Here is a 454,098-nt window from a genome sequence, read left to right on the forward strand (position 1 = left end):
TTCAGCGACGGCGCGCAAGCAGGCGACGGGCCCTGGGCGTCCGGTCCTACCCCGGACGGCAAGGGCGAGTTCAGCTACCACGACGGCCCCACCACCAGTGTGCCGATGCCCCCGCCCACCCACCCGGACGTGCGCTTCTACGGCACCACCGAGATCCCGAACGTCGTGGAGAAGGTCGCGGGCACCGTGCAGGACAAGCTCAAGAAGGAGTGACGCGACAACTGGTGAACCGATGGGTCCTCGTGGGCATGCCCGTGAGGGCCTGTCCGTTTGTCCATCCCGGGGTCCGCGCAGGTCACCGACGGTCCATCGGTCCCCATTCGGGGGAGTCCTGTTCCTGGATCAGCTGCTCGGCCTGACCGAGCACGTTCTCCGTCACCCACGCCACCGGCCGCTCACACCGGACAAGTGGCTCGTTGTCAGGGCCGCGAGCCACTTCGACACCTCGGAGCACCCAGGGCCGCACTGCCGGGCCGCGCAGATCCGGCAGATGCCGGTAGTCGTACAGCCTCCTGGCCAACCACAGCCTCAGCGAGCGGTCCCACCACGGCTCCACGCGCAGCGGGCTGGCCGACAAGCCCGGCAACGCGACGCCGGTAAGCCCGTCGCGGCTGGATTGTCCCTGGCGGAGGTCGACGTCCGGCCCTGCGGACCAGCGGATGTACAACGAGTCGCTGTCCTCGGCTCGCACGAGGGCGACCAGTTCGTCGAGACTCGCGATCGTTCGGGTCAACGTGCTGTCGTTCGGCGTGGATTCACTGTTCGGTGCGGTAGACACGGATCACCACCCACTCCCTGGTAGGTCTGTCCGTACAGTCGGCCACATAGGACTGCGAATACCACGTTCCGCTCCACCGAAACGCCGAGTCACGATGTCACGTCCGCACGGTGGCGGTCGTCCTGGCCGGAAATCCGAAGAACGCGTGTAGCTGCTCGAAACCCGGGTAGATGCTCGGGTGACCGCTCTCCCCCCTGATCCAGCTCCGGGCCGCACACCGTGTGGCCCGGAGCTGGCGGAGTCCGGGGATGGTCGGTTGCGTCAACTGGGGCTAGTCGATCGGTTCACTGCTGTGGGAGGTCCGTTTGTCGCTCGCCAGTGCCATCAAACCCAGGATCACCCGCTTCCGAGCCGGAGCCGCGCTCCTGGGACCGGCGTTCGTCGCGGCCATCGCCTACGTGGACCCCGGCAACGTGGCCACCAACACCGCAGCCGGTGCCACCTACGGCTACCTGCTCGTGTGGGTCGTGGTCGTGGCGAACGTCATGGCCGGACTCGTGCAATACCTGTCCGCCAAACTCGGGCTGGTCACCGGACAGTCACTACCCGAAGCAGTCCGCGACCGGCTGTCCACCCCGACCCGGCTGGCCTACTGGGCACAGGCCGAGATCGTGGCGATGGCAACCGACCTGGCCGAGGTACTCGGCGGCGCGATCGCCCTGAACCTCCTGTTCGACCTCCCCCTCCTGCTCGGCGGACTGATCACCGGCGTGGTGTCCACCGCACTGCTGCTCATCCAGGACCGCGCCGGGCAACGACCGTTCGAACGAGTCATCACCGGACTACTCCTGATCATCGCGATCGGTTTCGCCGCCGGACTGTTCGTCTCACCCCCATCCGGACCCGGCGTACTCGGCGGACTCCTGCCGCAGTTCGCCGGATCCGACAGCGTCCTGCTGGCCGCGGGAATGCTGGGCGCGACCGTGATGCCCCACGCGGTGTACCTGCACTCAGCCCTGTCCCGCGACCGGCACGGCCGCCAGACCGGCCCCCGACTGGGTCGCCTACTGGGCGCCACCCGGTACGACGTCGGCGTCGCCATGGTCTTCGCCGGGGCGGTCAACCTCGCAATGCTGCTGCTCGCCGCCAGCGCACTGTCCGGCTTCGACGGCGTGGACTCGCTGTCCGGCGTGCACAACGCCATCGGGCAACACCTCGGCAACGGCATCGCGTTGCTGTTCGCGGTAGGACTGCTGGCCTCCGGCCTGGCATCCACCTCCGTCGGCTGCTACGCCGGAGCCGTGGTGATGGGCGGACTGCTGCACAGGCGAATCCCCCTACTGGCACGCCGACTGCTCACACTCCTGCCCGCGGTCGTACTGCTGGCACTCAACGTGGACCCGTCATGGGCCCTGGTGATCTCCCAAGTAGTGCTGTCGTTCGGCATCCCGTTCGCACTGATCCCCTTGGTACGGCTGACCTCCGCACGCGGGCTGATGGGCGACAACGTCAACCACCGGATCACCACCGCGCTGGCCTGGGTGATCGCCGCACTGGTCATCGCGTTGAACCTCGCGTTGATCTACCTGACCGTCACCGGGTAGCTGACCAGTTCGGACGGTCCGACTCCTTTCAGGTGTGCCGCCGCTCATCGCGGGTATGCAGTCATAGTGACGTGTTACGAACGAGTCGGCGCCTTGCGCGACCACCAGGCCTCGGCTTCCTCGGCGACCGTGGAGGAGATGTGAAGCCCTCCGCGCTGCCCGAGGTTCGGGGCGAACTGTCGGCAGTCGTCGTGGAGGCGTTGCGCGGGGAGCCCGCCGACCAGTCGTATCCGCTTGACACGGCCCGCCACGCGGACCCATACGGTGACGATCTCCAGCTCGCCCTGCATGTCTGCTACGAGCTGCACTACCACGGTTTCGACTCGGTGGATCCGCGCTGGGAGTGGAATCCCGAGCTGCTGCGGCTGCGTTCAGCCATGGAACAGAACTTCCTGGCTGCCTTGCGGCGAGACGTGCCTGGTGATGAGGCTCTCACCGACATCCTCGACGACCTGCTCGTCGAACCGGTCGACGGTACGGGTGTCAGTCACTTCCTCCGGGACGAGGGGGAATGGTGGCAGGTGCGGGAGTACTTCGTGCACAGGTCGATCTACCACCACAAGGAAGCTGATCCGCACGCGTGGGTGATCCCACGGCTGCACGGGCACGCCAAGGCAGCGTTGGTCGCCGTGGAGTTCGACGAGTTCGGGGGCGGTCGCGGCGACCGGATGCACTCGCGGCTCTACGTCGACCTCCTGGCGGGCGCCGGACTCGAAACCGGGTATCTGCACTACCTCGACGACGTTCCGGCGTCGATGATCGCCGTGGTGAACATGATGTCGATGTTCGGCTTGCACCGAGCCCTGCGGGGCGCGCTGGTCGGCCACTTCGCCGCGGCGGAGATCACGACCGCTCCCAGCGCGCAGCGCATGGTGAACGCTTTGCAGCGGCTTGAGGCCGACCCGGCTTGTGTCGAGTTCTTCGACGAGCACGTGGAAGCGGACGCTGTCCACGAGCAACTCATGCGACGGGACGTGATCGGCACCCTGCTGCGTGACGAACCCGAGCTCACCGAGTCCGTGGTGTTCGGTGTCCAGGCCACCACTCTGCTGGAAGAACGGTTCGCCGACGAACTGCTGGGCTCCTGGCGTGAAGGCCGTACGTCACTGCGTCACTCCTGAGAACCGCCACGCCGGACCCGCCGCCGGTGGCTGGTGTCACACAGCGGGAACCGCTTGCTGCGCCGACACGCACACACCGCGACCACAACACGATCGGACCGCACCACCGTGCCGTCCTCGGTCACCAACTCGACGGGCCCGTCCACCAGGACGGGCCCTCCTTGCGTGACGACGACCCTGGTCGCCTCACGGCGTGATTCGGTCGGCACGGATCACCACCAGCTCCTCATGTCGTTGCCCCGGTTCGACAAGCCCGGCGGACTCGAGCCATTCGGCGCGACCGCGCATGACCGGGCCGAAGGGGATCATCTGCCTGGCCACCACGGAAGCTTTGAGACCGCTGCCACGCAACTGGTCCAGCGTGGTGTCGATCCCGCACAACCGCGAGTGCACGATCAACGCGGTCCCTTGTGGGCTGAGCAGATGGGGAAGGATCGGGCACAGCCTGTCCAGGACGGCCCGGCCGCGGGGACCCGCGTCCCACGCGCGTCGACGGCCACGGGTCGGCGTGGTCGCCTGTTGGCACGGCACGTACGGCGGATTGGACACCACGACGTCGAAACTCCGCACGCCCACCAGCTCGGTGAAGTCTCCGCGAATGAGCTCGACAGGCAGCTTGCGCAGGCGGCTGTTGAGCCACGCCGCGGCGATAGCCTGTGGCGAGACGTCGACCGCTGTCACCCTGGCCGCCCCGGCCCGAGCAGCCGAGATCGCCACCGCGCCGGTTCCCGAGCAGATGTCGAGCACCGTCGCCTTGGGCGAAAGCGCGGCCTCGGACATGGTTCTGACCAGGAGGTCGGTATCTTCCTGCGGGCGGTACACCCCAGGAGAGCGAATCATCCACACAGGACGTTTATTACCCGCGACGCACGCCGTCAACCGCAATGGATTGACATGTGTGGCAACCGATTGAGGGGGTACATGACCTGGCAAGAGCCGGACCGGTCTTGTGCGCGCTCGGCGTGGCCAGGAAGCCGCCTAGAGGGTGGGGAGCGGCGGGCCGGGAGTACGGGCGATCAGCGCGGCGGTGGCGATCAGGTCCCATACCAAGGCCATACAAGGTCATCGGCGTACATCGGCACGTCACCGTCCCCGTGGGTCGCCATCAGAAACATGCCCGGTGACGTCCTGAACGGACTTTTGCCCCTCATTGGCTCGCGATACCAGCGAATCTCGGTAACGACACACCCATGCCGCCACATAGGGCGCGATCGGTGCCAGGACAAGGTCGAGTGCGTTGCTCAGCGGAGGCAACCCGGCTACCCGTGCCGGTCCAAGCCAGCGCGGCACAGTGACGGTGCGGTGCCGGTGCCCGGTAAGGCACCGGTGCACCTCGTCCGCGACGCGTTCGGGCCGGACGCCGAATGTGAGCCCGCGCCGCCCTTGTTCGCGGTTCGGCCGGACACCAGCCGCCCGCAGGAGCCACTCCGTCCGCGCTGGACCAGGATTGACGCTGTGGATGCGCAGGCCAGGCGTTGATTCGCGCCGCAGAGCGTGCACGAGCCCGTCGACTGCCGCTTTGGTGGCCGAGTACAGCGACAGCGACGGAACCGGCACCCACCCGGCGACGGAGGAGATCATCACCACGTCACCGCGACGATCCGCGAGGTAAGGCAGGGCCAGGCGGGTCAGGTCCGCGACCGCGATGACGTTCAGCGCCACCACATCGTGCACAGAGTCCGCGTCCAGATCGGTGAACAGCCCGACCCGGCCCTGCCCCGCGTTGTTGACGAGCGTGTCAAGCCGACCATGGCGCTCGATGACGTAGCCGATCAACTCACGCCGTTGCCGGGGATCGGTGAGATCACACCCGACCGGGTCGACGACTCCGGGGAGGCGACTGAATGCTGTTCTCAACCTCGCCTCGTCGCGAGCGCAGGCCACGACAGTCAGGCCAGCGGCCACAAGCCGAGCCACAACCGAGTGCCCGATCCCGGCGGAACCGCCGGTCACCAGCGCGACTCGACCAGCGACTGACCGCCTGCACCACAAGCTCATGACCATGGCGTACCCGTTCCATGTCGGTCGACGCGTACGCCCGGCAAACAACCACTAGCCCCGAATCCGCTGACGCACGCCCACACCGCGTAACCACATCTCGCAGGCCGTTGCCTGCCACACGCCCTGTGCTTCGCCGACTTGCGCCGCCGGACGCTGACACAGCGCACGCAAAGCCCGCGCGTCGACCAGGCCGAGACGGGCCAGATACGGGTCTTCCCACAGCTCCAGCAGGTCGCCGCGGTGCCATCGGAGCCCCACATAGGTGTCCGCGGACGTCTCGGCCTTGGTGGTCCGGTTGAACACCGAGTCGGGCACAAGGCCGCGCATCGCCTCGACGATCAGCGGTTTGTGTCGCCACGGCGTGGTGCGCTCCTCGGGGCGTACGGCCAGGCAGGCGTCCACCACCCGGTCGTCGAGGTACGGCGAAGCCACCCGCAGGCCGAGCCTGGCCATCACCTGTTCGCCAAGGCGGAAATCGTAGGCACTGCGCCGCAACGCCAGCAGTGCGGTGTGTCCGCCTCTGGTCGGGGCGAGCGGTTCGGCGCCCTGTGCGGCGTCCCGCACCAACTCCCTTACCGCGTCGACAGCGTCACGCGTTGCCCATGGCGGGAGGCGCAGCGGGTGTCCCCAACCGTCCAGCGGGTCACGTCCCGGCGGCGGCGGTGTGGTCAACAGGTTCGCCTCGTCGGCCAGCCACTCGCGGTATGACCTGCGGTCGAACAACATGCGCAGGGTGGCGGCCAACGGCCAACGGAAGACCGCGCGATTGCCGCGGACATGGGCCAGCGCGCGAAGCGGGTGCCGGCGTACGAGGTCGTTGAGGTACTGCTCCCAGTTCACCAGCACCTCGTCCCCGCCCAGGCCGGTGAGGTGCACGCGCTGGCCGTGCGTCACCAGCCGACGACCTACCTGGACCGCCCTGGTGATCTCGGTGGCCATGCCCATCGGCTCGTCCATCGGTACCTCGGCGGTCAGGATGTCCTGGTACGGCGGCGGCAGGTCAGCCGGATCCAGCACGTCGCGTTGCACCTCGTGCAGACCGGCAGCGGCATGGCCGGCCCAGGACATGTCGTCGTCGCCCGGGTTGCGGCTGCCCGTGGTGAACGTGACCAGGCGAGCCGGGCCACGCGCGGCGAGGTAGCACAGCGGCGTGGAGTCCAGTCCGCCCGACAGGTCGCAGCTCACCGTGCCACCTGCGCGGGTGCGCACGTCCACCGCTGTCCGCAACGCCGCGCGTAGGCCTTGGGCGCCCTCGGCCAGCGACAGCACCGGATCCGGCGGGTACCACCAGCGCACCGATCTGGCCCGGCCGTCGCCGTCCAGTTGCAGGAAGCTGTCCGGTGGCACCGCGGTGATGCCGTGCCATGGGGACATGTCCGCCAGCGGATACGGCACCATGCCGAGCAGACGCAGCGCCAGCACCCGTTCGTCCACAACGGACTCCGTCAGCGCCGCGAGCACGTCCGCGCGGTTCGCGGCCACCCGCACGTCGCCGATCCGGGCGTGGAACACCCGGCGCAGCCCCGAAACCGTGCCCTGCACGCGAACCTGGCCCGCGATGCTGGCCACCAGGTGGACACTCCCGGGCATCGCGGACGTGAGCCGGTCCAGGCCACGGACGTTGCGCACCGGCGCAGGCAGGTACCCGCTCGGGTCCACCGGGCACGGGCCCAGCACTGCCACCGTGCCATCGCCGGAGTCGGCGAAGGCCGCCTGGTCGTCCGCCCATGTCCCGACCAGCCAAGGACGGCCGGAAGCGTGGCGGAGCACGCAGGACGCGTGTCCGGCCAACGCCGACAGGACCGGTAGGGCCGCCGTGCAGTCCGGGAGCGCCACGAACCACGTCTGGCCCGCGGCGGGGAAGCCGGTCATCGCCGGTCTCCGTGGTCGCCGATCAGCAACTGGCCCGAGGCCAGCTCCCGGTAGAGCTCGCTGGTGCGGACCAACTCGTCGTGTGTTCCCGTTGCCGCGAGGATTCCCTGATCCAGCACCATGATCCGGTCGGCCATCCGCACGGTGGAGATCCGGTGCGCGATGATCAGCAACGAGCACTCCGCTGAGACCTGGTCGATGGCCCGGTTGAGCGCGGTCTCGTTGACCGCGTCGAGTTGGGACGTCGGTTCGTCCAACAGCAACAGGCTCGGCCGAGGCAGCAACGCCCGGGCGATCGCGACCCGTTGCCGTTCTCCACCGGAGAGCATCGTGCCGTGCTCGCCCACTTCGGTGTCCAGTCCGTCGGGCAGCCGCCGGACCAGTTCGGCCAGGTTGACCAGCTCGACAACTCGCTGGACCTCGTCGTCGTCCGCGTCCGGCGCGGCGTAGACGAGGTTCTCCCGCAGCGTGCCGTGCAGCACCGGGGCGTGCTGTTCCACCAGTCCGATCCGGGCCCGGCAGTCCGCCGGGCTCACTCCGGCCGTGTCGACGCCGTCGAGCAGGATCGTCCCGCGCTCCGGTTGGTAGAACCGTTCCACCAGTGCGAAGATCGTCGACTTGCCCGCGCCGGACCGCCCGACGATGGCCACCTTGGCCAGTGGCGGCACCTGGAACGAGACATCGCGCAGCACCGGCCTCTCGTCGTAGCGGAACCGCACGTCGCGCAACTCGAGCACCGTGTCTACACTGTCCTTTTCGGATACCTTGGCGACCTTGCTGACCTGCTGCTCCACCGGCAGGCGCATCGCGTCGGAGATCCGCTGGAGCGCACCGAGTCCCTTTTGAACGGCACTGGCCGTGTTGAACAAACCCGCTAGCGGGAGCACGAGGTAAGTCAGGTACAGCAGGAATCCCACCAGGTCGGCGAGCGAGATGGAACCAGCCGACGCGCGGATGCCGCCGACGATGAGCACCAGGATCAGCGACCCGTTCACCGCGAGTTCGACGGCGGGGCTCACCAGCGCGTTCAACTTCGCCGCTCGGACCCCGGACGCGTAGGCGCCCTCGGCGTGCCGCGTGATCCGCGCGGTTTCACGGTCCTCGGCCCGGCAGGCTCGCACGGTCCTGACGGCGCCGAGCGCGCGCTCCAGATCGGCGGCCATCACGCCGATCCGGTCCTGGCCGGTTTCGGTGGCCACCCGGATTCCGCGCAGCACCGTGGAGACGAACACACCCGCGATCACCACCGTGGCGATGACGACGAGGAACAGCACCCAGTCCAGCCAGATCATCATCGCGACGGCACCGACGACCGCGATGACCCCGGTCGCCGCGTTGACCATGCTGAGAGCGACCACGTCCCGCAGCACAGTGGTGTCCGTGCTGGTGCGGGAGATCAGGTCGCCCAGTCGTTGCGTGTCGTAGACCCGCAGGCGCAGCCGCAGCAGCCTGGCGATCAGGCCACGACGCAGACTGAGCACTATCCCTTCACCGCTGCGTTCCAGCAGGTAGTTCCCCACACTGTCCACAGTGGCCTGAACGATGAACAGGGCGATCAGCCCTGCCAGCAGCAGGCCGATCCCCTGGCCCGTGCCGGTCGCCTCGATCGTGCGCATGGCGAGCAAAGGTTGCAGCAGCCGGAGCCCGGCGCCGAGCACCGTCAGCGCGATCGCGGCGACGACCGGCTTGCGGTGGCTGCCGACAGTGCGCAGCAGGTCGCGCAGCCCGACTCGGTGTGGCGCCGGGTCCTCGTCGACGGAGCGTTCCGGCGGGGCCGCCGACGCCACGGCCGTCATGGTCCGACGCCCCGTCCGTTCGTGGGCGCGACGCTCATCAACACCCGGAAGTAGCCAGGCTGGAACGACTCATCGACAGCCCGACCCTCAGCCTCTACCCACGCGTGTGCGTAGAAGGGCTCAGCTCGCACTCCCACGCACCAGGTCGGCCACGTGCCCCGGACCCGGCACAGCAGTGCCGTGGCGATCGACCGGGGCACGCACCCCTGGCCCGCGCACACCACGCTCGTCGCGACCACGGCGGCCCTGGCCGCCTTCGCCTGCTCGTAGCCGGCCGGCCGTGCACCCATGCGAACGACATCGAGCAGCTTCCGGATGCGGTGCGGCGGGAGCTTGCCGACCAGCCTCGCCAGGCCGACGAACGGCTTGGCAGCCAGGCGCCGGGACAGTGACACCGAACCGCGATCGCGGTGGATCACCAGTGGTGTGCTCACGAGATCACCAATCCGGCTGCCCGCAGATCCGCCACCAGTGCCATGACGTCCTTCCCGGCCCGTTCACCGTCCACATCGAACTGTTCGGTGAGTGCGCGCACCGCCTGGTCCGGCGTGCCGCCGTCGAGCAGGGTGCGCAGCGCGAGGGCGCCGCTCGGGTTGAGCTGGAAGTACTCGCCGGCACGTTCGTCCAGCAGCACCACGTTGTCCTCGGATTCCGCGATGGATACGTTATCGCGCAGTCGCAGCATTTCCGCGTTCCTTTCCGGTGGTGGCCCGTTCGGCTGCTCGCAGCCAGAGTTCGACGGCCACCGTGTCCAGCACGGCGGGCTGGTTCACGTCGTGGGGATCGGGCTGGGTACAGGCCGCGCGCAGCCGATCGGCGTCGACCAGCCCGTGCTTGGCCAGCCGTGAGTCCTCCCACAGAGCGAGCACATCCGCGCGATACCGCCGAAACCCCTGGTACTCGTCGATCGTCGGGGTGCCCTTGGTGTTGCGCCGCAGCAGGTGGTCGGGCATCACTCCGCGCATCGCGGCGAGGGTCAGCGGTTTGAACCGCCATGGCGTGATGCGCTCGTGTTCGCGCACCGCCAGGCCCGCCTCCACCACCCGGTCGTCGAAGAACGGAGCGTCGTAGCGGACGCCGGTCCTGGCGATCACGCTCGCCAGGACGCGGTGCATCCCGGAGGTGCGCCGCAGACCGTGCACCGAGCCGTGTTGGCCGCGGGAGCCGGCCAAGGGCCGCGCTCCGGCGGCGGCCTCGACGATTCGCGTTCGGGCCGCGTGTTCGGCGTGCGCGGTGGCGTACGGCGGCAGCCGCGGCGGCAAGTCCCATTCCAGCGGCGGATACGTCTCGGAGATGAGCGGCCCGGTCAGGTCTCGTGCGCTGTCCGCGAGCCATGCGCCATACGGACGGCGGTCGGCGAGCGCCCGCACGGTCGGCAGCAGCGGCCAGCGGAACAGCGATCGGTAGGCACGCAGGTAATGCGCGGCCAGCAACGGGCGCTTGCGCACGAGCGTGTGCATGAACCCCGGCCAGCCCTGGACGACCTCGTCGCCGCCGGATCCGGTCAGGTGGATCCGGGACGCGGTCGCGGCCATCCGGCGACCCAGTTCCAGGATCAACTCGATCTGGAAGGCGTTCGGGAACGGCTGCTCCAACGGCACCCGCACGTCGAGCAGTCCGGCCACCGGCAGGGGCAGCCCGTCCGAGGCCATCACTTCGTGCCGTACGCCGGGTAGTTCGGCCGCGGCGCGTTCGGCCCACACCGTGTCGTCGCTGCTCTCGTCCCGGAACACACGGGTGAACGCGGTCAGTTCGACGTCCGCGCGGGCGGCCAGGAAACAGATCGGCGTGGAGTCGAGTCCACCGGACAGATCGCAGCTCACCAACCCACCCGCCCGAGTCCGCACCGCCACCGCGGTGCTCAGCGCGTCTCGCAGCTTCGCCGCGCCCTCGGCCAACGAGAGCTCCGGCTCGGGCGGATGCCACCATCGCACAGTCCGGCTCGCCGTACCGTTCTCCACAAGCAAGTAGCTGTCCGCGGGCACCGTTTCGACGCCGTGCCACGGGCACACTTCGTCCAGCGGGTGCGGCGGAAGTGTCAGCAGACAGGTGTCCAGCCACCGCTGGCTGATCCCGGCACCGGTCGCGGTGGCCAGCAGCCGCGCGTGATCGGCGGCCACCGTCACCCCGGAAACCCTGGTGTGGAAGACCTTCCGCAGACCGGAGGCACTGCCTTGGACCCGCAGCCGTCCGGCGACGACCGCGATGAGGTGGAAACTGCCCGGCAGGGTGAGCGCCAGCCGGTCGAGGTCGGCCGGGGTACGGACGCGGGCGGCGGCTTTGGCCAGCTCGGCGGCGGTGATCGGGCAGTGGCCCACGATCGCCAGCCGGGTGTCGCCTGCCTCGGCGAGCACGACTTCCTCGTCCGGCCACTGGCCGACGAGCCACGGCCGGGTGGAGGGGTACGACACGGTCCGGTTGGCGTGCGCGCCCGTCAATCCAGCCGCGGCGTGCGCGGCCGGGTGGTCGGGAAGGACCGCGAACCACGTCTCACCGCGGCCGTGCAGGGCGTTCTCGGGCCGGGTGTCACGGGAATCGGCTTCGTACACGAAAAGTCCTTCCTCGGCTGCGTCTTTCCCACGGCGTCTTGCACAGCGAACCGCGGCGAGCCAGGGCATCCATGGCAACCCTGACTCGCCGAGGTCTTCGTCAACACATGGGAATCACTTCACGTCACGGGAACCAACGGCCCTGGACGTTGTCCCTCGGACCCTTCCGGTCACCAATACCCGTGCGCTCGCTGAAGGAGCCAGCACGAACCAGAACCGGCGTCTCGTAGACACGCTTCTGCATTTCCTTTCCCTCCCCTCCACGAAAGAGCTCTGCGATCCCTGATACATCGGCACCCCGGGCAGAACCACTGCACAGCATGAACTCCAATGGTCACAAGACAGACCTCGATGCTCGCAACGTTCCGGAACGTTCCACGCCGGTGACGACGGAAAACGGCGACGACACGGAACGACTCGTGAGACGCGGTTCCCCATCGCGTTCAACCGTGATACTACGGGAGTGGATTGCGACGGATGGGTCAGCGGTGGCCGCGTTCGGCCGATTTACTTGCTAACCCGGAGTACCGTATGAAGAGCTGGTTCCGTTGTGGCGCAAGCCAAACGTCTGTAACAACGTGATCGGTCTGAAAAGTGCGACATGCCAAGGGGAGAGCAGTGGATCGTCCACACTGGAAGCCATTGCCAGCTGATACGCGGGACGCGGCGGTGAATCTGGCCCGGTATATGCGTTCGTTACTGGACCAACACAGCCTGAGCCTGCGGAAACTGGCAGGCGATGACGAAGTGCACTACAGCCTGACCACACTGCATCGGTACTTCTCGGGGCGGGCTTTACCGCCCCGGCATCTGGTCGAACTGATATCCCGCCGGTGCGGTGGCGACCTGTGCGAGATGTCCGAGTTGCACGACCGGGCACGTCGGGAGGGATCGAATTCCGGCGATCTTCAACTTCGGGTGGCGGTCAGCTCGGACGACGCCGACTCCGGCGGTACCGGACTTTCCACGAGCGTTCCGGTCGACCCGCTCACCAGGAGCCTGTCCTTGCGGCTCACCTTCCACTTCGACGGCACCACGCCGGACGACGCCGCCGACATTCTCTCAGGCCGCCGGGCCGGGCACGCGCGCGTCGAACCCGTGCTGGATCCCCCGTACTCCTCGGCATAGCCGCTCAGGCTGAAGATCCGCGTCGGACACCGGCGAAATTCGGATCACCGTCCCCATGATCTTGTGCGCGGTCACCGGACCTGCGGCGCGAGAAGGTTTTCCTCTTCTTCGTTGGGTCGCACTCAACGAAATGGACGACTCGCAGCGTGTGGGGTGTGACGAGCTGGAAGGGGTGGCCGTGACGTTCGAAGAATTCGCCGAGACCCGGACGCCGGGCCTGCTGCGCTACGCCATCGTGCTGACGTGCGACCGGCATCTGGCCGAGGATATCGTCCAGGAGGTTCTTGTACGGGTGTTCCGCAAGTGGAAACGCATCAGCGCGTTGGATCTGCCGGAGACGTACGTCCGGCGCATGATCACCAACGAGTTCCTGTCGTGGCGCAGGCGCAAGGCGTCGACGGACGTGCCTTTCTCACCGGAGGCGATCGCCGAACTCGGCCTGGCGGCGGGTGACTCCGCGTCCCGGTACGACGAACGCGACATGCTGCTTCGTGACATTGCGACATTGCCACGTAAACAAAGGGCAGTACTGGTGCTTCGCTATTTCTGCGACCTCCCGGACGAGCAGATCGCCGAGTCGCTCGACTGCGGCGTGACAACCGTGCGCAGTCACGCGTCGAGAGCCCTGGCCACCTTGCGAATCACGCCGACGCCGAGCCAAGTCTGAGGAACGCGATGAACACTGAAGAACTGATCAAGCAGGCGTTCACCCGCCAGGCCGAGAGTGCCGGGGACCACCGCGAGGTACTGACCGAGGTCTACAAAGCAACCGCCCGGCGCCGGATTGGCGGGTGGACGATCGGCCTCATCAGTGCGGGCGTGGCGGCGGTGGTCGTCGCCCCCATCGTGCTGTTCTCGGGTGGGCGGCCCGACGGGGCCGCGCCCGCCGATTCCACTGCGACAACGCTGCCGCTGCCGCCGGCACCGAAGGATTCGGCCAAACACGCGGGCGAGGACGTGATCATGCTTCGGTACCAGCCGAGTTGGTTGCCGGAAGGCGCATACGAATCAGGCCGTTCCTTCGCCGGCCGTGGCTCACTGGCACGGACCTGGAATCTGCCAGGAGGCGGCGAGGGCAGGCACAAATCGGTCACCCTCTCCCTGGTGAACCAAGCTCCACTGCCCGCGGAAGGCAAAACGGTCGACATCAACGGCGTCACCGGCAAAGTGGTCACGGACCACCTGACAACCTTCGTGGCATGGATGCCCACACCCGGCGAACGCCTCTCGGTGAGCATTCTGGGAACGGGCGACGTCACGGAAACCGTGCTGCGGATCGCACGCTCGGTCAACCACGACGGGAACGCCGAGTACGAGTGGCCCCTCGCATTCGACTGGCTGCCGAACCAGGCCCAGCCGAGCGGATTCAACATTTCCGGCAGCAGCCCGAATGACGTGGATGTGTCGGTCAGCGCCGACTTCACCACGCAGCCACACGGACAGGACGCCATCTGGGCGGACATCGGCCCGTTGCCGGAGCCACCGGAAGGCGAATCAGTGACTGTGCGCGGCAAGCAGGGCTTCTTCATCCCCGGTGAATCGAGCGGCGAAATCGACGTGGAACTCGAACCGAACCGATGGCTGCGGGTCAGCGGCCCGCTGTCACGAGAGGATCTGGTCAAGGTGGTCGACTCGATCAAGATCGGCCCGTTGCACTACCCGTGGCTCGGCACGCGCTGATCTCATCACCCCGGAAGCGCAGGTCAATCGAGATTGACCTGCGCTTTCGGCATCACCCGCGGGGCTGTTCGGTCGTTGGGTCTGTGTCGACCTCGCTGACAGGAGGCCTGTCCATGAACCAGCCATCCGACGCGGTCGCGCGGGCACGGCAGAACTCGGTCGGTGACCTGTTGCGCCGGACTGCCCGGCGCTGTCCGGACAAGACGGCTGTTGTGGCAGGCGATCTCCGGGTCACCTACGCCGAGTTCGACGTGGCCGTCAACCGGGCCGCGCACGCTCTGGCCGCGCGTGGGCTCGCGAAGGGCGACCGACTCGCGTTGCTCAGTCACAACTGCTGGCAGTACGCCGTGCTCACCTACGCCACGGCTCGGTTGGGCGTACTGCTCGTGCCGATCAATTTCATGCTCACCGCCGACGAGATCGCCTACATCCTGCGGCACTCGGGTTCGAGCGGACTGGTCACCGAGGACACACTCGCCGCCACGGCCGACAAAGCTCTTGCCGCGGCAGGCATCCAGGGAGTGCGCGGCTGGATCCCGGTCTCCGGCGCCGCGCCGCACGACGAGTGGGAGGACGTCGACCCGTGGTGGCAGGAGGGACCGGTCACGCCGCCTGACGTCGCCGTGGCCGACGACGACCCGCTGCGGCTGATGTACACCTCCGGCACGGAGTCACGGCCCAAGGGCGTGTTGCTGTCCAGCCGCTCCCTGATCGCCCAGTACGCCAGTTGCGCCGTCGACGGCGGGATGAGCGGGGACGACATCGAAGTGCACGCCCTGCCGCTGTACCACTGCGCCCAGCTCGACGTCTGCTTCAACGTCGACGTCTACCTCGGTGCCACCAGCGTCGTCCTGCCCGGCCCGGACCCGGCCACCCTGCTGGCCACCATCGCGCGCGAGCAGGCCACCAAGCTGTTCGCCCCGCCCACCGTGTGGATCTCGCTGCTGCGGCACCCCGACTTCGACCGCACCGACCTGTCCAGTCTGCGCAAGGCGTACTACGGCGCCTCCCCCATGCCTGTCGAGGTGCTCCGTGAGATGCGGCAGCGGCTGCCCGGTGTGCGGTTGTGGAACCTGTACGGGCAGACCGAACTCGCTCCGGTGGCCACCGTGCTGGGCCCGGACGAGCAGTTGAGCCACATCGGCAGCGCGGGACGCCCCGCGCTGCACGTCGAAACGATGATCGTCGACGATGACGACAACCCGGTCCCTGCCGGGGTGGTCGGCGAGATCGTGCATCGCAGTCCACACGCCACACTCGGCTACTACCACGACGAGGACAAGACTGCCGAGGCGTTCCGCAACGGCTGGTTCCACAGCGGCGACCTCGGCGTCGCCGACAGCGACGGCTATCTGACCATTGTGGACCGCAAGAAGGACATGATCAAAACCGGCGGGGAGAACGTCGCCAGCCGCGAGGTGGAGGAAGCCCTCTACCGGCACGAGGGCGTCGCCGAGGTCGCCGTGTTCGGCGTGCCGCACCCGCGGTGGGTCGAGGCGGTCGCCGCCGTCGTGGTGCCGAAGCCCGGCACGGATCTCACGTCCGGCGACGTCATCGGTTTCGCGCGGTCGGTGCTGGCGGGGTACAAGTGCCCCAAGTACGTCGTCGTCACCGACCGGATCCCGAAGAACCCCAGCGGGAAGATCGTCAAACGGACGCTCAGGGACAGCTACCACGACCTGGCCGCGGGCGACCAGAACTCGTGAGGATCTTCTCGCGACCAGTCAGTCCGCGCGATGCCGGTCGAGGAAACGCTGGGCGTACTGCCGCCACTGCGCCCGGGTTCGGGCCGGGGCGCCGAGCAGCACCCGGTACAGGATCGGTCCGACGAGCTCAGTGACCGCGTCCTGCGTGTTCGCCGAGGCCGGGATGTCCCCCCTGGCGACGGCACGCTCGATGACCGCGCGGGCGCTGGGCCCCAGCAGGTCGGCCGAGCCGACCAGGTCGGCGACCTTCGGGTCGTGCTGCGCCTCGCCGACCAGGGCCCGGTAGGCCAGGCCGGCGTGGGACGTGGTGAGGAAGGTGGCCAGGGTTTCCGCGTACGCCACCAGGTCCGTGCGGGAGTCCTTGGCGGCCGGGACGTCCAGTTCGTGCGCGGCGTCGAAGGTCGCGGCCTCGATGAGGATCTCCGCCTTCGACGACCACCACCGGTAGACCGTCTGCTTGCCGACCCCGGCCCGCTCGGCGATGCCTTTCATGGTCATCGCCGCGTACCCGTCCTCGACGAGCATGTCGTCCACAGCATGGAGCACCGCCAGGCGCGCCGCCTCGCTGCGCGGACGGCCGGTGGTGGGAGTCTCCCCTGGGGTGCTCATGCCGGGAACCCTATCGCCGTGCCGTCGCGCGTTCGGCGATGCCGACGAGCAGTGCCAGCACCGCGACGACGCCGGTGAAGATCAGCCCGGCGGTCCGCAGGTCGGTGAGCACGGCCAGGACGCCGACGCCGATCGCAGGCACCGCGAGCATGCTGTACAGCCCCGCGAAGAACGACGACGAGACCTCGCCCCGGTGCGTCGGCGGTGTCTGCTCGACGGTCGTGGCGATCCCGGCGTACAGGCACAGTCCACTGGACACACCGACGACCACCGCGGCGATCAGCAACGGCAGCAACAGGGTCGCGGCCAGCGCCCACGCCAGCAACGCGGCCGCCACGACTGTCCCGGCACATCCGAGGGGCAACGCGGTACGGGCCGCGATGCCCTTGCCGAGCAGCTGGCCGATCGCGATCCCGGCGAACGCGAGGAAGACGAGGAATCCCGCCAGGGTGTGGCTGGTCGTGTGCAACGACCTGACCAGGAACAGCGCGCCGATCGCGGTCAGCACCCCGGCGACCGCGAACCCGCATCCGGTGGCGAGCACCCCACGGGTGAACGCCCCACGCAGTCGCGCGGGAACACGCAGCCGGTGTGGCCGGATCCGGAACTTCCCGCCGACCGCGGTGCGCTCGGTCGACGTCCACAAGGCCACGACCGCGAGGATGGTGAGCACCAGGTGGACGACGTACGGCGCGACCAGCGGATCCGACAGCGCGTCCGCGAGCACCCCGGACAGCAACGTCCCCATCGCGAGGCCGCCCGCGTTGACCCCGATGGCGAGCGCCCCGGCCGTGGCCTTGCGTTTGGGCGTGAACAGGTCGATCACCGCGGCCGTCCCCGTCCCGCTCATCAGGCCCGCGCCGAGTCCGGAAAGGACCCTGGCGACCACGAGAACGGGCAGTGACGGCGGGAGCAGGAAGAGCACCGCGCTCAGCAGCGAGCACGCGACGGCCGCCAACAGGACGGGACGCCTGCCGACTTCGTCGGACAAGCGTCCGAACAGCGACAGCGTCGCCACGACGCCGATCGCGTAGACCGCGAACAGCGCGGTGACGGTCAACGGGCTCAGTGCCAGCTTGGCCGCGTAGATCGAGTACAGCGGTGTGGGCAGTGTGGTGCCCATCATCGTGACGGCGAAGGCGAACGCGGTGGCGGCGACCGCCACCCGACTGCGCCGGGAAACCATCGTGGTCATGCGGACAACCTCCGAACATAACGAGACACCATGTCTCGTTATTCGGACGGTAACATCTTACGAGTCACCCTGTCTCGATACGCCGGGAGCTCGTCACGCGGATCACAGCGGCGAGCCGGTATAAACCGAGCGTATAAACCGTGTGTATAGTCGTTCACGAGCCCCGGTCAGCCAGCCAAGGAGACCCCCTGTGACCCACCTGTCCGATCCGCCCCTGCTGGAAGCGGATCAGCTGCACAAGGCCTTCGGGCAGACACCGGCGCTGACCGGCGCGAGCGCACGGGTCGACACCGGCGAGGTGCTGGCGGTGATGGGACCGTCCGGCTCGGGGAAGTCCACTTTGCTGCACTGCCTCGCCGGGATCGTCCGGCCGGACGCCGGGCACGTCCGCTACCGGGGCGCGGACCTCGGCGAGATGCCGGACACCGAGCGGTCCGCGCTGCGGCGCACCGACTTCGGCTTCGTGTTCCAGTTCGGGCAACTGGTGCCCGAGCTGACGTTCCTGGAGAACGTGGCCCTGCCGCTGCGGTTGAACGGCACACCGCGACGTGTGGCCGTGCAGCGGGCGACCGAACTGCTCGACCGGCTGTACCTCGCGGACCTGGCGGCCAAGCGGCCCGGCGAGGCCTCCGGCGGCCAGGGACAGCGGGTCGCGGTCGCGCGGGCGTTGATCACCGGACCGAAGGTCATCTTCGCCGACGAGCCGACCGGTGCGCTGGACTCGCTCAACGGTGAACACGTCATGCGGTTGCTCGTCTCCACAGCCAAGGAGTCGCAGGCCGCGGTGGTCCTGGTGACGCACGACCCCAAGGTCGCGGCCTACGCCGACCGCGAGATCGTCGTCCGGGACGGCGCGGTCAGGCACCTGGAGGTGAGCCAGTGATCTCCCGCGTGCTCAACGACATCGTCATCGGCGTCCGGCTGACCGTGGCCGGTGGCCGCGATTCGCTGGTCCGGCTGGCGTTGACCGCGCTCGGTGTCGGGCTCGGGGTGGCGGTGCTGCTGTCCGCGACGGCCGTGCCGCACATGCTTGACGCCCGCAACGAGCGCGGCGCGGCCCGGAGCGTCGACTGGCTGGACTCGAACCCGTCGCCCCGACCCGGAGTCGATCCGGTGTACGTCACGCAGCGCAACGACGAGTTCCGCGGCCGAGGGCTGCAGGGATTCCTCGTCGGGACGACCGGGCCGCACTCGCCGCGCGTTCCCGGCGTGGACCGCCTGCCCGGCCCCGGTGAGGTCGTGCTGTCCCCCGGGCTGGCGCGGCTGCTCGCGTCACCGGACGGCGAACTGCTGCGGCCCCGCTTCTCCCAGCGGCTGATCGGCACCATCGGCGACGAAGGGCTGACCGGCCCGAACGAGCTGTACTTCATCATCGGATCGGAGAACGCCTCGGTGCTGCCCGGCGCACGCATGGTCAGCCAGTTCGGCACGACATCGCCGAGTCGTGAGCTGACCACGCTGCAATGGCTGTTGATCGTGCTCGGCGCGACGTCGTTCCTGATCCCGGTCATCGTGTTCGTGGCCACCAGCACCCGGCTCGCCGCGTCGGTGCGGGACCGACGGCTGGCGGCGCTGCGGCTGATCGGCGCGAGCGGCAGCCAGGTCAGGCGGATCGCCGCGGGCGAGGCGTTCATCGGCGCCGTCGCCGGGCTGTTCGTCGGCGCGGGCCTGTTCCTGCTGATCCGCGCCCTCGTCCCGGAGATCACGGTCGCGGCCTTCCGCGGCGGCATCTTCGCGGCGGACGTCCGGCCGGACTGGGTGCTGGCCGTGGTGATCGCCGTCGGGCTGCCCGTGGTGGCGATCGTGGTGGCGATCATGTCGTTGCGGCGCACGATCATCGAGCCGCTCGGGGTGGTCAGGCAGTCCTCCGGCGCACCCCGCAGGCTGTGGTGGCGCCTGCTGCCGCCGCTCGTCGGCGGCGTGCTCGTCCTGGTGTCCACAGCGGAACGGCAACTTCCCCTGATCGCGGGCATCGCCCTGCTGCTGACGTGGGTTCCCGTGCTGCTGCCGTGGATCGTCGAACGGGTGACCCGGCGGATCGACGGCGGCTGGTCGCCCGCGTTCCAGTTGGCCGTCCGCCGGTTGCAGATGGACAGCGGCACAGCCGCCCGTGTCGTCGCGGGTGTCGCGGTCGTGCTGGCCGGATCGATCGCGCTGCAGACCGTGTACGACCGCGCCGACGAGGAAACCGCGCCGAGCACGTCCGGCCAGGTCACCGTCACGTACATGTCCAAGTCGCTCACGCAGTTGCGTGACTTCGAGGCGGCCATGCACGGCATCAACGGCATGGCCGGTGTCCCCGTCAGAACCTGGGGACGGCTCGCCGACCAAGCCGGTAGGCACCTGGAGATGCGGCTTTCGCCGTGCCGCGACATCGCCGCGACGCCTTGCACGGACGGTGACGTCTTCTACCAGCCCGGTGGCCAGTCGCAGCCGGACCAATTCGTCCCGGCCGCGAGGCAGGCGGTGTGGTTCGACAAGACCGAAGGCTCTCCACAGTGGACACTGCCGCGCCTGCGCGCGTTGCCGTCCGACACCGAAGGGTTGGGCCTGCTGGTGGTCACGCCCGGCGCGCTGGCCGACGCCACCGGCACGCTGCGGCTGTTGTCGACCGTGACCACACAGCAACCGCCTGGCGATCCCCTGTTCGCGGAGAACGTGCGCAACGCCGTCGGCAGCCTCGGGTGGAACGGCAACGTCATGACGCTGGGCACGGGCAAGGACTCCACCTACCTGCTGATCAGCCGGGTGTTGCAGATCGGCGCGTTCATCACGCTGCTGATCGCGGTGGCGAGCCTGATCGTGGTGGCGCTCGAGCAGATGCGCGAACGCCGCCGCTCGCTCGCGGTGCTCACCGCGAACGGCGTGCCACGGTCGGTTCTCGCCAAGGCACTGCTGTGGCAGACCAGCATCCCGGTCGCCGTCGCCGTGCTGGTCGCGTCGGTCGCCGGTGTGCTGCTGGCCGCGCTGCTGCTGGTGGCCACCGCTCGCCCGGTCGTGTTCGACTGGATGACCGTGGCCCTGTCCGGCGGTGCGGCGCTCGGGTCGGTCCTGGTGGTCACCGTCCTCACCCTGCCCGCGCTCTGGCAGGCGACCAGCACCACAGCCCTGCGAGAGGTGTGACTGTCAGCTGAGCAGGACGTATACCGTCCAAGCGTGACCACGTACTCGGCTGTCACCACCACCGGCATCTACTGCCGCCCGGGGTGTGGTGCCAAGCCGCTGGCGAAGAACAACGTGACCTACGAGCTGGCGGCGGCCGCTGAGGCCGCGGGATTCCGCGCGTGCCTGCGGTGCCGCCCGTACCGGGTCGCCGGTCCGGTCAACGCCGACGCGCCGGAACTGGTGTGCCACGCCGTGCAGCTGATCATCGGCGGAGAGCTGGATCGCGGCACGGAGTCCGCGCTCGCCGAGCGCGTCGGGGTGTCGCCGAGGCACCTGCGGCGGCTGTTCCTCAAGCACCTCGGTGCGAGCCCGGATCAACTGGCGCGCTCACGGCGGGCGCATTTCGCCCGCAGGCTGCTGGACGACACGGACCTGACGATCCTGGATGTCGCGTTCGCGTCGGGGTTCGGCAGTCTGCGGCAGTTCAACCGGACCATGCGGGAGGTCTTCCGCGCGGCACCGTCCGAACTGCGGGACCGGCGGCGGCGCGCGGACCGGCTGGCGGCGGACGGCGGGCTGGCACTGCGCCTGCCGGTCCCACCGGGCTACGACTGGCCCGCGATCCGCGCTTATCTTGCGGCGCACGCGATCGCCGGTGTCGAAGTGGTCGACGGTGACACGTACCGCCGCACGATCACGGTGGACGGCGAACCGGGCCTGCTGGAGATCTCACCCGGCGACCCGGGCAACCTCCTGCTGCGCGCGCACCTGCCGTACTGGGAAGGCCTGATCCACGTGGTGGGGCGCGCCGGGCGGCTGCTGGGGATCGACGTCGACCACAGCGCGGGTGTCGCCGTGCTGTCGGGCGATCCCGTGCTGGGTCCGTTGGTGCGCGAGCGCCCCGGGTTGACCGTCCCCGGGGCGTGGAATCCGCTGGAGATCAGCGCCAAGGCCGTCGCCGGTGACACCGCGCGCATCGTGACCGAGCTGGGCACGCCTGTGCCCGGCCTGCCCAGCGGCCTGACCCACACGTTCCCCGACGCGCTGGACGTGGCCGGTCTCGTCGGGATCGGCCTGCCGGTGGACGAGGCGAGCGAGATCGCCGGTGGGTGGGGTTCAACGCGGCCCGATGTCGGTTTCCGGCTCGGCCAGCGGGACGCGTTTCCCCAGAAAGACCCGGCATTGGTGGCCGCGCTGCGCGACCTGGGCGGCCGGATGCCGCCCACATGGCGCGCTTTGGCCGCCATGCACCTCATGGTTCACGGCGCTGCGACTAGCGTCCCAGGTACATGCCGCCGCTGACATGGATCACCTGGCCGGTGACGTGGGACGCCGCCGGGGAGGCGAGGAACTCGATGGTCGCCGCGACCTCGTCGGCCTGGCCGAGCCGTCCGTTCGCGGTCCTCGTGCGGACGAACTCCCGCCGCGCGGCCGGGAAGTCGCCGCCGCGGAAGAGGTCCGTGCCCTCGGTCGGGCCGGGGGACACGACGTTCGCGGTGATCCCCCGCGCGCCGAGCCGGAACGCCAGCTCCGAGGTCCACGGCTCCAGCGTCGCCTTGACCGCACCGTAGGCGCCCTGCCCGGAGCGGGCCGTGACGGAGCCGAGGTTCACGATCCTGGCGTGGTCGGCGAGCCTGGGCAGCAGCGCGGTCGTGACCAGGACGGCGCTCAGCACGTTGCTCTCGAAGTTGCCGAGCCAGGAGGCGCGCACGGCCTCGAGGTCGTTCTCGTCCGGCGGCCCGCCAGCCAGGTCGGCGAGTCCACCCGCCGCGTTGACCAGCACGTCCACCCGCTCGGGCAGGTCGGCGAGGGCGGCGGCGACCCCGTCGGTGTCCGTCGCGTCGAACGGGACCGCGGTCGCGCCGATCTCGGCGGCGGCCTCGGCCAGGACGTCCTTGCGGCGCCCGGTGATCACCACCTGGTCTCCTGCGGCGGCCAGCCGAGCGGCCACCGCGCGGCCGATGCCGGTGCCTCCTCCGGTCACCACGGCGATGCGGGACATGAAACCCTCCTCTTTAGGTCTAAAGATCTACTCTCGCCACGGTAGCACAGTTCTTTAGACCTAAAGAGCAGATTAGGGTGGAGCGATGGAACCGGATGCCGTCGACGAGATCACCCGGCAGTGGGCACGGGAGCGGCCGGACATGCCGCTGGATTCGATCGGCGTCGTCGCCCGGATACTGCGGATCGCCAAGCTGCTGATGGACGAACGCCGCCGCACGCTGTCCACACTGGACATCGACAACGCCACGTTCGACCTGCTCGCGGCGCTGCGCCGGGCGGGCCACCCCTACCGGCTGAGCCCGACCGAACTGACCGAGTGGTGCCTGGTCAGCGGCGGGGCGATCACGCAGCGGGTGACCCGCGCCGAGAACGCCGGGCTCGTGCGCACCGCCAGGACTGACTCCGGCAAGCGGACGCTGACCGTCGAGCTCACCGAGCAAGGCCACCAGGCCATCGAAAACGGCGTGGAAACCCTGATCGGCCGGGAACACGAGCTGGTCAGCCACCTGTCCGAAGAGGACCGCGACCAGCTGGCGAACCTGCTGCGCGCCCTGCTCGGCGGGCTGACCCGCTAGCTGCGCGGCCGGACAGGTTGCAACCAATGTGGCCTTCGTTGCGTTTTTCGCAACGAAGGCCACATTGGTTGCACGGGGCCGGGGATTTCACGCTGGGCTACGGTCGTAGGCTTGATCCGATCCAACTGGGGGCGTGTATGGACACCAACGAGGCGAAGCGCATCGAGACCACGAACCACGAGCGCTACCAACTGGCGACGAGTTCGGGCTGGCAGTTCTGGGCGGACATGCCCGACCTGCTCACCCGCTGGCAGGTGCTGCCGTTCAACCAGCGCGGCGACAAGCGGATGGCGTTCGGCGTGATCCAGGGCGCCTTCCACGGCCTGCAGTTCACCATGTTCGACTTCCACCGGCGCCCCACGGTGACCAGCGTGCACACCCGCTGGACCAACAAGAAGGTCAACGAGCTCGACACGATCACCATCGACAGCGTCTGGGTGATCACGCTGCCCGCCGCGATGCCGTTCTTCCAGATCGTGTCCAGCATCGACTCCGCGTTCGACACCGAGCAGTACCCCGAGCCGCCGACGCCGGACCGCAAGTTCAACCGCTGGTACAAGCTGATCGACACCGACCCGAACGCGGCCATGCAGGTCCTCACACCGCCGGTGATGAGCACGATGCGGCAGTTGAAGGTGCACAACTGGTCGCTGGTCGGCACCGACCTCGTCTACGCGGAGAACCCGTTCTTCCGCACCAAACCGGACGACATCGTCGACGTGCTCGGCAAGCTGGCGAGCCTGGTGGCGGTGCTGCCGGTCAACCAGCCCGCTCCCCCGCCGATGCAGCCTCCGGCGCCGCAGCAGTACCAACAGCCGTATCAACAGCCGTACCCGCCGCAGGGCTACCCGCAGCAGCCGCCGCAATACCCGCAGTACCAGCAGCCGTATCCGCAACAGCCATACCGGCAGCCCTACCCGCCGCAGCACTATCCCCAGCAGCCTTACCCGCCGCAGCAGCCGTATCCGCCGCAGCAGCCCTACGGTTACCCGCCGCAGCAGGGTGGCTACTAGTCCACGGACCCTTCTGTCCACACGCGGCTGAGGATCTCGTCCACGGTCTGGTCAGGGGTCTGGTCCGATGTGTCCAGCCACAGCCCGATCCTCGGGGTTTCCTCGCGCAGCCCCTTGTCGAGCAGTTCGATCGTCCACTCGTCGTAGGTGTCGGCCTTCGACCTGCCCTTCTCCCTGGCCAGGACGGCATCGGGACGGGGCGCGAGGACCACGACGAGCAGCGGCCGCTGTTTGACCAGGCGCACCATCTCGCCCAGTGGCGCGCCGAGGATGACGTCCTGGGCGACCACCGTGAAGCCTTCCCGGAAGTACTCGTCGCACGCCATCGCGGTGAGCCGGTAGCGCAGCCGCAGTTGCCGCCACGCCTCGTCCGACGGGTCCGGCGTCATGTCGGCCCGGCCGTTGACGATCGAGCGCCGGAACGCGTCACCCCGCACGTGCACCGAGCGGTCCAGCCGCTCGGCCAGCAGTTGCGCGATGGTCGACTTCCCCGCCGCCTGGATGCCCGTGATCAGGATGATCGCCTGGTTGGTCATGGCTGTTCCGCCTCCCCGGCATTTCGCCGCTTGGTCACCTTGTGCTGACACCGCTCAGCTCAGTACGTACCGGTGGCTGGTTCGCGCCACGTTCCCCTGAGGTGCGGCTGGGTGGCCACGTGGCCTGCGTTGGGGTCATGGCTGTTCCGCCTCCCCGACATTTCGACGCTTGGTCACCTTATGCTGGCACCGCTCAGTTCAGTGCGTACCGGTGGCTGGTTCGCGCCACGTTCCCCTGAGGTGCGGCTGGGTGGCCACGTGGCCTGCGTTGGGGTCATGACCGACATGATGCCAATCCCCCGCAAATCCATTACCCCGGGCTCCGTCACCTCAGGGGCAGGCGGATGACCTTGCCCGTGCCGGGGCAGGCACCGCAGTCGGAGACGTAGGCCGCGCCCCCGGCCACCGTGAGGCCGCCTGGTGCGGTGAGCGCGGTCGTGACGACCTGGTGCGATCCGTCCCGCTTGACCCGGATCAACGCACCGGTCATGTCCCCGGACAACAGGCCGTTGTGCGCGACCTCCAGCACGTACAACGAACCGTCCTGGTCGAACGCCAGGTCGACGGCGTTGGTGAAACCGGTCGCGTACACCGTCGGCGCCTGTCCCGGCACCACACGGAAAACGCTTGCGCGCCCGGTGGGGAACGGGAATCCGGTGAGCTGGCTGACGTAGTACGCGCCGTCCGGGCCCTGGACCACCGAGGTCGGCACCGCCTGGGCCGGGATCTTCGTGCCAGGCGGCAGGCCGAGCTGCGGCGGCGCGTCGACCAGCTGCCCCGGGAACACCGCGAGCGTCGAGACTGTCCCGTTGGGTGCGACCCTGACCAGGGAATTGCCCGCCGCGTCGACCACGACGGCGCCCGCCGGGGTCACGGCCACCGAGTTCGGGTTGGTCTCCGCGCCCGCGCCGTCCGGGTCGGCTTGTCCTTCGTGGCCCGCGATGTCGGCGAGACGCACGACGTGCCCACCGGCCGCGAGCAGCGTCCCGTCGTGCGAGAACGCCAGTCCACGCGGGTTGTCCAGGCCGGAGGCGACTGTCGTGACGCCTTCGGCCTGTGCCACGGCAGGAGTCAGCGCGATTGTCAGCAGTGCGACCGCGAGCGCTCTCATCTTCGGGTTCCCCTTCCGCCGAACAGCAGTCCAGCTCAAGGGAATACCGGCGGTCGCGCCACCCGGTCAGCCCCTTTCGGCCCCTACCAGGCGATCGCGCAGCACCGGCAGGTCGTCCGCACTCACGTACTTGCCCATGTCCAAGCGGCGCACGGTTTCCAGCACCAGCTCACGCGGGGACGTGCCGTGGTCGGCCACCATCGCCGCGATCACCGGTTCCAGGTCGATGCGCCCCTGTGCCTTCGCCGCTGCCGACAGCCGCGAGGAACTGGCCTCGTAGTCGTCGGCGATCGCCGTCGCGGACACGCCCGCCAACGCCAGCAACAGGATCACGACGAGCCCGGTGCGGTCCCGGCCCGCGGCGCAGTTGACCAGCACCCCGCCGGGCTTGGCGTGCGTGATGGCACGCAACGCCGCCCACAGCAGGTGCGGGCACCTTTCCAGGTATGGCTGGAAGTACAGCGCTGTGCCGTGCAGGCCGTTGCCCCACTGGTTCCAGAACTCCGTGTCGTCCAGCGGATCCAGTGGCACGTTGAGCACGTCGATGTCGGTCAGCTGCGGCATTCCCGTTCGCTCGTCCGGGTTTCGCAGGTCCACGATGGTTCGGATGCCGTACGCGCGCAGCGCCGCCCAGCCGTCCTCGGTCAGTTTCTCCGGCGCGTCGGCGCGCACCACGGCCCGCGTCCTGGTGCGGAAGCCGCCGGTGGTGGCCAGTCCGCCGAGATCGCGGACGTTCACCAGGCCGGGCCAGTCCAGGTCTCTGCCCTCCATGCCCACACCAGACGCCGGACTGCGTGATCAGGTTGCGTGCCGGATGATGGACGGACCGACTTCGGCAGAAGGGGACTGGGTCATGCGGCTGGACCTTTCCGGCAGGACCGCGCTGGTCACAGGATCGACGCAGGGCATCGGCGCGGCCATCGCGACCGGGCTGGCGTCGGCGGGCGCGCGGGTGGCGGTCAACGGTCGCAGCGCCGGGAAGGTGGCCGCCGCGATCGAGGAGTTCGGCGGCACCGGCTTCGTCGCCGCGCCCGGCGACGTCTCGACCGACGAGGGCACCCGCCAGGTGCTCGACGCCGTGCCCGACGTGGACATCCTGGTCAACAACCTCGGGATCTTCGGCGCGCAGGAGCCGTTGGACATCAGCGACGACGACTGGCGCCGCTACTTCGAGGTGAACGTGCTCGCCGCGATCCGGCTGACCCGCGCGTACCTGCCGGGCATGACCGGGCGGCAGTGGGGCCGGATCCAGTACATCGCCAGCGATTCGGCCATCGTCACCCCGGCGGAGATGATCCACTACGGCGTGTCCAAGACGGCGTTGCTCGGCGTGTCCCGCGGCTTCGCCAAGGCCGCCGCGGGCACCGGCGTGACGGTCAACTCGGTGATCGCCGGGCCGACGCACACCGGCGGCGTCGAGGACTTCGTGTATCAACTTGTCGACAAGAACCTGCCGTGGGACCAGGCACAGCGCGAGTTCATGCGGCTGCACCGGCCTCAGTCTTTGCTGCAGCGGCTGATCGAGCCGGAGGAGATCGCGAACATGGTCGTGTACCTCAGTTCCCCGCTCTCCTCGGCGACCACCGGCGGCGCGATTCGGGTGGATGGTGGTTACGTGGACTCGATCCTGCCCTGAGCTGGGTCGATGCCGTGGGGGACACTGGTGGCCATGCGGAAGATCCTGGTAATCGGCATCGGCGCGGGTGACCCCGAGCACATCACGATGCAGGCTGTCGGCGCTCTTGGCCGGGTCGACGTGTTCTTCGTGCTGGACAAGGGCGAGGTCAAGCAGGACCTGGTCGACCTGCGGCGGGAGATCCTGCGGCGGTACGCGCCCGCCGACGGCTACCGCGTGGTCCACGGCCGTGACCCGGAACGCGACCGCACCACCGACGCCTACGTCGAGGCGGTGGACGACTGGCGCAGGCGGCGCGCGGACGTCTGCCAGGAGATGCTCGACGCCGAACTGACCGACGGGCAGACCGGTGCTTTCCTGGTCTGGGGCGACCCGACGCTGTACGACAGCACACTGGCGATCCTCGACGACATCTCGGCGCGCGGGGTCGACATCGACATCGAGGTGATCCCCGGTGTCAGCAGCGTTTCCGCGTTGGTCGCGCGCCACCGGGTCCCGCTCAACCAGGTCGGCAGGCCGGTGCAGATCACCACCGGGCGCAGGCTCGCCGAGTCGTGGCCGTCCGATGTGGACGATGTGGTGGTGATGCTCGACGCGCGGACCGCCTTCGCCGCGCACACCGAGCAGGACGCGACCATCTACTGGGGCGCCTACATCGGCACGCCGGACGAGATCCTGATCAGCGGCCGACTGTCCGAAGTGGCCGACCAGATCGTCGAGGCACGGGCGGAGGCACGCGCCCGCAAGGGGTGGATCATGGACACGTATCTGTTGCGACGCCAATGAAACCAAAGCAGTGGAGACCAGGGCGCCCCGTCCGCGTCCGATCCGGGGCGCCCTGACCTCGTCTCTACCTTCCCTGCAACGACTTGACGTTGTTGCCGAACGAGAAGCTCCGCGAGCCGTCCCAGTTGATGGACCACGTCATCAGGCCCTTGAGCTGGCCGTTGAACGCCCGCCACGCCTGGGAGACCAGGCCCGTCGACATGTAGCCGCCGCCCGCGCCCGGCTGCGCGGGCAGGCCCGGCACCTGCTTGTCGTAGGGCACCCTGATCGTGGTGCCCTGGATCACCAGGCCGGTGTTGAGGCACTGGGTCTGCACCTGGAACCCCTGCACGGTACCGGCCTGGTACGAGTCGCCCTTGCAGCCGTACATGCTTCCGTTGTAGTACTGCATGTTCAGCCACCACAGGCGGCCGTTGTCCGCGTACTTCTTCACGATCGGCAGGTAGGCGCCCCAGATCGAGCCGTAGACGACGCTGCCGCCGGTCACGTACGCGGTCTCCGGCGCCATCGACAGGCCGAAGTTCGACGGCATCTGCGCCAGCACGCCGTCGATGATCCGGATCAGGTTGGACTGGGACGGCGACAGGGAGTTGATGTTGCCGCTGCCGACCAGGCCGGTCTCGATGTCGATGTCGATGCCGTCGAAGTTGTACTTCTTCAGGATCGGCACGATCGTGGCGACGAACCGGTCGGCCACGGCGGCCGAGTTGAGGTCGATCCCGGCCGCGGCACCGCCGATGGACATCAGGATGGTGGCGCCCGCGTCCTTGGCCGCGCACATCTCGGCCGGGGTCGAGACCTTCACCGTCGCGTCCATGCCGTCTTCCCACAGCACGGTGCCGTCGCCGCGGATCACCGGGAACGCCGCGTTGATGACGTTGTAGCCCGCGTTCTTGATCCGCGCGTCGTTGATGGGGACCCAGCCGAACGGCGGGTGCACGCCGTTGGCGGCACCGTCCCAGTTCTCCCAGTAGCCTTGGAGCACTTTTCCGCTCGGCCTGGACTTGACCGCGCAGACGTCGGCCTGGACGCCCGGTGCGGAGGCGGCTGCGGGGACCTGGACGGCCGCCGCGAGCACCAGGCCTAGACCTAGGCCGAGTAGACGTGACAAACGAGCCATAACGGCTCCCTTCTGGGGCACGACCTGGCAGCCGGCGTAACCCACCACCGGCTCGCGCCGCCAGAAGTGATCTGCAGGGTCCCTTCAACGTAGAGGTTTAGACCACTGGGTCACAACCCCGCTTTCGGCTGAACCCGGGAGATGTGCACGTCAGAGCGGTTCTCCTGGTCCTTGTTCGCCATGGCGAACAACGGGACGAACGCGTTCCCGGACGCCACCAGCCCGTAGTAGTCGCCCAGGTACAGCGAAGCGGGCTGGCCGACCACCGGCGCCCCGGCGTAGTCGAACGACGCGACGCGTTGGTGGGACCAGCGAACACCGTCGCGGGACGTGGCCAGCCGCAGGTTCGCGGGCAAGGTCGTCGGGTCGGACGTGTTGTCGCGCAGGTCGTGATAAGACACGCCGACCATCCCGTCCCGCCGGACAGCGAGCGCCGGGGCGAACGCGTTCGCACTGACCTGCACCGGAGCGCTCCACGTCGAACCGCCGTCACCGGACCGGGACACCACGACCCCGTCCCGCGTGCCGCCGGAGAACCGGGAGTCCTGCCAGGCGATGTAGAGGTCACGGCCACCCGCCGCGACCTGGACGAAGCTGGAGCCGTCCCGGATCGGGGTACCGGTCTCGGGGTCCTTGACACCCGCCGGGGTGACGTCGGCGACCTTGCTCGGCGCGGACCAGGTGCGTCCCCTGTCCGCCGACCGGACGACCGCGGCCTCCAGCTTGAAAGTGCCGTCCGGGGCCGGGTAGTAGCGCGTGTACGCGTTGACCAGCGAGCCGTCCGGTCGCACCACGATCTTGTTGGCGACAGTCTGGCTGTTGCGGCCCGGGTCGTGGACCACCTTCGGCGGTTCCCACGTGCGCCCGCCGTCGGTGCTGCGCGCCAGCCGGGTCGTGCCGGTGAAGTCGGTGCCGCCGAGGAGTTCGATCCGCGTCCAGACCACGTAGACCAGGCGCGGGTCGAGCGGATCGGCCGTCACCGCGGGCAGGTCGTTGAAGACCGACGGGCCGCCGTCGCGCGTGAGAACCGTTGCCTGGCCCCAGGTCAGCCCACCGTCCCCGGACCGCGAGACCTGGATGGCGTGCTCCGAGCCTGGTTCGAAGAACGGCTTCGTCATGGCCAACGTGGCCAGGTACGCGGTGGAGTCCGGCCCCACGGCGACCCAGGAGTCCGTGGCCCGCTTGAGGTTCGTCCCACCGGAACACTCCGAAGTGGGCGGAACGGATCGCCGCCAGGTGCGACCGCCGTCGAAGGACGCGGCCGCGAGCACACCCTGCGAGGCGAAAGTGGACCACCGGTCCTGCTGGTAGGTGGCAACTAGGTGTGCCGGGTTACGCGGGTTCACCGCGAGATGCGGCTGCACCTCGGCATTGCGGTACAACGTGCCCGGCCCGGTCTCGCCGCATCCGGCGGGGAACGGCGACGGCCCGGACACCCGCACCGAACCGTCACCGGCGTGGGCGGTTGCGCCGAACAGCAGCGAACTCACGGTCAACGCAACAAGAGTAAGCAGTCTCATCGTCAGGATCCCCCTGTCCCGCTGCTTGGCGTCGTCAGGCTAACCCGGCCCGTCCCCGCTGACCAGGGGTTGCTGCCCGGCCAACTGCGGGCCATGGCAAGGTTTCAGGCATGGACGAAGTGCGGGGGCGCGACGCGACGTGGACGTTCGACCTGGAGAACCTGCGGATAGTGCCGGGGCACGGACGTGGTGTGCACAAGCTCCGGCAGGCCATCGGCGAGCTGTCCGTCCCGGTCGAGGCGATCGCGGGCATGTCCTACGAGTCCGGCCGCAAGGGCGGCCGGTTGCGGCTGCGGCTGCGTGAAGGCGCGGATCCGCTGGTGCAGGCGACCGGTGGGCAGCTCGGCGACGGCGCCGACCCCTACCTGCTGGCCGTGGACACCGACCAGACCGCCACCGGCCAGTACTTCGCCGAGGCCGTGCGGACGGCGTTGCTGGTCCAGCAGGTGTCCCCGGAGCCGACGACCGAGTACCTGCTGCCCGCGCCCGGCGTGCCGATCTCGGCCACCGCCGGTGACGGCACCGCGACGTTCGACGGCGAGTTCATCCGGTTGGACTGGGGCTGGATGGCCAAGGAGAGCAAGCAGGAAGCCGGTCCTGTCCAATTGGCACTGTCCGATGTGACGTCGGTCGAATGGCGGCCGCAGAGCGGTTTCGGCTACGGGTATCTGCGGTTCCAGACCCGGGGCGTCACCACGCTGCCCTCCCCCGAGCACGACCGGAACTCCCTGTCATGGGGTGTCCAGCGAGAAGGCGGGACCACGGCGCTGGTCGCCGCCGCCGTGGTGTCCCGACTGCCGCACCCCATGGGCAGCCCGGCCGTGGCTGCCCCCGTCGCGGACGATCCGGACGCCATGCTCCGGCGGTTGCGTGAACTCGGGGACCTGCACAAGGCCGGTGTGCTCACCGACGCCGAGTTCACCGCGGCCAAACAACGGCTCCTCGGCCTGTGACCGACGGTCACCCCCATGGCGGGAACTGTTCGACCGGTTTGTCCTTCAGGTAGTCGTTCATGAACGTCTGCCAGGCTTTTCCGGCCGCGCTCTTCCCCGTCAGCACGGTGCCGCCGCTGTCCTTCAGCGCCGAGTTGTCGTTCGAGCCGACCCATACCGCTGTCGAGATCTGCGGCGTGTAACCCACCATCCAGGTCAAGCAGTTGTCCTTGATTTCGGTTTTCCTCGTCACCGCACAGCCGTGGTTTCCCGGTTTGCCCGCGCAGGGGCGATTTTCCGCGCACGGCAGGGTCGCGGCCCCATGCGGCTGGATCAGGACGCGTCAGTATGCCAGTCGGGTGACCGTTCCCCTGCCGCCGTCCACCCGGATCCGATCGCCCGTGGACAGCAGCGCGGTGGCGTTCCCGCAGCCGACGACGGCGGGGACACCGAGTTCACGGGCGACGATGGCGGCGTGCGAGAGTGGCGCGCCGATGTCGGTGACCACGGCGGCCGCACGCGGGAACAGCGGCGTCCACCCGATGTTGGTCACCGTCGTGACCAGGATCTCGCCCTCGCGCAACGCCTCCGCTTCCTCCACAGTGGACACGACACGTGCCGTGCCTTCCACCACACCGGGCACACCGGCGAACCCGGTGATCACCGAGGCGTCCGGGACGTCCACCGAGGAGTTCTCCGGCTCGAACCGGCCGCTGATCAGCGTCGGGTACGGCGGCAGCGCCGAGTAGTGCGCGTACGCGGCCCGCCGGGCGGGGATCGCGGCCACCGGTTGCGTCGCGCCGTCCAGGACGTCGACGATCTCGTCGAACCCCAGGAAGAACATGTCGTGCCCGGTGAGCTCGCTCGCCCGCTGCGCGAAGGCGCGGAACACCCAGAAGGACCGCGCGAACTCCGAACGGGCCCGTTCCCGCTTGCGCGCCGACTCGGCCGCGCGCTCCAGCTTCCCGGCCAGGCCACGGGCCGCGCGCGGATGTGCGGCTCGCAGCCGTTCCCACGCCTCGGCACGGGCGTTCGCCTGACGGGTGAGCAGATCCTCCGGCGACGACGTCATACCGTCGAGCAACCGGTTGACCCACGCGGGGTCCTCGCCCGCCCGCGGCACCGAGATCTCGAACTCGTCGTGCCCGCGGTGCCCCCACGCCTCCAGGTATTCGTCCTCCGTGATCTCGCCGCGCCGCAGCCGCGCGAGACCCATCACCGGACCGAGGCTGACCAACTCGTCCGACGAGGTGTGCAAGCCGGACAACAACAACGCGGCGTCGGACGGGCCGACGAGCTCACCGAGCCGGACGCTCAGACGCGCCGCGCCCGCCTGCCGCGCACCGGCGTCGAACGTCCGGCAGGCCACCAGGAGGTCCGCGATGTCCGAACGCCACAACGCGGCCAGTTCGCGAGCGGTCGACGTCGCGGAGATCCTTTCGCGCAACGAAGAGCAGCGCCGCGGGTTCGCGGCGACCAACGCGTCGAGGTTCCTGCTGTACGCGCGGAAATCCCGTGCGAGCCGGACAGCGGCCGACACGGTCGCCCGCAGCACCGCCACCCTCGAGACCGGCAGCCGGGGAATGGGCATGTCGTCGGGGATCGTGCCGAACATCTGCCCGGCTGTGCGGCGCGCGACGCCCGCGAGGCCGAGCGCGGTCAGCACCGCCATGGCCGTGCTGACGTTCAGGTAGAACCGGCCGCCGATGTTGCCCGACGTCGGGTGCCCCGCGATCGGCGGCAGCGCGAACGACCGCGCCAGCGACCACGTCGCCGGTGTCATCACGCTCGGCACGGCCTCACGCAGGTTGGCGCACGTCCACAGGTAGTCGCCGAGCAGCGTGTCGTTCCAGACCTCGAACGACTCGGCCGGCGCGGTGGTGATCGGCCGCGCCTGCAGGATCGTGAACTGTCCATCGTGGACGGCCCACTCGACGTCCATCGGCGTGCCGTACAGCTCCTCGATCCGCCTGCCGAGCGCGCCGAGTTCACGGACCTGATCGTCGGAAAGCACGGCCTGGGAGCGCTTCGAGACCGGTACCGGCGCGGTCGCCGTGCCGTCGGCGGTGAGCACGGTCATCACGGTCTTCTCCGCGATGGTCGACCGCACCGCGTCGCCCGTCAGGACGTAGGTGTCCGGCGTGACGTCCCCGCTCACGACGGCCTCACCGACACCCCACGCGGCGTTGATCATGATGGAGCCGCGCGATCCGCTGACCGGGTCGGCCGTGAACATCACGCCCGCGGCCGTGGCGGGCACCATCACCTGCACCACGACCGCCATGTCCGTCGACGCCACGTCGTTGGTGGAGCGGTAGTGAACGGACCGCTCGGTCCACAGTGACATCCAGCAGCGGCGGACCGCGTCGAGCACCTCGTCGGCTCCGGTCACGTTGAGGAACGTGTCGTGCTGCCCGGCGAAGGACAGCTCCGGGGAATCCTCGGCCGTCGCCGACGAACGCACCGCCACCGCCAACGGATTTCCGTGCGACAGCGCGGAATAGGCCGAACGGATGACATCGGCCACCGCCGACGGGACCACATCGGTGCAAGCTGATACGAAATCGCGATGTGCGCTGGTCGTGACGCAGAAACCGGCCGGAACCGGGATGCCCGCGGCCGTCAGCCGCGCCAGCGACGCCCCCTTGCCGCCGACTGTGACCAGGTCGGCACCGGCGTCGGACAGCGAAAGGATCAGCGGATGGGTCATGACCCACATCATCCCAGGTGAGGTGTCCGCTAACCGGACGCGGGCGGGCGGACACCGGGGACGGAAATCCCAGCCAATTCCGCCATCCGGCAGCATCCGCGCTGCGTGCGTACGGCGTCGGGCTCTTGCGCTGGTCGCTAAGCTGTCCGCCGGGAGGCGAAGGGCGTCGGGCTCTGCGCACGGTTCGCTAGGTATTCACGAGGGAGCGACCGTATTTCGCAACGAGTCCTCTACGTTCGCCGGCGAGCAGCAAACGGCGTGGAGGGTAGACCAGAATGACCAGGTCTGGTGACGCTCCGTTGTGCGCTGATCACGGGCCGCAGGCTCGGGTCGGCGTGGCACACGGGGCGGCGCTGCCTACGACCGGATGGCACAGCGGGGGCGCGGGCGAAGTCGGCACGCTCCTCAATGCACCGTACGGTGAGGACTTTCCCACCAGGCCATGCGCCATGCGCATTCCCGGTCGCGTTCGGCCATATGGCGGCGCGACACTCCCAACGCGGACGAATCGGGACCATCCACTTCGTTTGCCAAGTGGACACTCGGCGAACCGCTCTGGACGAACGGACGCACACCACGCCGTCCGGGTCACCCCCGGTCGGTTGCTTTCCCACGAAGTACCCCCGCTCGGCCATCCCGTCGCCGGGGTGCCGGAGCACCGCTCGCTGGACGGCCGCCTGGACAACCACACCGGACACCCGCACGGGGATCACGCGGTGATCGCCGTGTGGGTCGCCGCGCCGGCTGTCCGAGTGGCGCCCGGTTCGTCCCGTCCGGACCGGACAGCCGCCTGAAGGCCGGACACCCGCTGGAAAACCCAACAATCCGGAACTCCCCTACCCCGTCCCCCTGGAGTTCGTTGTGCGATCCCGTCCCCTTACCCGTCTACTGACCGCGGTCCTCTGCGCCGTCGGAATGCTCGGCGTGGCAGGCCTTTCCGGCTGCTCGTCGTCGCCCGCCGGGTCGTCGACCAAGATCACCGTCGGCTTCTCGGCGTGGCCCGGCTGGATCCCGTGGCAGGTCGCCCAGGAACAGGGCCTGTTCAAGAAGAACGGCATCGAAGTCGACCTGAAGTGGTTCGACAGCTACACCGACAGCATCAACGCGCTGAACAGCGGCGCGATCGACGCCAACTGCCAGACCCTCAACGACACGCTGTCCTCGGTCAGCGGTGGCGCGAAGCAGACCATCGTGCTCGTCAACGACAACTCGACGGGCAACGACAAGATCATCGCCAGGGAAGGCATCTCCAGCGTCGGCGACCTGAAGGGCAAGAAGGTCGCGGTCGAGCAGGGCACCGTGGACCACTACCTGCTGCTGCTCGCCCTGGCCGAGGCGAAGCTGACCGAAAAGGACATCGAGCTGACGCCGATGACCACCGACGCGGCCGCGAACGCGTTCCTCACGGGCAAGGTCGACGCGGTCGGCGCGTTCGCCCCGTTCACCACGACGGCGCTCGGGCGGCCGGGCAGCCGCGCGATCGCCACGTCCGCCGAGTTCCCCGGCGCCATCCCGGACCACCTGGTGTTCAAGGCCGAGATCGTCAAGAACAACCCGCAGGTCGTGCAGGCCATGGTGAACACCTGGTTCGAGACCACGGCGTGGATCAAGGCCAACCGCTCGCAGGCGATGGACATCATGTCCAAGCGCGGCGGTGTGTCCGTCAAGGACTACGAGGCCTACGACTCGGGCACGTCGATCTTCACGCGCAAGCAGAACCTGGACGCGTTCACTCCCGGTACCACTCCGCAGCACCTGAACCACCAGGCGCGGCTGGCGTCCGAGTTCCTCACCAACACCGGACTGGCCAAGAACCCGCCGAACCTCGACGGTCTGTTCGATGACACGTTTGTCAAGGCGGTAAAGGAGTGAAACCCGCCGAGACGAACCGCGTCTCCGCCGACGAGCAGGCCGCCCAGCGTTTCCTGGAGGCCGAACGGGCAGAGCGGGGCGGCGTCGCGACAGCGGCGCAGTCCGGCCATAACGACTGGGCGCCGTTGCCGCGGCGGTCCAGACCCAAACAGCCGTCCGCGCTGCTGACCATCCGCAAACCGATCCCGCGCCGCACGAAGCTGACGCTGAACATCCTGTCGTTCGCGGTCCCGTTGCTGGTGTGGATCCTGTTGAGCGCGACGGAGGCGGTCGACCCGAAGATGCTGCCGTCGCCGCTGGCGGCGCTGAGCGCGGGCTGGGATCTGGCCCAGTCGGGCAAGCTGTTCACCGACTGGTGGGCCACGGTCGGGCGCATCCTCTACGGGTTCGGCCTCGCCGTCGTCGTCTCGGTGCCGATCGGGATGGCGATGGGGACGTTCGCGGCGGGCCGCGCGTTCTTCGAGCCGATCATGAGCCTGCTGCGGTACCTGCCGCCGAGCGCGCTCATCCCGCTGATGATGATCTGGCTCGGTGTCGACGAGGTGCTCAAGATCGGGGTCCTGTTCATCGGAACGGTCTTCTACAACACGTTCATGACCGCCGACGTGGTTCGATCCGTTCCGCCGCAACTGGTCAACGTGTCGTACACGCTCGGGGCGCGACGTAACGAAGTACTGCGCAAGGTCATCGTGCCGCACTCGCTTCCCGGCATGATCGACGCGGTCCGCGTCAACATGGCGGCGGCGTGGAACCTCGTCGTCGTCGCCGAGGTGATCGCGTCGACGACCGGTCTCGGCCGCGGCATCGTGCAGGCGCAGCGGTTCAACTCGGTCGACGAGATCTTCGCGATGCTCTTCGTGATCGGTGTGAGTGGTGTGCTCATCGACGTCGCACTGCGGCTGCTGCGTGACCGGGTCGGGCGGTGGGCGGCATGAGTTCGGGACTGCTCGAGATCGAGGGTGTGAGCAAGCGCTTCGCTGTCCGGGGCGGCACGATCAACGCGTTGGACGGCATCGACCTGACGGTGTCACGTGGCGACTTCGTGTGCGTCTGCGGGGCGAGCGGATCGGGCAAGTCGACCTTGTTGTCACTGGTCGCCGGGCTCGACTCGCCGTCGGACGGCCGGATCACTGTGGACGGAAACGCGGTTGTCGGTCCTGGACCGGACCGCGGGCTCGTACCACAGGCCGGCAGCCTCTACCCGTGGCGAACGGTGGAACGCAATGTCGCTTTTGGACTAGAGCTGCTGCCGGTCGATTCGGCCGAACGGGCACGCCGGGTGGACTGGTACCTTGCCGAGACCGGACTGACGGCCTTGCGCAAGTCGTTGCCACGGCAACTGTCCGGTGGCCAGCAGCAACGCGTGGCGATCGCGCGCGCGCTGGCCTGTGAACCGGAAGTGCTGCTGCTCGACGAACCGTTCGGGGCGCTGGACGTGCAGACCAAAGAGGACATGCAGGTGCTGATCCGTCAGGTGTGGCGGGACACCGGCACCACGGTGCTGATGGTCACCCACGACGTCGAGGAGGCCGTCTTCCTCGGTTCACGGGTGGTCGTGATGGAATCCGGGCCGGGCAGAGTCGCCTCCGACATCACGGTCGAGCTTCCCGCTGACCGGGACCTGGCGATCAAACGCACCCCCGAGTTCCTCGCGCTGCGGGCGACGATCGAAGATCTCGTCCGCGCGCAGCACCGCAAAGTCAGCTGAACCGCACAGCAGCAGCAGGAGGAGGTGGCATGAAGCACTTGAAACGGCCGTCGAGGCAGGACAAGGACACGAAACTGCTCGGCAAACTCGGTATCCGGGGCAAGCTGAACCTGCTCCTCCTGTTGCCGCTGGCAGCGGTGCTGATGGTGGCGACACCGTTCGTCATCGTGCAGGCCAACAGCGCCGCGTCGGCGGGTCAGACCGCGGACGCCGCGCGGTACACCCGTGAGGTCGGCGGACTGGTCTGGGAGCTGCAGCGGGAGCGGCTGCTCACCGCGACCTACCTGGCCGTGCCGAGTGCCGACAGCGCGGCGCTGGAGAAGCAGCAGGGCAAGGTCAACGACACCATCGGGCAGGTCCGGTCCACGCTCGGCGACGAGGTGAGCGAGGAGCTCGCGACCGCGCTGACCCGCCTCGGCTCGCTCAACGAGTTGCGCCAAAGCGCCTTACGCCGCGGTACCTCGGCGGACAGTGTCGCCCGTACGTACCACGCCAACATCGACGCGATCATCAACTCGCTGCGCCTGGTCCCGCAGGTGACCAGTGACGCCGAAGGCACCCGGCAGCTGACCGCGTTGGAGGCGCTGCTGCGCGCCAACGAATACGGTGAGCTGCGCGGAATGGCGCTGATCGCGGCCGCGCTCAACCGCGCGACCGGCCAGGTTCTGCTGGACGACGCGACCCAGCAGGCCAAGATGTTCACCGAACGCTTCGTCCAACAGGCGGACGTCGAACACGCCAGTCTCGTCGTGCAGGTCGCCGAAGGCCCGCCGGCGATCGCCGTGGACAACCTCGCCACCCGGATGCCCCCGGAAGCCCCGCGCAACACCGGTGCCATCGCGACGTTCGCCAACGACGCGCTCAACACCGTCGGCGCCCAGTCGGCGCTGCGCCGCACCGTCCAGGACCGCGTCACCAGCCAGTTGACCGATGCCGCGACCTCGCGTGCCGACACCGCACAGGCCATCGCGTGGCTCGTCGGTGGCGGTGCCGCCGCCCTGTTCGCGCTGGTCGCGTTCCTCACCGTGTTCGTCAGCCGGTCGATCGCCTCGCCGCTCAAGCAGCTGACCGACGCCGCCGCGAACGTCGCCGAGCTCGCCGAGTCCGAACTGGTCCGAGTCAGCGACACCGAGACCGCCGAGGCGCAGACGCCGAGGCTGACCGAGATCAAGGTGTCGTCCAGCGACGAGATCGGGCAGCTGGCGGTCGCGTTCAACCGGGTCCAGTCGACCGCGGCCCGGCTGGTCGAGCGGCAGGCCGTGTCCCGGCACAACGTCAGTCTGATGTTCGCCAACGTCGCGCAGCGCACCCAGAACCTGGTGGGCCGCCAGCTGGCGCTGGTGGACGAGCTGGAGCGCAACGAGCAGGATTCCCGTCTGCTGGAACGGCTCTACCAGCTCGACCACCTCTCCACCCGGCTGCGCCGAAGCGCCGACAACCTGCTGGTGGTCGCGGGGACCCGGGTCGACACCGGGCTCGGCGGCCCGATGCTGATGGCCAACGCGATGCGCTCGGCGCTGGCCGAGATCGAGGACTACCAGCGCGTCCGGCTCGGCGACATGAACGACGTCACCCTGGCGTCGCCGATCGGCGCCGACGTGGTGCTGGTGTTCGCCGAGCTGCTCGAGAACGCGACGTCGTTCTCCCCGCCGGACACGTTCGTCGAGGTCAACAGCACGTTCACGACCGAGGGCGCGTGCGTGATCAGCATCGTCGACCACGGCATCGGGATGAAGCCGATGCAGTTGGCCGAGGAGAACCGCCGCCTGGTCGACCGTGAACGCCTCGACGTCGCGCCGACGAGCGTGCTCGGCCTGTTCGTGGTCGGCCGCCTGGCCCGGCGGCACTCGCTGGCCGTCGACCTGATCCCGACCCACGGCGGCGGGATCACCGCGCGGGTGGCCATCCCACCGTCGCTGTACTCCCGTCCGGCCCCGGCCGCGCCGCCGCCCGAGGCTTCGGCCCGCGCTCCCCAGCAGGCCCTCAACGCCGCGCCCCACCAAGCTCACCAGCAGAGTCCCAACGGTGGTGTCACCCCGGCTCAGCAGGCCGCGGCCCAGCAGAGCGCCGCCCAGTTGGGTTCCGCCCAGCAGAGCGCCGCGCAGCAGATGGGGGCCGCCCAGCAGAGCGCCGCGCAGCAGATGGGGGCCGCGCAGCAGGGCATGGAGCAGGCCAGGCTCGAGATGCCGGACGTGCCGGAGATGCGGATCCCGCCTGCCGAGAACCTCGCGGGTTTCTCGTGGTTCCCCGACGAGTCGCCGTCCGGAGCCGGGTTCATGCCGCCGGTGCAGCAGCCGTCGCAACCGGCCACGGCGACCCCGCCGCCCGCACGGCTGCAGTCGTCGCCGGAACCACAGGTGCAGCAACAGCCTGAGGCCCCGGCGCGGCAGCAGACACCCGCGCCGGTCGCCTCCGCCCAGCCGCAGGAGTCCCGGGGCGGCTTGAAGCGGCGGGTGGCCGGGGCGCAGATGCCCGGTGGCGCGTCGATCCCGTCGGCGGGGATCGCGGGTCCGACACTGACCACGACGCCGGTCGCCAGGCCGGAGCCGGTCGCGGCGCCGCGGCACGCCCAGCAGGACCCGGCGGCTGTCCGCGCGGATCTGGACGGTTTCCAGCAGGCGTTCGCCAAGGCGGCGGCCGTCCCGGCAGGCGCACCGGCGAAGCCGCTGGCGCCACCGCCCGCGCCCGCCGCGGCACGGACGCCCGCTCCCGTGTCGGCGCCCGCCGCACGGCATGCGGAACCGCCGCAACCAGCGCAGACGGCGGAGGCACGCGCTGGGCTGACCCGACGGGTGCCGGGAGCCAACCTCGCCCCCGGCCTGCGCACGATGAAGACGACGAGCGCACCGCCCTTACGGGTGCCCCAGAAGTTCAGGGCACGCGACCCCGAGGCCGAGAGGGCGTCGCTCGACGCGTTCTCCAGCGGTGTCGCCCGTGCCGTGGTTCGGGAGGAAGTCGTTGACACAGATCCGATGAAAGAGAGCACCACATGATCACGCCCCCCGGAGTCAGCACCGAGGCCCAGAACTTCAACTGGCTCGTGAGCCGCTTCGCACAGGGCACCGCCGGAGCGATCGCCGCGATCGCTGTTTCCGCCGACGGCCTACTGATCGCGATGTCCTCGGATCTGGCCAGGCAGAACGCGGACCGGCTCGCCGCGATCGCCTCCGCCATGCTCGGCCTCGCCAACGGTGTGTCCGACACGCACCCGCTCGGCCAGCCGGACAAGATCATCATCGAGCTGGAGCGCGGCTACCTGCTCGTCTGCACGATCAGCATCGGATGTTCGCTCGGCGTGCTCGCCACCAAGCAGGCAAGCCTTGGCACGATCGCCTACGAGATGGCAATGTTCGCCAATCGGGCCAGCGCTGTCCTGACGCCGCAGTTGATCGAGGAACTCAAGAACTCCGTCGGACAGTAGGAGTTACAGCATGAGTGGCAGAGCAGACGATCCAGATGTGTCGTTGTTGCGTCCCTACCTGATGACGTCGGGGCGCACCAAGCCCGTCGACCACACCATCGAGATCGAAGCACAGGTGATGACGAGCAACCTGGGCGCGACCTCGGTGCAGAACCTGACGTTCGAGCGGCGCGACATCATCTCGCTGTGCCGCCGGACGATGTCGGTCGCCGAAGTCGCCGCCATGCTCAAGCTGCACATCGGAGTGGCCCGCGTGCTCGTCGCCGACCTGGCCGCGCTGGGCTACGTCGTCATCCGCAGACCCGAAGCTGAAACCCCGCAAGACCTCCGCATGATCGAAAGGGTCATCCGTGGACTCGAATCGCTCCGCTGACCCGGTGCTGGCGCCGAAGAAGCCACCGGCACCGGTCAAGATCGTCATCGCAGGCGGGTTCGGCGTTGGCAAGACCACAGCGGTTGCGTCCATCTCCGAGATCCCGCCGCTGCGCACCGAGGCGGTGATGACGTCGGCGGCTGCCGAGATCGACCGCACCGGGCACGTGCCGTCCAAGACCACGACCACGGTGGCGATGGACTTCGGCTGCATCACCATCGACGACGACGTGAAGCTGTACCTGTTCGGCACACCCGGCCAGGACAGGTTCGGCTTCATGTGGCACGACCTGGTGGTCGGCGCGCTCGGCGCGTTGGTCATCGTCGACACCCGCAGGCTCGACGACTGCTATCCGGCAGTGGACTACTTCGAGAAGGCCGGCGTGCCGTTCGTCGTCGCGGTGAACAAGTTCGACGGGATGCTCAACCACGACCTCAACGACGTCCGGTGGGCGCTGGCGGTGTCCGACGAGGTCCCGCTGGTGACCTTCGACGCCCGCGAGAAGCTCTCGGTCCGCGACGCGCTGCTGGCCGTGCTGCGCAAGGCGTTCTCCAGGGCGCAGACCCGCACCGCCGCTCCTTGATCCACACCGGCGGGTTTGTTTGATGGCATGATTGCGCCGGGAACAGACCTCTGGGGAGCAGGGAGAGGCGCTGGTGAGCCCAGGCGTCAGGTTCGCACTGCTGGGGCCGTTGCGGGCATGGCGTGACGGGGCCGAGATCGAACTGGGTCCGCCCCAGCAACGCCTGGTGCTGTCGCTGCTGCTCGTGCACGCGGGCAAACCGGTCGGCCTGGACACCCTCGTCGACCTGCTCTGGGCGCACGACCCGCCGTCCAGCGCGGTCAACGTGGTGCACCGGTACGTCGGCACGCTGCGCAGGCTGTTCGAACCGGACCTGCCGACCCGGGCGACCGGGTCCTGGCTGATCAGGGACGCGGGCGCGTACCGCCTCGCGGTCACCGCCGAATCGTGCGACCTGGTTGAGTACCGCGACCACACCGCGCGGGCACGGCAGCTGGCCGATTCGGGCGACTCCGACAGCGCGGTGGACGCGTACATCGCGGCGATGCGCCTGTGGCAGGGCCGGGTGGCGCACGGCATCGTGGCGCCCAGCCGTGCGCAGTCGATCTTCCTCGACGTGGACCACGACGGCTGCCGCACGGTCTGCGAGGCCGCCGACCTGGCGTTGCGCACCGGGCGGGGTGGCGAGATCGTGCCGTTCCTGCGCCAGGCCGTCTCGCTGGACGAGTACAACGAGGCGATGCAGGCCCGGCTGATGCGGGCGCTGACCGCGACCGGCAACCAGGCCGCCGCGCTCAAGACGTTCGAGACCGTGCGGGCCAAGCTGGCCGACGAGCTCGGCGTCACGCCCGGCCCCGAGCTGAGCGAGGCGTTCCACGATGTGCTGACGCCGCAAGTATCTTCGCCTTCTCCGCAACCATCCGCGCGGCCCGCCGACGAGACACCGTCGATCGCGCCGATCGTCCAACCGGCACAGCTGCCGCCGGACCTGCCGTCGTTCGCGGGCCGGGCCGGTGAGCTCAAGCAGCTGGACTCGTTGCTGCCGGACCTGCCGCGCAACCTCGTCACCGTGGCGATCGACGGGATGCCGGGCGCGGGGAAGACGACACTGGCGGTGCACTGGGCGCACTCGGTGGCGAGCCGGTTCCCGGACGGCCAGCTGTACGTCAACATGCGCGGTTTCCACCCCGATCACGTGCAGCTGACCGCGACCGAGGCGCTGCGCGGGTTCCTCGAGGCGCTGGGGATCAGCGCGAACCGGATCCCAGCCGGTGTGGACGCCCAGTCGGCGCTGTACCGCAGTGTGCTGTCGACCCGGCGGGTGCTCGTGCTGATCGACAACGCCCGTGAAGCCGCCGACATCCGGCCGTTGCTGCCCGGCGCGGCGGGGTGCCTGGTGATCGTGACCAGCCGCAACCGGTTGACCGGCCTGGTGGCCGGTGCGGGCGCCCAGGCGATGACGCTGAGCGCGTTGCCCGCCGAGGAGGCCAGGGAGACGCTGGTCCGCAGGCTCGGCCGGGAGAAGGTGGAAACCGAGGCCGGCGCGGTCGAGGAGATCATCGCACTGTGCGGCGGGCTTCCGCTGGCGCTGGCGATCGTGGCGGCGCGGGCCGCGGCGTACCCGAACTTCCCGTTGAGCGCCGTCATCGCCAAGCTCAAGCAGACGAAGGGGACACTGCGGGGGTTCCGGGACGACGAGCTGGACGTGCACACGGTTTTCTCGTGGTCCTACCGGATCCTCAGCCCGGCGGCGGCCCGGCTGTTCCGGCTGGTGTCGTTGCACATCGGCGCGGAAACGTCGCTGGAGGCAGCCGCCAGCCTCGCCGGGCTGCCGCCTGCGCGGACCCAGGCGCTGCTGGACGACCTGGCCAGGATCCGGTTGCTCACCGAGTCCGAGCCGGGCCGGTTCGTCGCGCACGACCTGATCCGCGCGTACGCCACCGAGCAGCGCCACGAGCTCGATCCGCCGCAGCAGCAACACGAAGCACTCGGCCGGTTGCTTGACTTCTACCTGCACACGTCCTACCAGGCCTACCTGAGGATGCCGCCGCACCAGGTCTTCCCGGCGCCGCCACCGCCGCGCGCCGGGGTGGCGGCGGTGGACATCCCGGACCTCGGTGCGGCACTGCGCTGGTTCGACACCGAGCGGCACGCGATCGAACTGCTGGTGAAAACCGCCGCGGAGCACGGTTTCCTGTCGTACACCTGGTATCTGGCGATCACGATCCAGCAGTACTACCAGCGCCGCGGACTGGCGCACGAATGGGAAAGCACGACAGAAGTCGCTCTCGAGGCGGCGGTCGAGGCCGGAGACAAACCGGCCCAGGCCCGGATGCACCGCAGCCTCGCGGGCGCCTACTTCGTGTTGAAGAAGTCGGCGCAGTCCCTGGCACATCTCGCGCGCACCGAGGCCTTGCTCCACGAACTGAACAGGACAACCGACTTCGCCTACGTGTACAGCAACTACGCCACCGTGCTGTCGGATCTCGGCCGGACCGAGGAAGCCCTTGCGTACCACCGAAGGGCGCTGGTGCTGTACGAGGAAGCCGGTGACCGCAAAGGACAAGCGATCTCGCTGCACGCGATGGCCACCGACGCGGCCGCGATCGACGCGACCGTGGACGCGATCGGGCTGGTCGACCGGGCGATGGACATCTACCGGGAGCTCGGCGACCGGCACGGCGAGGCCAACGGCTGGGAGGCGACCGGCCGGATCCACATCGGACGCGGCGACCACCGCACGGCCGTGACCTGCCTGCGGCGCGCGGTGGAGATCTACCGCGAGGTGCACGCGCTCGCCGAGGCGGCCAACGTGCTGATCCTGTTGGGCGACACCGTGAACGCGACGAGCGAGGCGACCGAGGACGCGCTGTCGGCGTGGCGGACCGCGCTGGCGATCCTCGAGGACCTCAGGCTGCCCGACCGCGATCGGGTGCGGGCCAGGCTGACCACCTACGCGGACTCGACGTAGACGTCCTCCCCGGCGAGCACCTGTGCCTGGATGCGCCGCACCGCCGGGCCGGGCTGCTTGATCTCCCGGAACAGCGCGAGCGCCTCCGCCCTGCGGCCGTCGAGGGCGAGCGCCGTCATCAGCAGTTCGCGGAACGCCTCAACGCCAGGGTACGAGCCGGCGAGGTGTTCCAGCTCCGCGATGAGCTCCCAGCCGGTGCCGATCCGCAGCTTCACGCGGTACAGCTCCTCGATGACCCGCAGGCGCCGCTGGGCCAACTGCCGTCGCTCGGCGTCCGCCAGCGGACCGGGGGCCTTCTGCAGCGCGTCGCCACGCCACAGCGCGAGGGCCGCGGTGAGCGCCTGCTCGGCTTCCCGGGGATCCCTGGCCGCCTTGCCGCGCCAGTAGAGCCGTTCGAACCGGGCGACGTCGACCTGGTCCTCGCCGACCCGCAGCAGGTAGCCGCTGCCCCGGGTCTCCGGCACGGTCTCCAGCGCGATGTCCGGCTCCGTCCTGAGCACCCGCCGCAGCCCGGAGATGTAGCTGTGCAGGTTGCTCGCCGCGCTGGCGGGCCCGGGCTCGCCCCACACCGCGCGGATGATCGCGTCCCGTGACACCACCTGCCCGGCGTTCAGCGCCAGCACGGCGAGCACGGCACGCTGCCGTGCCGGGCCAAGCGGCAGCTCCTTGCCGTCCCGCAGCACCCTGACCGGCCCGAGAAGCTCGATAGCTGTCATGGCGGGAGACTGTATGCACTCGCAGTGGACAAAGAGTGCACGCTTACTTACTACCTAAAACTAAGATAAAGACGAAGACCAGTCCCGGAAGAAGACGCTTGACGGGACCGCTGGGTTCACCCGTCCGGGTAAGCCATGCGGCCATTGGTTCATGAATTTCGTTCACCTGTGACGCCACGCCGTCCGGCGCTGATGTACTCGCAGAACCGGACACCGGGAGTGTGCGATGCGCGAGACTGCCGTGATCAAGGCCGAGGACAGCAGGTTCCGGGCGTGCTCGGCCGATCCGTCGTCGTTCGGGCGCGACCTGGCCGCGCTCGGCCGCGACCACCGAACGGTCTTCGACGAACACATGGGCGCGCTGCTTGTGTTGCGGCACAGGGACGTTTCCGCGGCCTTACGTGACCACAGCACCTTCAGCACGAGTTTCTACGGTGTCGGGCCGATGGCGCAGATGATGATCGCCCACGGCGGCGAGGAGCACACGCGGCAACGACGCATCCACAACCGCTTCTTCAGCCCTGCGGCCAGTGCCCGGTACGCCGCGAGAGTCGTGCCGGTCGCCGAGCGGGTGTTCGGGAAGCTCGATGGGCGCGACCGCGCCGAACTCGTCGACGACGTGTTCGCCCGCTACCCGATGGAGGTGTTCCTCGAACTGCTCGGGATTCCCGGCAGCCTGAACGACCAGGGGCTCGACTGGGTCCGCGCGATCGTCAAGTGGGCGGGCTCCCCGATGAACGAGGAGCTGGTCGCGCCGGGGCACCGGGCGTTCGACGAACTGCGCGCCTACGCCGCCGAACTGGTCGCCGCCGAACGCCGCGACCCCGGGCACAGCCTGCTCGGTGAGATCGTCCGCGCGCACCTGGAGGAAGGCGGGTTCTCGGTCGAAGCCTGCACGGTCGCCGTGGTCAGCCTGCTGCTCGGCGGTCTGGAGACCACCATCCAGATGCTGTCCGCGACGATCAGCTCGCTGCTGCTCAACCCGGACGCGCTGCGCGAGGCCATGGCCAACCCGGCGTCCCGCGACGCCGCCGTCGACGAGGCGTTCCGCTGGGCCAACCCGTCCGCAGGCCTGTACCGGCTCGTGATGTCGGACGCGGAGGTCGGCGGAACGCCAGTCGCCGCCGGGCAGATGGTGTACGTCGCGATCGCCGCCGCGCACTTCGACGAGGACGCCTACCCGCGTCCCGAGGTGTTCGACCTCGGCAGGCGGGGCGGGCACCTCGGCTTCGGGCTGGGCCCGCACTACTGCGTCGGCGCACCGCTCGCGCGCATCGAGGTCCGTGCCGCGCTGGACGCGCTGCTCGACCGGTTCCCGCGGATCCGGCTCGCCGGCCCGCTGGAGTTCCGTTACGGCGCACGCGGATTCGTCCAGCACGGCACGGAGGAAGTGCCCGTCCTGCTCAGCTGACCGTCTGCGGCTCGCGCAGTTCGTCCACCGCGGACACTCTCTTCCTCACGGCCGCAGGTCGATCGCGGCCTGGAACGACCCGTCCATGTGGAACGGCGTCGAGCTGTGCTCGTGCGTGACCCGCCAGTCGCCGTCGACCTTCCGCAGGCACGTCGTCACGCGGAACCACAGGTCGAATCGCTGCGGGCTGCCCACCGGCGTCGCCGACAGCCGGTGCAGGCTGTGCGTGTAGGCCACGTCCGCGCCCGCGACCACGTCGAGGTCCTTGATCTCGTAGTCGACCGCGCCGTCGAACCCGGCGAACCAGGTCTTCAGCGCGCCCGCGTCGAGCGGGGCGACGTTGCGCAACGGCGGCGCGAGGTCGTACTTGACCATCTCCGGCGCGTACTGGCCGACCACGGCGTCCGCGTCGCCCGCCACCATCGCCTCCCGCAGTCGCGCCGAGAGCTGCCGGATGCGGGTCTCGTCCTGGCTGGTCATGGTGTCCTCCTGGGTGGTTGTGAGTACCTTGCATCCGGGACGTAGAGGCAGCTCGCCTGTTCTCGACATGCCCCGCGAAAAAACTTTCCCGGGAGGGCTGAGGGCGTGAAGTACCTGATCATGATCCAGATGAACCCGTCGGTGCGGGCGATGTGGGAGGGCCTGACCGACGAGCAGCGCGCGGGCGGCTACCAGATCCACAAGGACATGGTGTCCCGCCTGGAGGCCTCGGGTGAGCTGGTGGCCTCCGAGTCCCTGTCGGACGTCTCGCTCGGCAAGCGGCTGGCGGTCAAGGACGGCGTGGTCACCACGACCGACGGTCCGTTCGCGGAGGTCAAGGAGTACCTGGCGGGTTTCTACCTGGTCGACTGCGAGAACATCGACCGGGCGATCGAGCACGCGGCGCGGCTGCCGGAGGCGGAACTGGGCCTGGTGGAGGTGCGGCCCGTCGTGGAGCTGCCGTGAACGACCTCGGCCTGCGCGAGCTCGCCCCTCAGGTGCTCGGCGCGCTGGTGCGCAAGTTCGGCGACTTCGACTCCTGTGAGGACGCGGTCCAGGAGGCGCTGCTCGCCGCCTCGACGCAATGGCCGGAGCAGGGCGAGCCGGACAACCCGAAGAGCTGGCTGATCACGGTGGCCTCCCGCCGCCGGATCGAGCTGCTGCGCAGCGACACCGCTCGACAGCGCCGTGAGGAGACGGTCGCGGCGATGGCCCCGGCCGAGCCGTCCGCCGAGTCATCCACGGTGGCGGACGTGGACGACACGCTGACCTTGTTCCAGCTGTGCTGCCACCCGGCGTTGACCGAGTCCTCCCAGGTCGCGCTGACGCTCCGGGCGGTCGGCGGGCTGACCACGGCGGAGATCGCGCGTGCGTATCTCGTCCCGGAGGCGACGGTGGCCCAGCGGATCAGCCGCGCCAAGCAGAAGATCAAGGCGGCCGGTTCGTCGTTCCGCACCCCCGGCGACCTTGAAACCGTGCTGAAGGTTCTCTACCTGATCTTCAACGAGGGCTACACAGCGAGTTCCGGCGAGTCGTTGCACCGGATCGAACTGAGCACCGAGGCCATCCGGCTGGCCAGGCAGGTGCGCGACCGGGTGCCCGACGACGGCGAAGTCACCGGCCTGCTGGCGTTGATGCTGCTCACCGACGCCCGACGACCGGCGCGAACGCTGCCGGACCAGACACTGGTCCCCCTGGCGGACCAGGACCGGACGCTGTGGGACACGGCGGCCATCGCCGAAGGCGTCGCGTTGATCAGCTCGACCCTGTCGACCGCGCCGCTCGGTCCGTACCAGGTGCAGGCCGCGATCGCCGCGGTGCACTCGGAGGCGAAGACGGCCGCGGACACCGACTGGCCGCAGGTCCTGGCCCTCTACGACGTGCTGGACCGGATCGCGCCAGGTCCGATGGTCACCCTCAACCGGGTCGTGGCGCTCGCGATGGTGCAGGGACCGGCGCACGCGTTGGACCACCTGACCGCGGTGCGATCCGACCCGGCGCTCACCGACCACCACCGGGTGCACGCCGTCCGGGCGCACCTGCTCGACCTCGCCGGGGACCAGGCGGCCGCACGCGCGGAGTACGAACTGGCCGCCCGCCGCACGCTGAGCCTGCCCGAGCAGCGTTACCTGCGATCACGGGCCGCGCGACTGGGTTAGATTCGAATCATGCGTTCCTGGGCAGAGCCGGACGACATCAGGTGGATCCTGGACACCTGCCAGACGTGGGCGATCGTCGGCCTGGCCGACAACCCGCGCCGGGCCGCGCACGGTGTGGCGCGGTTCCTACAGCAGCACGGCAAACGGATCGTGCCCGTGCACCCGGCCGCGGAGACGGTGTGGGGTGAGCCCGGGTACGCGACGCTCGCGGACATCCCGTTCGCCGTGGACTGCGTCGACGTGTTCCGCCGGGCCGGCGAGGCGGGCCAGTTCGCCGACCAGGCCGTGGACATCGGCGCGAAAGCGGTGTGGTTCCAGCTCGACGTGGTGGACGCCGCCGCGTTCGAGCGCACGACGAAAGCCGGGCTGCGGATGGTGATGGACCGCTGCCCGGCGATCGAACTGCCGCGTCACGCGAAGGGGACCTAGCTCACGTACTCGAGCAGATGACGAGCGGTGAGGGAATCGCTTCCGGAAATCAGCTCGCCGGGCGTGCCGGTGAACACGACCCGGCCGCCGTCGTGGCCCGCTCCCGGCCCGAGGTCGATGATCCAGTCGGCGTGCGCCATGACCGCCTGGTGGTGTTCGATGACGATCACCGTGTTGCCGTCGTCGACCAGGCGGTCGAGCAGGCCGAGCAGCTGGTCGACGTCCGCGAGGTGCAACCCGGTGGTCGGCTCGTCGAGGACGTACGTACTCGCCTTCTCCCCCATGTAGATCGCCAGCTTGAGCCGCTGCCGCTCGCCACCGGACAGCGTGGTCAGCGGCTGGCCGAGGCCGAGGTAGCCGAGCCCGACGTCCACCAGGCGGTCGAGGATCGCCCGAGCCTGGCCGGTGGTGAAGAACTGCTGGGCCTCGGCGACCGACATGCCGAGGACCTCGCTGATGTCCTTGCCGCGCAGCTTGTACTCGAGGACCTGCGATGTGAACCGCTTGCCCTGGCACTCCTCGCACACCGACGCGACCCCGGCCATCATCGCCAGGTCGGTGTACACCAGCCCGATGCCCTTGCACTGGGGGCACGCACCGTCGGAGTTGGCGCTGAACAGCCCCGGTTTGACCCCGTTGGCCTTGGCGAAGGCGCTCCGGATCGGGTCGAGCAGGCCGGTGTAGGTCGCCGGGTTGCTGCGGCGCGACCCGCGGATCGGCGACTGGTCGGCGACGCTGACGTCGTCACGAACGGACACCGAGCCGTGGATCAACGAGCTCTTGCCCGATCCGGCGACACCTGTCACGACGGTCAGCACACCGAGCGGGATGTCGACGCTGACGTCCTTGAGGTTGTGCAACGTGGCGCCCTGGATGGACAACTGCCCCTTCGGCACCCGGACGTTGTCGCGCAGCTTGATCTTGTGGTCGAGGTAGCGCCCGGTCAACGTCTCGGAGGCGCGCAGCCCGGCCAGGTCACCGGCGTACTGGATCCGCCCGCCCTGGGATCCCGCGCCGGGCCCGAGGTCGATGACGTGGTCGGCGACCGCGATCACCTCGGGCTTGTGCTCGACGACCAGGACGGTGTTCCCCTTGTCCCGTAACTGGAGCAGCAGCCCGTTCATCCGCTGGATGTCGTGCGGGTGCAGACCGACCGTCGGCTCGTCGAAGACGTAGGTGACGTCGGTGATGCTCGACCCGAGGTGCCGCACCATCTTGACGCGCTGCGCCTCGCCACCGGACAACGTCCCGGACTCCCGGTCGAGGCTGAGGTACCCGAGCCCGATCTCGACGAGCGAGTCCAGCGTCTCCCGGAGGGTGCCCAGCAGGGGCGCCACCGACTCGTCGGTGATGCCCCGGATGAACTCGGCCAGCTCGTTGATCTGCATCGAGGAACAGTCCGCGATGGTGCGTCCGTCGATCTTCGACGACAGCGCCGCCTGGTTGAGCCGCGTCCCGCCACACAGGTCACACGTGGCGAACGTGACCGCGCGGTCGACGAACGCGCGGACAGGCGCCTGCATCGACTCCCGGTCCTTGTTGAGGTACAACCGCTGCACCTTGACCACGAGGCCCTCGTAGGTGGTGTTCGTGGTGCCGACCTTGACCTTGGTGGACGGCTTGTACAGGAAGTCCTGCCATTCCTGCTCGGTGTAGTCCGACAGCCGGACGTCCGGGTTGACGAACCCGGAGTACGCGAACGTCTGCCAGTACCAGCCGTCGACGTTGAAGCCGGGGACGGTGATCGCGCCCTCCCGCAACGACAACGACTTGTCGACAAGGCCGTCGACGTCGACAGCGGACACCCGCCCGAGGCCCTCGCACTCCGGGCACATGCCCTCGGGGAGGTTGAAGCTGAACGCACCGGACGTCCCGACGTACGGATCGCCCAGGCGGGAGAACACGATGCGCAGCATCGTGTACGCGTCGGTCGCGGTGCCGACGGTGGAGCGGGAGTTGGCACCCATCCGCTCCTGGTCGACCACGATCGCCGCGCTGAGGTTGTGCAGCGCGTCCACGTCCGGCCGCCCGAGGTTGGGCATGAACGACTGGATGAACGCGGTGTAGGTCTCGTTGATCAGCCGCTGCGACTCGGCCGCGATGGTGCCGAAGACCAGCGAGGACTTGCCGGAGCCGGACACACCGGTGAAGACGGTGAGCCTGCGCTTGGGGATGTCGACGGAGACGTTCCGCAGGTTGTTCTCCCTGGCGCCGCGAACCTGGATGACGCCGTGGCTGTCCGCAATGTGGTCCCCCATGCCAACCCTTCTGATAGCTTACGCCGTAAAGAGAAAGCTTACCAGGTGTTTGTCAAGCCTCCAGCCGCGTAAAACCACAGGGCACGGCGGCGGGTGCCCGAGTTACCGGGCCACCTGGTGGACCATCTCCCGAGCCGGTTGTGCAGATACCACGTCGGCGAGGTCGAGTTGTTCTTGTGCCGGTCGAGCCAGCGACCACACCGTGATCCCCGGCTTGTGCGAGTGCGGGACCGCACGCACTACTCGCCAGCCTTGGCGCCGGTAGTAGCGAACCAGGCCAAGGTTCGCGCCCTCACTGTCACTGAGAACACCGCGGCGCACCCACTTGTCGCCCAGCCGGGCAGCGTGGTCGAGCGCCCAAAACGCGATGACCATGCCGAGCCCGCTCCCGGCGTGCGCATGGTGAGTGAGGGTGGATTGCAGGAACGTCGCAGGCTCGACGCGTTCCTGTTCGGTCCACCCCAGATCCGGCGTGATACTCAAGGTCGTCATGCCGAGCACTTGGTCATCAGGACTGGTCAGAAGCCACACGACCGGCCGATCCGGATCGCCGACCATGGAGGGCAGGACATCGGCGTTCCTGGCCCATCCACGCCAACGCAGATACCCGTTGTCCCGCAACCAGTGCGCCCGGCCCGTGATCATCGCGGCCACGGCTGGCCGGTCGTCGGGAGTTCCTGGCCTGATCAGGAACACGTCACGTCCTCTCTGCCTGCGTTGTCATTCACCGCCAGGGCGCGCAACGCCAGTTCCAGCGAGATCACGGCGAACAACATCGTCTGAATGGGGCCGCCGTCGCTGACCGTGCGGTGTGTTCGGCGCAAGGCGTCGCCGTCGACGAACCCGAGATCGACGGTGATCGCGTCCGGCAACAGCTTGTCCAGCAACGGCATACCGTATCGACGTAGGCCATGCTCCATTGTCCGGCTCCGCGAGGAAGAACTGAGTGCGCCCATCGACGGAGACCATGTAGGCACCGTCGTCGAACGCCATACCCCACCCGACGATCTGCGCATCGATCTGATCGCCGAACTCCCGCACAACAGCGAACACCCGAGGCGCCAGGTCAGCGACCATAGCCGCCACCGCCGCGAGGCGCCCAGACGCATTGGCCGGAGACTGAAACACTCGGGCCGCCCAGCGGCGCACGACACCACGCCGCCGATGCCGCCTGGGCCTACGCGACACCCTCGGCGGGTAAGCGGTGCACAACGCTCGACGTACACCGAGACACTCCCGACACGTCGAACGCGGCGGCTCGACCATCGCCGCCACCAACACCAGCGACCCGCACAGCACGAAGAAATGCCCGGTACCCCTGGTCACACCCGAACTGTGCTCGTTGTCGGACACCAAATGCTCCCGGCCGTCCACACCGGTCAACCGCAACACCCGAATCCGAACCACCGATGCACGCGCTTGTTCGTTTCCCGCCACGTCGAAGCCTTCCCAAGTGCATTACGCGGACCACGTGAACATCGCCAGCGAGAAGTGACCATCCGTAGTCCACGCAGGGGTCACTCCGGCTCCTTTGGGGGTCACTTGCAGTGCGGAACACCGTGGACGCACTGTGTGTCGGTCGCAAGGCTGAACACGGTCCGGCCTGGCCAAGGGCTACGCTGGGTATCCACCTCGTAACCCCCGACCCCACGGACGGACCGAGATGCCACCGAGCGATGAGACAGCGCCGGGCGGTTCGCCAGCGCCTCAGACCACACTGAAAGCGCTGCTGAAAGAGAAGCATCTCCATAGTTATCGGCGGTTCACGAAGTTCTACCGAGAGGCTGCCCGCAAGCTGGACAAAGGCCTGGTCGACGCACCTCCGAGCGAGGCCACGTACAAGCGATGGTTGACCGGCCGAGTGAAGAACCTTCCTCGCGAGGAACACTGCGCAATTTTGGAAGCAATGTTTCCTGGCTGGAAAACCGCAGACTTGCTGTCGCCGTTCACCGCCCCTAATCACCCTCCCCTTGACGGACATCAGACGACGACCAGCGCCGAAGATCCACGGATACCACCCGACAACATCAGCCGTCCACTCATCAAACTGGACCCGACCGATCAAGCTTCACCCGCAGCGGGCTACTCGGACGTACACATACTCGTAGACGCACACCGCCACTACGAAATTATGTATCGAAACTCTGGCGGGCTGCCAGCCAAAATACTACTTGAACGGTTCTTGCGCGAGCACGCAAACCCCATACTCGCGAGTAGCTATCGCGAGCACACCGGCCGCCAACTGTTGCGCGCGATGGGCTCACTGGTCGCACTGACTGGCATCTGCTGCTACGATTGTGAGCACTATGGGGCAGCTCAACGTCACTTCGAACACGCTCAAAGACTCGCAGACGCAGCGGGCGACTTGCGATTCGGCAGCTACGTTTACGCGCTCATGGTGAACCAGGCGCTTGCGCTACGGGATTTCCGTCAAGCGATCGATTTCACCGAAGCAGCCGTTCACTACGCTTCGAACCACATGTCACCCGCGCTGACCGCCGATCTGCGGGCCATGCAGGCCAAAGCTTACGCCCAGATTGACGAGCCGAAGTCAACTTACCTGGCCATCACACAAGCAGAATCATCAGCGACACGGATTCACCTCGAGGAAGAACCTCCCGAAACCGGCTACGTTCAACCTGGTCTCATCGAAGCGAAACTCGGCGAAGCCCTGAGCGGCGTTGGCGACCTCAACCCCGCCTACGAGTACGCACAGAAGTCTTTGACGATCGCCGACCACCCACGTGGACGCGTCAACCGACTGGCTTCGATGGTCGATCTCGAACTGCAGGGCGGCGATGTCGAGCACGCCTCATCCCTTACCGTTGAAATGGTGGAACTCGCTACAGGAATGGAGTCGCGGCGACTAAATTCTCGGTTCAGAGAATTGCGAACCAAGCTCAACAGCAGACGCACCAGTCTGACACACGAAGCAGTCGAACGACTTGATCGAACTCTCCGAATCTTCCCATGACAGCCACAGGATTAGTTGCGCGAAACGAAGGTGCTCAATGGAATGGAAGAACCTCGGTGAGCAGACTGTCTACGAGAACCGTTGGTTTCGAGTAAACCTCGCCGACGTCGAACTGCCCAACGGGCGCCACCTCGACCATTTCCTCATCCGCCAGCGGCCGGTCGCACTGACCGCAGCCGTCAACGAGCGCAACGAGGTACTGCTTCTGTGGCGTCACAGGTTTATCACAGAGACGTGGGGCTGGGAACTTCCAGCCGGAGTCGTGGATGACGGCGAAACTGTCGAAGATGCCGCCGCGCGCGAAATGCTGGAAGAAACCGGGTGGCGCGCCGGGACCTTACACCACCTGATAACGGTCGAACCAGCCAATGGACTGTCCAACGCGTTACATCACGTATACTGGGCCGACGGGGCAGAATATGTGAGTTATCCCGAGGACGATTTCGAATCTGGGCGCCGCGAATGGGTTCCACTCAAGCTCGTTCCCGATCTCGTCCGCAAAGGTGAGATCAGATCGGCCAATACAGTGGCCGCGCTGCTACTACTTCACCACATGCGTTCAAGCTAACCCTCACTGTTCCAACAGGCCGTCACCGTCCATGAACTTTGAGGCATAATTACTAGAACGCCCCGCAGCAGCAGCCGCGGGGCGTTCGAGTACAGCGGGAAGGCTCAGCCGACAGGGCGCTTGGCTCCGAAGAAGTCCTTGCCGCCCTTGGCCAGCGGTGCGGACAACACGGGAATGCCGTAGTCCGACGCGTGCACGATCATGCCGTTGCCGATGTACATCACGACGTGGTGGATCGATGCCGCGCTGGAGCCGTAGAACAGCAGGTCGCCGGGCTGCAACTGGTCCTTGCTCACCGGGCGGCCGACCTTGTACTGCTCGCGGCTGGTGCGGGGCAGTTTGTAACCGTGCTGCGCGTAGGCCCACATCATCAGGCCCGAGCAGTCGAAGACCGGGGGCTTGGTGCCGCCGAGGGCGTAGCGGTCGCCGCGGCGGCTCAACGCCGACGTCACGGCCTTGCCCGCGATGCCGTTGCCGGGGAAGTAGACACCCTTGTCCATCTCGCCCTGCAGCGCGGCGCGGTCCGCGGGCGACAGCTTGTCCAGCGAGGTGGTGATCTCGTTGATCTGCTTGTCCAGCTCGACGCGCTTGGCCTTGATGTCCTCGGCCAGCTTCGCCGCCGCGTCACGGGCCTCGGTCGCGCGTTTCTGGGCGTCGGCGCCCTTCTTCTCCGCGTCGTCGGCGGTCTTGACCGCGCCGACCAGGGCCTGAAGCGCCTTGTTGTTGTCCGTCGCCAGGACGCTCAACGCCGAGGACCGGGCGAGGAAGTCCTTCGGGGAGACGCCGGTCAGCAAGGCCGACAGTTTGTCGAACCGGGCGCCGCGCAACGAGGCCTCCGAGAGCGCGTCGACCTGACCGCGGAACTCGTCCTCCTTGAGCTTGGCCTCGCCCTTCGCCTTGGTGGCCGCGGCGATGTCCTCGCCCGCCTTGGTGATCTCGGCCTGGCGCGCGTCGCGGTCCTCGACGGCCTGCAGGTAGTCCTCGTTGAGTTCCTTGGCCTGCGTGTTCAGTTCGCGGTAGCGCTGCAGGGTCGGGGATTCCTGCTGTGCGTACACCGGCACAGGCAGCAGCGCACCGACAAGTGTCATCACGGCGGAGGCCATCAGCGCTCCGCGCTTGAGTCTGCTGGACACGCGCGCGTGTCTCCTTCTCAGTCGATCGAGCACCTGGCCGGACACGGCGGCCAAAAGATCTCGGCAAGGTTACGGAATCACCCAGCGTAAGTCCACAGTGGGGGCACACAGCGCATTTCCGCAGTTGCTCGACAAGCGCACGTGACCTGGTCCGAAGCGATTTCCGTCGACTCCATTCGCGGGCGTGCTAACGCACCGCGACCGCGGCGTCGGACAACTGCCGTATCTGCTCGCCGGTCAACCCCACGTCGAAAACGTCGGCGATCACCTTGGCCCACCCGTGCACGAAGTAGCGCCAGCCGTCGACCACCGTCAGGTCGTCGGCGGCCTGGCGGGCGCGTGCGGTGGCCAGGAAATCCAGCGTCCCCTGGTAGTTGATCTCCCAGACCAGGCAGCCCGACGGGAACTCGCAGGTTTCGGAGATCGGCGACCCGGGCGTGTCCTTGCCCATCCCGGTCGCGTTGACCACCATGCTGCCCGGCGGCAGCAGTTCGATCAGCCCGTCGACAGGCCCGGTGACCGGGACGGTGTCGACGTGCACGCGTACGCGCTCCCGCCGGAGCATCGCGCGCAACGCCGTGAGTCTGCTGGTCGACCTGTCGGTGCAGAAGATCCGCCGCGGCATGTCGGCGCGGTGCGCGAGGTACCAGATGATCGCCGTGCCCGCGCTGCCCGCGCCGAGGCAGAGCAGTTCGCCGCCGGTGCCGCGGAAGTGGTCCGGCGGGATGAACTCCTCCATCGCCAGGCCCGCCGTGATCGGGTCGAACGCCCGCCCGGTCAGCTTGCCGTCCTTCTTGGACAGCGAGGAGATCTCGCCGAACCGCTCGGCGTCCGGGTCGATCTCGTCGAAGAGGTCGGCCGCGGACCGGTACACCCCCGTTTTGTGCGATGTGATCAGGGCACCGGGGATCTGCGGGTCGTGTGCGATCCGCGTGATCACATCCCGGTAGTCGTCGCGCGCGGCGTCGATCGGTAAGTCGAATCCCGTCAGCTCACGGGTCGGCAATCGGAGGATCTCCGCCCATACGGGAAAGATCCGCCTGATCGACGACTCGCCGGTGCGGACCCCGACGAACCCCATGCTCACCGGTCGCTCCTCCTCGAACCGCGTGGATGCGTCTGCCGAATGACCGTAGCAGTGCGCGCCGACAGTTCTGAGGCCCCGCGAATCACCGACGAAATGCGCACGCTCCACCCCCAGCCCGTCAAGAATCTGGGTCACGCACCTGGCGCACTCGGCGGACGTGAACGCGCCCAGGATCCGCTGGCCGCAGATTTCGTTGTGTGACCCGCGTCACGACAGGTCAGCTCGGGCGTCACCCCGGTACTCACCACAGCGACACCTGGGACACCTGGAGCCAACAGTGAAGATCCGTGACCGCGTCATCCCCGTCGGGCAGACTCTGCGGGTTCACGTCCTTCCCAGCGCGATCAAGAACGCCGGCAAACCCCGCGTGTACGGCTACGTGTGGGGCGCGGCCCGAGACGAGAACCAGGACCTGCTCACCTGCTGGACCCATCACCACGGCTGGTTGCTGAGCAAGGTCTTCCACGACGAACACCCCGGGTTCGGGCCGGGGATGACGGCACTGCTCGAAGCGTTGCGGACCACCGACGCGCACGCCGTCGTCGTGCCCATCCGTGACAAGTACGCGCAGGCGATCGCCCGCCAGATCGAGCGTTCGGGCACGTCCTGCCTCGTGGTCCCGAACGGGCCGCGGGCCTAGAATGGGGCCATGCCGGAACCGATCCTGGTCGCGATCTCCGCAGCACTGGCCGGCAAGGCCATCACCTCTCTCTACGACTTCGTGCGCACGAAGTTCGCCACGCGAAAGGAAGCCGCCGCGGCGCTCGAGGCGGCACAGGGCGCCGCGCCCGACTCGCCCGAAGTCCAGCGGCTGGCCACGGAGCTGGCGAGGACCGAAGCCGCCGACCCGGAGTTCGGCGCGCAGCTGCGCACGCAGTGGCAGGCAGCTCAGCAGACAGGCGCCCGCACGGGGAACATGTCGATCTCCGGGACCATGGACAACACCAAGTTCGTGCAGGCGCAGAACATCCACGGCGACATCAACTTCGGGTGACACCCGCGGCTTCGGCGGGGGCGTGTTCCGGCTACCGGGCGGGCAGGCGAACCCCGGCGAACTGGTTCGCCTGGCCGACCACGCGGCCGCTGCTGTCCCACGCCACGGCGGTCTCGTCCATCCGGTTGTGGGTGAGGTCGCCTGCCTCCAGCCGGACCCGGACCGATCCCGGCGCGGGCAGCCGCCGGATGTAGGCGGACAACTGCAAGGTCGGCGCCCAGCCGAACACCCCGAGCTCGAGTGACACCGGCGGCACCGGGTCCAGTGCGACGAGCAGGCTCAGCGGATCCCAGTCGGAGCCGTCGGCCAGCCGCTGCCACGTCGAGATCGAGCCGGTGGCCTGGGGCTTGCCGCTGGCGAAGGCGCCGAGGACCGCGGGGTCGATGCGCGTCTCGACGACGTCGAGGATGGGCACTTCGAAGGTGTTGCCCGGCGCTGAGCTGGGGAACCGCGCGCTGTCCTGCTCGGCGGCCATCTCCGGCTCGGTCACGCTGGTCCACCACGGGTCGCTGTCGACCAGGGTGCCCTGCGTGACCAGGGCCTCCACGCACGGCTGCCCGTTCTGCACGAGCCTGGCCCGCAGCTGGGTCAGGCTGCGAGCGGTCTGCAGGAGCTCGACCTGGACCGTGGCCGGTCCCGGCTCCGGCGCCTTCGGGAACGACGCGCTGACGGCCGTCAGGTGCGGGTGCTCGGCCAGTTCGGCCGCGGCGCGGGCGACGACGGCGAGCAGGTAGCCGCCGTGCAGCTTGTCGCCGACGGCCCACTGCGCGTCCAGGTCGGCCGTGTACTCGCCGGGACCGGCGGCCTCGATCGCCGTCGCCTCTTTGAAGGACCCCATGATTCTCACCCTGACACCCCAACTAGACAGTGTCAAGATATCGCGGCGAGGCTCATACACCGGACGGGCGATCCGGCGTGACGCTGCCCGTCTCCGCAACGACCGCACCGGCTTTGAGATTCGGGGTGCCGGAACGAGGGACCACGCGAGTCGGTCGAGTGGTCAGGTGGAAGACGCGACCTTCCACAGGTAACCGTCCACATCGCTGAAGTACCCGACATACCCGCCCCACTCGGCGGCCTCCGCCTCCTTGACCACCGAGGCGCCCGCGGCAACGGCCGCCTGCATGACCGCGTCCACTTCCGCCCGCGAATCGGTCAGGTGGTGGAACGACACGCCCCGGAACCCCGACCCGTCGGCGGAAACGCCCGCGTCCGCCGCGGCCTCCGCCCACGAGTACAGCGCCAGGGTCGAGCCCTCGCCGAGCTTGCACGTCACGAAACCGGGGTAGTCCTGCTCGATCTCGGCGCCCATGCCCTCGGTGTAGAACTTCTTGGCACGGTCCACGTCCTGGACGCCGAGCATGATGGTGCTTGCCTTCAATGTGCTCATGCCGGTCACCCTAAGTACCGCGTGCCCGGCAGCGCTTCTTGAATCCTGATCAGGTGTGGTCGGGCAGCACCAGGGTCGCCGTGGCGCCGCCGTCCGGCGAGTTGGCGAACGTGAGCGTGCCGCCGAGGACCTTCACCTGCGCCACCGCGATGGTCAGGCCGAGGCCGTGCCCGCTGCCGCGGTCGCTGCTGCCGGTCCGGAACCGGCTGGGTCCTTCTTTAAGCAGTTCTTCAGAGAAGCCCGGGCCGTGGTCGCGCACGGTCACCGTCAGGCCGTCCACTGTGACCTCGATCGGCGGCTTCCCGTGTTTCGCGGCGTTCACCAGGAGGTTGACCAGCACGCGCTCCAGTCGTCTCGGGTCAGTCCGCGCCGACTGCTCCGCGAGCACCGCCACCACGGCTTCCGGTGCGATTCCCGCGACCCGTCGGCGCACGAACTCGCCCAGTTCCAGTTCGGAGAGCTCGGCGCGTTCGGTCGCCGTGTCGAGCCTGGCGACTTCGAGGACGTCCTCCACCAGGACACGCAGCACACGCACCCGGTCGCGGACCAGTTCGGCCGGACGCGACGGTGGCAGCAGTTCCGCGGCCGTCACCAGGCCGGTCACCGGGGTGCGCAGTTCGTGCGCGATGTCCGCCGTCACCCGTTGTTCGGCTATCAAGCGTTCCTGCAAAGCGTCGGCCATGGAGTCCATGGCCTGCGCCAGTTCCGCCGCCTCGTCCTTGGGCCGGTCCTTGATCACGTCACGCACACGCGCCGTCATGTCCCCGTCGGCCACGCGGCGTGCCGCTCCCGCGGCCAGGCGCAACCGGCGGGACAGGCGGCTGACCAGCAGAACCCCCAGCACCGAGCTGAGGACGACCACACCGAGCGAGCTGATCAGCAGGACCTGGTCGAGGCGGGTCAGCGCCTCGTCCCTGTCGGAGTACGGACTGCGCAGCGACAGCACCTTCCCGTCCGTTTCCGCCGCCGCCCAGATCCACGACCCCTCGGGAGTCCTTTGGAGATATGTCGCCCGCTGGCCGCCTTTCACCGCGCCCACGAGTTCCACCGGCAGGGTCGGCGAGTCCAGTTCGCTGCCGAGGGCAGCCTGGCCGGACAGCGCGTACTCGCGGATCACCAGCTGCAGCCGCTGATCCTGCAACTGCCGCGCGTCCGACAGCTGGGTCCGTGCGAACTCGGTGCGGACCAGCAGGCTCAACGCCGTCGCCACCAGCGCGCTGACCACGGCGATCGCCGCGCTCAGCCGCCACCGCATGGATGTCGGCAGGAGCTTCATGGCGCGGTCTTCAGCTTGTAGCCGAAGCCCCGCACCGTCTCGATCCTGTCCTGACCGACCTTGGCCCGCAGGCGCTGGACGTGTACGTCGACCACGCGCGAGTCGCCGCCCCACTGGTAGTCCCACACCTGCTCGAGCAGGACGTCACGGGTCAGCACGCTGCCCGGCGAGTCCACGAAGCACAGCAGCAGCCGCAGCTCGGTCGGGGTCAGCTCGACGGGCCTGCCCGCCACGCTGACCTCGAGGCCGTCGCGTTGCACCTCCAGGTCGCCGAATCTCAGCGGCTGTTCGCCGTTGACCTCCTCGGCACGGCCAAACCGGCGCACCACCGCCCTGATCCTGGCCACCAGCACGGTGCTGTCGAACGGCTTGGTCACGTAGTCGTCCGCTCCGGCCTCCAGGCCGAGCACGACGTCGATCGGGTCGGCCCGCGCCGACATCATGATCACCGGGGTCGGGCTCTCCTCCCTGATCTGCCTGCACAGGCTGACGCCGTTCATCCCCGGCAGCATCAGGTCGAGCAGTGCCACGTCCGGCGCCAGCGACCGGAACCTCTCCAGCCCGGTGATCCCGTCCTCGGCGACCGTGACCGTGAACCCGTCGCGCTCCAGCGCGAGCTGGGTCGCCTCCCTGATCACCGCGTCGTCCTCGACCAGCAGGATGTGCATCGGGTTCACCGTTTCACCAGTTCGAACGCGGTCCCTGTCCACCGGTAGAACTTCGAGACCTGCTGCGACGGCCACGTCTTGTCGCTCGCCCGGTACTCCCAGTGGATCATCTGCAGGCCGCCTTTCCTGCCCACGTCGAGCAGCATCGCGGGCTCCTCGAGGGCGAACACGTCGACCGGCGGTTTGGCCACGACGTCGTACACGTAGTTCGCGATCACGCCGTTGCCGCGCACGTAGTCCGGGTTCACCGCCGGGGTTTCCGCCGTCTTCTCGTCGCAGCTCATCACCGCGACGAGCAACTCCGGGACGCCGTCGGCGGTCACGTCCGCGTAGCGCGCGTCCACCGGGAAGCGCCCCTGGTTGCACGGCGTCAGGTAGTTCTTGATCTTGTCACTGACTTTCGGGTCGGCCCTGAGCAGGGCGACCGGGTCGAACGACGGGGTCACGCCGCTGGGCGGGGGCGGGGTGGACGGCGGCGGGGTGACCTGGCTCGCGGCGCCCTCGACCCGCACCTCTCCCGCCGTCGCGCAGCCGGACAGCACCAGGAGCAGGGCGCACAGGCCCAGTTCCAGTCGCCGCATTCGGCCCTCCTTCGTCACTCCATTCTGCCGACGCGGGCGCGGCGTGCCATTCGGCTGTTACACAGCCGCCGGACACCTGCGTGCCGGCTGTTACACGACCGTCGGCCGACCGCCGAAAAGCGTGCATAGCTTCGAAGGAGATCACGTTTGTAACACGTCAGAGAGCCGGGTGACCATGCTGGAGCGTCTCAAGCCGTTCAGGTACGTGGCACTGGCGGTGTTCGCACTGCTGGTGGCCGCGCTCTTCCTGGCCACGGAGGAGACACAGGGGCGGCCGGAACCGAAGGCCGCGCTGGAGCCGCAGCAGGCAGCGAGCCAGCCGACAACACCGCCGACAACCCCGGCGACGGGCAACTTCCGGCCGGAGCCGAAGATCGGACCGGCGCGGTTGCTCTACAAGGTCGAGACGCCCGATCCGGTGGTGTTCCTCACCATCGACGACGGCGCGCACCGCGACCCGGCGATGGCCGACATCCTCAAGCGCAACGGGATCAAGGCCACGTTCTTCCTGACCGACCGCTACACCCGCCAGGACCCGGAGTTCTTCCGCAAGCTGCGGGACGACACCGGCTCGGCGATCGAGAACCACACCGCGACGCACCCGAACCTCAAGGGCAAGTCGCTCGAGCAGCAGACCGCGGAGATCGTGCCGGTCTCGGACACCTACGAGAAGCAGTTCGGCAAGCGGCCCACATTGTTCCGCGCGCCGTACGGCAACAGTGACGACGCGACGTTGCAGGCGGCCGGTGAGGCGGGCGCCAAGTACGTCGTGAACTGGGGTTCGGAGGTGCGCGACGGGCAGATCAAGTTCAGCGGCCCGCGCGAGTTCCGGCCCGGCTCGATCGTGCTCATGCACTTCACCGCCAACTTCGAGGCCGACGTGAACGCCTTCGTCACCCAGGCCCGCGCCAACGGACTGACGCCCGCACTACTGACGGACTACTTGCGATGAGAACCATGAAGATCCTGTCGATCATCACCAAGGGACTGGTCGCCACCGTCTCGTTGGCCGTGCTCGCGGTGACCGCGGGTGGCTGGTGGACCTACCGGACCGCGACGGACAACCTGGCCACCGACGACGTGATCGTCCCGGACGCGCAACAGCCCAGCGCCAACGGTTCACCGTTGCCGTTGCGCCGTGAACCACGGGACACCACGATCCTGCTGGTCGGCCTGGACAGCCGGACGGACGACCAGGGCCGCCCGCTGCCGAAGGATCAGCTCGCCCAGCTCCAGGCGGGCAACGCCACCGGCGAGCAGAACACCGACACGATGATCGTGATCCACGTCCCGGCGGACCCGACCAAGAAGGCGTGGGGCATGTCGCTGCCCCGCGACTCCTATGTGGACATCGCGGGCGGGTTCGGCAGGCACAAGCTGAACTCGGCGTACGCGCGGGCGAAGGTGTCGGCCGCGAACAAGCTGCGCGGCCAGGGCAAGGACGCCGCCACGGTGAACCGCGAGGCCACCACGGAGGGCAGGCGCAACCTGATCGCCACCGTCAACAACCTGACCGGGCTGCGCGTCGACCACTACGCGGAGATCAACCTGCTCGGGTTCAGCGAGATCACCAACTCGGTCGGCGGCGTCCCGGTGTGCCTCAACGCGCCGGTGCACGACTTGTACTCAGGGGCGGACTTCCCCGCGGGCCAGCAGACTCTGCAGGGTGTCGACGCGCTGAAGTTCGTCCGCCAGCGGCACGGCCTGACCAACGGCGACCTCGACCGGGTGCGCCGCCAGCAGGCGTTCCTGGCGGGCCTGGCCAACCGGATGTTCAGCGCGGGCACGCTCACCGACCCGACCAGGATCACGGGGCTGGTCAACGCGCTGACCAAGACGGTGGTGCTGGACAAGGGCTGGGACCTGTTGTCGTTCGCGCAGCAGCTCGGTGGTCTGAGCGCGGGCAACATCCAGTTCGAGACCATCCCGACCGGCCGGATCAACCTGTCGACGCCGTCGGACGGCAGCGCGGTCGAGGTCAACCCCGACCAGGTCCGCCAGTTCGTGCAGGGCCTGCTCGACCCGCCGGTGCCGCCCGCCCGCGGGTCGCGGGAAACCCCCAACGCCAAGAAGATCGAGACGCAGGAGAAGGTGCAGAAGATTGCCAGTGTCGAGCCCATCAACGCCGGAGCGATCCCCTGTGTTGACTAGCCGTCGAGACGGGGACTCCGGCACAGGCACCGTCGACCAGCGATCGGCCCCGGTCGCGACCACCAGGCTCCCCCTCATCCCCGGGTGGCTGGCTGTGCTCGGGCCGGGCGCCGTCGCCATCGGCGGCCTGATGGCCGGGGGCCTGTTCTTCCCGTGGTCCATTGTGGTCGGCTGTGTGCTCGCCGCGGTGTTCGCCGAGCGGGCCGCGTTCTTCGCGGTGGCCGTGCAGCCGCCGCTGATCACCGCCATCGCGGTGGCGGGCGGGGTGTTCGTCGGCGGGCAGCCGCTGTTGTCCGGCGCCGCCCAGTTGGCCGAGACGTTCCCGTACCTGGGCGTGACCATCGTCGCCGTCCTCGTGGTCCTCGGCGTGCGCTGGTTCGCCACTGCCCGCCTGGAGAAACGCGCGCTGAGCGCCGTCTGACGGTCCACCCCGTTCCCCCAGAGCCAAGCCCGTCGCGTTCCAGCCGCGGCGGGCCTTCCTCATTCACGGGCAGTGATCGAGAGCACCTTGCTGACCCCGTACCCCCAAGGGGTATAAATCAGGGGAACACCCGACGACGGAGGGATCCCGGACATGTCTCAGTCGACCTACACCGTGCAGGGCATGACCTGCGGCCACTGCGTCAGCTCGGTCACCGAGGAGGTCGGCCAGATCGCGGGCGTCAGCAGCGTCGAGGTGGACCTGCCCACCGGCAAGGTTACCGTGACCAGCGAGAAGGACCTGGACGTCGACGACGTCCGCGCCGCCGTGACCGAGGCGGGTTACCAGCTGGTCTAGTCAGCCGTTTCGAGGGCCAGCAGCACGTCGCGCAACGCGTCGGCCGCGGCCCTCGCGGCGTCTTCGGGCACCTTGCCGAGCAACTGCCGTTGCGCCTCCGAGGTGGCCCGGACGGTCTCCTCCGCCATCTCGACGCCTTGGGGCGTCAGGTGAACCCACGAACTGCGCGCGTCCCCGTCGTCCGCCGCGCGGGAAATCAGCCCGGCCTCGGTCAGCCTGCGCAGCACGTTGCTCGTCCCGCCGGACGAAAGCCACAGCCTGGCCGCGAGTTCCGTCGGCTTGAGCCGGTACGGCTCGCCGCCCGCACGTAGCACCGCGAGCACGTCGAACTCCGCCTTGGTGAGCCTGAACCTGGTCAGCACGCGGCTCGCGGCCTCGTTGAGCCGCGCGTACAGGATTCCAGCCCGTTTGCCGAGCTCCACCTCGATCCCGACGACGCCGGGCAGTTGCCCCTGCCATGCCGCGAGCACGTCGTCGACCAGGTCACCCATGACCGAAGATTACCTTGCGCCCAGAAAGCTTTCCGGATAGCTTTTAGAAAAGCTTTCTACGGAGGTAGTTGTGAGCGTGGTGTTTAAACGCGGGTACGTCCTCGGGACCGGCATCGCCGACCTGGTCATCGAGAACGGCATCATCGCGGCGATCGGACGCGACCTGACCAGCAAACGCGCGATCAACGCGGCGGGCAAGCTGATCGCACCGGGATTCGTCGACACCCACCAGCACATGACACAGGCGCCCCTGCGCGGGTTCGGCGCCGACATGACCCTCGGCCACTACCTGACCGAGGTCGTGCACCACATCGGCGCGAGCCTGTCCACAGAGGACGTCCGAACCAGCGTGCGCCTGGCCGCGGCGGAAGCGATGAACGCCGGTGTGACCACGGTGCTGGACTGGAGCGGCGTGTCGGACCAGAAGCAGTCCGAGGTGGCCTTCGAGGCGCTGAACGAAACAGGCCTGCGCGTCGTGTTCGGCCACAGCAATCCCGACGCGATGCACCCGCAAGCCGGAGCGGTGGCGTCACTCGGACCGGACTACCTCTCGATCGACGACACCGCACGGCACATCGCAACAGCCCGAAACCTGGGCCTGATCACCTCGATGCACGTCGGAGGCCAGAAAGGCGGCGGGGTGAGACTGCTGCACGAAGCCGGACTGCTCGGCCCGGACCTGCACTTCGTGCACGGCAACCGCCTGGAGGACGACGAGTTCACAATGCTCGTCGACGCGGGCTCGACGCTGACGGTGACCCCGGTGACCGAACTGATGATGGGCCACGGCGCACTGGCCTACCGCCGCTTCGCCGAGGCGGGCGGAGAACCGGCGCTCGGCGTGGACGTCCAGATCAACAACGGCCCGGACATGTTCAGCGAAATGCTCAACTGCCTGACGCACGAACGCATCCACGGCGAACTCCCAGCACGGGACATGCTGCGGGCGGCGACCGTCAACGGCGCGAAGGCGATCGGCCTCGGCGACACCATCGGCTCACTGGAGGTCGGCAAGCGCGCCGACATCATCATGCTGACCGGCCTCGAGCACCTGTTCGACGAAGACCCGGCGGTACTGGAAGGTGCGGTGGCCACCAGCGTTGGTGTGCAGGACGTGCACACCGTGCTCATCGACGGCGTCCTGGTCAAGCACGAAGGCCACCTCGTCGACCACGATCTACGCGAACTGCGCGAACTCGTCGTGGAGATCGCCCACCGGACACTCGCTGCCGCCTCCCGCTGACCAGAACGGCAGCGCGACGTTCACCGGGTCTCTACGCCCACGCATCAAATCTCCGCGCCCCTGCACTTTCCCGGCGTCTTCCGGAGCACGAATTCGACACCAGGGTGTCGACCGCTGCCGCCATTGGAGTGAAGTTGTTGGCAAGTAGATGAGAGAACGACGAGGCCACAGCGGTCACCAATGACTGCAGAACCCGTCGGTGACCTGGGCTTATACCGACCCATGAAAATTTCGATCATTCGCATAGGCCGACAAACAGAGGCGCCGTCCCACCCGATCCGACCATTGCTTCATTCCGGAGTGTAGGTTTTGGGCTGGGGACGTGATAATCTGCGAATCCATCATGGGTTCAGTGGGCCTACAGTGTCTACCATGGTGCTCGACGTTCCCACTTCACTTGCCGCTCTCTTCGGTGGGTTGGCGCTGATCTTGATCATCACACTGTGGCGTGCACAGCCAACGGAACGCGCCGAGATCATCCGAGCCTTGGCTGAACTCCTGCGAGGAATCCGCCCTGGAACGGGGCAACCGCAGCCGAAGGAGACACAGAACCAAGATCCTCCAGCGCTTGATTCCAAAAGGAACAAGCGCGACTCACCGAAGGGAGGCTGACGGGTTCGGTCTCCACAGATCGAGGGCCTTGTCGGACCATATGCCGCGGGCGGGGCCGACCGTCGTTCGCTGTCACGCGATCCAAAAAGGACAGACAGGCGCGACCCACGCGGCATATCCATCGGCGCACCTGCGTTCAGCGGCCACCTGTGACAGTCAGCAGCGGGATCAGCTGGTCGGCGGGCGTGAGCGACCCGTGCTGGCCGGTCAACCCGGCCATCTTGGGTTCCGCTTTGGACCGGACGACCGCCGACTCGCCGCGTGCCGCCACCACGAGGTCCCCGATCCGGTGGCGCGCGTGGTCGGCCACCACGGGCCCGAACCACCCGGCCGCGATCGCCTCGTCCCTGGTCACCAGCCATGCCCGGTCACCGAGCAACTCGGCCCACGCGGCCCGCACATCCGCCAGCGCACCGGCCTCGGTGTACACGTGCCGGACCCGGGGCTCGCCGCCGAGCATTCGGACACCCGAGCGCAGCCGGGGCTCATCGTCGAAGTCCACCCGGTCGTCGACGGCCACCATGCCGTGGTCCGCCGTGACGACCAGCAGCCCGTCCGGCGGCAACTCCTCGGCGATCGTCGCGGCCAGTTGGTCGACCTGGCGCAACTGGAACCGCCACGCCGTGCTGCCCGGCCCGAACACGTGCCCGAGCAGGTCCAGTTCCGAGTGGTAGGCGTAGCAGAACACGCGGCCGGTGGCGTGCAACGCGTCCACGGCCCGCATCGCGAGATCACCGAGGCCGAAGACGCCGGCGAACTCGCCACCGCGGAAGGCCGCCCTGGTCAGGCCGGTTCCGTCGAATCCGCGTTGCGTCGCCACACGGACCAGCACACCGGCGTCGGTGGCGCGCTGGAACGCCGTGGTCACCGGCTGGAACTCCTCGGGCACGTACTTGTCCCGGAAGTCGACGCTCTTGCCGCCCGCGTGCAGACCCCAGCTCAACGCGTTGATCAGTTCGTCGTCCGACGCCGCGAACGAGTACCCGACGATGCCGTGCGCGCCCGCGGGCACGCCCGTGCCGATCGTGGTCAGGCTGGTCGCGGTCGTCGCCGGGAACCCCGCGGTGATCTCGTCGCCCGCCAGGCTGTTGAGGAACGGCGCGTCCTTCGGGTGCGCCCGCAGCTGTTCCCAGCCGAGGCCGTCGACCAGCAGCAGGCAGACCTTGCGCGCCTCGGGCAACGACAGGGTCGCGGTCATCCCCGGCACGCCGAGCCCCGCCATGATCGACGGAACGACGTCGGCCAGCGAGCCTGAACCGTACTTCGGCACCACGGGAGTCCCCATGATCCCAACCTAGCCGAACAGCAGACCCAGTTCAGCCGGGGCGACCTCGTCGAGCTGGGCGTACGTGCACGATTGCGGCGTCCGGTCGTGGCGGAACCGCACCAGTCGGCTGCCGTGCCGGAACCGTCTGCCCTGCACGTGCTCGTAACGCACCTCGGCCACCCATTCGGGCCGCAACGGCTCCCACGACAGGTCCTTGCCCACCGCCCATCGGCTGTACGCGCCGGGGATGCGTTGCTCGGCGTGGGCCTGCGCCCATTCACGCCACGGGTGCTCCGCCAGCGCGTTCTCACGAAGCGGCGCGAGCTCGGTCACCAGCTCACGGCGACGCGCCGCCGTGAAACTCGTGGCCACGCCGACGTGGTGCATCGTGCCCTTGTCGTCGAACAGGCCGAGCAACAGCGAGCCGACCGACTCGCCGTCCTTGTGCCAGCGGAAGCCCGCGACGACGCAGTCCGCCGTGCGCTCGTGCTTGACCTTCCACATCACGCGTTTGTCCGGCTCGTAGGGGTGGTCGACCGGTTTGGCCATCACCCCGTCGAACCCCGCGCCCTCGAACCGGGTGAACCAGTCCTGCGCGACGTCCGGATCCGTGGTCAACGGGGTCAGGTGCACACGTGCCAGCTTGTCGTCGAGCACGCTCTCCAGCAGACGGCGGCGCTCGCCGAACGGCTCGTCCATCAGCGAGCGGTCGTCCAGCGCCAGCAGGTCGAAGGCGACGAAACTCGCCGGTGTCTCGGCGGCCAGCTTGTTCACCCGTGACGCCGCCGGGTGCAGGCGCAGCTGCAACACCTCGAAGTCGAGGCCCGCGTCGGTCACGATGACGATCTCACCGTCCACTACGCACCGTCGCGGCAGGGCTTCGCGCAGCAACTCGACCAGTTCCGGGAAGTACCGGGTCAACGGCCGGTCGTTGCGCGAACCCAGCTCGATCTCGTCGCCGTCCCGGAACACCACGCACCGGAACCCGTCCCACTTCGGCTCGTAGCTCAGCCCCGGCGTGCGCGGCACTTCGTGCACGGCCTTGGCCAGCATCGGCTTCACCGGAGGCATCACGGGCAGGTCCACGTCTGCGACCCTAAAGCACTGATCAGGGCGACGCGAGCGCTTCGGTCGGGGTCAGCGCGGATGCCCGGACCGCCGGGTACATCCCGGCGAGCACCCCGACGACGACCGACGCCGTCAGCCCGCCGAGCACCGCCGCGCCGGGAATGACCAGCGGCCACCCCTGCAGGTGCGCGTACGCCGCCGTGCCCGCGACGCCCAGCGCCCCGCCCGCGATCCCGCCCAGTCCACACAGGACCACGGACTCGGTGAGGAACTGGCCGCGGATCTGCCCCTTGCTCGCGCCGATCGCACGGCGCAGACCGATTTCCCGTTTGCGCTCCAGCACCGAGATGACCATCGTGTTGGCCACGCCGATCCCGCCGACCACCAACGCGACCCCGGCGAGGCCCAGCAGCAGCGTGCCGAACGCGTTCTGGGTGATCCGCTTGGCGGCCAACGCGTCCGACGGCCGGTTGACCTGGACGAGCCCCGGCTGCTCGGGGTTCAGTGTCCTCGGCAGCACCTGGCGGACGTCGTCGATCGCCGCCTCGTCCGCCCGGACGTAGACGACCGTCGGCCTGCCGTCGAACGCGAGCTGGGCCCTGGCCGCGTCCCAGCCGATCAGCACGGACCGTTCGACCTCGGGGGCCAGCGGCATCGGGCCGAGCACGCCGATCACCGTGAACCACTTGTCCCCCAGCCTGATCCGCGGATTCCCGGACGCGCCGGTGATGCCGAGCCACGTGGCCGACTTGCTGCCGAGCACCACGGTCGGGAACCGTTCGGTCGCCCGGCTCAGGAACTGTCCCGAATGGACGGAACCGCCGAGCACGGACAGCAGGTCCGGGGTGGCGGCCAGGGTCGTGATGCCGGAGCCCTGGGTGGACACGTCGGTCCGGCGGACCTCGGCGTGCACGTTGGCCACCCCGCTCGCGGTGCGGACCGGGGCGATCCGGCGGGCCATGTCGACCGATCCCGGCGGCATCCCGGCTTGCTTGCCCGCGACCTGGTCCGGCACGGCCTGGGCGCGCAGCAGGTTCGGGCCCAGCGCGGCGAGTTCGTCCACCACGGCCCGCTGGCTGGACGCCGGGATGCCGATGACCACGAGCATGGTCGCGATGCCGATCGAGATCCCCAGCGCGGCGAGGACCGCGCGCGACGGCCTGGTCCGCAGTCGTGCGAACCCCAGCGACAGCAGGTCAAGCGGCGACATGGGCAGCTCCGCTGTCAGCTTGGATCCGGCCGTCACGGATCCGCACCACCCGTGGCATGCGCACGGCGATCTCCCGGTCGTGTGTGATCACGGCGATCGTGGTTCCGGCTAAGTGCAACTCGGTCAGCAGGTCCAGCACCGCGTGCCCGTTCGCGGTGTCCAGCGCACCTGTCGGTTCGTCCGCCAGCACCAGCGCGGGCCGGTTCACCAGGGCTCTCGCGATCGCGACGCGTTGCCGTTCGCCGCCGGAAAGCTGGTGCGGCAGATGCTTCGCCCGGTTCACCAAACCCACTCGTGCCAACGCATCCATAGCCGCCGGTCGCCTGTTGCGCCGGGGCACACCGGCGTACAGCAGGCCAGTCGCCACGTTGTCGGCCGCGGTCTGGCTGTCGTCGAGGTGGAACTGCTGGAAGACGAACCCGATCTGCTTGCCCCGCAACGCCGAAAGCCGACGATCGGACAGCGTGGTCACGTCCTGCCCCTCCAGTTCCACGGTTCCGGACGTCGGCGTGTCCAGCGTGCCCATCAGGTGCAGCAAGGTGGACTTGCCCGAGCCGGACGGGCCGACGATGGCCAGGAGCTCGCCGTGGCTGATCGTCAGGTCCACGTGATCGAGCGCGCGGACCCCGCCCGCGTAGTGCTTGCTCACGTCGTCCAGGCGCAGCACAGGCGTCACGACGCCGTCACCACCTTCGTGCCCTCGGCGATCCCGGCGCCGCTGACCTCGACCATCCCGTTGGCGAACATGCCGGTCTGCACGGCCACCAGCTTGCCGTCGGACACCGTCTGCAGCGCGTAACCGCCTTCCTTCAGCGCCAACAGAGCCGTGACGGGCACGGCCAGCACACCCGTCCTGGTCGCGCCCGCGAGTTTGATCGTGACCGAGCCATCCGCCTTGGCGACCGCGGTGGGGTCGTCCACTGTGATCGTGACCGCCACCTTGTCGCCACCGGGCGCCGAGTCCTTCGCGGTGGCCTTGGTGATGCCCGCGACCACACCGGTGGTCCTGCCGTCAGGCCACGAGATGTCCACTTTGGTACCGCTGGTGACGCCGGATGTGTCGTTCGGGCCCAGTGACAACGTCACGACCTTGGCATCCGAGGTGACACCGAGCAGCGGACCGTCGGCGGCCGTGCCCAGTTGGGCCGTGACCGTGCCGACACGGACCGGTGCGGGCAGGACGACGACGTCAGGCAGGTCCAGGATCCCGGTCTCGTCCACCTTCAGCGCCTTCTGCCACTTCCTGATCGCGGCCTGCGACGCGGCGGTGAACGTGTCCATCCTGCCTGCCGCCTGACCCAGGTATCCCATGGCGGCCAGGTTCTGGTTGACCACCTTGACGTCAGGCCCTTTGATCCCCGGCGCGTCGAGCTTGCGGTAGGTCGGCGTGTCCCCGACGAACAGCACCGCCGGCCGGTTATCCACTTTGTACAGGACGCCGCCGCGGCCGATCTTCGTCCCGGCGGCGGGCAGCCAGGTGACCGTACCGGGGACGCGCGACTTCACCGGCATCTCGTCACCGAAGCCCAGCGACCCGGTGAAGTCCTGGGACGACGACAGATCCGTGCGCACCACAGACGTGGTCTTGGCTTGCTCCGGCCCATCAGCCGTAGCTGTGGGTTGCTTGCCGCCCATCAGGGTCACGGTTACCACTCCGGCGGTCACGACGACCAGTGCGCCAACCGTGCCGACAACGGCCCTGCGCCTCACTTGTACCCGCCCGCAGCGACTTCCTGCTCACACTTCGACGTGAACTTGAGGCCCTTGTCGATCGAGTCCTGGTCGTTCTGCGGTCCGCCGAACGACGGGCCGACCATGCCGCTCTCCTCGTTCTTGTCGACCTCGACGAACTTGACGCCCTTGGCACGCAGGCACGACACCACACGCCGGTTGAAGTCGAACGCCTCCGGGTTGTTGATGTCGTTCTCCCAGGCGGGCAGGGGCAGCAGCGGATCGCAGGCCTTGGCCGCCGCGTCGAGCTTGTCCTTGGGCGGCTTGGGCACGGTGGGGTCACGCACCGCGATGCCGTGCTCGGACATGCATTTGCGATACGGGTCGTAGAGCGCTTTCTGTTCGTCGTCGGTCATGTCGATCCGGAACCGGGGCCGTTCCTGCGCCTGCCTGCCGGACACGGGCGGGCTCGTGTCGCTGGTCCGGACGGACGCGACTTGCGGCGGCACGGCCTCGGGCTGGGCGGAGCAGGCACCGACCGCGGCCGCGCCCAGCAGGACGGCGGTGATCGCGAGACGATGGTTCATGCCGACGAATCTGCCGGACGATCATCAGGAACCTGTCAGGAACTTGTCGTCCGCCGGTATTCGCAGGGTGAAAGTCGAGCCGTGGCCGAGTTCGCTGGCCGCGGTGGCCGTACCGCCGTGGGCCTCGGCCAGTTGCCGGACGATGGCCAGGCCGAGGCCGGAGCCGCCGGACTGCCGGGTTCGGGACTTCTCGGCACGCCAGAACCGGTCGAACACCTTCGACAGGTCCGCGGCGCCGATCCCGGTGCCCGTGTCGGTGACGTCGATGGTCACCCAGCCGTCGTCCTGGCGGCCCGTGATCGTGACGCAGCCGCCGGGCTCCGTGTGCCGCAACGCGTTCGTCACGAGATTGCCCACCGCTTGGCGCAGGCGTACCGGATCCGCGTCCAGTTCGGGATCACCGCGCACCTCGACAGTGAGCCGCACTCCCCCGCCGTGCTGCCGGTGCGCCGCGGCGACCTGGCCGAGCAGTTCGGCCAGGTGCACGCGTTCCTTGTGCAGCCGCAGCCTGCCCGCGTCGGCCATCGCCAGGTCCTGCAAGTCGTCCACGATGTGCTGCAGCATCAGCGCTTCCTCCATGAGCGACGACACGAGCGCCTGGTCGGGCCGGGTCACGCCGTCCTGTGCCGCTTCCAGCCAGCCGCGGATGTTGCTCAACGGCGTGCGTAGTTCGTGCGCGATGTCGCTGACCATCGCCTTGCGCTGGCCCTCAAGCCGTTCCCGGTTGTCGGCCATGTCGTTGAACGCCACCGCGAGTTCGGTGATCTCGTCGGATCCGGTCACCCGTACCCGTGCGGAGTCGTCGCCGTCCCGCATCCGCCGGGCCGCACCGGTCAACGCGCGCAAAGGCCGTACCAGGCGGGCACCGGCGAACACGGAGGCTGCCACCGTAACCAACAGCACGAGCGAGGCCACCCCGATGATCCGCCACCGGCTGGTCGCGGACAGGTCGAAACCAGCGGACGCCTGGCTCGGCGTGTTGACGAACAACAACGCGGCAGGCGCGACAAAGGGACGCAGTTGCTCACGCCGCGCGGTCGAGAAACAGTCCGTGACCACCCCGAGACGGTCATCTGTGATGCGCTCGGCACCCTCAGCGGGGGCGGTCGCGACCGGTCGCCCGTTCTGGTCGAGCACGGCGGTCACGGACGGCTGGCCTTTGCCCGCCAAGCAGGCATTGGTCAACTGCGTGAGGCCTGCCAGCGCTACCGTTTCCGTGGGCGTCGGGGCCGTCAGGTCGACACCGCTCGCACACGAACGCGCCCCAGCGATCGCACCGTCCGGCAGGCGGAGCACAGTCCGGCCACTGGGCAGTTCCTCGCTGGATCCGTAGCCGAACCGGACGCGCACACAGGAAAGCACTGTCCCGGTGGCGGATCTGAGCCTGCCCTGCTCGTCCGGAGTGAGCTTGAACGGCCCCACCGCGCGCGCATCGACGCGGTCACCGGGCTGTCCGGCGGACAGCACAGGGTCGACGGCGAGCGGATCGACCACAGCGTTCGGCTTGTCCGGCAACGGCTGCCCGCCGACGAGCACCGCACGGTCCGAAGTGGCCAGTGCGATCAGCCTGCCGGTCTGGTCGCCGAGCGCCCGGACCACCGGTTCGACACCCGACCAGTCCTTGTGGGTCGCGGCGTAGCCGACCAAGGTGTCGTAGATCCTGGCGTCGTCGGCCAGCGCTTGCCCCTGTGCTTGTTTGATCGCCACCGTGGTGGTCTGCGCCGCGAGCCACGCCGTTGCCGCGATGGCGCACAAGGCCACCACGATCGACACCACCAGCAGCCGGACAAGCAGGCTGCGTCGCTTAGCTGCCATCGGTCAGCTTGTAGCCGACGCCGTAGACCGTCATCAGACGAGTCGGCCTGCGCGGGTTGGGCTCGATCTTCTTGCGCAGGTTCATCACGTGCACATCGATGGTCCGCGTGGTGATGAACTTGTCGAAGCCGTGCAGGTGCTCCAGCAGTTGCGCACGGGTGAACACGCGCTCGGGCTGCGCGGCCAGCGTGGCCATCAGCCGGAACTCCCCCGGTGTGCACGGGATCACCGCGCCGTCGCTGACCAGTTCGTGGCGGTCTGGATCGACCACCAGGGCACCGACCCGCAACACGCGGTCCTCCTCGGCGCGTTTCGGTGCGGTCCGGCGCAACAAGGTGCGCACCCGCGCCATCAGCTCCCGTGGGCTGAACGGCTTGGTGACGTAGTCGTCGGCGCCGAGGTCGAGCCCGAGCAGCAGATCGTCCTCCGTGGAACGCGCGGTCAGCATCAGCACCGGCACGTCGGACTCGCGCCGCAGGATCCGGCAGACGTCCAGACCATCCACCCCGGGCAGCATCACGTCGAGGACCAGCAGGTCCGGCCGCTGTTCACGGACCTCGTCGAGCGCGCACCGGCCGTCGTGCACGACCGTGACGGTGTGGTGCTCCCGTTCGAGGTACCGGCGCACCAGCTCAGCCTGCTTGTGGTCGTCCTCGGCCAGCACGACGTGAGCACACATGAGCCCGATGATAAGGCGAAACAGGCGGCAGACCGGTGACCATGACAAGACGCTGACAATCCACTCCGGACCAGAGCCTGTGTCAAAGCCCCTTGGCGATCGCCAGCCCGAGCCCGGCCGCCGCGAGACCGACGACGACGCTGAGCCCGACGTTCAGCGCGGCGGCCCGGTACTCCTTGCGCTCCACGAGCTGAAGTGTTTCGTAGCCGAACGTGCTGTACGTCGTGAGCGCACCGCAGAACCCGGTACCGACCAGCGCGTGGACCCCGCCGGCAGCTCCGGCGACCAGGCCGAGCAGGAAACTCCCGGCGACGTTGACCACGAACGTGCCCCACGGGCTGCGCACCGCGCGGCTGACCAGGTAGCGCACCGGCGCGCCGACCATCGCGCCGAGAACCACGAAGAGCGCTGTCACGCGCGCCTCGCCAGCCGCCGGACCAGCCACACCCCGGCGGCCACCGCCAAGAGGGCCGCGACGAGCGTCCCGACCAGGTAGGCGCCGGCCAGCCACGGTGACACCGGCAGCAACTGGTCCGTCTCGACGGCGTACGTCGAGAACGTGGTGAACCCGCCGAGCACGCCGACGCCGAGGAACGGCCGCACGAGCCGGTGCGCCCGGATCGTCTCGGTCACCAGCACCATCAGCACACCGATCAGGAAACACCCGAGCACGTTGATCCCGAACGTGCCCCACGGCGTCGGCGCGACGAGACCGACCAGGTACCGCACGAGCGCGCCGAACCCGCCACCGATCGACACGACCGCGATGATCGGGAGCTCGGAGCGCACACGGACACCCTACGCAGGTGTCAGGCGTACGGCGCGGTGATGATCTCCATGTTGTGGCCGTCCGGGTCGTCGAAGTACACGCCACGACCGCCGTACAGGTGGTTGATCTCGTTCGGCTTGTCGTGGTGCGGATCGGCCCAGTACTGGATGCCCGCTGCCTTGATCCGGTCGAAGGAGGCGTCGAACTCCTCGTCGGTGACGAGGAACGCGCAGTGGTGCGACTGGAAGTCGCGTGTGTCGTCGACGTAGTCGAGGGTGACGCCGTTGGAGACGACGACGGGGTAGAACGGACCCCACTGGGCACCGGCTTCGATGCCCAGGATGTCGGCGATGAACTGGGCGGAGGCCTTGGCGTCCTTCGCCGGAACGACGATGTGGTTCAGTTCGATGGCCATGTCGCCGACGGTAGTCCCGGTGGCGATGGGCCGTCAAAACCCCGGCCGGGCAACCGGCGGAGTTCGTCAGGTCGGCTACATTGTCCACTGTGTACACCAACTCCCGCTGGTGAACCGATATGCTCGCGGTACAGCCGTTTCGCAGTCACGCAGATCGACCAACCGGAGCGCCTGAAGGCGCTGAACACTGCGCGGCGGAACAGGTTTCACCTGCCCCAACCGCGCGACAGTAGGTCGCCGCACCGAAGATCCCATCGTCAAATTTAGTTGTCCACAACTGACCAGTACCCTTTTGACCAGCCCCTACCCCCGATAGACTGGAGCAGGGACGCCCCCCGGGTTGGGTGGGGGACTGTTTATAGGTGGGACAGGGCTTCGTCGCAGTCGCGTTGCTCGTGCTTGGAAGTCTTTGTTGGTTGTGTTTCCCGGCCCAGGCCTGTGGTGTGGTCTGCGGGGCACGGTGACGGTCATGCCGCGGTGTCCCCCGGGTGAAAAGAAGGCCCTCGCCGGGAGCAGACCTCGGGGCAAAAGGTTCCTGGGGGGCGTTTCTCCCGACGCATGCTTTCATGACCCGGGGTTTCAGGGCGCGGGCGCCTCCTGCCCCGTCGACCTGCCCCAGGGAACCACGGACTATCAAGAGGATCGGTATGGCTGTCGCCGGGGCTCTTTGGGCAGGCCGACCTCTTGACAGCCCATGGTTGGCTTCGCCCAGGCCGACGGGCAGGAGACACCCCCGAAGCCCCACTCTGCGCTAGCGCGCGCAGCTTGTATGGCCAAGTTCGCGCTGGCGCGCGGCCTGATGTGGGCTGCGGACGGTCACAAGTCGGCGCGTCTTTTAAGCCGCGCTTACTTGGGCTGGGATACAGGCTCCGCCCTTACAGCCGCGACCACGAAAGTGTTCAGCTGATATGTGGCTCCGCACCGTCCAGGGCCGTACCAAGTGGACGGGGTAGCACCCCGCGTCCATCAGTGCCACCGGCGAGTGGAGGTTGTACCGGGTGTCGGTGACTCGGCAGTTGGTATCTCGTCGCCGCTTGGATGCGTTCGATTGCACCGAGCTCTCCGCTGCGGACGATCGCCGGGCGGAGCATGTCACGGATCACTCCGTGCTCGAATGGAGTAGGTCTTCCGGCACTACCGGCCAGTAGTCCGCGGTGGCTGAATAGTGCGTCGGCCCATTGACAATAAGGACACATCGGAGGAACTCCCGTGGCAGCGACCGCACTGGCCGCACTCAGGACGTCCGAACAAGCTCAGGTACTGACCAACCTGCTGCGGACCCACCCGGAACTGGCGCCTGAAGCCGAGTGGCACGCGACGACTTTGCTGTCGGCCCCATCCTGCGAACAGGTGAGCACCGCACTGGCCGAAACGCTCACCGCCTACGAATTCACCGACATGGACGAACCCGACGTCGGCATCTGCGACCCGGACGACGCCTGCGCCTTCCTGGTGGACAAGGCGGTCGACCCCTACCTCAGCGAGATCCAGCGACGAGCGTCCCTTGGCCTGACCAACGCCGCGCACAGCATCGCCACCGGCGTGTTGATGAGCCTGTACGGCCTGCGCGAATACGAACACTGCACCGAGCACGTCCTCGGCAGCGCAGGCGACCTGGTCGACTACGCGCGCCGGGTGACCATCCTGCTCGAGCAGCTCGACATCCCCTTGCCGCCCCAGAACCTCGACGCGGCCTGTCCCACCTGGCCACTGTCCAGCTAGGCCATGTGGGTGGCCGGGCCAACCGCCCGGCCACCGGCTGGTCGTCTAGCGCAGCCACCCCGGCACGCCGGGGCGTGGGCCCACGGGCAGCGGGCGCGTCGGGTAGGTGGCCTGTGCCGCCGGGTCAGCGGGTTCGACGGCCTCACAACGACGCACGGTCGGGACCTTTGTGGATATCAGGTACTGGTCGACGGGAGCGGTGGTGCACTCGCTGCGCCCGTAGACGCCGTGCCCCCAGCCTTCGTAGGTCATCAGCTCGGTCGTGTTCTTCGACTGCTTGTGTGCGTTGACCGCCCACGCGTACGGCGTCGCCGGGTCGTACAGCGCGTTGAGCATGTAGATCTTCGGCGCGTTGTCGATGTCCAACCGGCGCTGCGGGTTGGTGACCACCTTCTCCAGGCCGAGGCATCCGGTGACGGCGATGTGCCCGAGCACTCCGCCACGCATGTCCGGTGCGATCTTGTTCTCGGCCGTCTCGAGCGCCTTGTACTCCGTGAAGGAGCGGATCGGCATGGCGTAGTCGGCGCAGAACGCCGCCTGGAACACGTCGTTGACCTGTTCGTCCTTCGCGGCGGGCGACGACGGGCGGGAGTTCACGCCGCTGTCGAGCTGGACGAGGTAGTCGGTCAGCTGCTTCCACGCCGGACCGTAGAACGCGCCGAACGCCGCCCCGATCACGTCACGCGCCGTCAGGCCGTCCGGCAGCTCGCCGCGGTCGGCCTTGGCGAGCAGGTTGTGCCAGAAAGCCCGGACGTCTTTGCCGTGCAACGCGCACGAGGTGCTCCGGCCGCACCACTTCACCCATTCGTCGAACGAGCTCTGCGCCGAGCTCGCTTCGGTGAGGGCGAACGGCCATGGCCCGAGGCTGTGGTCCATGTTGCTGTCGATGACCATCGTGCGGATCTTGTCGCCGTACCGCTCGGCGTACTGCTGGCCCATCAGGGTGCCGTACGAGACACCGTAGTAGTTGATCTTCTTCTCGCCGAGCGCCCGCCGGATCGCGTCCATGTCCTGGATCGTCGAGTCGTTGCCCGCGTGATCGGCGATGGGGCCACTGCGCTTGCGGCAGTCCTCACGCAGTGTGCGGTTGTACTTGATCAGCGCGTCGAACTCGGCCTGGTTGGCCGGCCGGTTGGTCGGCGCGTTGCTCAGCAGGTCCACGGAGCACATCACCGGCTGGCTGCGGGACACGCCGCGCGGATCGAACCCGACGATGTCGAACCGGGCCTTCACGTCCTTGCTGAAGTAGTCGGCCTGCCCCGGGCTCGTCACGAAGTCGACCCCCGAGCCACCGGGGCCGCCGGGGTCGACCAGCAGGGTGCCCAGTCGTTTCGCCGGGTCACCGGCCTTGCGGCGGGCGAGAGCGAGGTCGAACGTGGCCCCACCGGGTTCGCGGTAGTCGATCGGCAGCTTCAGGCTGCCGCAGTCGAGCGCCGCGTCATCCGGGCACGGCTGCCAGTCGATTGTGGACGGCGGGCGGGCGCCCGGGTCCGCCTGGGCACTCGTCACCCCGGCCCCGAGCAGGGCGGCACTGGCCAGTGTCACCCCGAACGCACGCGTGAGCGGTCGCAAAGGTCCTCCCAACCTCGTCGTCAGGAGTCCGACCTTGCCACAAACGCGTCCGGCCCGGCGCCAGGAAGATCGCCCCCGGGGCATGCGGCCGGGCCCTCTGACGTGGGTGGCACGTGAGAGGACCCGACCGGCCCATCAGGGAAACGTGGCTAGAAGTTGTCTGGTGTGCGAATGCGGTCACGCACCCACACACCAGCGGGCTTGAGCACGCCGGTACCGGTGAAGCTGGTGCCGGAGCACGTGCCGGGCTTGAAGACCGCGCCGGACCGCGAGTCGTCGGAGAAGTTCCAGTTCGTCCAGCCGATCTTCTTCTGCGCCATCAGGTCGATGTACCGCTGCGACATGGAGAAGTCGTTGCCGCCGTCACCGCTGGACGTCTGCGTGCCGAACTCGGTGACGAAGACCGGGACGCGGTCGGCGATGCGGGACAACGCGTTGTAGTAGTTGTCCTTGTGCGACGCCGCGTAGAAGTGGAACGTGTACATGAAGTTGCTGGCGTTGATCGGGTTGTTGAACACCTCGGTCTCGCTCTTGCCGTCCGAGATGCCGAACGTCGACCAGCCGTGCGTGCCGACGAACACGACACCGTCCGGGTCCTGGGCGCGGATCACCGGGATCAGTTCCTCGGCGTAGCGCTTGACTCCCGCCCAGCTGACGCCGTTGGGCTCGTTGGCGATGTCGTAGATGATGTTCTTCTTGTTCTTGTGCCGCTGGGCGATCTCGGTGAAGAACGTCTTGGCGCGCGCGGTGTTGTAGTTCGGGTCACCCGGGGTCAGCTGGTGCCAGTCCACCAGTGCGTACATGCCGCGCTTGGTGGCTTCCTCGATGTAGCCGTGCACCATGTCGGTGAACTTGCGCGGGTTGCTCTCGTAGCCGCCTTCCTGGATGTACATCGAGATCCGGAAGATGTCGGCTTTCCAGTCGTTGGCCAGCGCGTCGAGCGACTGCGACTTGACGCACTGCGAGTACCACTGGATCCCGTGCGTGCTCATGCCCCGCAACTGGATCGGCTGGTTGCGCTCGTTGCAGAGCTTGGTGCCGCACACGTGCAACTGACCGTTGATGGCGACCGGCGTGTCACCCGGGCCGGGTGGCGGGTCCTCACCGGCGACGTCCACAGTGAGCGAGTCGGCGTTCGGGCCGCCGTTCGACGTGGTCGCCGTGGTGCGGATCCTGTTCGCACCAGCGGCGAGTGTCACGTTCGTGGTGACCGTCTGCCAGGTGGTCCACGCGCCGGTGCCGGGGAACGACAGGCCGGACACCACCGGGGTGCCGTTGACCGTGACGTCGACCGGGCGGTTGGCCGTGGTCCCGTTGGCGAACCGGAAGACCAGGGAGTGGTTGCCCGCCGAGGCGGCGTTGACGGTGTACTCGACGTAGCTGCCGGTGAAGTTGTCGAAGTTGACGAACCCGGATCCGGTGTAGCCGGTGTGGTTGGACTCGACCACACCCTGCGAGATCGTCGCGTTCTCGGACTGGTACGTCACTGGGGCAGCGGACGCGGACTGCGGAATGGTGAACACGGCTACGGCGATCGCTGACGAGATCAGCGCGGGACTGAGCGTCACGCCGATCATCCGGGCGACCCATCTCGAACGTGCCACTGGTGCCTCCTGCAGGGGTCGGGGGCGGCGGCTTCTTGAGGGTGTGCTCGTCTATTGGATAGGAAACTTTCCTAACAGATAGGCGAATCACACCACTTGTCCGATACCGATGTCAATTGGCAACCGAGCAGGCCGGATCTTCCCTATTTGGCAGCGCGCCGCCCGCGACAGCGACACGCTCGGGCGGTTCACATATCTGAACGTGCGCACGTCGGTCGCCGGGAAACGCACCTATTTCGCTCCTTCCATCATCCGGAATTCTGGGCAATCGGTGACGCTGGAGGTGCGGACGGTCAGCGAAGCGTTCGTGCCGTCCGCCACGACCGCTCGTATCACGCGGTCACCGGCATAGAGTGTCAGTGTGGAGGGCATTCCAGTCGATGTATTCGGCCGCCCGATGGGCGCTTTGCGGATATCACTCACCGACAGGTGCAACCTGCGGTGCCGGTACTGCATGCCGGAGGAGGAGTACGCCTGGCTGCCCCGTGAGCACCTGCTGACCTTCGAGGAGATCGAGCGCCTCACGGAGGCGTTCGTCTCCCTCGGCGTCGACAAGGTCCGGCTGACCGGGGGCGAGCCGCTGCTGCGGCGTGGCCTGCCGGAGCTGGTGCGACGGCTGTCCGGCCTGCCGGGTGTCAAGGACCTGGCGATGACCACCAACGGCGTGCTGCTGGCCCGGCACGCCGAACAGCTTCGTGAAGCCGGGCTTCACAGGCTCACCATCAGCCTCGACACGCTGCGGCCCGCGCGGTTCGCCGAACTGACCAGGCGCGGCACCTACCCCGACGTGCTGGCCGGGATCGACGCGGCGACGGCGACCGGGCTGACCGACCTGAAGATCGACACCGTCGTCATGCGCGGGTTCAACGACGACGAACTGGCCGACCTGGTCGAGTTCGGCCGGACCAAGTCGGCCGAGGTCAGGTTCATCGAGTACATGGACGTCGGCGGCGCGACCGGGTGGACACCGGAGAAGGTCTTCTCCCGCGCGGAGATACTGGAAACCCTGACCCGCGAATACGGCCGGATCGAGGAACTGCGCAAAACGGATGTGGCCCCGGCCGACCGTTTCCTGCTCCCGGACGGAACGGTTTTCGGAATCATCTCGTCGACCACCCAGCCCTTCTGCGCGACCTGCGACCGCAGCAGGCTGACCGCCGACGGGATGTGGCTGCGCTGCCTGTACGCGATGACCGGCACGGACCTGCGGGAACCGTTGCGCGCGGGCGCGTCGCTGGACGAGTTGCGCGACCTGATCACCGGCGTCTGGCAGCAGCGGCGCGACCGCGGCGCGGTCGAACGGGTCGGCCAGCGCGAGCGCGGGAAGGTCTTCGTGAGCCTGGAGACCCTGAAACGCGACCCCCATCTGGAAATGCACACCCGCGGAGGATGAGAATGCCGGAAAGCCTGACCCACCTCGACGCGGCAGGCCGGGCACGCATGGTCGACGTGGGCGGGAAACCCGTGACGCACCGGGTCGCGGTCGCCTCCGGAACCGTGTCGATGAAACCGGAGACGCTCGACTTGATCACGTCGGGCGGGATCGCCAAGGGTGACGTCCTCGCGGCGGCCCGGATCGCCGGGATCATGGCCGCGAAGAAGACCGGCGAACTGATCCCGTTGTGCCACCCGCTCGGCCTCGACAGCGTCTCGGTCATGCTCGAACCGGCCGGGCCCGGTGTTCTCGGCATCACCGCGACCGCGTCTGTCACCGGGAAGACAGGCGTGGAAATGGAAGCACTCACCGCGGTGAGTGTGGCCGCCCTGACGGTCTACGACATGTGCAAGGCGGTCGACCGGGAAATGGTCGTCGGCGACATCCGGCTCGAGGCGAAATCCGGTGGCCGCAGCGGCGACTACCGGCGTCAACCCTCCTGACCGACTCGTTCGGACTTCGTCGGGGACAGCACCTGCGGCAGACGCGGCAACGGGATCGTGGGCTCCGGCGGCGGCACGCTCGCGACCATCGTGTCCGGTACGGGCACCGGCTCCGGTTGTGGCGCGATCACGACCGGCCTGGCTGCCCGAACACCGCACCAGAGTTGTCCGCAAAGGACGACAAGGGCCATCACCAGCGGCGCCGTCCAGCCGTTGGTGATGCTGTGCACCAGGCCGCACGCCACCGCTCCGACGCCCGCGATGAAATAGCCGAGCCCTTGCACCATCCCGGACAACGCCGTGGTCACGTCGGCGTTCCCGGCCGCGCGCACGGAAATCGTCGTCAGGGCCATCGCCAGGCCGCCCATGCCGATGCCGAGGCCGATCGACCACACCCACGGCAGGAACGCGGGCGCGACAAGCAATCCGACCAGCCCAACGGCGTTGACGGCGACAAGCAGGAAGACAAGCGCCCATTGCCGGCGCCATTTGTGCACACAGAACGGCACCAGCCACATCATCGGCAGACCCATCGCCATGGACACCGCGAGGCAGAAACCCGCCGTCGACGCGGGCACCCCGGCGTCCCGCAGGATCACCGGCAACCAGCCCATCACGACGAAGGTCAAGGTGGACACCAGTCCGAAGTAGATCGTCAGATGCCACGCCACCTTCGAGTGAAAGAGCTTGCGCGGGCTCAGTGCGCTGTGCACGAAAACCATGCTCGACCTCGGCGAGCTCTGCCAGACGTGCACCGTGACCGCCGCGAGCAAAGCCCAGCACGCCAGCGCGAACTGCCACGAGAACGCGGCGACCAATGTGGGCGTGGCCAGCGCGCCGATCGTGCTGCCGGTTCCCAGCGCGAGCGTGTAACTGGCTCTCGTTGTCGACGACGCCGGCTGCACGAGCACAGGCAGGACCGTGCCGATCACCGCGATCGCCAGACAGGCGAGCAACGTCCCGGCCAGCAACAGTTCCGGCCCACCCTGGACCCTGATGATCAGCGAGACGCCGAGGATGATGAGCGCACACGTGACCGCGCGGTGAATACCGGCGCGCGCCCGCAACCACGGCGTACCCCACCCACCGATTCCACTGGCCCACAAAGGCAATGCCACCAGGACCGCACCGACCGCCACGGTCATTCCCGGTGCCGCCGACACGTCTTCGAGCGCGGCGCCGAGGCTGGTCACGGCTGGTCGGAGGTTCAACGCGAGCATGAAGACGACCGCGGTGCTGACAGGTGCCGCCTGCTTCATCGCGTCCCCCTTTCGACGTTGGGGTGTGCGCGACCGCGGGCCGTCAATGGAGCAGGGCAGACGGCCCGTGGCCTGCGAATGAGAAAAGGAGGATCCGCGCTACGCGGGAGACTGACCTATTTCGGGATGGTCATGCAATGACGGGATCGACGCTCCACAACCCAGACTCTTCATACGAGCCTCCCTCTGGGCGCACACGGCGGGCTCCTCGCGAACCGCACCGGCGACGACCGTCCTACAAAAAGAGTCGCTCTTGTTCGCGAGGCGGTCAATCGCCCTTTTGGGCGTGTGGCAGACTATCCCGATGGCGAACACCAGTTCGAAAGAAACCGTTGAAGTGCGAGAACGTTCCTGGCCGGAACAGGACGCCGTGGACGAACTGCGGCTACTCTCCGAGTTCCTGACTTTCCTGCGGCTCACCGCGGTGAACAAGGTCGCCGGATTGGACCGGTCCAAGGCGGTCGCCACACCGTGGCCGACGTCGCCGAACATGAGCGTCCTCGGCGTGATCCAGCACTTGACGGCGGTGGAACGCTGGTGGATCTCGAAAGTGGGCGGCGGTGCGGACCTGCCGACGCTGTGGTGGGACGACGCCGAACCGGACACGGATTTCAAGATCCCGGCCGACGCCACTCCGGCAACGGTGATCGCGGCATATGAAGCGGAATGGGCGCGATCCGAAGCAGCGCTCGCCGGAATGCGACCGTCCGACAAAGCGAAACTGAAGTTCCGCGATCAGGACCGCACGGTTCGCTGGATATTGACGCACGTGATCCAGGAGACCGCGCGGCACGTCGGGCACCTGGACGTCCTGCGCGAGTTCGCCGACGGCCAACGCGGCGAATAATGAAGCCGTGATCATCGCGCCCAGCCCACGAGTGGCGTTCCCGGTGAGCCCGTCGCGCGCCACGGAGTCATCAACGTCACTCGCTCGCATGCTGGCTGCGTACGAGCAGAGACCACAGCGCACACTTGACGTGGCGGGCGTGTGCATCCGGACAGGAGTGGTACCCCATGAGCGTGAATCGGCCGAATCCTGCGCAGTGGCTGTGGTACGCGGTAGGCGGCAAACTGCCGGACCGCTACCGCGAGTGGGTGCTGCACGACGCGACCGTGCCGACCTGGCTGTTCCGGCACGTGCTCCGCCGCCTGGTGGTGATCGTGCCGATCCTGGCGGTGCTGTACCTGGTGCTGCGGGTGTGGCTGGGCTTCGACCTGATGATCGTGCTGATCGGCCTCGGCCTGGGCGTCTACGCGGGGCTGTACTACTCCCTGATCTTCTGCACGCACAGCGTGGACAGCCGCGTGACCCGCCACGGGTATCCGGACCAGTACGCCTCACAAGTACGGAAAGCCCTGAAGGAAGCGGAGCGCGAGCGCTACAACGCAACCTGGCGCAACGGGGACGCCACCTCCTGACCGAGCCACGTGGACACCCGAAAGATCATGTTAACCACACCATCCCCCAGCCACACACGACAAACCCCTGTGGACAACCCACCAAGACCAAGCCGCCCCTGTCACACCCCCTCGGTACGCTGGTGAACGGGGGCCGTGGCCACGCCCACGGCGAGAAAGAAGCCTTGTGAGACGCCGAAAGAGCGCACTCACAAGGCTTCAGACCAGTCAGCTACAGGGCGATCGACCAGCTGTCGAGCACGCCCTCGTCACGCGGACCGTTGTCGGCGACACGCAACGTCCACGTCCCAGCAGCCTTCTCGTTGACGGGAACCTGATAGGTCCGCTCCCCGCCGAACGGCGTGCACTGGAGACCACCGCTGCGCATGAGCGTGTACCCACGGCCGCTCGGTGCGACCAGGGTGATGGCCAGGTCCTGGTAGCACGTGTGCACCGCGGTGACCTTGACCGTCGCGGGGCTGGCGGCCGCACCGGTGGCGTTCGAGGTGAGCCTGCTGCTCGCCACGGTGAAGTCCCGGATCTGGTAGTCGGTGCCGTTGCTGAACGTCCGACCGCCGCCGCCACCAGGTTGCGTCCGTACGGTCACGCTCGCGCTCGCCGCGGACTGATTGCCTGCGGCGTCCCGCGCCCGCACGGTGAACGCGTAGCTCGTGTCAGCGGTCAATCCCGAGACAGTCGCTGACAGACTGGCGGACGACACCGCCAGTTCGCTGCCGTTGTACACGTCATAGCCCGCAATGCCCACGTTGTCGGTGGAGGCGTCCCACGCCAACGAAACGCTGTCGGAAGTAGCACCCGTCAAACGCGGGTTGCCCGGCACCGTTGGCGCTTGCGTGTCGCCACCCCCGCCGCCAACGAACAACGTCAGGCCCCACTTCCGCAGCGCCTCGTTCACCGGCTGGAAGATCGATTGGTCGTCCGCGCCGCCGGGCGAGCACGACGACTGCCCGCCCGAGTGCAGGCCGACAGCCTTGTCACCGGCCAGCCACGCGCCCCCGGAGTCCCCGCCGAGCGAGCAGGCGGTCGTCGTCGTGAGCCCCTCGACGACGACGCTGCCGTAGTTGATGGTCTGGTTGATCGCGGTGACCCGGCCGCACTGCCATTTCGAGGTGTTCCCGGAATGGCAGACCGACATGCCCTGGACCGGTTCGGTCGATCCGGTGACGGTGACCGGCGGTTTGCCCCACGTGTTGACAGCGGCGGAAAGGTTCCACCCCGATGCGGACACGGCGACAACGCCCATGTCACCTTCACGGGCATTCACGCTCCGGCCACCGCCCGAATTCGACGTGCCGATCCTGTTGCGCTGACCGCTCTCGCCGTACGCGGGCTGACTGACGTCATTGGTGCAGTGCCCGGCGGTGACGAAGTGCTTCCCGCCGGTCGAGTCGGTCGCCGGGAACCCGATCGAACAGTTGCTCTCACCGCCCGGCCACCACGGACTGCCAGGCCGGACGTCACCGGCCTGCTGGCGCGGTGCGGTGGCCGCCGTGACGATCCGCAGGTTCGGGTCGACCCGCCGGGCCCGGGCGACGAACTCGTCGTTGGCATGGCTCATCCGGATGACCAGGCCGTTGACCTGCGGATCTATCCCCCACCCGTAGACGCCGGACGCCTCACGCGGCCGGAGGCCCTCGAAGTCGGCCAGCAGCCGGTCGAGCTGAGCCTGGCTCCTGGCGACGACGACAGCCTCCGCGCCACCGGCCCTGACCCGGGCCGCTGAGGCCTGGTCCACCACAGCGACCACGAGCTTGCCGCGGCCGGAATCGAACCAATAACCAGCGTTGGACACCGTCAGGCTCGCGGCCGCGTCACGGGCGGCCGCCTCCTGCTGACCAGGGGATGGCGCGTCCGGCTGGCCTGCCGAGGAGCTGGGGCTGAACACGGCGGCGGTGGCGGCCGCAACGCATAAAGTAGAAAGGACTCTGCCGCGCATTCTCATGCGTGCTCTCCTTCATCATTCAACGCAGGGAATCCCGACGCTAAATGGCACACACCAAGAAAAACCACACCTTGCGAGCGTTAACAATTAAGCCCATTTCCACTGAAACCCGGCACACCCGGGGCCGAAATTCAGCACCACGTCGTGCACGCGCCCGGCCGCGTCGATCCTGGCGGGCGCCACGTCCTCGGTGTCGTCCAGACGTCGGCGGCGCACGCATTCGACCGGCAGGGCGGCCGGATCGAAGTGGATCTCCAGGACGAACTGGCGGACCGGCAGCCGGAACTTGCGCTCGTAGTTGGTGGCCTCCGGGTATGGCCTGCGGTTGATCAACTCGTGCTCGGTGATGATCGTCTCGCCGCGGTAGAGCGTCCGGTCGAACAGCAACTCGGCAACCAGCAGCCCGGACCGGGGATCCTCGATCACCCGGCCGAGCCTGCAGCCGCGGCGCGGGCGGACGACCGGCAACAGGCGGTCGTGCTCGTCGAGATGGAGGATGACCACCCACCGGTCCGGGCCGTCCATTTCGGCACGCAGCACCTGCTGGGACCGGAACGCGATCTCGCCGCGGTGCGGGCCGACGAAGATCTGGTCGTGTTGGCTGATCCTGGTGAGCCGCTCGTCCCAGCGGGTGTCGACGTGGTCGAGCGCGGCGACCACCGGATCGGGCTCCGGCCAGAACGCCTGCATCTCGAGCCGGTCGCCGTGCCGCACGGTCCACCGCCCACGCAGCCTCGGCGGCCCGAGCAGGCCGGTCAACGAACCACTGGGCACCTCCAGGATGTCCTCCAGGTGCACCAGGGCCGCCAGTGACTCACGCCGTTCCGGCCTGCTGCGGCCGGATTGCCAGTAGCTCAGCGTCGCGGCCGTCAGCGAATGGCCCCGACGCAGCAGACGTTCCCGAATCCGGTCGAGTGGCAACCCCCGGGACACGATCGCGGCACGCAACGCGGTCGCGAAGTCCCCGTCCCGCTCGGCATTGAGCACGCCTTCACGATAGGCGGATTTCGATCGGATCCAAGATTAACTGTTAAGTGCTACTTCACTAAGCGGCGACAGCCTTGGCCAGCGCGTGGTGGTTGTGGAAGTCGCGCGAGTGCACGGTCAAGCCGTCACGTACACGGACCACCAGAACGTTGGCCGCGTCCTGTGCGTACAGCTGCGACAGTTCGCTCCAGCTCTCGGTTGAGATGCCGTTGATCAGGCGATCGGCGTCATGGCCCACCACAGGAACTAATCGGACCTTCACTCCGCTACGACTATACGGACCCAAGACTCCGGTTGGCCACGAAACGCCTTTTCATGATCACTTAACGATCCGTCACTGTGCACAACTGGTCACACGGGGTGAGAATGTCCCCGCGAACGGACCTATGGAGGCAGCCATGACCAGCCCCGATGTACACGACCGGATCACCGTGATCGACCTGCCCAAGGCATGGGGGCTGGTGGTCCTGCGCGGCGTGCTGGCCGTGCTGTTCGGACTGCTCGCGTTGGTCTGGCCGGGACTGACCGCACTGGCGCTCGCCCTCGTCTTCGGCATCTACGCTCTGGTCGACGGCATCGGCCTGCTGGTGGACGCGTTCCGCAACCCGGACAAGTCGAACCGCGGAATGCGGATCCTCGGTGGGATCCTCGGCGTCGCCGCCGGTGTCGTCGCGATCGTCTGGCCGGGGATCACGGTGGCCGCGCTGGCCATCCTCGTCGGCGCGTGGGCGCTGGTCACCGGCATCACCGAGATCGTGGCGGCGTTCCGGCTGCGCAAGCAGATCGAGGGCGAACTGCTGCTCGGGCTGGCCGGTCTGCTGTCGGCGATCTTCGGCATCCTGGTGCTGCTGTGGCCCGCGCTCGGCGTGGCGGCCATCGCGGCGTTCATCGGCGTGTTCTCGCTGATCTACGGCATCGTCCTGATCGCGCTGGGCCTGCGGCTGCGCAAGCTGGCGCGCCAGTAGAGCCACCTGTTACCTGGGCACCCACAGCGTGACCCGGGTACCTCCGCCGGGCCGCGACACGATGTCGGCGTACCCACCCACCTGAGTGAGCCGCGCGACGATGGACTCGTTGATGCCGAACCCGCGCGGCCGCTCGGCCATGTCGAACCCGACACCGTGGTCGCGGGTGGTCACCGCGATCCCACCGTCCCGCTCCTCCACCCGGACCGTCGCCTGCGTCGTCTGGGCGTGTTTCAAGGTGTTGCGCAGGGCTTCCCTTGTCGCTTCCCGGATCGCCTTGCGCCGTGCCTCCGAAAGCTGGTCGTCTATTTCGGCCACCACCAATTGGGCCCGCAAACCGTCCCGCGCGAGGTCGGTGGCCACAGCGGCCAGATCCTCGGACAACCGGCCACCGGCCGGCGACTCTTGGAAACCACGGCGCAGCACGCTCGCCTGAGCGCGGGCGAGATTGCGGAACTCCGCGAGCTTCGCCGGTGCGTCGATCACGTCGGACGGCGTGCGCATCGCCATCGCTTCCAATGCCTGCAGCACCGTGTCGTGGATCCGCCGGTTGAACTCGGCTCGTTCAGCCGAGCGTCCACGCCGGAAGCCGACGAGATAAGCAGCGACACCCAAGGCGCCGGCCACCAACGCCGCGATCAGGATCTCCACAGGTCACACCGGAACGGTTGGCGCGACCGGCACGTACGCGACGCCTTTCTCAATCGCGTACCGCGTCAGTTCGGGCCGCCGCCGCTGACCCGTCTTGTCCCTGATCCGATCGAGATACGACCGAACGGTCCGGATGCTGATGTCCAGCACCTCCGCGATGTCCTGGTCGCGTTCCCCAGCCGCCACCAGCGAAAGCACTTGCCGCTCCCGCGCGGACAGCTCGATCACCAGCCCGCTGTCCCGGCCGGGCAACGCGTCCAGCACGTGCGCGGCCAGCATCGGGCTGACGTAGCTGTTGCCGCCGGCGATCAGCCGGACGGCGTGCAGGATCTCGGCGCCGTCGGAGTCCTTGGACAAGTAGCCGCTGGCGCCGGCGGCCATCGCGCCAAGTACCTCGGCGCGCCCCGAGTACGCCGAGAGAACGAGGACGCGATGGCCTAATCCGACGACCTCCACCACAGCCGACGATCCCTGCGCACCGGGCAGGCGCAAATCCAGGACCACCACACCGCCCGGGTGCTGGCAGTGCGCGGCGAACTGGGCGACAGACCCGGCGACCGCGTCCACCTCGATGTCCGGAGCGTCGGCCAGCAACTGGGCGACGGCGGCGCGGTACAGCGGATGGTCCTCGATCACACCGACCGGGATCCTCGTGGCGGCGGCCATCGATCTCCTCCCTCGGGTCGCTGGTCAGCAGGGTAAACACCGAGGTGACGCCGCGCTGAGAGTCAATCGCCCCTCATGGCCAGCTGGATGAGCCAGGCGACTACAGTTCGTCGACCCGGACGATCCCGTCCTGGATGGCGCGGGCAACCAGCGCCGCCTTGGTCGGCGCCTCGCGTCCCACGTTGGCGTACTTCACGCGGACCCGGTCCAGGTAGCCGTTGACGGTGCTGACCGTGAGGTTCAGTTTCTGCGCCACCATCTCCTTGGACTCGCAGTGGAACCACTCGAGCAGGACGTCGATCTGGCGCTGTGTGAGGTTCGGCCGGTTGGCACGGGTGTCCGTGCCCAACGCGCCAGACAGGGCTGGCGGGGTGTACGGGGTGTTGCTGGCGGCGGCGTGGATCGCGGCAACGAGATGGTCCTCCCCCTCGGCCTTGGTCAGATAGGTGAACGCCCCGATGTCCAGGCAGGTCAGGGCGGTCTCCCTGTCCTCCCGCATGGTGTAGACGACAACCTGGCGCCCCGCGTCGACCAGCCGTTTGAGATCGCCGTACGCCGGACCGGTGATGTCGAGTTGCAGATCGAGGACCACCACGTCGGCCCGATCGCCGGGATCCAGCCACGCGACGGACACGCCCGGACCCGAGTCCAGCACGTCGATCGGCGGGTCGGCGGCCTGGCACCACGCCTTGACCCCAGCGATCACAGCGGGATGGTCGTCCACCACCACGATGCTCGTCATCCGCGGCCCCTCCAGGTCGCCTGCACCCACATCCGGTCCCCGGTGGTCACGGTGGAGGTGGTGATCTCGTCGTTGTCCACGACCGGGACGTCGTAAGGCAAGGAGTCCGCCACCACGCTGACAGTGACCTCCTCGCCGGCACCGACGACAGTGAGCCGGACGTTGCCACGGGCCGTGGCCAGTACCGCGACTGCGGGCTCGGTGAGCAACCGGCGCATCACGACAGGCACCGGCGGCCGCTCGCCCCGCTCGGAGAACCGTACCGAGACCCCATTTCGCTCGGCCAGGCCGACACAGGCCATCAATTCGTCCACCAAGGGATCCGGGCTTGCGGTGGTCTCGCCGAAGAGCCTGCGCATCCGTGCGGCCTCGATCGCGCAAGTCCGGCGCACGGTCCCGTCCCCCGGGTCGAGCGTCCCGGACGCCAACCCGGCGAGCACCGGCGCCGTCGTTTCAGCGAGCGCGGCGTACCGGTCCTTGCGGTCGGCGTGCAACTGGGACGCGACGGCATCAGCGGTCCGCGCGCGTTCCTCCTCACGCGACATCCTGGCCACGGATACCGCGACCCGGCGTAGCGCGTTCGCGAGCAGGATGACCGCGATCTGGAAAGCAGACGTGACCACAGTGGTGTTCACCGCTCCGGCGAACGTGACGTCGACCGGGCCGTTGAAGATCGCGAGCACGAACGCCGGGACGTAATGCGCCACCAGCAGTCCGGCGAACATGGCGACGGGCTTGCCCATCACGAGGAGAACCAGCGGCCATCCGACGATCTCGTCGGACCAGTGCGCAGTGCCCAGCCGGTCGACAGGGGCAACGGTCAGCGTCGCGGCGATCGACGTGGCGAGCACTACGACGATCAACGGCCACCGGAAGACCCGCACCACCCGGTCGAACGCGCACGCAGCCGAGACGACTGTCAGGACCACCAAAGCCGCGAGCTGGACCTCGACCGGCCGGTAGGTGTCCCAGTTGGCCAGGAGCTTCGGCAGTTCGAGGCCGTACAGGATGACCAGACTGATCGCGGCGGAACTCCACCGCATGCCCCGCATGTACCTGGTGGCGACGTCCTCGGCGTGCCCCCGCACGTCCGGCTGGTCATCCCGGTCGGGGTCGCTGTGCTCAGGCGCGCGCATCGGGCCACTCCAACACGACGTCGGTCCCCACGCCTGGCGCACTAGTGACGATGGCCTGGCCGCCCAGGCGAGCCATACGCTCGACCAGGGAACTTGCCAGCCCGTACCCGCGGCTCGTGGTGCGGGCCGGGTCGAATCCCTTCCCTCGGTCACGGATGCGAACCGTCGCCACGCCTTCGTCGCCACGCACAGAGACCTCAGCGGCGTCCACACCCGCGTGCCGAACAACGTTCGTCAACGCCTCACGCGCGCCACGGCACAGCGCGATGGCCACCACGGCGGGCAACGTCACCGAATTCCACACCTGCCACTCGATGCGCAGCGGGACGTGGTCGACGACGTGGCGCAGCATCGGGACCAGGTCGACATCACCGTCGACGGGATCGGTGTGCCCCTGGATGACCTCGAGATCGCGGGCGGCTTGCTCAGCGAGCCACGTCTCCGTCCGGTTCGCCACGCCCGCACCGACCATGAGCAGCGTGGCGGAGGCGGTGTCATGCAGTGCAGCCAGGTACTCCCGCTCGTCCGCACGGCGGGCTGCCGAGACCGCTGCCTCACGCCGGACTTGCTCACCACGTTCGAACTCCCGGTCAGCGGCCCGTCCACCCCGGCGCACCAGGAGGTACAAGCCACGTCCAAGGAGCGCCTCAACGGCCATCCACGACCCGATCGGGATGACGAAAGCCCAGTCCTGCAGGTCGGCCAGGACACCACCGGTGAGGTAGGCGGCCAGGATCACGGCGGTGGCGACCGCGCCGAGAAACGGTGACGAGTGGAACTGATAGGCGACCACGATGATCGACGTGGCGACCAGCACCCAGTTCACGCGGTCGGCCTGCATCTCCGGCGCGATCGTCCACACCTGCGCAAGGCACACACCGCTGACGACCAGGAGGTCGACCACCAGCAGCCACTTTCGCCGCCGACGCAGCATGCGAACGGCGAAGCACACGTTCCAGGCGTTGAACATCAGAACGACCAGGGTGGAGAGCAGCACGTCACGCTGGTCGGTGGTGACCCACGAAACGAGGCTGCTGAGCGCGACCACCACAGCACGGATAACCACGGCGTAGAACAGGCCGAGGCGATTGAGTTCTCGTTCCGCGGGGCTGGTCATGGGCGGCGGGCCCGTCCGGCCGGCAGACCGTGCGCGGACGGCTGGTCATCCCTCTGCGCCACTCTCACCGGCTCATCTTAGTGGTGAGGAAGTCACCGCGACCCCGACAACGACGACAACATCAGGCAACGTCGCGATCCCGGAATTCGCACTCGACCAGGCCAACCGCACATCTCGCATGCCCAACACCGATCTACCACTTCTACCACGCTCATGGTAGAAACGAGTCATGGCTGTCGTCGACCGACTCGACCTGACACTCCGCCTGGTGCGCGGCGCGGAACGGATCTCGCTGAACGAATTGGCCGACCGACTCGGCGTGTCACTGATGACCGTGCGGCGTGACCTGGACGAACTCCAAGCACAGGGTTTGGTCCAGCGGGTCCGCGGCGGCGCGGTCTCACTCGCCGCACCCGCGGAGGAAGCCGGATTCGCTGCGCGCGAGCCTTGGCAAGCCGCGACAAAACACCGGATTGGCGCTGCCGCGGTGGGCCTGATCGAACCCGGCCAGACCATCCTGTTGGACGCGGGAACAACCACGGCGGCGCTCGCCAAGAGCCTGGCCGTTCGTGCTCCGCTGACGGTCGCCGCGCTCAGCCTGCAGGCCGCGCAACGGCTGGCAGACAAGCCAGGTATCCGCTTGTTGGTTGTCGGTGGCGAGTCACGGCCGGGCGAACGCAGCCTCGTCGGCCACCTGACTCTCCGGATGCTGGAAGAACTGTGGTTCGACACGTTCGTGATGTCGATCGGCGCGGTGCACCGCGATCTCGGCTGGTCGGAGTTCTCGATGGAGGACGCGACCGTGAAACAACACGCCCGCTGCCGTGCCTCGAAGACGATCGTAGTCGCCGACTCGACCAAGCTCGGCGTGCGTGCCTTCGCCCGAGTGGCCGGCCTTGGCGACGTCGACACGTTCGTAACCGACGACCCCGGACCGGGCGGCGCCATGGAGACCCTTACCGATATCCGCGACGCCGGTGTGGACGTCGTGCTGGCCTGAAGGAGCGGCAATGTCCCTGATGATTCTGGTCGCTGGACCCTACCGGTCGGGAACCGGCGACGACCCGGCCAAACTCGCGGCCAACGTCGACGCCATGAACAAGGCAGCCTTGAGCCTGTTCCGCGCAGGACACCTCGCGGTCACCGGTGAGGCGCTGGCGCTGCCACTGATCCAACTGGCTGGTTCCACCGAGGTCGGCGACGCGACGTTCGACGAGATCTTTCACCCCATCGCGCGACAACTGCTCTCGCGCTGCGACGCCGTCCTACGGATAGGCGGACCGTCGGCAGGCGCGGACGAGATGGTCGAACAGGCGCGCGCCGAGGGAAAACGGATCTTCACCAGCCTGGATGACGTGACGGCTTGATGTGGCGGGCGGACGCGGCACAGTCGACCACCAGAGCCGTCTCTACGTAGCAGATTCCGTAGTGCCACGGATACCCCGAATGGCCGACGCGGAGCAGGATTCACATCATGAGCGATCGGTCTGCGCCCAACTCGCGGTACAAGAACCTAGTCCTCGCGCTCAACCACGCCTTCAACACCGGCGATCTGTCGTCCGTCGACGACCTGCTCACGCCGGACTTCGCTGAGCGAGACATGCCACCAGGCCCGGAGGGGTACAAAACGGCGGTCCGGCAACTGCGCGCGGCCTTGGCCGAGCCCAGGTCAGAGGTACTCGGGTTGGTCGCCGAAGGGTCGACTGTGGTGCTGCGGGTCCGGCTGACCGGAGTGCACGTCGGCGAGATCGTCGGGGTGGCGCCGACACGACGCCAGGTCGACGTGGAGCAAATCCACTTCTACGAAGGCAGGGACGGCCGCCTGGCGACGCACCACTACATCCGGGACGATTTGGCCCTGCTCGGACAACTGGGAGTTCGCTCGGACGTGCAGGCAACCATGTACCTCCGGCCTGGTAACCAAACCAAACACGGCCACATGGCGCGCTACGCCGGTTGAGATTACGTACTGGCACGGATGGCGCATTCCGGAAGAAATGGCCACGATTCGGCCATGAGGAAGACGTGGGGACTGATCGGCGCACCAAGCGATCAGGCACCGAAGACCGCGCTGGATTCGCCGGCATTCTGCCACCAGAACGCCATACACTTGGCGATGCCGATCGCTCTCACGCTCACACCACCGACCAGCCTGCGTACCAACCCAGTGGTCACAGTCGACTGTGCACATGAAGCCAGGGTGGCCAACTCGTGAGCACGCCGTATCTCAACCTCACCGTCGCGGCAGGAAAGGTCGCTGCCTTCTCCACCGCAGTCCGGCTGGGCCTTCTTGATCGCATCGACCGCGAACCAGCGAGCCCAGCCGAACTAGCCCGTACCTGCGGCGCCACCGAACGCGGGGTGCGTGTGGTTCTCGCTGCGCTCGCCGAGGGCGGCTTCGTCGAAGAACTTCAAGATGGCCGCTACCAACCGGTGTTGACAGGGCTCGCTGGACTGCACCCATTGATTCCGCTGTGGGATCACCTCCCCGACGCTGTACGAACGGGCGCCCCGGTACACGACCTGAACGCATCGCCGCCAGCCAGCACTCTCTATCCACGCCCGACGATGATCCTGGGAGGTCCGTGGGCCAGTGCCGTGCACCAGGTCATCGCGGCGCTACCGGCGGATGCGAAACGTGTCCTGGACATTTCCGCCTGCGATGAGCCATGGACAATTCCGTACTGCCAACGGCATCCATGGAGCCACGTCACCGCGCTTGACCTTCCGGAGGCCCTGCCCACGATTCGGCGCGCAGTGTCACGCGCCGGAATACTGGACCAATATGACTTCGTCTCCGGTGACCCGTTCACCACCCCACTCGAATCGGGCCCCTACAACTTGATCATTGTCGCTCATGTGTGCAGCATGGTCGATCGCGCAGACGGAGCCGCTTTGATCAAACGGCTGGCTTCAACCCTGACCACTGGAGGCGTCCTTGCCATCATCGACATCCTCGCTGACGCGCCCGGTTCGGCGATGCAGGAACTGTCGCTATACCTGCGGACACGTGCAGGCTCAGTCCACCAGCCAGGCACGTACCGGCGCTGGCTCACCGAAGCGGGCCTCAGCGAACTCCGCAGCGTAGACCTGTCTGCGCCGCTGGCGATTACGGTGATCACCGGCAGTAAAGACGCTGCCGCCGTATCCGCACGAGGCGAAACATCGACCGGGGAGGAGTAGCAGCGATGTCGGCGACCGCAAGCCACGAACGCAGACGTGCGGATTCCCAGCCGGGAAAGTTTCCCGGTCTATATAGGTGCACGCTCCCTGTTATCTGGGTGTTCGCGTTCGGGACACTTGACGAATGGAGGCTGTGTCAATCCGCTACACACTCGGAGCTGAGCGGGGTCCCGCCGACAGCGACAGAGGCGTCATGACATCGCTGCCGCCGGAGAAAGAGCTGACGGTGGTGCTCGCGGACGACCACCCGGTCGTGCGCAGTGGGCTACGCGCATTGCTGTCCTCCGTTGCAGGGATAGCGGTGGTCGCGGAGGCGACCAATGGCCGTGAAGCCGTTGACGAGACGGTGAAACACCGGCCGGACGTTCTGCTTGTCGACCTCCAGATGCCTGACCTGAACGGCATCGCAGCCACCCGCGAAGTCCTGCAGGCCGCCCCTGAAGTGGCGGTACTGGTCCTCACCATGTTCCACGACGACGAGTCGGTGGTATCGGCGATGCGCGCGGGCGCGAGGGGGTACATCCTCAAAGGCGCGGGCCAAGAGGACATCGTCCGCGCTGTGCGTGGTGTGGCAGCAGGCGAGGCGATCTTCGGCCAGAACGTCGCGCACAGGGTGCTGGACTTGCTCGCGACTCCGCGAACAGCCGAACCCTTCCCAGACCTGACTGCCCGAGAGCGCGAGGTCCTCGACCTTGTGGCGGCGGGCCTGGGCAACGCGGTGATCGCACGCCAGCTGCACCTGGCGCCCAAGACCGTGAGCAACCACATCTCAGCGATCTTCGCCAAGCTGCGAGTTGTGGACCGGGCGGCCGCGATCGTGCGAGCACGGGAAGCAGGTTTGGGACGTTAGGCGGCCGGTTCCTCATATCGTTCCGCCACCACTTCTCGTACCTGCTCGGTCGGTGTCACGAAGATCAACCGCTCAGGCTCCGGCTGAGCGACTATCCAGCCCTTCGTACGCTGGTACATCAACTGGTGCCGTTTGCACAGCAACAGGTAATCGCGGTGTTGCTTCCGCCTGCCGCGGGTCGTTCGTTTCGACTTGTGCAACCGGCACCTGCGGCCTGGAACTCGACATCCCGGCTGCCGACACGTGCGGTCACGCATCCTGATCCTGTTGGCGAGCCCCTCTGACGCGTACAGGTTTGCTCCCACTTCCAACAGGTGCCCGAAGTCATCGGTGACGAGTCGGCGGAGTGCGCCGTCGCGAGCGAGTTCACGGCACTGTTCGGCGGTAATCGGCCCGTATTCGGACAGTTCGCCGGGCGTCTCGTTCAAGCCGATCAATGTGCTCAGCGGAACGGTGACGTTGATGATCGCCCGCACCCGCTGCTGGTCATTGCCCAACACGAGATCGACCAGCGCGTCACCCCGGCGCTGGGCAAGAGTTCTGGTGTCGTCAGGGGTCTTCGCCTGGTGGGCAAGGTGGTTCAGGACGTTGTATGCCGACTCGGCCTCGCCGGCGAGCATCGTCGCGACCAGTTTCGCCGAGCCGTCCTCAGACTTCCGGGTGACAACGTCCCGCTGTTCCAGTTTCTGTTTTCGTTTCCGCTCAGCCGCTTCCGGGTCGACTTTCATCGCCTGACGCCGCAGTGCGCGACGATACTCCTGGTAGCTGGCATGCGGGCCTTGAGCGAGCACGGCTTTCTCGACCGCCAGTGCGTCCTCATCGGACAGTTCCTTGGTGATCTGATACGTCGCCCGCGTGCGGGCCATGTCGATGACGCCTTCCTGCAGCGCGTTGAGCGTTTCAGGTAGTCGCCGGACTATGTGCTCGGCTTCGAGTATTCGGTTGGTGGCAACCCTTATCGACATGTTCGACGAGGCTGCGATCTCTTCGGAGGCACCATCCGCGAGTTTGACGCCTGGCCGTCCCGGCGGGTGGTGTTCGGCGAACTTGGCGAGATCACGGAGCCCCTTGGCCTGCCAGTAGGCTTCCCGCTTCATGTCCTCACAGATGGACTCGATGATCGTGGTTTCGTTCATGTCGTCAACCGTAGACCGGGGGTCTGACAGTTTGTGGTTGCTCGGCCGTCGAGTTCGTACCGATGGTCCATCGGTACGATGATTCCCTTTTCAGGGCAGAGAAATCACCCCGCCCACGAACGCGGACGGGGTGATTCCCTGACCGATCACCGGCTGGGGGGACGGCGATCGGCGGTCTGGTGTCAGTTTCCCTCGATCTGCTCCGCCGCTGGAGCGTCGATCTTGACCGGCGTGCCATACTCGAAGAAGTCCCAGTTCATCGATCCGCCCGCGTCATCTCCGGACATCGCTATCTGGAAACGCGCGAGTCTGCCTTTGCCATCGACGAACAGCTTGATCGCGCCGGACGCGTCCGCCGGGATCTCCGTGCTGTCCTTCTGGTCCGCAGGGAGCTTGGCCGGGTCGACGGTGACTTTGTACCGGGTTGTCTGGACGCCTCGGATGGTCTCCGAACCGTCCGGTGTGACGTCCGCGATCTCCTTGATCTTGTCGATGAACATCATGGGGTCGCTTCCGGCGCTCTGCCCACCCACCGAGCCCAGTTCGCCCAGTGAAGACTGCAGTTGCTTCAGGTCGGTCTTCGACCACTTCGTCGCCGGTGCACCCTCGATAGAGGTCTTCGTGTAAATGGTGTTGCCATCGTTAAGGATGGTCATGGTGGTCTTCTTGCCACCCATGTCCATCACAGAGTCGACTTTGGACCGGTTGTTCTTGAAGTCGATCTCCCCCGTGCTGGTCCAGCCGACCGCACCGGGACCACCGTCGTCCTTGATCTCCATCTTCGACTCGAACTTGCAGCTGAGCTCGCCTCGCGTAGTCTTGGCGGCCGAGGCGATCAGTGATTTCGGGTCGGCCTTGGAAGGGTTGTCCGGCTTGGGGGCTTCCTGTTGTGTGGCCGTCCCACCGGACTGTGGTTGGGGGCTGCTGGACACAGCGGACTTCTCGCAGCTCGCCATGGCGAGCACAGACAGCGTGACCGCTGCGATCACACCGACTCGAGTACGCATAGTGCTTGGTCCCTCCGTGCCCTCGGTGCCGGTTCGGTTTCGCCGGCACCGACAACTCTGGAGCGTCATGACACCCAAACGGCAGGGCGTGGGCCCGGGAAAGGGCGGGAAACTGTCCGGACGAGATCGGGACCTCGATCCCAGGACAAATCAGCCCGTACGAAGGACCATTACGTGGTGCCGCACTCTGCTCACCGTATGACGGCCAGCCTGGCTTGGGGAACGCTCGCGGTCGCCGCTGTGGCGACGACCGTGGCGGTTGTCCTGGCCGTCGCAGACGGAGTGAGCTGGCAACCAGTCGTCGGCAGCACGGCTATGAGCATCGCCTTCTCGATAAGCGGCGCGCTCCTGGCCGCACAACGGCCGAAGAACCCGATCGGGTGGTTGTTCCTGGCAGCCGGTGTGGCCAACGCGGTCACGGCCGTCTCGCTGCCGTTGTGCTACGCCGCCGGGCAGCAAGCGTGGATCCTGTCCGCGGCCTTGGCCCTGCCACTGGCGCTCCTGCTGTTCCCCACCGGGCGACTACCCGGCCCTTGGTGGGCAGTGCTGGGGTGGGCACTTGCCGCGGCCACGCCGTTTGTCCTGCTCGGCTTGCCCGCAGCGAGGATTGTGTGGACCGGATTGGCAGCTGCGGTGATTGTCCCGGTTGTCCTGCGTTATATGCGTGGCGACGAGGTGGTGCGACGCCAACTGCTGTGGTTGGTGTTGGCGGTGACCGGCAACGCCTTGGCGTTCTTGCCGTGGATCCTGCGGCTGGGTCCTGGTCTGCTGCTGGTGACACTCTCGCTGGTTCCGGCGGGTATGACGATCGCCATACTGCGATACCGCCTGCTGGACGTCCGGTTGTTGGTCTCCCGCAGTTTGCTGTACTTGCTGTTGGCGGTCGGCGTGATCGCGATCTACGCCGGTCTGGTTGTTCTGCTTGGCCGGACGCTGGACATCGAGGCTCATTTGGGCATCGCCACACTGGTCGCTGTCGGCGTAGCACTGCTGTTCAACCAGGCCAGGATCAGGCTCCAACCGATCATCGACCGTGCGCTCTATGGCCATCGCCGTGATCCTGTACGAGCGCTGAGCCACCTTAGTGCGCGGCTCGACACCGAGATGGACTCGCTGGACGATTTGCTCACCGCGGTCCGCGACGCGTTGCAACTGCCGTATGTCGCGTTCCGGCTGCAAGGCAGAGAAGTGGCCGCGTCCGGTTCAGCCGCCGGTGTCCTTGAGGTCGTGCCCCTGGCAGCGTCCGGCGCCGCGAGCGGCGAGCTGGTGATCGGAGTGCGTCCCGGTCAGAACCGTCTCGGCAGTCAGGACATGCACGTCCTCGCGGTGTTGGCGATTCCTCTGGGTGTGGCGTTGCGGGCGACGATGCTGTCCGAGGAGCTCCAACTGTCGCGGGAACGCATCGTCGCGGCCCGCGAGGAAGAACGACGGCGTCTACGCCGTGACCTGCACGACGGCCTAGGCCCGACGTTGAGTGGAGTCGCCTACGCGACCGATGCGGCCAGGAACCTGGCGCGATCGGACCCTGACACGGCGGTCGACCTCCTGGTGCGCCTGCGTGGTGACATCGGCGATGCGATCGTCGAGATCCGACGCCTCGTCGAGGGCCTTCGCCCGCCGGCGTTGGACGAACTCGGCCTTATCGGCGCCCTGCACCGCGAGGCCGAGCGTCTGTCCTATCAGGAAGGCGGGCATCCGTTGACTGTCAGCGTGGACGCACCGTCGGACATGCCTGAACTCCCGGCCGCGATCGAAGTGGCGGCGTACAGGATCAGCGCGGAGGCCCTGAACAACGCGGCGAAACACTCGGGCGCCACCCAAGTCTGCGTGCAGATTACCGTTGGCGACGAGTTGCACATCCAGGTCCGCGATGACGGCAGTCCCGGCCTCGATGGGTGGTCCCCGGGTGTGGGCATGGCGTCGATGTCCGAGCGTGCTGCCGAAGTCGGTGGGCGCTGTGAGGCCCGTCCAGGACCAGACGGGGGCAGTGTGGAGGCTGTCCTTCCGCTAAAGCCTTGGTGAGACGACGCGATAGTGCGTTGTCAGCCGCCGGTCATCGTCCAGGACGTGGAAAGCGATCGATGGCGGCATGTGGAGATCGGCGATTTCGTCGGTCTCCCATGGCATCATTATCGTCGACACGACGCCTGGCGCGACAAGGAGCGGCACTCCCGCGAACGTGGTCGCCGCGCCGGTGTGCGCGTGCCCGCAAAGGACCCCAACCACATTGGGGTATCGCGTCACCAGTGCGGCCAGCCGCTCCTCGCCGGTTTGCCGGATGCTGTCGACGAACAGCGCGTGCAGCGCCACCGGTGGGTGGTGGAAGCACACGAACACCGGAGCATCCCCGGCACCTGCGATAACCGACTCCAGCCAGGTGAGGGTTTCGTCAGCGAGGTACCCGTCCGGACGACCCGGAATGCTCGAGTCACACATGGCGAACACGGCCCCGCTCACTCGATGGACTTGGTTGATCGGCGCTTCGTCGGCGGCCTCACCTAGCAGGACCTCGCGATACGGCCCACGTGAGTCGTGGTTGCCCGGGCAGTGCAGCAATGTCGGCGAGTTGGAGAACAGCTTTGCGACCTTCTCATACTCCTCGGCCAATCCGTGGTCGGCGAGGTCACCGGTTACCAGGATCGCGTCGATAGGACCAGGAAGTCCGTTGAGGTAGTCGAACACCCGAGTGGCTCGCTCGACGCTTCGCGGTTCGCCGTCGATGTGGATGTCGCTCACGTGTGCCAGAACGATCATGCCGCCCCACTCGCCATATTGCGCTGCGTCACCGTGCACAGAGCATTGGACTTACAAACTACCGGATTCTGATCAACCAAAGAAGTCCACTTCTGCTGCTTCTCCGACGGCCAATTTCCGGTCATGCAAGGCCGCATGCGGGCAGGGTGGCGCGACGGCGAGATTCCTGGCGCGGGCAGGGATTCCGGTCGTCGGAATCGCCGGCGCGGCCAGGGGTCGTGGCCAATCCGGACGGCCCGGATGTCGAGCGTCTTCTGTTGACCCGGGACCGTTTCGGCACTATCGACCGTGATCAGCTGCGTCCTGTCGACGAGCGCCTGCTACTGTCCGCGTGGCTCGACGTGGAGGCCTCCGTACTCGTCCTGGCGGCCGTTTCCTACGCGATCGATGACGCGAGCAAGGTCGGCGCCGATCTGATCGTGGAGGCCGCGAACATGCCGGTGACAGCGGCGGCCGAAGCACAGCTAGCTGAAGGCGGTGTCCTTCTCATCCGGACGTGGTGGCGAACTCGCGACCAATTCATGGGCGAAGCATGCGCTGCCTGGTCAAGCGGGTCCTGGATCGAGCGGGGGAACGCTCAACCGCTCCACGGGTAGCCGCCGCGGAGTTGGCCACAGAGGCGACCGACGTCATCTCCCAGTGATTTGGCGCGCAAACGGCATGATTCATGCTCCACCCGTCCGCCAGAAGGCTGTGACCGGCGACGAACACTGTCACCCTTGATCGGGGCCTGTGATACTTCGCTTCATGACCTTGATCGGCCGGGCTGACGAGGTGGCCCGGTTCGAGGCCGCCATCGACCGGCTAGGCACCAAACCGTGGGTCATCGAAGTGGCCGGCGAGCCTGGCATCGGCAAGAGCCACCTGCTCGACGAGTTGCGCACGCGTGCGCGTGATCACGGCATGCTGGTGCTGGGTGCCACATCGACCGAGCTCAACCAGCAGGTCCCGTTCAGTGTGCTCACCGCGGCCCTTTCCGAACATGTGAGCACAGCCGGTCTCGGGACCGCGCAAAGAAGTACGCTCGCGCCGTTGTTCCCGCAGCTCGGGCCGCAGCGAGCGAAGGTTGAGCGGTACCGGATCTTCCGCGCCATGCGGGCGCTGCTGGAATCGTTGGCCAAACCCAGTGGCCTCGTCCTAATGCTCGACGACCTACACTGGGTCGACGACAGCACTGCCGAGCTGCTGGCGCACCTACTGCGCCATCCGCCTGACGGGCCACTGATCCTCGTGCTGGCCTACCGGCCCGCGCAGTTGTCCCCGCAGGTCTCCGCCGCGATCAACCAGGCTGAACGGGGCGGCGAAGTCGAACGGATCGAGCTCGATGCGCTGTCGATCGACCAGTTCGCCGACCTTCTCGGCCCCGACGTGTCACAGGCGCGCTGCGAAGAACTGCATCGCGGGTGCGGCGGCAACCCCTTCTATCTACGGCTGCTGACCGAACCGTCGGACAGTACCGCCGCCGCGGCCCTGACCGATGAGCTCACGGGGTTGCCCGCCGTCGTCCGGCTGGTCGCGAGATCGGCAGCGGTGGCGGGCGATCCATTCGAGCCAGGACTGGTCGCGGCGATCGCCGGGCTCGACATCCGCAGCACCCTTGAGGCACTCGATGACCTCCTGGCCCGTGACTTGATCCGGGTTGACGACGAACGCAGGCTTCGGTTCCGTCATCCCTTGGTGCGCCAAGTCGCCTACCTGGACGCCGACGAAGACTGGGGCACGATCGCTCACGGCCGTGCCGCGGCCGAACTGGCAAAGCGCGACGCGCCAGTGACCGTACGGGCGCACCACACCGCGCTCGCGGCTCGCGCCGGTGATCTGGACGCGATCAGCACGCTCGTCCGCGCCGCGAGCGTGGCGATGGGAAAGACCCCGGCCGCCGCCGCGCAGTGGCTGCAGGTGGCGCTCGAACTCCTCCCGGCAGGTCAACCGCAGTTGCGCCAACGGCTGCTGACCATGACGGGGCGGGCCCTGGCCGTCACCGGGCGCCTGGCCGAAAGCCGCGATGTGCTCCGATCCGCACTGGCCGAGTTGCCTGACGACGACACAGAGACACGGATGACCGCCGCGGCCCTTTGCGGGATGGTCGAACGGCTGATCGGCGACTACGACTCCGCACGCACTGTGATGATCGCCGAAATGCCCGCGGGGACGCACACGATCAGCTCAGCCCGACTGAAACTCGAAGTCGTCCTCAACAGCGTCGTGCGCAATGATTTCGGCAGGGACCTCGACCTGGTCTACGAGGTTCTCGGGTTCGCGCACAGGTCAGCGGACCGGGTCCTGGAAGCTGCCGCGCACGCATTGCTGTCGTGGGCCAGTTATCTAACCGGGGATCTGGTCACCGCCACCGAGAGCTGTGAAGCGGCGAAGGCTGTGTTCGACGGGGTACCTGACGGCGAGATCGCCGAATGGATCGAGCTGGCCGTGTGGCTGAGCCACGTCGAACGGCTCCTAGATCGGTTCGACGACGCACTGCGGCACACCGATCGAGGAATCGCACTGGCCAAGGCGTACGGCCGCAATCACGTGCTGCCGCAGCTGCTGGTCCGGCGCGCGATCCTGCTGCGCTGGCTCGGCCGTCTTGGGGAGGCGACCCGGTACGCGCAGGAAGGCGGGACGCTCGCGCAGCACCAGGGCAACTGGTCGATCCGCGGCCACGCGTTGGTGATGGCCAGCCGGATCAGCCTCATCGTGGGAGATGTACCCGCCGCCGCAGAGGCCGCGCGCCAGGCCGCGGACACAGTCGGCGACGACAGCATCTGGCCGTCGATCGCGGCACGGCTGATGGTGGCACTCACAGCCAGCCACTCAGACCAAATGACCACGTTGATGGACATATTGGGCGGACCAGAACTGACCAGGGTCGAAGGACTCACTCGACCACTGCACTACGCGGACCTCGCGTGGGCTGATCTGTCCTCCGGACACATCGACCGCGCCAGGGAATGGGCATGGCGCGCCACCCAGACCACCCACTCTGACCTGCCAACACGACTCGGTCTGGCCCATCTCGCAACGGCACAGGTCGAGTTCGCCGTGGGTGCGTTCGGGGTCGCCAGGGCACGTGCGGCCATGGCCGTGGAGGCGTTCGATCAAGGCGGCGCTCGATTCGACGCGGGACGCGCGCACTTGGTCTGGGGCCGCGCGGCCGCTGGTCTCGGCCAGTCGGCGGAGGCGATCAGCGAACTCGAAAAAGCCGCCGAGCTGCTGACGAACGCGAGCGCGCCGATCCTCGCGGCACAAGCGACGCGGGAGCTGCGGCTGTTGGGCCGCCGGGCCGCCGGTTCGGACACCCTGACCGCGCGGGAGCGCGAAATCGCCGAACTCGTCGCGGGTGGCAGCTCCAACCGGCAGATCGCCGAAGCGCTTGTGATCAGCGAGCGGACCGTCGGAACCCATCTGACGAGGATCTACGCCAAACTGGGAGTTACTTCACGTGCCGCGCTCGCAGCGCAACACACCCGAGGTGGATAGGGATATGGGGTCCATGGCGCACTTCGTGGGGCGGGCCGAGGAACTCGCCGTGCTGACGGCGCTGCTGGCACGTCCCGGGTTGTGTATCGCCGAGGTCGTCGGCGAGCCCGGAATTGGGAAAACCCGGTTGCTGGCCGAATTCCGCGCGGTGGCCGCCGCGAACGGCCATCGGGTGCTGGCCGGGCAAGCTGGGGAACTGTCCGGGACGGCGCCATTCTCCGTACTGGTCGACGCTGTCGACGACGTCCTCGTGGGCAGCCGCCCCGCGTTGGACGACCAGACCCTGGCATTGCTGGCCGACGTGCTGCCGTCGATCGAGGACCTCGCGCCCGCTCACCGACCGGCAGGTGGAGGTCGCTACCGGGTACACGGCGCGTTGAGCGAGCTGCTGGAATGGCTGGCCGCGCCAGCTGGCCTGGTGCTGACGCTCGACGACGTGCATTGGGCAGACGAAGCAACATCGGAGTTGTTGAGCCGGCTCGTCCGCAGGCCGCCGCGTGTGCCCATGATGATCGTGCTGGCGTACCGGCCGCTCCAGCAGCCGCCCCACTTGTCGGCGTCTCTCGCGACCGGCAACAGTGAGTTCGTCGAGCTGGCCCCGCTGTCCCGAGACCAGGTCGCCGAGTTGGTCGGCCCGGATGTATCGCAGCATCGTCTCAGCCAGCTGCACGACCTCAGCGGGGGCAATCCGCTGTATCTGGACGCGCTGTCCAAAGCGGGCACCGTCGCTTCCTTCGATGCGGTGCTGCACGCCGAGCTGGCCATGCTCGCCGAGCCGGAACGTCTGATCGCGCACGCGGCGGCAGTTCTGGACGACCCGTTCGAACTGGCCACGGTCGCTCGTGTGGCGGAACTGCCGGAACGCGCAGCGAAGGGCGCACTGGACGAGCTCGTCGTCCGAGATCTGGTCCGTACGGACGGCGGGAAGTGGCGCTACCGGCATCCGTTGGTGCGACGTGCCGCGTATGGGTCCGCGAGCCGTGGTTGGCTGCATGGCGCCCATTCGCGCGCCGCACGGGCGTTGGTGGACGCGCCTGTGGTCCAGCAGGCTCCGCATGTGATGCGGGTGGCGCGCGTGGGTGACCAGGACGCGATCGCCCTTCTCACGAGCGCAGCACGCGAGACTTTCGTGCACGGCCCTGCCACGGCAGCGCAGTGGCTGCGCGCGGCGATCGACCTGCTGCCCGAGACTGTTGCCGACCAACGTCTGGGCCTGCTGGCTGAACTTGGTCACGCGCTGGTGCTGAGCGGCTCGTTGCATGAGAGTCGCCAAGTCCTGCAAACCGTCCTGCACCAACTGCCGCCCGACGAACCCGCACGCCGAGCCGCGGCAGTAGTGGCGTGCGCGCGCGTCGAGCAGCTGCTCGGCCATCATCAGGAGGCCCGTGGCCTGCTGTTGGCTGAACTGCGGCGCCTGCCCATGACGCACCGGAGGGAGAAAGTCCTTCTCGAGCTGGAACTGGGCTCGGTCGGGTTGATCAGCTGCGACTTCCAGATCGACATCCGGTGGATCGACGACGCCCTGGCCACCGCTCGTGAACTGGGCGACCGGGCCATGGAGGCGGAAGCGTGCGCGGTCCAGGCCCTGGCCGCGTACGGTGCCGCCGACGCGACCGCGGCACTGGAGTGGCAGCGCGAAAGCGCCATGCTCATCGACCAGCTGTCCGACGACGATCTGGCGGCCAATCTGAACGGACCTGCGACACTCAGCTGGGCGGAGTTGTATCTGGCACGGCCGCGTGTCGCGCTGCGGCATCTCGATCGCGGTCTGGCGCTGTCCGTGCGGACCGGGCAGAGCCACCAGCTCGTGTACTTGCTCACCGGGAAGGCCATGGCCCAGTTGCTGTTGGGTGACCTGGTCGACGCGAGTGCGAGTGCCGCCGAGGCCGTGGAGGTCGCGGAGTTGTCCGCGAGCGACAAACTGCGGGCTTCTTCGTACACGATCCAGGCGATGGTCGAGACAAGTCGCCGCAACCGCGGTCTCGCATTGCGGGCGGGCAAACGGGCCGTGCGGGCGTGTGTTGGCACTTTGGACTGGTGGTCGGCGGTCGCGGGGTGCGCGCTCGGCGGCGCGCGGCTGATCAACGGCGAGGCGGACGCGGCGGTGGCCGATCTGGTGCGCCTGTCCGGTGGGCCCGAGTTGCCGTTGCTGGATCCCCTGCACCGCCCGGTTTTCGCGCGCAGTCTCGTGGCCGCCGAGGTGTCCCGGGGACGTCCGGCCGACGCGAGACGATGGACCGTCATGATGGAACAGGCCGTGGCGGAAAGCTCTGGTGGCGATCTGCTGGCCAACCGGGCAGGCCACATCGCCTACTGCCATGCGACGGTGCACATGTCCGTTGGGCAGACGCGCGATGCGATCGAGTGCGCGACCCGGGCGATGTCGGCGTTTCACGTGACTGACCACGTGGTGCAGGAGATGGAAAGCCGCGAACTGCTGGGGTTGGCCCTGGCCGCGTCGGGCGACACCGACGCGGCTATCAACGAACTGGCCGAGGTGGCCAAGCAGTACGAGCTCTGCGACATGCCCGGACGCCGAGACGGCGTTTACCAGCAGCTGAGGGCGCTGGGCTATAACGCGGTCGCGCCGCGTAGGTCCACCCAGCGCGCCGCCCTTCCGCAGCTGACGGCGCGAGAGACGGAAGTCGCGGCGCTTGTCGCCGATGGCCTGACCAACCGGGAAATCATGCAGCGGCTGCGCCTGAGCCGGCGAACCGTCGAGACCCACATCTCCAACATCCGAGGCAAGCTCGAGGTGGAGTCACGGGCCGCGCTCGCCGCGACCGTCATCCGGGCAGGCCAGGCCTCCTAGTCCAGGCGTCGAGTTGCTACGACAACGCGGCGACGGCAACCTTCTTCTTACGCATCGGCTTGGTCTCCCCCACCATCGTGGTGTCCGGGCGTACGCCCAGTTGGTCGAGCAACTCCAGGTCGTCCCGCACGCAGTAGTGCGTGGCGAGCCGTCCGTCACGGCCTTCGTAGATGTGCACCTGCTCCACACTGACCGCGCAGCGCGTCGGCGCGACGCCGAGGTAGTCGCCCACATGCACCCCGGTGAACCTCAGCCGGACGACCGTCGTCGTGCCTTCGGCGACCAGGCCGAGGACGTCCCAGCGGGCGTCCTTGAACGATCGCCGTAGCGTCTGGATGGAACTCTTGAACCAATCCGGACCTGCGGACACCCCGAGATCCGCGAAGTCCGGCGTCAGGTAATCGTCGATCCTGGATATCTTCCCGTCGTTGAACGCCCGGCACAGCTCCAGCACGAGTCGTTTGTAGTGAGCGGTCCCCGTCATTGCTTCCTCGACCCTCTCCCCAGGAGGTCCCCTTGCCCCGGACAATAGTGGCGGAAAGCAGGCGGCAGCGCTTCGTGGTAATTACGCACATCCAGTCCAACTGCTACGTAAGTTGCTGCCGAACGTAGCCGAGCCGCACCTATGGGTAGTTGAACAGGCATCACTTCGAGGTCCGTCGTGTTTCTCCCGTTACCCGTGATCGTGTTAGAAAGACGCGCATCCACCCCTTCGGTTGCCGCTCACGCCACGTGGCCACCCTGAAGGACCAGTTCCGCTCCTTCCCAGGTCCGCCGTAGCCACCGGTCGTGCGACGCGATCACGACGGCGCCGGGCGCGGAGCGCAACGCGTCTTCCAGTTCCTCGACAAGGCTCAGCGACAGGTGGTTCGTCGGCTCGTCCAGCAGCAGCACGTCCGGCGGTTGGCCGATCAGGACGGCCAGTGCCAGTCTGCGTCGCTGACCGACGGACAGGTGGCCTACTGGGCGGTCCAGGTCCCTCGGCGCGACCAGGCCGAGTTCGGCCAGCGGCGCCGAGCCCGTGTACAGCTGCCGCGGTGTCTTATCGGGATCCGGGAAGTCCACGTCCTGTTCGAGCAGGCCGACCCGGACGCCACGAGCACGGCGGACCTCCCCGTCGTCGGGACGCAACCGACCGGCCAGAACGTGAAGCAACGTCGATTTGCCCGCGCCATTCGAGCCTCGGACCATCAGCCTGTCCCCTGTCACGACATCGAGCTGACCGATGTCCAGCCGACCGCCGACCTTGACGTGGCGCACCGAGAGAGCCAGCTTGTCGTCGGGCGGCGTCGCAGTGAGTTTCGCTGCGAACCTCAGCGGCGCCGGAGGCTTGCGCACCTGGGTACGAGTCAGCTCGTCCAGCCGGTGTTGCGCGTTGCGCACACGCCGCGAAATCTGCTTCTGCACCCGGCCGCCGAAGAAGTCGTAACCCATTTTGTCGTTGTCACGTGGTGGACGGTTGTACGCGACGTTGCGGGCCGTGACGTCAACGGACAGCTTGAGGCGCTTCAGCTCGTCCTGTTCGGACTCGTACTGCTGCTCCCAACGTGCGCGCTCGGCGCGCTTGGAATCCAAGTAGTCCGTGTACGCGCCGCCGTACAGCGTGACCCCGCCACGAGCCGGGTCGAGGTCCACGATCGTCGTGCACACGGCGTCCAGGAACACGCGGTCGTGCGACGCCACCACGACCACGCCCGGCAGTCGCGTCAGCTGGCTCTCCAGGAACGCCATCGCCTCGTCGTCGAGGTGGTTGGTCGGTTCGTCCAGCAGCAACGCCCGCGGCTGGCTGATCAACAGGGCCGCGAGCCCCAGCCGGGAACGTTGCCCGCCCGACAACGAACCGATGACCCGGTCGTGCCGGACGCCGGACAACCCGAGTCCGTCCATGACGAGCGTGGCGCGTCGGTCGGCGTCCCAGATGTCATGTGCTTGGGCCCATTCGAGGACGTCGCCGTATTCGGCCAGTGCCGCCGGGTCGGTCAGCCTGGTGCTGAGCTCCATCAGCCGTTGTTCGGCGTCACGGATTTCGGCCAGCGCCCTGTCTACGACCTCAGCGACGGTCATGTCCAGGCCGTACGGCAGTTCCTGTGTAAGGAAGCCGCAGTCCGGCGGCCGGTGGATCTCGCCCGCGTCCGGCTCCTCGGCACCTGCCAGCAACCGCAGCAGCGTGGACTTGCCGACGCCGTTCTCGCCGACCAAACCCAGGCGTTGTCCTGGGGAAACGGTCAGCGAGACGCTGTCGAGAACGCGACGATCGCCGTAGACCTTGTCCAGATCACGCGCGACCAAGTAGGGGGTTGATGACATCGCACACCACCGGAATGGCTCGGTTGGGGACGTCCGCCGGGCGCTGGGCCTCGGGCGCGGACGAGGTGGCGATGTCAGTTCTCCATGATGGTTCCAAGGCTAACAAAGTCGGCAACCAGTTATAAGTTCTCCGCAAACGCTGCCGTATATTGCAGATGGTTCCGCAGATACGGAGGATGCTTGTGAAGAAGCTGGCGGCCCTGCTCGTGGCCCCGATCCTGCTGGCCGGGTGTGGCAGCTCAGAACAGCCACCGGCCGCGCCGTCGGGTGCGGGCCAGCCGGTCACCGGCGAGGTCACGGTGTTCGCGGCGGCCTCGCTGACGGAGACGTTCACGCAGCTCGGCAAGGATTTCGAAGCCGCCAACCCCGGCGCCAAGGTGAAGTTCAACTTCGGCGGCAGCTCGGCGCTGGCGCAACAGATCAACCAGGGTGCGCCCGCTGACGTGTTCGCCTCGGCGAGCCCCGCCAACATGAAGCAGGTCGCCGAGACCGGCACGGTCACGTTCGTGAAGAACAAGCTGCAGATCGCGGTCGGCAAGGGCAACCCGCACAAGATGGCCTCACTGGCCGACGTACTGAAGCCGGAGATCAAGCTGGCGCTGTGCGCGGAGCAGGTGCCGTGCGGCGCCGCGGCCAAGAAGGCGTTCGAGGTCGCGAAGCTCACACCGAAGCCGGTCACGCTGGAGCAGGACGTCAAAGCGACGCTGACCAAGGTGAAGCTCGGCGAGGTGGACGCGGCACTGGTGTACGAGACGGACGTGTCCGCAGCAGCCAAGGACGTCGACGGCGTCGACTTCCCCGAGGCCGCGCAGGCGGTCAACGACTACCCCATCGTGACGCTGCCCAAGGCGCGGAACGCCTCGGGCGGCAAGGCATTCATGGACTTCATCCTGTCCGACAAGGGCCGCCAGGTGTTGACCAAGGCAGGCTTCGATACTCCGTAACGGTCACACTGACAGCATGAGAGCGGTTCGTGCCCGGGTTCCGGTTGTCCTGCTCATCCCCGCGTTCATCGGCCTGGCGTTCCTGGTGCTCCCGATGGTCGGGTTGGTCATCAGGGCGCCATGGTCCACCTTGGTCGACCAGCTGGCCACCGCCGAGGTCGGTGAGGCGCTGCGGTTGTCGTTGATCTGCGCGACGTCCGCGACGGCGATCTGTCTCGTGCTGGGTGTGCCGTTGGCGTGGATGCTCGCGCGGACGGAACTGCCGGGTAGGCGCGTCGCGCGAGCCTTCGTCACCGTGCCGTTGGTGCTACCGCCCGTTGTCGGCGGTGTGGCGCTGCTGCTGGTTTTCGGGCGGCGTGGCGTGCTCGGTCAGTACCTGGACGCGTGGTTCGGGATTTCGCTGCCGTTCACGACTGCCGGTGTGGTTGTCGCCGAGGCGTTCGTGGCCATGCCGTTCCTCGTCATCGCGGTGGAGGGCGCGTTGCGCGGGGCAGATCCACGGTTCGAGGAGGCCGCCGCGACCTTGGGCGCATCCCGGTGGACGGCGTTTCGCCGGGTCACCTTGCCGACCGTCGCGCCGGGTATCGCGGCCGGATCTGTGCTCTGCTGGGCGCGTGCGCTGGGCGAGTTCGGGGCGACGATCACGTTCGCCGGCAACTACCCGGGTACGACCCAGACCATGCCGCTCGCGGTCTACCTGGCGCTGGAGCAGGACCCGGACAGCGCCACGGTGCTGAGTCTCGTGCTGCTGGCCGTGTCCATTGTGATCCTGGTCAGTCTGCGCGACCGGTGGATCGGAACACGCGCATGACTTTGCAGGCGACCTTAAACGTCCACATCGGATCGTTCGTGCTGACCGCGGACGTCGAAGTGGAGCCCGGGACCACACTGGCGCTGCTCGGCCCCAACGGCGCCGGCAAGAGCACGGCGCTGCGCGCGTTGGCGGGCCTGCGCCCGTTGTCCAGCGGGATGATCGAGCTGGGCGGTCGGCTCGTCGACGCCCCAGAGAAAGGCGTGTTCGTTCCGCCGGAACAGCGGTCGGTCGGTGTCGTGTTCCAGGACTACCTGCTGTTCGGCCACATGTCCGCTGTGGACAACGTCGCCTTCGGACTGCGGGCGCGTGGAATGCGCAAGCGGGAAGCGAACGCGGCGGCTGCCGAGTGGTTGGACCGAGTCGGCCTGGCCGCGCAGGCACGCCACCGGCCCCGTCAACTGTCCGGCGGTCAGGCCCAACGGGTCGCGCTCGCCCGAGCCCTGGCAATTCAGCCGGACCTGCTGCTGCTCGACGAGCCGCTGGCCGCGTTGGACGCGGCAACCCGCATCCAAATCCGGGCACAGCTACGCAAACACCTCGACGCGTATGAGGGTGCGACCGTCCTCGTCACACACGACCCACTGGATGCGATGGTTCTCGCGGACCGGCTGCTCGTCGTGGAAAACGGATCGGTGGTGCAGGCGGGTTCGCCCGCGGAGATCGCCAAGCGGCCGCGTACCGACTACATCGCCGCGCTGGTCGGACTGAATCTCTATCGCGGTACGGCCGACGGCGTGAGCATAAAACTCGACGACGGCGGTGTCCTCACCACAGCGCATCGCATCGACGGCCCGGTGTTCGTCACGTTCCCGCCGACCGCGGTGAGCCTGCACAAAACGCGTCCCGAGGGCAGTCCACGCAACACGTGGCTGGCCGAAGTGGCCGGGATCGAACAGCACGCCGACACAGTCCGCGTCCGGCTGACAGGCACACCCGATCTGCTCGCCGACGTGACCACCGCGGCCGTCGCCGAGCTGAGGCTGACATCGGGCCAGCAGGTGTGGGTCACGGTCAAGGCGACCGAGACCCACGCCTACCCGATCTGAAATCCCAGGTCAGCGGCCTTGGTCACGCAAGGGCGCCATCACAGGTCACCCAACAGCGCGGTGGGTCGTTCGACGCAGTCGGCCAGGAACCGCAGGAAGCCGCCAGCGACCTCGCCGTCACAGACCCGATGGTCGAAGGCGAGGGTCAGTTCGGTCACCTTGCGGACCGCGAGCTGACCGTCGACCACCCATGGCCGGTCGATGATCCGCCCGATGCCGACGATCGCGGCCTCCGGGTGGTTGATGATCGCCGCCGAACCGTCCACCCCGAACACGCCGTAGTTGTTCACGGTGAACGTCCCGCCGGTGAGTTTCGCGGGCGGCAGCGAGCCTTCCCGCGCGGACTCGGTGAGGTGGCCCAACTGCGCGGCCAGCTCACGGGTGGTCAACTGCTGGGCGTCCTTCACCACGGGGACGACCAGGCCACGTGGTGTCTGGGCGGCGAACCCGAGGTTCACCGCGTCCGACAGCACGATCTCGCCACGTTCGGTGTCGATGGTGGAATTCAGCGCCGGGTACCGCTTCAACCCGAGAACGCAGAACCGCGCGATCAGCGCGAGCAGGCTCACCGGGCGGGCCGGGTCGACGCTGTTGATCTCCTGGCGCGCGGCGAGCAGTCCGGTGGCATCGACGTCCACCCAGACCGTCGCCTCGGGGATCTCCCGGCGGGAGCGGCTCAACCGCTCGGCCATCATGCCCCGCACACCGCGCAGCGGGATCCTCGTCTGCCCACCGGCCTGGGTGTTCTCGGCCTGGTCGGACATCGCGGCCACCACGTCCTTGCGCAGGACCAGGCCGTCGGGGCCGCTTCCGGACAACGCCTTCAGGTCGACGTGGTTTTCCCTCGCGAGCTTGCGGACCACCGGCGACACCACCGCGACCGGGCCCGGTTTCGGGGCGACAGCCACCTGGCTCACGGGAGCAGCCACAGCTTCGGCGACGGCAAGGGGCCGCCGTCGGCCCTGGCGTCGGGCACGTTTGGTGACGCCGGACCCGACCAGGTTGGGGCTCGTCTCGACGCCCGGTTCCGACAGCCCGGCCGAGGCCACCGACAGCAGAGGTGCGCCGACCTCGACCGTCGATCCGGCTTCACCGTGCAGCGCGGTCACAACGCCGGCGTACGGGACGGGCACCTCGATGGCGGCTTTGGCTGTTTCGACCTCGACCACGGGCTGGTCGATCTCGACCGCGTCGCCGACCTCGACCAGCCAGCGCACGATTTCCGCGTCGACAAGGCCCTCGCCGAGGTCGGGCAGTGCGAACTGGCGGACGTTCACTGGTCCTCCCATTGCAGCCGGGCGATCGTGTCGAGGATCCGGTCCGGGTGTGGCAGCTGGTGCTCCTCGAGATCCTTCGGCGGGTATGGCACGTCAAAACCGCCAACCCGCAGCACCGGCGCCTCCAACCAGTGGAAACACTTCTCGCTCACGGTAGCGGCGACCTCGGCGCCATAGCCGGAGAACACCGACGACTCGTGTACGACGACAGCACGGCCGGTCTTACGAACCGACGCGCAGACGGTGTCCTCGTCCAGCGGCGTGAGCGACCGCAGGTCCACGACCTCGACGTCCCAGCCTTCCTCCTTGGCCGCGTCCGCTGTCTCCATACAGGTCTGGACGGTCGAGCCGTACGCGATCAGCGTGACGTCCTGGCCCACCCGGCGGACCACCGCGCGGTTCATCGCGTCGGTCCGTGCCGGCAGTTCCAGATCGGCCCTGCTCCAGTACCGGGACTTCGGCTCCATGAAGATCACCGGGTCCGGGCTTTCGATCGCGGCACGCAGCAACGAGTACGCGTCCGCCGTGGTGCCTGGCGTGACAACCGTGAGCCCGGGTGTGTGCGTGTAGTACGCCTCGGACGAGTCGCCGTGGTGTTCGACGCCGCCGATGCCGCCGCCGTAGGGGATGCGGATGACCATCGGCAACGCGACCTTGCCGCGAGTGCGGTTGCGCATTTTGGCCACGTGCGACGTGATCTGCTCGAACGCGGGATACGCGAACGCGTCGAACTGCATCTCCACGACCGGGCGCATGCCGTACATCGCCATACCGACCGCGGTGCCGACGATCCCGGACTCGGCCAGCGGCGAGTCGAAACAACGGTCCTCGCCGAACTGTGCCGTCAGGCCCTCGGTCACCGTGAACACGCCGCCGTACGGGCCGACGTCCTCGCCGAACACCACTACGTTCGGGTCATCGGTCATCGCGTCACGCAGTGCGCGGTTCAATGCTTGCGCCATGTTGAGCTGAGCCATCACGCCTCATCCCGGTCCACCGCGAGTTCCGCCCGTAACGCGGCGGCCTGCGCACGCAGCCGCGGCGTCGGCACGGCGTAGACGTGTTCGAACAGCTCGTCCGGGTCAACGTGCGCGTCCTTGTTCATCTCGGCGCGCAGTTCGGCCATCATCCGGTCGGCTTCGTCCGCGTAGGCCGACTCGTCCACCCCTAGCAAGCGGTTGAACCGGAGGATCGGGTCGGTGGCGCGCCACGGTTCGGCGTCGCTCGCGTCCCGGTACCGGTTGGTGTCGTCGGAGTTGGTGTGCGGGTCGATCCGGTAGGTCAGCCCTTCCACAATGGATGGCCCACCGCCCGAGCGCGCCCGTTCCAGCGCCTCGGACACGACGGTGTACACAGCGGCGGCGTCATTGCCGTCGACGTGGTAGCCGGGCATGCCGTACCCGATTGCCTTGTGTGCCAGCGTCAGCGCCTTGGACTGCTTGGACAGCGGGACGCTGATCGCCCATTGGTTGTTCTGGATGAAGAAGACGACCGGTGCGTTGAACACCGCCGCGAAGTTGAATGCTTCATGAGCGTCGCCCTCGCTCGTCGCGCCGTCGCCCATGAACACAAGCACCGCCAACGAGTCCCCACGCAGGCGCGCTGCGTGCGCCAGGCCAACCGCGTGCGGCCCGTTCGTCGACAGAGGCGTGCACAACGGAGCGACTCGATACGCGTACGGGTCGTAACCCGAGTGCCAGTCGCCGCGCAACAAGGTCAGCGTCTCGACCGCGGGGACGCCGCGCGTGACCGCCGCCAGCGTGTCGCGGTAGGTCGGGAACAGCCAGTCGTCGGCTTGGAGCGCGAGCGTCGCGCCGACCTCGCACGCCTCCTGACCGACCGACGACGGGTAGACCGCGAGACGTCCCTGCTTGGTCAGCGCGGTGGCTTGCCTGTTGAACCGCCTGCCCAGGACCATCGCGCGGTGCAAGGATCGCAGCACGCGTTCGTCCGGGAGGTCACCGACGGCCGACCCGTTCTCGTCGACCAGCTGGATGGGTTTCCGGCCCGGCAGTGTGAGCTCGGGGCTCGCCTCGATCGACTTCATGACCGAATGGTCAGTTGGTATCGTGACGCTTGTCCACGCTGGTGACCGAGGCCGAGACGAGTTGCCTGCGGGAGCGCGACGGGAGGCCCGGATGTCCGACCAGATGTCCGGCCAGGGGGAGCGCGATGGACGGATGGCGCCCGCACTGGACGAGGTCGATCGCAGGATCGTCGAACTGCTGCGGACCGACGGCCGGATCTCGGTGCGCAAGCTGGCCGAGCAGGTCAACGTCTCCCGCGCCAACGCGTACGCCCGGATCGAGCGGCTGACGTCGTCCGGTGTGATCACCGGCTACCACGCGACGATCGATCCGCACCGGTACGGCTACACGGTGTCGGCGTACCTGGCCGTGAAACTGCGCCAGCGGTCGTGGCGCGAGTTCACTCAGCGCCTGGCCGACATGCCCGAGATCGAGCACGCGGCGATGGTGTCCGGCGGATACGACGGCCTGTTGCTCGTACGGACCACTGACAGCGACGCGTTACGTGACGTCGTGCTGGACAGGCTGCAGTCGATGCCCGAGGTGATGGCGACGCACACGATGTTCATCTTGGACGAGCTCAGGCCGAAGCCCTCGTAGGTGGCCGTCCCGACGAGCCACCTACGAGGGCCTGCGGTTTCATCGCTGAAGCAGCGTGGCTAGATCCTGGCTGCCGCTGCGGCGATGTCCTTGGCGAAGGTGCTCACCTCGGTGTAGACGCCGGGCTTGCCGCGCCGCGCGCAGCCCTCGCCCCAGCTGACGATGCCGACCTCGATCCACTGGCCCGCGTTGTCCTTGCGGAACATCGGGCCACCGGAGTCACCCTGGCAGGTGTCCACGCCACCCTGCGGAAGTCCCGCGCAGATCTCGGCGGCCGGGATCAGGTCGCCATAGCTGCCGCCAGACGCCCTGCACGTGGAGTCGCTGATGAACGGCACCTGGGCCTTGAGCAGGTAGCGCTGCTGCGCGCCACCCTCGGAGGCGGCGCCCCAGCCGGCGACGGTGAAGGTGCCGTTGTCGTACTCCTTGGTGGTCGCGATCTTCAGCGTCGGCACGTTGTTGACCGGGCTGGCCAGCTTGATCAGCGCCCAGTCACCACCAGTGGCCGTCGGGTAGGTCGCGGAGCGGTGGACGTAGGTCGACCTGACCTTGATCGCGCTGGAGCTCTGCAGGTCCACCACGCCGAGCGTGGCGGTGATGCTGGTGTTGGCGCCGGTCCGCGACACGCAGTGCGCCGCGGTCAAGACGATCTGTGGCGTGTACAGCGCGCCGCCACAGCCCATGGACAACCGGACCATCCAGGGGAATTCGCCCTGGGCTGCCCTCGTACCGCCGACGACCTGGGTGCCGACCTCGCCGTCCGGGCTGCCCGACGGCTGCTGCGCCGCTGCCGGAGACGCGAGGCCGATCATGGTCGCCGCGCCGACGACCGCGATCGCGGATTTCTTGAGCGCGCTGAACCACTTGTTGGTGCTCAACGGATCATTCCTTCCGAAGTCCACTCAAAGTGCAGGGAGGTGAACGCAAAGCGACTACACCAGAGCGGATAAAGCCCGGTCAACCCGACTTTCTTCGGATCTTGATCCCAATTGCCGTTACCAGGATGTCGCCACGTACGTGGTTTCCAGGTATTCCGCGATGCCCTCGAAGCCGCCTTCCCTGCCCAGACCCGACTCCTTGAGGCCGCCGAAGGGCGCGGCCGGGTCGGACACGAGACCCCGGTTGAGCCCCACCATCCCGGCGTCGAGCCGTTCCGCCAGCCGGAGTCCTCTGGCCAGGTCAGCGGTATACAGGTAGCTCACCAGCCCCATCTCGGTCGCGTTGGCGAACGCGACGGCGTCCTCGTCGTCATGGACGGTGAAGATGGGCGCCACCGGACCGAAGATCTCCTCGCGGCCGAGGGCCGAGTCACGGGGAACGTCGGTCACGACCGTCGGCGGATAGTGAAAACCGGAACCTTTTGTCCGTTTCCCGCCCAGCTGGATGGCGCCGCCGGACAATTCGACCTTGGCTTCCAGGTTCACCAGCGCACGTTCGTTGATCACCGGGGCCGACGGCACTGCCCGCATGGCCGAAACGAGCTTCTCGGTGAACTCGCCGACGACGGATTCATGAACAAGAAAACGATTGGCCGCCGTGCACGCCTGGCCGTGGTTGCGCATTTTGGCCACCATCGCGCCCTGCACCGCCGCGTCCAGGTCCGCGTCGTCGAGCACCAGGAAGGGCGCGTTGCCGCCCAGTTCCATGGAGCATTTGACAATATGGCCCGCGGCCTGCGCCAGCAACAGTCTGCCGACCTGGGTCGACCCTGTGAAGGAAAGCTTACGAACCCGGTCGTCCGCCAATGCCTTGGTGACGAGATCGCCCGGCTTGTCCGTGGTCAGAACATTGACAACGCCGTCAGGCACGCCGGCGTCGGCCAGCAGACCGGCCAGCAGCAGCGCGGTCAACGGGGTGTCCTCGGCGGGTTTCAGCACGACGGTGCATCCAGCCGCGAGCGCCGGGCCGATCTTGCGGGTGGCCATGGCCGCCGGGAAGTTCCACGGGGTCAGCAGCAGCGAAACGCCGACCGGGCGCTGGAACGTCAGAATCCGGTTCGCCCCACCCGGAGCCGTTCGCAGCTCACCGCCGATCCGGACGGCCTCCTCGGAGAACCACCGGAAGAATTCGGCCGCATAGGTCACCTCGGCCCGCGCGTCGTCCAGGGACTTGCCCATCTCCTGCGTGATCAACGCCGCGATCTCCTCGCGTCGTTCGATCATCGCGTCGAAGGCGCGGCGCAACACTTCGCCGCGTTGCCGGGGCGCGGTGGCTGCCCACGCGGGCCATGCCTCGTGAGCTGCGGTGATAGCGGCGTCCAGGTCGTCGAGACCGGCACGGGCCACCGAAGTGATGGTCTCGCCGGACGAGGGGTCCAGGACCGGGAACGTCCCTTCGGAGCCCGGCGTCCATCGGCCACCAACGAACAGATCGGTTTTCACAGCACCTCCTGGAATGCCGCGTCAAGGATGTCCAGGCCCTCGGTGAGCAGGTCCTCACCGATGACCAACGGGGGCAGGAACCGCAGGACGTTGCCGAAAGTGCCTGCGGTGAGCGTGATCAGCCCGGCCCGGTGACAGGCAGCGGACACCGCACCGGCCAGTGCGGGTGTGGGCTCGGCGAACTCGACGGCCAGCATGGCGCCGCGTCCCCTGGCTTCGCCAAGCTGGTCATATCTCTCGACCAGCGTGTCGAGTCGCGGACGCATGATCGCCTCGATGCGGCGGGCCTTGCCGCACAGGTCCTCGGCGTGCATGGTGTCGATGGCGGCGAGGGCCGCGGCGCATGCGATCGGGTTGCCGCCGTACGTCCCGCCGAGGCCCCCGGTGTGGACGGAATCCATGATCTCGGCCCGGCCGGTCACCGCTGCCAGTGGCAGCCCGCCCGCGATGCCCTTCGCGGTGGTGATCAAGTCCGGCACGATCCGCTCGTGGGTGGAGGCGAACCAGTCGCCGGTCCGGCAGAAGCCGGTCTGGATCTCGTCGGCGATCAGCAGGATGCCCTCGTCCCGGCACCACTCGGCGACCCGGTGCAGGAATCCGGGTGCGGGAACGATGAACCCGCCCTCGCCCTGGATCGGCTCGACGATCACGGCGGCGACGTTGTCCGAGCCGACCTGTACCCGAACCGCGGTCGTGAAGGCCTCAAACGCCTGGTCAGCACAGGTGGCACTGCCGGACGGCCACCGGTAGGGGTAGGCCATCGGCACCCGGTGGATCTCGCCGGCGAAGGGCCCGAAGCGGTGCTTGTAGGGCATGTTCTTAGCGGTCAGGGCCATGGTCAGGTTGGTACGCCCGTGATAGGCGTGGTCGAACGCGACGACAGCCGACCGACCGGTGTGGTGCCGCGCGATCTTCACTGCGTTCTCCACGGCTTCGGCGCCGGAGATGAACAGCGCCGTGCGCTTCTCGTGGTCTCCTGGCGTCAGGTCGTTGAGCCGCTCGGCCACCGCTACGTAGCTCTCATACGGCGTGATCATGAAGCACGTGTGCGTGAAGTCCTCGACCTGCGCGCGGACAGCGTCAACGACGCGCGGAGCGGAGTTGCCCACGCTGGTCACCGCGATGCCGGAGCCGAAGTCGATCAGGTGGTTGTCGTCGACGTCCACCACGATCCCGCCGCCCGCCCGGACGACGTACGCGGGCAGAGTGGTGCCGACGCCTGATGCCACGGCCGCGATCTTGCGGGCGTGCAACTCGGCCGAGCGCGGGCCGGGGATGTCGGTGCGCAGGACGCGTCGCTGGGGGATTCCGGTCGCCATGGCCAGAAGTACACCGCTGACCTGCGGATCTGTCAGTTGTACAAACTGCGCATTACTTGTACAACTGGAGTGCCACCCACAATTCGGCCCGTGTGCTGGTGGCTTCGAGGCTCCGGCCGGTGAGTTCTTCGATCTTCCGCAGCCGGTACCGCAACGTGTGCCGGTGGATTTCCAGCCGCGCGCTCGACTCGCCCCAGTTGCCGTCGCACGCCAAAAAGGTCCGCAGCGTGCCGATCAGATCGACGGTGGACTCGTACGCGCGCAATGGAGCCAGCAGGGCGTCGGCGTAGGCGCGCACTTCCGGGGTGTTCACGTGGGACACCAGGCCCTGGTCGACGACGTCGGCCTTGGTCACGATCACCGGTCCCGTGCCGAGTAGCGCACCCGAAAGCTTCACCACTTCGGCCGCCGCGTCCGGCACCTTTTCCCACGCCACGGCCTCACTGACAGCGGCCCGTCCACGTCCGTCCAGCAGGTCGGCCAACTGGCGAACACCATGACGTTCAAACACGCACAACAGGTAGTCGCTGCCCTGGACGAACAGCGCGTCCGGGATCTCCCTCTCCACAACGGCAGCAACGTCAGCGGACGCCACGTCACTACGAACGACCGCGACGCGGACCGGGGGTTTGGGCAACACGACCCCGGTGCCCAAGGCGTCCTCGCTCAGACCGTGGATCAGGAATTTGGCGGCAGCCGCTCGCAACGAACGCTCCACCCGCCGGACAGCTGTCACCTGGTCGCCCTGGAACGCCAACAAACTCAGCGCCATGCCGATCACGCTGTGCCCGTCCGTGGTCAGCTTCGGCGTGCCGACAGCCAGATAGCCGCCAAGGTGATCAACCGGATGCACGGACACCTGCGCTTTGTCGGCCGACCACGACAGCGAGAACCGCCCAGCGGGCGACACCCGGTCCACCTCGGCCTTGACCCGTTTGAGCTCGCGCCTGGCCTTGGCCGGGGCCGCCGCCACGGTACGAAAGTCCTGGTCAAGCAGCATGGCCCAGCCGTTGAGCCATCGCGCCAGGTGGCGGACGATCTCGCCGGGCACGTCGGGCGCGGCCAACGAACGGATGAGCGCGCGTTCGACGTCGGCGGTCGAGCGCGCGGCGCGGACGGCGGTCCGTGCCATGTCGTCGGCCACGTATTTGGTGATGTCCGAGAACCTGGTCTCCAGCGGTACTTCGACCAGCGGCATACCCGCGTCCTGGCAAGCTTTGAGCAGCCCGGCCGGGACGGCCTTGTGCGACAGCCCCACGCCGAACCCGATGCCCACCACACCGGCCTGGCCGAGTCGCGCCACGTATGGGCCGGGCGGCCCCAGTTGCAGGCCTGTGGTCAGCAGCAGCGTCCCGGCGCGCAGGAACGGCCCCGGGTCGGCGAGCTCGCTGACGTGCACCCAGCCGACCTGGCGGTTGGTCGCCTCGTCACCCGCCAACACCCGCAGACCGAATTCGCGCTGGCGGACAAGTGCGGCCAGAGTGAGTGTCACGGGCTCACTGTCGCACGCGGTGGCCAGGCCGACCGGGACGCAACGCTGAAGATCGACACCGAGCAAAGGAGACGTGATGTCCGAATCCGCACACGACGCTGTTGTCGTCGGCTACGACGGCTCGCCTTCGGCGCGCCGGGCAGCGCACTGGGCCGCGAGGGAGGCGGCCACGCGGCGCAGGCGACTGGTGATCGCGCACGCGTTCCGTTGGCCGTTGACCGAACTGACGCAGCTACGCACCGAAATGGTGGTGCTGTCGGAGGACCCGTTCCGTGGCGAATACCAGAGACTCGTCGACGAACTCGTCGCAGAGTGCCAGCCGCTGGCCGGTGGCAACGAAGTTCAGGGCGCGGTGATCACAGGCGACCCGGTCGACGTGTTGGACCGACTCGGGTCGAGCGCGAACCTGCTCGTGCTCGGTTCGTCCGGCCATGGTGCTGTGCACCAGGTGCTGTTGGGGTCCACATCCGCGGAGCTTGTCCGGTCTACGAACGCGCCCGTCGTGGTGGTTCGCGAAACCGACCAGCCCGCTCGACGCCGCCGGGTAGTGGTCGGCGTCGACGGTTCCGCAACGAGCACACGCGCGGTCGATTTCGCGTACGACTTCGCCACGCGGCACAACGCCGACCTGGTCGCCGTGCACGCGTGGAGCGATCTGCCGTTGGAGGCGCTCGGTGCGGTCAGCGAGCGGGGCGTGAACTGGAGTGTTGTCACCGACCAGGCCAAGGCCGTGTTGTCCGAGGCGCTGGCCGGCCACTCGGCCCGGTACCCGGATGTGCGGGTGCAGCCGCTGGTAACGATGAGCAAACCGGTCGAGGCCCTGCTGGCCCAGGGCGACAACGCGGACCTGGTCGTCGTGGGCAGCCATGGCCGCGGTGCCGTACGCCGGATGCTGCTCGGCTCGGTCAGCCAGGCGGTCCTGCACTACGCGAAGTGCCCTGTAGCGGTTCTCAGGCCGGAGTGACCGCCACGTCCACTGGGTGGGCACAGTTGATTCCTGGCCAGGCATTCCGACTTTTGAACAGGTGGGGTCCTCCAGGACAGTCGCGATCGTCGGGGCAGGCCCACGCGGAACCAGTGTGCTGGAACGGCTGGGCGCCAACATCGATCTGCTTGGCTCTGGCGAACTGGATGTACACCTGATCGACCCGTACCCGCCTGGCCCCGGCCGGGTGTGGTGGCATGCCCAGTCGCCGCTGCTGCGGATGAACTCCATGGCCGAGGACGTCACGATGTTCATCGACGACAGCGTCCAATGCGAAGGTCCGGCCATGCCTGGCCCGTCGCTGGCACAGTGGGCGAGCCAGGTCCGCTCCGGCGAGGTCGACGCGACCGGGACGGACCGGGATGCTCACGGAGATCCATGCGTTGACTGGCACGAGTTTCGCGACGCGCCACGTGCAGAGCGCCTATCTGTCCTGGTTCTTCACGGACATCATGGCCAAACTCGGCGACAGCATTTCAGTGAAACTGCACAAGGACACCGTGCTGCGGGTCACGGGTGGGGTGGCCGAGCCGCAACTGGTCTGGCTGGCCACGAGTGCCACGCCGATCATGGCGGATGTCGTGATCTTCACGCCGGGCCACCTGGACACCCTGCCCACCGAGGAGGAGTCCGGCCGGCGCCGCAATCCAGCGCACCGGCAACGTGCTGCTCAGATCACTGTACGAATCCGGTGACGGCGCGGCGGAAGTGCTGTCCGGACCGCGCCACGAGACCGGTCGATTGCTGGTGACACCGACTGATCTGCGGCTGGTGGACAGTTCAGGCCGTGCCCAGCCGCGGCGGTTCGCGTTAGGGCGCCGACGAGTGTGGTCGCGGTGGCGGCGTTCGCCCGCCCGAACGTCAACTCGCCGGCGTTCCGTCAAAACGACGTCGTTTGCCCGTGCCGCCCTCAGGAAGCTGTAGCGGGAACGATCCATTTGCGCAGCCTTGGCGGGAGGCGCTTCTCCAATCCGTACGGCTCCAGGTGCGCCTGGAAGACCTCGTTGAACGCGTGCTCGACGCCGTCGGAGTCCCAGACGTCACGTTCCAGGATGGGTGCTTTGAAGTACGGCTGCCCGACGATGTGCAGCTGCGGGCCATTGCACCGGACCACCTGCCCAGTGATCCCGTGCGCTCGGTCGGACAGCAGGAAGAGCGCCACCGGACTGATCCGGCTCGCGGTGCGGTCCGGCGGGCACGCCCGCAACGAGCGCTCCGACTTCCACACCATCCTTGTGTGCGCCAAGGGACACAACGCGTTGACCCGGATTCCCGCGTCTTCCATGTCCAGCGCCCACGAGTACGTCAGCGACGCGACCGCACCCTTGGTCGCCGCATAGGTTCCCAGCTTTCTTTGCCCGAGATGAGCTCCTGAGGACACGTTGACGATCGAACCGCCACCCTGTGCCCGCATCTGCCGCGACGCCGCGACACCCACGTACATCACCCCGAGGACGTTGACCTCGACCAGCTCCCTCATCTGGTCGAGGTCCTCGTCCCACGGCAACGACTCGTAGTTCAGCCCGGCGTTGTTGATCAGGCCGTCCACCGAGCCGAACTCCCGGACACACAGGTCGATGATGGCCTGCGCTTGGCCGGGATCGGCCACCGAGTGGTCGCTTGCGACGACCTTGCCGCCTTGGGCACGGATGTTCTCCGCGGTCCGTTCCGCCAAGTCGCTGTCTATGTCGTTGACCACGACAGCCGCGCCCGCGTGGGCGGCGTGCAGCGCGAACGCCTCCCCAAGGCCGCGCCCAGCCCCGGTTACGACCACTGCCTTCCCGTCCAAGAACCTCATGGAGTCCAGTGTCGACACCGGCCTGAGCCCGGATGGGTGACCGGCGACGAACGGTCTGGACATTGCGCCAAACGTCTCAACGAGTTCACCCGCGCCGTAGAGCGGCGCCTATCACCGAACAACGCGAAGTTGTGAATCCAACTGCCGATCCTCGGCGCGAAATTGCCGGTCCCCCATTGAGGACGGGCCTATAACAGCAGCTCAGAGCGTGTTTGAAGCTGCCGTTGAACACCGTTCGGAAGTACAGGGAATCTTCACTGTAGATCCACTGTCCAAGACTAACGTTCCAGATACCCGGAACGCGTATTACGGCATCGGGGGGTATGTCGTAATACGCACCGGGCACCGATGGACAGCTCACAGGTCCTCGACCGGGGGTACGCCGAGCGCGGTGAATATCGCATCCGCGGCACCGCGCTCGACCATCGCTTCCCCCGCCTCACCCAGGCCGCGCAGCACGAGGCTCTTCGCCTGGCGCGCCCACGCCTCCACCAGCCGTTGCCCCGTTTTTCGCGCGATGGCCAACGCCTGCTGCGCGTGGTCGTACGCCCTGGAGAAGTCATTGAAGGCCAGGTGGCCCAACGCGAGCACCGTCAACGCCCTCGCCTCCAGCAACCGCATGCCGGAGTCCCGCATGACGGCCAACGCGTCACGCGCCGCCGTGAGCGCTTCCGCAACGTGCCCTGACCGGCGCAGCGCGGCGGACATCCCGATCAGCACCGAAGTCTCGCCATACCGGAATTCGATGTCCCTGGCCAGCTGCAGTGCGTCCCGGTAGTGGCTCAACGCGATGCCCGTGTGGCCGCGTCGCATGTGTGCGGTCGCCACGATGTCCAGGCCGCTCACTTCGTGACGCCGCTCGCCCAGCTGACGCCCTTGCGTGATTCCCGTACGCGCCAGCACGACCGCTCGCCGGTAACGCCCCGCGTCGCAGTGGGTCTCGGCGAGGCAGATGATCGTGCTCACCTCCCCGTGCCGGTCGCCCAACTGGCGGCACGTTGCGAGCGCGCGCAGGTGACACTGCACGGAGTTGTCCAATTCGCCCATGGCCCAGTGCGCGAGCCCCGCGCCGTTCAAGGCGCGCGCTTCCACGTATCGGTTGCCCAGTTCACGGGCGAGCATGATCGACTGTTTGTGCCAGCTCAATGCTTGGTCCGGACGGCCAAGGGACAGTTGCGCGACGCCGACGTAGTTCAAGCCGGTCGACTCGCCGACGCGATTGCCGGTCTCGCGGTGGATTGTCAGGGCCTGCGAGTAGTAGCTGGCCGCCTGCGCGGGCCTGCCCAGTTGGGAGTGCACGCGCCCGAGGTTGTGCAACGACGCGGCCTCCCCGGCGCGATTGCTGATTCGCCGGTTGAGCGCGAGCGCTTCGTTGTGGTGGGTGATCGCGCGCTGGTAGTCGCTGAGGTTGTAGTACAGAAGACCGAGGATGTCGAGCATCGACGCCTCGGCCAGCTGGTCGCCTTCCTGCCTGGCCGCGTCGAGCGCCACATGGCAGCTCTCCAGGCCGTCGACTCCGTGACCGCGGCTGATGAAGTACCCGCGCAGCACATCGGTGATGAGCCAGGCGTACTTGCGTGGCCCGTTGGCCGCCGCCCAGTTCACCGCGGCGATCAGGTTCGGGCGTTCGGCGTCCAGCCAGCTGATCGCCTCGGTCTCGTCGGCCAGCATGACCACGTGCGCGCCGTCGGCCATCTTGGGCACCGACAGCCGGGACGTGTCCGGGAACAGCAGGCTCGTCGCCGCGTGTGCGGTGTGCAGGTAGAAGTCGAGCAGCCGGTCCAGTGCCTCGGTCGCGTCGTCTTCACGTGCCCGGAGGCTCGCGTATTCGGCCAGCAGGTCGTGCAGTCCGTAACGGTCGTTGGGTTCCGGGTGCACGAGGTTGGCGGACACGAGGTGGCCGAGCCCGCGGCGCACCTTGGCCGGGGTGCCGCCGGTGACCGCGATCGCCGCGTCCGGGGAGAAGTCCGTGCCGGGGATCAGGCCAAGGAGGCGGAACAGGTTCTGCGAGTCCGGTTCGAGTTGGGCGTAGGACAGGTCGAACGCGGCCTGGACCGCGCCTTGCTCGTCGCCCTCGACACTCAGCCCGGCGAGCCTGCCGTGCCTGCGGAGGTCCGCCGTGTACGCCGCGATCTCGGTGTGTGGCCCGGAGTTGATGTTGGCGGCGGCGATGCGCAACGCCAACGGCAGGTAGGCGCACGCTTCCAACAGGTCGGCGACGGACGCGGACTCGTCACGCATCCGGTCCTGGCCGATGCTGCGGGCCAGCAGCGCCTTGGCCTCGTCGGGGTGCAGGCCGTCCAACGCCAGCCGGTAGGCGCCTTCGCGTGCCGACAACCCGCCGAGCCTGCCACGGCTGGTCACCAGGACCAGGCAGCCCGCGCTGCCTGGCAGCAACGGCCGGACCTGGTCGACGCCGCCGGCGTTGTCCAGCACGATGAGGACACGCCGGTTGGCCAGCAGCGTCCGGTACAGGCCCATGCCCTCTTCGACGTCGATCGGGACCTGCTCCGAGGGAACCCCCAGGGCGTGCAGGAACCGGGACAGCGCGTCCAGTGGCCGAACAGGTGCGCCAGAGGCGTACCCACGCAGGTCAACATACAACTGGCCGTCCGGATACCGGCTGCGCACCCGATGCGCCCAATGCACGGCCAACGCTGTCTTGCCGACGCCCGCGATGCCTTCGATGGTCACGATGATCACCGCGCTGGCCTGGCTCCCCTCGGGGACCAGGGCGTCCAGCGCGTCCAGTTGGGCCTCGCGACCGGCGAACCCGGTGACGTCCGCGGGCAGTTGCGCCGGGACGCTGCGGCCCGGTGACGGGGCCACCAGGGTCGTCGCCGGTGATTCCCGTTGCAGGATCCGCAGGTGGGCCTCGCGCATCTCCACACCGGGCCGGACGCCGAGCTCATCGGCCAGCCGGTCACGGACTTCGCCGAACAGCCGCAGCGCGGCGGCCTGCTGCCCGGATCCGGCCAGTGCCAGCATCAGCCGCGCGTTGAGCCCTTCGTGCAGGCCGCCGTGCAGCGGATCCTCGCCGGTCAGCCGTTGCAGCTGGACCGCGGCGTGTTCGTGCTGGCCCAGCGCCATGGCCAAGTCGGCGTAGCTCAGCACGACCGCCAGGCGGCGCTGCGCGAGAGCCATCGCGGCCGGATGCTGGCGCAACCGGTCCGGCATGTCCGACAGCACACCGCCGCGCCAACACTGCAGCGCTTCGACAAACGTCACCTCGGCGGTGTGCGGGTCGCTGTTCGCCAACGCCCGTGCCCGGGTGGCCAGTCCGTCGAACCGCAACACGTCCAGGCTGCCCTCGTCGGCTTTCAGCAGGTAGCCGCCATGCGCGGCGGCGATCGGCTGGGCCGGGTCCAACGAACGTCTAAGTCGTGCGACATATGTATAAACGAGGTTCAACGAGGACTTCGGCGGGTGCTCTCCCCAGAGCACGTCCACGATTTCCTCACGGGTGACGACCTGGTTCGGCTGCAGCGCCAGCAACGCCAGCAAGGACCGGGGCATCGACGGCCCGATGTCGACAGGGCCCGCTCCCGTCCGCACGCTCAGCGGCCCCAGCGCACCGATCCGCAGTTCGGTGCGGCCGTCCAGCACCAGGCCGACGACCTCGGCCAGCCGTCGCATCGACGCCGGTCTCGGTTTGGCGACTCGGCCCTGCTCGATGTACCGGACCGCCCGAACGCTCACTTCGGCGCGGTCGGCCAACTCCTGCTGGGTCAGCCCAGCACGGACCCGGTGAGCGCGCAGCAGCTCACCCAACTCGTTCGGCCCGGACGCCATAGCGATGATCCTGCCCGAACAACCCGGCCAGCCATACCGGATCCGAGGGCCCACCCCACCGCGTGATCCCGGGGTGGGCGGTAGTTTCGGCGTGTGCGCAGGTTGCTGGGGGTGTTGGCGGTCACAGTCGCGGCTTTGACTTTCGGGATAGTCGCGTCCCGCCCGGCGCCACCACCTGGCCTCCTTCCCGCGGACGGCCCGCTGGCGGCGGACATCGGGGCGGCAGCGCGCACGATCGAGGCGCAATTGGACTCCGCGTCCGGTGTCGATCCGATCGCCCTGTTGCCCGCTGACTTCACTGCGGTGGAGAAAGTCGTGCCTGGTCGGCTGCGTGCGCCAGACGGAACCATGCGCGCGGTCCACGTGGACGGTGGCTGCTCCACGCCAATGGGCGACGAGAACACCAGGTGGGACTACAGCGTCGGATGCAAGGCGCACGACCTGGGGTACGACCTGCTGCGGTACGCCGAGAAAAAGGGCCACCCGCTGCCCGCCGACCTGCGCCGCAGACTGGACGACCAGTTGTCCAGGGACATGCACAAACAGTGTGAGCTCAATCCGCAGAACTCCGCGGGCACGTGCCGGATCGTCGCCGACGTGTACACGGCCGGGCTGGTGGTCAACTCGTGGCACCAGCGGTGGGGGCCGCCGCGGGCGGAACCGATCTCGTCGTGGGCTGTCGGCCTGATAGTGGTGGTCATGCTGCTGGCCGGACGGCCACCGTGGAGCCGTTTGCGCAGGTCAGCGCCTGACCCTCCGGAAGCGCCACCCGTTGACTACATGTCGATGCTGCGGGTGCTGAGCGTGGCCGGGATCGTTGTCGGCGAGACCGTCCTGGCGTTCACGCACACCGGCGGTCTCTGGCTGTTGCGGCTGGCTCCGTTGCTGTTCTTCGCAGGTGGACACGCCAACCTCATGGCGTGGCGTTCCTCTGGCCACGACTACGGGTCCTATCTCGCGATCCGGATTCACACACTGCTCAGACCGGTGTTCGCGTTCGTGCTGGCCTGGCTGCTCATCCCGTTGACCCTGGAGTTGCTGGACGCCCCCGAGGACACGATCACGTCGGTCGGGTCGCTGGTGCTCGAACCTCTCTGGGTACTCGGACTGTTCCTGGTGACGGTGGCCGCGTGCCCGGCGATGCAGTGGCTGCGTGACCGATTCGGCGCCGTTGTTCCCCTGGTGCTGCTGGCCGGTTCGACGGCCGTGCACGTGGCGGGGTCGACCGGTGCGTACCTGTTGACCAGCGGGCTGTTGCTGGCTGTCGGATTCGGCCAGTTGGCGTTCCACTGGGACGACGGCACGTTGCGCCAGATCCCCCGCCCGGTGCTGTTCGGGGTGGCCGGTGCGGCGCTGATCGCGTTCGTGCTGCTCGGGTACATGCCCCTGTTGGGTATCGCTCAGGTCAGTCTGGCGTGCACGGTCCGGTCGTTCGCCTGGGTGCCGGTGCGGACTGTCGGTTTCCTGCGGTCCCGGCCCATGACGGCGTATCTGGTGTACGTCGGGATCGTGCTGGTTTTCGCGGGCCTGACCAGTTCCGCCGGGTTCGACTGGTTCACCCGGCCACGTACGTGGCTGGCGGTCTCGATGATCGCGGCGGCGACGCTGGTGGCGTTCCTCTGGTACGAACGTCGCCCCCGTCCGGTGGCCGAACTACCTGGCCCGATCAACGGCGTGCGGACGCTCGCGTGCGCACTCGGCGTCGGCTACGCGACGCTCGGTGTGCTCGGATTCGCGGTCACCGGCGTGACCTGGCAGGTTGGCGCGCCCGCCGTGTTCGGCATGGCCTTGGACCCGATGGCCAATTTGATCCACCTGATGCTCGGCGGGTACCTGCTGCACGTGGTGCACAGCGGAAAAACCGGCAGAACTTGGCCATGGCTGTTGACAGCGGCCGCCTGCGTCCCGCCGATCATGTCCACGTGGAGTGTGTCCGGTGCGATCGTGCACGGTGCGACTGTGATCTTGGCGCTGGCGGTCGCCGGGAACGTCACGGTGACCAGGCGGCGTGACCGAGCGAGTGTCGTCAACGCTCGGTAATCTCGCATGGATGTGGCGCACGCAACGCGCCACATCGGTTCCGACGGAGTCTTCGCTGGTCAGATGGGTCGAAAGATCGATCAGGGCGGCTGCGGCACGCCGTACCGTGACGTGGTGGACGCCCCGGCCGGGATGGTGTGCCACCCTACCGGTCAACCGGAGGCCCTCCCGGAGCGTCCATTGATAGGTAGTCGGGACAGGGCACAGCCGAGGTGACGGGAGAGGTAGTTGGAGTACGGGCCGCCTAGGTCGAGCGGCCGCGCTGGCGACCAGGGTCGAGGAGGACGTCCGGTGCCGCCGCGTGGTCAGCAGGGTGCGCCACCCCGTCGACGGGTGCCGCCATCCGGTCGTGACCAGCTCCCCCGAGATCGCCAGTCCGCACGTCCGCCGATGCACGACCAGGACTTCCGAGACGAAGGTCCGCGCTCGCGGTCGGTTCCGCCCCGCGATCGCACACGACCGCGCGTGGCCAGTGAGCCGCGCCGTCCGAAGATGGTCGGGGGCAAGGTCGCGGTCGCCGTCGTCTCGCTGATCCTGCTCGGTGCCACCGGCTACGGCTACAACAAGTACAGCGAGATCGTCGACGGCTACACGACCGCGAACGTGATCGACGGGGACGCGGGCGGCCCGAAACCGGCGGACGGCGCGACCGACATCCTGCTGGTCGGCCTGGACAGCCGGGTGGACAACCAGGGCAACCCGTTGCCCAAGGAAGAGCTGGCCAGGCTGAACGGCGGCAAGGCCGACGGCGAGCTGAACACCGACACGATCATCCTGATGCGCATCCCGAACGACGGCGGCAAGGGGATCGGTATCTCGATCCCGCGTGACTCGTACGTCAACATCGCAGGCGGCTTCGGCAAACACAAGATCAACTCCGCGTATGGCCGCGGCAAGGTCAGCGAGATGCGCAAGCTGAAGAACCAGGGCATCAAGGACCAGCCGAAACTGGAGGTCGAGTCCAACAAGGTCGGCGCGAAGACCCTGGTCGACACGGTCCAGGAGCTGACCGGGGCGCGGATCGACAACTACGCCGAGATCAACCTGTTCGGCTTCGCCGACATCACCGACGCGATCGGCGGCATCCCGGTCTGCCTGGTCAAGGCGGCCAACGACCCCCTCTCAGGCGCTCACTTCCCCGCCGGGGAGCAGGAGGTGTCCGGTCCGGCGGCGTTGTCGTTCGTCCGCCAGCGGCACGGTCTGCCCAACGGCGACCTGGACCGGATCGTGCGCCAGCAGGTGTTCATGAAGAGCATGGCCAACAAGGTGCTCAGCGCGGGCACCCTGACCGACCAGGGCAAGCTGGACAAGCTGCTCGCCGCGATCAAGAAGTCGATCGTGCTCAACCAGGGCTGGAACATCGTCCAGTTCGCCAAGCAGATGCAGGGCATGTCCGGTGGCGCGTTGAACTTCAAGACCATCCCGACCGGCCGTCCCGACCTCAAGACACCGGAGGACGGGGACGCGGTCGAGATCAAGCCCGCCGAGGTGAAGTCGTTCGTGCAGGGCCTGCTCAACGGTGGGCAGGCGGCCCCGTCGAGCGGCGCGCCGTCCCCGTCGGACAAGCCCGGTGACTCGGACAACAAGGCGATCACGGTCGACGTGCGCAACGGCAACGGCAAGACAGGGCTGGCCAACCAGGTTTCCGAGGCACTCGGCGGCAAGGGCTTCACCGCTGGTGAGACCAGCAACGTGAAGACCAGGACGACGTCCGTGGTCCGCTACGCGCGCGGCGAGAAGGAAAACGGTGACAAGGTCGCCGCCGCACTCGGCGGGGACTACACAGTGGAGCAGGACACCACGCTCGCCAAGGGCCACGTGGCCGTTTTCCTGGGCAAGGACTACAAGGCGACCAATGGCCTCGCAGGAGAGCCCTTGCTGCAACTCGACCCCGGGCCTGCCCGGACCCAGCAGCAGCCCGGTGGCTCGGCGCCGAGGATCGGCTCCAACGGCGCGCCCTGCGTCAACTGACCGGCTCGAACTCCGACCACAGGCCACCTGGCTGAACCCGGGCCCACGCGACCCGGGTTCACTCGTTCGGCGTAACACTGGAAGAAAAAGCTACTTTCGCGTAAGAGTGCCGCTACTGGCGAGTTTCACCTGTGTGTTGTTCGACGTGGTTGTGTACCAGCGGGTGCTCGGGGACGAGATCCGCAGGTTGCGCAAGAAGCGCGGCCTGACTCGCAAGCAGCTCAATCGCCGCTTGCAGAGTGACATCTCGCTGCAGACGCTGGCCACCTACGAACTGGGCACGCGGCAGTGCTCGATGGTCCGGTTCGTGGAGATCTGCCTGGCGCTGGACGAGCTACCCCATGAGTTGATCGCACGCGTGCACGAGCGGGTGTTCACCGACTCGCCACGCGGCCGGGTCCGGATCGACCTACGCCAGGTCGTCCGCGACGACCATCCCGAACTACTGCCGCTGCGGCGCTGGGCACGGGACAGACTCGACCACCATCCCGCGGGACACACCGTGGGCGCCGCGGAGGTCCACCTCGACTTCGCCGCTCTTGAACGCATGGCCGAGCTGTGCGGCATGGACACCGTTGACCTGATCGGCCTGCTGCGCCGGATCGGGGGCGCGCCCAGCGAGCCCCCCATCTACCTGGACCACGTCGACGACCACGACGAGAAGCGGAACGGCAACCACAGCGCGGGCCCGGACGGCAGCGGGGGGAACGGAGCAGGCTGAGGGCCTTGTGCCGCGGGGCCTCCCTGGCGCCCCGCGGCACGAGACCACTTCGCGTCGAATCTTTCAGCTGGGCTTCACAGCGAGGGTTGTGAAGCCCAGCTTCACGAGCCGTGCGGCGGCTAGCTGATCAGGTCGAAGTCGGCCGGATCGACCGAGCGCGTCTCCAGCCAGTAGCGCCACGTGAAGCCCGGCCACACAGTCCGGTTCACGCCCATCGAGTCCAGGTACCAGCTCTTGCACCCGCCCTGCGTCCACACGCCGTTGACGAGCTTGCGCTGGATCCGGTCATTGAAGCCGTCCTGCACAGCGGGCTTGACGTTCAACGCCTTCGCCGCACTGCGCTCGACGAGCTCGATGGCGTCGGCGACATACCGGATCTGGGACTCGATCATGAAGACGACCGAGTTGTGCCCGAGCGCCGTGTTCGGGCCGAGCAGGAAGAACAGGTTCGGGAAGCCGGAGACGGTGATGCCCTTGTGCGTCTGCATCCCCCGGTCGCTCCACACCTTCGCCAGGTTCTTGTCCTCGAGCCCCACCACTTCCAGTTCGTCGAACGCATCGGTGACATGGAAGCCGGTCCCGAAGATGATCGCGTCGACCTCGTGCTCGGTGCCGTCAGCCGCGATCACACTGTGCTCACGCACATGCGTGACGCCTTCGGTGACCACGTTGACGTTGTCGCGCGCCAGCGCCGGGTAGTAGTCGTTGGACACCAGGACCCGCTTGCAGCCCATCGTGTAGTCCGGCGTCAGCTTGCGGCGCAGTTCGGGGTTGCTGATCTGGCGCGCCATGTGGCGGCGAGCGAGCCACTCGCCCGCCTTCATCAGGCGTGGATTGCCGTTGAACCCGATGGCCCGCGCCTCGAGCAACCAGTAGATGGCGTTGCGGTACAGCCGCTGCGCTCCGGGCACGGACTTGAACACCCGCTTGCTCCACTCCGGCATCGCGTGGTCCGGTTTGGGCATGATCCACGGCGGGGTGCGCTGGAACAGGGTGAGCTCGGCGGCTTCGGGGGCGATCTGGGGCACGAACTGGATCGCGCTCGCACCTGTCCCGATCACCGCGACGCGCTTGCCACGCAGGTCGTAGTCGTGGTTCCACTCGGCCGAGTGGAAGACCTCGCCCTTGAACTCCGGCAGGCCTGGCAGTTCGGGAATCCTCGGGATGTGCAGACCGCCCATGCCCGAGACGACGAACTTGGCGACGTACTCGTCGCCGTTGCGCGTCCTGAGATGCCAGCGGCTCTCGTCGGCGTCCCACCGCGCGCCGACCATCTCGGCGCCGAACCGGATGTAGTCGCGTACGCCGTACTTCTCGGTGACGCCGCGCAGGTAGTCCCAGATCTCGGGCTGCGGCGAGAAGGAGCGGCTCCACTCCGGGTTCTGCTCGAACGAGAAGGAGTACATGTGCGACTGGATGTCGCAGGCGCACCCGGGGTAGGTGTTGTCACGCCATGTGCCGCCGACGTCCTGCGCCTTCTCCAGGACCAGGAAGTCGGTCCGGCCTGCTTTGCGCAGCTGGATGGCCATCCCCAAGCCGGAGAACCCGGTGCCGACGATCACGACGCCGGTCTCGTACCGCTTGCCCATCTGACCTCCAAGCCTGTCAGGGTCCGCCCGATGTTACCGATAGTAGGTTACTTCAAGTAGGAAACGGTAGACTCAACTTGTGACAAGTGCGGAGACCAGGACCGAACGCCGCCGCCGGATGCCACGGGCAGACCGGGAGCGGCAGATGATGACGATCGCCGAAGCGGTCTTCGCCGAGCGCGGGTACGCCGCGACCTCGATGGACGAGATCGCCGACCGCGTGGGCGTGTCCAAACCGATGATCTACGAGTACTTCGGCTCGAAAGAGGGCCTGCTGGTCGCCTGCATCCGGCAGGTGCGCACTGAGCTGCGGGAACAGACCGCGCAATCGGTGATCGGGGCGCGCTCGCCCGAAGAGGCCCTGCGCAACGGCCTGGTGGCGTTCTTCCGGTTCACCGACGACCACCGCCGGTCATGGGAGTTGCTGCTGCGCACCGAGACAGCTGTGGTCGGCCCGGCTGCCGTCGCCGAGATCGAAACGGCCCGCCAGGAGCAGATCCAGCTGCACATCGCCCTGTTCTCGGCGTACATGCCGGACGCGGACGAGCAGTCGCTCGAAGCGGCCGCGGAGATCCTCGTCGGCGCGTGTGAGCGCCTGTCCGTCTGGTACGTGCGACATGACGACGTGACACCCGAACAGGCGGCTGAGCACATCATGCGGATGACGTGGTTCGGCCTTCAAGGGGAGGTCACTCAGCAAGATGACCACCCTCAGTAGCAGACCGAGGCGAGGGGTAACACTCTGGATCGATCACCCGCTGCTGAAGTGTCGAGATAGGCTCGTAAGACGTCTAATGGTGACGAGCAAGCTCGACGAAGGAGCCGCGGCGAGAGGGGCCGGCCCATGATCGAACCGATCGAAGCGAACTACGTGCCGGATGGCGACGACTGGACCATCACGATCGTCGGCAGAGGTAAAACCCTCACCGCCACAGCACCGGGACTGATAGCGGCCCGCGACCGGGCGGATCAGATGGTCGACGAACTCGCCGGCGACGAGAAGAACCGCACCGTGGTGCACCGCCTTGACGGCGACGCGCTGGAGTTCACCACGGCGTACCTCAACGCCAGACTGGCCAAGCCGCAGCACGTCGACGAGCTCGCGGACGACAAAGCAGCCGCGACGGCGCCGGACACCGAGAACGCGACCGCGGAGAAGGACAAACCCGAACGGGCCAGGCCCACCGAGCGGGCCTCCCCGGCAAAGGCCTCGTCAGCCAAGGACGGCGCGGCACCGGCCGACGCCGGGAAGACCGCGGGAGACGAGCCGGCGGAAGCGGCTACCGGCTCGTAGTCCCCACGAGGTGGCTCAACGGAAGAGCCCCCGCACGACGACGACCGCGACCAGCACGCCGACGCCGATGAGCGCGGCCTTCACCCTCGGGTCGTCGAACTTCGACTTCACGCTCGCCGTGGCGTCGTCGACCAGCTTCTTCGGGTTGGCTTTGACGCTGAGCTGGTCGAGTGTGGACGCCAGCGCGTCACGGGCCTGCTCGATGTCGCGCTGAATGGTGTCAGGATCGCGGGCCACATGTCCTCCAAAGCTGCCTGGCTCTCGGCGCACCACGGTAGATCACCCGGCCCGCACCCGCGGCCCCGGGATATGACCGGCGGCGGACTGGCCACCGCCCACTGCCACTAGGCTATGGCCCGCGAAGTCGAAGAGGGGCCGTAGCCCAATTGGCAGAGGCACACGGTTTAGGTCCGTGCAAGTGGGGGTTCAAGTCCCCCCGGCCCTACACGTATGGCGTGACCTGCGCAAAACCAGCGTTTCCGGGCCAGTGAATCGGGCGCTGAACCGTCTCGGGACGACTACGGGGCGACGGAGATCAACACCCGGACGTCCCGGGGCGCAGCGAAGCCCCCGGGATCGTCAGCTTGGCCGCGCCGCCCGCTGCTGCCGTTTCCGATCCGATGCTGGGGTCGAGTCGCAGGCGGTGAGGCTCAACAGCACGTGGCAGCGGCACGCTCACACGATCGTGGGGCAACACGGGACGGTTCTTGACATGCATCGGATCCGGACCTCTCAGGGATGCAGCGATCCGGCGTTCGGCCGCGGTGAGCAGCGCCAGTCTGCCGAGTGGCATCGCAATGCCGTTGCGATCGGGCTGTCTGCCGATGCCTGATCGCGGCGGACATATTCGTGATCTTCAATTCGCGTTTGGACACTCCGTATTCGCATATACGGCAGGAAACCCGCACCATTGGGCGACTTGTGCGACAAGCCCGGCCACGCCAGGGTTCAACGCATGACCTATCGAGATCTGACCATCCGGGTGCTAGGTGATTTCACCAACCGGCAGTACGCGAGCCTCGCCTACGAGGTGGGCCTGCGCCTCGAGGCCGCGGGCCTGGGCAAGCAGGCGATTCTGATGACCGACGGCAAGATCTCGGGCATCGAAATGGACATGGCGTACTCCTCACCGGACACCGCACCGCCCACGCGGGTCAAGAATTGATTTGTGATCATTCGACGCCCGGCTCGCCGCCGATAATCGGGTTCTCCGGAATCCCGGCCACCCGCTGAATTGCTCCCGGCTCGCGCTGTACGGTTGCGGCCGTAAGGGGCGCTGCGGGAGGCATCGGTGATCGAGTACGGCGGTTCAGGGGATCCTTCGCGAAGCCTCGCGTTGCTGTGGCGCACGACCGAACGGCCAAGCCGGGGCACCAAACCCGCGTTGACCGTCGACCGCATCGTCCGGACCGCGATCGACCTGGCCGATCAGGAAGGCCTCGCGGCGCTGTCGATGCGCCGGGTCGCCGACCAGCTCGGCGTCGGGACGATGACCCTCTACACCCACGTTCCCGGCAAGGTCGAACTGCTGGACGTCATGGTGGACACCGTCTACGGCGAGACCTCACGGCCGGACATGGACGGCAGGGCGTGGCGCGAACGGCTGGACCAGGTTGCCCGAGAGAACCTGGCTCTCCATTCGCGCCACCCCTGGCTGCTGCACGTCCCGACCACCCGCCCGCCGCTCGGGCCGAACCTGATCGCCAAATACGACTACGAGCTGCGGGCGGTCGCCGACACCGGGCTGAGCGAGGTCGAGATGGACGCCGTGCTCACCCTCGTCCTGCAGTACGTGCACGGCGCCGCTCGCGTCAGCGTGGAAAAGACCCGCGCCGAACGCGAGACGGGGATGACGGACAACGACTGGTGGGCCGCGCACCAGCCGTTCCTCGCTCAGATCGGGGACGCGGAGAAGTACCCGGTCGCGGCGACCGTCGGCGCCGCCGCCGGTGCGGCGTTCGACGGCACGATCGACCCCGCCTTCGCGTTCGAGTTCGGGCTGGACCGGCTGCTCGACGGGATCGAGGTGTTCGTCAGCCGCTCAGCTGATCGCCCCAGCCGCCCTGCACCATAGTCTGGAACAGCCACTGGCCGTCCTTTTTGACCAGCAGGTCCGCGTAGCGCACCGACTGGGCCACGCCGTCGATCGTGAACGTCGCGTCGGTGACCACGAGGACCAGCTGCTTGGTCAGGAAGATCGGTGTCCGGTTCGACTCCATCTTCAGGTCGCCCGCACCGCCGACGACCTGGGACATGCTCTCGACGAACTGCTCACGGGTCTGCTGAGCCGCGCCGCCGTTGCCCGACTCGTCGCTGTCACTGACGATGTTGAGCGGGAACAGGGCCATGTCGGCCATCTGCTCCAGTTCGGCGTTGGCCACGTGCCCGTCGTACTTCGCGAACCACGCCTCGACGCTGGCCACGTCCTCGGCCGACGCCTCGAATGTGCCGCTGGCCGCCACTGCTTCCGGAAGATCCGCCATATCCCTGCCTTTCGATGCTTACCGTACAGTGTACGGCATGGTCCGCGTAGCAGGATCGACCCATGACCGACCGGCACATCGTGGACGTCCACCTGCTGTTGATCAGGAACGGCGAACTGCTGCTGAGCCGTCGCCGGGATCCGTCACCCCGTTTCGACCGCCAGTGGCACATGCCGTCCGGCAAGCTCGACGCCGGCGAGTCGGTGCTGGCCGCCGCGGCGCGTGAGGCCGAGGAGGAGATCGGCGTCCGGATCGAGCACGACGACCTCAGGCACGTGCACACGTCCCACGTGACCAGTTCCGGGATCGAGCCGAGGCTGGGGTTGTTCTTCGAGACACTGCGGTGGACGGGTGAACCGGTCAACCGCGAGCCGTCGAAGTGTTCCGAACTCGGCTGGTTCGACCCGGACGACCTGCCGGACGACATGATCGAGTACTCGGCGGCCGGCGTGCGCGCGTACCGCGCCAACCAGGGGTTCGCCCAACTCGGGTGGCCGACAACCTGAGGTGGCCGAATTCGCGCGCCACCAGAATGGGTCACGTGACACAGCTGCAAACGGCGCACACGGCCGACCTGGACACCGCTACCCGGAGCGCGATCCGGGCACTGATGCTTTCCGCCTTCGACGGTGACTTCTCCGACGACGACTGGAACCACGCCCTGGGCGGCATGCACACCCTGCTCTGGGACGGTCAGGACCTGATCGCGCACGGTGCCGTCGTACAGCGACGGATGCTCGTCAACGGGCGTTCTCTGCGGGCCGGGTACGTCGAGGCTGTGGCCGTGCACCCCGCCCGACGCCGCCAAGGACACGGCGGCACGGTCATGGCGGACATCGAACGGATCGTGCGAGGCGGCTACGACCTCGGCGTGTTGGGTGCCAGCGACGACGGCGCGGCCCTGTACAGGGCACGCGGGTGGCGACTCTGGACAGGACCGTCGTCGGTGCTCACGCCTGAGGGTGTCGTCCGCACCGACGACAACGACGGCAACATCCATGTCCTGCCGGTGGCTGTCCAGGTGGACCTGTCCGCCTCGATCATCTGCGACTGGCGGGAAGGCGACGTGTGGTGACCACAGGTACGTTGTGGACATGACGACGCCCGGGTCACTGCCGCAGCGCTCGGTCTGCCATGGCTGCCGTCAGGTCACCCACATCCGCCTCGAGGACGAGGACGACGTAGCCATCCTCCGGCCGATGACTGTGCCCGGCCAGGGCTCGATCTACCACGAGATCGCCCCGGGTGTCATGGTCGAACGGCCGTGCGCGGTCTGCGGCGATTCGGACGACCCCGGCTGGATCGACGGGTTCACCCCGCCCGTCTGACTCTCCCGAAGTGGCTGCTCCGCACGACCACACCCCGGGTTCCGGTTCTCCACCGGCTCGATCCCGGGCGACCGGCCTGTTCCGGCGATACTCCACCCGGTGGCTTGACCATTCCGGACAAACTGACACCATGTCGAAGGACTGGTCGACTGGAGGTCTGGACCATGCGAGGACTCGAACCGCTGCGGCGGGCGCTTCGCGTGGTTGACTGGTTCGAGGCGCGCGGCGTCTACGTCCCCGGCGAGGACAACCACCCTGTCTCGCCGTGGCGGGACTTCGGCTGGCTGATCGCCTCGTGGCTGGTCACCGTCGGCCTGTTCGTGGTGTTCTTCGCCATGGCGGCCTGATCCGGCCCACGGGGTGTCCACGGTCACTCCTGGTGCCTTTTCGGTTACGGAATGGCCACATCACGACACCAGCTCCGACTCGACCCGGGCATCGCTGTGGGTATTTCACGCGACAAGCCCCACCCTGTGGGAGTCGTACATCCTCACTCCCCATAGGCCGAAAGCAGGAACCCGTGAGACCCGTCGGACTGGCGGTCGCCGCATGTGTAGTCGCTGCGCTGGCAGCAGGGTGCAACGCGGGTGTGATGAGCAGCGCGAGCGCGACCGGGGTCTCCCCCGCCGCCGCCCCGGACACGATCTCCGAACGACCCGCCAAGTTCGGTGAGCGCAGGACGGTCAGTCGCGGGTCTTTGACGGTCACCGTCCTGGCGCCGAAGTCGTTCGTCCCCGGGAACACCGCGTACCCGCAGTCGCCGCGTGCCGTCGCGTTCGAGGTCGTCCTGGACAACCAGGGCAGCCGGACGTACCGGCCCGCCCAACTCGTGGTCAAGGCGACCGGTCCCGCGGGCAACGCGGTGGACCCCGTGGTGGACAAGACGCAGGGTTACGCAGGTGGCGTCAACGCCGACGCGGAGGTGCCGCCGGGCAAGAACATCCGGGTGACGTTCGCGTTCGCGGTCCCGGCCGACCCGATCGACCTGACGGTCACGGTGCAGCCCGACATCGCGGCCGCGGCGGACCGCGCCGAGTTCGAAGGCACCTCCTGAGCCGGGTACCTTCTGCGGCTATGAGCGAGCAGAAGAGGCTGGCCGTCGGCGACCCGGCTCCAGAGTTCACCCTCCCCGACAGCACCGGCAAGCCGGTGTCGCTTTCGGACTACCGCGGCCGGTCGGTTGTCGTCTACTTCTACCCCGCCGCGGGCACGCCGGGATGCACCAAGCAGGCGTGCGACTTCCGGGACAACCTGGCCGAGTTGAACGACGCCGGTTTCGACGTCGTCGGCATCTCCCCGGACAGCCCGGCGAAGCTGGCGAAGTTCGTCGAGGCCGAGGAGTTGACCTTCCCCCTGCTGTCCGACGAGGACCGCTCGGTGATGACGGCGTGGGGCACCTTCGGCGAGAAGCAGAACTACGGCCGGACCGTGATGGGAGTGATCCGCTCGACGTTCATCGTCGACGGTGACGGAAAGATCACCAAGGCCGGCTACAACGTCAAAGCGACCGGCCACGTCGCCAAACTGCGCCGCGACCTGGGCGTATAGCCTTTTTCATCCATGGCTCAACCTCCGGGCGAGCAGCCGCACTGACGCACTGACCTGCCCGAAAGTTGAGTCCATCCGGAATCAACTTGGGATCCCGCCTCAAGCGTTTGCTGGGCATGAGGCGGACACCTTGGACGTTGGCGGCGGTCGCGCTGGCGACCGCCGTGGCAGGGCTCAGCGGATGCGCCACACCACAGGCGGGCCCACAGCCCACACAGGAGATACCGATCCTGACCGGACCACCGGACGCACCGGCGCCGCCGGAGTGGACGAACCCACCGGGCGAGAAGTTATCCGCGGCGTCCGCGACGGCCGCGTCGCCGTCCAACGTGGCGCAACCACCCAAGAGCCTCAACATCGACGAGGTCGTCCGCAGAGTCGCGAGGTCGGAGAAGGCCGCGGCGGTCGTCGTGAAGGACCGCACCTCCGGCACCGTTGTGCTGTCGGAGAGGGCGGACCGCTCGTTCTACGCAGGCTCGCTGGTCAAGCTGATGGTCGGGGTGGACGCGCTGATGCGCCACCCTGGTGACAGCAGGATGGCTCAAGACGTCAACTACATGATCAAACGCAGCGACGACCAGATGTGCAGCAGGTTCTGGATGTCCGAGGGCGGCGGCGTGGCGATCCTCAGCCGCATGCGCCAGCAGATGGGCCTCAAGGGAACGAAGGCACCGACGGATCCCGGCCAGTGGGGCAACACCTTCATCACGGCCAACGACATGGTCCGGGTCTACGAGTACATCCTGACCCAGGCGCCGGCGGCGATCCGAACGGTCATCGTCGACGCGATGGCCAACGCGACCGAGTACGGGTCGGACGGCGTCCGGCAGTGGTTCGGCATCCCGTCCTACGGCACCAAACAGCAATGGGCCGTCAAACAGGGCTGGACGACCAGCGGCAAGGGCCAGATGTCCGTGCACAGCACCGGCCTGGTCGGGAAGAACTGGCACTACATCGTGATCCTGCTGACCGAGCACCCGGAAGGTCAGAAGTTCGAGGTCCCGATGCGCTCAGTCACCACGGCCGCCGCGGCTGTCGAGCCGTACCTGACGTAACCGCAGGTCAGTCAGTTGTACTAGGGGGAGACCAGTTGTACATCTGGCTGAACGAGCGCACCATCGCCGAGGCAGGCACCAGTTTCATCATCCGGTCCCTGGCGGCCGCCACCACGGCCGAGGTCGTGAGGCCCACCCGGCCGACCTGCCTCGACCTCCTGACGATCGACTGGGTCCGGCGCAGGCGCAGGCTGTCGTAGCGAACCAGCGCCGAGGTGAGGTCATTGCTGCGGGCGACCACACCGAGGGTCACGGCGTCCTCCAGCGCCTGGCACGCCCCTTGCCCCATGTTCGGCGTCATGGCGTGTGCGGCGTCGCCGACCAACACGACCGGCCCGTGCACGTAGGACTTGAGCTTCGGCAGGTACGCCAGATCGTGCCGGAGGATCTTGTCCGGTGTCGCCTCGCTGAGCAGTCGCGGGATCGGATCGGTCCAGCTGTCGAACCTGCGGTGCAGTTCGGCCAGTTCGCCGTCCGGGCTGCGGCCACCTGCCGGGACGGTCGCACCGGCGAACATGTACACCTGGTCCTGGGGAAGTGGGACGAGGCCGAACTCCTCGCCGCGGCCGTAGAACACGCCGGCGACGTCCAGCCGCTTGCCAGGTCGGTCCAGGACCGCGCGCCAGGCCGTCGCGCCGGCGTAGACCGGATCACTGCCCGGCCAGAACCGGGACCGCACGACGCTGCGGTGCCCGTCCGCCGCGACCAGCAAATCCGCAGGTGACTCCCCATGGCTGTGTGAAACGACCACTCCTTGCCCGGCCAGGCGAGCGCCGGTGATCTTCGTACCCGTGCGCAGCACACCCGGCGGCACGGCCTCGAGCAGCGCCGCTTGCAGCTCCGCCCGGTGCAGTGCCACAGCCGGTCCGAACCGACGGTCCAGCAGGGATGTGTCGGCGCGGATCAGCCAGTTGCCGCGAGAATCCATGACCCCGCCGCTGCCCGCGAGCACTCCGACGTCACGGACGCGGTCGCCGAGTCCAATGTGGTCGAGTGCCCGCAACGCGTTCGGCCAGAGGGTCAGCCCGGCGCCCACTTCGCCGAGTTCGGGCGCCTGCTCGTAGACCTCGACGTCCCATCCCGCCCTGTGCAACGCGATCGCGGCCGCGAGGCCACTGATTCCCCCACCCGCGATCACCGCTGTGGCCACGACGCCCCTCCTCTACGCCTGTAGAGGACTCTACACTTGTAGAGTGCCTGACCGTCGAGCCGAGCTGCTCAATGCCGCGATCGTCACACTCGCGCGTGAGGGCATGCGTGGACTCACGCACCGTGCCGTCGATCGAGCAGCCGGTGTCGCGGAAGGATCGACCTCGTACTACTTCCGCACCAGGGAGGCGCTGCTGGCCGCTCTGCTCGACCATCTCGCCGCGTTGAGCGCAACAGACATCGACACCGCGGACATCGACACCGTGAAGATCGACACCGGCCGCACCGAGGATCTCGACGCGGTCGCCGGACTGATCGAGCACTGGGCAACCGCGGGACGTGACCGCATGATCGCCCGGTTCGAGTTGACGCTCGAAGCCACGAGGCGGCCGCAACTCCGCCACGCGTTGGACCAACTCGGCGGCCGTTTCCGCTCGATGGCCGAGGAACTCCTCGCCGCGAGGCGGGTGCCCGATCACACGCGCCGCGCCGCGAACCTGGTGGCACACATCGACGGCCTGCTGTTCGACCAGATCGCCGGGGCGGGCCCCGTCCGGTCCCGCGACGACCTGAGGGACGCGCTCATCCCGCTGTTCGCCGCCGCCCTGGCCGACCAAGAGCTGTGAAGTCCAGCTTCACAAGCGGCGACCGCCGTCTTGTGAAGCTGGACTTGAAAGTCAGGACGACGCCAGCGCGCGCAGGTGCGGAAGCAACAGGTCCAGCGCACGGCCGCGGTGCGAGATGCGGTCCTTCTCGACCGACTCGAGCTCCGCCGAACTGCGGGTCTCGCCCTCCGGCACGAAGATCGGGTCGTAGCCGAAGCCGTTGGTGCCCCTGGCCTCCCGGATGATCCGGCCCGGCCACACGCCCCGCACGACCACGTCCTCCTGGCCCGGCACGACAAGCGCGAGCGAGCACACGAACGCGCCGCCCCTGCGCTCATCCGGCACGTCACCGAGCTGGTTGAGCACCAGATTCAGGTTCGCCGAATCGTCGCCGTGTGAACCTGCCCAACGCGCGGACAGCACGCCCGGCATGCCGTTGAGAGCGTCCACCTCAAGGCCCGAGTCGTCCGCGACCGTGGGCAGCCCGGTCGCCTTGACCGCGTCCAGCGCCTTCGCGTGCGCGTTCTCCTCGAACGTCGCACCGGTCTCGGGCTCCTCCGGGTACTCGGGCACATCGTTGAGGCTGACCACCTCGATGCCCGAGATACCGGCTCCTTCGAGGATCCGGCGCATCTCCACCAGCTTCTTGGCGTTGCGGGTGGCCAGCAGGAGACGCTTCACTACTTCGCCTTCTTCCTGCGCGGCGACGGCTCCGGCAGCTCGCCGGGATACGGCTGCGCGAGCACCTCGGCCTGCATCCGGCAGAGCTTCTCGGTCCCCGCCAGCGCCAGGTCCAGCATCTGGTCGAGGGTCGAACGGGCGAACGTCGCGCCTTCGCCGGTGCCCTGCACCTCGACGAGAGTGCCCGCGTCGGTGGCGACCACGTTCATGTCGACCTCGGCGATCGAGTCCTCCTCGTACGGCAGGTCCAGCCGGACACGGCCGTTGACCACGCCCACGCTCACCGCGGCGATCGCGCACGACAGCGGCTTCGGGTCGGCGAGGCGATCCGCCGCGCCGAGCCACGTGACCGCGTCGGCCAGGGCGACGTACGCACCGGTGATCGCGGCCGTCCTCGTGCCACCGTCGGCCTGGATCACGTCGCAGTCGATCATGATCGTGTTCTCGCCGAGCGCCGACAGGTCGATGCACGCCCGCAACGACCGGCCGATCAGCCGGCTGATCTCGTGCGTGCGTCCGCCGACGCGGCCCTTGACCGACTCGCGGTCGCCGCGGGTGTTGGTCGCCGACGGGAGCATCGCGTACTCGGCGGTCACCCAACCGAGCCCGGAGCCGACCCGCCAACGCGGTACGCCCTCGGTGACGCTCGCCGCGCACAGCACCTTGGTGTTGCCGAACTCGACCATCACCGAGCCGGCCGGCCACTTCTGGAAGCCACGCGTGATCCGGACTTCCCTCAGCTCGTCATCGTTTCTGCCGTCACTTCGCGCCACCCGGCCACCCTACGAGATACGCCTCAGACGGTGTACGTGTCCCCAAGCTCGACCAGCCGGGCGTCGCCTTGGTAGGCCTGGCGCGCCTCCGCGAGCACGGCCTCCCGGTCGGTCCACGGCGGCACATGGGTGATCAGCAGCCGCCGGGCACCCGCACGGCTGGCCAGCTCACCGGCTTCCCGGCCGGACAGGTGCAGGTTCGGCGGACGCCCCGGCTCGTGCGTCCAGGACGCCTCGGCCAGCAACACGTCCGCACCTTCGGCGAGTTCGTCCAGCGCGTCGCACGGGCCGCTGTCGCCGGTGTACACCAGGGTCCGGCCGCCGTGTGAGATGCGGAACCCGAAGGCTTCACAGGGGTGGTCCACCGGGCGCGCCATCACCTCGAACGGCCCGACCTGGACGGTGTCCGCGGCGAGCGCCCGGAACTCGAAGACGTCCGACAGGTCGGTACCGGCCAGTTCGGCGCGGTCCGGGGCGTAGGCACGGGCGAGCCTGTCCGGGGCCTCCTTGGGCGCGTACACCTGCAGGCGCTGCGTCCTGGGATCCCTGGACGGCTTGGGGTGGTAGCGCCGGAAGACCGTCAGCGCGGTGAAGTCCGCGCAGTGGTCAGGGTGTAAGTGCGACAGGAGCAACGCGCCGAGCAGGAACGGATCGCAATAGCACTGCAGCTCGGCAAGCGTGCCGTTGCCCAGGTCCATCGCCATCAGGAAGTCGTCGGCCTCGATCAGATATCCCGAGGCAGGCGAGTTCGGGCCGGGAACGCTTCCCGAACAGCCCAGCACGGTCAGCAACACGATGCACAGCGTTACATACCGCGAGCCAACAACGGGTCAATTTCGCGCCATCGGCCTAACCGCGGCCACTTCCAGCCCAAGGAATCGGCGGGCCAGCCGGTGAAACGGGGCGACTGGCCCGGTGGCGAGGAACTCATGCACCGGGTCGTTGTCACCTGGTTCGCGTAACCGGTCGCGCTCGGTGAGCACGCGGACCACGTCCTTCGCGGTCTCCTCGGCACTGGACACCTGGGTGACGCCGTCGCCCATGACGATCTGCAACACCCCTGTCAGCAACGGGTAGTGGGTGCACCCGAGGACCATGGTGTCCACGTCCGCGCGTTGCAGCGGCTCCAGGTAGCTCTGCGCCAGCCCGAGGACCTGCCTGCCGGAGGTCACCCCGCGTTCGACGAATTCGGCGAACCTCGGGCACGGGACCGCCGTCACGGTGATGTCCTTGGCCGCGGCGAACGCGTCCTGGTAGGCCCCCGACCGGATCGTGCCGACGGTGCCGATCACACCGATCCTGCCGGTCCTGGTGGTTGCGACGGCGCGGCGGACCGCGGGCAGGACGACCTCGACGACCGGGATCGAGTACCGCTCCCTGGCGTCCCGCAGGCACGCCGACGACGCCGTGTTGCACGCGATCACCATCAGCTTCACACCGCTGTCGACGAGTTCGTCCATGATCGCGAGCGAATGGGCACGGACTTCCGCTATCGGCTTCGGGCCGTACGGCGTGAACTCGGTGTCCCCGATGTAGCGCAGTTTCTCAGCGGGCAACTGGTCACGGATCGCACGGGCGACCGTCAGCCCGCCCACACCGGAGTCGAAGATCCCGATCGGGGCGTCGGCGGAGATCAAGCCGGCAGCTCCGGAACGGCCGGGCTCGTGGGCTCGACCTTGCCTTTGCCGCGGTTGGCGCGCGAGGTGAGCCAGGCGGTCAGCACCCCGGCAAGGGCTCCGAAGAGATGGCCCTGCCAGGAAATCTGCGGGTTGCCGGGAAGCACGCCCAGCAGGGTACTTCCCCAGTACAGGAACAACACGAGCGCCACCGCGAGCTGTTTCATGCTGCGGTTGAAGATGCCGCGGACCAGGAGGAACGCCAGCCAGCCGAACGCGAGGCCGGACGCGCCGACGGTGATCACGCCCGACGGCGCGGTCAGCCACACGCCGAGGCCGCTGACCAGCCAGATGGTCACGGTCACGGCGATCCACTGGCCCAATCCGCCAGCCATGGCCAGGAACCCGAACAGCGCCACCGGCAGGGTGTTGCTGACCAGGTGGCTCCAGCCGTCGTGCAGCAGCGGCGCCCAGATCACGCCGTCGAGGCCCGACCAGGACCGGGCGAGGATCCCCCAGCGGTCCAGGCTGACCGGCAGGATCATGTCGACCAGCTCGACGAGGTACATCAACGCGGTGAAGCCGAGGACCACCAATGCCGCCTGTTTCGGGTTCGGCGGCACGACCCGGTTCAGCGGGCCGGGAGCGGCGGGCACAGCAGGCAAAGTGGTCACACTTCGAGGCTACGTCTCCGCAAGGGGCCCGGGATCAGGTGAAACCCCGGATGTTCACCCGGGAAGAGCGGGCCGCGCGGTGGTCTGTTTGAACGAGCGGCCGACCAGCCACGCCGCCACGATGCCGCCGACACCCCCGCTGAGGTGCCCCTCCCACGAGATGCCTGACTGGGTGGGCAGCACGCCCCACAACACCGAGCCGTACACCGCGAACACCGCCACGGCGATCACGATCTGCGGGAGGCTGCGCACGAACAGGCCGCGCACGAGCAGGAACGTCAGGAATCCGAACACGACGCCGGACGCGCCGAGGTGCACGCCGGGCTGGCCGATCAGGAACGTGCCGACGCCGCTGAACAGCCAGATGATCGCGGTGACGCCGAGGAACTGGCTCATCCCGCCTGCCGTCGCCAGGAAGCCGAGCACCAGGAACGGGACCGCGTTGGCGGTCACGTGGTCCCAGCCGACGTGCAGCAGCGGGGCCCAGAGGATGCCGTCCCACTCGTCCATGTCACGCGGCCAGATGCCGTGCATGTCGAGGGTGTGGCCCAGCGCGGTGTCCAGCGCCTCGATCACGAACAGCAGCGCGACGAACCCGCCGACCACGACGAGGGACTGCAACGGGTTCGGCGGGATGATCCGTTTGGCCAGCGGTGTGGGCTGCCTGGGTGGTTTCGGCGGCTCGTACGCGCTGGGGAATCCGGTGGGTTCCACAAAGATGACAGTATCTCGGTTCGTGACTGATCGTTTCGACATCGCGGTGCGTGCCGAGGCCTCGCTCGGTGAGGGGCCGACCTGGGACGCCATGTCCTCGACTCTGCTGTGGGTCGACATCCTCGCGCCGGAGGTCCATCGCTGGAACCCGTCGACGGGCGTGGACGAGAGGACGACCGCGCCGCAGCACGTCGGCGCCGCCAAGCCGAGGGCGGGCGGCGGGCTCGTGCTGAACCTCCGCGACGGCATCGCGATCGTTGATTCCGCAGGTCAGCACCGGTGGCTCAGCTACTGGGCCAGGGACGGCGTGCGCGGGAACGACGCGGCGGTCGACGCGGCCGGGCGGCTGTGGGCGGGCACCATGCGGTACGACGAGGGGGAAGGTGGCGGCTGGCTGGCCCTGGTCGAACCGGACGGCAAGGCCACCGTGGTGCTCGACAAGGTGACCATCAGCAACGGCATCGGGTGGAGTCCGGACAGCACGCTGATGTACTACGTGGACACGCCAACTGGCCTGGTCGACGTGCTCGACTACGACGTGGCGACTGGCTCGGTGTCAGGGCGCCGGCGCTTCGTGGACGTGGACGGCTCGCCGGACGGGCTCTGCGTCGACGCCGACGGCTGTGTCTGGGTCGCGTTGTGGGGCGCGGGCCAGGTGCGCCGCTACACGCCCGACGGCAAGCTCGACCGGACGATCACCGTGCCCGCGAGCAACACGACGGCGTGCTGTTTCGGCGGCGACCGGCTGACCGACCTGTACATCACCACGGCGCGGGCCGGCCTGTCCGACGCGGAGCTCGCGCGTGAGCCGATGTCCGGGTCGGTGTTCGTCGTCCCGGACGCCGGAGCAGGCCTGCCATCCACGGTTTACGCGGGGTGACAGGCCTGGTCCGAAATTCGCGCCATCAGGCCCAGAGGTGGCCGTCGAGTCGTTCGGCGGCCTCGTCGATGGAGCCGCTGTAGGCACCCGTCGACAGGTACTTCCAGCCGCCGTCGGCGACGATGAACACCACGTCGGCCTCGTCGCCCGCCTTCGCGGCCTTCTCCGCCACGGCGAGCGCGGCGTGCAGGATCGCGCCCGTCGAGATACCGGCGAAGATGCCTTCGCTCTCCAGCAGCTGCCGAGTCCGCCGTAGCGCGTCATAGGAGCCGACGGAGTAGCGGCCGGTGAGTACCGACGGGTCGTACAACTCGGGCACGAAGCCTTCGTCGAGGTTGCGCAGGCCGTAGACCAGCTCGCCGTAGCGAGGCTCGGCCGCGACGATCTGCACACCCGGTTTCTGCTCACGCAGGTAACGCCCCACGCCGACGAGGGTCCCGGTGGTGCCCAGGCCGGCCACGAAATGCGTGACCGATGGCAGGTCGCGCAGGATTTCCGGTCCCGTTCCCTCGTAGTGGGCGCGGACGTTGTCCTCGTTGCCGTACTGGTAGAGCATCACCCAGTCGGTGTTCTGCTTGGCCAGTTCCTTGGCTGTGGCCACCGCCTGGTTCGAGCCGCCCGCCGCCGGGGAGAACACGATCCTCGCGCCGTAGGCCTGCAGCAACTGACGTCGTTCCTCGGAGGTGTTCTCCGGCATCACGCAGACCAAGCCGTAGCCCTTGAGCTTCGCCGCCATGGCCAACGCGATGCCCGTGTTGCCGGACGTCGGCTCGAGAATGGTGCACCCGGGTGTGAGGCGGCCGTCTTTCTCGGCCGCCTCGATCATCTTCAGCGCCGGGCGGTCCTTGACCGACCCGGTCGGGTTGCGGTCCTCCAGCTTGGCCCACAGCCTGACGCCGTTGCCCGGCGACAACCGCGGCAGTCCGACCAACGGGGTGTCGCCGAGCGCGTCGAGCAGCGAGTCGTACCTGGCCATCCTGGTCAGCCGCCGGCGACTGCGGGCAGGATCGTCACGGTGTCACCGTCGGAGACCTTCGCCTCGAGACCGCCGGAGAACCGCACGTCCTCGTCGTTGACGTAGACGTTGACGAACCGGTGCAGCGTGCCTTCCTTGACCAGGCGCGTCTTCAGGCCGCCGTGGCGGGCCTCCAGGTCGTCGATGATCTCGGCGACGGTGGCACCGCTCGCCTCGACGGCCTTCTCGCCACCGGTGTGGGTGCGCAGGATGGTCGGGATGGAAACGGTCACAGCCATGGAAATCCTCCGGCTTCGGGTGTTGACGTGGCGCGATGTGGGAAGTCAGCCGCGGTCGGGGACGTCGTCCGCCCCGGTGTGCGAGAACAGGTACGAGTCGACGACTTCCACCGGCTCCTCGGTGACCTCGCCGTCCACGATCCGGTACGACCGCAGCTCGATGTCCTCCGGGTGCCGCGTGGAGACCAGGACGTAGTGCGCGCCGGGCTCGCCGGCGAGCGCGATGTCGGTGCGCGACGGGTACGCCTCGGTCGCGGTGTGGGAGTGGTAGATGACCACCGGCACCTCGTCGTTGCCGTCCATCTCGCGATACAGCCGCAACTGCTCGGCGGAGTCGAACTCGTAGAACGTCGGCGAACGGGCGGCGTTGGTCATCGGCACGAACCGTTCGGGCCGGTCGGTCCCCTCCGGTCCGGCGATCACGCCACACGCCTCGTCCGGGTGGTCGCGCCTGGCGTGGGCCACCATCTCGTCCACGAGGTCACGGCGGATCTGCAACACAGTCCCATCCTAAGGGCTGGGTGGGCCGTTCCCACTCGGTGAGAAACACCACCGGTTCGCCGGGAATGCCTCCCAGCCTTGACAGCTCAGCTTCACTCAGCCCTGTGCAGCGCGGCTGCACAGCACTCCTTTGAAGCTGAGCTTCAGATGCCACCTGGGAAGCGCGGCTTCACAGGGTTGTCAGCGTGCCTTTTCCGGCCAGAGGTCGCGGTAGGCGGGCAGTTGCCCGTTGGTCCGCGCGGCGAGCAGGCCGTGGACCATCGCGCGGGAGAACGTGTCCGCCGCCGCGGTGCAGAGCCGGTCCAGGCCGAGCGCGCGGAGTGGCTCTTTCGCGTAGCCATCGTCCTCGACCAGGGTTTTCGTTCCCGTCGCGAGGGCGAAGATGGTGTCTCCGTTGAACATGGAGTGGGCCGGGTGCACCGCGCGGGCCAGACCGTCGTGCGCGGCCACGGCCAGCCGCCGGGTCTCCGCCTTGGCGAGTTTCGCGTCCACGGCGATCACGCCGATCGTCGTGTTGAGCAGCCTGCGCGGGATGTCCGGGAGGGTGGCCGCCCTGTTGGGCCACGGGCCGCCGAACTCCCCGTTCACCCCGAATCCCGCGGCGAACGGCACACCGGTCAGGTCGTCGACGGCCTCGCCCACAGCGTTGACCACCGCGAGCGCGCCGACAGTGAAACCGTCGACCACAGTGCTGGCCGTGCCGACACCGCCCTTGAGCGAACCGACACGTGCGCCCGTTCCGGCGCCGACGCTCCCCTGCTCGACCGGGCCGTCCGAGGCGGCCTCGCACGCCGCGCGGCCGAATCGACTGTCCGGCCGGTTGCCCCACGCGTTGACCGGCAGGTCGAACAGCACGGCCGACGGCACGATCGGCACAACCTCATGCGGTCGCGCACCGACTGGCAACCCTTCGTTGCGCTCGGCTAACCACTGCATCACGCCGTCCGCCGCGGCCAGCCCGTAGGCACTGCCACCCGACAAGCAGACGGCGTTGACGTACTGCACGAGGTTTTCGGGCAGGAGCGTGTCCGTCTCCCTGGTTCCCGGTGCCCCGCCGCGTGCGTCGACCGCGCCGACGGTTCGCGGTGGCGTGAGAATGACGGTTGTGCCTGTTGCCCAACCGTCGCCGACTCGCTGGTGGTGGCCGACCCGAAGGCCCTCGACGTCGGTGATCGCGTTGAGCGGCCCTGAAGCACTCGTGGCTGTCATGTGCTCATCGCGTGGATGAGTTCCTCCTGCATCACTGTCAGCCAGTGATAAACCGGCAGGTGACCGGCTCTGGGGTCGTCATCGGGCAACTCGTCGGGCATGTCGTCGTCGACGTCCAGCGCGGTCCCCAGCGCCAGGCGCACGTCGTTGAGCGCGGACAGCCAGGCGTCCGCCTGTTCCAGGCTCAGCCGCACCGGGCCGCCGTCCCGCGGGCACGTGTCCAGCACGATCGCGGCCACACCGGTCTTCATGTCCAACAGCGTCGGCTCGTGCAGTGACCGCAGCGCCGCGGCGGAGTCCATGTCCTCCTTGGACGGCTGGTCGGCGTCCAGCCGGTGGAAGTCCGGCAGCAGCCTGGACAGGATCGGGTCGTCCGGCGCGGTCGCCGGTCCGGTCCTGATCCCGGTCAGTTCCGACAGCTCGTCCTGGGGCGCTTCCTCGGCCCTGGCCATCAGCATGTCGTTGATCTGGCTGACCAGGCCGCGTAGCAGGCCCGACTCGTGCTGTTCCAGCTCTGTGACGACCTCGTCGCCGTCCCGGCTCCACGGCTTCAAGAGTTACGCTCCATCGTGGCCCATAGTCCGGCGGCGTGCAGACGGGCCACATCGGCCTCGACCTTGTCCTTGTCCCCGGATGACACCACCGCTTTGCCCTTGTGGTGCACGTCGAGCATCAACTTCGTGGCCTTGTCCCTGGTGTACCCGAACAGCTTCTGGAACACGTACGTCACGTACGACATCAGGTTGACCGGGTCGTTCCAGACGATCGTCTGCCACGGCTTGTCCTCGGCGCCCAGGTCCGCACCGTGTGTCTTCCCCAGCTCGACTGGCGTGGTCATACCCCAATGGTGGCATGCGCCCGCTACACCGTTGTGTCCAGTTCAGCGGTTTGCCGCCGCCGGGTGATCGCCGCGCGCGGAGGCGCCATAGGCTCTGAGTTCATGAACGGACCCGGCGTGACCACTGCGCTGCTCACCGACCACTACGAGCTGACCATGCTGGCTGGTGCCCTCGCCGATGGCACAGCACAGCGGCCATGTGTTTTCGAGGTGTTCGCCCGCAGGTTGCCCGACGGCCGCCGGTACGGGCTGGTCGGCGGGACGCAGCGGGTACTGGACACGATCGCCCGGTTCCGGTTCGGCGACGACGAGCTGAGCAGGCTGAGCGAGTCGAACGTGGTCGACAAGCAGACCGTGGACTGGCTGGCGTCTTACAGATTTTCTGGAGACGTCGACGGCTACCCTGAAGGCGAGCTTTACTTCCCCGGCTCTCCTATCCTGACCGTCCGAGGCACGTTCGCGCAGGCGGTGGTGCTGGAAACGGTCATCCTGTCGATCCTCAACCACGACAGCGCGATCCTCTCCGCGGCGGCGAGGATGGTCAGCGCCGCCAACGGGCGGCCGATCATCGAGATGGGGTCGAGGCGTACCCACGAGCACGCGGCCGTGGACTGCGCGCGAGCCGCGTACATCGCGGGCTTCGCGACCACGTCGAACCTCGAGGCAGGCCGCACCTACGGGATCCCGACCGCAGGCACGTGCGCGCACGCGTTCACGCTGTTGCACGACGACGAGCGCTCCGCCTTCCAGGGCCAGGTCGACGCGCTGGGCGTCGACACGACGCTGCTGGTCGACACGTACGACATCACCAACGGCATCAACACCGCGATCGAGGTGGCCGGGCCGGACCTCGGTGCCATCCGGATCGACTCCGGTGACGTGGGTGTGCTGGCGCGCCAGGCGCGTGAGCAACTGGACTCGCTGGGCGCCAAGGACACCCGCATCGTCGTGTCCGGCGACCTCGACGAGTACGCGATCGCCGCGCTGCGCGCCGAGCCGGTCGACGCGTACGGCGTGGGCACCTCGCTGGTCACCGGATCCGGCGCGCCGACCGCGGGAATGGTCTTCAAGCTGGTCGAGGTGGACGGCCGCCCGGTGGCCAAGCGGAGCTCCCACAAGGAGTCACGTGGTGGGCGCAAAGGCGCGATGCGCCGCCACAAGCCGACCGGCACGGCGCTGGAAGAGGTCGTGTACCAGCCGGACAAGCAATGGCCGCAGATGAGCGACAACGACCGCGACCTGCAAGTGCCGTTCCTGCGTGGTGGACAGCCGGTGGCCGACCCGCCCACCCTGGAGCAGTGCCGCAAGCGCGTGAAGCGGGGCCTGGTCACCCTGCCGTGGGAGGGTCTGAAGCTGTCGCACGGCGACCCGGCCATCCCGACCGTGTTCATCGACTAGAGGAGTCACCGTGGCGAACGCGTTGATCGTCGTCGACGTTCAGAACGACTTCTGCGAAGGCGGCTCCTTGGCCGTGACCGGTGGCGCCGCGGTCGCCGCGGCGATCAGCGAGCACATCGGGCGCACGCCGTACGACATCGTGGTGGCCACCCGGGACTACCACATCGACCCAGGCGCGCACTTCAGCGATAACCCGGACTACGTCGACTCGTGGCCGGTGCACTGCGTCGCGGGTACGGCGGGAGCGTCGTTCCACCCGGAGTTGGACGTCACGGCGATCCAGGCGGTGTTCTCCAAGGGCGCGTACGCGGCGGCGTACTCGGGTTTCGAGGGCTCGGCTTCGGACGGCAGCGCGTTGGCCGACTGGTTGAAGGCGCGGTCAGTGACGAACGTGGACGTTGTCGGGATCGCGACCGACCACTGCGTGCGGGCCACCGCTCTCGACGCGATACGCGCGGGTTTGCCGACGCGGGTCCTGCTTGAGCTGACCGCGGGCGTGGCTCAGCCGACGGTCGAGTCCGCGCTGGAGCAGTTGCGAGCGGCGGGCGCCGACCTGGTTGGCACGCCCCGGGTCGGCTAGTGCCGGGATCCGCTCGTCGCAACCCTGGCAACCGATGTCGCATTCGTTGCGTTCATGTGGGTGCGCAGGCTGATCAGCGTCTGCGCCACTGACCGGGGACCGGCCGGTTTGACCGGCTCAGCAACACGCCGACGATGATCAACGCCGCGCCCGCGACGGTGTTCGGGCCGACCGGTTCGGCCAGGAACACCGCGCCGAGCGCGGTGGAGAACAACGGCGTGATGTAGGTGACGGTGGACGCGACTGTCGATCCGGCGGCGCGGATCACTGTGAAGTTCAACTGATAAGCCACTCCCGTGCCCAACGCACCCAGGACCAGCAACGCGGCCATGGCGCCGTAGCCCGGCCATGTTGGCGCGCCCTCGACCACAGGTGTGACCACCGCCAGTTGCAGCGCTCCGCACGTGACCTGGACGGTCGCGAGGACCAGCGAGGATTCCGGCCGACCGGACATGAACCTGCGGGAGTACGCGAACGCGGCGCCGTAACAGGTCGTCGCGCCCAGACAGGCCAGCGTGCCGACCAGTGGACCTGTGTCGACGCCGTTCCATATCCCGAGGACCACGAGCACACCGGCGAACCCGATGGCCATCCCGACGAGCCGTCGCGCGGTCGGCCGTTCGTCCGGCAGCAGGAACAACACGAACACCAACGTCGCGAGAGGCACAGTCGCGTTCCACACGCCTGCCAGCACCGAGCTGATCTTCGTCTCGCCGAACGCGAACAGCGGGAACGGCACGGCGTTCAGCAGAAGCGCCACCACCGCACCGTGCCCCCACGCCGCCGGGTCGCGCGGCAGCCGCTGGCGGGTGACGAGAACCATCAGCCAGAGCGCGGTCGCGCCGAAGACGCAGCGCCACAGCCCGACCCACATCGGGCCGACTCCGGCGTTCACCGCGATCTTGATCAGGAAGAACGTCGATCCCCAGATCATCGACAGCACCAGGAACGCGGCGATCCACCGACGGTCGTTCCCGGTGGCGCTCGTCTCGCGCCACCCGGGCCGTAACTGCAGTTTGTTCATCACGCTCCACCTTGACCGCGTCCACCGGGCGTTGTCCGGCGGTCTTCGGACACGAGGTTCGCCGAGTCAGGCATGATGAGTCCAACAAGTCATTCGCCAAGATCCATGAGAGTCGCTCATGACCGTGAACCTGGCCCAGTTGCGCGCGCTGCTCGCCGTGGTCGACGAGGGTGGCTTCAGCGCCGCCGCTCCCGCGCTCGGAATCAGCCAGTCCGCGGTCTCGCACGCGATCGCGGCGCTGGAACGCTCGGTCGGCAGCCCGGTTCTGCACCGCACCAAGCAGCCGCGGCTGACGACGTTCGGCAACCGCCTGGTCGAACACGCCCGCGCGGCCGTCGGTGCGGCCGCGGCCATCAATGACCTGGTGGCCGAGAACGCCAACCAGCCCACCGGCACGATCCGGCTCGCCGCGCCCGCCACCGTGTGCCAGGGCTTGCTGCCGGGGTTGCTGGCTCAGTGGCGGGGTGACCTGCCGGGCGTCAAGATCCGGTTGTTCGAGGGTGAGGACCACGAGATCGTCGAGTGGCTCGCCGAGAAGACCGTCGACGCCGCCGTGCTGGTCGACCCGGAGGGCCACGACGGTGTCCGGATCGGCGCGGACGAGTTCCAGGCTTTGCTGCCGCACGACCACCCGCTGGCCCGCGAGGACGAGATCGGGGTCCCGGATCTGGACGACGACCCGTTCCTGCTGTCCGACGGCGGATGTGAACGGCACGTCCGCGAGCTCTACCGGCGCACGACGAGCCGGTTGCGGCCGACCCACCGGGTCAGGGAATGCGCCACGCTGATCGCGATGGTGCAGGCCGGCATCGGTGTCTCGATCGTTCCCGGGCTGATGGCAGCCATGGTCGGCACCCGGGCGGTGCTCGTGCCTTTGAAGCAGAAGTTGACAAGGCGACTCGTGTTGACCGGTCCGGCCACAGGATCGTGGCACCCGGCCGTTACCGCTCTGGTCGACGCGACGCGGTCAAGGGTCTGAAATGGATGTCGGAGCCTGCCGGTAGGTTCGTTTCCGTGCCCACACCCGCCGACACCCTTCCCTCGCTACGCGAACTGCTGACCACCGCCGTCGAAGCGGTCGGCGGCGCCGAGCGGCCCGGTCAAGTGACCATGGCCGAGGCGGTGCACAGGTCGATCAGGACCGGCGAGCACCTCGCCGTCCAGGCGGGCACGGGAACTGGCAAGTCGTTGGCGTACCTGGTCCCCGCGGTGCGCCATGCGATCGAGACGGGCCGGACCGTGGTGGTGTCGACGGCGACCATCGCGTTGCAGCGCCAACTGGTCGACCGGGACCTGCCGCGACTGGCCAAGGCGCTCAAGCAGGCGATCGGGCGTGAGCCGACGTTCGCCATCCTCAAGGGCCGTCGCAACTACCTCTGCCTGCACCGGTTGGACACCGGCGCACCAGAGGAGCCAGACGACGGCGCGCTGTTCGACCCGTTCGCGGTGTCGGCGCTCGGCAGGCACGTGAAGCGGCTCTTCGAATGGTCCTCCGACACCGAGACCGGCGACCGCGACGAACTGGTTCCCGGCGTGACCGACCAGGCCTGGCGGCAGGTGTCCGTGACAGCGAAGGAATGCCTGGGCAAGGACAAGTGCCCGTTCGGCACGGACTGCTTCGCCGAGAAGGCCAGGGCCGAGGCCGGGCAGGCCGACCTCGTGGTCACCAACCACGCGTTGCTCGCGATCGACGCGTTGCAGGGCTACCAGGTCCTGCCCGAGCACGACGTGGTGATCATCGACGAGGCACACGAACTGGTCGACCGGGTCACGTCGGTCGCGACGGCGGAACTGACCGGGGGCATGGTGTCCGCGGCGGTCAAGCGCTGCGGCCGCCAGATCCCCGAGGACATCGTCGACCGGCTCGAAGAGGCCAGCGAGGGCATCAAGGAGATCTTCGAGGACCTGCCGCAGGGCAGGCTGGACGATCTGCCGCGCCCCCTCGAAGGTGTGCTGCGGGTGACGCGTGACGCGGCGCACGCCTGCATCACCGCGTTGGGACCGGACAGGTCCTCGTCTGACCTCGAGTCCACAACGGCGCGCCGTCAGGCCATCGCACTGCTTGAGGAAATCCACGACACCGCGGTGCGTGTCCTGGAGTCGTTCGACACCGACACCGCTCAGCGCAGGGATGTCGTGTGGCTCAGTTCGGACATGGTCGGTGGCAACCTGCGCCCGCCGGCGCTCCGCGTCGCGCCGTTGGGCGTGGCCGGGTTGCTCCGTGAGCGGTTGTTCGGCGAATGCACCACGGTCCTGACGTCCGCGACATTGACGCTCGGCGGCTCATTCGACGCGCTGGCGCGCCAGTGGGGCCTGCCGGTCGAGCAGCGGCCCTCGCAGAAGGCCGAAGGCACGGCCACCGACATCGCGCCGCCCGCCGACGACGACGTCCCGAGTTGGTCGGGCATCGACGTCGGTTCGCCGTTCACCCACGAGAAAAGCGGGATCCTGTACGTGGCGCGGCATCTTCCGCCGCCTGGCCGCGACGGCCTGCAACCCGCGTTCTTCGACGAGCTGGAAGGCCTCGTGAACGCCGCGGGCGGCCGGACGCTCGGGCTGTTCTCCTCGATGCGCGCGGCCAGGCAGGCCGCGGACGAACTCAGGGAGCGAGTGGACTTCCCGATCCTGTGCCAGGGCGAGGACTCCACGTCGCTACTGGTGAGCAAGTTCGCCGACGACGAGGCGACCTGCCTGTTCGGGACGTTGTCGCTGTGGCAGGGCGTGGACGTGCCGGGGTCGTCGCTGCAACTGGTGGTCGTCGACCGGATCCCGTTCCCCCGGCCGGACGACCCGCTGGCGTCCGCTCGTCAGCGCGCGGTGGAAGCCCGGGGCGGCAACGGTTTCCTCACGGTCGCCGCGACCCACGCGGCGCTGTTGCTGGCGCAGGGAGCAGGCCGGTTGCTGCGCTCGAACGACGACAAGGGCGTGGTCGCGATCCTGGACTCGCGGCTGGCGACGGCGCGGTACGGCGGGTTCCTCCGCGCCTCGTTGCCTCCGTTCTGGACTACCTACGACCCGTCAGTTGTACGAGGTGCATTGACGCGGCTCAATAGTTGAACCGCTTTCCCAATGTCGTCCGTAACACCCTACGGAGGCATCGGAAGGCGAGGAGACAGCCGCATGGGGTCGCATCGGGTCGCTGGAGCACGCCCGCTCAACCGCAAGGTCCTTTTGGGGCTCGTGATCGGTGTGACGTTGTCGGCTGGGATCACGGTGATCGCCACCGCCAACCAGACACCGGTGGCGCAGCAGACTGTCGAAGTCGGCTCGTCGACCCCGCTGGACTCGTCTTCGCGTGAGGACGTCCGGCTCACGCCCGTCGAGGCCGCCACTCGAGCCCGCGCGGAGGCGGATCTCGGCAGAACTGTCGACTCGTTGCGCCGCAAGCTGGGCAGCGCGTACGCGGGCGCTTGGTACGACAGCACGAAACGCAAGCTGATGGTCGGGATCATCGATCGGCTGTACGTCGGCGACGTGCGCCAGGCCGGTGCGGAACCGCGGATGATGAAGAACAACCTGGCCGGTCTGTACGGCCAGAAAACGCGGCTCGACCGGCTCGCCGCGTCGGCCCCGCCCGCCGTCGTCGCCTGGTACGTCGATCCGGCCACCAACAGCGTGGTGATCGAAGCGCGGAAGGAACCGGTCGCCGAGGCGTTCATCGACAAGGCCAAGGGCACCGGCGACCTGGTCCGGGTCGAGTGGACCGACCGGGGTCCGCGTGCGCTGGCCGACGTGGTCGGCGGAGGCGGCTACACCGTCGGCGACTTCCGTTGTTCGATCGGGTTCTCCGCGACCGGGCCCGCCGGGACCAAGCACTTCATCACCGCGGGGCACTGCACCGCGGGAGGGGGCGTGGTCCTCAGCGACGGCCAGGAACTGGGCCGGGTCGACGCGGGCACGTTCGACACCGACGGGGATTTCGGCCTGGTCGACGTGACCGACCCCGCCGCGCAGGCGACTCCGTCGGTCGACACGCGTGACGGTGGCCCGATCACCGTGACCGGGACCGATCCCGCGCCGATCGGCGCGTCGGTGTGCAGGTCGGGTGCGACGACCGGATTCCGGTGCGGGGAGATCACCGGTGTCGACGAGACCGTGAACTACGGCGAAGGCAAGATCGTGCGTGGTCTCACTCGGACGTCGGTGTGCGCCGAGCCTGGTGATTCCGGTGGGCCGTTCCTCAGCGGCACGCAGGCGCAGGGTGTGACGTCCGGTGGGATCGGCGACTGCGCGAGCAACGGCAGCACGTTCTTCCAGCCGGTCGTCGAGGCGGCGACGAAGCTCGGCGTCAGCGTCGTGACCGGCTGACGCCCCCTGGTTCTCAGCAGGTCAGCCGGAGGTGGTCGATCAGGCGCGCCACTGGGCCAGGACGGTGACAGTTCCGGGATCGACCTCGGTGAACCCGGCGTCGCGGACGGCGATGACCCGGCGGTTGTGCCAGGCTCCGCCTGGGTCGTCGCCTGGGTGGAGCGCGGCCCATTGGTCACGAGTCGGCGTGCGCACCGCGCATCGGAACCCGGTCTCGGCCCACGCCTTGATGTCGGTGTCCTCGAGCAACGCCGCGAGCAGCATGCTGGCGTGGCCGACCTGAGCGGCCGCCTTGCCCGCGGTCAGCGCGACCGTGGGATTAAGCCACAGCACCGGCACGCCGTCCGGGGCTGGGCCGGGTTCGTCGACGGGGAGTTCGCTGCCGGAGATCTGCAGCCGGCTGATCTCCTTGGGCGTTTCCACGACCAAGCCGGGGACCAGCGCGCGGGCCTCGGCGCCGGCCACCTCGACCGTCACGCCCGGGAATTCCTGTGCGGCCTGCCAGTGCGCGCCGCGGGCCCGGCGGGACACTTTGCGGATGTGCCCGTCGATCCAGGCGCTGACCGGCTCGTGCCACTCCCCTCCCGGCTCGGCACGCGGGTCGAGGCACACGGCGACCGCCGCAGCAGCAGCCGCTTCCAGCAACGGTGTGCGGACAGGCACGGGGTCGCGTTCGATCCGCAGGATCACGGGCATGGCCTTGACCAGCTCCGGGTCGGTCTCGACCTGGTTGGTCTGGTCGGCCGGGAGCGCCAGCCAGGAGGCGTACCGGGCCGCCAGTGGCGCGAGGACGGTGGTCACGGCCGGTCGCCGTCGATTCCGTCGGCCGCGTCGGCTGCCTCCACCTCGGCGCGGGTCACGCCGAGTACGAACAACACGACATCGAGGTACGGGTGCGACAGCGCCGTGTCGGCGACCTCACGCAGCGCGGGTTTGGCGTTGAACGCGATCCCCAGCCCGGCCGCGGACAGCATGTCGATGTCGTTGGCGCCGTCGCCGACGGCCACGCATTGGGCCAGCGACACCTGGGAGCTGTCGGCGAAGCGGCGCAGTGCGGTGGCCTTCCCCGGCCTGTCGACGATCTCACCGACCACGCGTCCGGTCAGTTTGCCGTCGACGATCTCGAGTTCGTTGGCCGCGCAGAAGTCCAGGCCCAAATCGTCGACCAGGCGCTGGATCACCCGGGTGAACCCGCCGGACACGACACCGCACCGGAACCCGAGCCGCTTGAGCGTGCGGACCGTGGTGCGGGCGCCGGGCGTCAGCTCCAGTGAGTCGGCGACCTCCGCCAGCACGGACTCGGGCAGGCCTTCCAGAACGGCCACCCGCCGGTTGAGCGACTCGGTGAAGTCGATCTCCCCGGCCATGGCGGCGTCGGTGATCTCTTTGACCTGATCTTCACAGCCGGCCTTGGCGGCCAGCATCTCGATCACTTCGCCCTGGATCAGGGTCGAGTCCACGTCGAACACGATCAGCCGCTTGGCCCGCCTGGTCAGCCCTTCCCGCTCCACCGCGACGTCGAGGCCCACCCGGGAGGCCACCTCGACGAGCGCGTTGCGCAACAGGCTGTCGGCTTCCGGTGTGTCGTCGGCGACGGACACGTGCAGCTCGAGACCGGTCACCGGGTAGTCGGCCACCCGGCGGATCGCGTCGATGTTCACGCCCAGCGCCGCCATCCGCCTGGCCACTTCGGTGAACGCCCGCGCGGTCACCGGACGGCCGAGAACGACCACGGCGTGCGTGGAGCCGACCCTGGCGGGGGTGAGGGTGTCGGCGCCGATCTCGACGGTGACGTCCATGGTCACTGTCGCCATCGCCTGCTCGACGAGTTCCTGCAGGCCTTCCGGGTCGTGGTCGGTGCCGACCAGCACACCCAGCACGAGCTGGCCCCGGATCACGACCTGCTCGACGTCGAGCACGTCCACTCCGTGCCGGGTGAGCACGGCGAACAACACCGAGGAGACCCCTGGCTTGTCCGGGCCGCTCACCGTGATGAGCACAGGCGTGCTTGATGGACCGGGCAAGGCGGGCCTCCTCGGCTGGGGGCTGTCTCGTCAGGCCTTCACCGTGTCTCAAAAGTCCCCGTCCGCGACAGCGGAACGGGGACTTTGAGACGCGGGTTACTTCTGGTGCGGATCGCCGCCGGTGATCGAGTCCGGCTGGGTCTTCTCGGCGAGGATCTCGCCAGGGGTCGCCTTGTGGTTGCCCACGTGACCCTCGCTACGGATCCGTTCGACCATGTGCGGGTAGTGCAGTTCGAACGCCGGGCGCTCGGACCGGATCCGCGGCAGTTCCTTGAAGTTGTGCCGCGGCGGCGGCGACGAGGTGGCCCACTCGAGCGAGTTGCCGTAGCCCCACGGGTCGTCCGCCTCGGCCAGCTGGCCGTAGCGGTAGCTCTTGAACACGTTCCAGATGAACGGCAGCGTCGAGGCACCCAGGATGTAGGCGCCGACTGTCGAGATCGTGTTCAGCGTGGTGAACCCGTCGGACGCCATGTAGTCGACGTACCGGCGTGGCATGCCCTCGTTACCGACCCAGTGCTGGACGAGGAACGTGCCGTGGAAGCCGATGAAGGTCGTCCAGAAGTGCAGCTTGCCCAGCGGTTCGTCCATGAACCGGCCGGTGATCTTCGGGAACCAGAAGTAGATGCCGGCGAAGGTCGCGAACACGATCGTGCCATAGAGCACGTAGTGGAAGTGCGCCACCACGAAGTACGTGTCCGACACGTGGAAGTCGATCGCGGGCGCGGCGAGCAGGATGCCGGTCAGGCCACCGAAGAGGAACGTGACGAGGAAGCCGATCGAGAACATCATCGGCGTCTCGAACGTCAGCTGGCCCTTCCACATGGTCAGGATCCAGTTGAAGAACTTCACGCCGGTGGGCACCGCGATCAGGAACGTCATGAACGAGAAGAACGGCAGCAGCACGGCGCCGGTCGCGTACATGTGGTGCGCCCAGACGGCCACCGACAGCGCGGCGATCGCCAGCGTCGCGTAGACCAGCGGCTTGTAGCCGAACAGCGGCTTGCGGCTGAACACCGGGATGATCTCGGAGATGATCCCGAAGAACGGTAGGGCGACGATATAGACCTCTGGATGGCCGAAGAACCAGAACAGGTGTTGCCAGAGGATCACACCGCCCGACGCCGGATCGAAGACGTGGGCGCCGATATGCCGATCGGCCAGCAGGCCGAACAGGGCCGCGGTCAGGATCGGGAAGGCGATCAGCACGAGGATCGCGGTGATCAGGATGTTCCAGGTGAAGATCGGCATCCGGAACATGGTCATCCCCGGTCCGCGCAGGCAGATCACGGTCGTGATCATGTTGACCGCGCCGAGGATCGTGCCGAGCCCGGAGACCGCGAGGCCGGTGATCCACAGGTCCGCGCCGACGCCCGGTGAGTGGATCTTGTCCGACAGCGGGGTGTAGGCGAACCAGCCGAAGTCGGCGGCGCCACCCGGGGTCAGGAAGCCGGAGATCACGATGATCCCGCCGAACAGGTACAGCCAGTACGAGAACGCGTTCAGCCTCGGGAACGCCACGTCCGGCGAGCCGATCTGCAGCGGCAGCACGAAGTTCGCGAAGCCGAACAGGATCGGCGTCGCGTACAGCAGCAGCATGATCGTGCCGTGCATGGTGAACAGCTGGTTGTACTGCTCCTGCGAGAGGAACTGCTGTCCCGGCACGGCCAGCTCGGTCCGGATCAGCATCGCCATCGCGCCGCCCACCATGAAGAAGGCGAACGCGGTGACCAGGTACATGATCCCGATCTGCTTGTGGTCCGTCGTGCGGAACAACCGCAGGAGGTACGAACCCTTGACCGTCTTGCCCGCCGGGAACGGTCGAGTCGCGATCGGCTTGGGAGCTACCGCCGTCACTTCCGTGCCTCCAGTGGTGGTTCTCGTTCGGGAGCGCGCCAAGACAGCTGTCCCAGCGACGTGGTGGATAGTATCCCCCGCTACATATGCGGGCCGCGCGAGGGGAGCCAACCACACCCTTTGAGCCGTTGACTCGTCGGATGTGTCACAGTCTGGCCGGTTCGGGTCAGTGAGCTGGGACGACCGCGTACTGGCGGAGGCTCAGGTCGGTGTAGGTGACCGGTCCGCGCGGGCCGGGCACCTTGTCGATGTTGATCCCGGTCTCCGGCACCGCGAGCAGTTTGAACCCGTCGAGAAGCCTGGTCGTGGCGTTCCAGAACACGCCCGTCCCGGTGTACGCGGTCATGAACGCGTCCGCGGTGGCTGAGTTCTCCGTCACGATGCCCGCGGCGAGTCCCGACGTCTTCTCGTTGGCGACCTGCGCGGCCTGGACAGCGTCGTCGACCGGGGAGACGGTCACGGTCGCCTCGTGGTCGGAGTCCAGTGCCCACTCGTAGCCGATCGGGTGGTCGTGCGGCGGCAACGAGGCCCGCACGCCCGCCTTCTCCAATGTCTCCAGAACGCTTTGAAGAACGTCTGCATAGACGGCGGAGTCGATGAGCAGCAGGTTGAGCCGGTTGCACACGCCGAGCCGGTCGAGGCTGCGGGCGATGAGGTCGTGTGCTTTGGCCAGGTCCGCGTCGCCGTCCAGGTAGAGCACGCCGCCGCCGTCGGCGTGGGCCAGCGTCCGCACACCGTGCTTGGCGGCCTCGAAGCCCAGCTCACGGGTGCTGTCGCCGCTGCCACGCAGGATCACCAGCGGGACCAGGTCGGGAAACCGGACCAGGGCCGCGGCGGCTGCCCGGTCGGCGCTCGGCACGAGCTGGATCACGGCGGGGTCGATGCCCGCTTCGGCCAGCGCGGGCGCGATGACCTCGCCGACCAGCGCCGTGGCCGAGCCGAGCGCGGCCGACCCGGTGCGCAGGACGCCCGCGTTGCGGGACTTCACCAGCTGGGAGGCGACGTCGACGGTGACGTTCGGCCTGGCTTCGTAGTTGGCGCCGATCACGCCGACCGGCCTGCGGCGCTCCACCAGCCGCAGGCCGTCCGGCAGGTCGCGGATCGGGGTCTCGCGTGGCGCGTGCGGGACGCCCGCGAGCAGGTCCAACGCGTCGGCCATCGCGGTGAGCCTCGCCTCGGTGATGGTCAGCCGGTCCAACAGGCCCGAGCTCATCCCGCCTGCCTTGGCTGCCCCGATGTCCTCGGCGTTCGCGTCGAGCACGGCGGTCGCGCTGGCGCGCAGCCGTCGCGCCATCCCGGTCAGCGCGGCGTCGATGGCCTGTTCGGACGCCGCGGCGAGGGACGGCGCCGCCTGCTTCGCCGCGCGTGCGCAGGCCTCGACAACCTGGTCAACCACCGTTCTCTCCTTTCCGGGGGAGTGACTAGTCTGCCGCACGAGGTGACGTCCACCTCACGCGAGGCGAAACACAAGTCCACTGGAGGCGTTGTGACGGAGTTCGTTGGCCTGCGGCGGACCGCTGAGATGGTCGCCTCGGGCAAGACGAGCTCGGTCGAACTGGTCAGCGAGGTGCTCGACCGGATCGAGAAGTCGCAGCCGAGCCTCAACGCGTTCCGGCGGGTGCGCCGCGAGGCTGCGCTGGCCGACGCGGCCGTGGCCGACAAGCGCCTGGCCGAGGGCGAGCGAGCGCCGTTGCTGGGCGTGCCGGTCGCGGTGAAGGACGACACGGACATCGAAGGCGAGCCGACGGCGTTCGGGTGCGCGGGCGAGTTCCCGCTCAAGACCGCGGACTGCGAGATGGTCCGCCGGTTGCGCCAGGCCGGTGCGGTGATCGTGGGCAAGACCAACACGCCGGAGTTCGGCCAGTGGCCGTTCACCGAAGGCCACGCGTTCGGAGCCACCCGCAACCCGTGGGACATGGGCCACTCCCCCGGCGGGTCGTCCGGCGGGTCCGCCGCCGCGGTGGCCGCGGGCCTGGTTCCGGCGGCGACGGGATCCGACGGGCTGGGTTCGATCCGGATCCCGGCGGCGTGGACCGGGCTGGTGGGCGTGAAGCCGACGCGGGACCTGGTGGCACGGGACCCGATCGGCAACTGGAACGGTCTCGCGACGCACGGCCCGATCGCCAGGACGGTCGAGGACGCGGCGTTGTTGCTTGACGTCATCGCGGACACCGGCACCCGGATGAGCGATGGCGCACAGGGCGCGCCAGGGCGGTTGCGGATCGCGCTGGCGCTGCGGGTTCCGTTCACGCTGGCGCCCGCGCGGCTGGATCCGGAGGTGCGCTCGGCGGTGGTGCGGCTCGGGCGTGTGCTGGCCCGGCTGGGTCACGAGGTCAAGCTGGCGAGCCCGAACTACGGGATCGTCGGGCTCGGTGTGCTGCCGCGTTCGCTCGACGGCCTCAAGGCCGCCGCGTTCGAGGTGCCGGACCTGCGCCTGCTGGACAAGCGCACCCAGGCCAACCGCAGGCTGGGCAAGCTGGTCGGGCCCCTGGTCAAGCTGTCGCGCCTGCACGAGCGGTACGAGCGGCACCGGATCGGGAAGATCTTCGACACGGCGGACGTGGTGCTGGCCCCGACCACCGCGACGCCGCCGACCCCGATCGGCCGGTACGACGGGCTGTCGAACTTCGCCACGAACAACGCCATGATCGCGGCGTGCCCGTACGCGTGGCCGTGGAACATCCTCGGGTTGCCGGGTGTGAACGTGCCCGCGGGCCTGACGAGCAACGGGCTGCCGATCGGCGCGCAGATGATCGGCCGGGAGAACAGCGAGCCGTTGCTGTTGTCGTTGGCCGCGCAACTGCAGGGTGAGGAGCGCTGGCAGGACCGCGTCCCGCCAGGGATCGGCTGACCGGCCACCGGTTCGTGGTGACCCGACGAACGGACGGGCTGCCGCCGGGTGGGCTCCGTTCGGCCGCCGCCGAAAGACGGGTGCGTGGACGTGGCTCGCGCCGGGGGCCGCGCGTGCCGTCCGATGCGAACGGCGGGCACCAACTCGCCCGATGACGTCCGTGCGGTCCAGACATCCGACGTGCCACCGGCGCCCAGCCGCCTTCGTTCAGCTCCGCTTCACGAAGCCAGCACCGGCTCCAGCAGCCACATCCCACCGAGCAGTACCGCGCCCAACGAGATCAGCATGAACATGGCCACCCAGAACAGCCCAGGCGCTCCGGTCAGCCGCGCGAGCTGGTCGGCGTCGGAGTCACGGGCCTGCCTGCGGCTGCGTTTCGCCTGCAGTTCCCAGACCGGCCGGACGCCGCCGAACAGCAGGAACCACGCGACCAGGCACGCGAACGCGGCCTGCACCTGGGGTGAGGTCACGAGTGAGACCGTGACCAGGACGGCGCCGGTGGCCACCACCGACACCACGCCGAACACGTTGCGGATCATCACCAGCACGGCCAGCATCAGCACCGTCATCACCCACAGCAGCAGGGTGATCTTGCCCGCGACCATGAGCGCGGCCAGGCCGAGGCCGATCAGCGACGGCGCCACGTAACCGGCGAACGCGGTCAGCACCATGCCCGGACCCGTCGGTCTGCCCCGCGACACCGTGACGCCGGAGGTGTCCGAGTGCAGGGTGATGCCCCGCAATCTGCGGCCAACCAGAACGGCCGTCAACGCGTGTCCGGCTTCGTGGACGATCGTGATCACGTTCCGGGCCATCCGCCACGGCTCGCCGGAGAGCACCAGCAACAGCGCCGCTCCGCCGGTCACCAGGACAACGGCCGTCGGTGGGTCCGGCTGCGTGCCGAAGAGCTCATCCCAGAAATCCACCGCGACACATCACCACACCGGGTGTGGGCGGCCGGTGAAACCGCCAGGTCATCGCAGGTGACGCGGCTGCCGAGCCTACGCTCCCCAGGACACAGAAGATCACAAATCGGACCGCGGCGAGCTCACGGCACCGCAGAATGTGGTGCATCATGCACACGTTGACCGGCAAAGGGCGAAAGATGACAGCGACGGCCTTGCGGTCCCGGCCGTACCTGCAAGCCGTCGGCGTTTTCCTGCTGGTCCGGCTATCCGGTCTGGTGATGCTCGCAATACTGGCGGGCAACCGTGACCGGGCCTTGTTCGACGTGTTGAAGTCGTGGGACGGCGACTGGTACCTGGCAATCGCCGAGAACGGTTACGACAACGTTCCGTCCAGGTTCGTCGACGCGGCGGGGCATCGCACGCCGTCCACTCCGCTGGCGTTCTTCCCGCTATATCCGATGCTGATTCGGGTGGTCGCCCCGATCACCGGTTCGGATACCGGGGCCGCGGCTTTGCTCGTCAGCCTCATCGCCGGGTGCGCGGCCGCCGCGGGCATCTTCCGGATCGCCCGGATCGCCGACCCCCGGCCGAAGACCGGGTTGTTGCTGGTCGCATTGTGGGCGGGCGCGCCAATGGCCATCACGTTGTCAATGGCCTACTCCGAGGCTGTTTTCACGGCGCTGGCGGTTTGGGCTCTGGTCGCGGTGCTGGAACGGGAATGGATCCTCGCCGGGTTCTACACCGCGATCGCGGGGCTGGCTCGCCCGTCGGCGTCCGTCCTCGTCGGCACGGTCGCGCTGGCGGCGTTGGTCACGGTGTTGCGTGAGGGGCGCAACTGGAAGGCCGCGACCTGCGCGGTCCTCTCCCCGATCGGCCTATTCGCCTGGTGGGGGCACGTCGCCAACCAGACCGGGAGTCTGACCGGCTGGTTCGACATCCAGCGGGAGGGCTGGTTCAGCTACTTCGACGGTGGCGCGCAGACGCTGAAGTTCTTCGGCGAAGTCCTCGGCACCGGCAACTCCCTCATGGAGACGGTCACCGTCCTGGTGGTGCTGGCCGCCATCGTGCTGACGGTGCTGATCGTGCGTGACCGCGTGCCGTGGCCGTTGTCGCTCTACGGCGGCGGGACGGTGCTCATGGTCGTGGTCTCCGCCGGGATCTCGTATTCGAAGGCGCGGTTCCTGATCCCGGCGTTTCCGCTGCTCATCCCGGTCGCGCAGGGCCTGGCCAACCGGAAGGGCCACACGATGTACGCCGCCACCGCCGCGTTCGTGCTGTTCGGCGGCTGGTTCAGCGCGTACTCGCTGACCGGGTGGACGCTCGCGATCTGAGACGCGTCGCCGTGGGCGGCGTTACCATCGCGGACATGACGCTCAGTACCGAGCTCACCGTCGGTGAGCTGGCCCGACGCGCCGGTGTCCCCGTTTCGACCTTGCACTTCTACGAGGCCAAGGGCCTGATCTCCAGCCGCAGGACCGCGGGCAACCAGCGCCGGTTCCGGCGGGACACGCTGCGGCGGATCGCGTTCATCCGGATCGGCCAGCGGGTCGGAGTGCCGCTCAACACCATCGCCGAGGTGCTGGACGAACTGCCCGACGGGCGTGTGCCGACTCGTGCGGACTGGGGGCGGGTGTCGGAGATGTGGCGCGCTGAGCTGGACGCGCGGATCGAGCAGATGCTCCAGCTGCGCGACGACTTCACCGACTGCGTCGGCTGCGGGTGCCTGTCGCTGGACAGGTGCGGCCTGGCCAACAAGGACGACCACTTTGGTACGCACGGGGCCGGGCCTCGCAGGCTGATCGAGGCCCGCACGAAGCAGACCGCGGGTTCGCTGCCCCAGAGCGAACCCACGGACTACGACTGTGCTGCCTCGCCTTCGTACTGCGTCACTCCCACCGGAACAGACGGGACGCGATGAACCCGACGACCAGCGTGAACCCGAGCAGCACGATGAGGTGCAGCGGCTTCGGGAACGCGCCGCTCCACGCCGCCTGCATGGCCTGGGAGCCCGCGCCCAGCGGGGAGAAGTCCGAGATGCGCCTGACCACGTCGGGCATCAGCGGGCCGGGGGTCCACACGCCTGCCAGGAACGCCAGCGGGAAGAAGGCCACCGTGCCGATGCCGTTGGCCGCCTTGCCGGTCGGTGCGAGCGCGGCGATCAGCAGGCCGAGCGCGAACATCGCCGAGACGCACAGCACGAACGCCAGTACGAAGCCGAAGAACTGACGCGGCAGCGGCACGTCGAACGCGAGCCCGGCCAGCAGCAGCACGACCGCGGTGACCGACGACAGCAGCAACATGTTGACCAAGCCCTGCGCCAGCATGAGCGTCACCGGGCGGACCGGTGTGCTGGCCAGCCTGCGCAGCACCCCGCGTTCCCGGTACGCGGCCAGCACGCCGGACAACGCGTTGAGCGCCATCATCGCGATGATCATCGTGAGGACCGGCGGCAGGTAGAAGTCGATGAACCGGCCGCCGCCGAACTCCTCGCTGGGACTGCTCGTCGACGGCAGCAGGCCGAAGACCAGCACCAGCACGACCGGGAAGAACGCCACGAAGAAGATCCCCGGGTCACGCAGCATCAGCCGGAACTCGCTGCCCGTGAGCTTGCCGAGACCGGTGAGCACGCTTCCCGCTTTGCCCGGTGCGCGGTGGTCGTTTTCCTGCGCCACGTCCATGACCTGCGAAATCCCGCTCATGCTTCCTCCGTGATCAGCCGTCGCCCGGTCAGTGCGACGAACGCGTCTTCCAAGTTGGTCTGTTCGACTCGCAGGTCGAGCGGGACCACGTTGTGGGCTGCCAGGGTCGTGCTGACCACGTGCAGCAGGTTGCCGTTGCCGCTCACCACGACCTGGCTCGCTGTGTGCGCCACGCTCGTGACCTCGGGCAAGGCCGTCAGGATGCCTGCGTCGAACTCGACCGACGGCCGGAACCGCAGCCGCAGCCCGCCGCCGTCCACCCGGGACACCAGGCCCGCCGGGCTGTCGATGGCGACCACGCGGCCCGCGTCCACCAGGGCCAGCCGGTCGCACAGGCGCTCGGCTTCCTCCATGAAGTGGGTGACCAGGACGACCGTCACGCCACGGTCGCGGATCTGCTCGATCAGCTGCCACGTGTCGCGGCGGGCCTGCGGGTCCAGGCCAGTGGTCAGCTCGTCGAGGAAGGCGATTTCCGGGTTTCCCACGAGCGCCAGCGCGATGGCCAGCCGTTGTTGCTGACCGCCGGAGAGCTTCTTGTACGGGGTGTGGCGCTTGGCCGTCAGACCCAGATCGTCGAGCAGCTTGTCCCCGTCTGCCGGATTTGCGTAGAACGACGCGTAGAGGTCCATCGCCTCGGACACCCGCATCTTCTCCGGCAGTTCGCTTTTCTGCAGCTGCACGCCGACCCGCCTGCGCAGTTCCAATCCGTCGGTGTGCGGATCGAATCCCAGGACCGAAATGCGACCGCCGTCCGGCTTGCGCAATCCTTCGACGCATTCGACCGTAGTTGTCTTGCCCGCACCGTTCGGTCCGAGAATTCCGAATATCTCGCCGCGCTCGACGCTGAAAGAAACGTCATCGACCGCGACGTGGTCGGCATATCGCTTGCGCAGGTTCGCGACCTCGATGACCGCCATTCCCCGCTCCCCTCGAATGTCTTCCGTGTCGATGGGGAGAACGTTATTCGCCGGCCGAAGCCGTGCGTATCCGTCTGGAACCAGACTTGGGGTGGGGCTAGCTATACCTCACACCTACGTCTTTGCGTAGTGCACGACCGGCGGGCCATCGGTCAGACTGGCCGAATGCTGCGCGAACATGCCATTGCCCTGGCGCGTGGGCTGGCGTTGTTCGGGTTGTCCCTGGTGGCAGCGGTGCAGAGCGCGGCCGCGTTCGTGGCGTCCTGCGTCGGCCTCATGTCCGGATTCCGGGGGGAACGGCGGCTGCTCAACCAGATCAGACGGCTGGTGGCGCGCTGGACGGACCAGCGGATCCCGGTCCCGTACCGGCCGGAACCCGACCCGCCGACACCGGACCACGACGGCTGGTACCGGTCGGGCAAGCAGGTCTACCGGCGGCCCGGCCCGGTCGCGCGGCTGGACCGGCTGCACTGGCTGCTGAAGGACCCGGCCTCGCACCGCGACCACCTGTGGGCCCTCTCCGCACCGGTGACCAGCGTTTTCACCGTGGGCCTGCCTGTGGTTCTGGTGGTGGCCGGATTTTTCGTCCACCCCCTGGTCGCGCTGCCGACGGCGGCCATCGGCCTGGCGATCGCGCCTTTCACGCTCCAGACCTACGGCCGCTGGACTGGCGCACTGCTGCGGCCAACCGAGCGGACCACCCGCAACACCGTGTGGTCGTGGGTGGTGGCCCGCGGATACGTGCTGCTCAAGCTCGCGGCGACGGCCGGGCTGTCGATGGTGGGCATCCTGTTCATCGGGATCACGGCCGCGGCGATCTCCGGAGTCCTCGGACCTCTGGCCGTCCAGCGCCAGTTCGGGCGGGTGTTCGTGTCCATGCGCCGCCAGCAGATCGGACGGTGGTCAGGCATTTCGATTGCACAGCCCTACCTGCCGATGCCACCACCACCCGTGCCCCGCCCGGACGGCAAATACCTGTACGGCCGGACCCTGTACGACACGCCGCACGTCGCCATCTATTCCGCGACCGTCAAAACGCTGATGAAGGACAAGGCCACCTGGCGTGACCTGCTGTGGCTGGTCCTGGATCCGCTGGTCACGCTCGTGCTGGCGGTCCTGCCGGTGCTGATGGTCCTCGTCGGGTTCTTCGGCTACTTCTGGACGTGGGTCTGGGCCAGTCCCACGTCGCTGGTCACCGATTTCGACATCCGGGCGGGATGGGCCTACCTGGGCGATTTCATCCCGCCGCTGCGTGATCCCCCGGATGGCTCACGCCGGTCAGCGGGCTGGTCGTGAGCGCGGTGGCGCTCCTGGTGAGCCAAGCCTGTCTGCGGGCCCATGGGCGCTGGTCGAAGTCCCTGCTCGGCCCGACGAGGTCGGCCAAGCTGGCCCAGCACGTGGCCCACCTGCGCGAGACGCGCACGGAAGCGATCGACACCCAGGCCGCCGAGCTGCGCCGGATCGAGCGCGACCTGCACGACGGGGCACAGGCCAGGTGGGTGGCCATGGGATTGCACCTCGGCGCGGTGGAGCGGCTGATCGACGACAACCCGGAAGCGGCCAAGAAACTCGTGGCCAACGCCCGCAACGCGTCCGCCGAGGCGCTGGTCGAACTGCGCAGGCTGGTGCGCGGCATCATGCCGCCGGTGCTGGCCGAACGCGGGCTCGGCGACGCCGTACGTGCGTTGGCGCTGGACAGCCCGCTGAAGGTGCACGTGTCCGTTCACCTGCCTGGCGCGTTGGACGCGCCAGTCGAATCGGCCGTGTACTTCGCGACCAGCGAACTGCTGACCAACGCCGCCAAACACGGCCAGGCCGAGCGGGTCAGCGTCGACCTCAGGTACTCCGGGGGTGTGCTGCGGGTGGCGGTCGCCGACGACGGCCAGGGCGGCGCGGACCTGACCAGCGGCAGTGGCCTGTCGGGCATCCAGCGGCGACTCGCTACATTCGACGGCGTACTCACCCTGACCAGCCCACCAGGCGGCCCGACCACTGTGACCTTGGAGGTCCCGTGCGTGTTGTCCTCGCCGAGGACCTCTACCTCCTCCGAGACGGACTGACCCTGCTGCTGGAGGCGAACGGGTTCACCGTCGTCGCGGCCGTGTCGACCGGGCCCGAGCTGGTCAACGCGCTCGACGAGCACCGTCCGGACGTGGCCGTCGTGGACGTCCGCCTGCCGCCGACGTTCACCGACGAGGGCCTGCAGGCGGCGCTCGCGGCGCGCCGCAAGGTCCCGGGTATGCCGGTGCTGGTGTTGTCACAGCACGTGGAGCAGTTGTACGCGCGGGAGCTGTTGGCGGATGGCGCCGGAGCGATCGGCTATCTGCTCAAGGACCGGGTGCTCAATTCGGACCAGTTCATCGACGCGGTCCGCCGGGTCGCCGACGGCGGCACCGCCATGGACCCCGAGGTCATCTCGAAGCTGCTGGCCAGCAACGCGCGCCACGAGCCGCTGGCGGAGCTCAGCCCGCGGGAGCGGGAGGTGCTCGAGCTGATGGCGGGCGGGAAGTCGAACGCCGCGATCGCCGCGCAGCTGTTCGTCAGCGAGGGCGCGGTGGGCAAACACACCGCGAACATCTTCGCCAAGCTGCGGCTGGCGCCGTCCGACGACACCAACCGGCGAGTGATGGCCGTGCTCGCGTACCTCAACAGTACCGAAGCGTAAGCGCTGGTCAGAGGCGGTGGCGCAATTCCGCGGCCAGGACCGCGGCCTGGGTGCGCCTGCGCAGCCCGAGCTTGCCGAGCACGCTGGAAACGTAGTTCTTCACCGTCTTCTCCGCCAGGTTGAGCCGTTCGGCGATCTGCCGGTTGGTCAGGCCCTCGCCGATCAGCCGCAGGACCGAACGCTCTCGCCTGGTCAGCGCGTGCAACGGGTCGTGGGCCTGTTCGGGCTGCGGGTCCTGCGAGAGCAGCCCGCCCGCGCCGACGATCCTGATCGCGCTGGTCAACTCGGCCCCGGCCACGTGTTTCGGCACCACTCCGGCGGCGCCCGCGGCGATGGCCTCGGTCATGGTCTCCGGGTCGACGAACGGCGTCAGCATCAGGCATCGCACCTCCGGGCAGCGCAGCTGCAGGTCACGGCAGAGTTGGACGCCGTCGCCGTCGGGCAGCCGGACGTCCAGGACGGCCACGTCCGGCAGGTGCTCGGGGACCTGGGCCAACGCCTCGACCACGGTGCCCGCCTGCCCGACCACTCGCATGTCGGTCTCGTCGGCGAGCAGGGACACGAGACCACGCCGGACCAGTTCGTGGTCGTCGACGATGAAAACGCTTGTTGTCACGGGGGTTGTCACATCGCCAGCCGGTGGGTAGTCGGTGCGCCGTGCAGCACGGTCAAACGTGCTGCACGGCGCACCCGCGCCCGGCCGAGCGACGCGGCCCTGCCCCGCGTCGCTCGACCGCCGGTGCCGTCAGCACCGGGGGCTCTGTGCGGTACAACCCCGCGAGGTACTACGCAGCGACTCCGGGGTGACGGAATTCTGTCGATCAAAATAACCGCAAAAGAATTCAACCTCACCGGAACCGGACCGAGTCGCAACGTCTCCCACGCTACGTTTTTCGTTTGGGCCGGGCTCGTCTGACCGAGGTTCACTCGAATGGCGGAAGTGAGTCAACACCGTACCGCCGTTACAGTGAAACGCCCGATATGAGGTTGAGATTCTCACCACATGGGACACGGGCCGAATGGCCCTCCCGGCCTCATGGCACGCGGTAGATGCTTCTCAAAACGAGGGAAGAAATGTTCAAATAACAACTATTCAACATCGAGACGGCCCCTGCGCACGTACGTGGTGGGCCGATCGGGGGTGTGGTAATGCCGGTCCCGGACGCACGTACGCGTACCGACGACTACTGGCAGGAGTGCATCAGGATCCGACCAGCGCTGGTCCGGATCGCCGCCCGGCGTTGCGCGGCACCGGTGGACCCCGATGACATCGTCAACGAAGCCCTGATCCGCGGGGCCGAGTTCGACGATCTTGACATGAGCAGGATCGAACAGTTCCTGGTCTCCACAGTCACCCGGCTGTGCGCGGACGAGATCAGGCGCCGCACGGTGGCCACCCGGATGGCCAACCACCCCAGGCTCGTCCCGCCGTCCGCCGAGGATCCGGCGGAATTCGCCTGTGACAAGGCAGAAGCGCGGTGGCTGGCGATCCGGATCCTCGCGCTGCCGCGCCGCGACCGCGCGCTGGTCGACATGCTGGCCGACGGGATGGGCCACAGCGAGATCGCGCGGGTGCTCGGCACGACGACGCAGGGCGCGCATTCGGCGCTCTACCGGTTGCGCAAGCGGATCGGCGCACATCGACCGATCGGTTGATGGGCCCATCCGCCGCGAAGATGGCTGGTGAGGCGATCCGGCGACCCGCCTCCGCAACGCATGCTGCGTGGCATGTCAGTCATCGAGGTAGCCAACCTGCACAAGCGGTACCGCGACAAGATCGCGGTACGTGATGTGTCCTTCGCCGTGGCCGAGGGTGAGATCTTCGGCATCCTCGGTCCCAACGGCGCGGGCAAGACCACTACGGTCGAGTGCGTCGCAGGTCTGCGGGTCCCCGACAGCGGCACGATCCGCGTGCTCGGAATGGACCCGCGGCGCGACGCACGGAAATTGCACACCCTGATCGGCGTGCAATTGCAGGAAAGTCAGCTGCAGGAGCGCATGAAGGTCTGGGAGGCCCTGCATCTGTACGCGTCGTTCTACGCCACCCCGGCCGACTGGGAGCGCCTGCTCGACGAGTGGGGCATGGCACGACACCGCGACGTGGCGTACGGCAAGCTCTCCGGTGGCCAGAAGCAGCGGCTGTTCATCATGCTCGCGCTGGTCGGACGGCCGAGGGTGGTGTTCCTCGACGAACTGACGACCGGCCTCGACCCGCAGGCGCGCCGGGAGACGTGGGAGCTGGTCGAACGGCTGCGCCAGACCGGCGTGACGGTCGTGCTCGTCACCCATTTCATGGAGGAGGCCGAGCGCCTCTGCGACCGGCTGGCCGTGATCGACGACGGCAGCGTCGTCGCCATCGATACCCCGGGCGGGCTGGTGGCCCGCGCGGACGACCGCCAGCGGATCCGGTTCCGCGTCACCGGGCCGCTCGACGAGCGCATGCTCACCGCGATTCCCGAGGTCAGCGAGGTGGCGCAGCAGGGCAGCCACGTCGTGGTGACCGGTCGCGGGGACCTGCTTTACGCCGTAACGGCGGTTCTCGCACGCAACCATGTGGTCGCCGCCGATCTACGGGTCGAGCAGGCCAACCTGGACGACGCCTTCGTCGCGCTCACCGGCAAACGCTTCTGACGTCCGAGGCGAGTTTTTGTTCGTCGTTTGCACTTCACAAAACGTCGTCGTCGCTCAAGAACAGCTTCATTAGGAGAACACCATGCCCGCGACCGGCACGCTCACATTCACCGAGCTCAAAATTTTCCTGCGGGACCCGGCGTCGACCATCGTCACGATCGCGCTGCCCGTCGCGATCGTGGCCGTGTTCGGCGCGATCGCCAAACCCGGCGGCGAGCAGGACCCGATCATGACGTACTTCCCGACCATGGCGCTCGCGCTGGGCCTGGCGCAGCTGGCGCTCAACCTGACACCGACGACGCTGGCCGGGTACCGGGAGAAGGGCATCCTGCGCCGGATGTCGACCACCCCGATGAACCCGGCCCGGCTGCTGACGGCGCAACTGCTGATCAGCGTCGGCCTGGCCGTGGTCGCGGCGGTGCTGGTCATCCTGGTCGGCCACCTGGCCTTCAAGTTCACGCTGCCGCAGAACTTCGGTGGTTTCCTCGCCGCGTTCGTGCTCGGCTGCACCGCTCTGTTCGCCGTCGGCCTGCTCGTCGCGGCGGTCGCGCCGACCGCGCGGATCGCGACCGGTGTCGGCGTCGGCCTGTTCTTCGTCAGCCTCGTGTTCGGCGGGGTGTTCATGCCCGCCGAGAACCTGCCGCCGTTCATCGTGCGCGTCGGTGACTACACACCGCTCGGCGCCACCATGCAGTCGCTTCGCGACAGTTGGAGTGGCACCATGCCTGAAATGCTGCACCTCGGCGTGCTCGGTGCGTACACAGTGGTCGCGGGGCTGGCGGCGGCCAGGCTCTTCCGGTGGGAATGAAAGGCATGTTCCAGATCAACGAGGTGGAGGCGGACAAGGCCAGGTGGATCTACACCTGGATCGCCTACGCCGCCCTGCTGGCCGCCGTCGCCTGGTCGGTGGTCGACCGGAGCGCGGCGCCGCACCTGCCGCTCACCCTCACACTGAGCGGGGTGGCCGTCGTCTGGATCGCGCTCATCGCCAGGTGGTGGCCGGTGTGGCCGCGCGACGCGGTCTGGGCGGTGGTCGCGTACGTCGGCCTGGTCGCCTTGAACACCGTGCTCATCGCCACCAGTGAAGCGTTCGTGTCGTTCGTGTGGATCGGCTTCCCCTACGCGTTCGCGATCTTCCCGGCGCGGTGGGCTGTGTTCGCGGTGACGGCGAACGCGATCAGCACGTTCGCCATCCAGACAGACGGGCTGCGGGAGACCTCGCCGCTCGTGGTGATAGTGGCCGTGGCCGGTCCGGTGATCTTCGCGGGGTGGGTCGCCGGCTTCGAGAGCGAACGGCGCAAACGTGCGAACAGCCAGCTCGCCGAGACCAACCAGCGGCTGGCCACCGCGATGGAGGAGAACGCCGGCCTGCACGCCCAGTTGCTGGTGCAGGCGCGGGAGGCCGGTGTGCTCGACGAGCGCCAGCGGTTGGCCCGCGAAATGCACGACACGCTCGCCCAGGAGCTCGCCGCGTTGATCAGGCAGTTGCACGCCGCCAACCGGGTACGGGAGCACCCGGAGCAGTGGCAGCACCACATGGACCAGGTGCGGATGCTGGCCGAACGCGGTCTGTCGGAGGCGCGCCGGTCCGTGCAGGCGTTGCGGCCCGCGTCGCTGGAGTCCTCCCGGTTGCCGGACGCGATCTCGGAGATGGCGCACGTGTGGAGCCAGTCGTCCGGCGTGCCGGTGCAGGCCGAGACGACCGGCACGCCCGAGCCGATGATCACGGGTATCGAGGTTGCGCTGTTCCGGGTCGCGCAGGAGGCGTTGGCCAACGTCGCCAAGCACGCGAAGGCGACCAGAGCCGCGATCACCCTGTCCTATCTGGAAGACGTGGTCCTGCTGGACATCCGGGACGACGGCGTCGGGTTCGAGCCGGGCACAGGAGGACCGGGCACAGGAGGACCGGGCGGCGACAGCGGGTACGGTCTTGGCACGATGCGTCAGCGATTGCTCGGGGTGGGTGGCACGCTGGAGATCGAGAGCATGCCCGGCGAGGGCACCGCGATCGGCGCGAGCGTCCCCGCCATCCGAGCCGAGTCGCCAGGGGTGACAGCGTGATCCGGTTGCTGATCGTCGACGACCACCCGGTGGTGCGCGACGGGCTGCGCGCCACGTTCACCGGCGAGCCGGACATCGAGGTGGTCGGCGAGGCGGGCGACGGGCGACAGGCCGTCGAGATGGTCGCCGAGCACGGCGCCGACGTGGTCCTGATGGATTTGCGGATGCCGGAGCTGGACGGGGTGCGCGCGATCCGCAGGCTGCGGGAGACCGCGCCGGACACCCGTGTCCTCGTGCTCACCACGTTCGACACCGACAGCGACGTGCTGCCCGCGATCGAGGCGGGCGCGACGGGCTACCTGCTCAAGGACGCGACCACCGAGGACCTGCTGAAAGCGGTGCGCTCAGCGCACCAGGGCCAGTCGGTGTTGTCGCCGTCGGTGGCCAACCGGCTCATCGGCCAGGTGCGCAAGCCGCAGCGCGGCACGCTCAGCCCGCGGGAGCTGGAAGTGCTGAAGCTGGTCGCGGAAGGTGCCACCAACCGTGAGGCCGCGTCGAAGTTGTTCATCAGCGAGGCCAGCATCAAGACGCACCTGTTGCACATCTACGCGAAGCTCGATGTGCGTGACCGGGCCGCGGCCGTGGGCGAGGCGTATCGGCGCGGGCTGTTCGACTGAGCCCGTGTAGCTGAGCTTAATTGAGCAGGGCTTCAAAAAGGCCCCCTCGCGGCGAGCGGTCGGGGTGCTCGTGCACGAGGGGGCGGCACCGCGACGGCCGAGGGCCCGGCCGCCGCGGTGTGTTCGGCCAGCCGTGTCTCTAGCCGAACCCTCTGACCGCATCTCCTGACGGGAAGCGGCTGTCCTGTGCGCCGGGCCGTGCGACCGGTTGCATCGACGGGAACGACGGGTGCTCCATGCCGGGTCGCGCGACCGGTTGCATCGACGGAAACGACGGATGCTCCATCAACGGCATCGGCGGCCGTTGAACCGGGCGCATCGACGGGAACGACGGGTGCTCCGTCATCGGCTCGCCGCCGGGCCGGGGCACTGGCTGCATGTTCGGGAAAGACGGGTGCTGGTTGCCCTGCATCGGCGGCATGGGCGGAAGCGACTTGCGGTCGCGCTCCGGCCGTCCGGCCCGGCGTTGCCGTGCCGGTGGCGGCGCCGGGCGCATGGCCGCCGCCGGGGTGTCCGGGACTTCGATGTTCGGCACGGACAGGTTCGACATCGACAGGTTCGGCGCCGTCAGGTTCGGGATCGCCGACGTCGGCGGCAGGTACGGCTCCGGACGGACGGGCGGCACCGGCTCGGTCAGCGGGCCGGGGTCGAGGCCGAACAACGGCATGTCCCCTGGGTCCGGCTTGGCGTGCCTGCCCGACGGTTGCTCCACCGGCCGCATGCCACGCGCGGACGGCGGCGGCGCCGAATGCCTGCCCGGCGGCGGCGCCATCCGGCCCGGCATCTGACCCGACGCGCCCTGGCCGGACGGCATCTGGCCCGAGGGCATCCGCCCCGCAGCGGCCCTCGGCATCGCGGGTATCGGCCTGGGCAGTGCCACGGACGCGCCGGCGGACGGACGACCCTGCGGAGGTGGCACCGGCGGCATGTTCCGGCCGGTGCCCGGCATCGGCGGCCTGCCGTCGCGCTGCGCGGCCGGTGGCCGGGCCACCGGCTGCATCGCCGGGGCGGACATCTGTGCGGAGACCCGCGCGGGGCCGACCGAGGCCATCGCGGGCGCCGACATCTGTGCCGAGACCTGTGTCTGCCCGGCCGAGGCCATCGCGGGGACCAGCGGCTGCGCGCCCGGGACCTGCGTCGGCATCTCGGCGAGCGTGTTCTGCCGGGCCGGGGGCATGGGCGGCCGGACCGACTGGCCGAACTCCTGCGCGGCCACGGGTTCGGTCGCCGGTGCCGGTGCGGGGGACTTGCTCGGCTTCGGCGCGACCGGGCGGCGGCGCTTGGTCTCGGTGGGGACCGGCAGTTCCTCGTGCAGCTTCTCGGTCCACTTGATCATCGCGCGCGGCGCGTCCCAGCCGCAGACGCCGACCAGCTTGCCGTTGCGGACGTACCCGGTGATGCCCGGCGTTCCGGCGGCGCCGTCGGCCAGGTGCACGGTGTCCGTGCCGAGCGACGGGATGCCCGAGATCTGCAGGCGCACACCGTACTGTCCGGACCAGACTCGCGGGATCGGCATGAACGGCGTGGCCTTCTCCCTGCCGAGCAACAGGTTCTCCGCCGCGTGCCGTCCCATTTCGACGGCGTTGATCCAGTGTTCGACGCGGCGTGGCGTGTCGTCGAACCGCAGGTTCGGCCACCGGCCGCAGTCACCCGCGACGACGACGTCCTGCGCGCCCGCGGCGAACAGCGTGGACTCGCACAGCACGCCGTCTTCCAGCACGAGGCCGGACCCGCGCATCCACTCGACCGAGGGGATGGACCCGACGGCCATGATCACCGCACCGGCGACGAGCAGTTGGCCGTCGGTGGTGTGCATCGCCACGGAATCCTCGGCACAGACCCAGTTGCGGATGTCCGTGCCCATCGCCATCCGCGCGCGGTGCTTGCGGTGCAGCTTCTCCACCGCGGCGGCCACGTCGTTGCCCAGGTTGCGCAACGGGAAGCGGGAGCGGCCGACCATCGTCACGTCACGGCCCATCTTGCGGGCGCTCGCGGCGACGTCGCAGCCGATGTATCCGGTCCCGAGCACCACGATCGGCAAGTCGCTGCGGGAAATGACTTTCTTGACCGCCAGCGCCTCGTCCACTGTGCGCAGTGTGTGCACGCGTGGGCTGTGCCGTGGTACTCCCTTGAGGTGCCTCGGTTCGACGCCCGTCGCGATGATCAGGCCGTCGTACTTGATCTCCTCGCCACCCGGCAGGTGCACGACTTTTCGTTGTGTTTCAAGCCGTTCCGCACGGGTACCCAGTCGCCAGCGCGCACCGGTGTCGATGTGGCGCTGCAGGGTCAGGTCGGCGGGGCGGTCGCTTCCGGCGAGCAAGTCCTTGGACACCAACGGCCGGTGGTACGGCCACCTGGCCTCGTCACCGATGATCACCAGTTCGCCGTCGTAGTCGAGTTCGCGCAGGCGTTCCGCGGCTCTCAGGCCGGCGACCCCCGCGCCGACGATGACGATGCGTTCGAAGTCGGTCATCTAAACCCTGTCCACCTTGATGGCCTGCATGGGGCAGCAGCGCGCTGCCGCTGCCGCCTGCTCGACCTGATCCTCTTCCGGTCTCTTCGTGTAGAAAAGCCGCCCGTCGGGGCTCAGCTCAAACAGGTTCGGCGCCTCCATCTGGCAGATCGCGTACCGCTCACAGCGGTCGTTGTCCACTTTGACCCGAAGCCGACGGCCTCTCATACCTGTTCCTCCACCAGACCGATCTGAACGAGCATCCGGGTGGGAACGAACCGCAGGACCGAAAGGGTCACTGTCGGGATCAGCAAAGTCAGTCCGGCGAGCCACAGTACCGCGAGGTGCCCGTTGGCCATCGCGCCGAGTATCGAGTGCACCACCAAAAGCCCTAGTGCCGCGTACGCTATTCGGTGTACCCACTGCCAGCGGCGGTAGGAAGTCCAGCGGTACAGCCCGGCGGTGATGAAGATCGCGATCATCAGTTCCAGCCCGAGGATGGCGATCGCGTAGCGGAAGAAAACACCGTCTCCGAAGGGGATGCTGATCTGCGCGAACGTGAACTTGCCCTCGGCGAGGAACAGGAAGCCCATCGCGTGCACGACGCCGAACGTGATCGTCAGCGTGGCGAGAACCATATGCCCCGCGCGCAAGGTCTTGCGCTCACCGAATCTTCGCGCCCAGCCGGTCTTCGTGAGGATTCCCCAGCAGATCGTCAGGCACATCAACGCGTAGGCGGCACGTGCGGAGACCGCCGCGACCCCGCGCAGACCATCGTCGGACGGGCCGCCGACCGCGAGAACCACCACGTCAGTCACTGTGCGGGTCACCGTGCGAGTTCCTTGTCCACGAACAACCTGCTGCGCTTGCCGTTGCCGCGCCCGCGGCGATCGTCGCGGCGGTCGTCCTCGTCGTCCTCGTCGCCGTCCCGGCCGGACACGACGGACATCTGCTTGCGACGGCGGTTGCGGCTGGAAGCGAGCCACAGCAGGAACACCGTCAGCGCGACCATCAGCGGCACCAGCGTGACCGCGACGACCATGTCGGTACCTTCGGAGTCCGATGACAACGTCAGCGGAGTCGCGGCCGCCAACTGGGCGTAGTCCACGTTGTTCGTGCTTTCCAGGATCGTCATGTGCTTCATGACGACCGTGTTCGCCGTCGTCGCGAACTTCCGGATCTCGGCATCCGTTGTGGCCGCGCGGACCTTGGCGATAACGGGGAAGATCATCCCGTGCGCCGCGCGCAGCCGCATCGCCCATACGGAGTCGAACTGGGCCCCGGTCGAAGTGGCCATCTCGGTGAGCCAGCTCTTCTGCGCGTCGTTGGGCTCACCGGGCAGCGGGCACGCGTACGGCGCGGCGAGCTCGTTCACCGCCGTGTCGAGCATGGCGTGGTCCGTCTTGAGGGTGCGGCCGACCTCCTGCACCTTGGGATCTTCCGACCGGCTCTGGGCCATCTCGCCAGCGGGCATCTCCCACAGGCCGGCCAGCTTGACCTTGACGAGCAGTTCGCAGTCGATCTCGGTCAGCGGCTTGGACCCCGGCTGTGCGTGCGCGACGGACTGACCGGCCAGCAACAGCGTGGTCAACAGGAGCACCAACGACGCGAGGGATCGTTTCACGGCGTCCTTCCTTGTCTCTCCGGGCGTCCGCGATGGACGGACGAGTAAAGCGACGTTGCTGGAAAAGGCCGTGCTGGATCCACTATGGGCAGTTCTGCTGCCATAGCGGGCCCACTGGTGCGTCCTGGCGGGGCACCTGGTTTACGCCTTCACCGATGGATACGGGCGGGCCCGCCGGGCGGTTCAAACAAAAATTCCGCAACGATTTGACACTGGACGCGCAACGGCTGTCCCACCAGGATGTCACCGTGGGACGCCACAGCCATTCCGCAAGAGCCCTGTTGGGTGACGAGCTGCGTCGTCATGGACACACCGAGGAAGACCTGGCGACAGCTCTGTACCGGGACTTCGGCACTCCATTGATGGCCTTCGCCCTCAGGCTGACCGGCAACGACCGGCACTGGGCAGAGGACGTCGTCCAGGAAACCCTGATCAGGGCTTGGCGCAACGCCGAGAAGCTGGACCGCAGCCCGGACATGCTGCGTGCCTGGCTGTACACGGTCGCCCGGCGCATCGTCATCGACGGCAGGCGCAGTCGCAAGGCCAGGCCGCAGGAGGTCGAGGAGCCGGACGCGAACTCCGTGGGTGTACCCGACGAATCGGACCGCACGCTGAGTGCGATGGTCGTGTACGACGCGTTGCGGGTGTTGTCGGAGGACCAACGCGAAGCGATCATGCAGACGTATCTGCGCGACCGCACAGTTAATGACGTGGCCGAGACACTGGGCGTTCCGCCAGGTACCGTCAAGTCGAGGCTGTACCACGCGGTCCGTGCACTGAGGCGCGCGCTGCGCGATCGGGGGTGAGGTCGGGGATGGTTCACGCGTCTGCGCACGTTGACATAGCCGCGTACATTCTCGGCGCGCTCGACGAACCCGACAACACAGCGTTCGAACAACACCTGCTCGACTGTCCCAAGTGCCAGCTGGACCTGGTCGAGTTGCAGGACGTGCCCGAACTGCTGGACAAGGTCAAGCACGACGCGCCCGCGCTGCTCGTCCCCGTTCCCGGCCCGCAGGTGCTGTCCTCCCTGCTGGAAGAGGCCACCAAATCGCGCGTGCAGCGCCGCCGCAGGCAGTGGTTCGCCGCCGCGGCGGCGGCGTTCCTGATCATCGCCGCGCCGGTGGTGACGATCATCGCGACCAGCGGGGATCCCGCGCCCACCGTCGCCAGCCCGCCCGCGGGGCTGAAGCTGGACCCGCCGCCGTCGTCCGAGCAGCCGCAGACCCTCAACGGGGTCGGCGGCGAGATGGACGCCAACGTCACCATGCTGTCCCAGGACTGGGGTACGCAGGTGACCATCGAACTGCGCGGGGCGATCGGCCCGCGCAAGTGCGAGCTGGTGGCGGTGTCCACCCGTGGCGAGACGGAGACGGTGACGAACTGGGCGGTGCCCCCGGGTGGCCGCAACGAGCCGCTCAAGCTCAGCGGCGGCACGTCGTTCGCGCCGGGTGACATCGCTCGCATCGAGGTCAGGGACGACAAAGGTCAGGTCCTGCTGTCGGTCAAGAGCTGAACCCGACCGGTAACCTTTACTGAGCAAGCGCTTAGTCAGGAGGTTGCCGGTGTTGTTCGACTCCGTTGACGAGGTGGCTCAGCGGCTGGCCAGTGCCGGCTACCTGACGTCGACCGCGATCGCGACCACCGTGTTCCTCGCCGACCGGCTCGGCAAGCCGCTGCTGGTCGAAGGACCGGCCGGGGTGGGCAAGACCGAACTGGCGCGCGCGGTGGCCACGGCGACCGGGTCCCAGCTGGTGCGCCTGCAGTGCTACGAGGGCATCGACGAGGCCCGCGCGCTGTACGAGTGGAACCACGCCAAGCAGCTGCTGCGGATCACCGCGGGCCGCGACGAGAGCTGGCACGAGGCGCGCGCGGACATCTTCACCGAGGAGTTCCTGCTGCCCAGGCCGTTGCTGACGGCCATCCGCAACCCGGACCCGACGGTCCTGCTGATCGACGAGACCGACAAGGCGGACGTCGAGGTGGAGGGCCTGCTGCTGGAGGTGCTCGGCGACTTCCAGGTCACCGTGCCCGAGCTGGGCACGATCACCGCGACGCGCAAACCGTTCGTGGTGCTGACGTCCAACGCGACCCGTGAGCTGTCCGAGGCGCTGAAGCGGCGGTGTCTGTTCCTGCACCTCGATTTTCCGGATTCGGAGCGTGAGCTGGAGATCGTGCGGTTGAAGGTGCCCGAGGTCTCCGGCACCCTCGCCGAGTCGCTCGTCCGGGTGGTCGGCGCGTTGCGAGCGCTGGAGCTGCGCAAGTCGCCGTCGATCGCGGAGACGATCGACTGGGCGCGGACGCTGCTGGCGCTCGGGGCGGACCACCTCGACGAGGCGGTCGTGCACGCCACGCTCGGTGTCGTGCTGAAGTACGAGGCCGACAAGAAGCGCGCGGTGAACGAGCTCAAGGTCCTCGGGTGAGCGTTCCGGAGCGTCTCGTGTCCTTCGTCGAGGCGCTGCGCGAGCATTCGATCCTCGCCGGTCCCGGCGAGACGATCGACGCCGCCAGGGTGCTCGCCGTGCTCGGGATGGACGACCGGGAGCGGGTCCGGGAAGGGCTCGCGGCCTCCTTGCTGCGCCGCTCTGGCCAGCGGACCGTGTTCGACCAGGTCTTCGACCTGTATTTCCCCGTTTCGGTGGGTGGCCGTTCTGATGAGCCCGCGGACCTGGAGTCGTTGCGTGAGCAGCTCGTCCAGGCACTGGCCGCCGGGACGGCGGGCGAGCAGCAAGCGCTTGCGCAGGCCGCGGTGGACGCGTTCGGCCGCTTCGGCGAGGGCTCGCAGGGTGCTGGCGGGTGGTCGGCGTACCAGACATTGCAGCGCCTGCGGCCGGAAACCCTGCTGGTCCGGGTGCTCGCGGCGCTCCGGGCCGACGATCCAGGGTTCATGGCCGACGTCCGCCGCGACGAGGTGCGCAGGCAGATCGCCGGGTTCCGGCGGATGGTCGAAACCGAGGCGCGGCGGCGGACGGCTGAGCTGCGCGGCCGGGAAACGGTCGCCCGCAACGCGGTGGCGCCGCCGTCGGACCGGGTCGATTTCCTCACCGCAGGTCGTGCGCAGCTCGCGGACATGCGCCGCGCGATCTATCCGTTGTCGAGGAAACTCGCCACACGACTGGCCGCCCGGCGGCGCCGGGCCAGACGCGGCGAGATCGACATCCGCCGGACATTGCGGCGTTCGATCGCGTTCGGCGGCGTGCCTGTGAAGCCTGCCTTCAAACGACGTCGGCCAGGTCGGCCGGAGCTGGTCCTGCTGTGCGACATGTCCGGGTCGGTCGCCGGGTTCGCCCACTTCACACTGCTGCTCACCCAGGCGCTGCGCGACCAGTTCAGCAAGGTCAGGGCGTTCGCGTTCGTCGAGACCACCGACGAGGTCACGCACCTGGTCAAGGCGGGCGCCGAGAACCCGGCGGGGCTGGCCGCCCGGATCCACCGCGAGGCCAAGCTGACCCGCTGGGACGGCCACAGCGACTACACGCATTCCTTGCAGGTGTTCGTCGACCAGTGGCTGGACGCCGTCGGCCCGCGGACGTCGGTGCTGATCCTCGGCGACGCGCGCAACAACGGCGGCGATCCGAACCTGCCCGCGTTGCGCCGGATCGTGGGCAATGCCCGCCGCGCATACTGGCTCAACCCCGAATCACCACGATTGTGGTCGACCGGGGACTCGCTGGCCAACGAGTACGCGACCGTGGTGGAGATGCACGAATGCCGGACCGTGCACCAACTGTCCGAGCTGATCACACGGCTGCTGCCGGTCTGATGGTCCGGCGTTGGGCACGTCTGATCACCGGGCTCGCGATCGGGGCGTGCCTGGCTGTCGCCGAGTTGGTGTACGTCGCGATCAGGTGGCCACGCAGGTGGGCCTTGGCGCTCACCGAGGTGGAACGCCGCAGGCTGGCGCGGTGGCACGACGTCGAAAGCTCATCGGACTACGACGACCGCGCCGCCGTGAAGTACCTGGCGCTGCGTTCGTTGGTGGGCCTGCTCGGCGGCGGGACACTGGTGTTGCAGGCGTACGGCCTCGTCATCGGCGGGATCGCCGTGGGGCAACTCGCGACCGGGGTCATGCACCCGTCGGGTCTGGTGGTGGTCGCTCCGCTCGGCCTGGTCCTGCTGTACGGCAGCCTGCAGGGATTGCTCGGCGTGGCCAGCCTGGAACGGACTCTGGCACTGCGGTACCTGGGGCCGAGCGAACAGGAGTTGCTGCGGCGCCGGATCACCGAACTGGCCGAGAGCCGGGCCGGGGTGGTCGAGGCCGTCGACGCCGAACGCCGCCGGATCGAACGGGACCTGCACGACGGCGTCCAGCAGCGGCTCGTCGCGCTGTCCATGCTGCTTGGCCGGACCCGGCGCCGTGCGGTGCACGACCGGGACGACCTGCTGGCCCAGGCACACGACGAGGCCCAGCAGATCCTCAACGACCTGCGCGAGGTGGCGTGGCGCGTCTACCCGACCGTGCTGGACAACCTGGGTCTCGCGGACGTCCTCGCCGGGGTGGCCGAGCGCGCCGGAATCCCTGTGAAGCTGAGCTTCACGATCACCGGCCGCCTGCCGACCCCGCTGGAGACGGCCGCGTACTTCGTGGCGTCGGAGGCCGTCACCAACGCCGCCAAACACTCCCGCGCCGACCTGGTCACCGTCGAGATCGGCATGCGGGAGAACATGGTCACCGTGCGGATCACTGACAACGGGATCGGCGGGGCGGACCCGAGCGGCAGCGGCCTGTCCGGCCTGGCCCGCCGGGTGGCCGCGCTGGACGGCCACCTGACCGTGACCAGCCCCGACGGCGGCCCGACCGTCGTCACCGCGGAGCTGCCGTGCTCCGGATAGTGCTTGCCGAGGACTCCACCCTGCTGCGTGAAGGCCTGGTCCGCCTGCTGGCCGAAGAGGGCCATGACGTCGTCGCCGCGGTCGGTGACGGCACCGCGCTGGTGGACGCCGTCGCCGCCCACCAGCCCGACGTGTGCGTGGTGGACGTGCGCATGCCGCCGACCCACACCGACGAAGGCCTGCGGGCGGCGCTGGAGATCCGGGACCGCTGGCCGGAGATCGGGGTGCTGGTGCTGTCCCAGTACGTCGAGAAGCGCTACGCCACCCAGTTGATCACGTCCGACGCCGGAGCGGTCGGCTACCTGCTCAAGGACCGGGTCGGCCAGGTCGGCGAGTTCCTCGACGCGCTGGAGCGGGTCGGCGCGGGCAAGGCGGCCTTCGACCCGGAGGTCGTCCGGCAACTGCTGGCGCGCACCACCCACACCGATCCGCTGTCGCGGCTGACATCCCGCGAGGTGGAGGTCCTTGGACAAATGGCGCAGGGATGCACAAACGACACAATCGCAGCCTCGCTGCACATCTCCCGCAGCGCCGTGGAGAAGCACGTGAACTCCATCTTCGACAAGCTCGACCTGCCGCGCAGCACCGGTTACAGCCGTCGCGTGCTGGCCGTGCTCCGGTATCTGGGCACGTAGGTTGTGGTCGTGGCGATCTACCTCGCGCGGCATGGGCAGACCGCGTACAACCAGACCCGCCGGTTCCAGGGGCAGACGGAAGTCCCGCTGGACGAGACCGGGCAGCGTCAAGCCAAGGAGCTCGCGGTCACGGTCGCCGACCTGGGGCTGGTCGCGCTGTGGTCGAGCCCGTTGACCAGGGCGAGGCAGACGGCCGAGGCCGTGTCGGCGCACATCGGGGTGCCGATCCGGTTCGATCCTCGGCTGATGGAGACCGACACCGGGGTGTGGACCGACCGGCTGTACGACGAACTGGCCGCGGCGGATCCCGCCGCGTACCGGGGGTGGGTGTCGGGCGCGGGGGACTTCGGATTCGAGGGCGGCGAGACGTACGCCGAGCAGGGCGACCGCGTGATGGCCGCCCTGGTCGAGATCGAACAGGGCCCGCGCCCGGCTCTCGTGGTGTGCCACGGCATGGTGATGCGCCTCGCGCTGAACCGCCGCGCCGGTTCGGCCGACGCGTGGTCGAGCAGCGAGACCATCCCCAACACCGCCGTGGTCGAGCTCCCGCCGCGCACCAAATCTGACACCGGGAGCTGACGCGGGTCCGGCAGCCGTCGGCCGAACAGCGAAAACCGCTGCGGCGACGACCACCTGCACCGCCATGACGACGGCGAACGCGTTGCGCATCCCCAGTACGTCCGGCTCGCTGAGCCACAGGAACAGCGAGCCGAGCGTGGCCACGCCGAGCGCGAGGCTCGCTTGTTGGACCGTCACCAGCGAACCGCTGCCGACGCCCGCGCTCGCCGCGGGCACCTTCGACAAGGTCACCCGGAACAACGTCGTGACCATCAGTCCCTGGCCGAATCCGGTGACCGCCATCGCAGGCGCGATGGTGAGGATGGTCACGCCCGGCCACGCCAGCAGCACAGTCACGATCGCGAGGAGAACACCTGTCCCCTGGATCGCCGCGTCGACCGTGACCACGCTTCGCCCGTAGCTCGTCACCAGTCGGCTGGAGACCAGCGAGGCGATCAGGAACGTCAGGGCCATCGGCGCCACCACAACCAAGGCGGCGAACAGGATCGGGCTGGCCGCCAGCAACGACGACGGCACCTGGGCGAAGCTGCGCGACCAGTTCCCCGCATGAGCAGTTGTCCACAGGCAGTGGACCGTTGTCTGCCGGGACACCGATCGAGGATGGACAATGACCGTGTGATCGACCCTCGACGGCTGCGGGTGCTGCGTGCTCTTGCTGACCACGGAACAGTGACAGCGGCAAGTGAGGCGCTGCACCTGACGCCGTCCGCGGTGTCGCAGCAGCTGGCCGCGCTCGAATCGGAGACCGGGCAGGAGCTGCTGCGGCGGCGGGGGCGGCGCGTCTCGTTGACCCCGGTCGGTGAAGGGCTCGTGAAACACGCCAACGCGGTCGCGGCCGAGCTCGAACGCGCGCAGGCCACGCTGGCCTCGTTCGCGACCGGCACCAAGGGGCACGTCGAACTGGCCAGCTTCGCCTCGGGCATCACCCAGGTCGTGGCGCCGACGATCCCGAAGCTGCGGTTCTTCATGCCGGATGTCACCGTCGTGGTGCGGGACGCCGAGGGTCACGCCAGTGTGCCGTTGCTGCTCGACGGTGAGATCGACATGGCGATCACCGAGGAGAGCCGCCAGCTCCTCAGCACCGACAACCCGCGGCTGAAGCTGTACCCGCTGTACACCGAGCCCTTCGACCTGGTCCTCCCGGAGAGCCACCCCCTCTCCGGCGGCAAGAAGATCCTCGCGATCAAGGATCTCAGCGACACCGAGGACTGGATCGCGCCGCTGCCCGGCAACCCGTGCCGCGACTTGGTCGAGCAGGTGGTCGACCGCCCGCACATCACGCACACGTCAGACGACTTCCGCGCGATCGTGGCGTTGGTCGCGGCTGGGGCGGGCGTCGCGCTGGTGCCGCGCAACGCCTTCGTCACGCCGCGCGGGGCCGTCCGGGTCCGGGTCGCGGACACGCCGCCTGTCCGCCGGGTGTTCGTCGCCGTGCGCACGGGCAGCGACGACCACCCGCTGTTCAAGAGGGTCCTCGGTGCCCTGATCGAAACGGGCCGCGCTGTGAAGTGAACCTTCACTGCACTGGAGCTTCACAGCGCGGTCTGGGGTTTGTGCTCAGGCGTCGAGCTTGGCCCGTGCCGCGACGAACGCGTCGACAGCGCGGTTGACGTCGTCGGCCGAGTGCGCGGCCGACATCTGGGTGCGGATTCGCGCCTTGCCGTGCGGGACGACCGGGTACGAGAAGCCGATGACGTAGATCCCCTGCTCCAGCAACAGGTCCGCGAGCCTGCCGGCCACCGCCGCGTCGCCGATCATCACCGGGATGATCGGGTGCTCGCCCGGCAGCAGGTCGAAGCCCTCCTCGGTCATCCTCGTCCGGAACAGGGCGGTGTTCTCACGCAGCCTGGTGAGCAACTCGCCTGACGTGCTGAGCAGTTCCAACGCGGCCAGCGACGCGGCCGTGATGGACGGCGCCAGCGAGTTGGAGAACAGGTACGGCCGGGACCGCTGCCGCAGCATCTCCACGATCTCCGCGCGGCCGGAGACGTACCCGCCGCTGGCGCCGCCGAGCGCCTTGCCGAGGGTACCGGTCATGACGTCCACCCGGTCGGTCACGCCGAACAGCTCGGGCGTGCCGCGGCCGGTCGGACCGGTGAAGCCGACGGCGTGCGAATCGTCGACCATCACCAGCGCGTCGTACCGCTCGGCCAGCTCGCAGATCTGGTCCAGCGGCGCGAGGTAACCGTCCATGGAGAACACGCCGTCGGTCGCGATCAGCCGGTAGCGCGCGTCGGCCGCGTCCTTGAGCTGGCGCTCCAGGTCGTCCATGTCGCGGTTCTTGTAGCGGTAGCGCTTGGCCTTGCACAGCCGGACGCCGTCGATGATCGACGCGTGGTTGAGCTCGTCGGAGATCACCGCGTCCTGGTCGGTCAGCAGTGTCTCGAACAGGCCGCCGTTGGCGTCGAAGCAGGAGCTGTAGAGGATCGTGTCGTCCGTGCCGAGGAACTCCGACAGCTTCGCTTCCAACTGCTTGTGCGGTTGTTGCGTGCCGCAGATGAACCGCACCGAGGCCATCCCGAAGCCCCACTCGTCCAGCGCGGCTTTCGCGGCGTCGACCAGCGCGGGGTGGTCGGCGAGACCGAGGTAGTTGTTGGCGCAGAAGTTGAGCACCTCGTCACCGGAGCCGACCCGCACGGTCGCCCGCTGCGGCGTGCCGATCACGCGCTCCGCCTTGTAAAGGCCTGCTTCACGAATCTCGTCAAGGCCGGCCCGCAGGTTCTCGCGCATCGCGCCGTACATCAGTTCTCCGTCCAATCGAGAATGATCTTGCCGCAGTTGCCTTCGCGCGCCGTGGCGAACGCGAGGTCGTACTCGGCGGCCTTGTACCGGTGGGTGATCACCGGGGTCAGATCGAGCCCGGCCTGCAGCAGCACCGACATCGAGTACCAGGTCTCGAACATCTCCCGGCCGTAGATCCCTTTGATGTGCAGCATCTTCAGCACGACCGCGCTGAAGTCGACGGGGAACTCGGCCGCGGGCAGGCCCAGCATCGCGATGCGGCCGCCGTGCGCCATGTTGGCGATCATGTCGCGCATCGCCGTGGGCTGCCCGGACATCTCCATGCCGACGTCGAACCCCTCGGACATGCCCAGCACGGTCTGCGCGTCGGCGATCGAGGCGTGGCGCACGTTGAGCGCCAGGTCCACGCCGACTCGTTTGGCCAGCTCCAACCGGTGATCGCTGACGTCGGTGATGGCGATGTTGCGGGCGCCCGCGTGCCGGGCGACCGCCGCGGCCATGATCCCGATCGGCCCGGCGCCGGTGATCAGTACGTCCTCGCCGATGACCGGGAACGACAGCGCGGTGTGCACGGCGTTGCCGAACGGGTCGAAGATCGCGGCGACGTCGAGGTCGACGGGAGTGCGGTGGACCCAGACGTTCTGCTCGGGGAGCACGGCGTACTCGGCAAACGCGCCGTTGCTGTGCACGCCGAGGCCACGCGTGTTGGCGCATAGGTGACGCCTGCCCGCCTTGCAGTTGCGGCACGTGCCGCAGACCAGGTGGCCCTCTCCGCTGACCAGGTCGCCGACCTTGGTCGCGGTGACGGCCTGGCCGATCTCGACGACCTCACCCGCGAACTCGTGGCCGACCACGAGTGGGGTGCGGATCGTCTTGGCCGCCCAGTCGTCCCAGGCGTCGATGTGCAGGTCCGTGCCGCAGATACCGGTGCGCAGGACGCGCACGACCACGTCGTTCGGGCCCGGTTGGGGGTCCGGGACGTCGGTGTACTCCAGGCCCGGGCCCTCGACCAGCTTGACGAGTGCCTTCATGCGGGCAGTGTGGCCCGGGCCCGTAGTTCAGTCCATCAGGACTTTCTGAAGTCCTTTATTAGCGCAGCTTGAATAGCCGCACCGGTTGGACACCTACCAGCGGTTCCTTCAGTGGTCGCAGCAGACGTGTGTCGCCCATTCGGGTTCGTGCCACCAGTGCCGTTGTATGGCCGACGGCAACGCGGGCAGCACCTCGTTGGCAGTCTGCTTGGCAGTCACGGGTGCCTGGCCACGGAAAGGCGCCATCAGTTCGTCGACAGTCCGCTGCACACCGCCGACGACCGTGCGCCGGACGGCCGCCGCGGCCTTGATGTCGGCCAGCGGATTGCCGTCGACCAGCACCAGGTCCGCGTACGCACCGGGCTTGAGCACGCCGATCCGGTTGTCCAGGCCGAGCCAGCGCGCCGGGTTGCGCGTCGCGGTGATCAACGCTTCGCGCGCTGTGAAGCCGAACTTCACCATTGCTCGCAGGTTCTGGTGCAACGAGACAGCCATGTTGTCCAGCGGCGCGTCCGTGCCTGTGATGACCAGGCCGCCACCCCGGTGCACCCGCAGCGCCATGTCGACGTTCGCCGCGAGCATCTTGGCCGTCGGCGCGCCCGGCGTGCCGATCGCCTCGACCTCGGCCTTGAGCCGGTCGTACTCCCACTGCGGGAACAGGACCCTGGTCCGCTCGTCGGTGAACAGCGACTTGTCCTCGCCGTACATGAACTTGGAGTTGAACAGGGTCGGGGTGAGCGACATCCCGGACTGGGTGAACAACGTGACGGCGTCCTGGTACGCGCGGCCGGTGCGGCTCACCGTGTGCGAGTAACCGAGCCGGTTGGTCGCGCCCGTGTGCTCCATCCCGTCCATCCCGACGTTGGCCGCCGGGTACAGGTAATGCGAGGACAGCGGGATGCCCGCGGCGTGTGCGGCACGGACCACCATCTGCTGGTACTCCACCGGCAGCCGGACGTAGGTCTTGATCATGTCGTAGTCGAGCGCGGTCGCCCGGGACATCTCCAGGTTCAACTGGCGGCGCGAAAGCGTTGGCCGCATGAAGTTGTAGTAGATCCGCGAACCGTCGACCGCTTCACCGGTGGCCAGGAAACGCGGCCCGACCCGGCTGCCGGATTCGAGCGCCTCACGCGTCTCCACCATCTGGTACACCGGGTCGCCCGGAGATCTGGTCGTGGTGACGCCGTACGCGAGCCACAGCCGGCCCTGCCTGTCTCCCCACGCGCGGCCGCGCAGGTGCCAGTGCACGTGGGCGTCCACCAACCCGGGCATCGCGACGAGCCCACTGGCGTCAACGGTTGGCGAGCCGCCTCTGTGCGGCCGGATCTCGGCGATCCGCCCGCCCTCGATCACGATGTCGACGTTGTGGCGCAGGCGTTCGGCCTCGCCGTCCCACACCGCGCCCGCGTGGATGATCGAACGGTCGGGCGGGGCAGGCCGCCGCCAGGTCGCCGTGAGCCGGATCGTGCGGGCCCGGCCGCCGCCGATGCCGACCGCCTTCAACTGGCCGTTGGACAGGTACACCAGCGTGTCGGAGCCCTTCCAGGCAAGGGAGTCCGTCACCTCATGGGTGACCTGCCTCGGCGCGCCGAGCATCTTGCCCGTGGCGTCGACCGGCGCCACCCACGCGGTGCTCTCCACGACGAACGCGAAGTGCTTCCCATCCGGCGACCACAGTGGACCGTCGTCACCCCTGGTCGCCAGCGAGCGGAACGGCATCGGCTCGGCGTACCTCAGTTCGCCACCGCGCAGGTCGACCGTGAGGATCTGACTGGTGCCCTCGCGGAAGCGCTTGGAGAACGGCTTCACGGCCGCGAGCGCGATCACGTTCCCGTCCGGCGACCAGCTCGGCCTGCCCGGCATGAACAACGCCGGGGTGACCTGCTGGACCTTGCCCGTCGCCACCTCGAGCGTCCACAGTGCACCGTCCTGGTCGACGTAGGCGACCTTGCGGCCGTCCGGCGAGAACCGCGGCATCGTCTGCGCGCCGGGCAGCGAGGTCAGCACCGTGTCCTTGCCACTGGCCAGGTCCCGCGACCACAGGTCCGCGGTGCCCAGCCGGTCGCTGGCGTACAGCAGGTTCCTGCCGTCCGGTGAGAAGTCCGGGTCGGAGTTGAAGTACTGGTCGTCGACGACCCGCTTGGGCACACCGCCCGCGCTCGGCACGACGTAGATCGCGTTCAACGCGCGGTAGGCGATCCACGAGCCGTCCGGCGACACGACCGGGCTGGCGATCCCGCGCACCGGGCGCGGTGCGGGCGAATCGAGGTCGCGGACGCGGTGCCGGTAGTCACGCCGGGCCACCGAGACCCGGGCTTCCAGCGGGATGTCCGTCGTCGCCGGGCCGGACCGGCGGCGGATGCGGCCGTCGGCGACGTACACGACGTCCTGGCCGGTCCAGTTCGCCGCGAACCCGAAGACGTCCTCGTCACGCGTGAGTTGCCGGTCGCCGAGCATCAACTGGGCGTCCGGCCCGCGCAACAGCATGTAACTGGGGGTTCGCCCGTCCGGCCCGAACGCCGGCCCGTACAGCCTGTCGATGCCGGTCGCCGTGATCAGCCGCGTGCGTTCGCCGGTGGCGACTGTGACGACGTCGATCGCGGTGTCGTTGACCGTGAACACCAGGCGCTCGCCGTCGGGCGACCACCTCGGGGTGGCCTCTTCGTCCGGCGTGGCGGTCACCGCGGTGACCGCGCCGGAGGCCACGTCGAGCAGCCAGATGCCGTAGCTGCCGTCCCGGTCGCTGCTGAACGCCAGGCGTTTGCCGTCCGGGGAGAAGGACGGTTCGCGGTGGTCGTGGGCGCCGCTGGTCAGTTTGCGCGGCACGCCGCCCGCGGGGTCGATCACGTACAGGTGGAAGTTGCCGTCACGGTACGACTGGAACGCGATGCGCCTGCCGTCCGGTGACCACGCGGGCAGGGTCGCGTCCTGCAGGTCGTCGGTCAGCCTGGTCGCTCTGCCGCCGCTCGACGGCAGCACCCAGATCCCGGTCACCAGGTCGACCGCGATCCGCTTGCCGTCCGGCGACAGCGCCGCGGACATGTTCGTGCCTTCGCGTAAGACCACCTGCCCGCCTGCGCCGGTGACGCCGCCGGGCTCCTGCGCGGCCGCCGTCGTGGCGCCCGTGATGGTCAGACCAGCGGCTATTTGCCCGCTTCGGTAAAGAAGTTCCCGCCTCGACAGTCCCTCTGGTGACATATTTACCTCCCGGCAGGCAACTATGCCGTGCCCGACCATCCGCGTCCATCGCTCTTCGGCGCGTGGCGAGCACAGGCCGTGACCGTCCCGCTAAGCTCGAAGTCCCACAGGGAGGCAGGGATACACAGTGGACGGTGAGCGCTTTCGGATCGGCGCGGGCAGGATGGGCGGGTGACCCAGAAGGCCGCGGCGCGGCTGCTGATCGTGGCGGACGACGAGGTGCTCGTCGAACGGCTCGGCGAACTGCTGGCCGAAGCCGGCTACGCCTACGACACCGATCCGACGATGGTCCGCGCGCTCGACGCGCACTACGACGTGATGATCGTCGACCAGACCGGGGAGAACCTGGAAACGCTCGCCACGCTGCGCCGCAAGGCCCTGACCACCCGGGTGCTGGTGCTGTCGTCGATCGGCTCGGATGCCGACCAGGCAGGCGCGATGACCGCGGGCGCGGACGACTACCTGCCCAAGCCGTTCCTCCCGGCGCGGCTGCTGGCCAAGGTCCGCGGCCTCATGCGCAGGCACATCGACAACGCCGAGACGATTCCCTTCGGCCGTGCCCAACTGGACGTGCGCCGGTACGAGGTGGTGCTCCCCCGTGGCAAACGGGTGTCGCTGTCGGTGCGCGAGTTCGACCTGCTCCGGACGCTGGTGGCCAGGCCGACCGTGATCTACCCGAAGGCGGAACTGCGCACCCGCGTGTTCGGCACCGAGGCCAGTGAATCCACGGTGGATACGTACGTCTACTACCTGCGCAAGAAACTGGGCCAGGGCGTCGTCCGGTCGGTGTACCGGCTGGGCTACAAGGCGGGCTCCATCGCGCCGTGAGCCGGTGCGGACCCGATGGTCCGCACCAGGCCCGCTGATCAGAAGTTGATCATATGACCGGCCAGGCCGTGGATGGCCTCCTTGACCGCCTCGCCCAACGTCGGGTGGGCGTGCACGTTCCTGGACACCTCGTGCACCGTCAGGTCCCACTGCTGGGCCAGGGTCAGCTGGGGCAGCAGCTCGGTGACGTCCGGGCCGATCAGGTGCGCGCCGATGATCTCGCCGTACTTCGCGTCGGACAGGATCTTCACGAACCCGGCCGAGTCGCCGAGGCCGTGTGCCTTGCCGTTGGCGGTGAAGGGGAACTTCGCCACCTTCACGTCGAAGCCGCGCTCGCGGGCCTGCGCCTCCGTCCAGCCGAAGCTGGCGATCTGCGGCTGGCAGTAGGTCGCGCGCGGGATCATCACGAAGTCCAGCTCCATGGTCTCCGCGCCCGCGATCGTTTCGGCCGCCACGACACCCATCGACTCCGAGGCGTGCGCGAGCATCAGCTTCGCGGTCACGTCGCCGATCGCGAAGATGTGCGGCACGTTGGTGCGGCCACGCGCGTCGATCTCGATCGCGCCGCGGTCGGTCAGCTTCACACCGGTGTTCTCCAGGCCGTAGCCGTCGACCTTCGGCGCGAACCCGATGGCCTGCAGCACCTTGTCGGCCTCGAGGACCTGCTGCTGGCCGTCCTTGGACACCGTCACGCGAACGCCGCCGCCGGTCTCCTCAATGGACTCGACCTTGGTGGAGGTGAGGACGTTGATGCCCAGCTTGCGGTAACGCTTGAACAGCTCCGCGGACACCTCCTCGTCCTCCAGCGGGACCATCCGGTCGAGGAACTCGACGATGGTGACCTGCACGCCGTAGTTGTGCAGGACGTACGCGAACTCCACACCGATCGCGCCGGCGCCCGCGATGATGATGCTGTCGGGGATGTCCTCGGCGAGGATCTGCTCCTCGTAGGTGACCACTCGCTCGCTCTTGGACGTTCCCGGCAGCAGCCGCGGCTTCGCGCCCGCGGCGATGACGCAGTGGTCGAACGTGATCCGCTCGCCGTCGACCTCGATGGTGTTGGCGTCGACGAACGTGCCGTACCCGTTGACCTCCGTGATGCCGTTCTTCTTCATCAGGAAGTGCACGCCCTTGACGCGGCCGTCGGCCACCTTGCGGCTGCGGCGGAACGCCTCGCCGTAGTCCAGGCTGACCGTGCCGTCGACCTGGATGCCGTACGCCTTCGCTTCCTTGGTGAAGATGTGCGCGAGTTCGGCGTTGCGCAGCAGCGCCTTGGACGGGATGCAGCCGACGTTCAGGCACACGCCACCCCAGTAGCGCTCCTCGACGACGGCCGTCTTCAGGCCCAGCTGCGCCGACCGGATCGCGGCGACGTAGCCACCGACGCCAGCCCCCAGGACGACGACATCGAAATGTGTGGTCATGTCATCAGCCTATGCCGGGCCGATTCGAGTGGCCGAACCGACGAGAGTGTGCTCTCGGTGACTCCCCTGCCCGGCGGTGACCGGAGGAATTCCGCTCGCCGTGCGCTCACAGCCTGGAGGTGACGCGGCTGCCCCACCATCCCGAGCCGGAAGCCTCCTCGCTACGTTTCACTGATGGGGCGGCCACAACTACCTGACCACCTGGGCGTACTGCTGACCGACGAGCCTGTCGTCGACTTGTACTCGCACGGCCCGTGGCGTGTGCCGGACGGGCTGTTCGAAGAGATCGCCGAACGGGCGCGTGTGCTTAACAGCGACCCGCGGGTGGCCGAACTGCCGTACTCCCTGACTGATTTCTACGGTGGACCGGCCACTGTCGTCGGTGCCGAGCTGTGGTGCGTCATCCCTTATCTGTCCGGCGTCGCCGCCGTGCGCGGGGGCAACCGCGCGGATCTTGAAGCTGAGCTGTTGAGCGCGTTCCGCGCCGAGCAGATCCCGGTCAACCGCGAGCCGACGTGGTTCACCGCGCGCACCAACAAGTTCCGCCCGCCCGGCGACTGGCTCGTCGCGGCGGCCGGTGACGACCCCGGCAAGCGCGAGCTGGCGTTCCAGCTGGCTCGGGAGTGCCTGGACGTCTTCGCCGGGATCGAGCCGTTCGAACGGCGCCGCCAGGCGGCCATCAAGCTGTACGAACTGCCGAAGCCCGAGGTCGACGGCCTCGTCCCGTACGCGAACCTGGTCACCACCTGGGCCCGCTCGGCCACCGACGAGATCCTGGCCGACCTGCCCGAACTGGCCGGCACGGTGAACCACCTGGAGTGGGTGGTCGGCGGGTTCGTCGCGGCGCACGACCGGCTGCGCGCGGCGATCTCCGGCTGGGAGGCCGCCGCCGGGATCGCGTGTGTGCTGCAGCAGGTGGGCATTTGGGAGAGCCCGGCCGAGTTCGCGGTGTTCACCGACGCGGCGCTGTACGAGAACGTCAAGAAGTACATCGGCCAGCCGTTCGCCGAGAGCTGGGCGAACGAGGTCCGCGCCTGGCTGGCCCGTGGCCTGGTCGAGGGCGAGGCGGACGCGTGCCGGGCGTGGCTGGACATGGCCACGCGGCTGGAGGCCTGTTTCCGCGGCCTGCCCGAAGGGCCCAACTCCGCCGGGTCGCAGCTGCCGGTGACCAGTTTCCAGCGGACCGTCCGCGAGATGTTCGCCCGGCGCCCGCTGACGAACCCGCTGGAGAAGCGCTTCGGGGTGGTGGTCGCGCCACGGCGCCAGGAGCCCGCCGCACCGCAACGGCCGGAGTTCTCGCTGGTGGGACAGGCCGAGCTGGCCGCGGCCGTGCGGGATCTGATGGTGGACCGGCCGGGCGTGGAACGCCAGGTGCGGCTGATGGTGACCGGGCCGGACGCGTCCGGGCGCCGGACGGCCGTGAGCGCGCTGATCCAGAACCTCGTGGACAAGCGTGTCGTGGCGGCGTCGCGCTGGGTGTCCGACCCGATCTACACCACGCTCGACGCGAGCGGCGCGCTGCAGCAGCTGACCAGGGACGTCCGCGAGTGCCTCGCCGAGCGGACGCTGATGGTCATCGACGGGCTCGATCGGATCGTGGGCTTTGAGCGGTGCGGCACGGCGGTGGCCGAGGAGCTGCGCCGCAGCCTCAAACGGCACCCGGAGCTCAACGTCATCGCCGTCTGCGGCCCCGGCGGCGACACCAGGTTGTTCGACACGAACCCGGCTTTGTATCAACTCTTCACAGTGGCGCGGACGACCGAGTTCACCGACAAGCACTATGCGGAACTGCTTAAAAGGGCGGTGGCGCGGCGGGGTGCGACGATCAGCCGCGCGGTCGGCCTCGCCGCCGGTGTCCTGCTCACCCGGACTCCCCCGCTGCTGAACCTGCGCGGCGCCCGGCTGGTCGAGCACCTGGCCGAGCAGTCGGTCCTGGCCGCGCGCAAACGCGCCAAGGTCGGGCCGTCGCGGTCGGTCAGCGTGACCGAGGTTGACCTGCCGCGCCAGCTCGTGCCCGGTGACCTCGCCGGGTCCGACCCGCAGGCCGAGCTGGACTCGTGCATCGGCCTGGAGAACATCAAGCGTGAGCTGGCGCTGCTGGTGGCCGAGGAGAAGGCGCACCGGATGCGCCGCGAAGCCGGGATGGTGGTGGACGCGCGAGCCCGCCACATGGTGTTCACCGGCCCACCCGGGACGGGCAAAACGATGGTGGCGCGCATTCTCGGCCGCATGTTCGCGGCGACCGGCGTGCTGTCGTCCGGTCACATCGTGGTGGTCGACCGGGCGGACCTGGTGCACGGTGAAGGCTGGGAGATCGGGCCCCGGGTCCGGCGGCTGGTCGACCGGGCTGTCGGTGGGGTGCTGTGCGTCGAGTCGGCACACGAGCTGCAGCCGAGCGAGGACGACTGGCGCAACCGCGAGACGGTCAACGCCCTGGTGGCCGCCGTGCAGAGCCACGCGAAGGACCTCGTGGTCGTGCTGACCGGACCGGACGCGGGCGTCAACGGCCTGCTGAAGTCCGAGCCGGACCTGGCCGCGTACTTCCCGTCCGTCCTGCGGTTCCCGGCGCTGACCGAGGACAGCTTCGTGACGCTGTTCGAGGCCAGGGCCGCGGCCGCCGGGTTCACCCTGCACGACGGCGTGCTGCAGAAGGTCCGCAGTCTGGTGGCGTCCACGCCGACCGGCAACGCCCGGCTCGCGATCGGGCTGCTCGAACGCGCCATCGCCCGGCAGGCCCGGCGGGTGCTGGCCGACGGTGTGGTCGGCGCGGACGAGTCGCTGCACGAGATCCTCACCGACGACGTGCCCGACACGCTGGCCACCACGTCTTGGGTGGAGTTGCCCAACGACCCGCTGTCGGAGATCGACAAGTTGATCGGCCTCGACTCCGTCAAGCACGAGGTCCGGCTGCTGGTGTCGGAGGCCAAGGCCGACCGGATGCGCCGCGAGGCCGGGATCCCGCTGGCCTCCCCCACGCGCCACCTCGTCTTCACCGGCAGCCCGGGTACCGCGAAGACGACCATGGCCCGGCTGCTCGCGGCGGTCTACGCCAAACTCGGGCTGCTGTCGTCCGGGCACCTGGTCGAGGTCTCCCGCGGCGACCTGATCGGCGAGTACCTCGGTCAGACGGCGCCGAAGGTGCGCGCCGCGGTGGCCAAGGCACTCGGCGGGGTGCTGTTCATCGACGAGGCGTATTCGCTGACCGAGGCGTGGTACGACGACTACGGCTCGGAGGCGATCGCCGAGCTGATCAAGCTGATGGAGGAGAACCGGGAGGACTTGGTGGTCATCGTGGCCGGCTACGACGGCAAGATGGCCAAGTTCATGGACAAGAACCCGGGCCTGGCGTCCCGGTTCCCGTCCAAGCTGCGGTTCCCGGACTACAGCGACGACGAGCTGGTCGCGATCTTCACGGCGATGACGTCGAAAGCGGGCTACGAGCTGCACCCCGACGTGGTCCCGGCGTTCCGGTCGTTGCTCAGGCGGACCCCGCGCGGCGAGTCGTTCGGCAACGGCCGGTTCGTGCGGAACGTGTTCGACCGGGCGGTGGCTCTCCAGGGCCACCGGATCACCAGCGACGACGAGTCGTCGCCGGAGCCGGAAGTGCGGCTGCTGCTGGCCGCCGACCTGCCCGAGTCGCAGGACACCGGCCACGATGTGCCAACTGGCCAATACCTCTGACATTTGTCGTACGCGGTGGCCGTGATGCTCCATCCGGCCACCGCGTATGACATCTGTACAAGCAAGGAGAGCCCTGGTCAGGACGGGATGTCGGTGCGGCGGCGCATCAAGTGCGCCTGCACCGGGATGGCGGGCGGGACGACCACGCCGTTGTCGCACGGGGTGGCCAGGCAGATCTGGTTGCGGCCCGCTTCCTTGGCCGCGAGCAGCGCGGCGTCCGCGGCGAGGACCAGCCGGTCGACGTCCACACCGGATTCCGGGTAGACGGCGGCGCCCATGGACACCGTCACGCCCTCCAGCACGATGGTCTTGCCCGTCTTGGCGTGCGTGATGGACACGGGGGTGTTGGCCAGGCGCCGTCTGATCCGTTCGCCGACCATCTGCAGTTCCGCACTGGTCGTGCCGGGCAGGACCACCGCGAGTTCGTCGCCGCCCCAGCGCGCGGCCAGGTCGCCGCGGCGGATCTCCGTGCGGACCACCCGGACGACCGACTGGAGCGCCTGGTCCCCGGCGGGGTGGCCGTAGCTGTTGTTGATGTCGCTGAACTTGTCGACGTCCATCATCAGCACGCCGACGTTGCCGCCGACCAGCTTGGCCCGGCTCAGTTCGGCAACGACCACCTGGGACCAGAACGTCGGCGCGGCCAGGCCGGTCTTGTCGTCGGTCCGGGCCTGGCGCTGGTACTGCGGGAGCAGCAGGTCGCGGTGCAAGGCGAGCACGGTGACCATCAGCACCGGCACCACCCACGGGTTGGACGCCTCCAGCGCGGCGACCGCGATCCCCAGGCCGAGCGCGGCGGCCACGACCAACTGTTCGGACAGGTCGCCCAGCGCGGTGCGGGCCGTGGTGTCCGGTGAGGACAGCAGGATCGCGCCGACGACCAAGGCGTAGTTGATGAGCCACCACGTGGTGGCCGCGGCGACCACGATGACCAGGGACCACGGTCCCACCGGGACACGTGGCGCGTTGTCCAGGCCACCGGCCCTGAGCACGGCCGCCGCGCACGCGCTGGCGATGACGAACGTGGCGGTGGAGAAGATCTTGCGGTGCCAGACGAAGGGGCCGTAGATCCGCACGCCGCAGTACGTGTACGCGATCACGATGAGAGCGATGACGAGCGGCAGCGGCAGCAACAGCACGCCGGTGAACACCCAGAGTGACTTCAGGTTGGTGTACGGGACGCCTTCGCCGGTCTGTTCCCGCCTGCGTTCGATACTCCGCGCCGCCTCCAAATGGAGCAGCGAGGCCGCGGCGAGGACCGCGAACCACACCCATTCGGTGCGACTTACGGTCACATGCAGGCTCGCCATCACTGTGACGAGGACGGCTACCACGTTCGTGACCAGCACATATGCCAACGACGCCGGTGGCAGCGCCCACAGTCGCCACTTTCGGGGCGAGACCCAGCGCAGCCTGGGGTTCACACTCATCTCCAGGCCCGTATCTCGAACGCGGGTCACCCGGTGAACGGTAATCGGCCAAGTCACCCGCTGTCTTTCGGCCAGTCGGGGGTCTTGTTCCGGTCCGATGTGTACAGAGAGGAACGACCGTGAACGGTAACGAGTGGGTGCGGCGCGGCAACGAATGGTTCACCGGCAACGAGTGGTTCGCCGGTAATGAGTGGTTCGCGGGTAACGAGTGGTTCACCGGCAACGAGTGGCTCTACCAGGCATCCTGCTGATGCGGCAAGGACAGGCGGCGGGCTTGGGAGTCGCTGCGCCCGCCGCCTCGGCGCCGCCAGTCACGGCCGCCCGGTCCGGTCGTTGAGCCGTCCGGGCGAACGTCCGCGAATGCCACAGAACCCGAGTTCGCTCACTCCCCGTAGTTTTGTGGTGTGGCACACCCGGTGGTTCGTCGAGACACCGCGCAGCTTGCTGTCGTCATAGGACACGCTTTCCCGCGCCTACCCCAGCAGGGGTAGATCAGTAGCCGCCGGGCGGTAACGACCCGTGCACGGCTCGCTTCGCTCCGCGTGCGACGCCCACTATCCGGTGTAGCGCGAGCGAAAGGAATTCCATGCGTTCAACCATCGTGCGCAGGACCTTTGCCACCACGGGTGTCGTGACGATCGGACTCGCCATCACAGCAGGCCCGGCCATGGCAGCGGTCGGCTTCGGTCTGCTGCGTAACCGTCGCAAGAGCACGGTCTGACAGTGCCCGGTGGGTGTGTGGGGACCGCCGTGCTCCACACACCCACCGACCGCGGTTGCCGCCGGGGGCGACCGCGTGAGAAGACCGGCCTGGCTGGCCACGGGGGCGTCCAGCCAGGCCGGTTCTTCGTGCCAGGGGAAGGTCAGGAAGCGCGGCCCACGGACATGAAGCCCGACCGGTACGCGTAGGCGACGGCCTGGGCGCGGCACCGAACCCCCAGCTTGCGGGAGAGGTTCTTGGCATGCGTGCGGACCGTGTCGACCGACAGGTACAGCCGCTCGGCGATGGTCTCGTTGACCAGTCCCTCAGCCATCAGCTGCAGGATCTCCGACTCGCGTGGCGACAGGACGCCGCCGGGGCCGCGCAGCTCCACCACGGTCCGCGCTTTGAAGTTCTCCTGAACAACCGTGATCGCCGGGGTGGCACGGGCTGCTGCCCGCAACGAGTCGGCCAGCACGCGCAGGGGCGTCGTGGCCAACGCGACTCCGCTGGCGCCCGCCGTGACAGCGGCAGCCGATCCGGTGGTCGACTGGTTGAGCCTCAGCAGCACGAACACCCGCACGGCCGCCGACAGCTCGCGGACCAGTCGGAAGTCGGGGTCCATCTGGGCGTCCACCACGACCATGTCGACCGGGCGGTGCCGCAGGTGGTCGACGGCCGCGCCTGCCAGGCCGACGCCTGCGGTCACGCGGGCGTCCGGCATCCGCTCGACCAAGCGGGCGATGCCTTCCCGAAGCAGCGGGACGTCGCTGACAACCATCACATCCATCATGTGTTCCGCCCTATCGAGCCGACGAGCCGGCAGGCTTCTTCATATCCATCCGGCAGTTGTTCGCACCGCGACCGGACAAGGCCCGCGGGTAGCCCGGACCGGGTGAACCGGTCGGTGATCAAGGCACCTGCGACACGCACGCGCGCGGACACCATGGGCCCGCATGGCGACAGCACGGCCGCGGTGGACGGTGTGGCGAGCGCCCGTGTCTCGCCGTGGGCGAAGACCATCCCGAGTGAGTCGGCCGTGAGCACCATCGCGGCCGTGCGGTCCAACCCGGTCAGCGTCCCCAGCGCGACCGATACGACGATCAGGCAGTACCGAGTGGACGCGTACACGCCCGCGGCCGCACACTGCTCGTACACTTCGAACAGCCGGGTACGCAGGTAGGCCGCGGTGGCCAGGCCCGTCACCCCGTCGTCGACGCGGGTGCTCGCCAGCTCCAACGCGGCCGCGTCGCTCCAGCCGATCGCGGTCGTCCGTGTCCAGTCCGGTGGGGGTTCGCCGACGAGCACGACCGAGTGCAGGGCGATCATGTCGCCGAGCACCTCACGCAGGCCGAACCCGGCACGTGCCCGGACGCCGGCCAGCGCGGCCAGCGGTCCGAGCATGTCCGAACCGGACAGGTGCGCCTCGGCGACCAGGTACGCCTCCGGCACCTCCCAGTCGTCCGGGTAGGCCCAGCCGTCTCGCAGGCTGCGGGTCCGCCAAGCCTTGACCACGTCGTCAAGCCGCATCATCAGGAGCCATCAGCAAAGGTGAACCGGCCAGTCCCAGCAGATCGGCCACCACCTGTTCCGTGCGTTCCCCCGCGTAGCCGTCGCCGAACGGGTTGCGTTGCGCGGTCATCCTCGCGACGACCGCAGGACGGCCGAGCAACCGGTGCGCCGTGGAGAGGATCTTGTGTTCGTCCGTGCCGACGAGCAACGCGCAGCCCGCGTCGACCGCCTCCTGTCGTTCGGTGGTGTCCCGCAGCACGAGCACGGGCACGCCGAACGTGGGCGCTTCCTCCTGGATGCCACCGGAGTCGGACAGCACCAAGGTGGCCGCACGCAACACCCTGGCCATGTCCGGGTAGTCGAGCGGATCGGTGACCAGCACACGGTCACACCCGGCCAGTTCCTGGTAGACCTGAGCGCGTACAGCGGGGTTGGGGTGTGCGGGCAGCACGACCTCGATGTCCGGGTTGAGCCGCACCAGCCTGCGCACGGCACGCAGCACGGCCGCGATCGGCTCGCCCCACGATTCCCTGCGGTGCACGGTGACCAGCACGAGCCGCGTGTCGCCCCCCAGTGCACGGCGCTCCACCGCGACCAGGCGCTGTTCGGCGAACGGCCGCCCGGCCACGGACTGGATCGCGTCCACGACCGTGTTGCCGACGACCTGGATCCGGTCGTCCGGCACGCCTTCGGCCAGCAGGTGGGCGCGGGCCAGCCCGGTCGGGGCGAGGTGCACTGTGGACAGCACGCCGACCAGTCGCCGGTTGGCCTCCTCGGGGAACGGCGCTGTCATGTCGTGCGACCGGAGCCCTGCTTCCAGGTGCACCACGGGAATGCGGCACCAGAACGCCACGAGCGCCGCGGCCAGCGCGGTCGCCGTGTCCCCTTGCACGAGCACCGCGTCCGGGGTGCGGCGCGCCCACAGCGCGTCCAGTTCGGTCGACAGCTTGGCCATCAGCTCGGTCTGGTCACCGGCGACCCGGTCGATCTTGAGCTCCTCGTCCGGCGCCAGGTCGAAACTGGCCAGCGCCTGGCGGACCATGACAGGGTGCTGCCCGCTGGCGACCATGACCGGCCGCATCCGGCCGGAGCGCGTCATCGCCGTGTGGACCGGGGCGAGTTTGACCGCCTCCGGGCGCGTCCCGGCGACCAGGTGGACCTCAGCCATGGCCTGCCTCCTTGCGACGGCTCGCGACGCGGACCATGACCAGTCCGAGCACCACGAACAGCGGACCGAGCACGAACGGCCACGCAGCCGGGAATCCCCTGCCCGCGCCTGCGATACCTCCGCCTGTTGGGTACATGTCATTCCTTCCTGGTAACGCGGGTGGCCAGCCACACCACGACGAGCACTCCCCCGCACGCGGTGACCAGGCTGATCACGCTGCCCAGCACCTGGTGGGAGAAGTCGAAACCGAAGCCGAGCCTCCTCCACCTGGTGGCGAAGTCGATCGCGGCGAGCCGCGCCTGGTTGCCGAGGAAGACCGTGGCGAGGCCGAGGGACTGCCAGATCTCCGGGGTCGGTTTCCCCGATGACCTCGGCCTCATGGAGAGCGGCTACGAGAAAATAAATCTCACGCGTGGTTGAAAAAGTCGGTGCCGCGGTGGCCCTTTCTTGATCACGAAGTTTCGATCGCGACCTTCCGACCAGCCGGACACCATTGACCACCAGCGTGATGAAATAGGTGAGACTGAACGAGAGCACGACGACTGCCGCGACACCGACCACGTGGTTCACGGTTTCCATGCGTTCTCCTCAGCTCCTCCTACTCGCGGGTAGGATGAAGATCGAAAATAGGCGATGACACGGTTTTCGATTTCTCACCCGCGCGGGTGAGCACAGTTGAATGTGACCCACCTCATAACGGTTCGACGTCATAGAACTGGTCAGTCCGGTGTCGATGGTGTGGATGAGGAGCGCGCATGACCACTGAGAACGCGAGCGACTTCGACCTGATCCGTCAGGTCAGACAGGGTGACAACGCCGGTTACCAAATGCTTTACGAGCGGCACAGCGCGGCCGCTCGCAATCTCGCGCGCCACCTGACGAGGGACCCGAACATGGCCGACGACCTGGTGTCCGAGGCATTCATGAAGGTCCTCCAGGCGCTCAAGGGCAACGGCGGGCCGGATCACGCATTCCGCACCTATTTGCTGACCACTCTGCGTAATACCGCCTATGAACACGGCCGCCGGGACAAGCGAGTCACGTTCGTCGACGACGACACAGTGTTCGAACAGGGCGAAACGGTGGCCGACTCGGCGAGCATCGCGCCCGAACGCACCCTCATCACCGAGGCGTACCGATTGCTGCCGGAACGCTGGCGCATGGTGCTCTGGTACACCGAGGTGGAGGGCTACCGACCCGCTGCGGTCGCGCAGCTCATGGGTATGACGCCCAACGGCGTCGCCGCGCTGTCCTACCGCGCCCGCGAAGGCCTGCGTCAGGCGTATCTACGCGCGCATGTGGCGACAGTGGACGCAGCGTTGTGCCGAGCGTCGGTCGATCGCCTCGGTGCGTGGACTCGGAACGCCTTGTCGCGGCGCGAGCGCACCCAACTCGAAGTGCACCTGGACAGCTGCGCGCGTTGCCGTGCGCTCGCCGCGGAACTGACGGAGATCAACACCGCGTTGCCCGCGCTGGTTGCCATCTCGGTGCTCGGGGTCGCCGGTGCCGGATACCTGGCCACCGCGCCAGCCGCGTCGGCAGCCGGGGCCCTCGCGGCTGTGTCGACTGGGGCGGGCGTCGTTGGTGGGGCGTCGAAGGGCGCCAGCACGCAACTGGTCGGTGCGTCGGTGTCAGGTCTCGCGATGGCTGTCACGACGATCGTCAGCCTGTCCGCCACCGGTGCCCCGCACGCGATCGCGGTGGCGGACGAGGAACCAGCGAACGTCCGCGTCACCCCGGGTCCGCCTCCGGTCGCCCCGGCCCCGATCCCGGTCCCGACCCCGGCTTCGGTCCCGCAGCAGGAACCCGTGGACACGACACCCCAGCCGTCGTCCACGACACAACCCGGCAGAACCACACCGCCCACGACGACGCAGGTGCTGCCGTCCCCGCCGACCACGGCTCCCCCACCCATCACGACACCACCCACAACGGCACCACTCACAACGGCACCGGTCACCACGCCGAAACCGCAGCCCTACAAGTGGTCGTTCGGCGTGACCACCGAGCGGAAGCTCATCAAGTGGGTGAAGCTGGCCATCACCGTGCCTGGCACCGCCGAGAAACTGACCCCGGTGGACGTCATGGTCGCCCTGCCCAAAGCCAGCATCGTGAAGAGCAGGACCTGTCAGACGGCCGGTGCCACGGCGCACTGCACCGGCAAGGCGGGCGCGGGCCAGGATCTGGTGGTCGACCTGGAGGTGGTCACGTGGCCGGGCCAGGACCGGACGGCGACCGTCAAACTGACGGCCGACGGCCAGGTCGTGACCCGAACCGTGACCCTGCCGCCGTGGGGGTTCTCGCAGCAGCGGTAGTCACTGGTCGAAATCGATCTCCACGGCGTCCGAGGTGGGGACGGTCTGGCACGTGACCACGAACCCCGCGTCCACCTCGGCGTCCTCGAGTGCGAAGTTGCGGCGCATGTGGACCTTCCCGCTGACCACCTTGGCCCGGCAGGTGCCGCACACCCCGCCTTTGCACGCGAACGGCAGGTCCGGGCGCACGCGCTGGGCGCCTTCCAGCAGGGTCGTGTCGCGGGGGACGACCGCCGTGGTGGTCCTTCCGTCGAGCCGGACCGTCACCTCCGCACTGGGTCCGGTCGACGCCTGGTCGACGTGGTGGACCTGCTCGGGCGGGGTGTCCTCCACGTAGAACAGCTCGAAGTGGATCCGGTCACGGGGCACGCCGAGTTCCGCGAGGACCGCGCGGGCGTCGGTCACCATGCCGAACGGGCCGCACAGCCACCAGTGGTCCACCGTGGCCACCTCGAGCAGCAAGGGCAGCAGGGTCCGCAGTTTCTCGCCGTCGAGTCGTCCGGTGAACAGCTCGGCCTCCCGCGGTTCGCGGGACAGCACGTGCACCAGCTCCATCCGCGCTGTGTAGCGATCCTTAAGATCCGCGAGTTCGTCGGCGAACATGACCGTATTGGTGCGGCGGTTGCCGTAGAGGACCACCGCTGTCGCCGCCGGGTCACGCAGGACCGTCGACAGGATCGACATCACCGGCGTGATTCCCGAGCCTGCCGCCAGCAGGACATGCCGGGCGGGCTCCGTGTCGGGGGTGAACGTGCCGGTCGGTGGGAGGACTTCGACGCGGTCGCCCGGCTTGACCTCGTGCACGAGCCACGGCGAGAACGCACCGCCGGGCACTTCGCGCACGCCGATCCGCGGCTGCGCGCCGACCATGGCGCAGATCGAGTACGACCTCCGCTCGTCCCGGCCGTCGATGACCTTCCGCAGCGTCAACGACTGCCCGGCACGGAACTCGTATTCGGTCTGCAGCTCGGGCGGCACGTCGAACGTCACCGCGACGGCGTCGTCGCAGAGGCGCTCCACGTGCGCCACGGTCAGCTCGTGGAAATCAGTCCTGCGTCGCAAGGAGGTGGTCACTTCTCAGATCTCCTTGACGTGTTCGAACGGTTCGGCGCACGCACGGCAGCGGCGGAGCGCTTTGCAGGCCGTCGCACTGAACTCCGAGAGCAACTCGGTGTCCGGCGAGCCGCATTGCGGGCACGCCACACGTTTCGGTGGCGCGGTGAGAGTCAACGGGATCGGGCCGTCGGTGCGCTGAGCCCGGCCGGGCGGCGCGATCCCGGCCTTGGCGAGCTTCGCCCGGCCGGCCGGGGTGATCCAGTCGGTGGTCCACGCGGGCGACAGGACCGTGCGGACGTCGACCGCGTCGTACCCGGCGTTGTGAAGCGCGACTGAAAGATCGGCCCGCATCGCGTCCATCGCGGGACAGCCGGTGTACGTCGGCGTGATGGTCACGACCACGCCGTTCTCGGTTTCCGTGACGTCACGCAGCACACCGAGGTCGGCCAGGGTCAGCATGGGCAGTTCGGGATCGGTGACCGTCTCGGCCACCGCACGGGCGCTCACCATGTCGCGTCCGGGTGGGCGCGCGCGACGCTCTGCATCTCGGCCAGCAACGGCTCCAGGCTCCTGGTCTCCGCGGCCTCGCGCGCAGGTGGCCGACTGAGCGTGCCAGCCGTGATGACCTGCGACATCACAGCGTCGAACTCGGCGCGAAGCGCTGCGCCGTCTGAAGTGTCGCTGTCGAACAGCTCGTCGACGTATGGCCACACCGCGTTGAGCCCGGCCTGCATCCGCTCGTGCGACAGGTCCGTGCCGTCGCCGAGGCGGACCACCCAGCGGGCCGCGTAGTCGCGGTGGTAGGCCAGTTCCTTGATTCCCTTGGCCGCGATCGCCGTGACGACCTGGTCCGGTGAGTCGACCAGGCGCTGGAAAACGGCCAGCCGCCACGTGCTGAACACCAGCAGCCTGGCCATCAGGAACGCGAAGTCGCCGCCGCCCAGCTCGACCAGCCGGACGTTGTGGAAGTCCGCCGCGTCGCGGAAGAACGCCAGCGCGTCCTCATCGGACTGCTCGACCGCGGGCACGAGCGACGGATCCGCCTTGGCCGCGCGGGCGAGCAGCAGGCGTGCCTGCCCGAGCAGGTCGAGGCCGATGTTGGCCAGCGCGACCTCGTCCTCCAGTTCCGGCGCCGCGGCGCACCACTCCTGCAGCCGGTGCGACATGATCAGCGCGTCGTCGCCGAGCCACAGGCACGAGCGGGCCAGCTCGGCGGCGTCCACACCGGACGGAACGCTGGTGTCGATGCCCGCGAGCGGGTCCACGAAGCCGGTGCCGAACGCCCAGCGGGTGTCGTTGTCTTCGGTAAGCGCCTCGTAGGCGTTGTCAAAGGACATGGCGCACTCACATGTGGGGGACGTCGTCGGGGATGTCGTAGAACGTGGGGTGCCGGTAGACCTTGTCACCGCTCGGCGCGAAGAACGGGTCCTTCTCGTCCGGGCTCGACGCCGTTATGAAGTCCGCCTTCACAACCCAGATGCTCACGCCTTCGTTGCGACGCGTGTACAGGTCACGGGCGTTGCGCACGGCCATCTCGTCGTCGGCGGCGTGCAACGACCCGACGTGGACGTGGTTGAGGCCGCGCTTGCCGCGCACGAACACCTCGTACAAGGGCCAGTCGCTCATGCCACAGCCTCCCTCTGCTGCTTCGCCGCGTACGCGGCGGCCGCGTCACGCACCCACTGGCCGTCCTCGTGCGCCTGGCGGCGGCGAGTCAGGCGGATCTCGTTGCAGGGGCCGTTGCCGCTGACCACTTCCTTGAAGTGCTCCCAGTCGATCTGCCCGAAGTCGTGGTGGCCGCGTTCGGCGTTCCACTTCAGGTCCGGGTCGGGCAGGGTCACGCCGAGCTTCTCGGCCTGCGGCACGCTCATGTCCACGAACCGCTGCCGCAGCTCGTCGTTGGTGTGCCGCTTGATCTTCCACGCCATGGACTGCGCGGTGTTGGTCGACTGCGCGTCCGGCGGGCCGAACATCATCAGCGACGGCCACCACCAGCGGTTGGTCGCGTCCTGCACCATGTTGCGCTGGGCCTGCGTGCCGCTCATCATGGTCATCAGCAGCTCGTAGCCCTGGCGCTGGTGGAATGACTCCTCCTTGCAGATCCGGATCATCGCCCGCGCGTACGGCCCGTAGGAGCTGCGGCACAACGGAACCTGGTTGCAGATGGCGGCGCCGTCGACGAGCCACCCGATCACGCCGACGTCGGCGAACGTCAGCGTCGGGTAGTTGAAGATCGACGAGTACTTCTGCCGCCCCTCGATCAACCGCTCGGTGAGGTCGTCGCGGTCCGCGCCCAGTGTCTCGGCCGCCGAGTACAGGTACAGCCCGTGTCCGGCCTCGTCCTGCACCTTGGCCAGCAGGATCGCCTTGCGGCGCAAGGACGGCGCGCGCGTGATCCAGTCGCCTTCCGGCTGCATGCCGATGATCTCGGAGTGCGCGTGCTGCGCGACCTGCCGGACCATCGTCCTGCGGTAGCCGTCCGGCATCCAGTCACGCGGCTCGATCCGCTGGTCACGCGCGATCGTCTCGTCGAAGTGGTCCTCGAGGTTCACGACTGCTTCTCCCGTTTTTCCACGAGGGTCAGCACGTCGTACTTGGCGACGGACTCGCCCTTCTGGTTGGTCACGTCGGCGTCCCACCGGACTTCGCCGTATTCCTGGTCGTGGCGCGGGGTGATCTGCTTGGCGGTCAACGTGACCGTCAACGAGTCGCCGGGGAAGGTCGGCGTCAGGAACCGCAGGTTCTCCAGGCCGTAGTTGGCCAGCACCGGGCCGGGGTCCGGTTGGACGAACAAGCCCGCGGCGAAGGACACCACCAGGTAGCCGTGCGCGACGCGGCCGCCGAAGAACGGGTTGGCCGCGGCGGCTTCCTCGTTCATGTGCGCGTAGAACGTGTCGCCGGTGAACTCCGCGAAGTGCTCGATGTCGGCCATGGTCACCTCACGCGGCCCGGCCACGACGGTGTCACCGGGGCGCAGGTCTTCGAGGTGCTTGCGGAACGGGTGCTCGCCCTCGGTGCGTTCGGTTCCCGGGACCCACCGGTTGGTCACGGCGCTGAGCACACGGGGACTGCCCTGCACGGCCGTGCGTTGCATGTGGTGCAGCACGCCCCGGATACCGCCCATCTCCTCGCCGCCACCGGCGCGACCGGGACCGCCGTGCACCAGCGCGGGCAACGGTGAACCGTGGCCCGTGTTCTCTTTGGCGTTCTCGTTGTCGGTGACGAGTAGACGGCCGTGCCACGGCGCCACCCCGATGACGACGTCACGCGCGAACGCCGCGTCGCCGGTGACGACGGACCCCACGAGGCTGCCTTGGCCGCGTGCGGCGAGTTCGATGACGTGCTGCGTGTCGCGGTACGGCATCAGTGTGCTGACCGGGCCGAACGCCTCGACCTCGTGCGGCTGCGCCTGGCTCGCGTCGTCGGCCACCAGCAGGACTGGCGAGATGAACGCGCCACGCTCGGCGTCGGCATCCACAACGGACACCTGGTCCGGGTCGCCGAACACGACCCTGCCCACTTCCAGCAGTGCTTTCAGCGACCGGCGGACTTCCTCGCGCTGTTCGAGGCTCGCCAGCGCGCCCATCCGCACGTCCGGGTTGGCCGGGTTGCCGACGGCGACCTTGGCGAGGCGTTCGCCCGCGGCCTGCGCGACGTCGTCCAGCAGCGCGGCCGGGACGAAGGCCCGGCGGATCGCGGTGCACTTCTGCCCGGCCTTGACGGTCATCTCGGTGACCAACTGCTTGACGAACAGGTCGAACTCGGGCGTGCCCGGCGTGGCGTCCGGGCCGAGGATGGAGCAGTTGAGCGAATCGGCCTCGGCGTTGAACCGGACCGACCGGCGGATCACGTTCTCGTGCGCGCGCAGGCGCTGCGCGGTGGACGCGGACCCGGTGAACGACACCAGGTCCTGTTCGGTGAGGTGGTCGAGCAGGTCGCCCGCGCTGCCCGCGACGAGCTGCAGCGATCCTTCCGGCAGGATGCCGGACTCGATGATCAGCTCGATCAGCCGGACGGTCAGGTACGCGGTCTGGCTCGCCGGCTTGACCAGGCTCGGCACCCCGGCGATGAACGCGGGCGCGAACTTCTCCATCGGGCCCCAGACCGGGAAGTTGAACGCGTTGATCTGCACCGCGACACCCCGCAGCGGCGTGCAGATGTGCTGCGCGAGGAACGTGCCGCCCTTGCTGAGCGGTTCGAGGTTGCCGTCCACGTAGACGGTGTCGTTGGGCAGCTCACGCCTGCCCTTGCTGGAGAACCCGAACAGCGTGCCGATGCCGCCGTCGACGTCGAACTTGTTGTCGCCCTTGGTCGCGCCTGTTCGGTGCGACAGCGCGTAGAGCTCGTCGCGGTGCTCCATCAGGTAGGAGGCCAACGTCTTGAGCAACGCGGCGCGCTGGTGGAACGTCAGCTCGCGCAGCTCGGCGCCCTTCTCGCGGCCGTAGGCCAGCGCGGCAGCCATGTCCACGCCCGCCGACGAGATCCGGGCGATCTCCTCGCCGGTGACTGCATCGTGCAGTGGCGCGCCTTCGGCGTCGGGCGTGTGCCATCGACCGGACACATAACTGCGCAGCGGAGCCATCCTCGTCGACCTCCATGGGTGCGTCAGGAGCCGAATTACTAACCGTCCGTTCAGTAGGCATGGTAGCTTGGCGCCATGGCCGATGAAAGCGGTGTGACGCTTGTCCGCGACGGTGCCGTAGCCACGATCACGATGACGTCGGCGGCGTTGACCACTCGGGTGAAGACCGATCTGGTCGACGCGGTCACCGAGGTCGGCGAGGATTCCAGCGTCCGCGCGGTCGTGCTGACCGGGACGGGGAAGGCCTTCAGCGTCGGCCAGGACCTCAAGGAGCACGCGCAGACCTTGCGCGCGGACGCGGCCACCGCGTTCAGCACTGTGAAGCAGCACTACAACCCGATCGTGCTCGGCCTGGCGACCATGCCCAAGCCGGTCATCGCGTCCGTCAACGGCCTGTGCGTCGGCGCGGGGCTGGGTTTCGCGCTCGCCTGCGACCTGCGGATCGCGTCGGCGACCGCGAAGTTCGGCACCGCGTTCACCGCGATCGGGCTGACCACCGACTCCGGGTTGTCCGTCACGCTGGCCAGGGCCGTCGGCGCCGCGCGCGCCAGCGAACTGGTCTTGCGCGCGAACACGTTCTCCGCCCAGGACGCGCTTGCCTGGGGCATCGTCGGCCACCTGGCCGAACCGGACGACCTGGCGGCCGAGACCGCCGAACTCGCGGCGAAGTTCGCGGCGGGCCCGACCGTGGCGTACGCCGAGGCCAAGGCGGCCATGGCCGCTTCACTGAGCCAGGCACTGGAGACCGAGTACGCCGGTCAGGCGCGCCTCGGCGTCACGGAGGACCACCGCAACGCCGTGGACGCGTTCCTGGCCAAAGAGGCCCCGAAGTTCGAAGGGCGTTAGCCGCGCCTAGGCGCGGCGGAAGGTGTGCGTTCGGGCGTCGAGCCACTGCGCCTTCAGGTTCTTCTGGTCGACCATCGGGTCGCCCCAGTAGACCCGGACGCTGTCCGGCCGGACCTCCTGCAGCCACACGTCGCGCCACTCGCCCTCGTACTCGACCTGCCAGCGGCCCATCAGCGCCGACAGCCCGATGTTGCGGACTATCCGCTCGGCCTCGTCGTAGCTCGTCGGATCGCCCAGCGCGGCGTTGAAAACGGTGGTGGGCTGCCAGTGGTCGCCCACAGGCACCAGGTAGCCCATGAGCTCGTCGTCCTCGTCACGCCGGATGGTGTGCATGTCCTACTTCCTATCGGCTGAACTGGGGAAAGCGCGCCTGAATTTCGGCGATCACCTGCCCAGCACCGGCACCATCGGTGCGTCCGGGAACCGTCGGAGCACCTCGGTGGTCGGTCAGCGCTGTTGGTTTGTGATGTTGACCATCCAACTGATGCCGAACCGGTCCACCAGCGAGCCCGCCTCGTCGCCCCATACCTGCTTCGCCAAGGGCAGCGTTACGGTGCCGCCAACGGACAGCTTCTCGAAGTAGTCGCGGAGTTCGTCATCGTCGCCGCCGAGGAAGACCGCCACGTTGTTGCCCGGTCGGTAAGGCGGGTGGCCTGGCCGGTCGTCCGGGAAGTCCCATGCCATCAGCGTGTACCCAGCGGCGGTGTCGAGCCGGGCGTGCATGACCTGGTCGCCGTTGGCCGAGTCCGGTGAGCCGAAGTCCGCGACCGTTGCCACCTGGAGATCGCCACCGAACACCTCCCGGTAGAACTCCAGCGCCTGCCGCGCGTTGCCGTTGAACGTGATGCATGGGTTGGCTTGGGATCCCACTCGCACTCCTCCCTAGCGACCGTCGGACCGCCCGATGGTCACCGGTCACCCTGCCAAGGAATCACGACACCCTCTGTCGTGATTACCGGTGCATTTCTCCCGTGCTCCGCCGGGGTGCGAAACCTACGCGCGCACGCTCAAGGGCGCTCGAAGGCGACCGTCACGCCCTGACCGACGCCGACGCACAGCGTGGCGATCCCCCGGTTGCTGTTCTCGCGCTCCATCCGGCCCAACAGAGTGACCACCAGGCGAGCACCGGAGCAGCCGAGGGGATGACCCAACGCGATGGCGCCGCCGTCTGCGTTGACGCGTTCCTCGTCGAGCTTCAGCCGACGGATCACCGCCAGGCTTTGCGCGGCGAACGCCTCGTTCAACTCGACGGTCAGGTCGTCACGCTGCCACCCTGTGCGCGCGAGCACTTTCTCGGTCGCGGGAACCGGACCCAATCCCATGATGTGAGGCTCGACACCTGCGCTCGCGCTGGCGACAACCCGTGCGCGGGGGTTGAGGCCCAGGCGCTCCACGGCGGCCTCGCTCGCGAGCACAAGGGCTGCGGCACCGTCGGACAACGGAGACGACGAACCGGCGGTCACGATGCCGTCCTTGCGGAAGACGGTCTTGAGTTGGCCGAGCTTCTCGAGCGTCGTCGCGCGCCGTGGTCCTTCGTCGACCGTGACGGTTCCGTCCTTGACAGGCACCGCGACGATCTCGCGCTCGAACCGTCGCGCGTCGATCGCGGCGAGCGCACGCGTGTGGCTGCGCAGAGCGAACGCGTCGGAGTCCTCGCGGGTGATGCCGTCCAGAGTGGCCACTTCCTCGGCCGTCTCGCCCATCGAAATGGTGCTCTTGGCCGGGAACTTCGGGTTGGTGAACCGCCAGCCCAACGACGTGTCGGCGACTTCGCCCGGTTTGGCCCATGGGGTTCCTGGTTTGGCCATCACCCATGGCGCGCGCGTCATCGACTCCACACCGCCCGCGATGACGATGTCGGCATCACCGGATTTGATGGCCTGCGCGGCGGATGCGACGGCCGTCAACCCACTGGCGCACAAGCGGTTCACGGTGTACCCGGGAACCGTGTGCGGCAGCCCGCCCAGCAACACCGCCATCCTGGCGACGTTGCGGTTGTCCTCACCGGACTGGTTCGCCGCGCCGAGAATCACCTCGTCGACCTCGTCGGCCGCCACCCCGGCCCGGCTCACCGCCTCGGCCACCACGAGGGCGGCGAGGTCATCCGGCCGTACCCCGGCGAGCATCCCGCCGTACCGGCCCTGCGCTGTCCGGACACCGTCAACAACAAACGCCTCACCCATACCGCTATTATCAACCGTCCGTTCGGTCAGTTGGCAAGGGTGGTGAATCCGGTGTCACACAATGCGGCGCACGACATGTTCGAGGCCGACGCGGCGTCACGGGCACTGGGCATCGAACTGATCGAAGCAGCCGAGGGTAGCGCCGTCACCAGGATGCTGGTCACAGAACAGATGGTGAACGGCCACGACATCGCGCACGGCGGCTACGTTTTCCTGCTCGCGGACACGACTTTCGCTCTCGCGTGCAACAGCCACGGGCCGGTCACCGTCGCGGCGGGAGCCGATATCACGTTCGTCGCCCCGGCGCGGGCGGGCGATGTTCTCATAGCGCACGCCGAGGAAAAGACACGCTACGGCCGGAGCGGGATTTACGACGTGACGGTGAAGCGCGACGGCGAAGTGATCGCCGAGTTCCGCGGCCGCAGCCGGGTGATCAACCGATGACCCGACGAGGACGCCCCGGATATGACCTCGAATCGCTGCTCGCGGTCGCGGTCAAACTGTTCAACGAACGCGGGTACGAGGCCACCAGCATGGAGGAGCTGTCCCGCAAACTGGGAATCACCAAATCGGCGATCTACTACCACGTCGCCAGCAAGGACGAACTGCTGCGCCTGGCGGTCGACCGGGCGCTCGACGCCCTGTCCGCCGTCGCCGACGAGGCGAAAAGGCTCGACGGCCCGGCCATCGACCGGCTGGAATTCCTGGTCCGGGGCAGTATCAAGGTGCTGGTCGAGCGGCTGCCGTTCGTCACACTGCTGCTGCGTGTGCGCGGGAACACCAAGGTGGAACGCGCCGCGCTGGCCCGCAGGCGCGAATTCGACCTGCTGGTCACCGAACTGGTGAAACAGGCCGAGGCCGAAGGCGACGTCCGGCCCGACGTCGACCCGTCGGTGACGGCGCGGCTGCTGTTCGGGACCGTCAACTCACTCATCGAGTGGTACCGCCCCCGCGGGGGGCTCGATGACGGGGAGCTGGCCGACGCGGTCTGCGCGATCACCTTCGACGGCCTGCGGACCCGCTAGCGGAAAACCCCGCGGGCGGATGTCCTCCCGGCACGACTGGAAGTGGCTCTCCCCATGGCCACTTCCAGCGTCCGCATCACGATGAGAATGCCGGCTCAGCCTTCTTCTTGCCCTTGCCGGTGTGCGCGGCCTCGAACGCCTCGATGACGTTGGCCGGAATACGACCGCGGTCGGAAAGCTCGAAGCCGTTCTGCCGGGCCCAGTCACGAATGGCCTTGGTCTGCTCCCGGCTCGCGGGCGATCCGGCGCGCTTGGTCGGGGCGGCGCCGCGCTTGACGCGACCGCCGGTGCGACGGGCGGAGTTCACGAACTCCTCGAGGCCGGAACGCAACTTGTCGGCGTTGGCCTCAGTGAGGTCGATCTCGTAGCTCACGCCATCGAGTGCGAAGCTCACGGTGCTGATGTCGTCGGCGGCGGTGCCGTCGAGGTCATCAACCAACTGGACGGTGACCCTCTGAGCCATTAAAGGTTACCTCGATTTGCGACAGTGGTGACAATGGGTAACTCCCGCCGATGGAATCTACCGGAGCGGGGAGTTAAGAGAGACTATAGTTTGTCACTACCCGCACTTCGCAACTACCGGCGTTCCGGCGTGGCGCATCCCACCGCCATCAGATAGGTTTTCCGTTGACCGCCACGTTTGTGAACTCTCGGCCGTCCACGTTCTTGAGGTTGTTGCTCGTGTCCGACACGCCGGTGAACTTACAGTCGGCCGCCGTGCGCCCTTGCGTGAGCCGTTCGACAGGCCGCTGAGGTCGAACACAGGGCGAGTTGGTGATGGTAAACCGCCCGAACGCGGGCAGGAACTTCCTCGTCTGGCCGTTGTACGTCGCCGTGCGGAACAGGGAGGAACGCCGGAAGGGCGTCCGGGACTCGGCCGAGGTTGATGTTCTGCGAGAAACCGCCACGTTTGGTGTCGGACTTGACGCACCGGGCGCACTCGGTCCCGCCAATGACATTCGACTTGCGGGCGTGGGCGTTCCGGATACCGGCGGTCCACTCGCTGTCGCAGGTGATCGCGCGCCCGTCCTCGTCCTTGCCCGACTTGATGGCGATGTGCCCGGATCCGGGAAAGACCCGCTTGGCCGGATCGGTCACGATCCGGGATTCCAGCCAGGCGCGGTGGGGCCCACTTGTCCCACGACGAAGTGGCGTTCACGTCCAGGATGCCACTTCTGGTCACCCCGAAGTTCGGCTGGCCGTGCGCATCGACCATCGGCGAGCGGTTCACGAGGACGGCAGGCGAATTCCGACGCGTCGCGGCCCGAACTTCGGGGCAGCCCCGGATTCCAGGGTGAAGTCGACGTTGCTCGGGAGATGAATCGCCCGGTGACATAGTCGCCCTTCGGCACGATCACGGGCCCGCCGCCTGCGGCCGAGGCGGAGTCGATCGCCTTCCGGAACGCCTCCGTGTTGTCGGCCGAGTTGTCCCCTTTCGCCCCGTGCCACGGATCCGTGGCGAGAAAATTCACACCCGGGAAATTTGGCAGCCGGGCCGCCGCCCCGATGTCGTTGAGCGCGGGCCACGGCAGTGCCGGTATCCCGGCGGTCAATCCGGATCACCCGGCGTGGGCCGTTCGGAGCAGCGCGGCCGACATTTCGCGGCGACCACGACTTTCGTCCAGGCCGCCCCGCCCGACGGCGGCGAATCAGGTACGTGCGCTGTTGCCAGAGCCTGGTGACAACGCGTGTGTGGCGATTAGGGTGAGACGACGCGGATAAGGAGGCCCCGCATGACCACCTCCGTGGCGATGCACATGAGCGACGGCCTGCTCAATGCCCCCACCTCGATCCTGTTCGGAGCGGTCGCCGTGCTTGGCCTGGTGTTCGCGACAATCGGCGCGCGGCGTGACCTCGACGACCGCACCGCGCCGATGGCGGGGCTGGTCGCGGCGTTCATCTTCGCCGTGCAGATGTTGAACTTCCCCGTCCTGCCCGGCGTGAGCGGCCATCTGCTCGGCGGCGCGCTCGCCGCGATCCTCGTCGGACCGTGGGCCGGGGCGTTGTGCGTGACGATTGTGCTTGTCCTGCAGGCGTTGCTGTTCGCCGACGGCGGTTTGACCGCTTTGGGGGCGAACATCACGAACATGGCGCTGATCGGCACCGCGTCCGGTTACCTGATCGCGGTGGTGTTGCGGAAACTCGCCACTCGGACCAGGTTCGGGCTCGTCGCGGTGGCGTTCGTGGCGGCGTTCTGCAACACGGTGATCGCGTCGCTCGGCTTCGTGCTCGAGTTCGCGATCGGCGGTGATCCGGCGTTCGCGTTGGGTGGCGTGGCCGCGACGGTGATCGGCGTGCACTGTCTCATCGGGATCGGTGAGGGCGTCATCACGGCGCTCACGGTCGGCGCGGTCGGTGCGGTCCGGCCCGACCTGGTGCACCTGCTGCGCGGCGCCGCCCGCCCACTGGTGATCAAGGAGGCGTCGTGACCAGCCGTCGTAGCCTGTTCTTCGTCGGGTTCGCCCTTGTCGCGTTGATCCTCGCGGGTGGCGTGTCGTACTTCGCCGACTCCGATCCGGACGGTCTGGACCACTCGACGCTGCAAGGGTGCACCGTCGGGGAGAACGAGCAGCTGTCGGGCACCTGCATCGCGCAGGGGGCGAAGGAGCACGCGCTCAAGGACAGCCCGCTCGCGGACTACTCCGTCGGCGGCGACGACGCGTTGACCGGTCTCGCCGGGGTGATCGGGGTGATCGCGACCCTGGTGGTCGCCGGCGGCTTCTTCTGGTTGCTGCGCAAGCGTTCCACCAAGGACACGTAGATGGGTGCGGGGCACAGTCACCTGTTGTACCGAGCGGGTGACTCGCCGGTGCACAGGATCGCACCGCACGTCAAGATCGTCGCGGCACTGGCGATGGTGCTGTGCGTGGTGGCGACGCCCCGCAGCGAGTTCGGCGCGTTCGCGGCATACCTCATCGTGCTGATCGCGGTCTGGAGCGTCGCCGGGGTGCCGCTGCGCTGGTTCGCGGCGCGTGCGGTGATCGAGATCCCGTTCGTGGTGCTCGCGGTGCTGCTGCCGTTCGTCGGCGGTGGGCGGCGGACGGACTTCCTCGGCCTTCCGGTGTCGGTCGAAGGGTCGTTGGCGGGGTGGAACATCCTGGTCAAGGGCACGTTGGGCGTACTGGTGTCGTTGACCATGGCCGCGACGACGAGCCAGCGCGACCTGCTCGCCGGTCTGCAACGGCTGCGCGTGCCCAGCTTGTTCGTGACGATCGCGACGCTGATGATGCGGTACGTGGAGGTCATCGTCGAGGAAGCCCGCCGGATGCGGATCGCGCGCATCAGCCGTGGCCACGATCCCCGGTTCCTGTGGCAGTTCGGCGCGACGGCCAGGGGAATCGGCACACTGTTCATCCGCTCCTACGAACGCGGCGAACGCGTGCACATCGCGATGCTGTCCCGAGGCTGGTCAGGTGTGTTGCCTGACGTGAACCAGACGCGCCCCGCACCTGGTGTTTGGGTGGCCGGGCTGGTGCCCGCGGCCGCGTTCGCCGTCACGCTCGCGGTGTCGCTGTGGATGTGACCCCCGCGCTGCTGGTCGAAGGACTCGCGTACGCGTATCCGGACGGCACCCAGGCGCTCTACGGTGTGGACCTGCGGATCGAGCCCGGTGAACGGGTCGCGGTGCTCGGCCCGAACGGCGCCGGGAAGACGACGATGGTGATGCACCTCAACGGGGTGCTGCGGGCGGGCGCCGGGCGGATCGCGGTGGCGGGGCTGCCGGTGGAGAAGGCGAACCTGAAGGAGATCAGGCGGCGGGTCGGCGTGGTCTTCCAGGACCCGGACGACCAGTTGTTCATGCCGACTGTCGGCGAGGACGTCGCCTTCGGCCCCGCGAACTTCGGCGTGACCGGTACGGCGTTGACCGCGGCGATCGAAACGGCACTCGACGCCGTCGGCATGGCACATCTGCGCGACAAGTCCCCGCTGCACCTCTCGTTCGGCCAACGACGACGGGTCGCTGTGGCGACCGTGCTGGCGTGCGATCCGGAGATCCTGGTGCTGGACGAGCCGTCGGCGAACCTCGAACCGATCGCCCGGCGCGAACTGGCGGAGGTGCTGCTGTCGTTGAACCGCACGATGCTGATGGTCACGCACGACCTGCCGTACGCACTGCAGTTGTGCCCCCGCAGCATCCTGATCGACGGTGGGGTGATCGTGGCGGACGGCCCCACGGAGAAGATCCTGGCCGACACGGACCTGCTCGCGCAGCACAGGCTCGAACTGCCGTACGGATTCCGGATCGACCACTAGTGTGTCGGCGTGGATGACAGTCCAGGCATGACAGTCTTGATGATCCGGCACGGGGAAAGCAGAGCGAACGCGGGCAGCCGCACCACCGGGTCCGCGACGAATCCGCTGACCCCGCTGGGCGAACGACAGGCGGCGCACGTGGCCCAGATCCTCGACCACACACCGGACCTGGTGGTCCACTCGCCCTACCTGCGAGCCCGCCGGACAGCCGAACCGACCATCGCCCGCTTCCCCACAGCGGAGGTGGCGGAATGGCGCATCGAGGAGTTCACGTACCTCGGTCGTTTCCACGGCACCCCGACGACGGCCGCACAGCGCTCGGAAACCGTGGACGACTACTGGGAAACGGCGGACCCCGACTACCGGGACGACCCCGCATCCGAGTCCTTCGTGGATGTTCACGCGCGTGCCCGGCGGTTCCTCACCGACCTGGTCGAGTCGGACCGCCGTCACGTAGTGGCCTTCACCCACGGCATGTTCATGCGCGTGGTCGTCTGGGCCATCATGACCGGCGATGCCGTCCCGGACAGCGAGAACATGCGGTGGTTCTACCGGTTCCGGCTGCCGAGCACGGTGCCCAACTGCTCGATCCTGCCGCTGACGTACAGCGAGAAAACGGGCTTCCGGTTCCTGAGCGCGACAACCGCCCACCTGCCCGCGCGACTGCGGAGCGGCGGGTACTGACCGAAACCAGGAGCCGGCGCCGCCGTCAGAGTGTGAAGCCGGTGGGGAAGGGGTCCGTGGGGTCCAGTAGGTACTCCGCCATGCCGGTGATCCAGGCGCGACCGGTCACCGTGGGGACGACCGCGGTCAGCGCGCCGACGGTGGTCTCCTTGATGAGCCGCCCGGTGAACGCGGTGCCGAGCAGCGACTCGTTCACGAAGTCCTGCCCGATGCCGAGCTCACCGCGGGCGTGCAACTGGGCCATCCGGGCGGATGTTCCTGTGCCGCACGGGGATCGGTCGAACCAGCCGGGGTGGATGACCATGGCGTTGCGTGCGTCGCTGCCGTCACCGCCGGGTGCCACCAGTTGGACGTGTTTGCACCCGCTGATTCCCGGGTCCGCGGGGTGCACCGGTCGCCGGGAGGCGTTGATGGCGGCCATGATCCGCAGACCCGCCGTGAGCATTCTGTCCTTTTCGGACTTGTCAAAGGGGATGCCGAGGTCCTTGATCGGCAGCACGGCGTAGAAGTTCCCGCCGTAGGCCATGTCGTAGCGGACCTCGCCGATTCCCGGCACGGTCACGGCCGCGTCGAGCTCCAGCGAGAACGACGGCACGTTCTCGATGGTGACCGACTCGGCACGGCCGTCGCGTACGCGCACCTGCGCGACGACAAGGCCCGCAGGGGTGTCCAACCGGACTGTGGTGACGGGCTCGACCACCTCGACCATGCCGGTCTCGACGAGCACGGTGGCCACGCCGATGGTGCCATGCCCGCACATCGGCAGGCAGCCGGAGACCTCGATGTAGAGCACTCCGGTGTCGGCGTCCGGCCTCGTCGGTGGCTGCAGGATCGCGCCACTCATGGCCGCGTGCCCGCGTGGCTCGTTGACCAGAAACTGGCGGATGTGGTCCAGGTACTCGACGAAGTACGCGCGCCTCTCGGCCATCGTCACACCGGGGATCACGCCGACCCCGCCGGTGATCACGCGGGTCGGCATGCCCTCGGTGTGCGAGTCGACCGCGGTGAAGTAGCGGCTGGCGCGCACGTCAGGCCCCTACCGCTCGGCGCATGTCGGCCTCCAGCGCCGCGAGCTGCTCGGCGGACAGCGGTCCGCGGGGCGGTCGGCACGGGCCGCCGTACCGGCCGACGTAGTCCATCCCGTACTTGATCGCCTGGACGAACTCGGTCCTGGAGTCCCAGCGGAACGCGCCGATCACGGATTCGTACAGCGCGCGGGCGTCGGCCAGTTTTCCTTCCAGCGCGAGGGAGAACAGCCGCACGGACTCGGCCGGGAAGACGTTGGGGAATCCGGCGAACCAGCCCGTCGCGCCCATCAGCACGGACTCGACCAGCACGTCGTCGGCCCCGGCGACCAGGGTCAGGTTCGGTGCCGCCGCGCGGATCTCGGTCACGCGGCGCACGTCGCCGGAGAACTCCTTGACCGCGACCACGTTGTCGATCTTGGCGATCTCGGCGAGCACGGCCGGTGTCAGGTCGACCTTGGTGTCGAACGGGTTGTTGTAGACCATCACCGGCAGACCGACCGACGCGACCTGCTCGAAGTGCTTGACCACCTCCGACGGGTTGGCCCGGTACAACGTGGGTGGCAGGCAGAGCACGCCGTCCGCGCCGTCCTCCGCCGCGACCTCGGTCCAGTGCCGTGCCTGGTGCGAGCCGACGCCGTGCACGCCGACCACGACGATGCCCCTGTCCCCCACGGCTTCGATCGCGGTCCGCGCCACCGCGCGGCGCTCGTCGTCGGTCAGTGAGGAGTACTCGCCGAGCGAGCCGTTCGGGCCGACGCCGCGGCACCCGTTCTCGATCAGCCAACGGCAGTGGTCGGCGTAGCGGTCCAGGTCGACCCGCAGCCCGGCGGGGGCTTCCGGGTCTTCGGCGTACGGCAACGCGGTCGCGACGATGACGCCGTCGAGCTTCTCCTGTGTCACTGATCCTCCTTGGCTGCGAGTTCGCCCAATCGCACCGGTGCCGCGATCGGACGTCGTTCGGTGAAAGCCACCCCGGTCAGGTCGGCGGCGTTGCGCAGGCAGGTCCGGCCTTGGCAGCGGCCGAGACCCACTCGGCTGACCAGCTTCACGGTCCGTGCGCCGGTCGCGGATCGATCCTGGACGGCGTCGCACAACGCGCCGTACGTGACCCGCTCGCAGCGGCAGACAACGGTGTCGGTGGCCAACCAGTCACGCCATCCCGGCCGGATCGGGTACGCCCGGGCCAGTGCGGCGGCGAAGGCACGGCCCTGTCGCACTTTTCGCAGGGCGTCGTGTGGCACGTCGCCCTGCACCGCCGCGATCCCGGCGACGGTGCCTTCGGCGGCGGCGAGATCCGCGCCGCCGATGCCCGTGATCTCGCCTGCCGCGAACACGCCGGGGACCGAAGTCGCCTGTGTGAAGCCGACCTTCACAAACCCGTCCGCCAGTTCGCAGCCCGCCGCGATCGCGAGTTCGAGCTGGGGCGTGAATCCGTGGCCGACGCAGACCGCGTCGATCTCGACCTGCTCGGTCCGCAGGACGCGCCAGTTCTCGTCGAGCCTGGCGAGCGTCGCGCTGCGCACCTGGCCGTCTCCGCGGACCGCCACCACCGCCGTCCGTGACCGGTACGGAATGCGGTGGCGCGCCAGGAGAGCCATGTACTGGGCGGCCTCGCCCAGCTTGTGCCGGCCGCTGAACGGCATCCGCAGCCAGCGCGCCGGGGAGTTGGCCTCCAGCACACCCGTGACCTCGGCGCCCACGTCGACCAGGGATTTGGTGACGGCCAGCAGGAACGGCCCGGTCCCGGCGACGAGCACGCGGCGGCCGATCGGCAGGCGCTGCTCCTTGGCCAGGATTTGCGCGGCGCCCGCGGTGTACACGCCGGGCATGTCCCAGCCGGGGAACGGGACGACCCTGTCGTGCGCGCCGGTCGCGAGCACGAGCGCGTCCGCGTCGACCGTCCTGGCTTTCCGGCCGGGTCCGTCGGCCGGTCCGGAGAGGAGGTGCACGCGGCGACCCTCGATCGCCCAGACCACTGTGGACGGCAGGTGTTCGACGCCGGGGAGCGTGCGCGGGCGGTCGTGGGGCTGGCGGAAGAACTGGCCACCCACCGACGGCCCGGAGTCGACGAGGACGACGTCGGCACCGCGTGCGGCCGCTGCCCGCGCGGCGCTGATGCCCGCGGGTCCGGCGCCGATCACGACGACCTTCATGGTCGGGTCCGCACGGTGTCGCCGTCGGCCGCTACTCGCTGGCACGAACGAACATCCGGCACATCGTTAAGGGTGACTACACAGTCGAAGCACACGCCGATCCCGCAGAACATCCGGGCTCGTCCCATGGTGTGCAGCAGCGCCGCGATGGTCTGGCCGGGTTTCGCGGGCACGGTCTCGCCGTCGACAGTCACGTGCATTTCATCACCGCCGGTCGGTCTACGCGGAAAGGGAACGGGTCGACCTCGGGCTGGCGTCCGAGGAACAGGTCGGCGAGGAGCTGGCCCGTCGCGGCGGCCAGGCCGATCCCGGCGCCTTCGTGACCGGTGGCGTGCCACAGGCCGGGCACGCGTGGGTCCGGGCCGATCACCGGCAGGTGGTCGGGCGCGTACGGCCGGAATCCGCCGTACGCGCGCATGACCGGGATCGTGGCCAACGTGGGGAACAACCTGACGGCTTTGCGCGCCAGTTCCCGCAGCACCGACACTCGTATGGTCTCGTCGAAGCCGACGCGCTCACGGCTCGACCCGATCAGGATCGTGCCCCCGCGCGTCGACTCGACCACTGTCGACGTCTGCAGGTCGGCCGCTCCGCTTTCCACCGCGCCCACGTAGTCGGCGTCGTACACCTTGTGCCGGACGGTGAACGAGGTGTGGCTCGTCACGAGGACCACTCCCCTGCGCGGCTGGATGTCGATCGGCGCACCGGCGAGTTCGCTGAACCGACCGGCCCACGGCCCGCAGGCGTTGACCACCGCGCCGCAGTGAAGAAAACCTTCAGAGGTCCGCAGCCCGCCCGGCCGCACCCCCAACGCGGTGACGCCACCCCGGACCTGTCCACCCCGGTGTCGCACCGCCGCCAGCAGAGTGGTCGCCGCGAGGACGGGCTGGAGCTGGGCGTCGTCGGGGTAGTGCACGGCGGCGACCACGTCCCGGGTGAGGTTCGGTTCGAGTGCCACCGCGTCCGCCGGTGTGATCAGCTCCGCCCGGACGCCCGCTTGGCGTTGGTGGCCGGCGAACTCGGCCAGGGCGTCGGCGTTCTCCAACGCGACCACCAGGCCGCCTTTGGAGTCCCATTCCACCTCGGCCAGCTCGGGTCCGAGCTGGTCAACGAGGGTGGCCAGCAATTCGGGCCACCGCGCGACGGAGGCCTGGGCCAGGGTGAGCTCGGGGCCTGGCGGCTTGTCGGACAGCAGCACGTTGCCCTCGCCCGCCGCGGTCGTCCCGCCCGCTGGGGTGCCCTGGTCGATGACGGTGACCTGGACCCCGGCGGCGCTGAGCGCCTCGGCGCAGGCCGCGCCGACGATGCCCGCTCCGACGACCACGACGTCCGGTCGCATGACCACCACCGTTCATTAAAGTGAACGACAGCAGGGTAGCCCGAGAAGCGCGGCTCTTCCAATGGGCCGTTAGGAGTGCACAGGCTAGGAGTGCACTGGCGCGGCCACCGCGCCCGCCGGGTACTGCAGCAGCAGGACCGACATCACCGGACCGTCGACGGCCTCGTAGATGTGCGGTCGGTGCGCCGGGAAGCAGATGTAGTCGCCCGGTTCGAGCACATACGGCTCCTCCGGCGGGCCGAATCGCAGCCGCCCGGCCGTGACCGTGACGTGCTCCAGCCCGGGATGACCATCGGAGTGCTGGATCGCGCCCGGCCGGACGCGTTGGTCGTAGATCTCGACCACCGTGTCGGTCAAGTCCATCCGGCGCAGCAGCCGCAGGTCGACCGCGTCGCTGCTGAGCACGTCGAGGCCCGCCGACCGCACCAGCACCACGCCGGGATCGGTCCGTTCGGTCAGCAGGCTGGACACCGGGACGTTGAAGGCGTTCGACAAACTGAACACGGTCTCGATCGTCGGGTTCCCCGTCCCCGACTCCAGCTGCGACAGCGTCCCCTTGGCTATCCCCGAGCGCCTCGCCAGTTCCGACAACGACAGACCGGCCTGCCCGCGCAGCGCCCTGAGGTTCGCGGCCAGCACCTGACCAGCCTGTTCCCTGACCACACCGGCCTCCTCGCGATCGCCCGGCGAAGGCTACCCAACCGCTGGTGGATAAGCTTGGCTATCCGGCATTCCAGAGGTTAGGAAGATCATGGCCGAGGCCGCTTTCATCTCGACGACCATCCCGTACGTGAACGCGCAGCCGCACCTGGGGCACGCGTTCGAGTACAGCCAGGCCGACGCGTACGCCCGGCACATGGCGAGCCAGGGCATGGACGTCTACTTCCTGAGCGGCTCGGACGAGAACAGCCTCAAGAACGTGCTGGCCGCGGAGAAGGAAGGCATCACCGCGCGCGAACTGGTCGACCGCAACGTCGTCTTCTTCGAGCGGATGGCCACCGACCTGCAGACCAAGCTGGCCCGGTTCATCCGCACCAGCGTCGACCAGGACCACATCGACGGCGCGATCGAGATCTGGCGCCGGATGGAGGCCAGCGGCGACATCTACGCCAAGGACTACGAGGGCCTGTACTGCGTGGGCTGCGAGCAGTTCTACACGCCTGCCGAGCTGATCGACGGCAAGTGCCCCGAGCACCTCACCGTGCCGGACCTGGTCAGCGAGCGGAACTACTTCTTCCGGCTGTCGAACTACCAGGACAAGCTGCTGGCCGCCCTGGAGGCGGGCGAGCTGAAGGTGGTCCCGGAGTCGCGCCTCAACGAGGTCACCAGCTTCGTGCGGTCGGGCCTCGAGGACATCTCGATCTCCCGGTCGACTGGCCGCGCCCGCGGCTGGGGCATCCCGGTCCCCGGTGACGACAAGCAGGTCATGTACGTCTGGATCGACGCGCTGACCAACTACACCAACGCGCTGGGCTGGACGCGCGACGGCGAGGAGTACCAGAAGTACTGGGTGGACGCGGCCAAGCGGGTGCACGTGGTCGGCAAGGGTGTCACGCGGTTCCACGCGGTGTACTGGCCCGCGATGCTCATGTCGGCAGGTCTGCCGATGCCGACCGAGGTGGTCGTGCACGGCTACATCACCGCGTCCGGCCAGAAGCTGAGCAAGTCCACCGGCAACGTCATCGACCCGGCCGACCTGATCCAGCGGTTCGGCTCGCACGCGGTGCGCTACTTCCTGCTGGCCGAGTTCTCGCCGTTCATCGACGGGGACTTCAGCGAGGAGCGGCTGGTCGCGCGCTACAACGCCGACCTGGCCAACGGGCTCGGCAACCTGTTGTCGCGGGCGACCAGCATGACCGTGCGCTACCGGGACGGCGTGATCCCCCAGCCCGCCGAGATCGGCGACCCGGAGCGCTCGCTGGCCGAGCAGCTGGCCACGAGCGAACAGGCGTCCGTCGCGGCGATGGCCGGGTACGACCACCGTGAGGCGCTGGCCCGGATCTGGGACCTGGTCCGGCGCACCAACGCGTACGTCGACGAGCGGGCCCCGTGGCACCTGGCCAAGGACCCGGCCCAGACCGAGGCCCTGGACACCACGTTGCACCACCTGGTCGGCGCGGTGCGCCAGCTGGGCAGGCTGCTGCTGCCGTTCCTGCCGGAGGCCGCCGAGACGATCGTGCGCACGCTGGGCACCGAGCCCGACAAGGTTCCCGGCGCGCGGAACTGGCTCGACTCGCTGGCCGGGGTGCAGGTGACCAAGTCGCCCGCGCTGTTCCCCCGGATCGAGGCTCCGGCGGCCGAGTGACGGGTTAAGGGCAAAACCCTGAATCCGGCTCGCCGGGAGAACTGACGCGCAAGGCCGTACGTTCTCCGGATATGGACATTACGGTCGAAAGCCGAGCGCTGGTCGTCGTGGCGGGCCTGCCGGGCTCCGGCAAGAGCACGCTCTTGCGACGTGCCCAGGCCAACGTGCCTATTCGGGTGCTCGACACCGACCACGTTCGGTCCGCGCTGGCGCGCTTGATGCCTCGTTCGGTCCCGTACGGCTGGTATCGGCCGCTGGTACACGTGGTGCATGCCGCGCGTGTGCTGGCGGTCGTGCTTTTCGCACAGCAACCGGTGCTGGTGCACGATCCCGCGACAGGCGCGGGGTCGCGGGCGGTGTTCGCGTTGATCGGCGCGTTGTCGCGGCGGGAACGGCATTTCATCTGGATCGACTGCACTCCCGCCGAGGCGCTCGCCGGTCAGGTCGCGCGTGGCCGGGTGCTGCTGAAATGGTCTTTCGCCCGGCACATGCGGCGATCTCCGGCGGTTCGGTCGCGGTTGTCGGCCGGGTGGCGCCCGCCGGGCTGGCACAGCGCGCGGTTGATCGACCGGGAGGAGACGAATTCCGGGCTGTACCTGAAGGTCGCCTGATTTCTTCGATCCCTGTGTACCGGGGAGCTGGGCATTCCCGCTCCCCGGCACTATCCGTTCGGAACGATTATCGCTGGAACAGGTGGACGATCCGCAACGCCGGGGACGTCAGGATCTCGTGTTCGCAGAACCGGCCACGCACCCATTCACCGCGGGAGAACAGTTTCGTCTGGTCGGCGAAATGCGGCGATGTGGGATCCGTGGATTGGGAGTACGTCAGCAAGGTCCGCGCGTCCGGGCAATTGCCGCCGTCGAACGAAACGGCCTGGATGTAGCTGGATCCGTGCACCAGTTCGGTGTTGCCCTTGGCCGGGTCCCACACCGGGACCTGCATGTTGAGCACGCCGAGGTTGTTGGGCGCGCCGTGGACCGGGATCTGCTCGCCGTTGCGGACGACGTACTGGTACTGGCCCAGTGGCGCGTCCACCGGGATCTTCGCGGCGCGCAGTTCGGCGACGGCGTCCATGAAGGCCTTGCGGACCGCCGGGCTGTCGGTGTTGAGCGTGTTCGGGGTGCGGACCGGGTCGGCGGCGTTGAACGGCACCTTCCACGAACCCGGCGGGACCTTCATCCAGAACCGCTCGAACAGCAACGCACCCTTGCTCCACGTGGAGTACGACTTGTCCCATTGTCTGACCGCCGCGCAGGCGTCGGCGACATCCTGCAGCGTGTCGCACATCTTTGCCGTGTCGTCCGCCGCAATCTGACCGGTCAGGCTGCGGTCGCTGAACACCGTGTCCTGGATGGCCTGCCTGGAGAACCGCTTGCCGTCCAGCTCGGAGATCGCCATCCGGGTCCGTGGGCCGCGCTCGGTCGCCACGTCGCCGATGATCCGCGGGTAGTTGGTGATCGGCGCGGCCGGGTTGGTCAGCCAGGCGCTGTCGTTGGAGTTGGCCACGTAGTCGGACCTGGTCAGCACCGGCTGCCTGGACGGACCAAGCAGTCCGGGCACGGCCGCGTCCTGGTCGTTGCCCCAGGCGCAGCTGGTCTTGGCGCCGTCGAGCACGGCGACGCCGGTGGACGGGAACACCGCCGCGCCCAGTGGCGTGTTGCACTGCCGCGCCAGCTCGTCGGTGATGTGCGGGACTACCTGCACGTCGGCGTAGGTCGCGTTGCCCGACCGGTCGGTGGCGATCGTGTTGACCCACGGCGAGCCGAGGGTGTCCGACAGCGCCTTGACCACGCCCTTGGTGTCACGGGCCCGCGCGATGTCCAGCCAGGTGTTGGCCGCGCGGATGTTGCCCCAGTTGGCGTCGCGCATGGCGTAGGCCGTCGTGTTCGTCCAGGTCAGTGGGAGGCCCAGGGCGGCGCCGATCACCGGGCCGTACCGGGTGGACCACAGCGTCCGCTCGACCTGGCCCAGGCTGCCGTCGGCGTTGCGGCTGGGCACGGTCACCTTGCGGCTGGTCATCTGCTCCGGTTTGCCGTCGACGAGGTAGGTCGTCGGCGATCCCGGCACCAGTTGCAGTTGGTACAGGCCGAACGTGCGCGGTGTGGCCACCGTGTGCGTCCAGGCGATGTCCTTGGTGTGGCCGATCTGAACGAACGGCAGGCCGAGCAGGCTCCCGCCGGACACGTCCAGCTTGCCGGGGATGGTCAGCTGGGACTGCCAGAACCGGCGGCCGCCCTGCCACGGGAAGTGCGGGTTGCCCAGCAGCAGCCCCTTGCCGTTGGCCGTGGCGTCACGGCCGAACGCGAAGCCGTTGCTGCCCATGTCCTTGGTGGTTTCCAGGGCGTCGGTGACCTTGCGGGCGGCGTCCCGCGGGATCGGCGGTTCGCTCACCGGGGCGGCCGGTGGCTGGGCCGACGAGATCTGGTCCACCAGCAGGGCCTGGCCGCTCATCGTGGCCAGGGCGTGCAGGTGCCGGTAGACGTCGATCTCCGCGATCGGCCGGACCCACGGGGCGTCGCGGCACGCCGGGTCGGTGATCCGGCGCTCGCCGACGAACCGGTTGTACCCGGCGACGTAGCCGGAGATGACCTCCCGCGCCTCCTGGCGCGGGCCGAGCGGCGCGCGCTGCCTGACCGTCTCCTCGACCACTCGCGAGTCGTTGACCTGCTGGAAGTACAGGTCGCTCGCCAGGCTCGTCGACGCGCTGCCGAGCGCGGGGTTGCCCGGCTTGTCCGGGCCGTAGAACTCCGAGCGGCGCGCGCTCAGCGTCACGTACAGATCCGCGATCTGGCAGATGTTGTCCTTCGCCGCGGCGTAACCGAACCCGTAGCCCAGGCTGGGGTAGTCGTTCGCCTTGATGTGCGGGACGCCGTTCTCGGTGTACCGGATGACGGCGGAGAAGCCTTGTTGTTCCGCCGCTGCGCCTGGCGACGCGGCCAGCGGGACAGCCACCGCGGCCGCGGCGGCGAGCGTGATCACTCTTCTCGATAGGGACACGTGGATCTTTCTACGTGACCCGATCGCGTCGGGCATCGGGGAACGCCCTGATCCGACAACGACTCGCCACCGGTGGCGCACCTGCGCGGCCACCGGCGGCGACCTGGTCAAACGAGGTGCCCGCGGAGGAAGTCGACGGTCAGCGCCCAGGCGCGCTCGGCGGGCTCGGGTTGGTGGAACATCGGCGCCACCCGGTTGTGGAAGGCGTGCCCGCCGTCCGGTTGGATGTGCAGTTCGACGTTCGGCCGTCCTTCGACCGCCGCCGCCACGTCGGCCACCTTCTCCGCCGGGATGTACGGGTCCTGCCCGCCGAAGTGCAACTGCAGCGGCGCCTTGATCCTGTCGAGCAGGTCCAGGTGGGCCGGAACTCCGGATCCGTAGAACGACGCCACGGCCGCCGGGGCCATCTCAGCGGCGGACGCGAACGCCACCGTGCCGCCGAAGCAGAAGCCGAGGAGCCCGACGCCCCCTGTCACCTCGGGCAGTCCCGTCAGGTGGTCGAACGCGGCGGCCACGTCCTTGATCCCGGTCGCGAAGTCGAACCGGCCTGCCAGGTCGATCGACTCGGCCAGGCCGTCTTCGTCGTGCCCGGCCCGCCACCCCGGCCGCAGCCGCCAGAACATGTCCGGCGCCGCGGCGACGTATCCCAGTTCGACCAGATCAGCCGCCACCGCTTCGATGTAGTCGCCGACGCCGAAGATTTCCTGGATCACCAGTACCGCGGGACCACCACCCGACGGCGACCAGATCTTCAGGTCGAATTCACCATCCTGGGTACGCACGAATTCAGTACGCTGCGATGTCACGCGAGCGAACCTACCCTTTCTGTTTGACTGGGAGGACGAATGGTCGAGTTATTACCCAACCGCCGCCACAGGCCGAGAACGATCATCACGGTCATCTCGATCGTGGCGGTGGGCACCACTCTCGTCGCCTGCGAACCCACCGCCGCGCCACCGGCCGCGACCACGGCACCGACCGAGTGGTCGTCGGAATCAGCCCAGCCACTCGCGCCGCCGAATGCGCCGCAATCAGCGACGACCGCGCCGAGCAGCAATGGAACACCGAAACAAACAACTCCCCCACCACCACAACCGCCCGCGCAACGGAAGGTCAATTGCATCACGTCGTTACGGGTGTGCGGTTTTCCCGATGCCAGCAACACCGGGTGGCAGCCGACCGGCGTCAAACTGACCACCGCGGGCGTGAACCTCACGTCCGAAGCGGAGTTCCAGATCACCGAACGCGGTGCGGTGATCGACGGGAAGGACATCCGCGGTTGCGTCAGCATCAAAGCCGACAACGTGAAGATCAAACGCAGCCGGATCCGCTGCGAGAGCTATTTCCCGATCCGGATCTACGAGGGCTTCCGCAACGCCGTCATCGAGGACACCGAGATCGACGGGCTGAACTCGGCAACGACGAACGCGGCGGTCGGGTTCGAGTACTACACGCTGCGCCGGGTGAACATCCACAGCCTCGGCGAGGGACCGCACATGGGCGCCGACGTGGTGATCGAGGACTCCTACGTGCACGACCTCGCCAGTTGCGACATCTGCCACAACGACGCCATCCAGTCGTCGGGGGCACGCAACGTCGTGCTGCGCCACAACACGTTCATCAACGACGCCATGGGCAAGAACGCCGTGGTCAGGATCGCGACCGAACAAGGCGACTCGCACAACTTCCTGGTGGAGGACAACCTGCTTGCCGGTGGGAACTTCGCGGTGCAGGTCCGCAGCCAGGGCAACGGTTTCCCGGTCGGCGTCCGCGTGCTCAACAACCGGATCGTGCCGACGTGGCGGTTCGGCCCGTTCGACGTGACCGACGGGCGGATCGAGGCGTCCGGCAACTTCCGCGACGACACACTCGCGCCGTTGCCGGCGGAATGAGCATTGCCTGAAACTCTGTTTTATGCCCTTGCCCGGAGGTCCTTAGAGTCGAATCGTGGAGTGGAATTTCCAGACAGCCGAAGCGCTCACAGCTGCCCTGCGCGCCGGCGACGTGACCTCAGTGGACCTGACCGACGACGCGATCACCCGGATCGAACGGGATGACAAAGCGATCAACGCGATCTGCGTACCGGACTTCGACCGGGCGCGGGCCGCCGCACGCGAGGCCGACGAGGCCCGCGCCCGTGGCGAGGACCGCCCGCTGCTCGGCATTCCGGTGACAGTCAAGGAGTCCTACAACGTAGCCGGGCTGACAACGACGTGGGGCATGCCGGAGCACCGGGACTACATGCCTGCCGAAGACGCTCTGCAGGTGTCACGGCTGAAGGACGCGGGCGCGGTGATCCTCGGCAAGACCAACGTGCCGGTGGGGCTGCAGGACATCCAGAGCCGCAACGACATCTACGGCACCACCAACAACCCGTGGGATCACAGCCGGACACCGGGTGGTTCGTCGGGCGGGTCGTCGGCGGCGTTGGCTGCCGGGTTCGGCGCGCTGTCCATCGGCTCCGACATCGGCGGTTCGTTGCGTACGCCCGCGCACTTCTGCGGCATCTACGCACACAAGCCCACGCTCGGGCTGCTGCCCAGTCGCGGAATGGTCGCGCCGCCCGCGCCGGCGTTGCCCGTCGACCTCGACCTCGCCGTCGTCGGCCCGATGGCACGCTCGGCCCGTGACCTCACGCTGCTGTTCGACGTGATGGCCGGACCGGACCCGCTGACCTACGGCATGGCGCACAACCTGGCGCTGCCACCGGCACGCCGTGAACGGCTGAGTGACTTCCGGGTCCTGATCCTCGAGGATCACCCGTACATCCCGACCGGGTCCGCTGTGCGGGCGGGCCTGAACCGGGTGGCCGACGCACTGGTCGGGAGCGGCGCCCGCGTCGAACGCGACAGCACGCTGCTGCCCGACCTGACCGAAGCCGCGATCCTCTACGCGCAACTGTGGTTCTCGGGCGTCACCGGACGTTTCCCGGCCGAGAGGTACGAGCAGCTGGTGCGGTATGCGGCCACGCTGAGCGAGGACGACCGGAGTCTCGACGCGGCGCGGATGCGGGGCGGGGCGTTCAGCCACCGCGACTGGATCCTGGCGAACGACCGCCGCGAGGCCCACCGCCACGGCTGGCGGCGGTTCTTCGCCGAGTTCGACGTCGTGGTCTGCCCGATCACGCCCACGCCCGCGTTCCCGCACAGCCGCGCCGATCTGGGGGAACGGCGGATCGACATCGACGGCGTCGAGCACCGGTTCCTCGACCAGTTCGTCTGGGCCGGTCTGGCCACCATGCCCGGCCTGCCCGCCACCGCGGTACCGGCAGGCCGGTCCCCCGAAGGTCTGCCGGTGGGCGTGCAACTGGTCGGCCCGATGTTCGAGGACCGCACCCCGCTGAGACTGGCCGAACTGCTCGAGCAGGAGATCGGCGGCTTCCGGGCACCGGCATAGCCGTCACACCTCCGGCTTCCGCCCAACGGAAGCCGGGGGTGTGATCCCGGCCATCCCCTCCTAGGGTCTCGGCAGTTCGACGACGCGATGGAGCGACACATGCCGAATGCCGCTGACCGCCGATGGGCCATTTCCCTTGCCTGGAGCGCTGTTCTGCTCGACGGGTTCGATCTGGTCGTGCTCGGCACGGTCATTCCCGTCCTTTTGGAACACAAGGTCTGGGGGCTGACGCCCACCAGCGCCGCGACTGTGTCCACGTTCGGGCTCGTCGGGATGATGATCGGCGCGTTGACGATCGGCGCACTGACCGACACCCTGGGCAGGCGCAAGGCGATGATCCTTTCCGTCGCCAGTTTCTCGTTGCTCACCGCGCTCTGCGCCTTCGCGCCGTCTGTTTTCGTGTTCGGGTTGCTCCGGTTCCTCGCCGGGCTCGGGCTCGGCGGGTGTCTGCCCACCGCGATCGCCATCGTCAACGAGCACGCTCGCCGTGACCGGACTGGGAGTGCGACGACGACCGTGATGACCGGCTACCACGTCGGCGCCGTGCTCACCGCGTTGCTTGGCATCCTTGTCATCCCCGACCTGGGGTGGCGGGCGATGTTCGTCATCGGTGCGGCGCCCGCGCTTGTCCTCGTGCCGCTCATGGTCAAGTACTTGCCGGAGTCGGCGGCGTTCGAGCACAAGCGGACCGCACTCGGTGCGTTCGCCTCGCTGTTCAAGAGTGGGTACGCGCGGTCGACTGTGGCGTTCTGCGTGACGTCGTTCATGGGTCTGTTGTTGGTTTACGGGCTGAACACGTGGCTCCCGCAGATCATGCGGTCCGCCGGGTACGAGTTGGGCGCCGCGCTCGCGTTGCTGTTGACGCTCAACGTCGGCGCTGTGGTCGGGTTGCTGGTCGCGGGTGCTGTCGCCGACCGGGCAGGCATTCGGCGGCCCACGGTCCTGTGGTTCGCCGCCGCCGCTGTGTTCCTGGCGTTGCTGAGCGTCAGGATGCCGCAGTTCGGCGCTTACGTCGCGGTGTTCGTGACCGGGTGTTTCGTGTTCAGCGCCCAGGTCCTCGTGTACGCCTACATCGGACGAACCTATGTGGACGGCAACAGGGCCACCGCGCTGGGGATGGCCGCCGGGGTCGGCAGGCTCGGCGCCATCAGCGGACCTGTCGTCGGCGGGACTCTGCTGGACGCCGGGGTCGCGTACCCGTGGGGCTTCTACGTTTTCGCTCTGGTCGGGGCGTTCGGTGCGGTCGCGGTCTGGCTGGCCAAGTCACCGGCGCCGGAACTCGCGGCCCAGCAGCCAGGCGAGGTAGCCACCGCCGATGGTCGCCGTGGCGATCCCGACCGGGAGCTGCGACTCTGAGAACAGCCTCTGCACGGCGAAATCACTCAGGAGCAGCAGCAACGCGCCCGTCAGCCCGGCGGCGACCGGCCCGGCCACCGGTGCCCTGGTCAGCCTGCGGGCGATCTGCGGCGCCGCCAGCGCGACGAACGTGATCGGTCCGGCCGCGGCGGTCCCGACCGCCGCGAGGGCCACGCTCACCGCGATCAGCACGAACCTGGTGCTTTCCACCCGCACGCCCAGCGCTTTGGCCGCGTCGTCGCCCATCTGCAGGATCGACAGCCGGTGGCTGAAGAACACCGCGAACGGCAGGAGCACGAGCATCGACCAGGCAACCGGTTCGACGTGCTCCCACCCGCGGCCGTTGAGCCCGCCGACCTGCCAAGCCACCGCGGCCATGGCGTCCTGCAACGAGGAATGGGTGATCAGGTAGTCGTTGGCGGCGAAGAGCATCGCGCTGACACCGATGCCGATCAGCACCAGCCGGAAGCCCTGCACGCCGCCCTTGAACGCCAGCAGGTAGATCAGGACCGCCGTCACGACCCCACCGGTCAACGCGCCGCCCGCGACAGCCATCATCCCGCCGTCGGTCAGCACGATCACCGACAGCGCACCGGTCGCCGAACCCGCGGTGAACCCGATGATGTCCGGGCTGCCCAACGGGTTGTCGGTCAGCCGCTGCATCAGCGCGCCGCTGATCCCCAGCGCGCCGCCGACCAGCAGCGCGGTCAGCAGCCGGGGCAGTCGCAGTTCCAGCACGATGAACTCGGCGCCGGGCGGGCCGTGGCCGAGCACGGTGTCCACCACTTCGGACACCGACAGCGGGTAGTCGCCGGTGGTCATCGTCAGGAAGACGAGCACGACGATCGACACGGCCAGGGCGACACACGCCACCAGGGCGCGGATGTCCAGCCGCACCGACAGCCGCGCGATCCGGATCGGGCGGCCCCGCACCGCCGTGCCGACGCTCACAGCTTGACCACCCGGCGGCGACGGCACAGCCAGATGAACACCGGTGCGCCGAGGAACGCGGTCACAATGCCCACCTGCAGCTCCGATGGTTGGTTGAGCACACGGCCGACCACGTCCGACCCGATCATCAGGGTCGGCGCGACGACCAGTGTGTACGGCAGGATCCAGCGCTGGTCCGGGCCGGTGATCAACCGGACGACGTACGGCACGGCCAGTCCGACGAACGTGATCGGCCCGACCGCGGCCGTGGCGGCGCCGCACAGCAGCGTCACGGCGATCACACCGAGGACGCGCGTCCGTCCGATGTGGGCACCCAGGGCCGACGCCGCCTGGTCTCCGAGAGCAAGTGCGTTCAGCGTACGGCTCAGCGCGAGCGCGAGCACGATACCGATCGTGAAGAACGGCAACAGCTGCAGCACGGTGTCGAGGTTGCGCCCGCTGAGCGAGCCGACGTTCCAGAAGCGGAACTCGTTGAACGCCAGCGGTTTCATCAGCAGGAAGGCGTGGATCAACGCGTACAGCACCGCGCTGACGGCGGCACCGGCCAGCACCAGCCGGTCCGGCGTCGGACCGCTGCGACCCGTCGAGCCGAGCACGTAGACCATCACGGTCGCGACACCCGCGCCGAAGAAGGCGAACCACACGTACCCGGACACGCCGGAGACACCGAACGCGCCGATACCGAGCACCACGGCCGCCGAAGCTCCCGCGTTCACCCCGAGCAGACCCGGTTCGGCGAGCGGGTTGCGTGACAACGCCTGCATCAGCGCGCCCGCGAGGCCCAGCGCGGCCCCGACCAGCAGACCGAGGATCGTGCGTGGGATCCGTACCGAATGGATGATCACCGCGTCGCGTGACCCGTCGTTGTGCCACAGCACGTTCCAGGTCGAAGCGAACGGGATGTCCTTCGATCCGAACCAGATGCTCAGCAGGCACACCACGACGAGGGCGGCGAGCGCGACGACGAGGCCGATGGCCCTGGTCGTGCGTAGTGCCGCCTTCTTCTGGGTGGGCTCCGCGTGGTCCGTAACGCTCACCACACGCACCACCAGGTCCAAGATTCCGACAATTGAGGCTAGGCTAACCGAAGTCCTCGGGTAGGGAAACACCAGGTGGCCGCCGTACTCGCTCCGCGGGGATCCGAACACCGCTTGGCCGGGCTGTCGATGAAGGGTTTGGTTCAATGATTCGCTGTTTGCTGGCCGCGTGCCTGCTTCTGCTGGCCGCGTGCGGCTCGGGCTCGACCACGACGTCCCCGCAGGCGCCCCAGTCCGGCGCCCCAGGCGGCGGTACGCCCGAAGCCGCCGCGTTCCCCGTCACGATCGAGCACAAGTACGGCAGCACGACCATCAAGGCGGAGCCGAAACGGATCGTGCTCGTCGGCATGATGGAGCAGGACGCGCTGTTGGCGCTGGGCGTGGTCCCGGTCGCCACCACGGACTGGCTGAAGAAGCACGAAGGGGCCATCGCGCCGTGGGCGACCGCCAAACTCGGCAACGCGCCCAAACCGACCGTCCTGACTGACGAGGGAAGCGGTCCGCAGATGGAGAAGGTCGCGGCACTGCGTCCCGACGCGATCATCGGCCTGTACTCGGGGCTCACGCAGGAGCAGTACGACAAGCTCAGCAAGATCGCGCCGACGGTGGCGCAGCCCAAGGACGTGCCTGACTACGGCATCGGCTGGCAGGAGATGACCAAGAAGGTCGGTCAGGTCGTCGGCAAGCCCGCGCAGGCGGACAAGCTCATCGCGGACTCCGAGGCGCTGATCGCCAAGGCCCGCAAGGACAACCCGAAGTTCGAGCAGTCGACGGCCGTGATCGCCACCACATGGGAGGGTTACTTCGTCTACGGCTCGAACGATCCCCGCACGCGCCTGCTGCACTCGCTGGGTTTCAAGTCGCCGCAGCAACTCGACAAGGTCATCGGTGACAAGTTCGGCATCTCGATCAGCAAGGAGCAGACCGAGATGCTCGACCAGAACGTGGTGATCTGGATCGCCGGGCCGCAGACCAAGGAGGCGCTGGCGAAGGACCCGGTCTACAGCAGCCTCAAGGTGGCCAGGGAGAAGCGGGACATCCTGATCGACGAGGCCTCCGACTACGGCAGCGCCGTGTCGTTCATCTCCGTGCTCAGCCTGCCGTTCCTGCTGGAGAAGTACGTCCCGCAGTTGGCGGCGGCCGTCAAGTAGAGCGTCGCCCGGCGGCCGCACACCGCCGGGCGCTCGCGAGGTCTGTCACAACCAGCCCACCAGGCCACGCAGGATCACCGCGGCCACGAAGACCAGCGTGAACGCCAGGTCGAACGACACCGCTCCCATCCGGACCGGCCGGACCACGCGCCGGACCGGGCTGATCACCGGTTCGGTGATCCGGTAGACCACGCCGCGCGCCCGCGCCACACCGCCGCCGCCACCCGCGAGGACACCCGTCCAGTCCAGGACGGCGCGGATCACCAGCACGACGATGAACAGCGTCAGCACCAGGCTGAGCAAGGCTCCCACTGCACTCATGGCAAAACTCCTCTCACCACCCAGCTTGCGCCGCGATGGTGAGAGGAGCCTGAGAAACACCTGTCTACATGGACTGGATGAGCGAATTGGGGCGCATGTCCGTCCAGTTGCTCTCGACGTGGTCCAGGCACGCCTGGCGGGTGTCCGGGCCGTGCACGACAGTCCAGCCCGCGGGCACGTCGGCGAATTCCGGCCACAGGCTGTGCTGGCCCTCGTCGTTGACGAGGACCTTGAAGGTGCCGTCCGGGTCGTCGAACGGGTTGGTCATCACGCGCTCCTCAGAGTTTCTTCGCCGCGGCCGACAGCGACGGCACCACTTCGTCGATCATGTAGGGGATGCTGAGCACGGTCGCGAACGACAGCGCGGCACCGGTCGACGGTTTCTGGTAGGGCATGTAGATCACGCGGTCGGCCTTGGCCACCGCGAGGTTGGCGTACACCGGGTTCTGCTTGATCCGCGTGACGTCGTCCGCCTTTTCCGGCAGCATCACCAGGACGTCGGTCTCCACCAGGTCGAGTCCCTCGTCACCGACCTCGATCGGGGTGCCGTCCTTGGTCTTGCCGTCGAGTTTCGGGTCCACCTGGAAGCCCAGTTCGGCCAGCAGGGTGACGCGCGGGTCCTTCGGCGAGAACACGCCCCACTTGCCCGGCGCCGAGCCGTCACCCACGATCAGCTTCCTGCCGCCGAACTCGGGGTGGTCCTTGCGGATCCGGTCGAACTTGGCCTCGACGTCGGTGACCATCCGCTGCGCCTCGGCCGGTTTGCCGAGCGCCTTGCCGATGGTGAGCGTGGTCTCCCGCCACGGCGCCGAATAGTCCTCGTACTTGCCGTTCTGCGCGACCGTCGGCGCGATCTTCGACAGCTTCTCGTACTGCTCCTTGGTGATCCCGGCGTACTGGCCGATGATCAGGTCCGGCCGCAGCGCCGCGATCTTCTCCAGGTTCGGCTCGGAGCCGTTGCTGATCACCTCGGGGCGGGCGTCGCCCCACTTGCTGTCGATCCACGGCCAGTTGGCGAACGGCCGCTCACCGAACCAGTCCGTCGCACCCAGCGGTTTGACGCCGAAGGCGAGCACCACCTCGTGGTCGGTCTGGCCGACCGTCACGACCCGTTTCGGCTCGGCTTTGAGCGTGGTGCTGCCGAACTTGTGCTCGATGGCCACCGGGAACGCCGCGACCGCACCGGGCGTGGCCTGTCCCGCGGCCGGAGCCGGGGTGGTCTGGCCGCCCCCGCACGCGGCCACAGGGACGACCACGCTCACGGCCAGTGCCGCGGTGACGAGCTTGCGCCGCAAGGGCGAGAAGAACATCATTGATCCTTATTCATTCCGACCGAACTCCGCTCACGGCGAGCTCTGGTTGCGCTGTCTGGTCGCCCGCTTTCCCCGAAACGATCGCGTCGAGGATCTCCCCCACGCGGACGGCTGTGTTGGACAGCAACGACGACGTGATGCCGTGCGTGTGCTCGGTCCCGCCCTGCAGGTAGATTCCGCAGCGCAGGTCGTCGACGGTCCAAACGCGATAGTCGCGGTCCACACGCAACCGCCCGCTGTCGTCGCGCAGGCAGTACCTGGCGACGTCGCCGAGCTGGCCGACCGGGTCGGCGGGCAGGTAGCCGGTCGCGAAGACCACGACGTCGGCGTCCAGCACGGTCCGCTCGCCCGTGGTGAGCGTCTCGACCGTGACGCGTACACCGTCCTCGGTGCGCAGGACCTGGGCGGGCCTGGCGACGTTGAACAGCCGCAGCCGCCGCGCGCCGCGCACCTTCTCCTGATATTCGCGGCGGTAGAGCTCGTTGATGAGGTCGATGTCGACGACCGAGTAGTTGGTGTTGGCGTGGTAGCCCATCAGCCGCTGCTTGACGTGTTCCGGCGCGGCGTAGAACTCGTCGACCGCTTCGGGGTCGAAGATCCGGTTGGCGAAGGAGCTGTCGTCCGACGGGCTGTAGCCGTAGCGGGAGAAGACTCCGCACACCTCGGCTTCGGGGAAGCGCTCGTGCAGGAACGCGGTGACTTCGGCACCGCTCTGTCCCGCGCCGACCACGACGAGCCGCTTCGGTTCGGTGACGGTGTCGATCCGGTGGAGCAGTTGGCTGTTGTGCCAGATGTGGTCGTCGGGTTCGACACCTTCCGGCATCGCCGGGCGCAACCCCGTGCCGAGCACGATGTTGCGGGCCCGGAACACCTCGCCAGAGGAGTCGCGCACGTCGAAGAACTCGCCGCCGGGCACCGGCGTGACCGAGACGACGTCGCGCCCGTACGCGACCAGGTCGTCGACCTGGGACGCGGCCCATTCGAAGTACTCGTGGAACTCGATCCGCAGCGGGAAAAGGTTCTTGTGGTTGATGAAGTCGACGAGGCGTTCGCGTTCCTTCAGGTAACACAGGAAAGTGAACCGGCTCGTCGGGTTCCGCATGGTGACCAGGTCCTTGAGGAAGGACACCTGCATCGTGGCGTTGTCGATGAGCATTCCCCTGTGCCAGCCGAATCGCGGCTGGCGCTCGAGGAACTGCGCGGTGACGGGTTCGTCGGCGTGCTCGTTGTACTCGGTGAGCGCGATGGCGAGGGCCAGATTCGACGGACCGAAGCCGACCCCGACGATGTCGTAGACCGCTGGCTCTGCCATACCCGTCCCATCGTTGACCAACAGATGCAAGGTCACCCTAACCTAACTAAGGTCAGCCTCAACTACTACATTCGAGGGTGACGCTCGTCGCTCCGACGAAGGAGGACCCTATGCGGGTCGCGATGTTCGGGTACCAGACCTGGGGGCACCGCACCTTGCAGGCACTGATCGAATCCGAGCACGAGGTGGTGCTCGTGGTGACACACCCCAAAAGCGAGCACGCCTACGAGAAGATCTGGTCCGACTCGGTCGCCGATCTCGCCGAGGAAAACGGTGTTCCGGTACTGCTGCGCAACCGCCCGGACGACGATGAACTGCTGCAACGGCTCAAGGACGCGAACCCGGACATCATCGTCGCCAACAACTGGCGCACCTGGTTGCCGCCGGAGGTCTACTCCCTGCCACCGCACGGCACACTGAACGTGCACGACTCGTTACTGCCCGCTTACGCCGGGTTCTCGCCGCTGATCTGGGCCCTGATCAACGGCGAGCCCGAGGTCGGCGTGACCGCGCACATGATGGACGAGACGCTGGACGCGGGCGACATCGTGCTGCAGCGCGCCATCCCGGTCGGTCCCACCGACACGACCACGGACCTGTTCCACCGAACGGTCGACCTGATCGGCCCGATCACCGTCGACGCGCTCGCTCTGCTCGCGTCCGGCGAGGCCCGACTGACCAAACAGGACCGTTCGAAGGCCAGCTTCTTCCACAAGCGGTCCCTTGAGGACAGCCGGATCGACTGGACGTGGCCTGCCGAGGACCTCGAGCGGTTCGTCCGGGCGCAGCCGGACCCGTATCCGAACGCCTTCACCTACCACAAGGGCGAGAAGATCCGCGTGCTCAAGGCGTCGGTGTCGAAAGCCTGCTACGGCGGCACTCCCGGCCGGATCTTCATCAAGGAAGGCGACGGCGTGGTGATCGTCGCGGGCGCCGACGCCCGCACCGGCCGCAACCGGGGCCTGGTCGTCGAACGAATCCGCACCGAGGACGGGACCGAGTACGCGGCGACCGACTACTTCAAGACCATGGGCGGTTACCTGAGGTCCTCATAGTCCTCGTAGGTCAAGAAAACAGTGCCCCTTGGGCGAAATCAGCTCCCGCGTTGCGCCACCACCGCGCGCGTTCCTCGGAGTAGACGCCGTCCACGATGACCTGCGCGCCGGACAGGTGCACGAGGCTGGACATGTCCAGCAACGAGTGCGTGACCGGTGACCCGGAGACGGGTTCGCGGGCGGTCAGCCACGGAGCGATCCGGACCGCCCGCAACGGCAGGTCCTCCACGCACACCATGTCGCCGGACGTCCCGCCGAAGTCCACCGCGACGGTCTGCACACCGTTGTCGGCCAACAGCTTCATGTTGTCCATCGCCTCGCCCTTGTCGGCGAGCAACGTCTTCACCGGCATGCCGATCCACAGCCGCTCCGGGGGCATGCCGGTTTCCCGCAGCACCGCGGCGATCTCGCCGACCAGGTCGCCGTCCGAGGACTGCTGCGCGGTGAGGTTCACGCTGAGCGGGACCGTCTTGTCCCACCGCATCCGTTGGCACGCGGTGCGCAGCAGCCACGGGCCCAGTGCGAGGATCAGCCCGGATTCCTCGGCCAGTGCCAGGCAGCGTTCGTCGTCGAGCAGGCCGTACTCGGGGTGGTCCCAGCGCAGCACCGCCTCGGTGCCGACGACTTCCTTGTCCGACAGGCGGACGATGGGTCGGTAGTCGACGGACAGCTCGCCGTTCTCCCACGCGCCCGGCATGGCCGCGGCGAGGCCGAACGTGCGCCGGTCGCGCTCGTGCTGCTCCGGGTGGAACAGCTCCCACTGCCTGCGGCCGTTGCTCTTGGCCCGCCGCAACGTCATGTCCGACGCACGCAGCAACTCGGCCGGATCCATGTTGCGGGGCGGGCGGTCCACCACGCCGATGCTCGCCGTCGCCGCGACACCGTTGTCGTCGATGTAGACCGGCTCGGACAGTTCCTCGTTGATCGAAACGACCATACTCAGAACGTCCGGTGTGGACGGTGAGTTCTCCACGACGATCGCGAACTCGTCGCCGTCGAACCGGGCGACCATCGCCTTCTCGCCGGCCAGCACGGCTTTCAGCCGCTCGGCCACCGCGATCAGCAGCAGGTCGCCGGTTCTGCGGCCGAGTCCGCCGGTGATCAACGAGAACGCGTCGAGATCCAGGTGGTACAGGGTCACGCCGTACGCCGGATCCGCCCGGCGCAACACGCTTTCCAGGTGCGTGGTGAAGAACTGCCGGTTCGGCAGCCCGGTGAGCACGTCGTGCAGCGCCTGGCGGCTCAACTCGTTCTGCAGGAGCTTGAGTTCGGTGCCGTCCTCGACCACGGTCACGAAATGCCGTGGCTGGTCGTCCCCGTCGCGCAGCAGGGTGGCGGTCACCGACACCCGCGCCAGTTCGCCGTCCTGGCGTACCAGGCGCTGCCCGCGCCGGAAGCGTTCGTTCTCGCCGTCGAGCAATGCCTGGTAGGACTCACGCAGGTAGGGCGCTTCGTCGGGGTGGACGAGGTCGAACAGGGACAGCTTGGCCAACTCCGCCGTCGTGTAGTCGACGATCTGCCCGAAGGAGTGGTTCGCGCGGATGAAACGGCCGGTCAGATCCGTGATCACGATGCCGCTCGACGAGCACGTGGCGACCTCGTCGAACCGCGCCTCGCTGACTTTCAGGTTCCACCGCGCGTCCCGCACGGCCATCACCAGCGCCTGTTCGACCTCTTCCTGCTGACGGAAGACGGTCTTGCGGATGGACTCGGCGTAGCTGGCCGAAATCGCGGCGATCATCGACACGACCTTGTCCGCCAGCCGGTCGACGTCCCGCAGCCGCCGGGACTTCAGCAGCCCGCGGCCGAGGACCTGCACGGTGCACCGCAGGCACACGCTGTCCGCGCAGTTCATCGCGACCAACTGCTCGGTGATCTCGGTCGCGGCCGACGTGTCCACGGGTTCGGCGCGCAGCGCGGTGACCAGCCGGGTGACCATGTCCCGCAGCCGCTCTTCCACTTCCGGCTGGGACAGCGGAATGTATGCGTTGTGGCACATCAGGTACGCCCATTTCCGGGCAAGCTTGTCCTGCTCACGAATGGTGTCGTTGTCGGCGACACTCGAATCATCCGGGAGCGGCGAGATCGACTCGCGCTGAGGCACCGAAAAAGCCTACCGACCGTCGTACGCCACTGGCCACAGATTGGTTCAGCGTTCAATCGAATGGGCCAATCGGGGGACGTGATGGCTACCCGACGCAACCGTCCCCTCCTTGTTGGTGAACGATTCGACTGTCTCCAGAAGAGTCCCGCCACCACTGATTGATGAAGCAGAACAATCACCGACCGCGCACCCACGACTACACCAACGCGATGATCCTATGATCATATAGTCCATTCGTCGCAATAGATCGGGTCAACGACTGGACCAATTCGCCCTTGACCCGACACCGGCCACGATCGAAGCACGAGCACCCCGTCAGAACAAGCCGCGTCCGAGCACTACGGGGCCATCAGGCGAGAGTGGACAGTGACACCTGATAGAGAACAGGCTGTTCACCGGCAACGCGATCAGGGCAGTCCACTTCAGACAGCAACGAGCAAATCTGTTGTCAGTGGCCGATCCGGACTCCGCGTCCCGCCGCGAAGAACTCCTCGAGCACGGCGCGGTGCGTACCGACCGCTTCCTCGTGCAGCGCACGGCCCGCCTGCGTCGGCGAGACGAAGATGTTGCGCCTGTCGTCCGGGCACATTCCCCTGGTCACCAGGCCGTCGCGTTCGAGGCGGGCGATCAGCCGCGAGAGCGCGCTCTGACTCAGGTGGATCCCGGCCGACAGCTCCTGCACGCGGCAGTCCTGCTTGTCGGTCTCGATCAGCCGATCGAGCACCTCGAACTCACTGGCGCCCAGGCCGTGCCGCTCGTTGAGCTCGCGCTCCAGAGCGCCCCACGTCCGGGCGTGCAAAGACAACATATCCCGCCACTCACAGACGAGCGGCCGGTCAGCGTCGGCGGCCATGCAGGGCACTATACCACTGCACACGCATACGATGCGCACGCATTAAATGCACTTGCATCGTATGCGCGCGCATGCAATAGTCTCGTCCGTGATCGAGTCAACGACTACTTCCACCTCGGATGTGCGCTGGGGACCGCGCTTGTGGGGCACGCTCGTGGTGCTGTGTGGCGTCATCTTCCTCGACGCTCTCGACGTTTCCATGGTCGGCGTGGCCCTGCCCGCCATCCGCGAGGACCTGCACATGACCACGTCCGCCCTGCAGTGGGTGGTCAGCGGCTACATCCTGGGATACGGCGGCCTGCTGCTGCTCGGCGGCCGGGCGGCCGACCTGCTCGGCAGGCGCCGCGTTCTGCTTGTCGCGCTTGCGATCTTCTCCATCGGCTCGCTCGCCGCCGGTGTCGTCAGCAGCCCTGAGCTGCTGATCGCGGCGCGGTTCATCAAGGGTGTCGCCGCCGCGTTCACCGCGCCCGCCGCACTGTCCATCATCACCACCACGTTCCACGAAGGCCCCGCACGCAACAAGGCGCTGAGTATCTTCGCCGTGTGCGCCGCGAGCGGTTTCTCACTCGGCCTGGTCGCCTCCGGTCTGCTGACCGAGATCGGCTGGCGCTGGCCGCTGCTGCTGCCCGGCCCGATCGGCCTCGTCATCCTGCTGGCCGCGCTGAGGTTCGTGCCGGACGACGGCCGTCCGGAGCGCAACGGCCAGGGCTACGACGTCGGCGGCGCCATCACGTCGACCGCCGCGATGCTGCTGCTGGTGTTCGCGATCGTCCAGGCGCCCGAGATCGGCTGGGTGCACCCCGTCACCATCGGCTCGTTCGTCCTCGTCGTCGCGCTGCTCACCGCGTTCGTGATGATCGAACGGCGCAGCAGCCACCCGTTGGTGCGGCTGGGCATCCTGCGCTCCGGGTCGCTCGTGCGCGCCAACCTCGGCGCGATGATCTTCTTCGGGTCGTACGTCGGCTTCCAGTTCATCGTCATGCAGTACATGCAGCGGCTGCTGGGCTGGTCGGCGATCCAGACCGCGCTGGCGTTCCTGCCCGCCGCCGTCATCGTGGCCGCCAGCTCGACCAAGATGGACAAGGTCGTCGACCGCTTCGGCACGCCGCGGCTGCTGATGCTCGGCATCGTCGCACTGGTCGGCAGCTACGCGTTCATGCTCGGCATGGACGTCTCGGCGAACGTGATCGGCGTCGTGCTGCCGAGCATGCTGCTGCTCGGGATCGCGTGCGCGCTGTCCATCACCTCGCTCAACATCCAGGCCACGGCCGGTGTCAAGGACGAGGAGCAGGGCCTGGCGTCCGGTCTGCTCAACACGTCGCTGCAGGTCGGCGGCGCGATCGGGCTGGCCATCGTGACCGCTGTCGTGTCGGCCAACGAGTCGCACACCGCCCAGGTCACCCCGGACGAACTGCTCGCCAGCTACTTCCCCGGCCTCGCGGTCGTCGCCGGGATCGCGGTGCTGGGTGTGGTCGTCGCGGTGACCGGGATCGTCGCCAACCGCAAGGAGAACAGGGCTCGGGCGCTGGCCGCCGAGCCCGAACTGGCCGGCGTCTGACGCCCGGATCCAGCCGAGGTGGGGGAGGCAGTCCCTCGTGAAGTCACGACTTCGCGAGGGACTTCTCGATACGCTGCAGAGGTGAGCCCGAGTTTCCGGGAGATTCGACGGCGGTGCGAGGCTTTGGCGCGCACTGTGCCGCTGCCGCAACCGTTCGACGCCCGGGGTCTGTGCCGCGTGCTGGCACACGAGCGGGGCCGCCCGATCACGCTCACCCCGATGAACGCGCACGACAGCGGCGTACTCGGGCTGTGGGTGGCCACCGACCAGACCGACATGATCTTCTACGAGGCGTCGACCACTCCCCCGCACCAGGAACACATCATCCTGCACGAACTGGCGCACGTGCTGTGCGACCACCACGCGGCGCGGCTGTCAGCCAACGAGCTGACCCGCATGCTCATGCCGAACCTCGATCCAGTGATGGTGCAACGGATCCTCGGCCGTACCACCTACCAGGCCGAACAGGAGCAAGAAGCGGAACTGCTCGCCTCGCTGATCACCCAGCGGGCCCAGCGCGAAGCCGTTCCCGGTCACCGCACCAGCGCGGTCGCCGACCGGATCAACGCGGTGTTCGACTGGCCGGAACCCGGCAATGACTGACTGGACCGACTGGATCAGGCTCTACGGCCCCGCCGTGCTCGCGTGGGCGTTCGTCGTCGGCAAGCTGGTCGACCGCAGGCGCCGCGCGGCCAGGAACGGGTCGGCGATCTGGTTCATCCTGTTCGGCCTGGCCTGCTCGCTCACCGCCATGGCACCGGCACCGTACCGGCTGATCAGCGAGATCTCCGGTGTGCCGAACCTCGGCAGGCTGTTGTCGCACCTGTCCATCCTGCTGGTGGCGGTGGCGGCGCAGGTGATGCTGACGCGGCTCAACGAGTCACTGCCGCCGCGGCCGGTCATGCACATCTGGTGGCCCACCACCGTCGCCGTGGCGATCACTGCCCTGTTCTTCCTTGCCGACACCCCGGTCGACGACGTCCGGTTCGCCGGGCGGTACGCCGGTGAGCCGTGGGTGCTCGAGTACTGGCTGGTCTTCGTCGCCGGGCTGGCACCGGCGTTCGTCCGGACCATCGTGCTGTGCTGGCGGTACGGCGGGCTGTCCGGCACGGCGACCGGCAAGCTCGGGCTGCGGGTGGTCGCCGTCGGCATCGCGTGTTCCCTGCTCTACCACGTGCACAAGGCGTTCTACTTCGCGGCGGCCGACATCGGGATCGGGTACCCGAAGGGCTTCGGCGGGCTGCTCGACCGGATGCTGCCGCTGCTGGCCGCGGTGTTCGTGCTGATCGGTGTGACACTGCCGACATGGGCCCGCGCACTCGGGCTGTCCGCCCTGTTCGGCTGGTTCGGGCGGATGCGCGACTACCACCGGCTGCGGCCGTTGTGGCTGGCGCTCTACCGGGCGACGCCACACATCGCGCTCGTGGCGCCCCGGCCCGCACTCCTCGACCTGCTGCCGACAGACCTCGACCTGCGGCTGTACCGGCGGGTCATCGAGATCAGGGACGGGCGGCTGGCGCTGCAGCCGTACCTCGACCCGGAGGTCGGTGCCGCCGCGCGCGCCGACGCCGACCTCACCGGCAGGGAACTCGACGCCCTGGTGGAGGCGAAGATGCTGGCCGCCGCGATGGCCGCGAAACGGGCAGGCGCACCTGCCCGCGACAGCGAACTGGTCACCATCGCGGGCGGTCTCGACCTGCAGAGCGACACAGCGTTCCTGCTCGACGTCGCCCGCGCGTACCGCCGGAGCCCTACGGCTGCCGAACCGGTTCGAGGGCAGGGCGTTTCGGCTTGATGTGATCACCGGACGACTCGCCACGCACCCTGCGCAGCACCCACGGCCACGCGTGTTCCCTGCTCCACTGGAGGTTCCGCGCACGGCGTTCGCGCACGCTGAGCGTCTCGCGTGGGCCTGGTGACGTGCTGGTCAGCTGGTGTTCGGCACCGAGGACGGTCAACACCTCGACGGCCACCGCTGTGTGCCCGAGTGCGTTGAGGTGCAACCGGTCCGGTGCCCACATCCGGCGGTCCCGCAGCTGCCGCATGGCCCACATGTCCACGACGAGCGCGCCGCGTTGTTTCGCGATCACCCTGGTGTGCTCGTTGTAGATGGCCACGCGGCCGCGCATCTTGCGGAACAACGCGTCTTCGACACCGTCGACGCCGGTGAACACGACCACCGTCGCGCCGGACTCGACCAGCCTGCCGATCGCTTTGTCGTAGTCGTCCATCAACGCGTCGATGTCCACCGACGGGCGCATCAGGTCGTTGCCGCCCGCGTACAGCGTGACCAGGTCGGGCCGCATGTCCAGGCCCGCTTCCAGCTGCTCGGCCAGCACCTGGCCCATCAGCTTGCCGCGCACCGCGAGGTTGGCGTACAGCAGCTCCGGCTCGCCGACCGCCAGCTGCTCGGCCACCCGGTCGGCCCAGCCGCGGACCCCGTTGGGGTACGTGGGGTCGTCGTCACCCACTCCCTCGGTGAAGGAGTCGCCCAATGCGACTAAGCGCTTGCTCATGTCTCCGAGGTTAATCGACGCTACTTTGAGCGTATGACGAAGGCACTGATCATCGGGGGCGGGATCGCCGGGGCCGTGACCGGGATGGCCTTGCGGCGGGCCGGGATGACACCGGTCATCTACGAGGCGTACGCCACCGGCGCCGACGACATCGGGGCGTTCCTCACGATCATGCGCAACGGGATGAACGCGTTGGAGGCGGTCGGGGCGCACCAGCCAGTCATCGACGCCGGTTTCCCCGCGACCAACGTCGAGTTCCTGGACAAATCAGGCACGAGGATCCACCTCAACCCGATGCGCAGCGGCGCGCGGACGCTCAAGCGTTCGGTGTTGTACCGCGTGTTGCACGACGAGGTGGCTCGGCGGGGCATCGAGTTGCACCACGGGAAGCGCCTGGTCTCAGCGTCGGTTGTGGACGGTCGCGTCCGGGCGGGGTTCGACGACGGCACCAGCGCAGACGGCGACCTGCTCGTCGGCGCGGACGGCATCCACTCCACGACCCGGTCGATCATCGACCCGTCGGCACCCGCGCCCCGGTTCACCGGCCTGACCATCGCGTACGGCTACACCAGGGCGACGTCGTTCCCGCTGTCGGCGGACGCCTACCGGATGATCTCCGGCGGCCGTGCGTTCTTCGGCTACACCACGGCGCCGGACGGTGAGACGTGGTGGTTCTCCCGCGCCCCCGAACTGGACCTGGCCACGGCCAACCGGCAGGACTTCGTCGACCTGCTGGCAGACGACAACACGCCCGCCGCGCAGATCGTGCGGTCCACCGATGACCTGTTCATCACGAACGCCTACGACGTGCCCGAGACCCGCTTGTGGCACAACGACTCCATGGTCCTCGTCGGTGACGCCGCGCACGCCGCGTCGCCAGCGGCCGGGCAGGGCGCGTCGATGGCGCTGGAGGACAGCGTGATCCTCGCCAAGTGCCTGCGGGACATCACGCCGGTCCCGGCGGCGTTCGAGCGGTACACCGCGATCCGCCGGGACCGGGTCGAGCGCTTGGTCGCGGAGAGCGCGGCGCTCGGGTCCGGCGCGAACCGCCGCGCGGCGCCACCGAAGCCGGAGGAGCGGCACTGGCTCTACGACCACGCGATCGATTGGGCAGCACCCGTCGCCTGATGGGGCCGACCAGCGGAAATTATTTCATCACGCGTTGAGATTGAGTTAAACTCGGCGCCATGACGACGTGGGTGCGAGACTTCAGCGACATCAGCACTGACATTTCCGCCGACATGCTGGCGGATGTCGGCGGCAAGGCGGCCAACCTCGGCGAGCTGACCAGGGCGGGCCTCCCGGTTCCGCCAGGGTTCTGCGTCACGACCGACGCCTACCGGGAAGTGGCCGCCGCGGCCGGGGCCGACGGCAGCCATGACGCGGCCACGACCCGGGCGCTGATCCTGGGCACGGCGATGCCCGACGCGATCAGCGAGGCGATCACCCGCGCCTACGCGGCACTCGGCGCGGACGTGCCGGTCGCCGTTCGGTCGTCGGCGACGGCGGAAGACCTGCCGTTCGCCAGTTTCGCGGGTCAGCAGGACACGTACCTCAACGTGGTCGGCATCGGCGACGTGCTCGACGCGGTGCGCCGGTGCTGGGCTTCACTGTGGACAGACAGGGCCTTCGCGTACCGCGCCACCAACGGGATCGACAACCGGACCGTGCGCCTCGCGGTGGTGGTCCAGCGGATGGTCCAGTCTGAAGTGGCCGGTGTGATGTTCACGGCCGACCCGGTGACCGGGCGGCGGCACGAGTACGTGCTCGACGCCAGTCCCGGCCTCGGTGAGGCCGTCGTGTCCGGCGCGGTCAACCCCGACCACTTCGTGGTGCGCGACGGTGCGATCGTCGAGCGCAGGCTCGGTGACAAGCGCGTGGTCATCCGGTCATTGCCCGGCGGTGGCACGGAACGCCTCGAACGCGAGTCCGGCGCGGCCGATGCCTGCGTCACCGACGACCAGGTCATCGCGCTCGCTGCGCTCGGCGCGGAAGTGGAGCGGCACTACGGCGCACCGCAGGACACCGAGTGGGCGATCGACGCCGAAGGCGCGCTGTGGCTGACGCAGTCACGGCCGATCACCACGCTGTACCCACTGCCGGACCAGTCCCAGGAGGACACTCGGGTGTACTTCTCCATCACTGTGGCGCAAGGGCTGTACCGGCCGATCACGCCGAGCGGGCTCGCCACCTTCCGCCTGCTCGCCACCAGCGTCGCCAGGGAGATCCTCGGTCTCACCGTGGCGGATCCGGTCGCCGGGCCCAGTGCGTTCGCCGAGATCGGCGGGCGCGGCTACATCGACGTCACAGCGGCGGTGCGCAGCGAAGTCGGCCGCGCGATCGTGCCGAAAGTGCTCGGCGTCATGGAGGCACGGTCCGGCGCGGCCCTGAGCAGTCTGTTCGACGACCCGCGGTTCGCTTTGCGTCCCGGTTCACGCCGGAAGGCCGTGCTCCGGCTGCTCCGGCTGGCAGTGCGGTTCAGGGTCCCGCTCCGCGTGCTGCAGGCCGTGATCAGCCCGCGAGCCGCGCACCGGTTCGTCGACTCGGTCGGCCGGGACATCCGCCGCCGGATCGCGTTGCATCCCGGGGCCACGCCGGTCGAACGGCTCGACCACGTCGAGCAAGTGCTGCTACGGCACCTCTTCCCCGTCGTTCCGCGGGTGATGCCCAGCGCCGCCGCGGGTTTCCTGCTGCTCGGGCTGGCGGGCAAGATCGTCGGCAGGCCCGGCGAGGTGCAGGCGGTGTTGCGCGGTGTGCCGCACAACATCACCACCGAGATGGACCTGGAGCTGTGGCACCTGGCCACCCGGATCCGCGAGAGCGACGCCGTCAGCCAGTTCCGCGAGGAGTCGCCAGAGCGGCTGGCGGAACGCTACCTGGCGGGCACGCTGCCGGACGTCGGCCTGGCCGAGTTCCTCGAGGTGTGGGGCGACCGCGCGGTGGCGGAGATCGACGTCGGCATGCCGCGCTGGTCCGATGATCCGACACACATCCTTGGCGTGCTTGCGAATTACCTCCGTTTGGCGGATCAAGAAGCGGCGCCGGACGTGGTCTTCGCCCGTGGCACGGCGCAGGCGCGGGCCGCGATCGACCGGCTCGTCGCGCAGGCGCCCCGGCGCAAGCGGATACTCCGCTTCGCGCTGAACCGGGCGCGGGACCTGGCCGGAATCCGCGAGATGCCCAAGTACTTCCTGGTGATCGCGCTCGGCTCGGTCCGCGAGCACCTCAAGGCGATCGGGGCCGAACTGGCCGAGGCGGGCCGGATCGCCCGGCCGGACGACGTGTTCTTCCTCGACTTCAAGCAGATCAGGTCTGCCCTCGGTGGAACGGACCAGCACGAAAGGATCTCCGGCAACCGCGAGGCGTACGAGCAAGAACTTCGGCGCAGGCGGATCCCGCGGGTCATGCTTTCGGACGGCACCGACGTCGAGGCGATCTCGCGACCGGTTGCGGCGGCGGACGGTTCGCTGCCGGGGACCCCGGCCTCCGCGGGCAGCATCACCGGCACCGCACGCGTTGTGCTCGATCCGGTCGGTGCTCACCTTGAGCCAGGCGAGATCCTGGTCGCCCCGTCGACCGATCCCGGCTGGACTCCGTTGTTCCTCACCGCGGGCGGGCTCGTGATGGAGATGGGCGGCGCGAACTCACACGGCGCCGTCGTCGCCAGGGAATACGGGATTCCCGCCGTCGTCGGCGTCGCGGACGCCACCCATCGCATCACCACCGGTCAGACCATCACCGTCGACGGCGCCACCGGTGTCGTGACTCCCGTTCCTGCCTAGAGCAAGCCCATCTGCATGGCGCGGACGCCTGCCTGGAACCGGCTGCGGGCGTCCAGCTCCACCATGGCCGACGCGACGTCGCCGCGGACCGTGCGAACGCTCACCCCCAGCCGGCGAGCGATCGCGTCGTCGGTCAACCCCTGCGCGAGCATTCGCAGTACGAGCTCGTGCCGGGACCGCGTCGGCCTGCCCTTGGGCACCTGGCTGACTTCGACGCTCTGCGCCCACAGGCCGTCGGCCAACGCGACGAGCGAACGGAGTTCGTTCTCCGTCCTGATCACCCTGCCCGCACCGGCTTCGTTGAGCACCACGCCGACCAGGCCGTCCACCACCACGGCCCGGACGGGCACGTTCGACGTCGCCCTCGGCGTGTGCCCCCGTTTGCCCAGCCACACCGCGTAGTCCACGGCTGAGACGTCAGTGCGCCACAGCGCCCTGAGCCCCGCGCCGCGGCGCAGCACGCCCTCGGCGATGTGCTCGGCGAACTCGTACGACCGCGGGTCGTAAAGCGGCGCCAGGATCACAACTTCGTTACGAACCCGCGCGGCCAGCCGTTCGACGACCGCGAGCACCTCGTCCATATCGGACAACGGGCACGCGTCGTCGAGCCTGCCCGTGGTCTGCTCGTGCAACGACACAAACGTCTCGACAGCCGCCGCGCTGGGCATCGGCCCGCCCGACAACCGCCGCGCGGCCAACGCCGGCAGCGCCAGGCACGGCTGGATCGCCCGCACCGCACCGGCTTCGACCGCCGAGTTCATCACCAGCCCTTCACCGCGCAACTCCGCCAGCACGGTCGCGCCCTGGTCGGGAGACCACGCCAACGCGTGCTCCAGGCGTTCCGGCTGCCATCGTGACCGGGTCAGCAGTGCCCGGTAGCCGATCTCAGCCTGGCCGCCCACGCCAAGCCTGTGGCTCTTCATGCTCGCCCTCACCCTCATTCGACCCGATGAACACCCGGCCGAGTTCCCTTCCCCCTCATCGTGCGCCGAGACAGATCAACGCATCCTTGGCCTCCCGTTCCACAAGAGCACGGGAGCCGCGGTGAAGTACCGCCGGCTCGGCCTGGTGTCCTCGTCGTCCGGATCGAGGATGAACCGCGCGGGCTTCGTGAACAAGCGCGGCGCTGAGAATCCGCCCGGATGCCACGTCCGAGCGCCGCCGCATGCCGCCGGACGGCCGGGCAGCAGGCCACGGACCCTCGCTTTCGGTAGCACAGCGGCGAAAGCTCGCACAGCTCGGCACCTCGCGGACCGCAAGAGCCCACGCGGCGGCAGCGGCCGTGTTCCGGCGGCCGGAACGTTCCCGGCCGCAAACGCTGCCAGCAGCCCGGACCGTTCGTCCAGAGTGGACCGCGCGGCACTCGTCACTGGTGAAACGCCCTCCCACCCGAAGTCCGGAGTCCTACGCACCATGGCGAACCAACCTAGCGATCCGCGATGACGGCCTGGTGAATCTTCGCTGACCCAGCCGAGAGATGGGGCGAAATCCACGCCGCGAGACGACTTGTCCCCCGACTGGCCTATCGCCGCGGCCGATCAGTGCGATGTGGAACCACTCTGAGCATCAGTCCCATCACCTTTGAGCACTGACACAGCGTTCACAGCCGGTCGCTGTTCGCGACACCGGGCCGGCTCGAGGTCCACAGTGGAAGGAGCGGACAGCGACCGGCCGAACACGCGGCGCGACGACCCGATCGCATAGTACAAAGTGGATGGTACGGCCGAATCGACCATGGCACCCCTCGAAATCTATTTCCCCAGTTTTGGATGCTCGTCGAGAGTAAACCAGCGTTACGGCTGCGTCAACGAAGGCTTGCGATGTACCATTTGCCAAGCAACTGATGTTTACGCCCGTCACGGATCGGCAGGAGGCAGGGTGAACGCGCCGTTCTCTATCGCCGAGAAGCTCGACCGGCTGTTCCATCGCGTCCGCCCGGCAGGGCAGGGCGAGTACAGCCACAACGCCGTCGCCGAGGCGATCAGGGAGCAACAGGGCATATCCATCTCGCACACGTACATCTGGCAGCTGCGCACCGGGCGCAGGGACAACCCGACAATCCAGCACCTGACCGCGCTGGCCACGTTCTTCGGGGTGCCGGTCGCCTACTTCCTCGACGACGAGGAGACCAGGCAGATCGACAGCGAACTCGAACTGCTGGCGGCATTGCGCGACACGGGCGTCACCGAGATCGCGTTGCGCGCGGCGGATCTCTCGCCAGGAAGCCGCGAGACGATCAGCAACATGATCCTCAAGGTGTGGGAGTTGGAGAACGAGAAGAAGAAACCGGAGTGACTCCGGCGAATCGGCCGGGATACGGCGAAAGCCGGTGCGCCGTGCTGATCTCGGCCAGCCATTTCGCTTCCTCGTGCTCATCGGCGCCGCCGGGCGTCGACGGCCAGCACCCCTGACACGGCCGCGTGCCCGCCTTCTTGCGGCGCAGCGCGACCTCGATCCAGCACGCCTCCGCGAGCACGGCGGCCTGGCGGCCGTGGATGCCCTGTGCGGCCAGGTATTCCAGCGCTTCGCCGGGCGTCGCGGGCGGGGCGTACTGGCGGAGTTCGAGCATCCCGTCCCTGATCTCGATCAGCCGCCGGTACAACCGCAACCGGGCGGTGGCCAGCAACCCGTCCGCGCTCGGCAAGCGTTCCGAGACGTACAGGATCACCTGGGGAAACGTGGTGCGCATGGTGTGCCACAACGGCGCTAGCGCACGCATCGACCGGTGGATGGCGATCAGCTCGCGCACAACCGTCCACGTCGGCAGCACGACACCGCTGACGATCAGCAGCCCGGACACCGGCAGCATCCGGTCGGAGATCGCCGCGACGAGTTCGGTCGGCATCCGCACGCCCGCCGCGTTGGCGAGGATGTACGCCGACTTGTAGACCGCGAAAAGCGCGTTGATGGCGGCTCCGGCGCACATCAGCCACAGCCCGACGCGCAGCAGGTTCGTCGGCGACGCCCGGCTGACCCGCCAGATCAGCAGACCGCCCGTGCACAGCACGGTGCCGAGGTAGGCCTCCAGCAACATCCAGTAGGCGATGACCACCGGGTTGGTCTCCCGTTGGGCCAACAGGTGCTCAGCCGAGCCGTGGATGCCGTGGCTGGCCATGGCGAACAGCGCGACCAGCGTCGTCGCCACCCCCAGCCCCAGCAGCACCTGGCGGGAGTTCGGCCGTCGGCCGGTGATGAACGCGACGAACCGCAGCAGGTTGACCCCGGCGGCTATGGCCAGCAGGTGCTGAAGCAACGTGTCCGCGTTCGTGCCGAGCACGTCCTGCACCGCGCCCGCGACCGGCGGGAGCGCGACCGTCTTGATGACCGCGAACGCCAGGAAGATGCGCCACACCGTGCGTTGCTTCGGACCGCGGCGCAACGCGGGCAGCCACCCGGCCACCAGTCCCCAGAGCAGAACGAGAAGCAACGCGTTCAGCGGCGGTACCTCCTCGTTTCTCTCGCGGGTGCCGGGATTCGTCTCAGGTGTTCGGGCGGAGGACCTCGGTCATCCGCGCGAGCGCGTCCCGTGGTCTGGCCCTGCCCCCGCCGCCCCGGATCATCGACGCGAGCATCTCGGCTTCCTGCTCCTGCTCGGTGGCGTAGTTCACGCGGCCGAGCACCCGCCGGACCACATCGGGGTCGATGGTGGGGAAGAGTCTGCGCCGCAGCGAAACGTCGATACTGAGCCGGTGGTCGCACAGCATGTGCGCGAGCTCGTGCAGCACTATGTGCTCGGAGTGCAGCTTCGACGTGGTCGGCTCGTAGAGGATGTAGTCGGCGTCCGCCACGGACAGCCACATGCCGCACGGGGCGGCGGCGGACAGGCCGGGCATCGGTTTGAGCTCCAGACGGCGGCCGCGTTTCTCGGCGACATGCGCGCAGAACGCGTCGAGGTCGAACGGTTGCGGTACGGCGAAGGTGCGCAGGTGTTGTTCACAGCGCCGACGAAGCTGCCTCATTTCCCGTCGCCTCCTTGTTTGGAGACTACCCGGCAAGGTCAAGTGACCCGGATGATGGACCCATGAAGGTCCGTATCGGGGTAGGCCTCGGCCCGCACGAGGATTTCGTCGAGGCGATCGATCACGCGGAAGCACTGGACATCGACTCACTGTGGTTCTCCGAAGTCGTTTTCGGGGAACACACCGACCCGTTCATAGCAATGGCGTACGCCCTTTCGCGTACGAACAAACTGAAAGTGGGCACGGGCGTGGCCGTGTTGCCTGGCCGAAGCCCCGTCCTCGTCGCGAAACAACTGGCATCGCTGGCGGCGCTAGCCCCCAAACGGGTACTCCCGGTCTTCGGACTGCGACCGGCGCGCGATCCCGAACGGCAGGTCTTCCCGGCGCCCCGGGGCGCCCGCGGCGCCCTGTTCGACGAAACGATGCAGGTGGTCCGGCTGTTGCTGACCCAGGACACCGTTTCCTTCCACGGGCAGTTCCACACGCTCGACACCGCGTCGGTCCGCCCCCGGCCCCGGCGGATGGACATCTGGCTCGGCGGGTCGGCGAGAGCGGGCCTCGAACGCACCGGGCGGCTGGCCGACGGCTGGCTGGGCAGCTTCATGACACCGAGCCAGACCCTCCTGGCGCGGCGGACCATCGAGCAGGCCGCGCGGGAGGCGGGCAGGGAGATCGAGGCCGACCACTACGGGATCAGCATCGCGCTCGCCGAGGGCGGGATCCCGCAGACGCTGCTGGCCGCCGCGCGCAGCAGGCAGCCGGACATCGACCCGGCCGAGGTGATCCCGGACAGCTGGGAGGCGGCGCAGGACCTGATCGAGCGCTACATCGACGCGGGGCTGACGAAGTTCGTGATCCGCCCGGCCGGTGAGGTCCGCACGATCCGCCCGTTCCTCGACGACTTCGCCGCGAAGCTCAAGCCGCTGGAGCGCGACCTGCCGGAACCCTGATCCGTCCGACCCTGGTCGTCGTGGCTGACGGAAAACCCCCAACCGCCCTCATGTGCCGTGAAGGCCACCCTGCCCGGCATGCGACGCCCGTAACCGGCGGCCATGCCGGGCGAGTCGCTCTAGGAGGTGACCGCGTACTGGGCCTGGATCTCCCACGGTTCCAGCGCGCGGTCGAGGAACATCAGGTTGTCGAACCGGCAGTCGCAGGGGTTGCCTTCCCGGGTGTCCTGCGGGAAGCTGCCGCCGATCTTGAATCCGCGCGGATCGGTCGGGGAGGCGGAGTACGGGCCCTGACCGGTGCCGACGCCCCACGGGTCCCCAGCGACCACATAGGACCCGGGCAACGGCTTGCCGTTCTTGTACAGCGCCATTTTCCCGGTGTTGAAGTCGAATGTGGCCGCGAGGAACACCCAGTGCCCCTGTGGCAGGATCGTGCGCCAGTCCTCGGTGGCCGCGAAGGTCTGCGAGGCGCCGCCGTCGATCCGCCTGCCCAGTGCGACCACCTTCATCACACCGTCCACTTCGATCAGTTCCAGCAGAGCGCGGACCGCGTGGCCGTCGGAGTTGCCGCTCAGCACCCCGGCGATGCCGATTGCGCCGTAGAAGTCGGCCGGGTTGGCCGAATTGGAGTTCGGGCTCGGGTTCCGGCCGGTCATCTTGACCCAGCCCATCACCGTCGTCTGCCGGACGCCGTTGAACGCCCGCAGCGACGGGACACCACCGGCCGAGTACGTTCCGGCCTTCCAGTCGTCGTTGCCGGGCGTGAGCGGGTTGACCTGCTTGGTCTGCAACGAGTACCGGCTACCGCGGTACGCGCCGTCCGCGACCCGCGCCTGCTCGCCGCCGTTGACCAGGTCGATGGGCGTGCCCGACCGGCCGCTGTCGGCTTCCTTCGCCGGGTTCCCGGCGACCGGGTGCTCGAAGTCGTAGCGCGCCACCAGGTTGCCGACCAGCGACGGGTGGACGTCCGGCAGCGGCTTGGTCCCGGTGACCTGCCAGATCCTGCCGTTGGCCTTCGCCATGACGAACAGGTCGCCCGCGTTGTTCGTGCCGAACCGGATGTCGGTCCTGCGGTCACCGGCCATGTCCTGCATCGTCATCGGACGGCCGGAGGCGTCCGTCACGGACAACTGGTGCAGCGGCGCGAGTTTCCCGCCACGCCGCATCTCGGTCGCGTTGGTGTAGAACAGTTTTCCGTCGACCAGGTCACCGAAGACGTACTTGCCCCACAGTTCCGGGACCCCCGAACCCCGGTAGACGAACCCGCCGACGACCGCGTGGCCGCTGTCCGCGGTGCACGGGAAGCCGGGCGGCGGGTCGTGGTCGTAGGCCGCGACCGGGTACACGTACCCGTTCCGAGCGTCGTTCGCGGGCAACGGGTAGAGGTTGCACCGGTCCGTGCGCTTGTAGACGAACGGGCCCTCGCGGTCGCTCCAGCCGAAGTTGTCACCGGCGCGCACCTCGTACACGGACTCGATCTCGTGTTCACCGATGTTGCCGAGGTACATCCTGCGGGTGACGCTGTCCCAGCTGAACCGGTGCGGGTCACGCAAGCCGTACGCGTACACCTCGCCCATCGCGCCGGGCCTGCCGGTGAACGGGTTGCGCGCCGGGATGCCGTACTTCCCGTTCGCGCTGTCGCGCCCGTCCGGGTCGATCCGGAGCAGTTTGCCGTGCGGCAGCGCCAGGTTCTGCGGGTCGTCGCTGGAGGTGCCCCGGCCGCCGTCGCCGACCGCGACGTACAGCTTGCCGTAGTCCTCCTGGTGGCGCAGCGCGGTCGGGTTGAAGTCGATCTGCTGGATCGCGTGGGTGAACCCGATGAACCCGATCCGGAGCATCTCCCTGCGGGTCCCGCTGAACACGGCGGCCTTCGGGTCGCTCGCCGTCCACTCGGTCAGCACGCTCTGGATCACGATCGTGCCGGGCTGGTCGTAGTCGGCGGGCTTCGTCGTCAACGCGCCGCGCGCCTCGGTGTGCGTGGTGTAGAACCGGCCGTTGCGCGCGAAGTCCGGGTGGAACGCCACGAACCCGAACCCGCTGCCCATTCCCTTGTTGTTGAAGAAGTCCGGCCCGACCGCGGCGCCGACGTCGAGGTACTCGGCCGACTGGCCGTCCTTGACGAAGTACAGCTTGCCGTTGAGGTCGGGCACGTACATCCGCCCGGACGAGTCGGGCAGCTCACCGAAGTAGTTGATCCTGGCGTGCCTGCGCAGGCGCGCGTCGGTCACCGGCGGTGTCGGTTCGGAGCGCGGCATCGTGATCACCTCGGCGAGGGTGAGTGCGATGCCCGATGTAATCGGTTTCTCCGGAATCGGATCGGTCACCGGAAGATCGTCCGCAACCGCGGTAGGGGCTGGGACCGCACATAACACCAACGAAAGGGTCGAGATCAGACACCTGAGACGCATGACAACACCACCACTGCCTCGTCGCATGGTAAGCGCTTACTATGTAAACGCTTACACGATCAGACGCGCGAAGTACAGAGCGAGCAGGGCCTAGGCTGGGGAAATGCGCATCTTGTCGAGTTTTATCGGCGGGCGGGGCCACTGGGGACCGATGGAACCGATTGCCCGTGCCGCACGGGCGGCTGGGCACACCGTGGGCGTGACCTGCCAGCGGAGCATGGTCCAGCCGGTCAGGGATGCCGGGTTCGACGCGTGGCAGTCCGGCCCGGACTTCGACGGCGGCGGTGTGCGGCGGCCGTTGATCGAGCCGAACCAGGACACCGAGGACGACGGCCTGCGGGACGGCTTCGCCGACCGGGCCGCGCGGCTGCGGTCGGCGGACCTGCTGGCGATGGACTGGCGGCCGGACCTGATCCTGTGCGACGAGGTCGACTTCGGCGGGATGATCGCCGCCGAGGTCCTCGGCATCCCGCACGTGACCGTGCTGAGCAACGCCTCGGGCTCGTTCGTGCGGCCGTCGGTCGTGCAGGACACGCTCAACGAGGTACGCGCCGAGCACGGCCTGGCGCCGGACGAGAACCTGGGCATGCTCGGCCGTCACCTGGTGCTCTCGCCGTTCCCGCCGAGTCTGCGGCACCCGGACCACCCGCTGCCCGCGACCGGGCACAGCATCCGGCTGCAGGACGTGGCCGAGGCCAAACCGGAGGAGCCGACGGTCTACTTCACCCTCGGCACGATCTTCAACACCGAGTCCGGCGACCTGTTCACGCGGGTCCTGGCCGGCCTGCGTGAGCTGCCGGGACGGCTGATCGTGACGGTCGGCCCGTACATCGACCCCGCCGAGTTCGGCACGCAACCCGACCACGTGCGGATCGAGGGGTTCGTCCCGCAGCACGAGATCCTGCCGCAGTGCAGCCTGGTCGTGTCGCACGGCGGCTCGGGCAGCATGACCGGCACCATCGCGCACGGTCTGCCGACCGTGCTGGTCCCGTTGGGCGCCGACCAGATCGTGAACGCCCGGCGATGCACCGACCTGGGCTTCGGCGAGGTCCTCAACGCCTACACGGTCACCCCCGACGAGGTGCGGGACACGACCGCCGAGGTGCTCGACGACCCGTCTTACCGGCAGGCCGCGACCCGCCTTAGGGACGAGATGGCCGCGTTGCCGGACGTGTCTTATGCGCTGCGTCTCATCGAGGGCCTCAGGTGACACCCAGTTGCCCAATGCGGCACGGGGGTGCTTAGCAAGATCCTCATAGTCATGTGGGGATTGGCTGAGACTCAGTTCAGGAACATCGCCGACGACATGGCCCGCGACCAGGTCGCGGCCGCCAGGGAGCGCGCCGCGTCCACTCCGGAGGGCAAACGCACGTGGCAGCCGGGGCAGCGTGCACCGGACAGTGCGTCCAGCGGTATCCAGCGCCGTACTGCCCATAGGGCCTGGGCACCGCGATAGGCGCACTGTGAAACGCACGCAGGCGACCAGCGGGAACCCGGACGCGAAACTGGCGCGAGGCAGGCGGCGAACTGTGCCACCATGCCTTGTGCCTCGGATCGGGTCTGGAATAGCGTTGGTCGGCCGCGAGGATGAGCTGGCAGCACTTCGGGCAGCGATGGCATCGGCCACTGGTGGCCGAGCCGGCGCCGTCCTCGTGGCAGGGGACGCGGGGGTTGGGAAAACGCGACTGCTCACCGAGTTGGTCGCGGCCGCACGATCTGGCGGTACCACCGTGTTCACCGGCCGGTGCCTCGACGTGGACGAAGCAGGTCTGCCTTACCTGCCCTTCGTCGAGGCACTCGGCCAGCTCACCGGGGCGCAGCGGGCGCTCGCCGCCCGCCGCCCCGTGCTGAGCAGACTGATGTCCAGGGTCGCGCCCAGCGACGAGGCGAGCGAACCCGCGATGGAGCAGCTGCGGCTGTTCGACGCGGTGCACGGGCTGTTCAGCGACCTGGCCGAGCAGGCGCCGGTGCTGCTGACGATCGAGGACCTGCACTGGGCCGACGCGTCCACCCGCGACCTGATCCTGTTCCTGGTGTCCCGGTTGGACACGCAGCGGATACTGATCGTCGGCACGTACCGGCTGGACGACCTGCACCGCAGGCACCCGCTGCGGCCGCTGCTCGGCGACCTGACCCGCTTGTCCACTGTGGAGCAGATCACGGTCGGCCCGTTCGACCGGGCGCACGCGGTGCAGCTGGTCGACGCGCTCTCCGACGGCGCGCTGCCACCGGCGACAGTCCACAAGATCGCGGAGCGCTCGGAGGGCAACGCCTTCTTCTGCGAGGAGCTCACCGCCGCGTACGGCGACGGCGCAGGAGTGCCCGCTGGGCTGGCCGACCTCCTGCTGGCCAGGATCGAACGCCTGGGCAAGGACGCGCGCAAGGTCGTGCGCGCCGCCGCCGTCGCCAGCCAGACGGTCACGCACGCCAGCCTCGCGACGGTGTCCGGCCTCGCGGACGACGTGCTCGAGGAGTCCCTACGGGAATCCGTGCAGCACAACGTGCTCGTCACGGTGGACAGCGGCTACGCCTTCCGCCACGCGTTGTTGCGTGAAGCGGTGTACGACGACCTGCTGCCAGGCGAACGAGTCCGGCTGCATGCCGGCTACGCGCGCATCGTCAAGTCACACGCTTTGCTCGCGTACCACAGTTTCCACAGCCACGACCTGGCAGGAGCGTTGGTCGCGTCCGTACGCGCCGCCGACGAGGCAGGCACAATGGGCGCGCCCGGAGAGAAGCTGCGGCACGTCGAGCAGGCCCTTGAACTGTGGAGCGCTGTTCCCACGCCCGAACGCAGCGGCACCAACGAGCTGGCGTTGCTGCGTTCGGCGACGCGGGCGGCGATGGCCTCCGGAGAGCTCGAGCGGGCCGACGAGTACGCCAAGGCCGCCGTGGCCATGGCCGACGAGACGGGCGACCCGGAGATCCGCGCGGCGACCAGGCACCAGTGGGCGATCGCGTCGATCGCGCTCGAGGACCGCGGGCCGGAGATCCAGGAGCTGGTCGACGAGGCGTGGGAGCTGGTGCGCGACCGGCCGGTCAGCGAGGTCAAGGCCAAGGTGCAAGCGCTTGCGGCCCGGTCGTGGGTCTGGTCGTGGGACGACGACCTCGATCAGCTCAAGATGATCGCCGAGCAGGCGTTGCTGGACGCCAAGCAGGTCGGCGCGACCGTGGTCGAGGTCGACGCGCTGGTCACGCTGGCCGTGTTCGCCGAGTGGAGCGGCGAGGTCGAGGAATCCATCCGGATGGGCAAGGCGGCCGCCAAGCGGGCCGCGTCCATCGGGGCGTACGACGTGGAACTCCGCGCGCTGAAGAACACCTCCATCACGCTGTGGATCCACGGCCGCAAGCCCGAGGGCATGCGCATGATGGACCACGCGGCCAAGCGTTCGGGCGAGGTAGGCCTGCCGTGGAGCCTCGCCGGTATCGACGTGCGGTGCGAACGGGTCACCATGCGCTACGGCCTGGGTGACTGGTCCGGCGCGTTGGAGGCGGGGAAGGACACAGCCGGTGCACCGGCTGTGGCAAGGGCGCGGGTGATGGCGCCGACGTTGTGGGTACTGGCCTCGCAGGGTGACTTCACCGCTCTGGACCAGCGAGCCGAGGAACTGGCCGCGCTGTCCGAGGACGCGCTGTCCCAGGAGATCGCCAACATGGGCCTGGCTGAGGGCGCGCTGTGGCGCAACAGGCCGCGTGATGCGCTCGACCACGTCGAGATCGTGATCGGTCACATGGAGACCCTGGTCCGGGCGTCCGTCACGGACGCGATGCTGGCCGGGTGCATCGGCCTGTGGACGTACTGCGATCTCGCCGAGGAAGCGCGCCGTCGCGGTGACCACGCCACAGCGGACGCCGCCATCGCGGACGGTGAGGCGATGGCGCAACGGATCCGGAACCTCACGCCGAAGCAGAACAACGGCAGGCGCGTCCACAGCAGATTCAAGCACCCCGAGACCTACGCCTTCGAAACGCGCATGAACGCCGAGCTGAGCCGGTTGCGTGGTCAGCACGACAAGCGGTTGTGGGAAGAGGCAACCGGTCCGTTGATCGAGGCCGAGTACTTCCGGGCGCTCGCCCGCTGGCGCTGGGCGTCACTGCTGCTCGCCGATGGCGACCGCGACCACGCGGCCGAACAACTCGGCAACGCGTACGAGGTCGCGGACCGGCTGGGCGCGCGACCGCTGCGCGAAGCCGTGGCCGACCTCGCCCGGCGCAGCCGGATCCCCCTGCCCGGCCAGCAACCGGCCGCCGAGCCCAGCAGCGACCTGACACCCCGTGAACTGTCCGTCCTGCGGCTGGTCGCCGCCGGGCTGACCAACAAGCAGGTCGGCGAGCGGCTCTACATCAGCCAGAAGACGGCCAGCGTCCACCTGTCACGCGCGATGGCCAAGCTGGGCGCTGCCAACCGCACCGAGGTCGTGTCCATCGCGCACGAACGCGGACTCATCGGTGAGCTCCAGCGGTAAGCCGAACTTCTCGAACAACGAGGTGTCGAAGAAGGACGTCGAGTGTGTGATGCCGTCCTTGGTCAGCGTCAGCACCACGAGGTTGAACGCCTTGGCCACGCCGTCCCGCACCCAGTAGGTGCCGAAGCCGGGCTGGCCGTTGGCCGACACGGGGATCAGGCGCAGTTCGCCGGGACCGACCGGACACGTGTGGGCCAGGTGCCGGGCGATGTTCTCGCGGCCGCGGTACCAGACGGCGTACGGCGGCATGTCGAACACGGCGTCCTCGGTGAACAGAGCGACGATCTCCGGCACGTTCTTGGCCTCGAAGGCGGACACGTACCTGGCCAGCAGCTCGCGCTGCTCGGCGTCGGTCGGCTCGGTCACGTCGTCCGCGTTCGGCGCCACCTCGTCGAGCTGGGCACGGGCGCGTTGCAGCACGCTGTTGACGGCTGTTGTCGTGGTGTCCAGCGCTTCGGCGACCTCAGCGGCACGCCATTTCAGCACGTCACGCAGGATCAGCACGGCACGCTGCCGGGGCGGCAGGTGTTGCAGCGCCGCGATCAGCGCGAGCCGGACGGTCTCCCTGGCCGCGACGATGGACGCCGGGTCGGCGCCGTCAGGAAACGGCTCGAGCCACGGCACTTCGTCGCGCTCGTTCAACGGGTCGGCCGGGTCGCTGTCGGGGGTGCCCAGCCCGGCGGGCAGCGGTCGCCGTTCACGGCCGTCCAGCGCGGTCAGGCACACGTTGGTGGCGATCCGGTAGAGCCAGGTGCGCAGCGAGGACCGTTTCTCGAACTTGTCATACGCCTTCCATGCCCTGATGTACGTCTCCTGTACCAGGTCCTCGGCGTCGTGTATCGAGCCGAGCATCCGGTAGCAGTGCGCGAGCAGCTCCCGCCGATACGGGTCCGCCTCGTGCAGGAAGTCGACGGACTCGGTCGTTGTCGTCATCTCATCGTCTCCTTCCGGGCCACGGGGCGTCAGTAAAGACCCAGGGTCCGACAGAAACTCATCGGCCGAGGGTGCCGAGCCGGGTCAACCAGTCAGCGACCTCGACAGACGGCAGAACTCGGTCCAATTGGACCGAAGGCCGCATCCGTCCGAACAGCCGTCCCGGGTTCCACGTCCGCGGGTACGGCAGCGGCTCGAGCAGCACCACACGCCTGCCGTCGAGCACCGGGATGTCGGCAGGCCGCCCCTCACCCCAGATCCACGATCCGGCGTGGTCGACAAGGTTGAACTGGCCGCTCACGCCGTCGTGCGGCACCGGGTCGCCGTCACTGGCCGCCGCGACCCACACCGGGTCCGGCGGAGTGCCCGCGATCAGCCCGTCGCGTTCGGGCCCGACCAGCGCCGCCGCCAGCAACGTCTGGAGTTGGAAGTTGCCCGCCACACCGGACACCGTCAGCTCATATCCCCGACCGGACGCGCGGTGCAGCACGACGAACGGCTCGTTGTCGAGCACTTCGAGCAGGTCGACGAGGCACCCCAGGTCCTCGCGCAGGGGACCGATCCGTCCGACGAGGTCGGCCAGCACGCCCCGATGGGGCAACGCAGACCGGACGTCCGAGTGTTGCAGCACGGCGATAGCGGGCGCGGTCCACGCGCCAAGCGCGTACCACGCGAAGGCGATGGTGTGCGCGTCCTCTTTGGAGTGGACGCCCGCGAGCACGCGCACGGTCTCCTCATAGGAGTCGTCGTCGAAGTTGGGGCGTTCCTGGCCATGCGGCCACGTCTCGATGAGTGTCCCGACGCGGCGCAACGTGTCGATGAGACCTATGACGATCATCGGGACGAGCGGGCCGGGCGCGGCGCCGAGTTCGACCAACGCACCGCCCAGGACAGGCAACTGACCGACCACGTCGACCGGCATCTCGCCGAGCGCAGCCGCGATCCGGGGCAGCGCGGCGTCCAGGTCGGCCTTGGTGGACTGCTGGGCGGCCTCCCACACCGCGGCGAGCGCGTGCTCGTAGGCGTCCCGGTCCTGTTGCCGTATCGAGTTCTCGAGGCCGTCGACGGCCTGATCAAGCATGCGAGGAGCTTACGGCCTGCTCGCGACGTGCAGCGTGGCGCGGAAGTCCAGCGAGATCCCGCCGGCCGTCCGCATGTGTTCCGCTCCGGCGAGGAAGCGGATGTGGAACTGTTCGGCCTGCTCGGCGGGCAGCCTGCCGACGGCGTCGGTGAGACCGCGCGGCCGCAGCCAGTCCCACAACGCCTCCGGGCCGGCCAGTGGGACCGGCATCTCGACGGAGTCCGTCGCCAGGTCGGTGAACCCGGCCTGCTCGATCAACGCGTTGAGCCGCCTGCTGGTCATCGCGCCCGAACTCTCTTCGTCGTCACCGGGCACAGGCACACCGAAGAACTCACCGGCCAGTTCGAACAGCCACCGCAGGCGTCCGACAGTCTGTTTCTCCAACGACAGCGCGAGCGTCCCGCCAGGGGCGAGCACCCGGCGGAACTCGGCGAGCGCGACATCCGGATCAGGCAGGACCTGCATCACGAACCCGGCCGTGACCAGGTCGAACGACCCGTCGGGGAAGTCGAGCCCGCCCGCGTCCATCTGCCGGGCGACGATGTCCGGGAAGTCCATGGCCATCCGCGCGACCATGCCTGCCGAGGCGTCGACAGCGGTCACGTCGCACCCGGCGGCCAACGCGGCGCGCGCGACCGCGCCACGACCCGCACCGACGTCGAGCACCCGCGCACCGGCGGCCGGACGGGCGTGGTCGACGAGCAGCCGTCCCACGTCGGCGACGTACGGGAAGATCTCCTCGTACTTGTCGGCCAGCTGGTCGTACTTGTGTCTGCCCTGTTCGGTGCTCGTCACGGCGGGAGCGTAGGCAAGGCACCGGACAGCGGGATACCGCCGTTCGCGTCGCGACGAGGCCTTTGTGGAACAGCACCCGCTCGTTGCCGGTTGCCGCACTGCGTCGCAGATGGATTTGAACAAACTCTGAACTGGATCGGCCACAGTGTCACCAGTGGAGCAACTGGGGGTGGTGTCATCGTGTCGACGCTGGTGCTGGCCGACCGCGCACCCGTGGTCAGGGACGGGCTACGTGCCCTGCTGGCGTCACACGACGACATCCACGTGGTCGCCGAAGCGGCGACGAGTCGCGACACCCTGTTCGAGACGCTGAGGTGGCGGCCGGACGTGCTGCTGCTCGACTTCGACCGGACGGACCTGATCTCCACGTGCCGGGAGATCCGCCGCAGCGCCCCGGACACCGGTGTCCTGGTGTTCAGCGACTGCGACGACGACTCCACCGTCCTCGCCACGATCCGCACCGGCGTGCTCGGCTACGTGCCCAAGTCCGCCCCCGAGTCCGACCTCGTCCGCGCGATCCACAACGTCGCCGCAGGTCAGGCCGTGTTCGGCAAGCACGTGGCCGGCAAGATCACCGAGTTGCTGCACACCCAGCCACCCGAGGCCTTCCCCGACCTGACCCGGCGGGAACGCGAGATCCTGCACCTGCTCGTGGTCGGCATGCCGGTGCCCGCGATCGCGAACCGGCTGGCGCTCGCGTCCAAGACCGTCCGCAACCACACCTCAGGGATCTTCCACAAACTCGGGGTCGCCAGCCGGGACGAGGCGGTCGTGCTGGCGCGTCGCGCCGGCCTCGATCGCCTGGTCCGCCAGTAGCCGGTAGCCGATCTCGTCCGCGATGACCAGCGCGGTGTCGGCGACGACCGCCGCTGCCGGGCCCTCCCGGCTCGACGCGAGGCCGATCAGCGCCTCGCATTCCTCATAGCGGGCACCGATCGTGCGTGCGACGGCCAGCGACCGCTCGTACTCCGCCGCCGCTTCGGCCGAGTCGCCCGTCGCCAGGTGGATCGCGGCGAGCGCGCTGCGGACCCACGTCTCGGTCCGGCGCTCACCCGTCTCCACCGCCAGCACCAACGCCGCTTGTGCCTCCGCGAGGGCGGGGCCGCACCGGCCGGACGCACGGTGCACGTTCGCCAGGTGTGTGCGGGCCCGTGCCTCGTCGTTGCGACCGCCGAGCGACAGGTAGATCCGCAGCGCTTCGGAGTCGTGGTCGAGCGCCGCGACCAGTTCGCCCTTCAGGTACTCCACGCCGCCGAGGAAGTGCAACGCGTTGGCCTCGGCGTGCTGCTCCCCCATCATGCGGCTCAGCACCAACGCCTGCTGGTAGTACGCGGCCGCCTCGACCAGGCTGCCACGGCACTGCAGGTTGTTGCCCACCCTGATCAGCGCGGGGCCTTCGAGCCGCCGCTGCCCCGTCTTGCGCAGAAGCTCCAGCAGTGCGACGAACTTCGCGTTCGCGCCGTCCAGGTCCCCTTGTTGTTCCAGGATCGCGCCGAGGTTGTTGAGCATCGCGGCTTCGCCCATCGCCCAGCCGATCTCCCGGCTGAGCGCCAACGCCTCGGTGTAGTTGCCGACCGCCTCCGGGTACTGGTTCTGGCTGTAGTACGCGGTGGCGAGGCTGACGAGCGCGGCAGCCCTGGCTTTCGGTTCGGCGCTGCCCTCGGCGAGCGCGTGCCGGGCCACGCCGAACAGGTCGACGATGTGGCCGCGGAAGTACAGGTAGGCGCGGACGGTGTCGGCCAGCAGCCAGCTGCGTTCGCCCGCCGCCCGGCGCACCGCGGCGACGAGGTTGGCCCGTTCGAGGTCCAGCCACGCCAGTGCGGCGCCGTGCTCGTCGAACGTCCTGGCCGGAACGCCTTCCTCGATGCGAAGCATGTAGGGGTACAACAGTTTCACGGCCGCGCGCGTGGTGGTCTCGTAGTGCTCGTACAGCCGGTCGAGCGCGGCTTCGCGTTCCACCGTGCTGTCCTGTTCGACCGCTCGTTCCCATGCGTACTGGCGCAACAGGTCGTGGAACGTGTACCGGCCGGGCGCGTGCTCCTCGATCAGGTGCGCGCAGGCCAGGCGGTCGAGCAGGATGTCGACGTCCCCGTTGCCGGCCAGCGCCTTCGCGGCCTCGATCGACGCGTCCGGGCCGGGCACCAGACCCAGCAGCCGGAACAGGCGTTGCGCGTCCGGCTTCAACGCGGTGTACGACAGGTCGAACCCCGCGGTCACAGCCGCCTGCCTGTCGCCGTCGATCCGCAGCGACGACAACGGGTCTCCCGTTCGCAGCGCGGCGACGTGGTCGGCGATGGACCGGTTGGGCCGGACCGCCAGGTGCGCGGCGGCGATCCGCAACGCCAACGGCAGGTACGCGCACAACGACGCCAGCTCGACGGCCGCGTCGAGTTCGTCGTCCACCCGGGCGCCCAGCATTTGGCGCAGCAACGCGACCGCGTCCGGTTCGGACAGCACGTCGAGCACGACGCGCTTCGCGCCGTCCATCGCGATCAGACCGTCCATCCGGTCGCGACTGGTGACCACCACGACGCTGCCGCGGCTGACCGGGACGAGCGGCCGGACCTGGTCCGCGCTCACCGCGTTGTCGAGGACCACGAGCATCCGCTTGTCCGACAACAACGTCCGGTACATCGCGACGCTCTCGTCCACACCGGTCGGCAGGTCGCCCTTGGCGACGCCGACCGCGCGCAGGAACTGGTTGAGCACCTGCGCGGGCTGCAAGGGCGGGCCTTGGTCGTAGCCGCGGAGGTTGACGTGCAGCTGCCCGTCGGGGAACCGGTCGCGCACGCGGTGCGCCCAGTGCACCGCCAACGCGGTCTTGCCTACGCCCGCCGTGCCGTCGATGGCCGTGATCACGACCGCGGCCGGGTCTCCCGCGATCAACGCGTCCAACTGGTCGAGCGCGGCCGAGCGGCCGGTGAAGTCCGCGAGGTCGGCGGGCAGCTGGGCGGGCGCCTGCTCGCGGGGTGCGGCCAGCGCCGGGTCGTCGCGCAGGATCGCCAGTTCGAGGTCCTGCACCTGCCTGCCGGGGTCGATGCCCAGTTCCCCGGCCAGGTACTGCCTGGTCCGCCTGGCCACGTCGAGCGCGTGACCGGACTGCCCGCCCCGGTGCAGCGCCAGCATCAGCTGCGCGACCAGGCGTTCCCTGGCCGGGTGGGTCTCGACCAGGGACGCGAGCGAGCCGACCACCGAGTGGTGGCGGCCCAGCCGCAGCAACGCGTCGAACCGGTCCTCGGTGGCCACCAGCCGCGCCTCGGCCAGGCCGCCGAACAGGCGCTCGCGGATCTCGTCGGACGCGGTGTCGGCCAGCGCCGGGCCGCGCCACTGGCCGAGCGCCTTGTCCAGCACCTCGACCCGCCGGTGGTCGTCGGAGGTCGCGCGGGCCTGTTCCACCAGGTCGACGAACCGGTGGGCGTCGATGGACAGCGGGTCGGCCGCCAGGACGTAACCGCCGCCCTGCGCGGTCAGTTCCGCCGCACCGGCCAGGATGGACCGCAGCCGGGAGACGCACACGCGGACCGCGTGTTCGGCTGTGCGGGGTGGCGAGACCGGCCACAGCAAGGAGATCAGCCGGTCGACCGAGACCGGCCGGCCGACCTGCAACGCCAGCACGGCGAACACCAGCCGCTGCTGCCGGGGCCCCAGGTGCACCGATCGCGCGTCGCGCACCGCCCGCACCGCCCCCAGCAGCAGGAACTCCACGCCCACCCCCGTCTGTTGGATTGTCACCTCCAACCTACTCACCAGGGTACGACTCAGCACTCACCGAGGTAATGCGTCTGCACGAAAGCACACCTCCTTTCGACCTGCCCGCACCTCGCGTCCGGCGCACCGGTAACGTGCCGGGGATCTGGCCCGACCCCGGCCAGGAATGCGGACGAGCTATGCCGCGAAAGCGCACGGACATCCACACCCGGATAGCGTGGTGAAATAGCACCGTTCCGGTTTCCGCGGTTATCAGAAAACTGCGTTCGTCCTTTCAGGTGACGCTTGAACAATGCTGACGAACAGGGTTAAATTCGACCAATGACGATCCGCGATGAACAGCTCGTCGCCGATTTGAAGGCACTGCGCAAAGGGCGGGGGATACTGGCGGGGGCGATCACGGCACGAATGGGCGACGCGCTGCGCACCGCGACCGGCACACACGGCGTCGAGCAGGCCGTCGAAGTGCGCCGGAAGGTCGCGGAGTGCCTGTGGCGGTGGGCCGGTGAGCTGCCCGACGACCTGCGGATCGCGGTGCGGGCGGCGTTCGCGCTCGACCAGTCCGACCAGCTGCCGCTCTACAAGGACCGGGTCCGGCTGGTCGCGCAGCGGCTCAACCGGGACGAACGCACCGCGCGGCGCCGCATCGACGAGGGCATCGAGCGGCTCGCCGAGGTCGCCCGGTCCGGCGCCCCGCTGACCGACTCGGGCGGCCCGGCGGAGCCCGCGCCCGGCTGGCACACCGAGGAACTGCGCGTCACGCTGGCGCTCGACCAGCAGCCGCCGGAGGCGTTCGAGTTCCGCCGGATCGTGGCCGACCACGACCGGGTCGAGCACGTCGACATGGCGATCACGCTGACCGCGCCGTTCGACGCGAACGGCCCGGCGCGCACCGAGGACCTGGAGATCGACGTGTTCCACGGCGGGCGGCTGACCACCCGCGCGATGGAGTCCACCGACCGGTACGGCTTCCGGCTCGTGCTGCCCAAACCGCTGCGGCGGCACGAATCCCACCAGATCGGGCTGCGGTTCCGGGTGCGCGAGGACCGCGCCATGGCGCCGCACTACGTCTGCGTGCCCAAGCACCGCTGCGCCGAGTTCGACCTGCGCGTGCGGTTCGACCCCGAACGGCCGCCCGAGCGGATCTGGCGGCTGGTCAACGCCTTCCAGCGGGACGTCGACGACCCGCGGCCACACGGCGACGGCGTCCCGCTCGACGCCGCCTGCGAGATCCACACAGCGTTCCACGAGCTCACGCCCGGCCTTGCTTACGGCATCCGCTGGCATCCGGCGTCAGGAACCGCCGGATCTTGACCGAGGCGGCCCGCCGCAGGGTGTCGACCTGGCTCTGGTCGACACCCATCCGACGGGCCGCTTCAGCCACCCCCTCGCCCTTGTGCAGGCCGCGGTAGGCGGCTCGTTCGGCCGCGGTCAGCCCGATCAACCTGCCCACCCTGGCCAGCGCCCGCGACTTGAGCTGACGCGCGCCCGCGTAGCTCTTGTGGGTCAGCGTGGCCAGTTCGCGCAGCCCGATTCCGGGGTCGCGGCCCAGCGCGAGCACCGCGCTCACCTGGTCCGACGTCAGTTCGCGGTGCAGCAGGGACGTCAGCCACTGCGCCCAGTCGCCGTCCGGGTTCGGCTGGTGCGTCACGACTTCCGCGAAGTCCGGCAGCTCGTCCATGGCCAGCGGTTGCCGCGCCCTGTCCTTGAGCATGTCCAGCGCGGCGAACTTGACACAACGGTCCAGCCAGCCGCGCAGGCCCTCGTGCTCCGGCATGACACCGCGCTGGCGCAGCAGGCGTTCGCTCGCCGCCTGGTACAGATCGTCCCTGTCCAGGGTGTAGCGGCGCGCGTACACGTCGACGGTCGCGCGAAACCGCAGGTCCGGCTCCGTGAGGACACGCAGCAGAACCTTCAGCCCCGGTTGTTCGACTCGCATGCTCGTTGCCCACGTTCGCGAAAGTGCTCCCTCTTGACGCAGAGGATGCCGCACCGACGGGCCGAAAACCGGACCGTTTTCTGGACAGATTCCTGTCAACTGGACCGCAGGAGTTGACAGACCCGGCGGGCCGGGAGTTGGCGCCTGTGCGGCGGATTTCACAGACCGCGGACCGCGCGGCTGCGAGTGTTCTCCCCGCGACCACCTCATCGGACGCCAGACGATCAAGGAGCGCACATGCACCTACCGGCCCCGACGGGGGCCAGCGCGGCGTGAATCGCGCCGACACCCTTTTTCCGGCGGGTCGAACCCCTTTCCACCTTCACTGTCTGTTGCTCGACTTGCCGGGCGCGACCTCTCGCCAATGGATGTCCGAATCCCGGGGGCGAGAGGTCACGCGATCCCTTCGGCGAAACGGTCGAGCAGGTCGATCTCCAGTACGTCGAAGCTGCACCTGTTGGTCCGCACGGCACCCGCTTCCCGGAAAACCTTCAACGCCTTGGCAACGGCTTCCCGCGAAGCGCCCGCCGCCTCGGCGAGTTCACTCTGCCGCAGTTTCACGGTCAATCCGTCCGGCACCGGCTCGCCGTAGTCGCGGGCGTAGTCCACGAGCAGGCGGGCGGTCCGCGCCGGGACGTCGTACGCCCCGTTCTCCAGGCGGCGCCGCGTCGACTCCCGCAACCGGCCGACGACCATCTTGAGCAGCTCGACGGTGACCGCGGGCGCGTCGAGCATGAACCGGTGGAACTCCGGACCGGTCAGCGAGACACCGCGGACGTCGCTCAGCGCGGTGACCGTCGCCGACCGCTCGCCTCCGTCGATGGCCGACACCTCGCCGAGCAGTTCGCCCGGGCCGCGGATGGCCATCATCACCTGCCTGCCCGACGGCGCGGTCACGCTGACCTTCACACGGCCGCTGACCAGCAGCACCACGTGATCGGACGCGTCGGACTCCCTGATCAGCACCTGCCCGGTGGACCACCGGCGCTGGGTGCCCGCCTCGACCAGCCTGCGCTGTCCATCCCCACTCAGCCGCCAGCTCATGGTGGCTCCCTCGCAGAAGTCGTTCTTGCTACCTGTACGCGCGGCGGCAGCGTTTTGTGACACTCCGCCGGAAATCACCGGGCCACCGGGGTGAATCCTTGATCACGAACGGGTCGATCCACCCGGCCGCCGGTAGTGTTCGTGCCATGGTGGACATCACCGTGGACACCCGCAACGGTGCCGTACGCGGAGTTGCCGCGGACGGCGTCATGACGTTCAAGGGTATTCCCTACGCCGCGCCACCCGTAGGCCCGAACCGGTTCCAACCGCCGCGACCGGTCGAACCGTGGACAGGCGTCCGCGAGGCCACCCGGTTCGGCCCGACCGCGCCCAAGGCCGGGTACCTGCCACCGCTCGACGCGTTGATCCCCGATGCGGACATTCCGGGCGACGACTACCTCAACCTGAACGTCTACACCCCGGACCCGGGCGACAGCCTGCCGGTGATGGTGTGGATCCACGGCGGGGCGTTCCTCAACGGCTCCGGGTCGTCCTACGACGGCACGGCGTTCGCCCGTGACGGCGTGGTCTGCGTGACGCTGAACTACCGGCTCGGCGCCGACGGCTTCCTGTACTTCCCCGGAAACGCCAACCGCGGCCTGCTCGACCAGGTCGCGGCGCTGGAGTGGGTGCGCGACAACATCGCCGCGTTCGGCGGGGACCCCGGCCGGGTCACCGTGTTCGGCGAGTCCGCGGGCGCGATGTCCGTCGGGATGCTGCTGGGCATGCCGCGCGCCGCCGGGCTCTTCCAGCGCGCGATCCTGCAGAGCGGCGCCGCCGCGCACGCCGTCCCGCCCGAATCCGCCGAACGGGTGAAGGCCCGTCTGATCACCAAACTGGGCACGGCGGACATCACGGACGTCCCCGTCGCCGACCTCCTCGTCGCACAGCGGGAGCTACGCGGCGAGATCGGCGCGAACCCGGATCCGGCGTTGTGGGGCGACGTGGCCAGGACGCTGCTGCCGTTCGGCCCGGTGCTCGACGACGGCCTGGCGCCCGGTTCGTCCGACGTGGACATCATGGTCGGCACGAACGCCGACGAGTTCCGGCTCTACATCGTGCCCCACGGGTTGCTCGACTCGGTCACCGACGAGCTGCTCACCGGCTCGATGCTGCGGGTGGGCCTGGATCCCGCGCGGGCGGCCGCGGTCTACGAGGGCACACCCGGCGAGAAGCTGGCGGCCGTGATGACCGACTGGTACTTCCGGACGCCCGCGATCCGCCTGGCCGAGCGGGCGAAGACCGCCTACATGTACGAGTTCGCCTGGCAGGCGCCGACGTTCGGCGGCAAGCTGGGCGCGTGCCACGCGGCGGAACTCCCGTTCGTCTTCGGCACCCCGGACGACAGCGCGTTCGCCGGCCTGCTGGGCACCCACCTGCCGCACCACCTGGCCGACACGATGCACGGGGCGTGGGTCTCGTTCGCCACCACCGGGAATCCCGGCTGGTTCGGCTACGAAACGAGCAACCGCAGCACGATGCGGTTCGACATCGAGTCCGAGGTGGTGCTCGACCCGCACTCGGCCAGGCGATCCCTGTGGGACAGCGTCTAACCCCGCACTTCGCGCAACGAAGGCCACATTGGTGGTGGATTCCAGGGGTGGTTGCAACACAGGTGATCAACTGGTGTGGTTTAGGAGTGTAGCCAAACGTTCGGCTGGGGTGTCCCAGCCGAGTGTTTTGCGTGGGCGGCGGTTGAGTTGGGCGGCGACCGCGGCGAGGTGTTCGGGGGTGTGGGTGGAGAGGTCGCTGCCTTTGGGGAAGTACTGGCGTAGCAGGCCGTTGGTGTTTTCGTTGCTGCCGCGTTGCCAGGGTGAGTGGGGGTCGCAGAAGTAGACCGGTATGCCGGTGGCGATGCTGAATTCGTGGTGTCGGCTCATTTCGCTGCCTTGGTCCCAGGTCAGTGACCGTGTCAGGTGGGTGGGCAGGGTGCGCATGGTGGTGATGAGTCCGTCGCGGACGGTTTCGGCGTCGTGGCGGTGGGCGGGCAGGTGGACCAGCAGGACGTAGCGGGTGGCGCGTTCGACCAGGGTGCCGATCGCGGAGGTGCTGCCGCGGCCGAGGATCAGGTCGCCTTCCCAGTGGCCGGGCACGGCCCGGTCGGCGGCCTCGGCGGGACGGTCGCTGATCATCAGCATCGGGGCGGTGAACCGGGGCTGGCGCTGCTGGCTGGTGCGGCGGGGTGTGCGCAGGGCGCGTCCGGTGCGTAGCGCGCCGGTCAGCGCGCGGCGTAGTTCGCCGCGGCCTTGGATGTAGAGGGCCTGGTAGATCGTTTCGTGGGTCACGTGCAGCTCCGGCCGGTCGGGGTGGTCACGACGCAGCCGTCGGCTGATCTGTTGCGGGCTGCACCTGTCATCGAGCATGCCCTGTGCCAGATCCCGCAGCTCAAGACTGGCCGCGATCTTGCCGATCTTCGGGCGGGGGCGGCGGGTCTCGGCACGGGCCTGGGCGGTGTAGGGCCGGTAGTCGCCAGTGTCCGGGTCGCTGTTGCGGTTCAGTTCCCGGCTGATCGTGCCCGGATCACGCCCCAGTTCCCGGGCGATGGCCCGGACCCCGCTGCCCGCCCGGTGCAGGTCGGCGATCACCAGCCGCTCGTCCTGGGAGAGAAACCTCGCGGATATCCCCGGCCGTCCGATCCCCGAACCCGACAGTCCCGAACCCGAGGGCGGGGCGGACGGCGTGCTGGTTGTCCGCCCCGCCTGGCTTGCCCGGCCGTATCGCCATCGGTGTCCGGTCTTGCGGTGGACCCCGACGATCCGGCATGCCTCGGTCGTACCCACTCCCTGCGCCACAAGATCAAGATAGGTGCGGCGCTCCGCGAGCAACTTCGTCGGCCCCTGCGGCGATCGGTCCTTGCGGATCTCGAACACGGCAACCCCTGAACAAGTCAGGTGTTGCAACCACCACTAGAACCCAAGCGTTCCACCCCGCGCAACGAAGGCCACATTGGTTGCACGGGCGTCCGCCTTGTGCTGTCAGGCGTAGTCGAGCCCGTCGGAGCTCTGCCGGTGCTTCGTGCCGCATTCAGGGCACGTCAGGTCGTCGTCCAGCCTGGCGGCGCACCGGCAGACCCAGCCCTTCTGCACGCCCGGATTGCCCACGATGAACGCGTGCGCGGGCACGTCCCGTGTCACGACAGCGCCCGCGCCGACGAACGCGTTGCGGCCGATGGTCGTCCCGCAGACGACCACGACACCGGCGCCGAGCGTGGCGCCCTCGCAGACCCGTGTGGACAGCAACTGGTCGCTGCCGAGCTTCCGGTGCGCGCGGGGCCGCATGTCGTTGGTGAACACCACGTTCGGGCCGAGGAAGACATTGTCCTCACACGTGACACCGTTGAACACCAGGACGTTGTTCTTGACTGTCACGTTGTCGCCGAGGACGACCTGGCTCTCGACGAACGCACCGTCGCAGATGTTGCAGTCGCGGCCGATCTTCGCGCCTTCGAGTACGTGCGCGAAGGCCCACACCCTGGTCCCCTCGCCCACGTCCGAGCTCTCACAGAGGCCTCGTGGGTGCACGAACGTCATGCCAGCGCTCCAATCAGGACTTCGGCGACCCGCTGCTGCTGTGCCCGGGTGATGCCGGGGAAGATCGGCAGGCTGAGGATCTCACCGGCGGCCAGTTCCGCGTTCGGGAACGACTCGCCGGTGGCGAACGGCTCGGTCTGGTGAATCGGTGTCGGGTAGTGGATCGCGGCGCCGACACCGTTCGCGCGCAACTCGTCGTGTACGCGGTCACGTTCGGGCACACGGACGACGTACAGGTGCCACACGTGCGAGTTGCCCGGCAGCACCTTCGGCAATGTCACGCCCGCGACTCCGGTGAGCAACGTGGTGTAGTAGTCCGCGGCGGCCGCGCGTTGGGCGTTCCACTCCGCGAGCCGCCGGAGCTTCGCCTGCAGGACAACGGCTTGCAGCGTGTCCATCCTGCTGTTGAAGCCAAGCGTGCTGTGCACGTACTTCTCGGCCGAACCGTGCTCGCGCAGCAACCGGATTTTCGCCGCCAGGTCCGGGTTGTTGGTCGTCACGGCACCCGCGTCGCCGTATGCGCCGAGGTTCTTGCCCGGGTAGAAGCTGGTTCCCGCGATGTCACCGAGGAAGGTGCGGCCGTGCCGGGACGCGCCCTGCGACTGCGCCGCGTCCTCCACCACGGTGATTCCCTGGTCGAGCAGGTCTTCGACCGGGGCCAGCTGCCCGTACAGGTGAACCGGCAGGAAAGCCTTGGTCCGCGGGGTGATCGCGGCCAGCGCGGCCTTGGTGTCGATCAGCAGCGTGTCCGGGTCGCAGTCCACGAAGACCGGCGTGGCACCGCTGCGGGCGACCGCTTCGGCCGTGGCGATGAAGGAGTTCGTGGGCAGGACGCACTCGTCGCCGTGCCCGACCCCGATGGCCCGCAACGCCAACTCCAGCGCGTCGGTGCCGTTCGCGACGCCGACGCAGTGCGCCACGCCTTGGAAGGTCGCGTACTCCTGCTCGAACTCGGCGACCTGCGGGCCGCCGACGAAGGCGGTCCTGGTGAGCACCGCGTCCCAGCCCGACGCCACCTCCAGTGCGATCTCGGCGTGCTGCAGTGACAGGTCGACTGGCGGGATCATCGAATCCTCCTGGCGGGCACCCCGGCCCATACCTCGTTGTCCGGCACGTTCTCCAGCACGACGGCACCCATTCCGATCAGTGCACCCGCGCCGACCGACAAGCCTTCCCTGATCAGCGCACCGCTGCCGAGGTACGCGGTCTCCCCCACCGAGACGTTGCCCGCCACCGCGACCCGCGCTGCGAACGTGACATAGGAGGAGACGCGATCGTCATGCGTGATCGTGACATGCGGCATGATCACGACGTGCTCGCCGATTTCCTGCGGCGCGGTCACGGCGACGAACGCGAGCACGACCGAGCCCGCGCCGACCGCAGTCCCCGCCGCGATGCTGGCCAGCGGGTGCACGACAGTGCCGTAACGCTCCGGTTCCAGGTCCAGGCGTTGCGCGATTCGCTTGCGGCTGGCCAGGTCTGTGGTCCTCGCGGTGCAGATGACGACCTGCGCGTCGGGGTAGTCCGCGATCGCGTCGAGCGGGCCGAGTACAGGCAGCCCGTCGACGTCCTTGCCCTGCAACGCGGGGTTGTCGTCGACGAACCCGAGCACCTTGAAGGAATCCCGGGCGGCGGCAAGCGTTTCCCTTGCCAGACCGCCCGCGCCGACGAGGATCAACGGGTTCATCGGATGATCTCGGCGAGCGCGGTCACCACAGTGTCCTGTTCGGACTCGGCCATCTGGTGGAACAGCGGCAGGATCACCGAACGGCTGGTCAGGTGTTCGGTGACCGGCAGGTTCGCCTTGTCGTACGCGGGTTCGAGGTGCGACGCCATGATCCCGCGCCGCGCCGAGACACCCCGCGTCAACAGGCCTTCGAGCACGTCGACGGACGTGCCTTCGTAGGAGTCCGGCAGCACGACCCAGAACGACTGGTAGTTCGTTGTCCCGTAATCCGGGTCGGTCACCCAGGTCAGGCCGTCGATCTCGGCGAGCAGCTTGTGGTAGCGCGCGGCCAGTTCCCGGCGGCGCTCGATCACGTCCGGCAGCTTGGCCAGCTGCACCAACCCGATCGCTGCCTGGATGTCGGTCATCCGGTAGTTGAACCCGACCTCGTCGTACGACTCGAGTTTCACGCCGGACGAGGTGTGCCTGTCGGCTGCGGACACGCTCATTCCGTGCTCCCGCAACCGGCGCAGCCGGGCAGCCTGGTCCGGATCGGACACGGTGAGCATGCCGCCTTCACCCGTGGTGAGCAGCTTGCGCGGGTGGAACGACCAGGTCGCCAGCGAGGCGCTCGCGCTGACCGGGTTGCCGCGGTAGGTGGATCCCGCGGCGCAGGCCGAGTCGTGCACCAAGGCGAGGGACTGCTTCGAGCACACCGCTTCCAGCGCGTCGACGTCGAACGGGACGCCGCCCTGGTGGACACCGATCACGGCCGCGGTCCTGGGCGTGCGCACCGCTTCGATCGTCGCCGGGGTGAGGTTGCCGGTCAACGGGTCGACGTCGGCGAAGACCGGTGTCGCGCCGACGTACCGTGCGGCGTTGGCCGTCGCGATGAACGAGAACGACGGCACCACGACCTCGTCGCCCGGTCCGACGCCCAGCAGGTGCAACGCCAGGTGCAACGCCGTGGTGCACGAGGAAACCGCGACACCTTCGGCGGCACCGGCGTACCCCGCGAACTCCTTTTCGAACTCGGCGACCCGCGGCCCCTGGGCGACCCAACCGGATCGCACCGCTGCCGCGGCGGCCTCGGCTTCCTCCTCGCCGAGCCACGGCCGGATGACGGGGATCATCGCTGGCCCCGCCACCATGTGACGAGCGAGGCGAGGCCGTCCTCGAGGCCGATGCTCGGCGTCCAGCCCAGATCCCGTTGCGCCGCACTGATGTCGGCGAGCCTGCGGGTGACGGCGTTGACCGACCTCGCCGGGCCGAACTCCAGCTCGGAGGTCGAGCCCATCACCTTCTGCAGCGCCTCCGCCAGCTCCAGCAACGACGTTTCGGTCGCGGTGGCGATGTTGTACACCGTGTCGGTGGCGTCCGACTGGGCGGCAAGGATGTTCGCCCGTGCGATGTCCTCGACGTGCACGAAGTCCATGGTCTGCTTGCCGTCGCCGAGCACGAGCGGGGGCTCACCGGCCTCGATGCGTTCCATCCAGCGGATGAGCACCTCGGTGTACTTGCCGTGCGCGTCCATCCTCGGGCCGTACACGTTGAAGTAGCGCAGGGCCACGTAGTCGAGGTCGTGCATGGCCTTGAAGCTGCGCAGCATGCCTTCGTTGAAGGCTTTCGCGGCGCCGTAGAACGTGTCGTTGTGATACGGGTGGTGCGACTCGCGGGTCGGGAACTCGTCGGCGAGCCCGTAGACCGACGCCGAAGACGAGGCGACGACTTTGGACACGCCCGCGTCCACGGCGGCTTCGATCACGTTGAAAGTGCCGTCCACCAGCACTTCCAGCGCCGTACGCGGCTCGGCGGCGCACTGCGTGATGCGCAGCGCGGCCAGGTGGAACACGACGTCCTTGCCCTCGCTGAGCTTGCGCATCAGGGCCGCGTCGCGGATGTCACCCTCGACCAGTTCGACCTTGTCGGGCGCGCGGTCCAACGCGGTGCGCAGGTTGGCCCGCGTGCCACGGCTGAGGTCGTCGACCACGACCACTTGACCGGCACCCGCGTCCAGTGCCTGGTCGACCACGTGCGAGCCGATGGTGCCCGCGCCGCCGGTGACCAGGATCCTGGTGTCGGTCAGCTGCATCAGAACGTTCCTCCATTCACCGGCACGAACGTGCCGCCCGCGGCGTAGCTGGCCGACGCGGCTTCCAGTTGGGCAAGCACACGAAGACCGGACCGCCCGTCGGTGAGCGGTGCACGCTTCTCGATGATCGCCGCAGCGAACTCCGCCATTACGCCCCGCAGCGCCTCACCTGTCGGCAACGCGGGCGCGACCATGTCGCCGATGCGGTACGAGACCCGCTTGGCCTCGGGATTCTCCGACCAGTCGACGCCGCGGTTGTACACCGCGAGCGGCTGCGTGGGGTCAAGGTCGTTCCACACCGCGGTGTGCTTGGACCCGCCGACGATGGTCGTCCTGATCTTGGTCGGCGACAACCAGTTCACGTGCGTGTGCGCGATCGCCCCGTTGGACAGCCGGATGGAGAGGTAGGCGACGCACAACCTGCCGAGGTCACGCGGATCGGAGCCGTGCGCGGCGATGGCGACCGGCTCGACCCCCGGTGGGAGAATCGCGTCCAGGATGGACAGATCGTGGGGCGCCAGGTCCCACAGAACGTCGATATCCGGCTGAATCAGGCCGAGGTTGATGCGCACGGAGTCGACGTACTGGATGTCACCGAGCTCACCGTCATGGACCAGACGGCGTAACCGTTGCACCACAGGGGTGTAACAGAAGGTGTGGTCCAGCATGAGCGTGAGGCCGCGTTCCTCGGCGGCGTTGACCAGCTTCAACCCGTCCTCGTACGAGGACGCCAGCGGCTTCTCCACCAGCACGTGCTTGCCCGCCTCCAGCGCGGCGAGCGCGACCTCCAGGTGCGTCGCGGCGGGCGTCGCGACGGCAACGGCCTCGATGTCCGGGTCGGCAAGGGTGTCCGCGAGGGAATCGGTGGCCCGGACCGTGCTGTACCGGCCGAGCACCTCCTGCGCGCGGGTGATGTTCAGGTCACACAGCGCCTTGAGGTGCAGTTGCGGGGTCGCCTGGATGTTCCGCACCAGATTCGGGCCCCAGTAACCCGCTCCGATGACCGCCACACCAACCATCGAGATCCTCTCCGGAGAGTTTCTCCCGCACGGGTGGGGGAGCTATCTCACGAATCGTGATCGGCCCCCCGTGGCATTACATGGTTCGGCGAGGATCACCCCGGTTGGTACATTCGGGCAGTCGGGTCGTTCATCTCCCACTCACCGGGTCTTCACCGTGTAGGGAAACAACCGGCATATGTGCTCCACCAAGACGTCGGCCCGAAGTGCTGCGTAGGCCCACCAGGCAAGGTCGAGCGGTGTGCGGGTTTTGGGTGTGCAGCATGCACAGTGTGGTGCTTCGGGGTTTGTCCCTTCCGTATGGCCTGGGCGAAGCCCAACCACACGTGTCCAGAGGCCCGCCAGCACACCCAGCCCCGGCGACAGCCCAACGGATCCTCTTGACGCGTGTGGTTGCCTCCGGCAGGCCGTACGGAAGGGAGAAACCCCGCCCTGACCCCCGGGACACCGCGCCACGATCTGGCGCTGAAGCCCGTCCCGCCCCCTTTCCCTTTCGGTGGCCTGCCTCCCGGCGAGGGCTTCTTTCCCACTCCGCGACCTCTTCCGGTTTGGACATCTATGCCCCGGGGCACGGTGACGGTCATGCCGCGGTGTCCCCCGGGTGAAAAAAGGCCTCGCCGGGAGCGGACCTCGGGGCAGGAGGTTCTTCGTGCCGCGTTGCTCCCGGCGCACGCTTCAGTGACCCGGGGTTTCAGGGCGCGGGTGTCCCCTGAAGCGGACCTCTGCGCTAGCGCGCAGCCTATGTGGCCGGGTTTGCGGCTAGCGCGCGGCCCGTGTGGCTGCGTTTGCGGTTGCGGACAGGTGGGTTTGCCAGCGTGGCCGTCGACAGTGGGCACACGCCACCGCACTGTAGCCGACCGGTCACTCGGACTCCACAGTGGACGTCAGTCCTCTGCCAGGCCGTCCCGATCCGCCCACTCCAGCAGCGGTTCGATGGAGTGCGCCTTGTCGTCGATCGTGGCGTGCAGGTCGCCGAGTTCGGCGAACCGGGCGGGCACGGTGGCGATGGTGAAGTCGCCCGGCTCCACGTCGGCGACCTCGTCCCACCTGATCGGCGTGGAGACAGTGGCCTCCGGGTTGCCGCGAACGGAGTAGGCACTTGCGATCGTATGGTCGCGGGCATTCTGGTTGTAGTCGACGAACAGCATCGCCGGGTCGCGGTCCTTGCGCCACCACGTGGTCGTCACGTCGTCCGGCGCGCGGCGTTCGACCTCTTTGGCGAAGGCCAGCGCCGCGCGGCGCACCTCCTGGAAGCCCCATCGCGGCTCGATCCGGACGTACACGTGCAGTCCCGCGCCGCCCGAAGTCTTCGGATAGCCGGTGATTCCCAGCTCGTCGAGCACCTCACGAACAACATGAGCCACCCGGCGAACCCTCGGGAAAGGACAGTCCGGCATCGGGTCGAGGTCGATGCGCCACTCGTCGGGTTTCTCGGTGTCCGCACGCCGGGAGTTCCACGGGTGGAACTCCACTGTAGACATCTGCACCGACCAGATGACGCTGGCGAGCTCGGTCACGCACAATTCATACGCGTGTCGGTTGTAGCGCGGGAAGTTGACACGCACTGTTTCCAACCACGGCGGGGCGCCGTTGGGCACACGCTTCTGGTGCACTTTCTCACCGGACACACCGGACGGGAACCGGTGCATCATGCACGGTCGCTCCCGCAACGCGCGGACGATGCCGTCGCCGACCGACATGTAGTAGTTGACCAGGTCGAGCTTGGTCTCCCCGCGTGCCGGGAAGTACACCCGGTCCGGGTTCGACACGCGCACGGTGCGGTCACCGACCTCGATTTCGATCGCGGACGCCATACGGTGAACCTAACCCGAAACCAGCGCCTCCGCCGCTGCCTTCGCCTGCCTGACCACGTCCGGGTCCTGCCGGATCGCCGCGACGACGATCGCGCCTTCGACCAGCAGGAGCAGCCGGTCGGCTTTCGCGTCGTCGTCCACCAGTTCACGCAGGTGCCCCCACAACTCGTCCTTGTGGTGACGCACGACGGCCGTGACCGCTGGTGACGTCGCGCCCAGTTCGCCGAAGGAGTTGATGAACGCGCAGCCGCGGTACCCCGGCTCGGAGAACCACTGGTACAGCCAGTCGAACACGGCGCCGACCTCGCCGCCTTCCCTCAGCACGTAGGCCATCAGGCTGTCACGCCACCGCTTGTCCCGGCGTTCGAGATACCGGACCACCAGCGCTTCCTTGGAGGGAAACAGCTGGTAGAGGCGTTTCAGCGAGACTCCGGACGTCGTTCGGATCTCGTCCATGCCCACGGCCTGGATGCCGCGGTCGTAGAAGAGGTGCTCGGCCGCGTCCAGAACTGCTGTCTCCTGCACCACATCACCCCTAGCGCTGAGAACGGTCGTTCTCTAGTCTAGCGGAGAACGACCGTTCTCCCACCCGGAAGGAGCCTCCAGTGGCGCCCCGACCCCCTTTCCCGCCGTTCGACGAGGACACCGCACGGATCAAGGTGCAGGCCGCCGAGGACGCGTGGAACACCCGCGACCCCGAGAAGGTCTCGCTCGCGTACACCGAGGACTCCGTCTGGCGCAACCGCGACCAGTTCGTCACCGGGCGCGCGCAGATCGTCGAACTGCTGACGGCCAAGTGGAACCGCGAGCTGGACTACGCGCTGCGCAAGGAGCTCTGGGGATTCCGCGGCAACCGGATCGCGGTCCGGTTCCAGTACGAGTCCCACGACGCCGACGGCCAGTGGTACCGCTCATACGGCAACGAGCTGTGGGAGTTCAGCGACGAAGGGCTGATGCGGCGGCGCGAGGCCAGCATCAACGACCTCCGGATCACCGAGGCGGAACGCCGGATCTTCGGCCCGCGTCCCCAGGATGAGCACGGCGTGCCCTTCCCGATTCAGTAACCCGGAGACCACTCCGCCGCGTGTTCCTCCGCGAACTCGGCGAACGTCCGCGGCGGTCGGCCGGTCAGGTCCAGCACAGCGGTGCTGACCTGCTCCTCCCGGCCTTCCCGGATGCCGTTCTCGATGGCGGCGAGTGCGATGGCGAAGTCGGCGGGCATCCCCGTGGCCTCCTCGTATCCGGCCGCCTGCTCCTCGACGCTGATCTGCACCACCCGGACCGGCCGCCCCGACGCGGCGCTGATGATCGCCGCCGCGTCCGGGTAGCTCAGCGCCTTCGGGCCGGTGAGCAGGTACTCGCTGGCGTCGTGGCCCTGATCCGTCAGCAACGCGCAGGCGGCGGCCGCGATGTCCCGTGCGTCGATCCAACCCAGCCTCCCGTCCCCGGCGGACGTTCGGATCTCGCCGTCCCGCCGGATCCGCGTCCCTATCGGGTGTGGGCTCAGGAAGTTCTGCATGAACCCGGACGGGCGCAGCTCGACCCACCCCGGTTGGGCACGCACACGCGCGGCCAGTTCCAGCGGACCGGGCGTGTCCGGCAGCACGAGTGCGGACCCGAGCAGCACCACCCGGCGCACACCGAGGCGCTCCGCCTCGGCCAGGAACGGCTCGACAAGCGGCATCGGGTCCACGTTCACCAGCGGAGGCACCAGGTAGACCCGGTCCACCCCGCGCAGCGCGGCCGAGTGCGTCGCCGGGTCCGTCCAGTCGAACCGGACCGCACCGGGTGCTGGGTTCCTGCTGGCCACTCGGACCGGCACGTCGTTGTCCCGCAACAGTTTCACCAGCGCGCTGCCGGTCTTGCCCGTGCCGCCGGTGACCAGTACCCCGGTCACCGGGCGACCAACGAGTCGAGCAGTTCCGGCAGCCGCCCGGCTGCCGTGGCGGCGGCCAGCGGGTTCCAGTAGTCCCGGTAGTGCGTGATCAGGCCGTCCTGGACGGTGATCACAGCGATGTAGTCCAGTTGGTACGGCTCACCGGTGCGCACAGTGCGCCCGTTCGCGGTGAACTCCACCACGACGGTGTCCGGCTTTCCCGTGTGGTGCACGGTGACCGCGGGGATCTCGCGCACGTCCACCAGCTCCGGGTAGTCGGCGAGGTACGCGCGGACCTCCTCCCGCCCGGTCAACCGGCGCGGTGAACTGCCCACCGCGAACGGGAACTCGGCGGTGCCGTCCTCGGCCCATAGGTCCGCGACGGCGGCCATGTCCTTGGCCAGCAACAGATCCAGCAGTCGGCGGAATGTCTCTTCCGGCACGGTTTCCTCCAGTGCTCGACAGAGTTCCAGCGTGAACCCGCAGCACCGGCACCGGGAACGGCCGGTGAATCCCCGGACTGCCAGTCCGTGGCTACGCCCGGTGGCGTCGTGCCACCATCGTGGGGTGAGCAGAGGCGAACTGGCCGACTTCCTGCGCCGCAGGCGGGAGGCGCTGCGCACGGACCGGCCGCCAGGCCGTCGTGCCCGGCGCACTCCCGGGCTGCGCCGCGAAGAGGTGGCCGAGCTGGCCGGGATGTCGGTCAACTACTACGAACGGCTGGAGCAGGCCCGCGCGCCGCGCCCGTCCCCGGAGGTGCTGGCCGCGCTGGGCAGGGCCCTGCGCCTGACCGCCACGGAACGCGAACACCTGGCAAGGCTGGCCGGGCAGGTTCCCCCAGCCACGGACAACGCAGCCACGGACAATGACCGCGAGCCGGTCCCCGCCGACGCCCGTCAACTGCTTGACCGGCTCGGGTCGATCCCCGCGTACCTGGTCGACGAGCGGCAGGACGTCGTGGCGTGGAACGACGCAGCCGCCGCGCTGATCATCGAGTTCGGGCTGCTGCCCGCCGAAGAGCGCAACACCGTGCGGCTGTCCATCCGACTGGGCGGCACCGTCTGCACGGCGCCGCCGGGCGCGGAGAGCGAATTCGCCCGGCAGTCCGCCGCCCGGCTACGTGCGGTCAGCGCTCGTTATCCGGGCGACCGCGTCCTGGCCGAACTGGTCAACGAGTTCGCCGCGCACAGCGCGGACTTCGCCGCGGGATGGCGCGAACACGACGTGCGCCCCATCGCGACGCTGCGCAAGCGCTTGCGTCACGCCGAACTGGGTGAGCTGGACCTGGACTGCCAGACGCTGCTGCTGCCCGGCTCCGACCTGCAACTGGTGATGTTCACCGCGGAACCGGGCAGCCCGAGCGCTACCGCGTTGGCCCGCCTCGCGACGTGAGACGGGCCAACGGGGTCGATCAGCGCCGAACGAGCTGACGAGCGGCCACCCCGGCGGAGTCCTCCGCGGACTGTGACTGTGCCGACTTCGCCGTGGGCGCGGTCGCTTCCGGCTGTGGCACCGGGTCGCACTGCGCGTCCGACCGGCGACCCGGCTTGCGGTCCGGGAGCTTGCCGGACGCCAGGTAGTCGGCGATCGCGCCGTCCGTGCAAGCGACACCCTTGAGCGAACCGGAGTGCGTGGTACCGCCGACGCCCTCGATCAAAGCCGAGTTCGGGTAACGGTTACGCACCTCGAGCGCGCCTTCGTACGGCGTCGCCGCGTCCAGCGTCTCGTTGATGATCAGCAGGCTGGACACCTTGCGCCCGTCGATCCGCACCGGCTTGCCCGCCTTGGCGCCCCAGTTCAGGCACGGCGCGTTGAACCACGCGTTGCCCCACGTCTCGAACGGCGCCCTGGCGAACGTGATCCAGTTGTCGATCCGCCACTTGTTCCAGCTCTTCGGCCATTGCACGTCCGTGCACTGGGTGCCGAGGTAGACCGCGTAGCCGTTGTCGGTACCAGGGCCCTGACCGTTGGAGGCGTCGTAGAGGTCCTTGATCGGCTTGGCGTCACCCTTGTGGACGTACGCGGCGAACGCGGCCGCGATGTCGGTCCAGCCGAAGACGTAGTACCCGGCCTGCAGGAACGCGTCGGTCCACTCGTCGGGGCCGATGATGCCGTCGGCGGGCTCGCGGCGCAGCTCGTCCAGCTTGGTGTAGTAGAGCTTCTCCACCTGCTTGGCCGTGGTGCCCAGCTTGTAGGTGGCGTCGTTGCGGGCGATCCAGTCGAAGTAGACCTTGATGTTGCGGTCGAACGCGACGTCCTGGTTGAGGTTCGCGTCGTACCAGATGCCACGCGGGTCGACCGTGCCGTCGAAGACCATCCGACGCACCCGCTCGTGGTGCAGCGAGCTGTACACCTGACCGAGGTAGGTGCCGTAGGAGAAGCCGTAGTAGTTGATCTGCTGCTGACCGAGCGCCTTGCGGATGCTCTCCATGTCGGCGGCGTTGTCGGTCGTCTTGAGGTGTTCGAGCACCTCGCCGTTCTTGGCCTTGCACGCGTCGGCGTAGCCCTTGGCCTTGGCCAGCCAAGCCCGCTCCAACTCGCCGCTGACCGGAACGTAGAACGGCCGGTTGTACCCGAAGTAGTCACCGTCGCAGGAAACCCGCGGCTCGCTCTTGCCGACGCCACGCGGGTCGAAGCCGATCCAGTCGTAGGCCTCGCCGGCCTTGTCCGGCACGAGCTGGCCCAGCCGCGACAGGCCGAGGCCCGATGCGCCCGGTCCGCCCGGGTTGACCAGCATGATGCCCTGGAACTTGTCGTCGGCCACCTTGTGCCTGATGCGCGAAACGGCGATCTTTATCTTGGTGCCGCCCGGTTTCGCGTAGTCCAGCGGCACTTCGAGCACACCGCACTCGGCACCGGCCCGCTGCAGGCTCGTGCTCTCGCACTTGCCGAACGGGATCGGCTTCGGCTCGAAGCCGGCCGGTGCCGAGCCGCCCGGCGCGGCCGACGCCGCCGTCGTCGCGCCGGACAGCACGAGACCGGCGGCGACAACCGTCACCACGATTCTCTTCACGTTCGCAGTCCCTCTCGTCCCCCTGGTCATCGTCAAGACAACGGATTCTGCACCGCCGGGGGTGGAAAGTGAACCACCCGAAAGTTTGTGTCTCATTTCGTCGGTGGAAGCCCGAAAACCGGAAACAGAGACGGATCCATGAACGAGACCGCATGAATGATGCCGCGTGCCGTCACGGTCAGCACCTGGATGCAATGTGCCTGGTAGGGGCCGCCCTCGTGGTGACGCTGCCACCACGCTATGGCAGGCTGGTCATTCGCCGTTGTCCGGACGAACTTGACGTTCTCCGGCGCGACGCACCACAGGCTGGCCAAAAATCGCCCGATGTCACCCGGACCGGTGAACCACGTCGGAATAGGCGGCATCTCCCAAACGGCGTCATCCGTGAGCAACCGCATAAGCCCGGCGTTGTCGGAATTCTCGAACGCCTTCATCAACCGCTCGACCGTGGATATCGCGATCGGGTCGGCCGGTTCGACCACGTCGTCCTGTGACAGGTCGCCGACGTGCGCCCGCGCCCGCTGCAGCAGGCTGTTCACCGCCGCCGTGCTGATGTCCAGCAGATCCGCCACCTCATTGGCGCGCCACATCAGCACGTCACGCATGATCAGCACCGCCCGCTGCCGCGGCTGCAGGTGCTGCAGCGCCGCGATCAGGGCCAGCCGGGTGGTCTGCCGTTCGTCCACGGCCTGCGCCGGTGTCGGGAACGGTTCGAGCCAGAGGATCTCGCCGCTCGGCTCGGCCAGCGGCTCGGCCGGGTCGCCCGGCGGGCCACCGAGGCCGTGCGGCAACGGCCTGCGTCTGCCCCTCTCCAGCGCCTTCAGACACGCCCGGGTGGCGATCCGGTAGAGCCACGTGCGCAACGACGACCGGCCTTCGAAGCCGTCGTAGGCACGCCATGCCTGCAGGTACGTCTCCTGCACCGTGTCCTCCGCGTCGTGCACCGACCCCAGCATCCGGTAGCAGTGCACCAGCAGCTCGCGCCGGTACGGATCGGCGAGCCGCGTGAAGTCCTCAGTACTCGTCATCACACTCCCTCCACAGGTACCGATCCGGCTCACGCGTGAAACTCATCGGCTCACTCCGGAAGAAGTGGCACGGATATTCCAGGGTCCCGGCCGAGCAGCACAGCCCGGGTGACCGACGACGAGCCGAACTTGTCGTGCACTGTGTCCAGGACGGTGTCCAGCGCGCTGTGGACGCCTTCGTCGAACGGCAGCATCAGCTGCACGGAGTCGTCGTCGTCCAGGTTGCCGACCGAGATCCCGATCAACGTCAAACCGGCGCTGTCGATCACCGGCATCGCCTTCGTGACCAGGACCCGCAACGCGGTCAGGATCTCGTCGGTCGACGACGTCGGGTGCGGCAGCGTATGGGACCGCGTCGCTCTCGTGAAGGCCGCGAACCGCATGCGCAAGACGACCGTACGGCCGACGCGTCCGGCCGCGCGTAGCCGTCGGGTGACTCGATCGACCAACGCGACAACCGTGGCGTCGATGTCCTCGGGGGTTGTCAGCGCGCGAGACGCACGCTGCGCCCCCATTGAGCGACGACGGCGTCCGACGTGCACCGGGCGAGGGTCGTAGTTGTGAGCGAGCGCGTGCAGATGACGGCCCAGTGCGCGGCCGAGCATCGAAACCAGCATGGACTTGGGCAGGTCGGCCACGTCACCGACCTTGGTGATGCCGTGGTCACGCAGCTTCGCCGCGGTCACCTTGCCGACGCCCCACAACCGCTCGACCGCGAGCGGGTGCAGGAACGCCAGCTCCCGGTCGGGCGGGACGACCAGCAGGCCGTCCGGTTTGGCCACCCCACTGGCCACTTTGGCCAGGAACTTCGTCCGCGCCACCCCGACCGTGATCGGCAACCCGACCTGCTCGCGGACGTCCTCGCGCAGCTTCGCGGCGATGTCGGCCGGGGTACCCGCGATCCGGCCGAGGCCGCCGACGTCCAGGAAGGCCTCGTCGATCGACAGGCCCTCCACCAGCGGCGTCGTGTTCCGGAAGACCTCGAACACGGCCTTGCTGGCCTGCGCGTACGCCGACATCCGCGGCGGCACGACGATCGCCTCCGGGCACAGCCGCAAGGCCCGGCCGCCGCCCATGGCCGTGACGACACCCCGCCTTTTGGCCTCGTAGCTGGCCGCGAGCACGACACCGCCGCCCACGATCACCGGCCTCCCGCGCAACCGGGGGTCGTCGCGCTGCTCGACCGCAGCGTAGAACGCGTCCAGATCAGCGTGCAGTATGGTGGCGCCCGTCACGAACACATGTTCGCATATTCAAACTCGTCGAGACACCGATGAGTTTTCCGGCGGCAGACGTTTCATGTGATAGATCGACCGAAACGAACCGCCCGAGGAGGCACCACCATGGACTGGAAGCTCGAAGTCGTCATCGTCCCGGTGACCGATGTGGACCGCGCCAAGCGGTTCTACATGGACCACGCCGGGTTCACACTGGACGTGGACTTCAGCGCGGGCGAGTCGTTCCGCGTGGTGCAGCTGACCCCGCCCGGCTCGAAGTGCTCGATCACGCTGATGCACAACGAGGAGTGGGCCGGGCACATGATGGGCCTGCAGGTCGTGGTGAACGACATCGACGTCGCGTACGCCGAGGCCAAGGGCCGCGGGGTGGATGTCGAAGAGATCCACTGGTACAAGGACGGCGTGCCGACGCCGGGCCACCACCCCGAGCGCGTCGACTTCGGTACGTTCTTCTCGTTCAAGGACCCTGACGGCAACAACTGGATCGTGCAGGAATCCGGGCGGACCCAGTGATCCCCTCCGGCGCCGACTTCGAGCGGCACCGCCGCGAGCTGCACGTGCACTGCTACCGGATGCTGGCGTCGTTCGACGACGCCGAGGACGCCGTGCAGGAGACGTTCCTGCGGGCCTTCCGCGGCAAGGACAAGTTCGACGGCAGCGAGCATTTCCGTGCCTGGCTGTACAAGATCGCCACCAACACGTGTCTCGACGTGATCCGGCGACGCTCCAGACGGGTCACGGTCGTCAACTCGTTCGCCGAGGTGCCGTGGCTGCAGCCGTACCCGGATGCCCTGCTCAACGAGGTCGCTCCGGAAGCGGACGAGCCGGACACCGCCGCGGTGGACCGGGAAACCATCGAGCTGATGTACATCGCTGCCATGCAGGCACTGCCCGCCCGCCAGCGGGCCACGTTCATCGCGCGGGACGTGCTGGACTGGTCGGCCAAGGAGACCGCGGCCTTACTGGACACCAGCGTCGCTGCCGCCAACAGCGCCTTACAACGGGCCAGGGCCACCATGCAGGAGCACCTGCCGCGGGAGCGCGCGGAGTGGTCGAAGTCCGACTTGAGCGAAGAGGAACGAACCCTCCTCGCCCAGTTCATCGACGCGCACGAACGCCTCGACGCCGAGACAGCGGTGGCACTGTCCGCGAAGGACATCCGCGTCACCATGCCGCCGTTGCCTGCCCGCTACGACGGAGTCGGCGCGATCGCCTCGCTGCTGCAGCGCGCCTTCGGCCCAGACCGCGACGGCGATTGGCGCCTGATGCCCACCCGAGCCAACCGCATGCCCACGGCCGCAAGCTACCTGCGTCGCCCAGGCGACACAGTGTTCCGCGCGTTCAAAATCGACGTCCTGTGGATCCAGAACGGCCTCATCGCCGAAATCACCACCTTCGGCCCAGAAATGGTCAAACACTTCGACCTCCCGGAAACCCTATGACCACCGCTGAGCGCTCCGCGCCACCAAGCAGATACCACCCGCCCTCCTTTCCCACCACTATCCCGCCAACCGCCACCCCACTGCCCACCACTCTCTGCCAAGAGTCCACGACGCAGGAACGCGTTCAACGCGTGCTTCCACCGCATCGTCCACCGGGCCTGCCCGGTACCGATCGGGGCCAGGCCCTTGCTGACCAGATACAGACATTTCAACGCCGCCTGCTCGGTCAGGAAATGCCCACGCGCCCCGGGCCGCAGGACGGTACCGCGCGTTCATCGACTCCATCGCGTTCATGGAACACAACACCCGTCCGATCTCCACATCGCACTCCGAATGTGATGAACTCCGCTCATTTCGTTGCCCCACGACCGAACCACCGCATCACACAGACCATGGTTCTTCAATTCCACCAACGCATGCATCCAACCTTCGCACCCTCACCACCCTGCCCGAGCACATCCCCCTTCCGACGTCACACGATCGCCGCGTACGCCGGCCGGTCCGCGACACCGTCCTTTCGACATCGGCGCACCATAGATCTCGCTGAAGTGCGCCGAGATCTCACCAAAGGGTCGATCCCTTGGCATACAACGACAACACGACCTCGTCCACACTGCCCAGCCGACGCTGCCGCTTGCGAACGATCACCGGCTCGAAACTCGCCTCCCGGTCCCGCGGCACCGCGATCTCCACCGCGTCGGACACCACCGTCTTGGCCCGGGTGCCGTTACGCACGTTCGAGCCCTCCCGCCCGGGCTCGGCGTGGTGCTTCTCGTGGCCGAGGTGCTCGGTCATCTCCGCGTTCAGCGCGGCCTCCAGCACCGTCTTGGTCAGCTGCTTGAGCAGCCCATCCGGGCCGGTCAACGCCAGCCCCTGCGCGCGGGCCTGCTCGATCAGCGAGGCCGCCAGCTCCTCCTGCGCCGACCGCGGCTTCCCGGCCATCTTCTTACCTGTCGATCGTGGAGTCACACCATCCAGTGTCATCACACACCGTGCCCCATCCCGCCGAGATCACCCCGGCGTGTCGGGCCAGAAACACCGATCTTGAAACAGTCCCACCACAACGGCAAGGAGGTCAAGGTAGGTCCGCGGTTCCCTCGCGGTAGATCTTCGCTGTGGCTATCCGTCCACCGCGGATCTGGTAGAAGCCCGCCAGGGGAAAGGTGTGTCTTTCACCGTTCGCGGTGAGGGTCTCGGTGAGCTGGCAGGCGACGCGGTTCCCGTCAGCGAGCAAAGTGTCGATTGTCAGCGACGGCAGGAGTTGTGTCATGGCATCACGGAAGAGCACGGTCAGTTCGTCGCGGCCCCGCAGTGCCGTCACCCCGGTGACCCATGCGGCGTCGTCGGTGAAGCCTGCCATCAGGGCGTCGAGGTCCCGCGCGTTGAAGGCTGCCACATGTCGTCGTATGACTTCGGCCGGGCTGAGTTCGGTCACGTCGGCTCATTCTTCCCGCCTTGTCCAGCGCGACGATCATCGGACCGGCCACCCGTGCCACGATGGGGTTCATGTCTCACGCTTCCCAGGACGCAGCCGCATCCACCAGCTACGACAGCATGGCCGAGGGGTACACGGCCGAGAACGAGACCAGCCTCATCAACGCCTATTACGAACGGCCCGCGACTCTGGCTCTCGCCGGGGATGTCGCCGGTCGGCGGATTCTCGACGCCGGCTGCGGTTCGGGTCCCCTGTTCGCGGCGCTGCGGGATCGGGGTGCCGTCGTGAGCGGTATCGACCTCAGCGCCGGGATGTTGGCGCAGGCCCGGCTGCGGCTCGGCGCCGACGCGGACCTGCGGGTCGCCGACCTCGCCGACCCGCTGCCCTTCGCCGACGACTCGTTCGACGACGTCATCGCGTCCCTTGTGCTGCACTACTTGCCGGACTGGGGCTCGACGCTCGCCGAGATGCGGCGGGTGTTACGGACAGGCGGACGGCTCATCGTCTCGGTCAACCACCCGTTCATGGTCAACCTCATGCACCGGCAGACCGGGCCCCGGCCCGACTACTTCGAGCGGTACACGTGGACCGAGGACTGGACCATGGGCGGCCAGACCGCTCAGGTGACCTTTTGCAACCGGCCTCTGCACGCGATGACCGACGCTTTCACGGCGGCCGGTTTCCGGATCTCCGTCATCGACGAACCGCATCCGGTGCCTGCCGCCCGCGAGCTGTTCCCGGACGACTTCTACCTCCTCGACACGTTCCCGAGCTTCCTGTTCTTCGTCCTGCACGCCGAATAGGCGGGATTACCGCCGGATGGACGCGAGGACGCCGACCGACGGGAGTGTGCCCGCGGCGATGCGGCGTTCCTCAGCTCGGCGGATGGTGTCGAGGACGTCGGAGATGCGGGACGCCGGCTCGGCCCAGGAACCACCGCGGCCGTCGAGCAGACGCCACAGCATGCTCGTGGCCACTGTGGTCAGGTCCAAACCGGCACGAGTCAGTGCGGCCAGCATGGCGGAGCCCCGGTGCAGGAAGTCGTGACCGGCGACCCACGCGTCCAGCAGGTTGTCCGTGGGGTTTTCGACGTCCAGCATTCCGGCGGCGTCGAGCAGTGCGCGGTTGTCGTAGAGGAAGTCGGCGGCCGCGTGGTCCACCAGTTCCCAGGCGAACTCCTCGATGATGATCTGCCCGCCAGCAACGAGCAGCGTGGCGGCGTGGGCGAGGATGTCGTCCAGGTCGTCGGCGTGGTGCAGCGAGCGCGTGAACAGCACAACGTCGTACTCACCGGTGACGTCATGTAAGTCGGCGTGGATGACGGACACGCCGCGTTCGCTTGCCGCGGCGGCCATCTCAACGTTGCGGTCCACTCCGGTGACGTCGTAGCCCAGGTCGACCAGGGCTGCGGCCAGCGCGCCGCGACCGCACCCGACCTCCAGGATTCGAGCTGGCGACGTGGGCAGCAGCGGCTTCAGGTTGGCGAGCGTGTGGGGAACGGCAACGGTCGTGGGATCCATTGGGGCAACCTTAGGTCCGGACTTGCGGCACGGGCCACGTGTTATCGGCGTTCCGGCAGGACACTGACGAAAGAGCGCAGAAGGCCCGCTGCGAAAAATTTCGCCGAGACGTGTCGATCCGGGGGTCACCGGTTCGACGCTCCAGTGAGCCAGCGACCAGCTCGGCTCCCGCAGACTGAAGGGATCAACAGCACCATGCGCAAACGACTGGTGACGCTACTGGCGGCCACGGGCCTGCTGGCGGGCCTGGCAGGGGTGGCCGACGCAGGCCAGGACGGACTGGTGTGGACCGACGCGGGCCCCGTGCGTGGCACGGTCGCGACCGACCACCAGCTGTATCAAGGCATCCCTTACGCCGCGCCGCCCGTGGGTGACCGGCGTTGGCGGTCGCCACAATCCGTCACGCCGTGGACCACGCCCCGTGACGCGACCAAGCCGGGTGCCGCGTGCGCCCAAGCGGGCGGAGGCGGCCAGCCCAGCACCAACGAGGACTGTCTGTACCTGAACGTCACCACGCCGTCCCGGCACGGACGCAAGCCCGTCATGGTGTGGATCCACGGCGGCGGCAACAGCTACCTGTCCGGTGAGGGGTTCGGTGCCCGGCGGCTGGCCGTGCAGGGTGACGTGGTCGTCGTGACCTTCAACTACCGGCTCGGGATCTTCGGCTTCCTCGGCCACCCGGACATGCCCGGCTCGGGCGCGTACGGCATCGAGGACCAGCAGGCGGCCCTTCGCTGGGTGAAGCGCAACGCGGCGTCGTTCGGCGGTGACCCGCACAACGTCACCATCTTCGGTGAGTCCGGCGGCGCGTTCGACGTGTGCGCGAATGTCACCTCACCGCTCTCGCGTGGCCTGTTCGACAAGGCGATCGCGCAAAGCGGCGGCTGCTCCATGACGTGGCCGAACAACGGCGTGATCCACGGTTTCCCGGCCAGTTCCCCGTGGATCACGAAGGCCAAGGCGGAAGCGGACGCGCTCGCGCTGAGCAAGCAGCTCGGCTGCTCGGATGTCGCCTGTCTGCGCCGGTTGCCCGCGTCGGCGTTCACCGCGATCGACCGTGGCACGACCCCGATCGTGGTCGGCAACCAGGTGCTGCCGATCCACCCGGTCGACGCGCTGCGTTCCGGCCGGTTCAACCGGGTACCGGTGATCTGGGGCAACACCCGTGATGAAGGCAGGCTGACCGCCGCGACCGTCCAGGAACCGTTCGACTACACGGGCCTGCTGAAGACCGCTTACGGTGATGACAAAGCCGCCAAGATCGAGGCCGCGTACCCGGCTTCCGCGTATGAGTCGCCGCGCGTGGCGTACGGCGCGGTCCTGACCGATGGCGCGTGGGCGTGCAACCAGCTCGCGGACGACCGGCTGCTGGCCCGCAAGACGGCGACGTACACCTACGAGTTCGCCGACCGCACAGCGCCTGTGGGTTTCTTCGGTCCGCTGTTCCCGCCCGGCTTCCCACCGGGCGCCTTCCACTCGTCGGAAGTCGCGTACCTGTTCGACGTCCCGCCGTTCGAGCTGAACGCCGACCAGCAGAAGCTCGCCAAGCAGATGGTCGGATACTGGACGCGGTTCGCGGCGACGGGGAATCCCAACGGCCGGGGTCTGCCCGAGTGGCCCGCCTACCGGTACAGCGACCGGGCTGTCACAGCACAGTCGTTGGCGCCCAACGCCATCAAGCAGGTCGATGTGTCCACTGAGCACAACTGCGGGTTCTGGTCGGCGATGAGGTAAAACGGATGGGGAGGTCAGGTCGGCATGGATAGCCTTGGCCGAGTGAATTCACCACCAGCGGCACAGTCCATTCTCGCGATGGCCGACCTGGCCACCCCCATGTCCATCCGGGTGGCCGCCACGCTCAGCTTGGTAGAACACGCCGGAAGCGCCGGTGCGACGGCCGGGCAGCTCGCTGCCAAGACCGGCACCCGGGAACCGGTGCTCCGGCGCCTGCTCGATCACCTGGTCACGATCGGCGCCTTCGCCTTCGACCCGGACTCCGGGCACTACCGTCCCACGGATCTCGGCGCCCAGATGGGCCAGGACGCTCCCCAGGGCTTCAAGATCCTGCTGGACATGGCCTGCGCGGGCGGGCGCGCCGAACTCGCCTTCGTGGATCTGCTCGAAACAGTCACCACCGGCACCTCCGCGTACGTGCACCGCTACGGGCGCGACTTCTGGACGGACATCGACGCCGACCCGAAGCTGCGGCGGTCGTTCGACGAGCAGATGAGCTGGCGGTTCCGCGACCAGGTCGCCCAGATCGCCGAACGCCTCGACTGGAGCCGGTTCCCGGAGATCCTCGACGTCGGCGGCGGCAACGGAACCGTGCTCGAAGCCGTCCTCCGCGCCCACCCCACCCTCCGAGGCCGGGTACTGGACCTCGCCCCATCTGCGGCCGCGGCCGTCGAACGGTTCACGGCTGCCGGCCTCGCCGACCGCGCGGGCGCCGTCCCCGGCAGCTTCTTCGACCCCATCCCCGCAGGAGCCGACGCCTACGTGCTGTCCGACATCCTGCACGACTGGGACGACGACCACTCCCGCAGAATCCTCACCGAATGCCGCCGCGCCGCCGAGCCCGACGGCACAGTGGTGGTCATCGAGCCGATACTGGGCAGCGGCACCAGCACAGGCATGGACCTGTTCATGCTGATGTGCTTCAACGGACACGAACGCACAGTCGACGAGCTCATCGCCCTCGCCACCGGCTGCGGCTTGCACCTCACCGCCACGACCCAGGTCTCCGACGGCCGGACCGCCCTCGAGTTCAGCCCAACTCCTGTGGACAACCAATAACCTGTGGACAACCGAAGCCAGTCGGGCTTCAGCCACGCGCCACCGTCGGCACCCCCCGATACGCTGGATATCGGGGGGCCGTGGCCGCCCGGGCCCGGATCGCGCGTGCCCGGCACCATGGCCGGTCAGCCGGGTGTTTTCGCTGTCCAGCATGATTCCGGTGTGGACCTTCGTACTGTCGAGGCGACCCGGTACGTCACCCCCTTGCGGGAGGGCGGTTCGCTGCCGGGCTTGATCGAGGCTGACGACCTCGGGATGTACGTGCTCAAGTTCCGGGGCGCCGGGCACGGGTTGAAGGCGCTGGCCGCCGAGCTCATCGTCGGCGAACTGGCCAGGCGGCTCGGTTTCCGCGTTCCGGACACGGTGTTCGTCCGGCTCGATCCCGCGCTGGCCCGGTCCGAGCCGGACCAGGAGGTCCAGGAGTTGCTGGCCACCAGCGGTGGCCTCAACCTCGGTTTCGACTACCTGCCCGGCTCGTTCGACTTCAACCCCGTCGTCCGCGATCCCGGGCCGGAGCTGGCGGCACGGCTCGTGTGGTTCGACGCGTTGACGCTCAACGTCGACCGCAGTTGGCGCAACCCGAATCTGCTGTTGTGGCACAAGAACGTCTGGCTCATCGACCACGGTGCCGCGTTGTACTTCCACCACAACTTCCGGCCAGGGTGGCGACCCGCGTCGACCTACCGGTTCGACGTCGACGACCACGTCATGCTGCCCGCCGCGGGCCCCATCACCGCCGAGACCGTGCCCACCGGTGTCCTCGAGGAGGTTCTCGCGCTCGTTCCGGACGACTGGCTCACCTCTGACGGCGTGTTCGGCCCCGACCAGGCGCGCGCCGCGTACCTGGCATTCTTCGAGTCACGGCTGGCGAACTCGGACCAGTGGGTGCAGGAACTGGAGGCCGCCCGTGTCGCACGTGTTTGAGTACGCGCTGCTGCGCGCTGTGCCCCGCCAGGAACGCGGCGAGTTCATGAACGTCGGCGTGCTGCTGTACTGCTCGTCGCTGGACTACCTGCGCTGCAGGACCCATGTCGACGAGGCGCGCTTGCATGTCCTCGACCCGGGGATCGACATGGAACTGCTCGCTGACAGCCTTCGGCTGTGGTGCGGCGCCTGCGACGGGTCCACCGCCGCCCAGGTCCGGGACACCTCCCTCGGCCAGCGTTTCCGCTGGCTCACCGCTCCCCGCAGCACCCTGCTGCAGACCTCCCCCACCCACACCGGACGCACCGAGAACCCCGACGACGATCTCGACCGGCTCTGGCGCGGTCTGGTCCTCCCGCCCGGCTGACCGGGCCGGGGACGTTTGTGCGCGCTCATCGAACCGGGTAGTCGATGAGCGCGCCGAGGAGTTCATCTGGCCAGAGATGCCCTCCCATGCTCAGGGGTTCCCTGCCGGCGCGACGGCTACTGCCTGTCGCCGTGCGCCGCTCCCTCGTACCCCTGATGGCCTGTTCCTTCCGGCCCTTTCACCCCCGAACGCCAGGGCCCACCCCCAGCGGGTCCTCGTGCCCACCCGGCACACCAACCATTCCAGTTCCGTGTTGCGCGATCGTTGACAGATGGCTGACACGGATCCGCTAGGTTGGCTTGAGTGGAGTTCCGGCTGCTCGGACCGTTCGAGATCGACGCTGACCGGCCGGTGTCCATTCCCCGTCGGCGTGAGCGTTGCCTGCTCGCGGTTCTGCTGCTGGAGCAGGGGCGGAGTGTGTCCGCCGAGCGGCTGGCCGACCTGTTGTGGGACGGCGCACCGCCGTCCACGGCCGGGACCACGTTGCGCAGCCACATCAGCAGGTTGCGGGCGACCGTGCATTCCGACGCCGTCCAGATCCTCAGGCACGGGCCCGGCTACATGGTGCGGACCGACCCCGACCGGATCGACGCGCACCGGTTCCGGACGTTGGTCAACCAGGCCCGTGCCGTTCCCGACGCCGGGCCGAGGGCTCGTCTGCTGCGGGAGGCGCTCGACCTGTGGCGGGGTCCGGTGCTCGTGGACATCGCCAACGGCATGATCCGCGACCGGCTCGGCGCCGGCCTTGAGGAGCTGCGGCTGGACACGCTCGACCAGCGCGTCACCGACGACCTCTCGCTGGGACGGCACCGCGATCTGATCGCCGAACTGCGGGAGATCGTCGCCGCCGAGCCGAACCGGGAGCGGTTCACCGCCCACCTCATGCTCGCGCTCTACCGTTCCGGCCGGCAGGCCGACGCGCTCGCCGCGTACGACGAGACCAGGCGGCTGCTGGCCGACGAGCTCGGCCTGGGCCCCGGCAACGAGCTGCGGACGCTGCACGAACAGATCCTGCGCGGCGATACCAGCCTTGACCTGCCCGGACGTGTCGAAGTGCCGGTCGTCGCCGCACAGCAGCGGACGTTGCGCCAGCTGCCGCACGACATCGCGAACTTCACCGGCCGCGGCCGTGAGCTGGCGCAGCTGCGGTCCGTCGCGCACAGCGAGGGGTCCGCGCCGACGATCATCTCGATCGACGGTGCGCCCGGCACCGGCAAGACGACGTTGGCCGTGCACTTCGCACACCAGATCGCACACCGGTTCCCGGACGCTCAGCTGCACCTGAACCTGCGCGGCTACGGCCACGGCGAACCGGTCACGCCGGGTGCGGCGGCCGAGACGCTGCTGCGTGGCCTGGGCGTGAGCAGTGCCCTGATCCCGCCGAACATCGAGGAACGGTCGGCGCTGCTGCGCAGCAGCCTTGCCGGGCTGCAGGTGTTGATGCTGCTCGACAACGCCCGTGACGCCGACCAGGTCCGGCCGTTACTGCCTGGCACGGGCAGTCTGGTGGTGGTCACCAGCCGCAACCAGATGCGTGGGTTGTCGATCCGCGACGGGGCGCACCGCGTCACGCTCAACCGGTTGCCCGCCGACCAGGCCGTCGAGCTGCTCAGCGTGTCCGTCGGCGCCGAGCGGGTGGCCGCCGAACCCGCTGCCTCCGCGCGCCTGGTCGAACTGTGCGACCACCTGCCGTTGGCGATCTCGATCGTCGCCGAGCGATCCGACCGCAGTGGTTCGCTGGCTGAGGTCGTGCACGCCTTGGAAGACGAGAAGGCTCGTCTGGACAACCTCGGCACCGGCGAGGACGACCCGCACACCGACCTGCGAGCCGCGCTGTCGTGGTCATACCGGGCGCTCGACCGGGACGCGGCGGCGATGTTCCGGTTGATGGGGCTGCACCCCGCCAACGACATCAGCCTCGAAGCCGCGGCTGCTCTCGCGGACCTGCCGGTGCCCCGGGCGAAGGCGTCGTTGGACCGGCTGCTGGCGACGCACCTGGTCGAGCGTCGCCGGGGCAACCGCTATGAACTGCACGACCTGATGCGGCTCTACGCCACGGAGACGGCCGAGCGGTACGAGTCGGACACCAACCGGCGAGCCGCGGTGCACCGGGTGCTGGACTGGTATCTGCACGCCACGGTCAGCGCTGATTCCGCGTTGCACCCGCAGCGGCAACGGCTGTGGGTCAAGCCGTACGAGGCACGCATCGAACCGCCCAGGTTCGCCGGTTCGAACGACGCCATGCTCTGGTTCGAGCAGGAGTTCGACTGCCTCAAGTCGGCGGCGGGCTGGGCCGCGGCCCACGACCTCGCCGGGCACACCTGGCGCATCGTGCAGGCCATGCTCACGTTCCTCGACCGGCGAATCCCCGGGTACGACGGGACAGCGCTGTTGAGTGACGCGTACGCGGCCGCCGAAGCGGCGGAGGACACGCTCGGCTGCGCGTACATGCTGAACTCGTTGGGCGCGCAGGTGATGAACAAGGGCGACCGGCGGGCCGCGGTCGGGTACTTCGCCCAGAGCCTGGCGAAGTTCAAGGAGCTCGGGCACGTCAGCGGCCAGGCGATGGCGTGCGGCAACGTCGGCCTGATGTACGGCGAACTGGGCGAGTACGAGCAGGCCAAGGAGTACGCCACGCGGGCGTTGGTGCTGTGCGAGCAACTCGGGTATGCCAGAGGCATCGCGTTGAACCTCGACAACCTCGGCGTCACCTACACCGTGACCGGTGACTACAGGAAGGCCAAGGAGTGCCACCAGCAGGCATCGAAGATGCTGTTCGTGCTCGGGGACGACCCGGCGCGCGGGACGAACGAGTACCACCTCGGCTGGGCGCTCACCCGGCTCGCCGACTTCGCCGGTGCGGCACGGGCTTTCCGGACCGCGATCGTGATCTTCCGCGAGTTCGGCAACCAGCGGTGGGCCGCCGCGGCACTCGGTGACCTCGGTCTGATGCTGCTGAAGGCGGGACACCCGCTGCTGGCCCGTGACATGCTGGACACGGCGCTGGTGACGATGCGCAGGATCGCGGACCCACGGGCGGACGAGTTCGAGGCGGCACTATCCCAATTGGACAATGACGTGGCACTGGAGACGTTCGAGGCCCGCGATGGCTGGCCCGCGCTGAGAGAACGCCTGGCAGGCCGGGTGGCGGACCTGGCGGCGATGGACGAGGCAGTCGAGTTCGCAGTGCGCTGGCACGGCAACCAGAAGCGCCCCGCCGGTGAGCCGTACGTGGAGCACCTGCTGGAAGTCGTGACGATCCTGGCCGAAGGCGCGGGCGTGACGGACATCGACGTGCTGCGTGCCGGTGTGCTGCACGACGTCGTCGAGGACACCGACTGCGACCTGGACACCGTCCGGGAGGAGTTCGGCGACCGGGTCGCCGAACTGGTCGGCTGGGTGACCAAGGGCGACGACCGGGAGGCGTACCTCGCGAGCCTCGCCACGGCGCCGAAGGACGCGTTGACGGTCAAGCTGGCCGACCGGATGAGCAACGTCCAGCGGCTGGGAACGCACCCGAGGCAGGCGAAACAGCAGTCGTACTACCGGGAGACCGTGCGCACGATCGTGCCGCTCAGCAAGGGGTTCCCGTGGTTCGAGGCGTGGTACACGAAGTGGCGGGCCGAGTTTAGCCACCTTGCCTGAAGTAGAACTCCCTGCACAGGTGGTTGTCGCGGGTTCCCTTGAAGTCGAGGAACGCGGCGATGATGACCAGGCCCTTGTTGCTGTTCGCGGCCAGCGTCGCCGAAAACGACCCCAGGTCGTAGACCGCGTGGAACGCGGGTTCGCCCAGGTTGTCCATGTACAGCGTTGCTCGCGTTGTGCCCCAGTCGGTTGGTTCTTCGGCCGCGGTGACGTGCAGCGTGCCGCCGTCGAGCGTGAACCCGGTGATCCATTGGGTTGACGGGTTCGAGTTCACCCATTGGGCCCGCGCGCCAGGTGCCGGTCGGTGGAAGAACTCGCGGGAGTAGTGGCCCAGTCGTCCGTCGGTGAACTCCGTGTACGACTGGATGACCAGGATTCCGAACTTCTCGTTCGCGGCCAGCTCGGTGCGGATGTCGCCGAAGGCGTACCGCGCGTGGAACCCGGCCACGGTGTTGGTTCCGCTTGCCACGTAGGGGTTCGCGGGCACCGTGCCCCAGCTGGTCAGGCCGTGGCAGGTGATCCGCATGGATTCCGATACGTCCACGCGGGTGATGTACTCGGTCGACGGGTTCGAGTTGACCCACGACCCGACCAGCGCGGACCAGTCCGGCGGGACACCGGTCAGCTGCTTGGCGTCGGCTCGCGTGGTGTCCATGGGTGTTCTCCTTTCCTGGCCCAGAAAACCCTTGCCCACTCGCGGGTCGGTCCGGCCTGGCCACCGGCCAGCGGCGCCGAGCCGAGCGGGACGAACCCGGCCATGTCCAGGATCAGGTCGACCTCGCGGGGCGCGAAGTACCGGATCGGGTGCACCTCCTGCTCCCCGGCGGTCACCACGGAGGAGCCGGAGAACATCCACAACCGGACGTCCGTCGAGTACACCTGGGCGTGCCGGTCGATCCAACCGCCGGACAGCCGGATCAGCTGTTCGCCGCCGTCGGTCAGTACCGTGCAGCCGCCACGAACCCCGCTGCGCAGCACGGCCGCGCCGTCGAGGACGTCGAAAACCAGCATGCCGCCCGGTCGCAGGCGGCGGTGCGCGACGGCGAGCGTCTCGAACAACGCGGAGTCCGTGGTGTGGTAGCCGAACACCGAGAACATCATGATCACGGCGTCGAACGAGCCAGCCAGGTCGGCGTCGGCGGCGTCCGCCGCGATCACCTCGGCCGACGGGTACGCCGCCAGCCTCGCCTCCGCGATCGCGGCCATGTCCGGTGACCGGTCCACGCCGGTCACGCGGTAACCGGCCTTGGCGAGCAGTTCGAGGTGCCTGCCGGTACCGCAGCCGATGTCGAGCACCGACCGCACCCCGCCGCCGAACAACGCGCCCAACTGGTCCACTTCGGACTCGTAGTCCTTCGCGGCGTGCCAGCGGTCGTACCAGCGGGCGTGCAGTTCGCCGAAGTTCACGTCCGGCTCGCCCAGACCAGCCGGAACCACGCCAGCGCCGGATCGGTGAACGGCTCGGCGCCGAGCTGCGTGAACCCGCAGACCGACAGCAGCAACCGCAGCTCACGCGGCAGGAAGTACCGGATCAGCCGGGTTTCCGCCGACTGGGACACGACCTGGTCGCCCATCAGCCGCCACGTGCGCAGGTCCAGCTCGTAGACCTGTTCGTCGGTCCGCACGTCGCTGCTGTGCCCGCACAGCAACGAAGCCTCCTCCACGAGGCCGCGCAACGGCAACGACGCCGTGAGCACGGATTCCCCGTCGAGGACGTCGAACACCAGCATCCCGCCCGGCCTGATCCGGCGGTGCGCCGCGGTCAGCGCGGCACGGATGGTGTCGTTGCTGATCAGGGCACCGATCTCGGCCATCATCACCATCGCGTCGACCGGCCCGGTCGGCTCGACCTCGAAGCCGCGCGCGGTCAGCGCGGGCAGGTACGCGGGGGTCCCGGTGACCGTGCCCGGGTCGAGGATCCCGGCGATCTGCTCCACTTCGGACTTGACGTCCCGCTGGAGGATCCGCAGGGGGAACACTACGCCGTCACCCTCGGCAGGACCTCGGCGCCGAAGTACGCCATTTCCTCCAGGTCCGGGTGCCCCATGAACAGGAACCGCGTCACCCCGACCGAGCGGTACTGGCAGATCGCCTCGACGATCCCGTCCGGCGAGCCGACCAGCGAGATACCGGGCGGCCCGAGGTACGGCACAGCGCCGGTCCACAGGTAGGGCGTGACCCACTCGGAGCCCCGCGCCGCGAGGGCATAAGTCGACTTGTAGCCAACGGAGTCCGAACGGCCACGCAACCGCCCGTGCACCCCCCGCGCCTGCTCCCCCGCCGAGGCCACGACCGCGTGCGCGGCTTCGACGGCCTCGGTGTGCGTCGGGCGGCAGATCAACGTGACCAGCAGGCCCACCTCGGTGCCGCTGTCGAGCACGGGCTGGATCCGCCGGCGCAGACGCACGGGCGCGTCCGGCAACGTGAGCAGGCAGTCCGCGTGCCGGATCGCCAGCTCGACGGCCTGCTCCGAGCTGCCACCGAGGTAGATCTCCGGCCTGCCGCCGTCGAACGAACCGCACAACCGGGCGTCTTCGACGCGGTAGTGCCTGCCTTCGAACGTCACCGGGCCGTCGCGGCGCCACAGCGCGTGGCAGATCGTCCAGAACTCGTCTGTGCGTTGATATCGCTCGTCGTGCGTGAGGAAGTCGCCGTAGTAGCGCAGTTCGTCCGGGGCTCGCCCGGCCACGATGTTGAGGCACACGCGTCCGCCCGTGACCGCGGCCAACGTGTTGACCTGCTGGGTGAAGTACGTCGGCGACGAGATGCCCGACCGGACGGCGACCAGGAACTTGATCCGCTCGGTCCGGGTGCCGAGCACCGCCGAGTACACGATCGGATCCGGCCGCGTGAAGCCGAACGCCATCAGCACGGACTCGATCCCGCACGTCTCGGCCTGTTCGCAGAAGTCCAGGTGTGCGGCCACCTCCGGCATCCCGCTGAGCGACGTCAACGCCCGCGACCGGCGCAGCGGGTCGCCGACCGAGGACAGGCTCCACAGGAATCGCACCCTGGACGACATCGTCCGACGGTAGGCCAGGCGGCTACCGGTCCGGCATGGGTCAATTCTCCTAGGACAACCGCCTTCCCGTGAGGGTTATTTGTCCCTGATGGCCGACGCGATCGTGCCGACCTGGTCGGCGAGCAGGCCGACGGCGCCCACCGCGCGGCTCATCGGGTCCTCCTCGTCGCCGCCCAGTGCCTGTTCACGCATGTAGGCGGCCTTCACCTCGGCCCACCGCCTGGCCTGCTCGGCGGTGAGCGTGCCGCGCAGTTCGGCGAGTTTGAGCAGGTTCGCCTCGGCTCCGGAGGTCAGCGTCTGCGCTTCGGCCAGGTAGTGGTCGCCGACCACGGCCGCCAATTCCGCGTCGTTCATCGCCGGGACGATCTTCTCGGCCAGCTTGTTCATGTTCCGGTACGAGCCCTGCAACTGGTACGGCGGTTCGGTGCGGGACGCGTCCGCCTGGGCGGCCGAGGCGATGTACGCCTTGTTGTTGGCCAGGATCACCTGCTGCACGGTCAGCAGCTTGCGCAGCACCGACAGGACCTGTTCCAGCTCGACCGACGAGTACGGGTGTGCCAGCTGGTCGGGCCGGACCGTGGGGTCGCCTTTCGCGAGCCGCACCAGCTTCGGCACGTCCGACCTGTCTCGTGTGGACAGCGGTGCCAGTACCGCGTTGGACGTCAACGAGTTCTCGATGAAGCTCAACGCGAAGAGGTCTTCCTTGCCCGACAGCACGTCGCCGAGGTTCCAGACGTCGGCGCGGTTGGCCAGCATGTCCGGGATGCGGAAGCGTTGCCCTGACTCGGTGTACGGGTTGCCTGCCATGCAGACCGCGAACCGCTTGCCACGCAGGTCGTAGGTTTTCGTCCGGCCCTTCCAGACGCCTTCCATCCGGCGCTGCGCGTCGCAGAGCGAGATGAACTTCTGCAACAGCTCCGGTGACGTGTGCTGGATGTCGTCCAGGTACAGCAGGACGTTGCTGCCCATCTCCAGTGCGAACGAGATCTTCTCGATCTCCTGGCGTGCCGTGGCGTTCGGGGCTTCCGCCGGGTCGACCGACGTCACCGCGTGTCCCAGCGCCGGGCCGTTGACCTTCACGAACACCAGGCCGAGCCGGTTGGCCACGTACTCCATCAGCGTGGTCTTGCCGTAACCCGGCGGCGAGATCAGCAGGAGCAGGCCCATCTGGTCGGTGCGCTTCGAGTCACCGGCTGTGCCCAGCTGTTTGGCGAGGTTGTCGCCGATCAGCGGCAGGTAGACCTCGTCGAGCAGGCCGTTGCGCACGAACGCGCTCATCACCTTCGGCTGGTACTCCTCGAACCGCAACGCGAGCCGCTCGGTCGCCACGAGCTCCGCGCGCTTGCGCTGGTACGCGCGGAAAGCCGGGACGCGTTCGGTGTGGAAGGCGCGTGTCCTGGCGAGCAGTTCGTCCAGGCGGAAGGTCAGCTTGCGGTCCACGATCCTCGGGTGCGTGCCCAGCAGGCCGCCGACCGTCGCGTCCAGCGCCGCCGACGAGTCGTGCCGCGGCACGTCGTGGCACAGCTCAAGGGCGATCGCTTCGGGCAGGTCCGGGCTGGTTTCGCCGACGCTGGCCAGGAACGCCGTCAACCACGCCGAGATCAGCTGGTGCCGCTCGGCGATGCCGTCGATCGAGCGCAGGTCCTCGTCGAACTCCTTGGCTGCCTTGGCCTGTGCGCCCAGCGTCCGGCGGAAGCGCTCGACGAGCGAGCGGGCCCCCGCGCTGGTGACGAACCCGAACGGCGCGCTGGAGAGCTCCTCGAACAGGTACTCCCCGGCCAAGGGATCCGATTCGAGTCCTTGCGCGGTCAGGAACTGCGTGATCTCGGACGTGAGTTCCACGGCCAGGTCGTCGATCGCGGACGTGTGCCCGAAGGCCGCACGGGCACGCGCCAACGAACCCGCGCGCCTCGACCACGCCGCTTTGGCCGCGTCGTCCGGTCCGTACGCCCAGAAGATCGTCGCTGCCGCACGGGCATGCGGCGGGTAGCGCAGAACGCCCGCACCCGCGCGCAAGCGCGTGATGGCTTCAAGGATCTTGGCCGCGTCGTGGTCGTGCACGCCGCGCTCGTAGCCCTCGTCGTACCGGGTCTCGGCGATCCTCCTGACGTGCTCCAACGCGGCGTCCTCGTCCAACGGCGTGGACGGAACCTCCACTGTGGCAAGGAATTCGCCACGGTAGACCGCGGGCGTCTCGGACACGAGCAGCTGGTTCCAGAACGGCCGGGTGGCTTCGAACTCGGCGTCCACGACCGGGTCGCGGAAGTCCGTGCCGGTGATCCCGACCGCCAGCCCGTCGTCCTGCGGCACCAGGGTCAGGTCCATGGCCTGCGTGTTCACCGCGAACACGTGCCTGCCGAGCTTGATCGCGTCGCCGCCGTCGGCGTACAGGTCGAGCCGGTCACGCAGTGAGCGGCCCGCTTCCTGGCGCGCGGCCTTGATCCGGCCGTCCAACTCGTCCGCGCGGACCTGGTCGCCCAGTGCGCGCAGGTCGTCGGCGACCGAACGCAGCCTGGCCACCATCGGGTCACCGGCGAAGTACGTGTTGACGTCGTCCAGCGTCGCCAGCTGACCGGCCCTGCGCTGCACGCTGCCCAGGATCCGGTCGGCGGACTCAACCAGCCGGTCCGCGCGACGGGCCCGCTCGTCCAGCAACGCCTGCTTGCGGGCGGAGAACGCCTCGTAGACGTCCGTGCGTTTGGCGCCGAGTTCGGCCATGAAGTCGTCGAACTCGCCGAAGCGCGACTCCAGGTTCTCCAGCTGGAGCATCAGCCTGCCGAGGCCCTCGTCGCACTTCTGCGGGCTGTCGGCGACCGCGAGCGCACCCGTGATCGCCTGGCCGAGCAGCGCGAACTCGGCCGCGAACTCGGCACGCCCCTCGCTCGCGGCGAGTTCCCGGCGGCGTCCGTCCACAGTGGCGCGTGCCCGGTTGATCCCGCCGAGCACCTCGCCGACGCGCGACAGGATCCCGGTGCGGACGACCGCGTCGGCGATGTCGAGCGAACTGACCACCTGGGTGAGCAGTTCGAGCCCCTCGGCCTGGTCGGCCAGCCGGTCCTGGACCGGCACCGCCTCCGCGACGGTCCTGATCGCCGAGCCTTCCGCGACCAGTCGGTCGACTTCCTCGTGGTACCCGGTGAACGCGTCCTCGCCGCTGAGGAACTCGACCGCGCGCTGCGCGGCGGTCCCCAGTTCCTCGGTCAGCAGGGTGTTCAGTTCCTCGATGCGGGCGGTGTCGATGTACCGCATCTCCTTCAACGTGATCAGGTGGCCCTGCGCCTTGCGCAGTTCGGCCAGCTGCGACACCCAGGCGTCGGCCGTCTTCGGCGCCTCACCCCTGACCTTGCGGACCAGTGACGCGATGTCCTGATCGGACTGGGTCAGCGCCGCCGCGGCCTGGTTCGTGAGCGCCTGCACGCCTTCGAACTCGTCGAGCACCTGCTCGGCGGCGCCGCGCACCTCCGACAGCGGTGTCCGCAGATCGCCGAGTTCCTGGTCACCGAGCCAGTGGTAGTGGTCGAAGGCCCGGTCGCAGGCGGCGATCAGTGCTTCGAAGACCTCGGTGGACGGCGCCATCTCGCCGACCATCCGGGAGATCGACAGGCAGTCCGAGATTCCCCGGACCAGGTCGGCGTTCCCGACGCGGCCGAGCGGGCCCGTCCCGCTCTCCTGTGCGGCGGCGTACGTGTCGGACAGGTACGGCGTCTGCCAGACCTGCATCGGGTGCACGCGCGTGGGCTCGTCGGACACCGCGCGGAAGACGACAAGGGTCCCGTCGTCGAACAACGACCAGCCGTGGCACGGGATCGGGGTGCCGACTTCCTTGCGGATCACGTTGTACGGCAACAGCAGGTACTTGCCCTCGGCGCGGGCGTGGAAGACGTAGAGCACGTCCTCGCCGTTGGTCGAGCGGATCACCCGCTCGAACTCCAGGCTGGCCACGTCCGTGTCGAACGTCTTCGCGGCGCCGGTGAGCAGGTAGTAGCCGCCGGGAAAGATGATGCCATGGTCCTCGGGCAGCCGCTGGCACGCCTGCCCGATCCCGTCGAGCCGCGTGACGCTCTTGGTCTGCGTGTTGAAGACCAGGTACCGCCACTCGGTTTCCTTGTACGGCTGGATCTTCAGCAGGATCAGCGCACCGACACAGGCGTAGCACACGGCCGCGTCGGCCAGGCTTTGCAGCGGTTCGGCGACCGGCTCGGCGTAGACACCCTCGCCGGTCTCGGTGTTGTTCTCCAGCTTGATGGTCAGGTCGCCGCCGACCGTCTCGATGAACACCTCGTTCTGGATCGAGATGTGCGGGTGGCGGCCGAGCACGTGGTCTTCACGCGTGGTTTCGGTCCACTCGAAGTCGTGCGACGGCGGGAAGACGTGGTCGCGCTCGCCCCGGTTGTCCTCATAGGACAGCTTGCCGTCGGCGGCGACGAGCCAGCGCATCACCTTGATGTCGCCCGCGTTCGCTCCCGTCTGGAAGATCGCAAGCAGCTTGCCCTCGACCTTGCGCAGCTGCAGCAGCCGGGTTTCCTTGTAGTACCGGTACAGCTCGGCGAAGTCGTGCACGAACTGCGGGTCGTCGAGCAGACCCGGCAGCGCGGCGTCGTCGAACCGGAACGCGTCGCCGTCACGGACGAACGAGTGCAGCGAGAACACGTCGTCGACCTCGGTGTCCGGCCGCAGTCCGATGAACACGTTGTACCCGAACAGCATCGAGCCGTTGACCGACACGACGTCACGCGGCACGCAGTTGTTCTCCGTGCGGATCCGTTCCGTGCCGATCAGCCGCAGTTCGGTGCCGCCGAACACCTGGACGCGCTCGGTGTTCAGCTGCTCGGCACGGGCCGCGAGCGCGGCGGCGTGCTCCGCCAGCCGCGCCCTGAGCAGCTCGTACGTGCCCTCGTCCAGTGAAACAGGCGCGACGGTGGTCATCGGGGCAGCAGGCCCGCCACCGAGTGCTCACCGATGCCGAGCCGGTTCGCGGTTTCCAGCAGTTCCTGCAGCTTGCCCGACTCCTTGCCACCGGCGCCGATCAGCTTGAGCAGCAACGCCGACACGGTCAGGTTCTGCACGTCGGCCGTGCTGATCCCGCTGAGCATCTGGCCGATGTCGTCGGCGAAGTTCCGCTCGCCGTTGAGCCACGGCTTGGCCAGCGTCTGCGCGGTGGCCGAGTGCTCGACGAAACCGTCGACGCTCTTGCCCATGGAGACCGCGCCGACCAGGCGGTCGAAGAACATCGACTCGCCGCCGACGATGTCGATGTCGGCTTTCTCCAGCCCGGCGGCGATGACCGACGCCTGCGACTCGGCGACCTGGCGCTGGACGTCCAGTCCGGCGAGCCGGATGTCCTTCTCCATCTCCAGCCGCAGCCGGTATTCCTCGTGCTCGCGGGTGGCGTCGTTCATCGCGGCGAGCGCGGCGGCCTTCTCGGTGAGCCCCTCGGCCTCGCCCTTGAGCTTCTCGCGCAACGCTTCCGCGACCGCGACGGCCTTCTCCTTGTCCACGTTCGCCTCGGCGAGGCCGATCTTCGAGGTCGCTTCGGCCTTGGCGAGGGCCTTCTCGCGCTCGACCACGGCCTCCGCGCGGCCCACCTTCTCGATGGCGTCCGCGTCGCGTTCCCTGACCTGGACGCTGGCCAGGCCCTCCGCGGCCGCCTGTGCCTGCGCGCCCTCGGCGAGCCGGATCTTGGCGCGGGTGTCCAGTTCCGCGGCCTGCTGACGGGCCTCGGCGAGCGCGAGCTCGCGACGGGCGTCGTACTTCGCTGCCTGCTCGGCCGCCTCGGCGGCCTTGATGTCCTTGACCAGCTTCTCCTGCGCCTCGGCCTCGGCCTGGATGACCAGTGCCTGCCGCATCCGCTCGGCCTCCTCGACCGCGCGCAGGCGCTTGATCGTCTCCTCCTGCTCGGCGACGGTCTTGTCGACCGCGATCCGCTCGCGGACCACCTCGGCGATCGCGCGCTTCTCGCCTTCGAGCTCCTTGTCCTTGCTGATCCGGGAAAGCTCGGTCTCGCGCTCGCGGGCGATCACCTCGAGCTGGCGGTCCTTCTCGATCCGCTCGGTCTCGATCGCGATGACCCGTTCCTTGTTCTTCGCGGCGACGGCGATCTCACGGGCCCGGTTCTCGTCCTGGATGCCCAGCTGCTCCTCGGTGCGCAGGTTCGCGGCGTGCGCCTTGAGCCGCTCCTCGGCCTGCACCTTGGTGATCTCGGCTTCCTCACGGGCGCGGACGGTCTGGACCTCGCGGTTCTGCTTGGCCTCCGCGTCGGCCTGGCGGCGCTCCAGTTCGAGGATCTGCTCACGGGCGTCGACGTTCTGCCGCGTGATCTCCTTCTCCTCGTTGCGCTGGTACTCGTTGGTGCGCACATGCTCGATCGCGGTCAGCTCGGTGATCTTGCGGATGCCTTGCGCGTCGAGGATGTTGGCCGGGTCGAGGTGGCTCATCGGGGTCTGCTCGAGGAAGTCGATGGCCGCGTCCTCGAGGCTGTAGCCGTTGAGGTCGGTGCCGATCACCCGGATGATCTGGTCACGGAACTCGTCGCGCTTGGTGTACAGGTCGACGAAGTCGAGCTGCTTGCCGACGGTCTTGAGCGCCTCGGAGAACTTCGCGTTGAACAACGCCTGCAGCGTGGACTCGTCGCTGGCGCGGGCGGTCCCGATGGCCTGCGCGACCTTGATGACGTCTTCCGCGGTCTTGTTGACGCGCACGAAGAACGTGATGCGGATGTCCGCGCGGATGTTGTCCTTGCAGATCAGGCCCTCTTGACCGGCGCGGTTGATCTCGATGGTCTTCACCGAGATGTCCATCACCTCCGCGCGGTGCAGCACGGGCAGCACGATCGCGCCGGTGAACGTGACGTGCACGTTGCGCACCTTGGAGATGATCAGCGCCTTGCCCTGCTCGATCTTGCGGAACAGCCTGCTGACCGTGAACAGGATGATCAGGATGACGAGCAGCACGACGCCGATCAGCACGCCCGCCCCGATTCCGATAGCGTCCATCGCTTTTCAGTCCTTCAGATGAGTCTCGACCGGGGCGACCCAAAAGAACTCGCCATCGGTGTCGTAGTCGTAGATCAGCGCCGTCCGGCCGGCGCGCAGGTCGTCCTCGCCGGCCTGGCGAACCTGGACGACAGCGGAGGAACCGTCCTCCGCGTGCACCTCGGCCTGGCCGAAGTCCCCCGTGACCGTGCCGGTGCGGATCACGCACGTGCGACCGACGAAGTCGGCGCGCGACGCGACGGGTCCGGAGTGGAACACCGCGCGCAACGGCGTCACCATCAGCCTGGTCACCAGCAATGCCAGGACGATCGCGACGAGCAGGACCACCGTGCCCAGCACGATCCGCCCGCCGGTGCCGAGTCCCGCGAGCAGCACGGTGCCGACCAGGCTGAGGAACCAGCCGACCACGATCGTCAGTGTCAACGCGATCGTCAGCGGCACGCCGCCGAAACCGAGCGCTCCGAGCAGGTCCCCCGCGTCCTCGTCGACGTCGACGGCACCCAGGAGGGTCAACAGCCAGTAACCGACGCAGACGACGAGCAGGAAAGTGAACAGCACGGCAGGGAAAGCCAGCGTTGCCTGGAAGAACTCGGCCAACCCGCCCCCTAGACGCCGAACTCCGGTGCCTTCCCCATCGGCCCGGCGGGGCGACTATAACTCAGCGGCGCTCACTGAGCGTTTCCATGGCAGCCCCGTGACCGAATCGTGTCACATGGTTGTCCACTTGGGCTGTGTTTCGCAGTTTTCCCAGCGCACGGTGCTGAACCAGCCGGACGGCGGCAGCAGCGATCCCCACGGCCTGCGCGGTCTGCTCAGCGGTCAGCCCGCACAGCACACGCAGCACGATCACTTCCCGCTCGTCGGCCGGAAGAGCGGCGACGTCCAGCGCGGAATCGGGGCAGCCAGGCGCGCCGTCCAGTTCTTTGTCAACCATTTCGGCGGCGATCCGGTAAGTGACCGCCAACAATGGATCATGCCCTTCGGGCAACGCGCGGAGAACGGCGTACAACGATTCACGCGCGACGAGGTCCGCGACCGCGAACGCCCCGTCCCGCCTGCCGATCCGCGCGCGGCAGTACCGCACCACAACAGGCTTGATCGTTCCGAGAACGATGGCACCGAGACTCATGACGTCTCCCCGTGGCTTTCTCGACCAGTCAGGGATGAGACTGGCGAAAGGCCCCCGACTTACGCGACTTTCCAGGATTTCCTCAAGAAATACCCTGCGTGGCAACCCGATTTCGGGACGCGCCGGTAATACTCCACTCAGCCCATCGGGCACGCTAACAGGCTGATAACTATTCACCCGAACCGCCGTTGCGCAGTTGATCTACGCGGTTCACTGCGCCCGTGAGGAACAAGGTCGCACTCGTGGCGGTGGTCGCGAGCACCGCAGGCGTGCTGATGGCGTGTTCGAGCAGCGAGTCCAAGTTCGCGGACGAACTCAAGGCAGCGGGCTTCGGAGCGGTGAAGCCGACTTCGGAGACGGAGAAGAAGACGAAGAAGGTCGGCGGCAAGACCGTGAAGACGAGCACGAAGGTGCTCGAGGCGGTCGTCCGGGTGAAGGGCTGCGACCTCGAGTTCGAGAAGGTCTCCGGTCAGTCCGGCTACTGGCTGGACGAGTTGCACGTCAACGGCCAGGAACCGGACTGGCCCGGCTACCCGGAGAACCTCCGCAAGCAACAAGTGGAGAAAATCTTCGCGGACAGCAGCGGCAAGCCGGACGGCTTCACAACCTGCTACAAACCCAACGAGCCCTGACCAGCCCCAACCAGCTCGCGCGCAAGCGCAGAGCAGCCCGCAACGGCTCGCGCGCACAGCAGGCGGCTTGCGCGCAAGCACAGGCCAGCCCAGGTCGGCGAGCGAGCAAACGCACAGCAGGCGGCTTGCGCGCAAGCGCAGAGGTCGGCTTCGGGGGTGTCTCCTGCCCGTCGGCCTGGGCGAAGCCAACCACGGGCTGTCAGGAGGTCCGCCTACGACAATGGCGGGCCCAGCGATAGCTATACGGATCTCTTGACAGTCCGTGGTTCCCTGGGGCAGGTCGACGGGCAGGGGACACCCGCGCCCTGAAACCCCGGGACACGAAAAGCATGCGCGAGGACAACACCCCGCGACCCCTCCTGCTCAGAGGTCTGCCTCCCGGCGAGGGACCCCATCTTTTCAGGCCTGGGATCTCACGTTTCCGGGTCGATGAACACGCCTCACTCCTGGTCAAGTCTGGGATCCTGACGGGGTGAAAAGACAGGCCCCTCGCCGGGAGCAGACCTCTGAGCAGGAGGTCTTCGCGCCGTGTTCCTCCCGGCGCATGTTTTTATGACCCGGGGTTCCAGGGCGCGGGCGCCTCCTGCCCGTCGACCTGCCCCAGGGAACCACGGACTATCAAGAGGATCGGTATGGCTGTCGCTGGGGCTCTTTGGAGGCCGACCTCTTGACAGCCCATGGTTGGCTTCGCCCAGGCCGACGGGCAGGAGACACCCCCGAAGCACCACTCTGCGCTGACGCGCAGGCCCGTTGGGGTTGCTCTGCGCTTGCTTGCGAGCCGTTGCGGGCTGGGCTGCGCATGCGCGCGAGCACCGTGGGGTGGTTCGGGTGGGCCACTCACGGGAACTAGGGTCAGCGGCTCAGGAATGCTTGCAGTCCGGCCAGGTCGTCTGTGTTGATGTGGTCGACGCCTGCCTTGCGCAGCTCGGTCCAGATCGCTTCACGCGCCGCACCGGGTGTGTCCGGGGTCGCCCAGAACCTGACCCGCTGACCTGCCTTGTGGGCGACGGAAACGATGTGACGCAACCGGTCTCGTTCCGCCGATGGGAACTCGCCGGTGCCGTTCCACGTGAACAGCGAGGTCCAGTTGTCGGACACGAGCGGGGTCATCCGGGCGTCCGACCCGGGGCCGAGGTCGTTCGGGTTCGCGATCCGGCCGTCGTAGAACGCCTGGCGGTACCGCTGCGAGGCCATCAGCTCACGGGGGCGGTCGCCGGAGATGACCGCGGTCACCGGGCCGCGCAGCACGAAACCGTTGATGTACTGCGTGAACAGCAGGGGGTAGCGGCGCATGACCTTGTCCAACTCGGTGTACGCCGCCACGCCGTTGGTCTTGATGTCGATCAGCAGCTGGAAGGCGACCGGCTTGCCCCGGTACACCGATCCGCCGTTGGCCAGCACTCGCTTGTAGAGCGGGTCGAGGTAGAGCGACTGCAGGGTCCGCTCCGGCGTCAGGTCACCCGGGTCGTGGCCGACGAGCAGTTGGCCGTCGACCAGGTAGATGTCTGCTTCCACGCTCGTGAAGCCGTGGTCGAGCGCGTCGAACAGGGGGCGTTCGTGCTCGTAGTCGTTGTGCGCGTGTGCCTGCGGCAACGGGCGCACCTGGGGTTTGGCCGACGCGACCGCCGCGCTGCCGACAATCAGCGCGAACACGCTCAGAATCACTGTCACTAACCGCATGCGGATCACCATAGGCTGCCTTGAGCTGCGGAAACGTTAACGCTGGGCGAAGAGTTGCCGGGGTGGGCACTGGACGAGATCACCGATGCCGTGTGTAGCGGGTCTGTTACAGTCGCGCGCATGATCACCCGGATCGGCAGCCTGCGTACGGCCATCGCGGTGGCCACCGGCATCCTCACCCTCTACATGGGACTTGTCGTCCTGAACAACGTCACCGACTTCCCCACCAACCGGGCGTTCGTCGAGCACGTCCTCGCGATGGACACCACGTTCCAGTCACCGAACACGATGTGGCGTGCGATCACCAGCTCCACCGTCGCCCTGCTCGTGTACATCGCGATCATCGTGTGGGAGGCGCTCACCGCGATCGTCCTCGGCATCGGGTTCGTCAAGGGTGTGCGTGGCAGCGACGGGGCTCGTTCCTACGGCACTGTCGGGTTCCTGATGATGATGGCGTTGTTCGGCGCGGGGTTCATCGCGATCGGCGGCGAGTGGTTCCAGATGTGGCAGTCGCAGCAGTGGAACGGCCTGCAGCCCGCCACGTTCAACTTCCTGATCGCGTCCGCCGGGCTGATCCTCACCCGATTGCATGACCGTGCACCCGACCGAACCTGAGGCTGGGCCTGCGCAGTTCGCCTGGTAGCCAACAACAGAACCACGATGGGCCGCTTGCTTGTGTTGCGGACCAAGTGGATGCTGTCCTGATGACGCGTGCCACGCCGCCCCGGTTGCAGCCGATCGGCCCACGCTCCTACGACAGCGAGACACCCAACGCATCGAGGATGTACGACTACTACCTCGGCGGGGCGATGAACTTCACCGCCGACCGTGAACTGGCCGAACGGGCCAAGACCGTCCTGCCGTGCACGCCGTCGCTGGCGCGGCTGAACCGGTCGTGGCTGCGGCGCGTCGTGGACACCTGCCTTGACGAGGGAATCGACCAGTTCCTCGACCTCGGCTCGGGAATTCCCACCGTCGGCAACGTGCACGAAATCGTCCAGCGACGCGCCCCGCAGGGGCGGGTGGTGTACGTCGACTACGACGCGACAGCGGTGACTCACGCCCGGAAGCTGTTGCAGGGCAACGAGTACGCCGGGATCGTGCACGCCGACATCCGCGACCCGGGCAGTGTCCTGCGGGCTCCGGAAACCCGTCGGCTGCTGGACTTCGGACGGCCGATCGGGCTGCTGATGGTCGGGATCCTGTTGTACGTCGGCCCGGAATACGACCCGGGCGGGCTCGTGGCCACCTACCGTGACGCGTGCGCGCCCGGGAGCCTCGTGCCGATCTCAGTGATCACCACCAAGCTCGTCGCCGGCAAGGACCCGGTGACGCACAAGCAGGTTCTCGACCTCATCAGCGTGTACGCCGACGCGAGTGAACAGATCAACGACTGGAGCGAGGCGGACCTCGTCTGCTGGTTCTCCGGGATGGACCTGCTGGCCCCGGGCATCACGCTGTTGTCCGAATGGCGGCCGGACGGCGCGCTGGAAGCCGACAACAGCAGCGAAGCCCGGCTGCTGGGCATCGGCGGAATGGGACGGGTCCGGGGCACCGAGGCCCCGGACCCCTCTGACTAGCGGCGAAGCGCCTTCACGGGACGCTCCGAGGTTTGGTCGAAGATCTCCTGCAGCAACGGGTTCTGCTCCGCCGCACCGGCCGAAAGGCTGCGCGGCAACGGATGCGCCTTGCCGTCGAGCGGTCCCCTGACTTCGTAGACCGAGCCGTCCTCCGGCAACGGCGCGGTACCGCAGATCTCGTTGCGACCCGGCAGTTCGCCGTTGAACAGGAACCTGTCACCGAACTGCTGCACGCACGAGGACGGGCCGAGGATGTACTCGCCGTGCTGTCCCTCGTCGTCCACCGACACGAGCCGGGCAGCGTGCGAGATGTCCTTGTACGTCCGCAACGCGCCCTCGTAGGCGGTCTGCGGGTCGAGTTCGGCGTGCACCAGCAGCATCCGCGGCGCACCCTTCAGGTCGAGCTGGCGATCCTGCGGCGGATACGGCCAGAACGCGCACAACGGCACACCGTTGAGGTAACCGGCCCACGGGTTCTGCCTGGCCATCCGGTCGGCTTCACGCGTGTAGAACCGCGGATCCTTGTTCCACGCCGTGTCGTTGCACCGCACGGTGTCACCGAGCGCACCGAGGTTCACGACCTGGTCGGCCGCCGCGGTCACCGGGATCTGGTAGCGGGACTTGATCGTGGCGAGCGTGTCGTACGCCTGCAACGCCGGGGCCAGGCGTGCCCAGGCGCGCTCCACGTGACCGGCCTGGACCTTGTCCGCCGGGGCCTTCACCAACTCGTCGTGCACCAGGATGTCGACCAGCGCGCGGATGAACCGGCGGTCGTTGCCGATCACGCCGAGTACCTTGAAGTCCAGGTCGTGCGGACGGACCGAGGTCCTGCCCGCCTGCTGCAACGCCCCCAGCTTGCCGCGGATCGCGTCGTAGGTCCGCTGCACGTCGCGGGCGGTCGTGCCGAGGTTGCCGGTGATCTGGTCAGCGTGCCTGCCGACCCACGGCTTGAACTGGGTGTCGAACCGGCGCTGATAGGACCACGGGTCGAAGTTGACGTTGTCCCACTGCGTGTGCGTCCAGTCCATGTTGGAGTCCAGGACGAACCGGCCGACGCGCTGCGGGTACGTGTCGGCGTACCAGCCGCCGAGCCACGTGCCGTAGCTGTAGCCGACGAAGTGCAGCAACCTGTGCCCCTGCAGGGCGCGCAGGAACTCCATGTCGTAGACGGTCTGCTGCGTGCTGACGAACCGGCCGAACTCGGTCGACGCGCACGCCTTGGCGTACAGCTTCGCCTCGGCGATCTCGGTGCGGTGGGTCTGCTCGTCGCGGACGCGGTAGTCCGGGGTGGTCGGCAGCGCGGCCAGTTCCTCGGACGTGGTCAGGCAGCGCAGCGCCTCGCTCTGACCGAAGCCGCGCGGGTCGAACCCGAGCAGGTCGAAGTCGCGGAACATCTGCGGCCGGGACAGCGCGAGCGTGGCCGTCAGGTTCAGCCCGGGGCCGCTGGGGCCGCCGGGGTTGCTGGTCAGCAGGCCACGGACCGGGCCGGTGGCCTTGCTGTACGCGATCGCCACCGTGATGTCCGGGTGCGCGTCCGGGTTGTGCCAGTCCATCGGCACCTTGACCTTGGCGCAGTTGGTCGTCGGGGCCTGCGGGTTGGCCTGCTTGATCGCCGCGTCGAACGAACAGGGCGCCCACTGGATCGGCTGATCGAGATAGCGCTGCGGGATCGCCGGGTTACGCGGCTCGGCAGGCCTGCGGTCAGGCTGGGCCACGCTCGGCGGCGCCAGCACCGCGAGAGCCATGGCAGACGCCGCCACAGCTGACACTAGGACACGTAAGGAAGCCATGCCCTATACGTAATCGCCCGGCAGCCCGTCCGGGAGGGCCAGACGTCTGAACCTTCGTGCGTGTTTGGCCGGTTGGAACCGGCCAAACACGCACGAAGGGGTTTCAGAGGGCCTGGGCGAGGCGGTCGGCGAGCAGGCGCGTGAACCGGGACGCGTCGGCCAGTTCGCCGCCTTCGGCCAGCAGGGCGATGCCGTAGATCAGCTCGGCGGTCTCGGCCGCGCCGTCCTTGTTCTCCTGCTGGGCCGTGCGCAGGCTGGTGACCAGCGCGTGGTCCGGGTTGAGCTCGAGGATCCGCTTGACCGGCGGGAGCTCCTGGCCCATCGCGCGGTACATCTTCTCCAGCGTCGGCGTGAGGTCGTTCGCGTCACCGACGATGCAGGCGGGCGACGTGGTCAGCCGCGAGGACAGCCGGACCTCCTTGACGCTGTCCTTGAGCGTCTCGGTCATCCAGGTCAGCAGGTCGGCGAACTCCTCGGTCTTCGCCGTGGTGTCCGCGTCGGTGTCCAGGTCGACCTGGCCCTTGGCGATCGACTGGAACTGCTTGCCGTCGAACTCCGGCACCGAGGACGCCCACATCTCGTCCACCGCGTCGGTGAGGATCAGCACCTCGTAGCCCTTGGCCTTGAAGGCCTCCATGTGCGGCGAGTTCTCGATGATCGAGCGGGACGCGCCGGTCAGGTAGTAGATGTGCTCCTGGCCGTCCTTCATCCGCTCGACGTAGTCCTTGAGCGAGGTCAGGTCGTCGGTGGAGTTCGTCGAGGCGAACGACGCGATCTCCAGGATGGCGTCCCGGTTGTCGAAGTCGTTGACCAGGCCTTCCTTGACCGCGGCGCCGAACTCCTGCCAGAACGTCTTGTACTTCTCGGCGTCGAGCGCCTTGACCGTGGACAGCACCTTCTTGACCAGCCGCCGCCGCATCAGCTGGATCTGCCGGTCCTGCTGGAGGATCTCGCGGGACACGTTCAGCGACAGGTCCTGCGCGTCCACGACGCCCTTGATGAACCGCAGGTACTCCGGCATCAGCGCTTCGCAGTCGTCCATGATGAACACGCGCTTGACGTACAGCTGGACGCCGCGCTTGCTCTCCCGCATGAACAGGTCCATCGGGGCGCGTGACGGGATGAACAGCAGCGCCTGGTACTCGAACGTGCCCTCGGCCTGCATCTGGATGATCTCGAGCGGATCGGTCCAGTCGTGGCTGATGTGCCGGTAGAACTCCTTGTACTCGTCCTCGGTCGCCTCGTCCTTGGGCCGCGCCCACAGCGCCTTCATCGAGTTGACGGTCTCGAACTCGACCGTCTTGGTCTCTTCGCCGTCCTCGGACTTCTCAGTCTTCTCGACCTTGAGCCGGACCGGCCAGGTGATGAAGTCGGAGTACCGGCGGATGATCTCGCGCAGCTTGTACTCGGCGGTGTAGTCGAAGAGGTGGTCTTCGGCGTCCTCGGGCTTGAGGTGCAGGATCACCGACGTGCCCTGCGGGGCGTCGTCGGCCGGTTCGATCGTGTACGTGCCCTCACCAGCGGATTCCCACTTGGTGCCGCCGGTCTCGCCTGCCTTGCGCGTCACCAGCGTGACCTTGTCCGCGACCATGAAGCTGGCGTAGAAGCCGACGCCGAACTGACCGATCAGGTCGGCCGAGTTCTCCTTGCTCTCCTTGAGCTTGCGCAGCAGTTCCGCGGTGCCGGACTTCGCGATCGTGCCGATCAGGTCGACGACCTCGTCACGGGACATCCCGATTCCGTTGTCCCGGACAGTGAGCGTGCGTTGTGTCTTGTCGGTTTCCAGCTCGATGCGCAGGTCATCGGTGTCGACGGCCAGGTCCTTGTCCTGGAAGGCGGCGAGCCGGACCTTGTCGAGCGCGTCCGAGGCGTTGGAGATCAACTCCCGCAGGAAGATGTCCTTGTTCGAGTAGATCGAATGAACCATCAGCTGCAGCAGCTGGCGTGCCTCGGCCTGAAACTCGAGCGTTTCCATCTGGGTGTCCACCCGGCGATTATCTCAATGCGGCGCGCCGGCGTTATCGCCTGGTCCGGTGGTGAGCGCACCACCGGACCAGGCGGTTGATCAACTGCGCCGGCAGGTGAAGCTGCCCGGCGCGTTCGGGTCGCCACCCTGGTACCTGGCCACCGACGGGTACAGGCACAGGTTCCGGCCGGCCTTGCCGTCGGCGGTCCGGGCGGGCAGCGTCCGCGGAGCCTCGCCCTTCTCGACCCAGTTCACCAGCGCCGCCATCGGGTCGACCGGGACCGCGCCGAGCCCACCGGAGCAGTGGTCGACGCCCGGCGCCAGGAAGACCCGGTAGAAGTCGTCCACGTTGCCCAGCCGGCGGCCGACGCGGTCGCGGTAGTCGACCGTGCCCTGGTACGGGATCAGCGCGTCGTCAGTCCCGTGCCAGGTGATCATCTTGCCGCCTGACCTGCGGAACGCGGACAGGTCAGGGTCGTCGGTGCCGATCACCGAGTGGTAGCGCGCCCGCGATTCGGCGAACACCCGGTAGTACTGCGCGTAGGACATCTTGCTCACGTCGAACCCCGGGTCGCGCTTGACGAAGTACTGCACCCACGTCGCCGAGATCTCGAACGGCGGCTGCCCGGCGACCCAGCCGAGGTCGGTGCCCTTGTTGAAGCCGTACCAACCGTGCGGGCCGTCCCAGATCTTGCGGATGACGTCGGCGTCCGCGCGCGAGACGACGACTTCCTTGCCGTCACAGACGATCTTGGTGCCGACCAGGTCGAAGGGGTTGTAGTGGCACGTCCTCGGGTCGTTGACCACGCGGTCGGCCACGCCGTCGATCCGGTCACACGCGTCGACCGCCGCCTTCTCGAACGCGTCCAGCTCGCACTGCGAGAGCTGGTTGTGCTCCTCGTTCTGGACGACCGTCGGCCACAGGTCGGCGACGAGGAACCGGTCCCAGTTGATCGCGGGCGCGTTCGCGTTGATGCCGTCGTAGTCGTCCGGGTAGCGCTGGGCGTTCATCAGGCCCTGCCGCCCGCCCGTGGAGCAGCCGTTCCAGTACGAGTACGTCGCCGGGCGCCCGTAGAACTGGGCTGTCACGGCCTTGCCCGCGACAGCCATGTCGTGCAACGACCTGGAAGCGAAGTTGCGCAGCAGTTCAGTGTTGACGTTGCCGTTCGCGTCCAACGCCCACTTGCTCGGGTTGCTCGGATTCGAGTCGACGCCGCCGTCGGTCGTCGTGGCCGCGTAGCCCAGTTTGACCTGCTCGGCGAGCATCGCGTCCCAGGTGCCCATCGAGTAGCCGCCACCGCCGACGCCCTGGAACCGCCCGTTCCAACCGGTGGCGGGCAGCCATGCCCTGACCGTCACCTTGTCGCCGACGCCCGGATGCGTGAGCACTGCCGTGACCTCGCAGTACGGCGGGACGTTGGTGACCGGCGGGATGGGGAACCCCGGCGGGTACTCCACGGTCCCGCCCGGTTTGTCGACCGCCGTCACCGAGACGACCTCGGCGCCGGGAACTGCCGGCTTGCCCACCGCGCCACACCCCTGTGCGGCGGACGCGGTCGGCGCGGTGATCACGAACGTCGCGGAAACCAGCGCCACCATGGCGCCTACCAGTCGTTTCATCGTTCTCCCCAGGGGTCGGAATCCTACTCACCGTAATTGATCAGTTCCCCCGGATGACGGTATCCGCGGTGGCAAGCTTTCGCTTAGCTGACGCTATGCGAATCGTTGATCTTGCGACCCGCCCCGACCTCGCGGAGGCCGCGCTCGACCTGGGCGATGTCGGGGGTCAGTTCATCTACGCGGGCGCCAGCGGGAAGATGATCACCCTGGATCGGTTCCGGCAGCAGTGGGGGCGTTACTTCCTGATCGCGCTCGAGGACGACGTGCCGATCGCGCGCACGCTCTCGGTGCCGCTGGCCTATCCCGCGCCGGACCGGACCGAACTGCCGGACCACGGCTGGGACGAGGCGGTGCAGTGGGCGGCACAGGACAAGATCGACGGACGTCCGCCGAACGCGTTGTGCGCGTTGGAAGTTGTGATCGATCCCCGCCACCGGGGCAAGCACCTGTCGTCGGAGATGCTCAAGGCGCTCAAGGCGCGTGCGGCGGAAACCGGGCTGTCCAAGCTGATCGTGTCCGTGCGGCCGATCGGCAAGGAGGACGAGCCGAACACCCCGATGGCGGAGTACGCCTTCCGCCGCCGCCCGGACGGCCTGCTCGCCGACCGCTGGCTGCGCACCCACGAGCGACTGGGCGCCGAGCTGATCAAGATCTGCCCGTTCGCGGTGACCATCTCCGGTTCGTTCGCGGACTGGAAGCAGTGGGGCAACGTCGACCTGGTCGACGGTGACAACCTCTTCGCGGGCGGGATCGCGCCGATCATCGCGTCGGCCGAACGGGATTACGGCGTGTACGTCGAACCGAACGTCTGGATCGAACACCCCATGTAGCACCGGCCGGGGTCACGAGCGATGGGTGATCCACGAGCTGGACTTCGAGGACATCGGAGGGCCGCACGGACGTGAACGGTCCCGGCCTGGTGCAGGGGCCAGGCCGGGACCGTTTTCAAGCAATCACCTGATGTTGACGTCGATGCACACGTAGAACGCGTTCGCGGTGTCCGCGATGTTCCACACGACGAGCATCTTCTGACGGCCCTTGAAGCTGCCGAGGTTCACGTTGTGCGTGAACGTCGAAGCCGGGCGAGCACCACCATCGCTCTTCGACCACACGCGGGTGCCACCGATGAAGTACTCCCACGTGCTGGTCGCGTGCGAGGCGGTGATCCGCCATGTGAAAGCCTGGTTCGAGCTGACGTCCTGGACCTGCCAGCCCAAGTTGTCGTTGTTCAGCTCGCTGAACCTGCCGACGTTGCCGTGGCAGTTGCGCAGACCCTTGGGGCCTTCGACGCTCTGCGGCTCGTACTTGATGCCGCCGCACTGGACGACGCCACGCTTGCACTGGTCCTGCCTGCTGGACGGGCTGGTGATCCATCCGTGTGCCGATGCCGTCCCGGGAAGGACGATGGCGAGCAGGGGTGCGATCAGAAGTCCGACAACGGCCGCGATGAAACTGCGCTTCATACTTTCAGCTCCTCAAGACGACGAGCTGCGGTCCGGTGTCGCGCGCCGACCGGCACCGTCCGCCCGGTGCCGATACCAAACACAAGACCTGCAGGGTTTTGTGGTCTAGACCATACTAACGTCCGACGTATCGGTCAAGAGATGGCAAAGCCGTACAGCTACTCGGCGTTCCCGACCGATTGGTGACGACCAGCGCTCGAGCATCGGTCCACAAGGTGAAAACACCGTTCGTCACCGTACGTCAGTGTGCGCCACCGACCCGCCGCAACGGAAGAGGTGGACTGGACCAATTAGAAAACCTTGGCGCACTTGATCTCGGCGGTCGGCCCGACGAGCCGATTCCCTGTTATGGCACTGGGCCGAATGCAGCATTGACGGTCACTCCCCCTACCACTTGTATCGGGGACACGTCTACGCGTAGGCAGACCTTGACCCTGCACACGGTCCGATGCCGCCGGGCACGTCCAGCACGCGCCCGGCGAGCAGGGCTGTCCTGAGATCCGGCGTGCCCGCCCCATCACCCTGTCCGGGTGCGCCCTGTGGAGGACTGCTGATGAAACGCAAGCGAGCGGGCCTGGCCGTGACCGCCAGTCTCGCGTTGGTCGTGTCCACGCTGACGGCACTGGCGCAAACCGCTCAGGCCGAGGAACTCGCCACCCAGGCGGCCGATCGCGCGGGTGTGGCGCTGGCGCAGAGCCCGGACGAAACGTTCCGCCGCGCGGCGACGACCGCCGGAGCCGCGGGACTGTTCTACTCGTCCTACCAACGGACCTACCGCGGACTCGACGTGGTCGGCGGCGACGCCGTGATCGTCACCGACGGCAAGGGAACCGTGCACGACCAGATCAAGGCCGACACCGCACGGATCAACGTCGGCACCCGGCCGGCCCTGACCGCGAGCACCGCACGGGACATCGCCCGCAAGCACCTGGGCTCGGTGGACAGGACGAGTGAACGGCTGGTCGTCCTCGCCGGTGAGCGGCCCGCATTGGCGTACGAAGTGGTACTCAACGGTTGGGCGGCCGAGCAGGTGCCCAGCGTGCTGCACGTCTACGTCGACGCGCACAGCGGTGCCGTGCTGGACAGCTGGGACGAGGTCAAAGCGGGAACCGGCAACAGCTTCTACAACGGCAACCCGGTGACGATCAACACCCAGCAGAGCGGCAGCACGTTCTCGACCATCGACCCGACGCGCAACGGCGTCCGGTGTGCCCGGTCGAGCAACCAGCAGGTGTTCACCGGCCCCGACGACAACTGGGGCAACGGATCCGGCACCGACCTGGAAACGGCGTGCGTCGACGCGCTGTACGCCGCACAGAAGCAATGGGACATGCTGCGCAGTTGGCTGGGACGCAACGGCGTCGACGGCAACGGCCGTGGCTTCCCCGCCCTCGTGGGCCTCTCGGCCGTCAACGCGTTCTGGAACGGCAGCGCGGCTTCGTTCGGCCGCTCGCGTGACGGACAGCGGCAAGTCGTCCCGATGGACGTGGTGGCGCACGAGTTCGGCCACGGCATCTTCCAGTTCACGCCGGGCGGATCGAGCGGCGGCGGCAACGAGAAGGGCGGGCTGAACGAGTCGACCGGTGACATCTTCGGCGCGTTGACCGAGCACTTCGCCAACAACTCGAACGACCCGCCGGACTACGAGGTCGGCGAAGAGGTCAACCTGGTCGGCAACGGCCCGATCCGGTTCATGCACCAGCCTTCGCAGCGCAACCACCCGAACTGCTTCAGCTCGTCCATCCCGAACACCGAGGTGCACGCGGCCGCGGGCCCGCAGAACCACTGGTTCTACCTGCTCGCCGAGGGCACCAGCCCCGGTGGCGGCAAGCCGAACAGCCCGACGTGCAACAACACCACGATCACCGGCATCGGCATCCAGAAGGCGGGCCAGGTCTTCTACAACGGCCTGCTGCGCAAGACCGCGACGTGGACGCACGCACGCGCCCGTGTCGCCACTCTCCAGGCGGCCAAGGCGATCTTCCCCGGCAGTTGCGCCGAGTTCGACGTCACCAAGGCCGCGTGGGCGGCGGTGAGCGTCCCGGCGCAGTCAGGCGAGCCCGCCTGCCCGTGACCTGATCACGCGGTGGCGGGTTCGGCACCGGGCCCGCCACCGCGGATCACCTCGACGAGACTGGCGAAGCTCTCCGCGCCGTGACCGGCCGCGATGCCCCGTGCGGTGAGATCCTGGACCACTTTCGGCAACGCGGCGTCCATGCCGCGTTGTTCGGTCACGGTGATCAGGTCGCGCATCAGCGGTTCGTCGAGCTCGAGCCATTCCTCGTCCCCCGGGTATTGCCCGGTGTCGATCTGGTCGGCGTAGTCGTCGATGACGGCGGCGACTGTGGTCCGCATCCACTCGTTCAGCATGGGTGTGAAGGCCCGCGCGGCAACTCCCTCCGAGGTGAGCAGCGCGGCCGTCTGCAGGTAGCCGGTCAGCGTCGCCCACGCGAAGTTCAGCATCGCCGCGTCGTAGAGCGACGCCGTCCCCGCTGCCGGTCCGAGGTACGTCGCCGATCCCAGCCGGGCGAGCTGCTTCTCGGTGCGGGCGAACACATCCGGCGATCCACTGTAGACGATGACCGTTTCGGGACGGCCGACGTGCTCGGGGTGCGCCATCAGCGCGCCGTCCAGGTACCGGCCGGGGAACAGGTCCGCGGTCCTGGCCGCGTCCTCGCTCGTGCCGGATGTCAGGTTCACGATGTCGGCGTCGCCGGGCAGTCGCGGGACAAGGGAGTAGTCCTCGACGCAGACCACGACCAGATCAGCGTGCCCCGCCACCGTGTCCGTCGCGGGCACGGCCAGCGCGGCCGCGATCGCCGCGGCTCGGGGGTTCGTTCCGATCACCACTGTTCGCACGAAACCTACATTATGTAGGTTAGCGGGCGGAGGCAAGCCGTTTCACGACAAGACTGGCGGTGGCGATCGCGTCGGCCCGCGAGATCCGGCCGTCGGCCGCGGCCCGCGCCAGGCCGTCGACCGCGCTGAACATCCCGGTCAACGCGGGCAGATCCAGCCGCGCGAACGGTTCCAGCGCCTGCCGGAACTGCTCGATGTGGAACTCCCGCGACTCCCGCAGCACCTCCCGCGTCTGCGGGCTGCCGGACAACGCGGCGAAGACCTCCTCACACTTCTCACCCGCGTCCACGACCCCGTCGACGTACGCCGTGCTCAACGCGGACGCGACCGCGCCGAGCGACCGGGCACGCTGCCGCAACGCCTCACGCATCGTCGCGCCGATCCGCTCGTCGTAGTCGCGGTAGAGCTCCACCAGCAGCCCTTCACGGGTTCCGAAGTGGTCGTACACGACCGGCCGCGACACCCCCGCCCGGTCCGCGAGGGTGACCAGCGTCAGCGCGTTGGTGCCGTCGGCGCGGATGATCTCCAACGCCGAGTCCAGCAACTGCCGACGCCGGTCGGCACGACTCAACCTGCCCATGTGTCCATTTAGCCATATGCTCTTCCGCAGCAGCGGCAACGGTCTTCGACCGGGCGCTTGCCCGCGTCGGTCAACTGCGCCTGCTGCCAGTGCTGGTGCCACCGTCTGAGCTCCGCGTTGTGCTTGGCCGCCAGCACGGCCCCGTCGCGGTGCTGCGCCAGCGCGCGGACGAACGACTGCACGAAGTCGATCTTGGGCAGGCGTTTGCCGTTCAGTATCTCGCTGATCGTCGACGGCGACAGCGGATGGCCGCCGAACTGGGCGGCCAGTTCGCACACCCGGTGGTAGCTGGGTTTGCCGCACCTGATGTGCAGCGCTCGTAAGCTCGCGGCGAACTCGTTGGCTTGTTGGGTCGGCACGGCGGCTTCTCCCCTTTCTCAAATGGCGCGCCAGGAAACGTCTCGACGGGAATGATCGCAAGCCGGATATCCGCCCTTGTCCGGTTTCATTCGGGGATGTTCGACGCCGTCCCGACCTCCGCGGTCCGACGAACCTCGCCTACCAGGCACTTCACCCGAACCGCACTTCAGCGGAACCAGTGGACTGATCCATTTGGTTGAACCTTTGCTCTACCGAGTGGCGTCTCATCCTTTGGTCTGCCGTTTGACAGCCCGGTCGCACCGTCGGGACCATTCCGCGCATGAGTGCTGGTGTCGCCCTAGTCCGGCGGCTTCACGTGGACCTGGCCAAGCAGGCCAGTTCGCTGTAAGCGAGTTCTCGCTCCCTCACCTCACGAATACCACGTCACGCGCGCGTTCCCGCGCGCCGTTTTCCCGTGGCACGAACCCATCCAATGAACAGGGAGTTGTTCATGTGGTCGAATTCGCCGCGATGGCGAAAAACCGTGATCGGCGCGGCGGCGAGCCTGCTCGCCGTCGGCGCGCTGACCTACAGCGGTGCCAGTAGTACCGCGTACGCCGACGTCAAGACCTTCGTCGACGCGCGCAAAGGGTCCGACGGCAAGCAGTACTGGGTCAAGAACCACCTGGTCACCAGCCAGGTGAGGGCCGCGGCGGGCCAGCGCAAGAAGTGGCTGCTGGTCTGGGCCGGTGACGAGAACATCGCCGACACGCTGGTCAAGGACCTCAAGAACCTGCCGGGTTCCCTGGCGGGCGGGCTCAACAAGGCGACCAACGCCCTGCCGGGCCCGGACTTCCTCGCCGTCATCGACGCCACCGAGGGCTCACCCGCGTACGGCAAGGTCGTCAACACCGCCACAGTCGGCCCGCTCGTGGAGAACGAGCCGCACCACATGCAATACGTGTGGCACAAGGGCGACACCATCTACGCGGGTGCGCTGTTCGCCGCCGCGACCTACACGTTCGACGTCTCCGCGCTGCCCGAGTTGAAGCTCAAGGGAATCAGCCTGCCGACGAACACGCTCGGCGGCTCGGTGCCCGACGCGTACTGGACGCTGAAGGACGGTACCGCGTACGGCACCTACATGGGCGGTCCGGTCGTGCCGGGCCCGCACGTCTACGCCAACGGTCAAACCGTTGTGGGCAACGGTTTCGCGGGCAGCCCCGGCGCGTTGATCCGGTTCGACCGGACTGGCAAGGTGCTGTCGCAGACGTCGGCAGCGACACCGCAGGGCGACAACGAGAAGCTGTGCGCGAACCTGCCGAGGCTCGGCAAACCCACATGTGCCAACCCGCACGGGATCCAGGCTCGTGAAGACCTCAACACGTTGGTGACCAGCGACTACGCCGAGCCGCGCACCATCATCCTCGACCCGGTCAAGGCCCCGTCGCCGTACCTGCGGCGGCCGACCGTCCGCACATGGGACATCACCGAGCGGGACAAGCCGAAGCTGCGGGCGGTGTCGTACCTGCAGGACGGCCCGCGTGCCGACCCCGCCGACCCGCTGCACCAGGAAAGCCGTGCGGTCATGGAGACCACTGTGACCAACCTGCCTGGTCACAAGGGCGCGTTCGCCCAGACCATGCAGGGCGGTGCGGTGCACTACACGCCGGACATCACGGCCCCGAACCCCAAGTGGGTCGAGGTGTTCGACGACGGCGCCGCGAACAAGGCGATCCACCCGGGCAACGACTCCAACGGCGGCGGGTCCAACGGCGGCTGGATCCAGACCAGCCCGGACGACAAGTACCTGTACCGCGCGATCTCCGGGCGCGGCAAGGGTGCGCTCGGGCCGGACGACCCCGGCACGACCGGTGGCGTGTACGTGCTGGACATCCAGAAGCTGCTGGCAGCGGGCACGAGCTTCCAGTGCCGGATCGACACCCTCGAAGAGGCACGCGGCGGTGGCGCGGAGGCCGACTGCCCGACCGTTGCCGGTGCCGCGCCGATCAACCCCGGTCAGCCCGCGGCGGGACCGCACTGGGGCGCGTACGACAACTTCAAGCTCGGCGAGGACGGTTTCTACCACGAGACCACGTCTCCCGAGCGCCTGGCGGTGTCGAACTACTTCGTCGCGCGGACCGGGCTCGACGGTGACCACAAGGTCAACATTCTCAAGCTGGGCAAGGACGGCAAGCTCGCACTGGACACCGCGTTCAAGGACGAGTTCACCGGCCAGACCGGCATCAACTTCAACCGCAAGCAGTGGCCGCACGGCGCCTTCGGCAACGCCAAGCCGCACTCGGAGCTGTTCGTCATCGCGGACGCGGATGTGAAGTGACCATGGAGCACTCGCACGGTGGTGTGCCGGTCGAGGTGTCGTCCGCGTGGCCGCTCTGGCTGCGCTTGACGCTGGTCCTGACAACGGCGTTCGTCGCCGGGATCGGGTTCGCCCAGTCCGGTGTGTTGTCACGGCGCCTGCGTGCGTCGACAGTTCTGCTGGCCGCCGCGTCGGCCGCGCTGGCATTGATGTCCATTGTGGCTGTCAACGTCAACGTGTTCGGCGCGCTCGGTCACGCCGTACTGGTCAGCACGGTCTCGTTGCTGCTGGGCAAGCCCCGGTTCGCCAGGTGGGCGGCGGGCGCGCTGATCGTGCTGCTGGTGGCAGAGACGACCGGGTGGACCGCCGGCGAGGGCTCTTCACTGCAATTGGTGCTGGACACGGCTTACGTGGTCGCGGCGGTCGTGTGGCTCGGGCACGCCGCGCTCGACCGGAGCCGCCCGCTGTGGGTGTTCGGCGGTGTCCTGGTGGTGGCCGGGGTGATCAGGGTCGGTACGTCCGGGCTGGCGCTCGACCGACGGCTCTACACGACCTCGCTCGGTCTGGTCCTGCTGGCCGCCACCCTCGTCCCGGTGATCGGGATCGTGCTGTCCCGCAAGAGGACCGCTCAGAACACAGCCGGATACACGGCGGGCGCGGTCGCGGTGGCGCTGGTGGCGTGGAGTGCCGCCGCGGCCGTTCCGGTTCCGCCGGAACTGCCCGTTCCCGGTGTCCCCGTCCTGGTCGAGGCCAACGTCGCGGGACAGCGGGTGCCTGTGCTGATCAGTCCGCACCGACCGGGGCGCAATCTGGTGCACGTCCCGGCGAGCGCGGGCGACGTACAGGTCAGTACGCCGGGCAGCACACCGGTCCAGGCATCGCCGATCGCGGGCGCGGAAGGGGCGTGGGCCGAGGTCGACCTGCCCTCGGGGCGTGGCGAGGTGGTGCTGGCCAAGGGTTCCGCGTCGGCTTCGGTCGGTGTGGACACCGGTGACCAGCCGGGCCCGTCCCTCGCGACAGGAGTGGACGGTCCCGAGTGCGCCAGTGCCGCGCTGGGCGGTTTGGTCGCCGGGGTCCGCCAGGTGCTGGCGCGGTGCCCGGCGGACGCGCTGTCCGATGAGGACGCGGACGCGTTGCGCAAGGTGGTCACGTTCCTGAATTCCCGAGGCGTCAAGGGGATCACTCTCGTCTCGGACGACTCCGGGCGGAGTGTCCGCGCGGCGGCGGTGGTTCGGGAAGCGGCCGCGAACGCGGGGATCCGGATCGGCGGGGATCCCCGGCAGGACAGCGCACTGGTCGCGGTCTCCGGGTGGTCGGTCGCGGCGGGCACACTGCCGAGGATCGCCGCGCAGCAGGCGGAGACACCGATCCACCCCCACGGGATCTACGTGGCCCCGTGGCTGTTGAACACCCCCATCGGCACGTCCGTCACCACGTTCTCGGTGCCGCTGCGGTTCGACCCGCGAGAGGAGTCGGCTGTGTCCTACGCGGTCACGCTCGGCAACAGGTTCGGCGGTGAAAGCCCCACGATCGCCGGTTTCCACGCGTGGCGCGGGTCGGTCCCGAGCACCGGGGCGCAGATCTACGCCGTGGCACAGGTGACCGCGATGCCCATGGGACCGGGCGAGGTGCACGCGCCCGGGATGCCGATGACCGAAGAGCTGGCAGGGCAGTGGATCGCCAAGGCCACCGTTGTGCCTGTCAGTGCCCAACTCGATTGACACGGAGGAACTGGTGCGCAAAGCAGTGATCGTCGCGATCTCAGTCCTTGGACTGAGCCTCGTGACCGGTGGCGTCGCCGCCGCCGAGACACCAGTCTGGGTGTTGCCCGGAGTGGATCTCGGCAGCGTGCTGGCGCCGACAACCGGCCTGCCCCAGGCCATCGCCCCGGTGTTCGACCTGCTCAAGCTGGTCGGCGGCTGAAAGGAAGTCAGATGAGGAAGACCATCACGGCGGTCGCCGCGGCGCTGCTGGTGCTGAGCGCGACCCCGGCAACGGCCGACCCGGTGATCGTGGACGAACCGGACACCAGCGACCTGACCACCACGTGGACGTTCGCCCCGCTCGGCGTCCCGGTGTTCGGCCTGATCCAGTCGATCGTCAAGGCACCGAACGGAATCATCCCGAACTGAGTCCACTCCGAGTCCCAGCCGCCCCCGCGGCTGGGGCTCTCCCCATCAGGACAGGAGGTCCCGGTGACCACCCCCGCGGACACACAGCTGTTCCCCACCTCGTGCGCCGCGCCGGTGCCGCGGCCGTCCGAGCCGGTCAAGGTCGTCCCGCTCGCGGTCGCCGGACTGCTGGCGGCGGGACTGACCTGGTACGTCTCGGCTTCGTTCGGCGTGAAACCGGCCGTACTGCTCATCCTGGGGCTGGGTCTCGGGCTCGCGCTGTTCCACTCGCGGTTCGGGTTCACTTCCGCGTGGCGCCAGCTGATCGCGGTCGGCAACGGCCAGGGCCTGCGGGCGCACACGCTGTTGCTCGGCACTGCCGCCACGCTGATCGCGTTGATCATCTCGACCCGGTCCGGGCTGTTCGGCTCGGTTCCCCAGGCCACCGGCGGACCGCTCGGCGTTGCGTTGTTGGTCGGCGCGGTGCTGTTCGCCATCGGCATGCAACTCGGCGGCGCGTGCGCGTCCGGCACGCTGTTCGCGGTCGGCTCAGGACAGTCCACGATCGTGTTGACACTCGGCGGTTTCATCGCCGGGTCGGTCTTCTACACATGGGCTTTCCCGCTGTTCGACGGATGGCCCGCGCTGCCGGGTGTGCTGCTGGCCGATCACGTCGGCTGGCTCGGCTCGTGGCTGATCACGGTCGGTGTGCTCGTGGCGATCGTGTGGATCACCAAACTGGTGCAGGCCCGGCGCAATCCGCCGCCGGTCGACGTGGTGCCGACCGCGCGCGGGGTAGCCCGTGTGCTGCGCGGCTCGTGGCCGGTGCTCGTCGGCGCGGTCGTGCTCGGCGTGCTCGCCGCCGCTGTTTTCCTGGTGTCCGGTGGGATCTGGGGCATCACGTCCGCGTTCGCGCTGTGGGGCGCCAAACTGCTCCAGCTGTTCGGGGCGCACCCGGAGACGTGGGAGTTCTGGCGGTCGGGTGCGAACGCGAAGTCGCTGGCCGCACCGATCTGGACGGACAAGACCAGCCTGACCAACATCGGCATCATGATCGGCGCGGCGGTCGCGGCCGCGGCGGCCGGTGCGTGGAAGATCCACAGCCAGATCCCGTGGCGCACCGCCGTCGCCGCCCTGCTCGGCGGTGTCATGATGGGAATCGGCGCCCGGCTGGCCGGCGGCTGCAACATCGGCGCCTACCTCGGCGGCATCTCGGTCGGCAGCCTGCACGGCTGGCTGTGGGGGCTGTTCGCGCTCGGCGGCACGTGGATCGGCCTGCGGCTGCGCCCCCTGTTCGGCCTCGGCAACCCCAAGCCGTCGGACAGCGTCTGCTGAGCCCGTCCGAGCAAGCCAGTTGCGTCCCGGGGAGATCTGTGGGTACCCTCGGGACGTCTCCCTCTGTGGATGCAGGCAGTCGGCCTCCCACGGAGAGTCTTTCAAAACCTTCGCCGGACGACGTTTCCCGGCATACCCACACCTGAGGAACACCCATGCAGGAAATCACCGGAATTCTCGACATAGTGGACGGCAAAGCGCATGTCCGGGCGGAGGGCTACCTGCCCGGCCCGGACGACGTCCAAGTCCCCGTCGGACTGGTCCGCAAGCACGGCATGCGCCGCGGCGACACGGTCAGCGGCAGTACCGACGGCCACAAACTCACCGCGGTCGAACACGTCAACGGCCAGGCACCGCGCCAACGCCCCGACTTCGCCGACCTGGTCACCATCCACCCCGACGAACGGCTCAGGCTGGAAACCGAGCAGCACGAGCTGACCACCAGAACCCTCGACCTGCTCATGCCGGTCGGCAAGGGCCAGCGGGCGCTGATCGTCGCCCCACCGAAAGCGGGCAAAACCATGGTCCTGCAAGCGATCGCGCACGGCATCGCGAAGAACCACCCGGAATGCCACCAGATGCTGCTGCTGATCGGCGAACGCCCCGAGGAGGTCACCGACTTCGCCAGGGCGGTGCCCGGCGAGGTGATCGCCGCCACCTTCGACCTGCCGCCCCGCCAGCACGTCGCCATCGCCGAACTGGCCGTCGAACGGGCCAAACGGCTCGCGGAAGCGGGCAAGGACGTGGTGATCGTGATGGACTCGCTGACCAGGCTCGGCCGTGCCTACAACCTGGGTGCGCCCGCGAACGGCCGGACATTGACCGGAGGTGTCGACTCCGGCGCGCTCGTGCACCCGAAACGCCTGCTCGGCGCGGCCCGCAACATCGAGAACGGCGGCTCGGTCACCATCTTCGCCACCGCGCTCGTGGAAACCGGCTCGATGGGCGACAGCGTGATGTTCGAGGAGTACAAGTCCACGGGCAACGCCGAGGTCAGGCTGGACCGCGGGCTCGCGAACAAGCGGATCTTCCCCGCGATCGACCCCGGTCAGACCAGCACCCGCCGCGAAGACCTGCTGCTGACGCCCCAGGAGCAGGTGGCGACCAGGGTCGTGCGACGCGCGCTGCACGACCGCGACATCACTGTTCTGCTCGACAAGCTGCGTCAGACGCAGACCAATGCGGAGTTCATGAGCAGGCTCCAGCACTGAACGCGCCCCCTGGCAGCCGCTCCACCGACCCGGGTTCCACGCCGAGCAGACGCAGGAAAGCCAGCAACGGCTGGGAATGGCTGTGCAGGTTCGCCACCGGGTAGGCCTGCATGGCCACCCCCATCTCCGGCATCGCCCACGTCTCGCCGGGCCGGTCGCTTTCCGGCGGCAGGTACGCGTCCGGGCCGGACAGCGTGCCCGACCAGATGTCCGGGTACGCCGCCGAGTGCGACCGCAGGCTCATCCGTTTCCACTCGTCCCACGCCAGTTCCGGGGCGTACCGGGCCGCCGCCCACACCAGGGTCATGTTGATCGAGAACCAGATCTCGCCCGGCCCCGGCCAGCGGACGCGGGCGCCGAGCGGCGACCGCGACCGGCAGGTCCGGTCGATCGTACCGAGCAGGTCCCTGGCCTGGTCGTCGTCCGCCGCGCCGCAGAGGATCGCCCACGGCTGGACCTCCAGCCACAGGTCGTTGTCCCCGATCGGTCCCGCTCCCCACGCGCGGCGGAACCACCTGCCGTTCCACTCGTCCGACACCCTGGCCCGCAGATCCCTTGCCAGCGCACGGGCTTGCGCCGCGGTCTCGGCGTCGGCGATCCGCGCGTACACCGGCAGCACCCACGCCGCCATGGCCGAGTTGAGCACCGACTCGCCGTGCTCGACCATCCACTCCTTGTCCACTCCGGACTCGACGATGGCCAGGTCGTTCCAGTCGGCGTTCAGGATCCGGACGTGCCCGTGCTCACCGAGGCCGACCTCGTCGACGAAGAACCTGAACTGCCTGCGCAGGTGCTCCCGCAACGGCACCGGTCCGGCCCGGTGCACGGGGTGGTACGGCACCGGCTGGTCCAACGCGGCGAGGTCGCCTGTGGCCAGGACGTACTCGGCCGCCAGCCACAACGCCCAGAGGTTCTGGTCCGACGGCCGGAACCTCCTGGTCCACGGTTGTTTGCGGCCGTCGAGCGCGTACGGGAGGTCGCCGTCCGGGCCGCCCCACGCACAGGTGTTGCGCAGCACCGACAACGCGAGGTCCGGTTCGAAGTACACCAACGGCAGTGCGTGCTGGAGTGGATCACGGGCCGCGCCGTTGAACCCGTGCCGGAACGAGTACGCCGACCCCTGGTCCAGGGTGTGGCCGCCGAGGACTCCGTCGGCGCAGGCCGCCCCGGTCAGCATCGCGGCGTGCCAAGGGATCTCGGCCGCCGCCTCCGGTGCGCGCTCGGACGTCGCCCGGGGCAACCGCTCGCGCAGTCGCCGCAGGCTGCTGTCGTAGACGCCGACGTCCACCGGTCCGTCGTCGATCCCGAACCGGAACCACACGACAGTGCTCTGCCCTGCCACGAGGTCGACCGCGCGTTCGATGGTCAGCGGCCCGGACTCGGCCGCCATCCGATCACCACCGACCTCCTCGAGCACGACCGTGGCCGGGTCCGGCGGCGTGTCACCGCGTGGCGGGCCGAATTCGAGGTTGACCAACCGCGGTTGGACGTCCCAGTGCTCGGTCAGCGTCCGGCGGCCCGTTGTCCTGCTGCGGATCTCCACGCGGATCAGCAGCCACGGGTGCTCGCCTTCCGGGCACAGGACCGTGCGCCGCAGTTCGACGTCGTCGTCGGCCTTGGTGACGCGCAAGAACGTGGGGCCGAACAGGATCCGCGCCTCGGCGTCGAGGCCGGTGAGGGCGCTGACGCCGGTGCGCTCCGCGATCCACCGGCAGTCGACGTGCTCGTCCCACACACCGCACAGCCCGTCGCTGCCCGCCACCAGCGTGATCCGGCGGTTGCCGAGGTGCACGACGGCCACAGTGGACTCCTGATCGATGATCGGGTCCCACGTGCGTGCGGCGGCGGTGTAGGCGAAGGCGGGAAGATCTTCTGCCCGAGTCCATTCCCCGAAGGCGCTCACGCTGCCAGCATCGCAGTTATGCGAGCACATGTCTGCGCTTTGGCCGCCCTTCTGCTCACCCAGTTCGCCACGGCGGCACAGGCCGCGCCCGGCAAGGGGTGTGACTCGGTGGTCGATCCACCGGCCTTCACCAGCGAAGCCGAGTTGGCACAGCAGACCGCCACGATCGCGGGCTTCGGCCTGCGGAGCACCGCGAGCCCGGCGCACACCGCGGTCGTCGACTGGCTGGAGCACCAGGTCCGGCGGTTGCCGGGCATCACGACCCGGTCGGAGCCGTCCCGGATCCGGCGCTGGCTGCCGGTCACCGGTGACCTCGCGGCCAGCGGCGCCCTGTCCGCCGGACACAGGCGGATCCCCATCGCGGGCGTCGTTCCGTACAGCGAACCGGCCCTTTTCGCGTCGGGGCACCTGGTCCACCTCACCGAGCCCGTCACGGCGGCGAACGCGCGCGGGAAGGTGGTGATAGTCGACTTCCCCGATGTGGACAGGGGATATCTCGCTGAGGCAGCGCTCAACGACGCCCTGATCGCCGCGGGGAAGGCGGGCGCGGCGGGTTTGATCTTCGCGTTCGACCTCCCCCGGGAACAGGTCCGCGGCTACTACGACCCGCACACCGGAACGCACTACCGCGTGCCCGCTGTGTTCGTCGGCGGTGAGGAGGCCAAGCGCCTCAAGGCAATGGCCGGTAGCCGGGCGAGCCTGACGGTCCTGGCCTTCACCGGCGAGGCGCGAACCCGCACGGTGGTCGCCACCCTGCCGGGGCTGAGCGACGAGAGGATCGTCTTCGACACCAACACCGACGGCAACACGTGGGTGCAGGAGAACGGCAACGCGGGCATGCTGGCGCTGGCCAAGTACTTCGCGAACCAGCCACGGCGTTGTCGTCCGCGCACAATGGAGTTCGTCTTCGCGACCGGACACCTGCACCGGTCCGCTGAGGGAACCGAGCTCTACGCCCGCAAGCTGGACGCCGAGTACGACGGCGGAACGGTCGCGTTCGCCTTCGCGATCGAGCACTTGGGCACCCGTGAGTACGTGCGCGTCGGTGACGAGTTGCGGCCGACAGGACTGAGCGAGCCCATGGCGTGGTTCGCCGGGAGCCCGGTGCTGGCCGCCGCCGCGCAGGCCGCGATCGACCGGCACGGCATCGACAGGGCGTTCGTGTTGCCGGGCATCGACGTGCCAGTCCCGGATCGCGTGCCCACGAGATGCTCGTTCGGCGGTCTCGGCACGCACTTTCAGAGCCACCTGATCCCCGCCATGGCGACGGTCTCGGGGCCGTGGTCGCTGTGGGCACCGTCGTTCGGCAGGGACGCGATCGACTTCGCCAGGATGCGCGCCCAGTTGCTGGCCGCAGGCGACGCGGTGCTCACGCTGGCGAACGTCCCACGGGCGGACATCGCAGGGCCGCATCTGGCGTACCGCCAGGCGCGCGCGGCCGGGACGCCGACCTGCTCCCACGAACTGCCTCCGGAGCAAGCGACGCATTGACAAAGAACATTTTTACGTTCAAGTTGTCTTTACCATGAAAGAGGTGTTTTACATCGACCGGTTCGAGCAGGCCGAGGCCCTGCTCAAGCCGCACCGTGTCGAAGTGCTCCGGCAGCTGGCGCACCCGAAGTCGTGCACCGAGGTGGGCGCGGTCCTGGGCCAGTCACCCCAGCGCGTCTACTACCACGTGAAGAAGATGGTGGACGCCGGACTGGTGACGCAGGTCAGCGAGCGCCGGGTTCGCGGCATCCACGAAGGCGTGTACCAGGCCAGCGCGCAGTCGTACTGGTTGTCGCCGCAACTGGTCGGCCGCGTGGGTAGCCGCACGGCGCAGGACGAACTGAGCCTCGGCTACCTGCTGAACCTCGTCGAAGAGGTGCACGACGACGTGGCCACGCTGACCGGCGGGCCGACACTCGCCGTGTCCGGCGAGATCAGGCTGCCGAACGGCAACCGCGAAGCCTTCCTGAACGACCTGCGCACCACGTTGCAGGAGTTGTTCACCCGCCACGGCGGCGCGGAAGGGGAAGCCTTCCGCCTGGCCGTTGCCTGCTATCCCAAGGAGGACACGACCGATGAGTGACGCCCTGACACTGGAAGCACACCTGTCGAAACCTCCCAAGGAGGTGTTCGAAGCGCTGACGGACGCGACAGCACTGCGCGTCTGGCTGGCGGAGCAAGCCGAAGTGTCCCTGCCGGACGAGCGGTACGCGTTCTGGGGCAAGCACACCCCACAGGGGACCGAAGCGGCGCAACAGCTGCTGGCGGTCACAGCGGACACGCTGAGCTTCTCGTGGACGCTGGACGCGCAGGAAACGACGGTGACAGTCCAGCTGTCGCCTGCCGAAGACGGAACCGTCCTACGCCTGCGTCAGACTGATCTGCCCACCCTCGACGAACTGATGAACCCGCCGGGCCGCCGCGACGGACGGCACTCGATGCACACCTTCTGGAGCCTGGCCGTGGCCAACCTGGCCGAGTACCTGGACGGCAGGCCCTTGACGCCGAAGGCCGACTTCGGCCCGGCGCGCTCGAAGGAGATCAAGGCCTCGTACACGATCGCCGCGCCACCGTCCGAGGTCTTCGCGAGCCTGCTCGACCCGGCGACGATCAAGAAGTGGTTCGGCTGGGAAGCGGTGGTCGAGCCGCACGTCGGCGGCACGATGGCGGTGGGCGTGGACGGCCGGATCTTCGAACTGGAGCCGAACCGGAAACTCGTCTACGGCGACGACGAAGGAACGGTCGTCCGGTGGGAACTCGAAGATACGCAAGGAAGAACCCACCTGACGTTCGTCCAGAGCGGATACACCGACGACGAGTTGGACAGCGCGGCCCAGCACGAGGCGGGCTGGCTCGCCGGTCTGGCCGAGCTGAAGCGGATGCACGAGCTCGGCCCCGGCTGGCGGCCGCCGACCACCGAACTCCCCGACTCCTGAACCACGGTCAGACCAGCAGGATGATCGTGAGGCCGACGACCACGTCCAGGACACCGCACCACTCGGAGAACGCACGCGGCACGACCTTGTCGTAACGGTGATGGACGTAGTCCCACACACCATGCAGGAGCCAGCCCGCACCGATCAGATACTTGGCCACTTCATCCGGCACAGCCAGCGCGACAACGACAAGCACCAGATACGCGCCGAGCCCAGCGAGCTGAACGCCTAGTACACCAGGCTCACGCAAACGCTTGCGATATGCACCGATCGCGAGGTAGGCGGTCGGCAGGACCATCAACGCGACCGCAGGCGGGTACAGCGGCTCAACCCAGCTTTCGATCGTCATCAGCAGCGCCAACAACGTCGGCCAACGGTGTTTCAACAGGCCTGGCAGGGGTTTCGACCTGTGGTGCGCGGTGTACTCGGCACGCCTGAGAAGCATCACGGCAAGCATGGCAGGCAACATCAGGACATGCCCGCCGATCATCACGGCGTCACCGGAAACCACCCCCAGCCAGTGAGGCACAAGCAGAACCAGGAAAGGCACGTACATGGCAGCACCCATCTCGGCGATGGGTGCCCAACCATGGCCACGGACCCGCATCCAGATCGACATACCGACAGTCATGTTCGTGGCCATGACAAGCGCGCTGATGTCCGGACGCGCCAGATCGCCCCACCAGCCGAGCGAGAGGCTCCACACGGGACCGAAAAGCACCATCCCCGCGACCATCGCGGCGACCATTTCCGCGTAGTGCCTGGCGAACCGCCCGTTGAGAGCCAATGTTTCAGTCATGTACTGAGCGTGCGGCGCCCACCGCGCAAGGAGTACCCGCACGCTGTCATATCTCGACCGTGCGGATCGCACGACTCAGATGTGCACGCTAACGGTTGTGACCACTAGGGTGTGTGTCGGAAGTGCTCAAGAACTCTTGCAGAGATGGCTTTCTGGGATGGGTGCGGATCCTTCTGAGTGACGGCACGCCATAGCCACGAGATGGCCTCCCGACCTGCACGGTTCGACCGCTCGGGGCTTCCCTGAGCAGGGCCCGACCTCGGCGTCAAGCGTGTGGGCGACGGAGTCGAGATCCGGTGCTTCGGTCGCCTATGTCAACGTGTATTGATGTCCCTCTCAGTGGAAGTCCGCCGCGTGGTCCACCGCCCACTCCTGGAAGGATCGGGCCGGGGTGCCCGTGATGCGCTCCACTTCATCGTTGACCGGCTCCGGACTGTCGAGCATCTCCGCCTGGGCTGGCAACACGGCCTCCACCAGCTCTGCCGGGTAGCCTGCGGCCTTCATCTGCTCGATGGCCTCGTCCAGCGCGACCTCCTCGAACCGCACCGGTCGCCCGATCGCCTCGCTGATCAGGGCCACCTGCCGTTCCTGGGTGATCAGTTCGGGGCCGGTGATCAGGGGGCGGGCGCCGAGCAGGGCGTTGGTCGTCAGCGCCTGAACGGCGACCGCAGCCATGTCCGCCTCGTGGATCAGCGGGCGGGCCAGCCTTGCCAGCAGCGCCCGTACCGCACCGGTGGTGCGGACCTCCTCCGCCCAGCCCAGCGTGTTGCTCGCGAACCCGGTGGGCCGCAGCGCCGTCCACTCCAGGCCCGATGCCTCGATCAGCCGCTCCAGCTCCGTGTGGAACATGGTGATCGCCTCGCCGGGCTTCTCCTGCTCGCTGCCGACCCCGGCGGATGACAGGTACACCACCCGTCGAGCGTGCTTCCCGATCGCGTCGATCACGTCCGACGCGCCCTCAGCGCTCAGGAACGGCCACACCAGGAAGACCGAATCGACGCCCTCCAGGGCCGTGCCCAGCGACGCGGGATCACCGAGATCGCCACGCACCGCCTGCACACCCTCCGGGAAGTCCGCCTCCCCTCGCACCAGCGCCCGCACGGGCACGCCCGCCGCGTGCAGTTGGGTCACCACCGCGCCGCCGACCTTTCCAGTAGCGCCGGTCACCAGGATCCTGGGCTGTGTCATCGGAATCTCCTCGTCTCGCCGTTCGATGACAAGACTCTCGTACCTCAACCAAGGTTCAGGTCAAGCAGCGGCCGGAGTGGCCGTCAGGTGCTGTTCCAGCCAGCCATCTGCCCGCGGTGGTGGAACGTGGATCCCCCGTGTGACGGCCGAGCGTTACAGCCACTCGTTGATGGCTGCGATGAGCACGGTCGCCTCGTAGCGGACCGCGAGCTTGTCGTATCGCGTGGCGACGGCACGATGCCTCTTGAGGCGGTTGATCCCGCACTCGACCGCATGACGCTCCCGGTAGTCGAACGGGTCGAAACGCGGCGACCGGCCGCCGCGGGAGCCAAGCTTCTGGCGGTTGCGCACCTGGTCGGCCTTGTCGGGGATGGTGCAACGGATCCCGCGGCGGCGCAGATAGGCGCGATTCCTGCGGGAGGCGTACGCCTTGTCAGCGCACACGCGATCAGGACTGCGGCGAGTCCCCGCGCTGCCCAGCGGTCACCACGATCGACATGGGCTTTTGGCGCTGCTCGACGGCCAGATGCAGTTTGGTGGTGAACCCGCCGCGCGAACGTCCCAGCCCATGATCATTGGGTTCGGCGAACACATCGCCCGGCGGCTCTTTCTGCAGTTCACCCTGCTTCCGGGCCCCGGCCGCATGCTGATGGGCGCGGCACACCGTGGAGTCAATGCTCAGGTCCCCCACGATCGCACCTTCCGCATCGGCCAGGCACTGGAGGTGGCTGAGGATCCGGTGCCAGGTGCCGTCCCGCTGCCATCGGCGGAACAGATCGTAGATCCGGCCCCACGGCCCGCACTCGACAGGCACGTCCCGCCACGGAACACCGGTCCGCACCCGAAACCGTATGCCGTTGATCAGCTGCCGCCGCGACCAGACCGGCGGCCGTCCCGCCTTCGTCCCCTTCGGCAACAGCGGCTCCAGCACCGCCCACTGTTCGTCCGTGAGATCTCCCCGTGCCATGAACCATGACCATTCATCACTCAAGATCCACTTTAGACACACGGCCTAGTCCAGCAGCGCCAAATCCCTAGGCACCAATGTCGTCGACTTCAACAACTCCCGCAACAAGTTGTCGTTCAAAGCGTTCCCGACCGGCTCCCCCACCTCCTCGCGAGTCAACCCGGGAACACCGTCACGCGAAAGCAGTTCCCGAACGGTCTTGACCCGGTGCTCGACCTTCTTCGCCGTCCAGCCGGTCTCCTTGTCGAGCTCCGCCAGCATGTCCGCGGTCTGCTGCCAGGTCAACGGCTGCGCCCCGGGGTCGTGCCGGAGGTAACGCTGCCCGAGCACCACCAGTACCAGGCGCTCCTCGTCGGTCAGCTCGTACCGCCGGGGCAAGTCGGTCTTCTCGGTGTGCCGTGACACTGGTTTGGTACCGTCGACCCCGGTCACGAACACCTCCAGCAGGTGCTCCCTTTCCCTGGACCCCGGCACGAGCAACGGGGTGTAGCCCACCGCGAGCGGGATCGCGTCCTCCTCGGCGAACAGCCACTGGGCGCGGGGCAGGCGGATCGGTCTGCGGCCGGTGTTGCGCAGCCACCATCGTCCCTGCCAGTGCCGCAACTCCCCGTGTCTGCGGCTGACCTGGCGGTCGTCCTCGCCGATGCAGATGTGCACTTCGGGGCGGTTGCGTCCGAAGTAGACGACCCGGCCCTCGCTGGGGCCGACCGAGTAGCCGCCGCCGAGCGCGAGGGCGTGCACGGAACCCGAGACCGCGCGCGACACCCCGTTGACCAGGCTGTCGTGCCCTCGCGGCAGCAGCAGTCCGCCCGCGTACCTCAGCTCGGGGTTCATCTCGACCTCCTGGCCTTCCATCACTGACACACCGCCCCGCGCACAGGCTTCGGCTTGCTCTCGAAGATCTGCGCGACACCCGCGTTGGTTCCCCTGACCTTGAAGCAGTACTGGCGCCCGGCCTCGACCGTGACCTTGAAGGTGGTCTCGCGCCGGGCTTGCTTGTAGTCGGGCTCGCCACCGACCGGCATCACGACAACAGTGACATCGAGCGCTTGGGAGCTCTCCCAACGGAGCATGATCTCGCTGCCCTGGTCCACCGGGTCGGCGAGGTCCAGCGTCACCGGCGTCTGCGGTGCGGCCGATCGCGGGTCTGGTTCGTCCGAGCCCAGCGGCAGCATCCACCAGACCACCGCGGCAGCCGCGGCCGTGGCAGCGCCTCCGGCGGCGTAGGGAATCCACGACCGGCGACCGCGCACCACGACGGCGGGCCCTGGGTCGGGCCGCGACAGCATCTTGCCGAGTTTCGCCACGACCGTGGACGCCTTGTCCGTCCGGTGCACGGCCGCGGGCGCCAGCATCCGGGCGACCGCGGTGGCCAGCTCGACGGGGACGTCCGGCCTGCTGACCGCCGGGATGGGCTCCTTGAGCACCCGGGCGATCCGGTCGATCGGCGACTCACCGATCCGCTTCGGGTACGGCGAGTCGCCGGTCAGCGCGAAGTACAACAGCGTGCCCAGCCCGTAGACGTCGGCGCGTTCGTCGAGCACACCGGACTGCAGCGTCTCCGGCGACATCCATTCGATCCCGTGCAGCGGGTCACGGCGCGGCACGGCCTGCCGGATCGCCACGCCGAAGTCCGAGAGAACGGCCTGGCCCGACCTGCGGTACAGCACGTTGTTGGGGCTGACCCCGCCGTGCAGCACACCGGACGCGTGCGCGGCGGTCAGCGCACGAGCCAGGCCGTAGCCGAGTTCGAGGACCTCCTGGACTTCGAGCGCCCCGGTGCGCCGGACGCGGGCGGTGAGCGACTCCGCGCACAACTCCATGCGCAGCAGGTGCTTTCCGCCGCGCAGTTCGGGCAGACCGGTCGGCAGGATCGGCAGCGTCGCCGCCAACTGCGCCAGCTTGTCCCGGTCGCGCCGGATCGCGGCCAGCGTCCTGCGGTCGAACGACTTGTCGAACGTCTTCTCCGCCACCGGATATCCCGATTCCGTGGCGGTGTTGACGGCGGTGTTGACAACGGCGAACGGGCCGCGGCCGAGGAACGTCATCGGATCGCGAACACCGCCCGCAACCTGGCGCCGAACGCGCGCCCGGCGAGTGCCCGGCGGATCTGCCCGACTTCGGCCCATGCCTTGGCCACGGCGTGGTCGTCGGCACCCATGCCGGACCACAACGCGACGTCCAACTGCCCGGCCATCCCCCACAACGCGTTCACGATGGACGCGTTGTGGGACGTCCGTGCCAGGTCACGCGGGGTCATGCCGGGTGTGATGCGGGATCCGTGAGCACGCATCAGGTCCCTGGCCTCCCACCACGCGGCCACCACCCCGTCGGCGCCTGTCCGCCGTCTGCGGCGCAGTGTCCGCACGGCTTTCCGCGTGGGAACCACCAGCAGTGCCAGGAGGATCGGGCCGACCAGTCCGATCAGCGCCCACAGCGCCGCCTTCATGAAGTCGAACGGTGTGTCCGGGCGCTGCGGCGCGGGAGATGGCGGCAACGGCGGCTCCGGCGCCTTGTCCGGCGGCTGCACCTTGTCCCGCGCCTGCGCGGTGATCTGCGCCAGCCGTGACGGCGCCGGGCCCGCACCGCCTGCCCCACCGGCCGGGTCGAGCGGCACCCAGCCGAGCCCGGCCACGGCGACCTCCGGCCACACGAGGATGTCGCGGTTGTGCACGATCGTCTCCGCGCCGACCGGGGTCCGGGGCGCGCGGTAGCCGACGGCCAGCCGCGCGGGGATGCCGGCGATCCGCGCCATGGCGACGTACGACGCGGCGAACTGTTCGCTCGTGCCCCGCTTGCTCTCCAGCAGGAACTCCCGCAGCTGCGGCCAGCCGCTGCCGGTCGGCAGCACCCCGCCGGTCACCACTTTGTAGTTGTCCCTGAGGTACTTCTCCAGCAGCAACGCCGTCCGGAACGACGGGCGCATCCCGCCGGTCGCGGTGGTGGCCAGTTCCTGGATGTCCGGGGGGATCACGCCGAGCCCGCCCGGTGCGTCCGCCGACGACAGCGCGGCGCCCGGCAACGTGTCGTCGACCTGCGGCTCCCACCAGGTCAGGTCGTACTCGACCGCGCCCTTCCGGTCGGGCAGCAGCAACGCGCCCGTCGCCGGGTCGATCAGCGGCGCGGCACCCGTGACCGACGCGGGCATCCCCTGGCTGGGCAGCCATTGCCCGTCGGGGGCCTGGATCTTGGCCGAATACCGCACCGGGGACGCACCGGCCGGTCGAGCGAGTTCCGCGCCGAGCCTGCGGTACTCCTCCGACGGTTCCCACGTGACGCCGTTGAACTCGGTCAGCACGACCAGCCGCCACCGGTCCACCGGCCCGGTCGCGGTGTAGCTGAACACGGGAGTGTCCGGTTTGCCCAGCCTGGCCGCGACTTCCGCGAGCGGGCTGACCGTGCGTGGCAACGGGACCTGCGCGGAGTCGGTCCGTTGCACGGAGTACGGCTCGCCGACGTCGATCAACGCACCCACGGCCGCGCCCACGACGCCGAGTACGACGGTAGGCACCAGCATCAGACCCGGCCGCCCCGGGATGTACAGCCCGGCGGCCACCACGGCGAACCCGAGCGCCGCCACGACGGCCATCGTGCCGGACAACGCGACGAACGCCTGGCTGACCACGAGCACCGCGAGGCTGGGCAGCAGCGCGGTCGCGGGCCAGCGCAGGAGTTCGATCCCGATCACGGCCGCGAGCAGGACGAGCAACGGCACGAACAGCATCGCCTCGGCGTCCGGGCGGACCGGCCAAGTCGACTGCACGGTGAGCTGCCACGAGTCCGTCACACCGGAGACCATGGCGCCCAGGTTGTCCCCGTTCGGCACGCCGAACATCACCACGCACACCGCGAGAAACCCCAGCACGACGGCGATCAACGGCCGCCACGCCTGCAAAGCCTTGGCGCGCAGACACAGTTCCACCGTGGCGTAGCAGGCCACGAGAACGACCGCCACCGGCAGGAGCAGCGGGCGCAACCCGAAGACCGGCGCGAACAGCAGACCGGGAACCGCGGCGGCCAGCAGCACCCACAACGCCGGGACACGGAGGCTTTTCGGTGTGCTCATCGGGCGATCACCGTCTGCCATTGCCTGGTCGCGTCGACCGCGTCGGCGGCACGCAGGACCTTGCCTCCCGCGACAGCCATGTTCCTACGCCCCAACGTGATCACCACGAGATCCGCGTAACGCGACCGAACCCGTGCCAGCGCGGTCTGGTCAGCGGCGGACACAGCCGACGAGATCACCACGAACTGACCACCCCACGACTGCGCCAACGCCCTGGGCACAAGCGGCAAACCGGTCTCGGTGGTGCGTTCGAGCACGCACAGCTCGTCGAGCAACCGCTGCACCGCGACGGCACCGGGAGTGGTGATCACGTCGATTCCGCTCGGCGTGACCAGCTGGCACCGGTTGTCGGCCTTCGCCGCGGCCACCACGAGTGACGCGGCGACGTCGACGGCCTCCTCGAACTCCGGTGCGGCCGCGATCTCCGGGCGGTTGTCCAGCAGGACGGTGAACTGCGGCTGCTGCGGATCGGCGTAGTCGCGGATCATCAGTTTCCCGGTCCGCGCTGTGGCCTTCCAGTGCAGGTGGCGCACTTCGTCACCGGGGACGTATTCGCGCACCTCGCGGATGTCCAACGAGCCGCGCGGCGAAGTCTCGTTCGCCGCGCCGTCGTGGTGGTGCAACGGCAGTCCGCTGGCGGCGGAACGCACCGGGAGCGTTCGCGGGTAGACCCACAGCGTCGCGGTGTCGCCGATGTGCAGCTTGTTCTCACCGAGCCCCAGCGCGTCGCTGCGCCGCAGCGTCAACGGCCCGACCTCGTGCCTGCCGCGCTGCCACGTCGGCAACTCGTTCAGGTAGGCCTGCTCGGCGCCAGGAGCCAACGACCGCACCGCGATGCGCAACGTGCTCGCGCCGAGCCGGTCGACAGCCGTGAACGCGGCCTGCCAGCGAGTGCCCGGGTTGCGCACGCGCAACACGATCCCGGCGCGGTTGCCCCGCTCGACCCGGTCCGGGTAGACGTCCCGCGCCACGTCGACCCGGGGTTTGCGCCCGGCGACCGCGACCGCGGCCAGGACCGCGCAGAAAGCGATGCCCCCCAACACGACCAGCACCGAGTACCCGGCCAGCAACCCCGTGACGAGCAGGACAGGCGCGGCCACGAGCGTGGCGATGCCGCGCCGCGTCAAGCGCATGATCAAGCCCCTGTCATGGCCGGAACGGGGATCTCGTTGAGCAGTTCGGAGACGATGTCCTCGGCCCGGCGCTGCCGCAACTCCGCGTCCGGCGTGAGGATCAGCCGGTGGTCGAGCACGGGATGCGCGACTTCCTTGATGTCGTCCACGGTGACGTACCCGCGCCCGTAGGTCGCCGCGACGGCCTGTGCGGCACGCACGAGCGCGATGCTTCCCCGCGGGCTTGCGCCGTAACGCAAATCCCCGTGCCGACGGGTTTGTGCCGCGATCGTCGCGGCGTACTCGACGACAGCGGTGTGCACCCGCGCGCCACGCACCTCGGCGACGGCGGACTGCAGCGTCGGGATGTCGACCACGGCGGGCAGTTCGTCCGGGTCGACACCGGCGCAGTCGCTCATGATCACCATGACCTCGGACTTCAGGTCCGGGTAGCCGATCCGCAGCCGCATCAGGAACCGGTCGAGCTGCGCCTCGGGCAACCGGTACGTGCCCGCCATCTCGATCGGGTTCTGGGTGGCGATCACCAGGAACGGCCGCGGCACCTCGTGGCTGACCGAGTCGACGGTGACCCGCCGCTCGGCCATCACCTCGAGCAGCGCGGACTGGGTCTTCGGTGTGCCGCGGTTGATCTCGTCGGCCAGTACGACGTTGGCGAACACCCCGCCGGGATGGAACGCGAACTTCTCGTCGTTCTGGTGGTACACCTGCACACCGGTGATGTCGCCGGGCAACAGGTCCGGCGTGAACTGGATCCTGCTCCACCGGCCGCTGATGCTGCGCGAGAGACAGCGCGCGAGGGTGGTCTTGCCGAGGCCGGGAACATCCTCGATGAGCAGGTGCCCTTCGCTGAGCAACGCGGCGACTGCAAGCCGCACGACCTGCGGCTTGCCGCGCAGGACGCGTTGCACGTTGTCCGCGATCCTTTGGTAGACCTCGCCTGCCGACACTGTCATCCCTTCTACCAGACGATGTGGTTCGATTCGACCCGGCCGTTGGGTCCCTGCACCCAGACCCAGATCTCCTGGCCGGGTACGTCGTAGTTGAGCTCCGGGTACGTGACCTTGCCCTGCGCGTCCGTCGTGGCGAACTCGTCGTTGTTGACCGTCGGGTTGCTGCTCGAACTCAGGGTCAGCCGGTACCGCTTGTTCGGCGCGAACCCGGTCAACGTCGTGGGCACCCAGAAACAGTTGGGGGGCTTGCAGTTGCTGGTGGAGGACCGCCCGCCCTTCGAGATCGTGATCTTGGGGTTCACCGCGGGAGGCTGGCTGTCCTGCACGACGACCGTCTGGGCCTGGCCGTTGACCGTGTTCCCGCCAGGGGTCTTGGTCACCGCGCGCACGGTGAACGTGTATCTCGTGCTCGCCTGAAGCTGTGGGTACGTCGTCTGCGTGCCGGTCACCGTGCGCTGAGCCTGCCCTGTACCGGTGACGAGGTAGTGCACGAGCGTTCCGCCGTTGAGCTGGGGTTGTCCCCAGCTCAACGTCACGTCTCTGGTCGGGCGGTCGTCCTTGTCGTAACTGGCCTGCAGGTTGAGCGGCGGCCCCGCCGGGGAGACTGGCGCGACCGGTGTGATCGCGGCGGACGCCGACCCTGGCCCGGCGCCCATCTGGTTGATCGCGGTGACCGTGAAGACGTAGCTGACCCCGTTGGTCAGACCGTTCACGGTCGTCTGGCGCGCGCCCCCGCCCAGCGTCAACGAGCCTGTCTGGCCTGTACTGGCGCGCCAGGAAACCTGGTAGGACGTGATTTCCGCACGGTTGTTCGCAGCCGCGCCCCACTTCACGGCCACCGAGTTGTTCCCCGCGGTGCCCGAAACCGAGGGAGGCGCGCCCGGACGGCCTGGGGGGACGGCGGGTGGCGGCGCCACCGGCTGCTGTGGCTTGTCCGGCTGCCCGGTGGGTTGCCTCGGTGGCTGCGACGACGACGGCGGCGGCGCCGCGACACGGCCGTCCGGCGGTCCGCCGGTGTTCGGGGCGGGCACGGGTGGCTGTGTCTGGGTGGGGCGTTCGGCCGTGGACACGTCCTGCACGTTGCCGTCCTTGGCGACGACGATCACCTGTGTGCCGTCGGCGTCCTCGACGTAGACGCGGTTGTCCTCGCCCTGGCTGAGCCTCGGCTGGCCGGTCTTCTGCTTGATCGGCTTGGTGTCCTTGGCCCGGCCGTCCGGCGCGAACGTCAGCACGTTGCCGCTTTGCCGGTCCACCAGCACGACCACGTCCCCGGTCGACATCGGACCGTCGTAGTCACCTGGCGGCAACGCGACCGTGATGGGTGGGGCAGGCGGGCTCTTGGTGTCGGCCAGCAACAGGGTCTGCCGCTGCGGGTCGAGGATCGCCACGCGGCCGCCCACGTCCTGTGTCGCGGGCCGGGCGGTCGGCGGCACCGACACCCCGAGCGGCACGCCGTCGCCGAGCTTTCCGTTGTCGATGGTGTGCAGCGTGCTGGTGAACGTGTCGACGAACTCCGGCCGGTCGTCCACAATGGTCAGAGCGCCGTCGTGGCCAGGCGGGACGCTGACCGGACAGCCGTCGACCACCGGCGAGTTCTTGTTCACCGTGCAGATCTGGCCGACTTCCCTGCGGTGCAGCCACAGCGTGCCGTCCTTGGTCAGGATCGGCGTGCCGAACGCGCCACCGGTTTTGATGACCGTCGGCGGGTCGCCCATCCGCATGACCATGCCCGAGTTCCGGTACGCCAGGTACGGGCCACCGACGCCCTCGATGGCCTCCGGGCGCTCCTCGGCGGGCGGGCTGATGCTGCCCCGCACCTCCAGTGTCGCCTTGTCGAACTGGGTGATGGTGCCCGTGCCGACCACGTAGCCGTGGGTGTCGCTCTGCACGACCTGACTGCCCGGCGCGCCGTTGACGTTGGCGTGCGCGTCGATGTTCGTTGTCGCGCCGTCGATGTGCAGCGCCATCTGCAGAAGCGAGTTGAACACCCAGTGCCCGCTCAACGCGAACTGCCCCGCGGGCAGCGGCCTGGCCGCGCCCGTCAGCGCGGCGACGAGCACGCCCGCGGCCAGGATGGCGATCAACGCGAACGGCCGACTCCGCTTCAACACGCGCGGCAAGCTACCCGTCCGGCCCGGGAGGGGTCCCGAACACGGGTTTCAGCAGGTCAGGACGTGATGCGAAAGCTGCCGAGGACGGCGTCGCGGACAGGTCGTGTCGTTCGCCAGCCGTCCTGCTCGGCCTTGGCGCTGCCCGCGTACAGCGTCACGGTCAGGAGGTAGAGCCTACCGCTGTCGTCACTGAACGCCCTGGTCAACGCGTGGATCACGGTACCGCCGGAGGCGGTGGTGTACGCGTACTCGAGATCCGCTGTCTTGCCGTTGTCCTCCAGCGCGATACGCGTGTAGCCGAGGTTGTCCCTGCTGTTGGCGTTGTTCGCGTTGAGCACTGACAGGTACTGCACCAGAGGCGTTCGTGCTTTGGCGTCGTCCCGGCGGACCTGCACCTGCATCGCGCCGCTGCCGGGATCGAGCCGCTCGTTGTTCCAGATGACGTCGCTCTGCGCGCCCGGCTGGGACTCCGACCGCGTCCACGTCTTCGGCACCTGGATCTCGAAGCCCAGTTTCTCCTTGTGCAGTTGCAGTTCGGGGACCGGGCTCGGCTCGGCCGTAGCGGGACCTTGCGGTGACTGTTGTTGGCCTTGGGGTGGTGACTGCATGGCGAGGGTGATCACGACGACCACGACAGCCACCACGAACGCCGCGCCGAGCCCCAGCAACAACCCGTTTTTCCTGGTACGAGGCCGGACAGGCACGGGATCGAGCGTGACGTCCCCGGGCGTGGCGGGCGCGTGCAACGGCATCAACGGCGGCGGGGCCGTCCGGGTGTTCGGGGCGGTCGCGTGCACGTCCGTGACCTGGCTGGCCGCGTTGTCGATCCAGGTCACTTCGTCGGGCGGGGCGACGACCCGTGGCGTTCCGCCCTGTGGTGTTCCACTCCGCGGCGTGAGTGTCGCCGCGATCGTGCTGAGCCGGTCGATGGCGGCGACCGCTGTCATCCGCTCGGCCGGTGGTTTGCGCAGCAGGCCCTGGATGACCGGCCACAACCGGCCGATCCGCTTGTCCGGATCCGGGTCACGGGACGCCGCCGCGGCCAGTGTGCTCTGGATGTCCTTGCGCTTGAACGGGGAACGGCCGACCACAGCGCCGTACAACGTCACCCCGACCGACCACATGTCCGCGGCCGTCGTCGCTTCCTGGCCGTCGATGCGTTCCGGCGCGATGTACTCCGGCGAACCGGGCATCTGCCCCGTTCCGGTCAGCGCGGACGCGCCGTCGATCAACGCGATGCCGAAATCCGTCAGCACGACGCGGTCGCCGTCGAGCATTATGTTGCCCGGCTTGACATCCCGGTGCAGGATTCCCCGTTGGTGCGCCGCGTCCAGCGCACGCAGGACCTGCATCCCGATGTGAGCCACCTCCTCGACAGGCAAGGGACCGTCGTGGTCGAGGATGTCGGCCAGCGACCGTCCCTCGATCAGCTCCATCACGATCCACGGCAGGCCGTCGTCGGTGACGACGTCGTGCACAGTGACGATCCCGGGATGCCTGAGCTGGGCCGCGGCTCTCGCCTCCCGCAACACGCGGCGCGCCGCGGGCTCCGACTCGCTGGGATCAGCCGACTCGTTGAGCCGCAGTTCCTTGATCGCCACATCCCGGTGCAGGAATTCGTCGTGTGCGCGCCACACGACGCCCATTCCGCCGCGGCCGATGGCCGCCACCAGGCGATACCGCTTGGCGACGACCCTCCCCTCGCCCTGTGTCACGTTGGCAATGTACCGACCGTGCCGGAGCACGTCCGCGTGAACACGAGAGGTGACTCTTGACCGACGGTCAACGAGCTGCCCTGGCGATGAGATCGGCGACCTCGCCCGGCCGGGAGACCGCCACCGCGTGCGAGGCTCCCCGCAACTCGACCACGTCACGGGCCTGCGCGCGTTCCGCCATCTCGTCGTCCGACATGCCCAGCGCGGTCCCCAGCTGCCCGGTCGTCTCGTGCGAGACCCAGTGCAGGTTCCTGCCCAGGTTACCCGCGGCTGTTACAGTCGATGATCAGGTGAGAGGAGTCGAGCTTCCGATGCTCGTTGCCGAGGACGACGTCTCCGGGTGAGCCCGGTCTGACCAGCGGTGCGCCAGTGGCGACACCGCGGTTCGTCATGTCCCGCGCACGTTCACCTCATCTGGGAGTTCCTCGGTGTCCAAGATAGTTTGTTCCGCTTTGTCCTTTTCCTGGCCGGACGACACCCCGGTGTTCGACGACCTCACCTTCAGCATCGGCACCGGCCGCACCGGGCTCGTCGCGCCCAACGGCGCGGGCAAGAGCACGCTGCTGAAGCTCATCGCCGGTGTGTACGAGCCGCTCAGCGGCTCCGTGACCACCGAAGGCGTGGTCGGCTACCTGCCGCAGACGCTGCCGCTCGCCGGTGAGCCGACCGTGGCCGAAGTGCTGGAGATCGCGCCCGTCGTGCGCGCCCTGCGGGCGATCGAGTCCGGCGACGCCGACGAAGAGCACTTCACCACCATCGGCAACGACTGGGACATCGAGGAACGCGCCCGCGTCGAGCTCAGCAGGCTGGGGCTGCCCGATGTCGCGCTCGACCGCACGGTCGGCACGTTGTCCGGCGGGCAGATCGTGTCCCTCGGCCTGGCCGCGCAACTGCTCAAGCAGCCGGACGTGCTGCTGCTCGACGAGCCGACGAACAACCTGGACCGGGACGCGCGGCGGCGGCTGCACGACGTGCTCGGCGAGTGGAAGGGCTGCCTGCTGCTGGTCAGCCACGACCGCGTCCTGCTCGACCGGATGGAACGCATCGCCGAGCTCAGCCACGGCGAGATCCGGTTCCACGGCGGCAACTTCAGCGACTACGAGGCCGCGAAGCAGGCCGCGCGGGAAGTCGCGGAGAAGAACCTGCGCAGCGCCGAGCAGGATCTGAAACGGGAGAAGCGGGAACTTCAGCAGGCCAGGGAACGCTCGGCGCGCCGGGCGGCGACCGGCGCGCGGACGAACACCGACATCCCCCGGATCGTCAAGGGCGGACTGCAGCGGCGGGCCCAGGAAAGCGCCGGGAAAGCCGACACCATGCACGCGCAGCGCCTCGACGCCGCGAAGGCCAAAGTGGACGAGGTCGACCGGGCGCTGCGCGAGGACCAGACCATCGCGCTGTCCCTGCCGGACACCGACGTCCCCGCCGGCCGGACGGTGTTCCACGGGCAACGGATGCAGGTCCGTTCGCTGTTCGCGGGCGAGGGCGTGGACCTGTCGGTGCGTGGACCGGAACGGATCGCGTTGCTCGGCGCGAACGGTGTCGGCAAATCCACGTTGCTGCGGCTCGTCGCCGGTCTGCTCACGCCGGACAGCGGGCTGATGACACGCGCCGAAGGGCGGGTCGCGTTCCTGTCGCAGAAACTCGACCTGCTCGACCTCGAACGATCCACCATGGACAACCTGCGGTCGGCCGCGCCGCACCTGCCGCAGTCGGAGATGATGCACCTGCTCGCGCGTTTCCTGTTCCGCGGCGAGCGGGCCAACCTCCCGGTCGGTGTCCTGTCCGGCGGTGAACGCCTGCGGGCCACGCTGCTGTGCGTGCTGTGCACCGAGCCCGCCCCGCAGTTGCTCCTGCTCGACGAACCGACCAACAACCTGGACCTGGTCAGCGTGGACCAGTTGACCAGTGCGATGAACGCGTACCGGGGTGCCTTCATCGTCGTCAGCCACGATGACCGGTTCCTCGCCGACATCGGGGTGCGGCGGTGGCTGCGCCTGGCCGACGGCGAACTCACCGAAACCGGCCCACCCGCGGCGGACTACTGACAGGTGGTTGTCGTGAGTGGTCAGCGGGGTTGGAACCCCGCTAACCACTCACAAGGAAGTGCCAGGGGAGGGAACACCCCTGCTTAGGCCTTTCCCCCGGCACTCCCCCGGCGGTCAGCTGAAGCAGAAACCCTGACTGCCGCCGAAGCCCCAGCACCGGATGTCGCGCTGGGATGTGGCCGAGCGCCCGCTGCCGTCGGTGACGGTCAGCTTCGCCTGGTAGGTGGCGCTCCTGCTCGGGTACGTGTGGTTCACCCGAGCGCCGTTGCCCGTGGTCCCGTCGCCGAAGTCCCACGAGTACGACGAGATCGTCCCGGTCGAGCCCGACCCGTCGAAGGCACAGGTGAGGCTGGACTGGCAGGAGGCGGTGAACGAGGAACCCGGGCCGCTGGGCGGCGGGCCGGTGTCGCCCAGCTGCTCGTTCGCCCAGTCACCCAGCACGCCCCAGAGCTTGGCGTGCGCGTTGTACGACGCGCAGTCGGTGCGCAGCCACGAGAAGACGCCGTAGATCTTTCCGTCCACAAGGTACGGTCCGCCGCTGTCGCCCTGGCACAGTCCGGTCCGGCCGTCGCCGTAGCCGTCGCAGAACATGTACGTGGCGTTGAACTGCCCGGCGATGTTGCGGCAGTTCGAGTCGTCGACGACCGGCAGCGTCGTCTTCCAGAGCTTGCTGTTCTTGCGTGCGTCGTCCTTGTCGGTCTTGCCGTAGCCGACCGCGGTTCCCGCGGTGCCGATGGACAGCTTGTCGCTCGAGTTGGCGATCTTCGGGTAGGACATCCCCGCGGGTGTGGGGATGTCGGTCTTGGTGAAGATGATCGCCACGTCGTAGCCCTCACGCCAAGCGTCGGCGTGGGTGAACTTCGGGTGCACGCGGAACTCCTGGATCTCGATCCGCGTGCCCTTGCTGGTGTCCACGAGGTCGTCGCGGCCGTACACCAGGTACTTCGGCTCGCCCTGGCCGAACTTGCAGTGCGCGGCGATGATCACCGCGCGCTTGCCGACGACCGAGCCGGTGCAGGACTGCTCGGCCGGGCGGACGCCACCGGTGCGCATCTGGGCGATGATGAACGGGTACTCCGACACCGTGGTCTGCTGGCCGTTGATGACCCGCACACCCGGTTGTTCGGCGGCGACCGCCGGGCTCGCGGCACACGCCAGTCCCACGAGCGAGGCAACCAGTGCCTTCATGATTTTCATGGCTTGTCCTTAGAAGCAGAAGGCCTGGCCGGAACCGAAGCCCCAGCACTGGACGGAACGCTGCGAGGTCGCCGAGTTGCCCGAGTTGTCGGTCACGGTCAGCTTTGCGGTGTACGTCGCGCTCTTGGCGGGGTAGGTGTGGCGTGTCGTGGCGCCGTTGCCGGTCGTCCCGTCGCCGAAGTCCCACGCGTGGCTGGCGATCTGGCCGTCGGGGTCACGGGATCCGGTGCCGTCGAAGGCGCAGTTCGCCGAGGACTGGCAGTTCACGGTGAAGCTCGCCGTCGGGGGTTGCCCGCCGCCGCTGCCGCCCACGTTCACCTGCTGCTCGGCGGTGTTGGACTTGCCGGTGTTGTCGGTGACCGTGAGCTTGACGGTGTACGTGCCCTTCGTGCCGTACGTGTGGTCGACGGTCTTGCCGTCGCCGTCCGCGGTGTTGTCACCGAAGGCCCACTTGTACGACGAGATCGTCCCGGAGGAGGTTGATCCGTCGAAGGAGCACTTCAGACCGTTCGACGGGCACGACGCGGTGAACCGCGCGACCGGACCGTCCGGCGGGGTGCCGGTGTTCGGGATGTACAGCAACTTGTTGGGGGAGCTGCCGATCCCGGACAGCTTGCCCTGGCTCGCGTTGTCCACGACCCACTTCTCGAGCTCGGCGGGTGTGCTGCTGGGCGCGTCGTGCAGCCGCAACGCCATCGCACCAGCCACGTGCGGCGCGGCCATCGAGGTGCCACCGATGGTGTTGTACGAGCTGTTCCCGTTGATCCAGGCGGAGTTGATGCTGTCGCCGGGCGCCCAGACGTCCATGCAGGTGCCGTAGTTGGAGTCGGAGCGCTTGCCGTCGCCGCTGGTCGTGCTGCCTGTCGTGACGCCCTCGGTCATCTGGCCGCCGGGACCGTAGCTGCAGACGTTGCCGCCGTTGTTGCCGTTGATCAGCGCCCACTGGACGCCCGAGTTGATCGAGCCGCGGATCGCCGAGACGGCCACGTCGGGGTCGTCGGTGTAGATGCTCATGTTGACCACAGCGGGCTTCTTCGCGTTCTGCGCGATCCACTCCGCGGCCTTGTTCACGTCGGTGTCCTGGCCGTATCCGTCGCACTTGAGGATCCGGACCGAGACGAGGTCGGCCTTCTTGGCCACGCCGCGGGTCGAGCCGCCGACGATGCCCGCGACGTGACTGCCGTGGCCGTTGCAGTCCTTGCCGCCGTCGTTCGCGTTGATGAAGTCGACGCCCGCCTTGGCCCGGCCGCCGAACTCGTTGTGCGTGTAGTTGATCCCGGTGTCCACGATGTACGCGGTGACCCCGGCGCCGTCGTTGGGGTACGTGTACGACCGGTCGAGCGGCCGGTCGCGCTGGTCGATCCGGTCGATACCCCAGTTCTGCGGGTCCTTCTGCGTTCCGCCGGGACCGAGCGACGATGTCCCGATCCGGGCGGTGCCCGACTGCCGGACCTCGGCGACCCTGGGGTCGGCGGCCATCCGGCGGGCCTGTTTGCCCGACAGGCCCGTCACGACGAAGCCGGACATGGTCTTGCTCAGCACGGCGTCGACGGTGCCGCCGAATCGTTCGGTCAGGCTCTGCGCGGCTTGCTGGCTCGATGCCCTCGCGGTGGTGTCGGGCTTGTACGTCACCAGGAAGGTGCCCGCCACCGGGTTGCTGGTCTTGTCGACGATCGCGCCCTCGGGTTGTGCGACCGCCGTGTTCACTGTTCCGAGCACGAGGCTCGCCGTGGCGGCGAGTACCGACGCCAGAAAGCGCCGTTTCCACGTTCCCATAGTTCCTCCGATGCAGGGAGATGACCGCACGGAAGATAAAGATCGGAAACGCGCACTGACCATAGTTGTTAGGCGTGCGGGCGGGATCTTCACCGCAATACTGTTAACCCGGTTGAAAGCCCAGCTCAGGTCCCGCTGTCAGGTCCACTGCCAGCGCATGCCGACGATGCCGGACGGCACGTCCGACTCGGCGACGAGCGCGGTGTTCGAACTGCCGATCCACAGCTCGGTGAGGTCCTCTTCCGCGCCGCTCACGTCCTGCCGCGCGTACCGGTGGCACTGCGCCGGGATCACGCCGGGCTCGAACCTGGTCTGCAGCACGAACTCCCGGATCGGCTGCTGGAACCGGTACTCGTAGTTGAGCATCCGCACGCCCGGGCTGAACTGCCACTCGTACTCGACGAGCGCGCGTTCCCCGGCGTCGAGCACCCGGTCGAGGATCAACTCGGCCGCCGTGACGCCCTCGGCGTCGTCCATCCGGACTCGCCCGGCGCGGCAGAACCGCACGCCAGCCAGCGTCGGCGGGTTGGCCGGGTCCTCCTGGGTGATGTGGATGACGCCGCACCGCGACAGCCGGTCCACGTTGGCGACCACCAGTTCCCGCAGGTGAATGCTGCTGGTCCGGCGGTGCTCGTCGATCGTCACGGTGACCTGTGTGCTGATCCGGGTCAGCGCGCCGCGAGGCGGCACACCCACCTCGGTCAGCATCTCGACCGCGCGGCCCGACTCGAACAGCTTGCCCAGGTCGGTGCTGCCGGTGACATGGCCGATCCACCGGCCTCGTGGGCGGGCCGGTCCGAGCAGTGCCACGAGCGAGTCCGCCGGCAGGTCGAGCATCTGCTCCAGGCAGCGCACCGCCCGGAGGGACCCGGGGCGTTCCGGCCTGCTGCGGCCACGGCGCCAGTAGCTCAAGGTCGGCACGCTGACCCTGGCTCCTTGTTCGGCCAGCCGTACCTGGATCTGGTCGAGTGTCAGTCCGCTCGCCTCGATGGCGAGGTGCAACGCGGCCGGGAACGGGCCGTGCCGCAGGGCCTGCCGCAGTTGCGCGCGCAGTGCTTGGTCCGGCGTCGCGTTCGTCGACATACGAACCTCCTAGGCGACTCTGCCCGATCCGTCTTGTTCGCGTTTACCAGTTAACTTGGATAACAGGCAACGGCCGAAGCTCGTGAGTGTTTCCCAGACCGGCCGGACCATGGCGCTGAACCGATCCACGAGGTAGAAATACCCCCGATCCCTCCGGTCTCTGGAGAACAGGCAGGTCGATGACGATCGAGCAGCACCAGGCGCGTGGGAGCGCTTTCACGCAGTTATCCGGATGGGGCGGGGCGCTCGCGCTCGGCCTCGCCCTCGTCACCACCGCGAGCAGCACGGCAGTAGCGGATCCGATGAGCGAACGACACGGCGGCGCCCCCGACCTCGGCCCGAACGTCACCGTCTTCGACCCGGGCATGCCGGTCGAGCGGATCCAGGCCACGCTGGACGCGACGCACGCCAAACAGGTCGACAACGAGATGGGCACCCAGCGGTACGCGTTCCTGTTCAAACCGGGGACCTACGGCACGGCGGACAAGCCGCTGCAGATCAAGGTCGGGTACTACACCGAGGTCTCCGGGCTCGGCGCGGCACCGACCGACGTGGTGATCAACGGCAAGATCGAGGTGTACAACCGCTGTCTGAACAACGCGGGCCCGAACTGCCTCGCGCTGGTCAACTTCTGGCGCACGCTGTCCAACCTGTCGTTGACCGTCAACGCCAAGGGGCAGGACGGCTGCCGCTCGTCGGCCAACTTCTGGGCGGTGTCCCAGGCGGTGTCGTTGCGCAGGCTCGACATCACCGGCGGCGGCCTGTCGTTGATGGACTACTGCACCGAGGGCCCGCAGTACGCCAGCGGCGGGTTCATCGCCGACTCGCGGTTGCCCGCCACCACGAACGGGTCGCAGCAGCAGTGGCTGACCCGCAACAGCGAGGTGGCGAGCTGGTCCAACGGCGTGTGGAACCAGGTCTTCTCCGGTGTGGTCGGCGCGCCCGACGACTCGGCCTTCCCGGCGCCGCCGTACACGACGCTGGCCAACACCCCGGTCAGCCGGGAGAAGCCGTACCTGTTCGTCGACGCCAAGGGCAAGTACCACGTCCGCGTGCCGTCCGCCCAGCAGAACACGCGTGGCATCTCTTGGGCCAACGGCATGACGCCCGGTCGCACGATCCCGCTCAGCGACTTCTACGTGGCCAAGCCCGGTGATTCGGCGCAGACCATCAACGCGCACCTCGCCTTGGGCAAGAACCTGCTGCTCACGCCGGGCGTGTACGACATCGCCCGCAGCATCGAGGTCCGCTGGCCGAACACGGTGGTCCTCGGCATCGGCCACGCGACCCTCACGGCAGCACGCGGCGCGGTGCCGCTGGAGATCGGGGACGTCCCCGGTGTCGTCGTCGCTGGCGTCACGATCGACGCGGGCCCGCAGGAATCGCCCGTGCTGCTGCGCGTGGGCAGGCAACGCGGCTGGAGTTGGAGCACGCCGCGCAACCCGACCACGCTGTCCGATGTGTACTTCCGGGTCGGCGGGCCCCACATCGGCAAGGCGGACACGGCATTGGAGGTCAACAGCGACAACGTGCTGATCGACCACACCTGGGTATGGCGCGCCGACCACGGCATCGAGGGCCTCGACGACACCCAACGCTGGAACACCAACACCGGGCGCCAGGGCGTTGTCGTCAACGGGGACAACGTGACCGCGACGGGTCTGTTCGTCGAACACTTCCAGCGGTACAACACCACGTGGAACGGCGAGAACGGCACGACGATCCTGTACCAGAACGAGCTGCCGTACGACCCGCCGACGCAGGCCGACTGGATGAACGGCGACGTCGAGGGCTACGCGGGGTACAAGGTCGGCCCGAAGGTCCGCAACCACACGCTGCACGGCGCGGGCGTCTACGTGTTCAACCAGAACAACCCGCAAATCCACACCGAGAACGGGTTCGAGGTGCCGCGAGCCCCCGGCGTGAAGCTGCACCACATCATGACCGTGAACCTCAGCGCCGGGGTGATCGACCACGTGGTCAACGGGGTCGGAGATGCGGCCGACACGACGAAGATCGGCCAGCCGGTCTACATCAAGCAGTACCCGTGACCCACGACGGTGTCCCGCCACGGTGGATGGTGGCGGGACACCGTCATCGGTCGAGCATGGTCATGATCAATGTGCATCGGTCAGTACAGATGATGAGTTGTGCGGCTTGCGCGCTGGTGCGCGAGCCGCCTGCACGGCGCGTGCTTGCGAACCGTTGCGGGTTGCTCTGCGCTGGCGAGTGTTCATGGCCTGGGGATGTTGCGCAGGTTCGTCCTTGCCAGTTCGATCATTCTGCCGACGCCGCCCTGCAACACGGTCTTCGTTGCTCCGATGGCGAAGCCTCTGACCATCTCGCCGGTGATGTGGGGTGGGATGGACAGTGCGTTCGGGTCGGTGACCACGTCGACCAGTGCTGGGCCGGGGTGGGCGAAGGCCTTGGTCAACGCGTCCCGCAGCGTCGCTGGGTCCTCTACTCGGGTGGCGTGGATTCCGCAGGACGCGGCGATCGCCGCGTAGTCGACCGTGGGGTGGTCGGTGCCGAACGACGGCAGCCCGTCGACGAGCATCTCCAGCTTCACCATGCCGAGCGTGGAGTTGTTGAACAGCACCACTTTCACCGGGATGTTCGCCGCCGCGACGGTCAGCAACTCACCCATCAGCATGCCGAGGCCGCCGTCACCGGACAGGGACACGACCTGGCGTCCGGGGTGCGCGAGTTGGGCACCGATGGCGTGTGGCAGGGCGTTGGCCATGCTGCCGTGGCGGAACGAGCCGAGCACACGCCTGCGGCCGTTGGGCGTGAGGTACCGGGCGGCCCACACGTTGCACATCCCTGTGTCCACTGTGAACACCGTGTCCTGGTCGGCCACGTCGTCGAGTACGGCGGCGACGAACTCGGGGTGGATCGGGCGGTGCTTGTCGATGCGTTCGGTGTACGCGCCGACCACCTTCTCCAGTTTGCGTACGTGTTCCCGCAGCATCCTGTCCAGGAACGAACGGTCGGCGCGTTCCCTGAGCAACGGCAGCAGCGCGTCGATCGTCAGCTTGACGTCACCGTGCACGGCGAGGTCCAGTGGTGTCCGGCGGCCCAGCCTTGCCTGGTCGATGTCGACCTGGACCGTGCGGGCCTGCGGCAGGAAGTTGGCATACGGGAAGTCCGTGCCCAGCAACACCACTCGGTCTGCTTCGTGCATCGCGTCGTAGCAGGCGCCGTAGCCGAGCAGGCCGCTCATCCCGACGTCGAACGGGTTGTCGTACTGGATCCATTCCTTGCCGCCCAGCGAATGCCCGACCGGCGCGGCCAGCCGGTCGGCGAGGGCCATCACCTCCGCGTGCGCACCGCGTACACCCGCCCCGGCGAACAGCATCACCTTCTCGTCGGAGTTCAGCAGCTCGGCCAGCTCGGCGACCTGGTCCTGCGGCGGCACAACGGGCGAGGCAGTCATCAGCGGCACGGACAGCGACGCCGCCCCGGACGTCTTGAGTTGCGCCACGTCGCCCGGAATCGTCAGCACCGAGACACCGCCTTTGCCGAGTGCGGTCCGCATCGCGATCGGCAGCAGCCGCGCCATCTGCTCGGGCTCGGTGATCAGCTCGTTGAAGTGGCTGCACTCGGTGAACAGCTGCGTGGGATGCGTCTCCTGGAAGAAGCCGGTACCGATCTGCACCGACGGGATGTGCGACGCGATCGCCAGCACCGGCGCACCGGATCGGTGCGCGTCGTACAGCCCGTTGATCAGGTGCAGGTTGCCCGGTCCGCAACTGCCCGCGCAGACCGCCAGCTTCCCGGTCACCTGGGCCTCGGAGGCAGCCGCGAACGCTGCGGCCTCCTCGTGACGCACGTGCACCCATTCGATGCCGTCGGTCTTGCGGATCGCGTCCACGATCGTGTTGAGACTGTCCCCGACGATGCCGTAGACCCGTTCGACGCCCGCGTCACGCAGCGTCCGGACGAGCTGATCAGCCACAGTGGCCATGAGTGGTGCCCCTTCCTGTCATTTCAGCAGTACAACCGCTTGCGCTCGGCCGCCACTCGGAGTGAGGGGGCCCACTGGGTGCGCGCGGCGGTCACGGACCTGGAGCGCGCCGGTCATGCCGTCGTGCACACGGCTGCAGCACGCTGGACGCATGGGACCTCTCAGCGGAATCCGGGTCGTCGAGCTCGCCAGTCTCGCGCCGGGCGCGTTCGGCGCGATGATCCTGGCCGACCTCGGCGCGGACGTGCTGCGGATCGACCGGCGCAGCCGGGCGCGCGGGCTGGACCTGCCCGTCGGTGTGCTCGACCGGGGCCGCAGCACGATCGCGCTGGACCTCAAGGACCCCGGGGACCTGGCCACGGTGACGCGGATCGTGGAGTCGGCCGACGTGTTCGTCGAGGGGTTCCGGCCCGGCGTCGCCGAGCGGCTCGGGGTCGGCCCGGACGACCTGCTCGAGCGCAACCCCCGGCTGGTGTACGCCAGGATGACCGGGTGGGGGCAGGACGGTCCGCTGGCGCCGCGAGCCGGCCACGACATCAACTACCTGGCGATCTCCGGTGCGCTCGACCCGATCGGCCCGGCCGGGCACCGGCCCGTGCCGCCGCTGAACCTGGTCGGCGACTTCGGCGGCGGCGGAATGCTGCTGGCGCTCGGCGTGCTGGCCGCGCTGCTGGAACGCCAGTCCTCCGGCCAGGGCCAGGTCGTGGACGCCGCGATGGTCGACGGTTCGTCACTGCTGATGACGTTCATCCACGGCATGCGCGACACGGGTCTCTGGCCGAACCCGCGCGGCGGGAACCTCTTCGACTCCGGTGCGCCCTTCTACGACACGTACGAATGCGCCGACGGCCGGTTCGTCGCAGTCGGCGCGGTCGAGACGGAGTTCTACGACCAACTGGTGTCCACATTGGGCATCGAGGACGCGCCACACCAGTACGACTTCGGCCAATGGCCGCGGCTGCGGGAACAGTTGGCAGCCGCGTTCAAACAGCGCACCATGCACGAGTGGGCCGAGGTCTTCGCGGACGTCGACGCCTGCGTCGCGCCGGTGCTCACCCCGCAGGAAGCGCCGGACCACCCGCACAACACGGCCCGCGCGGCGTTCGTCGACGTCGGTGACACCCGGCAACCCGCTCCCGCCCCCAGGTTCAGCCGCACACCAGCCGACCCGCCACGGCCGTTGAACACCGTGGACGCCAGGGCGATGCTGGACAGCTGGGCCGTCGACCACGTCTAGCCACCTTGCCGCACCCGTGCAACGAAGGCCACATTCGTAGCCGGTGGTGCAACAAAGGCCACATTGGTTGCACGCGTGTCAGTGTTCGTCGGGCCGGTACGCACCGGGTGGGCTGCCGGTCCACCGCCGGAAAGCCCGCCGGAACGCGCTGGCCTCCGAGAACCCGAGCCGCACGGCCAGGTCGTCGACCGATTCGTCGCCGCGAACGAGGCTGGCGATCGCGGCGTCCCGCAGGATCTCCTCCTTGATCCCGCTGACCGACGTCTTCTCGTCCCGCAGCAGCCGCCGCAGGTGCTGCACGCTGACCGCCAGCCGGTCGGCGATCTCCTCGGCCGTCGGCCACGTCCCGCGCAGCCCGCGCTCCAAGATCCTGCGGACCCGGTCGGCGGTCGTGCTGCCGTAGTCGCGCCGGGCGTACCAGACGCCCGGCTGGTCGCTGAGGTAGTCGGCCAGGTCGTTCTCGTCACGCACGACCGGCGCGCCGAGCAACGCGGAGTCGAACTCCAGCGCGACCATGCCGTCCGGGCCGTCGAACACGGGCATCCGGCCGTACATCGCGTGGTAGTCGGCGGCGTACGGCGGCACGGCATACGGCAGCTGCACACACCGCAGTGCGATCCGGCGTCCGATCAGCCAGCTCGTCCACCTGTGCACCAGTGCGACGAGCAGTTCGGTGCCGAGGTGCTCCGGATCGTCCAGCTTGCTGACGTCCAACTCGACCCGCGTGGTCGATTCGCCGAACCGCGCCCTGATCCTGGGCACACCGGTCAGCACGCGGCTGGCCCCGCAGGTCCGGATGATGACCGTGCGCAGGTCCGGCGCGTGGATGATCGACAGGGTGACGAACTTGAGCGTGCCGAGCGGGATCGGCGGACCGATCCCGAACAGCTCGTCGTCGGTCAGCTTCCACAGGTCCTGGGTGACCTTGGCCATCTGCTCGACGGTGACGCGCGTCTTCGGCCGGTAGGCGATGTCGCCGGGGATGCCCGCCGCGCGCAGCAGCGGCGTGATGTCCACACCACGCCGCTGTGCCTGCTTGAGCAGCCGATGCACGACATGGATCGGCACCGTCTGCGTGGACATGCGAACACTATGCCCAAACAGCGAGCTTCTCGCCCAGTTCCGCGGCGTCCCACGGCCCGTCGCTCTCCACGTTGCCGACCGTCCGCCAGCCTTCCAGCAGTGAGATCGCGCCGCCCTGCACCGTGAAGACCTTGCCGGTGAAGGGGCATTTCTCACTCGCCAGGTACGCCACGACCGGTGCGATGTTGGCCGGGTCGAACGCGTCGAACTCGCCATCGGGCACTTCGGCCGCGAACATCGCACCCATCCCGGGGGTGGCGAGGGTGAGCCGGGTCCGGGCGATCGGCGCGATCGCGTTCACGCGCACCCCGTACCGCTCCATTTCCATGGCCGCGACCAGCGTCATCGCCGCGATGCCCGCTTTCGCGGCGCCGTACACGGTCTGACCGGGGTTGGGCATCGTGGTGCCGGAGATGGACGACGTGTTGATGATCGCGCCGTTGGGCTGCCTGCCCGCCTTCGACTCCGCCTTCCAGTACGCGGCCGCGTGGTGCATCACGGCGAAATGCCCCTTCAGGTGCACCGCGATCACCGCGTCGAACTGGCTCTCCTCAGTGGAGGCGAGGAACGAGTCACGCAGGATGCCCGCGTTGTTGACCACGACGTCCAACCGGCCGAACGAGTCGACCGCCTGCTGGACGAGGGTTTTCGCGTTGTCCCAGTCGGCGATGCTGCCCGTGTGGGCGACCCCGCCGCATGCTTCGACGACCTCGGCCAGCGGCTCGGCCTCCACGTCGTTCACCACGACGCGTGCGCCTTGCTCGGCCAGCAGCAACGCGTGCTCACGGCCGATGCCGTGGGCCGCGCCGGTCACGATCGCGACGCGTCCGTCCAGGAGTCCCATCACGCCACCTGCTCCGCGAGGTTGGCCAACGAGGTGTCCAGCTCCTGCTTCGAAGCGCGCTCGATCGCTCCCGCGATCGCTCCGACGATCATCTGCCCGCCGAACGACGAGGTCACGACCAGCTTCGATCCGTCGCCGTGCGACGAGACGGCCAGCGAGATGGACACCTCCACCCCGGCCATGCCCTTGCCGCTGATCGCCAGCTTGTTCGGCACGTCCCACTCGTCCACGGTCCACTCGATGGTGTTGGGCATGTTCAGCACGCTGGCCACGCCCGTGACCTTCGTCCCGAGGCCGATCTCGGCAGGCAAGTCGCTCTTCCACTTCTGGTGGATGGTGAGCCAGTCCTCCCAGCGGGCCAGGTCCGACACCGCGGCCCAGATCTTCTCGGCACTCGCGGGCAGGTCGGTGGTCTTCTCGATGGTGATCACGCGGCGGCTCCCCGGTAGGCGGTGACGACGGCGGCGCCGCCGAGTCCGATGTTGTGCGAGAGTGCGACCTTGACGCCCGGCACCTGGCGGGCGTCCGCGGTTCCCCTGATCTGCCAGGTCATCTCGGCGCACTGGGCGAGGCCGGTCGCGCCGAGCGGGTGCCCCTTGGAGATCAGGCCGCCGGACGGGTTGACCACCCACTTGCCGCCGTACGTGGTGTCGCCGTCGTCGACGAGCTTCCCGCCGTCACCGGGGCCGCACAGGCCGAGAGCCTCGTAGGTGAGCAGTTCGTTGACCGAGAAGCAGTCGTGCAACTCGATCACGCCGATGTCCTCGGGGCCGATCCCGGCCTGCTCGTAGACGTCCAGCGCGGCGGCCCTGGTCATGTGCAGGCCGACGATGCCCGCGGCGGTGCCGTCGAAGGTGTTCTCCAGGTCGGTGACCATCGACTGGCCGATGATCTCCACGGCCTGCCCGGCGAGCCCGTGCTTGTCCACAAAGGATTCGCTGGCGACGACGGCCGCGGCCGAGCCGTCCGAGGTCGGCGAGCACTGCAACCTGGTCAACGGGTCGACGATCGGCTTGGCCCCGAGGATGTCGTCGAGCGTGTACTCGTCCTGGAACTGCGCGTACGGGTTGTTGACCGAGTGCTTGTGGTTCTTCAGGCCGATCTTGGCGAACTGCTCCGCGGTCGTGCCGTACTTCGCCATGTGTTCACGCCCGGCGGCGGCGAACATCCACGGCGCGACCGGCATCTGGAACTCGTGCAACCGGGCCAGGCGCTCGATGTGCCGCAGCAGCGGCTGTTCCCTGTCGGTGTACCCGGCCTCGAGCGACCCGGACTTCATCTTCTCGAAGCCCAACGCCAGCGCGCAGTCCGCGAGGCCGCCGCGCACGGCACGGGCCGCGAGGTACAACGCGGTGGACGCGGTCGAGCAGTTGTTGTTGACGTTGACCACCGGGATCCCGGTCATGCCCAGTTCGTAGACCGCGCGCTGGCCGGACGTCGAATCGCCGTAGCAGAAGCCGACGTACGCCTCCCGCACCTTGTCGTAGGCGATCCCGGCGTCCTCGAGCGCTTTGGTGCCCGCCTCCTTGGCCATGGCCGGGTAGTCCCGGTCCCCGCCGGGCTTCTCGAACTTGGTCATCCCGACGCCGACCACGTAGACCTTGTTCACGATGTGGCTCCCGCGTACCGGGCCAGGCCGTCCTTGATCACTGTTGTCCCCTCGTCGGTGACGGTTTCGAAGGTGTACCCGCCGTCCGTGCGCCAGCCGGACGTGGTGATCGTGTTGCGCGGCAACGCCGGTGCGCTGAACCGCACCGCCAGGCGCGCCAGCTTGTCCGGCTCCGGCAGCGCGTGGGAGACGAACGCCATCGTGCACAGCCCGTGCACGATGATCCCCGGCAACCCCACCGACCTGGCGAAGTCGTCGTCGAGGTGGATGGGCATCGGATCGCCTGCCGCGTCGGCGTACCGGAAGGTCTGGTCGTCGTCGTACTTCTGGTCCACGACCAGGTCCGGCGCACGCCCGCGCAGGCTCTCGTCGAAGACGTGGCCGGGAGCGGGCTCACCGAGCGCGTCGCCGAACTGCCCGCCGCGGAAGAAACCGACGAAGAACTGCTCGTTGACCAGGCCGTCGTCGGCGTCACGCGTTTCGAGCTTGGTGGTCACCACGACACCGGAGGACTTGCCGTGGACGCCGGTCACCTTGGCCCGGCAGGTGAGCACGTCACCGGGCACGATCGGCCGGTGGAAGTGGAAATCGTGCTCGCCGTGCAGGATTCGCACCATCAGCTCGTCCGGCACGGCCGACAGCGTGACGTCGGCCATCGTGCGGAACGCGGGCACGACCGCGTACACCGGTGGCGCCTGGCTCCCCGAGAGGTGCACGTCGACCGGGTCGTTGGTCGCCTTGGCGTACGCGACGACGTGGTCCCGGGTGACCGGGAACTCGACAGGTTCGCCCCACACGCCGATCACTTCGCGGTGAAAGCCCATGTCACCCAGGCTATGAACTCCCGGAGCCGAAGCGAATGACCGCGCCTCGCGCAGTTCGTGACCGCGACGCGCACGTCAGCGCCTACGGCGGCGCCTTCCCTGCTTGCGGGCATGCGAGTGCTCCACCCACGGCTGTTCGACTTCCTCGTCGGTCGGCGCGGGGAAAGCCTCGATGTAGTCCTGTCCGAGCCAGAATTCCACGTACCGCTCGCGCAACACCCGCATCACGAAGAAGGCACCGACACCGAACGCGATCGTTCCCAGGAAGGCGAGAATTCTCGGTCGATAGACGAAGGGCCCGGTATCGATACCGAAAATCCAGGCAACGAGGTACCAGACCGGCGAAACGAACGCTTCGACGCACACCAGCGCGGCGAACGCGAGTCCCCACGGCCGGTAGCTTCCGCGGCGGCGCGCCGTGCTCCCTCGTAGATCGGCCGAAGCCTCCCACCGCCGCTCGGTCACCCGCTCGCGGTAGCGCGGCACATCTCGCGAACGAGTCTCGATCGCCAACACGATCTTCTCGGCGTCACGCTCCCTGACCGGCAGGAGCAGGTCCCTGGCCGTCCCGACGACCCGCACAGCGGGACCTTGCCGGACCGTGTACTCGATCACCCGCGGTTGCACAGATCCTGAGTACACACGCACTTGCCAAGCAGTGTCCTGCTCCACCTGTTCCACTGCGACCGACTGCAAGGTGTGCCACGGCACCGTCACTCGATCACGTGAGCGCCGCCACCGTGACGACATGCTGTCGACCGCGAGCCGATCGCCGCGTACGCACACCCTCGCCTTCCAGCCGCGTGTGCCGAACAGAACGTCCAGCTTCGACGCGATCAGCCCAGGCGTGACCGGAGTCGTCAAAACCCAGCTCAGCACCTGGTTCAGGACCCAGACGACCCCGACCATCACGACGGTCACCGCGATGATGGCCCACTCGCGCCCGGACCCGCGGTACTTCGTCGCGGTGTAGACACAAGCAGCGAGTAGTGCCAAGAAGCCGCATCCGGCGAGCCACCATCCGAGCACCGGCCAGGCGCTCGTGCGGTGCCAGATCAGCGCGATCGCGGGTATCAGGAAGCAGAAGACGCCCGCGCCACCGAAGAAGTAATACGCATTGTCGGCGAGTGCCGCAGTGTAATCCCCACCGGCGATGTGCTTGTCCCACGCTCGCTCGACAACTAGTGCGCTGATCGGAGCCGCTGCGATGACGACGAGCATCACCAGTCCGGCCGCCCGGTGCAATGCAGCGGTCACAGCTCCCCTTCGGCCCGCCATTTCTCGTCGTCCGGCTCAGACCGTACCGTGCTGTGCGGGCCGTGGACCGGCGGTTGTTCCCCGGCCTTGCGCCGCTCCTCCTCCCAGTGCTCGCGCCATTCCTTGTCCCGCTTGTCCTGCTTGACCTGACCGTCCTGCTCGCGGTGGGTCTGGTCGCTCGTGGCCTGGGTGACGCCGGTCGCCGCGACCTTCGGCACCTTCGGCAGTGTCACGTCACCGCGCTCGAACTCGAACTTGTCCTTGATCCCCGCGAGCTTGGGACTGTCCACACCGCCAAGGCCAGCGTTGTCGATCTTGGTCTTGCTCAGGGACTCGGCGGCTTCCTTGTGCGCCTGCTTCAGCGCGTCACCCTGCTTGCCAAGGTCCTTGACCTTGTCGAGCTCGTCCGGCTTGAGCTTGCCCGCCGCCGCCTTCTTCACCGTGTTCAGCGATTTCCTCGCGTGATCCACGGCATCCTTCGTGTAGTCGTCCGCGTTCTTTCCGAGGTTCCGGACGGTACCCTTGATCATCCTGCGTGATTCCTTGGCGTCGTCGGCCACCTTCTCCAACTGCTTGACCATCTTGGTGACCTTCTTGGCGTTCTTGCCCGCCAGAACGGCGCCGGACGCCACCGTGTCGGCGATGAACGCGGCCTGCGAGGCACCGAACGTGATCGGGGTCAACGCCGAAGCGGCGGCGAACTTGATGATCACCTTCGAGAGGAAGCTCGAAATCGCGTCCCGGATGGTGCCGCGGATGACGCCGACCACCGACGCGGCCACCGTCATCGCCTGCGCGGCCGACTGCGCGTGACCGGCTCCCCCGGCGACGACCGCCGAGAAGTCCTTGACGGCCTTGCGGTAGCCGTCGATGGCCTGGCCGCTCTCGCCACTGAGCGCGCTGAGCGTGGTCGAGTACTTCTCCGACGTCTGCCGCAGCCGGGTGGAGATGTTCGTCCAGGTCGTGGCCATCGCGGTGACCGCGTCCGGGTCACCCGCGAGATGGTCGAGCGGCTCCTTGAGGAAGCCGATGTGCTCGATCAGCCAGTTGATCACCCCGGACAGGATGCTGCCGATCGGGTCCATCACCACACCGAGCAGGTCGAGACCGACGCCGACCATGTCACCGGCCAACGCGCCCCAATTGCCGTTGAAACCGTCGTAGATCGCGTTCGCCGCACTGCCGAAGATGCCGGACGAGTCCCATGCCTGCGTCGGGCTGTCGAAGTTGGCGGGCTTCGCCAGATTCGACCACGCGAACTCCTCGGTGGCCTTCAGCGGGCTTTCCGGTTGCGTCACGGCTTCTTCCCGCCCATCCCCTCGGCAAGCTGGTGGAAAGCTTGTTTGAGCGCGGCGTCGTTGTCGTTGTACGCCTGGCGCATGAGCCCGAACTTGGCGACCACGTCGTCGCCCGCCTCCTTGACCTTGCCGAGGTAGTTCTCGGCCTCGCTGGTCCACTCGCTGAGGATCGCGGCGGCGAGGAACTGGCCGAGCACCCCGAAGGCATCCGTGTTGCCGACGTAGTCCGACGCGGCGTCCGAAGCCGCAGGCAGGCTCCCCACGAGGGCCTTGAGCTCGCGTTCGTGGGCTTCGAGGACCTTGAGGTCCACTGAGTACCCGCTCGGCATCACCGATCACCGTCCCGCTTGAGGAAGTCCTGCTGGTCGAAGTCCGTGTCGTCGTCGGAGGTCGGACGCGCGGGGCGGCGCGGTGGTTCCGGCTGGGTGGGCGGCTGGTCCTGGTCGTCCTCGTTGAGCACGGCCAGGCGGGACGTTTCCTGCTCCGGTTCCGGTTCGTCCGGAACGTCGATGTCCGGGATCTGCTCCCGCACGAAACGCATCGCGTCGCTGTCGTCGCCGACCACCGGCGCCATGATCACCGCGATCTGGCTGACGGCCTGCGCCTGCGCGCGCTTCGCGGTGGTCATGACCAGCGCGGCCAGGCGGTCCTTCGGCATCTCGTCGGCGCGCGCGCCGAACGTGAGGTCGAGCAGGGCACCGCTCGCGCCGACGGTGACCTTGACCGCGCCGTCCTGGCTCGTCGCCGTGCCCGTCAGCTCCTGGATCCGGGCCTTCGCCTCCTCGGCGCGGTCCAGCAACGCCGCCGTGCGCTGCTCGTACTCAGCGATCGTCTGGTGTGGATCAGTCATCACGCCCCCCCAACCCGGTTTTCAGGTCACGTTACTCCGTGTGTCCGGTTCGACGCGGCGAGAGGTCGGCCGGTTCCCGGTCCGGAGCTGACACTTCGCCACAAGAAGTACGCACGGCCAGAGCCGGTTCGAACACGACAGCCGCCGGCTCGTCGACCGGGTCGACGACGAGTTCGGCGGCCTTGCGGCCCATCTCGTACGTCGGCTGCACGACGACAGTGATGCCGAGCGCGGCTGCCCACGGGAAGTCGTCCATGGTCAGGAAAGCCACGTCGTCCGGGATGGACAGCCCGCTGGCCGTCAGTGCCGTGTGGACGGCCACGGTCAGGCGGCTGCTCATGCAGGCGATCGCGTCCAGCTTCGGGTTGCTCGCGAGCAGTGCGCCGACCGCTGCGGCGGCTTCGGCGTCGTTCTCCGCCGATGCCGGGACTGTGCCGGGCATGCCTCGTCGCAGGCCTTCGACGCGTTCGTTCTGAGCGGGCCTGTCGCCCGCGGTGATCACGCCGACGGACGACCGTCCACACGCGGTCAGGTGCGCGGCCATGAGCTGACCGGCGGCGACGTTGTCCAGGCTGATCGAGTGCATCCCCGGCACGGTTCGCGAGACGATCACGCAGGGCGTGCCGTTCTCGGCCATCCGGCGGGCGTGCGGATCCGCCGCTTCGCCCGTCGTGACGATCAGGCCGCGGACGCGCTGCTCGTCCATCGCACGGACCTGGGCGGCTTCCCTGTCGTGCATGCGGTAGGTGTTGCCGAGCATGACCAGACTGCCGTCGGCGGCCGCCACCTCGTCGACGCCCCGGATCAGGTCGAGGTAGAACGGGCTGCTCAGATCCCGGATGACCACGCCGATCGTGCTGGCCCGCCCGGCGAAGATGCTCTTGGTCAGCGCGTTCGGGCTGTAGCCGAGGCCGTCGACCGCCGCCCACACCTTGGCCGCGGTCGCGCCCGAGACCACACCTCCGTTGATGACACGGGAAACCGTCGCCGTGGACACGCCTGCCCGCGCGGCGACGTCACCGATGGTCGCCCGTCTCATCTCTACAACCGCTCGAACCGGAACGGCCCCAGCACGTCGTCCCTGTCCTCGCCGAGCACCTCGGCGGCCACCTGGTCACCGACGTACGCGCTCAGCGTCACGCCGCTGTGCGAGACGGCGAAATGGAAGTTGGGCAGGTCGAGCACACGCCCGAGCACCGGCAGCCCGTCGACCGGGATCGGGCGCTCGCCCGTCCGCACGCTTTCCACCGCACCGTCCCTGAGCCCGGGGTACACCGCACGAGCGGCCGCGAGCATCTGGCCGACGTCGAGATCCTCGTTGTGCAGCAACAGCCTCCCGCCGCCGTCTGGTCGCAAGTGGACCTGCGGTGCGTGGATGACACGAGCGATCGACACCGCGACAGGCGAGGTGTACGCGAGCACGCCCGGTTTGTTGCGCATCGGCAGGCGCAATCCGGCCAGTTTCGCCACGTCGGCCGCACGCGCTCCGGCGCAGTTGACCACGGCGTCGACGGCGATGTCCTGCCCTGAGGCCAATCGCACCGAGCTGACCCGGCCGCCGCGCACCGCCACACCGACGACGGCGTCCCGGATCACCTCGATCCCGGACAGCAGGTGCGCGATCATCCGGGTCGGCTCGACCCAGCCTTCACCGGGGAAGTACGCGATCTCCCCGTCGGGCAGCACAGCGGGGTCGATGTCCGGTTCGAGCCGCAGGGCGTCCGCCTTGTCGAGCCACCGCGCCGGATAGCCGTACTCGACGAGACCGGCGACCTTGTGGCGCAACCACTCGATGCCGGTGTCGTCGGCCCACTCCAGGTTGCCGCCGTCGTGGAACCAGTCGCCGCCCGTCTCCCGGTGCGCGCGCATGCCCGCGACGTTCAGATCGTGGTACGCCCGGGGCTGCTTGCCGCACGAGTTGACCCACGAGAAGGTCGCGCCGGACGTCCCGCCGCCGGGCGGGCCGGAGTCCACGACGGTGACGCCGGCACCTCGTCTGACCAGCGACGCGGACACCGCGGCCCCGTAGACACCGGCCCCGATCACGACCACCCGCGCGACCATCCGCGCCTCCGAAGATCCGCTGGTCACGAGCTATGTAACTAGTTACATGCTATGCGCGGTGTCAACCGGTCACGGCCGACTCGGCCGGGAGGGCCGCCCTGGCCGGCTTGTCGACGATGTCGGCGCCGCAGGCACCCGGCTACCAGGGGACGGTGTCCGCAGGACCCAGGAAGACTTCCCGGTGGTCACCGCCGCGACATGGCGATACCGGTGAGCCGGTCGACGACCAGGTCGATGTCGGCCTTGGTGGTGCGGTAGTTGGTGACACAGGCGCGGATGCCGTCGCGGCCGTCGAGCGTGACCGGTCCGAGCAACGCGGTGCCTTCCGCACTGAGTGTGCTCAGCACGTCGTCGTGAGCGGACTCGGTGATCGTGGTGATCCGAAGGCACACGGCGGTCAAGGTGACCGGGGCCATCAACTCCATGACCGGACTGGCCGACACGCGTTCGGCGAAATACCGTGCGAGGTCAAGGTTGTCGTCGACAGCGGACCGGAACGCGCCGACGCCGAACGCGCGCAAAGCGCCCCACACCTTGAAAGCCTTGAAACCACGCGACAACTGCGGCCCGTAGTCCATGTAGTCGATCATCAGCGAATCGTCGCCGTCCGGCAGGTAGGACGACTTGAACGAGTACGCGTCGGCGAGCTTGCGCCGATCGCGAACGAGAAGACACCCGGCCTCCAACGGCGCGAACAGCAACTTGTGCGGGTCGACGCTGATCGAATCCGCACGTGTGCACGCCGCAAGCGATCCCCGCACACGCTCACTGAGGACGAACAGTCCACCGTAGGCACCGTCGATGTGCAGCCACAACCCGTGGTCCGCGCAGATGTCGGCGATCTCGTCGACCGGATCGATGGCGCCGGTGGCGACCGTGCCGCTGGTTGCCACGACGCAGAACGGCCGCAGCCCGGCGACACGGTCGGCTTCGACGGTCTGCCGGAGCACGTCAGCCCGCAGCCGGAAATCGGCGTCGGTGGCGATGGAGCGGACGTTGTCCACGCCGAGTCCCAGGATGGCGGCGGCCTTCTGCACGCTGCGGTGCGCCTCCCGCGAGGTGTAGAGCACGAGCGCGGGCCGACCGGCCTGCAGCCCGGTCGCCCGGAAGTCCGGGCAGTGGTCGTGCAGGGCCGTGGTCAGCGCGTTGAGCGTGGCCATCGAACCGCCGTCGGTGATGAGCCCGCCGGCGCCCGTCCCCCACCCGAACAGCCCGGCCAGCCAACGCACGACGGACTGTTCGATGACGCTCGCGGCCGGGGACAGCTGCGAGAAGTTGCAGTTCTGGTTGATGGCCGCGGCGATGGCCTCCACGTACGGCGCGATGCCGTTGGGCGGGCCGAGGACGTACGCGAGATTGCGGGGATGCGCGATGGTGGTGGAGTTCGGCAACACCTTGTCCCTGATGTCCCGCAACAGCCGCGCGACACCCACTCCCTGCTCCGGGAAGGGATCCTCGCGCAGTCCGAGGAGGACATCGCGGTCCAGCGCGGGGACGATGGGCCGCGCCGGGATGGACCGCTCGTAGGAGTCGAGCAGCGCCACCAGCTCGCGCCCGGCGTCGGCCCGCTCGGGGTCGGTGAGAGTAAGAGACATGTGAACAAACTAGCCACGATCGACTAGCATGCGATGCTAAACATTCCGCGATGACCGGCTACTAGTAGAGATACATGCTATGGATTCGATTGACAAAGCAATAATTGACCAGCTGACTCGTAACGGCCGATTGACGAACCTCGAACTGGCCGACCGGGTGGGCCTGTCGCCGTCGCCCTGCCTGCGTCGCGTGCGCAACCTGGAAAACAGCGGGGTGATCACCGGCTACCACGCCGCCGTCTCCGCCACGGCCGTCGGCCGCGGCTTCCAGGTCCTGCTGCACGTGGAGATGGCCGCACAGGACAAGAAGACGATCGAGGCTTTCGAGGCGGAGATCCGCGAGATCGACGAAGCGGTGGAGTGCCGCAGGATGTTCGGCCACCCCGACTACCTGATCTGGATAGCCGTACCCGACCTGGAAGGCTACGAGGCCCTGTACATGTCGAAGTTGACGGCGTTGCCGGGCGTCGCGCGCACCCACTCCCAGTTCACGATGAGCACGGTGAAGTCGCGGCCTCACCCCCGCTGGTGAGGCGCGGGTCACCATTGACCTCAAGCTCACTTGCAGTCTTACGTTCCTGCCCATGGCGACGACACAAGCGGACGCGGCTCCCGCAGGCGGTACCTTCCGCGAACTGCTGGGGCACGGCCGGTTCGCGACTTCCTTCGTGCTGGCCGGTGGGGTCGCGCTGCACGCGACCAACCTGTTCCTCACCACCAGCCTGCTGCCGACGGCCATCGGTGAGATCGGTGGCGAACGGCTCTACGCGTGGAGCAGCACGGTATTCATGATCACGTCGGTGATCGCGTCCATGTTCGTCAGCCGGTTGGTGGCCGGGCGCGGGCCTCGGCAGGCCTATCTCATCGCGATCATGCCGTTCCTGCTGGGGACGGTCGTGGCCGCGCTGAGCCCGACCATGGTCGTGATGCTCGTCGGACGTGCCGTCCAGGGCGTCGGCGGCGGGTTGCTGGCCGGCCTCGGGTACGCCGTCGTGCAGGCCGCGTATCCCGAACGGCTGTGGGCCAAGGCCACCGCTCTCATCTCGGCGATGTGGGGCTTCGGCACGCTGGCCGGGCCCGCGATCGGCGGCGCGTTCGCCCAGTTCGGCGCCTGGCGGCTGGCGTTCTGGCTGCTGGCCGTCCTCGGCGTGGCGATCGCGGTGATCGTCCCGCGTGCGTTGCCCCGGACGGCGCAGGCGGAGGTTGCCGAGCCCGTGCCGTTCCTGTCCCTGATCGTGCTGGCGGTGGCGGCCTCGTTGATCAGCGTCGCCAGTGTGCTGACCAACCTCGCGCTGGTCGCCGTGACGATCGCGGTGGCGCTGGTCGTGATCGCCTGGTTCGTCCGGCGCGAACGCACCAGCGCGGTCCGCGTACTGCCCGCGTCCACCTACAGTGCGAGCTCACCGCTGAAGTGGATGTACCTGTCCATCGGCATTCTCGCCATCGGCACGGTTTCCGAGGCGTTCGCGCCGCTGTTCGGCCAGCGGCTGGCCGGGCTGGAACCGCTGGTGGCCGGGTTCCTCGGCGCCGCCGTGTCGGTCGGCTGGTCGGTCACGATGCTGTTCAGCTCCAACGCGACCCGTCCGGCGACGCTGCGGCGGATGCGGATCGGCGGACCGGCCATCCTGGCGGCCGGGCTCATCGTGGCCGGGGTGTTCCAGCAGCACGACGCCGGTCCGTGGCTGGTCGTGGTGTGGTTCGTGGCGCTGGCCGTCGCGGGCGCGGGGATCGGCATCGCGTTCCCGCACCAGTTGGTGGCGGTCATGGGCAGTACGAAAGACCCTGTCGAGGCGGGGAAGGCGTCGGCGGGCATCAACACCGTCGAACTGATCGGGTTGTCGTTCGGCTCGGCTCTCGGCGGGCTGCTGGTCAACCTCGGTGCGCCTTCGATGCAGCGCTCGGCGCAGTTCCTGCTGTTCGGCCTCGCCGCGATCGCCGTGATCGGCGTGTTCGCCGCCCGGCGCACCGACCCCGTCCGGTAGCGGATCAGCCGAAGACGATCTCCGCCGCGGGCACGACGCGCACCGAGCCACCCGGGTGCATCCCCGTGCTGAGGATCCGGTTGTGCCGCTCCACGATCTGCTCGGGAGCGAGCCCCGCGGCGGGGTCCCCTTCGGCGACGGGGGCGTGCCCGTCTTCGACCAGCACGACGTCGAGCCCGTGGCTCTGGGACGACCGCACGGTCGCGTCGACGCAGTAGTCGGTGGCGACCCCGGTGATCACCACGGTGTCGACTTCCCGCTTCAGCAGCACAGCGGCGAGGTCGGTGCCGTAGAAGGCGTCCGTGGCCGTCTTGCGGATCACCGTGTCGGCGGGTTCCAGCGCCAGACCGTCCGCGGGACGGGTCCGCGGCTGCTCGGGGTCGAAGAACGACCCGGTCTCGCCGATCTGCTGGAAGGCGATCACCGGAACGCCGTCCTTGCGCGCCTGACGTGCCAGTGCCGCGATCCGGCCGACCAGTTCCTCGCTGCGCCAGATCAGCGGGAGGAGTAGTTCCTGCACGTCGAGGATGACCAGTGCCGCCTTCATGCCGTCCACCTTAGCCGCGGATTCCGTTGGCGCAGCGGCATTTCTCCCCAGGTGTAGGGAATTCACCACACCGGGGAGGGTGCGCGGGTCACGCGCCGACGTAAGCCGCCAGGTGCTTGCCGGTGAGGGTGGACCCGTCGGCGACGAGGTCGGCCGGGGTGCCCTCGAAGACGACCTCGCCGCCGTCGTGACCGGCACCGGGCCCGAGGTCGATGATCCAGTCGGCGTGCGCCATGACCGCCTGGTGGTGCTCGATGACGATCACCGACTTGCCGGAGTCGACGAGCCGGTCGAGCAGGGCGAGCAGCTGCTCCACGTCGGCGAGGTGCAATCCGGTCGTCGGCTCGTCGAGGACGTAGACGCCGCCCTTGTCGCCCATGTGCGTGGCCAGCTTGAGCCGCTGCTGCTCACCGCCGGACAGCGTGGTCAGCGGCTGGCCGAGGCTGAGGTAGCCGAGCCCGACGTCGACGAGCCTGCCGAGGATCGTGTGCGCGGCCGGGGTGCGTGCCTCGCCCTCGGCAAAGAACTCGGCGGCCTCGGTGACGGACATCGCGAGCACCTCGCTGATGTCCTTGCCGCCGAGGTGGTACTCCAGCACAGCCGCCTGGAACCGCCTGCCCTCGCACTCCTCGCAGGTCACGGCCACACCGGCCATGATCGCCAGGTCCGTGTAGATGACACCGGCGCCGTTGCAGTTCGGGCACGCGCCCTCGGAGTTCGCGCTGAACAACGCCGGTTTGACGCCGTTGACCTTGGCGAACGCCTTGCGGATCGGCTCGAGCATGCCGGTGTACGTCGCCGGGTTGCTCCGCCGCGAGCCGCGCACGGGCGCCTGGTCCACCGAGACGACCCCGGCCGACGCCGGGACCGAGCCGTGGATCAGCGAACTCTTGCCGGACCCGGCCACACCGGTGACCACGCACAGCACACCGAGCGGGACATCGACGTTGACCTTCTTGAGGTTGTGCTTGGACGCGCCGCGGATCTCCAGCTTGCCGCTCGGTGTGCGCACCTCGTCCTTGAGACGGGCCCGGTCGTCGAAATGGCGGCCGGTGACCGTGTCGCTCGTGCGCAGCCCCTCGACGGTGCCCTCGTAGCAAATGGTGCCGCCCGCGGTGCCCGCACCGGGGCCGAGGTCGACGACGTGGTCGGCGATCACGATGGCCTCGGGCTTGTGCTCGACGACGAGGACGGTGTTTCCCTTGTCGCGCAACCGGAGCAGCAGGTCGTTCATCCGCTGGATGTCGTGCGGGTGCAGGCCGATGGTCGGCTCGTCGAACACGTAGGTCGTGTCGGTGAGCGACGAGCCGAGGTGCCGGATCATCTTGACCCGCTGCGCCTCGCCGCCCGACAACGTGCCCGCCGGACGGTCGAGCGAGAGGTAGCCGAGGCCGATCTCGACGAACGAGTCCAGTGTGGCTTGCAGCTTGACCAGCAGCGGCGCCACCGACGGCTCGGCCAGGCCACTCACCCACTTGGCCAGGTCGCTGATCTGCATCTTGCAGGCGTCGGCGATGCTGATCCGCTTGATCTTCGACGAACGGGCCAGCTCCGACAGCCGGGTGCCGTCGCACTCCGGGCACGTGGCGAACGTGACCGCCCGGTCGACGAAGGCGCGGATGTGCGGCTGCATCGCCTCGCGGTCCTTGCTCAGGAAGGACTTCTGCACCTGCGGGACCAGCCCGGCGTACGTGAGGTTGACGCCGTCGACCTTGATCTTGGTCGGTTCCTTGTAGACCAGGTCGTGCAGCTGCTTCTTGGTGAACTTGCGGATCGGCTTGTCCGGGTCGAAGAAGCCACAGCCGCGGTAGATCCGGCCGTACCAGCCGTCCATGCTGTAGCCGGGGATGGTGATCGCGCCCTCGTTGAGCGACTTGCTGTCGTCGTAGAGCTGGGTGAGGTCGATGTCGGAGACCGAGCCACGACCCTCACAACGCGGGCACATGCCGCCGGTGATGCTGAACTCGCGGCGTTCCTTGATCGTCTGCCCGGCACGCTCCATCTTGACGGCACCCGCGCCGCTGATCGACGCGACGTTGAAGGAGAACGCCTGCGGCGAACCGATGTGCGGCTTGCCCAGCCTGCTGAACAGGATCCGCAGCATCGCGTTGGCATCGGTGACGGTGCCGACCGTCGAACGGGGGTCGGCACCCATCCGCTGCTGGTCGACGATGATCGCGGTGGTGAGGCCGTCGAGCACGTCGACGTCGGGACGAGCCAGCGTGGGCATGAAGCCCTGGATGAACGTGCTGTAGGTCTCGTTGATCATCCGCTGCGACTCGGCGGCGATGGTGGAGAACACCAACGAGCTCTTGCCGGACCCGGAGACACCGGTGAACACCGTCAACCGGCGCTTGGGCAGCTCGACGTCGACGTCCTTGAGGTTGTTCTCGCACGCGCCCTGCACGCGGATCAAATCGTGGCAGTCGGCGACGTGCCGCGCAGGCTCTGCGCTCGACTTCCTGGCCTTGCTCATCCCTGCCTCCATCTGTCCGCGCACGGGCACCGAGCTGATCTAATCAGGGCAGTTCCTGGATACGAAGAAGGTTGCCCGCGGGATCACGCACAGCGAAGTCGCGAACACCGTACGGCTGGTCGATCGGCTCCTGGACGATGTCGGCGCCGTTGGCCTGCAACTGGGCGAAGACACCGTCGAGGTCCTTGGCGGCGAGGTTGATGCCCCCGTAGGTGCCCTTCGCCATCATCTCGACGATGGTGCGCCGCTCGTCCTCGGTGATGCCGGGGTCGGCAGCGGGCGGGTGCAGCACGATGGCGATGTCCGGCTGGCCTGCCGGGCCGACCGTGATCCACCGCATGCCTTCGTAGCCGACGTCCATCCGGACCTCGAAGCCGAGGGTGTCGCGGTAGAAGGCCAGCGCCTTGTCCGGGTCGTCGTGCGGCAGGAAGCTGGAGTGAATGCTGATGTCCATGCGCAAAGGCTAGGGCGCACCCCGGACCGGCGCTTCTCGATTCCTGATCGGTCAGATCACCGCTTCGCCCGGCCGCTTCTCTGCCACAGTCCGGCCGCGGCGACCACCGCGCCGACGGCGAGGGCCGCGCCGGCCCAGATGAAGGCGGTGCCGACGCCGGTGGCGGCGATCAGCGGCTGCACGGCCAGTGGTGACAGGAACTGCCCGAGGAAGATGCCCGTGACCAGTCCACTCAGGACCCGGCCGCGCCGGTCCGGCGGGGCCAGCTCGCTGAGCCGCATGGTGAAGTTCGGCACCGCGGTCCCGACACCGAAGCCGCCGACCAGCAACCCGGCCGTGACGGCGACGACACTGCCCGCCACCCCGACCAGCAACCAGCCCACACCGAGCAGGACGATGCTCACCGTGGTGATCGCCGAGGCGGTCAACCGCTTGCGCAGCGCCGGGTACGCGAGCGCGCCGAGTGCACTGGTCAGCGTGCTGCCTGCGATCACCACGCCGACGACCACAGGACTCGCGCCGAAGCCGCCGAGCAAGAACGGCAACTGCGTCGGCGCCATGTAGAACACCAGCGTCGCGACGAGCGCCAACACGTATACGCCGAGCACAGGGCCGGTCATTGCCCGTCCGCTGCTGGCCCCTCTTGGGCGCATGTCTCGCGGAGCGTCTCGTACGGCGAGGACAGCGAACAACGCGACGGCTGCCGACACGGCGTAGATCCAGAACGGTGCCCGCCAGCTCACCGAGGCCAACAGGCCGGCCAGCGGCAGGAACACGACACCGCCCAGGCTCGCGAAGGCTTGTTGCAGGCCCAGGAACGCCGCCCGGCGTGGCCCGTCGAACCAGTCGGTGATCGTCGCGCTGACGGCCGTCATGACACCGCCGACGGCGATACCGAGCAGCGCCCTGGTGACCAGCAACAGGTAGATGTCGCCGACGAAGTACCCGGCGGTGCCGCAGATGGCGTACAGCACGAGGCTGGACACCAGCAGCGGCCGACGGCCGACACGGTCGGCGATCATCCCGGAGACCGGGGCGCTGACGGCGATCATGAGCGAGGTGACGGTCAGCGCGAGGCGAACCAGCAAATCCGCCCCCGGGCCAGCGAAGACCTTGCCCATCTCCGGCAGGCTGGGTGCGATGATCGCCGCCGCCATGATGGTCAGCGCCGCCGCGGCCAGTATGGTTCCGCGAGCGAGGAGGCTCGGCGTCGTGACAGTGGGTCGAGTTGTCATGGGAACACCTTCACGCCACGGCAGTCGCCTTCGCGTCGGTGACGGTCACCTACATCACCGGCCAACCCGCAGGCGCATGAGGTCCTGCCCCACGGTCACCCTTCCTCGGTACCGGCCCCGGCGTGCACCGAGGTCGGCGCGCTGCTGCCATTGGCGTTGCGGCTGGAAGTCGCCGATGTGGCTGAGCACAAGTGAGTCCACTTCGGACTGACGGGCCACCGCGCCGAGATCGAGGACGTCCGTGTGCGTCTCGCGCATGTGTTCCACGAACTCGTCCGACGCACCGTGGTCGTGCCACCACTGCGGGTCGCTGGCCTCGTGCACGAGGACGTTCGCGCGGTGGGCGAGCGTGGGGATGTTCGGCGTCAGCGTTGTGTCCCCGGAGAAGACAACGCTGCCGTGCTCGGTTTCGAACCGGTACGCCAGGCTGGGGAACACGACGCCGTGCGACACCAGGATCGCCGTGACTTCCACGTGTTCGTCGCGCATCACCGGGAACGGCTTCATCACCGGGGCGGTCTCGCCGATCGGCGACGCGCCGACGTCCGGGATCTTGATCTCGTGCACGCGCAACGCGGTCACCGGGTCGTATCCGATGTGCTCGGCTATGAAGGTGTTGCTGGAGTAGGCGAAGGCCTCGTTCGACAGCCTCGTCAGGTCCGCGATGCCGGGTGTGGGGTGGTGGGGCGCGACCCATTTCGCGCCGGGGACGTCGGGGAGCGCGCCCGCGCTGGGCGGCCCGTAGACGTCGATCGTGGGCACACGCCCGGTCGTCGACATGACCGTCGGCGCAAGGAATGCCGGGATGTTGAAGTAGTCGGCGACGTGGTCGGCGTGCAGGTGCGTGACGAACACGCCCTTGAGCCGCGCCGGATCGAGGCCCGCCCGCATGTACTGCGAGATCGAACCACGGCCGCAGTCGACGATGTAGACGTTGCCTCGAACGACAAGCGCGGTCGAGATGCCGTACCGGCCGCTGGTGAGAGCGGGACCAGCAGCAGTGCCGAGCAGTACGAGTTCTGTCCCGTTGGTGGAGGTGCGCGCGTCCGTCGCCACCGCTGTGCTGGGCGACAGCGCGCCGACAGTGGCCACACCTGCTGCGAGGGCACCGGAACGCAGGATCGCCCGTCGTGATACCTGGGGGTTCATGGTCTCTCCCTTCCGGGAAGGACCGTCCCACGAACGGGCGCGCGTTCGCGTAGGCAGAGATTACCTAACCTTGACTCGCGGTTGAGGTCGGGCAGTCGCCGAACTGGTTCACTGGCGGCCGCCCGGCCTCATTCGTGGGAGCACCGGATCAGCAGGCGCCCTGGTCCTGCCAGACCGCCCACGAGCCGGGCGCACCCGGCTCCGCGCCGGACGAGTACCAGGTGGACTTCCACTTGTGCTCGTTGTACGAGACCAGGTCATCCGGCACGTAGGACGCCGTCGCGTCCCATGCCGGAACACCGTCGCAGCCAGTGCTACCACCGGTCACGGTCAACGCGTACGTCGCCGTCCGGGTCACCGAACCGGTGCCCGTCACGGTGATCGTGTAGTTGCCCGCTGCCGCGGACGCGTCGACTGTGACTGTTGCCGTGGAGGACGAACCAGACTGCACAGTCGCCGGACTGAACGACACACTCACACCCGCAGGCGCCCCCGACGCCGACAACGTGACATCCTGCGCCGGACCAGACGTGGTCGCCGTGTTCACCGTGAACGAGCCCGAGTTGCCGACCGGGACAGTCCCCGAAGCCGGGCTCAGCGAGACGGAGAAGTCGGGAACAGGCGTGTCCGTGGTAACTGTCAGGCCGTAGTTGGCCGTGTGCACCTTGGCCCCCGTGCCCGTTCCCGTGCCTATCACCGTGATCTGGGACGTACCCGGTGACGCCGACGAACTGACCGTGACCGTCGCCGTGGACGACGAACCGGACCGCACGGTCGCCGGACTGAACGACACACTCACACCCGCAGGCGCCCCCGACGCCGACAACGTGACATCCTGCGCCGAACCGGACGTGGTCGCCGTGTTCACCGTGAACGAGCCCGAGTTGCCGACCTTGACCGAGCCGGACGTCGGGGACAGCGACACCGAGAAGTCGTTCTGCGGTGTCTCGCTGACCGCTTGCTTCCAGATGGTGTAGGCGACGCCGTCCGCGGACCGGTTGAGCGCGGTGGCGCTGATGTTGCTCGTCGTGTCGCACCGGCTGTGGTAGCACGGGTCGTAGGCGGAGTTGGCCGTGCCGCCCCACTTCTGCGCCTGCGAGCTGGACTTGCGGGCGGACGCACCCGTGGCGTACCCGGAGGCCGGGATGCCCGCCTGCTGGAAGGAGTAGTCGTCGGAACGGCCCCGGCCCTCGACGTTCTCCTCCGGCTGCAGGTTCAACGACTGCCAGTACTCACGCAACGGCGCCGACGCGGTGGTGTTGATGTTGTTGATGAAGTAGCCGGCGTTGGTGGAGGCCACCATGTCGAAGTTGTAGTACGCCTTGATGGCCGTGCGCTGGGCACCGGTCAGCTGGCCGACGTAGAACTCGGAGCCGTTGAGACCCTGTTCCTCGTCGGTCCACCAGCCGAACCGGACGTGCTTGGTCATCGTCGGGTTCTTCGCGGCGAGCTGCAGCGCGTTCTCCAACAGCACCCCCGACCCCGAGCCGTTGTCGTTGATGCCGGGACCGGCCGACACGCTGTCGAGGTGCGCGCCGAACATGATGGTCTGGTTGGTGTCGCCGCCGGGCCAGTCCGCGATCAGGTTGTTCGACACGTAGGTGCAGGTCGTGCAGCGCTGCTCGACGACCTGGTAACCGGCCGCTTGGAGCTTGCCCTTGATGTACGCGAGGGACTGGGTGTACCCGGCACTGCCGGCCCGCCGGTGGCCGCCGCCACTGGTGGCGAAGTTGTTGAACTGGGTCAAGTGGCCCTGCACCGCGGCCACGTCGATGTCCGGCGCGGCGAGCGCGGCCACGGCGGTGGCGCCGCCGGGCGGACCTTCGGTGGCCGACGCCGGCCCCACAGCCGTGGTAACCCAGGCGAGGGCCGCTAACGCGACCGCCGCGCCCAGTGTCTTGTGCTTCATCCGATGCTCCTTGTAAGGCAGGGAAAGCGTGGCCGCTCCCCGCCCCGCAGAAGCTTGGGCTGCACGTTCGGGGCACGGCCGAGCCAGCGAAGCGTCGCACCACGGAAACCCGAAAATTAGGGCTACCAGTAGGTACCGGCGAAGCGGTACCGCGGCAACACTTCAGGGTTGCGCACTGGTCCATACCAATCGCGGCCCACCTCGGCGAGACCGTACATCGACCACCAGACCGCCCCAACAGGACACAACAAAACCCCATAAACCCCGCCACTCACCCGAGAAAACCACCCCCACCGAAGAAACACCGCCCCGGCCGACCCGCCCGACCGAAGCCCCACCGGTCCGGCGTGCTGATCTGCTCGGGACGGGACAGCTCCCACCGCCCGTCCACATAGGTCGGTTCGGTCAGCTCGCGCCGCCGGCCTCCACACTCACGACCAGCGTGCCGAACACGCGTTCGGCGAACCCCGCTTGAACCGAGGATTTGCCCCGAGTCCGAAGCCGGGTTAGATTCATGGTGTCGCGAAAAACGATGTCCTGCGGCGTTGCTCGCCGGACATCGCGCACACATCGATGCAGGACGGTTCCTATCGGTGAGCGTCTCCGTGCCGAGATCGGGCTTCCCGCCCGCTCCCGGCGTCGACCGCAACCGAGGAGCACACCATGCGGAAAACCGTCACCATCGTCGGAGCGGGACTGGGCGGCCTGATGCTCGCCCGGGTACTCCAAACCCACGGCGTCGCCGCCACGATCTACGAGGGTGAGGCGTCGGCGACGGCGCGCACCCAGGGCGGCCTACTCGACATCCACGAAGAAACCGGTCAGGTCGCGCTCCGCGCGGCGGGCTTGTACGACGAGTTCCGCGCCCTGGTCCGGCCAGGCGAGGACGCCAAGCGCGTCGTCGACCGCCACGGCACGATCCTGCTCGACCGGCCCACGGACTCCCGTTCGGCCCGCCCCGAGGTGGATCGCGGCGAGCTCCGGCGCCTGCTCATCGACTCGCTCGCCCCCGGCACCATCCAGTGGGGCCACAAGCTCACCGCGCTCCGGCACCACCCGACGGGCGGCTTCGACCTCACCTTCACGGCAGGTTCCCCCGTCCGTGCCGACGTCGTCGTCGGAGCGGACGGCGCCTGGTCGAAGGTGCGGCCGCTGCTCACCCAGGCCGAGCCGCGCTACAGCGGCACCTGCTTCGTCGAGATCGCCCTCGCCCCGGGCAGCCGGGAGCACCGGGCAAGCGTGGCCACGATCGGCAGCGGCACACTGATGGCGGTCGCGCCGGGCCAGGGCATCATCGTCCACCGCGACGCGGACGGCGGTGTGCGCGGTTACGTAGCGCTGAACAAGCCCGAGGAGTGGATGCGGTCGATCGACTTCGGTGACCCGGCCGCCGGACTCCGCCGCCTCGCCCACGAGTTCGATGGCTGGTCGCCGCTGCTCACCGCGTTCGTGACAGGCAGCGACGCGGAGCCGTGGCTCCGGCCGATCCACGCGCTCCCTGTCGGGCTCAGCTGGGACCGGGTGCCGGGCGTGACGCTCGTCGGCGACGCCGCGCACCTGATGTCGCCCTTCGCTGGCGAAGGCGCCAACCTCGCCATGTTCGACGGCGCCGACCTGGCGCTCGAACTGGCCGGGCACCCCGACGTCGAGACCGCGCTCGCCGCCTACGAGAAGCGGCTTTTCCCCCGCAGCCGCGAGGTCGCCGCCCACTCGGCGCACAATCTCGAGACCTTCTTCGGCCAGGAGGCGCCGAACAGCGTGGTCACGCTGTTCCAACGCTTGTGAGGGCGGGTCCGGGACCTGTGTGAAGACCTTTCCCATGGTCGCCCCCAGAGCAGCGAGGTCGAGGACCTCGGCGGAGTGTTCTACGCGTACTTCGCCGACCCCGACGGCAATACCTGGTGCCTTCAGCACATGCCCTGGCGTTAACCCCACGCGGGCCGGGTCGATCACGGCGATTCGATGAGTCGTGTGGCGTGCAGAGCGGCAGAAAGGACACCCGGGTCACCGGTGTGGTCGAAGACGTCAAGGGCAGTGTCGACGAATTTGATGACATGCTCGTCTCCGTGCTGAGCGGCCCGGTCGAGTACCTCGGCCGCTGGATCGGACCCGACCAGTGGTACCGACACGGTTGCTGGTTGCGCAGGGGCGTATGCGGCGGTGATAGCCGCACTGGCGTACCAGACCGCGGCCAAGCTGGGCACCCACATCGATGGGGGCAACACGGGCAGGACGTGCCGGACGGCGTTGGGGGCGGTCGCGGTGTGGACCAGCAGCACCGGGCTTGCCTGGCCATACGACAGATAGCCGAGCACAGCGGCCTGGACCAGGTCGGCCAGGCGAGCAGGCACGTCGCCCGGGCTGGCCGCCGGGCGCAGGGCTACCAGCGCGGCCAGCCATCCGGGAAGCTCGGCGAGCCGGTTCAGGCGGTGCGCGATGAATCCGCTTTGCTCGGTCAGCCGGGGAACTGCGGCCAACGCGGCACGAGCAGGCAGGACACCGGCGGGCGTGGTGACGCCGGGCAGGGTGCGCCACCTGGCGGCCCAAAAGGCCAGCCCGTAGCCCAGTTCGGCGGCCGCCACGCGGTCTTGGTCCGCGGCGCGCAGGGCACGCACCGCATGACTGACGCGGATGACACCATGCGTTGAGCCGGCGACGATGCCGGGTAGCAGCCGTGGCCACCAAGTCGCCAGTACCTGCCGCCATGGTCGCTCCGCGATGCGCTGGGTGAAGTAGGCCGTCCAGTCACCGATCCGCCGCGGGTCACCGAGAGCGGCGCGCCAGTTGTGCGCGGTGATCCGCTGGGTGGTGCCGGGCAGTTCGGTCAGCCGGTCAATGTAATGGTCCAGCCAGCTGTGCACATCCACATCAAGACCGCGGCGCACCATCACTTCGACCGCCATCGGGCCATGATTGGTCAGCCCGTGGTTGCCCTCCTCGTCTCCGCCGAACTCCGGCCCCTTGCTGTGCAGCCGCTGATACGCCTCATCGAGAACCGCGTTGGATGTCATCACTCGCCTCACTGGACCACCTGTCGCCGGGTCACGAGCATGCGCGGCCAACAAGGAAACGGTCCAGGATTAGCTTCTGGCCTAATCTCGTTACGTGATTCGACTGCGATTCGGCGTCGAGGACCTCAGCCAGGTGCGATTCGCCACATCCCCGCTCTGGGAGGCCGTGACGAGCCTGCGGGCACTGACCATCGGTTCGAATACCGGACTGCACGCGCCCTGGCTCACACAGGTTCGGCGGCACCTTGGCGATCTCGACGACCTGGACCTGCTCACCACCGTGGTACGCCCCGTCGGCTACCTCCCGGACTTCCTGCACCCGATCCCACCGCGCCGGGCACCGAGCTTCGACACCAGCCTGAAGACGTTGGCCGCCACCGATCCCCGTCTGGTCGCCACCGAGTTGGCACACCTCGCCCAGCACCCGATGGCCATGCGTGGACCGGGACGCATTCACCGCCGCGCGGTGCTGGACGACCTGATCTCCGACCCTCAGTCCGGACTCGCCCGGATCGTGGCTGCCCTCGACAGCTACTGGCGGGTGAGCATCGCGCCCTACTGGCCGCGCATGCGGGCGCTGCTCCACGCTGATCTGGCCCACCGGTTGCAGGAACTCGCCTCCGGCGGCGTACGCCAGCTGTTGCGGACCCTGCACCCAGCGGTCAGCTTCAACCGCGACACCCTCAGCATCGTCAAGTACTACGACGGAACTGCTGATCTGCGACAACGCGGCCTGCTGTTGATCCCCTGCGTTTTCGCCTGGCCCGACGTCATCGTCCGCACCGCCAACCCGCAACCGGCGGTCACCTACGCTCCGCGCGGACTCGGCCGGCTGTGGGAATCCCATCCCGGCACACACGGCTCCCCACTGGCAGGCGTGCTCGGCGACAGCCGCGCCGCGATCCTCGCCCACCTCGATCTGCCGATGTCCACCACGCACCTGGCCGGTCAGCTCGACCTGGCCGCACCCACAGTCAACGTGCACCTCAAAGCGCTCAGCCGAGCCGGCATCGTGACCTCCCGCCGCGACGGACACACCGTGTTCTACCAACGCACCCCGCTCGGCGACCAGCTCATCGCCGCCGCAGCACCACAGTGACACCTGGCAAGGCCCAAGCGTCGCCCTCTCCCCTCCGGCCGCCCAGTTGCCTCAGCATTCCCGACCGTCCAGTGGTCATTGCACGCATGGACCGGGCTCTACCCCGTCGACCGCGCCTCACACCTGTGCTTCAGCCCAGTACCCGAAGAGGTGGGGTGGTCAGGCCATGGCGCCACGTTCGGCCAGCGCGGGCAGGCTGAGACGATCCCGGGTGGTCTCGTCGAACTCGTCCAGGACCTCGTGCAGGGCGTCCGAAAGGTGGTCGAGTGAACGGACCGCGTACAGCACCGGCTGGTAGCCCGCGGCCTGGTAAGCCTGGGCGGCGATGGCGTGGATGTCCCAGGGGCGGATCTCAGCGTGGCGCAGGTGCCGCAGCTCGCCCCAGGACGACAACAGGGCCGCGCCATAGGCCTTGACCTCGTCATCCTGGATGGTGACGCCGTACTCCAGACTGAACCAGTAGACACGGCTGAGCAGGTCCAGGGCGTCCTCGCTGTCCACTCGGGCGGCGGCGCGGCCGAACATCCGGTACAGACCGGCGAACCACGGGCAGCTCAGGTGCGTGCCGTGCCCGAACACATCGTGCAGCACGTCCGGCTCCGGCGTGTACAACGGCACCGCCGGGTGACGGACGTACTGCACGGCGTGGAAGTAGCCACGAGCCATCGAGCCCAGGAACCTCTTGTTCGGCACCAACCCCCCGGCCAAGGTGAAGCGGAACCCGGTCAGCTCGTGCAGCCGGTCGCCGACCTCGGCGTGCTGCGGAACGTGGTCGGCGGGGATCGGCGCCGCGTCACGCGCGTGCAGCACCTCGCGGCACACCGTCTCCTCATGGACGTTGTGCAACGCGGCGTGCACACGACGCCAGGTCGCATGCTCCGACTCGGTGTAGTGCACCAGCGGCGAGGGCGCACCTACCTGGTGGCCGACGGCGAGGGCCACCACCGCGTCCCGCCGCCGGGCGTAGACGACGTCGCGGAAACCCGGGTGCTGCCGGGCGGCACCCAGATGACCGTCCGGTGCGACCGGAGCCCGTCCAGGCTGGAGCGTGGTGTGGCTGTCCATGCCCGGAGGCCTACCCGGACAGGACCTTGTCAAGCGATGGCCAGGTCAGACCAACCCGATCGAGCGACAAGGGCGGTCGGTCACTGTGGTGTGTGGCTCGTGTCCAGCATCAGCGTGGCAGTTTGGCGGCGGCTGCGGCGGACAGATTCGTCGCCGCGGTGCAGTATTCCTTGCCGGGCCGGTCGCCCTTCACCGTCAGCACCATCAGGTCGATCGCGCTTCGCCATTGTTCGTTCGCCGGTTGATGGCGCACGTGCACGGTGCAACTGGTGCCTGAGTCGATATCCAGTCTGACGTACGCGGTGTGGTGGCCCAACTGGATCTTCTGCCCTGAGATCGCCTCTTTTGCGGCGTGCTGGTCGTAACGGAGGTGGACCTGGGTGGGCGTGGTGGGGCTGTACCACTTGCACGCCCAATCGCCGAAGTCGGGAATCGCGGTCTTCGGATCGATCGCGGGTAGTTCGGCCAGTGCCGTGTTGTCCAGCAACCGGCATGCGTCGACCTGGGCCAGGGAATCGGCGGGGAGGGGCGCGGCGCGACGGGGAAGACGGCCGCGCTGTTTCACGACAACGTCCTTCACCATGAGCACGCCTGTGTCGGCGATGACACACAGGTCGGCAGAGGGGTTGGGCATGTTCGCGGTGATTCGGATGGCGTACTTCTCATCGAGGACCATGGAGCGGTCGCATTCGTCGCTGTCCGCGGGTCTCTCCACGATCACGTCGAGCGGCTTTCCCTGGATGTCGGCCGCGGTGCGGGTGACGATCTGCACCTCGAGGTCGACCGATTCCCGGCCGCCTGTGTTGATCAAGACGTCGCAGCGGTTGAAGTTTCCGTAGGTGGGATCCAGTTTGGCCGGTCCCAGTCGCTCCAGCGCCTTCCGGTCCAGCAGTGCGCAGGGGTCGACTGTTCGCTCATCGCCGATGAGGTCCGTGCCGGGTGTTGAGAAGTTGCTTGGTTCGGGCAGCGGTGGGCCGGACGGCAGGAGCACGGCAGCGCCTGCGGCAACACCCACCACCACTACGGCGATCGCTTGATACCGCCGACGGCGCCAGTGCGGCACGCTTGAGGTAGCAGCCCGCGCCGGTGGCGCAGGTCCCACTACGTCGCCGGCGATGCCGTGCAGCAACTGTCGCGCCTCGTCAGCGGTCGGCCGCTGTCCTGGCTCGGTCGACAGCAGGCGCGACAGCAGCGGCGCCAGCGGACCCGCGTGTCGCATGGGAAGCACGTCGCCCTGGCGCACCCGTGTCAACACGTCGTCCGGTTCGCCGGTGCCGAACGGTGGGGTGCCTTCCACCGCGGCGAACAGGGTCGCGCCGAGGGAGAACATGTCCGAGGCTTCCGTTGCCGGTTGACCGGCGGCCACCTCGGGCGCGGCGTAGGCGGGGGTCCCGGTGAACGTCCCGTCGCTGGTCCGCGTCACCGCATGCCAGATGGAGATGCCGAAGTCGGTGAGTTTCGCGAAGTCCTGCTCGTCCACCAGGATGTTGCCCGGCTTGATGTCCCGGTGCACGATCCGCTGGGCGTGCAGGGCGGCCAGTGCCGCCGCGATCTGCGCCCCGATCCTGCTCACCCTGTCGGCGGGCAACGGCCCCCGAGTCGCCAGCACCCTGTCCAGGCTCTGCGCCGGGGAGTACTCCATCACCAACCAGCACTCGTCGTCGTCCACGGTGTCGTACACCGAGATCGCGTTCGGGTGGTGCACCTGCGCCGCGATTTCGGCTTCCCTGCGGAACCGGAGCCGGTCGGCTTGGCTTGCCACGGTGTGCGGCTTCTTGAGAGCCACGGTCCGTTTCAGTTTGCGATCGAACGCAGCCCAGACAATGCCGCCAGAACCGGACCCTTGAGCGTCTTCGAGTTGGTATCGCCCGTCTACGATGTCCCCGGTACGCACTCTCCGTACTCTAACCGACTCGAGCCGGGCACACTATGTACGTTTCGCACATTTCGAATCAGCGTGCGACAGCGGCTTTATGGTTTCCCCTCTGCTTACCGGGGACGCTGTCTGGTGTGGACCGCGCGAACGTTCGGCGCCCGTGCTACTCCACGGCGAGCGCGAGCGCAGCCGCCTCCCGCAGGGACGCCCGAACGTGTTCGGCCTCGACCGCGTCGAGTACAGCGATCTCGCCCGGAGGGGCGATGACCAGGACTTCGCCGTCTCGAACCATGACACGCAGTGTGCGAGGGCGACCTGCGATGTCACGACAGGAGATCGACCATTCATCGGTGTCGATCACATTTTCACCTTCATACGGCGGCACTCCGGTGAGTGCCACGTTGCGTCACCGGTTCCGGCTTCACCGCCGTGACGGGCACGGGTGAAGCCGGAACCGCGTGTGGACGGCGTTTCAGCGAACTCCATTCCCCCCGAAGACCGAGGCGACGTCGGTCGTCATGCGCTGCCTGGCCCGACGTCTGCCGCGATGAGCGGGCCGCGCAGAACTGCGGACGACGAGTGCTCGTCCGCACCTGTGTCGGGTTTTCCGGTACGGGCCTGGCCGTCCATGTCGTCGGCCACGAACGGATAGCCACCACTGCCGGCGTCGACGGCCGGGCTTGCCGACCCGATCCGGTATACCGGTCCGCTGCGGGCCAACTGCGGATCCACAGCCCGCACGCCACGGGTGACTCCCACGTTCGCCGACCCCGTCGGCCATGCGATGTTCCCGGCGTAGGTGAGGTTCACCGGTGCCTTGACTTCGTTGAACAGCGTGCCCTGGCTGCCGGTGACCACGTTGTCGGCGATCACCGAGTCGACCGGGGCGTACTTGTAGTTGGCGCCGATCTCGACGTTGGAGATGTTGTTGACGAAGGTGTTGTTCACCACAGTCGCCCGGTAGACGCGCCAGTGCGCGTTGAGCGCGCCCGAGGTGTCCACGTCACCGCCGTCGAGTTGCAGCGCCGCGTCGTAGCCGGTGCCCGTCAGGCCTTCGAAGTAGTTGTTGTAGATCTTGTGGTCCTGGCCGTACACCCGGATTCCGCCGGTTCCCGGCTTGCCCTCGCCGAGGAAGAAGTTGCCGTGGAACGCACCGCGGTTGCCGTGCCGATGGGACAACGTGCCCTGCGAGGAGCGGAAGGTGTTGTAGCGGACCGTGTTGTCGTTGCTCTTCACGGAGATGATCTCCGGGTCGCCGTCGCAGTCCTCGAACAGGTTCGATTCGATCACCGTGAAGCCGCTCGAGCGGGAGATCTCGCTCCAGCCGACCCGGATGGCCTCCATCTCGTTCTGCGCGCGCGGGCCGATCGCGCGGAAGTGGTTGTGATCGATCAGGTCGTGTTGCGACTGTTGGGTTTCCGATCCGTCGATGGTGATGAAGTTGCCGAGCTGGTGTTTCTCCTCGAACAGGTTGTGGTCGATCCGGTTGTGGTGGCTGCCGGCGCCCTGGATGATCACCCATTTCAGCGAGGAGCTCTCGGTCAGCCGGAAGTGGTTGCGGGTCAGTCGTACGTTGTTCGAGCCGGTGATCTTCAGCGTGTTGCTGTTGGTCCACTTCAGACCGTCGACGACCACGTGCGAGGAGTTCGCGACCTCCAGCTGTCCGCCGGTGATCACGGCCTTGCCCCGGTTGGCCGCGGCGACGGTGATGGGCCGGTCGGCGGTGGCGTTCTTGCCGGTCAGTTTGCCGATGGTGTACTGCCCGTCGGCGAGCACGATCCGGTCCCCGGGCTGTGCGCTGGTGAACGCGCTCTGCAGCTGGGACGAGTTGGCCACCGGCACAGTCCGGCCAGGACCAGGTTGCTCGTCGCCTTCGTGCGAAACGACCAGGCGGTGGATCTTCACCTCGCCGTAGTTGCTGTCACTGCACGGCGACGCGTTGCCGCAGTTGGCTTGCGTGTATGCGCCTGCCTTGAAGTAGCCTCCGGTGAAGCTCTTCGAGAGCGTGGCCTTCAGCACTCCGTTGTAGTAGGCCTTGATTTTGCCGTCACTGACCACGAACTTCGCCTCGAACCTCGTGCCCAGTTCGTAGTCGTCGGTCACCAGCGTGTGCTTGTCGTTCCCGTCGGTGATGTAGAGCTTGCGGCCTTCCAGCCGGAACACCGAGACGTCGTCCTTGGCGTCGTGGATCTGGCCGGCGACGACGTTGGGCCGACCGCTGGGCGCCGCGGTGATGGCCTGGTCGATCACCATCGTGTGCGTGCCCGACGTCGACGACCAACTGGCCTTCGCACTGCCCGACATCTCGCGCAGTTCCGAGCGCGGGTAGTTCGACCCGCTGGTGGTCACGCCGTTGACCGCGGCGCGGAACTGGACCGCCTTGCAGTCCGGGGTCGCGCGGAACCACGGGTCGATGGAGTACGTGGCCAGTTCCGGCTGTTCGACGTTGAGCGGCTTCTCCTCCTCGCCGATCGGCAGCCCGATGTACCAGTTTCGCAGGTCCAGCACGTCAGCCGGATACTTGCACTCACCTCCGCCGCCTCCGTCGGCACCGTTGACGGTCGTCTCGGTGATGCTGGTCCAGTTGTTGGAAGTGTTGCCGTGCCCGACGACGCGCAGATAGCGACCGGAAGCGTCGGCGAAGTCGTAGTTCTGAAGCTGGAGTGTGTTGCCGCTGCTGGTTCTCCTGCTCAGCACCGTGGTCCACGACGATCCGTCGGCCGAGAGCTGGACATCGAAGGTGTCGCGCCGGGTGTCCCCCTTGTGCCAGGCGAGGGACACCGAACCGATGGTTTGTGGTCTGCCGAGGTCGTACCGGATCCACACGCCGTCGCCCTCGGCCGACCAGCGGGTGCTCAAGTTGTTGTCGAGAGTGTTGGCGGCGACGTTGCCGTCGTCCCCGACGGCCACCACTTCCGTCACCGGCAACGGTGCACCCGCCGCCGCGGCGACCGTGCCAGAGGCCCCGACCAGTCCGGCCGCGAGCACCACGGCCAAGCCCACGTGACAAGCTCGTTTCATCGGTCCTCACTTCCCGTCGTACGCGGCTCGGACGTCGTAGAGGCGGACCCAGTCGACTTCGAAGACCGCCGGGCGCAGGCCGCTGCTCCCGGTGAAGTTGTCGAGCTGGATGTTGAGATGGCCGGACGGCATGTCCTGGATGTTGCCCCGGTCGGCGTTCGCGCCGCCGGACAGGCGGAACCACTCGACGCCGTCGACGTAGCCGACCAGGCCAGCCGGACTCCACTCGAACGCGAAGTTGTGCCACTGGGTCATGTCGACCGGACAGAGCTCACGCCGCTCCTTCTTGTCCGACGGGCTCTTCGGGTAGTGCAGGAACGCCTGCAGGCACTGCGCGTCCGGGTTGGAGTACTCCACCCAGTCGTACTCGCCGTCCTCCAGCCGCTTGCCCGAGGTCGGCCAGATCAGGTGCAGCGGGTGGTACAGGCCACCGGACGCGCCGGTGTTGCGTGAGCGGGAACGGATCTCCCACCGGCCGTACTGGCGATCCAGCTTCTGCCGCAACCACCCGGTGTCGCCGTTGGCCTCCCCGCGCATCGTCATGATGCCGTTGGCCACGGTGCTGTTCTTCGCGCATCGGCGGCCGTTCTCGGCGTGCCCTTTCCAGCACCCGGGCGTACCGCCTTCGTTCCCTGAGGGCACGCCCCACTTCACTGGGTCCACCGGCCCGGTGTAGCCGAACTCGTCGGAGATCGGCAACGGCGTGCCCCACCCGTACCGCACCGCCGCCTGGCTCTGGTCTCCCCCACCACCGCCGTCGGCGCTGTTGACCTTTGTCTCGGCGATGCTGGTCCAGTCGTTGGAGGTGTTGCCGTGACCGACGATGCGCAGATACCGGCTCGGTGTGTCGGTGAAGTCGTAGTTCTGGAGCTGGAGCGTGGTGCCGCTGCTGGTCCTGTTGCTCAGTACGGTCGTCCATGACGTCGCGTCGTTGGACAGGCGTACGTCGAAGGTGTCGCGTCTGGTGTCGCCCTTGTGCCAGGCGATGGAGACCGAGCCGATGTCCTGCGGTCGGCCGAGGTCGTACTGAATCCACACGCCGGCGCCTTCGGCTGACCAACGGGTGTTCAGGTTGTTGTCCAGCGTGTTGGCCGCGACGTTGCCGTCGTCCGCACTGGCCATCACCGCTTCGACGGGCAACGGCGAACCGGCCGCCGCCGCTACGCCCGATGTTCCTGCCATGCCGGCCGTAAGCACTACGGCCATGAACAACCGACGAGCTCGTTGTGGTTTCACGCGTCTCTCCACGTGTTCTCGATGCTCATGCCGGGGTCTACACTGTCGCTGACACCTCGGGACCAGTCCCGAGCACCGGTTTCTGCCACACTCTGTGAACGAACCAGCCGTTGGTCGCGCGAGCACCGGCCCGGCGCCGCTCGCTGCCGGGGAGGCCGCATGGTGACTGCCGAACTGCGCGATCTCACCGTCCACATCGACACGGGCCAGTGGAGCGAGACCGTCCTCGCCGCGGTGAACCTCACCGTGCCGGAAGGCCAGATGACCGCGCTGCTCGGCGAATCCGGGTGTGGCAAATCCATGATCGCCGCCGCACTGACTGGCCGGCTACCCGCGTCGGCCCAGATCACCGGGCAAGTGCACATCAACGACGCACACGTACAGGACCAGCGTCAGTGGCGGCAACTGCGCGGCCACACCATCGGCCTGGTGCCTCAGTCGGGAGCCACCGCCTTCACCGCGGCAGACCCAGTCGGCGCGCAGTTACTGGCGCTGGAACGTTCTCATCAGCGATGGACCGTCGACCGCGCGTGCGCCGCGGCCCGCTATCCCGTGGAAGCGTTCGATCTGTACCCGCAGCAGCACTCCAGCGGGCAGATCCAGCGGGCCGCGCTGGCAGCGGCGCTCCTGCCGGAACCCGATCTGCTCATCGCCGACGAACCCACCGCGTCCCTGGACACAGCCACCGCGTACGAAGTGTGGGGCACCCTGCGCGAGTACGCGGACGCCGGTGCCGCAGTGCTCGCCATCACGCAGGAAGTGCCCTTGCTGACCGCCATCGGCGTCGCCGACCGCATGGTGTTCATGCGCGACGGCCGAATCACCGTCGCCGGGCCCGCGACCGAGATCCCCTCCCTCGCCGACCCGTACGTACAAGGCTTCTTCCAAGAGATCGGACAGTAACGCGCGGGGACCCCTCCCCAACCTGGTTGCTACCAACGAACCCAAAACCCCTCATGAGTGTTCACCGGGGTTCTGCCCCCGACGAGCACTCACGACGAGAGGAAAGGGTGCATCGGTGAAACGCATTCTGATCACCGTGCTGTGCGGGTGCGTGGCCCTCTGCTCGGTGGCGTTGCTCAGCTCACCGGCAACAGCGGCGACACTGTCCATCATCGCGGCGACGGCCAGCTCGGACGACGGCAACGGACCGGCCAACGCGATCGACGGCGACTTGTCCACCCGGTGGTCCGCAGCCGGTGACGGGGTCTGGATCCGCTTCGACCTCGGCTCGGTCGCCACCGTCGACTCGGTATCGCTGGCCTGGTACGACGGGGACAAGCGGCGGGCGACGTTCGACATCCAGCTGTCCCGCGACGGCTCGGCGTGGTCGACCGTGGTGTCCCGGGCAAGCAGCAGCGGCACCACGCGCGGTCTCGAAGCGTACGGCTTCACCGGCGGGTCAGCCCGTTACGTGCGAATCGTCGGGTACGGCAATTCTTCCCCGGACTCGGGCAAGTGGACGAGCATCACCGAGTCGACCGTATCCGGATCGCCCGGTGTTCCGCCCAAGCAGACCCTCGGAGTCGGCGGTGTGGCGACGCCGCCCGGTGCGGTCCTGGTCGCGGGTCGAAATTCCAAGTACACCATCGACTCCGGCGGCACGGCGGTCGCGCCCAAGGTCTACGACTGCCAGGGCAACACCATTCGCGGCGGCGTACTGATCAAAGCCGACCACGTGGTGATCCAGAACTGCCGCGTGGACGCCGCGCAGCAATACGGCATCTACTCGGACAACAACACCGACGTCACGATCCAGAACAACGACATCAAGGGCGTCAAGGGTCCCGGTGACCTGAACGCCGTCACGTTCTTCGGCGACGGTCACAGAATCCTCTACAACACCGCCATCAACTTCGTGACCGGCGACCCTGGCGACAGCCACACTGACTTCATCCAGACGTGGGTGTCCAGCTCGCACCCGACCGCCAGCGACAACGTGCAGATTCGCGGCAACAAGGCCATCGGCCCGGCCAACCCCGACCGTGACAACAGCATCCCCAGCATCCACCAGTTCCTGATGGCCGAGGACTACGGCCGCGGCGGCAACACCGGCGGCAACACAGACGGCATGAAGAACTGGATCGTGGCCGACAACGAGATCGGCGACAGCTGGAACCAGGCGATCAAGATAGACGGGCCGGACAACGTGTCGATCACCCGCAACAAGTTCGTGGGCTCCTCGACGTACGTCATGGACGTCACCTCGGCCTCGGCCGGTGTGAAGTTCTACAGCGACAACCAGGTGAGCTCCGACTACACATCACTCGGCATGGCGATCACCGCGGGCCCTGGACCCGCTTGAAGCCACAATTCCGCAAGCACAGAGCACAGTGCGCCTGGCATGTGCGTGAATCGGGGCCTGGGCAAGCCTGGTGGTCAGTTCCTTTTGCCCTGCTCCGACTGCTCCCGATGAGTGACCGCCACAAGGACGTCGAGATCCTCGTGTTGCGTCACCAGATCGTGGTACTCCAGCGGCAGCTCGGCGACACGCGAGCGCAGTTCACCACGGCCGACCGGGCGTTGCTCGCCGCGCTCCTACACCGCGTGCCACGCCAGACCTTGCACAGCCTTCGGCTGCCGGTACGTCCAGACACGATCCTGCGTTGGCATCGCGATCTGCTCCGCCGTCGGCACGCCAGGGTGTCTCGACCTCGGCAAGCTACCTGTTCCCGAAGTGCGGCCAGGAGAAGCCCGCTGTCAACCGGTCCACCAGCTGGTGCGGCGGAGCGCGCCGGACCAGCTGAACGAGAAGTGCACGTGATCGGTGTGCGGATCCGGGCCGAAGTAGGTCCGCCAGCCCTCGGCGGCGGCGTAGGCCCCCCAGATCCTGTTGTCCCAGATCATGTACATGATGCCGAACCGTCTGGCCATGGCGTGCTCGTTCCCGCAGGCATCGGCTTCCAGCAGCTGGTTGAGGACCGCGTCGACGGCGTGCCGTTGTGAGTCGGCCGCGATTCCCCAATCCCAGGCGCGGCCCTCCTTGTGTTCGCTGGTGCCCCTCGACCCACACGGTCTGGTGATGCCACGATCGACCGTGTCCGGGAACCTCGTCAGAATGATCGTGCGGAAGCCGACCACGCCGGGCTTGGGCACGGGGTGGCATATCCGCTGCTCGTCCAGCGCGGCGTAGTCGTCGATGTGCCCACTGACGTACGACCGTCGCGGGAACGTGAAAGACGTCAACGGCTCTCCCAGTGACCACGCACCGTCTCGAGCAGGAAGGCGAGGAGCTCGGCCCGGAAGGACAGCTTGCCCAGATACGTCGCGGGCCCCTGGTGGGCACCATCGGACAGTTCCGCGCGCAGCAGGATTCGGTTGCCGTGGCTGTCGGCATGCCGGAGCGCGGCGACCCACTTGGCCGGCTTGTCCACCATCACCCTCGGGTCCCGGTACGTCGCCGTCACCAGCAGCGGAGGTCTCGGCGCGTCGGACACGCACTCATATGCGACGTAGGACCTCATGCAGTCGTATGTTGTCCGGTCGCGGGGGTCTCCGTACTCATCCCACTCGTTCGGCGTGAGCGGGATGCCGGGATCCAGCATGGAATTCAGGATGTCGACGGCAGGCGCCTCGGCGACCACGCCGGCCCACCGATCCGCGTAAGCGGTATAGACCGACGACACCACGATCCCTCCCGCGCACAGCCCCTCGCACACCACACCGTCAGGCGCCGCCCACCCCTCGGACACCAGGTGATCGCGCACGGCCACCAGGTCCGCGATGGAGTTCACCTTCTTATTGAGCCTCCCATCGAGCCACCACCTCCGGCCGCGCTCGCCGCCACCCCGCACATGAGCGATGGCACAGACGAAGCCCCGGTTCAGCAAACTCACGAGGACGGGGTCGAACGCCGGGTCCTTGGAGACCTCATAGGCGCCATAGACGGAGATGTGGCACGGGTTGGTGCCGTCCGGCACCACGTCCGAACGGTGGGCGATCGTCACCGGCACCTCGACACCATCCGCGCTCCGGGCCCACAACCTGCTGGTGACATAGCGATCGGCGGAGTAGAACCGGGAATCGCCACGATGGACCACTCGGCGTTCACCCGACCGGAGATCGACGCTCCACCTGCGCGGCGGATGGATCATCGATTCCGAGATCACGTCCACATGGTGGCTCTCATAGGGTGTCTTGAGGTCGAGGAATATGTCGCCGGCGGCCGTGTCCGGACTCACCACGAAGGACCGGCCGCCCGGGATCACCACCTCGAGAAACTGCCGGGCGTCGTCCTGCCGGCAGGACAGCACCATTCCTTCGGAGAACACGTCGACCCGGCTGATGCGAACTCCGTCCCTGGCAGGAACGACTTCCCGCCAGGCGGATCTGTCCGGGGAAGCCACGGGTGCGGCCATCACACGGAACTCCGGCGCACCGTCGTTCGTCAGGATGATGAACTCCCCGCCGGACGCGCCTCTCACGTGCTCGACGAAGTACTGCAGACCTCGCCGCCGTTCCTTGATCAGCATGGGCCGACCGCCACTGGCGGTGGCCGGGATCACGCGCTGCTCCGAGGTGTCGCGGTTCGCCGACGACACCACCACCCAGTCCCTGCTCCTGGTCAGTCGCAAGTGGACATGATGGCTCCGCTCACGCTCCTCATGGACCAGCACCCCGGGACCGTCGTCACCCGGGCGGTATCGGTAGGCACGGAACGGCCGATTGCAGTCGTCGATCTCGGTGAAGTAGAACTCCCGCGAATCAGCGCTCCACGCGCTTCCGTAGTACGTCCGCTCGAACCGCACGTCCAGGTCCCGGCCGCTGCGCAGGTCCCGAAACCGCAGTACATACGCTTCGCCCCCGGTCGTGTCCACCGAGTACGCCAGCCACCGCCCGTCCGGGCTCGGTTCGCACAAGCCCAGACGGATGAACTCGCCGCCGGACGCCATCTCGTTCAGGTCGAGCGCGACCGTGGATGTGCCGTCACTCGTCCGTCGTTGTACGAGTCGCCTGTGGCGGCCGCCTTTCGGCACGCTCTCCATGGAGTACTCGTAGCACCCCAGTAGCCGAGGCGGTCCCGCGTACCCTGTGGGCGCGACGGTCAACGCTTCCGATACGAGGTCCCGAACCAGTTTCCTCGACCGCAGCGTCTGGCTGTCGTAGTACGAGCGCTCGTCACGCAGGTAGGCGACGAAGTCGGGGGCATCGTGATCCCGCATCCACGCGTACGGGTCGTTTCGTCGTTCGCCGTGCAGGTCGACGACATCGTCCACCCGTTTGGCGATGGGCGGGCCTGGGGACACGTTGTCCGTGTCTGTTCGGCTATCCACCGGCGGGTCTCCCTGTTCGATGCTGACGAGAATCCCCGTCAGCCGCCACCTCTCCACCGAACGTGCGCACACCCCGGACCAGGAATGGGAGGCCTGTGGTCAGCAGCAGTGCGGCCAGGCACACCACGCTCCCCGCCGGGATACCGATGAGGGCGACGACGGGCGCGGTCATGGCGAGCCCGACGGGCTCGAGGCCGAGTTGGCCGACGTAGTCCACCGAGACGACCCTCGCGAGTGCCTGTTCCGGCACCCTGCGCTGCAGTGCACTCGTCCACAGCACGGCGAAGATCGTTCCCCCCGCCCCCGACACCATGGCGCTTCCCATCAGCAGCGGCACTGGGAGGTGGAAAACCAGTACCAGCAGGGTAGGCAACGACGTCAGCATGCTGAGGAGCGCAACGGTGCCCGGCTCCCGCGGAGTCCAGCGTGCGACGAGGAAGGCGCCGGCCAGCGAGCCGACCGACTGCAACGCCAGAATGACCCCGTAGGCGTCCAGCGCACCGTAGTCGCGCAACGCCAGAGGCACCAGAATGGTCATGGGCGCGTGGACTAGCAGTACCTGCGACCCACCCTGGATGATCACCGTCGCCACCCACGGCCGGTCCCGGAGGACTCTCACGGTCTCCGACCCGCCCCGAAGGAGCGTGGGCTTCGGTGTCCGATCGTCCCCGGTCGCGCCTTCGCGAGGCCTGCCGGTCCGGATCGTCAGCAGGATCACGGCGGAGACGACGAAGGTCACGCCGTCGATGGCGAACGCGATGCGTGGATCGAACGCCGCCGCCAGCACACCTCCGAGTGGCGGTCCGACGAGCGTCCCGACCTTGGCGGTCATGACGTTGAGCGCGTTGGCCGGCTGCAGATCCTCATCGGGCACCAGTGACGGCAACAGTGCCCGCGCCGCCGGCGTGAACATCGCCGCACCCGCTCCCATGGCGAGAGCGAGCAGCACGAACACGGGCAGGCCGATGAAGGGCGCCAGCAACGCGAACCCGAACGCGGCACCTGCACGCAACAGATCGGACGCCGCCATCACCCTCGTACGACGCATGCGGTCCGCGAGGTAGCCACCCACCAGGACAAGTCCTATGAGGCCGATGCTCTGCGCACTCAGCACCACACCGAGTTGCACGCCGTTCCCGTCCTGGGACAGGAGCAGCAACGTGAGTGCGACCGGTGAGATGCCATTGCCGAGTGCGCTGAGCGCTTGCCCCACCCACAGTTTCCGGAAGTCCTGATGCCGGAGCGGTGAGAAGACGCGTGCGACGCTCTCCAGCCTACTCAGTGTCCTCCCCCCTTGTCCCGAACACATCGGATACCGATGCCCAGGGAGCACCACCACGGCGGATGGTGTCCCCGCTCCGCGGCACGCAGCGAGAAACCGAAGTAGCCGAACGACCCACCACGGCATACCTTGTCGCCCGGAGGCACCCCGTCACCGTTGCGGGCGTATGGCGAACCGGCGTACAGGCGGTAGTCGTCGGCACACCATTCCCAGATGTTTCCCGCCATGTCGAGGATCCCGTAGGGCGACGCACCCTCGGGAAAGCTCCCGACAGGTGTCGTCAAACAACGACTCTGCCACGGCCGCGCTCCGTTGAAGCTTTCCAGCCAGTCGGCGAGGTCGGTGATCTCGCGACCCAGCCAGTAGTCGGCGCTGTTGCAGAGACCCTGCCGGAACTCCTCTCCCCAGGGAAACCGCCGTTCGTCCGTGCCCCTGGCCGCCTTCTCCCATTCCACTTCGGTGGGAAGTCGCATGCCTGCCCACCGCGCGTAGGCATCCGCCTCCCACCACGTCACACCGACGACCGGGTGCTCGTCCCGGGCCCACTCCTCCCACCGCGGGTCTTCCCAGAACATCGGCCGACGACGCCGTACGGTCGACAACCAGCGGCGGCCGCCGGGCGACCACCAGCGCTCGTCGCCGTAGCCGTTCGCGGACACGAACAGCCGGTACTGGGAGTTGGTCACGGGTACGCGGCAGACGTCCACCGCGTCGACCCACACCGTCTCGGCACCCACTTCGTGCCGGAACCAGTCGGCCGACATGCCGCGGTAGCGGCTACGCAGCCATGCCAGTTCGTGCGTCGTGGAACCCCTCGTGTACGTGCCGGCGGGCACCGTTACCTTGTCCACCGCGGAGCTACCGGGACCTTGCCGACCGCAGTCCGACCTGGCCGAGCGAGATGAACGTCGTCGAACCCCGGGTGGGCTTCGGCGGGCTGGCACTCGCAGCGAGCTCCTCGCTCGTCAGTGGCCGCATCCCGAGTGCCTCGAGTTCGGTACGAAAGCGCACGAGGTGCCTCTTGAAGTGAAACTCCGCCAGGTACTGCTTCGTGCAGAACCGTAGGTCGTGGCGTCCGGTGCGCACTGCCGACTCGTACGCACATCCTCCCGCGCAGACGGGTATGTACGCACACTCCTCCTCATAGCAGTCCGTCAGGCGTTTCGCCGCGTTCATCTGTTCGTCGTACGCGGCGGTGTCGTACTCCTCCTCGAACACGGTGCCGACGGCGTAGTCCTTCCGGCCGACGAAGCTGATGCACTTGTAGATCTCGCCTTCCGGACCGATGAGCACACCGTGTTCGGACGAGAACATGCACGGCGTCGTGTGTGCCGTGTCGCTGGACACGGCGATGTCGCGTTCTCGTGCCTGGAGCATGAGTTGCACGTACGCGTCGGCCAACTCGACACTCTCCGGGGGAATCGGCAGTCCCTTGTCGTGCGCGACCTTGCTGTCCGGGAACTGGTAGGCGATCGCCTCCAGTTTGACGTTGACCCGGTCAGCGAGACCCTCGTGGTGCAGAGTGTCGAACAGGTCCGCGATGAACTCCCTGTTCTGCCGGTCGAAGTTCACCTTGACCGTGACGTTCCTGATGTGTCGCACCGCGATCTTGATGGCCGACAGTGACTCGTCGAACGACGGTTGCCCCCGGTGCCCGACACGCCGCTTGTCATGGATCTCGGCCGGCCCGTCGAGAGAGATCTGGATCTGCGTCAACTTCCGCGCGGCGAGCTCCCGCGCCAGGTCGTCGGTGAGCAGCAGCCCGTTGGACGAACAGTAGAACTCACCTCGCGCACCGTGTCGTTCGGTCAGCCGGGCGAACCCGTCCATGATGGCGAACAGAATCTTCGGCACCATCAACGGTTCACCCCCGAACAGGCCAGGGTAGATCTCCCTGATGCCGTCTCTGGTGATACGGCGTTCCATCCAGCGCAGGCATCCGTCGACCACGTCGGGAGTCATCGTCTTGCCGCGCACGCCTGACTCGTAGCAGTAAGTACAGGCGATGTTGCACCCGGAGGTCACGGCGAGCAGGGGAAGGATCCGGCCCGGATTGCGGCGTTGCCGGTCGAACGTCGCCTGGAAGCGCGCCGCTTGGTCCTCCTCGGTGGGCACGATGATGCGGTCCTTGGCCAATCGGTCGATCGCGGCCCTCACGTCACCCGCGCTGTCGCTCGAGACCATGCCCGCCATGATGCGCCGCCAGTCGGCGTCCCGGACGGTCATGCACTTCGAGGTCTCGGTGTTGAAGATCAGGTTGTGCGACGGGAGGTCCCGGTCGCCGAGGTTGCGCACGACAGTGAACTGGCTCAGTTTCCACACGACAGCTCGCCTCCGTCCGTGGTACGCAGTCGAAAGGAATCGATCTCGACAGGCTCGCCGTCACACTCGAGTTGTACGACGCGCAAGATCGCACGAAGGCGCTCCGCGATCAGGTCACCCAACGCGGCTTCGGACACCGCACTCGATTCCGTTGAACTCTCCGCTTCACTCATGTCTTCCTCCAGTCGGACCGTCCACCGGCGACATCGCGAACAACCGGGAGTCAGGATCGACCGTGACCCGAACGGGTTCCGCGTCCAGCCGGACGGTCAGCCAGCCGACACCGGCGTCGACGTCGACGTCGTGGCGCACCGTTGTGCCTGTGGCGTCCTCGATCTCCACCACCACCGGTACGCCGCAGGTATGGGTGCCTCGCAGTGTTGTCTCGACCGTCGTTTCGATCCCCCTCCGTGATCTCCGTGTCGCCACGTCGCCAACGGCCGGCTCGAGCACGCCGTCCGCGTGCACCCACTGGTTCACGAACCACCGGACAGAGCTGCCGTGAAACCAGCTCGCGAGCGCGAAGAAGGTGTACGTGTCGAGCTCGTGGCGGCTGCCGTACTCGAAGGCCGCGCGAAGGAGCTCGCCGAAGGCGGTCTCCCCCAGGAGTTGCCGCAGCATGCCCATGACGAACCCACCCTTGACCCGCAGGGCGAACATGGCGACGGTGTCGGTCCGTCCGGCCAGCCGATCCATGCCGTGGCGTGCCGACACACCGCCGTCGACGTCCCTCAGTGCCGCCAGCGCACGCGCCCGGTACCCGCGGTGCTCTCCGCGATCCTCGAGCAGATGATGTGTGTACTCCGCGAGAGCCTCGCCGAGCCAGTGGTTCTCCGGCGTGAAGCGGGCCTTGACGCCCCACCACAGGTGTCCGACCTCGTGCGCGATCTGCCTGATCTGGACGGCGTCCCTGGCCAGACCCGAAGCGATCCGGAGGTAGTTCTGCCTGGCGTACGCATACCGGGACCTCGGACGGTCGACCACGACGATCGGCGGGATCGGCAGCGGGCACAACAACTCGCTCCAGCACTCCGCCGCACGCGATGCCCAGCGCGCCGCCGCGCCGAACAGCAGATCCTCGCGGGAGCTCACCACGGTGACCCGCGACGGCGTCCGTCCGCCGGTGAGCGTCGCCCTGTCCGTACCCCGAGTCGCCAGGACTCCGACGGTCCCCGGTCTGTCCTCGGTTGTGCCGACCCGCAGGACGTACCCGGGAGGAGCGTCGAGCCGGACGTCCCAACGCAGCGGAACCGGAGGTACCGGGAGCGGCAGCCACCCGGAGATCCCGTCGAGTTCCATCTCCGTCGGTGACAGGTGTACCGCCGGCGGAAGCGGCACACCACGCAGCCGGATCCGAACCTCGTCGTCACCACCTGCCGTGTCCGGGAGGTTGACCAGGACGGCGGGTGCGACGACAAAAACCCCGGAACCCCGGGGATCGAACTCGGCGGTACTGGCGATCTCACCGTCCATCCGGATGTCGTAGCCCGCGTTCACCGCGATCGCCTGTTGCCGGTAACCACTCGGGAACTTCAGGCGAACCGCCAGATCCACGGTGCCGGGAGAGACCGTTCCCCGGACGACCGCTCGGCCGGCTGGCGGTGTCCGCAGGACGTCTTCCCATCCCGGGACGGACGCCAGGCACTGCCGGCGAAGACGGGCGCGGGACAGCATGTCTGTGGCCAGCGACGGGTTTCCGGACCGGGACAGGACGCGGGACAGGATGACGAACGGCTCGTGCTTGTGGGGCGCGCGCCGGATCGCCTCGCCCAACAAGGCCCACGCCCGCACGGGATCGGCTTCCGCGCCCGCGCTCACCAGGTTGACCAGGGCGTCACCGTCGACGGGATCGATGCGGGCCGCCTGGTGGAACCGCTCGATCGCTTCGCCCTTCCGCCCCGCACGCCACAGCACCACCCCTTCGGCGTTCAGTGCCCGGCTGCGCCCGGGTCCGGTCCGTCCGACCCGCCCCAGTCTTGCCAGGCCGGCCGCGATCGCGCCTTGCTCGGCGAGCACCCTGCCCATCATGTAGTCGATCTCGTCATCCGGAGCACCTTCTCGGCACGCGCGGTTCAACCACGTCGCGCCGTCGCCGATCTCGCCCAGTGACAGCAACGCACTCGCCACCTTCAGCTCCACCGTCCCGGCCGGGAGGGCATCGGCAGGCAGGCTCTGCCAGAGCATGGCCGCCTGTCTGTAGAGACCGTCCACATGCCACGCCTCGGCCAGGGCGGCTGCGGCGGCACGGTCGGGTACGTCGATGAACCGCTGCTCGGTGGTCATGGGGGAAGCACGATGTGCGCTAGAAGACCAGCGGGGAACACTCGACGATCTCGACAGGCACCCCGGTGAGTCGCTCGATGTCGGTCCAGGGCTTCCCGGTCAGGTCACGAACCCACGGCGACGTCGCGAAGGGCGATGCCGGGATCAGCACGAGATCCGGGGTGTCTCCCGTCTCCTCGACGAACTGTCCTATCGCATGGACGAAATCCTCCACGACCAGGAGATCACCGATATTGATGTTGCCGCCGAAGTACCTGTTCTCCGCGACCCGCACGTGCACGTCGAATCCGGCGAACGCCCCGGTCTTGTCGATCATGTACCGCAGGATCGGAAGGATGAGCTCCGAGGTCAGTACCAGCGCTCGGCGCGCTTTCCGGTGTTCCAGGATCCGGCGGGCGGACTTCAGCGACGAGTAACGCAAGGTGTCGGTGACGATCAGGCCGAGCACGAAGTCGTCGAACGACGAGATCTGGCCGTACGGATAGGTGCCGATCGACCTGGGATCGTGGCGTTCCAGCGTGTAGGTGCGGTCCACACCGTCACGACGCACACCCAACAGGACGGTCTCGCGGCCGCGGGAGTGGACCTGAGCGGTCATCCCGACCACTCCGGGCGGCCGGAACATGTTCTTCGCCCCGCGCCGCAGCTCACTGATGAGCTGCATGCGGGAGCCGATCGCGACACCGTTCACCGAATGGATCCGGTCACCCCGGCGGATCCCGGCCAGATCGGCAGGCGAGTCGCGGATCACCCCGTCGACGACCGCCTCCGTGTCGCGCCGCACGAAGGAGTTCGGCTCGATCAGGATGGGAATGGGGTATCGGTCGCGGATGCGTTCGACCTCGGCGACCACCTTCGGCCAGTAGTCCGCGATGCGGAAGTCCTCCCAGTCACCTGGGAGGTACCGGGAGTTTCCCCCGAGGCAGACCCGCACCACCGCGGCGCGGTTCTCGGCCACGTGCGCGATCGTGTTCTCCATGTCGGAGAACGGGATGGACGGCCACATGACCAGATTGGTCATGAACGGGATGCGGTGCTGCGCGAGCAGTTCGACAGCGCGAACCGCCGTATCTCCTTTTCGGTCACGGAGAACCGTACGCCGGACGTACGGATCCACGCTGTAGATGGAGAGGTTGAAGAAGAGTGGCTGCAGGTCCCCGAGACCTTTCACCACCTCCTCGGTCAGGTAGGACCCGTTGGTGACGAACGAGATGAGCTCGTCCGGCGCTTTCTCACGCATGAGGCGCAGGTAGTCGATCGCGCGCGGGTTCGCGAACGGCTCGTTGATCGCCGTCCGCAGGGAGAATATGCCACGACCACTCCGTGGGTCGTAGTGCCGCAGCCTGGTGACGATCTCCTCGTGGGTGGCCATGCGTGGCATGTTCTGGATCGGCAGATCCGCCGGGTTCCCTTTTTCGTAGCAGAACTCACAACTGAAGTTGCACACCGACGACAGGTGCCAGAATATGTCGGACAGGCTTGTCGGGTAGTCGGCCCAGTCCGCGATCTCACGAAGCCGGAAGCCGTCCACCTCGACAGCCTGCCCGTCACACTCCAGCTGGGCGACCTTCAGTATCGCCTGCAACTCTTTCCGGATCGCCTCGATCCGGGGTTCGGTCAGGATGATTCCGTCGACACTCTCGTAACCTCGCGGCACCCTGCGACGGCGCGTCGGGGTGGGCAGGAACGACCGGCCCGTCTTGTGCCCGGGAGACCGATCCCGCACAGGTTCGACACGGTCGCCGGCCGTCGTGGCGTCGAGAGTGCGTCCACCCATGATCGTTCTACTCCGGATCATCAGGGAATATGGCAATGTGCTTTTCTGGAGCTCGCATCAGAGCAAAGCTGCTCACCTTCACCGGCTGTCCGTCGTGCAACGGCACACATAATCTCAACAGTTGCTCCCACTGCACGCGAAGCAGCTCCACAGTGGGATCGGCGATCACCTCGGACGCGGGTTTCTCGTCGAGCAAGAATCGCCACACGTATGGCTCGCCGCTCTGGTCATCGGGCAGGGACAATCGCCCTCCAAATGCACGCGGTGGCAGATCCCGATCAGTTCGGCGCCGATCGCCCCCGGTCAGGGTGCCGCCTGGGCGGCGCCCTTCTGCAGGCTCACCCGCTCGGCGTGTTGATACAACGTTCCCATGTCGACCTTGCCATCGGACACGAGTCCCTCGATGAGCGAGACAAGGCCAGCCTGGTCGAAATCATAGAAGCCGATCAGTTCCGCCGGTGATATCTCTTCCACCCGCGCAGACGGAACCAGGCGGCAACCCGCTGCCATGAGGTCCACATCGAACTCATCTTCGCTGGAGGCCAATTCATTGAGCAGGTCCCGATTTTCGGACATCAGCCTGCACCCCTTTGATAGAGCTGACACGACCGCGCGCGATGTGAGGTACCTCACTAATTTGCATACACGGCTACCTGGTGGGTTGTCAACAGCCCTTCACGGCGCCGGCGAGGCCGCTGACGATCCGGCGTTCGAAGAGGGAGAAGAAGATGAGTGTGGGGATCATCGACAGCGAGACGAACGCCAGCACGCGCGCGGTGCCGATCGAGGACTGCGACGCGCACGACCGCACCCCGAGCGGCAGCGTGTACAAGTCGTTGTCGCCGAGCAGGAACAGCGGCAGCAGATAACTGTTCCAGCTCGCCACGAACGCCAGGATCCTACGGTCATGACACCGGACAGAGACGGCGGGACCACCCATCCGGACGAAGAAGCCGAGGGCCGCCTCCTCCAGTTCCTTCGGGATGGCGCGCAGAAATGGCACGAGAATGATGACGGTGGTCGGCATGGCGAACGCGAACGGCCATCCTCCAGATTTCCTCCACCCCAACAGGTGTGAAACGAGACAAGCACCATCCATCCTCTTTGGACAAATAGGGCATGCGCATCCGCATCTACTCTCTCACTTGGCTGCAACCCTCGCTGCTCGTTGCGTCCCAGCGCTGCGTGCTGCGGTGGTGTTATCGGGGTTGTCGCCACTGGTGATCGAGAGTGTGACCGACAAGGGTGAACGCATCGACGTGCTGCCCGCCGCAAGTCCGACACCGTGGCGTCAGGCCCGGACCGAGCGGATCGTGCGACGGGCCGGGTGGGTCGCTCATGTGTTCCGCCTCCTGGTGGCGTGCGCTTTGCCGGATATGACGACGGACCACAGCCGGATGTGAGGTCACCGAGCGCCTCACATCCGGTGGGGCGGTGTCGTCGTAGTGCTGAGGTCGCGGTAGCTCTGGTGGACGAAGACCAACGGGTGCCCCGTCCGGTTCGGCGCGCTCCGCACGTGCAGCACGGCACCGAGGAACAAGGTGTGGTCCGCGACCCGAACACGGTCGCTGATCCTGCACTCGATCGTTGCCAGACCTCCGGCGAGCACTGGATCGCCGGTCGCTGGAGACGGCATCCAGTCCAGGCCCTCGAACCCGCGGCGCGGTCCGGAGAAGCGGGCTGCCAGCTCGGCCTGGTCGGCGCCCAGGATGGTGACCGCGTACGAGGCGGCTTGGCTCAGCAGGGCGTGCGTTCGTGTGCTGTGCCCTATGGCCACCAGCAGTGTGGGTGGGTTCAGTGACACCGACAGCAGAGAGTTGATGGTGACGCCGTGTGGCCCGCTCGGTCCGCTGACGGTGAGGACCGAGACCCCGGTGGGCAGGTGCCGCATCGCCTGCCGGAACGTCTCACCATCCGGCGAACGGGGAGAGGTCTCGGGCCGTGCCGGGCGCGGTGTCACCACACGAGTTCCCGTGGCGCTGGTGCGGGCAACGCCGGGAAGTGCGGTACGACTTCCTCGGCGAGCTGGGCCACGACTTCCGCCGCCGGACGCCGACCGTGTTGGACTCCGAGTGCCCCGTGGTTGATGCCCGCTTCCTGCCAGCGGTGCAGGAGGTCGAGCAACCCTTCGACACCGGTGCGCAGCACGAATCCGCCCCGCAGCGGCGTCGGTGGGTGGTGCGGGTCGTCCACGAGGTCGATCCACTCGTTGGTGGCCACCGGCTTGAACCCGCCGCCCGGAATGAGGGCACGCCATGCGGCAGCTCGCTGACCAAGTGCGGAGGTGCCCTCGGCGGTGGCTGTGGCGCCCGGGTAGATCAGCCAGCCGTCGGCGTGTTCGGCGATCCACTCCGGCGTCTGCTGCGAAGAACCTGTGACCAGCAGTGGGATCCGGCCGCTGACCGGCTTGGGCAGCAGATCCGCGCCCTGCGAACGGCCAAGCGAGGACGTGATGGTGGGTTTCACCGACTCCAGCAGTGTCCGGAACAACCGCACCGACTCGCGGTAGCGCGCGCCGCGGGACTCGAAGTCGATCCCATAAGCGGGGAACTCGACCGGGCGGTCTCCTGACGCGGCGCCCAGCACCAGACGGCCACCGGAGAGGTGGTCGAGGGACGCTGCCTGTTTCGCCAGGTCGATCGGGTGGCGCAGCGGGAAGACCGCACTGCCCGTGGCCAGCGCGGCGGTGCGGGTGTGCGCGCCCAGCCAGGCCAGGTACGTCCACGGGTCGAAGACCTGTCCGACGTCTCCGAAACCCGGGTCGAACAGGGGGACGTCACGTACCCAGATGGCCGCGAAACCGGCGCGGTCGGCCATCTGGATCGTTTCACCCTGCCCGGCCATGGCCGCCATGTCTCCGGTGTAGGGCCACAACGGGAGGAACAATCCCACCGTGAGTCGACCGGGAGCGAACATCGTGCGAAAACCGGGATGTTCGGCGAACAGATCTGCTTCGGGCACACCGACCTCCATTGGAGTAAACGTTCAACTAGGACGCTAGCGCACTCTAGAGTGAACGTTCAACCGGCTCGAGTTAGACTGGCGTGGTGCCATCCCCAAGGACGACAGGCGACGCACCGGCCACAGCGGCAACCGACACCCGGACCCGGATCCTGCGGGCTACCGCCATGCTCCTGCAGCGCCAGGGCTATGAGGGCACCTCGATCAAGCGGATCAGCGGCGATGCCGGAGTCACGCAGGGCTCGGTCTACCACTTCTTCCCCGGAGGCAAGGAACAACTTGCCGTCGAGGCTCTGCGTTACGGCGCGGACGAGTTCACCGAACTGCTGCGGTCAGGCCTCGACAGCGCCGAAGATCCCGCCGAGGCGGTGGCGGCGTGCGCCGTGCTGCTCGCTGACACCTTGCTGACGTCAGGCTGGACCGACGGCTGCCCGGTCGCAGCCACCGCGCTGGAGACCATCGGCGCCTCGCCGGACATCCAGCGCGCCGCCGAGCAGGCTTTGCGCCAATGGCAGGACCTGCTGACGACCAAGCTCACCACCGGTGGCATCCCGGACGAAGCGGCCGTCGACCTCGCCTCCACCATTCTCAGCACACTGGAGGGAGCCGAGCTGCTTTGCCGGGTTTCCGCCAGCGACAAGGCATTGCACACCGCGGCACAGCACCTGGCCCAACTTGTCAGGCTGCACACCGCAAGGCCTGACTGACCGCGGGATGTCACAACGCCGGTGCCCCCTTCGTCTCCTTGAATGAACGTTGGCAAGGACGGAAGGCATCCAGTGACCGAGCACACCACAGACCGGCAAGCGGCTGTCGCCGCATTCAACGAGTACCGGAACCTGCTGTTCACGGCCGCGTACGACATTCTCGGCAGCGTGTCCGACGCTGAGGACGTAGTGCAGGACACCTGGCTGCGCTGGGAAAAAGTCGACCACGCGAAGGTCGAGCATCCGCGCATCTACATGATGCGGATCACGGTGCATCGCGCGGTCGACCAACTGCGCAAGGCGCGCAGGTCGCGTGTGGACTACGTCGGGCCGTGGTTGCCTGAACCGTTGGTGACCGAGCAGGACGCCGCGGATCGGCTGGAGCGCCAGGGTGGTGTCGCCCTCGGCCTGCTGGTCGTGCTGGAGACGTTGTCACCGCTCGAACGGGCCGCGTTCGTGCTGCGGGAGGCATTCGCCTTCGAGTACGCCGAGATCGCCGGGATGCTGGACAAGTCGCCCGCCGCGGTACGGCAACTGGTGCATCGGGCCCGCGGGCACGTGCATGCCCGGCGTCCGCGCTTCGTCGCGGATCACGAGAACGCGCGGATCGCGGCCGAGCGATTCGTCAACGCGGCCATCGGAGGCAGCCTGTCCGACCTGCTGGACGTGCTCGCTCCGGACGCCACCCTGTGGAACGACGGAGGTGGCAGGGTTCGTGCCGCGTTGCGACCCGTGCACGGTGCGGCCAAGGTAGCTCACTTGATGGCCGCGGTTGGTCCCCGGTTCTCCGACCACGAGATCCGTTGGGTGCACTCCGGCGGTACGCCGACCGCGCTGCTCAGCACAGGTGGCATGCCGGCCGTGGTGGTGACCGTCGAGACCGACCCGTCCGGGAAATGGGTACGCGACATCTACGGCATGGCCAATCCGGACAAGCTCGCTCACCTGACCGGCAGGTGAGGCGTGGAGAGAGGAAGAGAGGACAAGTCGATGACAGACGTCCTGGGGGACTTCGTGCCGCTGCCGCTGGGCACCGAACGCCATGAGCTGCACATCCGGCAGAGCCCGGAATCTGTCTGGACCGCGCTGACGACCCTGTCGCCCGGGGAACTCTCGACGGTTCGACTGCTCATGGGTGTCCGAACGCTGCTTGCCAGACCAGGCACGGGTTTCACCGCCGAGGCACCGAGCATTCTCGACACGATGGCCGACCGGGGCTGGTTCGAACTGGCCAACGAGCCGCACCGCCACGTCGTGCTCGGCTCGATCAGCCAGTTCTGGCGACTGCGGCCAGAGGAATGGCGCCGCAAGTGCACGCCGGAGCAGTTCCGCGACTACGACGAACCCGGCTTCGCCAAGTCGGCGTCGGTCTTCGAACTGATCCCGACAGCGAACGGCACCCTGCTGCGCACAGAGACCCGGGTCACCGCCGCAACCGCGGCCACTAGACGAAAGATGTTGACGTACTGGCGGCTGATCCGCCCGTTCAGCGGAGCGATCCGGCGGGTCATGCTGCGCGCCGTGGCCAGGAAGGCAGCGACCCTCTCGTAACCCAGCTCGACTTCGTGCCGGACTGCCGGGTACTTCCACACTGGCCACAGTAGACTCTGTCACGCCGTGGGAAGTCCCGGCAAGCTCACCCGAATCACTTGAGGTGCCGCGTGCGCACCACCTTCAACTGCCTGCGGTGCACCACAAGGCCTGCCAGCGCGAGCAACGAGACGATCCCGAGCTGCCACCAGGTCTGCGGGCTGCCACCCAGCTCCAGATCGGTTGCGTGGTTGACCGCGTGCAGCGTGTTGGTGATGAAGAACCCGCTCAACGCGATCGACAGCACGTCACGCCACACCAATGCGGCCAGCAGCACGAGGCCGATGCCGATCTGGAAAACCCCCGCGTCGTGCAGGAAGTGCACGTGGTTGGGGAACTGGGCGAACTGCGCGAACCCCGCCGGGTCGATCCGCATCCACACACCGAACACCAGCATCACCATCGCACCGACCACAGTGGCCGATCGAACGAACACCTTGGCTGACAGGCTGTAGCCATCCATCATCTTCTACCTCCTTGCACTCGAACGTCACATGAGTTCCGCGGCACTTCGGACCTCCGCCACACCGTGCCGCGCTGCTCGTGTTCCATGAGCAGTTCCACCGCGTGCGCGGCATCCGCATTCGACGCGCGCTCCAGCAGGTAAAGCCCAAGGTCCAAGCCGGATGGCACACCACATTTCGTTCGCTACCAGGACGCGAGGCCGACGCGACATGTGACAGTCGAGCTCACCCGGTGGACACCAGGGCGATGCCAAGACCCGTGTACACCAGCATGAGCATGAGCATCGGGTAGTGCCCAGCACGCGACTCACCCGCGCGTACCACCCGCAATACCCTGTCGTGTGCGCTGACCACGGCGGCGACATGGCCGAGTACGATCGCGCCGACTTGAACCACGGCGATCAGTGCGGGCGTCAGCATCCGGTAGTCGACGGCGGCCTCACCGACACCGAGAAGGTCCCAGCCCATGCCGAACGGGTCGGTGGCCAGCAGCCAACCTCGCTGCCCCTCGAAGAAGGCGAACGAGAAGTAGTGCGCCACACTGTATCCGACCATGATCGGCACCAGCGAACGCGTGAACTCGTTGTCCACAGCGGACACCTCAGGCCGGAGGTACGGCCTGGTCATCCTGATCGCGTCCCGGTAGGCCAGGAGGTTCAGGACCAGCACGCCCCCGAGCACCACCGACGCAAGCACAGCGGACGGCGGACGCCCGATGACCCGGATGACATCGGTCCACGACGAAAGCCTGCTGATACCGTCGAACATCGTCCCGCCCAGCACCACGAGTGCGAGCACGGTGTGGCCGCGGCTGGCACGGCCGTCACGGGATCCGGCCAGCGGGCCGCGCAACACCAGGCGTCCGTCAGCGCTCCGGCCGAGCGGGGAAAGCGAGGCCAGCAACCCCGAGTACATCTCGAAGGTATCCGCACGGGCGAACCACCGCGGTCCGAACAACGCCCCACCCACCGTGTGCGTCACGGCGTAGACCGTCGCGAAGGTCGCCACCGCCCGCGGGGAATCCGAGTGTGGGAAGGCCAACTCCAGCCACAGGAAAACGACCATGCCGGCAACCGCGAAGGCGTGTCCGGCATCGTCGGACCGCAGATCCCGACGCATGCGGCGAGGGACGCATCGGCGAGCGAGCGCGGCCAGCGACCGCAACGGGTTCACCACCCGCCAGATCGGCCCGAATATCAGCGACACCGGTATCAGGCCGACCCAGAACCACACGTAAAACCATGCCGGTGCGGGATTGCGCGACGAGTCATTCGCGCCGAACCACGCCGTAGCCAGCAAGGCACCGAACGCGACGAGACCGACGGCTCGTAGCAGCGCACGAGTGCTCCTCGCGTCCGTGACTGTCATCAGTGCAATGGGAAGCGGCATCCCTGGCGAGGTGGAACGCGGTCGTGGTCTCAGGGCCGAGACCACGAAGAGCGCGACCAGAACCGCCGCCACACCGGCGTAGAGCGCCAGCCAGAGCGGTACCGGCAGGTCCGACCGTCCACCGATCCCGTGTGCCACAGTCATAACCGCTCCTCTCTCATCGCGTCCAAGAACGGACGGTTGTGACTGTGTGCCTCATCGGGTCACTGGCCATAGTGGATCCATCGGCGCGGCGTGGGCGGGCGCTCAGCTCCGGACAGCGGAATCGAGGCCGAGTCCGATGCGGAGGTTGGGTACCAGCGGGCTCCAGCCGAGCTCGCGTGTCGCCTTGGCATGGGAAACCCGCATGGTGGTGTCGATGAGCAGGCAGCCGAGGTAAGGCACCATCATCCGGATCAACCAGCCGGGGGCCGAGATCGGCCGTGGTGTGCCGTGCGCGGCGGCCACCGTGTCGATGAACTCCTGCCAACTGGCGGGCTGGTCGTCGACGATGTTGTAGGCCGTTCCCGGGTTTCCCTTGGTCAGGGCCACGACGGCGGCCGTGGCCGCGTCGTCCACGTGCACGAAACACGTGGTGCCACACCGCCCGGCCGGCCGGATCGGAGCGCGCTTGCGCAGCAGACCGGCGAACATGTCGCTGAACGCGTTCGGGCCGTAGAACATCCCGTAGCGCAACGCGATTCCCTCGATCCCTTCGGCTTCGAACACCTGCTGCTCGGTCGCCACGGAGCCGTCGACGACCAGGTCCGCGACACTGCCCACGTGCACGCCGAACGGTGCGTCTTCGGTCAGCACGGTCGTACCGTGGTCCCGGTATCCGTAGCCGGTGATCAGCGATTGGGTGACGAACCGGCGAGCCCCCACCACCCGCGCTGCGGCGAGCAGGTGTTCGGTGCCTTGCTTGCGCAGTACGGTGGTCGGGTCGTCCGGACGCAGCTTTCGCTTCGCACTGCGCAGCGCGGTGGCCTGGTGCATCACCGCGTCGATCGCGAGCCCGTCGACCGCTCGGAGCAGACCGTCCCGGTCCACCACGTCGGCCACCACCGGGATCGCACCGAGTTCGGTCACCATCGACCGGTGGGCGGGGTTCCGGATGATCGCGTAGGCCTGATGGCCCTGGGCGGCCATCGCGGTCAGCAACGGCCGCCCGATCGCCCCGGTCCCGCCCGCGACGAGAACCTTCATTCCTTCTTCCTCCCTAGTAGGACGGTTGGTACACAGTGGACTGCGGGTCATCGCCGCACGCGCAGCCGGGTCAGCTCCATGCCGCTCTGGTGCAGTTCGACCTCGAAGACCCCGGGAACGTCGGTGACGAGGGCCAGCGTCGACGGGCGTCCCGCAACGAGAGCGGCCGTGCGGTCGTAACCGTGCAGGTGCAGTTCGTCTGCGACATCGGAGGTCACGACGATCTGGACCGAGTCACCGGTGCGTGCCTCGATCCGGTCAGGCCCGGTGACCTTGTCCCCTTCAACCACGACGAACAGGTGTCGCTGATCCGAGGTGACCGCAGTGTGGTCCTGTCCACAGGCTGAGCTCGCCAGCAGCCCGGCAGCGAGCAAGGCCGTGCCGAATCCACGCTTCATTTGCCCGCCATGTGCACGTGCCGCAGGCCTTCGTGGCAACTCGGATACTCGGGTTCCCACCCAAGTTCCCGCTTGGCCTTCTCGTTGGACAGCCGAATCCGCGTACCCACCATCAGCGCGTGCATGTACGGCGTCGCCCGAAGCAAACAGTCCGGCAGTGTGCGTGGTGCTGGCGCATTGGCCGCCTTCGCGACAGCGGCGACGAAACCGGCGAAGGGGATGGGGTTGTCGTCAACGATGTTGTATGCCTGACCGGCCCGACCCCGTTCGAGGGCCGCGACAGTGGCCGCGGCCGCATCGGCGATGTGGATCGGGCACGTGATCCCGGACGGTCTCGGCATCGGCAGCATCCGTCGTGCGGCCATCGCCATCAGTTTGCGGGTGCTCGGCTCAGGGCCGTAGAACAACCCGTACCGCAGCGCGATCCCCTCGATACCCGTGGCGGCGAACGTCTGCCGCTCGTTGGACCGCATCGACCGCATGTGCCGCTCGAACGCGCCCTTGCCAGGAGGGGCGAACGGATGGTCTTCTGTGAGCGCCGTCTCGCCGTGGTCATGGTAGCCGTAGCCAAGGAAGAACGACTGCGTGACGAACCGGCGTGCGCCGACCGACTCGGCCGCGCGCAACAGGTTCGCCGTCCCCTTCTCGCGCAGATCGTCGGTCGCGTGGAGATCCCGGTGCCGAAGCGGCATGCCGGTGATGGCGGTCGCCTGGTGTATCACCGCGTCGGCGCGACAGCTGTCGAGCGCCTCGAGCAGCCGCTGCTCGTCCATCACGTCGACCACCCGCATCTGGACACCCGCATCCTGCAGCCGACGCGCCCGATCCGCCGACCGAGTCAGTCCGACAACCGTGTGACCGGCTGCACGAAGCCGCGGCACGAGGACACTTCCGAGCGTGCCCGTCGCACCGGCAAGCACGACTCTCATCGCGCCACCTCGTTCCAGCCGGTAGCACACCACATCCGATTACCCCTGAGGCGCATCTGAGGATGATCCTTCCCGCACTGCGGCCTGCGGGTCGGGCCGCTCGATCATTCAGACGAACCAGCGCGGCCACGTGTGACATCCGAAGACGACCGCTTGTTCGCGTGGTGTCACTGAACGGCTGGAAGAGTGCTTGGGTTGACTTACCAGTTCGCTCGACGCGATTCCCAGCGCGGCCCGCGACGACGCCTCGTGTTCGTAGGCCTCAGTGTCGTCACCCGATCAAGGGGCACAACGACCACGTCGGCATCGGCTCAACCGACATCGCCGCCTCGATGCTCGCCTTCCTCAGGCGCCACAACACCCACGCCGAGACCATCGAGTCCCACCGGGGTGCCCTGCCGCCCTACCCACTCCTGCTGCATCGCCTCCACCACGCCCGGCGGATGATCAACGGCTCATTAGCAGCACGACCGACCACGAACCGTGGCTACCAGACCACTTCTGACACGAGTCACGGCATGGCCGTCGACGTCAAGACTCACCACCGTCAAGACTCACCGCGGACGCGCCGTCGTCGGTTGGCGCCAAGTTCTGGACGGTCACGAGCACTGATGGTGGACCGATGGCGCCGGATACCAGATCCAACCTCCACGAGGCGTCAGCGCTGACGCTTCTGGCACAGAGTGGCGGACGGTGACGTGGGCGTTGGCGTTGACGACCACCACCGCGCCGGAGTTTGTGCCGCCGAGTCAGCGTTGCCCCCTGTGCTGGTGCCCACGGGTGTGGCAGTGCTCTGTGTTTGCTGCAGTTTCTTTGATTGCGATCGTCGGCCGGTAATCCGCAATTCAATCTACGGAGCCGTCGAGAAAGGCGTGACGGTCGTTCACCCCACACTTTCCGGGCCAGTTGGATTGTTCGCTTCGAAACTGATCATCGCCTAAGTCGCCTCGACCAGCTGACGACATGTTCGTCTCAACGTTGCTTCAATACATGGCCGATGGTGTCATTTGTCGTCGCGTCATCAATGGCGCGTTGCTCCTCGAAAGATTCTTCACGCACATACTCACAGGTGACTGTGCCGAAGCCGTTCGTGACGCCTGTTCAGGGCAGCCGCCCGTCGAACACAGCCAGACACCGACCAGATCCAGGCCGCCATAGCCGCTGAGCACGCACGGGCCCCATCCGCTGAGGCCACCGAGTGGGTGGTCATCGCCGAGCTTTATGCCGCGCTGGAGGAACTTGATCCGTCGCCGGTCGTGGCGCTCAACCGTACTGTCGCGCTCGCCATGGCGACCACGCCCCAGGCCGGTTTGGAGCTGCTCGCCAAGATCTGCGCGCTTGACCTGGTCGAACCCGGTCGAGAAGCGGCACCTGCAAGCGAGCAAGGCTTGCCGCCCTTGACTGGCTCGAAGACTTCGCTGTCGGTGTCGAGTTCTGCGATCGGTTGGCGTCCTTGCTGTGAACGCGGGTTGGAGCGAAGGTCTCCGACGCCTGCGCTGTCGGCGACAGGGCCCGCATCTCACACCGATGGAAAGGGAGATTTGTTATGACAGCTCAATTGGTTTGGTTCGAGTTGGCCAACCCGGACACCAACCGTGCCCGCGAGTTTACGGATCCTTGGTGGGCTGGAAGTTCAGCGACTTTGGCGGCATGGACTACCAGATGGTTGATGGCGCCCAGCCCGGGGGCGCAGTGACCGCTGGCGAGGGCAAACGCCCAGTTGTCCACTTCTCCACCGACGACATCGACGCTTCGGTAACCAAGGTCAAGGAACTCGGCGGCACCGCCGGCGACGTGCCGGAAATCCCTGGGGTCGGCCGGATGGCGCATTGCCAGGACGACCAGGGCACGACTATCGGCCTCTACCAGCCGACGCAGGCATGACAAGCACAACCAACCAGTCAGGGAGGTACGTCGTCACATGACGAATCAAATTGAGCTCGTTGCGCGCACCCTTGCCGAGCGCCGTTCCGCAGCGCAGGAGCGCGTGCAGGCCAGCAGCCAGTTCTGGCTCGCATCGGGCAGCAGTCAGGGGCCACATCTCATCCCGGTCGCATACGTCTGGGACTCGGGCGAATTCGTCACGGCCACTTTCGAGAGAAGCCGCACCGTCAGCAACCTCAAGCGAACAAGCCACGCCCGGATCGCGCTCGGTGACACGACGGATGTCGTGATGGTCGACGCTCGCGCCCGGTTCGTCCCGGTTCCCGCGATCGATCCGAACCTCGCTGATCGATACGCTGAGGTCTCCCATGATCCGCGCAGTATGCCCGGGTTCGTCTATATTCGCCTAACGCCAGAACGGATCCAGGTTTGGAATGGATTTCACGAATTCTCCGGACGAACAGTCATGCAGAATTCTCAGTGGCTAACCGCTCCCGTCGACTAGACCGAGAATTGTTTGCGGATCGCGCCACGGATATGTCTGCGCTCCAGAAGCCGCAGGCGTCTGGGCTCCCGCCGCCGGGCTTCGTGGTCGGTCAGGGCGAGCATCTGGGTCCAGGCGGTGAGGTTCCGGCGCGAGGGCGACGGTTGCGACCCAGATCCGGTTGTGGGCGAAGCCGTGCAAGGGCAGGTTGGTCAGCCCGGTGGTCTTGGCGGCGCGGATGCGGTCCTCGGCGCGGGCCCGGCGGCGGTGGCGCAGTTCCAGATCCGGCATCTGTCCGCGGGGTGTGTTGGTGGCGAACGCGGTCAGCCGGAGTCCATCCGCGTCGGTGAACCGCCACTGCGCGCGGGGGTGGGGTCGTTCCTTGCGGATCGACCCCGCATCCCTTTCGGCCATCCCGACAGGTCGAGCACGCCGGTGGCCTCGGCGCCCCAAGGGCAAAGTCACACGTTTCAACTCCCGCTGTGGTGCAGCCGAACAGGGGGCAGCAGCTGGACGGCCTGGGCGAGCCGATCTGGAACGACGGCGCGTCGCTGTACCTCGACGCGCACGAGGGTTTCCTGCGGGCTTCGCTGGCGCCCGTCGATGGACTTCGAACTGGACACAGGCATGCTCCTGCGTGAGGGCGATGTTCAGGAGTTTCTCCAGGCTGCCTACGACACCGAGATCGTGGACATACATATCTCGCATACCGCCACCGACCGTCTGATCCCGATCACGTGCGCGGCCCAGGGAATCCGCGCGGTGCTGAACGCCGAATTCGATCTGATCACCCGCCCGGCGCCAGCTTCGACGTCGATATCTAGTATCGACTCGGGCAGGTCGGTGCCGAGCCTGTCGGGGCGTACCTCGGTGTCGCACGCGACTCAGTTTGGTGGCATTTCTTCAGCGGTCCGGCGAATTCTGCCGAGGCGTATCCCGTGCCGCCGTGGTTACCCAGCTGCGTCTTGGGCATGGCGCCGTTTCGGCGCGAGCACCCGCCGCCTCCAAAACTGCTGAACCGGCCGTCCACCACCGAAGCACCAGATGGCGATCACCGGATCGCAGATGGCACAGCCAAGGGACGAGGTGTGGGCGAAGGGGAGGATCGGGGTGCCCTTGATGTGGTGAACCACGTCCAAGGCGGTGTGCAGGAGCCAGGCGATCCCGATGTAGGTCCAGGACTCCAGGCCGCGGTACGCGCAGTAGGTCACTGCGGCGGTGAATGCGATCTCCCACGGCCCGAACCCGCCGCTGCTGAGATACGCGGCTCCGGCGCCCGCGACCATGATCGCGTTGAAGCGGCGGCGGTGCGGCTCGGCGATGAGGGAGTTGGCGAGGACGTAGAGGATGCCGATGAGGACGGCGGAAACGACGATCACGACCTGAAGCTAACGGCGGCCACGCGCCACCGGAACGGGCTGAACTGCCATCTTCTACCGGATTCTCGCCAGCTACAGTCCGGTGGTGCACACGGTGGCGGTTCTCGCGCTGGACCAGGTCATCCCGTTCGACCTGGCTACGCCGATCGAGGTCTTCACACGGACCCGCCTGCCCGACGGCCGGGAGCCGTACCAGGTGCTGATCTGCGGCGTTACGCCGACCGTGCACGCGGGCGCGTTCACACTGCAGCCGCCGCACGGGCTGGACGCGCTGGCCGAGGCGGACACGATCGTCCTCCCCGGCTGTGCCGACCCCGCACCCGTGCCGGAAAAGGTCCTCGACGCGCTCCGACAGGCCGCTGCGCGGGGAGCCCGGCTCGCTTCGATCTGCTCTGGTGCCTTCGTCCTCGCCGCCACGGGACTGCTCGACGGGCTGCGAGCGACCACGCACTGGCGTGCCGCGGGTGCCCTCACCGCGCTCCGCCCCGCGATCGAGGTCGATTCCGGTGTGCTGTACGTGGACAACGGACAGTTCCTCACGTCGGCGGGTGCCGCGGCTGGGCTGGACCTGTGCCTGCACATGATCCGCCGTGACCACGGTTCGGCCGTCGCCGCCGACGCGGCCCGCCTGTCGGTGATGCCGCTCGAACGCGAGGGCGGGCAGGCGCAGTTCATCGTCCACGACCAGCCGCCCGCGCCGCGGGGCTCCGTGCTGGAACCGCTGCTGCGGTGGCTACAGGACAACGCCGCGCACAATCTCACACTGGCGAAGATCGCGGACCACGCGGGAATGAGCCCGCGCACCCTCAACCGCCGTTTCCGCGAGCAGACTGGCACCACACCGCTGCAGTGGCTGCACCTGGCCCGCATCCGCCAGGCGCAGCACCTGCTGGAGACAACCGACCACGCGATCGACCGCATCGCCGGCGAAGTCGGCTTCGGCTCGCCGACCGCGTTCCGCGACCGGTTCAGGCGCGTCGTCGGCACCAGCCCCCGTGGCTACCGCGCCGCCTTCCGGGGCTGAGCCACGCACGTGCTCCGGTGAACGGCTCCAGGATGTCCGGCTTCGTGCGGTGCGGCGGGATCCACCAGCACCACCGGTCCGCTGCTGTTGGTGTCTCGCTGGGACCACCACGAACAGATCACCAGCCCGCTGATGCCGTTTGCGGGTCGCGCAGGGGAATGCCGTAGTCGGTGGCGAGTGCGACGAGCGACCAGCCACGGTTGACGTAAAGCTCCCGGAAAGTCTGTTCGGGCAGTCGTTCCCGCAGCTGTGTCTGAAGGGTGTCGACGGCGGTGGGTGGCTGGTGAGTGAGCAGGCAACGCGGCGTCGAAGGTGTCAGGATCGGCTCCAGGCAGGTCGAGCCCGTCGGCGAGCTCGTGGGGTGCGGCCGCGGTACGGGTCGAGCGCAGGACCATTGTGGCGACGGCCGTGATCTCCACACCGTAGTGCTGGATCGTGCGCCACTCCGTGCGCAGGAACTCCAGCGCCAAGTCCGGGTCGCGCGGCGATACCCCGATCGGGACCACCACATCGGCAGCAGCCGACGCAAAGATTCACGCCAACACCGTCAACACCCTGGAGCAGGCAGGTGACCCTATTTCGCGGTGTTGATCATCGTGCTCCAGATCTGCTCCAGATCCGTCAACAACCATCCACTAGGATAGAGAAAAAGATCAGCCTCCGACCCTGCGCCCGCAGGTCGGAGGCTGATTTCTGAAAATTCAACAACTGTGGAGCTGAGGGGATTCGAACCTCTGCCCCCACTACCAGCGTAGTTCGGGTAAGACCACTGACCAGTACCTTTTCGAATCCGCAGGAAAACACGGTTCCATTCGCTGCAATTGAGACCAGTTGAGTGCAGTTCAGGCCACATGTACTCTCCAGGTTTTCTCCACGTATAGCAGTGTGAAACTCCAACAGGCGCCAACTGCCACCAACGAGACGCTCTTAATCAACAGCTTAGTTTAGAGCGTGTCTCATGTGGCGGCTTTTTCGGAGTTTCTTGTAGCAGGTGAGCGTGGCGGCGAGGGTGAGGAAGGCGCAGAAGTGGTTGGCGTAGCGGTCGTAGCGGATGTTGAGTCGGTGATAGCCGAACAGCCAGGCGACGGATCGTTCGACCACCCAACGGTGTTTGCCCAGCTTGGTGCTCGATTCGATTCCTTTGCGAGCGATACGCACGACGATGCCCTGGTCCCGCACCCACCGTCGGAGGTCGATCTGGTCGTAGGCCTTGTCGCCGTGCAGCTTGGCGGGTGTGCGGCGGCGGGGTCCGCGCCGAGACCTGACCGCGGGGATCGCCATCACCAAGGGTTTGAGGGCGTAGGAGTCGTTGGTGTTGGCGGCGGACACCGCCACCGACAACGGGATCCCAGCGCAGTCGGTCAGCACGTGGATCTTCGATCCGGTCTTGCCGCGGTCGACTGGGTTCGGCCCGGTCATAGGTCCCCTTTTTTGGCCCTGACCGATGCTCCGTCCAGGACCGCCCGTGACCAGTCGATCAGGCCCTGGCTGCCCAACTCGTCCAGCACCGCGCGGTGCAACCGACGCCACAAACCGGCTTTGGTCCACTCGGTGAACCGACGATGTGCCGTGGGCACGGTGACCCCGAACGACAACGGCAACAGCCGCCAGGCGCAACCACTGGTCAACACGAACACGATCGCGGTGAACACCGCACGATCATCCACCGGCGCGGTCCCGCCGCCCTGCGGACGTACACCAAACCCTGGAATCAACGGCCGCGCCAACGCCCACAACTCATCCGGCACCAACCGCCGCGACAGATCATCCACCACCTGAATGATCATGACACACATGATCAACCACGTGAGACACCCTCTTAGTGCCTGGTCGGATACTCGATTCAGTGCCGGTGCGGGCCTTGCTGTCGCATCGCCAGCCCGGCCCCCGCGTCCGGCGGCTATTGTGGCCACATGTTCCGTCGCAAGCCGGTAGTGCAGAATGAGATCGTCGCACGCCACATGCAAAAGTTCATACGAGATCTTCGTAGGGTGCAGCGGCCAGATCCACAGAGGGTGGCGAGAAGCTACGGAGAATTCCTGTGGGACTATCGCGGTAATACTCTCGCTGAGGATAAGATACAATCAAGGTCGCGTTTTTATATTGGTTTGTCGATCGACGGCAACAATGGGTCCCTGAGTGATATCACCAAGCGCGCGACCCTCGTATCGGACACCCTCATGCTCACACATAATTGGACTGGAGATTATGACAGCCTCAACCGAACGATAAAATCACCCCCGGCTCCGGTGGTCCTATCGGCGATCGCCGGGAGAGATGCTGTCCGCGCTGCAGGTCACCGAGTGTCCGAGTGGGATCGGGAACACCTGGAAGAGAATTACGGGATGTACTGTCCAAGCCTTGACGAGCTCGGGCGATGGATCCTCGACGCCGAACCACTGCTTGAGGCGGGACTGGTCTGGTACCTGCCCAGCTATGCGATCGCCAAGCATCGGGTAACAAACCGAGTCACAAGCTCAATCGAAAAATTGACGCGCGTGTGGGCGGTCGACTACTTGATCCGAGACGGTCGGGCGGTCGACGCTTCCGGCGCGGATCCCGTGAAAAGTCAGCTTGTCCGTCCCATAATCCGTATGGATCTGCCGTTCATCGAAGGGGTCTCTCTCCGAGAATTCAGTAAGATAACGACCGAGCAGTTCGCCGGCTACTCCGCGTTCCGCGACTTTCTTCGGCAGATTTTCCTGAACATGGACACGGCAGTGAACGACGTCCAGTCGGACCGGGAGCTCCTCAAACTGGGTTTGCAGATCAACGACCAGGTCCGGTCGGTACGCGACCAGATGGAGACGGCGCGTAAGAGGACGGCGGTAGGTGCCACAGGGGCCGTGCTCGGATCCGTGAGTGCGGTACTTGTGGCCGTGTACGGGCCTGCATTGGCAGGAGCTGTGGCAGCAGCCATCGGTGCGACCGGCGGTCTATGGGGCATAGTGCATGCTGCGGCAGAGAACAGCAGAAAGGATCTCCGCGAAGACAAGTGGAACTACGTCTGGGTGTTGGCGAAAGAAGCCAATATTCCTGGCCGCTGAGCTTGTCTTTCGTCGCGGTTCTGGACAAAGGCCCGTACCGAAACGAGGACGAGCCGGAGCCCTCGTCGAACGGCGCGCACAGCCGAGCCTGCCCTCACATCACCTGCCGGTGATCACCCAGCCCTCGCGTCCTTGACCGACCAGTCGAGGTGCAGATAAGCACTTCGGATCAGAAGCGAGGCCCCGCAAGGAAACTTATCACGCAACTGGTCGCCCGAGCTTGGCGATCTGGGCCGTCCGGCCCGCGTGCTGAACTGCATGGGCCTGCGCGCCGAGGAGTCACGGGCACGGCTGAAGAAGTTCGGGCAATGTTGCGATGACTGCATCACTGTGACCTTCGAAGCTTTGTGGCGGTGAGGTTTCAGCGCTTTGTGGCGTACGCCTGAGACGTTGCCAGGTTGCGATAGCTGACGTTCGCCGAGTCGTGCACGATGTTGAGGGCATGAGCGAACCACCCATCCCGCCCGATGGGCCAGCCCTCGATGAACCACGACCGACACGGCCGGTACTTCGGCCGATCCCGCGGTGGGTAGTCGCGATCGGCTTTCCGGTGATGGTGCTGGTCGCAGTGGCGGCGGTGTGGCTGTTGCTCGGCTTCGGCCTGGACCGTGACCGGCTGGATGCGATCCGCACCGGCGGGACGCTCGGTGTCGGCTTGGGCGGTGTGGTGGTGCTGTGGCTGGCCGTCCGCCGACAGCGCTCCACCGAGCTGGATCTGCTGCAGAAGTACGAGGCCCACCAGTTGGCCGAACGCGTCGCGGCGCACGCCCGGGAAGACGCCGTTGAGCGGCGGATCACCGAGCTGTACACGAAGGCGGTCGAGCAGCTCGGTTCCGAGAAGGCACCGGTGCGGTTGGGTGGTCTCTACGCCCTGGAGCGCCTGGCAAACAACAACTTTGGGCAACGGCAGCCTATCGTCAACGTGCTCTGTGCGTATCTTCGCATGCCCTACACCCTGCCGGACGCACAGCTTGCCGATGACGCCGACGATACGACTCGGGCAATTCATGAGCAGCGTGTGCAGGAACGGGAGGTGCGTCTTGCCGCGCAACGCATCCTCTCCGCACACCTCCGCCCTGACCCAAATTTTGACCAGCCTGATGAAACGTTCTGGGCCGGCATGGATCTTGACCTGGCTGGTGCCACTCTCATCAACTTGCAGTTCCAGAACTGCCGTATCAACAACTGCACGTTCGACGGCGCCGAGTTCACCGGGCCCGCCCGGTTCGACGGCGCGGAGTTCACCGAGGAAGCCGTGTTCATCAGCGCGAAGTTCACCGGGCAGGGCCGGTTCGACAGCGTGGAGTCCACCGGGGCCGCCCGGTTCGACGGCGCGAAGTTTGTCGGGGACGCCCTGTTCGCCAGCGCGGAGTTCGCCGGGTCCACCGGGTTCGCCAGCGCGGAGTTCCCCGGGTTCACCAAGTTCGACGGCGCGGAATTCGCCTTGGAACCCCAGTTCGACGGCGTGACGTTCCACAGGGGGACGCCGCCGGAAGTCGCGCGGTTCATGGACGGACAGCCAGGTGCCCCAGCGGACGCGTAAGCGGTGCGGCGATGTCGTGAGGTCGAGTGAGAGTGGCAACTTGCGATAACGTTTGCTTCCCGCAAATTACTGTTCCTGCTGGTGGTGGACCTCCTCTGCTGTGTCGGCGAGGGCTCGGTACACCGAGGCCACCGACGGATGCTCGCCCGTGTTCTTCCCGGTCGCGATCTTGAGCTTTTTCGCGATCTCCGGCACCTTGACGCCCTTGTCGCGCAGTGCGCGGGCGAAGGCCAGCATGTCTTCATCGATCACCTTCGGCCGGCCGCCGTGGTTGCCTTTGGCCGCGGCGGCCTGCTGGCCCTCAAGGGTCTTCTCGCGGATGTAGTTGCGGTCCAGCTGCGTGGAGTTGGCCAGCACGGCGAACAGCATCGACCCGGCGCCGTTCGGGTCGTAGATCCCCGACAGCGGGCCGGTGAGCAGTTCGAGCTGGATGCCCGCGGCTTGGAGGTCGGTAGCCAGGGCCATCAGTTCACCGGCGTTGCGGGCCGGGCGTTTGAATTCGTGCACGGTGAAGATGACCGGCTGGTGTGGTGCGGCCTGCTTGATCTGGTGCGCCAGCGCCAGCGCCTTCTCGAACTCAGGGCGCACGGAGATCCGGGAACTGATCTTCTCGGAGAAGATCGTGCGGCAGCGGGCTTTGCGCAGTGCCTCGATCTGGATGTCCAGGTCTTGCTGGGCGGTGGAGCAGCGGGCGTAGCCGATTCGAATCGGATCGCCGGGCTGCTCGACGACCTCGTCGACGAGCTCCGGCCCCGGCGTCGAGGGCGAGCCGGGCTGGCGGTCAGGCGGCACGATCACCGCGAGTTCCTCGCGTAGGGCGGGCACGAGGGTGAACCGGCCGGTGTGGTACTTCGCCGCGACCTTCCCAGCTCGGGTTCGGCATACACTGCCGGGCGCGGCCGAGCACATCGGGCACGCGTGCCGCTCAACGGCGCTTACCGCTTCCTCAGATGTGAGTTTCATTCACGTCACTGCTCGCAAAACCGCTTCGCATAACCCTACGGTTCTGAGAGACATTTTGCGAATCGCGACCTGGGTGAACGAGGTCCGATCCGGATGTCGATGTCCGAAGTCGTCTGCGCGGATGTCCCGAAGTCCTTTGCACGTCCCGCTGTTGCGGCTGGGGTGCCCAGATTCGCGCCTGCCGGGGAAGCCGCGATTGCGGGAGGACGGCCGCGTGTTGCTCTACAAGCCGTCGGCTGCCGCGGCCTACCGTTGACGGGAAACAGTCCTTGATGTGTTGGAGCGTCAGCCTTGGCCGGAGTCGACTATCACGCTGGCTGCGGGTCCTACGTCCGCCTGAGCGCAAAGGATTTCCAGCATCCTGCGGCGGCGATTTGGGCGTTCGAGGACATGGACCACCCGGCGACGCTCAAGTACCCCGGTGTCAAGGTGGAGAGCTGCGAGCTGGCTGCTGGGCATGAAGGGCTGTGCGAGGTCTTCGTCGACATCCCGATGCACGGTGACCAGATGACGTACTGGCTGCAATGGCAGAAGGCCGAGGAGATAGCCGAGAGCACGAGTGGATCAGCGGCGCGGCCTGTCCTGCGGAGAGCGCCAATGGGTGGTACTGCACACGCCCGACTGGCCATGACGAAGGCCACGTGTTCCTGAGTCGCTGACGCCAGGCCTCCGGCTGCTACGACCTCAACGACGTGGACGAGGACTTCCGCTCGTCGACGTCGGCCTGGTCGTGGTCGCGCAACATGCATGACCGTGGCCGGATGCTGGCCTCGCTTGTTGCCGTGGGAGATCACCAGGCGTGCGGCGATGTCGCGCAGGCTCAGGCCCTGCTGATCGCGAAGGTGCAGGGCGTGGGACAGCATCGCTGATGACGCTAAGAAAGACTGGTCCTGTCGCTGATTGCGTGATCAACTTTGTGGGTCCGTTGTGTACGTCGTCCACGGGTCTGCGATCATGATCAGCCGGGGCACAGCTCGTAGAAACGCCAGAGGTGCTGCAGCTCAGCTGGAATTTCCGAACCTTGGTAAGGCGGGCGCTCGGTGAAACCGCGGGATTCGTAGAGGCGGTGGGCCCGGTCCATGAACCGGTTGGTGTCCAGCCGGACAGTCCGGGCACCGAACTCCTCGCAGGCGCGTTCCAGTAACCAGTCCAGCAGTTGCGAGCCCAGGTGCCCACCCCATTGCCCGGGACGCACGAACATCCGCTTGATCTCCACGGCGCCGTCATCCTGCGTACGCAGCGCCGCGACGCCGACGGGGACGTCCTCAACCTCGATGAGAGCGATCAGCCCCGATGGTCTACGAAACGGCGCGAGTGCCGCGCCGGTGTGCTGGGCATCGGCAGCCATGGCGAAACCGTAAGTGCGCTCGAACGTGGTAAGCGCCCACGTCATGTACTCCGTCATGAGCTCGAGCACGACAGCGTCGTCCAGGGCGGTTGCTTCACGGATTCGTGCTGGAGCCAAGGTTCTTTCCTCTCACGAGCCTCAGCCGGACGCCGAGTCTTAAGTAGATTGTGCCGACACGAAGACCTCTTCTGCCACGCGACGGCGTCTTCGTGCCACGACACACAGCGCTGGCGGCCATCGGCACAGGGGGCCGCGGTCGTCCTCGGTGACGCCTTCTGCGGTGTCCACCATGCCACCGCGAGGCGGGATACCGTCGGAAAGATCGGGACAACTACCGGGATGCCCAGCCGGGCCACTGTCATCAGGGCAACAAATGCCGCCTTGACCTGCTGAATAGCTGCTGACTTCGTAGGTTCAAGGGCGGCGTGTCGTCGGCGGTTGCCCGTTTTCTGAACTGGCTCACCGATCAGGGCGTCACCAGCCTCGGCGAGGTGAGCACCGACCACTGCGAGGCATACCTGGCCTACCGGCGCTACCTGCTCGACGAGAACAACCACGTCGTCGGCAAACGCAGCCCCGCGACCCGTCGAGCCGCCGCCCAAACCGTCGTCGATTTGATCACCCAGGTCAGGCATGCCGACCGAAAGTGGTCGCACACGCACGAGGACCACGTCTTCACCTCCACGCTGCCCGCCGATGAGATCACGCGACTGCTGGCCCCACTGACGCGGGTCTCCCTCGGGCTGCTGGCCCGCCAGGCAGGGTTCACCCAGTTCTGGCGGCAGTGGATTCCGCACCTGCGCGACCAGATCGAAGCAACCCTGAACGTCGTCGGAGGCGAGAAACCGTTCGCTCGCAACGCTTCCGTCGTCGACCGCGCGGACGAGGACGGCACCCTCACCTGGACACTTCCGCTGGACCGCTTGGAAGCCATCGCGGTCGTCGGAATCGTCCGCACTGCCGCGATCATCCTGGCCCAACTCGCCGCGCAACACGACGAGATCGCACGCCTCCGTCGACGCGGCGAAACATCCAGCAACGTTCACAAGCTCCAGGTTCGCACTGCAAGCAGTGAGCCATGCAGCTGACCGCTGCGGGTCACCGCGGTGACGACTTGTCAGGACGCGATCCGCACGACGCGATCCGCCGCGACGTCGTATCCAATCAAGGGATGGCGAGGCCCGTTCTCCGGAGTGAGCACCATCGGCTTTCCCAACCGGCGACCAACCGCACCAAGGAAGCCGCACACCACATCCAGTCGTTCCTGCCCTTGCAACTCTTCGGGCGAAAAGTCGACCTCGATCTCCTCGACAGTGAAGAAGTGGACATTGACCAAAACCTCTGGCACGGGCCTGACTTGGAGCAAGATGCCCATCTCGGGCCGTCGTTCCAGCACAACCTCGACGTGATCAGGCAGACTCCGGGGGTGGTTCTCCTCCAAGTACTCGAACCACCACCCCTGCAACCGCACAAGATCGACGAACGCTTGCCATTCGGCAATCGTCGTATCGAAGACGTACGCGTCCAGCAACGACCCGTCAGGCACGAACAACTCCGACACGTCGTTCCACATCAAGTCAGCCACCGCGCCATCATCTCCAGGCGTGCTGCGCGGCGCACCACGATTCCGCCCCAGCCAACGACCCTCGGCAACACCTGCCGCGACGCCGTGACCTCCATCACCACCAGGGCGAAGAATCGCCACACTCAACACCATCGGTGCCGCAAACGTCGTCACTGTGGACACGCAAGGCCAATCGCAACGCGAACTCGACTGCACACAGCGACTGCGGACATAAGGAGATTCTTTGTCACCGACGCCATCCGCTCTGGTTGCCCCCGGCACATTGCCGCGAAAGTCTACGGCCATTCCACAGTAGACACGACCATGGGATACGCTGCCATTTATCCCGAGGACGTGATCGCACACCACCGGGCGTTCATCGCCCGTCGTCGCGCTGAGCGGCCCAGCGAAGAATACCGCGAACTCACCGCCACCGAATGGAACAAGTTCCTCGCCCACTTCGAACTACGGAAAGTGGCCCTCGGAACCTGTGGCCGCGACCACGGAACCCCTTGCCAGCACGAAAATGCGTGTGTCAGATGCCCACTCCTTCGCGTTGATCCAGCCCAAAAGCCGCGGTTGGAGGAGATTCATGCCAACCTTGTCGACCGGCTCGCGGAGGCAAAGGAACAGGGCTGGCTCGGCGAGGTCGCCGCGATCGAGACCACCATGGCTGCCGCAGCCCAGAAGCTTGAAGCATGCGCGCCGCCCGCAACGCGACCGTCGTCCTCGGCATGCCTGAAATCCACAGCTCGGCTGGACGCACCAGCACCGATACGTGACCGTCCCCGCAGAGTTCCTGTCTGCGCAGTGCCGCTATGGCATGATTTGAACATGACGACATCCAGAAAGGGCCATGGCGCGTAGACCGCCAGCCTCTGTCCGCGCAGGCTTGCCCGTTCGGCCGCGCTCGCATCGGAAGTTCTCTGCTATCCCGGGGCTCGCACTGGGCACTCGCCGATATCCACCGCGTCGAGGGCGCGAGCCAACTTCACCGCGTTCGGGGCTCAACAGAGCGGTGCCTCAACCGTGTCCGCCCTCCACACGACCACGAGCACCCGCACTGGCAAGCGCCCACAGGCACGCAATAGGCACCGCCCACAACATGAGACGAGGCTCCGAACCCATCCGCCGACACGCCGACCCGGCCAATTAGCCAAAAATCTTCAATCACTGTTGGTGACAATCTCCTCCGCGTACTGACGGGGCCACACTCAAGATCATTTCGGTTAAGCCTGTTCGCGGTGTCCGCAATTGCATGTGAACCCGAAAATGTTGCCTCGTCTGGATGAACTTGAAATCGATTTGGAGCTGCGGCGGATACGTGCGACAGCCGAGGGCTGGATCGGAGAAATCGAGGGAATCGACCGGGCGCTGTCCTGTCTTCGGGACAAACGCGCTGACGCTCTACGGCTGACCCGAATCACTCGGCAGGTCGATCTCGGAATGCCCACAGTGACCCCACCGCGCTAACTGGCCAGCCGAGGACGGCGCCCATTCACCGGGAAGAGGCGAGCGGGCGCCGGTCCAGACCCAGACGGTTACCGAACGCGACGCTAGCATCAGCATCACCATGGACGAACTGGCCGTCGGCTTCAGCCTTGACCTCACCCACTTACCCGTGATGCGCGTGGTGGACATCGCGTTGAGCGCGGCCGTGCGCCGTCCGACTGGAGGCAGGGCCGAGGACACCGCTGTTGTCTGCGTCCATACCCGGGATCGTGCTCAGCGCGCCGATCTGCTGGGAGATGTCCTCGGTCCGCGCGAGGGATCAGGCCCTTCGCGCGGCGGTGACCAGCGCGCTCAGCAGTCGCAGGTGGTCGGCGTCGGCCTGGACTGGGAACAGGAAGTGTCGGCGCAGGAAGGCGTAGGACAGCTCGTGGCGTGGGTCGACCAACGCCTGTTGTCCGCCGGCTCCGCTGTGGCCGAACGCGCCAGCGCCGAGGACCGGGTAGGTCTCTGACACAGCGTGGAATCCGACTGCCCACGCCTTGGGCTGCCGCAGGACCAAGTCGAAGCCGTTGGACTGGATCTGGCCGAACGCCGACGCGGTGGCGGGTTCGAGCAGCGGGTTGACGCTGTCGACCGGCGACACGAGTGCCGAGTACAGCTTGGCCAGGCTGCGGGCGGTGCCGATGCCCCCGAACGAGGCTGGCCCGCGGGAGCGGACGACCGGAAGGTTGGGCAGTTCCCACACCTCGCGGTTGCGCGGATGGTGGCGGTTGAAGGCGATACCGCTGAGACTGTCAGGGGCGGTCGCCGCCGCGGCCAGCTCGCGCAGGCGTTCCGGGGTCGCCGTCATCGGTTGCGCGCTGAGGAACCGGTCGTCCTGCCCCGCGGGCAGGCCCAGGTGCAGGTCCAGCTTCAGCGGCGCCTGGAGCCGTTCGGCGAAGTGCTCCTGGACGGTGCGGCCGGTGGCGCGGCGCACGACTTCCCCGCTCAGCGCGGCCATCACCAGCGCGTGGTATCCCGCTGCCCGGCCCGGTCGCCAGAACGGGCGCTGCGCGCCGAGTCGTTCGGCCACGACCTGGTCGTCGGCGAGTTCCTCCATCGTGAACCCGTCCGTGGCGCCGACCACACCGGCCTGGTGGGCGAGCAGTTCGCGCACCAAGAGGTCCTGCTTGCCCTCGACCGCGAACTGAGGCCAGTAGTGGCTCACCTTCTGGTCCAGATCCAGCACGCCGTCCTGGACCAGCAGCGCCACCACCAGGTGGGTGACCCCCTTGCTCGCCGAGTAGATCCCCATGATCGAGTCGGCGTTCATGTCCGGCCCGGCCCACAGGTCGACCACGTTCTCCCCGCGGTGGTAGGCCGCGACTTGCACGTCCAGTTCACCACCCTCTGTCGCCAGCAGCGCGGTGAACTGCTCGCGCACGGCCTCGAATCCCGGCGCGACTGTGCCCTGGACACCAGCCGCCGCACCCTCGCCTGCTTGCCTCATCGTGCCTCCCGCTGTCCCCGGTGACGGCCAATCCGTCGAACACGACTCACGATAGCTAATTATTGACCAGTGGTCACTAACTAGGGCGAGTGCGTCGTTGTCAGCCTCGTCACCCCTGGCGGCCCACGACGGCCAGCCTGGCGGCGCGTCCTGGCTATCGTCGTGCCATGACCGACGAAGTGGCCGAGCGACGGCGTCCGGGACGTCCCGCCCAGATCAGCCGGGACAAGATCGTCGAAGCGGTCTCGCTGGCCGAGAACGTTGACACGCTGACCATGCGCGAGCTCGCGGCGCGCCTCGGCGTCAGCCACGGCGCGCTCTACCGGTGGGTCAAGAACCGCGACGAGCTCTTCGATCTCGTCAGCGATGTCGTTGTCGAGCGCATCCTGCCGCAGGCCGACGCCGGGGACCCGGAATGCCGAGCCTGGCTCACCCGGCTCGCGTGGGCGATGCACGACGAATTCCTCGCCCTGCCTGGCTATGCCACGCACCTGTCCCGTCCACACAAGCACAACGCGCACTCCATCGACCGGCTCAGGAGCACGGTCAGCGCCGTTCTCCGCCGGTCCGGCGTCACCGCCGAGATGGCCGAGCACAGCTGGCAGATCTTCATCACCTGTGTCGTCGGCTGGCTGGCGGCAACCGAGAATCCCCTCCATCTCGGCACCGACGCACCGAGATTCGACCTGTTCCTCGACACACTGTTGCGTGGCCTGCCCGCCCGTGAGCCCGGTGCCGTACGACCGACCCCTTGATCTTGGTCATCGTTGCCATTGGGGCGCAAGCATTTCTCGTCGCACAACTGGGGAGCCGCCTGAGCAACTGGATCGCCGAACGCTATCGAGAAGCCGCAGAACGCATCGTCGGCATCGCCCTGATCGCGCTTGGCCCATACCTCATCGCGCAACGCATACTCGCCTGAACGCCCGACAGTCGGCGTGTCGACTTGCTTGGTGCAGTGAAGCAGCCAGAAAGCCAAGGGGGCGCCACAGGATTCCTGGCGTGCCAACGAGTTCGGCGACCAACCCTATATCCATGCGCTCGGGTTCAACGTCCACGAGTACACCAGGGTCACGCGCGATGCCGCGTATTCCATGGGTGGACAACGCATCCCGACGTACCCGATCTACGAGTGGGGATGGAGCCGACAGGACTGCCTCGACTACCTGTACCGCAAACTCGGCGTGGCATGGTCGAAAAGTTGCTGCCGACACTGCCCCTACGCTGGCAACAAATCCGGCTGGCCTGAGCAACTCGCGCGTTTCGCCGCGCTGCCAACCGAAGCGGCAGAGCACATCATCGACGAGTACGTCTGTCTGGCGCTCAACCCTCGATCGGGCTGTTCGGGCCCGGCAAGTCACTGATCACGCGACTGCACCGTGACCAGGTGACCGAGCCCATCACCCTCGCCGTCGCCCGGATGAAGACGATACCCACCGCCGGCTGTGGCTCCGCAAGCGCTGCGACGGGATCTATCCGACCCAGGAGGAGTTCTACACGGTCGCGCCCGCCCAGGCACAGGACAAGGAGCTCGACAGCTTCGCCAACGCCTGGGCCGACCACACCGACGAGGCGCTGGTCCGGCTGGAACGCCGCATCGACACGGCCATCGCCATCGTGCAGCAAGCCCTCATCGACAGCCAGGGCCGCCGCGACGCGGCCTGAACCACTCACGCCCGCAGAACTCACCGAACCAGCAAGTCCATCCCTTCCAGGAGTTGACCATGCCTTCACACGACGAACTGCGCGCCCGACTGTTCTTGCTGCGCGCAGCCGAACCACCAGCACCCGCCATCCACCAGTACGTCGCCGTCCACGGCCCGCTCGACGCCGTCGAGCGCATCCGGCACGGCACTGCCCCCGCCGCCGTGTTCAGCGAGATCACACGGCCCGAAGCCCGGATCGACGATGACCTGCGGGCTCTCGACAGCGGCGCGGCGCGGCTGCTCACGCCCGAAGACGACGACTGGCCTCTCGGACGGCTGACCGGCCTGGCCAGCCACGGCGCCCCGCTCGCGCTCTGGGTGCGCGGTAGCGGCTCGTTGACCGAGCTCACCAGGCTCGCCGTCACCGTCACGGGCGCCCGCTCCTCCTCGGAGTACGGAAACACAATCGCTGGCGACATCAGCTACGAGCTTGCCCGCACACAGGTGACCGTCGTCAGCGGCGGCGGCCTCGGGGTGAACGAGGCGGCGCACCGCGGCGCGCTGGCCGCAGAAGGCAGGACGATCGTCGTGCTCGCCAGCGGTGTCGACCGGACCCATCCGCACCAGCACGCCCAGCTCTACCAGACGGTGATCGAGCAGGGCGGGTTGCTGGTCAGCGAGTACCCGATCGGCACACCGCCGACCCGTATCCGGTTCCACGCACGGTGCCGACTGCTGGCTGCGCTCAGCACGGCGACCGTGATCGTCGAAGCCGGGCAGCGCAGCGGCGCCCTCACCGTCGCCCGAGCCGCTGGCGAGCTCGGCCGTCGGGTTTACGGCGTACCCGGACCGATCCACTCCGCCCCATCGAAGGGCGTCAACGAGCTCCTGCGGACCGGCGCTGCCACGGTGGCCAGCTCCGTCGAGCACATCAACTACCAAGAGGGACTGCGATGAACAGCCCGGACCGCTACCAGGCAGCCTTGGCCAATCTCCAGCTGCCTGACGAGTGGCATGTCCACGTGGCGATCCGTCCGCGACGCCGCAGCGTCGGCATCGAGGTCCAGCCCGGCGGTGCCGTCGCCGTGTTGATCCCGCCATCGGCGGACCCGGAGCAGGTCGTACGTTTCGTCCGCAGCCGGCGCCGTTGGATCACCGAGAAGGTCGACACAGCCGTACGCCTGGCGCCCGACCGCCCGGTCAAGGCGCTCGTCAACGGCGACGAGTTCGATCTGTTGGGGCAGCGGTACCAGCTCCAGCTCGTGGCCGGACTGCCCGCCGGCATCGAGAAACTGCCTGCACCATCGGCGGACCGGATCCTGTACGCGCGTGCGCAACGACCAGAACAGGTTCGCCAGGCGATCATCGGTTGGTACCGGCAGGTCGGGCTCGACTGGGTGAAGCGCGAGGGACGCCAGTACGAGCGGGACGGCCGGATCGAGGGCCTCCGCTACAAGGTACGCGACCTCGGCAAGCATCGCTGGGGACTGTATCGCGGCGCGCCCAAGCACATCACCGCTCTGCACTGGGCAGCCTTCGGCCTACCCGTGCACCTCGCCGAGTACGTGCTCGTGCACGAGCAGGCCCACGCGACGAGGCCGGGTGGTCGGCCCCACGGGGCTGCCTGGCAACGGCGTATGAACCTCTGGATGCCCGATTGGCGCCAGCGTCAGCTCGAACTCGATGAGGTCGGCCGTCACTGCTGGCTTGGGGACTACCGACTGCCCGCAGCGGCCATCTAGCTACCGGGCGTCGTCGCTTGCGACAACAGACGGTGGGTCACCTCGTCCGATTCCCCGAGGTGACCCACCGAGCGCCTCCATGGTGTCGTAGCAGGGGGCGTGATAGGCATGTGTGATAGACATGCAGCTATTACGATCGTAGTTGCGCACGACCAGGACGACGCCCGAAAGAGAGGCTCCCCGATGAGCGAGGATCCCGAGGAGGTCCTTCGACTTCGTGCCGTCCGGGCCGAGGTCGAAGGCATCAAGGAGAAGCTGCGCGCCGCTCGCGCCCAGCAGGAGGAACTGGAGAAGATGGTCACTGACCTTCTCGCGAAGCAACGCAAGGCCAGAGACAAGCGTCGCGAAGCCATTCTCGCCGCCGACGCCGCAGGAATTCCACGACTGAGGATCTCCAAGGAGGTCGGCATGCCGCGCGGCAACATGTACAAGCTCCTCGAAGGAGACAGCGGAAGCGATTCGTGAACCTGCTGCTGGTGTGGCATCAATCTTGTTCCAACCGAACCGGAGGCGGGAAAGATCACCAGTTGTTGTTCCACGCCTGCCTCCGGGGCGGACGTGCTCTTGACAGAGGGCAACCACCTTACGTCTGTGTCATGACCAGCGCTTATGCCGACTTCATCGATGAACTGCAGCAGGATGTCACCATCCCGATCCAGCCGCCGATGGACGACCTTGCCCCCGGCACTCGCGCAGTGATCTACCTGCGCGTGTCCTCGACCGGGCAAGTCCGGACCGACTACAACCCGGAAGGCATCTCCATTCCGGCCCAACGGGAAGCGTGCTTGCGCAAGGCGCGGGACCTGGGCGTCACGGTCATTGACGAGTACGTCGAGCCTGGACTCTCAGCTATGGAGATGACCAAACGCGAAGCATTCCAACAGATGCTCGCGCGGGGTGCGCAGCCAGGGCGACGTCATCATCTACCAGCTCTCGCGCAGGGCACGGAACCGCTACGACGACGCGATCGTCATGGCGGACCTGCGCAAGCGCGGCGTCACCCTGGTCTCGGCCGCCGAGGCCATCGACGACACCCCCGTCGGCCAGCTGATGCACGGCATCCTGGCCACCTTCAACGAGTACGAGTCCCGCCAGTCCGGCGCCGACATCGCCTACAAGATGGGCCAGAAGGCTCGCAACGGCGGCACGCTCGGGCGCGCGAAGCTCGACTACCTCAACCACATCGACCACTCCGACGGCCGCGTGATCCGCACGATCATCGTCGATCCCGAACGGGCGCCCTTTGTCCAGTTGGGTTTCGAGCTCTTCTCCACCGGCGACTACACGCAAGAAGAGTTGGCTGACGAACTTTACGACCGCGGCCTACGCACCAGGGCCACCCGGCGACACCAAGCCAAGAAGGTCTCCGAGAACAAGATTTCGCAAATGCTGCGTGATCGCTACTACCTCGGATACGTCGAAGAACGCCGTCGCGTCCACCACCACTACCTCAAGGGATCGCTCTTCTGTGGCCGCTGCCAACGCGACGGCATCAAGCGGCGGATGATCATCCAACGGACCATCAACTCGAAGGGCGCGGAGTACCTGTACTTCTTCTGCCGCGGCAGGCAGAAAGGGCTGTGCCAAGCACCTCACGTCAACGTCACGCTCGTCGAGGACGCGGTTGAGCGCCACTACTCCGCGATTCGCTTCAGCCAGCCGTTCATCGCCGACATGCGCGACCAGATCGATGCTGTGCTCGGCGAGCAGGAAAGTCCGCACGCCTGCTGCGCAAGCAGATCACCGCACAGCTCAAGGAACTCGACACGAAGGAGGAGAACTTGATCGACCTCGCCGCCGACAGCACGCTGCCTCGGACCAAGGTCAAGGAGAAGCTGCGCGACATCGCACGCGAGCGCCGCCGACTGGAGGAGCGCCTGGAAACAGCCAACGCCGACCTCGCCGACAGCGGCCAGCTCGTCAACGCCGGCCTTGCCCTCCTCGAACAGCCCGACCAGCTGTATCGACGCTGCAACGACCAACAGCGCCGCCTACTCAACCAAGCGATCTTCCACACCATCTACATCGAGGACGAGAAGATCACAGACGGTGAGCTCAGGGAGCCCTTCGGGGAGCTCCACACCATCCAGCGCCAGCAGACCACAGCAACCAACCCACAGTCCACAAACGAAAAGGCCACCCGCAATGCGGGTGGCCCATGCTCGCCGTCAGGCGTCGCGGTCCTACTCCGTGGCCTTCATTCAGGCACTTGTTCTAGTAAGACCCCCAGGGTGGAGCTGAGGGGATTCGAACCCCTGACCCCACACTGCCAGTGTAGTTCGGACAGAGCACTGACCAGTAGGTTTTCAGAATCCGCAGGAAAACACGGATCAATTCGCTGCAGTTAAGAGCAGTTGGGCGCAGTCCAGGTCACATGAACTCTCCAGATTTTCTCCACCTATTTGCAGTGTGAGAGATACGGTCGGTGGCGTAGCCACCGGCAACTGGTCACCGAACGGAATCGTAACCAAGCACAGGGGCTGACAAGCGTGTACTCGTCTGCATCACGCTCTACGGTGTGAGCGTGGACAACGATCTTCGACTGGCGGAGGCGGCAAGACTTGTCGAGGAACTGGCCAGCCTTCGCGCATTGACCACCCGCCTGCAGGCGGAGAACGCACGGCTATTGCGCCTCCTGGAGTTGACTCCAAAGCAGGCGGCACCACCCGGCCCAACACAGACGGGCTTCTTCGACGCCCCACCCGGCCCGATCGACCGCCAGTCACCACCTGAGGCGAAAGTCGACTTCTTCGGGGCATTGTTCGCTGCCCGCACCGACATTTACGCCGTTCGCTGGGAAAACACACGTACCGGTAAGACCGGTTGGCTGCCAGCCGTACGTGGTGGGTGGCGCAAAGGCACCCGGCACGAACAACGCGACTACTTGCCACTCACCAGGGAGGTTCTCCGAGCCCACTTGTCCGGTGAAACACACATCGGGTTGTATCCGCTGCTCGATGGCGATCTGTGCAGCTGGTTGGCTGCCGACTTCGATGGACAAATGGCTATGCTCGACGCATTAGCCTTCCTGAAAGCCGCGAGAACATGGTCGGTTCCGGCGGCGTTGGAAGTGTCGCGATCTGGGGTCGGTGCGCACGCGTGGGTGTTCTTCACGGCACCAGTGCCAGTTGAGGCTGCTCGCCGTCTCGGCACCGCGTTGCTGCGCGAGGCGATGGCTGTCCGCGGGCGCATGGACCTGGCCAGCTACGACCGGTTGTTTCCGTCGCAGGATGTGCTGCCGTCAGGCGGGGTGGGAAATCTGATCGCCGCGCCGCTGCACGGCAAAGCCCGACGCGATGGGGTAACCGTGTTCCTCAATCTGTCCACAATGGAACCATATGATGATCAGTGGGCCTTCCTGTCCACACTCGGCAGGATGAGCCCACGCGAAGTCAACCGGACAGCACGCCGAGCAGGGCAGATTGTCGTAGGCGCCAATGTCGAACGACTCGATAAGCCAGTATCGACCAAAATCCAGGCCGCGCCGCACCCAGTGGTGCGTTCCCGTGTGGCGGCGGGGATCCGCGTCGAAATTAGCGAGCTGACCCCGGCCCTGCACGCCACGTTGAAACACGCCGCGTCGATGTCAAACCCGGTCTTCTACGAGCGGCAACGCTTGCGCATGTCGACCTGGGACACGTCACGTTTCTTGCGTAGCTACGACGAGACCGTCGATGGCGGGCTCATCTTGCCGCGCGGCCTAGCCGACACGCTCGCCTCACTGGTCGAGCAAGCCGGCAGCCACCTCGAGGTCACCGACAAACGGACATCCGGCACAGCCCAGGAGTTCACGTTCACGGCCACACTGACCCGCACGCAACAGGACGCCGCAGACGCCCTCCGCGATCACGACCTCGGCGTACTCGTCGCTCCACCTGGGGCAGGCAAAACAGTGATCGCCTGCGCATTGATCGCGGAGCACGCGACATCGACACTCGTACTCGTCGACCGCAAGGCTCTCGCCGACCAATGGCGCACGCAAATCAGCGAGCTACTCGGAATCAAAGCAGGACAACTCGGCGGCGGCCGGACAAAAACCCGCGGCGTCATCGACGTCGCGATGCTGCAAACCCTAGCCCGCAAGGACGACATCGACTCACTCACCAACGGCTACGGACTGGTGGTCGCCGACGAATGCCACCACATTCCCGCAGCAGCATTCGAACACGCCGTCAAACAGATCCCAGCACGCCGATGGCTCGGCCTGACCGCAACACCCTACCGACGCGACAAACTCGACGACCTGATCGCACTCCAACTCGGCCCGATCCGGCACACCATCAAACACTCCACACAGGACACCCACGACGACCAGACACCACAGTTGGACCTCGAACACCCGGAAGCGACACCACGACCAACTCCCGTGCTACACGTGCACGACACCGATTTTCGTTACATAGGCGACGCTGATCCGTCGGCACCCGGTGGGATAGCCGCCATCTACCGAGACCTCGTCGCCAACGATGCCCGCACCAACCAGGTGATCACCGACGTGACAGCGGCACTGGAACGTGGAAGGCATTGCCTTCTGCTCACCCAATGGACCGCCCACGCCGATCGATTCACCGAGGAACTTCAGCGACGAGGACTCGATCCTGTTTTGCTCCGCGGCGGAATGCCCACCAAGGCCCGACGCGACGCCCTCGCCCGCCTGCAACCATCACAGGACGGACCACCGTTGCTGGTCGTAGCCACCGGCCCCTTCGTCGGCGAAGGATTCGACTGCCCAGCCCTGGACACCCTCTTCCTCGCAGCGCCCATCGCCTTCAAGGGGCGGCTCGTGCAATACGTCGGGCGAATCCTGCGCCCGTACCCAGGAAAAACCACCGCCGAAGTACACGACTACCACGACATCGGCACCGGTGTACTCGCCTCCTCCCTCTCCAAGCGCGCCCCCGGCTACACCAGCCTCGGCTTCCCCGACCCCCGAAAACAAACACCACAACGCTAGCGACGATTGCATCCGCGGAGTTCCAGGCCAGCTCGCAGCCGAGATCACGCGTAGCACGCAAACACCTCATGCACTCGGGCTAAAGGCTGTCTCGTAACCCGGTGATCGGCTGGCCCGGCTGGTGGTTGATCATGGTGGGGTGCAGGTGATCTCAGCGTCCCGGTCGGAGTGGATCGCCCCGTTCACGGGGCTGCAACCAGGTCAGTTCCGCAAGCTCGTGCGAGTCATGGCTCAACGCGGTGGCGAGGCGATCGCCGACGGCCGTCCAGGTCGGCCATGGCGACTGACTCTGCCCGACCGGGTCCTGCTGGTCGCGACGTACTGGCGGACGAACCTGACCATGCGGCAGATCGGCCCGCTGTTCGGCGTCTCGCACTCCGCGGCCCATCGCGTCGTCGACTCACTCGGCCCGCTGTTGGCCTTGGCCCCAGTCCGCCGACGCCGGGTCGATCAGGTTGCGATCGTCGACGGCACCCTGGTGCCCACCCGTGACCACCGCATCGCCGAACGGTCCAAGAACTACCGATACTCGACCAACCTCCAGGTCGCCATCGACGCCGACACCCGCCTGGTCATCGCCACGGGAGACCCGCAACCGGGCAACCGCAACGACCGCACTGTCTACCGCGACTCCGGCATCGCCGACGCGTTGGCCGGTCGTCCAGTCATGGCCGACGGCGGCTACCGGGGCAATCCCGATGTGATCATGCCGTATCGCAAACGCGCCAAGGACGTTGCTTTGCCCGACTGGCAAGAGGATCTCAACACGGTCCACCGCAAGGTCCGTGCCCGCGTCGAACACGCTCTTGCGCGGATGAAGACCTACAAGATCCTGCGCGACTACCGCCGCGCCGGCCACACCCTGGCCACCACCGCCTCCGGCATCGCCTTCCTGCACAACCTCGCCATCACTGGCTGACCAACTCGATCCCGCAAGACCGCCATAAGATCAGTTACGAGACAGCCTTTAGTAGATTGTCGCGGCTAACTCTTGGGGTAGAGGTGGCGGAGTTTGACGCGTGCGTTGTCGGTGGTGAACTGCCAGCGGATGTGGCGTTGTTCGGTGTTGAGGGCGTGTTGCCATGCGGCGAGTTCGGTGTTGAGGGTGTCGAGGTCGCTGATGCGGCGGTCGAGGCATTGCCGTGACAGTGCGGGTAACTCGATTTCGGCGATGTTGAGCCACGACCCGTGTTTGGGGGTGTGGGTGGATCTCCAGGCGCTGGGCCAGGGCGAAGGCCTCGCCGGGTGGGAACGCTTCGTAGAGCGAGGCGATGCCGTGGGTGTTGAGGTTGTCCATGACCAGCACCACGGTCTCGGCGTCGGGATAGTCCACGGTCAGGAGCTCTTTCACTTGCCCAGCCCAGTCGAGCTTGGTTCGCTGGGCCAGGGCATGGACACGGCGCCACCCGCGCAGGGACTCTGTCCACACGAAGATCGAGCACGTGCCGCACCGCACGTATTCGCTGTCCTGGCAGGCATCCTTGCCCGG

At 68.0% G+C, this 454,098-nt stretch carries 426 protein-coding genes, 2 tRNA genes and 9 pseudogenes; 192 read left to right on the forward strand and 245 right to left on the reverse strand.

The window, feature by feature from the left end; all coding sequences use genetic code 11:
* Positions 1-213: pseudogene (locus ALI144C_RS20550) on the forward strand (manganese catalase family protein); the annotation flags it as partial.
* Positions 214-295: 82 nt separating this feature from the next.
* On the opposite strand, the gene ALI144C_RS20555 reads toward ALI144C_RS20550, so the two are convergent.
* On the reverse strand, positions 296-733 hold the full coding sequence (locus tag ALI144C_RS20555; RefSeq protein ID WP_076989114.1) for a DUF6098 family protein: 438 nt from the start codon (positions 731-733) through the stop codon (positions 296-298).
* 350 nt (positions 734-1,083) lie between these two features.
* Between ALI144C_RS20555 and ALI144C_RS20560 the strand changes: the two genes are divergently transcribed.
* Together ALI144C_RS20560 and ALI144C_RS20565 are read left to right on the forward strand one after the other, a co-directional pair.
* Positions 1,084-2,322: an Nramp family divalent metal transporter gene (locus tag ALI144C_RS20560; RefSeq protein WP_076988763.1), complete on the forward strand. Its 1,239-nt coding sequence runs from the start codon at positions 1,084-1,086 to the stop codon at positions 2,320-2,322.
* Between the two features lie 140 nt (positions 2,323-2,462).
* A complete protein-coding gene (locus ALI144C_RS20565) occupies positions 2,463-3,443 on the forward strand; it encodes an iron-containing redox enzyme family protein (protein WP_076988764.1) in 981 nt (326 codons plus the stop codon).
* Here ALI144C_RS20565 and ALI144C_RS20570 read toward each other — a convergent pair.
* From ALI144C_RS20570 to ALI144C_RS59105, 9 genes are all read right to left on the reverse strand, one after another.
* A complete protein-coding gene (locus ALI144C_RS20570; protein WP_076988765.1) occupies positions 3,434-3,652 on the reverse strand; it encodes a CDGSH iron-sulfur domain-containing protein in 219 nt (72 codons plus the stop codon). The genes ALI144C_RS20565 and ALI144C_RS20570 overlap by 10 nt on opposite strands.
* Positions 3,630-4,289 (reverse strand): HemK2/MTQ2 family protein methyltransferase, encoded by a 660-nt coding sequence (locus tag ALI144C_RS20575; protein ID WP_202819010.1) that lies wholly within the window; start codon positions 4,287-4,289, stop codon positions 3,630-3,632. Before ALI144C_RS20575 ends, ALI144C_RS20570 begins: the two co-directional genes overlap by 23 nt.
* 237 nt (positions 4,290-4,526) lie before the next feature.
* A complete protein-coding gene (locus ALI144C_RS20580; protein ID WP_076988767.1) occupies positions 4,527-5,447 on the reverse strand; it encodes an SDR family oxidoreductase in 921 nt (306 codons plus the stop codon).
* Positions 5,448-5,495: 48 nt separating this feature from the next.
* A complete protein-coding gene (locus tag ALI144C_RS20585) occupies positions 5,496-7,316 on the reverse strand; it encodes an asparagine synthase-related protein (RefSeq protein WP_076988768.1) in 1,821 nt (606 codons plus the stop codon).
* A complete protein-coding gene (locus tag ALI144C_RS20590) occupies positions 7,313-9,103 on the reverse strand; it encodes an ABC transporter ATP-binding protein (RefSeq protein ID WP_237774236.1) in 1,791 nt (596 codons plus the stop codon). Before ALI144C_RS20590 ends, ALI144C_RS20585 begins: the two co-directional genes overlap by 4 nt.
* Before the next feature lie 5 nt (positions 9,104-9,108).
* Positions 9,109-9,546 (reverse strand): lasso peptide biosynthesis B2 protein, encoded by a 438-nt coding sequence (locus tag ALI144C_RS20595; RefSeq protein ID WP_076988770.1) that lies wholly within the window; start codon positions 9,544-9,546, stop codon positions 9,109-9,111.
* Complete coding sequence (locus tag ALI144C_RS20600) at positions 9,543-9,797, reverse strand: lasso peptide biosynthesis PqqD family chaperone (RefSeq protein ID WP_076988771.1); 255 nt, start codon at positions 9,795-9,797, stop codon at positions 9,543-9,545. The genes ALI144C_RS20595 and ALI144C_RS20600 overlap by 4 nt, the downstream gene beginning before the upstream one ends.
* Positions 9,778-11,661, reverse strand: a complete 1,884-nt coding sequence (locus ALI144C_RS20605) for an asparagine synthase (protein WP_168211305.1) — start codon at positions 11,659-11,661, stop codon at positions 9,778-9,780. The genes ALI144C_RS20600 and ALI144C_RS20605 overlap by 20 nt, the downstream gene beginning before the upstream one ends.
* A gap of 124 nt (positions 11,662-11,785) precedes the next feature.
* The gene (locus tag ALI144C_RS59105; protein WP_441297569.1) at positions 11,786-11,983 is read right to left on the reverse strand and encodes a keywimysin-related RiPP; all 198 of its coding nucleotides are present in this window, start codon (positions 11,981-11,983) and stop codon (positions 11,786-11,788) included.
* A gap of 365 nt (positions 11,984-12,348) precedes the next feature.
* On the opposite strand from ALI144C_RS59105, the gene ALI144C_RS20610 reads away from it, so the two are divergent.
* The 4 genes from ALI144C_RS20610 to ALI144C_RS20625 all read left to right on the forward strand — a co-directional run bounded on the left by ALI144C_RS20610 (position 12,349) and on the right by ALI144C_RS20625 (position 16,175).
* Complete coding sequence (locus ALI144C_RS20610) at positions 12,349-12,789, forward strand: helix-turn-helix transcriptional regulator (protein WP_076988772.1); 441 nt, start codon at positions 12,349-12,351, stop codon at positions 12,787-12,789.
* A gap of 178 nt (positions 12,790-12,967) precedes the next feature.
* Positions 12,968-13,456, forward strand: a complete 489-nt coding sequence (locus ALI144C_RS20615; RefSeq protein WP_237774237.1) for a SigE family RNA polymerase sigma factor — start codon at positions 12,968-12,970, stop codon at positions 13,454-13,456.
* A gap of 8 nt (positions 13,457-13,464) precedes the next feature.
* Positions 13,465-14,469 carry a hypothetical protein gene (locus tag ALI144C_RS20620; protein ID WP_076988774.1) on the forward strand — a complete coding sequence of 335 codons (1,005 nt, stop codon included), beginning with the start codon at positions 13,465-13,467 and terminating at the stop codon, positions 14,467-14,469.
* Positions 14,470-14,582: 113 nt separating this feature from the next.
* On the forward strand, positions 14,583-16,175 hold the full coding sequence (locus ALI144C_RS20625) for an acyl-CoA synthetase (RefSeq protein ID WP_076988775.1): 1,593 nt from the start codon (positions 14,583-14,585) through the stop codon (positions 16,173-16,175).
* Between the two features lie 18 nt (positions 16,176-16,193).
* On the opposite strand, the gene ALI144C_RS20630 is transcribed toward ALI144C_RS20625, so the two are convergent.
* On the reverse strand, positions 16,194-16,784 hold the full coding sequence (locus tag ALI144C_RS20630; protein WP_076988776.1) for a TetR/AcrR family transcriptional regulator: 591 nt from the start codon (positions 16,782-16,784) through the stop codon (positions 16,194-16,196).
* Positions 16,785-16,794: 10 nt separating this feature from the next.
* Positions 16,795-17,979, reverse strand: coding sequence for an MFS transporter (locus tag ALI144C_RS20635; protein ID WP_202819012.1), 1,185 nt, complete (start codon positions 17,977-17,979; stop codon positions 16,795-16,797).
* Between the two features lie 199 nt (positions 17,980-18,178).
* Here ALI144C_RS20635 and ALI144C_RS20640 point away from each other — a divergent pair, with 199 nt between their 5' ends.
* The 3 genes from ALI144C_RS20640 to ALI144C_RS20650 are packed head-to-tail and all read left to right on the forward strand — an operon-like array spanning position 18,179 to position 22,386.
* Complete coding sequence (locus ALI144C_RS20640; protein WP_076989117.1) at positions 18,179-18,862, forward strand: ABC transporter ATP-binding protein; 684 nt, start codon at positions 18,179-18,181, stop codon at positions 18,860-18,862.
* Positions 18,859-21,102: an FtsX-like permease family protein gene (locus ALI144C_RS20645; RefSeq protein ID WP_083753234.1), complete on the forward strand. Its 2,244-nt coding sequence runs from the start codon at positions 18,859-18,861 to the stop codon at positions 21,100-21,102. The genes ALI144C_RS20640 and ALI144C_RS20645 overlap by 4 nt, the downstream gene beginning before the upstream one ends.
* A gap of 33 nt (positions 21,103-21,135) precedes the next feature.
* Positions 21,136-22,386 (forward strand): AlkA N-terminal domain-containing protein, encoded by a 1,251-nt coding sequence (locus ALI144C_RS20650; protein ID WP_076988777.1) that lies wholly within the window; start codon positions 21,136-21,138, stop codon positions 22,384-22,386.
* Here ALI144C_RS20650 and ALI144C_RS20655 read toward each other — a convergent pair.
* Positions 22,358-23,086: an SDR family NAD(P)-dependent oxidoreductase gene (locus ALI144C_RS20655; RefSeq protein ID WP_076988778.1), complete on the reverse strand. Its 729-nt coding sequence runs from the start codon at positions 23,084-23,086 to the stop codon at positions 22,358-22,360. The genes ALI144C_RS20650 and ALI144C_RS20655 overlap by 29 nt on opposite strands.
* An 85-nt stretch (positions 23,087-23,171) precedes the next feature.
* On the opposite strand from ALI144C_RS20655, the gene ALI144C_RS20660 reads away from it, so the two are divergent.
* Together ALI144C_RS20660 and ALI144C_RS20665 are read left to right on the forward strand one after the other, a co-directional pair.
* Entirely contained in the window at positions 23,172-23,663 is a 492-nt protein-coding gene (locus ALI144C_RS20660; protein ID WP_076988779.1) for a MarR family winged helix-turn-helix transcriptional regulator, read from the forward strand.
* 137 nt (positions 23,664-23,800) lie between these two features.
* A complete protein-coding gene (locus tag ALI144C_RS20665) occupies positions 23,801-24,676 on the forward strand; it encodes a hypothetical protein (RefSeq protein ID WP_076988780.1) in 876 nt (291 codons plus the stop codon).
* On the opposite strand, the gene ALI144C_RS20670 is transcribed toward ALI144C_RS20665, so the two are convergent.
* The 3 genes from ALI144C_RS20670 to ALI144C_RS20680 form a co-directional block, all read right to left on the reverse strand.
* Positions 24,673-25,212, reverse strand: a complete 540-nt coding sequence (locus tag ALI144C_RS20670; protein ID WP_076988781.1) for an AAA family ATPase — start codon at positions 25,210-25,212, stop codon at positions 24,673-24,675. The genes ALI144C_RS20665 and ALI144C_RS20670 overlap by 4 nt on opposite strands.
* A gap of 325 nt (positions 25,213-25,537) precedes the next feature.
* The gene (locus tag ALI144C_RS20675) at positions 25,538-26,323 is read right to left on the reverse strand and encodes a ScyD/ScyE family protein (protein WP_076988782.1); all 786 of its coding nucleotides are present in this window, start codon (positions 26,321-26,323) and stop codon (positions 25,538-25,540) included.
* Positions 26,324-26,389: 66 nt separating this feature from the next.
* Entirely contained in the window at positions 26,390-27,094 is a 705-nt protein-coding gene (locus tag ALI144C_RS20680; protein ID WP_076988783.1) for a tyrosine-protein phosphatase, read from the reverse strand.
* Positions 27,095-27,176: 82 nt separating this feature from the next.
* On the opposite strand from ALI144C_RS20680, the gene ALI144C_RS20685 reads away from it, so the two are divergent.
* Both ALI144C_RS20685 and cobF read left to right on the forward strand, forming a co-directional pair.
* The gene (locus tag ALI144C_RS20685) at positions 27,177-27,959 is read left to right on the forward strand and encodes an SDR family NAD(P)-dependent oxidoreductase (protein ID WP_076988784.1); all 783 of its coding nucleotides are present in this window, start codon (positions 27,177-27,179) and stop codon (positions 27,957-27,959) included.
* Positions 27,960-27,992: 33 nt separating this feature from the next.
* The gene (gene cobF / locus ALI144C_RS20690; protein ID WP_076989119.1) at positions 27,993-28,745 is read left to right on the forward strand and encodes a precorrin-6A synthase (deacetylating); all 753 of its coding nucleotides are present in this window, start codon (positions 27,993-27,995) and stop codon (positions 28,743-28,745) included.
* Positions 28,746-28,809: 64 nt separating this feature from the next.
* Here the strand turns inward: cobF and ALI144C_RS20695 are convergent, their stop codons facing one another.
* The gene (locus ALI144C_RS20695; RefSeq protein WP_076988785.1) at positions 28,810-29,865 is read right to left on the reverse strand and encodes a chitinase; all 1,056 of its coding nucleotides are present in this window, start codon (positions 29,863-29,865) and stop codon (positions 28,810-28,812) included.
* A gap of 110 nt (positions 29,866-29,975) precedes the next feature.
* On the reverse strand, positions 29,976-31,355 hold the full coding sequence (locus ALI144C_RS20700) for a sialidase family protein (protein ID WP_237774261.1): 1,380 nt from the start codon (positions 31,353-31,355) through the stop codon (positions 29,976-29,978).
* Positions 31,356-31,495: 140 nt separating this feature from the next.
* Here ALI144C_RS20700 and ALI144C_RS20705 point away from each other — a divergent pair, with 140 nt between their 5' ends.
* Positions 31,496-32,338 carry a DUF4429 domain-containing protein gene (locus tag ALI144C_RS20705; RefSeq protein ID WP_076988787.1) on the forward strand — a complete coding sequence of 281 codons (843 nt, stop codon included), beginning with the start codon at positions 31,496-31,498 and terminating at the stop codon, positions 32,336-32,338.
* A gap of 7 nt (positions 32,339-32,345) precedes the next feature.
* Here the strand turns inward: ALI144C_RS20705 and ALI144C_RS20710 are convergent, their stop codons facing one another.
* Both ALI144C_RS20710 and ALI144C_RS20715 read right to left on the reverse strand, forming a co-directional pair.
* A complete protein-coding gene (locus ALI144C_RS20710; protein ID WP_143230758.1) occupies positions 32,346-32,537 on the reverse strand; it encodes a hypothetical protein in 192 nt (63 codons plus the stop codon).
* Positions 32,538-32,660: 123 nt separating this feature from the next.
* On the reverse strand, positions 32,661-35,027 hold the full coding sequence (locus ALI144C_RS20715) for a PEP/pyruvate-binding domain-containing protein (RefSeq protein ID WP_076989120.1): 2,367 nt from the start codon (positions 35,025-35,027) through the stop codon (positions 32,661-32,663).
* Positions 35,028-35,629: 602 nt separating this feature from the next.
* Here ALI144C_RS20715 and ALI144C_RS54485 point away from each other — a divergent pair.
* From ALI144C_RS54485 to ALI144C_RS20755, 9 genes are all read left to right on the forward strand, one after another.
* Positions 35,630-35,821 (forward strand): hypothetical protein, encoded by a 192-nt coding sequence (locus ALI144C_RS54485; protein ID WP_143230760.1) that lies wholly within the window; start codon positions 35,630-35,632, stop codon positions 35,819-35,821.
* A gap of 67 nt (positions 35,822-35,888) precedes the next feature.
* Positions 35,889-36,899 carry an ABC transporter substrate-binding protein gene (locus ALI144C_RS20720; RefSeq protein WP_237774238.1) on the forward strand — a complete coding sequence of 337 codons (1,011 nt, stop codon included), beginning with the start codon at positions 35,889-35,891 and terminating at the stop codon, positions 36,897-36,899.
* On the forward strand, positions 36,896-37,834 hold the full coding sequence (locus ALI144C_RS20725) for an ABC transporter permease (RefSeq protein WP_076988790.1): 939 nt from the start codon (positions 36,896-36,898) through the stop codon (positions 37,832-37,834). Before ALI144C_RS20720 ends, ALI144C_RS20725 begins: the two co-directional genes overlap by 4 nt.
* Positions 37,831-38,607, forward strand: a complete 777-nt coding sequence (locus ALI144C_RS20730; RefSeq protein ID WP_076989121.1) for an ABC transporter ATP-binding protein — start codon at positions 37,831-37,833, stop codon at positions 38,605-38,607. Before ALI144C_RS20725 ends, ALI144C_RS20730 begins: the two co-directional genes overlap by 4 nt.
* Before the next feature lie 29 nt (positions 38,608-38,636).
* The gene (locus ALI144C_RS58440; protein WP_076988791.1) at positions 38,637-41,600 is read left to right on the forward strand and encodes a sensor histidine kinase; all 2,964 of its coding nucleotides are present in this window, start codon (positions 38,637-38,639) and stop codon (positions 41,598-41,600) included.
* Positions 41,597-42,028: a roadblock/LC7 domain-containing protein gene (locus tag ALI144C_RS20740; protein WP_033389312.1), complete on the forward strand. Its 432-nt coding sequence runs from the start codon at positions 41,597-41,599 to the stop codon at positions 42,026-42,028. Before ALI144C_RS58440 ends, ALI144C_RS20740 begins: the two co-directional genes overlap by 4 nt.
* A 10-nt stretch (positions 42,029-42,038) precedes the next feature.
* Positions 42,039-42,401 (forward strand): DUF742 domain-containing protein, encoded by a 363-nt coding sequence (locus ALI144C_RS20745; RefSeq protein ID WP_054289230.1) that lies wholly within the window; start codon positions 42,039-42,041, stop codon positions 42,399-42,401.
* Positions 42,379-42,984, forward strand: coding sequence for a GTP-binding protein (locus ALI144C_RS20750; protein WP_076988792.1), 606 nt, complete (start codon positions 42,379-42,381; stop codon positions 42,982-42,984). The genes ALI144C_RS20745 and ALI144C_RS20750 overlap by 23 nt, the downstream gene beginning before the upstream one ends.
* A gap of 73 nt (positions 42,985-43,057) precedes the next feature.
* Positions 43,058-45,895 carry an AfsR/SARP family transcriptional regulator gene (locus ALI144C_RS20755; RefSeq protein WP_076988793.1) on the forward strand — a complete coding sequence of 946 codons (2,838 nt, stop codon included), beginning with the start codon at positions 43,058-43,060 and terminating at the stop codon, positions 45,893-45,895.
* Here the strand turns inward: ALI144C_RS20755 and ALI144C_RS20760 are convergent.
* Entirely contained in the window at positions 45,877-46,611 is a 735-nt protein-coding gene (locus tag ALI144C_RS20760) for an AfsR/SARP family transcriptional regulator (RefSeq protein ID WP_083753237.1), read from the reverse strand. The two genes, ALI144C_RS20755 and ALI144C_RS20760, sit on opposite strands and share 19 nt — an antisense overlap.
* A 226-nt stretch (positions 46,612-46,837) precedes the next feature.
* On the opposite strand from ALI144C_RS20760, the gene ALI144C_RS20765 reads away from it, so the two are divergent.
* Positions 46,838-48,022, forward strand: a complete 1,185-nt coding sequence (locus tag ALI144C_RS20765; RefSeq protein ID WP_076988795.1) for a cytochrome P450 — start codon at positions 46,838-46,840, stop codon at positions 48,020-48,022.
* Positions 48,023-48,067: 45 nt separating this feature from the next.
* Here the strand turns inward: ALI144C_RS20765 and ALI144C_RS20770 are convergent, their stop codons facing one another.
* On the reverse strand, positions 48,068-48,502 hold the full coding sequence (locus ALI144C_RS20770; RefSeq protein ID WP_076988796.1) for a YybH family protein: 435 nt from the start codon (positions 48,500-48,502) through the stop codon (positions 48,068-48,070).
* A 105-nt stretch (positions 48,503-48,607) separates the two neighbouring features.
* On the opposite strand from ALI144C_RS20770, the gene ALI144C_RS20775 reads away from it, so the two are divergent.
* From ALI144C_RS20775 to ALI144C_RS20785, 3 genes are read left to right on the forward strand one after another with little or no spacing between them, the layout of a single operon-like run.
* Positions 48,608-48,967: a YciI family protein gene (locus ALI144C_RS20775; protein ID WP_076988797.1), complete on the forward strand. Its 360-nt coding sequence runs from the start codon at positions 48,608-48,610 to the stop codon at positions 48,965-48,967.
* Positions 48,964-50,160 carry an RNA polymerase sigma factor gene (locus tag ALI144C_RS20780; protein WP_076988798.1) on the forward strand — a complete coding sequence of 399 codons (1,197 nt, stop codon included), beginning with the start codon at positions 48,964-48,966 and terminating at the stop codon, positions 50,158-50,160. The genes ALI144C_RS20775 and ALI144C_RS20780 overlap by 4 nt, the downstream gene beginning before the upstream one ends.
* A 9-nt stretch (positions 50,161-50,169) precedes the next feature.
* Positions 50,170-50,589, forward strand: a complete 420-nt coding sequence (locus tag ALI144C_RS20785; protein WP_076988799.1) for a CoA-binding protein — start codon at positions 50,170-50,172, stop codon at positions 50,587-50,589.
* On the opposite strand, the gene ALI144C_RS20790 is transcribed toward ALI144C_RS20785, so the two are convergent.
* From ALI144C_RS20790 to ALI144C_RS20800, 3 genes are all read right to left on the reverse strand, one after another.
* On the reverse strand, positions 50,586-52,847 hold the full coding sequence (locus ALI144C_RS20790) for an ATP-binding cassette domain-containing protein (protein WP_076988800.1): 2,262 nt from the start codon (positions 52,845-52,847) through the stop codon (positions 50,586-50,588). The two genes, ALI144C_RS20785 and ALI144C_RS20790, sit on opposite strands and share 4 nt — an antisense overlap.
* Before the next feature lie 102 nt (positions 52,848-52,949).
* On the reverse strand, positions 52,950-53,543 hold the full coding sequence (locus tag ALI144C_RS20795; RefSeq protein WP_083753238.1) for a GNAT family N-acetyltransferase: 594 nt from the start codon (positions 53,541-53,543) through the stop codon (positions 52,950-52,952).
* Positions 53,534-53,734 (reverse strand): hypothetical protein, encoded by a 201-nt coding sequence (locus ALI144C_RS20800; RefSeq protein ID WP_143230762.1) that lies wholly within the window; start codon positions 53,732-53,734, stop codon positions 53,534-53,536. Before ALI144C_RS20800 ends, ALI144C_RS20795 begins: the two co-directional genes overlap by 10 nt.
* Positions 53,735-54,510: 776 nt before the next feature.
* On the opposite strand from ALI144C_RS20800, the gene ALI144C_RS54495 reads away from it, so the two are divergent.
* Positions 54,511-55,821: a transcriptional regulator gene (locus ALI144C_RS54495; RefSeq protein WP_143230763.1), complete on the forward strand. Its 1,311-nt coding sequence runs from the start codon at positions 54,511-54,513 to the stop codon at positions 55,819-55,821.
* A 37-nt stretch (positions 55,822-55,858) separates the two neighbouring features.
* A complete protein-coding gene (locus ALI144C_RS20810) occupies positions 55,859-56,389 on the forward strand; it encodes an NUDIX hydrolase (RefSeq protein WP_076988803.1) in 531 nt (176 codons plus the stop codon).
* Between the two features lie 104 nt (positions 56,390-56,493).
* On the opposite strand, the gene ALI144C_RS20815 is transcribed toward ALI144C_RS20810, so the two are convergent.
* A complete protein-coding gene (locus ALI144C_RS20815; protein WP_143230764.1) occupies positions 56,494-57,522 on the reverse strand; it encodes an NlpC/P60 family protein in 1,029 nt (342 codons plus the stop codon).
* Between the two features lie 187 nt (positions 57,523-57,709).
* Entirely contained in the window at positions 57,710-58,603 is an 894-nt protein-coding gene (locus ALI144C_RS20820; protein ID WP_076988804.1) for a shikimate dehydrogenase family protein, read from the reverse strand.
* 283 nt (positions 58,604-58,886) lie between these two features.
* On the opposite strand from ALI144C_RS20820, the gene ALI144C_RS20825 reads away from it, so the two are divergent.
* Positions 58,887-59,249: a hypothetical protein gene (locus ALI144C_RS20825; RefSeq protein ID WP_076988805.1), complete on the forward strand. Its 363-nt coding sequence runs from the start codon at positions 58,887-58,889 to the stop codon at positions 59,247-59,249.
* Between the two features lie 9 nt (positions 59,250-59,258).
* Positions 59,259-59,603 carry a hypothetical protein gene (locus ALI144C_RS20830; RefSeq protein ID WP_076988806.1) on the forward strand — a complete coding sequence of 115 codons (345 nt, stop codon included), beginning with the start codon at positions 59,259-59,261 and terminating at the stop codon, positions 59,601-59,603.
* A gap of 31 nt (positions 59,604-59,634) precedes the next feature.
* Here the strand turns inward: ALI144C_RS20830 and ALI144C_RS20835 are convergent, their stop codons facing one another.
* The 5 genes from ALI144C_RS20835 to ALI144C_RS20855 all read right to left on the reverse strand — a co-directional run bounded on the left by ALI144C_RS20835 (position 59,635) and on the right by ALI144C_RS20855 (position 63,518).
* The gene (locus tag ALI144C_RS20835) at positions 59,635-60,441 is read right to left on the reverse strand and encodes a thioesterase family protein (protein WP_076988807.1); all 807 of its coding nucleotides are present in this window, start codon (positions 60,439-60,441) and stop codon (positions 59,635-59,637) included.
* Between the two features lie 162 nt (positions 60,442-60,603).
* Positions 60,604-60,993 (reverse strand): VOC family protein, encoded by a 390-nt coding sequence (locus ALI144C_RS20840; RefSeq protein ID WP_076989124.1) that lies wholly within the window; start codon positions 60,991-60,993, stop codon positions 60,604-60,606.
* Between the two features lie 49 nt (positions 60,994-61,042).
* Positions 61,043-62,269, reverse strand: coding sequence for a sensor histidine kinase (locus tag ALI144C_RS20845; protein ID WP_076988808.1), 1,227 nt, complete (start codon positions 62,267-62,269; stop codon positions 61,043-61,045).
* Positions 62,266-62,937 (reverse strand): two-component system response regulator CseB, encoded by a 672-nt coding sequence (gene cseB / locus ALI144C_RS20850; protein ID WP_076989125.1) that lies wholly within the window; start codon positions 62,935-62,937, stop codon positions 62,266-62,268. Before cseB ends, ALI144C_RS20845 begins: the two co-directional genes overlap by 4 nt.
* 5 nt (positions 62,938-62,942) lie before the next feature.
* On the reverse strand, positions 62,943-63,518 hold the full coding sequence (locus ALI144C_RS20855) for a hypothetical protein (RefSeq protein WP_076988809.1): 576 nt from the start codon (positions 63,516-63,518) through the stop codon (positions 62,943-62,945).
* Positions 63,519-63,693: 175 nt separating this feature from the next.
* On the opposite strand from ALI144C_RS20855, the gene ALI144C_RS20860 reads away from it, so the two are divergent.
* The 4 genes from ALI144C_RS20860 to ALI144C_RS20875 all read left to right on the forward strand — a co-directional run bounded on the left by ALI144C_RS20860 (position 63,694) and on the right by ALI144C_RS20875 (position 66,447).
* On the forward strand, positions 63,694-64,470 hold the full coding sequence (locus tag ALI144C_RS20860) for a polysaccharide deacetylase family protein (protein WP_143230765.1): 777 nt from the start codon (positions 63,694-63,696) through the stop codon (positions 64,468-64,470).
* 5 nt (positions 64,471-64,475) lie between these two features.
* On the forward strand, positions 64,476-65,669 hold the full coding sequence (locus tag ALI144C_RS20865) for an LCP family protein (protein WP_076988811.1): 1,194 nt from the start codon (positions 64,476-64,478) through the stop codon (positions 65,667-65,669).
* Positions 65,662-66,090, forward strand: coding sequence for a DUF6542 domain-containing protein (locus ALI144C_RS20870; protein WP_143230766.1), 429 nt, complete (start codon positions 65,662-65,664; stop codon positions 66,088-66,090). The genes ALI144C_RS20865 and ALI144C_RS20870 overlap by 8 nt, the downstream gene beginning before the upstream one ends.
* Before the next feature lie 153 nt (positions 66,091-66,243).
* On the forward strand, positions 66,244-66,447 hold the full coding sequence (locus ALI144C_RS20875; RefSeq protein WP_076988813.1) for a heavy-metal-associated domain-containing protein: 204 nt from the start codon (positions 66,244-66,246) through the stop codon (positions 66,445-66,447).
* Here the strand turns inward: ALI144C_RS20875 and ALI144C_RS20880 are convergent.
* Positions 66,444-66,938 (reverse strand): MarR family winged helix-turn-helix transcriptional regulator, encoded by a 495-nt coding sequence (locus ALI144C_RS20880; protein ID WP_076988814.1) that lies wholly within the window; start codon positions 66,936-66,938, stop codon positions 66,444-66,446. The two genes, ALI144C_RS20875 and ALI144C_RS20880, sit on opposite strands and share 4 nt — an antisense overlap.
* Before the next feature lie 70 nt (positions 66,939-67,008).
* On the opposite strand from ALI144C_RS20880, the gene ALI144C_RS20885 reads away from it, so the two are divergent.
* Positions 67,009-68,181 carry an amidohydrolase family protein gene (locus ALI144C_RS20885; RefSeq protein ID WP_076988815.1) on the forward strand — a complete coding sequence of 391 codons (1,173 nt, stop codon included), beginning with the start codon at positions 67,009-67,011 and terminating at the stop codon, positions 68,179-68,181.
* A gap of 372 nt (positions 68,182-68,553) precedes the next feature.
* Entirely contained in the window at positions 68,554-68,793 is a 240-nt protein-coding gene (locus ALI144C_RS54500) for a hypothetical protein (RefSeq protein WP_143230767.1), read from the forward strand.
* 136 nt (positions 68,794-68,929) lie between these two features.
* Here ALI144C_RS54500 and ALI144C_RS20890 read toward each other — a convergent pair whose 3' ends face one another.
* The 11 genes from ALI144C_RS20890 to ALI144C_RS20940 form a co-directional block, all read right to left on the reverse strand.
* Positions 68,930-70,078, reverse strand: coding sequence for an alkaline phosphatase family protein (locus ALI144C_RS20890; RefSeq protein ID WP_076988816.1), 1,149 nt, complete (start codon positions 70,076-70,078; stop codon positions 68,930-68,932).
* Positions 70,079-70,087: 9 nt separating this feature from the next.
* Entirely contained in the window at positions 70,088-71,146 is a 1,059-nt protein-coding gene (locus ALI144C_RS20895) for an ATP-dependent DNA ligase (RefSeq protein WP_193441209.1), read from the reverse strand.
* 22 nt (positions 71,147-71,168) lie between these two features.
* Positions 71,169-72,338 (reverse strand): ABC transporter permease, encoded by a 1,170-nt coding sequence (locus tag ALI144C_RS20900; protein WP_076989127.1) that lies wholly within the window; start codon positions 72,336-72,338, stop codon positions 71,169-71,171.
* The gene (locus tag ALI144C_RS20905; RefSeq protein WP_076988817.1) at positions 72,325-73,014 is read right to left on the reverse strand and encodes an ABC transporter ATP-binding protein; all 690 of its coding nucleotides are present in this window, start codon (positions 73,012-73,014) and stop codon (positions 72,325-72,327) included. Before ALI144C_RS20905 ends, ALI144C_RS20900 begins: the two co-directional genes overlap by 14 nt.
* The gene (locus ALI144C_RS20910) at positions 73,011-74,048 is read right to left on the reverse strand and encodes a peptidoglycan-binding protein (protein WP_076988818.1); all 1,038 of its coding nucleotides are present in this window, start codon (positions 74,046-74,048) and stop codon (positions 73,011-73,013) included. The genes ALI144C_RS20905 and ALI144C_RS20910 overlap by 4 nt, the downstream gene beginning before the upstream one ends.
* Positions 74,045-74,596, reverse strand: coding sequence for a hypothetical protein (locus ALI144C_RS20915; RefSeq protein ID WP_083753239.1), 552 nt, complete (start codon positions 74,594-74,596; stop codon positions 74,045-74,047). Before ALI144C_RS20915 ends, ALI144C_RS20910 begins: the two co-directional genes overlap by 4 nt.
* 24 nt (positions 74,597-74,620) lie before the next feature.
* Positions 74,621-76,411 (reverse strand): sensor histidine kinase, encoded by a 1,791-nt coding sequence (locus ALI144C_RS20920; RefSeq protein ID WP_076988819.1) that lies wholly within the window; start codon positions 76,409-76,411, stop codon positions 74,621-74,623.
* Entirely contained in the window at positions 76,401-77,090 is a 690-nt protein-coding gene (locus ALI144C_RS20925) for a response regulator transcription factor (protein ID WP_076988820.1), read from the reverse strand. Before ALI144C_RS20925 ends, ALI144C_RS20920 begins: the two co-directional genes overlap by 11 nt.
* An 82-nt stretch (positions 77,091-77,172) precedes the next feature.
* Positions 77,173-77,505: a fluoride efflux transporter FluC gene (locus ALI144C_RS20930; RefSeq protein ID WP_076989129.1), complete on the reverse strand. Its 333-nt coding sequence runs from the start codon at positions 77,503-77,505 to the stop codon at positions 77,173-77,175.
* Positions 77,502-77,879, reverse strand: a complete 378-nt coding sequence (locus tag ALI144C_RS20935) for a fluoride efflux transporter FluC (protein ID WP_237774239.1) — start codon at positions 77,877-77,879, stop codon at positions 77,502-77,504. The genes ALI144C_RS20930 and ALI144C_RS20935 overlap by 4 nt, the downstream gene beginning before the upstream one ends.
* 20 nt (positions 77,880-77,899) lie before the next feature.
* Positions 77,900-78,274: a VOC family protein gene (locus tag ALI144C_RS20940; RefSeq protein ID WP_076988821.1), complete on the reverse strand. Its 375-nt coding sequence runs from the start codon at positions 78,272-78,274 to the stop codon at positions 77,900-77,902.
* A 1,209-nt stretch (positions 78,275-79,483) separates the two neighbouring features.
* On the opposite strand from ALI144C_RS20940, the gene ALI144C_RS20945 reads away from it, so the two are divergent.
* Positions 79,484-79,996, forward strand: coding sequence for a hypothetical protein (locus tag ALI144C_RS20945; RefSeq protein WP_076988822.1), 513 nt, complete (start codon positions 79,484-79,486; stop codon positions 79,994-79,996).
* Between the two features lie 45 nt (positions 79,997-80,041).
* Here ALI144C_RS20945 and ALI144C_RS20950 read toward each other — a convergent pair whose 3' ends face one another.
* Together ALI144C_RS20950 and ALI144C_RS20955 are read right to left on the reverse strand one after the other, a co-directional pair.
* A complete protein-coding gene (locus ALI144C_RS20950; RefSeq protein WP_076988823.1) occupies positions 80,042-81,568 on the reverse strand; it encodes an alpha/beta fold hydrolase in 1,527 nt (508 codons plus the stop codon).
* A gap of 149 nt (positions 81,569-81,717) precedes the next feature.
* Positions 81,718-83,172 carry a cellulase family glycosylhydrolase gene (locus tag ALI144C_RS20955; protein ID WP_237774240.1) on the reverse strand — a complete coding sequence of 485 codons (1,455 nt, stop codon included), beginning with the start codon at positions 83,170-83,172 and terminating at the stop codon, positions 81,718-81,720.
* A 361-nt stretch (positions 83,173-83,533) separates the two neighbouring features.
* Here ALI144C_RS20955 and moaA point away from each other — a divergent pair, with 361 nt between their 5' ends.
* Positions 83,534-84,565 (forward strand): GTP 3',8-cyclase MoaA, encoded by a 1,032-nt coding sequence (gene moaA, locus ALI144C_RS20960; RefSeq protein ID WP_076988825.1) that lies wholly within the window; start codon positions 83,534-83,536, stop codon positions 84,563-84,565.
* A 2-nt stretch (positions 84,566-84,567) separates the two neighbouring features.
* Positions 84,568-85,050 carry a cyclic pyranopterin monophosphate synthase MoaC gene (moaC, locus tag ALI144C_RS20965; protein ID WP_168211308.1) on the forward strand — a complete coding sequence of 161 codons (483 nt, stop codon included), beginning with the start codon at positions 84,568-84,570 and terminating at the stop codon, positions 85,048-85,050.
* Here moaC and ALI144C_RS20970 read toward each other — a convergent pair.
* Positions 85,038-86,309 carry an MFS transporter gene (locus ALI144C_RS20970; RefSeq protein WP_076988827.1) on the reverse strand — a complete coding sequence of 424 codons (1,272 nt, stop codon included), beginning with the start codon at positions 86,307-86,309 and terminating at the stop codon, positions 85,038-85,040. The genes moaC and ALI144C_RS20970 overlap by 13 nt on opposite strands.
* A gap of 304 nt (positions 86,310-86,613) precedes the next feature.
* Here ALI144C_RS20970 and ALI144C_RS20975 point away from each other — a divergent pair, with 304 nt between their 5' ends.
* On the forward strand, positions 86,614-87,156 hold the full coding sequence (locus ALI144C_RS20975) for a DinB family protein (protein ID WP_076988828.1): 543 nt from the start codon (positions 86,614-86,616) through the stop codon (positions 87,154-87,156).
* 167 nt (positions 87,157-87,323) lie between these two features.
* Positions 87,324-87,728, forward strand: coding sequence for a DUF5313 family protein (locus tag ALI144C_RS20980; protein WP_076988829.1), 405 nt, complete (start codon positions 87,324-87,326; stop codon positions 87,726-87,728).
* Positions 87,729-87,939: 211 nt separating this feature from the next.
* Here the strand turns inward: ALI144C_RS20980 and ALI144C_RS20985 are convergent, their stop codons facing one another.
* The 3 genes from ALI144C_RS20985 to ALI144C_RS20995 all read right to left on the reverse strand — a co-directional run bounded on the left by ALI144C_RS20985 (position 87,940) and on the right by ALI144C_RS20995 (position 90,919).
* The gene (locus ALI144C_RS20985; protein ID WP_083753240.1) at positions 87,940-89,670 is read right to left on the reverse strand and encodes a proprotein convertase P-domain-containing protein; all 1,731 of its coding nucleotides are present in this window, start codon (positions 89,668-89,670) and stop codon (positions 87,940-87,942) included.
* Positions 89,671-89,757: 87 nt separating this feature from the next.
* Positions 89,758-90,657 carry a transcriptional regulator gene (locus ALI144C_RS20990; protein WP_076988831.1) on the reverse strand — a complete coding sequence of 300 codons (900 nt, stop codon included), beginning with the start codon at positions 90,655-90,657 and terminating at the stop codon, positions 89,758-89,760.
* A gap of 58 nt (positions 90,658-90,715) precedes the next feature.
* A complete protein-coding gene (locus ALI144C_RS20995) occupies positions 90,716-90,919 on the reverse strand; it encodes a hypothetical protein (RefSeq protein ID WP_143230768.1) in 204 nt (67 codons plus the stop codon).
* Positions 90,920-91,055: 136 nt separating this feature from the next.
* Between ALI144C_RS20995 and ALI144C_RS21000 the strand changes: the two genes are divergently transcribed.
* Positions 91,056-91,622 carry an HdeD family acid-resistance protein gene (locus ALI144C_RS21000; protein WP_076988833.1) on the forward strand — a complete coding sequence of 189 codons (567 nt, stop codon included), beginning with the start codon at positions 91,056-91,058 and terminating at the stop codon, positions 91,620-91,622.
* A 9-nt stretch (positions 91,623-91,631) separates the two neighbouring features.
* Here the strand turns inward: ALI144C_RS21000 and ALI144C_RS21005 are convergent, their stop codons facing one another.
* The 5 genes from ALI144C_RS21005 to ALI144C_RS21025 all read right to left on the reverse strand — a co-directional run bounded on the left by ALI144C_RS21005 (position 91,632) and on the right by ALI144C_RS21025 (position 95,934).
* The gene (locus tag ALI144C_RS21005; RefSeq protein WP_076988834.1) at positions 91,632-92,273 is read right to left on the reverse strand and encodes a sensor histidine kinase; all 642 of its coding nucleotides are present in this window, start codon (positions 92,271-92,273) and stop codon (positions 91,632-91,634) included.
* A gap of 3 nt (positions 92,274-92,276) precedes the next feature.
* Positions 92,277-92,939 carry a response regulator gene (locus ALI144C_RS21010; protein ID WP_076988835.1) on the reverse strand — a complete coding sequence of 221 codons (663 nt, stop codon included), beginning with the start codon at positions 92,937-92,939 and terminating at the stop codon, positions 92,277-92,279.
* 100 nt (positions 92,940-93,039) lie between these two features.
* On the reverse strand, positions 93,040-93,681 hold the full coding sequence (locus ALI144C_RS21015; RefSeq protein ID WP_076989131.1) for a response regulator: 642 nt from the start codon (positions 93,679-93,681) through the stop codon (positions 93,040-93,042).
* Positions 93,678-94,817: a hypothetical protein gene (locus ALI144C_RS21020; protein WP_076988836.1), complete on the reverse strand. Its 1,140-nt coding sequence runs from the start codon at positions 94,815-94,817 to the stop codon at positions 93,678-93,680. The genes ALI144C_RS21015 and ALI144C_RS21020 overlap by 4 nt, the downstream gene beginning before the upstream one ends.
* A complete protein-coding gene (locus tag ALI144C_RS21025; RefSeq protein ID WP_076988837.1) occupies positions 94,804-95,934 on the reverse strand; it encodes a sensor histidine kinase in 1,131 nt (376 codons plus the stop codon). Before ALI144C_RS21025 ends, ALI144C_RS21020 begins: the two co-directional genes overlap by 14 nt.
* A 229-nt stretch (positions 95,935-96,163) precedes the next feature.
* On the opposite strand from ALI144C_RS21025, the gene ALI144C_RS21030 reads away from it, so the two are divergent.
* From ALI144C_RS21030 to ALI144C_RS21055, 5 genes are all read left to right on the forward strand, one after another.
* Complete coding sequence (locus ALI144C_RS21030; RefSeq protein ID WP_076988838.1) at positions 96,164-96,934, forward strand: DeoR/GlpR family DNA-binding transcription regulator; 771 nt, start codon at positions 96,164-96,166, stop codon at positions 96,932-96,934.
* A gap of 10 nt (positions 96,935-96,944) precedes the next feature.
* Positions 96,945-97,301: a DUF4406 domain-containing protein gene (locus ALI144C_RS21035; protein WP_202819014.1), complete on the forward strand. Its 357-nt coding sequence runs from the start codon at positions 96,945-96,947 to the stop codon at positions 97,299-97,301.
* Positions 97,302-97,408: 107 nt separating this feature from the next.
* Positions 97,409-97,894, forward strand: coding sequence for an ester cyclase (locus ALI144C_RS21040; protein ID WP_076988839.1), 486 nt, complete (start codon positions 97,409-97,411; stop codon positions 97,892-97,894).
* Between the two features lie 251 nt (positions 97,895-98,145).
* Positions 98,146-99,117 (forward strand): methyltransferase domain-containing protein, encoded by a 972-nt coding sequence (locus ALI144C_RS54505; RefSeq protein ID WP_076988841.1) that lies wholly within the window; start codon positions 98,146-98,148, stop codon positions 99,115-99,117.
* A gap of 193 nt (positions 99,118-99,310) precedes the next feature.
* The gene (locus ALI144C_RS21055; RefSeq protein ID WP_076989133.1) at positions 99,311-99,967 is read left to right on the forward strand and encodes a response regulator; all 657 of its coding nucleotides are present in this window, start codon (positions 99,311-99,313) and stop codon (positions 99,965-99,967) included.
* Here the strand turns inward: ALI144C_RS21055 and ALI144C_RS21060 are convergent.
* Together ALI144C_RS21060 and ALI144C_RS21065 are read right to left on the reverse strand one after the other, a co-directional pair.
* Entirely contained in the window at positions 99,964-101,103 is a 1,140-nt protein-coding gene (locus ALI144C_RS21060; RefSeq protein ID WP_076988842.1) for a DUF222 domain-containing protein, read from the reverse strand. The genes ALI144C_RS21055 and ALI144C_RS21060 overlap by 4 nt on opposite strands.
* Before the next feature lie 182 nt (positions 101,104-101,285).
* Complete coding sequence (locus ALI144C_RS21065) at positions 101,286-102,110, reverse strand: hypothetical protein (protein WP_143230769.1); 825 nt, start codon at positions 102,108-102,110, stop codon at positions 101,286-101,288.
* Positions 102,111-102,308: 198 nt separating this feature from the next.
* On the opposite strand from ALI144C_RS21065, the gene ALI144C_RS21070 reads away from it, so the two are divergent.
* Positions 102,309-104,132 (forward strand): ATP-binding protein, encoded by a 1,824-nt coding sequence (locus tag ALI144C_RS21070; RefSeq protein ID WP_076988844.1) that lies wholly within the window; start codon positions 102,309-102,311, stop codon positions 104,130-104,132.
* On the opposite strand, the gene ALI144C_RS21075 is transcribed toward ALI144C_RS21070, so the two are convergent.
* Positions 104,118-104,864, reverse strand: coding sequence for a metallophosphoesterase (locus ALI144C_RS21075; protein ID WP_076989134.1), 747 nt, complete (start codon positions 104,862-104,864; stop codon positions 104,118-104,120). The two genes, ALI144C_RS21070 and ALI144C_RS21075, sit on opposite strands and share 15 nt — an antisense overlap.
* Positions 104,865-105,082: 218 nt before the next feature.
* Here ALI144C_RS21075 and ALI144C_RS57600 point away from each other — a divergent pair, with 218 nt between their 5' ends.
* From ALI144C_RS57600 to ALI144C_RS21090, 3 genes are all read left to right on the forward strand, one after another.
* Positions 105,083-105,460 (forward strand): hypothetical protein, encoded by a 378-nt coding sequence (locus tag ALI144C_RS57600; RefSeq protein WP_076988845.1) that lies wholly within the window; start codon positions 105,083-105,085, stop codon positions 105,458-105,460.
* Between the two features lie 151 nt (positions 105,461-105,611).
* Entirely contained in the window at positions 105,612-108,341 is a 2,730-nt protein-coding gene (locus ALI144C_RS21085) for a helix-turn-helix transcriptional regulator (RefSeq protein ID WP_143230770.1), read from the forward strand.
* A gap of 13 nt (positions 108,342-108,354) precedes the next feature.
* Positions 108,355-111,153: a helix-turn-helix transcriptional regulator gene (locus ALI144C_RS21090; protein ID WP_168211309.1), complete on the forward strand. Its 2,799-nt coding sequence runs from the start codon at positions 108,355-108,357 to the stop codon at positions 111,151-111,153.
* 16 nt (positions 111,154-111,169) lie between these two features.
* On the opposite strand, the gene ALI144C_RS21095 is transcribed toward ALI144C_RS21090, so the two are convergent.
* Entirely contained in the window at positions 111,170-111,637 is a 468-nt protein-coding gene (locus tag ALI144C_RS21095) for an ester cyclase (protein WP_076988848.1), read from the reverse strand.
* A gap of 239 nt (positions 111,638-111,876) precedes the next feature.
* Positions 111,877-113,460 carry an ABC-F family ATP-binding cassette domain-containing protein gene (locus ALI144C_RS21100; protein ID WP_076988849.1) on the reverse strand — a complete coding sequence of 528 codons (1,584 nt, stop codon included), beginning with the start codon at positions 113,458-113,460 and terminating at the stop codon, positions 111,877-111,879.
* A 176-nt stretch (positions 113,461-113,636) separates the two neighbouring features.
* On the opposite strand from ALI144C_RS21100, the gene modA reads away from it, so the two are divergent.
* From modA to ALI144C_RS21115, 3 genes are read left to right on the forward strand one after another with little or no spacing between them, the layout of a single operon-like run.
* Complete coding sequence (gene modA / locus ALI144C_RS21105) at positions 113,637-114,404, forward strand: molybdate ABC transporter substrate-binding protein (RefSeq protein WP_076988850.1); 768 nt, start codon at positions 113,637-113,639, stop codon at positions 114,402-114,404.
* Between the two features lie 16 nt (positions 114,405-114,420).
* Complete coding sequence (locus ALI144C_RS21110; protein WP_076988851.1) at positions 114,421-115,215, forward strand: ABC transporter permease; 795 nt, start codon at positions 114,421-114,423, stop codon at positions 115,213-115,215.
* A complete protein-coding gene (locus ALI144C_RS21115; protein ID WP_076988852.1) occupies positions 115,212-116,264 on the forward strand; it encodes an ABC transporter ATP-binding protein in 1,053 nt (350 codons plus the stop codon). The genes ALI144C_RS21110 and ALI144C_RS21115 overlap by 4 nt, the downstream gene beginning before the upstream one ends.
* Positions 116,265-116,302: 38 nt before the next feature.
* Here the strand turns inward: ALI144C_RS21115 and ALI144C_RS21120 are convergent, their stop codons facing one another.
* Genes ALI144C_RS21120 through ALI144C_RS21130 form a run of 3 tightly spaced genes read right to left on the reverse strand, consistent with a single transcriptional unit; the run spans position 116,303 to position 119,588 of the window.
* Positions 116,303-117,541 carry a dihydrolipoamide acetyltransferase family protein gene (locus tag ALI144C_RS21120; RefSeq protein WP_237774241.1) on the reverse strand — a complete coding sequence of 413 codons (1,239 nt, stop codon included), beginning with the start codon at positions 117,539-117,541 and terminating at the stop codon, positions 116,303-116,305.
* Positions 117,538-118,518, reverse strand: coding sequence for an alpha-ketoacid dehydrogenase subunit beta (locus ALI144C_RS21125; RefSeq protein ID WP_076988854.1), 981 nt, complete (start codon positions 118,516-118,518; stop codon positions 117,538-117,540). Before ALI144C_RS21125 ends, ALI144C_RS21120 begins: the two co-directional genes overlap by 4 nt.
* A complete protein-coding gene (locus ALI144C_RS21130; RefSeq protein ID WP_083753244.1) occupies positions 118,518-119,588 on the reverse strand; it encodes a thiamine pyrophosphate-dependent dehydrogenase E1 component subunit alpha in 1,071 nt (356 codons plus the stop codon). Before ALI144C_RS21130 ends, ALI144C_RS21125 begins: the two co-directional genes overlap by 1 nt.
* Before the next feature lie 91 nt (positions 119,589-119,679).
* On the opposite strand from ALI144C_RS21130, the gene ALI144C_RS21135 reads away from it, so the two are divergent.
* Entirely contained in the window at positions 119,680-120,168 is a 489-nt protein-coding gene (locus ALI144C_RS21135) for an Lrp/AsnC family transcriptional regulator (RefSeq protein ID WP_202819016.1), read from the forward strand.
* Between the two features lie 59 nt (positions 120,169-120,227).
* On the opposite strand, the gene ALI144C_RS21140 is transcribed toward ALI144C_RS21135, so the two are convergent.
* The 4 genes from ALI144C_RS21140 to ALI144C_RS21155 form a co-directional block, all read right to left on the reverse strand.
* Positions 120,228-120,980, reverse strand: coding sequence for a serine protease (locus ALI144C_RS21140; RefSeq protein WP_143230789.1), 753 nt, complete (start codon positions 120,978-120,980; stop codon positions 120,228-120,230).
* A 183-nt stretch (positions 120,981-121,163) separates the two neighbouring features.
* Positions 121,164-122,549, reverse strand: a complete 1,386-nt coding sequence (locus ALI144C_RS21145; protein ID WP_076988856.1) for an NAD-dependent succinate-semialdehyde dehydrogenase — start codon at positions 122,547-122,549, stop codon at positions 121,164-121,166.
* Entirely contained in the window at positions 122,546-123,868 is a 1,323-nt protein-coding gene (gene gabT, locus ALI144C_RS21150; RefSeq protein WP_076988857.1) for a 4-aminobutyrate--2-oxoglutarate transaminase, read from the reverse strand. The genes ALI144C_RS21145 and gabT overlap by 4 nt, the downstream gene beginning before the upstream one ends.
* 52 nt (positions 123,869-123,920) lie before the next feature.
* A complete protein-coding gene (locus ALI144C_RS21155) occupies positions 123,921-125,360 on the reverse strand; it encodes a helix-turn-helix domain-containing protein (RefSeq protein WP_143230771.1) in 1,440 nt (479 codons plus the stop codon).
* A 76-nt stretch (positions 125,361-125,436) separates the two neighbouring features.
* Here ALI144C_RS21155 and ALI144C_RS21160 point away from each other — a divergent pair, with 76 nt between their 5' ends.
* The 3 genes and pseudogenes from ALI144C_RS21160 (at position 125,437) to ALI144C_RS58445 (ending at position 127,040) form a co-directional block, all read left to right on the forward strand.
* Positions 125,437-126,324: a universal stress protein gene (locus tag ALI144C_RS21160; RefSeq protein ID WP_076988859.1), complete on the forward strand. Its 888-nt coding sequence runs from the start codon at positions 125,437-125,439 to the stop codon at positions 126,322-126,324.
* A 61-nt stretch (positions 126,325-126,385) separates the two neighbouring features.
* A pseudogene (locus ALI144C_RS59110) lies at positions 126,386-126,670 on the forward strand (FAD/NAD(P)-binding protein); the annotation flags it as partial.
* A gap of 37 nt (positions 126,671-126,707) precedes the next feature.
* Positions 126,708-127,040 (forward strand): FAD/NAD(P)-binding protein, encoded by a 333-nt coding sequence (locus ALI144C_RS58445; RefSeq protein ID WP_076988860.1) that lies wholly within the window; start codon positions 126,708-126,710, stop codon positions 127,038-127,040.
* 215 nt (positions 127,041-127,255) lie between these two features.
* On the opposite strand, the gene ALI144C_RS21175 is transcribed toward ALI144C_RS58445, so the two are convergent.
* Both ALI144C_RS21175 and ALI144C_RS21180 read right to left on the reverse strand, forming a co-directional pair.
* Positions 127,256-128,143, reverse strand: coding sequence for an SDR family NAD(P)-dependent oxidoreductase (locus tag ALI144C_RS21175; protein WP_076989137.1), 888 nt, complete (start codon positions 128,141-128,143; stop codon positions 127,256-127,258).
* Between the two features lie 357 nt (positions 128,144-128,500).
* The gene (locus ALI144C_RS21180; RefSeq protein WP_076988861.1) at positions 128,501-131,935 is read right to left on the reverse strand and encodes a tetratricopeptide repeat protein; all 3,435 of its coding nucleotides are present in this window, start codon (positions 131,933-131,935) and stop codon (positions 128,501-128,503) included.
* A 93-nt stretch (positions 131,936-132,028) separates the two neighbouring features.
* On the opposite strand from ALI144C_RS21180, the gene ALI144C_RS21185 reads away from it, so the two are divergent.
* The 3 genes and pseudogenes from ALI144C_RS21185 to ALI144C_RS21195 all read left to right on the forward strand — a co-directional run.
* Positions 132,029-133,975 (forward strand): phospholipase A2, encoded by a 1,947-nt coding sequence (locus tag ALI144C_RS21185; protein ID WP_076988862.1) that lies wholly within the window; start codon positions 132,029-132,031, stop codon positions 133,973-133,975.
* Positions 133,976-134,440: 465 nt separating this feature from the next.
* On the forward strand, positions 134,441-135,946 hold the full coding sequence (locus ALI144C_RS21190; RefSeq protein WP_076988863.1) for an LCP family protein: 1,506 nt from the start codon (positions 134,441-134,443) through the stop codon (positions 135,944-135,946).
* Between the two features lie 133 nt (positions 135,947-136,079).
* Positions 136,080-136,550: pseudogene (locus tag ALI144C_RS21195) on the forward strand (helix-turn-helix transcriptional regulator); the annotation flags it as partial.
* 236 nt (positions 136,551-136,786) lie between these two features.
* On the opposite strand, the gene ALI144C_RS21200 reads toward ALI144C_RS21195, so the two are convergent.
* On the reverse strand, positions 136,787-138,256 hold the full coding sequence (locus ALI144C_RS21200) for a flavin-containing monooxygenase (RefSeq protein ID WP_076988865.1): 1,470 nt from the start codon (positions 138,254-138,256) through the stop codon (positions 136,787-136,789).
* Positions 138,257-138,335: 79 nt separating this feature from the next.
* On the opposite strand from ALI144C_RS21200, the gene ALI144C_RS21205 reads away from it, so the two are divergent.
* Both ALI144C_RS21205 and ALI144C_RS21210 read left to right on the forward strand, forming a co-directional pair.
* Positions 138,336-138,974: a TetR/AcrR family transcriptional regulator gene (locus ALI144C_RS21205; RefSeq protein WP_330359600.1), complete on the forward strand. Its 639-nt coding sequence runs from the start codon at positions 138,336-138,338 to the stop codon at positions 138,972-138,974.
* A gap of 126 nt (positions 138,975-139,100) precedes the next feature.
* Positions 139,101-139,550, forward strand: coding sequence for a hypothetical protein (locus tag ALI144C_RS21210; protein ID WP_076988867.1), 450 nt, complete (start codon positions 139,101-139,103; stop codon positions 139,548-139,550).
* 15 nt (positions 139,551-139,565) lie between these two features.
* Here ALI144C_RS21210 and ALI144C_RS21215 read toward each other — a convergent pair whose 3' ends face one another.
* Positions 139,566-139,787 carry a DUF3618 domain-containing protein gene (locus ALI144C_RS21215; protein WP_076988868.1) on the reverse strand — a complete coding sequence of 74 codons (222 nt, stop codon included), beginning with the start codon at positions 139,785-139,787 and terminating at the stop codon, positions 139,566-139,568.
* Positions 139,788-139,921: 134 nt separating this feature from the next.
* On the opposite strand from ALI144C_RS21215, the gene ALI144C_RS21220 reads away from it, so the two are divergent.
* The 3 genes from ALI144C_RS21220 (at position 139,922) to ALI144C_RS21235 (ending at position 141,624) form a co-directional block, all read left to right on the forward strand.
* Positions 139,922-139,995, forward strand: a tRNA-Leu gene (locus tag ALI144C_RS21220).
* 510 nt (positions 139,996-140,505) lie between these two features.
* Positions 140,506-140,715, forward strand: a complete 210-nt coding sequence (locus ALI144C_RS21230; protein WP_076988870.1) for a hypothetical protein — start codon at positions 140,506-140,508, stop codon at positions 140,713-140,715.
* Between the two features lie 126 nt (positions 140,716-140,841).
* Positions 140,842-141,624, forward strand: coding sequence for a TetR/AcrR family transcriptional regulator (locus ALI144C_RS21235; protein ID WP_076988871.1), 783 nt, complete (start codon positions 140,842-140,844; stop codon positions 141,622-141,624).
* Here ALI144C_RS21235 and ALI144C_RS21240 read toward each other — a convergent pair.
* Positions 141,584-142,033 carry a hypothetical protein gene (locus ALI144C_RS21240; RefSeq protein WP_076988872.1) on the reverse strand — a complete coding sequence of 150 codons (450 nt, stop codon included), beginning with the start codon at positions 142,031-142,033 and terminating at the stop codon, positions 141,584-141,586. The genes ALI144C_RS21235 and ALI144C_RS21240 overlap by 41 nt on opposite strands.
* A gap of 62 nt (positions 142,034-142,095) precedes the next feature.
* On the opposite strand from ALI144C_RS21240, the gene ALI144C_RS21245 reads away from it, so the two are divergent.
* The 7 genes from ALI144C_RS21245 to ALI144C_RS21275 all read left to right on the forward strand — a co-directional run bounded on the left by ALI144C_RS21245 (position 142,096) and on the right by ALI144C_RS21275 (position 145,964).
* Positions 142,096-142,539, forward strand: a complete 444-nt coding sequence (locus ALI144C_RS21245; RefSeq protein WP_076988873.1) for an NUDIX hydrolase — start codon at positions 142,096-142,098, stop codon at positions 142,537-142,539.
* A 26-nt stretch (positions 142,540-142,565) separates the two neighbouring features.
* Positions 142,566-143,108: a GNAT family N-acetyltransferase gene (locus ALI144C_RS21250; RefSeq protein ID WP_330359601.1), complete on the forward strand. Its 543-nt coding sequence runs from the start codon at positions 142,566-142,568 to the stop codon at positions 143,106-143,108.
* Between the two features lie 19 nt (positions 143,109-143,127).
* The gene (locus ALI144C_RS21255; RefSeq protein WP_076988874.1) at positions 143,128-143,361 is read left to right on the forward strand and encodes a hypothetical protein; all 234 of its coding nucleotides are present in this window, start codon (positions 143,128-143,130) and stop codon (positions 143,359-143,361) included.
* Positions 143,362-143,525: 164 nt separating this feature from the next.
* Positions 143,526-143,708: a hypothetical protein gene (locus ALI144C_RS21260; protein WP_076988875.1), complete on the forward strand. Its 183-nt coding sequence runs from the start codon at positions 143,526-143,528 to the stop codon at positions 143,706-143,708.
* Positions 143,709-143,953: 245 nt separating this feature from the next.
* Positions 143,954-144,415, forward strand: a complete 462-nt coding sequence (locus ALI144C_RS21265; protein WP_083753246.1) for a hypothetical protein — start codon at positions 143,954-143,956, stop codon at positions 144,413-144,415.
* Positions 144,416-144,435: 20 nt separating this feature from the next.
* Positions 144,436-144,909 (forward strand): thioredoxin-dependent thiol peroxidase, encoded by a 474-nt coding sequence (gene bcp / locus ALI144C_RS21270; RefSeq protein ID WP_076988877.1) that lies wholly within the window; start codon positions 144,436-144,438, stop codon positions 144,907-144,909.
* A gap of 116 nt (positions 144,910-145,025) precedes the next feature.
* Entirely contained in the window at positions 145,026-145,964 is a 939-nt protein-coding gene (locus ALI144C_RS21275) for a hypothetical protein (RefSeq protein ID WP_076988878.1), read from the forward strand.
* Positions 145,965-145,971: 7 nt separating this feature from the next.
* On the opposite strand, the gene ALI144C_RS21280 is transcribed toward ALI144C_RS21275, so the two are convergent.
* Positions 145,972-147,114: an FAD-dependent monooxygenase gene (locus tag ALI144C_RS21280; RefSeq protein WP_076988879.1), complete on the reverse strand. Its 1,143-nt coding sequence runs from the start codon at positions 147,112-147,114 to the stop codon at positions 145,972-145,974.
* Between the two features lie 43 nt (positions 147,115-147,157).
* Between ALI144C_RS21280 and ALI144C_RS21285 the strand changes: the two genes are divergently transcribed.
* Positions 147,158-147,739: a TetR/AcrR family transcriptional regulator gene (locus tag ALI144C_RS21285; protein ID WP_076988880.1), complete on the forward strand. Its 582-nt coding sequence runs from the start codon at positions 147,158-147,160 to the stop codon at positions 147,737-147,739.
* A gap of 51 nt (positions 147,740-147,790) precedes the next feature.
* On the opposite strand, the gene rdgB is transcribed toward ALI144C_RS21285, so the two are convergent.
* The 6 genes from rdgB to ALI144C_RS21315 are packed head-to-tail and all read right to left on the reverse strand — an operon-like array spanning position 147,791 to position 152,176.
* Entirely contained in the window at positions 147,791-148,399 is a 609-nt protein-coding gene (gene rdgB / locus ALI144C_RS21290; protein ID WP_076988881.1) for an RdgB/HAM1 family non-canonical purine NTP pyrophosphatase, read from the reverse strand.
* Positions 148,399-149,172 (reverse strand): ribonuclease PH, encoded by a 774-nt coding sequence (gene rph, locus ALI144C_RS21295; protein ID WP_076988882.1) that lies wholly within the window; start codon positions 149,170-149,172, stop codon positions 148,399-148,401. Before rph ends, rdgB begins: the two co-directional genes overlap by 1 nt.
* Positions 149,173-149,195: 23 nt before the next feature.
* Positions 149,196-149,966, reverse strand: a complete 771-nt coding sequence (locus ALI144C_RS21300) for an MBL fold metallo-hydrolase (protein ID WP_076988883.1) — start codon at positions 149,964-149,966, stop codon at positions 149,196-149,198.
* Positions 149,967-150,002: 36 nt separating this feature from the next.
* Complete coding sequence (murI, locus tag ALI144C_RS21305; RefSeq protein WP_076988884.1) at positions 150,003-150,809, reverse strand: glutamate racemase; 807 nt, start codon at positions 150,807-150,809, stop codon at positions 150,003-150,005.
* A complete protein-coding gene (locus tag ALI144C_RS21310) occupies positions 150,806-151,462 on the reverse strand; it encodes a rhomboid family intramembrane serine protease (protein ID WP_076988885.1) in 657 nt (218 codons plus the stop codon). The genes murI and ALI144C_RS21310 overlap by 4 nt, the downstream gene beginning before the upstream one ends.
* 54 nt (positions 151,463-151,516) lie before the next feature.
* Positions 151,517-152,176, reverse strand: coding sequence for a rhomboid family intramembrane serine protease (locus ALI144C_RS21315; RefSeq protein ID WP_237774242.1), 660 nt, complete (start codon positions 152,174-152,176; stop codon positions 151,517-151,519).
* Between the two features lie 22 nt (positions 152,177-152,198).
* On the opposite strand from ALI144C_RS21315, the gene ALI144C_RS21320 reads away from it, so the two are divergent.
* A complete protein-coding gene (locus ALI144C_RS21320; RefSeq protein ID WP_237774243.1) occupies positions 152,199-153,056 on the forward strand; it encodes an SMP-30/gluconolactonase/LRE family protein in 858 nt (285 codons plus the stop codon).
* A 25-nt stretch (positions 153,057-153,081) separates the two neighbouring features.
* Here ALI144C_RS21320 and ALI144C_RS21325 read toward each other — a convergent pair whose 3' ends face one another.
* The 6 genes from ALI144C_RS21325 to clpS all read right to left on the reverse strand — a co-directional run bounded on the left by ALI144C_RS21325 (position 153,082) and on the right by clpS (position 156,858).
* Entirely contained in the window at positions 153,082-154,032 is a 951-nt protein-coding gene (locus tag ALI144C_RS21325; RefSeq protein WP_076988887.1) for a PLP-dependent cysteine synthase family protein, read from the reverse strand.
* Positions 154,033-154,037: 5 nt separating this feature from the next.
* Positions 154,038-154,310 carry a MoaD/ThiS family protein gene (locus ALI144C_RS21330; protein ID WP_076988888.1) on the reverse strand — a complete coding sequence of 91 codons (273 nt, stop codon included), beginning with the start codon at positions 154,308-154,310 and terminating at the stop codon, positions 154,038-154,040.
* Between the two features lie 45 nt (positions 154,311-154,355).
* The gene (locus ALI144C_RS21335) at positions 154,356-154,811 is read right to left on the reverse strand and encodes a Mov34/MPN/PAD-1 family protein (protein ID WP_076988889.1); all 456 of its coding nucleotides are present in this window, start codon (positions 154,809-154,811) and stop codon (positions 154,356-154,358) included.
* A gap of 180 nt (positions 154,812-154,991) precedes the next feature.
* Positions 154,992-156,020 carry a P1 family peptidase gene (locus tag ALI144C_RS21340; protein WP_076988890.1) on the reverse strand — a complete coding sequence of 343 codons (1,029 nt, stop codon included), beginning with the start codon at positions 156,018-156,020 and terminating at the stop codon, positions 154,992-154,994.
* Entirely contained in the window at positions 156,017-156,574 is a 558-nt protein-coding gene (locus ALI144C_RS21345) for a DUF2017 domain-containing protein (protein ID WP_076988891.1), read from the reverse strand. Before ALI144C_RS21345 ends, ALI144C_RS21340 begins: the two co-directional genes overlap by 4 nt.
* Complete coding sequence (gene clpS, locus ALI144C_RS21350) at positions 156,571-156,858, reverse strand: ATP-dependent Clp protease adapter ClpS (RefSeq protein ID WP_054289137.1); 288 nt, start codon at positions 156,856-156,858, stop codon at positions 156,571-156,573. Before clpS ends, ALI144C_RS21345 begins: the two co-directional genes overlap by 4 nt.
* 102 nt (positions 156,859-156,960) lie before the next feature.
* Here clpS and ALI144C_RS21355 point away from each other — a divergent pair, with 102 nt between their 5' ends.
* Entirely contained in the window at positions 156,961-158,256 is a 1,296-nt protein-coding gene (locus ALI144C_RS21355) for a nicotinate phosphoribosyltransferase (protein ID WP_076988892.1), read from the forward strand.
* A gap of 10 nt (positions 158,257-158,266) precedes the next feature.
* The gene (locus ALI144C_RS21360; RefSeq protein WP_076988893.1) at positions 158,267-158,836 is read left to right on the forward strand and encodes an isochorismatase family protein; all 570 of its coding nucleotides are present in this window, start codon (positions 158,267-158,269) and stop codon (positions 158,834-158,836) included.
* A gap of 73 nt (positions 158,837-158,909) precedes the next feature.
* Here ALI144C_RS21360 and ALI144C_RS21365 read toward each other — a convergent pair whose 3' ends face one another.
* Positions 158,910-159,860: a DMT family transporter gene (locus tag ALI144C_RS21365; RefSeq protein WP_076988894.1), complete on the reverse strand. Its 951-nt coding sequence runs from the start codon at positions 159,858-159,860 to the stop codon at positions 158,910-158,912.
* A gap of 118 nt (positions 159,861-159,978) precedes the next feature.
* On the opposite strand from ALI144C_RS21365, the gene ALI144C_RS21370 reads away from it, so the two are divergent.
* The 3 genes from ALI144C_RS21370 to ALI144C_RS21380 all read left to right on the forward strand — a co-directional run bounded on the left by ALI144C_RS21370 (position 159,979) and on the right by ALI144C_RS21380 (position 164,168).
* Positions 159,979-160,839 carry a LysR family transcriptional regulator gene (locus ALI144C_RS21370; protein WP_076988895.1) on the forward strand — a complete coding sequence of 287 codons (861 nt, stop codon included), beginning with the start codon at positions 159,979-159,981 and terminating at the stop codon, positions 160,837-160,839.
* A gap of 35 nt (positions 160,840-160,874) precedes the next feature.
* Positions 160,875-162,917, forward strand: a complete 2,043-nt coding sequence (locus ALI144C_RS21375) for an ATP-dependent DNA helicase (protein ID WP_237774244.1) — start codon at positions 160,875-160,877, stop codon at positions 162,915-162,917.
* A 63-nt stretch (positions 162,918-162,980) separates the two neighbouring features.
* A complete protein-coding gene (locus ALI144C_RS21380; RefSeq protein WP_076988897.1) occupies positions 162,981-164,168 on the forward strand; it encodes a S1 family peptidase in 1,188 nt (395 codons plus the stop codon).
* 39 nt (positions 164,169-164,207) lie between these two features.
* Here ALI144C_RS21380 and ALI144C_RS21385 read toward each other — a convergent pair whose 3' ends face one another.
* From ALI144C_RS21385 to ALI144C_RS21400, 4 genes are all read right to left on the reverse strand, one after another.
* A complete protein-coding gene (locus tag ALI144C_RS21385; RefSeq protein WP_076988898.1) occupies positions 164,208-164,969 on the reverse strand; it encodes a peptidyl-tRNA hydrolase in 762 nt (253 codons plus the stop codon).
* Complete coding sequence (gene serB / locus ALI144C_RS21390) at positions 164,966-166,192, reverse strand: phosphoserine phosphatase SerB (protein WP_076988899.1); 1,227 nt, start codon at positions 166,190-166,192, stop codon at positions 164,966-164,968. The genes ALI144C_RS21385 and serB overlap by 4 nt, the downstream gene beginning before the upstream one ends.
* A gap of 96 nt (positions 166,193-166,288) precedes the next feature.
* Positions 166,289-168,046: an aa3-type cytochrome oxidase subunit I gene (ctaD, locus tag ALI144C_RS21395; protein WP_076988900.1), complete on the reverse strand. Its 1,758-nt coding sequence runs from the start codon at positions 168,044-168,046 to the stop codon at positions 166,289-166,291.
* Positions 168,047-168,212: 166 nt separating this feature from the next.
* A complete protein-coding gene (locus ALI144C_RS21400; protein ID WP_076988901.1) occupies positions 168,213-169,442 on the reverse strand; it encodes an aldehyde dehydrogenase family protein in 1,230 nt (409 codons plus the stop codon).
* 90 nt (positions 169,443-169,532) lie between these two features.
* Here ALI144C_RS21400 and ALI144C_RS21405 point away from each other — a divergent pair, with 90 nt between their 5' ends.
* Positions 169,533-170,897, forward strand: coding sequence for an amidase (locus tag ALI144C_RS21405; protein ID WP_269086689.1), 1,365 nt, complete (start codon positions 169,533-169,535; stop codon positions 170,895-170,897).
* Between the two features lie 218 nt (positions 170,898-171,115).
* Here the strand turns inward: ALI144C_RS21405 and ALI144C_RS21410 are convergent, their stop codons facing one another.
* The gene (locus ALI144C_RS21410) at positions 171,116-171,823 is read right to left on the reverse strand and encodes a M50 family metallopeptidase (protein ID WP_076988902.1); all 708 of its coding nucleotides are present in this window, start codon (positions 171,821-171,823) and stop codon (positions 171,116-171,118) included.
* A 179-nt stretch (positions 171,824-172,002) separates the two neighbouring features.
* On the opposite strand from ALI144C_RS21410, the gene ALI144C_RS21415 reads away from it, so the two are divergent.
* The gene (locus tag ALI144C_RS21415) at positions 172,003-173,136 is read left to right on the forward strand and encodes a hypothetical protein (protein ID WP_076989141.1); all 1,134 of its coding nucleotides are present in this window, start codon (positions 172,003-172,005) and stop codon (positions 173,134-173,136) included.
* Between the two features lie 35 nt (positions 173,137-173,171).
* Positions 173,172-173,615: pseudogene (gene soxR / locus ALI144C_RS21420) on the forward strand (redox-sensitive transcriptional activator SoxR); the annotation flags it as partial.
* A gap of 76 nt (positions 173,616-173,691) precedes the next feature.
* Here the strand turns inward: soxR and ALI144C_RS21425 are convergent.
* Both ALI144C_RS21425 and ALI144C_RS21430 read right to left on the reverse strand, forming a co-directional pair.
* Complete coding sequence (locus tag ALI144C_RS21425) at positions 173,692-174,504, reverse strand: ABC transporter permease (RefSeq protein WP_237774245.1); 813 nt, start codon at positions 174,502-174,504, stop codon at positions 173,692-173,694.
* Complete coding sequence (locus ALI144C_RS21430; protein WP_076988903.1) at positions 174,501-175,421, reverse strand: ABC transporter ATP-binding protein; 921 nt, start codon at positions 175,419-175,421, stop codon at positions 174,501-174,503. Before ALI144C_RS21430 ends, ALI144C_RS21425 begins: the two co-directional genes overlap by 4 nt.
* Positions 175,422-175,586: 165 nt before the next feature.
* Between ALI144C_RS21430 and ALI144C_RS53420 the strand changes: the two genes are divergently transcribed.
* From ALI144C_RS53420 to ALI144C_RS21440, 3 genes are read left to right on the forward strand one after another with little or no spacing between them, the layout of a single operon-like run.
* Positions 175,587-176,717 (forward strand): hypothetical protein, encoded by a 1,131-nt coding sequence (locus ALI144C_RS53420; protein ID WP_083753249.1) that lies wholly within the window; start codon positions 175,587-175,589, stop codon positions 176,715-176,717.
* Positions 176,714-177,481, forward strand: coding sequence for a sensor histidine kinase (locus ALI144C_RS53425; RefSeq protein WP_237774246.1), 768 nt, complete (start codon positions 176,714-176,716; stop codon positions 177,479-177,481). Before ALI144C_RS53420 ends, ALI144C_RS53425 begins: the two co-directional genes overlap by 4 nt.
* Positions 177,433-178,086, forward strand: coding sequence for a response regulator (locus ALI144C_RS21440; RefSeq protein WP_076988904.1), 654 nt, complete (start codon positions 177,433-177,435; stop codon positions 178,084-178,086). Before ALI144C_RS53425 ends, ALI144C_RS21440 begins: the two co-directional genes overlap by 49 nt.
* 7 nt (positions 178,087-178,093) lie before the next feature.
* Here the strand turns inward: ALI144C_RS21440 and ALI144C_RS21445 are convergent, their stop codons facing one another.
* Positions 178,094-178,702 carry a response regulator transcription factor gene (locus ALI144C_RS21445; protein ID WP_076988905.1) on the reverse strand — a complete coding sequence of 203 codons (609 nt, stop codon included), beginning with the start codon at positions 178,700-178,702 and terminating at the stop codon, positions 178,094-178,096.
* A 533-nt stretch (positions 178,703-179,235) separates the two neighbouring features.
* On the opposite strand from ALI144C_RS21445, the gene ALI144C_RS21450 reads away from it, so the two are divergent.
* The 5 genes from ALI144C_RS21450 to ALI144C_RS21470 all read left to right on the forward strand — a co-directional run bounded on the left by ALI144C_RS21450 (position 179,236) and on the right by ALI144C_RS21470 (position 183,395).
* Positions 179,236-179,742, forward strand: a complete 507-nt coding sequence (locus tag ALI144C_RS21450) for an RNA polymerase sigma factor (protein ID WP_076988906.1) — start codon at positions 179,236-179,238, stop codon at positions 179,740-179,742.
* Positions 179,743-179,814: 72 nt separating this feature from the next.
* Positions 179,815-180,717, forward strand: a complete 903-nt coding sequence (locus ALI144C_RS21455) for an ABC transporter ATP-binding protein (protein ID WP_076989143.1) — start codon at positions 179,815-179,817, stop codon at positions 180,715-180,717.
* 82 nt (positions 180,718-180,799) lie between these two features.
* Positions 180,800-181,525: an ABC transporter permease gene (locus tag ALI144C_RS21460; protein WP_076988907.1), complete on the forward strand. Its 726-nt coding sequence runs from the start codon at positions 180,800-180,802 to the stop codon at positions 181,523-181,525.
* The gene (locus tag ALI144C_RS21465; protein ID WP_076989144.1) at positions 181,522-182,778 is read left to right on the forward strand and encodes a sensor histidine kinase; all 1,257 of its coding nucleotides are present in this window, start codon (positions 181,522-181,524) and stop codon (positions 182,776-182,778) included. Before ALI144C_RS21460 ends, ALI144C_RS21465 begins: the two co-directional genes overlap by 4 nt.
* Positions 182,775-183,395: a response regulator gene (locus tag ALI144C_RS21470; protein WP_076988908.1), complete on the forward strand. Its 621-nt coding sequence runs from the start codon at positions 182,775-182,777 to the stop codon at positions 183,393-183,395. Before ALI144C_RS21465 ends, ALI144C_RS21470 begins: the two co-directional genes overlap by 4 nt.
* A gap of 139 nt (positions 183,396-183,534) precedes the next feature.
* On the opposite strand, the gene ALI144C_RS21475 is transcribed toward ALI144C_RS21470, so the two are convergent.
* From ALI144C_RS21475 to ALI144C_RS21490, 4 genes are read right to left on the reverse strand one after another with little or no spacing between them, the layout of a single operon-like run.
* A complete protein-coding gene (locus tag ALI144C_RS21475) occupies positions 183,535-185,868 on the reverse strand; it encodes an NAD(P)/FAD-dependent oxidoreductase (RefSeq protein ID WP_076988909.1) in 2,334 nt (777 codons plus the stop codon).
* Positions 185,869-186,075, reverse strand: coding sequence for a ferredoxin (locus ALI144C_RS21480; RefSeq protein WP_076988910.1), 207 nt, complete (start codon positions 186,073-186,075; stop codon positions 185,869-185,871).
* Complete coding sequence (locus tag ALI144C_RS21485) at positions 186,072-186,677, reverse strand: ferric reductase-like transmembrane domain-containing protein (RefSeq protein WP_076988911.1); 606 nt, start codon at positions 186,675-186,677, stop codon at positions 186,072-186,074. Before ALI144C_RS21485 ends, ALI144C_RS21480 begins: the two co-directional genes overlap by 4 nt.
* Positions 186,674-187,471 (reverse strand): DUF4142 domain-containing protein, encoded by a 798-nt coding sequence (locus ALI144C_RS21490; RefSeq protein WP_076988912.1) that lies wholly within the window; start codon positions 187,469-187,471, stop codon positions 186,674-186,676. Before ALI144C_RS21490 ends, ALI144C_RS21485 begins: the two co-directional genes overlap by 4 nt.
* A 278-nt stretch (positions 187,472-187,749) precedes the next feature.
* On the opposite strand from ALI144C_RS21490, the gene ALI144C_RS21495 reads away from it, so the two are divergent.
* The 9 genes from ALI144C_RS21495 (at position 187,750) to ALI144C_RS21535 (ending at position 195,030) form a co-directional block, all read left to right on the forward strand.
* Entirely contained in the window at positions 187,750-188,277 is a 528-nt protein-coding gene (locus ALI144C_RS21495) for a sigma-70 family RNA polymerase sigma factor (RefSeq protein ID WP_441297570.1), read from the forward strand.
* 8 nt (positions 188,278-188,285) lie between these two features.
* Entirely contained in the window at positions 188,286-188,987 is a 702-nt protein-coding gene (locus ALI144C_RS21500) for an anti-sigma factor family protein (protein WP_076988913.1), read from the forward strand.
* 52 nt (positions 188,988-189,039) lie between these two features.
* Positions 189,040-189,894: an AAA family ATPase gene (locus ALI144C_RS21505; protein WP_076989146.1), complete on the forward strand. Its 855-nt coding sequence runs from the start codon at positions 189,040-189,042 to the stop codon at positions 189,892-189,894.
* Positions 189,891-191,234, forward strand: coding sequence for a vWA domain-containing protein (locus ALI144C_RS21510; protein WP_076988914.1), 1,344 nt, complete (start codon positions 189,891-189,893; stop codon positions 191,232-191,234). Before ALI144C_RS21505 ends, ALI144C_RS21510 begins: the two co-directional genes overlap by 4 nt.
* On the forward strand, positions 191,234-192,304 hold the full coding sequence (locus ALI144C_RS21515) for a sensor histidine kinase (protein ID WP_076988915.1): 1,071 nt from the start codon (positions 191,234-191,236) through the stop codon (positions 192,302-192,304). Before ALI144C_RS21510 ends, ALI144C_RS21515 begins: the two co-directional genes overlap by 1 nt.
* Positions 192,301-192,939 (forward strand): response regulator, encoded by a 639-nt coding sequence (locus ALI144C_RS21520; RefSeq protein ID WP_083753286.1) that lies wholly within the window; start codon positions 192,301-192,303, stop codon positions 192,937-192,939. Before ALI144C_RS21515 ends, ALI144C_RS21520 begins: the two co-directional genes overlap by 4 nt.
* Positions 192,940-192,948: 9 nt before the next feature.
* Positions 192,949-193,518: a histidine phosphatase family protein gene (locus ALI144C_RS21525; protein WP_168211310.1), complete on the forward strand. Its 570-nt coding sequence runs from the start codon at positions 192,949-192,951 to the stop codon at positions 193,516-193,518.
* 64 nt (positions 193,519-193,582) lie between these two features.
* A complete protein-coding gene (locus tag ALI144C_RS21530) occupies positions 193,583-193,918 on the forward strand; it encodes a hypothetical protein (protein WP_076988918.1) in 336 nt (111 codons plus the stop codon).
* Between the two features lie 215 nt (positions 193,919-194,133).
* A complete protein-coding gene (locus ALI144C_RS21535; protein WP_083753287.1) occupies positions 194,134-195,030 on the forward strand; it encodes a LysR family transcriptional regulator in 897 nt (298 codons plus the stop codon).
* A gap of 45 nt (positions 195,031-195,075) precedes the next feature.
* Here ALI144C_RS21535 and ALI144C_RS21540 read toward each other — a convergent pair whose 3' ends face one another.
* The 3 genes from ALI144C_RS21540 to ALI144C_RS21550 all read right to left on the reverse strand — a co-directional run bounded on the left by ALI144C_RS21540 (position 195,076) and on the right by ALI144C_RS21550 (position 200,489).
* Positions 195,076-196,260, reverse strand: coding sequence for a glycine C-acetyltransferase (locus ALI144C_RS21540; RefSeq protein ID WP_076988920.1), 1,185 nt, complete (start codon positions 196,258-196,260; stop codon positions 195,076-195,078).
* Positions 196,260-197,291, reverse strand: coding sequence for an L-threonine 3-dehydrogenase (tdh, locus tag ALI144C_RS21545; RefSeq protein ID WP_076988921.1), 1,032 nt, complete (start codon positions 197,289-197,291; stop codon positions 196,260-196,262). The genes ALI144C_RS21540 and tdh overlap by 1 nt, the downstream gene beginning before the upstream one ends.
* 108 nt (positions 197,292-197,399) lie before the next feature.
* On the reverse strand, positions 197,400-200,489 hold the full coding sequence (locus ALI144C_RS21550) for an amidohydrolase family protein (RefSeq protein WP_076988922.1): 3,090 nt from the start codon (positions 200,487-200,489) through the stop codon (positions 197,400-197,402).
* Between the two features lie 171 nt (positions 200,490-200,660).
* Here ALI144C_RS21550 and ALI144C_RS21555 point away from each other — a divergent pair, with 171 nt between their 5' ends.
* Positions 200,661-201,317 (forward strand): response regulator transcription factor, encoded by a 657-nt coding sequence (locus ALI144C_RS21555; RefSeq protein WP_237774247.1) that lies wholly within the window; start codon positions 200,661-200,663, stop codon positions 201,315-201,317.
* Positions 201,318-201,355: 38 nt separating this feature from the next.
* Here the strand turns inward: ALI144C_RS21555 and lpdA are convergent, their stop codons facing one another.
* Positions 201,356-202,741: a dihydrolipoyl dehydrogenase gene (gene lpdA, locus ALI144C_RS21560; protein ID WP_076988923.1), complete on the reverse strand. Its 1,386-nt coding sequence runs from the start codon at positions 202,739-202,741 to the stop codon at positions 201,356-201,358.
* Positions 202,742-202,915: 174 nt separating this feature from the next.
* On the opposite strand from lpdA, the gene ALI144C_RS21565 reads away from it, so the two are divergent.
* A complete protein-coding gene (locus ALI144C_RS21565; protein WP_076988924.1) occupies positions 202,916-206,422 on the forward strand; it encodes an AAA family ATPase in 3,507 nt (1,168 codons plus the stop codon).
* A 77-nt stretch (positions 206,423-206,499) separates the two neighbouring features.
* Here the strand turns inward: ALI144C_RS21565 and ALI144C_RS21570 are convergent, their stop codons facing one another.
* On the reverse strand, positions 206,500-207,882 hold the full coding sequence (locus tag ALI144C_RS21570; RefSeq protein WP_202819017.1) for a GGDEF domain-containing protein: 1,383 nt from the start codon (positions 207,880-207,882) through the stop codon (positions 206,500-206,502).
* An 89-nt stretch (positions 207,883-207,971) separates the two neighbouring features.
* On the opposite strand from ALI144C_RS21570, the gene ALI144C_RS58450 reads away from it, so the two are divergent.
* Together ALI144C_RS58450 and ALI144C_RS58455 are read left to right on the forward strand one after the other, a co-directional pair.
* A complete protein-coding gene (locus ALI144C_RS58450) occupies positions 207,972-208,103 on the forward strand; it encodes a hypothetical protein (RefSeq protein WP_269086691.1) in 132 nt (43 codons plus the stop codon).
* Positions 208,104-208,438: 335 nt separating this feature from the next.
* Positions 208,439-208,573: a hypothetical protein gene (locus tag ALI144C_RS58455; RefSeq protein ID WP_269086692.1), complete on the forward strand. Its 135-nt coding sequence runs from the start codon at positions 208,439-208,441 to the stop codon at positions 208,571-208,573.
* 142 nt (positions 208,574-208,715) lie between these two features.
* On the opposite strand, the gene ALI144C_RS21575 is transcribed toward ALI144C_RS58455, so the two are convergent.
* Genes ALI144C_RS21575 through ALI144C_RS21590 form a run of 5 tightly spaced genes read right to left on the reverse strand, consistent with a single transcriptional unit; the run spans position 208,716 to position 211,612 of the window.
* Complete coding sequence (locus tag ALI144C_RS21575) at positions 208,716-209,333, reverse strand: response regulator transcription factor (RefSeq protein ID WP_143230773.1); 618 nt, start codon at positions 209,331-209,333, stop codon at positions 208,716-208,718.
* Positions 209,334-209,341: 8 nt separating this feature from the next.
* On the reverse strand, positions 209,342-210,085 hold the full coding sequence (locus ALI144C_RS21580; protein WP_076988927.1) for a hypothetical protein: 744 nt from the start codon (positions 210,083-210,085) through the stop codon (positions 209,342-209,344).
* Entirely contained in the window at positions 210,072-211,232 is a 1,161-nt protein-coding gene (gene wecB / locus ALI144C_RS21585; protein ID WP_076988928.1) for a non-hydrolyzing UDP-N-acetylglucosamine 2-epimerase, read from the reverse strand. The genes ALI144C_RS21580 and wecB overlap by 14 nt, the downstream gene beginning before the upstream one ends.
* Positions 211,225-211,368 (reverse strand): hypothetical protein, encoded by a 144-nt coding sequence (locus ALI144C_RS55635; RefSeq protein WP_168211311.1) that lies wholly within the window; start codon positions 211,366-211,368, stop codon positions 211,225-211,227. The genes wecB and ALI144C_RS55635 overlap by 8 nt, the downstream gene beginning before the upstream one ends.
* Before the next feature lies 1 nt (position 211,369).
* On the reverse strand, positions 211,370-211,612 hold the full coding sequence (locus ALI144C_RS21590; RefSeq protein WP_076988929.1) for a hypothetical protein: 243 nt from the start codon (positions 211,610-211,612) through the stop codon (positions 211,370-211,372).
* Between the two features lie 375 nt (positions 211,613-211,987).
* Here ALI144C_RS21590 and ALI144C_RS21595 point away from each other — a divergent pair, with 375 nt between their 5' ends.
* Entirely contained in the window at positions 211,988-213,547 is a 1,560-nt protein-coding gene (locus ALI144C_RS21595) for a sigma-70 family RNA polymerase sigma factor (RefSeq protein ID WP_076988930.1), read from the forward strand.
* Here ALI144C_RS21595 and paaE read toward each other — a convergent pair whose 3' ends face one another.
* The 6 genes from paaE to paaZ are packed head-to-tail and all read right to left on the reverse strand — an operon-like array spanning position 213,548 to position 219,185.
* Positions 213,548-214,621: a 1,2-phenylacetyl-CoA epoxidase subunit PaaE gene (paaE, locus tag ALI144C_RS21600; protein ID WP_076988931.1), complete on the reverse strand. Its 1,074-nt coding sequence runs from the start codon at positions 214,619-214,621 to the stop codon at positions 213,548-213,550.
* 3 nt (positions 214,622-214,624) lie between these two features.
* On the reverse strand, positions 214,625-215,113 hold the full coding sequence (gene paaD / locus ALI144C_RS21605) for a 1,2-phenylacetyl-CoA epoxidase subunit PaaD (RefSeq protein ID WP_076988932.1): 489 nt from the start codon (positions 215,111-215,113) through the stop codon (positions 214,625-214,627).
* A complete protein-coding gene (gene paaC / locus ALI144C_RS21610; protein ID WP_076988933.1) occupies positions 215,107-215,940 on the reverse strand; it encodes a 1,2-phenylacetyl-CoA epoxidase subunit PaaC in 834 nt (277 codons plus the stop codon). Before paaC ends, paaD begins: the two co-directional genes overlap by 7 nt.
* 7 nt (positions 215,941-215,947) lie before the next feature.
* Positions 215,948-216,229 carry a 1,2-phenylacetyl-CoA epoxidase subunit PaaB gene (paaB, locus tag ALI144C_RS21615; RefSeq protein ID WP_054289097.1) on the reverse strand — a complete coding sequence of 94 codons (282 nt, stop codon included), beginning with the start codon at positions 216,227-216,229 and terminating at the stop codon, positions 215,948-215,950.
* Positions 216,226-217,155, reverse strand: a complete 930-nt coding sequence (gene paaA / locus ALI144C_RS21620; protein WP_076988934.1) for a 1,2-phenylacetyl-CoA epoxidase subunit PaaA — start codon at positions 217,153-217,155, stop codon at positions 216,226-216,228. The genes paaB and paaA overlap by 4 nt, the downstream gene beginning before the upstream one ends.
* Positions 217,152-219,185, reverse strand: a complete 2,034-nt coding sequence (gene paaZ, locus ALI144C_RS21625) for a phenylacetic acid degradation bifunctional protein PaaZ (protein WP_076988935.1) — start codon at positions 219,183-219,185, stop codon at positions 217,152-217,154. The genes paaA and paaZ overlap by 4 nt, the downstream gene beginning before the upstream one ends.
* Positions 219,186-219,260: 75 nt before the next feature.
* On the opposite strand from paaZ, the gene ALI144C_RS21630 reads away from it, so the two are divergent.
* Positions 219,261-220,031 carry an enoyl-CoA hydratase/isomerase family protein gene (locus ALI144C_RS21630; RefSeq protein WP_076988936.1) on the forward strand — a complete coding sequence of 257 codons (771 nt, stop codon included), beginning with the start codon at positions 219,261-219,263 and terminating at the stop codon, positions 220,029-220,031.
* Between the two features lie 6 nt (positions 220,032-220,037).
* Here the strand turns inward: ALI144C_RS21630 and ALI144C_RS21635 are convergent, their stop codons facing one another.
* The 3 genes from ALI144C_RS21635 to ALI144C_RS21645 all read right to left on the reverse strand — a co-directional run bounded on the left by ALI144C_RS21635 (position 220,038) and on the right by ALI144C_RS21645 (position 222,214).
* Positions 220,038-220,364 (reverse strand): hypothetical protein, encoded by a 327-nt coding sequence (locus ALI144C_RS21635; RefSeq protein ID WP_076988937.1) that lies wholly within the window; start codon positions 220,362-220,364, stop codon positions 220,038-220,040.
* Positions 220,365-220,478: 114 nt separating this feature from the next.
* A complete protein-coding gene (locus ALI144C_RS21640; protein ID WP_076988938.1) occupies positions 220,479-220,901 on the reverse strand; it encodes a VOC family protein in 423 nt (140 codons plus the stop codon).
* Between the two features lie 137 nt (positions 220,902-221,038).
* Positions 221,039-222,214: a thiolase family protein gene (locus tag ALI144C_RS21645; RefSeq protein WP_076988939.1), complete on the reverse strand. Its 1,176-nt coding sequence runs from the start codon at positions 222,212-222,214 to the stop codon at positions 221,039-221,041.
* A 75-nt stretch (positions 222,215-222,289) separates the two neighbouring features.
* Between ALI144C_RS21645 and paaI the strand changes: the two genes are divergently transcribed.
* Both paaI and ALI144C_RS21655 read left to right on the forward strand, forming a co-directional pair.
* Positions 222,290-222,658 (forward strand): hydroxyphenylacetyl-CoA thioesterase PaaI, encoded by a 369-nt coding sequence (gene paaI, locus ALI144C_RS21650; RefSeq protein ID WP_076988940.1) that lies wholly within the window; start codon positions 222,290-222,292, stop codon positions 222,656-222,658.
* On the forward strand, positions 222,655-223,239 hold the full coding sequence (locus ALI144C_RS21655) for a TetR/AcrR family transcriptional regulator (protein ID WP_076988941.1): 585 nt from the start codon (positions 222,655-222,657) through the stop codon (positions 223,237-223,239). The genes paaI and ALI144C_RS21655 overlap by 4 nt, the downstream gene beginning before the upstream one ends.
* A gap of 76 nt (positions 223,240-223,315) precedes the next feature.
* Here the strand turns inward: ALI144C_RS21655 and ALI144C_RS21660 are convergent, their stop codons facing one another.
* Positions 223,316-223,702 carry a histone-like nucleoid-structuring protein Lsr2 gene (locus tag ALI144C_RS21660; protein WP_076988942.1) on the reverse strand — a complete coding sequence of 129 codons (387 nt, stop codon included), beginning with the start codon at positions 223,700-223,702 and terminating at the stop codon, positions 223,316-223,318.
* Positions 223,703-224,972: 1,270 nt separating this feature from the next.
* Here ALI144C_RS21660 and ALI144C_RS21675 point away from each other — a divergent pair.
* Genes ALI144C_RS21675 through ALI144C_RS21695 form a run of 5 tightly spaced genes read left to right on the forward strand, consistent with a single transcriptional unit; the run spans position 224,973 to position 228,177 of the window.
* On the forward strand, positions 224,973-225,668 hold the full coding sequence (locus tag ALI144C_RS21675; RefSeq protein WP_076988945.1) for an energy-coupling factor ABC transporter permease: 696 nt from the start codon (positions 224,973-224,975) through the stop codon (positions 225,666-225,668).
* On the forward strand, positions 225,665-226,000 hold the full coding sequence (locus ALI144C_RS21680; protein WP_076988946.1) for a PDGLE domain-containing protein: 336 nt from the start codon (positions 225,665-225,667) through the stop codon (positions 225,998-226,000). The genes ALI144C_RS21675 and ALI144C_RS21680 overlap by 4 nt, the downstream gene beginning before the upstream one ends.
* Positions 226,001-226,762, forward strand: a complete 762-nt coding sequence (cbiQ, locus tag ALI144C_RS21685; RefSeq protein ID WP_076988947.1) for a cobalt ECF transporter T component CbiQ — start codon at positions 226,001-226,003, stop codon at positions 226,760-226,762. It abuts the gene before it with no gap.
* On the forward strand, positions 226,753-227,493 hold the full coding sequence (locus ALI144C_RS21690) for an energy-coupling factor ABC transporter ATP-binding protein (RefSeq protein ID WP_441297567.1): 741 nt from the start codon (positions 226,753-226,755) through the stop codon (positions 227,491-227,493). The genes cbiQ and ALI144C_RS21690 overlap by 10 nt, the downstream gene beginning before the upstream one ends.
* A gap of 27 nt (positions 227,494-227,520) precedes the next feature.
* A complete protein-coding gene (locus ALI144C_RS21695; RefSeq protein WP_076988949.1) occupies positions 227,521-228,177 on the forward strand; it encodes a histidine phosphatase family protein in 657 nt (218 codons plus the stop codon).
* A 25-nt stretch (positions 228,178-228,202) separates the two neighbouring features.
* Here ALI144C_RS21695 and ALI144C_RS21700 read toward each other — a convergent pair whose 3' ends face one another.
* The 6 genes from ALI144C_RS21700 to ALI144C_RS21725 form a co-directional block, all read right to left on the reverse strand.
* Positions 228,203-229,204, reverse strand: coding sequence for a proline racemase family protein (locus ALI144C_RS21700; RefSeq protein WP_076988950.1), 1,002 nt, complete (start codon positions 229,202-229,204; stop codon positions 228,203-228,205).
* A gap of 1 nt (position 229,205) precedes the next feature.
* Entirely contained in the window at positions 229,206-230,105 is a 900-nt protein-coding gene (locus tag ALI144C_RS21705; RefSeq protein ID WP_076988951.1) for a dihydrodipicolinate synthase family protein, read from the reverse strand.
* Positions 230,102-231,358 (reverse strand): NAD(P)/FAD-dependent oxidoreductase, encoded by a 1,257-nt coding sequence (locus ALI144C_RS21710; protein ID WP_076988952.1) that lies wholly within the window; start codon positions 231,356-231,358, stop codon positions 230,102-230,104. Before ALI144C_RS21710 ends, ALI144C_RS21705 begins: the two co-directional genes overlap by 4 nt.
* On the reverse strand, positions 231,355-231,558 hold the full coding sequence (locus ALI144C_RS21715; RefSeq protein ID WP_076988953.1) for a 2Fe-2S iron-sulfur cluster-binding protein: 204 nt from the start codon (positions 231,556-231,558) through the stop codon (positions 231,355-231,357). Before ALI144C_RS21715 ends, ALI144C_RS21710 begins: the two co-directional genes overlap by 4 nt.
* Positions 231,549-232,697, reverse strand: a complete 1,149-nt coding sequence (locus tag ALI144C_RS21720) for an NAD(P)/FAD-dependent oxidoreductase (RefSeq protein WP_076989148.1) — start codon at positions 232,695-232,697, stop codon at positions 231,549-231,551. Before ALI144C_RS21720 ends, ALI144C_RS21715 begins: the two co-directional genes overlap by 10 nt.
* 84 nt (positions 232,698-232,781) lie before the next feature.
* A complete protein-coding gene (locus tag ALI144C_RS21725) occupies positions 232,782-233,360 on the reverse strand; it encodes a helix-turn-helix domain-containing protein (protein WP_076988954.1) in 579 nt (192 codons plus the stop codon).
* 88 nt (positions 233,361-233,448) lie between these two features.
* Here ALI144C_RS21725 and ALI144C_RS21730 point away from each other — a divergent pair, with 88 nt between their 5' ends.
* Both ALI144C_RS21730 and ALI144C_RS21735 read left to right on the forward strand, forming a co-directional pair.
* Positions 233,449-235,002, forward strand: coding sequence for a methionine--tRNA ligase (locus tag ALI144C_RS21730; RefSeq protein ID WP_076988955.1), 1,554 nt, complete (start codon positions 233,449-233,451; stop codon positions 235,000-235,002).
* Between the two features lie 71 nt (positions 235,003-235,073).
* Positions 235,074-235,613, forward strand: a complete 540-nt coding sequence (locus ALI144C_RS21735) for an AAA family ATPase (protein ID WP_076988956.1) — start codon at positions 235,074-235,076, stop codon at positions 235,611-235,613.
* A 67-nt stretch (positions 235,614-235,680) separates the two neighbouring features.
* Here the strand turns inward: ALI144C_RS21735 and ALI144C_RS21740 are convergent, their stop codons facing one another.
* The 3 genes from ALI144C_RS21740 to ALI144C_RS54515 form a co-directional block, all read right to left on the reverse strand.
* Entirely contained in the window at positions 235,681-238,002 is a 2,322-nt protein-coding gene (locus ALI144C_RS21740; RefSeq protein WP_202819018.1) for a penicillin acylase family protein, read from the reverse strand.
* A 107-nt stretch (positions 238,003-238,109) separates the two neighbouring features.
* On the reverse strand, positions 238,110-238,784 hold the full coding sequence (locus ALI144C_RS21745; RefSeq protein ID WP_076988957.1) for a dienelactone hydrolase family protein: 675 nt from the start codon (positions 238,782-238,784) through the stop codon (positions 238,110-238,112).
* A gap of 20 nt (positions 238,785-238,804) precedes the next feature.
* Complete coding sequence (locus ALI144C_RS54515; RefSeq protein WP_143230774.1) at positions 238,805-239,218, reverse strand: hypothetical protein; 414 nt, start codon at positions 239,216-239,218, stop codon at positions 238,805-238,807.
* Here ALI144C_RS54515 and ALI144C_RS21750 point away from each other — a divergent pair.
* The 3 genes from ALI144C_RS21750 to ALI144C_RS21760 all read left to right on the forward strand — a co-directional run bounded on the left by ALI144C_RS21750 (position 239,208) and on the right by ALI144C_RS21760 (position 242,754).
* Entirely contained in the window at positions 239,208-239,894 is a 687-nt protein-coding gene (locus ALI144C_RS21750) for a hypothetical protein (protein ID WP_143230775.1), read from the forward strand. The genes ALI144C_RS54515 and ALI144C_RS21750 overlap by 11 nt on opposite strands.
* Before the next feature lie 55 nt (positions 239,895-239,949).
* Entirely contained in the window at positions 239,950-241,398 is a 1,449-nt protein-coding gene (locus ALI144C_RS21755) for an amidase (protein ID WP_076988959.1), read from the forward strand.
* A 99-nt stretch (positions 241,399-241,497) separates the two neighbouring features.
* On the forward strand, positions 241,498-242,754 hold the full coding sequence (locus ALI144C_RS21760; RefSeq protein WP_076988960.1) for an MFS transporter: 1,257 nt from the start codon (positions 241,498-241,500) through the stop codon (positions 242,752-242,754).
* Here the strand turns inward: ALI144C_RS21760 and ALI144C_RS21765 are convergent.
* Positions 242,662-243,705 (reverse strand): FecCD family ABC transporter permease, encoded by a 1,044-nt coding sequence (locus ALI144C_RS21765; protein ID WP_076988961.1) that lies wholly within the window; start codon positions 243,703-243,705, stop codon positions 242,662-242,664. The two genes, ALI144C_RS21760 and ALI144C_RS21765, sit on opposite strands and share 93 nt — an antisense overlap.
* Entirely contained in the window at positions 243,702-244,742 is a 1,041-nt protein-coding gene (locus ALI144C_RS21770; protein WP_076989150.1) for a FecCD family ABC transporter permease, read from the reverse strand. The genes ALI144C_RS21765 and ALI144C_RS21770 overlap by 4 nt, the downstream gene beginning before the upstream one ends.
* A 146-nt stretch (positions 244,743-244,888) precedes the next feature.
* Here ALI144C_RS21770 and ALI144C_RS21775 point away from each other — a divergent pair, with 146 nt between their 5' ends.
* A complete protein-coding gene (locus ALI144C_RS21775; protein WP_076988962.1) occupies positions 244,889-245,893 on the forward strand; it encodes an iron-siderophore ABC transporter substrate-binding protein in 1,005 nt (334 codons plus the stop codon).
* Between the two features lie 45 nt (positions 245,894-245,938).
* Here ALI144C_RS21775 and ALI144C_RS21780 read toward each other — a convergent pair whose 3' ends face one another.
* The 4 genes from ALI144C_RS21780 to ALI144C_RS21795 all read right to left on the reverse strand — a co-directional run bounded on the left by ALI144C_RS21780 (position 245,939) and on the right by ALI144C_RS21795 (position 248,839).
* Complete coding sequence (locus ALI144C_RS21780) at positions 245,939-246,214, reverse strand: YggT family protein (RefSeq protein WP_076988963.1); 276 nt, start codon at positions 246,212-246,214, stop codon at positions 245,939-245,941.
* Between the two features lie 64 nt (positions 246,215-246,278).
* Positions 246,279-246,482: an MbtH family protein gene (locus ALI144C_RS21785; RefSeq protein ID WP_076988964.1), complete on the reverse strand. Its 204-nt coding sequence runs from the start codon at positions 246,480-246,482 to the stop codon at positions 246,279-246,281.
* Positions 246,483-246,492: 10 nt separating this feature from the next.
* A complete protein-coding gene (locus tag ALI144C_RS21790) occupies positions 246,493-247,524 on the reverse strand; it encodes an iron-siderophore ABC transporter substrate-binding protein (protein ID WP_076989151.1) in 1,032 nt (343 codons plus the stop codon).
* 13 nt (positions 247,525-247,537) lie between these two features.
* Positions 247,538-248,839, reverse strand: coding sequence for a lysine N(6)-hydroxylase/L-ornithine N(5)-oxygenase family protein (locus ALI144C_RS21795; RefSeq protein WP_076988965.1), 1,302 nt, complete (start codon positions 248,837-248,839; stop codon positions 247,538-247,540).
* A gap of 110 nt (positions 248,840-248,949) precedes the next feature.
* Here ALI144C_RS21795 and ALI144C_RS21800 point away from each other — a divergent pair, with 110 nt between their 5' ends.
* Positions 248,950-249,894, forward strand: a complete 945-nt coding sequence (locus ALI144C_RS21800; protein WP_076988966.1) for a methionyl-tRNA formyltransferase — start codon at positions 248,950-248,952, stop codon at positions 249,892-249,894.
* Between the two features lie 10 nt (positions 249,895-249,904).
* On the opposite strand, the gene ALI144C_RS21805 is transcribed toward ALI144C_RS21800, so the two are convergent.
* Both ALI144C_RS21805 and ALI144C_RS21810 read right to left on the reverse strand, forming a co-directional pair.
* Entirely contained in the window at positions 249,905-251,998 is a 2,094-nt protein-coding gene (locus ALI144C_RS21805; RefSeq protein ID WP_237774248.1) for a putative bifunctional diguanylate cyclase/phosphodiesterase, read from the reverse strand.
* 448 nt (positions 251,999-252,446) lie between these two features.
* Positions 252,447-252,851, reverse strand: coding sequence for a MarR family winged helix-turn-helix transcriptional regulator (locus ALI144C_RS21810; protein ID WP_076988967.1), 405 nt, complete (start codon positions 252,849-252,851; stop codon positions 252,447-252,449).
* Positions 252,852-252,939: 88 nt separating this feature from the next.
* Between ALI144C_RS21810 and ALI144C_RS21815 the strand changes: the two genes are divergently transcribed.
* The 3 genes from ALI144C_RS21815 to ALI144C_RS21825 all read left to right on the forward strand — a co-directional run bounded on the left by ALI144C_RS21815 (position 252,940) and on the right by ALI144C_RS21825 (position 256,204).
* On the forward strand, positions 252,940-254,409 hold the full coding sequence (locus ALI144C_RS21815) for an MFS transporter (RefSeq protein ID WP_441297568.1): 1,470 nt from the start codon (positions 252,940-252,942) through the stop codon (positions 254,407-254,409).
* Between the two features lie 81 nt (positions 254,410-254,490).
* Complete coding sequence (locus tag ALI144C_RS21820; protein WP_076988969.1) at positions 254,491-255,012, forward strand: ImmA/IrrE family metallo-endopeptidase; 522 nt, start codon at positions 254,491-254,493, stop codon at positions 255,010-255,012.
* Positions 255,005-256,204 (forward strand): MAB_1171c family putative transporter, encoded by a 1,200-nt coding sequence (locus tag ALI144C_RS21825; RefSeq protein ID WP_076988970.1) that lies wholly within the window; start codon positions 255,005-255,007, stop codon positions 256,202-256,204. The genes ALI144C_RS21820 and ALI144C_RS21825 overlap by 8 nt, the downstream gene beginning before the upstream one ends.
* Here the strand turns inward: ALI144C_RS21825 and ALI144C_RS21830 are convergent.
* Positions 256,161-256,925 (reverse strand): SGNH/GDSL hydrolase family protein, encoded by a 765-nt coding sequence (locus ALI144C_RS21830; RefSeq protein WP_076988971.1) that lies wholly within the window; start codon positions 256,923-256,925, stop codon positions 256,161-256,163. The two genes, ALI144C_RS21825 and ALI144C_RS21830, sit on opposite strands and share 44 nt — an antisense overlap.
* 33 nt (positions 256,926-256,958) lie before the next feature.
* On the opposite strand from ALI144C_RS21830, the gene ALI144C_RS21835 reads away from it, so the two are divergent.
* Entirely contained in the window at positions 256,959-258,053 is a 1,095-nt protein-coding gene (locus ALI144C_RS21835; RefSeq protein WP_076988972.1) for an FAD-dependent monooxygenase, read from the forward strand.
* Positions 258,054-258,112: 59 nt separating this feature from the next.
* On the forward strand, positions 258,113-260,707 hold the full coding sequence (locus ALI144C_RS21840) for a PEP/pyruvate-binding domain-containing protein (protein ID WP_076988973.1): 2,595 nt from the start codon (positions 258,113-258,115) through the stop codon (positions 260,705-260,707).
* Here the strand turns inward: ALI144C_RS21840 and ALI144C_RS21845 are convergent.
* Positions 260,704-261,630 (reverse strand): helix-turn-helix transcriptional regulator, encoded by a 927-nt coding sequence (locus ALI144C_RS21845; protein ID WP_076988974.1) that lies wholly within the window; start codon positions 261,628-261,630, stop codon positions 260,704-260,706. The genes ALI144C_RS21840 and ALI144C_RS21845 overlap by 4 nt on opposite strands.
* Before the next feature lie 955 nt (positions 261,631-262,585).
* Between ALI144C_RS21845 and ALI144C_RS21850 the strand changes: the two genes are divergently transcribed.
* On the forward strand, positions 262,586-263,002 hold the full coding sequence (locus tag ALI144C_RS21850; RefSeq protein WP_076988975.1) for a helix-turn-helix domain-containing protein: 417 nt from the start codon (positions 262,586-262,588) through the stop codon (positions 263,000-263,002).
* On the opposite strand, the gene ALI144C_RS21855 is transcribed toward ALI144C_RS21850, so the two are convergent.
* Positions 262,959-264,134, reverse strand: a complete 1,176-nt coding sequence (locus ALI144C_RS21855) for an MAB_1171c family putative transporter (protein ID WP_076988976.1) — start codon at positions 264,132-264,134, stop codon at positions 262,959-262,961. The two genes, ALI144C_RS21850 and ALI144C_RS21855, sit on opposite strands and share 44 nt — an antisense overlap.
* Before the next feature lie 52 nt (positions 264,135-264,186).
* A complete protein-coding gene (locus ALI144C_RS21860; RefSeq protein ID WP_076988977.1) occupies positions 264,187-264,666 on the reverse strand; it encodes a hypothetical protein in 480 nt (159 codons plus the stop codon).
* Positions 264,667-264,728: 62 nt separating this feature from the next.
* Between ALI144C_RS21860 and ALI144C_RS21865 the strand changes: the two genes are divergently transcribed.
* A complete protein-coding gene (locus ALI144C_RS21865; protein ID WP_076988978.1) occupies positions 264,729-265,616 on the forward strand; it encodes a TIGR03854 family LLM class F420-dependent oxidoreductase in 888 nt (295 codons plus the stop codon).
* Between the two features lie 119 nt (positions 265,617-265,735).
* Here the strand turns inward: ALI144C_RS21865 and ALI144C_RS21870 are convergent, their stop codons facing one another.
* A complete protein-coding gene (locus ALI144C_RS21870; protein ID WP_237774249.1) occupies positions 265,736-267,940 on the reverse strand; it encodes a PQQ-dependent sugar dehydrogenase in 2,205 nt (734 codons plus the stop codon).
* Positions 267,941-268,175: 235 nt separating this feature from the next.
* Between ALI144C_RS21870 and ALI144C_RS21875 the strand changes: the two genes are divergently transcribed.
* From ALI144C_RS21875 to ALI144C_RS21885, 3 genes are all read left to right on the forward strand, one after another.
* Positions 268,176-269,234, forward strand: coding sequence for a glycosyltransferase (locus ALI144C_RS21875; RefSeq protein ID WP_237774250.1), 1,059 nt, complete (start codon positions 268,176-268,178; stop codon positions 269,232-269,234).
* A gap of 51 nt (positions 269,235-269,285) precedes the next feature.
* Entirely contained in the window at positions 269,286-269,480 is a 195-nt protein-coding gene (locus ALI144C_RS21880; RefSeq protein ID WP_168211312.1) for a hypothetical protein, read from the forward strand.
* Between the two features lie 88 nt (positions 269,481-269,568).
* Positions 269,569-272,490: a helix-turn-helix transcriptional regulator gene (locus ALI144C_RS21885; RefSeq protein WP_076988982.1), complete on the forward strand. Its 2,922-nt coding sequence runs from the start codon at positions 269,569-269,571 to the stop codon at positions 272,488-272,490.
* Here ALI144C_RS21885 and ALI144C_RS21890 read toward each other — a convergent pair.
* From ALI144C_RS21890 to ALI144C_RS21900, 3 genes are read right to left on the reverse strand one after another with little or no spacing between them, the layout of a single operon-like run.
* Positions 272,398-273,423, reverse strand: a complete 1,026-nt coding sequence (locus tag ALI144C_RS21890) for a sigma-70 family RNA polymerase sigma factor (RefSeq protein WP_076988983.1) — start codon at positions 273,421-273,423, stop codon at positions 272,398-272,400. The genes ALI144C_RS21885 and ALI144C_RS21890 overlap by 93 nt on opposite strands.
* Before the next feature lie 58 nt (positions 273,424-273,481).
* Positions 273,482-274,504 (reverse strand): hypothetical protein, encoded by a 1,023-nt coding sequence (locus tag ALI144C_RS21895; RefSeq protein WP_076988984.1) that lies wholly within the window; start codon positions 274,502-274,504, stop codon positions 273,482-273,484.
* 9 nt (positions 274,505-274,513) lie between these two features.
* On the reverse strand, positions 274,514-275,299 hold the full coding sequence (locus ALI144C_RS21900; RefSeq protein WP_076988985.1) for a class I SAM-dependent methyltransferase: 786 nt from the start codon (positions 275,297-275,299) through the stop codon (positions 274,514-274,516).
* 180 nt (positions 275,300-275,479) lie between these two features.
* Between ALI144C_RS21900 and ALI144C_RS21905 the strand changes: the two genes are divergently transcribed.
* Positions 275,480-276,115 (forward strand): LuxR C-terminal-related transcriptional regulator, encoded by a 636-nt coding sequence (locus ALI144C_RS21905; protein WP_076988986.1) that lies wholly within the window; start codon positions 275,480-275,482, stop codon positions 276,113-276,115.
* On the opposite strand, the gene ALI144C_RS21910 is transcribed toward ALI144C_RS21905, so the two are convergent.
* Positions 276,023-279,031, reverse strand: coding sequence for an AfsR/SARP family transcriptional regulator (locus ALI144C_RS21910; protein ID WP_168211313.1), 3,009 nt, complete (start codon positions 279,029-279,031; stop codon positions 276,023-276,025). The two genes, ALI144C_RS21905 and ALI144C_RS21910, sit on opposite strands and share 93 nt — an antisense overlap.
* Before the next feature lie 297 nt (positions 279,032-279,328).
* Between ALI144C_RS21910 and ALI144C_RS21915 the strand changes: the two genes are divergently transcribed.
* Positions 279,329-280,321, forward strand: coding sequence for a hypothetical protein (locus ALI144C_RS21915; protein WP_237774252.1), 993 nt, complete (start codon positions 279,329-279,331; stop codon positions 280,319-280,321).
* Here the strand turns inward: ALI144C_RS21915 and ALI144C_RS21920 are convergent.
* Positions 280,260-280,946 carry an RNA polymerase sigma factor gene (locus ALI144C_RS21920; protein ID WP_076988987.1) on the reverse strand — a complete coding sequence of 229 codons (687 nt, stop codon included), beginning with the start codon at positions 280,944-280,946 and terminating at the stop codon, positions 280,260-280,262. The two genes, ALI144C_RS21915 and ALI144C_RS21920, sit on opposite strands and share 62 nt — an antisense overlap.
* 393 nt (positions 280,947-281,339) lie before the next feature.
* Positions 281,340-281,990 carry a Crp/Fnr family transcriptional regulator gene (locus tag ALI144C_RS21925; RefSeq protein ID WP_076988988.1) on the reverse strand — a complete coding sequence of 217 codons (651 nt, stop codon included), beginning with the start codon at positions 281,988-281,990 and terminating at the stop codon, positions 281,340-281,342.
* A 146-nt stretch (positions 281,991-282,136) separates the two neighbouring features.
* Here ALI144C_RS21925 and ALI144C_RS21930 point away from each other — a divergent pair, with 146 nt between their 5' ends.
* Positions 282,137-283,543: a carboxylesterase/lipase family protein gene (locus ALI144C_RS21930; protein WP_193441211.1), complete on the forward strand. Its 1,407-nt coding sequence runs from the start codon at positions 282,137-282,139 to the stop codon at positions 283,541-283,543.
* Positions 283,544-283,609: 66 nt separating this feature from the next.
* Here ALI144C_RS21930 and ALI144C_RS21935 read toward each other — a convergent pair whose 3' ends face one another.
* The 9 genes from ALI144C_RS21935 to ALI144C_RS21975 form a co-directional block, all read right to left on the reverse strand.
* Positions 283,610-284,782: an IS30 family transposase gene (locus ALI144C_RS21935; protein ID WP_441297571.1), complete on the reverse strand. Its 1,173-nt coding sequence runs from the start codon at positions 284,780-284,782 to the stop codon at positions 283,610-283,612.
* 183 nt (positions 284,783-284,965) lie between these two features.
* Positions 284,966-285,520, reverse strand: coding sequence for an acyltransferase (locus tag ALI144C_RS21940; RefSeq protein ID WP_076988990.1), 555 nt, complete (start codon positions 285,518-285,520; stop codon positions 284,966-284,968).
* Positions 285,517-286,587, reverse strand: coding sequence for a DegT/DnrJ/EryC1/StrS family aminotransferase (locus tag ALI144C_RS21945; RefSeq protein WP_076989156.1), 1,071 nt, complete (start codon positions 286,585-286,587; stop codon positions 285,517-285,519). The genes ALI144C_RS21940 and ALI144C_RS21945 overlap by 4 nt, the downstream gene beginning before the upstream one ends.
* Positions 286,584-287,207 carry an acetyltransferase gene (locus ALI144C_RS21950; protein ID WP_076988991.1) on the reverse strand — a complete coding sequence of 208 codons (624 nt, stop codon included), beginning with the start codon at positions 287,205-287,207 and terminating at the stop codon, positions 286,584-286,586. The genes ALI144C_RS21945 and ALI144C_RS21950 overlap by 4 nt, the downstream gene beginning before the upstream one ends.
* A complete protein-coding gene (locus ALI144C_RS21955; protein WP_083753290.1) occupies positions 287,204-288,319 on the reverse strand; it encodes a DegT/DnrJ/EryC1/StrS family aminotransferase in 1,116 nt (371 codons plus the stop codon). The genes ALI144C_RS21950 and ALI144C_RS21955 overlap by 4 nt, the downstream gene beginning before the upstream one ends.
* The gene (locus ALI144C_RS21960) at positions 288,316-289,278 is read right to left on the reverse strand and encodes an NAD-dependent epimerase/dehydratase family protein (RefSeq protein ID WP_076988993.1); all 963 of its coding nucleotides are present in this window, start codon (positions 289,276-289,278) and stop codon (positions 288,316-288,318) included. The genes ALI144C_RS21955 and ALI144C_RS21960 overlap by 4 nt, the downstream gene beginning before the upstream one ends.
* A complete protein-coding gene (locus tag ALI144C_RS21965; protein WP_076988994.1) occupies positions 289,278-290,297 on the reverse strand; it encodes a Gfo/Idh/MocA family protein in 1,020 nt (339 codons plus the stop codon). Before ALI144C_RS21965 ends, ALI144C_RS21960 begins: the two co-directional genes overlap by 1 nt.
* 884 nt (positions 290,298-291,181) lie before the next feature.
* Complete coding sequence (gene ligD, locus ALI144C_RS21970; protein WP_076988995.1) at positions 291,182-292,111, reverse strand: non-homologous end-joining DNA ligase; 930 nt, start codon at positions 292,109-292,111, stop codon at positions 291,182-291,184.
* A gap of 9 nt (positions 292,112-292,120) precedes the next feature.
* Positions 292,121-292,636, reverse strand: coding sequence for a TetR/AcrR family transcriptional regulator (locus ALI144C_RS21975; protein ID WP_237774253.1), 516 nt, complete (start codon positions 292,634-292,636; stop codon positions 292,121-292,123).
* 80 nt (positions 292,637-292,716) lie between these two features.
* Here ALI144C_RS21975 and ALI144C_RS21980 point away from each other — a divergent pair, with 80 nt between their 5' ends.
* On the forward strand, positions 292,717-293,175 hold the full coding sequence (locus ALI144C_RS21980; RefSeq protein ID WP_076988997.1) for a nuclear transport factor 2 family protein: 459 nt from the start codon (positions 292,717-292,719) through the stop codon (positions 293,173-293,175).
* Here the strand turns inward: ALI144C_RS21980 and ALI144C_RS21985 are convergent.
* Positions 293,169-294,008: an NmrA family NAD(P)-binding protein gene (locus ALI144C_RS21985; protein ID WP_076988998.1), complete on the reverse strand. Its 840-nt coding sequence runs from the start codon at positions 294,006-294,008 to the stop codon at positions 293,169-293,171. The genes ALI144C_RS21980 and ALI144C_RS21985 overlap by 7 nt on opposite strands.
* Positions 294,005-294,430: a nuclear transport factor 2 family protein gene (locus ALI144C_RS21990; protein ID WP_269086693.1), complete on the reverse strand. Its 426-nt coding sequence runs from the start codon at positions 294,428-294,430 to the stop codon at positions 294,005-294,007. Before ALI144C_RS21990 ends, ALI144C_RS21985 begins: the two co-directional genes overlap by 4 nt.
* A 124-nt stretch (positions 294,431-294,554) precedes the next feature.
* Between ALI144C_RS21990 and ALI144C_RS21995 the strand changes: the two genes are divergently transcribed.
* On the forward strand, positions 294,555-295,379 hold the full coding sequence (locus ALI144C_RS21995) for a helix-turn-helix transcriptional regulator (RefSeq protein ID WP_076989158.1): 825 nt from the start codon (positions 294,555-294,557) through the stop codon (positions 295,377-295,379).
* 19 nt (positions 295,380-295,398) lie between these two features.
* Here the strand turns inward: ALI144C_RS21995 and ALI144C_RS22000 are convergent, their stop codons facing one another.
* From ALI144C_RS22000 to dinB, 3 genes are all read right to left on the reverse strand, one after another.
* Positions 295,399-297,000: an alpha/beta fold hydrolase gene (locus ALI144C_RS22000; protein ID WP_076988999.1), complete on the reverse strand. Its 1,602-nt coding sequence runs from the start codon at positions 296,998-297,000 to the stop codon at positions 295,399-295,401.
* A 92-nt stretch (positions 297,001-297,092) separates the two neighbouring features.
* Complete coding sequence (locus ALI144C_RS22005) at positions 297,093-298,028, reverse strand: sigma-70 family RNA polymerase sigma factor (RefSeq protein WP_076989000.1); 936 nt, start codon at positions 298,026-298,028, stop codon at positions 297,093-297,095.
* A 50-nt stretch (positions 298,029-298,078) separates the two neighbouring features.
* On the reverse strand, positions 298,079-299,269 hold the full coding sequence (gene dinB / locus ALI144C_RS22010; protein ID WP_076989001.1) for a DNA polymerase IV: 1,191 nt from the start codon (positions 299,267-299,269) through the stop codon (positions 298,079-298,081).
* A 102-nt stretch (positions 299,270-299,371) separates the two neighbouring features.
* On the opposite strand from dinB, the gene ALI144C_RS22015 reads away from it, so the two are divergent.
* Both ALI144C_RS22015 and ALI144C_RS22020 read left to right on the forward strand, forming a co-directional pair.
* Positions 299,372-299,779, forward strand: a complete 408-nt coding sequence (locus tag ALI144C_RS22015) for a VOC family protein (protein WP_076989002.1) — start codon at positions 299,372-299,374, stop codon at positions 299,777-299,779.
* Entirely contained in the window at positions 299,776-300,708 is a 933-nt protein-coding gene (locus ALI144C_RS22020; protein ID WP_076989003.1) for an RNA polymerase subunit sigma-70, read from the forward strand. Before ALI144C_RS22015 ends, ALI144C_RS22020 begins: the two co-directional genes overlap by 4 nt.
* Positions 300,709-300,824: 116 nt before the next feature.
* Here the strand turns inward: ALI144C_RS22020 and ALI144C_RS57610 are convergent.
* The 3 genes and pseudogenes from ALI144C_RS57610 to ALI144C_RS22030 form a co-directional block, all read right to left on the reverse strand.
* Positions 300,825-301,032: pseudogene (locus ALI144C_RS57610) on the reverse strand (transposase); the annotation flags it as partial.
* A gap of 191 nt (positions 301,033-301,223) precedes the next feature.
* Positions 301,224-301,692: pseudogene (locus ALI144C_RS57615) on the reverse strand (transposase); the annotation flags it as partial.
* 91 nt (positions 301,693-301,783) lie between these two features.
* Complete coding sequence (locus ALI144C_RS22030) at positions 301,784-302,143, reverse strand: nuclear transport factor 2 family protein (protein ID WP_076989005.1); 360 nt, start codon at positions 302,141-302,143, stop codon at positions 301,784-301,786.
* A 71-nt stretch (positions 302,144-302,214) separates the two neighbouring features.
* Here ALI144C_RS22030 and ALI144C_RS22035 point away from each other — a divergent pair, with 71 nt between their 5' ends.
* Complete coding sequence (locus ALI144C_RS22035; protein ID WP_143230779.1) at positions 302,215-302,946, forward strand: class I SAM-dependent methyltransferase; 732 nt, start codon at positions 302,215-302,217, stop codon at positions 302,944-302,946.
* Between the two features lie 6 nt (positions 302,947-302,952).
* Here the strand turns inward: ALI144C_RS22035 and ALI144C_RS22040 are convergent, their stop codons facing one another.
* Positions 302,953-303,663 carry a class I SAM-dependent methyltransferase gene (locus ALI144C_RS22040; protein ID WP_076989006.1) on the reverse strand — a complete coding sequence of 237 codons (711 nt, stop codon included), beginning with the start codon at positions 303,661-303,663 and terminating at the stop codon, positions 302,953-302,955.
* A gap of 195 nt (positions 303,664-303,858) precedes the next feature.
* Here ALI144C_RS22040 and ALI144C_RS22045 point away from each other — a divergent pair, with 195 nt between their 5' ends.
* The 5 genes from ALI144C_RS22045 (at position 303,859) to ALI144C_RS22065 (ending at position 311,392) form a co-directional block, all read left to right on the forward strand.
* Positions 303,859-305,397 carry a carboxylesterase/lipase family protein gene (locus ALI144C_RS22045; RefSeq protein ID WP_076989007.1) on the forward strand — a complete coding sequence of 513 codons (1,539 nt, stop codon included), beginning with the start codon at positions 303,859-303,861 and terminating at the stop codon, positions 305,395-305,397.
* 42 nt (positions 305,398-305,439) lie between these two features.
* Positions 305,440-306,456, forward strand: a complete 1,017-nt coding sequence (locus tag ALI144C_RS22050) for a methyltransferase (RefSeq protein WP_237774254.1) — start codon at positions 305,440-305,442, stop codon at positions 306,454-306,456.
* Positions 306,457-306,618: 162 nt separating this feature from the next.
* Positions 306,619-307,380, forward strand: a complete 762-nt coding sequence (locus ALI144C_RS22055) for a HipA family kinase (RefSeq protein ID WP_237774255.1) — start codon at positions 306,619-306,621, stop codon at positions 307,378-307,380.
* Positions 307,364-307,747, forward strand: a complete 384-nt coding sequence (locus tag ALI144C_RS22060) for a DUF3037 domain-containing protein (RefSeq protein ID WP_076989009.1) — start codon at positions 307,364-307,366, stop codon at positions 307,745-307,747. Before ALI144C_RS22055 ends, ALI144C_RS22060 begins: the two co-directional genes overlap by 17 nt.
* Before the next feature lie 303 nt (positions 307,748-308,050).
* The gene (locus ALI144C_RS22065; protein ID WP_076989010.1) at positions 308,051-311,392 is read left to right on the forward strand and encodes an AfsR/SARP family transcriptional regulator; all 3,342 of its coding nucleotides are present in this window, start codon (positions 308,051-308,053) and stop codon (positions 311,390-311,392) included.
* Here ALI144C_RS22065 and ALI144C_RS56785 read toward each other — a convergent pair.
* From ALI144C_RS56785 to ALI144C_RS22105, 8 genes are all read right to left on the reverse strand, one after another.
* Entirely contained in the window at positions 311,376-312,047 is a 672-nt protein-coding gene (locus tag ALI144C_RS56785; RefSeq protein ID WP_202819019.1) for a hypothetical protein, read from the reverse strand. The genes ALI144C_RS22065 and ALI144C_RS56785 overlap by 17 nt on opposite strands.
* Positions 312,014-312,799, reverse strand: a complete 786-nt coding sequence (locus ALI144C_RS22075) for a class I SAM-dependent methyltransferase (RefSeq protein ID WP_168211314.1) — start codon at positions 312,797-312,799, stop codon at positions 312,014-312,016. Before ALI144C_RS22075 ends, ALI144C_RS56785 begins: the two co-directional genes overlap by 34 nt.
* Positions 312,796-313,371 (reverse strand): hypothetical protein, encoded by a 576-nt coding sequence (locus ALI144C_RS22080; RefSeq protein ID WP_076989012.1) that lies wholly within the window; start codon positions 313,369-313,371, stop codon positions 312,796-312,798. Before ALI144C_RS22080 ends, ALI144C_RS22075 begins: the two co-directional genes overlap by 4 nt.
* A complete protein-coding gene (locus tag ALI144C_RS22085; RefSeq protein ID WP_076989013.1) occupies positions 313,371-314,414 on the reverse strand; it encodes an LLM class flavin-dependent oxidoreductase in 1,044 nt (347 codons plus the stop codon). Before ALI144C_RS22085 ends, ALI144C_RS22080 begins: the two co-directional genes overlap by 1 nt.
* A 75-nt stretch (positions 314,415-314,489) precedes the next feature.
* Positions 314,490-319,340 (reverse strand): DNA repair ATPase, encoded by a 4,851-nt coding sequence (locus ALI144C_RS22090; protein ID WP_076989014.1) that lies wholly within the window; start codon positions 319,338-319,340, stop codon positions 314,490-314,492.
* Complete coding sequence (locus ALI144C_RS22095; protein ID WP_076989015.1) at positions 319,337-321,406, reverse strand: SPFH domain-containing protein; 2,070 nt, start codon at positions 321,404-321,406, stop codon at positions 319,337-319,339. The genes ALI144C_RS22090 and ALI144C_RS22095 overlap by 4 nt, the downstream gene beginning before the upstream one ends.
* 6 nt (positions 321,407-321,412) lie before the next feature.
* On the reverse strand, positions 321,413-322,003 hold the full coding sequence (locus tag ALI144C_RS22100; RefSeq protein ID WP_076989016.1) for an OB-fold-containig protein: 591 nt from the start codon (positions 322,001-322,003) through the stop codon (positions 321,413-321,415).
* Between the two features lie 61 nt (positions 322,004-322,064).
* Positions 322,065-322,535 (reverse strand): sigma factor-like helix-turn-helix DNA-binding protein, encoded by a 471-nt coding sequence (locus ALI144C_RS22105; protein ID WP_076989017.1) that lies wholly within the window; start codon positions 322,533-322,535, stop codon positions 322,065-322,067.
* 221 nt (positions 322,536-322,756) lie between these two features.
* On the opposite strand from ALI144C_RS22105, the gene ALI144C_RS22110 reads away from it, so the two are divergent.
* Complete coding sequence (locus tag ALI144C_RS22110) at positions 322,757-323,167, forward strand: hypothetical protein (RefSeq protein ID WP_076989018.1); 411 nt, start codon at positions 322,757-322,759, stop codon at positions 323,165-323,167.
* 852 nt (positions 323,168-324,019) lie between these two features.
* On the opposite strand, the gene ALI144C_RS22115 is transcribed toward ALI144C_RS22110, so the two are convergent.
* Complete coding sequence (locus ALI144C_RS22115; RefSeq protein WP_237774256.1) at positions 324,020-324,847, reverse strand: phosphatidylinositol-specific phospholipase C/glycerophosphodiester phosphodiesterase family protein; 828 nt, start codon at positions 324,845-324,847, stop codon at positions 324,020-324,022.
* Positions 324,848-324,967: 120 nt separating this feature from the next.
* On the opposite strand from ALI144C_RS22115, the gene ALI144C_RS22120 reads away from it, so the two are divergent.
* Both ALI144C_RS22120 and ALI144C_RS22125 read left to right on the forward strand, forming a co-directional pair.
* Positions 324,968-325,462 (forward strand): DUF2165 domain-containing protein, encoded by a 495-nt coding sequence (locus tag ALI144C_RS22120; RefSeq protein ID WP_076989020.1) that lies wholly within the window; start codon positions 324,968-324,970, stop codon positions 325,460-325,462.
* 89 nt (positions 325,463-325,551) lie between these two features.
* Positions 325,552-326,427 carry an SAM-dependent methyltransferase gene (locus ALI144C_RS22125; RefSeq protein WP_076989021.1) on the forward strand — a complete coding sequence of 292 codons (876 nt, stop codon included), beginning with the start codon at positions 325,552-325,554 and terminating at the stop codon, positions 326,425-326,427.
* Here the strand turns inward: ALI144C_RS22125 and ALI144C_RS22130 are convergent.
* From ALI144C_RS22130 to ALI144C_RS22140, 3 genes are all read right to left on the reverse strand, one after another.
* The gene (locus tag ALI144C_RS22130) at positions 326,424-328,172 is read right to left on the reverse strand and encodes an alpha/beta hydrolase (protein ID WP_202819020.1); all 1,749 of its coding nucleotides are present in this window, start codon (positions 328,170-328,172) and stop codon (positions 326,424-326,426) included. The genes ALI144C_RS22125 and ALI144C_RS22130 overlap by 4 nt on opposite strands.
* A gap of 148 nt (positions 328,173-328,320) precedes the next feature.
* The gene (gene htpG / locus ALI144C_RS22135; RefSeq protein WP_168211315.1) at positions 328,321-330,204 is read right to left on the reverse strand and encodes a molecular chaperone HtpG; all 1,884 of its coding nucleotides are present in this window, start codon (positions 330,202-330,204) and stop codon (positions 328,321-328,323) included.
* A 78-nt stretch (positions 330,205-330,282) separates the two neighbouring features.
* Positions 330,283-331,803 carry a tannase/feruloyl esterase family alpha/beta hydrolase gene (locus ALI144C_RS22140; RefSeq protein ID WP_193441212.1) on the reverse strand — a complete coding sequence of 507 codons (1,521 nt, stop codon included), beginning with the start codon at positions 331,801-331,803 and terminating at the stop codon, positions 330,283-330,285.
* A gap of 95 nt (positions 331,804-331,898) precedes the next feature.
* Between ALI144C_RS22140 and ALI144C_RS22145 the strand changes: the two genes are divergently transcribed.
* Positions 331,899-332,633 (forward strand): GNAT family N-acetyltransferase, encoded by a 735-nt coding sequence (locus ALI144C_RS22145; RefSeq protein ID WP_076989025.1) that lies wholly within the window; start codon positions 331,899-331,901, stop codon positions 332,631-332,633.
* A 123-nt stretch (positions 332,634-332,756) separates the two neighbouring features.
* Here the strand turns inward: ALI144C_RS22145 and ALI144C_RS22150 are convergent, their stop codons facing one another.
* Positions 332,757-333,266, reverse strand: coding sequence for a lytic polysaccharide monooxygenase auxiliary activity family 9 protein (locus tag ALI144C_RS22150; RefSeq protein ID WP_076989026.1), 510 nt, complete (start codon positions 333,264-333,266; stop codon positions 332,757-332,759).
* A gap of 553 nt (positions 333,267-333,819) precedes the next feature.
* On the opposite strand from ALI144C_RS22150, the gene ALI144C_RS22155 reads away from it, so the two are divergent.
* The gene (locus ALI144C_RS22155) at positions 333,820-335,340 is read left to right on the forward strand and encodes a M4 family metallopeptidase (protein ID WP_076989027.1); all 1,521 of its coding nucleotides are present in this window, start codon (positions 333,820-333,822) and stop codon (positions 335,338-335,340) included.
* A gap of 5 nt (positions 335,341-335,345) precedes the next feature.
* Here ALI144C_RS22155 and ALI144C_RS22160 read toward each other — a convergent pair whose 3' ends face one another.
* Genes ALI144C_RS22160 through ALI144C_RS22170 form a run of 3 tightly spaced genes read right to left on the reverse strand, consistent with a single transcriptional unit; the run spans position 335,346 to position 337,064 of the window.
* On the reverse strand, positions 335,346-336,125 hold the full coding sequence (locus tag ALI144C_RS22160) for a hypothetical protein (protein WP_076989028.1): 780 nt from the start codon (positions 336,123-336,125) through the stop codon (positions 335,346-335,348).
* 19 nt (positions 336,126-336,144) lie between these two features.
* Positions 336,145-336,705 carry a TetR/AcrR family transcriptional regulator gene (locus tag ALI144C_RS22165; protein ID WP_076989029.1) on the reverse strand — a complete coding sequence of 187 codons (561 nt, stop codon included), beginning with the start codon at positions 336,703-336,705 and terminating at the stop codon, positions 336,145-336,147.
* Between the two features lie 8 nt (positions 336,706-336,713).
* Positions 336,714-337,064, reverse strand: coding sequence for a helix-turn-helix domain-containing protein (locus ALI144C_RS22170; protein WP_076989030.1), 351 nt, complete (start codon positions 337,062-337,064; stop codon positions 336,714-336,716).
* A 452-nt stretch (positions 337,065-337,516) separates the two neighbouring features.
* On the opposite strand from ALI144C_RS22170, the gene ALI144C_RS22175 reads away from it, so the two are divergent.
* From ALI144C_RS22175 to rho, 6 genes are all read left to right on the forward strand, one after another.
* On the forward strand, positions 337,517-339,346 hold the full coding sequence (locus ALI144C_RS22175) for a hypothetical protein (RefSeq protein WP_076989162.1): 1,830 nt from the start codon (positions 337,517-337,519) through the stop codon (positions 339,344-339,346).
* A 2-nt stretch (positions 339,347-339,348) separates the two neighbouring features.
* Positions 339,349-341,046, forward strand: coding sequence for a hypothetical protein (locus ALI144C_RS22180; protein ID WP_076989031.1), 1,698 nt, complete (start codon positions 339,349-339,351; stop codon positions 341,044-341,046).
* Between the two features lie 13 nt (positions 341,047-341,059).
* Entirely contained in the window at positions 341,060-341,248 is a 189-nt protein-coding gene (locus ALI144C_RS22185) for a hypothetical protein (protein WP_237774257.1), read from the forward strand.
* Positions 341,249-341,259: 11 nt separating this feature from the next.
* A complete protein-coding gene (locus ALI144C_RS22190; protein ID WP_076989033.1) occupies positions 341,260-341,457 on the forward strand; it encodes a hypothetical protein in 198 nt (65 codons plus the stop codon).
* Between the two features lie 63 nt (positions 341,458-341,520).
* Positions 341,521-342,771 (forward strand): YeeE/YedE family protein, encoded by a 1,251-nt coding sequence (locus ALI144C_RS22195; protein WP_076989034.1) that lies wholly within the window; start codon positions 341,521-341,523, stop codon positions 342,769-342,771.
* 155 nt (positions 342,772-342,926) lie between these two features.
* Positions 342,927-343,982 (forward strand): transcription termination factor Rho, encoded by a 1,056-nt coding sequence (gene rho / locus ALI144C_RS22200; protein WP_076989035.1) that lies wholly within the window; start codon positions 342,927-342,929, stop codon positions 343,980-343,982.
* Here rho and ALI144C_RS55640 read toward each other — a convergent pair.
* Positions 343,960-345,885: a GH36-type glycosyl hydrolase domain-containing protein gene (locus ALI144C_RS55640; protein WP_076989036.1), complete on the reverse strand. Its 1,926-nt coding sequence runs from the start codon at positions 345,883-345,885 to the stop codon at positions 343,960-343,962. The two genes, rho and ALI144C_RS55640, sit on opposite strands and share 23 nt — an antisense overlap.
* An 18-nt stretch (positions 345,886-345,903) precedes the next feature.
* Here ALI144C_RS55640 and ALI144C_RS55645 point away from each other — a divergent pair, with 18 nt between their 5' ends.
* Genes ALI144C_RS55645 through ALI144C_RS22220 form a run of 3 tightly spaced genes read left to right on the forward strand, consistent with a single transcriptional unit; the run spans position 345,904 to position 348,812 of the window.
* The gene (locus ALI144C_RS55645) at positions 345,904-347,376 is read left to right on the forward strand and encodes a PA domain-containing protein (protein WP_168211316.1); all 1,473 of its coding nucleotides are present in this window, start codon (positions 345,904-345,906) and stop codon (positions 347,374-347,376) included.
* A 34-nt stretch (positions 347,377-347,410) separates the two neighbouring features.
* Positions 347,411-347,959, forward strand: a complete 549-nt coding sequence (locus ALI144C_RS22215; protein ID WP_076989038.1) for an ArsR/SmtB family transcription factor — start codon at positions 347,411-347,413, stop codon at positions 347,957-347,959.
* Positions 347,952-348,812 (forward strand): SRPBCC family protein, encoded by an 861-nt coding sequence (locus ALI144C_RS22220; RefSeq protein WP_076989039.1) that lies wholly within the window; start codon positions 347,952-347,954, stop codon positions 348,810-348,812. The genes ALI144C_RS22215 and ALI144C_RS22220 overlap by 8 nt, the downstream gene beginning before the upstream one ends.
* A gap of 7 nt (positions 348,813-348,819) precedes the next feature.
* Here ALI144C_RS22220 and ALI144C_RS57620 read toward each other — a convergent pair whose 3' ends face one another.
* The 11 genes and pseudogenes from ALI144C_RS57620 to ALI144C_RS58460 all read right to left on the reverse strand — a co-directional run bounded on the left by ALI144C_RS57620 (position 348,820) and on the right by ALI144C_RS58460 (position 361,937).
* On the reverse strand, positions 348,820-349,611 hold the full coding sequence (locus ALI144C_RS57620; RefSeq protein ID WP_076989040.1) for a DUF6010 family protein: 792 nt from the start codon (positions 349,609-349,611) through the stop codon (positions 348,820-348,822).
* A gap of 336 nt (positions 349,612-349,947) precedes the next feature.
* A complete protein-coding gene (locus tag ALI144C_RS22230) occupies positions 349,948-350,799 on the reverse strand; it encodes an NAD(P)H-binding protein (RefSeq protein ID WP_076989041.1) in 852 nt (283 codons plus the stop codon).
* Positions 350,800-350,952: 153 nt separating this feature from the next.
* A pseudogene (locus ALI144C_RS53435) lies at positions 350,953-351,766 on the reverse strand (IS5 family transposase).
* A 45-nt stretch (positions 351,767-351,811) separates the two neighbouring features.
* A complete protein-coding gene (locus ALI144C_RS22245) occupies positions 351,812-352,600 on the reverse strand; it encodes an FHA domain-containing protein (RefSeq protein WP_076989163.1) in 789 nt (262 codons plus the stop codon).
* Between the two features lie 20 nt (positions 352,601-352,620).
* Positions 352,621-353,814, reverse strand: coding sequence for a serine/threonine protein kinase (locus ALI144C_RS22250; RefSeq protein ID WP_076989042.1), 1,194 nt, complete (start codon positions 353,812-353,814; stop codon positions 352,621-352,623).
* Positions 353,811-355,832 (reverse strand): transglutaminase family protein, encoded by a 2,022-nt coding sequence (locus tag ALI144C_RS22255; protein WP_076989043.1) that lies wholly within the window; start codon positions 355,830-355,832, stop codon positions 353,811-353,813. The genes ALI144C_RS22250 and ALI144C_RS22255 overlap by 4 nt, the downstream gene beginning before the upstream one ends.
* Positions 355,829-356,965 (reverse strand): DUF58 domain-containing protein, encoded by a 1,137-nt coding sequence (locus ALI144C_RS22260; RefSeq protein ID WP_076989044.1) that lies wholly within the window; start codon positions 356,963-356,965, stop codon positions 355,829-355,831. The genes ALI144C_RS22255 and ALI144C_RS22260 overlap by 4 nt, the downstream gene beginning before the upstream one ends.
* Positions 356,966-356,967: 2 nt before the next feature.
* Positions 356,968-357,918 carry an AAA family ATPase gene (locus ALI144C_RS22265; RefSeq protein ID WP_076989045.1) on the reverse strand — a complete coding sequence of 317 codons (951 nt, stop codon included), beginning with the start codon at positions 357,916-357,918 and terminating at the stop codon, positions 356,968-356,970.
* Positions 357,919-357,923: 5 nt separating this feature from the next.
* A complete protein-coding gene (locus ALI144C_RS22270; RefSeq protein WP_076989046.1) occupies positions 357,924-360,026 on the reverse strand; it encodes a fibronectin type III domain-containing protein in 2,103 nt (700 codons plus the stop codon).
* Positions 360,027-360,082: 56 nt separating this feature from the next.
* The gene (locus tag ALI144C_RS22275; protein ID WP_143230781.1) at positions 360,083-361,741 is read right to left on the reverse strand and encodes a serine/threonine-protein kinase; all 1,659 of its coding nucleotides are present in this window, start codon (positions 361,739-361,741) and stop codon (positions 360,083-360,085) included.
* 67 nt (positions 361,742-361,808) lie between these two features.
* The gene (locus ALI144C_RS58460) at positions 361,809-361,937 is read right to left on the reverse strand and encodes a hypothetical protein (protein WP_269086694.1); all 129 of its coding nucleotides are present in this window, start codon (positions 361,935-361,937) and stop codon (positions 361,809-361,811) included.
* 232 nt (positions 361,938-362,169) lie between these two features.
* Between ALI144C_RS58460 and ALI144C_RS22285 the strand changes: the two genes are divergently transcribed.
* On the forward strand, positions 362,170-363,786 hold the full coding sequence (locus ALI144C_RS22285; RefSeq protein WP_076989048.1) for an ABC-F family ATP-binding cassette domain-containing protein: 1,617 nt from the start codon (positions 362,170-362,172) through the stop codon (positions 363,784-363,786).
* 114 nt (positions 363,787-363,900) lie between these two features.
* On the opposite strand, the gene ALI144C_RS22290 is transcribed toward ALI144C_RS22285, so the two are convergent.
* From ALI144C_RS22290 to ALI144C_RS22300, 3 genes are all read right to left on the reverse strand, one after another.
* Positions 363,901-364,983, reverse strand: a complete 1,083-nt coding sequence (locus ALI144C_RS22290) for a trypsin-like serine protease (RefSeq protein ID WP_076989049.1) — start codon at positions 364,981-364,983, stop codon at positions 363,901-363,903.
* A gap of 9 nt (positions 364,984-364,992) precedes the next feature.
* Positions 364,993-366,759: a PKD domain-containing protein gene (locus ALI144C_RS22295; protein ID WP_076989050.1), complete on the reverse strand. Its 1,767-nt coding sequence runs from the start codon at positions 366,757-366,759 to the stop codon at positions 364,993-364,995.
* Positions 366,760-366,897: 138 nt separating this feature from the next.
* The gene (locus tag ALI144C_RS22300; RefSeq protein WP_076989051.1) at positions 366,898-367,842 is read right to left on the reverse strand and encodes a hypothetical protein; all 945 of its coding nucleotides are present in this window, start codon (positions 367,840-367,842) and stop codon (positions 366,898-366,900) included.
* 179 nt (positions 367,843-368,021) lie between these two features.
* Between ALI144C_RS22300 and ALI144C_RS22305 the strand changes: the two genes are divergently transcribed.
* Complete coding sequence (locus tag ALI144C_RS22305; RefSeq protein ID WP_202819021.1) at positions 368,022-369,893, forward strand: hypothetical protein; 1,872 nt, start codon at positions 368,022-368,024, stop codon at positions 369,891-369,893.
* 182 nt (positions 369,894-370,075) lie between these two features.
* On the opposite strand, the gene ALI144C_RS22310 is transcribed toward ALI144C_RS22305, so the two are convergent.
* The gene (locus ALI144C_RS22310; RefSeq protein WP_076989052.1) at positions 370,076-371,809 is read right to left on the reverse strand and encodes a pyruvate dehydrogenase; all 1,734 of its coding nucleotides are present in this window, start codon (positions 371,807-371,809) and stop codon (positions 370,076-370,078) included.
* 151 nt (positions 371,810-371,960) lie between these two features.
* Here ALI144C_RS22310 and ALI144C_RS22315 point away from each other — a divergent pair, with 151 nt between their 5' ends.
* Positions 371,961-373,046 carry a CaiB/BaiF CoA transferase family protein gene (locus ALI144C_RS22315; RefSeq protein ID WP_076989165.1) on the forward strand — a complete coding sequence of 362 codons (1,086 nt, stop codon included), beginning with the start codon at positions 371,961-371,963 and terminating at the stop codon, positions 373,044-373,046.
* Positions 373,047-373,124: 78 nt separating this feature from the next.
* On the opposite strand, the gene ALI144C_RS22320 is transcribed toward ALI144C_RS22315, so the two are convergent.
* The 12 genes from ALI144C_RS22320 to ALI144C_RS22375 all read right to left on the reverse strand — a co-directional run bounded on the left by ALI144C_RS22320 (position 373,125) and on the right by ALI144C_RS22375 (position 384,470).
* A complete protein-coding gene (locus ALI144C_RS22320) occupies positions 373,125-374,129 on the reverse strand; it encodes an AraC family transcriptional regulator (RefSeq protein ID WP_076989053.1) in 1,005 nt (334 codons plus the stop codon).
* A 7-nt stretch (positions 374,130-374,136) separates the two neighbouring features.
* The gene (locus ALI144C_RS22325; protein WP_076989054.1) at positions 374,137-374,973 is read right to left on the reverse strand and encodes an SDR family oxidoreductase; all 837 of its coding nucleotides are present in this window, start codon (positions 374,971-374,973) and stop codon (positions 374,137-374,139) included.
* Positions 374,973-375,404, reverse strand: a complete 432-nt coding sequence (locus ALI144C_RS22330; protein ID WP_076989055.1) for a type II toxin-antitoxin system Rv0910 family toxin — start codon at positions 375,402-375,404, stop codon at positions 374,973-374,975. Before ALI144C_RS22330 ends, ALI144C_RS22325 begins: the two co-directional genes overlap by 1 nt.
* Complete coding sequence (locus ALI144C_RS22335; RefSeq protein ID WP_193441215.1) at positions 375,401-376,585, reverse strand: lipid-transfer protein; 1,185 nt, start codon at positions 376,583-376,585, stop codon at positions 375,401-375,403. Before ALI144C_RS22335 ends, ALI144C_RS22330 begins: the two co-directional genes overlap by 4 nt.
* Entirely contained in the window at positions 376,579-377,406 is an 828-nt protein-coding gene (locus tag ALI144C_RS22340) for a MaoC/PaaZ C-terminal domain-containing protein (RefSeq protein WP_076989057.1), read from the reverse strand. Before ALI144C_RS22340 ends, ALI144C_RS22335 begins: the two co-directional genes overlap by 7 nt.
* A gap of 75 nt (positions 377,407-377,481) precedes the next feature.
* Entirely contained in the window at positions 377,482-378,663 is a 1,182-nt protein-coding gene (locus ALI144C_RS22345; protein ID WP_076989058.1) for a hypothetical protein, read from the reverse strand.
* Positions 378,660-379,961: a hypothetical protein gene (locus ALI144C_RS22350; protein ID WP_076989059.1), complete on the reverse strand. Its 1,302-nt coding sequence runs from the start codon at positions 379,959-379,961 to the stop codon at positions 378,660-378,662. The genes ALI144C_RS22345 and ALI144C_RS22350 overlap by 4 nt, the downstream gene beginning before the upstream one ends.
* Positions 379,958-380,290 (reverse strand): hypothetical protein, encoded by a 333-nt coding sequence (locus ALI144C_RS22355; RefSeq protein ID WP_076989060.1) that lies wholly within the window; start codon positions 380,288-380,290, stop codon positions 379,958-379,960. Before ALI144C_RS22355 ends, ALI144C_RS22350 begins: the two co-directional genes overlap by 4 nt.
* Positions 380,290-380,811, reverse strand: a complete 522-nt coding sequence (locus ALI144C_RS22360; RefSeq protein ID WP_076989061.1) for a YbaB/EbfC family nucleoid-associated protein — start codon at positions 380,809-380,811, stop codon at positions 380,290-380,292. Before ALI144C_RS22360 ends, ALI144C_RS22355 begins: the two co-directional genes overlap by 1 nt.
* Positions 380,812-380,842: 31 nt before the next feature.
* The gene (locus tag ALI144C_RS22365; RefSeq protein WP_076989062.1) at positions 380,843-381,850 is read right to left on the reverse strand and encodes a LacI family DNA-binding transcriptional regulator; all 1,008 of its coding nucleotides are present in this window, start codon (positions 381,848-381,850) and stop codon (positions 380,843-380,845) included.
* Positions 381,851-381,852: 2 nt separating this feature from the next.
* Positions 381,853-382,902, reverse strand: a complete 1,050-nt coding sequence (locus ALI144C_RS22370; protein ID WP_237774258.1) for an NAD(P)/FAD-dependent oxidoreductase — start codon at positions 382,900-382,902, stop codon at positions 381,853-381,855.
* 158 nt (positions 382,903-383,060) lie between these two features.
* The gene (locus tag ALI144C_RS22375) at positions 383,061-384,470 is read right to left on the reverse strand and encodes a pyridoxal phosphate-dependent decarboxylase family protein (protein ID WP_076989064.1); all 1,410 of its coding nucleotides are present in this window, start codon (positions 384,468-384,470) and stop codon (positions 383,061-383,063) included.
* A gap of 79 nt (positions 384,471-384,549) precedes the next feature.
* On the opposite strand from ALI144C_RS22375, the gene ALI144C_RS22380 reads away from it, so the two are divergent.
* Together ALI144C_RS22380 and ALI144C_RS22385 are read left to right on the forward strand one after the other, a co-directional pair.
* Entirely contained in the window at positions 384,550-385,002 is a 453-nt protein-coding gene (locus ALI144C_RS22380; protein WP_076989065.1) for an Lrp/AsnC family transcriptional regulator, read from the forward strand.
* Between the two features lie 52 nt (positions 385,003-385,054).
* Positions 385,055-386,452, forward strand: a complete 1,398-nt coding sequence (locus tag ALI144C_RS22385; RefSeq protein ID WP_076989066.1) for an MFS transporter — start codon at positions 385,055-385,057, stop codon at positions 386,450-386,452.
* 4 nt (positions 386,453-386,456) lie between these two features.
* On the opposite strand, the gene ALI144C_RS22390 is transcribed toward ALI144C_RS22385, so the two are convergent.
* From ALI144C_RS22390 to ALI144C_RS22415, 6 genes are all read right to left on the reverse strand, one after another.
* On the reverse strand, positions 386,457-386,999 hold the full coding sequence (locus ALI144C_RS22390; protein ID WP_083753292.1) for an isochorismatase family cysteine hydrolase: 543 nt from the start codon (positions 386,997-386,999) through the stop codon (positions 386,457-386,459).
* Between the two features lie 88 nt (positions 387,000-387,087).
* Positions 387,088-389,475 (reverse strand): ATP-binding cassette domain-containing protein, encoded by a 2,388-nt coding sequence (locus ALI144C_RS22395; RefSeq protein WP_076989067.1) that lies wholly within the window; start codon positions 389,473-389,475, stop codon positions 387,088-387,090.
* Positions 389,476-389,518: 43 nt separating this feature from the next.
* Positions 389,519-389,929, reverse strand: coding sequence for a VOC family protein (locus ALI144C_RS22400; RefSeq protein WP_076989068.1), 411 nt, complete (start codon positions 389,927-389,929; stop codon positions 389,519-389,521).
* 56 nt (positions 389,930-389,985) lie between these two features.
* Positions 389,986-391,164, reverse strand: a complete 1,179-nt coding sequence (locus tag ALI144C_RS22405; protein WP_076989069.1) for an MFS transporter — start codon at positions 391,162-391,164, stop codon at positions 389,986-389,988.
* A gap of 54 nt (positions 391,165-391,218) precedes the next feature.
* Entirely contained in the window at positions 391,219-392,313 is a 1,095-nt protein-coding gene (locus ALI144C_RS22410) for an MBL fold metallo-hydrolase (protein WP_076989070.1), read from the reverse strand.
* Positions 392,314-392,461: 148 nt separating this feature from the next.
* Positions 392,462-394,222 carry a M28 family peptidase gene (locus ALI144C_RS22415; RefSeq protein ID WP_076989071.1) on the reverse strand — a complete coding sequence of 587 codons (1,761 nt, stop codon included), beginning with the start codon at positions 394,220-394,222 and terminating at the stop codon, positions 392,462-392,464.
* Between the two features lie 663 nt (positions 394,223-394,885).
* Between ALI144C_RS22415 and ALI144C_RS22420 the strand changes: the two genes are divergently transcribed.
* Positions 394,886-396,007: an FAD-dependent oxidoreductase gene (locus tag ALI144C_RS22420; protein WP_076989072.1), complete on the forward strand. Its 1,122-nt coding sequence runs from the start codon at positions 394,886-394,888 to the stop codon at positions 396,005-396,007.
* Between the two features lie 164 nt (positions 396,008-396,171).
* Here the strand turns inward: ALI144C_RS22420 and ALI144C_RS22430 are convergent, their stop codons facing one another.
* Complete coding sequence (locus ALI144C_RS22430; protein ID WP_076989073.1) at positions 396,172-397,233, reverse strand: questin oxidase family protein; 1,062 nt, start codon at positions 397,231-397,233, stop codon at positions 396,172-396,174.
* A gap of 94 nt (positions 397,234-397,327) precedes the next feature.
* On the opposite strand from ALI144C_RS22430, the gene ALI144C_RS22435 reads away from it, so the two are divergent.
* Complete coding sequence (locus ALI144C_RS22435) at positions 397,328-398,332, forward strand: ArsR/SmtB family transcription factor (protein ID WP_076989074.1); 1,005 nt, start codon at positions 397,328-397,330, stop codon at positions 398,330-398,332.
* A gap of 159 nt (positions 398,333-398,491) precedes the next feature.
* Here the strand turns inward: ALI144C_RS22435 and ALI144C_RS22440 are convergent, their stop codons facing one another.
* From ALI144C_RS22440 to ALI144C_RS22460, 5 genes are all read right to left on the reverse strand, one after another.
* Entirely contained in the window at positions 398,492-399,397 is a 906-nt protein-coding gene (locus ALI144C_RS22440; protein WP_076989075.1) for a phenylalanine 4-monooxygenase, read from the reverse strand.
* A 109-nt stretch (positions 399,398-399,506) separates the two neighbouring features.
* Complete coding sequence (locus ALI144C_RS22445) at positions 399,507-401,291, reverse strand: serine/threonine-protein kinase (RefSeq protein WP_076989076.1); 1,785 nt, start codon at positions 401,289-401,291, stop codon at positions 399,507-399,509.
* A 145-nt stretch (positions 401,292-401,436) separates the two neighbouring features.
* On the reverse strand, positions 401,437-401,565 hold the full coding sequence (locus ALI144C_RS22450) for a hypothetical protein (protein ID WP_330359602.1): 129 nt from the start codon (positions 401,563-401,565) through the stop codon (positions 401,437-401,439).
* 224 nt (positions 401,566-401,789) lie between these two features.
* Positions 401,790-404,294, reverse strand: a complete 2,505-nt coding sequence (locus ALI144C_RS56795) for a chondroitinase-B domain-containing protein (protein ID WP_083753266.1) — start codon at positions 404,292-404,294, stop codon at positions 401,790-401,792.
* A gap of 6 nt (positions 404,295-404,300) precedes the next feature.
* On the reverse strand, positions 404,301-405,500 hold the full coding sequence (locus ALI144C_RS22460; RefSeq protein WP_083753267.1) for a discoidin domain-containing protein: 1,200 nt from the start codon (positions 405,498-405,500) through the stop codon (positions 404,301-404,303).
* Positions 405,501-405,689: 189 nt separating this feature from the next.
* Between ALI144C_RS22460 and ALI144C_RS22465 the strand changes: the two genes are divergently transcribed.
* Both ALI144C_RS22465 and ALI144C_RS22470 read left to right on the forward strand, forming a co-directional pair.
* Positions 405,690-406,433: an ATP-binding cassette domain-containing protein gene (locus ALI144C_RS22465; protein WP_076989079.1), complete on the forward strand. Its 744-nt coding sequence runs from the start codon at positions 405,690-405,692 to the stop codon at positions 406,431-406,433.
* A 115-nt stretch (positions 406,434-406,548) separates the two neighbouring features.
* Positions 406,549-407,835: a discoidin domain-containing protein gene (locus ALI144C_RS22470; protein ID WP_076989080.1), complete on the forward strand. Its 1,287-nt coding sequence runs from the start codon at positions 406,549-406,551 to the stop codon at positions 407,833-407,835.
* A 395-nt stretch (positions 407,836-408,230) separates the two neighbouring features.
* On the opposite strand, the gene ALI144C_RS55650 is transcribed toward ALI144C_RS22470, so the two are convergent.
* The 10 genes from ALI144C_RS55650 to ALI144C_RS22520 form a co-directional block, all read right to left on the reverse strand.
* A complete protein-coding gene (locus ALI144C_RS55650) occupies positions 408,231-408,716 on the reverse strand; it encodes a hypothetical protein (RefSeq protein WP_168211317.1) in 486 nt (161 codons plus the stop codon).
* Positions 408,713-410,803 carry a prolyl oligopeptidase family serine peptidase gene (locus tag ALI144C_RS22480; protein ID WP_168211318.1) on the reverse strand — a complete coding sequence of 697 codons (2,091 nt, stop codon included), beginning with the start codon at positions 410,801-410,803 and terminating at the stop codon, positions 408,713-408,715. Before ALI144C_RS22480 ends, ALI144C_RS55650 begins: the two co-directional genes overlap by 4 nt.
* A complete protein-coding gene (locus ALI144C_RS22485; protein ID WP_076989082.1) occupies positions 410,796-412,112 on the reverse strand; it encodes an MFS transporter in 1,317 nt (438 codons plus the stop codon). Before ALI144C_RS22485 ends, ALI144C_RS22480 begins: the two co-directional genes overlap by 8 nt.
* The gene (locus tag ALI144C_RS22490) at positions 412,082-412,936 is read right to left on the reverse strand and encodes a formylglycine-generating enzyme family protein (protein ID WP_076989083.1); all 855 of its coding nucleotides are present in this window, start codon (positions 412,934-412,936) and stop codon (positions 412,082-412,084) included. The genes ALI144C_RS22485 and ALI144C_RS22490 overlap by 31 nt, the downstream gene beginning before the upstream one ends.
* Positions 412,937-412,943: 7 nt before the next feature.
* Positions 412,944-414,407 (reverse strand): radical SAM/SPASM domain-containing protein, encoded by a 1,464-nt coding sequence (locus ALI144C_RS22495; RefSeq protein ID WP_076989084.1) that lies wholly within the window; start codon positions 414,405-414,407, stop codon positions 412,944-412,946.
* A gap of 165 nt (positions 414,408-414,572) precedes the next feature.
* Positions 414,573-416,690, reverse strand: coding sequence for a hypothetical protein (locus tag ALI144C_RS22500; RefSeq protein ID WP_076989085.1), 2,118 nt, complete (start codon positions 416,688-416,690; stop codon positions 414,573-414,575).
* A gap of 19 nt (positions 416,691-416,709) precedes the next feature.
* Positions 416,710-418,467, reverse strand: coding sequence for a DUF512 domain-containing protein (locus ALI144C_RS22505; RefSeq protein ID WP_076989086.1), 1,758 nt, complete (start codon positions 418,465-418,467; stop codon positions 416,710-416,712).
* Between the two features lie 7 nt (positions 418,468-418,474).
* A complete protein-coding gene (locus ALI144C_RS22510; RefSeq protein WP_076989087.1) occupies positions 418,475-418,711 on the reverse strand; it encodes a hypothetical protein in 237 nt (78 codons plus the stop codon).
* Between the two features lie 59 nt (positions 418,712-418,770).
* Entirely contained in the window at positions 418,771-419,043 is a 273-nt protein-coding gene (locus ALI144C_RS22515; RefSeq protein WP_076989088.1) for a hypothetical protein, read from the reverse strand.
* Between the two features lie 88 nt (positions 419,044-419,131).
* Positions 419,132-419,494, reverse strand: a complete 363-nt coding sequence (locus ALI144C_RS22520; RefSeq protein WP_202819022.1) for a carbohydrate ABC transporter permease — start codon at positions 419,492-419,494, stop codon at positions 419,132-419,134.
* Positions 419,495-419,687: 193 nt separating this feature from the next.
* On the opposite strand from ALI144C_RS22520, the gene ALI144C_RS22525 reads away from it, so the two are divergent.
* Positions 419,688-419,870, forward strand: coding sequence for a hypothetical protein (locus tag ALI144C_RS22525; protein WP_076989089.1), 183 nt, complete (start codon positions 419,688-419,690; stop codon positions 419,868-419,870).
* Between the two features lie 14 nt (positions 419,871-419,884).
* On the opposite strand, the gene ALI144C_RS22530 is transcribed toward ALI144C_RS22525, so the two are convergent.
* Both ALI144C_RS22530 and ALI144C_RS22535 read right to left on the reverse strand, forming a co-directional pair.
* On the reverse strand, positions 419,885-420,430 hold the full coding sequence (locus ALI144C_RS22530; protein ID WP_143230782.1) for a flavin reductase family protein: 546 nt from the start codon (positions 420,428-420,430) through the stop codon (positions 419,885-419,887).
* On the reverse strand, positions 420,424-421,428 hold the full coding sequence (locus tag ALI144C_RS22535; RefSeq protein ID WP_202819023.1) for an LLM class oxidoreductase: 1,005 nt from the start codon (positions 421,426-421,428) through the stop codon (positions 420,424-420,426). Before ALI144C_RS22535 ends, ALI144C_RS22530 begins: the two co-directional genes overlap by 7 nt.
* Positions 421,429-421,514: 86 nt before the next feature.
* Here ALI144C_RS22535 and ALI144C_RS22540 point away from each other — a divergent pair, with 86 nt between their 5' ends.
* From ALI144C_RS22540 to ALI144C_RS22550, 3 genes are all read left to right on the forward strand, one after another.
* On the forward strand, positions 421,515-422,135 hold the full coding sequence (locus tag ALI144C_RS22540; protein ID WP_202819024.1) for a TetR/AcrR family transcriptional regulator: 621 nt from the start codon (positions 421,515-421,517) through the stop codon (positions 422,133-422,135).
* A gap of 72 nt (positions 422,136-422,207) precedes the next feature.
* Complete coding sequence (gene sigJ, locus ALI144C_RS22545) at positions 422,208-423,095, forward strand: RNA polymerase sigma factor SigJ (RefSeq protein ID WP_076989092.1); 888 nt, start codon at positions 422,208-422,210, stop codon at positions 423,093-423,095.
* Between the two features lie 30 nt (positions 423,096-423,125).
* Entirely contained in the window at positions 423,126-423,686 is a 561-nt protein-coding gene (locus tag ALI144C_RS22550; protein WP_076989093.1) for a hypothetical protein, read from the forward strand.
* A gap of 94 nt (positions 423,687-423,780) precedes the next feature.
* Here the strand turns inward: ALI144C_RS22550 and ALI144C_RS22555 are convergent, their stop codons facing one another.
* The 5 genes from ALI144C_RS22555 to ALI144C_RS22575 all read right to left on the reverse strand — a co-directional run bounded on the left by ALI144C_RS22555 (position 423,781) and on the right by ALI144C_RS22575 (position 428,090).
* Entirely contained in the window at positions 423,781-424,191 is a 411-nt protein-coding gene (locus tag ALI144C_RS22555; protein WP_076989094.1) for a hypothetical protein, read from the reverse strand.
* A gap of 223 nt (positions 424,192-424,414) precedes the next feature.
* Positions 424,415-425,722: a hypothetical protein gene (locus ALI144C_RS22560; protein WP_076989095.1), complete on the reverse strand. Its 1,308-nt coding sequence runs from the start codon at positions 425,720-425,722 to the stop codon at positions 424,415-424,417.
* Between the two features lie 102 nt (positions 425,723-425,824).
* Entirely contained in the window at positions 425,825-426,763 is a 939-nt protein-coding gene (locus tag ALI144C_RS22565) for an NAD-dependent epimerase/dehydratase family protein (protein WP_076989096.1), read from the reverse strand.
* Between the two features lie 47 nt (positions 426,764-426,810).
* Complete coding sequence (locus ALI144C_RS22570; protein WP_076989097.1) at positions 426,811-427,161, reverse strand: hypothetical protein; 351 nt, start codon at positions 427,159-427,161, stop codon at positions 426,811-426,813.
* The gene (locus ALI144C_RS22575; protein ID WP_076989169.1) at positions 427,158-428,090 is read right to left on the reverse strand and encodes an NAD-dependent epimerase/dehydratase family protein; all 933 of its coding nucleotides are present in this window, start codon (positions 428,088-428,090) and stop codon (positions 427,158-427,160) included. Before ALI144C_RS22575 ends, ALI144C_RS22570 begins: the two co-directional genes overlap by 4 nt.
* Before the next feature lie 1,202 nt (positions 428,091-429,292).
* Here ALI144C_RS22575 and ALI144C_RS58690 point away from each other — a divergent pair.
* The 3 genes from ALI144C_RS58690 (at position 429,293) to ALI144C_RS22585 (ending at position 430,479) form a co-directional block, all read left to right on the forward strand.
* A complete protein-coding gene (locus tag ALI144C_RS58690) occupies positions 429,293-429,640 on the forward strand; it encodes a hypothetical protein (RefSeq protein WP_143230783.1) in 348 nt (115 codons plus the stop codon).
* A 70-nt stretch (positions 429,641-429,710) separates the two neighbouring features.
* A complete protein-coding gene (locus ALI144C_RS22580; RefSeq protein ID WP_083753275.1) occupies positions 429,711-429,974 on the forward strand; it encodes a hypothetical protein in 264 nt (87 codons plus the stop codon).
* A gap of 37 nt (positions 429,975-430,011) precedes the next feature.
* The gene (locus ALI144C_RS22585; RefSeq protein WP_076989098.1) at positions 430,012-430,479 is read left to right on the forward strand and encodes a pyridoxamine 5'-phosphate oxidase family protein; all 468 of its coding nucleotides are present in this window, start codon (positions 430,012-430,014) and stop codon (positions 430,477-430,479) included.
* 50 nt (positions 430,480-430,529) lie between these two features.
* Here ALI144C_RS22585 and ALI144C_RS22590 read toward each other — a convergent pair.
* Positions 430,530-430,910: pseudogene (locus ALI144C_RS22590) on the reverse strand (transposase); the annotation flags it as partial.
* Positions 430,911-430,940: 30 nt separating this feature from the next.
* Between ALI144C_RS22590 and ALI144C_RS56395 the strand changes: the two are divergent.
* Positions 430,941-431,099: a hypothetical protein gene (locus ALI144C_RS56395; RefSeq protein ID WP_193441213.1), complete on the forward strand. Its 159-nt coding sequence runs from the start codon at positions 430,941-430,943 to the stop codon at positions 431,097-431,099.
* Positions 431,100-431,408: 309 nt separating this feature from the next.
* Here ALI144C_RS56395 and ALI144C_RS22595 read toward each other — a convergent pair whose 3' ends face one another.
* Positions 431,409-431,834 carry a DUF6010 family protein gene (locus ALI144C_RS22595; protein WP_083753293.1) on the reverse strand — a complete coding sequence of 142 codons (426 nt, stop codon included), beginning with the start codon at positions 431,832-431,834 and terminating at the stop codon, positions 431,409-431,411.
* A gap of 88 nt (positions 431,835-431,922) precedes the next feature.
* Here ALI144C_RS22595 and ALI144C_RS22600 point away from each other — a divergent pair, with 88 nt between their 5' ends.
* Complete coding sequence (locus ALI144C_RS22600; protein WP_076989170.1) at positions 431,923-432,861, forward strand: GlxA family transcriptional regulator; 939 nt, start codon at positions 431,923-431,925, stop codon at positions 432,859-432,861.
* A gap of 939 nt (positions 432,862-433,800) precedes the next feature.
* Here ALI144C_RS22600 and ALI144C_RS53440 read toward each other — a convergent pair.
* A protein-coding gene (locus ALI144C_RS53440) for an IS5 family transposase (RefSeq protein WP_237774260.1) occupies positions 433,801-434,648 on the reverse strand; the annotation gives its coding sequence in 2 pieces (ribosomal slippage) (positions 433,801-434,288 and positions 434,288-434,648; 849 coding nt in all).
* A gap of 126 nt (positions 434,649-434,774) precedes the next feature.
* Here ALI144C_RS53440 and ALI144C_RS22615 point away from each other — a divergent pair.
* Positions 434,775-435,908 (forward strand): hypothetical protein, encoded by a 1,134-nt coding sequence (locus tag ALI144C_RS22615; protein WP_143230784.1) that lies wholly within the window; start codon positions 434,775-434,777, stop codon positions 435,906-435,908.
* A 553-nt stretch (positions 435,909-436,461) separates the two neighbouring features.
* Entirely contained in the window at positions 436,462-437,451 is a 990-nt protein-coding gene (locus ALI144C_RS22620) for a pentapeptide repeat-containing protein (protein ID WP_076989102.1), read from the forward strand.
* A gap of 66 nt (positions 437,452-437,517) precedes the next feature.
* Here the strand turns inward: ALI144C_RS22620 and ALI144C_RS22625 are convergent, their stop codons facing one another.
* The gene (locus ALI144C_RS22625) at positions 437,518-438,414 is read right to left on the reverse strand and encodes a recombinase family protein (RefSeq protein WP_083753276.1); all 897 of its coding nucleotides are present in this window, start codon (positions 438,412-438,414) and stop codon (positions 437,518-437,520) included.
* Positions 438,415-438,705: 291 nt separating this feature from the next.
* On the opposite strand from ALI144C_RS22625, the gene ALI144C_RS22630 reads away from it, so the two are divergent.
* The gene (locus tag ALI144C_RS22630) at positions 438,706-439,065 is read left to right on the forward strand and encodes a hypothetical protein (RefSeq protein WP_076989103.1); all 360 of its coding nucleotides are present in this window, start codon (positions 438,706-438,708) and stop codon (positions 439,063-439,065) included.
* Between the two features lie 41 nt (positions 439,066-439,106).
* Entirely contained in the window at positions 439,107-439,283 is a 177-nt protein-coding gene (locus tag ALI144C_RS55655) for a hypothetical protein (RefSeq protein ID WP_168211319.1), read from the forward strand.
* Between the two features lie 89 nt (positions 439,284-439,372).
* Here ALI144C_RS55655 and ALI144C_RS22635 read toward each other — a convergent pair whose 3' ends face one another.
* Positions 439,373-439,879 carry a GNAT family N-acetyltransferase gene (locus ALI144C_RS22635; RefSeq protein WP_143230786.1) on the reverse strand — a complete coding sequence of 169 codons (507 nt, stop codon included), beginning with the start codon at positions 439,877-439,879 and terminating at the stop codon, positions 439,373-439,375.
* Positions 439,880-440,187: 308 nt separating this feature from the next.
* Between ALI144C_RS22635 and ALI144C_RS22640 the strand changes: the two genes are divergently transcribed.
* Positions 440,188-440,850, forward strand: coding sequence for a hypothetical protein (locus tag ALI144C_RS22640; protein ID WP_076989105.1), 663 nt, complete (start codon positions 440,188-440,190; stop codon positions 440,848-440,850).
* A gap of 29 nt (positions 440,851-440,879) precedes the next feature.
* On the opposite strand, the gene ALI144C_RS22645 is transcribed toward ALI144C_RS22640, so the two are convergent.
* Positions 440,880-441,500 (reverse strand): hypothetical protein, encoded by a 621-nt coding sequence (locus tag ALI144C_RS22645; RefSeq protein ID WP_202819026.1) that lies wholly within the window; start codon positions 441,498-441,500, stop codon positions 440,880-440,882.
* Positions 441,501-441,650: 150 nt separating this feature from the next.
* On the opposite strand from ALI144C_RS22645, the gene ALI144C_RS22650 reads away from it, so the two are divergent.
* Positions 441,651-442,193: a hypothetical protein gene (locus tag ALI144C_RS22650; RefSeq protein ID WP_202819027.1), complete on the forward strand. Its 543-nt coding sequence runs from the start codon at positions 441,651-441,653 to the stop codon at positions 442,191-442,193.
* Positions 442,194-443,097: 904 nt separating this feature from the next.
* On the opposite strand, the gene ALI144C_RS22660 is transcribed toward ALI144C_RS22650, so the two are convergent.
* Entirely contained in the window at positions 443,098-444,267 is a 1,170-nt protein-coding gene (locus ALI144C_RS22660; protein WP_076989108.1) for a serine hydrolase domain-containing protein, read from the reverse strand.
* 167 nt (positions 444,268-444,434) lie between these two features.
* On the opposite strand from ALI144C_RS22660, the gene ALI144C_RS22665 reads away from it, so the two are divergent.
* The 7 genes and pseudogenes from ALI144C_RS22665 to ALI144C_RS58470 all read left to right on the forward strand — a co-directional run bounded on the left by ALI144C_RS22665 (position 444,435) and on the right by ALI144C_RS58470 (position 449,440).
* A complete protein-coding gene (locus tag ALI144C_RS22665) occupies positions 444,435-445,022 on the forward strand; it encodes a TetR/AcrR family transcriptional regulator (RefSeq protein ID WP_076989109.1) in 588 nt (195 codons plus the stop codon).
* Complete coding sequence (locus tag ALI144C_RS55660; RefSeq protein ID WP_168211320.1) at positions 445,019-445,189, forward strand: hypothetical protein; 171 nt, start codon at positions 445,019-445,021, stop codon at positions 445,187-445,189. Before ALI144C_RS22665 ends, ALI144C_RS55660 begins: the two co-directional genes overlap by 4 nt.
* An 802-nt stretch (positions 445,190-445,991) precedes the next feature.
* Complete coding sequence (gene dprA / locus ALI144C_RS22675; RefSeq protein WP_076989111.1) at positions 445,992-446,870, forward strand: DNA-processing protein DprA; 879 nt, start codon at positions 445,992-445,994, stop codon at positions 446,868-446,870.
* The gene (locus ALI144C_RS22680; protein WP_076989112.1) at positions 446,867-447,655 is read left to right on the forward strand and encodes a YgjP-like metallopeptidase domain-containing protein; all 789 of its coding nucleotides are present in this window, start codon (positions 446,867-446,869) and stop codon (positions 447,653-447,655) included. The genes dprA and ALI144C_RS22680 overlap by 4 nt, the downstream gene beginning before the upstream one ends.
* A gap of 183 nt (positions 447,656-447,838) precedes the next feature.
* Positions 447,839-448,120: a hypothetical protein gene (locus ALI144C_RS22685; RefSeq protein WP_076989113.1), complete on the forward strand. Its 282-nt coding sequence runs from the start codon at positions 447,839-447,841 to the stop codon at positions 448,118-448,120.
* Between the two features lie 200 nt (positions 448,121-448,320).
* Positions 448,321-448,539: pseudogene (locus ALI144C_RS59115) on the forward strand (recombinase family protein); the annotation flags it as partial.
* A gap of 13 nt (positions 448,540-448,552) precedes the next feature.
* Complete coding sequence (locus ALI144C_RS58470; RefSeq protein WP_269086696.1) at positions 448,553-449,440, forward strand: recombinase family protein; 888 nt, start codon at positions 448,553-448,555, stop codon at positions 449,438-449,440.
* A 447-nt stretch (positions 449,441-449,887) separates the two neighbouring features.
* On the opposite strand, the gene ALI144C_RS55665 is transcribed toward ALI144C_RS58470, so the two are convergent.
* Positions 449,888-449,970, reverse strand: a tRNA-Ser gene (locus ALI144C_RS55665).
* A 209-nt stretch (positions 449,971-450,179) separates the two neighbouring features.
* On the opposite strand from ALI144C_RS55665, the gene ALI144C_RS22695 reads away from it, so the two are divergent.
* Both ALI144C_RS22695 and ALI144C_RS22700 read left to right on the forward strand, forming a co-directional pair.
* Complete coding sequence (locus ALI144C_RS22695) at positions 450,180-452,609, forward strand: DEAD/DEAH box helicase (protein WP_202819028.1); 2,430 nt, start codon at positions 450,180-450,182, stop codon at positions 452,607-452,609.
* 139 nt (positions 452,610-452,748) lie between these two features.
* A complete protein-coding gene (locus tag ALI144C_RS22700; protein ID WP_083753277.1) occupies positions 452,749-453,528 on the forward strand; it encodes a transposase family protein in 780 nt (259 codons plus the stop codon).
* The last annotated feature ends 570 nt before the right edge of the window (positions 453,529-454,098 follow it).

This window comes from Actinosynnema sp. ALI-1.44, assembly GCF_001984155.1.
GTDB lineage: Bacteria > Actinomycetota > Actinomycetes > Mycobacteriales > Pseudonocardiaceae > Kibdelosporangium.

Excerpts from the sequence above, each read along its gene's own strand:
- ALI144C_RS21955 (WP_083753290.1), bottom strand. The coding sequence starts at position 288,319 with ATGATCCCCGTCATCCGGCCGTGGCTCGGCGAGGAGGAAGCCGAGGCC.
- ALI144C_RS20745 (WP_054289230.1), top strand. The coding sequence starts at position 42,039 with ATGAGTGGCAGAGCAGACGATCCAGATGTGTCGTTGTTGCGTCCCTAC.
- ALI144C_RS22430 (WP_076989073.1), bottom strand. The coding sequence starts at position 397,233 with ATGACATCCAACGCGGTTCTCGATGAGGCGTATCAGCGGCTGCACAGC.
- ALI144C_RS22355 (WP_076989060.1), bottom strand. The coding sequence starts at position 380,290 with ATGCCGAGCGGGTACTCAGTGGACCTCAAGGTCCTCGAAGCCCACGAA.
- ALI144C_RS21880 (WP_168211312.1), top strand. The coding sequence starts at position 269,286 with ATGTGGGGATTGGCTGAGACTCAGTTCAGGAACATCGCCGACGACATG.
- ALI144C_RS20915 (WP_083753239.1), bottom strand. The coding sequence starts at position 74,596 with ATGAACCATCGTCTCGCGATCACCGCCGTCCTGCTGGGCGCGGCCGCG.
- ALI144C_RS22550 (WP_076989093.1), top strand. The coding sequence starts at position 423,126 with ATGACAGACGTCCTGGGGGACTTCGTGCCGCTGCCGCTGGGCACCGAA.
- ALI144C_RS22175 (WP_076989162.1), top strand. The coding sequence starts at position 337,517 with ATGTGGTCGAATTCGCCGCGATGGCGAAAAACCGTGATCGGCGCGGCG.
- ALI144C_RS20625 (WP_076988775.1), top strand. The coding sequence starts at position 14,583 with ATGAACCAGCCATCCGACGCGGTCGCGCGGGCACGGCAGAACTCGGTC.
- ALI144C_RS22375 (WP_076989064.1), bottom strand. The coding sequence starts at position 384,470 with ATGTCTCTTACTCTCACCGACCCCGAGCGGGCCGACGCCGGGCGCGAG.
- ALI144C_RS22085 (WP_076989013.1), bottom strand. The coding sequence starts at position 314,414 with ATGTCGTCCAGGGTGCGATTCCTGTGGAGCCTGTCCTCGGTCGGCGAC.
- ALI144C_RS20985 (WP_083753240.1), bottom strand. The coding sequence starts at position 89,670 with ATGAGAATGCGCGGCAGAGTCCTTTCTACTTTATGCGTTGCGGCCGCC.
- ALI144C_RS20610 (WP_076988772.1), top strand. The coding sequence starts at position 12,349 with ATGCGTTCGTTACTGGACCAACACAGCCTGAGCCTGCGGAAACTGGCA.
- ALI144C_RS21250 (WP_330359601.1), top strand. The coding sequence starts at position 142,566 with ATGGGTCACGTGACACAGCTGCAAACGGCGCACACGGCCGACCTGGAC.
- ALI144C_RS21780 (WP_076988963.1), bottom strand. The coding sequence starts at position 246,214 with ATGAGTGCAGTGGGAGCCTTGCTCAGCCTGGTGCTGACGCTGTTCATC.
- ALI144C_RS21245 (WP_076988873.1), top strand. The coding sequence starts at position 142,096 with ATGACCGACCGGCACATCGTGGACGTCCACCTGCTGTTGATCAGGAAC.
- ALI144C_RS55635 (WP_168211311.1), bottom strand. The coding sequence starts at position 211,368 with ATGTACCCAACAGGCGGAGGTATCGCAGGCGCGGGCAGGGGATTCCCG.
- ALI144C_RS20940 (WP_076988821.1), bottom strand. The coding sequence starts at position 78,274 with ATGGCCATCGAACTGAACCACATCGTCGTTCCGGCGAAGGACGCCAAG.
- ALI144C_RS21115 (WP_076988852.1), top strand. The coding sequence starts at position 115,212 with ATGACTTTGCAGGCGACCTTAAACGTCCACATCGGATCGTTCGTGCTG.
- ALI144C_RS20890 (WP_076988816.1), bottom strand. The coding sequence starts at position 70,078 with ATGGGGACTCCCGTGGTGCCGAAGTACGGTTCAGGCTCGCTGGCCGAC.
- ALI144C_RS22405 (WP_076989069.1), bottom strand. The coding sequence starts at position 391,164 with ATGACAACTCGACCCACTGTCACGACGCCGAGCCTCCTCGCTCGCGGA.
- ALI144C_RS21655 (WP_076988941.1), top strand. The coding sequence starts at position 222,655 with ATGACCCGACGAGGACGCCCCGGATATGACCTCGAATCGCTGCTCGCG.
- ALI144C_RS20860 (WP_143230765.1), top strand. The coding sequence starts at position 63,694 with ATGCTGGAGCGTCTCAAGCCGTTCAGGTACGTGGCACTGGCGGTGTTC.
- ALI144C_RS20855 (WP_076988809.1), bottom strand. The coding sequence starts at position 63,518 with ATGCGGCGACTGGAACTGGGCCTGTGCGCCCTGCTCCTGGTGCTGTCC.
- ALI144C_RS22575 (WP_076989169.1), bottom strand. The coding sequence starts at position 428,090 with ATGAGAGTCGTGCTTGCCGGTGCGACGGGCACGCTCGGAAGTGTCCTC.
- ALI144C_RS22180 (WP_076989031.1), top strand. The coding sequence starts at position 339,349 with ATGGAGCACTCGCACGGTGGTGTGCCGGTCGAGGTGTCGTCCGCGTGG.
- ALI144C_RS20840 (WP_076989124.1), bottom strand. The coding sequence starts at position 60,993 with ATGAGCACATTGAAGGCAAGCACCATCATGCTCGGCGTCCAGGACGTG.
- ALI144C_RS22305 (WP_202819021.1), top strand. The coding sequence starts at position 368,022 with ATGACGATCGAGCAGCACCAGGCGCGTGGGAGCGCTTTCACGCAGTTA.
- ALI144C_RS22325 (WP_076989054.1), bottom strand. The coding sequence starts at position 374,973 with ATGGGACTCCTGGACGGACGCGTCGCGATCGTGACCGGCGCGGCCCAC.
- ALI144C_RS21645 (WP_076988939.1), bottom strand. The coding sequence starts at position 222,214 with ATGGGTGAGGCGTTTGTTGTTGACGGTGTCCGGACAGCGCAGGGCCGG.
- ALI144C_RS21775 (WP_076988962.1), top strand. The coding sequence starts at position 244,889 with ATGATTCGCTGTTTGCTGGCCGCGTGCCTGCTTCTGCTGGCCGCGTGC.
- ALI144C_RS21480 (WP_076988910.1), bottom strand. The coding sequence starts at position 186,075 with ATGAGAGGCCGTCGGCTTCGGGTCAAAGTGGACAACGACCGCTGTGAG.
- ALI144C_RS21260 (WP_076988875.1), top strand. The coding sequence starts at position 143,526 with ATGCGAGGACTCGAACCGCTGCGGCGGGCGCTTCGCGTGGTTGACTGG.
- ALI144C_RS21930 (WP_193441211.1), top strand. The coding sequence starts at position 282,137 with ATGGTGGACATCACCGTGGACACCCGCAACGGTGCCGTACGCGGAGTT.
- ALI144C_RS20580 (WP_076988767.1), bottom strand. The coding sequence starts at position 5,447 with ATGGTCATGAGCTTGTGGTGCAGGCGGTCAGTCGCTGGTCGAGTCGCG.
- ALI144C_RS21695 (WP_076988949.1), top strand. The coding sequence starts at position 227,521 with ATGACAGTCTTGATGATCCGGCACGGGGAAAGCAGAGCGAACGCGGGC.
- cbiQ (WP_076988947.1), top strand. The coding sequence starts at position 226,001 with ATGGGTGCGGGGCACAGTCACCTGTTGTACCGAGCGGGTGACTCGCCG.
- ALI144C_RS22105 (WP_076989017.1), bottom strand. The coding sequence starts at position 322,535 with ATGAGTCTCGGTGCCATCGTTCTCGGAACGATCAAGCCTGTTGTGGTG.
- ALI144C_RS21735 (WP_076988956.1), top strand. The coding sequence starts at position 235,074 with ATGGACATTACGGTCGAAAGCCGAGCGCTGGTCGTCGTGGCGGGCCTG.
- ALI144C_RS56795 (WP_083753266.1), bottom strand. The coding sequence starts at position 404,294 with ATGAAACGAGCTTGTCACGTGGGCTTGGCCGTGGTGCTCGCGGCCGGA.
- ALI144C_RS21940 (WP_076988990.1), bottom strand. The coding sequence starts at position 285,520 with ATGACGTTCGTGCACCCACGAGGCCTCTGTGAGAGCTCGGACGTGGGC.
- ALI144C_RS20685 (WP_076988784.1), top strand. The coding sequence starts at position 27,177 with ATGCGGCTGGACCTTTCCGGCAGGACCGCGCTGGTCACAGGATCGACG.
- ALI144C_RS20830 (WP_076988806.1), top strand. The coding sequence starts at position 59,259 with ATGCCGGAACCGATCCTGGTCGCGATCTCCGCAGCACTGGCCGGCAAG.
- ALI144C_RS21920 (WP_076988987.1), bottom strand. The coding sequence starts at position 280,946 with ATGCGAGTCGAACAACCGGGGCTGAAGGTTCTGCTGCGTGTCCTCACG.
- ALI144C_RS22360 (WP_076989061.1), bottom strand. The coding sequence starts at position 380,811 with ATGACTGATCCACACCAGACGATCGCTGAGTACGAGCAGCGCACGGCG.
- ALI144C_RS21450 (WP_076988906.1), top strand. The coding sequence starts at position 179,236 with ATGCCGGTCCCGGACGCACGTACGCGTACCGACGACTACTGGCAGGAG.
- ALI144C_RS21095 (WP_076988848.1), bottom strand. The coding sequence starts at position 111,637 with ATGACGGGGACCGCTCACTACAAACGACTCGTGCTGGAGCTGTGCCGG.
- ALI144C_RS21100 (WP_076988849.1), bottom strand. The coding sequence starts at position 113,460 with ATGTCATCAACCCCCTACTTGGTCGCGCGTGATCTGGACAAGGTCTAC.
- ALI144C_RS58460 (WP_269086694.1), bottom strand. The coding sequence starts at position 361,937 with ATGTCGGACGACGAGATGGCGGAACGCGCGCAGGCCCGTGACGTGGTC.
- ALI144C_RS21200 (WP_076988865.1), bottom strand. The coding sequence starts at position 138,256 with ATGGGCAAGCGGTACGAGACCGGCGTCGTGATCGTCGGCACCGGGTTC.
- ALI144C_RS21365 (WP_076988894.1), bottom strand. The coding sequence starts at position 159,860 with ATGAACAAACTGCAGTTACGGCCCGGGTGGCGCGAGACGAGCGCCACC.
- ALI144C_RS22245 (WP_076989163.1), bottom strand. The coding sequence starts at position 352,600 with ATGAACCCCGAGCTGAGGTACGCGGGCGGACTGCTGCTGCCGCGAGGG.
- ALI144C_RS21355 (WP_076988892.1), top strand. The coding sequence starts at position 156,961 with ATGAACGGACCCGGCGTGACCACTGCGCTGCTCACCGACCACTACGAG.
- ALI144C_RS21210 (WP_076988867.1), top strand. The coding sequence starts at position 139,101 with ATGATCGAACCGATCGAAGCGAACTACGTGCCGGATGGCGACGACTGG.
- ALI144C_RS21465 (WP_076989144.1), top strand. The coding sequence starts at position 181,522 with ATGAAAGGCATGTTCCAGATCAACGAGGTGGAGGCGGACAAGGCCAGG.
- wecB (WP_076988928.1), bottom strand. The coding sequence starts at position 211,232 with ATGGCTGAGGTCCACCTGGTCGCCGGGACGCGCCCGGAGGCGGTCAAA.
- ALI144C_RS55645 (WP_168211316.1), top strand. The coding sequence starts at position 345,904 with ATGCGAGCACATGTCTGCGCTTTGGCCGCCCTTCTGCTCACCCAGTTC.
- ALI144C_RS22015 (WP_076989002.1), top strand. The coding sequence starts at position 299,372 with ATGGACTGGAAGCTCGAAGTCGTCATCGTCCCGGTGACCGATGTGGAC.
- ALI144C_RS21370 (WP_076988895.1), top strand. The coding sequence starts at position 159,979 with ATGACCGTGAACCTGGCCCAGTTGCGCGCGCTGCTCGCCGTGGTCGAC.
- ALI144C_RS22095 (WP_076989015.1), bottom strand. The coding sequence starts at position 321,406 with ATGGACGCTATCGGAATCGGGGCGGGCGTGCTGATCGGCGTCGTGCTG.
- ALI144C_RS22220 (WP_076989039.1), top strand. The coding sequence starts at position 347,952 with ATGAGTGACGCCCTGACACTGGAAGCACACCTGTCGAAACCTCCCAAG.
- ALI144C_RS20790 (WP_076988800.1), bottom strand. The coding sequence starts at position 52,847 with ATGGGGGACCACATTGCGGACAGCCACGGCGTCATCCAGGTTCGCGGC.
- ALI144C_RS22440 (WP_076989075.1), bottom strand. The coding sequence starts at position 399,397 with ATGGACAGCCACACCACGCTCCAGCCTGGACGGGCTCCGGTCGCACCG.
- ALI144C_RS21255 (WP_076988874.1), top strand. The coding sequence starts at position 143,128 with ATGACGACGCCCGGGTCACTGCCGCAGCGCTCGGTCTGCCATGGCTGC.
- ALI144C_RS22155 (WP_076989027.1), top strand. The coding sequence starts at position 333,820 with ATGAAACGCAAGCGAGCGGGCCTGGCCGTGACCGCCAGTCTCGCGTTG.
- ALI144C_RS20665 (WP_076988780.1), top strand. The coding sequence starts at position 23,801 with ATGGACACCAACGAGGCGAAGCGCATCGAGACCACGAACCACGAGCGC.
- ALI144C_RS22320 (WP_076989053.1), bottom strand. The coding sequence starts at position 374,129 with ATGTCCACGCAGACGGTGCCGATCCATGTCGTGCATCGGCTGCTCAAG.
- ALI144C_RS21830 (WP_076988971.1), bottom strand. The coding sequence starts at position 256,925 with ATGAGCAAGCGCTTAGTCGCATTGGGCGACTCCTTCACCGAGGGAGTG.
- gabT (WP_076988857.1), bottom strand. The coding sequence starts at position 123,868 with ATGGCGACCGGAATCCCCCAGCGACGCGTCCTGCGCACCGACATCCCC.
- ALI144C_RS20675 (WP_076988782.1), bottom strand. The coding sequence starts at position 26,323 with ATGAGAGCGCTCGCGGTCGCACTGCTGACAATCGCGCTGACTCCTGCC.
- ALI144C_RS21265 (WP_083753246.1), top strand. The coding sequence starts at position 143,954 with ATGAGCAGCGCGAGCGCGACCGGGGTCTCCCCCGCCGCCGCCCCGGAC.
- ALI144C_RS20705 (WP_076988787.1), top strand. The coding sequence starts at position 31,496 with ATGGACGAAGTGCGGGGGCGCGACGCGACGTGGACGTTCGACCTGGAG.
- bcp (WP_076988877.1), top strand. The coding sequence starts at position 144,436 with ATGAGCGAGCAGAAGAGGCTGGCCGTCGGCGACCCGGCTCCAGAGTTC.
- ALI144C_RS20740 (WP_033389312.1), top strand. The coding sequence starts at position 41,597 with ATGATCACGCCCCCCGGAGTCAGCACCGAGGCCCAGAACTTCAACTGG.
- ALI144C_RS22130 (WP_202819020.1), bottom strand. The coding sequence starts at position 328,172 with ATGGCTCTCGCGGTGCTGGCGCCGCCGAGCGTGGCCCAGCCTGACCGC.
- ALI144C_RS22215 (WP_076989038.1), top strand. The coding sequence starts at position 347,411 with ATGAAAGAGGTGTTTTACATCGACCGGTTCGAGCAGGCCGAGGCCCTG.
- ALI144C_RS20630 (WP_076988776.1), bottom strand. The coding sequence starts at position 16,784 with ATGAGCACCCCAGGGGAGACTCCCACCACCGGCCGTCCGCGCAGCGAG.
- ALI144C_RS20715 (WP_076989120.1), bottom strand. The coding sequence starts at position 35,027 with ATGACCCATCCGCTGATCCTTTCGCTGTCCGACGCCGGTGCCGACCTG.
- ALI144C_RS21720 (WP_076989148.1), bottom strand. The coding sequence starts at position 232,697 with ATGCGACCGGACGTCGTGGTCGTCGGAGCGGGCATCGTCGGCGCGGCC.
- ALI144C_RS21475 (WP_076988909.1), bottom strand. The coding sequence starts at position 185,868 with ATGACCGACTTCGAACGCATCGTCATCGTCGGCGCGGGGGTCGCCGGC.
- ALI144C_RS21865 (WP_076988978.1), top strand. The coding sequence starts at position 264,729 with ATGAAGGTCCGTATCGGGGTAGGCCTCGGCCCGCACGAGGATTTCGTC.
- ALI144C_RS22255 (WP_076989043.1), bottom strand. The coding sequence starts at position 355,832 with ATGAGCACACCGAAAAGCCTCCGTGTCCCGGCGTTGTGGGTGCTGCTG.
- ALI144C_RS21065 (WP_143230769.1), bottom strand. The coding sequence starts at position 102,110 with ATGCGTACTCGAGTCGGTGTGATCGCAGCGGTCACGCTGTCTGTGCTC.
- ALI144C_RS22615 (WP_143230784.1), top strand. The coding sequence starts at position 434,775 with ATGTTCCGTCGCAAGCCGGTAGTGCAGAATGAGATCGTCGCACGCCAC.
- ALI144C_RS21010 (WP_076988835.1), bottom strand. The coding sequence starts at position 92,939 with ATGGCCGCCGCCACGAGGATCCCGGTCGGTGTGATCGAGGACCATCCG.
- ALI144C_RS22570 (WP_076989097.1), bottom strand. The coding sequence starts at position 427,161 with ATGAAGCGTGGATTCGGCACGGCCTTGCTCGCTGCCGGGCTGCTGGCG.
- ALI144C_RS20975 (WP_076988828.1), top strand. The coding sequence starts at position 86,614 with ATGGCGAACACCAGTTCGAAAGAAACCGTTGAAGTGCGAGAACGTTCC.
- ALI144C_RS22310 (WP_076989052.1), bottom strand. The coding sequence starts at position 371,809 with ATGGCCACTGTGGCTGATCAGCTCGTCCGGACGCTGCGTGACGCGGGC.
- ALI144C_RS20620 (WP_076988774.1), top strand. The coding sequence starts at position 13,465 with ATGAACACTGAAGAACTGATCAAGCAGGCGTTCACCCGCCAGGCCGAG.
- clpS (WP_054289137.1), bottom strand. The coding sequence starts at position 156,858 with ATGACCACGCCAGTCGAGCTGGGGAAGACACACGGTGCGGACCTGGGC.
- ALI144C_RS22680 (WP_076989112.1), top strand. The coding sequence starts at position 446,867 with ATGAACAGCCCGGACCGCTACCAGGCAGCCTTGGCCAATCTCCAGCTG.
- ALI144C_RS21800 (WP_076988966.1), top strand. The coding sequence starts at position 248,950 with ATGCGGGTCGCGATGTTCGGGTACCAGACCTGGGGGCACCGCACCTTG.
- ALI144C_RS20770 (WP_076988796.1), bottom strand. The coding sequence starts at position 48,502 with ATGACCAGCCAGGACGAGACCCGCATCCGGCAGCTCTCGGCGCGACTG.
- dprA (WP_076989111.1), top strand. The coding sequence starts at position 445,992 with ATGCCTTCACACGACGAACTGCGCGCCCGACTGTTCTTGCTGCGCGCA.
- ALI144C_RS21135 (WP_202819016.1), top strand. The coding sequence starts at position 119,680 with ATGTCCGACCAGATGTCCGGCCAGGGGGAGCGCGATGGACGGATGGCG.
- ALI144C_RS22395 (WP_076989067.1), bottom strand. The coding sequence starts at position 389,475 with ATGAGCAAGGCCAGGAAGTCGAGCGCAGAGCCTGCGCGGCACGTCGCC.
- ALI144C_RS21635 (WP_076988937.1), bottom strand. The coding sequence starts at position 220,364 with ATGCACACCATCCGGCGTGACGAGGACGACGAGCTCATGGGCTACCTG.
- ALI144C_RS22230 (WP_076989041.1), bottom strand. The coding sequence starts at position 350,799 with ATGACACAGCCCAGGATCCTGGTGACCGGCGCTACTGGAAAGGTCGGC.
- ALI144C_RS20865 (WP_076988811.1), top strand. The coding sequence starts at position 64,476 with ATGAAGATCCTGTCGATCATCACCAAGGGACTGGTCGCCACCGTCTCG.
- ALI144C_RS22585 (WP_076989098.1), top strand. The coding sequence starts at position 430,012 with ATGACGAATCAAATTGAGCTCGTTGCGCGCACCCTTGCCGAGCGCCGT.
- ALI144C_RS21760 (WP_076988960.1), top strand. The coding sequence starts at position 241,498 with ATGCCGAATGCCGCTGACCGCCGATGGGCCATTTCCCTTGCCTGGAGC.
- ALI144C_RS22565 (WP_076989096.1), bottom strand. The coding sequence starts at position 426,763 with ATGAAGGTTCTCGTCGCGGGCGGGACCGGGGCGATCGGGCGGCCGTTG.
- ALI144C_RS20920 (WP_076988819.1), bottom strand. The coding sequence starts at position 76,411 with ATGGCAGCTAAGCGACGCAGCCTGCTTGTCCGGCTGCTGGTGGTGTCG.
- ALI144C_RS20585 (WP_076988768.1), bottom strand. The coding sequence starts at position 7,316 with ATGACCGGCTTCCCCGCCGCGGGCCAGACGTGGTTCGTGGCGCTCCCG.
- ALI144C_RS20980 (WP_076988829.1), top strand. The coding sequence starts at position 87,324 with ATGAGCGTGAATCGGCCGAATCCTGCGCAGTGGCTGTGGTACGCGGTA.
- ALI144C_RS22485 (WP_076989082.1), bottom strand. The coding sequence starts at position 412,112 with ATGTGTTCGGGACAAGGGGGGAGGACACTGAGTAGGCTGGAGAGCGTC.
- ALI144C_RS21945 (WP_076989156.1), bottom strand. The coding sequence starts at position 286,587 with ATGATCCCGCCAGTCGACCTGTCACTGCAGCACGCCGAGATCGCACTG.
- cseB (WP_076989125.1), bottom strand. The coding sequence starts at position 62,937 with ATGCACATCCTGCTGGTCGAGGACGACGCGGTGATCAGGGAGGCGACC.
- ALI144C_RS21530 (WP_076988918.1), top strand. The coding sequence starts at position 193,583 with ATGACGACGGCGAACGCGTTGCGCATCCCCAGTACGTCCGGCTCGCTG.
- ALI144C_RS22150 (WP_076989026.1), bottom strand. The coding sequence starts at position 333,266 with ATGAAGCGCAGTTTCATCGCGGCCGTTGTCGGACTTCTGATCGCACCC.
- ALI144C_RS21890 (WP_076988983.1), bottom strand. The coding sequence starts at position 273,423 with ATGACGACAACGACCGAGTCCGTCGACTTCCTGCACGAGGCGGACCCG.
- ALI144C_RS20635 (WP_202819012.1), bottom strand. The coding sequence starts at position 17,979 with ATGACCACGATGGTTTCCCGGCGCAGTCGGGTGGCGGTCGCCGCCACC.
- ALI144C_RS22190 (WP_076989033.1), top strand. The coding sequence starts at position 341,260 with ATGAGGAAGACCATCACGGCGGTCGCCGCGGCGCTGCTGGTGCTGAGC.
- ALI144C_RS21415 (WP_076989141.1), top strand. The coding sequence starts at position 172,003 with ATGACAGCGACGGCCTTGCGGTCCCGGCCGTACCTGCAAGCCGTCGGC.
- ALI144C_RS21790 (WP_076989151.1), bottom strand. The coding sequence starts at position 247,524 with ATGTTCTTCTCGCCCTTGCGGCGCAAGCTCGTCACCGCGGCACTGGCC.
- ALI144C_RS20670 (WP_076988781.1), bottom strand. The coding sequence starts at position 25,212 with ATGACCAACCAGGCGATCATCCTGATCACGGGCATCCAGGCGGCGGGG.
- ALI144C_RS20835 (WP_076988807.1), bottom strand. The coding sequence starts at position 60,441 with ATGGGGTCCTTCAAAGAGGCGACGGCGATCGAGGCCGCCGGTCCCGGC.
- ALI144C_RS21140 (WP_143230789.1), bottom strand. The coding sequence starts at position 120,980 with ATGATCGGCCTCGCGTCTCCGGCAGCGGCGCAGCAGCCGTCGGGCAGC.
- ALI144C_RS21565 (WP_076988924.1), top strand. The coding sequence starts at position 202,916 with ATGGGGCGGCCACAACTACCTGACCACCTGGGCGTACTGCTGACCGAC.
- ALI144C_RS21630 (WP_076988936.1), top strand. The coding sequence starts at position 219,261 with ATGGCCGATGAAAGCGGTGTGACGCTTGTCCGCGACGGTGCCGTAGCC.
- ALI144C_RS21275 (WP_076988878.1), top strand. The coding sequence starts at position 145,026 with ATGAGGCGGACACCTTGGACGTTGGCGGCGGTCGCGCTGGCGACCGCC.
- ALI144C_RS22120 (WP_076989020.1), top strand. The coding sequence starts at position 324,968 with ATGATCACCCGGATCGGCAGCCTGCGTACGGCCATCGCGGTGGCCACC.
- ALI144C_RS20765 (WP_076988795.1), top strand. The coding sequence starts at position 46,838 with ATGCGCGAGACTGCCGTGATCAAGGCCGAGGACAGCAGGTTCCGGGCG.
- moaC (WP_168211308.1), top strand. The coding sequence starts at position 84,568 with ATGCCGGAAAGCCTGACCCACCTCGACGCGGCAGGCCGGGCACGCATG.
- ligD (WP_076988995.1), bottom strand. The coding sequence starts at position 292,111 with ATGGCGTCCGCGATCGAAATCGAGGTCGGTGACCGCACCGTGCGCGTG.
- ALI144C_RS22520 (WP_202819022.1), bottom strand. The coding sequence starts at position 419,494 with ATGCCGACCACCGTCATCATTCTCGTGCCATTTCTGCGCGCCATCCCG.
- ALI144C_RS20785 (WP_076988799.1), top strand. The coding sequence starts at position 50,170 with ATGCGTTCCTGGGCAGAGCCGGACGACATCAGGTGGATCCTGGACACC.
- ALI144C_RS21020 (WP_076988836.1), bottom strand. The coding sequence starts at position 94,817 with ATGCGCGCGCCTGAGCACAGCGACCCCGACCGGGATGACCAGCCGGAC.
- ALI144C_RS22620 (WP_076989102.1), top strand. The coding sequence starts at position 436,462 with ATGGTGCTGGTCGCAGTGGCGGCGGTGTGGCTGTTGCTCGGCTTCGGC.
- ALI144C_RS22040 (WP_076989006.1), bottom strand. The coding sequence starts at position 303,663 with ATGGATCCCACGACCGTTGCCGTTCCCCACACGCTCGCCAACCTGAAG.
- ALI144C_RS22115 (WP_237774256.1), bottom strand. The coding sequence starts at position 324,847 with ATGCGGTTAGTGACAGTGATTCTGAGCGTGTTCGCGCTGATTGTCGGC.
- ALI144C_RS21795 (WP_076988965.1), bottom strand. The coding sequence starts at position 248,839 with ATGGCAGAGCCAGCGGTCTACGACATCGTCGGGGTCGGCTTCGGTCCG.
- ALI144C_RS58440 (WP_076988791.1), top strand. The coding sequence starts at position 38,637 with ATGAAGCACTTGAAACGGCCGTCGAGGCAGGACAAGGACACGAAACTG.
- modA (WP_076988850.1), top strand. The coding sequence starts at position 113,637 with ATGCTTGTGAAGAAGCTGGCGGCCCTGCTCGTGGCCCCGATCCTGCTG.
- ALI144C_RS20655 (WP_076988778.1), bottom strand. The coding sequence starts at position 23,086 with ATGTCCCGCATCGCCGTGGTGACCGGAGGAGGCACCGGCATCGGCCGC.
- ALI144C_RS22250 (WP_076989042.1), bottom strand. The coding sequence starts at position 353,814 with ATGACGTTCCTCGGCCGCGGCCCGTTCGCCGTTGTCAACACCGCCGTC.
- ALI144C_RS21730 (WP_076988955.1), top strand. The coding sequence starts at position 233,449 with ATGGCCGAGGCCGCTTTCATCTCGACGACCATCCCGTACGTGAACGCG.
- ALI144C_RS53420 (WP_083753249.1), top strand. The coding sequence starts at position 175,587 with ATGCTGCGCGAACATGCCATTGCCCTGGCGCGTGGGCTGGCGTTGTTC.
- ALI144C_RS22460 (WP_083753267.1), bottom strand. The coding sequence starts at position 405,500 with ATGGCCGTAGTGCTTACGGCCGGCATGGCAGGAACATCGGGCGTAGCG.
- ALI144C_RS21060 (WP_076988842.1), bottom strand. The coding sequence starts at position 101,103 with ATGAACGAAACCACGATCATCGAGTCCATCTGTGAGGACATGAAGCGG.
- ALI144C_RS20820 (WP_076988804.1), bottom strand. The coding sequence starts at position 58,603 with ATGGGGTTCGTCGGGGTCCGCACCGGCGAGTCGTCGATCAGGCGGATC.
- paaZ (WP_076988935.1), bottom strand. The coding sequence starts at position 219,185 with ATGGCTCCGCTGCGCAGTTATGTGTCCGGTCGATGGCACACGCCCGAC.
- ALI144C_RS22385 (WP_076989066.1), top strand. The coding sequence starts at position 385,055 with ATGGCGACGACACAAGCGGACGCGGCTCCCGCAGGCGGTACCTTCCGC.
- ALI144C_RS22090 (WP_076989014.1), bottom strand. The coding sequence starts at position 319,340 with ATGACCACCGTCGCGCCTGTTTCACTGGACGAGGGCACGTACGAGCTG.
- ALI144C_RS21500 (WP_076988913.1), top strand. The coding sequence starts at position 188,286 with ATGGTTCACGCGTCTGCGCACGTTGACATAGCCGCGTACATTCTCGGC.
- ALI144C_RS20970 (WP_076988827.1), bottom strand. The coding sequence starts at position 86,309 with ATGAAGCAGGCGGCACCTGTCAGCACCGCGGTCGTCTTCATGCTCGCG.
- ALI144C_RS20845 (WP_076988808.1), bottom strand. The coding sequence starts at position 62,269 with ATGAAGCTCCTGCCGACATCCATGCGGTGGCGGCTGAGCGCGGCGATC.
- ALI144C_RS22265 (WP_076989045.1), bottom strand. The coding sequence starts at position 357,918 with ATGACAGTGTCGGCAGGCGAGGTCTACCAAAGGATCGCGGACAACGTG.
- ALI144C_RS21230 (WP_076988870.1), top strand. The coding sequence starts at position 140,506 with ATGACCTATCGAGATCTGACCATCCGGGTGCTAGGTGATTTCACCAAC.
- ALI144C_RS22005 (WP_076989000.1), bottom strand. The coding sequence starts at position 298,028 with ATGACGAGTACTGAGGACTTCACGCGGCTCGCCGATCCGTACCGGCGC.
- ALI144C_RS21895 (WP_076988984.1), bottom strand. The coding sequence starts at position 274,504 with ATGCTTGATCAGGCCGTCGACGGCCTCGAGAACTCGATACGGCAACAG.
- ALI144C_RS21075 (WP_076989134.1), bottom strand. The coding sequence starts at position 104,864 with ATGATCGTTCTGGCACACGTGAGCGACATCCACATCGACGGCGAACCG.
- ALI144C_RS21550 (WP_076988922.1), bottom strand. The coding sequence starts at position 200,489 with ATGTCACCAGAGGGACTGTCGAGGCGGGAACTTCTTTACCGAAGCGGG.
- ALI144C_RS21675 (WP_076988945.1), top strand. The coding sequence starts at position 224,973 with ATGACCACCTCCGTGGCGATGCACATGAGCGACGGCCTGCTCAATGCC.
- ALI144C_RS21785 (WP_076988964.1), bottom strand. The coding sequence starts at position 246,482 with ATGACCAACCCGTTCGACGACCCGGACGGCACCTTCAAGGTCCTCGTC.
- ALI144C_RS21090 (WP_168211309.1), top strand. The coding sequence starts at position 108,355 with ATGGCGCACTTCGTGGGGCGGGCCGAGGAACTCGCCGTGCTGACGGCG.
- ALI144C_RS21040 (WP_076988839.1), top strand. The coding sequence starts at position 97,409 with ATGAGCGATCGGTCTGCGCCCAACTCGCGGTACAAGAACCTAGTCCTC.
- ALI144C_RS21000 (WP_076988833.1), top strand. The coding sequence starts at position 91,056 with ATGACCAGCCCCGATGTACACGACCGGATCACCGTGATCGACCTGCCC.
- ALI144C_RS21035 (WP_202819014.1), top strand. The coding sequence starts at position 96,945 with ATGTCCCTGATGATTCTGGTCGCTGGACCCTACCGGTCGGGAACCGGC.
- ALI144C_RS22625 (WP_083753276.1), bottom strand. The coding sequence starts at position 438,414 with ATGAAACTCACATCTGAGGAAGCGGTAAGCGCCGTTGAGCGGCACGCG.
- cobF (WP_076989119.1), top strand. The coding sequence starts at position 27,993 with ATGCGGAAGATCCTGGTAATCGGCATCGGCGCGGGTGACCCCGAGCAC.
- ALI144C_RS20760 (WP_083753237.1), bottom strand. The coding sequence starts at position 46,611 with ATGACAGCTATCGAGCTTCTCGGGCCGGTCAGGGTGCTGCGGGACGGC.
- ALI144C_RS20900 (WP_076989127.1), bottom strand. The coding sequence starts at position 72,338 with ATGTCGCCGCTTGACCTGCTGTCGCTGGGGTTCGCACGACTGCGGACC.
- ALI144C_RS22290 (WP_076989049.1), bottom strand. The coding sequence starts at position 364,983 with ATGAAAATCATGAAGGCACTGGTTGCCTCGCTCGTGGGACTGGCGTGT.
- ALI144C_RS22145 (WP_076989025.1), top strand. The coding sequence starts at position 331,899 with ATGCGAATCGTTGATCTTGCGACCCGCCCCGACCTCGCGGAGGCCGCG.
- ALI144C_RS22315 (WP_076989165.1), top strand. The coding sequence starts at position 371,961 with ATGGGACCTCTCAGCGGAATCCGGGTCGTCGAGCTCGCCAGTCTCGCG.
- ALI144C_RS22365 (WP_076989062.1), bottom strand. The coding sequence starts at position 381,850 with ATGAGACGGGCGACCATCGGTGACGTCGCCGCGCGGGCAGGCGTGTCC.
- ALI144C_RS21330 (WP_076988888.1), bottom strand. The coding sequence starts at position 154,310 with ATGGCTGTGACCGTTTCCATCCCGACCATCCTGCGCACCCACACCGGT.
- ALI144C_RS21425 (WP_237774245.1), bottom strand. The coding sequence starts at position 174,504 with ATGAGCGGGATTTCGCAGGTCATGGACGTGGCGCAGGAAAACGACCAC.
- ALI144C_RS20880 (WP_076988814.1), bottom strand. The coding sequence starts at position 66,938 with ATGGGTGACCTGGTCGACGACGTGCTCGCGGCATGGCAGGGGCAACTG.
- ALI144C_RS22685 (WP_076989113.1), top strand. The coding sequence starts at position 447,839 with ATGAGCGAGGATCCCGAGGAGGTCCTTCGACTTCGTGCCGTCCGGGCC.
- ALI144C_RS58445 (WP_076988860.1), top strand. The coding sequence starts at position 126,708 with ATGCTCACGGAGATCCATGCGTTGACTGGCACGAGTTTCGCGACGCGC.
- ALI144C_RS21575 (WP_143230773.1), bottom strand. The coding sequence starts at position 209,333 with ATGGTTGTCAGCGACGTCCCGCTGCTTCGGGAAGGCATCGCCCGCTTG.
- ALI144C_RS58455 (WP_269086692.1), top strand. The coding sequence starts at position 208,439 with ATGCGTTCAACCATCGTGCGCAGGACCTTTGCCACCACGGGTGTCGTG.
- ALI144C_RS21860 (WP_076988977.1), bottom strand. The coding sequence starts at position 264,666 with ATGAGGCAGCTTCGTCGGCGCTGTGAACAACACCTGCGCACCTTCGCC.
- ALI144C_RS21125 (WP_076988854.1), bottom strand. The coding sequence starts at position 118,518 with ATGGCTCAGCTCAACATGGCGCAAGCATTGAACCGCGCACTGCGTGAC.
- ALI144C_RS21325 (WP_076988887.1), bottom strand. The coding sequence starts at position 154,032 with ATGGCCAGGTACGACTCGCTGCTCGACGCGCTCGGCGACACCCCGTTG.
- ALI144C_RS21515 (WP_076988915.1), top strand. The coding sequence starts at position 191,234 with ATGGTCCGGCGTTGGGCACGTCTGATCACCGGGCTCGCGATCGGGGCG.
- ALI144C_RS56785 (WP_202819019.1), bottom strand. The coding sequence starts at position 312,047 with ATGGACACCACGCGAGCCGACGCCAAGCAGCTGACCGGTGTCCCGCCG.
- ALI144C_RS22035 (WP_143230779.1), top strand. The coding sequence starts at position 302,215 with ATGTCTCACGCTTCCCAGGACGCAGCCGCATCCACCAGCTACGACAGC.
- ALI144C_RS22465 (WP_076989079.1), top strand. The coding sequence starts at position 405,690 with ATGGTGACTGCCGAACTGCGCGATCTCACCGTCCACATCGACACGGGC.
- ALI144C_RS21160 (WP_076988859.1), top strand. The coding sequence starts at position 125,437 with ATGTCCGAATCCGCACACGACGCTGTTGTCGTCGGCTACGACGGCTCG.
- ALI144C_RS22400 (WP_076989068.1), bottom strand. The coding sequence starts at position 389,929 with ATGGACATCAGCATTCACTCCAGCTTCCTGCCGCACGACGACCCGGAC.
- tdh (WP_076988921.1), bottom strand. The coding sequence starts at position 197,291 with ATGAAGGCACTCGTCAAGCTGGTCGAGGGCCCGGGCCTGGAGTACACC.
- ALI144C_RS54500 (WP_143230767.1), top strand. The coding sequence starts at position 68,554 with ATGGTGCTCGACGTTCCCACTTCACTTGCCGCTCTCTTCGGTGGGTTG.
- ALI144C_RS22260 (WP_076989044.1), bottom strand. The coding sequence starts at position 356,965 with ATGCGCTTGACGCGGCGCGGCATCGCCACGCTCGTGGCCGCGCCTGTC.
- ALI144C_RS54495 (WP_143230763.1), top strand. The coding sequence starts at position 54,511 with ATGCCACCGAGCGATGAGACAGCGCCGGGCGGTTCGCCAGCGCCTCAG.
- ALI144C_RS22420 (WP_076989072.1), top strand. The coding sequence starts at position 394,886 with ATGCGGAAAACCGTCACCATCGTCGGAGCGGGACTGGGCGGCCTGATG.
- ALI144C_RS22660 (WP_076989108.1), bottom strand. The coding sequence starts at position 444,267 with ATGAGGCAAGCAGGCGAGGGTGCGGCGGCTGGTGTCCAGGGCACAGTC.
- ALI144C_RS21460 (WP_076988907.1), top strand. The coding sequence starts at position 180,800 with ATGCCCGCGACCGGCACGCTCACATTCACCGAGCTCAAAATTTTCCTG.
- ALI144C_RS21540 (WP_076988920.1), bottom strand. The coding sequence starts at position 196,260 with ATGTACGGCGCGATGCGCGAGAACCTGCGGGCCGGCCTTGACGAGATT.
- ALI144C_RS57620 (WP_076989040.1), bottom strand. The coding sequence starts at position 349,611 with ATGACTGAAACATTGGCTCTCAACGGGCGGTTCGCCAGGCACTACGCG.
- ALI144C_RS22340 (WP_076989057.1), bottom strand. The coding sequence starts at position 377,406 with ATGGGCTTTCACCGCGAAGTGATCGGCGTGTGGGGCGAACCTGTCGAG.
- ALI144C_RS21960 (WP_076988993.1), bottom strand. The coding sequence starts at position 289,278 with ATGCAGCTGACCGACACCAGGATCCTGGTCACCGGCGGCGCGGGCACC.
- ALI144C_RS22380 (WP_076989065.1), top strand. The coding sequence starts at position 384,550 with ATGGATTCGATTGACAAAGCAATAATTGACCAGCTGACTCGTAACGGC.
- ALI144C_RS22125 (WP_076989021.1), top strand. The coding sequence starts at position 325,552 with ATGACGCGTGCCACGCCGCCCCGGTTGCAGCCGATCGGCCCACGCTCC.
- ALI144C_RS21085 (WP_143230770.1), top strand. The coding sequence starts at position 105,612 with ATGACCTTGATCGGCCGGGCTGACGAGGTGGCCCGGTTCGAGGCCGCC.
- ALI144C_RS21590 (WP_076988929.1), bottom strand. The coding sequence starts at position 211,612 with ATGAGGCCGAGGTCATCGGGGAAACCGACCCCGGAGATCTGGCAGTCC.
- ALI144C_RS22505 (WP_076989086.1), bottom strand. The coding sequence starts at position 418,467 with ATGGGTGGACGCACTCTCGACGCCACGACGGCCGGCGACCGTGTCGAA.
- paaC (WP_076988933.1), bottom strand. The coding sequence starts at position 215,940 with ATGTCCTTTGACAACGCCTACGAGGCGCTTACCGAAGACAACGACACC.
- rho (WP_076989035.1), top strand. The coding sequence starts at position 342,927 with ATGCAGGAAATCACCGGAATTCTCGACATAGTGGACGGCAAAGCGCAT.
- ALI144C_RS22650 (WP_202819027.1), top strand. The coding sequence starts at position 441,651 with ATGGGATACGCTGCCATTTATCCCGAGGACGTGATCGCACACCACCGG.
- ALI144C_RS22295 (WP_076989050.1), bottom strand. The coding sequence starts at position 366,759 with ATGGGAACGTGGAAACGGCGCTTTCTGGCGTCGGTACTCGCCGCCACG.
- ALI144C_RS22415 (WP_076989071.1), bottom strand. The coding sequence starts at position 394,222 with ATGAAGCACAAGACACTGGGCGCGGCGGTCGCGTTAGCGGCCCTCGCC.
- ALI144C_RS20695 (WP_076988785.1), bottom strand. The coding sequence starts at position 29,865 with ATGGCTCGTTTGTCACGTCTACTCGGCCTAGGTCTAGGCCTGGTGCTC.
- ALI144C_RS21845 (WP_076988974.1), bottom strand. The coding sequence starts at position 261,630 with ATGAAGAGCCACAGGCTTGGCGTGGGCGGCCAGGCTGAGATCGGCTAC.
- ALI144C_RS21965 (WP_076988994.1), bottom strand. The coding sequence starts at position 290,297 with ATGGTTGGTGTGGCGGTCATCGGAGCGGGTTACTGGGGCCCGAATCTG.
- ALI144C_RS22450 (WP_330359602.1), bottom strand. The coding sequence starts at position 401,565 with ATGGTTCGAGACGGCGAAGTCCTGGTCATCGCCCCTCCGGGCGAGATC.
- paaB (WP_054289097.1), bottom strand. The coding sequence starts at position 216,229 with ATGAGCGACTGGCCCTTGTACGAGGTGTTCGTGCGCGGCAAGCGCGGC.
- ALI144C_RS20600 (WP_076988771.1), bottom strand. The coding sequence starts at position 9,797 with ATGCTGCGACTGCGCGATAACGTATCCATCGCGGAATCCGAGGACAAC.
- ALI144C_RS22500 (WP_076989085.1), bottom strand. The coding sequence starts at position 416,690 with ATGACCACCGAGCAGCGGTTCATCGACGTACCCGACCGTGCCGCCGCA.
- ALI144C_RS21180 (WP_076988861.1), bottom strand. The coding sequence starts at position 131,935 with ATGGCGTCCGGGCCGAACGAGTTGGGTGAGCTGCTGCGCGCTCACCGG.
- ALI144C_RS21950 (WP_076988991.1), bottom strand. The coding sequence starts at position 287,207 with ATGAACCCGTTGATCCTCGTCGGCGCGGGCGGTCTGGCAAGGGAAACG.
- paaI (WP_076988940.1), top strand. The coding sequence starts at position 222,290 with ATGTTCGAGGCCGACGCGGCGTCACGGGCACTGGGCATCGAACTGATC.
- ALI144C_RS21580 (WP_076988927.1), bottom strand. The coding sequence starts at position 210,085 with ATGATGCGGCTTGACGACGTGGTCAAGGCTTGGCGGACCCGCAGCCTG.
- ALI144C_RS22665 (WP_076989109.1), top strand. The coding sequence starts at position 444,435 with ATGACCGACGAAGTGGCCGAGCGACGGCGTCCGGGACGTCCCGCCCAG.
- ALI144C_RS22140 (WP_193441212.1), bottom strand. The coding sequence starts at position 331,803 with ATGAAACGACTGGTAGGCGCCATGGTGGCGCTGGTTTCCGCGACGTTC.
- lpdA (WP_076988923.1), bottom strand. The coding sequence starts at position 202,741 with ATGACCACACATTTCGATGTCGTCGTCCTGGGGGCTGGCGTCGGTGGC.
- ALI144C_RS20925 (WP_076988820.1), bottom strand. The coding sequence starts at position 77,090 with ATGTGTGCTCACGTCGTGCTGGCCGAGGACGACCACAAGCAGGCTGAG.
- ALI144C_RS21070 (WP_076988844.1), top strand. The coding sequence starts at position 102,309 with ATGACGGCCAGCCTGGCTTGGGGAACGCTCGCGGTCGCCGCTGTGGCG.
- ALI144C_RS21825 (WP_076988970.1), top strand. The coding sequence starts at position 255,005 with ATGACTGACTGGACCGACTGGATCAGGCTCTACGGCCCCGCCGTGCTC.
- ALI144C_RS21925 (WP_076988988.1), bottom strand. The coding sequence starts at position 281,990 with ATGAGCTGGCGGCTGAGTGGGGATGGACAGCGCAGGCTGGTCGAGGCG.
- ALI144C_RS21430 (WP_076988903.1), bottom strand. The coding sequence starts at position 175,421 with ATGGCGGTCATCGAGGTCGCGAACCTGCGCAAGCGATATGCCGACCAC.
- ALI144C_RS59105 (WP_441297569.1), bottom strand. The coding sequence starts at position 11,983 with ATGCTGTGCAGTGGTTCTGCCCGGGGTGCCGATGTATCAGGGATCGCA.
- ALI144C_RS21025 (WP_076988837.1), bottom strand. The coding sequence starts at position 95,934 with ATGACCAGCCCCGCGGAACGAGAACTCAATCGCCTCGGCCTGTTCTAC.
- ALI144C_RS21015 (WP_076989131.1), bottom strand. The coding sequence starts at position 93,681 with ATGACGAGCATCGTGGTGGTGGACGACCATCCCGCTGTGATCGCTGGG.
- ALI144C_RS21915 (WP_237774252.1), top strand. The coding sequence starts at position 279,329 with ATGACGATCCGCGATGAACAGCTCGTCGCCGATTTGAAGGCACTGCGC.
- ALI144C_RS22165 (WP_076989029.1), bottom strand. The coding sequence starts at position 336,705 with ATGGGCAGGTTGAGTCGTGCCGACCGGCGTCGGCAGTTGCTGGACTCG.
- ALI144C_RS22390 (WP_083753292.1), bottom strand. The coding sequence starts at position 386,999 with ATGAAGGCGGCACTGGTCATCCTCGACGTGCAGGAACTACTCCTCCCG.
- ALI144C_RS22410 (WP_076989070.1), bottom strand. The coding sequence starts at position 392,313 with ATGAACCCCCAGGTATCACGACGGGCGATCCTGCGTTCCGGTGCCCTC.
- ALI144C_RS22560 (WP_076989095.1), bottom strand. The coding sequence starts at position 425,722 with ATGACTGTGGCACACGGGATCGGTGGACGGTCGGACCTGCCGGTACCG.
- ALI144C_RS21875 (WP_237774250.1), top strand. The coding sequence starts at position 268,176 with ATGGAACCGATTGCCCGTGCCGCACGGGCGGCTGGGCACACCGTGGGC.
- ALI144C_RS21835 (WP_076988972.1), top strand. The coding sequence starts at position 256,959 with ATGACGAAGGCACTGATCATCGGGGGCGGGATCGCCGGGGCCGTGACC.
- ALI144C_RS21340 (WP_076988890.1), bottom strand. The coding sequence starts at position 156,020 with ATGACAGCCACGAGTGCTTCAGGGCCGCTCAACGCGATCACCGACGTC.
- ALI144C_RS21455 (WP_076989143.1), top strand. The coding sequence starts at position 179,815 with ATGTCAGTCATCGAGGTAGCCAACCTGCACAAGCGGTACCGCGACAAG.
- ALI144C_RS21055 (WP_076989133.1), top strand. The coding sequence starts at position 99,311 with ATGACATCGCTGCCGCCGGAGAAAGAGCTGACGGTGGTGCTCGCGGAC.
- ALI144C_RS21715 (WP_076988953.1), bottom strand. The coding sequence starts at position 231,558 with ATGCACGTGACTGTCGACGGCGAGACCGTGCCCGCGAAACCCGGCCAG.
- ALI144C_RS20810 (WP_076988803.1), top strand. The coding sequence starts at position 55,859 with ATGGAATGGAAGAACCTCGGTGAGCAGACTGTCTACGAGAACCGTTGG.
- ALI144C_RS21030 (WP_076988838.1), top strand. The coding sequence starts at position 96,164 with ATGGCTGTCGTCGACCGACTCGACCTGACACTCCGCCTGGTGCGCGGC.
- ALI144C_RS22555 (WP_076989094.1), bottom strand. The coding sequence starts at position 424,191 with ATGATGGATGGCTACAGCCTGTCAGCCAAGGTGTTCGTTCGATCGGCC.
- ALI144C_RS22515 (WP_076989088.1), bottom strand. The coding sequence starts at position 419,043 with ATGTCCGAAAATCGGGACCTGCTCAATGAATTGGCCTCCAGCGAAGAT.
- ALI144C_RS21660 (WP_076988942.1), bottom strand. The coding sequence starts at position 223,702 with ATGGCTCAGAGGGTCACCGTCCAGTTGGTTGATGACCTCGACGGCACC.
- ALI144C_RS21130 (WP_083753244.1), bottom strand. The coding sequence starts at position 119,588 with ATGAAGTCGATCGAGGCGAGCCCCGAGCTCACACTGCCGGGCCGGAAA.
- ALI144C_RS21240 (WP_076988872.1), bottom strand. The coding sequence starts at position 142,033 with ATGGCGGATCTTCCGGAAGCAGTGGCGGCCAGCGGCACATTCGAGGCG.
- ALI144C_RS20875 (WP_076988813.1), top strand. The coding sequence starts at position 66,244 with ATGTCTCAGTCGACCTACACCGTGCAGGGCATGACCTGCGGCCACTGC.
- ALI144C_RS20730 (WP_076989121.1), top strand. The coding sequence starts at position 37,831 with ATGAGTTCGGGACTGCTCGAGATCGAGGGTGTGAGCAAGCGCTTCGCT.
- paaD (WP_076988932.1), bottom strand. The coding sequence starts at position 215,113 with ATGGTGAGCGCCCGTGCGGTGGCCGAGACGGTCACCGATCCCGAACTG.
- ALI144C_RS21595 (WP_076988930.1), top strand. The coding sequence starts at position 211,988 with ATGACCACTGAGAACGCGAGCGACTTCGACCTGATCCGTCAGGTCAGA.
- ALI144C_RS21710 (WP_076988952.1), bottom strand. The coding sequence starts at position 231,358 with ATGAAGGTCGTCGTGATCGGCGCCGGACCCGCGGGCATCAGCGCCGCG.
- ALI144C_RS21840 (WP_076988973.1), top strand. The coding sequence starts at position 258,113 with ATGACGACGTGGGTGCGAGACTTCAGCGACATCAGCACTGACATTTCC.
- ALI144C_RS20680 (WP_076988783.1), bottom strand. The coding sequence starts at position 27,094 with ATGGAGGGCAGAGACCTGGACTGGCCCGGCCTGGTGAACGTCCGCGAT.
- ALI144C_RS21810 (WP_076988967.1), bottom strand. The coding sequence starts at position 252,851 with ATGGCCGCCGACGCTGACCGGCCGCTCGTCTGTGAGTGGCGGGATATG.
- ALI144C_RS22045 (WP_076989007.1), top strand. The coding sequence starts at position 303,859 with ATGCGCAAACGACTGGTGACGCTACTGGCGGCCACGGGCCTGCTGGCG.
- ALI144C_RS20660 (WP_076988779.1), top strand. The coding sequence starts at position 23,172 with ATGGAACCGGATGCCGTCGACGAGATCACCCGGCAGTGGGCACGGGAG.
- ALI144C_RS21175 (WP_076989137.1), bottom strand. The coding sequence starts at position 128,143 with ATGAGGTTCTTGGACGGGAAGGCAGTGGTCGTAACCGGGGCTGGGCGC.
- ALI144C_RS22300 (WP_076989051.1), bottom strand. The coding sequence starts at position 367,842 with ATGTCGACGAACGCGACGCCGGACCAAGCACTGCGCGCGCAACTGCGG.
- ALI144C_RS21380 (WP_076988897.1), top strand. The coding sequence starts at position 162,981 with ATGGGGTCGCATCGGGTCGCTGGAGCACGCCCGCTCAACCGCAAGGTC.
- ALI144C_RS21110 (WP_076988851.1), top strand. The coding sequence starts at position 114,421 with ATGAGAGCGGTTCGTGCCCGGGTTCCGGTTGTCCTGCTCATCCCCGCG.